The sequence below is a fragment of the Anaerococcus sp. AH8042_DFU013_CI05 genome (assembly GCF_047936775.1).
In the GTDB taxonomy this organism is placed as follows: Bacteria; Bacillota; Clostridia; order Tissierellales; family Peptoniphilaceae; genus Anaerococcus.
In genome coordinates this window covers 519,045-932,500 of the sequence record NZ_CP175954.1, presented here as the reverse complement: position 1 = coordinate 932,500, position 413,456 = coordinate 519,045, and the positions used below count along the sequence as shown (strand labels likewise).

402 protein-coding genes, 4 tRNA genes, 4 other RNA genes, 8 pseudogenes and 2 riboswitches (1 of these 420 only partly in view) are annotated in these 413,456 nt (G+C 30.4%); of the genes and pseudogenes, 273 read left to right on the top strand and 145 right to left on the bottom strand.

Annotation, left to right across the window (positions count from 1 at the left end):
• Window positions 1–424 precede the first annotated feature (424 nt).
• The 40 genes from ACKRLN_RS04880 (at window position 425) to ACKRLN_RS04685 (ending at window position 41,496) form a co-directional block, all read left to right on the top strand.
• Complete coding sequence (locus tag ACKRLN_RS04880) at window positions 425–1,714, top strand: HEPN domain-containing protein (RefSeq protein WP_416335379.1); 1,290 nt, start codon at window positions 425–427, stop codon at window positions 1,712–1,714.
• 219 nt (window positions 1,715–1,933) lie between these two features.
• Complete coding sequence (locus ACKRLN_RS04875; RefSeq protein WP_416334441.1) at window positions 1,934–2,698, top strand: MBL fold metallo-hydrolase; 765 nt, start codon at window positions 1,934–1,936, stop codon at window positions 2,696–2,698.
• 372 nt (window positions 2,699–3,070) lie between these two features.
• The gene (locus ACKRLN_RS04870; protein WP_203126937.1) at window positions 3,071–3,271 is read left to right on the top strand and encodes a PLDc N-terminal domain-containing protein; all 201 of its coding nucleotides are present in this window, start codon (window positions 3,071–3,073) and stop codon (window positions 3,269–3,271) included.
• Window positions 3,271–4,185: an ABC transporter ATP-binding protein gene (locus ACKRLN_RS04865; RefSeq protein WP_416335378.1), complete on the top strand. Its 915-nt coding sequence runs from the start codon at window positions 3,271–3,273 to the stop codon at window positions 4,183–4,185. The genes ACKRLN_RS04870 and ACKRLN_RS04865 overlap by 1 nt, the downstream gene beginning before the upstream one ends.
• A complete protein-coding gene (locus ACKRLN_RS04860) occupies window positions 4,182–4,949 on the top strand; it encodes an ABC transporter permease (RefSeq protein ID WP_416334440.1) in 768 nt (255 codons plus the stop codon). Before ACKRLN_RS04865 ends, ACKRLN_RS04860 begins: the two co-directional genes overlap by 4 nt.
• A 13-nt stretch (window positions 4,950–4,962) precedes the next feature.
• Window positions 4,963–6,066 carry a helix-turn-helix domain-containing protein gene (locus ACKRLN_RS04855; RefSeq protein ID WP_416334439.1) on the top strand — a complete coding sequence of 368 codons (1,104 nt, stop codon included), beginning with the start codon at window positions 4,963–4,965 and terminating at the stop codon, window positions 6,064–6,066.
• Between the two features lie 313 nt (window positions 6,067–6,379).
• Window positions 6,380–7,405, top strand: coding sequence for an acyl-CoA thioester hydrolase/BAAT C-terminal domain-containing protein (locus ACKRLN_RS04850; RefSeq protein WP_416334438.1), 1,026 nt, complete (start codon window positions 6,380–6,382; stop codon window positions 7,403–7,405).
• Window positions 7,406–8,184: 779 nt separating this feature from the next.
• Entirely contained in the window at window positions 8,185–9,024 is an 840-nt protein-coding gene (locus ACKRLN_RS04845; RefSeq protein ID WP_416334437.1) for a GyrI-like domain-containing protein, read from the top strand.
• Between the two features lie 283 nt (window positions 9,025–9,307).
• Window positions 9,308–9,472 (top strand): hypothetical protein, encoded by a 165-nt coding sequence (locus ACKRLN_RS04840; protein WP_203126942.1) that lies wholly within the window; start codon window positions 9,308–9,310, stop codon window positions 9,470–9,472.
• Window positions 9,473–9,560: 88 nt separating this feature from the next.
• Complete coding sequence (locus ACKRLN_RS04835) at window positions 9,561–9,794, top strand: helix-turn-helix transcriptional regulator (RefSeq protein WP_203126943.1); 234 nt, start codon at window positions 9,561–9,563, stop codon at window positions 9,792–9,794.
• A 177-nt stretch (window positions 9,795–9,971) separates the two neighbouring features.
• The gene (locus ACKRLN_RS04830; RefSeq protein ID WP_416334436.1) at window positions 9,972–10,289 is read left to right on the top strand and encodes a hypothetical protein; all 318 of its coding nucleotides are present in this window, start codon (window positions 9,972–9,974) and stop codon (window positions 10,287–10,289) included.
• An 84-nt stretch (window positions 10,290–10,373) separates the two neighbouring features.
• Window positions 10,374–10,859 carry a C47 family peptidase gene (locus tag ACKRLN_RS04825; protein WP_416334435.1) on the top strand — a complete coding sequence of 162 codons (486 nt, stop codon included), beginning with the start codon at window positions 10,374–10,376 and terminating at the stop codon, window positions 10,857–10,859.
• Window positions 10,860–10,988: 129 nt separating this feature from the next.
• Window positions 10,989–11,351 carry a hypothetical protein gene (locus ACKRLN_RS04820; protein ID WP_416334434.1) on the top strand — a complete coding sequence of 121 codons (363 nt, stop codon included), beginning with the start codon at window positions 10,989–10,991 and terminating at the stop codon, window positions 11,349–11,351.
• A 103-nt stretch (window positions 11,352–11,454) separates the two neighbouring features.
• A complete protein-coding gene (locus tag ACKRLN_RS04815; protein ID WP_416334433.1) occupies window positions 11,455–11,586 on the top strand; it encodes a hypothetical protein in 132 nt (43 codons plus the stop codon).
• A gap of 106 nt (window positions 11,587–11,692) precedes the next feature.
• Window positions 11,693–12,163 (top strand): hypothetical protein, encoded by a 471-nt coding sequence (locus ACKRLN_RS04810; RefSeq protein ID WP_416334432.1) that lies wholly within the window; start codon window positions 11,693–11,695, stop codon window positions 12,161–12,163.
• A gap of 23 nt (window positions 12,164–12,186) precedes the next feature.
• Complete coding sequence (locus ACKRLN_RS04805) at window positions 12,187–12,708, top strand: DUF2975 domain-containing protein (protein ID WP_416334431.1); 522 nt, start codon at window positions 12,187–12,189, stop codon at window positions 12,706–12,708.
• Window positions 12,709–12,710: 2 nt separating this feature from the next.
• Window positions 12,711–12,926: a helix-turn-helix domain-containing protein gene (locus tag ACKRLN_RS04800; protein WP_416334430.1), complete on the top strand. Its 216-nt coding sequence runs from the start codon at window positions 12,711–12,713 to the stop codon at window positions 12,924–12,926.
• A gap of 160 nt (window positions 12,927–13,086) precedes the next feature.
• Window positions 13,087–13,737, top strand: a complete 651-nt coding sequence (locus tag ACKRLN_RS04795) for a response regulator transcription factor (RefSeq protein WP_416334429.1) — start codon at window positions 13,087–13,089, stop codon at window positions 13,735–13,737.
• Entirely contained in the window at window positions 13,738–14,598 is an 861-nt protein-coding gene (locus ACKRLN_RS04790; RefSeq protein ID WP_416334428.1) for a sensor histidine kinase, read from the top strand.
• A gap of 45 nt (window positions 14,599–14,643) precedes the next feature.
• Entirely contained in the window at window positions 14,644–15,324 is a 681-nt protein-coding gene (locus tag ACKRLN_RS04785) for an ABC transporter ATP-binding protein (protein ID WP_416334427.1), read from the top strand.
• On the top strand, window positions 15,317–17,752 hold the full coding sequence (locus tag ACKRLN_RS04780) for an FtsX-like permease family protein (protein ID WP_416334426.1): 2,436 nt from the start codon (window positions 15,317–15,319) through the stop codon (window positions 17,750–17,752). Before ACKRLN_RS04785 ends, ACKRLN_RS04780 begins: the two co-directional genes overlap by 8 nt.
• 572 nt (window positions 17,753–18,324) lie before the next feature.
• Window positions 18,325–19,617 carry an O-acetylhomoserine aminocarboxypropyltransferase/cysteine synthase family protein gene (locus ACKRLN_RS04775; RefSeq protein ID WP_416334425.1) on the top strand — a complete coding sequence of 431 codons (1,293 nt, stop codon included), beginning with the start codon at window positions 18,325–18,327 and terminating at the stop codon, window positions 19,615–19,617.
• 155 nt (window positions 19,618–19,772) lie between these two features.
• A complete protein-coding gene (locus tag ACKRLN_RS04770) occupies window positions 19,773–20,996 on the top strand; it encodes a DUF2812 domain-containing protein (protein ID WP_416334424.1) in 1,224 nt (407 codons plus the stop codon).
• A 2-nt stretch (window positions 20,997–20,998) separates the two neighbouring features.
• Window positions 20,999–21,310: a PadR family transcriptional regulator gene (locus ACKRLN_RS04765; RefSeq protein WP_416334423.1), complete on the top strand. Its 312-nt coding sequence runs from the start codon at window positions 20,999–21,001 to the stop codon at window positions 21,308–21,310.
• 189 nt (window positions 21,311–21,499) lie between these two features.
• Window positions 21,500–21,880, top strand: coding sequence for a GntR family transcriptional regulator (locus ACKRLN_RS04760; RefSeq protein WP_203126957.1), 381 nt, complete (start codon window positions 21,500–21,502; stop codon window positions 21,878–21,880).
• The gene (locus tag ACKRLN_RS04755; RefSeq protein WP_416334422.1) at window positions 21,873–22,724 is read left to right on the top strand and encodes an ABC transporter ATP-binding protein; all 852 of its coding nucleotides are present in this window, start codon (window positions 21,873–21,875) and stop codon (window positions 22,722–22,724) included. The genes ACKRLN_RS04760 and ACKRLN_RS04755 overlap by 8 nt, the downstream gene beginning before the upstream one ends.
• A complete protein-coding gene (locus ACKRLN_RS04750; protein WP_416334421.1) occupies window positions 22,721–23,350 on the top strand; it encodes an ABC-2 transporter permease in 630 nt (209 codons plus the stop codon). The genes ACKRLN_RS04755 and ACKRLN_RS04750 overlap by 4 nt, the downstream gene beginning before the upstream one ends.
• Window positions 23,351–23,388: 38 nt before the next feature.
• On the top strand, window positions 23,389–23,766 hold the full coding sequence (locus tag ACKRLN_RS04745; RefSeq protein WP_416334420.1) for a hypothetical protein: 378 nt from the start codon (window positions 23,389–23,391) through the stop codon (window positions 23,764–23,766).
• Between the two features lie 256 nt (window positions 23,767–24,022).
• The gene (locus tag ACKRLN_RS04740; RefSeq protein WP_416334419.1) at window positions 24,023–24,940 is read left to right on the top strand and encodes a helix-turn-helix transcriptional regulator; all 918 of its coding nucleotides are present in this window, start codon (window positions 24,023–24,025) and stop codon (window positions 24,938–24,940) included.
• A gap of 67 nt (window positions 24,941–25,007) precedes the next feature.
• On the top strand, window positions 25,008–25,622 hold the full coding sequence (locus ACKRLN_RS04735; RefSeq protein ID WP_203126962.1) for a DJ-1/PfpI family protein: 615 nt from the start codon (window positions 25,008–25,010) through the stop codon (window positions 25,620–25,622).
• Window positions 25,623–26,013: 391 nt separating this feature from the next.
• Window positions 26,014–26,112: riboswitch (TPP riboswitch) on the top strand.
• A gap of 34 nt (window positions 26,113–26,146) precedes the next feature.
• Window positions 26,147–27,442 carry a phosphomethylpyrimidine synthase ThiC gene (gene thiC / locus ACKRLN_RS04730; protein WP_203126963.1) on the top strand — a complete coding sequence of 432 codons (1,296 nt, stop codon included), beginning with the start codon at window positions 26,147–26,149 and terminating at the stop codon, window positions 27,440–27,442.
• Between the two features lie 163 nt (window positions 27,443–27,605).
• A complete protein-coding gene (locus ACKRLN_RS04725; protein ID WP_416334418.1) occupies window positions 27,606–29,261 on the top strand; it encodes a formate--tetrahydrofolate ligase in 1,656 nt (551 codons plus the stop codon).
• Window positions 29,262–29,556: 295 nt separating this feature from the next.
• On the top strand, window positions 29,557–30,900 hold the full coding sequence (purF, locus tag ACKRLN_RS04720) for an amidophosphoribosyltransferase (protein WP_416334417.1): 1,344 nt from the start codon (window positions 29,557–29,559) through the stop codon (window positions 30,898–30,900).
• Complete coding sequence (locus ACKRLN_RS04715; protein WP_416334416.1) at window positions 30,897–31,451, top strand: phosphoribosylglycinamide formyltransferase; 555 nt, start codon at window positions 30,897–30,899, stop codon at window positions 31,449–31,451. The genes purF and ACKRLN_RS04715 overlap by 4 nt, the downstream gene beginning before the upstream one ends.
• Window positions 31,439–32,944, top strand: a complete 1,506-nt coding sequence (purH, locus tag ACKRLN_RS04710; RefSeq protein WP_416334415.1) for a bifunctional phosphoribosylaminoimidazolecarboxamide formyltransferase/IMP cyclohydrolase — start codon at window positions 31,439–31,441, stop codon at window positions 32,942–32,944. The genes ACKRLN_RS04715 and purH overlap by 13 nt, the downstream gene beginning before the upstream one ends.
• A 12-nt stretch (window positions 32,945–32,956) precedes the next feature.
• Window positions 32,957–37,849 carry a phosphoribosylformylglycinamidine synthase gene (locus ACKRLN_RS04705; protein WP_416334414.1) on the top strand — a complete coding sequence of 1,631 codons (4,893 nt, stop codon included), beginning with the start codon at window positions 32,957–32,959 and terminating at the stop codon, window positions 37,847–37,849.
• The gene (gene guaB / locus ACKRLN_RS04700; RefSeq protein WP_416334413.1) at window positions 37,849–39,300 is read left to right on the top strand and encodes an IMP dehydrogenase; all 1,452 of its coding nucleotides are present in this window, start codon (window positions 37,849–37,851) and stop codon (window positions 39,298–39,300) included. The genes ACKRLN_RS04705 and guaB overlap by 1 nt, the downstream gene beginning before the upstream one ends.
• Before the next feature lie 8 nt (window positions 39,301–39,308).
• The gene (gene purE, locus ACKRLN_RS04695) at window positions 39,309–39,785 is read left to right on the top strand and encodes a 5-(carboxyamino)imidazole ribonucleotide mutase (RefSeq protein ID WP_416334412.1); all 477 of its coding nucleotides are present in this window, start codon (window positions 39,309–39,311) and stop codon (window positions 39,783–39,785) included.
• Window positions 39,785–40,804: a phosphoribosylformylglycinamidine cyclo-ligase gene (gene purM / locus ACKRLN_RS04690; protein ID WP_416334411.1), complete on the top strand. Its 1,020-nt coding sequence runs from the start codon at window positions 39,785–39,787 to the stop codon at window positions 40,802–40,804. Before purE ends, purM begins: the two co-directional genes overlap by 1 nt.
• Before the next feature lie 11 nt (window positions 40,805–40,815).
• Window positions 40,816–41,496 (top strand): phosphoribosylaminoimidazolesuccinocarboxamide synthase, encoded by a 681-nt coding sequence (locus ACKRLN_RS04685; RefSeq protein ID WP_416334410.1) that lies wholly within the window; start codon window positions 40,816–40,818, stop codon window positions 41,494–41,496.
• Between the two features lie 76 nt (window positions 41,497–41,572).
• Here ACKRLN_RS04685 and ACKRLN_RS04680 read toward each other — a convergent pair whose 3' ends face one another.
• Window positions 41,573–42,511, bottom strand: coding sequence for an alpha/beta hydrolase (locus tag ACKRLN_RS04680; RefSeq protein ID WP_416334409.1), 939 nt, complete (start codon window positions 42,509–42,511; stop codon window positions 41,573–41,575).
• Between the two features lie 240 nt (window positions 42,512–42,751).
• Here ACKRLN_RS04680 and ACKRLN_RS04675 point away from each other — a divergent pair, with 240 nt between their 5' ends.
• From ACKRLN_RS04675 to ACKRLN_RS04605, 15 genes are all read left to right on the top strand, one after another.
• Window positions 42,752–43,168: a DUF523 domain-containing protein gene (locus tag ACKRLN_RS04675; protein ID WP_416335377.1), complete on the top strand. Its 417-nt coding sequence runs from the start codon at window positions 42,752–42,754 to the stop codon at window positions 43,166–43,168.
• Window positions 43,169–43,196: 28 nt separating this feature from the next.
• Complete coding sequence (locus ACKRLN_RS04670; protein WP_416334408.1) at window positions 43,197–43,511, top strand: MazG nucleotide pyrophosphohydrolase domain-containing protein; 315 nt, start codon at window positions 43,197–43,199, stop codon at window positions 43,509–43,511.
• Window positions 43,511–44,074: a TIGR00730 family Rossman fold protein gene (locus ACKRLN_RS04665; protein ID WP_416334407.1), complete on the top strand. Its 564-nt coding sequence runs from the start codon at window positions 43,511–43,513 to the stop codon at window positions 44,072–44,074. The genes ACKRLN_RS04670 and ACKRLN_RS04665 overlap by 1 nt, the downstream gene beginning before the upstream one ends.
• A 20-nt stretch (window positions 44,075–44,094) precedes the next feature.
• Window positions 44,095–44,406 (top strand): hypothetical protein, encoded by a 312-nt coding sequence (locus ACKRLN_RS04660; protein WP_416334406.1) that lies wholly within the window; start codon window positions 44,095–44,097, stop codon window positions 44,404–44,406.
• Window positions 44,407–44,504: 98 nt separating this feature from the next.
• Complete coding sequence (locus ACKRLN_RS04655; RefSeq protein WP_416334405.1) at window positions 44,505–45,245, top strand: ABC transporter ATP-binding protein; 741 nt, start codon at window positions 44,505–44,507, stop codon at window positions 45,243–45,245.
• Complete coding sequence (locus tag ACKRLN_RS04650; protein ID WP_416334404.1) at window positions 45,238–46,764, top strand: ABC transporter permease/substrate-binding protein; 1,527 nt, start codon at window positions 45,238–45,240, stop codon at window positions 46,762–46,764. The genes ACKRLN_RS04655 and ACKRLN_RS04650 overlap by 8 nt, the downstream gene beginning before the upstream one ends.
• A gap of 109 nt (window positions 46,765–46,873) precedes the next feature.
• On the top strand, window positions 46,874–48,241 hold the full coding sequence (locus ACKRLN_RS04645; protein ID WP_416334403.1) for a pyridoxal phosphate-dependent decarboxylase family protein: 1,368 nt from the start codon (window positions 46,874–46,876) through the stop codon (window positions 48,239–48,241).
• A gap of 58 nt (window positions 48,242–48,299) precedes the next feature.
• Entirely contained in the window at window positions 48,300–49,358 is a 1,059-nt protein-coding gene (locus tag ACKRLN_RS04640; RefSeq protein WP_416334402.1) for an enoyl-CoA hydratase/isomerase family protein, read from the top strand.
• A 55-nt stretch (window positions 49,359–49,413) separates the two neighbouring features.
• Entirely contained in the window at window positions 49,414–50,628 is a 1,215-nt protein-coding gene (locus tag ACKRLN_RS04635; RefSeq protein WP_416334401.1) for an NAD(P)/FAD-dependent oxidoreductase, read from the top strand.
• Window positions 50,629–50,630: 2 nt separating this feature from the next.
• The gene (locus ACKRLN_RS04630) at window positions 50,631–51,047 is read left to right on the top strand and encodes a DUF1801 domain-containing protein (RefSeq protein ID WP_416334400.1); all 417 of its coding nucleotides are present in this window, start codon (window positions 50,631–50,633) and stop codon (window positions 51,045–51,047) included.
• On the top strand, window positions 51,022–51,711 hold the full coding sequence (locus tag ACKRLN_RS04625) for a YdeI/OmpD-associated family protein (RefSeq protein ID WP_416334399.1): 690 nt from the start codon (window positions 51,022–51,024) through the stop codon (window positions 51,709–51,711). Before ACKRLN_RS04630 ends, ACKRLN_RS04625 begins: the two co-directional genes overlap by 26 nt.
• A complete protein-coding gene (gene aac(6'), locus ACKRLN_RS04620; RefSeq protein WP_416334398.1) occupies window positions 51,708–52,142 on the top strand; it encodes an aminoglycoside 6'-N-acetyltransferase in 435 nt (144 codons plus the stop codon). Before ACKRLN_RS04625 ends, aac(6') begins: the two co-directional genes overlap by 4 nt.
• A 15-nt stretch (window positions 52,143–52,157) precedes the next feature.
• Entirely contained in the window at window positions 52,158–52,322 is a 165-nt protein-coding gene (locus tag ACKRLN_RS04615; RefSeq protein WP_296142809.1) for a hypothetical protein, read from the top strand.
• 77 nt (window positions 52,323–52,399) lie between these two features.
• On the top strand, window positions 52,400–52,969 hold the full coding sequence (locus ACKRLN_RS04610) for a TetR family transcriptional regulator (RefSeq protein ID WP_416334397.1): 570 nt from the start codon (window positions 52,400–52,402) through the stop codon (window positions 52,967–52,969).
• Window positions 52,969–54,075 carry a DUF2871 family protein gene (locus ACKRLN_RS04605; protein WP_296142804.1) on the top strand — a complete coding sequence of 369 codons (1,107 nt, stop codon included), beginning with the start codon at window positions 52,969–52,971 and terminating at the stop codon, window positions 54,073–54,075. The genes ACKRLN_RS04610 and ACKRLN_RS04605 overlap by 1 nt, the downstream gene beginning before the upstream one ends.
• Before the next feature lie 13 nt (window positions 54,076–54,088).
• Here ACKRLN_RS04605 and ACKRLN_RS04600 read toward each other — a convergent pair whose 3' ends face one another.
• The 5 genes from ACKRLN_RS04600 to ACKRLN_RS04580 all read right to left on the bottom strand — a co-directional run bounded on the left by ACKRLN_RS04600 (window position 54,089) and on the right by ACKRLN_RS04580 (window position 59,264).
• The gene (locus tag ACKRLN_RS04600; protein WP_296142801.1) at window positions 54,089–55,633 is read right to left on the bottom strand and encodes a bifunctional metallophosphatase/5'-nucleotidase; all 1,545 of its coding nucleotides are present in this window, start codon (window positions 55,631–55,633) and stop codon (window positions 54,089–54,091) included.
• A 9-nt stretch (window positions 55,634–55,642) separates the two neighbouring features.
• Entirely contained in the window at window positions 55,643–56,455 is an 813-nt protein-coding gene (gene phnE / locus ACKRLN_RS04595) for a phosphonate ABC transporter, permease protein PhnE (RefSeq protein WP_296142799.1), read from the bottom strand.
• A 9-nt stretch (window positions 56,456–56,464) separates the two neighbouring features.
• The gene (phnE, locus tag ACKRLN_RS04590) at window positions 56,465–57,277 is read right to left on the bottom strand and encodes a phosphonate ABC transporter, permease protein PhnE (RefSeq protein ID WP_296142796.1); all 813 of its coding nucleotides are present in this window, start codon (window positions 57,275–57,277) and stop codon (window positions 56,465–56,467) included.
• A gap of 3 nt (window positions 57,278–57,280) precedes the next feature.
• On the bottom strand, window positions 57,281–58,045 hold the full coding sequence (phnC, locus tag ACKRLN_RS04585; protein ID WP_367270051.1) for a phosphonate ABC transporter ATP-binding protein: 765 nt from the start codon (window positions 58,043–58,045) through the stop codon (window positions 57,281–57,283).
• Window positions 58,046–58,115: 70 nt separating this feature from the next.
• Window positions 58,116–59,264 (bottom strand): phosphate/phosphite/phosphonate ABC transporter substrate-binding protein, encoded by a 1,149-nt coding sequence (locus ACKRLN_RS04580; protein WP_296142792.1) that lies wholly within the window; start codon window positions 59,262–59,264, stop codon window positions 58,116–58,118.
• Window positions 59,265–59,385: 121 nt separating this feature from the next.
• Here ACKRLN_RS04580 and ACKRLN_RS04575 point away from each other — a divergent pair, with 121 nt between their 5' ends.
• Both ACKRLN_RS04575 and ACKRLN_RS04570 read left to right on the top strand, forming a co-directional pair.
• On the top strand, window positions 59,386–59,775 hold the full coding sequence (locus ACKRLN_RS04575) for a hypothetical protein (protein ID WP_203128423.1): 390 nt from the start codon (window positions 59,386–59,388) through the stop codon (window positions 59,773–59,775).
• Window positions 59,776–59,808: 33 nt separating this feature from the next.
• Window positions 59,809–60,708 (top strand): DegV family protein, encoded by a 900-nt coding sequence (locus ACKRLN_RS04570; RefSeq protein WP_416335364.1) that lies wholly within the window; start codon window positions 59,809–59,811, stop codon window positions 60,706–60,708.
• A gap of 20 nt (window positions 60,709–60,728) precedes the next feature.
• On the opposite strand, the gene ACKRLN_RS04565 is transcribed toward ACKRLN_RS04570, so the two are convergent.
• Window positions 60,729–61,562 carry a DUF6544 family protein gene (locus ACKRLN_RS04565; protein WP_416335363.1) on the bottom strand — a complete coding sequence of 278 codons (834 nt, stop codon included), beginning with the start codon at window positions 61,560–61,562 and terminating at the stop codon, window positions 60,729–60,731.
• Window positions 61,563–61,572: 10 nt separating this feature from the next.
• The gene (locus ACKRLN_RS04560) at window positions 61,573–62,037 is read right to left on the bottom strand and encodes a MarR family winged helix-turn-helix transcriptional regulator (protein ID WP_296142786.1); all 465 of its coding nucleotides are present in this window, start codon (window positions 62,035–62,037) and stop codon (window positions 61,573–61,575) included.
• Between the two features lie 127 nt (window positions 62,038–62,164).
• Between ACKRLN_RS04560 and ACKRLN_RS04555 the strand changes: the two genes are divergently transcribed.
• The 6 genes from ACKRLN_RS04555 to ACKRLN_RS04530 all read left to right on the top strand — a co-directional run bounded on the left by ACKRLN_RS04555 (window position 62,165) and on the right by ACKRLN_RS04530 (window position 68,443).
• Complete coding sequence (locus ACKRLN_RS04555; protein ID WP_416335362.1) at window positions 62,165–62,692, top strand: pyridoxamine 5'-phosphate oxidase family protein; 528 nt, start codon at window positions 62,165–62,167, stop codon at window positions 62,690–62,692.
• A 4-nt stretch (window positions 62,693–62,696) separates the two neighbouring features.
• The gene (locus ACKRLN_RS04550) at window positions 62,697–63,938 is read left to right on the top strand and encodes a DUF1576 domain-containing protein (RefSeq protein ID WP_416335361.1); all 1,242 of its coding nucleotides are present in this window, start codon (window positions 62,697–62,699) and stop codon (window positions 63,936–63,938) included.
• Window positions 63,935–64,273, top strand: a complete 339-nt coding sequence (locus ACKRLN_RS04545; protein WP_416335360.1) for a hypothetical protein — start codon at window positions 63,935–63,937, stop codon at window positions 64,271–64,273. The genes ACKRLN_RS04550 and ACKRLN_RS04545 overlap by 4 nt, the downstream gene beginning before the upstream one ends.
• A 231-nt stretch (window positions 64,274–64,504) precedes the next feature.
• Complete coding sequence (locus ACKRLN_RS04540) at window positions 64,505–66,301, top strand: oleate hydratase (protein ID WP_416335359.1); 1,797 nt, start codon at window positions 64,505–64,507, stop codon at window positions 66,299–66,301.
• A 145-nt stretch (window positions 66,302–66,446) separates the two neighbouring features.
• The gene (locus tag ACKRLN_RS04535; protein ID WP_416335358.1) at window positions 66,447–67,508 is read left to right on the top strand and encodes a PTS sugar transporter subunit IIC; all 1,062 of its coding nucleotides are present in this window, start codon (window positions 66,447–66,449) and stop codon (window positions 67,506–67,508) included.
• An 11-nt stretch (window positions 67,509–67,519) separates the two neighbouring features.
• Complete coding sequence (locus ACKRLN_RS04530) at window positions 67,520–68,443, top strand: 2-dehydropantoate 2-reductase (RefSeq protein WP_416335357.1); 924 nt, start codon at window positions 67,520–67,522, stop codon at window positions 68,441–68,443.
• A 50-nt stretch (window positions 68,444–68,493) separates the two neighbouring features.
• Here ACKRLN_RS04530 and ppdK read toward each other — a convergent pair whose 3' ends face one another.
• Window positions 68,494–71,121 (bottom strand): pyruvate, phosphate dikinase, encoded by a 2,628-nt coding sequence (ppdK, locus tag ACKRLN_RS04525; RefSeq protein WP_416335356.1) that lies wholly within the window; start codon window positions 71,119–71,121, stop codon window positions 68,494–68,496.
• Window positions 71,121–71,942, bottom strand: a complete 822-nt coding sequence (gene ppsR / locus ACKRLN_RS04520) for a pyruvate, phosphate dikinase/phosphoenolpyruvate synthase regulator (protein ID WP_296143355.1) — start codon at window positions 71,940–71,942, stop codon at window positions 71,121–71,123. The genes ppdK and ppsR overlap by 1 nt, the downstream gene beginning before the upstream one ends.
• Before the next feature lie 415 nt (window positions 71,943–72,357).
• Here ppsR and ACKRLN_RS04515 point away from each other — a divergent pair, with 415 nt between their 5' ends.
• The 6 genes from ACKRLN_RS04515 to ACKRLN_RS04490 all read left to right on the top strand — a co-directional run bounded on the left by ACKRLN_RS04515 (window position 72,358) and on the right by ACKRLN_RS04490 (window position 79,129).
• Window positions 72,358–74,997 (top strand): valine--tRNA ligase, encoded by a 2,640-nt coding sequence (locus ACKRLN_RS04515; protein WP_296143356.1) that lies wholly within the window; start codon window positions 72,358–72,360, stop codon window positions 74,995–74,997.
• A 406-nt stretch (window positions 74,998–75,403) separates the two neighbouring features.
• Window positions 75,404–75,694: an ABC transporter permease subunit gene (locus tag ACKRLN_RS04510; RefSeq protein WP_203128493.1), complete on the top strand. Its 291-nt coding sequence runs from the start codon at window positions 75,404–75,406 to the stop codon at window positions 75,692–75,694.
• 8 nt (window positions 75,695–75,702) lie between these two features.
• Window positions 75,703–76,434, top strand: coding sequence for a class I SAM-dependent DNA methyltransferase (locus tag ACKRLN_RS04505; protein WP_203128487.1), 732 nt, complete (start codon window positions 75,703–75,705; stop codon window positions 76,432–76,434).
• Window positions 76,434–76,640, top strand: a complete 207-nt coding sequence (locus ACKRLN_RS04500) for a cold-shock protein (RefSeq protein WP_203128486.1) — start codon at window positions 76,434–76,436, stop codon at window positions 76,638–76,640. Before ACKRLN_RS04505 ends, ACKRLN_RS04500 begins: the two co-directional genes overlap by 1 nt.
• Before the next feature lie 2 nt (window positions 76,641–76,642).
• Entirely contained in the window at window positions 76,643–77,647 is a 1,005-nt protein-coding gene (locus tag ACKRLN_RS04495) for an alpha/beta fold hydrolase (protein WP_296143358.1), read from the top strand.
• 70 nt (window positions 77,648–77,717) lie between these two features.
• Window positions 77,718–79,129 (top strand): IS3 family transposase gene (locus tag ACKRLN_RS04490; RefSeq protein WP_416334623.1). Its coding sequence is split into 2 segments (ribosomal slippage): window positions 77,718–78,224 and window positions 78,227–79,129, totalling 1,410 coding nucleotides; the frame shifts between segments, so codons are not numbered across the junction.
• A 112-nt stretch (window positions 79,130–79,241) separates the two neighbouring features.
• Here the strand turns inward: ACKRLN_RS04490 and ACKRLN_RS04485 are convergent.
• Window positions 79,242–79,538 carry a rhodanese-like domain-containing protein gene (locus ACKRLN_RS04485; RefSeq protein ID WP_203128051.1) on the bottom strand — a complete coding sequence of 99 codons (297 nt, stop codon included), beginning with the start codon at window positions 79,536–79,538 and terminating at the stop codon, window positions 79,242–79,244.
• Window positions 79,539–79,634: 96 nt separating this feature from the next.
• Between ACKRLN_RS04485 and ACKRLN_RS04480 the strand changes: the two genes are divergently transcribed.
• The 6 genes from ACKRLN_RS04480 to ACKRLN_RS04455 all read left to right on the top strand — a co-directional run bounded on the left by ACKRLN_RS04480 (window position 79,635) and on the right by ACKRLN_RS04455 (window position 83,112).
• Entirely contained in the window at window positions 79,635–80,099 is a 465-nt protein-coding gene (locus ACKRLN_RS04480) for a hemerythrin domain-containing protein (protein ID WP_296140969.1), read from the top strand.
• Window positions 80,100–80,216: 117 nt separating this feature from the next.
• Entirely contained in the window at window positions 80,217–80,882 is a 666-nt protein-coding gene (locus ACKRLN_RS04475) for a DUF969 domain-containing protein (RefSeq protein WP_296140972.1), read from the top strand.
• Window positions 80,882–81,829, top strand: coding sequence for a 5-oxoproline transporter, DUF979 family subunit (locus ACKRLN_RS04470; protein ID WP_238390495.1), 948 nt, complete (start codon window positions 80,882–80,884; stop codon window positions 81,827–81,829). Before ACKRLN_RS04475 ends, ACKRLN_RS04470 begins: the two co-directional genes overlap by 1 nt.
• Before the next feature lie 12 nt (window positions 81,830–81,841).
• Window positions 81,842–82,486: a pyroglutamyl-peptidase I gene (gene pcp, locus ACKRLN_RS04465; protein ID WP_203128065.1), complete on the top strand. Its 645-nt coding sequence runs from the start codon at window positions 81,842–81,844 to the stop codon at window positions 82,484–82,486.
• A 74-nt stretch (window positions 82,487–82,560) separates the two neighbouring features.
• Window positions 82,561–82,806, top strand: coding sequence for a hypothetical protein (locus ACKRLN_RS04460; RefSeq protein ID WP_296140975.1), 246 nt, complete (start codon window positions 82,561–82,563; stop codon window positions 82,804–82,806).
• 72 nt (window positions 82,807–82,878) lie between these two features.
• Window positions 82,879–83,112: a hypothetical protein gene (locus tag ACKRLN_RS04455; RefSeq protein WP_416335355.1), complete on the top strand. Its 234-nt coding sequence runs from the start codon at window positions 82,879–82,881 to the stop codon at window positions 83,110–83,112.
• Between the two features lie 331 nt (window positions 83,113–83,443).
• Here the strand turns inward: ACKRLN_RS04455 and ACKRLN_RS04450 are convergent, their stop codons facing one another.
• Together ACKRLN_RS04450 and ACKRLN_RS04445 are read right to left on the bottom strand one after the other, a co-directional pair.
• Window positions 83,444–83,746: a hypothetical protein gene (locus ACKRLN_RS04450; protein ID WP_296140981.1), complete on the bottom strand. Its 303-nt coding sequence runs from the start codon at window positions 83,744–83,746 to the stop codon at window positions 83,444–83,446.
• Window positions 83,747–83,918: 172 nt separating this feature from the next.
• Window positions 83,919–85,880 carry a bifunctional metallophosphatase/5'-nucleotidase gene (locus tag ACKRLN_RS04445; protein ID WP_296140983.1) on the bottom strand — a complete coding sequence of 654 codons (1,962 nt, stop codon included), beginning with the start codon at window positions 85,878–85,880 and terminating at the stop codon, window positions 83,919–83,921.
• 133 nt (window positions 85,881–86,013) lie between these two features.
• Here ACKRLN_RS04445 and ACKRLN_RS04440 point away from each other — a divergent pair, with 133 nt between their 5' ends.
• The 11 genes from ACKRLN_RS04440 to ACKRLN_RS04390 all read left to right on the top strand — a co-directional run bounded on the left by ACKRLN_RS04440 (window position 86,014) and on the right by ACKRLN_RS04390 (window position 96,893).
• Window positions 86,014–86,865: a fructosamine kinase family protein gene (locus ACKRLN_RS04440; protein WP_296140985.1), complete on the top strand. Its 852-nt coding sequence runs from the start codon at window positions 86,014–86,016 to the stop codon at window positions 86,863–86,865.
• Between the two features lie 8 nt (window positions 86,866–86,873).
• Window positions 86,874–87,107, top strand: a complete 234-nt coding sequence (locus ACKRLN_RS04435; protein WP_203128075.1) for a hypothetical protein — start codon at window positions 86,874–86,876, stop codon at window positions 87,105–87,107.
• Window positions 87,108–87,117: 10 nt separating this feature from the next.
• Window positions 87,118–87,348: a hypothetical protein gene (locus ACKRLN_RS04430; protein ID WP_296140988.1), complete on the top strand. Its 231-nt coding sequence runs from the start codon at window positions 87,118–87,120 to the stop codon at window positions 87,346–87,348.
• Window positions 87,349–87,434: 86 nt separating this feature from the next.
• The gene (locus ACKRLN_RS04425; protein ID WP_296140991.1) at window positions 87,435–89,177 is read left to right on the top strand and encodes a tellurite resistance TerB C-terminal domain-containing protein; all 1,743 of its coding nucleotides are present in this window, start codon (window positions 87,435–87,437) and stop codon (window positions 89,175–89,177) included.
• The gene (locus ACKRLN_RS04420; protein WP_296140993.1) at window positions 89,167–90,492 is read left to right on the top strand and encodes an ATP-binding protein; all 1,326 of its coding nucleotides are present in this window, start codon (window positions 89,167–89,169) and stop codon (window positions 90,490–90,492) included. The genes ACKRLN_RS04425 and ACKRLN_RS04420 overlap by 11 nt, the downstream gene beginning before the upstream one ends.
• Window positions 90,489–92,609 (top strand): DEAD/DEAH box helicase, encoded by a 2,121-nt coding sequence (locus ACKRLN_RS04415; protein WP_296140997.1) that lies wholly within the window; start codon window positions 90,489–90,491, stop codon window positions 92,607–92,609. Before ACKRLN_RS04420 ends, ACKRLN_RS04415 begins: the two co-directional genes overlap by 4 nt.
• Window positions 92,610–92,667: 58 nt before the next feature.
• Window positions 92,668–93,684, top strand: a complete 1,017-nt coding sequence (locus ACKRLN_RS04410) for a transglutaminase domain-containing protein (protein WP_296141000.1) — start codon at window positions 92,668–92,670, stop codon at window positions 93,682–93,684.
• The gene (locus tag ACKRLN_RS04405) at window positions 93,681–94,097 is read left to right on the top strand and encodes a hypothetical protein (protein WP_296141002.1); all 417 of its coding nucleotides are present in this window, start codon (window positions 93,681–93,683) and stop codon (window positions 94,095–94,097) included. Before ACKRLN_RS04410 ends, ACKRLN_RS04405 begins: the two co-directional genes overlap by 4 nt.
• 1 nt (window position 94,098) lies before the next feature.
• Entirely contained in the window at window positions 94,099–94,599 is a 501-nt protein-coding gene (locus ACKRLN_RS04400; RefSeq protein ID WP_296141004.1) for a macro domain-containing protein, read from the top strand.
• The gene (locus ACKRLN_RS04395; RefSeq protein ID WP_296141006.1) at window positions 94,590–95,501 is read left to right on the top strand and encodes a hypothetical protein; all 912 of its coding nucleotides are present in this window, start codon (window positions 94,590–94,592) and stop codon (window positions 95,499–95,501) included. Before ACKRLN_RS04400 ends, ACKRLN_RS04395 begins: the two co-directional genes overlap by 10 nt.
• A 180-nt stretch (window positions 95,502–95,681) precedes the next feature.
• Window positions 95,682–96,893, top strand: a complete 1,212-nt coding sequence (locus tag ACKRLN_RS04390) for a YrzE family protein (protein WP_296141010.1) — start codon at window positions 95,682–95,684, stop codon at window positions 96,891–96,893.
• A gap of 79 nt (window positions 96,894–96,972) precedes the next feature.
• Here the strand turns inward: ACKRLN_RS04390 and ACKRLN_RS04385 are convergent, their stop codons facing one another.
• Genes ACKRLN_RS04385 through ACKRLN_RS04375 form a run of 3 tightly spaced genes read right to left on the bottom strand, consistent with a single transcriptional unit; the run spans window position 96,973 to window position 100,376 of the window.
• Entirely contained in the window at window positions 96,973–98,349 is a 1,377-nt protein-coding gene (locus ACKRLN_RS04385) for a peptidase S41 (protein WP_296141013.1), read from the bottom strand.
• A 10-nt stretch (window positions 98,350–98,359) separates the two neighbouring features.
• Window positions 98,360–99,682, bottom strand: a complete 1,323-nt coding sequence (locus tag ACKRLN_RS04380; protein ID WP_203128097.1) for a sensor histidine kinase — start codon at window positions 99,680–99,682, stop codon at window positions 98,360–98,362.
• The gene (locus ACKRLN_RS04375; protein ID WP_203128099.1) at window positions 99,663–100,376 is read right to left on the bottom strand and encodes a response regulator transcription factor; all 714 of its coding nucleotides are present in this window, start codon (window positions 100,374–100,376) and stop codon (window positions 99,663–99,665) included. The genes ACKRLN_RS04380 and ACKRLN_RS04375 overlap by 20 nt, the downstream gene beginning before the upstream one ends.
• A 152-nt stretch (window positions 100,377–100,528) precedes the next feature.
• Here ACKRLN_RS04375 and ACKRLN_RS04370 point away from each other — a divergent pair, with 152 nt between their 5' ends.
• Entirely contained in the window at window positions 100,529–100,831 is a 303-nt protein-coding gene (locus ACKRLN_RS04370) for a GlsB/YeaQ/YmgE family stress response membrane protein (RefSeq protein WP_203128101.1), read from the top strand.
• A 112-nt stretch (window positions 100,832–100,943) separates the two neighbouring features.
• Here ACKRLN_RS04370 and ACKRLN_RS04365 read toward each other — a convergent pair whose 3' ends face one another.
• Complete coding sequence (locus tag ACKRLN_RS04365; protein ID WP_296141019.1) at window positions 100,944–103,928, bottom strand: transglycosylase domain-containing protein; 2,985 nt, start codon at window positions 103,926–103,928, stop codon at window positions 100,944–100,946.
• Window positions 103,929–104,066: 138 nt separating this feature from the next.
• Here ACKRLN_RS04365 and hflX point away from each other — a divergent pair, with 138 nt between their 5' ends.
• The 20 genes from hflX (at window position 104,067) to ACKRLN_RS04265 (ending at window position 123,354) form a co-directional block, all read left to right on the top strand.
• Window positions 104,067–105,305 (top strand): GTPase HflX, encoded by a 1,239-nt coding sequence (gene hflX / locus ACKRLN_RS04360; protein ID WP_296141021.1) that lies wholly within the window; start codon window positions 104,067–104,069, stop codon window positions 105,303–105,305.
• Window positions 105,280–105,915: a YigZ family protein gene (locus tag ACKRLN_RS04355; RefSeq protein WP_416335354.1), complete on the top strand. Its 636-nt coding sequence runs from the start codon at window positions 105,280–105,282 to the stop codon at window positions 105,913–105,915. Before hflX ends, ACKRLN_RS04355 begins: the two co-directional genes overlap by 26 nt.
• Before the next feature lie 8 nt (window positions 105,916–105,923).
• The gene (locus ACKRLN_RS04350) at window positions 105,924–106,658 is read left to right on the top strand and encodes a YebC/PmpR family DNA-binding transcriptional regulator (RefSeq protein ID WP_203127371.1); all 735 of its coding nucleotides are present in this window, start codon (window positions 105,924–105,926) and stop codon (window positions 106,656–106,658) included.
• Window positions 106,658–107,461, top strand: a complete 804-nt coding sequence (gene lgt, locus ACKRLN_RS04345) for a prolipoprotein diacylglyceryl transferase (RefSeq protein WP_203127372.1) — start codon at window positions 106,658–106,660, stop codon at window positions 107,459–107,461. Before ACKRLN_RS04350 ends, lgt begins: the two co-directional genes overlap by 1 nt.
• A 131-nt stretch (window positions 107,462–107,592) precedes the next feature.
• Window positions 107,593–108,006 (top strand): division/cell wall cluster transcriptional repressor MraZ, encoded by a 414-nt coding sequence (gene mraZ / locus ACKRLN_RS04340; protein WP_203127373.1) that lies wholly within the window; start codon window positions 107,593–107,595, stop codon window positions 108,004–108,006.
• Between the two features lies 1 nt (window position 108,007).
• Window positions 108,008–108,928 carry a 16S rRNA (cytosine(1402)-N(4))-methyltransferase RsmH gene (gene rsmH / locus ACKRLN_RS04335; RefSeq protein WP_296141030.1) on the top strand — a complete coding sequence of 307 codons (921 nt, stop codon included), beginning with the start codon at window positions 108,008–108,010 and terminating at the stop codon, window positions 108,926–108,928.
• A 1-nt stretch (window position 108,929) separates the two neighbouring features.
• Window positions 108,930–109,319 (top strand): hypothetical protein, encoded by a 390-nt coding sequence (locus ACKRLN_RS04330; protein WP_203127375.1) that lies wholly within the window; start codon window positions 108,930–108,932, stop codon window positions 109,317–109,319.
• Window position 109,320: 1 nt separating this feature from the next.
• On the top strand, window positions 109,321–110,271 hold the full coding sequence (gene mraY, locus ACKRLN_RS04325) for a phospho-N-acetylmuramoyl-pentapeptide-transferase (RefSeq protein ID WP_203127376.1): 951 nt from the start codon (window positions 109,321–109,323) through the stop codon (window positions 110,269–110,271).
• A complete protein-coding gene (murD, locus tag ACKRLN_RS04320; protein ID WP_296141034.1) occupies window positions 110,268–111,593 on the top strand; it encodes a UDP-N-acetylmuramoyl-L-alanine--D-glutamate ligase in 1,326 nt (441 codons plus the stop codon). Before mraY ends, murD begins: the two co-directional genes overlap by 4 nt.
• Window positions 111,590–112,675 (top strand): undecaprenyldiphospho-muramoylpentapeptide beta-N-acetylglucosaminyltransferase, encoded by a 1,086-nt coding sequence (gene murG, locus ACKRLN_RS04315; protein ID WP_416335353.1) that lies wholly within the window; start codon window positions 111,590–111,592, stop codon window positions 112,673–112,675. The genes murD and murG overlap by 4 nt, the downstream gene beginning before the upstream one ends.
• 1 nt (window position 112,676) lies before the next feature.
• On the top strand, window positions 112,677–113,507 hold the full coding sequence (locus ACKRLN_RS04310; protein ID WP_296141040.1) for a cell division protein FtsQ/DivIB: 831 nt from the start codon (window positions 112,677–112,679) through the stop codon (window positions 113,505–113,507).
• A gap of 31 nt (window positions 113,508–113,538) precedes the next feature.
• Window positions 113,539–114,654 carry a cell division protein FtsZ gene (ftsZ, locus tag ACKRLN_RS04305; protein WP_203127380.1) on the top strand — a complete coding sequence of 372 codons (1,116 nt, stop codon included), beginning with the start codon at window positions 113,539–113,541 and terminating at the stop codon, window positions 114,652–114,654.
• A gap of 1 nt (window position 114,655) precedes the next feature.
• The gene (nrdR, locus tag ACKRLN_RS04300; protein WP_295884010.1) at window positions 114,656–115,129 is read left to right on the top strand and encodes a transcriptional regulator NrdR; all 474 of its coding nucleotides are present in this window, start codon (window positions 114,656–114,658) and stop codon (window positions 115,127–115,129) included.
• Between the two features lie 41 nt (window positions 115,130–115,170).
• A complete protein-coding gene (locus ACKRLN_RS04295; protein WP_416335352.1) occupies window positions 115,171–116,490 on the top strand; it encodes a replication-associated recombination protein A in 1,320 nt (439 codons plus the stop codon).
• Entirely contained in the window at window positions 116,480–117,868 is a 1,389-nt protein-coding gene (gene asnS / locus ACKRLN_RS04290; RefSeq protein ID WP_296141046.1) for an asparagine--tRNA ligase, read from the top strand. Before ACKRLN_RS04295 ends, asnS begins: the two co-directional genes overlap by 11 nt.
• A 29-nt stretch (window positions 117,869–117,897) precedes the next feature.
• Window positions 117,898–120,309, top strand: coding sequence for a leucine--tRNA ligase (gene leuS / locus ACKRLN_RS04285; RefSeq protein ID WP_296141518.1), 2,412 nt, complete (start codon window positions 117,898–117,900; stop codon window positions 120,307–120,309).
• 120 nt (window positions 120,310–120,429) lie between these two features.
• Entirely contained in the window at window positions 120,430–121,035 is a 606-nt protein-coding gene (gene wrbA, locus ACKRLN_RS04280; RefSeq protein WP_296141050.1) for an NAD(P)H:quinone oxidoreductase, read from the top strand.
• Window positions 121,036–121,126: 91 nt separating this feature from the next.
• Window positions 121,127–121,843, top strand: a complete 717-nt coding sequence (locus ACKRLN_RS04275) for a DUF5058 family protein (RefSeq protein ID WP_416335351.1) — start codon at window positions 121,127–121,129, stop codon at window positions 121,841–121,843.
• On the top strand, window positions 121,843–122,562 hold the full coding sequence (locus ACKRLN_RS04270; RefSeq protein WP_296141057.1) for a hypothetical protein: 720 nt from the start codon (window positions 121,843–121,845) through the stop codon (window positions 122,560–122,562). The genes ACKRLN_RS04275 and ACKRLN_RS04270 overlap by 1 nt, the downstream gene beginning before the upstream one ends.
• A 201-nt stretch (window positions 122,563–122,763) precedes the next feature.
• Window positions 122,764–123,354: a TVP38/TMEM64 family protein gene (locus ACKRLN_RS04265; protein ID WP_203127387.1), complete on the top strand. Its 591-nt coding sequence runs from the start codon at window positions 122,764–122,766 to the stop codon at window positions 123,352–123,354.
• Window positions 123,355–123,481: 127 nt separating this feature from the next.
• Here the strand turns inward: ACKRLN_RS04265 and ACKRLN_RS04260 are convergent, their stop codons facing one another.
• Window positions 123,482–124,105, bottom strand: coding sequence for a hypothetical protein (locus tag ACKRLN_RS04260; protein ID WP_203127388.1), 624 nt, complete (start codon window positions 124,103–124,105; stop codon window positions 123,482–123,484).
• 65 nt (window positions 124,106–124,170) lie between these two features.
• On the opposite strand from ACKRLN_RS04260, the gene ACKRLN_RS04255 reads away from it, so the two are divergent.
• A complete protein-coding gene (locus ACKRLN_RS04255) occupies window positions 124,171–126,351 on the top strand; it encodes a DNA internalization-related competence protein ComEC/Rec2 (RefSeq protein ID WP_296141063.1) in 2,181 nt (726 codons plus the stop codon).
• Entirely contained in the window at window positions 126,348–127,364 is a 1,017-nt protein-coding gene (gene holA / locus ACKRLN_RS04250; RefSeq protein ID WP_296141067.1) for a DNA polymerase III subunit delta, read from the top strand. Before ACKRLN_RS04255 ends, holA begins: the two co-directional genes overlap by 4 nt.
• 61 nt (window positions 127,365–127,425) lie before the next feature.
• Here holA and rpsT read toward each other — a convergent pair whose 3' ends face one another.
• Complete coding sequence (rpsT, locus tag ACKRLN_RS04245) at window positions 127,426–127,695, bottom strand: 30S ribosomal protein S20 (protein ID WP_203127391.1); 270 nt, start codon at window positions 127,693–127,695, stop codon at window positions 127,426–127,428.
• A 156-nt stretch (window positions 127,696–127,851) separates the two neighbouring features.
• Here rpsT and lepB point away from each other — a divergent pair, with 156 nt between their 5' ends.
• Together lepB and lepA are read left to right on the top strand one after the other, a co-directional pair.
• On the top strand, window positions 127,852–128,490 hold the full coding sequence (gene lepB, locus ACKRLN_RS04240) for a signal peptidase I (RefSeq protein ID WP_296141070.1): 639 nt from the start codon (window positions 127,852–127,854) through the stop codon (window positions 128,488–128,490).
• Window positions 128,491–130,311, top strand: a complete 1,821-nt coding sequence (gene lepA, locus ACKRLN_RS04235; RefSeq protein ID WP_296141073.1) for a translation elongation factor 4 — start codon at window positions 128,491–128,493, stop codon at window positions 130,309–130,311. It abuts the gene before it with no gap.
• Between the two features lie 31 nt (window positions 130,312–130,342).
• On the opposite strand, the gene ACKRLN_RS04230 is transcribed toward lepA, so the two are convergent.
• Window positions 130,343–130,705 (bottom strand): VOC family protein, encoded by a 363-nt coding sequence (locus tag ACKRLN_RS04230; RefSeq protein WP_296141076.1) that lies wholly within the window; start codon window positions 130,703–130,705, stop codon window positions 130,343–130,345.
• A gap of 77 nt (window positions 130,706–130,782) precedes the next feature.
• On the opposite strand from ACKRLN_RS04230, the gene ACKRLN_RS04225 reads away from it, so the two are divergent.
• The 11 genes from ACKRLN_RS04225 to ACKRLN_RS04175 all read left to right on the top strand — a co-directional run bounded on the left by ACKRLN_RS04225 (window position 130,783) and on the right by ACKRLN_RS04175 (window position 141,674).
• Window positions 130,783–131,940, top strand: coding sequence for an AI-2E family transporter (locus tag ACKRLN_RS04225; protein WP_416335350.1), 1,158 nt, complete (start codon window positions 130,783–130,785; stop codon window positions 131,938–131,940).
• Between the two features lie 53 nt (window positions 131,941–131,993).
• A complete protein-coding gene (locus ACKRLN_RS04220) occupies window positions 131,994–132,725 on the top strand; it encodes a hypothetical protein (RefSeq protein WP_416335349.1) in 732 nt (243 codons plus the stop codon).
• A 50-nt stretch (window positions 132,726–132,775) separates the two neighbouring features.
• The gene (gene hemW / locus ACKRLN_RS04215; RefSeq protein ID WP_416335348.1) at window positions 132,776–133,900 is read left to right on the top strand and encodes a radical SAM family heme chaperone HemW; all 1,125 of its coding nucleotides are present in this window, start codon (window positions 132,776–132,778) and stop codon (window positions 133,898–133,900) included.
• Between the two features lie 72 nt (window positions 133,901–133,972).
• On the top strand, window positions 133,973–134,986 hold the full coding sequence (hrcA, locus tag ACKRLN_RS04210) for a heat-inducible transcriptional repressor HrcA (protein ID WP_416335347.1): 1,014 nt from the start codon (window positions 133,973–133,975) through the stop codon (window positions 134,984–134,986).
• 12 nt (window positions 134,987–134,998) lie between these two features.
• The gene (gene grpE / locus ACKRLN_RS04205) at window positions 134,999–135,577 is read left to right on the top strand and encodes a nucleotide exchange factor GrpE (protein ID WP_416335346.1); all 579 of its coding nucleotides are present in this window, start codon (window positions 134,999–135,001) and stop codon (window positions 135,575–135,577) included.
• Between the two features lie 12 nt (window positions 135,578–135,589).
• Window positions 135,590–137,407, top strand: a complete 1,818-nt coding sequence (gene dnaK / locus ACKRLN_RS04200; protein ID WP_203127400.1) for a molecular chaperone DnaK — start codon at window positions 135,590–135,592, stop codon at window positions 137,405–137,407.
• A 106-nt stretch (window positions 137,408–137,513) separates the two neighbouring features.
• On the top strand, window positions 137,514–138,629 hold the full coding sequence (dnaJ, locus tag ACKRLN_RS04195) for a molecular chaperone DnaJ (RefSeq protein ID WP_203127401.1): 1,116 nt from the start codon (window positions 137,514–137,516) through the stop codon (window positions 138,627–138,629).
• Complete coding sequence (gene mtaB, locus ACKRLN_RS04190; protein ID WP_416335345.1) at window positions 138,629–139,924, top strand: tRNA (N(6)-L-threonylcarbamoyladenosine(37)-C(2))-methylthiotransferase MtaB; 1,296 nt, start codon at window positions 138,629–138,631, stop codon at window positions 139,922–139,924. The genes dnaJ and mtaB overlap by 1 nt, the downstream gene beginning before the upstream one ends.
• A gap of 106 nt (window positions 139,925–140,030) precedes the next feature.
• Window positions 140,031–140,366 (top strand): histidine triad nucleotide-binding protein, encoded by a 336-nt coding sequence (locus tag ACKRLN_RS04185; protein ID WP_203127403.1) that lies wholly within the window; start codon window positions 140,031–140,033, stop codon window positions 140,364–140,366.
• Window positions 140,367–140,423: 57 nt separating this feature from the next.
• Complete coding sequence (gene rpsU / locus ACKRLN_RS04180) at window positions 140,424–140,603, top strand: 30S ribosomal protein S21 (protein ID WP_203127404.1); 180 nt, start codon at window positions 140,424–140,426, stop codon at window positions 140,601–140,603.
• Between the two features lie 87 nt (window positions 140,604–140,690).
• Window positions 140,691–141,674 carry an NAD(P)-dependent oxidoreductase gene (locus tag ACKRLN_RS04175; protein WP_416335344.1) on the top strand — a complete coding sequence of 328 codons (984 nt, stop codon included), beginning with the start codon at window positions 140,691–140,693 and terminating at the stop codon, window positions 141,672–141,674.
• A gap of 21 nt (window positions 141,675–141,695) precedes the next feature.
• Here the strand turns inward: ACKRLN_RS04175 and rsmI are convergent, their stop codons facing one another.
• From rsmI to ACKRLN_RS04155, 4 genes are all read right to left on the bottom strand, one after another.
• On the bottom strand, window positions 141,696–142,517 hold the full coding sequence (gene rsmI, locus ACKRLN_RS04170; protein WP_416335343.1) for a 16S rRNA (cytidine(1402)-2'-O)-methyltransferase: 822 nt from the start codon (window positions 142,515–142,517) through the stop codon (window positions 141,696–141,698).
• 68 nt (window positions 142,518–142,585) lie between these two features.
• A complete protein-coding gene (locus ACKRLN_RS04165; protein ID WP_416335342.1) occupies window positions 142,586–144,442 on the bottom strand; it encodes an FAD-binding protein in 1,857 nt (618 codons plus the stop codon).
• Between the two features lie 71 nt (window positions 144,443–144,513).
• Complete coding sequence (locus ACKRLN_RS04160) at window positions 144,514–145,215, bottom strand: tRNA1(Val) (adenine(37)-N6)-methyltransferase (RefSeq protein WP_416335341.1); 702 nt, start codon at window positions 145,213–145,215, stop codon at window positions 144,514–144,516.
• 56 nt (window positions 145,216–145,271) lie between these two features.
• Complete coding sequence (locus ACKRLN_RS04155) at window positions 145,272–146,696, bottom strand: aldehyde dehydrogenase family protein (protein ID WP_416335340.1); 1,425 nt, start codon at window positions 146,694–146,696, stop codon at window positions 145,272–145,274.
• 127 nt (window positions 146,697–146,823) lie between these two features.
• Here ACKRLN_RS04155 and glmM point away from each other — a divergent pair, with 127 nt between their 5' ends.
• The 10 genes from glmM (at window position 146,824) to ACKRLN_RS04105 (ending at window position 152,586) form a co-directional block, all read left to right on the top strand.
• A complete protein-coding gene (glmM, locus tag ACKRLN_RS04150; protein ID WP_296141116.1) occupies window positions 146,824–148,176 on the top strand; it encodes a phosphoglucosamine mutase in 1,353 nt (450 codons plus the stop codon).
• The gene (locus tag ACKRLN_RS04145) at window positions 148,169–148,486 is read left to right on the top strand and encodes an aspartate 1-decarboxylase (aspartate alpha-decarboxylase) (protein ID WP_296141118.1); all 318 of its coding nucleotides are present in this window, start codon (window positions 148,169–148,171) and stop codon (window positions 148,484–148,486) included. The genes glmM and ACKRLN_RS04145 overlap by 8 nt, the downstream gene beginning before the upstream one ends.
• 75 nt (window positions 148,487–148,561) lie before the next feature.
• Window positions 148,562–148,711, top strand: a complete 150-nt coding sequence (gene rpmG / locus ACKRLN_RS04140; RefSeq protein WP_203127412.1) for a 50S ribosomal protein L33 — start codon at window positions 148,562–148,564, stop codon at window positions 148,709–148,711.
• A gap of 9 nt (window positions 148,712–148,720) precedes the next feature.
• A complete protein-coding gene (secE, locus tag ACKRLN_RS04135; RefSeq protein WP_203127413.1) occupies window positions 148,721–148,912 on the top strand; it encodes a preprotein translocase subunit SecE in 192 nt (63 codons plus the stop codon).
• Between the two features lie 7 nt (window positions 148,913–148,919).
• A complete protein-coding gene (nusG, locus tag ACKRLN_RS04130; protein WP_203127414.1) occupies window positions 148,920–149,522 on the top strand; it encodes a transcription termination/antitermination protein NusG in 603 nt (200 codons plus the stop codon).
• Between the two features lie 60 nt (window positions 149,523–149,582).
• Window positions 149,583–150,011 (top strand): 50S ribosomal protein L11, encoded by a 429-nt coding sequence (rplK, locus tag ACKRLN_RS04125; RefSeq protein ID WP_203127415.1) that lies wholly within the window; start codon window positions 149,583–149,585, stop codon window positions 150,009–150,011.
• 38 nt (window positions 150,012–150,049) lie between these two features.
• Window positions 150,050–150,760 carry a 50S ribosomal protein L1 gene (gene rplA, locus ACKRLN_RS04120; protein ID WP_416335339.1) on the top strand — a complete coding sequence of 237 codons (711 nt, stop codon included), beginning with the start codon at window positions 150,050–150,052 and terminating at the stop codon, window positions 150,758–150,760.
• Window positions 150,761–150,961: 201 nt separating this feature from the next.
• Entirely contained in the window at window positions 150,962–151,618 is a 657-nt protein-coding gene (gene rplJ, locus ACKRLN_RS04115) for a 50S ribosomal protein L10 (RefSeq protein ID WP_203127417.1), read from the top strand.
• Window positions 151,619–151,640: 22 nt separating this feature from the next.
• Entirely contained in the window at window positions 151,641–152,027 is a 387-nt protein-coding gene (gene rplL / locus ACKRLN_RS04110) for a 50S ribosomal protein L7/L12 (RefSeq protein WP_203127418.1), read from the top strand.
• Window positions 152,028–152,142: 115 nt separating this feature from the next.
• Window positions 152,143–152,586 (top strand): Fur family transcriptional regulator, encoded by a 444-nt coding sequence (locus ACKRLN_RS04105; protein ID WP_416335338.1) that lies wholly within the window; start codon window positions 152,143–152,145, stop codon window positions 152,584–152,586.
• Window positions 152,587–152,612: 26 nt separating this feature from the next.
• Here ACKRLN_RS04105 and ACKRLN_RS04100 read toward each other — a convergent pair whose 3' ends face one another.
• On the bottom strand, window positions 152,613–153,536 hold the full coding sequence (locus ACKRLN_RS04100) for a neutral zinc metallopeptidase (protein ID WP_416335337.1): 924 nt from the start codon (window positions 153,534–153,536) through the stop codon (window positions 152,613–152,615).
• Window positions 153,537–153,700: 164 nt separating this feature from the next.
• On the opposite strand from ACKRLN_RS04100, the gene ACKRLN_RS04095 reads away from it, so the two are divergent.
• A complete protein-coding gene (locus tag ACKRLN_RS04095) occupies window positions 153,701–156,055 on the top strand; it encodes a glycoside hydrolase family 3 N-terminal domain-containing protein (RefSeq protein WP_416335336.1) in 2,355 nt (784 codons plus the stop codon).
• Window positions 156,056–156,099: 44 nt separating this feature from the next.
• Here ACKRLN_RS04095 and ACKRLN_RS04090 read toward each other — a convergent pair.
• Window positions 156,100–156,175: transfer RNA gene (locus ACKRLN_RS04090), tRNA-Thr, on the bottom strand.
• A gap of 124 nt (window positions 156,176–156,299) precedes the next feature.
• Here ACKRLN_RS04090 and tuf point away from each other — a divergent pair.
• From tuf to ACKRLN_RS04075, 3 genes are all read left to right on the top strand, one after another.
• Entirely contained in the window at window positions 156,300–157,496 is a 1,197-nt protein-coding gene (tuf, locus tag ACKRLN_RS04085; RefSeq protein WP_416334984.1) for an elongation factor Tu, read from the top strand.
• Window positions 157,497–157,560: 64 nt separating this feature from the next.
• Entirely contained in the window at window positions 157,561–158,853 is a 1,293-nt protein-coding gene (locus ACKRLN_RS04080) for a putative glycoside hydrolase (protein ID WP_416335335.1), read from the top strand.
• 107 nt (window positions 158,854–158,960) lie between these two features.
• The gene (locus ACKRLN_RS04075; RefSeq protein WP_416335334.1) at window positions 158,961–160,307 is read left to right on the top strand and encodes a DUF438 domain-containing protein; all 1,347 of its coding nucleotides are present in this window, start codon (window positions 158,961–158,963) and stop codon (window positions 160,305–160,307) included.
• Between the two features lie 70 nt (window positions 160,308–160,377).
• Here the strand turns inward: ACKRLN_RS04075 and ACKRLN_RS04070 are convergent, their stop codons facing one another.
• On the bottom strand, window positions 160,378–161,232 hold the full coding sequence (locus ACKRLN_RS04070; RefSeq protein WP_308669843.1) for an AraC family transcriptional regulator: 855 nt from the start codon (window positions 161,230–161,232) through the stop codon (window positions 160,378–160,380).
• Window positions 161,233–161,454: 222 nt separating this feature from the next.
• On the opposite strand from ACKRLN_RS04070, the gene ACKRLN_RS04065 reads away from it, so the two are divergent.
• The 12 genes from ACKRLN_RS04065 to ACKRLN_RS04010 all read left to right on the top strand — a co-directional run bounded on the left by ACKRLN_RS04065 (window position 161,455) and on the right by ACKRLN_RS04010 (window position 174,982).
• A complete protein-coding gene (locus tag ACKRLN_RS04065) occupies window positions 161,455–162,144 on the top strand; it encodes a DeoR/GlpR family DNA-binding transcription regulator (protein WP_416335333.1) in 690 nt (229 codons plus the stop codon).
• Window positions 162,144–163,049, top strand: coding sequence for a 1-phosphofructokinase (pfkB, locus tag ACKRLN_RS04060; protein ID WP_416335332.1), 906 nt, complete (start codon window positions 162,144–162,146; stop codon window positions 163,047–163,049). The genes ACKRLN_RS04065 and pfkB overlap by 1 nt, the downstream gene beginning before the upstream one ends.
• The gene (locus ACKRLN_RS04055; protein ID WP_416335331.1) at window positions 163,039–164,964 is read left to right on the top strand and encodes a fructose-specific PTS transporter subunit EIIC; all 1,926 of its coding nucleotides are present in this window, start codon (window positions 163,039–163,041) and stop codon (window positions 164,962–164,964) included. The genes pfkB and ACKRLN_RS04055 overlap by 11 nt, the downstream gene beginning before the upstream one ends.
• Window positions 164,965–165,075: 111 nt before the next feature.
• Window positions 165,076–166,746: a DNA primase gene (gene dnaG, locus ACKRLN_RS04050; protein ID WP_416335330.1), complete on the top strand. Its 1,671-nt coding sequence runs from the start codon at window positions 165,076–165,078 to the stop codon at window positions 166,744–166,746.
• Entirely contained in the window at window positions 166,739–168,559 is a 1,821-nt protein-coding gene (gene rpoD, locus ACKRLN_RS04045; RefSeq protein ID WP_416335329.1) for an RNA polymerase sigma factor RpoD, read from the top strand. The genes dnaG and rpoD overlap by 8 nt, the downstream gene beginning before the upstream one ends.
• Window positions 168,559–169,251, top strand: coding sequence for a tRNA (adenine(22)-N(1))-methyltransferase (locus ACKRLN_RS04040; RefSeq protein WP_416335328.1), 693 nt, complete (start codon window positions 168,559–168,561; stop codon window positions 169,249–169,251). Before rpoD ends, ACKRLN_RS04040 begins: the two co-directional genes overlap by 1 nt.
• Window positions 169,233–170,003, top strand: coding sequence for a Nif3-like dinuclear metal center hexameric protein (locus ACKRLN_RS04035; protein ID WP_416335327.1), 771 nt, complete (start codon window positions 169,233–169,235; stop codon window positions 170,001–170,003). The genes ACKRLN_RS04040 and ACKRLN_RS04035 overlap by 19 nt, the downstream gene beginning before the upstream one ends.
• 42 nt (window positions 170,004–170,045) lie before the next feature.
• An RNA gene (gene rnpB / locus ACKRLN_RS04030) (RNase P RNA component class A) lies at window positions 170,046–170,382 on the top strand.
• 242 nt (window positions 170,383–170,624) lie between these two features.
• Window positions 170,625–172,358 carry a C40 family peptidase gene (locus tag ACKRLN_RS04025; RefSeq protein WP_416335326.1) on the top strand — a complete coding sequence of 578 codons (1,734 nt, stop codon included), beginning with the start codon at window positions 170,625–170,627 and terminating at the stop codon, window positions 172,356–172,358.
• 63 nt (window positions 172,359–172,421) lie between these two features.
• Window positions 172,422–173,180, top strand: a complete 759-nt coding sequence (gene thyX / locus ACKRLN_RS04020; protein ID WP_203126713.1) for an FAD-dependent thymidylate synthase — start codon at window positions 172,422–172,424, stop codon at window positions 173,178–173,180.
• A gap of 18 nt (window positions 173,181–173,198) precedes the next feature.
• Window positions 173,199–173,987 (top strand): bifunctional 5,10-methylenetetrahydrofolate dehydrogenase/5,10-methenyltetrahydrofolate cyclohydrolase, encoded by a 789-nt coding sequence (locus ACKRLN_RS04015; protein WP_203126711.1) that lies wholly within the window; start codon window positions 173,199–173,201, stop codon window positions 173,985–173,987.
• A gap of 8 nt (window positions 173,988–173,995) precedes the next feature.
• Window positions 173,996–174,982 (top strand): lipid II:glycine glycyltransferase FemX, encoded by a 987-nt coding sequence (locus ACKRLN_RS04010; protein WP_296141177.1) that lies wholly within the window; start codon window positions 173,996–173,998, stop codon window positions 174,980–174,982.
• A gap of 33 nt (window positions 174,983–175,015) precedes the next feature.
• On the opposite strand, the gene tpx is transcribed toward ACKRLN_RS04010, so the two are convergent.
• Entirely contained in the window at window positions 175,016–175,537 is a 522-nt protein-coding gene (gene tpx, locus ACKRLN_RS04005) for a thiol peroxidase (protein WP_203126702.1), read from the bottom strand.
• Window positions 175,538–175,664: 127 nt separating this feature from the next.
• Here tpx and ACKRLN_RS04000 point away from each other — a divergent pair, with 127 nt between their 5' ends.
• The 6 genes from ACKRLN_RS04000 to ACKRLN_RS03975 all read left to right on the top strand — a co-directional run bounded on the left by ACKRLN_RS04000 (window position 175,665) and on the right by ACKRLN_RS03975 (window position 179,231).
• Window positions 175,665–176,324 (top strand): 50S ribosomal protein L25, encoded by a 660-nt coding sequence (locus ACKRLN_RS04000; protein ID WP_416335325.1) that lies wholly within the window; start codon window positions 175,665–175,667, stop codon window positions 176,322–176,324.
• A gap of 65 nt (window positions 176,325–176,389) precedes the next feature.
• A complete protein-coding gene (tmk, locus tag ACKRLN_RS03995; RefSeq protein ID WP_203126700.1) occupies window positions 176,390–177,013 on the top strand; it encodes a dTMP kinase in 624 nt (207 codons plus the stop codon).
• Window positions 177,014–177,343, top strand: a complete 330-nt coding sequence (locus ACKRLN_RS03990) for a cyclic-di-AMP receptor (RefSeq protein ID WP_203126699.1) — start codon at window positions 177,014–177,016, stop codon at window positions 177,341–177,343.
• A complete protein-coding gene (locus ACKRLN_RS03985) occupies window positions 177,340–178,128 on the top strand; it encodes a DNA polymerase III subunit delta (protein ID WP_416335324.1) in 789 nt (262 codons plus the stop codon). Before ACKRLN_RS03990 ends, ACKRLN_RS03985 begins: the two co-directional genes overlap by 4 nt.
• Window positions 178,125–178,937: a PSP1 domain-containing protein gene (locus ACKRLN_RS03980; protein ID WP_203126697.1), complete on the top strand. Its 813-nt coding sequence runs from the start codon at window positions 178,125–178,127 to the stop codon at window positions 178,935–178,937. The genes ACKRLN_RS03985 and ACKRLN_RS03980 overlap by 4 nt, the downstream gene beginning before the upstream one ends.
• A 120-nt stretch (window positions 178,938–179,057) precedes the next feature.
• Complete coding sequence (locus ACKRLN_RS03975; protein ID WP_203126695.1) at window positions 179,058–179,231, top strand: indolepyruvate ferredoxin oxidoreductase subunit alpha; 174 nt, start codon at window positions 179,058–179,060, stop codon at window positions 179,229–179,231.
• A gap of 68 nt (window positions 179,232–179,299) precedes the next feature.
• On the opposite strand, the gene ACKRLN_RS03970 is transcribed toward ACKRLN_RS03975, so the two are convergent.
• Window positions 179,300–179,375 (bottom strand) — tRNA-Thr (locus ACKRLN_RS03970).
• A gap of 641 nt (window positions 179,376–180,016) precedes the next feature.
• Here ACKRLN_RS03970 and ACKRLN_RS03965 point away from each other — a divergent pair.
• The 15 genes from ACKRLN_RS03965 to ACKRLN_RS03895 all read left to right on the top strand — a co-directional run bounded on the left by ACKRLN_RS03965 (window position 180,017) and on the right by ACKRLN_RS03895 (window position 196,592).
• The gene (locus ACKRLN_RS03965; protein ID WP_416335323.1) at window positions 180,017–180,670 is read left to right on the top strand and encodes a hypothetical protein; all 654 of its coding nucleotides are present in this window, start codon (window positions 180,017–180,019) and stop codon (window positions 180,668–180,670) included.
• Window positions 180,671–180,752: 82 nt separating this feature from the next.
• Window positions 180,753–181,445, top strand: a complete 693-nt coding sequence (locus ACKRLN_RS03960; protein WP_416335322.1) for a TraX family protein — start codon at window positions 180,753–180,755, stop codon at window positions 181,443–181,445.
• Between the two features lie 7 nt (window positions 181,446–181,452).
• Window positions 181,453–183,534: a Tex-like N-terminal domain-containing protein gene (locus ACKRLN_RS03955; RefSeq protein ID WP_416335321.1), complete on the top strand. Its 2,082-nt coding sequence runs from the start codon at window positions 181,453–181,455 to the stop codon at window positions 183,532–183,534.
• A 162-nt stretch (window positions 183,535–183,696) separates the two neighbouring features.
• Window positions 183,697–185,442 (top strand): proline--tRNA ligase, encoded by a 1,746-nt coding sequence (locus tag ACKRLN_RS03950; RefSeq protein ID WP_416335320.1) that lies wholly within the window; start codon window positions 183,697–183,699, stop codon window positions 185,440–185,442.
• A gap of 14 nt (window positions 185,443–185,456) precedes the next feature.
• Entirely contained in the window at window positions 185,457–186,323 is an 867-nt protein-coding gene (fba, locus tag ACKRLN_RS03945) for a class II fructose-1,6-bisphosphate aldolase (RefSeq protein WP_296141193.1), read from the top strand.
• Between the two features lie 66 nt (window positions 186,324–186,389).
• Window positions 186,390–187,694, top strand: a complete 1,305-nt coding sequence (gene rho, locus ACKRLN_RS03940; protein ID WP_296141195.1) for a transcription termination factor Rho — start codon at window positions 186,390–186,392, stop codon at window positions 187,692–187,694.
• A gap of 68 nt (window positions 187,695–187,762) precedes the next feature.
• Window positions 187,763–187,966, top strand: coding sequence for a 50S ribosomal protein L31 (gene rpmE / locus ACKRLN_RS03935; protein ID WP_203126681.1), 204 nt, complete (start codon window positions 187,763–187,765; stop codon window positions 187,964–187,966).
• A gap of 36 nt (window positions 187,967–188,002) precedes the next feature.
• Entirely contained in the window at window positions 188,003–188,797 is a 795-nt protein-coding gene (prmC, locus tag ACKRLN_RS03930; protein WP_296141198.1) for a peptide chain release factor N(5)-glutamine methyltransferase, read from the top strand.
• A 2-nt stretch (window positions 188,798–188,799) separates the two neighbouring features.
• The gene (gene prfA, locus ACKRLN_RS03925; protein ID WP_296141200.1) at window positions 188,800–189,870 is read left to right on the top strand and encodes a peptide chain release factor 1; all 1,071 of its coding nucleotides are present in this window, start codon (window positions 188,800–188,802) and stop codon (window positions 189,868–189,870) included.
• Window position 189,871: 1 nt separating this feature from the next.
• Window positions 189,872–190,867 carry a cation diffusion facilitator family transporter gene (locus ACKRLN_RS03920; protein ID WP_296141203.1) on the top strand — a complete coding sequence of 332 codons (996 nt, stop codon included), beginning with the start codon at window positions 189,872–189,874 and terminating at the stop codon, window positions 190,865–190,867.
• Window positions 190,848–191,885 (top strand): L-threonylcarbamoyladenylate synthase, encoded by a 1,038-nt coding sequence (locus ACKRLN_RS03915; RefSeq protein WP_296141206.1) that lies wholly within the window; start codon window positions 190,848–190,850, stop codon window positions 191,883–191,885. The genes ACKRLN_RS03920 and ACKRLN_RS03915 overlap by 20 nt, the downstream gene beginning before the upstream one ends.
• 8 nt (window positions 191,886–191,893) lie before the next feature.
• On the top strand, window positions 191,894–192,526 hold the full coding sequence (upp, locus tag ACKRLN_RS03910; protein WP_296141209.1) for a uracil phosphoribosyltransferase: 633 nt from the start codon (window positions 191,894–191,896) through the stop codon (window positions 192,524–192,526).
• A gap of 11 nt (window positions 192,527–192,537) precedes the next feature.
• Entirely contained in the window at window positions 192,538–193,812 is a 1,275-nt protein-coding gene (gene murA, locus ACKRLN_RS03905; protein ID WP_416335319.1) for a UDP-N-acetylglucosamine 1-carboxyvinyltransferase, read from the top strand.
• Window positions 193,813–193,816: 4 nt separating this feature from the next.
• Entirely contained in the window at window positions 193,817–195,973 is a 2,157-nt protein-coding gene (locus tag ACKRLN_RS03900) for an ATP-dependent RecD-like DNA helicase (protein ID WP_416335318.1), read from the top strand.
• Complete coding sequence (locus ACKRLN_RS03895; protein ID WP_416335317.1) at window positions 195,966–196,592, top strand: ComF family protein; 627 nt, start codon at window positions 195,966–195,968, stop codon at window positions 196,590–196,592. Before ACKRLN_RS03900 ends, ACKRLN_RS03895 begins: the two co-directional genes overlap by 8 nt.
• On the opposite strand, the gene ACKRLN_RS03890 is transcribed toward ACKRLN_RS03895, so the two are convergent.
• The 4 genes from ACKRLN_RS03890 to ACKRLN_RS03875 form a co-directional block, all read right to left on the bottom strand.
• Window positions 196,589–197,137, bottom strand: coding sequence for a hypothetical protein (locus tag ACKRLN_RS03890; protein WP_416335316.1), 549 nt, complete (start codon window positions 197,135–197,137; stop codon window positions 196,589–196,591). The two genes, ACKRLN_RS03895 and ACKRLN_RS03890, sit on opposite strands and share 4 nt — an antisense overlap.
• Before the next feature lie 85 nt (window positions 197,138–197,222).
• Window positions 197,223–198,608 (bottom strand): thioether cross-link-forming SCIFF peptide maturase, encoded by a 1,386-nt coding sequence (scfB, locus tag ACKRLN_RS03885; protein WP_416335315.1) that lies wholly within the window; start codon window positions 198,606–198,608, stop codon window positions 197,223–197,225.
• Between the two features lie 79 nt (window positions 198,609–198,687).
• Window positions 198,688–198,837 (bottom strand): six-cysteine ranthipeptide SCIFF, encoded by a 150-nt coding sequence (scfA, locus tag ACKRLN_RS03880; RefSeq protein ID WP_203126650.1) that lies wholly within the window; start codon window positions 198,835–198,837, stop codon window positions 198,688–198,690.
• Between the two features lie 64 nt (window positions 198,838–198,901).
• On the bottom strand, window positions 198,902–200,230 hold the full coding sequence (locus ACKRLN_RS03875; RefSeq protein WP_416335314.1) for an aminotransferase class V-fold PLP-dependent enzyme: 1,329 nt from the start codon (window positions 200,228–200,230) through the stop codon (window positions 198,902–198,904).
• A gap of 77 nt (window positions 200,231–200,307) precedes the next feature.
• Between ACKRLN_RS03875 and ACKRLN_RS03870 the strand changes: the two genes are divergently transcribed.
• From ACKRLN_RS03870 to ACKRLN_RS03835, 8 genes are all read left to right on the top strand, one after another.
• Window positions 200,308–200,826: an adenine phosphoribosyltransferase gene (locus ACKRLN_RS03870; RefSeq protein WP_203126648.1), complete on the top strand. Its 519-nt coding sequence runs from the start codon at window positions 200,308–200,310 to the stop codon at window positions 200,824–200,826.
• Between the two features lie 170 nt (window positions 200,827–200,996).
• On the top strand, window positions 200,997–201,914 hold the full coding sequence (locus ACKRLN_RS03865; RefSeq protein WP_203126646.1) for a DnaJ domain-containing protein: 918 nt from the start codon (window positions 200,997–200,999) through the stop codon (window positions 201,912–201,914).
• A gap of 3 nt (window positions 201,915–201,917) precedes the next feature.
• A complete protein-coding gene (gene clpB, locus ACKRLN_RS03860; protein WP_416335313.1) occupies window positions 201,918–204,503 on the top strand; it encodes an ATP-dependent chaperone ClpB in 2,586 nt (861 codons plus the stop codon).
• A 147-nt stretch (window positions 204,504–204,650) separates the two neighbouring features.
• The gene (nrdD, locus tag ACKRLN_RS03855) at window positions 204,651–206,771 is read left to right on the top strand and encodes an anaerobic ribonucleoside-triphosphate reductase (protein ID WP_416335312.1); all 2,121 of its coding nucleotides are present in this window, start codon (window positions 204,651–204,653) and stop codon (window positions 206,769–206,771) included.
• Window positions 206,768–207,265 (top strand): anaerobic ribonucleoside-triphosphate reductase activating protein, encoded by a 498-nt coding sequence (gene nrdG, locus ACKRLN_RS03850; protein WP_416335311.1) that lies wholly within the window; start codon window positions 206,768–206,770, stop codon window positions 207,263–207,265. Before nrdD ends, nrdG begins: the two co-directional genes overlap by 4 nt.
• A 27-nt stretch (window positions 207,266–207,292) precedes the next feature.
• Window positions 207,293–207,889 carry a LemA family protein gene (locus tag ACKRLN_RS03845; protein ID WP_203126638.1) on the top strand — a complete coding sequence of 199 codons (597 nt, stop codon included), beginning with the start codon at window positions 207,293–207,295 and terminating at the stop codon, window positions 207,887–207,889.
• Window positions 207,890–207,897: 8 nt separating this feature from the next.
• The gene (locus ACKRLN_RS03840; RefSeq protein WP_296141237.1) at window positions 207,898–208,776 is read left to right on the top strand and encodes a TPM domain-containing protein; all 879 of its coding nucleotides are present in this window, start codon (window positions 207,898–207,900) and stop codon (window positions 208,774–208,776) included.
• Between the two features lie 9 nt (window positions 208,777–208,785).
• Complete coding sequence (locus ACKRLN_RS03835) at window positions 208,786–209,292, top strand: nucleoside 2-deoxyribosyltransferase (RefSeq protein WP_203126636.1); 507 nt, start codon at window positions 208,786–208,788, stop codon at window positions 209,290–209,292.
• Between the two features lie 14 nt (window positions 209,293–209,306).
• Here ACKRLN_RS03835 and ACKRLN_RS03830 read toward each other — a convergent pair whose 3' ends face one another.
• The gene (locus ACKRLN_RS03830) at window positions 209,307–209,837 is read right to left on the bottom strand and encodes a folate family ECF transporter S component (RefSeq protein ID WP_203126635.1); all 531 of its coding nucleotides are present in this window, start codon (window positions 209,835–209,837) and stop codon (window positions 209,307–209,309) included.
• 20 nt (window positions 209,838–209,857) lie between these two features.
• A riboswitch (THF riboswitch) is annotated at window positions 209,858–209,949 on the bottom strand.
• A 46-nt stretch (window positions 209,950–209,995) separates the two neighbouring features.
• On the opposite strand from ACKRLN_RS03830, the gene ACKRLN_RS03825 reads away from it, so the two are divergent.
• Window positions 209,996–210,604 carry a DNA-3-methyladenine glycosylase gene (locus ACKRLN_RS03825; RefSeq protein WP_203126634.1) on the top strand — a complete coding sequence of 203 codons (609 nt, stop codon included), beginning with the start codon at window positions 209,996–209,998 and terminating at the stop codon, window positions 210,602–210,604.
• Between the two features lie 18 nt (window positions 210,605–210,622).
• Here the strand turns inward: ACKRLN_RS03825 and ACKRLN_RS03820 are convergent, their stop codons facing one another.
• A complete protein-coding gene (locus ACKRLN_RS03820; RefSeq protein ID WP_203126633.1) occupies window positions 210,623–211,375 on the bottom strand; it encodes a nitroreductase family protein in 753 nt (250 codons plus the stop codon).
• Window positions 211,376–211,440: 65 nt separating this feature from the next.
• Between ACKRLN_RS03820 and ACKRLN_RS03815 the strand changes: the two genes are divergently transcribed.
• The 46 genes and pseudogenes from ACKRLN_RS03815 to ACKRLN_RS03590 all read left to right on the top strand — a co-directional run bounded on the left by ACKRLN_RS03815 (window position 211,441) and on the right by ACKRLN_RS03590 (window position 262,737).
• Window positions 211,441–213,786 (top strand): ATP-dependent DNA helicase, encoded by a 2,346-nt coding sequence (locus ACKRLN_RS03815; protein ID WP_203126631.1) that lies wholly within the window; start codon window positions 211,441–211,443, stop codon window positions 213,784–213,786.
• The gene (rlmD, locus tag ACKRLN_RS03810) at window positions 213,773–215,143 is read left to right on the top strand and encodes a 23S rRNA (uracil(1939)-C(5))-methyltransferase RlmD (RefSeq protein WP_416335310.1); all 1,371 of its coding nucleotides are present in this window, start codon (window positions 213,773–213,775) and stop codon (window positions 215,141–215,143) included. Before ACKRLN_RS03815 ends, rlmD begins: the two co-directional genes overlap by 14 nt.
• A 229-nt stretch (window positions 215,144–215,372) precedes the next feature.
• Complete coding sequence (locus tag ACKRLN_RS03805; RefSeq protein WP_416335309.1) at window positions 215,373–216,146, top strand: replication initiator protein A; 774 nt, start codon at window positions 215,373–215,375, stop codon at window positions 216,144–216,146.
• A complete protein-coding gene (locus ACKRLN_RS03800) occupies window positions 216,143–216,970 on the top strand; it encodes an ATP-binding protein (protein ID WP_416335308.1) in 828 nt (275 codons plus the stop codon). Before ACKRLN_RS03805 ends, ACKRLN_RS03800 begins: the two co-directional genes overlap by 4 nt.
• A complete protein-coding gene (locus ACKRLN_RS03795; RefSeq protein ID WP_416335307.1) occupies window positions 216,963–217,448 on the top strand; it encodes a PcfB family protein in 486 nt (161 codons plus the stop codon). The genes ACKRLN_RS03800 and ACKRLN_RS03795 overlap by 8 nt, the downstream gene beginning before the upstream one ends.
• A complete protein-coding gene (locus ACKRLN_RS03790) occupies window positions 217,445–218,179 on the top strand; it encodes a BRO family protein (RefSeq protein WP_416335306.1) in 735 nt (244 codons plus the stop codon). The genes ACKRLN_RS03795 and ACKRLN_RS03790 overlap by 4 nt, the downstream gene beginning before the upstream one ends.
• Window positions 218,172–219,965, top strand: coding sequence for a VirD4-like conjugal transfer protein, CD1115 family (locus ACKRLN_RS03785; protein WP_416335305.1), 1,794 nt, complete (start codon window positions 218,172–218,174; stop codon window positions 219,963–219,965). The genes ACKRLN_RS03790 and ACKRLN_RS03785 overlap by 8 nt, the downstream gene beginning before the upstream one ends.
• A gap of 227 nt (window positions 219,966–220,192) precedes the next feature.
• Window positions 220,193–220,852, top strand: coding sequence for a hypothetical protein (locus ACKRLN_RS03780; protein ID WP_416335304.1), 660 nt, complete (start codon window positions 220,193–220,195; stop codon window positions 220,850–220,852).
• Window positions 220,853–221,654: 802 nt separating this feature from the next.
• Window positions 221,655–222,383: pseudogene (locus ACKRLN_RS03775) on the top strand (VirD4-like conjugal transfer protein, CD1115 family); the annotation flags it as partial.
• Window positions 222,384–222,437: 54 nt separating this feature from the next.
• The gene (locus tag ACKRLN_RS03770; protein ID WP_416335303.1) at window positions 222,438–222,926 is read left to right on the top strand and encodes a hypothetical protein; all 489 of its coding nucleotides are present in this window, start codon (window positions 222,438–222,440) and stop codon (window positions 222,924–222,926) included.
• Window positions 222,871–223,752 carry a hypothetical protein gene (locus ACKRLN_RS03765; RefSeq protein WP_416335302.1) on the top strand — a complete coding sequence of 294 codons (882 nt, stop codon included), beginning with the start codon at window positions 222,871–222,873 and terminating at the stop codon, window positions 223,750–223,752. Before ACKRLN_RS03770 ends, ACKRLN_RS03765 begins: the two co-directional genes overlap by 56 nt.
• A 198-nt stretch (window positions 223,753–223,950) precedes the next feature.
• Complete coding sequence (locus ACKRLN_RS03760; protein ID WP_416335301.1) at window positions 223,951–224,262, top strand: single-stranded DNA-binding protein; 312 nt, start codon at window positions 223,951–223,953, stop codon at window positions 224,260–224,262.
• 1 nt (window position 224,263) lies between these two features.
• Complete coding sequence (locus ACKRLN_RS03755; RefSeq protein ID WP_012797151.1) at window positions 224,264–224,479, top strand: Maff2 family mobile element protein; 216 nt, start codon at window positions 224,264–224,266, stop codon at window positions 224,477–224,479.
• 10 nt (window positions 224,480–224,489) lie between these two features.
• Entirely contained in the window at window positions 224,490–225,353 is an 864-nt protein-coding gene (locus ACKRLN_RS03750; RefSeq protein ID WP_000466918.1) for a VirB6/TrbL-like conjugal transfer protein, CD1112 family, read from the top strand.
• Between the two features lie 9 nt (window positions 225,354–225,362).
• Window positions 225,363–225,653: a hypothetical protein gene (locus tag ACKRLN_RS03745; protein WP_410023440.1), complete on the top strand. Its 291-nt coding sequence runs from the start codon at window positions 225,363–225,365 to the stop codon at window positions 225,651–225,653.
• Window position 225,654: 1 nt separating this feature from the next.
• Window positions 225,655–226,065: a PrgI family protein gene (locus tag ACKRLN_RS03740; RefSeq protein ID WP_416335300.1), complete on the top strand. Its 411-nt coding sequence runs from the start codon at window positions 225,655–225,657 to the stop codon at window positions 226,063–226,065.
• Window positions 225,956–228,379 carry a VirB4-like conjugal transfer ATPase, CD1110 family gene (locus ACKRLN_RS03735; RefSeq protein ID WP_416335299.1) on the top strand — a complete coding sequence of 808 codons (2,424 nt, stop codon included), beginning with the start codon at window positions 225,956–225,958 and terminating at the stop codon, window positions 228,377–228,379. Before ACKRLN_RS03740 ends, ACKRLN_RS03735 begins: the two co-directional genes overlap by 110 nt.
• A gap of 7 nt (window positions 228,380–228,386) precedes the next feature.
• Window positions 228,387–230,960 carry a CD1108 family mobile element protein gene (locus ACKRLN_RS03730; RefSeq protein ID WP_416335298.1) on the top strand — a complete coding sequence of 858 codons (2,574 nt, stop codon included), beginning with the start codon at window positions 228,387–228,389 and terminating at the stop codon, window positions 230,958–230,960.
• A 14-nt stretch (window positions 230,961–230,974) separates the two neighbouring features.
• On the top strand, window positions 230,975–231,214 hold the full coding sequence (locus tag ACKRLN_RS03725) for a hypothetical protein (RefSeq protein ID WP_048950584.1): 240 nt from the start codon (window positions 230,975–230,977) through the stop codon (window positions 231,212–231,214).
• Window positions 231,201–232,784, top strand: coding sequence for a stalk domain-containing protein (locus ACKRLN_RS03720; RefSeq protein WP_416335297.1), 1,584 nt, complete (start codon window positions 231,201–231,203; stop codon window positions 232,782–232,784). The genes ACKRLN_RS03725 and ACKRLN_RS03720 overlap by 14 nt, the downstream gene beginning before the upstream one ends.
• 14 nt (window positions 232,785–232,798) lie before the next feature.
• Window positions 232,799–233,662: a CD1107 family mobile element protein gene (locus tag ACKRLN_RS03715; protein WP_416335296.1), complete on the top strand. Its 864-nt coding sequence runs from the start codon at window positions 232,799–232,801 to the stop codon at window positions 233,660–233,662.
• 73 nt (window positions 233,663–233,735) lie between these two features.
• A complete protein-coding gene (locus ACKRLN_RS03710) occupies window positions 233,736–234,347 on the top strand; it encodes a DUF6088 family protein (RefSeq protein WP_416335295.1) in 612 nt (203 codons plus the stop codon).
• A complete protein-coding gene (locus tag ACKRLN_RS03705; protein WP_416335294.1) occupies window positions 234,340–235,323 on the top strand; it encodes a nucleotidyl transferase AbiEii/AbiGii toxin family protein in 984 nt (327 codons plus the stop codon). Before ACKRLN_RS03710 ends, ACKRLN_RS03705 begins: the two co-directional genes overlap by 8 nt.
• Window positions 235,324–235,415: 92 nt before the next feature.
• Complete coding sequence (locus ACKRLN_RS03700) at window positions 235,416–237,137, top strand: DNA topoisomerase 3 (protein WP_416335293.1); 1,722 nt, start codon at window positions 235,416–235,418, stop codon at window positions 237,135–237,137.
• Window positions 237,130–237,267 (top strand): annotated as a pseudogene (locus ACKRLN_RS03695) (DNA (cytosine-5-)-methyltransferase); the annotation flags it as partial. The gene ACKRLN_RS03700 and the pseudogene ACKRLN_RS03695, both read left to right, overlap by 8 nt.
• Before the next feature lie 19 nt (window positions 237,268–237,286).
• Complete coding sequence (locus ACKRLN_RS03690; RefSeq protein WP_416335292.1) at window positions 237,287–237,694, top strand: DUF1492 domain-containing protein; 408 nt, start codon at window positions 237,287–237,289, stop codon at window positions 237,692–237,694.
• Between the two features lie 32 nt (window positions 237,695–237,726).
• Window positions 237,727–238,230 carry a hypothetical protein gene (locus ACKRLN_RS03685; protein ID WP_416335291.1) on the top strand — a complete coding sequence of 168 codons (504 nt, stop codon included), beginning with the start codon at window positions 237,727–237,729 and terminating at the stop codon, window positions 238,228–238,230.
• A gap of 268 nt (window positions 238,231–238,498) precedes the next feature.
• A pseudogene (locus ACKRLN_RS03680) lies at window positions 238,499–238,654 on the top strand (HNH endonuclease); the annotation flags it as partial.
• Between the two features lie 3 nt (window positions 238,655–238,657).
• Window positions 238,658–239,356 (top strand): annotated as a pseudogene (locus ACKRLN_RS03675) (DNA cytosine methyltransferase); the annotation flags it as partial.
• A gap of 226 nt (window positions 239,357–239,582) precedes the next feature.
• A complete protein-coding gene (locus ACKRLN_RS03670) occupies window positions 239,583–239,924 on the top strand; it encodes a hypothetical protein (RefSeq protein ID WP_416335290.1) in 342 nt (113 codons plus the stop codon).
• Window positions 239,925–239,989: 65 nt separating this feature from the next.
• Window positions 239,990–240,781: a hypothetical protein gene (locus ACKRLN_RS03665; RefSeq protein ID WP_416335289.1), complete on the top strand. Its 792-nt coding sequence runs from the start codon at window positions 239,990–239,992 to the stop codon at window positions 240,779–240,781.
• Entirely contained in the window at window positions 240,768–241,574 is an 807-nt protein-coding gene (locus tag ACKRLN_RS03660) for a hypothetical protein (protein ID WP_416335288.1), read from the top strand. The genes ACKRLN_RS03665 and ACKRLN_RS03660 overlap by 14 nt, the downstream gene beginning before the upstream one ends.
• Window positions 241,575–241,586: 12 nt before the next feature.
• Window positions 241,587–242,222, top strand: a complete 636-nt coding sequence (locus tag ACKRLN_RS03655) for an ABC transporter ATP-binding protein (RefSeq protein ID WP_416335287.1) — start codon at window positions 241,587–241,589, stop codon at window positions 242,220–242,222.
• Between the two features lie 376 nt (window positions 242,223–242,598).
• The gene (locus ACKRLN_RS03650; protein ID WP_416335286.1) at window positions 242,599–244,863 is read left to right on the top strand and encodes a hypothetical protein; all 2,265 of its coding nucleotides are present in this window, start codon (window positions 242,599–242,601) and stop codon (window positions 244,861–244,863) included.
• 4 nt (window positions 244,864–244,867) lie between these two features.
• Window positions 244,868–250,240, top strand: a pseudogene (locus ACKRLN_RS03645) (helicase-related protein); the annotation flags it as partial.
• Between the two features lie 43 nt (window positions 250,241–250,283).
• Window positions 250,284–250,939: pseudogene (locus ACKRLN_RS03640) on the top strand (DNA-binding protein).
• A gap of 301 nt (window positions 250,940–251,240) precedes the next feature.
• Window positions 251,241–252,788, top strand: coding sequence for a hypothetical protein (locus tag ACKRLN_RS03635; protein ID WP_416335285.1), 1,548 nt, complete (start codon window positions 251,241–251,243; stop codon window positions 252,786–252,788).
• Window positions 252,760–253,365, top strand: a complete 606-nt coding sequence (locus tag ACKRLN_RS03630) for a response regulator (RefSeq protein WP_416335284.1) — start codon at window positions 252,760–252,762, stop codon at window positions 253,363–253,365. Before ACKRLN_RS03635 ends, ACKRLN_RS03630 begins: the two co-directional genes overlap by 29 nt.
• A 330-nt stretch (window positions 253,366–253,695) precedes the next feature.
• Window positions 253,696–254,376, top strand: coding sequence for an ABC transporter ATP-binding protein (locus tag ACKRLN_RS03625; protein WP_416335283.1), 681 nt, complete (start codon window positions 253,696–253,698; stop codon window positions 254,374–254,376).
• Complete coding sequence (locus ACKRLN_RS03620; RefSeq protein ID WP_416335282.1) at window positions 254,366–256,717, top strand: FtsX-like permease family protein; 2,352 nt, start codon at window positions 254,366–254,368, stop codon at window positions 256,715–256,717. Before ACKRLN_RS03625 ends, ACKRLN_RS03620 begins: the two co-directional genes overlap by 11 nt.
• A 1,573-nt stretch (window positions 256,718–258,290) precedes the next feature.
• A pseudogene (locus ACKRLN_RS03615) lies at window positions 258,291–258,948 on the top strand (DNA-binding protein).
• 328 nt (window positions 258,949–259,276) lie between these two features.
• A complete protein-coding gene (locus ACKRLN_RS03610) occupies window positions 259,277–259,480 on the top strand; it encodes a PLD nuclease N-terminal domain-containing protein (protein WP_004837780.1) in 204 nt (67 codons plus the stop codon).
• The gene (locus tag ACKRLN_RS03605; RefSeq protein ID WP_416335281.1) at window positions 259,480–260,394 is read left to right on the top strand and encodes an ATP-binding cassette domain-containing protein; all 915 of its coding nucleotides are present in this window, start codon (window positions 259,480–259,482) and stop codon (window positions 260,392–260,394) included. The genes ACKRLN_RS03610 and ACKRLN_RS03605 overlap by 1 nt, the downstream gene beginning before the upstream one ends.
• The gene (locus tag ACKRLN_RS03600; RefSeq protein WP_416335280.1) at window positions 260,391–261,158 is read left to right on the top strand and encodes an ABC transporter permease; all 768 of its coding nucleotides are present in this window, start codon (window positions 260,391–260,393) and stop codon (window positions 261,156–261,158) included. Before ACKRLN_RS03605 ends, ACKRLN_RS03600 begins: the two co-directional genes overlap by 4 nt.
• 13 nt (window positions 261,159–261,171) lie before the next feature.
• Window positions 261,172–262,275 carry a helix-turn-helix domain-containing protein gene (locus ACKRLN_RS03595; protein ID WP_416335279.1) on the top strand — a complete coding sequence of 368 codons (1,104 nt, stop codon included), beginning with the start codon at window positions 261,172–261,174 and terminating at the stop codon, window positions 262,273–262,275.
• A gap of 282 nt (window positions 262,276–262,557) precedes the next feature.
• Window positions 262,558–262,737: a hypothetical protein gene (locus tag ACKRLN_RS03590; RefSeq protein ID WP_416335278.1), complete on the top strand. Its 180-nt coding sequence runs from the start codon at window positions 262,558–262,560 to the stop codon at window positions 262,735–262,737.
• Window positions 262,738–262,765: 28 nt separating this feature from the next.
• Here the strand turns inward: ACKRLN_RS03590 and ACKRLN_RS03585 are convergent, their stop codons facing one another.
• From ACKRLN_RS03585 to ACKRLN_RS03560, 6 genes are all read right to left on the bottom strand, one after another.
• On the bottom strand, window positions 262,766–264,097 hold the full coding sequence (locus ACKRLN_RS03585) for a relaxase/mobilization nuclease domain-containing protein (protein WP_416335277.1): 1,332 nt from the start codon (window positions 264,095–264,097) through the stop codon (window positions 262,766–262,768).
• A 1-nt stretch (window position 264,098) separates the two neighbouring features.
• Window positions 264,099–264,455, bottom strand: a complete 357-nt coding sequence (locus ACKRLN_RS03580) for a plasmid mobilization protein (protein ID WP_115283193.1) — start codon at window positions 264,453–264,455, stop codon at window positions 264,099–264,101.
• Between the two features lie 169 nt (window positions 264,456–264,624).
• Complete coding sequence (locus ACKRLN_RS03575) at window positions 264,625–265,707, bottom strand: virulence RhuM family protein (protein ID WP_416335276.1); 1,083 nt, start codon at window positions 265,705–265,707, stop codon at window positions 264,625–264,627.
• Complete coding sequence (locus ACKRLN_RS03570) at window positions 265,700–266,182, bottom strand: hypothetical protein (protein WP_416335275.1); 483 nt, start codon at window positions 266,180–266,182, stop codon at window positions 265,700–265,702. The genes ACKRLN_RS03575 and ACKRLN_RS03570 overlap by 8 nt, the downstream gene beginning before the upstream one ends.
• Window positions 266,183–266,190: 8 nt before the next feature.
• Window positions 266,191–266,739, bottom strand: coding sequence for an ImmA/IrrE family metallo-endopeptidase (locus tag ACKRLN_RS03565; protein WP_416335274.1), 549 nt, complete (start codon window positions 266,737–266,739; stop codon window positions 266,191–266,193).
• 8 nt (window positions 266,740–266,747) lie between these two features.
• Complete coding sequence (locus ACKRLN_RS03560; protein ID WP_000852885.1) at window positions 266,748–267,149, bottom strand: helix-turn-helix domain-containing protein; 402 nt, start codon at window positions 267,147–267,149, stop codon at window positions 266,748–266,750.
• Window positions 267,150–267,343: 194 nt separating this feature from the next.
• Between ACKRLN_RS03560 and ACKRLN_RS03555 the strand changes: the two genes are divergently transcribed.
• The 7 genes from ACKRLN_RS03555 to ACKRLN_RS03525 all read left to right on the top strand — a co-directional run bounded on the left by ACKRLN_RS03555 (window position 267,344) and on the right by ACKRLN_RS03525 (window position 273,549).
• Window positions 267,344–267,859 (top strand): hypothetical protein, encoded by a 516-nt coding sequence (locus ACKRLN_RS03555; RefSeq protein ID WP_416335376.1) that lies wholly within the window; start codon window positions 267,344–267,346, stop codon window positions 267,857–267,859.
• Between the two features lie 270 nt (window positions 267,860–268,129).
• A complete protein-coding gene (locus ACKRLN_RS03550; RefSeq protein ID WP_416335375.1) occupies window positions 268,130–268,540 on the top strand; it encodes a sigma-70 family RNA polymerase sigma factor in 411 nt (136 codons plus the stop codon).
• A gap of 537 nt (window positions 268,541–269,077) precedes the next feature.
• Window positions 269,078–269,215 (top strand): hypothetical protein, encoded by a 138-nt coding sequence (locus tag ACKRLN_RS03545; RefSeq protein WP_162832783.1) that lies wholly within the window; start codon window positions 269,078–269,080, stop codon window positions 269,213–269,215.
• 55 nt (window positions 269,216–269,270) lie between these two features.
• The gene (locus ACKRLN_RS03540; protein ID WP_416335273.1) at window positions 269,271–271,046 is read left to right on the top strand and encodes a recombinase family protein; all 1,776 of its coding nucleotides are present in this window, start codon (window positions 269,271–269,273) and stop codon (window positions 271,044–271,046) included.
• A gap of 90 nt (window positions 271,047–271,136) precedes the next feature.
• On the top strand, window positions 271,137–272,309 hold the full coding sequence (locus ACKRLN_RS03535; RefSeq protein WP_203126627.1) for an iron-containing alcohol dehydrogenase: 1,173 nt from the start codon (window positions 271,137–271,139) through the stop codon (window positions 272,307–272,309).
• Between the two features lie 11 nt (window positions 272,310–272,320).
• Window positions 272,321–273,238, top strand: coding sequence for a serine hydrolase domain-containing protein (locus ACKRLN_RS03530; protein WP_416335272.1), 918 nt, complete (start codon window positions 272,321–272,323; stop codon window positions 273,236–273,238).
• A gap of 2 nt (window positions 273,239–273,240) precedes the next feature.
• Complete coding sequence (locus tag ACKRLN_RS03525) at window positions 273,241–273,549, top strand: DUF4298 domain-containing protein (RefSeq protein WP_203126625.1); 309 nt, start codon at window positions 273,241–273,243, stop codon at window positions 273,547–273,549.
• 62 nt (window positions 273,550–273,611) lie between these two features.
• On the opposite strand, the gene ACKRLN_RS03520 is transcribed toward ACKRLN_RS03525, so the two are convergent.
• Together ACKRLN_RS03520 and ACKRLN_RS03515 are read right to left on the bottom strand one after the other, a co-directional pair.
• Window positions 273,612–273,687: transfer RNA gene (locus tag ACKRLN_RS03520), tRNA-Lys, on the bottom strand.
• A 48-nt stretch (window positions 273,688–273,735) separates the two neighbouring features.
• Window positions 273,736–274,647, bottom strand: a complete 912-nt coding sequence (locus tag ACKRLN_RS03515) for a C39 family peptidase (protein WP_296141257.1) — start codon at window positions 274,645–274,647, stop codon at window positions 273,736–273,738.
• A 121-nt stretch (window positions 274,648–274,768) separates the two neighbouring features.
• Between ACKRLN_RS03515 and ACKRLN_RS03510 the strand changes: the two genes are divergently transcribed.
• Window positions 274,769–275,269, top strand: coding sequence for a QueT transporter family protein (locus ACKRLN_RS03510; protein WP_296141260.1), 501 nt, complete (start codon window positions 274,769–274,771; stop codon window positions 275,267–275,269).
• Between the two features lie 31 nt (window positions 275,270–275,300).
• Here the strand turns inward: ACKRLN_RS03510 and ACKRLN_RS03505 are convergent, their stop codons facing one another.
• Window positions 275,301–275,576: a metal-sensing transcriptional repressor gene (locus ACKRLN_RS03505; RefSeq protein WP_203126622.1), complete on the bottom strand. Its 276-nt coding sequence runs from the start codon at window positions 275,574–275,576 to the stop codon at window positions 275,301–275,303.
• Entirely contained in the window at window positions 275,576–278,152 is a 2,577-nt protein-coding gene (locus tag ACKRLN_RS03500; RefSeq protein ID WP_416335271.1) for a heavy metal translocating P-type ATPase, read from the bottom strand. The genes ACKRLN_RS03505 and ACKRLN_RS03500 overlap by 1 nt, the downstream gene beginning before the upstream one ends.
• A 97-nt stretch (window positions 278,153–278,249) precedes the next feature.
• On the opposite strand from ACKRLN_RS03500, the gene ACKRLN_RS03495 reads away from it, so the two are divergent.
• The 13 genes from ACKRLN_RS03495 to ACKRLN_RS03435 all read left to right on the top strand — a co-directional run bounded on the left by ACKRLN_RS03495 (window position 278,250) and on the right by ACKRLN_RS03435 (window position 292,332).
• Window positions 278,250–278,519, top strand: coding sequence for an acylphosphatase (locus tag ACKRLN_RS03495; RefSeq protein ID WP_416335270.1), 270 nt, complete (start codon window positions 278,250–278,252; stop codon window positions 278,517–278,519).
• A gap of 37 nt (window positions 278,520–278,556) precedes the next feature.
• The gene (locus ACKRLN_RS03490; RefSeq protein WP_416335269.1) at window positions 278,557–279,885 is read left to right on the top strand and encodes a MurT ligase domain-containing protein; all 1,329 of its coding nucleotides are present in this window, start codon (window positions 278,557–278,559) and stop codon (window positions 279,883–279,885) included.
• On the top strand, window positions 279,882–280,541 hold the full coding sequence (locus tag ACKRLN_RS03485) for a type 1 glutamine amidotransferase (protein WP_416335268.1): 660 nt from the start codon (window positions 279,882–279,884) through the stop codon (window positions 280,539–280,541). Before ACKRLN_RS03490 ends, ACKRLN_RS03485 begins: the two co-directional genes overlap by 4 nt.
• A gap of 128 nt (window positions 280,542–280,669) precedes the next feature.
• The gene (locus ACKRLN_RS03480; protein WP_203126613.1) at window positions 280,670–280,990 is read left to right on the top strand and encodes a YerC/YecD family TrpR-related protein; all 321 of its coding nucleotides are present in this window, start codon (window positions 280,670–280,672) and stop codon (window positions 280,988–280,990) included.
• Window positions 280,991–281,076: 86 nt separating this feature from the next.
• Window positions 281,077–283,272 (top strand): ATP-dependent helicase, encoded by a 2,196-nt coding sequence (locus ACKRLN_RS03475; protein WP_416335267.1) that lies wholly within the window; start codon window positions 281,077–281,079, stop codon window positions 283,270–283,272.
• 1 nt (window position 283,273) lies between these two features.
• Window positions 283,274–285,280: an NAD-dependent DNA ligase LigA gene (gene ligA / locus ACKRLN_RS03470; protein ID WP_416335266.1), complete on the top strand. Its 2,007-nt coding sequence runs from the start codon at window positions 283,274–283,276 to the stop codon at window positions 285,278–285,280.
• 1 nt (window position 285,281) lies between these two features.
• Window positions 285,282–285,560: an Asp-tRNA(Asn)/Glu-tRNA(Gln) amidotransferase subunit GatC gene (gene gatC, locus ACKRLN_RS03465; protein ID WP_416335265.1), complete on the top strand. Its 279-nt coding sequence runs from the start codon at window positions 285,282–285,284 to the stop codon at window positions 285,558–285,560.
• Between the two features lie 8 nt (window positions 285,561–285,568).
• Complete coding sequence (gatA, locus tag ACKRLN_RS03460; protein WP_416335264.1) at window positions 285,569–286,978, top strand: Asp-tRNA(Asn)/Glu-tRNA(Gln) amidotransferase subunit GatA; 1,410 nt, start codon at window positions 285,569–285,571, stop codon at window positions 286,976–286,978.
• Complete coding sequence (gene gatB / locus ACKRLN_RS03455) at window positions 286,975–288,393, top strand: Asp-tRNA(Asn)/Glu-tRNA(Gln) amidotransferase subunit GatB (protein WP_203126607.1); 1,419 nt, start codon at window positions 286,975–286,977, stop codon at window positions 288,391–288,393. The genes gatA and gatB overlap by 4 nt, the downstream gene beginning before the upstream one ends.
• Window positions 288,394–288,421: 28 nt before the next feature.
• Window positions 288,422–289,684 (top strand): amidohydrolase, encoded by a 1,263-nt coding sequence (locus ACKRLN_RS03450; RefSeq protein ID WP_295882828.1) that lies wholly within the window; start codon window positions 288,422–288,424, stop codon window positions 289,682–289,684.
• Window positions 289,681–290,865 carry an NAD(P)H-hydrate dehydratase gene (locus ACKRLN_RS03445; protein ID WP_416335263.1) on the top strand — a complete coding sequence of 395 codons (1,185 nt, stop codon included), beginning with the start codon at window positions 289,681–289,683 and terminating at the stop codon, window positions 290,863–290,865. The genes ACKRLN_RS03450 and ACKRLN_RS03445 overlap by 4 nt, the downstream gene beginning before the upstream one ends.
• Window positions 290,866–290,867: 2 nt before the next feature.
• Entirely contained in the window at window positions 290,868–291,989 is a 1,122-nt protein-coding gene (gene alr / locus ACKRLN_RS03440) for an alanine racemase (RefSeq protein WP_416335262.1), read from the top strand.
• Window positions 291,979–292,332, top strand: a complete 354-nt coding sequence (locus tag ACKRLN_RS03435; protein WP_203126596.1) for a type II toxin-antitoxin system PemK/MazF family toxin — start codon at window positions 291,979–291,981, stop codon at window positions 292,330–292,332. The genes alr and ACKRLN_RS03435 overlap by 11 nt, the downstream gene beginning before the upstream one ends.
• A gap of 49 nt (window positions 292,333–292,381) precedes the next feature.
• On the opposite strand, the gene murC is transcribed toward ACKRLN_RS03435, so the two are convergent.
• Window positions 292,382–293,785, bottom strand: a complete 1,404-nt coding sequence (gene murC / locus ACKRLN_RS03430; RefSeq protein WP_203126594.1) for a UDP-N-acetylmuramate--L-alanine ligase — start codon at window positions 293,783–293,785, stop codon at window positions 292,382–292,384.
• 119 nt (window positions 293,786–293,904) lie between these two features.
• On the opposite strand from murC, the gene rpiB reads away from it, so the two are divergent.
• From rpiB to ACKRLN_RS03385, 9 genes are all read left to right on the top strand, one after another.
• The gene (gene rpiB, locus ACKRLN_RS03425) at window positions 293,905–294,345 is read left to right on the top strand and encodes a ribose 5-phosphate isomerase B (RefSeq protein ID WP_203126592.1); all 441 of its coding nucleotides are present in this window, start codon (window positions 293,905–293,907) and stop codon (window positions 294,343–294,345) included.
• Window positions 294,346–294,430: 85 nt separating this feature from the next.
• Window positions 294,431–295,150, top strand: coding sequence for a purine-nucleoside phosphorylase (gene deoD / locus ACKRLN_RS03420; protein WP_416335261.1), 720 nt, complete (start codon window positions 294,431–294,433; stop codon window positions 295,148–295,150).
• 4 nt (window positions 295,151–295,154) lie between these two features.
• Entirely contained in the window at window positions 295,155–296,549 is a 1,395-nt protein-coding gene (glmU, locus tag ACKRLN_RS03415; protein WP_416335260.1) for a bifunctional UDP-N-acetylglucosamine diphosphorylase/glucosamine-1-phosphate N-acetyltransferase GlmU, read from the top strand.
• Entirely contained in the window at window positions 296,546–297,532 is a 987-nt protein-coding gene (locus ACKRLN_RS03410) for a ribose-phosphate diphosphokinase (protein ID WP_203126587.1), read from the top strand. Before glmU ends, ACKRLN_RS03410 begins: the two co-directional genes overlap by 4 nt.
• A complete protein-coding gene (gene pth / locus ACKRLN_RS03405; RefSeq protein WP_416335259.1) occupies window positions 297,533–298,111 on the top strand; it encodes an aminoacyl-tRNA hydrolase in 579 nt (192 codons plus the stop codon).
• Window positions 298,112–298,114: 3 nt separating this feature from the next.
• Window positions 298,115–301,597 (top strand): transcription-repair coupling factor, encoded by a 3,483-nt coding sequence (gene mfd, locus ACKRLN_RS03400; protein WP_416335258.1) that lies wholly within the window; start codon window positions 298,115–298,117, stop codon window positions 301,595–301,597.
• Window positions 301,594–302,703, top strand: coding sequence for a peptidylprolyl isomerase (locus ACKRLN_RS03395; RefSeq protein WP_416335257.1), 1,110 nt, complete (start codon window positions 301,594–301,596; stop codon window positions 302,701–302,703). The genes mfd and ACKRLN_RS03395 overlap by 4 nt, the downstream gene beginning before the upstream one ends.
• Window positions 302,684–303,583 (top strand): SurA N-terminal domain-containing protein, encoded by a 900-nt coding sequence (locus ACKRLN_RS03390; RefSeq protein WP_416335256.1) that lies wholly within the window; start codon window positions 302,684–302,686, stop codon window positions 303,581–303,583. Before ACKRLN_RS03395 ends, ACKRLN_RS03390 begins: the two co-directional genes overlap by 20 nt.
• Before the next feature lie 83 nt (window positions 303,584–303,666).
• Window positions 303,667–303,945: an HU family DNA-binding protein gene (locus ACKRLN_RS03385; RefSeq protein ID WP_203126579.1), complete on the top strand. Its 279-nt coding sequence runs from the start codon at window positions 303,667–303,669 to the stop codon at window positions 303,943–303,945.
• A 47-nt stretch (window positions 303,946–303,992) separates the two neighbouring features.
• On the opposite strand, the gene ACKRLN_RS03380 is transcribed toward ACKRLN_RS03385, so the two are convergent.
• Window positions 303,993–305,735 carry an Rqc2 family fibronectin-binding protein gene (locus ACKRLN_RS03380; protein WP_416335255.1) on the bottom strand — a complete coding sequence of 581 codons (1,743 nt, stop codon included), beginning with the start codon at window positions 305,733–305,735 and terminating at the stop codon, window positions 303,993–303,995.
• Window positions 305,736–305,821: 86 nt separating this feature from the next.
• Here ACKRLN_RS03380 and gmk point away from each other — a divergent pair, with 86 nt between their 5' ends.
• The 11 genes from gmk to ACKRLN_RS03325 all read left to right on the top strand — a co-directional run bounded on the left by gmk (window position 305,822) and on the right by ACKRLN_RS03325 (window position 319,701).
• A complete protein-coding gene (gmk, locus tag ACKRLN_RS03375; protein ID WP_416335254.1) occupies window positions 305,822–306,430 on the top strand; it encodes a guanylate kinase in 609 nt (202 codons plus the stop codon).
• Window positions 306,423–306,608 (top strand): DNA-directed RNA polymerase subunit omega, encoded by a 186-nt coding sequence (gene rpoZ, locus ACKRLN_RS03370; RefSeq protein ID WP_203126568.1) that lies wholly within the window; start codon window positions 306,423–306,425, stop codon window positions 306,606–306,608. Before gmk ends, rpoZ begins: the two co-directional genes overlap by 8 nt.
• Window positions 306,605–307,777: a bifunctional phosphopantothenoylcysteine decarboxylase/phosphopantothenate--cysteine ligase CoaBC gene (gene coaBC / locus ACKRLN_RS03365; RefSeq protein ID WP_416335253.1), complete on the top strand. Its 1,173-nt coding sequence runs from the start codon at window positions 306,605–306,607 to the stop codon at window positions 307,775–307,777. Before rpoZ ends, coaBC begins: the two co-directional genes overlap by 4 nt.
• 1 nt (window position 307,778) lies before the next feature.
• Window positions 307,779–310,148 (top strand): primosomal protein N', encoded by a 2,370-nt coding sequence (priA, locus tag ACKRLN_RS03360; protein WP_416335374.1) that lies wholly within the window; start codon window positions 307,779–307,781, stop codon window positions 310,146–310,148.
• 9 nt (window positions 310,149–310,157) lie between these two features.
• Window positions 310,158–311,522, top strand: coding sequence for a signal recognition particle-docking protein FtsY (ftsY, locus tag ACKRLN_RS03355; protein WP_416335252.1), 1,365 nt, complete (start codon window positions 310,158–310,160; stop codon window positions 311,520–311,522).
• 137 nt (window positions 311,523–311,659) lie between these two features.
• Window positions 311,660–312,511, top strand: coding sequence for a 30S ribosomal protein S2 (gene rpsB, locus ACKRLN_RS03350; protein ID WP_416335251.1), 852 nt, complete (start codon window positions 311,660–311,662; stop codon window positions 312,509–312,511).
• A gap of 11 nt (window positions 312,512–312,522) precedes the next feature.
• A complete protein-coding gene (gene tsf / locus ACKRLN_RS03345; RefSeq protein ID WP_203126560.1) occupies window positions 312,523–313,191 on the top strand; it encodes a translation elongation factor Ts in 669 nt (222 codons plus the stop codon).
• A 96-nt stretch (window positions 313,192–313,287) separates the two neighbouring features.
• On the top strand, window positions 313,288–315,024 hold the full coding sequence (locus tag ACKRLN_RS03340) for an ABC transporter ATP-binding protein (protein ID WP_416335250.1): 1,737 nt from the start codon (window positions 313,288–313,290) through the stop codon (window positions 315,022–315,024).
• Window positions 315,017–316,765: an ABC transporter ATP-binding protein gene (locus ACKRLN_RS03335; RefSeq protein ID WP_203126556.1), complete on the top strand. Its 1,749-nt coding sequence runs from the start codon at window positions 315,017–315,019 to the stop codon at window positions 316,763–316,765. Before ACKRLN_RS03340 ends, ACKRLN_RS03335 begins: the two co-directional genes overlap by 8 nt.
• Before the next feature lie 106 nt (window positions 316,766–316,871).
• Window positions 316,872–318,413 carry a ribonuclease Y gene (gene rny / locus ACKRLN_RS03330; protein ID WP_416335249.1) on the top strand — a complete coding sequence of 514 codons (1,542 nt, stop codon included), beginning with the start codon at window positions 316,872–316,874 and terminating at the stop codon, window positions 318,411–318,413.
• Between the two features lie 301 nt (window positions 318,414–318,714).
• Window positions 318,715–319,701 carry a tyrosine recombinase XerC gene (locus ACKRLN_RS03325; RefSeq protein WP_203126552.1) on the top strand — a complete coding sequence of 329 codons (987 nt, stop codon included), beginning with the start codon at window positions 318,715–318,717 and terminating at the stop codon, window positions 319,699–319,701.
• A gap of 12 nt (window positions 319,702–319,713) precedes the next feature.
• Here the strand turns inward: ACKRLN_RS03325 and ACKRLN_RS03320 are convergent, their stop codons facing one another.
• Genes ACKRLN_RS03320 through dut form a run of 6 tightly spaced genes read right to left on the bottom strand, consistent with a single transcriptional unit; the run spans window position 319,714 to window position 327,348 of the window.
• A complete protein-coding gene (locus ACKRLN_RS03320; protein WP_416335248.1) occupies window positions 319,714–320,991 on the bottom strand; it encodes an aminotransferase class I/II-fold pyridoxal phosphate-dependent enzyme in 1,278 nt (425 codons plus the stop codon).
• The gene (gene miaA, locus ACKRLN_RS03315; protein ID WP_416335247.1) at window positions 320,981–321,928 is read right to left on the bottom strand and encodes a tRNA (adenosine(37)-N6)-dimethylallyltransferase MiaA; all 948 of its coding nucleotides are present in this window, start codon (window positions 321,926–321,928) and stop codon (window positions 320,981–320,983) included. The genes ACKRLN_RS03320 and miaA overlap by 11 nt, the downstream gene beginning before the upstream one ends.
• Window positions 321,918–323,711: a DNA mismatch repair endonuclease MutL gene (gene mutL / locus ACKRLN_RS03310; RefSeq protein ID WP_416335246.1), complete on the bottom strand. Its 1,794-nt coding sequence runs from the start codon at window positions 323,709–323,711 to the stop codon at window positions 321,918–321,920. The genes miaA and mutL overlap by 11 nt, the downstream gene beginning before the upstream one ends.
• On the bottom strand, window positions 323,711–326,320 hold the full coding sequence (gene mutS, locus ACKRLN_RS03305) for a DNA mismatch repair protein MutS (protein ID WP_416335245.1): 2,610 nt from the start codon (window positions 326,318–326,320) through the stop codon (window positions 323,711–323,713). Before mutS ends, mutL begins: the two co-directional genes overlap by 1 nt.
• 60 nt (window positions 326,321–326,380) lie before the next feature.
• Window positions 326,381–326,917, bottom strand: coding sequence for a hypothetical protein (locus ACKRLN_RS03300; RefSeq protein ID WP_203126544.1), 537 nt, complete (start codon window positions 326,915–326,917; stop codon window positions 326,381–326,383).
• The gene (dut, locus tag ACKRLN_RS03295; RefSeq protein WP_203126543.1) at window positions 326,917–327,348 is read right to left on the bottom strand and encodes a dUTP diphosphatase; all 432 of its coding nucleotides are present in this window, start codon (window positions 327,346–327,348) and stop codon (window positions 326,917–326,919) included. Before dut ends, ACKRLN_RS03300 begins: the two co-directional genes overlap by 1 nt.
• An 87-nt stretch (window positions 327,349–327,435) precedes the next feature.
• Here dut and pepT point away from each other — a divergent pair, with 87 nt between their 5' ends.
• Both pepT and ACKRLN_RS03285 read left to right on the top strand, forming a co-directional pair.
• Complete coding sequence (gene pepT, locus ACKRLN_RS03290; RefSeq protein ID WP_416335244.1) at window positions 327,436–328,656, top strand: peptidase T; 1,221 nt, start codon at window positions 327,436–327,438, stop codon at window positions 328,654–328,656.
• Between the two features lie 57 nt (window positions 328,657–328,713).
• Window positions 328,714–329,001, top strand: coding sequence for a hypothetical protein (locus ACKRLN_RS03285; RefSeq protein ID WP_416335243.1), 288 nt, complete (start codon window positions 328,714–328,716; stop codon window positions 328,999–329,001).
• 33 nt (window positions 329,002–329,034) lie between these two features.
• Here the strand turns inward: ACKRLN_RS03285 and ACKRLN_RS03280 are convergent, their stop codons facing one another.
• The 20 genes from ACKRLN_RS03280 to ACKRLN_RS03185 all read right to left on the bottom strand — a co-directional run bounded on the left by ACKRLN_RS03280 (window position 329,035) and on the right by ACKRLN_RS03185 (window position 343,996).
• Window positions 329,035–330,267 carry a peptidase U32 family protein gene (locus tag ACKRLN_RS03280; protein ID WP_416335242.1) on the bottom strand — a complete coding sequence of 411 codons (1,233 nt, stop codon included), beginning with the start codon at window positions 330,265–330,267 and terminating at the stop codon, window positions 329,035–329,037.
• A 2-nt stretch (window positions 330,268–330,269) separates the two neighbouring features.
• Window positions 330,270–330,896, bottom strand: coding sequence for an O-methyltransferase (locus tag ACKRLN_RS03275; protein WP_416335241.1), 627 nt, complete (start codon window positions 330,894–330,896; stop codon window positions 330,270–330,272).
• Window positions 330,868–332,562, bottom strand: a complete 1,695-nt coding sequence (locus tag ACKRLN_RS03270) for a ribonuclease J (protein WP_203126537.1) — start codon at window positions 332,560–332,562, stop codon at window positions 330,868–330,870. Before ACKRLN_RS03270 ends, ACKRLN_RS03275 begins: the two co-directional genes overlap by 29 nt.
• Window positions 332,563–332,574: 12 nt before the next feature.
• Window positions 332,575–333,003 (bottom strand): Fur family transcriptional regulator, encoded by a 429-nt coding sequence (locus ACKRLN_RS03265; protein WP_416335240.1) that lies wholly within the window; start codon window positions 333,001–333,003, stop codon window positions 332,575–332,577.
• Window positions 332,993–333,235 carry a DUF1292 domain-containing protein gene (locus ACKRLN_RS03260; protein ID WP_203126533.1) on the bottom strand — a complete coding sequence of 81 codons (243 nt, stop codon included), beginning with the start codon at window positions 333,233–333,235 and terminating at the stop codon, window positions 332,993–332,995. The genes ACKRLN_RS03265 and ACKRLN_RS03260 overlap by 11 nt, the downstream gene beginning before the upstream one ends.
• A complete protein-coding gene (ruvX, locus tag ACKRLN_RS03255) occupies window positions 333,228–333,647 on the bottom strand; it encodes a Holliday junction resolvase RuvX (RefSeq protein ID WP_203126531.1) in 420 nt (139 codons plus the stop codon). The genes ACKRLN_RS03260 and ruvX overlap by 8 nt, the downstream gene beginning before the upstream one ends.
• Window positions 333,640–333,900 carry an IreB family regulatory phosphoprotein gene (locus ACKRLN_RS03250; RefSeq protein ID WP_203126529.1) on the bottom strand — a complete coding sequence of 87 codons (261 nt, stop codon included), beginning with the start codon at window positions 333,898–333,900 and terminating at the stop codon, window positions 333,640–333,642. The genes ruvX and ACKRLN_RS03250 overlap by 8 nt, the downstream gene beginning before the upstream one ends.
• Before the next feature lie 10 nt (window positions 333,901–333,910).
• Window positions 333,911–336,526, bottom strand: a complete 2,616-nt coding sequence (gene alaS, locus ACKRLN_RS03245; protein WP_416335239.1) for an alanine--tRNA ligase — start codon at window positions 336,524–336,526, stop codon at window positions 333,911–333,913.
• A complete protein-coding gene (locus ACKRLN_RS03240; RefSeq protein WP_203126526.1) occupies window positions 336,523–336,933 on the bottom strand; it encodes an RrF2 family transcriptional regulator in 411 nt (136 codons plus the stop codon). Before ACKRLN_RS03240 ends, alaS begins: the two co-directional genes overlap by 4 nt.
• An 8-nt stretch (window positions 336,934–336,941) precedes the next feature.
• Window positions 336,942–337,565: a helix-hairpin-helix domain-containing protein gene (locus ACKRLN_RS03235; protein WP_416335238.1), complete on the bottom strand. Its 624-nt coding sequence runs from the start codon at window positions 337,563–337,565 to the stop codon at window positions 336,942–336,944.
• Window positions 337,566–337,595: 30 nt separating this feature from the next.
• Window positions 337,596–337,904, bottom strand: coding sequence for a ribosome silencing factor (gene rsfS, locus ACKRLN_RS03230; RefSeq protein ID WP_203126522.1), 309 nt, complete (start codon window positions 337,902–337,904; stop codon window positions 337,596–337,598).
• A complete protein-coding gene (gene yqeK / locus ACKRLN_RS03225; protein ID WP_416335237.1) occupies window positions 337,897–338,451 on the bottom strand; it encodes a bis(5'-nucleosyl)-tetraphosphatase (symmetrical) YqeK in 555 nt (184 codons plus the stop codon). The genes rsfS and yqeK overlap by 8 nt, the downstream gene beginning before the upstream one ends.
• On the bottom strand, window positions 338,444–339,040 hold the full coding sequence (gene nadD, locus ACKRLN_RS03220) for a nicotinate (nicotinamide) nucleotide adenylyltransferase (protein WP_416335236.1): 597 nt from the start codon (window positions 339,038–339,040) through the stop codon (window positions 338,444–338,446). Before nadD ends, yqeK begins: the two co-directional genes overlap by 8 nt.
• A gap of 9 nt (window positions 339,041–339,049) precedes the next feature.
• Window positions 339,050–339,334 (bottom strand): ribosome assembly RNA-binding protein YhbY, encoded by a 285-nt coding sequence (yhbY, locus tag ACKRLN_RS03215; RefSeq protein WP_203126515.1) that lies wholly within the window; start codon window positions 339,332–339,334, stop codon window positions 339,050–339,052.
• Window positions 339,335–339,342: 8 nt separating this feature from the next.
• Window positions 339,343–340,623 (bottom strand): GTPase ObgE, encoded by a 1,281-nt coding sequence (gene obgE / locus ACKRLN_RS03210; protein ID WP_416335235.1) that lies wholly within the window; start codon window positions 340,621–340,623, stop codon window positions 339,343–339,345.
• A 55-nt stretch (window positions 340,624–340,678) separates the two neighbouring features.
• Window positions 340,679–340,972 (bottom strand): 50S ribosomal protein L27, encoded by a 294-nt coding sequence (gene rpmA / locus ACKRLN_RS03205; protein ID WP_044566230.1) that lies wholly within the window; start codon window positions 340,970–340,972, stop codon window positions 340,679–340,681.
• Window positions 340,973–340,983: 11 nt separating this feature from the next.
• The gene (locus ACKRLN_RS03200; protein ID WP_203126513.1) at window positions 340,984–341,295 is read right to left on the bottom strand and encodes a ribosomal-processing cysteine protease Prp; all 312 of its coding nucleotides are present in this window, start codon (window positions 341,293–341,295) and stop codon (window positions 340,984–340,986) included.
• Entirely contained in the window at window positions 341,295–341,609 is a 315-nt protein-coding gene (gene rplU, locus ACKRLN_RS03195; RefSeq protein WP_203126512.1) for a 50S ribosomal protein L21, read from the bottom strand. Before rplU ends, ACKRLN_RS03200 begins: the two co-directional genes overlap by 1 nt.
• 108 nt (window positions 341,610–341,717) lie before the next feature.
• Window positions 341,718–342,878 carry a tRNA uracil 4-sulfurtransferase ThiI gene (gene thiI, locus ACKRLN_RS03190; RefSeq protein WP_416335234.1) on the bottom strand — a complete coding sequence of 387 codons (1,161 nt, stop codon included), beginning with the start codon at window positions 342,876–342,878 and terminating at the stop codon, window positions 341,718–341,720.
• On the bottom strand, window positions 342,878–343,996 hold the full coding sequence (locus ACKRLN_RS03185; protein WP_416335233.1) for a cysteine desulfurase family protein: 1,119 nt from the start codon (window positions 343,994–343,996) through the stop codon (window positions 342,878–342,880). The genes thiI and ACKRLN_RS03185 overlap by 1 nt, the downstream gene beginning before the upstream one ends.
• A gap of 98 nt (window positions 343,997–344,094) precedes the next feature.
• On the opposite strand from ACKRLN_RS03185, the gene ACKRLN_RS03180 reads away from it, so the two are divergent.
• Window positions 344,095–345,000, top strand: coding sequence for a ribonuclease H-like domain-containing protein (locus ACKRLN_RS03180; RefSeq protein ID WP_416335232.1), 906 nt, complete (start codon window positions 344,095–344,097; stop codon window positions 344,998–345,000).
• Here ACKRLN_RS03180 and ACKRLN_RS03175 read toward each other — a convergent pair.
• The 47 genes and pseudogenes from ACKRLN_RS03175 to ssrS all read right to left on the bottom strand — a co-directional run bounded on the left by ACKRLN_RS03175 (window position 344,995) and on the right by ssrS (window position 383,872).
• Entirely contained in the window at window positions 344,995–345,672 is a 678-nt protein-coding gene (locus tag ACKRLN_RS03175) for a uracil-DNA glycosylase (protein WP_296141398.1), read from the bottom strand. The two genes, ACKRLN_RS03180 and ACKRLN_RS03175, sit on opposite strands and share 6 nt — an antisense overlap.
• Window positions 345,669–346,118 carry a signal peptidase II gene (gene lspA, locus ACKRLN_RS03170; RefSeq protein WP_296141400.1) on the bottom strand — a complete coding sequence of 150 codons (450 nt, stop codon included), beginning with the start codon at window positions 346,116–346,118 and terminating at the stop codon, window positions 345,669–345,671. Before lspA ends, ACKRLN_RS03175 begins: the two co-directional genes overlap by 4 nt.
• Entirely contained in the window at window positions 346,115–346,882 is a 768-nt protein-coding gene (locus ACKRLN_RS03165) for an RNA-binding protein (protein WP_416335231.1), read from the bottom strand. The genes lspA and ACKRLN_RS03165 overlap by 4 nt, the downstream gene beginning before the upstream one ends.
• Window positions 346,883–346,903: 21 nt before the next feature.
• Window positions 346,904–347,518 (bottom strand): cell division protein SepF, encoded by a 615-nt coding sequence (locus ACKRLN_RS03160; RefSeq protein WP_416335230.1) that lies wholly within the window; start codon window positions 347,516–347,518, stop codon window positions 346,904–346,906.
• A 71-nt stretch (window positions 347,519–347,589) separates the two neighbouring features.
• Window positions 347,590–348,576, bottom strand: coding sequence for an NAD(P)H-dependent glycerol-3-phosphate dehydrogenase (locus tag ACKRLN_RS03155; RefSeq protein WP_416335229.1), 987 nt, complete (start codon window positions 348,574–348,576; stop codon window positions 347,590–347,592).
• 2 nt (window positions 348,577–348,578) lie between these two features.
• On the bottom strand, window positions 348,579–349,154 hold the full coding sequence (gene plsY / locus ACKRLN_RS03150; RefSeq protein ID WP_416335228.1) for a glycerol-3-phosphate 1-O-acyltransferase PlsY: 576 nt from the start codon (window positions 349,152–349,154) through the stop codon (window positions 348,579–348,581).
• Window positions 349,151–350,470 (bottom strand): ribosome biogenesis GTPase Der, encoded by a 1,320-nt coding sequence (der, locus tag ACKRLN_RS03145; RefSeq protein WP_416335227.1) that lies wholly within the window; start codon window positions 350,468–350,470, stop codon window positions 349,151–349,153. The genes plsY and der overlap by 4 nt, the downstream gene beginning before the upstream one ends.
• A 2-nt stretch (window positions 350,471–350,472) precedes the next feature.
• On the bottom strand, window positions 350,473–351,708 hold the full coding sequence (glyA, locus tag ACKRLN_RS03140; RefSeq protein WP_416335226.1) for a serine hydroxymethyltransferase: 1,236 nt from the start codon (window positions 351,706–351,708) through the stop codon (window positions 350,473–350,475).
• Window positions 351,708–352,124 (bottom strand): SoxR reducing system RseC family protein, encoded by a 417-nt coding sequence (locus tag ACKRLN_RS03135; protein WP_296141411.1) that lies wholly within the window; start codon window positions 352,122–352,124, stop codon window positions 351,708–351,710. Before ACKRLN_RS03135 ends, glyA begins: the two co-directional genes overlap by 1 nt.
• Window positions 352,108–353,880 (bottom strand): aspartate--tRNA ligase, encoded by a 1,773-nt coding sequence (aspS, locus tag ACKRLN_RS03130; RefSeq protein WP_416335225.1) that lies wholly within the window; start codon window positions 353,878–353,880, stop codon window positions 352,108–352,110. The genes ACKRLN_RS03135 and aspS overlap by 17 nt, the downstream gene beginning before the upstream one ends.
• A gap of 9 nt (window positions 353,881–353,889) precedes the next feature.
• A complete protein-coding gene (locus tag ACKRLN_RS03125) occupies window positions 353,890–354,492 on the bottom strand; it encodes an MBL fold metallo-hydrolase (protein WP_416335224.1) in 603 nt (200 codons plus the stop codon).
• Entirely contained in the window at window positions 354,493–354,942 is a 450-nt protein-coding gene (gene dtd, locus ACKRLN_RS03120; protein ID WP_296141417.1) for a D-aminoacyl-tRNA deacylase, read from the bottom strand.
• The gene (locus ACKRLN_RS03115) at window positions 354,942–357,131 is read right to left on the bottom strand and encodes a RelA/SpoT family protein (RefSeq protein WP_296141418.1); all 2,190 of its coding nucleotides are present in this window, start codon (window positions 357,129–357,131) and stop codon (window positions 354,942–354,944) included. Before ACKRLN_RS03115 ends, dtd begins: the two co-directional genes overlap by 1 nt.
• 7 nt (window positions 357,132–357,138) lie before the next feature.
• Window positions 357,139–358,314, bottom strand: coding sequence for a single-stranded-DNA-specific exonuclease RecJ (locus tag ACKRLN_RS03110; RefSeq protein ID WP_416335223.1), 1,176 nt, complete (start codon window positions 358,312–358,314; stop codon window positions 357,139–357,141).
• A 40-nt stretch (window positions 358,315–358,354) separates the two neighbouring features.
• A complete protein-coding gene (locus tag ACKRLN_RS03105; protein WP_416335222.1) occupies window positions 358,355–358,867 on the bottom strand; it encodes a DHH family phosphoesterase in 513 nt (170 codons plus the stop codon).
• A gap of 75 nt (window positions 358,868–358,942) precedes the next feature.
• A complete protein-coding gene (locus ACKRLN_RS03100) occupies window positions 358,943–359,203 on the bottom strand; it encodes a preprotein translocase subunit YajC (protein WP_203126490.1) in 261 nt (86 codons plus the stop codon).
• On the bottom strand, window positions 359,204–360,322 hold the full coding sequence (gene tgt / locus ACKRLN_RS03095) for a tRNA guanosine(34) transglycosylase Tgt (RefSeq protein ID WP_416335221.1): 1,119 nt from the start codon (window positions 360,320–360,322) through the stop codon (window positions 359,204–359,206).
• Window positions 360,323–360,331: 9 nt separating this feature from the next.
• Complete coding sequence (queA, locus tag ACKRLN_RS03090) at window positions 360,332–361,354, bottom strand: tRNA preQ1(34) S-adenosylmethionine ribosyltransferase-isomerase QueA (protein WP_416335220.1); 1,023 nt, start codon at window positions 361,352–361,354, stop codon at window positions 360,332–360,334.
• On the bottom strand, window positions 361,355–362,362 hold the full coding sequence (ruvB, locus tag ACKRLN_RS03085; protein ID WP_416335219.1) for a Holliday junction branch migration DNA helicase RuvB: 1,008 nt from the start codon (window positions 362,360–362,362) through the stop codon (window positions 361,355–361,357).
• Window positions 362,363–362,371: 9 nt separating this feature from the next.
• Window positions 362,372–362,959, bottom strand: a complete 588-nt coding sequence (gene ruvA, locus ACKRLN_RS03080) for a Holliday junction branch migration protein RuvA (RefSeq protein WP_203126486.1) — start codon at window positions 362,957–362,959, stop codon at window positions 362,372–362,374.
• Complete coding sequence (ruvC, locus tag ACKRLN_RS03075) at window positions 362,959–363,453, bottom strand: crossover junction endodeoxyribonuclease RuvC (protein WP_203126485.1); 495 nt, start codon at window positions 363,451–363,453, stop codon at window positions 362,959–362,961. Before ruvC ends, ruvA begins: the two co-directional genes overlap by 1 nt.
• 32 nt (window positions 363,454–363,485) lie before the next feature.
• Window positions 363,486–364,199 carry a hypothetical protein gene (locus tag ACKRLN_RS03070; RefSeq protein WP_416335218.1) on the bottom strand — a complete coding sequence of 238 codons (714 nt, stop codon included), beginning with the start codon at window positions 364,197–364,199 and terminating at the stop codon, window positions 363,486–363,488.
• A gap of 183 nt (window positions 364,200–364,382) precedes the next feature.
• Complete coding sequence (locus tag ACKRLN_RS03065; RefSeq protein ID WP_203126482.1) at window positions 364,383–365,120, bottom strand: HAD family hydrolase; 738 nt, start codon at window positions 365,118–365,120, stop codon at window positions 364,383–364,385.
• A gap of 14 nt (window positions 365,121–365,134) precedes the next feature.
• A complete protein-coding gene (locus ACKRLN_RS03060; protein ID WP_416335217.1) occupies window positions 365,135–365,689 on the bottom strand; it encodes a hypothetical protein in 555 nt (184 codons plus the stop codon).
• Window positions 365,686–366,171, bottom strand: a complete 486-nt coding sequence (locus ACKRLN_RS03055) for a YfcE family phosphodiesterase (protein WP_416335216.1) — start codon at window positions 366,169–366,171, stop codon at window positions 365,686–365,688. Before ACKRLN_RS03055 ends, ACKRLN_RS03060 begins: the two co-directional genes overlap by 4 nt.
• A 1-nt stretch (window position 366,172) precedes the next feature.
• Entirely contained in the window at window positions 366,173–366,751 is a 579-nt protein-coding gene (rdgB, locus tag ACKRLN_RS03050; RefSeq protein ID WP_203126478.1) for an RdgB/HAM1 family non-canonical purine NTP pyrophosphatase, read from the bottom strand.
• Window positions 366,752–366,800: 49 nt separating this feature from the next.
• A complete protein-coding gene (locus ACKRLN_RS03045; RefSeq protein ID WP_416335215.1) occupies window positions 366,801–368,282 on the bottom strand; it encodes a hypothetical protein in 1,482 nt (493 codons plus the stop codon).
• Window positions 368,266–369,714 (bottom strand): ATP-binding protein, encoded by a 1,449-nt coding sequence (locus ACKRLN_RS03040; protein WP_416335214.1) that lies wholly within the window; start codon window positions 369,712–369,714, stop codon window positions 368,266–368,268. Before ACKRLN_RS03040 ends, ACKRLN_RS03045 begins: the two co-directional genes overlap by 17 nt.
• Complete coding sequence (locus ACKRLN_RS03035) at window positions 369,705–370,403, bottom strand: response regulator (RefSeq protein ID WP_203126475.1); 699 nt, start codon at window positions 370,401–370,403, stop codon at window positions 369,705–369,707. Before ACKRLN_RS03035 ends, ACKRLN_RS03040 begins: the two co-directional genes overlap by 10 nt.
• The gene (locus ACKRLN_RS03030) at window positions 370,393–371,295 is read right to left on the bottom strand and encodes an ROK family protein (protein WP_296141440.1); all 903 of its coding nucleotides are present in this window, start codon (window positions 371,293–371,295) and stop codon (window positions 370,393–370,395) included. The genes ACKRLN_RS03035 and ACKRLN_RS03030 overlap by 11 nt, the downstream gene beginning before the upstream one ends.
• Before the next feature lie 9 nt (window positions 371,296–371,304).
• On the bottom strand, window positions 371,305–372,261 hold the full coding sequence (locus tag ACKRLN_RS03025) for an RluA family pseudouridine synthase (protein WP_296141442.1): 957 nt from the start codon (window positions 372,259–372,261) through the stop codon (window positions 371,305–371,307).
• A 1-nt stretch (window position 372,262) separates the two neighbouring features.
• Window positions 372,263–372,808 (bottom strand): DUF6648 family protein, encoded by a 546-nt coding sequence (locus ACKRLN_RS03020; RefSeq protein ID WP_296141444.1) that lies wholly within the window; start codon window positions 372,806–372,808, stop codon window positions 372,263–372,265.
• 42 nt (window positions 372,809–372,850) lie between these two features.
• Window positions 372,851–373,270, bottom strand: a complete 420-nt coding sequence (locus ACKRLN_RS03015) for a hypothetical protein (RefSeq protein WP_203126471.1) — start codon at window positions 373,268–373,270, stop codon at window positions 372,851–372,853.
• Entirely contained in the window at window positions 373,267–374,214 is a 948-nt protein-coding gene (locus ACKRLN_RS03010; protein ID WP_416335213.1) for a TIGR01212 family radical SAM protein, read from the bottom strand. The genes ACKRLN_RS03015 and ACKRLN_RS03010 overlap by 4 nt, the downstream gene beginning before the upstream one ends.
• Window positions 374,207–374,626: a DUF1292 domain-containing protein gene (locus ACKRLN_RS03005; RefSeq protein ID WP_203126466.1), complete on the bottom strand. Its 420-nt coding sequence runs from the start codon at window positions 374,624–374,626 to the stop codon at window positions 374,207–374,209. The genes ACKRLN_RS03010 and ACKRLN_RS03005 overlap by 8 nt, the downstream gene beginning before the upstream one ends.
• Window positions 374,627–374,640: 14 nt before the next feature.
• Window positions 374,641–376,011, bottom strand: coding sequence for a hypothetical protein (locus tag ACKRLN_RS03000; protein ID WP_295885101.1), 1,371 nt, complete (start codon window positions 376,009–376,011; stop codon window positions 374,641–374,643).
• 8 nt (window positions 376,012–376,019) lie between these two features.
• On the bottom strand, window positions 376,020–376,760 hold the full coding sequence (locus tag ACKRLN_RS02995; RefSeq protein ID WP_295885103.1) for a peptidylprolyl isomerase: 741 nt from the start codon (window positions 376,758–376,760) through the stop codon (window positions 376,020–376,022).
• Entirely contained in the window at window positions 376,760–377,329 is a 570-nt protein-coding gene (locus ACKRLN_RS02990; protein WP_295885106.1) for an RNA-binding protein, read from the bottom strand. Before ACKRLN_RS02990 ends, ACKRLN_RS02995 begins: the two co-directional genes overlap by 1 nt.
• Window positions 377,330–377,416: 87 nt before the next feature.
• A pseudogene (locus ACKRLN_RS02985) lies at window positions 377,417–377,554 on the bottom strand (RNA-binding protein); the annotation flags it as partial.
• A 24-nt stretch (window positions 377,555–377,578) separates the two neighbouring features.
• Window positions 377,579–378,415, bottom strand: coding sequence for a YitT family protein (locus ACKRLN_RS02980; protein ID WP_295885109.1), 837 nt, complete (start codon window positions 378,413–378,415; stop codon window positions 377,579–377,581).
• A gap of 79 nt (window positions 378,416–378,494) precedes the next feature.
• On the bottom strand, window positions 378,495–379,337 hold the full coding sequence (locus ACKRLN_RS02975) for a kanamycin kinase (RefSeq protein WP_416335212.1): 843 nt from the start codon (window positions 379,335–379,337) through the stop codon (window positions 378,495–378,497).
• A 37-nt stretch (window positions 379,338–379,374) separates the two neighbouring features.
• The gene (gene ptsP, locus ACKRLN_RS02970) at window positions 379,375–381,078 is read right to left on the bottom strand and encodes a phosphoenolpyruvate--protein phosphotransferase (RefSeq protein WP_295885113.1); all 1,704 of its coding nucleotides are present in this window, start codon (window positions 381,076–381,078) and stop codon (window positions 379,375–379,377) included.
• A 64-nt stretch (window positions 381,079–381,142) separates the two neighbouring features.
• Window positions 381,143–381,403, bottom strand: a complete 261-nt coding sequence (locus ACKRLN_RS02965) for an HPr family phosphocarrier protein (RefSeq protein ID WP_203126459.1) — start codon at window positions 381,401–381,403, stop codon at window positions 381,143–381,145.
• 58 nt (window positions 381,404–381,461) lie between these two features.
• Window positions 381,462–382,463: a LacI family DNA-binding transcriptional regulator gene (locus tag ACKRLN_RS02960; protein WP_295885118.1), complete on the bottom strand. Its 1,002-nt coding sequence runs from the start codon at window positions 382,461–382,463 to the stop codon at window positions 381,462–381,464.
• 51 nt (window positions 382,464–382,514) lie between these two features.
• Entirely contained in the window at window positions 382,515–382,958 is a 444-nt protein-coding gene (locus ACKRLN_RS02955; RefSeq protein WP_203126457.1) for a hypothetical protein, read from the bottom strand.
• Between the two features lie 10 nt (window positions 382,959–382,968).
• Complete coding sequence (locus ACKRLN_RS02950) at window positions 382,969–383,631, bottom strand: YtxH domain-containing protein (protein WP_295885123.1); 663 nt, start codon at window positions 383,629–383,631, stop codon at window positions 382,969–382,971.
• A 72-nt stretch (window positions 383,632–383,703) separates the two neighbouring features.
• Window positions 383,704–383,872, bottom strand: a non-coding RNA gene (ssrS, locus tag ACKRLN_RS02945) — 6S RNA.
• A 185-nt stretch (window positions 383,873–384,057) separates the two neighbouring features.
• Between ssrS and ACKRLN_RS02940 the strand changes: the two genes are divergently transcribed.
• Window positions 384,058–384,843, top strand: coding sequence for an NAD(+)/NADH kinase (locus ACKRLN_RS02940; RefSeq protein WP_203126455.1), 786 nt, complete (start codon window positions 384,058–384,060; stop codon window positions 384,841–384,843).
• Here ACKRLN_RS02940 and ACKRLN_RS02935 read toward each other — a convergent pair whose 3' ends face one another.
• The 9 genes from ACKRLN_RS02935 to ACKRLN_RS02895 all read right to left on the bottom strand — a co-directional run bounded on the left by ACKRLN_RS02935 (window position 384,844) and on the right by ACKRLN_RS02895 (window position 397,746).
• Window positions 384,844–386,373 (bottom strand): peptidoglycan D,D-transpeptidase FtsI family protein, encoded by a 1,530-nt coding sequence (locus ACKRLN_RS02935; protein WP_416335211.1) that lies wholly within the window; start codon window positions 386,371–386,373, stop codon window positions 384,844–384,846.
• Window positions 386,366–387,625, bottom strand: coding sequence for an FtsW/RodA/SpoVE family cell cycle protein (locus ACKRLN_RS02930; protein WP_296141450.1), 1,260 nt, complete (start codon window positions 387,623–387,625; stop codon window positions 386,366–386,368). Before ACKRLN_RS02930 ends, ACKRLN_RS02935 begins: the two co-directional genes overlap by 8 nt.
• A complete protein-coding gene (locus ACKRLN_RS02925) occupies window positions 387,618–388,121 on the bottom strand; it encodes an FHA domain-containing protein (RefSeq protein ID WP_296141452.1) in 504 nt (167 codons plus the stop codon). The genes ACKRLN_RS02930 and ACKRLN_RS02925 overlap by 8 nt, the downstream gene beginning before the upstream one ends.
• Before the next feature lie 107 nt (window positions 388,122–388,228).
• A complete protein-coding gene (locus tag ACKRLN_RS02920; protein ID WP_296141454.1) occupies window positions 388,229–389,923 on the bottom strand; it encodes a phospho-sugar mutase in 1,695 nt (564 codons plus the stop codon).
• Between the two features lie 9 nt (window positions 389,924–389,932).
• Window positions 389,933–391,813, bottom strand: coding sequence for a type I pullulanase (gene pulA / locus ACKRLN_RS02915; RefSeq protein ID WP_367270010.1), 1,881 nt, complete (start codon window positions 391,811–391,813; stop codon window positions 389,933–389,935).
• The gene (locus ACKRLN_RS02910) at window positions 391,797–394,055 is read right to left on the bottom strand and encodes a glycogen/starch/alpha-glucan phosphorylase (RefSeq protein ID WP_296141455.1); all 2,259 of its coding nucleotides are present in this window, start codon (window positions 394,053–394,055) and stop codon (window positions 391,797–391,799) included. Before ACKRLN_RS02910 ends, pulA begins: the two co-directional genes overlap by 17 nt.
• A gap of 1 nt (window position 394,056) precedes the next feature.
• Window positions 394,057–395,487, bottom strand: coding sequence for a glycogen synthase GlgA (glgA, locus tag ACKRLN_RS02905; protein WP_296141456.1), 1,431 nt, complete (start codon window positions 395,485–395,487; stop codon window positions 394,057–394,059).
• The gene (gene glgD / locus ACKRLN_RS02900) at window positions 395,487–396,611 is read right to left on the bottom strand and encodes a glucose-1-phosphate adenylyltransferase subunit GlgD (RefSeq protein WP_203126446.1); all 1,125 of its coding nucleotides are present in this window, start codon (window positions 396,609–396,611) and stop codon (window positions 395,487–395,489) included. Before glgD ends, glgA begins: the two co-directional genes overlap by 1 nt.
• 1 nt (window position 396,612) lies before the next feature.
• Entirely contained in the window at window positions 396,613–397,746 is a 1,134-nt protein-coding gene (locus ACKRLN_RS02895) for a glucose-1-phosphate adenylyltransferase (RefSeq protein ID WP_296141459.1), read from the bottom strand.
• A gap of 153 nt (window positions 397,747–397,899) precedes the next feature.
• Between ACKRLN_RS02895 and ssrA the strand changes: the two genes are divergently transcribed.
• Window positions 397,900–398,255, top strand: a transfer-messenger RNA (tmRNA) gene (ssrA, locus tag ACKRLN_RS02890).
• A 127-nt stretch (window positions 398,256–398,382) separates the two neighbouring features.
• On the opposite strand, the gene ACKRLN_RS02885 is transcribed toward ssrA, so the two are convergent.
• Genes ACKRLN_RS02885 through dnaX form a run of 4 tightly spaced genes read right to left on the bottom strand, consistent with a single transcriptional unit; the run spans window position 398,383 to window position 401,964 of the window.
• Window positions 398,383–399,357 (bottom strand): hypothetical protein, encoded by a 975-nt coding sequence (locus tag ACKRLN_RS02885; protein ID WP_416335210.1) that lies wholly within the window; start codon window positions 399,355–399,357, stop codon window positions 398,383–398,385.
• Entirely contained in the window at window positions 399,350–399,955 is a 606-nt protein-coding gene (recR, locus tag ACKRLN_RS02880; RefSeq protein WP_416335209.1) for a recombination mediator RecR, read from the bottom strand. Before recR ends, ACKRLN_RS02885 begins: the two co-directional genes overlap by 8 nt.
• The gene (locus tag ACKRLN_RS02875) at window positions 399,955–400,290 is read right to left on the bottom strand and encodes a YbaB/EbfC family nucleoid-associated protein (RefSeq protein WP_203127827.1); all 336 of its coding nucleotides are present in this window, start codon (window positions 400,288–400,290) and stop codon (window positions 399,955–399,957) included. Before ACKRLN_RS02875 ends, recR begins: the two co-directional genes overlap by 1 nt.
• Before the next feature lie 9 nt (window positions 400,291–400,299).
• Window positions 400,300–401,964, bottom strand: coding sequence for a DNA polymerase III subunit gamma/tau (gene dnaX / locus ACKRLN_RS02870; RefSeq protein ID WP_296141465.1), 1,665 nt, complete (start codon window positions 401,962–401,964; stop codon window positions 400,300–400,302).
• An 85-nt stretch (window positions 401,965–402,049) separates the two neighbouring features.
• On the opposite strand from dnaX, the gene ACKRLN_RS02865 reads away from it, so the two are divergent.
• From ACKRLN_RS02865 to cbpB, 3 genes are all read left to right on the top strand, one after another.
• Window positions 402,050–402,140, top strand: a tRNA-Ser gene (locus tag ACKRLN_RS02865).
• Window positions 402,140–402,407, top strand: an RNA gene (gene ffs / locus ACKRLN_RS02860) — signal recognition particle sRNA large type. The genes ACKRLN_RS02865 and ffs overlap by 1 nt, the downstream gene beginning before the upstream one ends.
• Window positions 402,408–402,493: 86 nt before the next feature.
• Entirely contained in the window at window positions 402,494–402,958 is a 465-nt protein-coding gene (cbpB, locus tag ACKRLN_RS02855) for a cyclic-di-AMP-binding protein CbpB (protein WP_203127823.1), read from the top strand.
• Between the two features lie 15 nt (window positions 402,959–402,973).
• Here cbpB and ACKRLN_RS02850 read toward each other — a convergent pair whose 3' ends face one another.
• The 12 genes from ACKRLN_RS02850 to ACKRLN_RS02795 form a co-directional block, all read right to left on the bottom strand.
• Complete coding sequence (locus ACKRLN_RS02850; RefSeq protein WP_416335208.1) at window positions 402,974–404,623, bottom strand: GlgB N-terminal domain-containing protein; 1,650 nt, start codon at window positions 404,621–404,623, stop codon at window positions 402,974–402,976.
• A gap of 33 nt (window positions 404,624–404,656) precedes the next feature.
• On the bottom strand, window positions 404,657–405,364 hold the full coding sequence (locus ACKRLN_RS02845; protein WP_416335207.1) for a glucosaminidase domain-containing protein: 708 nt from the start codon (window positions 405,362–405,364) through the stop codon (window positions 404,657–404,659).
• A gap of 62 nt (window positions 405,365–405,426) precedes the next feature.
• Window positions 405,427–406,002: an orotate phosphoribosyltransferase gene (pyrE, locus tag ACKRLN_RS02840; RefSeq protein WP_416335206.1), complete on the bottom strand. Its 576-nt coding sequence runs from the start codon at window positions 406,000–406,002 to the stop codon at window positions 405,427–405,429.
• Window positions 406,003–406,010: 8 nt separating this feature from the next.
• The gene (locus ACKRLN_RS02835) at window positions 406,011–406,910 is read right to left on the bottom strand and encodes a dihydroorotate dehydrogenase (protein WP_416335205.1); all 900 of its coding nucleotides are present in this window, start codon (window positions 406,908–406,910) and stop codon (window positions 406,011–406,013) included.
• Window positions 406,910–407,632, bottom strand: a complete 723-nt coding sequence (locus tag ACKRLN_RS02830; protein ID WP_416335204.1) for a dihydroorotate dehydrogenase electron transfer subunit — start codon at window positions 407,630–407,632, stop codon at window positions 406,910–406,912. Before ACKRLN_RS02830 ends, ACKRLN_RS02835 begins: the two co-directional genes overlap by 1 nt.
• Window positions 407,619–408,482: an orotidine-5'-phosphate decarboxylase gene (gene pyrF, locus ACKRLN_RS02825; protein WP_296141477.1), complete on the bottom strand. Its 864-nt coding sequence runs from the start codon at window positions 408,480–408,482 to the stop codon at window positions 407,619–407,621. Before pyrF ends, ACKRLN_RS02830 begins: the two co-directional genes overlap by 14 nt.
• Entirely contained in the window at window positions 408,466–409,659 is a 1,194-nt protein-coding gene (locus ACKRLN_RS02820) for a dihydroorotase (RefSeq protein ID WP_416335203.1), read from the bottom strand. The genes pyrF and ACKRLN_RS02820 overlap by 17 nt, the downstream gene beginning before the upstream one ends.
• A complete protein-coding gene (locus tag ACKRLN_RS02815) occupies window positions 409,659–410,087 on the bottom strand; it encodes an aspartate carbamoyltransferase regulatory subunit (RefSeq protein WP_203127793.1) in 429 nt (142 codons plus the stop codon). Before ACKRLN_RS02815 ends, ACKRLN_RS02820 begins: the two co-directional genes overlap by 1 nt.
• The gene (gene pyrB / locus ACKRLN_RS02810; RefSeq protein ID WP_203127791.1) at window positions 410,080–411,006 is read right to left on the bottom strand and encodes an aspartate carbamoyltransferase; all 927 of its coding nucleotides are present in this window, start codon (window positions 411,004–411,006) and stop codon (window positions 410,080–410,082) included. The genes ACKRLN_RS02815 and pyrB overlap by 8 nt, the downstream gene beginning before the upstream one ends.
• A 57-nt stretch (window positions 411,007–411,063) precedes the next feature.
• A complete protein-coding gene (locus ACKRLN_RS02805; RefSeq protein ID WP_416335202.1) occupies window positions 411,064–411,594 on the bottom strand; it encodes a class IV adenylate cyclase in 531 nt (176 codons plus the stop codon).
• The gene (locus ACKRLN_RS02800) at window positions 411,595–412,272 is read right to left on the bottom strand and encodes a metallophosphoesterase (RefSeq protein ID WP_416335201.1); all 678 of its coding nucleotides are present in this window, start codon (window positions 412,270–412,272) and stop codon (window positions 411,595–411,597) included.
• On the bottom strand, window positions 412,269–413,456 hold the 3' portion of the coding sequence (locus tag ACKRLN_RS02795; protein ID WP_416335200.1) for an ATP-binding protein. Its footprint extends 633 nt past the window's final position; 1,188 of the gene's 1,821 nt are visible here — the last part of the coding sequence; its start codon lies beyond the right edge, outside the window; its stop codon occupies window positions 412,269–412,271. The genes ACKRLN_RS02800 and ACKRLN_RS02795 overlap by 4 nt, the downstream gene beginning before the upstream one ends.

Below are 413,456 nucleotides of genomic sequence, written 5' to 3'. Positions count from 1 at the left end.
ATAAGTAAATTTAGATTTAGAGATAATTTAAAACATAAGAAATATACTTATGGATATATTCTCACATGCGTCGCTTACTTAAAATATTAAAATTTATCCATACTGACCATTCAAGCCATGTGGAGACTGTGGTATTGATGTCACTAGTGAATTAGAGTATATCTCTATTTATTAAAAACTTGCAAGGAATTTTTGTGATGTTAGATTCTTATAGGCTAGATAATAAAAATATATTAAAAGGTAAGTGGGCTATTTCTTTAAATGAGTTAATTTCAGATGATGGATTATATCCAATAAAGCTATATCGGGTAATTTAGAATTAAATAATGGAAAAATAACTTTAGATTTAAATGGTAGATTAACTGGAGTATCATTGAGCCTTTTTGATGAAATTGAAAAAATATATGGGTAATTAAGTAATAATCTGTACGTAGTCTTAGAAAAGTACTACCTTATTAATCCAACCATTATTCCTGATGGATATAATGTAGAAAGGTATGTTTCAAATTATGCATATATAATTTCATTACCTAATAATGATGTTTCAGTACTTAAAAATCAAGAAGTTTATGCAACTAGAGCTAAGTTTAGCTTTTCTTATCTTAATGATTGGTATAATATTGACCATCCTATATTAAATGATGAGATGAGCAAAGACTCTTTTTCTATAAAATATATTAATAAATTTTCCAATGAGAATAGTTTTAATATTTTAGATAATAAATTTACTATAAAAATAAAGAGAGATATTAGAGCGATTAATGAATTTAATAAAGGTGCTAGTGCTAAAATGGATTATTATATAGAAGTTATATCTAATAATTACGAAGTAAAAAGTGTTAGAGAGTTCTATGAAATTTCACAATGGTTTATGAAACTGATTGATTTTTTAACCCAATCTAAAAAAAGATTTTCATACATCAAATTCTATCTAGAAGATGAAAATAATAAATTTCAATCTAAATCTTTAGACAATGGAGACTATGATTATAAGTATCCAATATACTATGGTCGGTTTATATTTCGTCAATTAGATGAGCAAGCGCAAGAATTCAAATATAATTCATTGAGGTTGAGTTATATAAAAGAAGATTTAGAAACTATAATTTGTAATTGGTTTAAATATAAAGAAAAACTAAAACCAGTAATTGATTTATATACCCAAAATTATATTCCTACCTTAGATATAGAAAGTATTCTCGTAAAACAAACAGAGATGATGGAAAGGCTTTACGATAACTTTTTTAACAGTGCAAGAGAAACACAAAATTGTGATGATTCAAATTTAGACAATACTATTTTAGAAATTAAAGATTATCTAGATAAAAATAACATAGAAATTTCTATTAAAGAAGAAATAACTAGGAGACTAGTTAATGATAAAAAAAATCGTCCTACTTTAAGAGAGAAACTAACTGTTATTTTAGAGAATATACCTGATCAGCTAAAAAATATTTTTTATTTAGTAGATAAAAATTGGAAAAATGATTCGAATTTTGAAAAAAACTTTGCTAATAGATTGAAAGATACAAGAAATTATAACACGCATGGACCGGGAAATAATAAGAATAAATCACGTCTAAAAGCTTTTAAAGAATTAAATAATGCTAATGCTGTTTTAGAATATATAATTTATTATCATGTTATACATCAATTAGGAATAACAGATGATAAATTATTAAATTATCCATTCCTCAGAAGAAAAATACATTAATAGTAGGAGGAAAACTATTCAGTTAATAAAGATTAGTATAAGGCAAATCATAAGGATAAATGTATAAAAAAAATTTAAATTTTAATTATAAGTGTTTCTTTTTATAATTATATATATAGTTTATGGGACCTTATCATCATTAACCATATTAAGATATTTATGATTACTTTAATAATTTAAAAAAAATATGATGAGGTGAAGGGTTAATAAGGAGTAGTTATGGATACTTGGTTTACAATAGAAAAGATAGATTCTCAAACATTTGCATTAAGTGAATACAAACACTGGGAAGAGACTCATTGCTACTTATTATGTGGAGAGAATAAGGCACTCTTAATAGACACAGGACTCGGTGTATCAAATATTAAAGAAGTTGTAGAAGAATTAACAGATTTACCAGTTGCAGTTTTTACTACACATGTTCATTGGGATCACATTGGTGGCCATAGATATTTTGATTGTATTGGTGTTCACAAAGAAGAAAAAGAATGGCTTTCAAAAAAATTTCCTCTTCCATTAGAAGTTGTAAAAAAGCAATTAACAGAGAAAGTACACAATTTTCCTTGTGATTTTAATATTGATGACTATAAGATTTTCCAAGTAAAGCCACAAATAGTTTTTCAAGATAGCTATACATTTGATTTAGGCGGGAGAACTATTGAGGTTATACATACACCGGGACATTCTCCTGGTCATTGTTGTTTTTATGAACATGAAAGGAAATATTTATATTCTGGAGATTTAATTTATAAAGGATGTCTATACGCTTTTTATCCTACAACTGATCCTAAATTATTTTATAAATCAATAAAAAAGATACAAAAATATGATATTAAAAGAGTTTTGCCTGGTCATCATGATTTAAATATTACAAGCTCATTAATTAATGAGATAGAGGATGGTTTTAGATTATTAGAATCAAGAGGAGATTTGAAACAGGGAAAAGGGATATTCAATTTCGGTAACTATCAAATTCAGATTTGATCCTTAAATTATATTAGATATATTCCATATATGCTGGTTTAAAAAATCAAATGTTTTCCATAATTATCACTCAAGTCTGTAATATTGACGTCAATAAATTAAATACTTGAATAAATCTTAAATCTACATAATTAAACTAAAAACATCTTATGGTAAAATATAAATTAGATATTTATGTAGTTGAATAAAAAGTAATTCAAGGTATATATTTTAAAAGTAAGTAGGCCTGTACCAATTTTGGTGCAGGCCATTTTATTGGTCTTAATTAATGTAGACTTTCCTTATAGTTAATAAAAATAAAATAAGTATACTAATAGTTTCTTGATAGTTTATTAAATAAAATGATAGGATACAAATAAAGGAGGAGATAATATGGACTTTATTAGAGAATTTTTTCCTGTTCTTTTACCTATTGTTATCTTGGAGATTATACTTATGATTTATGCTTTAAGTCATGTTTTAAAACACGATAGATACAAATTTGGCAGTAGAACCATGTGGATTTTAATTGTTATTTTTATTCAAATTATTGGACCTATTTTATACTTAACAATAGGTAGGGAGGAAGAATGATGAAAGCACTTAAAATTGAAAATCTTCATAAATCTTTCGGGAAAAACACGATTATTAATGGCTTATCCATGTCGATTCCTGAAAATACAATCTTTGGGTTTTTAGGTAAAAATGGTGCTGGAAAAACTACGACAATGAAAATGATTTTAGGATTTTTGAAAATTAATGAAGGCTCCATTGAAGTGTTTGGAGAAAAAGTTAGCTTTGGTCAGTCAAAAACCAATCGATTTATCGGATATCTTCCAGATGTACCTGAATTTTATGGCTATATGACTTCAAAAGAATATCTCAATTTATGTGGATCTATAACTGGTCTTAAAAAAAATGAAATTAAAAACAAGAGCGAGGAACTTTTAGAATTGGTGGGATTAAGGGATGTCAATAAAAGAATTAGTGGCTATTCTAGAGGCATGAAACAGCGCTTGGGTATAGCCCAAGCCTTGTTAAATAGTCCCAAATTATTAATATGTGATGAACCAACTTCCGCCCTTGATCCACTTGGAAGAAAAGAGATATTAGACATCATATTAAAGATAAAAGACTCTACAACTGTTATTTTTTCCACACATATTTTATCGGATGTTGAAGCAATCTGCGATCATGTTGTGGTGCTTGATAAAGGAAAAAATGTACTAGAAGGTTCGATAGATGAGCTAAAAAATATAAAGAGAAAAAATACAATTAAAATCAGGTTTAAGTCGAACAAAGAGCTAAAGGTATTTAAGTCACTAGATAAATTTTCAAATCTTGTAACGAATGAAAAAGGAGATATTTTATACCTTACAGACGAAGACAATAAAATAAAAGATATTGATATTTTATATGAGCTATATAAGCTAAACATATTTCCTCTAGAAATAAAAATAGAAGAACCTACATTAGAAAATATTTTTATGGAGGTGACGAAAGCATGAGGATATTTTTATCTCTATTGAAGAAAGAAGCTATTGAAGGTTCAAGGACTAAAAAAATGATTTCTACCTTTATCCTGTTCTTGTTTATAGGGTTAATAAGTCCTTTGACAGCGAAATTAACTCCCATGATACTTCAATCCATAGCTACAGGCAATATAGATATTAACGCAGTACCACCATCAGAAATTGACTCTTGGACACAATTCTTTAAAAACATTAGTCAAATAGGTATGCTTGGCTTAGCCATTATACTAAGTACACAAATGGCAAATGAATTCCAAAAGGGAACCTTAATTAATTTGTTATCTAAGGGACTGCCAAGGTATCAAGTAGTGCTATCGAAGATTTTTTATAATTTCATTTTGTGGTTTATTGCTTACTTTGGTTCTTTTATACTTACTTATTTCTATACAAAGTACTTTTTCGGGATTTCCTTCCCTATAAAAAATATACTTATGGCAGCCTTGCTTCCTTTTATATTTGGTTTATTTTTAATAGCATTAGAGATATTGGCTGGAGTGATTTCAGGAAATGTTATAGGAACATTAATATTAACGACCGCTGGGATTGTGATTCAACTTATATTATCCATTCGAGATGAAATTGTTAAATACATGCCTATTGCATTAATAGGAAAGCCTGTGAATCTTATAAAAGGAATTGGATATGATGACTACTATGTACCGATTATTACAGGCAGCATTTTGGTTATAATCTGTATCGTAATTTCGATTGCTGTAATAAACAAAAAACAAATCAGTTAGGAGGTAAAATATAATGCTAAAAATTGGAGGAAATATTCTTCAGAAACGAAAAGAAAGAGGTATAACTCAGGAGGAATTAGCAGAATTCATGATGGTAACAAAAGCGTCCGTATCAAAATGGGAGACAGGTCAAAGCCATCCAGATATTTTACTTCTACCAAAACTTGCCACTTTTTTCAATATAAGTGTGGATGAATTAATAGGATATGACCCAGATTTATCTTCAGCTCAAATAAAAAAAATTTATATAGACTTAGAGAACCGTGTCTTAGATGCAGGTATGGATAGTATCGTAGAAGATATAGAAATTAAAATAAAACAATATTATTCTTGTTTTGAACTTCTTTATTACATGGCTTTGTTTATTTTGAACCATTGTGATTTAGCAACTGATGATGTGAAAAAAGAAGAATATCTCGAATACGTAAATAATATATTAAAAAGAGTGTGTGAAGATTCGAAAGATCCTATACTTAAAGATCAATCATTGAGCTTAAGGGCAGCCTGTTTAATTAGTTTAGGAAAACCGGAAGAAGCATTAAATATTTTGCCTTCTTCTGACATGCTATCTATATCAAAAGATTGCTTGGTGGCTTCAGCTTATTTAAAAACGAAGGAAGAAAATAAAGTAGATCAAAAACTTCAAGTAATGATTTATAAGAACATAATTGATTTAATCACCCTTCTTATGATGAAGAGTAGTTTGCATGATGACGATCGGGTCGAAACATTGGAAAGAGTGGAAGATTTAATAGAAACTTTTAATCTCATTGAAATAAATGTTTCTATTGTTTTAAATTTCTATTTATCCTTGGCAACTCATTATATTGAATATAATAACCTAAAACTCTCTATTCAATATGTAGAAAAATTACTCAACCTACTAATAAAAGGCAAGGAAAAATCTTTTAATATAAGAGGAGATGAGTATTTTGATCAAATAGATAAATGGATTGATGAAAATTTATTATTATCTGCTAAGCCAAATAGAAGTGACGATATGATTGCTCGTTCTTATATAGGATTATTAACTAATAATGAGAGTTTTAAAGATATTATTATTCAGGAAAAAATAAAGCTATTAGTTGATAAGGTTAAAGAAATCTATTCATTCTAATTAAAAGTCTATTGTAAAAATAAAAGCTTATAATTTTCATAAACTATAAGCTTTTATTTTTTGTTTCTATCATTAAGAATAAAAAAATTACTCAAAAACATCATTTCATACGAATGAATATAGGAAATAAAAAAATAGAGTAAGGTTAAAAATTGATCTTATTGATATGTCCATGATATATCAGATTGAAATAAATGTATTTATTTATATAAAATAAGCATATAAATAAAAAAAGTTTCATTAATGTAGTTTGAAAAATAAATTTCATTCTAAAATTGGGTATAATTTTGTTAAGATTAGGAGGATTTAATAAATGAAAAAGATTTTAAAAAGAACTTTTTTCATAGCATTGGGTTTATTTGCTATAATTTTTGTAGTGAGAGTCTATAATGACTACAAGTACAAAGATTCTAATAATGTGGAAACTCCTGAATATTACAAGGATGTAAGAAATATTAGTCTTTACCCAACAGACATTGAAGGTGTAGATGTTAGATATGTTGATGAGGGAAGCTTGCAGGGATTTCAATTTACTCCTAAAAAGAAACTGTATAATGGTGTAGTACTTTGTTTTGGAGGATCTGAGGGCAGCCCAAATTTTGAAACTGCACAAAAGTTATCTCAAAAAGGTTTTGAAACATTTGCAATATTTATGTTCGGTATGAAGAATCAGCAAGATACATTGGTAAGAATACCATTAGAACAATTTGAAGATATACTAGCTTATCTACACAAGACTATTGATGATCAAGTTCCGATAAGTATTATAGCAGCATCAAAAGGAGCTGAATATGTCCTTAATCTAGCAAGTAAATATCCAGAAATTTCAAATTTAGTTTTGATTGCTCCATCAAGTTATAATTTTGCAGGGCTAGACTTTAATGATTATGGCTCTTCTTGGACATATAAGGGAGAAGAACTTCCCTATATAGATATAAAAAAAGGATCTTTTGGCTCTTTCTTAAAAAATATTGTTTTATCTTCAATTGTAAACGCACCAATTTCTTACAAAGATACATATACAAGTGCAGTAGAATCTGACTCAAATAGAGAAGAAAAAATGATACCGATAAAAGATGTAAAGGCAAATATTTTGATGATTGCGGGAGTTGAGGACGCTATGTGGGACAGCTTAAATATGGCAAATATCATTAAGAATCAATCACCTCATGCAAAGCTACTTTCCTATGAAGGTGCTGGACATATTTTTGGAGCTAACGGTATATTAAATTTGGAGAATATGAGAATAAAAACAGGTGGAAATTTAAAAGCAAATCAAAAGGCTCAAGTAGAGTCAGAAGAAGCTATTGAAAACTTTTTGAAAGATCAACATAAATAATCCACTATTTTTAAATTAAATATTATTTAAGTTCATTATTTGTTTATTTTACGCATTAAAGATGGCCGAGAAATTAGTATGTATATAATTTGATTAAGATTTTATCAAAGAATTCTATACTATAATTATTAGATAGTAGATATGAAATTATACATAGATTGGGGGTTATTTATAGTGAAAATTTTTGAGTTATTAAAACAAAATTTTCATTTTATATTAATATTTATCGGGTTGATACTCTTTTCCTATTCATTAGTTGCTAAAAATGAATTGAACAAAAATACAAGAAAAATCTATAAAATAATAGGAATTGCAATTACTATAATAGGATGTATAATTCATTATTTTAAGTGAAAAAAGTATGTAACTTTTTATTTTTCAATTCAAATTTCTACAAATGAGAAAATTATCCTTTATAAAGATTTTCTAGCATCTATAACAACAGGTGCTATTTTATTGTTTAAATTTAGGATATGAGCTGACGATAATTTCATGAATATGGTTAAGTTATAAGTAGTTTTTATTTTATATTATTCTTTATTTACTAGCAATTTATAAAGTTACTGACTGAAACTTGACTATTATATCTTATAATAAAATAAAGGTGATAAAAATAATAGTGGGTGATTTTAATTAGAGTGAAAGCTTTAAGAGTTATAAGAATTACAAATATAATATTAACAAGTTATAAATGCTATAATATTTGTATTAATATTATTGAGTATAAATTAACAAATCCTTGTACAATTTAAATGAAAGGTGGTGGGAATGTGGATATAATGAAATCTTTTAACTTAGCAATAGACTATATTGAAGATAACTTAACTGAAGAACTTGATGAGAAAGAGATAACACGGATAACAGGATATTCATTTCCAATGTTTTCAAGAATATTTTCAATCATATCAGGATATTCATTATCTGAATATATAAGGTTAAGAAAGATGACAAATGCTGCAATTGATTTAAAAAATTCAGATAAAAGAATTATAGATATAGCAATAAAATATGGCTATAATTCTCAAGATTCTTTTGCCTTAGCTTTTAAAAGTTTTCATAAGCTAACTCCAGGACAAGTAAAAAGAGGAAAAAAGTATCAATATTTCCCAAGAATCTACTTTTCAATTTCAGTTCAAGGAGGAAATCAAATGGATATTAAAATTGAGAAAAAGAAAGCATTTAAAGTAGCTGGTATTAAATCAGATGTAACTAAGAGTTCAAATTTTCCAAAAGTTTGGGATAGACTAGTTGAAATAGTACCAAGAGAAAAATTTAAAGAGTTTGGTAGTGGTCAAATTTATGGTGTTGGATATGATTATTTAATGGATGAAGAAGATTCATTTACATATTTAGCTGGTTTTGATTTGACGGATGAGGTAAAAGCTAAGGAATTAGGATTAGATACACTCAGTATTCCTGAAAAAGAGTATGCTATTGTAAGCTTAGAAGGTCCTATACCAAAATGCATTCACGAAGGATGGAAGTATATTATTTCATATTTCTTCCCAAAAGAAGGATATAGACATGATGAAAGTCCCGATTTTGAAGTATATGGAGATGGAGACCCTAATTCAAAAGATTATCAAATGGAATTATGGGTTCCAATAGTAAAAGAATAAGATAGCATTAACAGATTTGAAAGCATCTATCAAAATGATAGGTGCTTTTTTGATGCCTAAAATTAAGGAGTAATCTTGACATATGATATTAGATTTTTGGAAAACATAGTCTATGTAACGGCAAAACATGGAGATAAATCTGTGCCAGATAGTCCAGAAGAAAGGTTGGATAATTTCTCAACTTTTTCAATTTATCAAATTCTACCTCAGCTAATTGAGTTATGGGGACTTAATATAAAATCGGAAGAAGTTCCTAAAAAAAGTAAGACCAACAGAAAGACCAATGACTACACCCTTGTTTTTACTAAGGGCAGTGGAACTTGGTCTTTCTGTTTCTGATTTATCTCTACTAACAATTGGACTTATAAATGATATGTTTACAGAAAAGAATAACGATGATTATAAATATAAGGAAGTGGCTACACAAGAAGACTTTGATAAGTTTTAATAACAATGCAAATATATTTGCAATATAAAAAGAAATATATTATAATAGAGTTAAATTAAGAATGTTAGATAGGTAGGTTCAAAATACTTTGGAAAATAGTATAAGACAAATTAGGAAAGAAAAAGAATTAACCCAAGAACAATTAGCTGATGGGCTTAGTGTAACAAGACAATTTATTAGTCTTTTGGAACGTGGAGAGGCTCAAGCCACAATTTCAGTAGGAATAGAAATTGCAAACAAACTAGACACATGTGTTTATACATTATTTGGTTTTGATAAGTTTGAGTGTGAGCAGTGTCATGAAGGTGCAGGAGGAAATTAAATGGTATATTTAAATCCACAAAGGTATAAGAATGGTGATTGAGAAGATGATATTTTGGTTTTAGATTAAGATTGGTAGTTAAAACATGAAGTATCTAAATTCTATAAGGTAGAAATAGTACTAAATAGCGTAATCTAGGAGACTAGAAAAAGAAGGATGAAGAGGTTGTTAACATTAGTGATAGCATTAGTAATGATGCTACCAGTTTTATCGTCGAGGTCTATTGCAGCTAATGAAGGTGAGCAACCGGATGTAAAAGAATTATATTTAGTTTCCGATAAGGTTAATGAGAATCATATTACATATGCTAATAGCGAAAAAGAGAACGTGCTAATGGCTTTAAAAGATGTAATATCTCTAGATGGATTTGTTTTGGAAGACATGATTTCATTTGGGAAACCATTTAATTTAAACGAATCAACATATATACCAATCATAATAGATAATAAAATAGTAGCATTGATGGCTGTATCGGATTTCGAAGGAGAATTATGATGGACTCTGTCAAAGGATTTTTCTGATGGCTTAAATCAAATTTCTGAACTTACAAGTCTCGAATCACCTGCTTTTTTATATACAGTGAAGGGAAATGTCTTTGCAACTATTTCGGGTAAAGAAATACAGTTGACTTTTTATCCTGAACTGGAAGTATCTAGTGATTCAAAATTATATAATGAGACTGAAATTCCTTCAAAAAATGCAGTAAATATAATGGAAATCGAAAACTTAGAGGATAGCTATAGACTAGATAATATGGTTTATGAACCAAGGTCTTCGAGTAGTAAATATATTGATTTAGATCTAGCAGAAACTCAAGGGGATCAGTCTTGGTGTTCGGCTTTTGCTGGTGCTCAAATTTTAAGACAAAGAGGAAAAGGAAAGATTTATGCAATCAATATAATGAGATATTTCTATCCAAATGTTAGTTATGCCGATTTAAAGAAAAAATCTATTTCACATAAGCAACTAATTAAATATGCTAATAACAAAAAGTCATATCCATCAGAAAGTACAGGAACTTTAAGTCTATATTCAGTAAAAAAGCAAATCATGCCCTTGTCTTAAGAGGTTACAACACAAGAAGCAACACGTATTCTGTATGGAATCCTTGGAATGCTAGTTATGTCAGTATGTCCATATCAAGTAAGAGTATATCTGTAAATGGTGGCAAGTTTGTATGGAGTTCGACAATTTATGGATGGTAGATATAAAAAAATCTTTGCTTCTATATTATTACTAATTACTGTAATAGGAGGAATATATATAGCAAAGAATACAAGTAAAGATGATATTGATGCTAATTATAAACCTATGATAAAAGTAGAAGACAAAATTTATTATTGGTCCAAAGATCTAGAGGATATTAGTCTAAAAGATTTTACCTTGATAGGAGAAGTAAAAAAATCATATAATTCTGGATCCAAGTCAATAGATGAAGGAAGTGAAAATTACTCAAGTAATGTATTTCCTACAGGGTCGAAACTTTATCTTTATGATAAAACTAGTATTATTGTTGAGACCAATAGTGGAGTCAGCCTATGTGTTGAAGGAAAATAACTTTTTTCTATGGGACTACAAACAACAAAATTTTAAAATTTGATACCTAATAAAAATTAAAAAATCAAGATTGTTTATATAGAATAGCGTGAACACAGAAGCCATGTTTTGTGGAATTAGTAGTGAAGTTAGTAACCAACAAATGAAGGCATCTAGAAAAAATCTAGGTGCCTTTTTCATGTCTACTTTTAGGATAAATGACAATAAAAGAAGTAGCTACGCAAGAAGACTTTGATAAATTTTAAGTCATTACGAATGATATTGACAAATTATAATTATTGTTTTACAATAATAATCAAAGATAATTATCGTTTTACAATAATTCGATAGGGAGGATTATCATGAGAAAAAGATTTTTAATAATGGCTATTTTTCTTGTTTTTTCTATAGTTTTAACTTCTTGTAGTCCAAATACTACAACAGAACAAACTAGTAGTAAAAAAGAAGAAAAGATTGAAATATTTGATACTAACAGTAAAAAAATTGTAGAAACAGAAGAACAAGAAGTTCTAGACTGTTTTAGTAATTTGACAGGAATGAGTGTAGAAAATATTAATGATAAAAACTTCGACGATTATTTTAAAGAAATACCAGATGATGCAATAGTGTCCTACCACTTCTTATTAACCAGCAAGAGAAAGGATAAAAAAGCTACAAAGATAGATTTTTATATTTATGAAAATTATCCATATATTACAATGGATGGAATGCCCTTGATGTCATCTTCATTAACCTGGGAACTTTCTAAAGAAGATTTAAATGATCTGAAAGATAGAGTACAAGAAAGGAAAGATGTAGATGATAAGAGATAAAGCGAAAGTGTTGAGGAAGAGTTATGAAAAATTTTATTTTTAAAATAGCGATTATATTATCTAAGGTTTTAAGATATATTTCATATTTGGGAGCAGCTTTTACCTTACTTGGAAGTGTATTAACTCTGATTTTTAAAGATGATGTAATACAAGTAGTAGAATCTCAACAATTTAATCTACAAGAAGTTTCACTTCCTTTTATTATTTATTCATGCTTGAGTGCTCTTATGATATTTATTGTGGCTGGTTTTTCATTGGATAAATTCGAGAAGATTTTAGTGAATTTAGAGAAGAAAGATTATTTTTCAGACTTAAACTCAAAATATTCGAAAAACATTTTAATAGCTATTCTAATTTTGACAATTTGCCAAATTATTTCTAAGCTAGTTTTCAATTATTTTAAAGTGGACAATATTAGCAGTGTTTTTAATTTCACTATTAAGGATTATTTAACGAATATAATTTTGATGGTTATAGCATTTTCATCAATGATGATATTTAATTCAGGAAAATCCTTAAAAGAAGATTCGGAAAGTATAATTTGAAAATGAAGGATCAAATAATTATAAATCTGGATCAAGTATTAAAAAAGAAAAATATGACATCAAAAGAGCTCGCAGGCAGGATAGGAATAACTGAAGCAAACTTATCAATACTAAAAACAGGAAAAGCCAAAGGTATTAGATTTAATACTTTAGCTGCCATTTGTAAAGAACTTGATTGTCAACCTGGGGATATCTTAGAGTACGTTAATACAAATTAATAATTATAAATGTAAATAATAAAAAAGTTAGAACAAATTTTTTTAAGAAATTTACAGCGTATTGACTACGAATTTTTTATCATTTTTTATTATTTTTATATTTTGATTAATAATAATTAAGATATGAAAACAAGATAAATTATCAGCATGAGGAACTGTTATGAAAAAAATATTAATCATAGAGGATAACGAAGAAATTGCTCTACAGATAAAAAGGTACTTATCAAAAAATGGCTATGAAGTAGATCTTGCGTCTTCATATTATGAAGCTTTATATAAGATGGATATAAATTTCGATTGTGCACTTCTAGATATAAATCTACCAGACAAAGATGGTCAGTATTTGATTGAAAAGTTAAAAGACAAAGACATCAGAGTGATAGTTACTACTGTAAAAAACGATGAAGATTTTATAATTGCATCTCTTGATCAGGGTGCGGATGATTACTTAACCAAGCCATTTTCCCTTGCTATTCTTAGGGCGAGAATTGATGCGGTTTTAAGAACTATACCACTAAGCCAGGATAAAACTATTACTTACAAAGATATCAAAATAGACTTAACTGAATCAAAAGTATATTTTAAAGAGAAAGAAGTAGATTTGACAGCACTTGAATATGAAATTCTTTTATTATTTATAAAAAATCCTCACAGAGTCTATACAAGAGGTCAACTTTTAGAAATGTTTTGGGAAGATAGGGATAAGTTTGTAAACGATAATACTCTAACTTCAACCATTAAAAGAATTAGGGAAAAAATTGATAGGGAAGTTATCGCTACTGTTAGAGGAATAGGATATAGGATGGATTAGATGATATATGTATTTTGGCTATTAAGCCTTTGCTTTCTATATTATTTCCTAGAGTCTAGAAAGAAAACTAGAGTAAATGAGCTTATAGATCTAATCGATAATATGAAAAATCAAAATTATAAAATGCCTATGAAACAAGATGATTTTTCTATACTTGAAGATAAAATCTATAAGCTTTTTATTGAAATAGTAGAAGCTAAAGAAACAAGCACTAAAAATAGCGAAAAGCAAATAGAATATTTAGAAGATATAGCCCATCAAATAAAAACACCGATTACATCTATGCTTTTTTCTGTAGAAAATTTGGGAGAAGATTATCCCAAAGATGAAAATGTTGAAATTTTGAAAAGACAACTTATGAGATTAAACTCCCTATCAGATATTTTACTTAAACTTTCAAGCCTTGATGCAAATAAAGGTCTTATGAAAAAAGAAGAAGTGTCATTATATGAATTGGTGACTTATGCTTTAGACAGTTTAGACTTAAAAAGATCTACTAATGTAGAAATAGCGGAAAGCTTAAAAGAAAATATTATTTGTGGAGACTTTTATTGGATTGCAGAGGCTATTATAAATATTTTAAAAAATGCAAATAACAGACCTCTTTGCGACAAAATTTCAATTCAATCTCACAAAAATCCTTTATACACAACTCTTGTCATTGAAGACAATGGTGGAGGGATAGAAAAAGAGAATATTAAAAAGATCTTTAAACGTTTTTATAAAACTCCCGATTCTAAGGGATTTGGCATAGGCCTTGCTATGGCAAAAACAATAGTAGAGAAAAATAATGGAGAAATTTCTGTGACAAATACAAGTCAAGGAGCAAGTTTTGAAATTAAATTCTACAATGTCACCTAAAAATCACTTTACTTTTATATACTTACCTTAAAATAAGGAGGAAGTATGGAAATTTTAAAAGTAGAAAGTTTAAGAAAAGAGTATGTAGACGTAAATAATAAGGTCATTGCCTTAGATGGAGTGGATTTACAAATAGAAAGAGGAGAATTTGTAGCTATAGTCGGACCAAGTGGATCTGGAAAATCAACATTATTACATATAATAGGCGGAGTTGACAGTCCAAATGATGGAAAAGTTTATATAGATGGTAATGACATCTCTCAATATTCTTCAAAAGAACTTGCTTATTTTCGAAGAAGAAAAGTAGGTCTTATATATCAATTCTATAACTTAATACCAAATTTAACAGTTAGACACAACATAGAACTTCCATTAAAACTTGATAAGAGAGAAATAAATGAAGAGGAACTATTAGATATAGTTAAAAAATTAGGTATTGAAAGTAAACTAAATTCTTTCCCAAGTGAATTATCAGGAGGTCAACAGCAAAGAGTAGCTATAGCAAGAAGCTTAATTTATAGTCCATCAATTATTCTAGCCGATGAACCTACAGGAAATCTAGATAGGAAAAATTCTAAAGAAATAATAGATATATTCAAATACTTTAATAAGACTTTAAAACAAACAATTATAATCATAACTCATGATGAAGAAGTTGCTCTAGAAGCTAGTCGTATTATAACTATAGTTGACGGCAAAATTGTAGGAGATGAAAGAAATGAATAAGAAAAACTTTCCGATTTTTATCTCACTTTTGATTGTCAGTTTATTTTTTACTGTGGTTTTTTATTACGGTTATATAAATAAACAAGCCAACTATGGATATGCCATGTCAAATAATTTTTATCATGCTGAGATTAAAGATGAGTTATCAAATGAAGAAGTAGAAAAACTAAGATCTATTGAAGATATCAAATTAATTGGAAAAATGTCACTTAATCCAGATAATGCTAAATATAATAATGACTTAATAGTCATTAATTATCAAGATAAAGCCATAAATGAAATGAAGGATTATTCAAGACTTCAAGTGGGAAGATTTGCTGAAAAAGAAGATGAAATTGTATTATCAGAAAGCTTTGTAAAGAAAAATAATATTAATTTGGGTAATGAAATAAAACTTGAAATAGGTAAGAGATTTATAGATGGAGAAGAAATAGGTCCTACTAGTGCAAATACTGATAAGGAAAAATTTAAAAAAGATTCTACTAAATCCTTTACTGTAGTAGGAGTTTATGGAGACGTTTATAACAAATATAGTAAATTAAATTTAGCTTTAGGATTACAAGAAAAGATGTCATCCTTTAAAACATATGTGAAGTTTGATTCATTTGAAAAAGCTTATAAAAAGAAAGAAAATATTCTGACAGATATAAATAATAAACTTGGTAAGGATGTAGAACTAGAATTTTCTGATGGCTTAATAAATTATTACGGTATAGAAAGGGATCTTTTACAAAATATTATGAGTAAAGCGGTTATCGTATTATCTATACTCGGATGTATAGTCGTCTTTATATTTTTTATAAAAAATATCTTTTGGGTTTGGGGTCTTCGAAAAATTAGAGAGCTATCTATATATAAATCTATAGGATCAACTAATGGTCAAATTTATTTGATGCTTTTAAAGGAAGGTTTAATTATATCAGCCATTCCAATACTTTTAGGTCACATAGCAGGTTTTTTCTTTATATATTATTTGTATAGTAATATACAAAAAGGTGAGGGAGTAAGTGCATTTGAAGTAGTAAGATTTAATCCATTATTAAGTTTAGCTATACTATTTGTTTCTTTTATAATTGTTGCCTTGGCTATAAAATCTCCTGCAAAAAAGATTTCAAAGATAAATATAATAGATGGCATCAGAGGAAATATAGATTTTTCTAAGTCTAAGAAAAAGAAAGCCGAGAGTTTATGGCAGGAGTTAAGAATTAATAACTTGGCTTCAATAAAATCACAAAGATTTATTTCAGCTATTGGAATTCTTATCATTTCAGTATTTGTAATTGTAATAGGAATTGGAAATTATCTTAGAGACTATTCATATTATGATAATGGATATAACTTTTCTGTGGATTATTATAGTGATAAGGATGAAGTGCCATCGGTACTAAAAGAAATTGATAAAAAAATTTCTAATGAAAAATCCTATATTTCCAAACAAAAATATGTAATAGTTGAAAATAATAAAGATTTTTCAAAAGAAGCTAGGAATGCAAACCTAGATAAAGAGGCTGAAAAAAATATTGAAAAATATAATGCGGAAGGAATGAATGGATTTTTAATAGCCTTAGAAGAAGAAGACTTAAAAGAGCTTGGAGGAAATAAGGGAGAGTTTCTAATTTATAACATGATCCAAGAAGATTCTTCCATACCTATATCTAAAGCAAAGAAAATTCCATATTTTGAGAATCCAACCAGTCTGGATATAAGTATCGGGGATGATTACCAAACAAGTATTAAGATTTCAAAGTCAATAAAAGATTTTGGGAAATTTAAGTCCAGAACGATGCCTTTTGATGTGAAAATTTACACCGACTTTGATACATTTTTCAATCTAATGAAAGAAGCAGGCGATGAAAAATATAGAAATTATCCTTATACTTTGAATATGAAAGTAAGTGACTCCGGTGTAAAAGATGCACAAGAGTATTCGGAAACATTAATTAGGGAACAAATTTTACCTGAAGATAGGTTTGATATCATTGTAGGAGAAGAGCTAGAAAGGAAAGAATTTGAAAGTTTACAGAGCCTAATGAAAATTGTGTTAGGTATAGGATTAATAATATTGGTTTTAAATATTACAAATGGATATTCATCTATAAATCTAAGCTTGATGAGTAGAAAAAAAGAAATAGGAAGCCTTTATTCTTGTGGAATGGATTTGGATGAACTTAAAAGGGTTTATGAAAAAGAATATATAAATGAGCAGATAAAATCATTACTTATAGTTGTATTGACCAGTATAGGTATAATGTTTATTATTTCTATATTCTCATCTAGATTGACTTTTTTAAATTTACTTAAATATTATGATTACAAAATTTTCCTAGGATTTTCGATAGTAGTATATTGTATAAATTTATTAATCTACCACTTTTCTTTAATGAGAATATTAGATAGACCAACAATTGATTTAATTAGAACCATATAATTATTTTTTAGAATCATAAAAAAAGAAAAAAGGTTTCGAAATCTTTGCAATATTTATATTTGGCATGAAAAATCAACAAAAGTATTGAAAAGAATACTATTTGAACAATTTTAGTATGTACTAATTTATCTTTATAGGACCATGATTAATTAGTTTCCAATAAACCTAATTGCGGCTTCGAAATAGGCTAAGTATACTCTAAATTTATTTATATAAATATTTGACACTGACAAAAAATTGGTATAAGATACTTACAAATATAAAAACAAGGAGGCTAATATGTACTGCATTAATTCAAATAACAAAATGATGATGGGTATGATGCACATGATGGATTCATGGGCAGGCTTTCTTGTACCCAAAAATCGTTAATTTTGGGACTAGACTACGAGGAGCCTTGCTGCTCCTCTTTTTTTTATGGATTGGAGTTTGTTATGAAATATGAAAAAATTCTAAGGAGCTTCAGATCCACCCTTTGGGATGAGCGAATGTATCTCCTTATTATTTAAAAAATTGAAAGAAATGAACATATATTATAAATATTAAAAAGTAAATTTAAGGAGAAAATTATCATGACCAAAGAATTTAATCAAGCAAAATTTGAAACCCTAGCCTTACACATTGGACAAGAAGAAGCAGATCCAACTACAGGAGCTCGTGCAGTTCCTATATATCAAACAACTTCATATGTGTTTAAAGATACTAATCAAGCCCAAGGACGCTTTGCTCTAACAGATGCAGGAAACATATATGGTAGATTAACAAACCCAACTGAAGATGTTTTAGAAAAACGACTTGCAGTATTAGAAGGTGGGAGTTCTGCTTTAGCTGTTGCAAGTGGTGCAGCTGCTACAGCTTATGTATTCCAAACTCTGGCTCAAAAAGGTGATCACATCGTATCAGCAGAAACTATTTATGGAGGAACCTATAACTATTTACGCCATACATTTCCTAACTACGGTGTGGATACTACTTTTGTAGACCCATCCAAAGTAGAAAACTTTGAAGCAGCTATAAAAGAAAATACAAAGCTTATATTTATCGAAACTTTAGGAAATCCAAATTCTAATATAATAAATATAAAAAAAGTTGCTGAAATTGCTCATAAGCATAATATTCCTCTAGTTATTGATAGTACTTTTGCTACACCTTATTTGATTCGTCCTATAGATCATGGAGCTGATGTAGTAATCCACTCAGCTACAAAATTTATTGGAGGACACGGAACAACCCTAGGTGGCATCATTGTAGAAAATGGAACTTTTGATTATGCATCAAGTGGAAAATTTAAAAACCTTTCTGAGCCTAATGATTCCTACCACGGAGTATCCTTTACAGAAGCAGCAGCTCAAGGACCACTAACAACCTACATTCGCGCAATTTTACTTAGAGATACAGGAGCATCTATCTCGCCATTTAATGCATTTTTATTATTACAAGGAGTAGAAACTCTTTCATTAAGAGTAGAGCGCCATGTAGAAAATGCGCTAAAGGTAGTGGAATACTTAGATAATCACGAAAAAGTTACAAAGATAAACCACCCATCATTAAAAGACCATCCTGACCATGAGCTATACAAAGAATATTTTCCAAATGGGGCAGGAAGTATCTTTACTTTTGATGTAAAAGGTGGCGAAGAAGATGCCCGTGCATTTATAGATAATCTAAAAATATTTTCAAACCTAGCCAACGTAGCCGACGTAAAAAGCTTAGTAATTCACCCAGCGACTACAACTCACTCTCAATTAAATGATGAAGAATTAGAAAGCCAAGGTATAGGAAAGACAACAGTACGTTTATCGATTGGGACTGAGCATATTGATGATATTATAGGGGATATAGAACAAGCCTTTGATGCTATTTAAAATTTAAAGATTTATCAATTAAAAATATAAACAATATCCGACTTTATATCTATGTAAAATAGTCGGGTATTTTTTATTTTTAAATAATTTGATATATATCGAGTATCGATATATAATATAAGTATCGATACTCGATATTTAAAGGAGGTTTATAGATGTTTAAATTAAGATATTTAACTTACTCAAACTTTGGCTTAATAGAGAAATGGTATGAAGATATGGCTAAGAAGGGTTGGCAAATTGATAAAATACCTCTTCCTTTTATTCATAAGTTTAAGAAGTCTAAAGCAGAGGATATAGACTATAAGATATCTTTAGCTCAAAATGAAAGCTACTTTTCATCCTTTACTAAAAGTGAACTTTATGACTTTGATAAAATGTCTGAAGAATTTGGTTGGAAATTAGTAGATAGATCTTTTAATATGAACTTATATAAATTAGAAAAAGGTGCAGCTGAATCTCTTTATAATGATGATGTAGAAGAATTAAAAATTCTAAATAAGGGAATAAAGGGTGAGCTAATTACGCTTATTTTAACAGGACTTGTTTTATTACTCAATTTCTTTTTTATTAGTGCAAGTTTTCATTCTCCTGAGATATTTTATTCTAACTTGATATTATTTTTGTATCCTGCAAGTATATTACTTTTAGTTTTTGCTGGATTATCAATAATAGATAATATTTCTTTTAGAAAGAAGAATAAAAATGTGAAATATATGCAAGATATTAAATTTTCAAAAATTTCTTATTCAAAAATTTATCTTGCAATATTAATCTTAGGATTTACTTTACTAATTATTGGAATTGTTAGTAATTTAATATCTAGTTCATTAGATAATAATAAATTTTTCCTAATAAGTTTAATACCAATTTTACTTGCTATAATTATTTTTATTTCAATAAAAAAGATAAAGCAAACAAATTTTAAGACAAAAAGTAAAAAGACATTAATGATTCTTTCAGTAGCTTTTATAACTATAATCTCAGCTTTCATTACTAGCTATAGTCTATCTTTTATACCGGAAAGCTATGAAAGTATTGATACATCTGAAGAAGCTCCACTTAATAAAGGTTTGCTGACAAAAAGTCACACAATTTATAATAATAAAGATTTAGATTTACAGGTGGAGAAAACTGTGGCTCAAAATAATGATTTAGCTAGTACTTTATTTGATAGAGAAGTAAAAAATGCCAGAAATCATCCATATGATTCAAATCTAGTTAAAGATATAAGTAGTGATTTTCCTTACGAAAAGACTTACAGCCTAGCATATGAAAATGCCTATATAGTATTAGATAATCAAACAGTCTTAAAGGTAATGGGTGATATTAATAATAAAAAAATACAAGTAGCTTTAGAAGAACTCTTAGGAGATTAGAAATGGCTAGAGATCAATTTCAAACACTAACTGAGCCGATGTATTTTACTCTCTTAGCCCTAGGAGAAGTTAGAAATGGGGCTGAAATAACTGCTTGGGTTAATGAAATTACAGAGGGCAGAATAAAGTTAGCACCTGGCACCTTGTATGCTTTATTAGCCCAATTTCTAGAAAATGATTTGATAATTAGGATTCAAACTGATAAGAAAGGTAAGTATTATATTCTTACTGATGAAGGAAAAGATTTATTATATTCAGAAGTTGAAAGATTAAGATTTTTAATTGATAATTATGATAATTATTTTAATAAATAAATAAAATTAATAGATAATAAAAACTTATATTTAGCACCTATATATGAGCGGACTCCCTCAGGGGTCAGCTAAAATATAGGTGCTTTTTTAGCTGTCTAATAAAAAATATTTTAACAAGTATTGACAAAATCAATGCTGTTATTATATAATTATAACAGTTAAAACATAAATAACAGTAGGAAGTGAAATATGGATATACAAATTAATAATTCTAGTGATGATCCAATATATTTGCAAATAAAAAATCAAATCAAAGCACAAATTATTTCTGGACACCTTGATGTTGACGAGCAGCTACCTTCAATAAGGTTTTTAGCTAAAGAGTTAAGAATAAGTATGCTGACAGCCAAAAGGGCCTATGATGAATTGGAAGCTGATGGATTTATTAATTCTGTTCAAGGTAAAGGGAATTTTGTAGCAAGTCAGAATAAGGAGCTTATACGTGAGGAGTACTTAAAGAAAATTGAAGCAAATCTACAAAATATAATTGAGCTTGCAGAAATTGCAGATATATCGGTTGATGAATTGATAACTATGTTAAAAAGCTATGTGGAGGGAGAATATGACTAACTATGCTATTGAAACTCACGACCTAGTAAAAGAATTTGACGGATTTAAATTAGGACCGATAGATATTTCCATTCCTAAAGGAACAATAGTTGGATATATCGGTCAAAATGGATCTGGAAAAAGTACAACTATAAAGTTATTATTGGGCCTATTAAATAAAGATGCTGGCAGTATAAAGATACTTGATAGCTCAGATTATAATACTACTCAAATAAAGGATAAGCTTGGTGTTGTATTTGATGATTTACTATTTCCTGAAGAGATGACAGCAGAGGATGTTGAAAGATTTTGTTCTAAAGTTTATTCAAAATGGAATAAAATTAAATTTGATCAGTTAATAAATGATTTTTCCTTAGATGCAAAAAAATATATAAAAAATTATTCCAGGGGTATGAGAATGAAGCTTTCTCTAGCTGTAGCATTATCCCATGATGCTGAAATTCTCATATTAGATGAGCCAACAAGTGGATTAGATCCTATTGTTAGGGAAGAGATATTGGATCTACTCTTAGATTTTATGCAAGATGAAAATCATACAATATTAATTTCATCACATATTTTATCAGACTTAGAGAAGATAGCTGACTATATAGCCTTTATACATAACGGTAAAGTTTTATTTTTTGAAAGAAAGGATCAATTAGAAGAAAAGTATGCAATTTGCAGTTTATCTGATAAAGAAGTAGAAAATATTGATCAAAAAGCTATTATAGGAAAAAGAACACACTCTTTTGGACAAGAACTTCTCGTTAAAAGAAATCTTATTCCAAAAGGAATTGTATTAGAAAAACCATCAATTGAAAAAATTATGATATATTTCGCGAAAGGAGAAGATAATAAATGACTGCTCTAATAATGAAAGATATAGCTAGTTTAAGAAGGGCCCTGATATTATCATTTTTACTATGCTTGGGACTAGGGATTTATGCTATATATAGTGATGTTTTAATTATGATTCCACTTTTGTGTGCATTTATGCCTCTAACTTTAAATGCTATTGCTTTTGGATCTGAATTTCAGTCTGGCTTTGACCAATTTGCATTTTCATTGCCAATTGAAAAAAGAAGCTATGTATTTAGTAAATTATTTTTTCCATTTGTATTTAGCTTGCTAGCATCAATTTCTGTACTTGTATTTTTGATGATTGAAAATAATTTAGGGCTTGATAAAATAATTTTGCTATCAATTATTACATTTGTATTAGTTAATACATTACCTGCTATTCAGTTAATATTTGTCTTAAAGTTTGGATCGGAAAAAGGAAGACTTATATCTGCTGTAACATTTTTTATAATATTTGCCCTATCTAATTTATTGAAAGAAGAATTAGGTTTTTTAGAAAAATTAGCTAATATTTTTAGTAAGTATTCTTTTACAGGCATATCTTTGCTTATAATTCTTGTTCTTTTTATAATATTTGGCATTGCAGTAAAAATATCGGTTAATATTATGCAGAAAAAAGAGTATTAGTAAGCATATAAAGATTAAACTTACTAAGGAACTACATTATGGAAAAACAATTTATCTATATGGCTGCTACATTGCTACTGATTTTAGGATTATTGGATTTAGGTCTAAGTTATATATTTAAAGATAAAACTGATTATACTACAGGCGAAGTAGTATCTTTTTGGCAACCTAATCCTGAAGCGGTAAAGAAAGGAAACTCAAAATGGGCGCATTTTAAATACACAATAAGTGGCAAAAATTATAAATCAAGCAATATGATACAAGTACCCCTAAGTACAAAAATAGGAGATAAAAGAAAAATTAAATATAGCAAAGAGAATCCAGAAAAGATATATGATTTTTCTATAAAAAGAGCGCTTGTACTATGCATAGCTTCTATAGTGTTGTTTATTATCGGTAAATTTGATTTAGTATAATGGAGGGTATCAGATATGAACAAAATACCAACAGAATTAGTTTATCTCTTAATAGCTATACCAATAATAAGATTAATATATTTAAAGTTAAAAAAGAAAAAATAATGTTAAATGTAAAATAAATTTTTAAGTATAAATAAAAGCGTCTATCAAAATGATAGATGCTTTTTTAGTCTTAAAAGGAGTATAAAATATTAATATAGATTATAAAAATAAAAGAAAAAGTTATTGTTAAGGGCTGAAAGGATATATGACAATGATGAAGTTAGAAAGATTAATAAATATTATTTTTTATTTGATGAATAGAGATCGTGTGACAACTAAGGAGCTATCAGAAAAGTTTGAAGTATCTAGCAGAACTATATTAAGAGATATAGACACACTAACGCTTTCTGGCATACCAATTTATTCTGAGTTAGGTGTTAACGGTGGATATATACTAAATAAGAATTTCAAAGTTAATGAAAAAATTATGGATAATAATGATAAAGAAAATATTTTGACTGCTTTAAATAGCCTAGCAGCTGTATATGGAGATAAAAAGATAATTGAAACTCTTGAAAAGATTAAAGGAGTTTATGATGATAAAAATTTAGAGTCAAATCTGGAAATTGATTTTTCAGTTGCAAGCGAGTCTCCAAAAGTAATGGATAGAGTAAATATAATAAAAAATGCAATAAAACAGCAACTTACTATAAAATTAGAATATACTAACTCATTGGCTGAAACTAAAAGTATTTTATTAAATCCTATCCATATATACTACAGATGGTATGCTTGGTATTTTTTAGCATATGATAAATTTAAGAATGAATATAAGGTTTACAAAGTGGCAAGAATTAAGAATATTTCTCTAACAGATCAGTCTTTTCAAAGTAAGGTATATGTACCAGATATTTTAAGAAATATTGAAGAAAAATACAATCAAGAAAATACAAAAATTATTATTCATTATAAGCAGGAAATGGATGTTCTAGTAAATGAATACTTTAAAGGAAGAGCTATTTGTAATATCAGTGGAAAAATCATAAGAGAAATTCAAATAAAAGAAAGCGACTTTATATCCTTTTCAATCCTTTTAGGATTTGGCGATAAGATAAAAATATCATCTCCTGAACGGTATAGAGATAAAGTTTTATCTCATATTGAAAAAATAAAACAAAATTTCAGCTAATACTGACACACATATGTCACTCTTATTATTGTATAATCTAAACTATAAATAAAAAGGAGACTTAAATATGAAAACAGTTTATATATATTTATTAGATGGGATGGCAGAATTTGAGATAGGATACATCCTACAAGCATTCAGCATGGAAAAACTATTAAAAAACGGTAGAAATGATTTTGAAGTAAAGACAGTTGCATTTGAGAAAAAAACTATTTTGACTTTAGGAGGTCTAAAAGTAACTCCGGATTATTCCTTATCAGAAGTAGATTTTGATGATGCTGTAGCTTTGCTTTTACCAGGTTCTTCTAATTGGGAAGATGAAAAAAATAAACAAATACTAAAAAAAGCGCAGAAATTTCTAGATGAAAATATTTTAGTGGGTGCTATTTGTGGAGCAACTCTGGCTATTGCTGATTGTGGAGTCTTGAATAAATTCAAACATACAAGTAATTCTTTAGAATATTTAACTAACTTTTCAAAAGAATATAAAGGTCAAAAATATTACATTAACTCTAAATCTGTAGTAGATAGAAATCTAATAACAGCAAGTACTGCAGGATCATTAGAATGGGCAGCAGATATTCTAAATAGCCTTAAAGTATATCCAAGCAGCAAAGTTAAGGCTTTCTATGATTTTTATTCTATTGGAGATAGCAAGTACTATAAACAACTTATGAAATAATTATAGTTTTATTATCTTTAATCAAGTTTTATTTTATCTTATTAAATCTTTAATATTTAAAACCAAATTTGTATATTATATAATTATAATATTAACATAAATTAATTAAACTTATACTATATTTATTAAGAGGCGAGGAGGAAGAGTACGGATGTATTTATAGTTGCAGCTAGGTTACTTTCAGCTGCTTTTTTAAGGACGGGTACGATTTTACAAAAAAAGAAGGCATAGAAAAGAGATAAAAAAAGCTATTAGAAATGGTTAATACCCTAACCTAATATAAAATGAAACATTGCTAACCCATTAATTTAAATGATAAGAGCTTTTTATAGGTATCATTTTTCAGATATTTTACAAAATATAAAAACTCCCTTATAATAGTAATTGTAAATTATCAACCTATGGGAGCTTTGTGCTGAGAGGAAGTTTTGACTTCGACCATTAAACCAATCAGGATAATGCCTGCACGGGAATGGAGCATATTTATACTCCTATAAGTAATTTTTAGGAGGTTTTTTTAATTTATGAAATATAAAACACAGATGGAAGCGGCTAAACATGGTTTTGTAACTGAAGAAATGAAGATAGTTGCAAAGAAGGAAAACGTTAGTGAAGAGTACTTAGTTGAAAAAATTGCCAAAGGTGAAATTGTCATTCCAAGAAATAAAAATCACAACTCAATCTCTCCAGAAGGAATTGGTACAGGTCTTAAAACCAAGATAAATGTTAACCTTGGTATTTCAAAAGATATTAACGACCTTGATCTTGAGATGGAAAAAGTTGATATGGCCCTTAAAATGGGTGCAGAATCAATAATGGACCTTTCAAACTATGGTAAAACTCAAGAATTTAGAGAAAGACTAATTGAAAAATCTACAGCTATGATAGGAACTGTTCCTATGTATGATGCAATCGGATTTTTAGATAAGGGTCTTAGCCACATTAAGGCAGAAGAATTCTTAGATGTTGTAAGAAACCATGCAGAAAATGGTGTAGACTTTGTAACTATTCACTGTGGTATTAACAGAGCTAATGCTGAAATCTTTTTAAGAAACAGAAGAATAAATGAAATCGTATCTCGTGGTGGATCTTTATTATTTGGATGGATGATGATGAATGATAGGGAAAACCCATTCTACGAATACTATGATGAATTATTAGATATTTTAAGAGAATATGATGTTACTTTATCACTTGGAGACTCACTAAGACCAGGTGGTATTCACGATGCAACTGATCCATCTCAAATCGCTGAGCTTATAACTTTAGGTGAGCTTACAAAAAGAGCATGGGAGAAAGATGTTCAAGTTATAATCGAAGGACCAGGACACGTTCCAATCAATGATATTGAAACAAATATAAAATTACAAAAAAAATTATGCCACAATGCACCATTTTATGTTTTAGGACCTTTGGTGACAGATATTGCACCAGGATATGACCATATTACCAGTGCCATCGGTGGAGCTATTGCAGCAAGCCATGGGGCAGATTTCTTATGCTATGTAACACCTGCAGAACACTTAAGATTACCAGATGTTGATGATGTAAAAGAGGGAATAGTTGCAGCAAAAATTGCAGCTCATGCAGGAGATATAGCAAAATTAAAAGATGCAGCTGATTGGGATCTTGAAATGAGTAAAAGAAGACAAAAAATTGATTGGGAAGGTATGTTTGAATTAGCAATCGATCCTGAAAAATGTAAAGCCTACAGAGCAGAATCATCACCTGAAGAGGAAGATACTTGCACAATGTGTGGGGCAATGTGTTCTATGAGAAATATGAACTTAATCCTAGAAGGAAAAGATATAACAATTTAATTTTTAAAAGTTACTCAAGTTTGCTATTATAAGCAGGCTTGAGTTTTTATTTATTCAAATCATTGATTTATAAAATTATAATTAGATAATATACTTGTAGTCACTTGTTTTTTAATGATAATTTATATACATAAAAATATTTAAGAGGGTGAAAGGGAGAGTTATGAAAACAGATATAGAAATTGCAAGAGAGATAGAGTTAAAAGAAATTGATGAGATTTGTAAAAATTTAAATGTTGATAAATACGATAAATATGGAAAATATAAGGCAAAACTAGACTTAGATTATGCTGATAAGAAAAAAGAAGGTTCAAAATTAATTTTAGTAACAGCAACAAATCCGACCCCAAGTGGTGAAGGAAAAACCACCATGAATATAGGTTTATCAATGGCCTTAAATAAGATTGGCAAAAGTGCAATCTCAGTTTTAAGAGAGCCATCACTAGGACCATCTTTTGGTAGAAAAGGTGGAGCAGCAGGTGGTGGATACAGCCAAGTTTTACCAATGGATGAGATAAATCTACATTTTACAGGAGATTTTCACGCTATAACATCTGCGGTAAATCTTGTTGCCGCAATATTAGATAATCACATATATCAAGGCAATGAAAAAAATATAGATCCAAATCAAATTGTTTGGAGAAGATGTGTAGACTTAAATGACAGAGCTCTTCGAAATATAGTAATTGGTCTTGGAAATAGGACTGATGGAGTAACTCGTGAAGATAAATTTGACATTACAGTTGCTACAGAAATGATGGCGGTGCTTTGCCTTGCAACAAGCATGAAAGACTTTAAAGAAAAAGTTAGCAAAATGATTGTAGCTTATGATTATGCAAATAATCCTGTGACTGTTGATGATATAAAAGCTACTGGATCTGTTGCAGTTATTATGAAAGATGCTTTAAGAGCAAATCTTGTCCAAACTACAGAAAACACTCCCGCAATCATTCACGGCGGACCTTTTGCAAATATTGCCCACGGATGTAACTCATTAATCGCTACAAAAACTGCTCTTGGTATAGCTGATTACGTAGTAACAGAAGCTGGCTTTGGTGCAGACCTAGGTGCTGAGAAATTTAATGATATAAAATGCAGATTAGGTGACCTTAAACCAGATGCGACAGTAATTGTAACATCAATTAGGTCATTAAAATACCATGCTGGTATGCCACTAGATGAACTAGCAGCTGAAAATCTAGAATATCTAGAAAAGGGCTTCAAAAATTTACAAATTCATATAGAAAATATGAAAAAATTTGGAAATAATATACTTGTAGCAATAAATAAATTTGCAACTGATACAGACCAAGAAATAGCATTAGTAAAAGAACTTACAGAAAAATTAGATGTAAAAGCAATTGAATCCACAGTATTTACCGATGGTTCTGATGGTGGAGTAGAGCTTGCCCAAAATCTAGTAGAAATTTGTGAAAATGATAATGAATTTAAATACCTTTATGATGAAAAATTACCTACAAAAGAAAAAATTGAAATAATTGCCAAAGAAATTTATAGGGCAAGAGATGTAGTGTATACACAAAAGGCTGAAAAGGAAATTATTAGACTAGAAAGTCTAGGTTATGGTGATCTGCCAATTTGTGTAGCAAAAACCCCATACTCACTATCAGATGATCCAAATAAAAATATAACTGTCGATGATTATGAAATAACTGTAAGAGATGTAAGAGTAAATGCTGGAGCAGGATTTTTAGTAGTATATACAGATAATGTTTTAACTATGCCAGGTCTACCAAAAGTACCAAATGCTTATCAAATCGACCTGGATTCAAATGGAGAAATAGTAGGATTATTTTAAAAATTGTAAAATTTTCTTAACATAAAACTTGCAAAAAATTTAAAAATATTTATAATATAAATATATCAAAATTTTAGGGAAAGATGGAGGGGTATTATGAAAAAAATGTGTAAAAGCAATTTTACATTTAACAAAATAAGTGTATTTTCTTGCATTTCATACTCTATCTTTGCTTACATTAAAAAATTAAGATTTCCAATAGGATTAATTTGCCATGCTTAAAAGAGGACCCAGAAAAGGGTTCTCTTTTTCTTTATGATTTTTGATATATTAAGGAGGTAGATAAGAGTAAGTTATGAGCGGTGTTGTAGCAATAAAAACAGATGATTTAATATTAGAAAAACTTTTATATTCACTAAGTTCTATCCAACATAGGGGTCAAGACTCTGCAGGTCTAGTTCTTTCTGATGGATCTAGTCTAAACAGGATAAAAGGATCTGGTTTAGTCAACGAAGTGTTTAAAGAAGCTAATATATACGATAAAGATTATAAAATTGGTATTGGCCATGTAAGAAGCTCTAGGGAAGGATGCCAACAAGATTATAATATTGAGCCATTAGTTAGTTTTACAAAAAATAATGAATTTGCCTTAGCCCATGATGGTAATTTGTCTAATTATGATTTAATTAAAGAAACTTTAGAAAATGAAGGTACATCTTTTCATACTCACACTGATAGTGAGCTGATATTACTTCTTATATCAAGATATTATGATGGGGATATCATAAAGGCTATTAGAAAAACTATGGATATTATAAAGGGTGCCTATTCATGTGTGGTAACCATGCCTAATAAAATAATTGCTTTTAGAGATTATCAAGGATTTAGACCCTTGATGCTAGGTGAAGATGAGGAAAATTTAATTATAGCAAGTGAAAATGCAGCTATAGAAATATTAGATATTGAAAATTACCGAAATGTAAATCCTGGCGAGATAATAGTAATTGATGATGATGGCCTAAAATCCTACCCTGATAAAGATAGGATAAATAAAAATCATTGTATCTTTGAAGATGTGTACATAGCAAGACCTGATGCAAATATTGAAAATATAAATTCATATATGTTTAGGAGAAGATGTGGTGAGATTCTATATAGACAAGCTCCAATTGAAGCTGACTTAGTTTGCCCAGTTCCTGATTCGGGAACACCATCTGCAATTGGTTTTGCACAAGAATCTGGTATCCCTTTTGCAGAAGGACTTGTAAAAAATAGGTATATGGGTAGGTCTTTTATTAAACCTAGTCAAAAAGAAAGAGATTTAGCAGTAAGATTAAAACTCAATCCACAAAAGTCAGTAGTCAATGGCAAGAGGATAGTTTTGGTAGATGATTCTATAGTCCGTGGTACTACCAGTGCAAAACTTATAAAAAGAATGAGAAAAGCTGGTGCTAAGGAAGTTCATTTTAGAGTAACATCTCCACCTTTTATGTATCCATGCTATTATGGGGTGGATACTCCAGATAGATCCAATCTTATAGCAGCAAGATTAAGTATTGAAGAGATAAGAAAACAAATTGGTGCAGACAGTTTAGAATTTATAGACCTTGATAGTATGCTAAAGCTTGTTGAAAATCCAGATGATTATTGTAAGGCTTGCTTTACAGGTAATTATCCAGTAAAAAAGGATGAAATATGAACTTAGCAGTATTTATATCAGGGGGCGGAAGTAATTTTAAAGCATTATTAGATGCTCAGGATGCTGGATATTTCAAAAGCCAAATAAAATATGTGGTTTCTAATAAAGATGCGGCTGGACTAAGATATGCTAGAGAAAATAATATTGATTATCTAATCAGTAAAAATGATGATGAAATAATTAAAAATCTAAAAGAACATAATATTGACTTGATAGTGCTAGCAGGTTATCTAGTTAAAATTAGTAAAAAAATCTTAGATGAATTTACAGTAATTAATATTCATCCATCCTTATTACCCAAATATGGTGGCAAGGGATTTTATGGAATGAATGTCCACAATGCAGTCTTTGAAAACAAAGAAAAAGTAAGTGGAGTTACAGTCCATTTTGTAAATGAAAACCTAGATGAGGGAGACATCATCTTGCAAAAAGAACTAGACATAAGTAAATGCAAAGATGCAGAAGAAATCAGCAAAGAAGTTTTAAAAGTTGAACATCAAACACTAAAAGAAGTTATAAAAAAATTGGAGGAAGATAAGTGCGCGCGTTAATTTCAGTAACAGATAAGACAGGTATTGAAGATTTAGCAAAGGGCTTAAGTGATTTAGGAGTAGAAATTGTATCTACAGGTGGTACATACAAAAAAATAATAGAAAGTGGAGTAGAAGCTATTGAAATAGATGAGATTACAAATTTTCCAGAAATCTTAGAAGGTAGAGTAAAAACACTATCTCCATACGTGCATGGTGGGATTCTTTATAAAAGAGATGAAGATAGCCATGTAGAAACAGTAAAAGAGCATAATATCAAGCCGATAGATATAGTTGTAGTAAATCTTTATGAATTCCAAAAGGCCCTAGAAAAAGGTAATCCAGAAGATATTATAGAAAACATCGACATTGGTGGTCCATCAATGGTTAGATCAGCTGCAAAAAACCACAAAGATGTTTTAATAATAACAGATCCAGATGATTATGATGAACTTTTAGAAAGAATCAAAAATGATAATTTAGATTTATCATATAGGCAAAAACTAGCTATGAAAGCTTACAACCTAACTGCTTTTTATGACTCAGTAATAGCAAGATATTTCTCAGAATTAACTGGAGAAGAAGGTAAGTACAAAACTTACGGTTTTGAAAAAGAAAGTGAATTAAGATACGGCGAAAATCCAGGCCAAGATGCAGCACTTTACAATGATCCATTTGTAAAAGGTTTAATGGAAAATATGGAAGTTATCCACGGTAAAAAAATGAGCTACAATAACTACAACGACCTAAACCCAGCTTTAGAACTAGCTCAAGAACTTGGAGAAAACGCAGTAGTTGCCCTAAAACACCAATCTCCATGTGGAGTTGCTCAAGGACAATCAGTTTATGAATCATACATCAAAGCCTACGAATGTGATAGCCAATCAATCTTTGGGGGAATTGTTGCAGTAAATGGAATAGTTGATGAAAAAACTGCAGAAGAAATGAATAAAATCTTCCTTGAAATCATTGCAGCAAGAGACTTTACAGATGAAGCCTTAGAAGTATTAACTCAAAAGAAAAATGTGAGACTAGTAAAAATAAACTTTGATAATGAAACTGTAAAAGAAGAAATCAGATATCTAAACGGCAAGGTTCTTATTCAAGGCAAAGACTTTGGTGAAGATGAGCTAGAAATAGTAACAGATAAAAAACCAACAGAAGCTGAAATCAAAGATCTATTATTTGCCCAAAAAGTTGTTAAATATGTAAAATCAAATGCAATTGTAGTTGCAAAAGATATGCAAACTTTAGGATGCGGGGCAGGTCAACAATCTAGAATTTGGGCATTAGAATCTATAAAAGATCACTTTAAGGATAGAGACTTCACTGGAGCTGCTATGGGATCAGATGCATTTTTCCCATTCCCAGATACAGTTGAACTAGCACATGAAATGGGTATTAGCTCAATTATCCAACCAGGTGGATCCATAAAAGACCAAGATTCTATTGATAAATGCAACGAATACGATATGTCAATGGTATTTAGCAAGTCACGTCACTTTAAACATTAAGGAGAAAATTTAGTGAATATATTAATTATTGGCTCAGGCGGTAGAGAACACGCTCTTGGCAAAAAAATAGCAAGCGAGGGTAGAAAACTATTTTTTGCACCAGGTAATGGGGGCACATCTAAGCTAGGACAAAATATAGATATAAAAGTAGATGAGATTGATAAATTAGTAGAATTTGCCAAAGAAAATAATATCGATTACACAGTAGTAGGACCAGAATTACCTTTATGCCAAGGTATTGTAGATGAATTTGAAAAAAATAATTTGAAAATATTTGGTGTAAATAAAGCAGCTTCAAAATTTGAATCAAGTAAGGCTTATACAAAAGAATTTTTAAATAAATATGATATAAAAACAGCAGCTTACCTTAGAACTGAAAATAAGGAAGAGGCAAGAAAATATGCTAATAAATTATTAGATGAAAAAGGCATAGTAGTTTTAAAAAGAGATGGACTTGCTGCAGGTAAAGGTGTCTACATCATTGATAATACAGAAGAGTTAGAAAAAACAATAGCAGAAGTTTTTTCAAAAGATAAGGAAATTGTGATAGAAGAATATATCAATGGTTTTGAAATGAGCCTGCTTTGCTTAACTGACTCAAAAAACATTATTCCACTGCCAACAAGCAAGGACCATAAAAGAATATTTGATAAAGATCTAGGGCCAAATACTGGAGGCATGGGAACATATGCACCAAACTTAGAAGCAGAAGCCTATAAAGAACAAATTGCAAAAGATATTTTACCAAAAATCTTAGAAGGATTTAATAAGGAAAATATAGACTACCGAGGAGTTTTATTCATAGGATTTATGATAAATGAATCTGGAATCTATGTTTTAGAATTTAACGTAAGATTTGGTGATCCAGAAACTCAAGTAGTTCTAGAGTTAATAGATAATGATATCTTAGACTTATTAATGGCTACTTCTGAAGCAAAATTAGATGGAGTAAATTTAGATGTAAATGATAAAAAGGCTACATGCTTAATACTAGCATCAGAAGGCTACCCAGAAGCTTATGAAAAAGGCAAAGAAATAAGTTTTGATGATGATATAAGATCAACCATTTACCATGCAGGAACAAAAGAAGAAGATGGAAAAATCTTGACAGCTGGTGGTAGAGTTTTAAATATCGTTGCAACAGCTGATAATTTTGATGATACTATCAAAGAAGTTTATGAAGATGCTAAAAAAATAAACTTTGACGGCAAATATTACAGAAAAGATATAGGACCAACTGTAAAAAGAGTTTATGTTAGAAGAAAAGATTCCTTTGACTTTGAATCCCAAAATCTAAAAACCAAAATAAACAGTACTTTAGATATAGACTTAGCAGAGCTTAAAATCTATAAAAGATATGATATTGAAACAAGCGATGAAAATTTAGAAAAAATATTATATCAAGTTTTAGCGGAAGCTCCAATAGATGAGGTATACGCTTTCGAAGATGCAATCAACCTACAAGCTTCATTCAAAAATGCAGTTGCAAGCCAATATTTACCAGGCCAATTTAATCCTAGAGAAAAAGGGGTTATAGATACTGCATCTCTTATCATTAATGATGATAACTTAGAAGTAAAAGCATCTACAGTTTACGAATTATCAGATGTAAGTGAATCTGATCTTGCAAAAATCGAAGAATTTTTGATAAATCCAGTAGATTCTCAACAAGTAAGTCTCATTGGAATTCCTACAACTCTTAAAACTGACCATGATAAAAATCTAGAAAATGAAACTTATGATGGCTTTAGAGACTTTGATGATAAAGAGCTAAGCTTATTCTTAGAAGAAAACTCCATGGCGATGAGTCTAGATGATATCAAAATGGTAAGGGATTATTTTAAGAAAGAAAATCGTGATCCAAATGAGACTGAGATAAAAATCTTAGATACTTACTGGTCAGACCACTGTAGGCATACAACCTTTAATACTTATTTGGATATAGAATTTAATACAGCTACTCTTTTAGATGAGGCTATTAGGGATTCATTTGAAAAATACTTACAAATGAGAAAAGTACTAGACATCAAAAAACCTATTAATTTAATGAGTTTTGGAACAATTCTTGCTAAATATATGAGAGCAAATGATAATTTTGATGACCTAGAAGTATCCAGCGAAATAAATGCTTGCTCTATTTATACAAAAGTTAGAGTTTTAAAGGATGGTAAAGAAAGTCTAGAAGATTATCTTTTAATGTTTAAAAACGAAACCCACAACCATCCAACAGAAATCGAACCTTTTGGTGGCGCATCAACTTGTCTAGGTGGAGCCATCCGTGACCCACTTTCTGGTAGAGCTTATGTTTACCAAGCTATGAGATTATCTGGTGCTGCAAATATAAAAGAAGATTACAGTGAAACTTTAGCAGGTAAACTTCCACAAGCAAAAATAACTTACGAGGCAGCCCAAGGCTATTCTTCTTATGGTAACCAAATAGGACTTGCTACTGGCCTTGTAGATGAGTTTTACCACGAAGGATACAAAGCAAAACGTATGGAGTGTGGAGCAGTTATGGCTGCGGCTCCAGCAGAAAATGTAAAAAGAATTGACCCTACACCAGGAGATATTGTAATACTTCTTGGAGGAAAAACTGGTCGTGATGGAGTAGGTGGAGCAACAGGATCATCCAAATCCCACAATATAAGCTCTATAGAAACAGAATCAGCTCAAGTTCAAAAAGGAAATGCTCCCGAAGAACGTAAAATCCAAAGATTATTTAGAAATATAAAAACTGCCAAACTTATAAAAAAATGTAATGACTTTGGTGCAGGTGGGGTAGCAGTTGCTATTGGTGAACTTGCTGATGGAATAGATATATATTTAGATAGAGTTCCACTAAAATATAAGGGGCTAAAACCATTTGAAATAGCCTTATCAGAATCTCAAGAAAGAATGGCAGTTGTAATTTCAAAAGATGATAAAGAAATCTTTATGAACTTAGCAGCCGAAGAAAACTTGGAAGCTACAGAAGTTGCTACTATAACTGATGACAATACTATGACTATGTATTATGAAGACCAAGTTATAGCAAATATTTCTTATGACTTTATAAATACAGACGGTGCTGAAAGATATGCAGAAGTTGAAGTAGTAAGCGAAGATATTCCAGCTCTCTTAACAGAAAAAGATAATGATCCAAATAAATTCTATGAGAAAGTAGAATCACTAGATGTAGCATCTAAGAAAAACCTAATAGAAATGTTTGACTCATCAGTAGGGAAAAATACAGTTCTTAATCCATTAGGTGGGAAAAAATTATTAAATCCATCTCAAGTAATGGCAGCGCGACTTCCAGTTGATGAAGGAGTTTCAAAAACTGCTTCAATTATGACTTATGGATTTGATCCATACCTATCAAGTGAAAGTCAATACTTAGGTGGTTACTATGCGGTAGTTGAATCTATTTCAAAACTAGTAGCCATAGGATCAGATTTAAATCAAATTAGACTAACATTCCAAGAATTTTATGAAAAAATGGATAGCAAAAAAGCTTGGTCTAAGCCATTAAAATCTCTATTAGGTGCCTTTGAAGTAAGCAATCACTTCACAATGCCACCAATAGGGGGTAAGGATAGTATGAGTGGAACTTTTGAAGATATAAAAGTCCCACCAACACTTATTTCATTTGCAGTTACTACTGAAGATGTAGAAAATATTATTTCAAATGATTTAAAAGGTGAAGGAAAGCTTGGTTTAATAAAAGCTTCTTACAAAGATGATGGAACTCTTGATTTAGATGAATTAGAAAATAATTATCAAAATCTAATAAAAGATATAAGAAATGGAAATATCATCTCAGCTATAGCCCTAGATAGAAAAGGACTTTTAGCAAATGTCTATGAGCAAGCAATTGGCAATACTGGTTTTACTTTAGATTATGATAATTTTTATAATCCTATGTATGGATCATTTGTTGTAGAATACAAGGATGACCGAGATTTCATCGAAAATATTGGAAGTTTTTCTGATGATATTGTTGTAAATGGGGAAAAATTAGATAAAGACAAATTATCTGATTCATTTATTCACAGTCTAGATGAAGTATTCTCAGGTTATGAAGAAGTTAAATATCAAGAATTAAAAACTAAAAAAGTAGAGAGAAAATTAAAATCTAACAAAGCAGTAGAAAAACCAAGGGCGATAATACTTGCTGCCCCAGGAACAAACTGCGAATGGGATACCCAAGATGCCTTTAGAAAAGCAGGTGCTGATACTGAAATTTTAGTATTTAAAAATCAAGATGAAAAAGATATTGAAGAATCTATAAAAAGACTTGATGAAGAAATCAGAAAATCACAAATATTTGTAATTCCAGGTGGCTTCTCTCTAGGAGATGAGCCAGATGGATCAGCTAAGTTTTTGGCAAATATTTTAAGAAATGAAAAAATTGCAAAAGCTATTGATTATCTATTAAATGAAAATGATGGTTTGATTTTAGGAATTTGTAATGGATTCCAAGCCTTGGTAAAAACAGGATTACTTCCATATGGAGAAGTCCTTGTACCAGAAGATAATGACCCAACTCTTACAAATAATACAAGTTCTCGACATATAGCAACATTTGTAAATACAAAAACCCTTACTAGCAACAGTCCATGGACAAGGGGAGTAGACTTAGATAAGACTTACAGAATCCCAATATCTCACGGTGAGGGAAGATTTATAGTAAATGAAGAAAAACTTAATGAACTTTTAGAAAATGACCAAGTATTTTCAGTATATGAAACATCACCAAATGGCTCAAACTATAATATCGAAGGAATCATCTCTAAAGATGGTAAGATTTTAGGAAGAATGGGACATGCTGAAAGAATAGATGAAAATCTATTTAAAAACGTATACGATGTAAATAGAGAAAATATTTTTGAAAATGCAGTTGAATATTTTAGAAAGGATAAATAATGCAATTTTTAGGAGATGCACTAACTTTTGATGATGTACTATTAATACCAGGACCTTCAGAAGTTTTACCGAATGAAGTTGATACATCAACATATCTAACAAATAAAATAAAATTAAATATACCAATGATGTCAGCTGGAATGGATACTGTTACTGAATCACAAATGGCTATAGCTATGGCAAGACAAGGTGGTATAGGGATAATCCACAAAAATATGTCCATAGAGGAGCAAGCTAGACAAGTAGATGTTGTAAAAAGATCAGAACATGGAGTTATAACTGATCCGTTCTACCTACATCCAGAAAACATCTTGCAAGATGCATTAGATATCATGACCAATTATAAAATATCTGGAGTGCCAATAGTAGATAAGGATATGTATTTAAAAGGTATCCTTACAAATAGGGACGTAAGATTCCAAGATGATCCAAGTGTAGTAATTGATGAGATAATGACTAAGGAAAATCTTACTTTGGGCCATGAAGGTATCAAGATGAAAGATGCTATCAAGCTTATGGAGTCTGCAAAGGTAGAAAAACTTCCAATAGTAGATGATGCTAACAAGTTAAAAGGACTTATAACTATAAAAGATATTGAAAAAGCAAGACAATATCCAAATTCTGCAAGAGATGAAAATAACAGACTTTTGGTAGGAGCTGCAGTTGGTATTACAAATGATATGTTTGATAGAGTAGATGCTCTAGTAAAAGCAAATGTAGACGTAATTACAGTAGATACTGCCCACGGCCATTCTAAAAATGTAGTTTCCGCTATAAAAGATATCAAAGAAAAATACCCTGACTTACAAATCATAGCTGGTAATATTGCCACCGCTGATGCAGCGCACGATTTAATAGAAGCTGGAGCAGATGCTATAAAAGTAGGTATAGGACCAGGATCAATTTGTACTACACGTGTTGTAACAGGTATTGGTGTTCCACAAATTACTGCAATTATTAATTGTGTAGAAGAAGCGAAAAAACACAATATTCCAGTTATAGCAGATGGTGGTATCAAATACTCAGGAGATATTACAAAGGCTTTAGCATGTGGGGCATCTGTAATAATGGCAGGTTCCCTCTTTGCAGGTACTGAAGAGTCTCCTGGAGAAACAATCCTATTTGAAGGTAGACAATTCAAAGAATACCGTGGCATGGGATCACTTGCAGCTATGAAAGATGGCTCAGGAGATAGATATTTCCAAACAAATACTAAAAAATATGTTCCAGAAGGTGTAGAAGGTAGAGTAGACTACAAGGGACCAGTTGGAGAAGTAGTTTATCAATTACTAGGTGGACTAAAATCAGGTATGGGTTATGTAGGTAGCAAAGATTTAAACGAACTTTATGAAAAAGCTAAATTTGTTAAAATCTCTCCAGCATCACTTATAGAAAACCACCCACACGATATTACAATTACAAGAGAATCACCAAACTACACAAAAAGATAGGAGAAAGTATGACAGATATTAGAGTTATCATGGGCTCTGCATCAGATGTAGAGATAGGTAAAAAAGTTACTAAAATTTTAAAAAAATTTGATATAGACTATGAAGTTTCAGTAATTTCTGCCCATCGTACCCTAAATGTTTTAGAAGATACTATGGCAAAAGATGATGCAAAAGTTTATATAGGCATTGCTGGAATGGCAGCCCACCTTGCAGGAGTTATGGCAGGTATGACAATAAAACCTGTCATAGGTCTTCCAGTTGGTGGAACAAACACTGCTGGACTTGATGCACTTTTATCAATGGTACAAATGCCAAAAGGAGTACCAGTCGCAACAGTTGCAATAAATGGTGGAGATAATGCAGCCCTTTTAGCAATTCAAATCCTAGCCCTAGCAGATGAAAACTTAGCGCAAAAGCTAAAAGATTACAAAAAAGAAATGCTAGATAAAGTTATAGAAGATGATAAGAATCTTGAGGAAATATAATGGCAAAACTAACATATAAAGATGCTGGTGTAGATAAGGAAAAAGGCTACGAAGAAGTAGAACTTATCAAAAAAATTGTAAAAAAGACTCATGATAGTGAAGTTTTAGCTGATATAGGTGGATTTGCTGGAGCCTTTGCACCAAATCTAGAGGGAATAAATAATCCCGTACTTATTAGTGGTACAGATGGAGTTGGCACAAAAATAAAACTTGCTATGGATATGGATAAGCATGACACAGTAGGTATAGATTGTGTGGCTATGTGCGTCAATGATATTGTTTGCCAAGGTGCAAAACCATTATTCTTCCTAGATTATATAGCAACAGGAAAACTAGATCCAAAAAAAATGTCTGACCTTGTAAGTGGTGTAGCTCAAGGCTGCTTAGAGTCAGAAGCTGCTCTTATAGGTGGAGAAACTGCAGAAATGCCAGGCATCTACACAGAAGAAGATTATGACCTAGCAGGCTTTGCAGTAGGCATAGCTGATAAAGAAAAAATAATAACTGGAGAAAATCTAAAAGAGGGAGATATTGCTATAGGTTTAGCTTCTTCAGGGGTTCATAGTAATGGATTTTCTCTAGTAAGAGCTGCTATGGATCAAGCAGGGGTTTTGTTAGATGATAAATTTGATGAAGAACAAACTATCGGTGAAAAACTTCTCACACCTACAAAAATTTATGTAAAAGATATTGAAAAGTTAAAAGAAAAAGTAGAAATAAAAGCAATTTCTCATATCACTGGTGGGGGCTTATACGAAAATGTTCCTAGGGTATTAGCTGATGATCTGTCAGTAGATTTTGATCTTAGCAATTTAGAAATAGATCCTATATTTAAAAAAATCCAAGAATGGGGAAATATCGATACAGATGAAATGTATCATACTTTTAATATGGGTATTGGTATGGTAGTTTTTGTAGATTCGTCTAATGAAGAGAAGGTCTTAGAAATCTTAGGTGAAAATGCTAAAACTATTGGAAAAGTAATAAACGGTAATAAAGATATAAAAATTAATCTATAAGGGGATAAGTTATGGAAAAAGTATACACAGGAAAAACTAAAGACGTTTATAAATTAAACGATGAAGAATATTTATTAAAATTCAAAGACGATGTAACAGGAAATGATGGAGTATTTGACCCAGGTGCTAATTCCGTAGGACTTACAATGGAAGGTGCAGGTCACCAAGCCGTTGCTATGACCAAATACTTTTATGAAATATTAAATGATAAAGGACTTACAACCCACTTTGTATCAGCTGACTTAGACAAAAATGAAGCAGTAGTTAAAAAAGCGGATGTTTTTGGTGAGGGAGTTGAAGTAATAGTTAGATACTATGCAGTAGGTTCATTTATTAGAAGATATGGAAAATATATTGAAAGCGGAACAAAAATCGATCCATATGTAGAAATAACTTTAAAAGATGATGACAGGGATGATCCACTAATTACAAAAGATGCCCTAGTTCTTTTAAACATCATGACAGAAGAAGAATATGAAGAACTAAAAGACTTAGCTTTAAATATCGGGGAAATTGTTAGAGAAGAATTAGCGGAAAAAGACCTTGACTTATACGATATCAAATTTGAATTTGGTAGAATAGAAGATGGCAAAGTTGCCCTCATAGATGAAATCTCTGGTGGAAACATGAGAGCTTACCAAGGAGATAAATATATCGAGCCTCTTGAATTAGAAAAAATTATGCTAGGTTAAGAAAGAATAAATAAATTAATTTTAAAAGGCCACTAAGTCTTAGTATCAAACTTGACTTTGTGGCCTTATATTTTTATCATTTGTATTTTTTAAGAAAATTAGCAACTATATTCTTGTATTCTTCACTTTCTTTTCTAGGAAATTCTGCATGCTTGTATCCTTTGGCGGTAAATATTTCTTTGTTATTATGATTTATAGACTTATAAAGATTTTCGCCCATATGAGGGGGAGTTAGAGTATCTTTATCAGCATTTGTAATTAGAACCGGTTTGCTGACCTTTTCTATAAATTTACTAGCATCTATGTCATCAAATGAAAAATGAAGTTTTAGCATGGTATAAATATTTCCAGCAAATTTCATATAAGAAGCTGGGACACCTTGTTTTTGTTCGATTTCTCTTAATTTCTCATCCAAAAATTCGTTAGAATTAGCTAGAGGGGATTCTAGGATAAGATAATCTATATTTTGATCATCTCGACCGGCCGCAATTGCAGAACTTGCTGCACCGTAGGATTCGCCCCATAAAACTATTTTTCCATTTTCTCCGATTTCTTTTTTGGCAATATCGATAGCATCCAAAATATCATATGACTCAAGTACCCCAAAAGTATTGTAAGGAGCTTGATTGTTTCCAGAATTTCTTTGGTCAATAGCTAGGACATCATAGCCAAGATTTAAAAACATATCCATAATATGACTTAAAGATTTACCTGTGCCGCCCATGCCATGGACTAGGACAGCCATATTTTTATTTCCATCTTGTTTTACTAAAAGAGCTGGGATATTGTGTTTGTATTTGCTAGATGGAAAATTTATGTAATGGACTTCTTTTCCCTTAACAAAATCTTCAAATTCTTGTTCATAAGATTGTTCACCTATTAAAGTTTCCTCTCTGGAAACCATATTTGTAAATCCGTTAAATACCTGCGAGCCTATAAATAGAGTAAATCCTATAAATATAGCTAGCAATATTGCTAATAAAGTTATAATTATCTTCTTTTTATTTTTAGTCATAGTGAGCTCCTAATTGCAAATGTTTTCTTACTAAAAATATATCTTTTAATTTTATGGTGTCAAGGTAAGTATAATGTTAAATTTTAAAAGATATATCATACTAACAATTAGTTTTAAATCTATCTATAAAGAAATTTAGAGAATTATAAGAACTTTTCAAGTGTTGTTACTTATTTAAATATAATAAATAAGAGTTATAGTATTAATAGTAAAAATTTAATGAATGAGGTAGATCTAGAGATGAAAATTGCAGTAAGTGCTTGTTTATTAGGTGAAAATTGTAAATATAATGGTGGCAATAATTATAATAAAAAATTAGTTGATTTTGTAAAAGACCATGAAGTTATATCTTTGTGTCCAGAAGTTCTAGGAGGCCTAGCTACGCCAAGGCTGCCAGCTGAGATTGTAAACGGTCTTGTTAAACAAAAGGATGGAATATCTGTTGATGATGAATTTAAAAAAGGTGCCAAAAAAGCTTTAGATATAATAAAGAAAAATAAAGTTGATTTAGTAATCTTACAATCAAGAAGCCCATCCTGTGGGGTAAATAATATATATGATGGCTCATTTACTGGAAATCTTATAAAAGGTAAGGGAGTCTTTGCAAAAATTTTAGAAGAAAATAATATTAAAGTTATCGATGTAGAAAACTTATAATTTTATAATTGACTATTAGGAGGATAATATGAATATTGAAGAATTTCAAAATTGGAATAAAGAATTTTATAATAAAAGATCCTGGGATGAATATAACTCTTTTATTAGAATGAATTTTTTATGTGAAGAAGTCGGAGAACTGTCTCAAGCAATTAGAAAGTATGAAATAGGAAGAGATAGACCAGATGAAGAAGAAAAGTCTAGATCTGAAAATATGCAAGGGATAAAAGAAGAAATAGGAGATGTTATTGATAATATAACAGTATTGATAAATAAATATGACCTATCACTAGAAGAAATATTAGAAAATCATATAAAAAAAATAGAAAGTAGATTTGAATAATGAATATAACTGTATTCTGTGGTGCCAGTTTGGGAACTAATTGTATATATAGGGAAAAGGCTATTGAATTAGGTAAATGGATAGCTAGTAATAACCACAGACTTATATATGGTGGAGGGAAAATAGGATTAATGGGCTTACTTGCCGATACTGTTTTAGAAAATGGCGGTAAGGTTACAGGAATTATACCTACTTTCTTAGTCGAAAGAGAAATTAGTCACCCAGATATTACCGAACTTATAACAGTTGATAATATGTCTGATAGAAAGAATTATATGGTTGAAATGGGAGATGCATTTCTTGCTTTGCCTGGAGGGCCTGGCACACTAGAAGAAATTACTCAAGTCATATCTTGGGCTAGAGTTGGAGAAAATGACTGCCCTTGTATAATGATGAATGTCAATGGCTATTACAATTATATAGAAGATTTTTTCAATAAAATGGTTAATGAAGGATTCTTAAGCCCTGAAGACAATAAAAATACTCTGTTTTCAGAGAATATCAATGAAATAGAAGAATTCATAATAAATTATAGGAAACCTAAGATTAGAACATACAATTAATAATTGAAAGGAAATAAAATATGAAATTAACAGACTTTACAAAAACTGACCAAGATGAAATTGAAAAAGGATTGTCAACAGCCAAGCTTACTGATAAAGAAGCTACTAAAAAAATTCTAGCCCTAGTACCTGAAGAATGGATTAAAAAAATTCCGTTCTTTGTAAGAGGTCATGCTACAACTAAGAGTGTAGAAAAAATTGCTAATGAATATCCAGATTTATATGCTGTTGCAAAAGAGCCTGGAGATTTACCAGAAAAAGAACGCGAAGAGCTTCGAAAAATAATTACAGATTTATTCCGTGAAAGAATGGATAAGCACAATATTAAATAATAAAAGTTAATTAGTTTAGTTGAAGGACTTTTAAGGTATAAATCTTAAAAGTCTTTTTTTATGACTAGTTATTTTAATGAAGTAGGAAAGGATAAATAATGATTAAATATCAAAATGTATCAATGGCTTATCCGGATAGTGGCAAAGTCTTAGATGATTTAAATTTTGAAATAAAAAAAGGAGAATTTTTTGTAATAGTTGGCCCTAGTGGTAGTGGAAAGACGACTACGCTAAAGCTTATAAATAGACTAATAGAGCAAAGTGAGGGGGATATTTTATTTAATGATAAAAAAATAAAAGATTATCCTCTTAGGGAATTAAGATTAAACATGGGTTATGTTTTGCAACAAATTGCACTTTTTCCAAATATGACAGTGGCAGAAAATATCGCCCTTATTCCTGAAATGAAGAGAATGGATAAGAAAACTATCGCTGAAACTACAAATAAACTTTTAAACGAAGTAGGTATGGATCCAAAAGTTTATATCAATAGATTGCCAAAAGATTTATCTGGTGGAGAAAAACAAAGAATAGGTATTTTAAGAGCTATCGCTGCAAATCCAGATGTTCTTTTAATGGACGAACCATTTTCTGCCTTAGATCCAATTAGCAAATCTCAACTACAAGATTTAATTACAAAAATCCACAATGATTATAAAATCACAACAGTTTTTGTAACTCACGATATGAACGAAGCTATTAAATTAGCAGATAGGATTTGTATTATGAAAGATGGTAAGATTGTACAGATAGGCACGCCAAGAGAAATTATAGAAAAGCCTGCCAATAGTTTTGTTAGCCAGTTTTTTGAAAATGAAAGTGAGTTAATCCATGAATAATTTAATAACAACTTTTAATGAAAGAAAAGCTGACTGGATAGGAGCTTTATTTGAACACTTAGAGATTTCTCTAATTTCATTAATTATAGCTATTTTATTAGCAATTCCTCTTGCTATAGCTTTATCAAATAAAAAAAGAGCAAATGAAGCAATACTACAAGTAACCAGTATTTTTCAAACAATACCATCCCTTGCCTTGCTGGGACTATTTATTCCATTAATGGGTATCGGAAAAATTCCTGCCATTACTGCTCTTGTAATTTATGCCTTATTTCCGATTTATCAAGCAACTGTAACCGGTCTATCAGAAATAGACCCATCTTTAGAAGAAGCTGCCACTGCTTTTGGTATGACAAAGTGGGAAAAATTAAAGAAATTTAAACTAAGTTTGGCAATGCCAATCATTATGTCCGGTGTAAGAACATCTGCCATAATGATTATAGGAACTGCAACTTTGGCGGCTTTGGTAGGCGCTGGAGGACTTGGAACATTTATTTTGCTAGGAATTGATAGAAATAATTCTTCATTGATCCTAATTGGAGCGATTTCTTCAGCGATTTTGGCAATATTATTTGGAGTTTTGATTAAATTATTACAAAATAAAAAACCAAAAACGATACTTATAACTCTTATAATAGCAAGTCTTGTCACACTTTTAAGCTTAACTCCTTTTGGAGGAAAAAGTTCTAAAAAATTAGTTGCAGCCGGAAAGCTTGGAGCTGAACCAGAAATACTTATAAATATGTATAAGGAATTAATCGAAGAAAATTCTGACATAAAAGTGGAATTAAAGCCGAATTTTGGGAAAACTAGCTTCTTATATGAAGCTTTAAAATCTGGAAGTATAGACATTTACCCAGAATTTACAGGTACGATTACAAGTTCACTTTTAAAAAATGATATTGGTAAAATTTCTAATGACCCTAACGAGGTCTATAAGATAGCTAGGGATAAAATTTATGAGCAAGATAATTTAGCTTTACTATCGCCAAGTAAATTTCAAAACACTTATGCACTAGCAGTAAGGGAAGATTTTGCAAATGAAAATGATATTAAAAAAGTTTCCGATTTAAAAAATGTAGAGAATAATGCTATCGCTGGCTTTACTTTAGAATTTAATGATAGAGAAGATGGTAATCGTGGATTAAAATCCTTATATAATTTAGACTTGGATGTAAAAACTATGGAACCTGCTCTAAGATATACGGCAATTTCAAATGGCTCTATAGATATAACTGATGTTTATTCTACAGATAGTCAAATTATTACAAACAAACTAAGAGTTTTAGAAGATGATAAAAAACTATTTCCACCTTACCAAGCTGCACCTTTATTAAGAAGTGAAACTTTAAAAAAATATCCAGAGCTTGAAGAAATACTGGCAAAACTAGCTGGAAAAATAACAAATGATCAGATGACTGAAATGAATTATATGGTAGATGTGGAAGGCAAGGCAGCTAGTGAAGTTGCTAGAGAATTTTTGATAAAAGAAAAGTTAATAGAAAAAAATAATAACTAAAATAATCACTTTAACGTTGCAAAGCGTGTACTTGCGAGGATTTTAAATTTCTTGTATCTTATTTTATAGAGGGAGAATAAGTAGAAAATTTATTTTGTTGAGGTGAATTATGGATAATAAATTTTGGACACATGAAAATGAAGCAGTTGAACTTAGCTTAGAATGGGCAAAAGAGAGAACTGTATCTGGTTCCGATCCAAAAACAACTGCCCTTACTGCAAATGAATTAAGAGAAAAAGTTGGCCAAACTATTACCGAAGATGGTATTGGACCAAAACAAGCCTTAGAAATTTTTGAAATATTAAATAGGGCGACTCGTTCAGCCGATGATCCTATGAATTTTGCATATATACCATCTGCACCTACAAAAGCGGCAGTTGCCTTTGATGAAGTGGTATCAGCTGCAAATGTATTCGGAGGTATCTGGGAATGCGGTGCTGGTGCAATTTTTGCAGAAAATCAAGTAGTAGATTGGCTAAAAGAAAATCTATCTTGGCCTAAAGAAGCTGTTGGTACTTTTGTATCTGGTGGAACACATGGAAATCTTTCTGCCCTAGCATGCGCTAGAGACCATGCTAAAAATGTTTGGAAAGAAAAAGGAAAATATGTAAATGGCAGACCAAGTGGTGGTTATAAGTTAATTATTTCAAAAGATACACATTCATCAGTAAAAACAATAGCAAAAGTTTTGGATGTAGATGTTCTTACAGCTGAAACTGATGAAAATGGCAGGATGACAGGGCAAAGTGTAGAAAAACTTATAAAAGAAAATGAAGGTATTTTTGCAGTTGTTGCGACTACCGGTACAACAAATACTGGCTCTATCGACCATATAGAATCTATCTCTGAAGTTTGCAAAAAATATGATATATGGCTTCATATAGATGGTGCTTATGGTGGGGCTGGAATTTTAGCTCCAAGTGTAAGAGAATTATATAAGGGAATAGAAAATGCAGATTCATTTATAGTTGACCCTCACAAATGGCTATTTGCTCCGTATGATTGCTGTTGCTTAGTGTATAGGAATCCCAAAAATGTATATCAGACATTTTCTCAACGTGCAGAATATTTGGAAGGGGTTGACCACAGCCAATCAAATCCAACAGATATGGCAATTCACTTATCTAGAAGGACAAGAGGACTGCCATTATGGTATTCACTAGTTACTTATGGTAGCAAAAAATATAGTGAAGCAGTTGAACTTTGTATATCCAATGCAAAAAAATGTGCCGAAACCATAAAAAATACTGCCCACTTAGAATTAGTGATGGAACCAACCTTATCAATAGTGGTCTTTAAAAGAAAAGGCTGGCAAAAAGAAGATTATGAAGCATGGTCAAGAGATTTGGCACTAAGAGGAAAACTTCTTTGTTTACCATCTAGCATTGACGGGGAAACTATACTAAGACTTGCATTTTTAAATCCAAATACAGATATAGAAAAAGCTATAAATATAATAGTAGAAACTACAAAATAAATGTTTAAAAACTTCACTTACTTTATACTTACAAGTGAAGTTTTTTAGTGGAGTTATTATGATAGAAAATAAAGTAATAGAAAAAGTTGGGATTATATATTTAAATAGGCCAGATAAGATTAATGCATTAAATCTATCTATGGTCGATCAAATATACTATATCTTAAAAAGTTGGGAATCAGATAAAAATATAAATGTTGTTTTGTTTGATAGTTTATGTAGTAAAGGATTTTCTGCTGGAGGAGATTTAAAAGAAATATATTATGATTATCTTATAAATAATAATTGCAAAGATAAGGACTTATTATTTAAAAAAGAATACGATTTGGATAAGTATATTAAATCTTACAGCAAACCCATCATCAGTTATTGGCATGGAATAGTTATGGGTGGAGGTGTAGGCCTTAGTATAAATTCTGATTTGATAGTATGCGAAAAAACTACAAACTGGGCCATGCCTGAGACAAGTCTTGGTTTTGTGCCTGATGTAGGAGTGCAAAAATATATTTCAAACTTGCCCCAAGCTTTAGGTCAGTATATTGGGTTATGTGGTGTAAGCCTAAATTCATATGACCTAATAAAATATGATTTAGCAGATATAGAACTTAGCCAAATAGCTTATGAAAAATTTTTAAAGACTCTATATAAACTTTCAAATACATATGCAGGTGAAGATTTAATAAATCAACTTAAAAATCAATTAGAGAAAACAAATAATATTTTGAAAGATAGTTATATACAAAATAACATGGAAAAAATAGAAAAATATTTTTCCTTATCTAGCATGGAAGAAATCTTTAATAAATTAAACTCTAATTTGAATGATGAATTTACTAGAAAAACTTATGAAAATCTATCTTATAAAGATCCTTTTATATTAACTCTTCAGTTTGAAAAGTATTTTGTGTGCAAAGAATTAACTTATGAGCAAACTATCGATTTAGATTTAAAAATTGTCCAATATGCCATAACAACAAAATCTATTAATGAAGGCATAAGATCGAAAATAATTGATAAGGATAATAATCCAAATTGGCCAGTACAAAACTTTAATCAAATCAATGAAACAGATATTAAGAATTTATTAGACATCAAAAAATTATACAAAGATATATAAAATTACAATATCTTGTGGGTAAAAATAATAATATTATAAAATTAAAAGAGGAAATATGAAATTACATACAGGAAAATTATATTGGCCAGCTAACACTGAGGCTGTTTGTTTAAAAATAAATAACAATATCACTGATAATTCCGATGTGCTTGTGGTTGGTTCAGGTATGTCAGGAGCTTTGGCAGCTTATGAACTTTCTAAAAATGGTTACAAAGTCACACTTATAGAACAAAATAGGATTGCCTCTGGGTCAACATCTGCAAATACTGGTCTTATCCAATACATGTCAGACCAAGGAGTAAAGTCTTTTGCTGAACAAATTGGAACTCAAAAGGCAGTTAAGTTTTATAACCAGTCTAAGGAAGCGGTTGCTGATCTAATAAAAATTGAAAAGCAATTAATTGAACTTGACCAAGAAACTTTTAAGAAAAGTGATAGTCTAATACTTGCTACAGATAAGAAAAAAATCAAAGATGTAAAAGATGAAAGCACTATGCAAAAAGAAATAGGCTATGATGTAGAGTACTTAAATGAAAAAGAGTTAGAAGAGCTTAATATAAATGCATATGGTGCTCTTAAATGTAGTCCAGATATAAATTTAAATCCTTATGCTTTTGTGCTTAGATTGTTAAAAACTGCATCAGAAAAATATAAGCTTGATATAGTAGAGAGTGTAAGATTTATAGAAGCTAGAAAAGAAAACGGTGAAAATATTGTAAGCTTAGAAATAGCAGGTGAGAAATTAGAAAAATCTTACAAAAAAATTGTAATAGCAACTGGATATAACCCACCAGTTCAATTTCAAAAAAGCTTAAAGAATATAGAAATTTATAAAACCTATGTAGCTGTAAGCCAAGTTATTAGAATATCTGATCGAGAAGATTATCTAACTTGGGAAGTTAAAGATGCCTATACTTATTTTAAGAAAACTTTTGATAGTAGACTTATGATAGGCGGTTTTGATGAAAAGGGCGATAAATTAAAAGAAAAAGATGCAATAAAATATGAGAAAGATTTGATAAAGGGTGCAAACTTGATGTTTGTAGATAAAAAAGATATGATTTCCGAATATAACTACGCTGCTCTTTTTGGCATTAGCAAAGACAATTTGCCATACATGGGAGTAGATCCTGATAATAAGGACATATTTGTAGTTTGTGGAGTTGGAGGAAATGGTACAGTTTATTCTAAAATTGCATCTACTATGATTAGTAAATGGATAAATGGTGAAAGTCTTGATGATTATGAAACCTATAGATTGGCTAGGTAGAAATGGGAAAATTTGAACCAACTGGCCAGAAAGTCGAAGATATTATAAATAACTTAGCTTCAAATCGTAAAATTGAGGATGCTAATATACTAGTTGATTTATATAAAAGACTTAGTGGATATAAGCCAGTTGTTTGGTATCCGGGCATTATTGGATTTGGAGAATATACCTATGAAACTGAGTCGGGAATAAAGGGTCAGTCTCCAATTATTGCCTTTACCCCTAGGAAAAATAAAATTTCTTTATATATTGATAGGAATTTACAAGATAGGGAGAACTTGCTTAAAAAACTAGGTAAACATACACAAGGCGCAAGCTGCGTTTATGTAAATAGGCTTCAAGATATAAATTTAGAAGTATTAGAAGAAATTTTAATAAAATCAATGAGAAAGATTGAAAAGAGAGAAAACAATGGATGAGACTTTAAAAAAGAAATTAAAGTTGGATAAATTTGAGAACATCGCTTTAGTAAAAAATTCAAAAGAAAAACAAACAGCTTTTGAAGGATTTGATTTTAAAAATAAAAATGACGTATTATTGGATTTGGCTATAGCCTATGTCTATTCATTAGAAGAAATGAAGGAACTTTTAGAAGCTTTACGGAAAAATAAAAATGTAAAAGAAAATGGATTGATTTACCTGGCATATCCAAAAAATAAAAATAAGTTAGGACATGATTCCATTCACAGAGATGATATTTTCCCCTTTTTAGATGTAAATGAAGATGATGGTTATGTAAAAGGCACTAAGTTCAAGTTTAATAAAATGTTAGCCTTAGATGAAAACTACACCTTGATAGGTTTAAAACATCTACCCAAAAAAGATTTTAAAAAATCTCAAAAACCATCTGCTAGGGTGGATGACTATATTGAAAATATAAGAGATATAGAAGAATTTTTAAAGAATTATCCTAAACAATATGATTTTTACCAGTGTCTAACTCCAGGCTATAAAAAAGGTTGGGCAAGATATGTTTATTCAGCCAAAACTCAAAAAACTATAGATAAACGACTAAATGAAATGGTAGAAATTATGAAAGAAGGCTATAAATCTAAAGAATTATATAGACAGGCTATCAAATGATAAGACAAGCTAGCAAAGAAGATGCAGGAATTTTAGCTAAAATGGCTGTAAAAATTTGGGATAATAATTCAGCTGACGATTTAGTCAAAGAATTTTGTGAAATGGCAGATGACCCTAATAGTATTTGTTTTATAAAGTATAGCGATAATCTACCAGTAGCTTTTGCAAATGCTAGTTTGAGATATGATTATGTAGAAGGTACAGAATCCACCCCAGTGGGATATTTAGAGGGCATATTTGTAGAAGAAGGATATCGTAAACAAAATATTGCTAAAGAACTAGTAAAAACTTGTGAAAGTTGGGCAAAAGATATGGGTTGCAAAGAATTTGCAAGTGATTGTGAATTGTCTAATTTAGATAGTCTTGCCTTTCATCTGGCTATTGGCTTTAATGAGGCCAATAGAATAATTTGTTTTAAAAAAGATATATAAATCAAGGAGGATTTTATGGATAGCAAAATGGGGACTTGGGTAGCTTTAGGTCTAGCTCTTGGAGCAGGAGTTGGTTCAGCTATAGAAAATATTCCACTAGGTATTGGAGTAGGACTTATCTTAGGAGTGGTTGGAGGTCTAGTGAGTTCCAAACAAGAAGATAAAAATAAAAAGGCATAGGCCTTTTTTTATTTGACAAATGACACGGTGTCATCTATAATATAAAAAGTGACACAGTGTCATGATTGGAGGATAACTTGCCTAAAGATACTTTTTATAATCTAGACCAGGAAAAAAAGCAAAAAGTTACTAAAGTATTACTTGAGGAGTTTTCTCATAAACCATTTTCTGAAGTAAATGTAAAATTAATAGTTGAGAAAATTGGCATAGCTCGTGGTAGTTTTTATCAATATTTTGAAGATCTTGAAGATAGTTATTTTTATATACTAGATAAAAATACTCGAGATATACATTTGCTTTTTATGGCAACTTTGAAAAATAATAAGGGTGATATTTATAAATCTTTGAATGAATTTGGAGAAAATATTGCTGACATAATTTTTGATAAAGATGTTTATAATTTATATAAAAACAGGTTTTTATATTGGGATGAGAATCTTAATAAAAGTTGGGAATGCTCACATGAGGATTTTAAGAAAGCTTTTAATAGGGCGGATTCTATGGGCATAGATATAGAAAAAATTTATTTTTTTAGGGCGATTGTACATAGCCTCATCGAGCGAAACTTTAGAGAAGAATGGGATAAGCTTACATTTATAGAAAAGTATAAGATCCATATAGAGTGGATAAAGGAAGGAATTTTTTAATGCAATTAGGAGAAAGTTTATTTGATATAGGATACCTAGCCTTAGTAATAGCCTTAGGTATCAGACTACTTTTGGAAAATAGTAAAGAAGCTAAGTTATTTGGGATTATGGCCATACTTTTGGGTGTGGGGGATAGTTTTCATTTGCTACCCAGAATAATTTCACACTTAAGTCCTGGAGGGTTTGGAGCACACACAGTTGCACTTTCTTGGGGGAAAGTTGTTACAAGTATTACCATGACAATTTTTTATGTTTTATATTATTATTTTTATAGAAAACAAAGTGGAAATTATGATAATAAAAAGAAGATTTTAGTTTATTCACTAGCAATTATCAGAATCATCCTAGTAGCTATGCCAGAAAATAATTGGGGAGGAGCACATGAATCATACCAATGGGGGATCTATAGAAATATTCCTTTCTTGATAATGGGAATTTTATTAATTATCTGGTCATATAAAGAGAAAGAAAAACCAGGTCTTAAAAATATGTGGTGGTTGATTTTACTAAGCTTTGCATTCTATATCCCTGTAGTTTTATTTGCAGATAAGTATCCTGCAGTTGGAGCTTTGATGATGCCAAAAACTCTTGCATACTTATTTATAGTAGTATTTGGATTTAAATATTTTGCTGGACAATTTAGGGCGAGTTCATTACTAGCCACTTCATTTACAATGCTTGTAATGGGTATATTTGCTGGTGCTTTTTCTAGAGAATTTACAAAATATTATGGATTTGACGGAGATACTTATTTAAAACTTATCCATACTCATACATTAGCTCTTGGATTTTTAGTAGTAATGGGAATTTATTTTATAGTTAGAAATTTTGATGAAGAAAATATATTATCATTAAAAAAAGTCTATCACACCTATATTACAGGTCTTGCCATTACTATTATCACAATGTTTGTTAAAGGAATATTTACAGTTGTGTCGGATGGAGTAGATACAATAAACCTTAATGCCATTGCTGGAATTGCTGGCATAGGACACATAATTACTACAATTGGTATAATTTGCTTAATGCTTAAACTTTATAAATTGGAAAGTGGAAATTCATTTGGGAATAAATTAGAAAACAAAAAAGGATTAGCTATCAACTGATAGCTAGTCCTTTTTATTTTACGTCCTTAAATCCAATAATATTTACTGTATCAAGGTCTCTTATCTTAACTAATTTTTTATTTTGGATATATTCAAAAATAAGTTGAGGCATTTCTAGTACTGATTCCCAAATTATCTGTGTACCATCTAAAACTGGAAAATCACCACCCCCGATTGCTCGGTAATTGTTTGTTGCAAAAGTAATTTTTTCATCATCAGTAATCTCATGACCCTTATAAATGGCACTTATAAGTCTATCGCCCTTTTCTCTTGTATAATCAAAAGTGTAATTTACGCCAGAATATATGTCGTAATTAAATATAAAATATTCGGGGTTTTGAACTAAACATCCTTCTTCATCTAGCATAAAATAATTAGAATTATATTCTAGTATTTCTTTAAATTCTTTGCCGCTTACTTCAATTTTCATCAAAATATTATTAAACCTATAATTTGAAAAAATATCACGCATAGTAACATCGTTTGGAATGCCTTTTGCATCCAAGGAATAAATTGCTATAGCTGCAATATCACAGTCTGCATAATCCATTTGAATTTGATTTATCAAATTTATATATGGATGACCCTCAATTTGTGCTTCTCGTACAGAGTCTATAAGAGCAGATGGTGAAATTTGTCCGCATTTTTGGTCTAGGTATTCATTTACACCTACTAAATCATCTTCTACTAATTTTTCTAATTCTTCATTTGGAATTATTTCTGCCATATCCACTAACTTTACTTCTCTATCTACCAGATTTTTGTCCTCGTCTATATATAGAGAAATTTCAGAAATTTTCCCGCCAGCAAATCCGGGTTGTGTAACAACTATGTCATTATAAATGCCAGCTATTTCTTTGTGAGTATGACCAGTTAAAAATACATCAAAATTTAAATCTGAGAAAAGCAAATCATAGCCTTCATTTTCTCCTGTTTGCGGAGTTAATTCACGTCCTGTTTCTAAATCTTTTGCAAAACCACCATGGTAAGAAACAATTACAATATCACATTTTTCTTCACTTTTAAGTATTGGCAGATAATGCTCAGCAGTTTCCATTGCGGATTTAAATGATAAACCATGGATATTTTGAGGTTTTTCCCAGTTTGGGATGTATTGGGTAGTAATGCCCAGAATTCCAATTTTAATATTTCCAACTTTTTTGATGATATATGGTTTGATATTCAAATAGCTACTATCATTTTGTAGGGTGTTTGCAGATAACACTGGAGCATCCAAATAATCTATATATGATTTTAAATATTCCTTACCATAATTAAAATCATGATTTCCCAAAACTATTGCATCTGGATTTAGTAGGTTATAAGAACTAGCTAAGTTTTTTATATCATTGTTGTTATGGTAAAAAGTTCCTAAAGGAGATCCTTGGATATTATCGCCATTATCTATATAAAGAACAAAGTCATTTTCGCTTCTCACTTGATCAATATATGTTTTTATTTTTGACATGGAGAAAAGTTCGCTTTTGTTAGTTTCTGCAAATGATTTATCTGAAATATAAGCGTGCATATCGCTAGTTTCTAAAATAGTAATTTTCATAAAGTCCTCCTAGATACCGTAAGCAAGTTTTTTGCGGAATCTGGTAGAAAGTAGCTCAACAATTAAAACTAATATCATAAGAGCAAGTAATATAACTCCAACTTCATTCCATCTATAGGCATTAATGGCAAATATAAGTGGAGCACCAATACCACCAGCTCCTACCAAACCAAGAGTTGTAGCATCGCGGATATTCATATCAAATCTATAAATAATTGTAGATAGAAAGCTTGCAAATAGCTGTGGCAAAATTCCAAATCTTATCTTGCCCCAAGTATTAATTCCAAGAGATTCAAAAGCTTCTAGTATGTCCGTGTCAATATTTGCAATTGTTTCTTGAAATAATTTTGTAAGCATACCGATGGATGTAAAGGTCATAGTCATAACCCCAGCAAAAGGCCCAGGTCCAGTAACTCTTATAAACATCAAACCATAAACAATTGCAGGGATTGTTCTTATAAGCAAAATAAGTATTTTAAAAATTTCTGCAATCACTCTAGGAACAATATTCGCAGATGATAAAAATGCTAGGGGTAGGGATATTAAAGCACCTATAAGTGTACCAACAAAGGCAATACATACAGTTTCGAAAATTAAATACCAAAGCCCATCCCCTGAAAAATCTGTCAAAAGGCTCATATCAGGATGAATGATACCGCCCAAAATTGATTTTATAATGCCTAAACCCTTTGAACTTGTTTTTGAAAAGTCCATAACACCTGATGACCAAATGAGAAGGGCAATGGTAATTATAGTTAGTAGTGTACGTATGAGTCTATAATTTGGCTCAGCCTTTAAAACTTTTTCTATTTTTTGATCCATATTCTTCTCCTAAGATAGTCTTTTTCTAATTGTTCTAGAAATTAATTCTATAACAAAAACAGTTATTACAAGAGCAAATAAAATTGTGCCTACTCTGTTATAATCACGCCAGCCAATATTTTCATTAATAAGTAATCCAAGTCCTCCAGCACCTACATAACCTAAAATTGAAGCGTAGCGTACATTTCCTTCAAAGTTAAATAGGGAAGTAGAGATATATGTTGCCATAATTGAGGGGATAACGCCTTTTAAAAATGCCATTGTTCTTGTGTAGCCCATAGAAATCATTGCCTCATAAGCGCCGAGATCTTGAGTTTCTATCTCTTCATACATTATTTTTCCTACATAAGCAAAAGAGAAAATAAATATTGCAAAAGTACCGGCTAGGGTTCCCAGACCAAAAACATAAGTTGCAATTAGTGCGATTACTAGAGTAGGGAGGGTTCTAAATATTGTAAATACTAATTTAAAAAACCAGTTTATAAATTTATTATTTACCATATTTGATGCTGCTAAAAAAGCTATTGGTAAAGAGAATAGGGCCCCTAGAAAAGATCCAAATAGTGACATTTTTATTGTATCAATGGTTGGTCCTATTACTTTTGGTAAGTAATCCCAATCTGGATTGAACAAATCTTTTAAAATTACAAATAAATTGCGTCCATTTTTTGCAAGGATTTTGCTGTTAAATCCTGTTATCCTAAGTGAAATAATTAAAAAAGCTAAGAGGATAATAGAAATCAATAGAGTATTGGATTTTTTTTCAGTTACTACTTTTCCGTTAGATAGGGTAATAGTTTTTGGCTTAAAAATATTATCCATAGTTTACTCCACAACTATATTTTTAGGATCTTGGCCGTAAATATTTCTAATAACATCTACATTTACCTCAGAAGGTTTACCATCAAATGCTAGCTCACCTTTTTTGATTCCAAGGATCCTATCAGAATATTCTAAGGCAGTTTCGACATCGTGGATATTTACTATCACAGTGATGCCAGCTTCACGATTTAATTTTTTAAAATAGTTCATAACTTGACGGCTAGATACTGGGTCTAGACTTGCGATAGGCTCATCTGCTAAGATAATTTTTGGATTTTGTACAATTGTACGAGCGAGGGCTACTCTTTGTTTTTGACCGCCGGAAAGGGCATCTGTACGAGAATAAGCCTTATCTAAGATATCTACACTATCCAAAGCTTCTAAAGATTTTCTTTTCATATCCTTTGTATAAATCCCAAATAATTTTTGGAAAAAGTTTAAATCTGGAACAAAGGTTGAGAGTACATTTTTTTGGGCAGTTGTTCTTTCAACTAAGTTAAATCCTTGAAAAACCATGCCTATTGTTCGTCTATAATTACGTAATTCTTCTCCTCTTAGCTTTGATATATCTTTGCCATTGACTATCAATTCTCCACTTGAAATATCGTGCATTTTATTGATTGTACGAATAAGGGTAGATTTACCCGCACCTGATGATCCAATAATGGATACAAATTCACCATCAGGAATAGTTAGATTTATATCTTTTAGGGCTAAAAATCCACCTTCGTAAGTTTTTGAAACATTTTTAAATTCTATCATTATAATTCCTTTATCAAAAAATAAGACCTAAAACCCGCTAGGGCATAGGTCTTTTTAGTTTTTATTTTATATATTCTTAGTTAGCATCTCTTGCCATTTTTTGAACTTCACGTTCTGAGTCATAGTCAGCTGGATTTGCTTTTTCGTATCCATTGTGAGTATAAATAGCAATTACTTCCTTACCTTCATCAGTATTACCAATGTTGATAAATGCATTTTGTAAGGCTTCTATAAATTCTGGTGTCATTTTTTCGCTTGATTCTGATACTGAGATTGTATCATTCATCATTTTATCTGTTACACCAATTACTTGTACATCTTTAAAGATATCATTTTTTCCACCAAATTCGCTTTGCCATTGATCAGCAAAGTCCATTCTTGCATCACCATATGTTACAAGAACATCTAGTTGTCCTGTTGCAAGTCTTGCAAATGAAGATGGGTAAGAGTCTGCTTGTACTGCATTTGATAGGTCAGAGATTGTATGGTCATAATTATTTTTTAACCAAAGAGATGGATATAGATATCCAGCTGGAGAAGTAGGTCCCATAACTGCCCAATTTGCAGAGTCAAGGTCTTCCCATGTTAAATCTTCGCCCTTATTTATTTTTGCAGCAAGTTCTTGGCCTTTTTCAGAAGGACCAGCTAAAACTAAACCTCTGTAGAATGTTACTTGGTCATCAACTTTTTCTGTTGGAGCTTTGTCATTCCATTCTTTTGCATCATCAGATTCGATTGATAATCCGTTACGTGTAGCTGTAAGGATAGCCTCAACACCATCATCATATGTTACATATGTTCCACCTGGGATAAATCCAACATCAACTGTTCCAGCACTCATTGCTTCACCAGTAGCTTCGTATGATGTACCTACAGAAATATCTACATCTTCTACTTCATAGCCTTCTTTTGCTAATTCTTCTTTTAGCATATCTTTTAATGGCTCAGTAGCTGTAATGATTTCATCTGGTTCACGAGATGGTACAAATTGTACTGTTAGTTTGTCAATTTTTTGATTTTCACCTGCATTTTCATTATCTGCAGTATCTTTATCTTTTGCTTCATCAGCATTTTCTTTCTTTGTATCATTCTCTTTTACATCTTCAGTTTGTGTAGTATCGTTATTTGTAGATGCTGGTTCATTAGCATTATTATTGCCACACGCTGTAAATGTAAGTGTAGTCATCAGAATCATTCCTAATGAAAAAACTTTATTTAATTTCATATTTCCTCCTAAAAAAGTTTCTTTCAAATTCATTATACAATAATTATTTTTAAAATTGAATAGGATAAATTAAAGTGATAATATAATCCGTGGTATGATTAACATATGATCGGAAAAATTTATGAATATTGATTATGAAAAAACAAAAAAATTTTATTTACAATTTGAGGATATATGTAATTGTGATATGTGTAAATTTTATCGCGAGAGTATAAAATTTTCTTATCCAAATTTACATAAATATTTAAATGATAAAAATGTAGATATAAATAAAGCTTATGAACTTGGGTATCCATATATAGATGATAAGGGAAATTTAATTTATCCCTTTGCTCAATACATAATTATTGGAAATTGTGAGGATGACTATTCAGTTAATATTGACAATCTTGATATTAAAAAATCAGAATTTTATCCAAGCATAGATCTTGAAGATTATTTTGTTATAGAAATTTTTGATATTTCTATAGACAGGGTAAAATTAGATGAAAGAATAAAAAATATTTTATAAAAGAATTTGATTATATAAAATTAGGGGGATTTTGTGGCAGACTATATACTTTCTTGTGAATCAACGATTGATTTAGCAGTTAACTATGTCAAAGAACTTGGGGTAAGCGTTATAAATGCAAATTATGTACTAAATGGAGAAACTTATCCAGATGATTTTGGTCAATCACTGGATATGAAAAGCTTCTATGATAATATGAGGCAGGGTGCTACTCCATCAACTTCTAGAATAAATATCGGAGAATATTTAAATTATTTAAGACCTTTTTTAGAGGCAGGGCAAGATGTAGTCCATATTTGCTTATCAACAGGTATGTCTAGCCAATATGAATCATTACTTGAGGCAATAAATATGCTAAAGGAAGATTTTCCAGACAGAAATATTTATCCAGTTGATTCAAAAATGGCATCTGCTGGTGTAGGGCTACTAGTTAGCAAACTTGCTGAGCTAAAGAAAGAGGGTCTCAGTGCTGAGGAACTTTATAAATGGACCGAAGAAAATAAACTCCATGTTATAAACTACACTAGCAACGAAAATCTAGAATACGTAGCTCGCGGAGGGAGAATTTCAAAAACAGCCGCCAATATTGGTGGTATGTTGCATATTTGCCCATTAATAGAAATAAACAATGACGGTTATATGATAGTTACTGGTAAAATTAGAACCAGAAAAAAACTTTTAAATACAATGATAAAGAAAATGGAAGAAAATATTATCGGTGGATATGACTATGATGAGAAAGTTTATATCTCCACAGCGGATAATATCGAGCTAGCAGAAGGGTTAAAAACACTCATTGAAGATAAATTCCCAAATATTGATGGGGGAGTTAAAATTTTTAACATAGGTCCAACTATAGGTAGCCATATAGGTCCTGAAACAATTGCATTATTTTACTGGGGTGAAGAAAGAATGGTTGGCTATAAAAAATAAGTCTATTTTAGACTTATTTTTTATTTGTATTCAAAATATTTTACATTTCCCTCAAAGTAAATCAAATCACCTTCTGGGTAATTCCATATAGCTTGTAATTTTTTGGGTAAATTAATTCCGCTTTCATTTCTCTCGTATTCACTACACTTAGCTGTCCATGGGATATGTTCAACAGTTCCATTGTCTTTTACTAAAGCTCGATCTTCAGTGTAGAACTTTATCATTTCGTAATTTTCGTTAAAAGTAAAAATACCTGATACACTAAGGCCATTACTATTTATTGTAGCTTTAATATTAAATGGGTTGATTTCTTTAAAATATATATCATTTTCAAGAAGTGATGATGGTATAAATAAAGATTCTGCAAGATATGTACATAAAGCACCTGACTCCATATATGGGCCATTTTGATCAAAAAGAGTAATATTTTTTGCAATTACGCCATTCATGCCTGCAGCTTCATTATATAAATAGTCATATCCTTCGAAGGGAATTCCAAATAGTGAACTTTTGATGTAGGCAATACGAGCTGGATATTTTGCAAAATTATATTGGTCATAGTCAATTTTTAATTTTGGTTTTTTGGGATCTTGGATAAAATTGGTATCTTGAAATAAAATATTCATATAATTCATTTTTCGATTACCTATGAACCCATTATTTTTCAAATACTTTTGAATGGCAGGAGGATATAATTTAAAGTCATCTTCAGTAAAGTTCTGATTTTTAATCTGCGAGTTATTAATTATATTTTCTAAGTCATTATTAAATTTATTTTTTAGTGGTGAGTATGAGATATTAAAGTAAATAATGATTGCGCCGATAATTACTAATAAAATTCCAATAATAATCATAAATTTTTTTCTAAAGCTCCTCATGCATAGTTTCTCCAAAAGATTCAACTTTAGCTAAGCCATTTTCTAACTTTTTATAAAGATTAAATAAATCAATAATTTCTTTTTCATTAAACTCATCAAATAAAAGATTTAGAGTTTTTATATGCTTATCACTCATTTTATGTGAGTATTGCATATACTTTTCTGTCACTTCTATATTTAAAGAATTTTGAAATCCTTTTACCAATCTTATATATCCCTTTTCTTCTAATGGTTTAGCTAATCTTTTTACATTTTGTCTTGAACACCCCATAAGCTTTCCAATTCTAGTCAAATTTTTTTCGCCATCCATATTTGAAGCGATTGCAAGCATTAGCCATTGTTTCATGGTAATATCACTTTGAATTTTTTCACAAGCTGTTTGAAGTCTATTTGATATTATAAATATATTTGCAAAACTCATTTGTTTTTTAGTTAATAATTCTTTCTCCAAATTATCCTCCTAATAGTAACTAGTTACTATTATAATAATAAAATACGTTTTTATTGTCAATATTTTATTTATAGTTTATAATTAGATAAAATAAAAGCTTTGATTAATAGATATTTTAGGAGATTTTATGGTTAATTATATTGATAAAGAAAAAATAATAAGAGCTTATGAAGTTATTGATAATGCCCAATATGCAGTTATATCTATGGCATATCACAATGAATCTTATGCAATACCAGTATCTATGGTAAGAGTTGAGGATAATTTATTTTTTCATACTGGACAAAAAGGGAAAAAAATAGATTTCTTAGAAAAAAATCCATTTATAAATATAACAATTGTTGGAAATACTCATGTACCTAATTTATATAATAGTTATCAAGCAGAGGCAATGGCAGCAGATACATCAAAACACGGAAAATTTGTAAATAGTGTTTTTACGACTAATTATGAATCTGTGATTATAAATGATAAGGCTATAGAGCTAACTGATGTGGATCACAAAGTAGATGTTATGAGAGCCTTATGCCAAAAGTATACTCCAAATATGATGGACTATTTTAATATACCTATAAAAAGAAGTTTGTCTGTTACAAAAATTTTTAAAATCTCACTTACTAATATTAGCTTTAAAAACAAAGAAGTGAAATCATAAAATTATGAAAAAGTTAAGTAAAATTAAGTATTTAGAATTTTATATTTTTAGTATTATAATGATGGCCTATGGTTTATTTTTAGATTCACCATATGAAATTTACCAAGGTTTATTGAAGATACTTACATCTTCAAGTATTTTAGTTTCTGATTATATTGAAATAGGTGGTATGGGTGCTAGTTTTATGAATGCTGGTTTTATGCTTTTTATATCCCTTATTTTTGCAGAAAAAAGCGGAACTCCCATTACTGGTGCCTTAATTGCAGGATTATTTACCCTAACTGGATTTAGTTTTTTTGGAAAAAATATTTTAAATTCTCTTCCACTAATGATTGGAGTGTATCTTTACACGAGGATAATGGGATTATCGATTGTAAATTATATGCAAGTCATGTGTTTTGTAACAGGTATAAGTCCACTAGTTAGCGTGCTTATTTTTGGATTCGATTTTTCATTAATTTGGGGAATTTCTTTAGGATTTTTAGCCGGTATAATTATAGGGTTAATTGTTATTCCAATTTCCTCATCCTTTGTAAAATTTCACGATGGTTATTCCCTATACAATATCGGTTTTACCCTTGGAGTAATTGGGATAATCTATGCAGGAATATTAAGAATGTTTGATAGAGAAATACCAAGTACTTATATAGTCTATGAAGGAAATGATCTTTATTCTTTTTTATTTATTCTAGTATTTTGCTTAGGCCTAGTTATTTATGGAATATTTAAAAACAAAGGTTTAGGCGCTTACAAAGAGATTTTGATACAAAGTGGTAAATTAATAAGTGATTATACTATAGATTCTAATAAATATTTAGTAATGATAAATATGGGTTTAACTGGACTAATAGCAATACTTTTTGTAAAGTTTAGTAATGGAGTTTTTAATGGACCTATATTAGGTGGTATCTTTACAATTATAGGATTTGCAGCGTTTGGTAAACATCCACGAAATGTGTTGCCTATTATGATGGGCGTGTTTATTGCAAGTACGGTCAATAAATATGAACCATCTAGTACAACAGCAATTTTAACAGGATTGTTTTCAACTACTATAGCTCCGATAGCTGGTGAATTTGGATTTATTGCAGGTATCTTTGCCGGATTCATTCATAAAGCAGTAGCAACTAATACCGGATTTATCCATGCAGGATTAAACTTATATAACAACGGACTAGCAGGAGCATTTGTAGCTGCAGTATTATTACCTTTATTTAGAAGTTTTAAAGAAAGGCGTGAAAGTTGATTAAGGAAAGAGATAAGGCAAGAAAAATCTTAAATGTAATAGTAGAATATTTTGTTTTAAATAGTTTTCAAAATATAAATGCAAATATAAATATAGATGAAAAAGCAACAAAAGTTTTCATAGAAGGAACTATAAATCCAGAAAATATTGATTTAGAAAGCTTAAAGGATGAATTAACCAATCCTAGAATTTTGGCCTATGATGACTATTATGATGGATTAATGGACTCTGATAGTGAAGATGAATTGAAAGTAATAGGATATTTAGTGGATGATTCGCAAGTTAAGCTAGATGGAAACATTTTATCTATTAAATTAATAAGAAAGCATATATAGATCTTTTTAACCAGCATTAAGTGCTGGTTTTTTATATTTAAATTATCTATATTACATATTAACTCATCTATCAAAAAACTTATATAAATATTATTTCATATAAATATTATAAAAGTAAATAAATATAAATGATTAATAAATTTATTAGAGGGTAATATCTAAATATAAGATATTTTAACTGATATTATATACCAGCTAAAAAATTTGTCTTATCAAAAAAGGAGAGTAAAAATGAATAAAAAAAGTTATGATGACAGAGTTCATTTTGTAAATGGAAATTATCATTCATTAGTTAATGCTAGAAAACCTAAAGATATAGACGATAAAAAAGCATATATAATAGGAACGGGCCTTGCTGCCTTATCTGCTGGTGGATTTCTAGTAAAAGATGCTCATATGAAGCCTGAAAATATTACATTTTTAGAACAATTAGACTTACCAGGTGGAAGCTTGGATGGAGACTACAAGGAAGAGCATCACGGCTATGTTGCTCGTGGTGGTAGAGAAATGGGTCACCATTTTGAAATTTTATGGGATTTATATAGTGCAGTTCCTTCTGCAGAAGATCCTGATCAATCAATATTAGACCATTTCTTCTATACAAACTTAGATGATCCTAACTACAGTAAATGTCGTATAATCCATAAAAATGGTCAAAGATATGACAATTGTAAATTCAATTTAAGTGATAAAGCCTTAAAAGAAATTATGGATTTAACAATCACTGCTGATGAAAAACTCGAAAATAAGCAAATTGATGAAGTATTTAGTAAAGAAACATTAGAAAGCGATTTCTGGACTCTATGGAGATCAATGTTTGCTTTCCAAAACTGGAATTCTGCCCTAGAAATGAAATTATATCTAAACAGATTTATCCACCACGTAGGGGGACTACCAGATCTTTCAGCTCTTCAATTTACACAATATGACCAATACGAATCAATTGTCAAACCAATTGTTAAATGGCTACAAGATAAAGGTGCAAAATTCGAATATGGCGTAACTGTAAAAGATGTTGATTTTGATATTACTGATGAGAAGAAAGTAGCTACAAAATTAGTAATGGAAAATTCAAAAGGGGAGGATAAATCAATTGATCTAACAGAAAATGATCTTGTATTTATAACAAACGGTTCAATGACAGAATCAACAAGCTATGGTGATGACAATACTCCAGCAAACCTTAGTGCAGAACTTGGTGGTAGCTGGGAACTTTGGAGAAATATAGCCCTAAAATCTGATGAATTTGGTAAGCCTGATAAATTCTGTTCAGATGTAGAAAGAACAAACTGGGAATCTTGCACAGTAACTGTTCATGGTGGGGAAGTAATAGATTATATAGAAAAAATTACTCAAAGAAGTCCATACACAGGTAAAACTGTAACAGGTGGTATAGTGACAGTTCATGACTCAAATTGGTTAATGAGCTGGACTATAAATAGACAACCTCAATATGTTGGCCAACCAAAAGAGGATGTTTGCGTATGGGTTTATGGATTATTCTCAGATAAAAAAGGTAATTTTGTTGAAAAAGCTATGAGAGATTGTACAGGTAAAGAAATCACAAAAGAGTGGTTATATCATATTGGAGTACCAGCAGCAGAAATTGACAGATTAGCCGAAACATGCTCTGCAATCCCAGTTATGATGCCATATATTACAAGTCATTTCGAGCCACGTGAATTTGGTGATAGACCATATGTTGTGCCAAAAGGAGCAGTAAACTTTGCCTTTCTAGGTCAATTTGCAGAAACCTTGGATAGACCTGGTAGAGACACAGTCTTTACAACAGAATACTCTGGAAGAACAGCAATGGAAGCCGTTTACGCTTTATGTGGAGTTGAAAAAGGAATACCTGAAGTATATGCATCAAGATATGATATTAGATATTTAATGAATGCAGTAAGTGCTTTAAATGACTACGCAAAACCAAATCTTCCAGTGCCAAAATTAGTTGCAAAAGGACTAAAAGAAAAAGTTAAAGATACTGATATTGAATTATGGTTAGAAGAAAATAACTTGATTTAAGATAAAATCCCTAGAGTAATCTAGGGATTTATTTTTACGATTTTAGATAGAATACATATTGCTAATAAATCCTTAATTTAAAATGTTAAATATTTATCAATTATTTATATATAATTTAACATAGAAGATGAATTAGGGAGGTTTTATGAATAAAAATATACAACCCAAAAATTTCTTGATGAATGTACTAAATGGGGCAGCTCAGGCTATTGTTATAGCTTTAATACCAAATGCTGTTCTAGCAGTTATTTTAAAGCTATTTCCAGATTCTACATTTGCAAGTGAATTTTTAAGAATTGTACAGGTGTTTCAATTTTTTACCCCACTAATGACAGGATTTTTAGTTGCTCATAATTTTGGATTTACTCCAATGCAACAAGCAGCAATCGGTGGGGCAGCTATGATAGGATCAGGAGCATGGAAATATGTCGAAGCAACAATAAATGGAAGTACATCTTCAATTTTTCAGCTTGCAGGCATTGGCGATTTAATAAATACTATGATTACAGCAGCTATCGCGGTCTACTTAGTATTGTTGGTAGGAGACAAATTTGGATCTTTAAATATTATTCTGCTACCTATTGTAATAGGAGCGGGTGCAGGGTACATAGGATTTAAATTATTGCCTTTTGTTTCAAAGATAACTTTCTTCATTGGAGAAGGTATAAACTCCTTTACTAATTTACAGCCATTTTTAATGAGTTTATTAATTTGTATAGCATTTTCAATAATAATAATCAGTCCTATCTCAACAGTAGCTATTACTTTAGCTATTGGTCTTGACGGAATGGCAGCGGCAGCAGCTGGCATGGGAGTAGCCACTTGTGCTTATTTTTTAACAATAGCAACTGCCAAAAATAAAAATAATGGTAAAGGTGTTCCAATAGCGATTTTTCTAGGTGCTATGAAAATGATGATGCCAAACTTTTTTGCCAATCCAATTATGGCTCTACCTATAGCAATATCTGCTGCAATTACATCCATACCAATATCGCTATTTGGTATTGTCAATACACCTGAAACTGGTGGTTTTGGACAAGTAGGATTTGTAAGTCCTATAGCATCTTTAGGAGGACCTGGTATGAATGTTATTTTAATGATAATTTTCTGGTTAATAATACCTATAATAGTCACATTTATTGTGCACTATATCTTTGAGCGTTTTGTAAAAGTTTATGATGAATCTATTTTTGAATTCAAAAATTAGGGGGAGTTAATATGTTAGTTTATATTGCAGGTAGTGGAGCAATGGGTTGTACCATTGGCTATCACATTCAAAAAAATACTGAAAGTGAAGTAATTTTACTTGATTATTGGCAAGAACATATTGATCAAATCAATAAGAATGGCTTAGAAGTGACAGAAAAAATAGAAGACAGGATAGAGATTCAAGCGTTAAAACCACCTCAAGCTAGCAGAAAAGCTGATCTAATAATTGTGATGACAAAGTCTATGAAACTTGATAGTATGATGCAAGATATAGCACATCTAACAAGTGAAAAAACTCAAATACTCTGTCTGTTAAATGGAATGGGCCATGAAACAATTTTTAAAAAACATGTTAATCTTGATCAAATAAACATGGGTGTGACAGTATGGGCTGCGGGAATTAATGGTCCAGGTTCTATAAATATCTCAGGTATTGGTTCTATAGATGTTCAAAACATCGGTGGCAATGAAGAAGAAGGAAGAAAAGTTGCTGATTTATTAGATGATGCAAAATTATATACTAAATATGATAGCAATGTTATGCATGCTATTTGGAGAAAAGTTATGGTAAATGGAACCATGAACTCAACATCAGCACTTTTAGAATGTAAGATAGGAGAGTTTTTCTCAACTGATGATCATAAAAAAATAGTTGATGATCTTGTAAATGAGTTTGTGGAAGTAGGAAATGCTGATGGGATAGAGTTAGATAAAAAAGAAATGCTTGACTATATATACCAAACATCTGAATCGGCAAAAGATCATTATCCATCTATGTACCAAGATTTAGTAAAAAACCATAAAAAAACAGAAATTGATTTTATAAATGGGGCAGTAGTTGAAAAAGGCAAGAAACATAATATTTCAACCCCTTATAATGATTTGATAACTCAGTTAGTTCATGCTAAAGAAGAACTACAAAAAGCAGAGTAAATATTAAATAGGTAAAAGACCTGGTATATACCAGGTCTTTTATTATTTGCTTAAACTTCTGTTTTTTCAATAGCAGCTTGTGCTGCAGCAAGTTTTGCAATTGGAACTCTAAATGGTGAGCATGATGCATAATCTAAACCAACATTGTATAAATATTTTACAGTAGTAGGCTCGCCACCATGTTCTCCACAAATTCCTAGATGCAAGTTACCATTAGCTGATTTTCCTTTTTCTACAGCTGTTTCTACTAAGAATCCTACGCCTTTTTGGTCTAATACTTGGAAAGGATCTTTTGCAAATAAATCTTTTTCTAGATATAGAGGTAAGAATTTACCCGCATCATCTCTTGATAAACCAAAGGTCATTTGTGTAAGGTCGTTGGTTCCAAAGCTAAAGAAATCTGTAATTTCAGCAATCTCATCAGCTGTTATTGCAGCTCTTGGGATTTCTATCATTGTACCAACTAAGTATTTGATTTCTTTACCCTTTTCTTCAAATACTTGTTTGATTTCATCATTTACTTCATCAATTACATATTTTAATTCCTTAACATCACTTGATAGAGGAATCATGATTTCTGGAATTACTTCATTGCCCTCTTCATGGCAGTGGATAGCTGCTTGGATAATGGCTCTAGCTTGCATTCTAGAAATTTCTGGATATCTTACTCCAAGTCGCAATCCCCTAAATCCTAGCATTGGGTTTACTTCTTCAAGCTCATTAATTCTTTCTCTTACTCTAGCTGGTTCTATGTCAAGTTCTACAGCTAGATCTCTGATTTCTGCTTCACCTCTTGGTAAAAATTCGTGAAGTGGTGGATCTAGAAGTCTTACTGTTACTGGTCTATCGCCCATAAGTGTGTAGATTTGATAAAAATCATCTTCTTGCATCGGTAAGATTTTTTCTAGGGCAGACTTTCTTGTTTCTAGATCATTTGCTAAAATCATCTTACGAACTTGGAAGATTCTGTCTTCTTTAAAGAACATGTGCTCTGTACGGCAAAGTCCGATTCCTTCTGCTCCAAATTCTAGAGCTTGTTCTACATCTCTTGGTGTATCAGCATTTGTTCTAATTTTCATATCCCTAAATTCATCAACCCATTGCATAAATCTGCCAAAGTTTCCCTCTAGTTGTGGAGATTGAGTTTCAAGGGTGCCTATATATACTTCGCCAGTAGAACCATCTAAGGAGATTGTATCATCTTTTGTATAAACTTCATCACCAATTCTCATTGTGCCTTCATCTTCATCAATATGCACTTCACTTGCACCAGAGACACAGCATTTGCCCATACCACGAGCTACTACTGCAGCATGGCTTGTCATTCCTCCACGAGCGGTTAAAATACCATTTGCTTTTACCATTCCTTCAAGATCTTCTGGAGATGTTTCTTCACGTACTAAGATTACTTGTTCACCTTCTGATGCTCTATTAGATGCATCTTTTGCAGTAAAGGCAATTTTACCAACTGCAGCTCCTGGAGAAGCGGCAAGGCCTTTTGCAATAGCATCATTTGATTTTTTAGCAGCATCTGTAAAAGTAGGGTGGAGTAGTCCATCCAAGTCTTTTGGATTTATTCTTAAGACTGCTTCTTTTTTATCTATTAATCCTTCATCAACCATATCTACAGCAGCTTTTACTGCTGCATGGGCTGTTCTTTTTCCATTTCTTGTTTGAAGTAGGAATAACTTTCCTTCTTGGATAGTAAATTCCATATCCTGCATATCATGATAGTGTTCTTCAAGTTTTTTTGCAGTATCTGCAAATTCTTGGTAAACATCAGGCATAGCATCTTTAAGTGTTGCAATTTCTTTTGGGGTTCTTACTCCAGCTACAACATCTTCACCTTGAGCATTAATCAAATATTCACCAAATAATTTATTTTCACCTGTTGCTGGGTTTCTTGAAAATGCTACTCCTGTACCAGATGTGTCTCCCATATTTCCAAATACCATTGTTTGTACATTTACTGCTGTTCCCATAGCATTATCTATGTCATTTAATTTTCTATAAAGGATAGCTCGTTCATTGCCCCAAGATTTAAACACAGCGGAGATTGCAAGATCTAATTGTTCACGAGGATCTTGAGGGAAGTCTTCACCCTTTAATTCTTTATATTTTTCTTTATATTCTTCTACTAATTCTTTTAAATCATTTGCACTAAGTTCGGTATCGTTTTCCACATTTCTGTCTTTTTTCTTAGCTGTAAGTAAATTTTCGAAGTTATTTTTATTAAGCTCCATCGCAACATCGGCAAACATTTGGATAAATCTTCTATAAGAATCATATGCAAATCTTTCGTTTTCAGTTTTTTTTGCTAAACCCAAAACAGCTTCATCATTTAAACCTAGGTTTAAAATTGTATCCATCATTCCAGGCATAGAAATAGGTGCACCTGATCTTACTGATACTAAAAGAGGATCTTCTGTAGATCCAAAAGTTTTTCCGTTTTCTTTTTCTAAATCTTTGATGTGTTTTGAAACTTCACTATTTAACTCATCCCATAACTTCTCATCTTCTTGATAAAATCTTGTACAAGCTTCAGTCGTAACGGTAAAACCATAAGGTACAGAGATACCCATTGTGGTCATTTCGGCAAGATTAGCGCCTTTACCACCCAAAAGGGATTTCATATCTTTGTTCCCCTCGTTAAAATTGTAAACATATTTGTCGGTCATTATTTTTCCCCTTCCATATTTATGTTTTCGATGTTGCTGATTATGTACTCAGAAGTTTCCTCGATGGATTTGTATGTAATGTCCACTATTTTGCAATCTAAATCTTCCATAAGCTCTTTTGCATAGATTAATTCTTTCTCAATACGATCAATGTCTGAATAGTGAGAATTAGATGAGAGATTTATAGAATTTAATCTTTCTTCCCTGATTTTTTGTAGCCTATTTTTATCAAGAGTCAGTCCAAATATTTTTCTAGAATCTATTTCAAAAAGCTCTCTAGGTACTCTTGAATCTAGTAAAATAGGAACGTTTATAACTTTGTATCCAATACTTGCAAGATACACTGAAAGTGGGGTCTTGGAAGATCTTGAAACTCCAATAATACATATGTCACAATGCTTTAGCCCCTTAAAATTCCTGCCATCGTCATACTTTATGGCAAATTCCAAAGCATCCAGTCTCTTATAATGGTGGACAATCTGGATGTCATCATCAGTTAGCCCATCAATGGGATCTATGCCTAAAAAATTACTAATTTTGTTTAAAGAGTAACTTGCATAATCGATGCTTAGTATTTTATTATCTTTGCTAAAATCTTTAAGGAGCTTATTGTGCTTTGGGTCATTTAGAGAATTGAAAATTATTTTTATGCCATTGTCATCATCTATTTTAGTAAAAACTTCAGACAAATTTTCTTTTGTTTTTATATTTATAAACGTTTTCTCGTTGTATTCTATCTCAAATTTTTGCATTGTTTCATGGGATAGTCTAGACATCCCACCAGCATCAGTATCTGAAATAATATATACAAAAATATCCATAAAATCTCCTCCTATAACCCTAGCAATATTATAACATGTATTTTATATTATGAAAATATTTTCATAGTAAATTTACTGCAAGATTTAATAGCCATTACGATTAATATGTTAGGTGAAGATGATACACTAGAAAACCGAACGTTTTGACAAAATAATTTATGATAATATAATGATAAAAGAAATTTAATATGAAATAGTAAAAGAGGAGTAAATTGCAAGTACTTTCAGAGAGAAGATGTTTGGTGCAAATCTTTAGTTACAAGCTTTTGAAGGTTGCTTTTATGTATATTTCAGTGTGGTACGCATAAGTATATTAAGAGTCTTTTATTTTAAAAGGAATTTAGGTGGTAACGCGATAACTCGTCCTAGAGCTATGGCCTTACCACCTTTTTAAATGAAATTTTAAGGAGTAGTAATGGAAACTAAATATAATCCAAGTGGATTTGAAAAAGAAATCTATAAAAAATGGGAAGATGGCGGATATTTCAAGGCTGATGTAAATAAAGACAAAAAGCCATTTACAATTGTAATGCCACCACCAAATGTAACTGGTCAGTTACACTTAGGACACGCTTTAAATAATACTATCCAAGATATTGTTATTCGCTATAAAAGAATGGCAGGCTTTGAAGCACTTTGGATACCAGGAACAGATCACGCATCTATATCAACAGAAGCAAAAGTAGTTGGTAAAATTCGTAGCGAAGGTCATACAAAAAAAGAACTAGGTCGTGAGAAATTCTTAGAAGAAGCCTGGGCTTGGACAGAAGAATACGGCGGTACTATCAAAAAACAATTAAGAACCATAGGTGTATCTTGTGATTGGGACTATGATAGTTTTACAATGGATGAAAATCTAACTCGTGCAGTAAAACGAGTTTTCAAAAAAATGTATGATGATGGTTTAATCTATCAAGGAAATAGAATTGTAAACTGGGATCCAGAAGCAGAAACTGCTATCTCAGATGCAGAAGTTTACCACGTAGAAAAAGAGGGTAATCTTTGGTATATCAAATATTTCTTTGAAGATAGCGACGAATATATTACAATTGCAACAACACGTCCAGAAACAATGTTTGGAGACTTAGCAGTTGCAGTAAACCCAGAAGACCCTAGATTTAAAGAGAAAATAGGCGAAAATTTAGTATTACCTATAGTAGGCAGAAAAATTCCACTAATTGAAGATAGCTATGTAGACATGGAATACGGTACAGGATGTGTAAAAATCACACCAAGCCATGACCCTAACGACTTTGAAGTTGGAGAACGCCACGATCTTGGCCAATGTGTAGTAATAGATACAAAAGGCCATATCACAGATGATTATGGTAAGTACTCTGGCCTTGACAGATACGAAGCTCGTAAACTTTTAGTAAAACAACTTGAAGATGAAGGCTATCTTGAAAAAATCGAAACACTAACTCATGCTGTTGGTTATAGTGAGAGAACAAATGTAGTAATAGAGCCACTTATTTCTAAACAATGGTTTGTAAAAATGGATGAACTTGCAAAAATGGCAGCAGAAGTTTATCAAAATGGTGAGCTAAAATTAATTCCAGACTCTCTAGGCAAAACTTATATGAACTGGCTAAATAACATTAGAGATTGGACAATCTCTCGCCAACTATGGTGGGGACATAGGCTTCCAGTATTCTATACAGATGATGGAGAAATAATAGTTTCAGAAGATGAACCAGATGAAAATGGAATGTTAAATGGAGTTCATGTTACTCAAGAAGAAGATACACTTGATACATGGTTTTCATCAGCCCTATGGCCATTTGCAACCCTTGGTTGGCCAGTAGAAAATGAAAAGCTAGACTATTTCTTCCCAACAGACATCCTTGTAACAGGATATGACATCATATTCTTCTGGGTTATCAGAATGGTATTTGCTTCCCTATATACAACTGAAAAAGTTCCATTTGACCACGTATTATTTACAGGTCTTATCCGTGATCCACAAGGAAGAAAAATGAGTAAATCTCTTGGAAATGGTGTAGATCCAATAGAGGTTGTCAATGAATATGGAGCAGATGCGCTTAGATTTACTTTAATTACTGGAAATAGTCCTGGAAATGATATGCGTTATGATGAAAAAAGAATAATCGCTAGCCGTAACTTTGCCAATAAATTATGGAATGCAACTCGTTTTGTATTAATGAATATAGATGAGGGAGACGATTTAGACTTTTCAACAGTAGAAAATCTTGCCCTAGAAGATAAATGGATTTTAAAACGTCTTAATAATGTTATAGAAGAAGTAACTAAAAACCTTGAAAAATACGAAATCGGACTTGCAGCAAGCAGGATAGAAGATTTCATTTGGGAAGAGTACTGTGACTGGTACATTGAATTTGCTAAGCTAAGGCTAAATGGTAATGATGAAGCAGAAAAAGCAGATGTAAAAAAAGTTTTACTCTATGTTCTAAACAAAATGATAGCCTTACTTCATCCATTTATGCCATTTATCACAGAAGAAATATATTCAGCACTTCCAAACACAGAAGGTATGTTGATAGTAGAACAGTGGCCAAGATTTAATGAAGAATTTGAATTTGTAAGCGAAGAAGCTACTGTTAACTCAGCAATTGATGCAATCACAGCTATAAGAAACCAAAGAGCCACATTAAATGTAGGTGCAAAAACAAAACAAGATTTAATTATCCTAGCAGAAAATGAAGAGTACAAGAATTTACTAGCAAATCTAAAAGGACAATTTAAAAATCTTGCAAATTCTAAAGAAGTTAATATCTATTTAAAAGAAGAATTTAATGGTGACAAAGAAAACCTAGTAAATCTAGTATTTAACGAATTTTCAGTTCTAATGAGCCTAGATGACTTGATGGACTACGAACAAGAACGCGCACGTTTAAAAGATGAAATCAAAAGATTAGAAGGCGAAATAAAAAGAGCAAGTGGTAAGTTAAACAACGAAAACTTTGTAAGCAAGGCTCCAGAAGCAGTTGTAAATGAAGAACGCGAAAAGCTTTCTAACTATGAAGATTTACTTGAAAAAACTAAAGCATCCTTTGAAGAAATAAAAGATAAATAAATAATTTAATGGATAATTAGTTTATAAAATATATTAATATTTACTTAATATAATCCTCCGCTTAATATAATATTAATTTATAAATATTATTGTGGAGGATGTTTTAATGATTTTGAAAATTTTTTAAAAGTTCCAGAAACAGAAGCTTTACTCAAAGATCACCTGACCAAAAATTTAAATAAGTTTTCGTTGGCCATAAGAGCTTAAGATATCCTAATTTTAAGTATCATTGCTATGGGTGTAGCAAGTATATTAATGTTTATTTTTGTAGTTTTTTCTGCTAAAAATGTTAAAAATGAAAACTTAATTTCTAATAATATTTTTGGGAAAATAATGTTGGATTACACAATTTTGGAGTTTTGGCAAAACTTTGCTCAGAAGTAATAGAGGAAATGGACCCTAATCTATAAGAAACTTAGGTTTAAATGGAGCTAGCACAGCCCAGGCACTACTTTATGGTATATTTCCAGAAACCAGTGTAAAATTTATAAATTATATTTTATACAGGTGGGAAGTCACCATTAGAACAACTATTGTTGTAGGATTTGTAGGAGCAAGTGGCCTAGGTATGGCCTTTAAACTAGCCATGAGTTTCTTTAAGTATTCAGAAATTACCCTATATATGATATGCTATTTAATATTAGTATATATTGCTGATTTAATTTCAAAATTATGCAAGGATTACATTAGAAGATAGGGGGAAAAATGTACGAAGATTTTTCTTATATATATGACAAATTAAGCTTTGATATAGATTACCAAGGATACGCAGAAAATATTTTGAACTTGGTAGATAAATATAATATAAACAGAAAAAATATGCTAGAGCTTGCTGCTGGATCTGGAATGCTTACAAAGTATTTTTTTGATGAGTTTGAAAATATTGATGCCTTGGATATTTCACCAGATATGTTAAATGTTTTTGCAAATAAATATGATATTGATAATGTAAATTTGATTTATTATGACATGGTTGAATTTGAAAATCCTAATAATTATGATTTGATAGTCATACTACTTGATTCTATAAACTATGTAACAGATCCAAAGGAGCTAGAAAAACTTTTTGAAAATTGCTATAAAAATCTTAAAGATGGTGGACTTTTGGTTTTTGATATTAATTCAGAATATAAAATGAAAGAAGTTTTTGGATCAAATTGCTACGTCTATGAATATGAAGATATATTCTACACTTGGGACAATTTCTATGAGGATGATTTGATAGATATGCATCTAAATTTCTTTGTAGAAAAAGAAAATGGCTCCTATGAAAGAATTTATGAATATCAACAAGAACGTGCATATTCAATAGATGATGTTACAAAAATAGTTAAGCAAACTGGATTTAGAGATATCAAGACTTATGATGAAGATGACTTTGGTGATTTAAAAGCAGATACTCTTAGAGTATTATTTAGTGCAGTAAAGGGAAGATAATGGCAAAAGGTGTTGTAAAATTTTTTGATAATAAAAAAGGATATGGTTTTATAAGTTCGGATGAAAATGATTATTTTGTGCATTTTTCAAGCATAATATCAGATGAAGACTACAAAAAATTATCTGAGGGAGATATGGTATCATTTGATATAATTGATCAACCACGTGGGCCCTCTGCAATAAATGTGCAAAAATTGGAGGACTAAAAATGAATTCTTATCTGCTACCAATCCTTATAGTTTTAATATTTTTACCTCAAATCCATTATTTGAAGAAAACTAGTGATTACAAAAAAATGAATGTGGGTAGCAAATGGTTTGTAAAAAGTAAACAAACTTTTGAAGACCATGCAGAAATGTATATAAGAAATACCGATGGCCATGAGATCTTTGTAAGATTATATGAAAATGAAAGCCCAAAAGGTGTAGTCCAAATTGTCCACGGTATGGCGGAGCATTCTTATAATTATCTGGACTTTATAAAATTTTTAGTAAAAAATGGATACACTGTCATTGCCCATGATCATAGGGGACATGGAAAGAGCATATCTGAAAAATATCCAAATGGATATATGAGTTTATCTGAAGAATTAATCGATGATACTTATGTGATCAATAGTTTTATCCATGGCAAGCACCCTGAATTACCAGTTTATATGATTGGCCATTCCATGGGTTCTATGATTGCTCGTACTTATTTGCAAAATCATGATGATACTATTAGCAAATTAGTTTTAATTGGTACAGTTGAGCACAGTAAAATATCGCCTTTCGGTGTATTTTTGGGTAATATAATTTCATTTTATTTTGGAGAATACCAAGCAGCTGTCCTTTCACCACTATTGCCAGGTGATGGAAGAGACACTTGGATTTCTTATAATATGGATAATGTTATAGAAAAAAGAAATGATAGTTTCAGAGTATTTCAATTTTTGGAAAGAGGTGTTGTTGTAATTATTGATCTAAACAACAAAATGGCCAAAGTAAAGAATTATAAGCTCAAAAATCCAAATCTTAAAATCCACTCTGCAACTGGAGCAGATGATATAGTCACAGGCTCTGAACTAGGACTTGAAAGCTCAATAAAAACATTAAGTAAAGCAGGATATAGAAATATCAGCCAAAAAATATATCCAGAAATGGAACATGAAATTTTAAATGAAAAAGATAAACAAATAGTTTATGATGAAATATTAGAATTTTTAGATAGTTAAAAAAGCTCCTGGCATCTATGAACTGACCCCTTAAAGTTGGACCTAACCAACTTAAGGAGGTCAGTTTTTTATGGCAAAATATAGAACAGAATTCAAATATAAACTAGTTAAAAGATATTTAGAAGGTGACGAAAGTTATGAATCTTTAGCTAAATCATTCAATATTCCTGATAAATATCAACTAAGAGTATGGGTGAACGCATATCAAACACTAGGTTATGAAGGATTAAAAAGATCTAGAAATAAGAAGGATTACTCTACAGAATATAAATTAAAAGTAGTAAAGTTGTATTTAACAAGTGAAATGTCCTATCTAGACCTAGCCAATAATTTAAATATATCAAATCCATCTATGATATGTACATGGGTTGGCAAATATAGAAAATATGGAATTAAGGGACTGGAAGCTAAAAAACGAGGAAGGCCTTCAAGTATGACTAAAGAAGATAAAAAAGTTAGTAAATCAACAGATAAACAATATACTCAAGAAGAAAAAGATAGAATCAAAGAACTTGAAGATCAAGTATATTGGCTACAAATGGAAGTAGATTTCTTAAAAAAAAAGAGGGAATTCAGACAAAGGGACAAACTCAAAAAGAAGAAATAGCTAGGATAATACACGAACTTAGAGAAACATACAAATTGAAAGATTTACTAAATAAATTAAACTTTCCAAAATCAACATATATGTATTGGCAAAAAAGATTCGGTAGAACTAACAAAGATGCTGATTTAGAAGAAAAAATATTAAATATTAGAGCTAATCATAAAAACTATGGATATCGTAGAATATATGGACATTTAAGAAATCAAGGAATACTAATAAACAAAAAGAAAGTACAAAGATTAGTCCAAAAACTAAAACTACAAGTTACAAGCTTTGGAAGAAAATCTAAGTATTCATCATACAAAGGGCATATAGGAAAGTTATCAGACAACCTAATAAATCGTAATTTTAAATCAGACCTAGCTCATCAAAAGATAACAACAGATACATCAGAATTTAAATATTACGCCACTGATGATAAAGGTAATACTAGAATAGGTAAACTGTACTTAAATGCATTTCTAGATATGTATAATAGTGAGATAATATCATATTCCATAAGTAAAAGGCCAACAATAAAAGCAATCTTAACCCCACTAGAAGAAGCCATCAACATAACAAGTGACTGCAAAGAAAGAAGAATAATTCATTCAGATCAAGGATGGGGATACCAGATAAATCAGTACACAAAAAGACTTAAAGAATATGGAATAACTCAAAGTATGTCAAGGAAAGGTAATTGCTTAGATAATGCTCCAATGGAAAACTTCTTTGGAATACTAAAACAAGAAATGTATTATGGTCAAACTTACAAATCCTATGAACAACTAAAACAATCCATAGAAATGTATATCGAATACTATAATGAAGAAAGAATAAAAGAGAAATTAGGATACTTATCACCGGTAGAATATAGAAGAAGGAATGCTGCTTAAAAAATAGATTTTCCCCTAGGGGAAAGTACAAACAAAAACATCAGACACAGATATAAATCTATGCCTGATGTTAAGTCCAACTTTTTGGGGTCACCTTATCTATCCAGGAGTTTTATTTTGTCATTTTATAATCATATAGCCTTACTCCAGGGGCTATAGTGATATCAGAAAAGTTGGCGTGTGTTAGCATATCAGCTGCAAATTCACTGCGTCTAGTAGATCCACAATATAACACAATTGGCTTATCGGTTTTAATTTTATCTAAATTTTCCAATACTTCATCGTAGGGAATGTTTATAGCGTAAGGTATGTGACCCTCCTTAAACTCTTCTCTTGTTCTTGCATCAATTACAAAATAATTTTCCAGATTTTTTTCTAATTCATTACCACTTATCAATTTATAAATCATATTTTCTCCTTAATATTATTATACCACGTTAAATGATTGCTATAATTTACTGATTTTTATATAATATAGGAGAAAAACAAATTTAAGGAGTCATTTATGAATTATATAAAATTAAACGAAAATATCCATAATGAAGTAAAAGACCTAATCGAAAAGGTAAAAACTTCAACAGGAAAAACAAAAGAAAATGCTTTTTATGAAGTCTATGCATTATTAGCAGGCCACCATGAAGCAGAGGAAAAAGTAATATTTCCAAAAGCACTTGAAAAATGCGAAAAAGAAGAAGACAAAGATACTACTTTAGAAATGCCAGAAGAACATTCTCTTATAATGTTCCAATTAGGAGTTTTAAACAATACTCCTCTGGATAATGAAACATGGGATGCAAAATTTAGTGTACTTGAAGAAGTAGGCACCCACCACATGGATGAAGAGGAAGATAAATTTGCAAAAGTGGCTAAGAAATTATTCACTAATCAAGAATTGGAAGAGTTAGGCGATCAAGTAGAAAAAGAAATGAGTGCCATTAAAAAAGAATGGCTAGATAAACTTAAAAACTAAAAAGAGATAATTTAGTCTTTTTATTTTTGTAAGTATTTTAGCACGATATTGCATACGTTTATTGACTTTTTATAAAAAATATCTTAATATTATACAATATTCATAAGGAGGATTTATATGGAATATTTAAAACTTATAGGTATCCTGATAATTGTTTTAGGCTTTATTTTTAAATTAAATATAGTTTTTACAGTTATATTATCAGGATTCGTTACAGCCATGGTTGCTGGAATTTCTATCCCAGAATTCTTAACCATCCTTGGCGAAAATTTTGTAAACCAAAGAATAGTAACTCTATTTATCATAACCTTGCCAGTTATAGGCTTATCTGAGCAGTTTGGTTTAAAGCAATCGGCAGAAAAATTAGTTAAAAAACGTAAAAACTTATCACCAGGTGCATTACTCAATGTTTATCTATTATTTAGAGAGCTAGCAGGATTTTTATCAATGAGAATTTATGGCCTTGTGCAATTTGTAAGACCAATTATTTTCCCAATGGCTGAAGCAGCAGTTGAAAAACAAAATGGAAAGTTAACTCCAGAACAAAGTGAAAAACTAAAGGCTCGTGCTACATCTATGGAAAATTTTGGTAACTTCTTTGCTCAAAATACATTTATCGGTGCAGGTGGTGTACTTTTAATCACAGGACAAATGGAATCATTAGGATATCCGGTAACAAATGCTGATATAGCAGCAAAATCACTTCCTATTGCTCTAATTTGTCTTGTACTTGGAGTTATCAAAAACATTATTGATGATAGAAAATTAAAGGAGGCTAAATAATGCAAACAATATTTGGTATGCCAACAGCAGATTTTTTTCCAAAATTTTTAGAATTTATATTTGTATTAATAGGTCTACAATTTTTCTATACAGCTTATAGAGTAGCAAGATCAGAAGATAGTGAAAAGAAATTTACAACAGTAATATTTTGGATTATTTTAGGAATGCTTTTTGCTTTTGGGAAATTAATTCCATCTATGCTTTCTGGAATACTAGTAGTGATAATTGGTATTATTTCTCTAATGAACGGAATTATGGTAAAGGGTGCAATAATTAATGATCAAAAAGTAGAAGTAGAAGGATCGAATAGACTTGGTAATAAAATATTTATTCCAGTTATAGTAATGGCAGTTCTTGCTATAATTATTGCAAAACTAATACCGGATTCATCTTCATCTGTTCTAGGATTTACAGCAATTGTTGCAATAATTGTCGTAATGATTATGACAAAATCAAGTTTTGGAGATATGATGAAACAATCTGATAGGATGGTTCAACAAGTAGGAGCAGTTGCTATTTTACCACAACTTTTAGCAGCACTTGGAGCAATCTTTGCTGCAGCAGGAGTAGGTGATGTAATCGCATCTATTATCGGGGGTATGATACCAACAGTTAATCCATGGACTGGATCTATTGCTTACGTTCTAGGAATGGTAGTATTTACAGCCATTATGGGTAATGCTTTTGCAGCATTTACAGTAATCACAGCAGGAATTGGTGTTCCATTTGTTATTGCTCAAGGAGCAGATCCAGCAATCGCAGCAGCTCTTGCCATGACAGCAGGCTATTGTGGAACACTTATGACACCTATGGCTGGTAACTTTAACGTACTTCCAGTAGGTTTATTAGAGATGAAAGATAGAAATGGGGTAATAAAAGAACAAGCACCACTTTCAATATTAATGATCGTAGCCCACATACTTTTAATGAGATTTTGGGCATTTTAGGAGGAAATAATAATGAAAATATTAGTAACAGGTTTTGACCCATTTGGTGGAGAACCAACAAACCCAGCTATAGAATCAGTAAAAAGAATAGATGATAACATCGAAGGCGCTGAAATTATCAAACTTGAAATACCAACAGTATTTCACAAAGCAGCTGATGTTGTTGAAGAAAAAATAAAAGAAGTAAAACCAGATGTAGTTTTATCAATCGGACAAGCTGGTGGTAGATACGGAATTACAGTAGAAAGAGTTGCAATTAACGAAGATGATGCTCGTATAGAAGATAACGAAGGCAACCAACCAATCGATGTTAAAATCAGGGAAGACGGAGCCCCAGCATATTTCTCAACATTACCAATCAAGGCAATGGTAGAAGAAATAAAAAAAGAAAAGCTACCAGCAAGCGTATCAAACACGGCAGGTACATTCGTATGTAACCACATAATGTATCAAGACTTATATTTAGCAGAAAAATATGGAAATATCAAAGCAGGCTTTATCCACGTTCCATTTTTAACAGAACAAGTAGTAGATAAAAAAGATACAGCTTCAATGAGCCTTGAAGATATCGTAAAAGGACTAAATGCAGCAATTCGTGCCATAGTTAAATATGATAACAAAGAAGATATAAATGTAACAGGTGGAGCAACTCACTAAAATAAAAGACCCAAAAGGGTCTTTTAAAATATAAAAAAAGGGTATAAATAATAAAAGAATTAAAGGAGATAATAATGGCAGAAAATAAAGAAAAATTAGTATACGAATCAGATGATCTAGAAAAAGAAGATGAACTAGGATACGAAAAAACAAACGAAGAAATAGAAAAAATCAAAGAATTCCAAGAATCAACAGTAGAAGATGTGCCAATGAGCAATGGTGAAAACTGCGGAATCGTAGAATTTGAAGGCGAAAGAATCAATACATGCAAAGGCGAAAAAATAGTAAAAAAAGGATATGAAAGCCCAGATAATAAATAAAAGAGTCAGTAATGTCAGAAAAAAGATTAGAAGATGATAGACTAAGACAAGAATCTGAAAATGTGAAAGAAAGTGAAATACTTGGGAAAGTTTACAGCGGATCTTCGATACGGTGCAGGAACAAACGAAGGAGCTGAACCACATAACTCAATGGATGATCGAATAAGAGAAGACAGCAGCATGAATGGAAATAATTTTTCCAGTGACTATAATATAAACACAGCAGATGGAAAGCTAGAACAAGAGCTTAGAGAAGACCTAGGTCTTTTGGATGACGATACAGACAAAGAATTAAAAGATAGATAAATTTTTTAAAGAATTTAAAAACTAGAACTTAAGTTCTAGTTTTTTATTAAAAAAATTTAAATATGCTTATAATTCTATAATTTAAATATTATAGTATATAATATTTGTCACCATTATTACTTTATTGTATCATACACCAGTTATTAATGGGGTTGTTCAAAATCTTTAATTTACTAACGATGATGATAAATAAGATAAAGAATAGGATATCTATTCGGTTTGAATTTAACAATAAAAACTTCTAAGTCTAAATTATCTCAGGAGTTGTTTTTGCAAAATTCTCACAAAAAAAGATGGACCAATAAGTCCATCTTTTTCTTTACTAATATTATTAGTTGTTTGTTTTTTCTGTAGCTTCATCTTCAGCTTTGTTAGCTGCGTCATCAGCTTTTTCTTCAGCATCTTTAGCTTCGTCAGCTGCATCTTCAGCTTTGTTTTCAGCATCTTCAGCTGCATCTTCAGCTTTGTTTTCAGCATCGTCAGCTTTCATTTCAGCGTCTTTAGCTTCGTCAGCTGCTGGTTCTGTAACAGTTGTATCTGTTTTTGGTTCATCTTCTTTTGGTTCTGCATTGTTTCCACATCCTGCAAATGCGAATGTTCCTGCTAATGCTAATGCGATTAATTTTTTGTTCATAATACTCTCCTTTTTTCGTTAATTATATTAACTGGGATTATTATAGCTTCATGCACTAGATTTGTCAAATATCGCTATAAATCATACTTAAAATGGAAATGACTATTATTTTTAATTGATAAAAAAGCACAGTAAAACTCCTAATTATAAGTTGTAAGAGTTTATTTTTAAACTAGGCTGCTTTATTAGCTTTTACTTCTAAACTGCTATCTATTAATCTACCGTCTGTTTGTGGGTTTATAGTTCCATCATTTTTAATTGCATTTTCAAAAATTTCTGAGATTAGTTCATATTCACCTATTTTTGGACATGACTTAAACATTTCATAACCATCTCCACCAATTGCCATAAAGTCATTTGTTACTAGGGTGTAGGTTTTGTTTGGATCGATAGCTTCACCACCAATTGTAATTTCTGTTACTCTGTCACCAGCTGCTCTTGTTGAGTCATATTTTACCATCATGCCAGCAATGTGTGGGAATTTTCCTGCTGAATTTGGTGCATCTGTTAATCCATGCTCTAGAGCTTCTTTTATAACTGATCCTGGTGCTTCTAGTGTTACTGCAAAGTTTGTGAATGGGAATACTGTTAGTACATCACCTTTTGTAATTGCACCGGCAGAAATTGAATCTCTGATACCACCACCATTTGTAATTGCTACATCCGCACCGGTTGCTTTTATCATTGCATCTGTTACATAATCACCTAAGTTTGTTTCGCGAGTTCTTACCATTTCGCGAGAGCCTACTAATTCGACACTAGTTTCACCTACATTTTGGTCAAGGACTTTTTTATTTTCATTTGATACTGTTTCAATTTTTGCTAGAGTTTCCTTGTTTGGATATAGATGTTTCATTCTTTCGTATGGTTTTAAACTAGCATTTTTTGCTACAATTTTGTTATCTTTATCAAGTAGTAGTGTAACATCACCTATGAAGTATCCGTGTGCTTTTGCCTGTGCAATAAGTGTATTTCCTACATATCTACCGTTTTGTAGTTCTGTGTGAGAGTGACCATCAATTATTACATCAATGCCTTCTACATTTTCTGCAATCAAAGTTGAAGTTTCTGTACTTTCTTTATCTTCACCTAAGTGAGAAAGACAAACAATAACTTCGGCACCTTGGTTTTTAAGGTTTGCTACTTCAGATTGTGCAGTTTCAACAGAATTTACAAATGTAAGACCTTCAGTATTAGCTGGAGAAGATTTTGTTTTTGTCTCTTCTGTTGCCAAACCAAATATACCTACTTTAATACCATCAACATCGATAATGCTGTCAGAATCAATTATTTTATTTCCATTTTGATCAATTACGTTTGAAGCAAAAATAGGGAAGTTTGCTTTATTGTTAAGTTCGATTAGTCTTTGGTAGCCATAGTTAAAGTCGTGGTTACCAGCTGTCATCGCATCAAAGCCCATTTGATTCATTACATCGATTACACTGTCGCCACTAGAGATTGTTGCAAAAGTTGTACCGTGAACAACATCACCTGCGTTAAGTAGTAGGGCATTGTTGTTATAGTTTCTGTTATCATAATATGTTTTTAGTTTAGCAAAACCAAGTTCGCCATTTTTTTCATTTTCTTCTATTCTACCGTGGGTATCATTTACATGGACGATAGAAATTGTTTTATATCCTCGTAGCTTATTTAATGTGTATTCTGCTTTACTTTGAGTTTTTAAAGATTCATTTACGGCAGCAGTAAATTTATCTTTACTTTTTTCGATTTTGTTAGGGGTAAATTCAAATAAAAGGAATATAGATTCTTGCCTTATTTTGTTGTTAAATACAGCTAAATCCAAGTCTTTAATCTTTTGACTTTCATTTGCTCTTTCTGGATGAAGACCGTCAACTACAGTTTTTGATTTTTTAAGAATTTCATCGGATTTTTTTACAAGATCTTTTAATTGATCTTCTGCACCATTGGCAAGATTAGGGAATTCTTCTAAAAGCATTTTGCTTGCTTTATTTGAAACGCTATTTTTAAAATATGACGTTTCAAGCTGAGATTTTTGGGTTTCAGTAAGCTCTGCAGCATAAACATCACTAGTTGATGTTACTATGCCTGATGTTAGAAGCGCTAGACTTAATGTAGCTGAAAAGAATGACTTTACTTTTTTGTTTATAAACATATTTCCTCCAAAAAAATTATTTATATATATATCATATAATATTTTACGAATATGTATTGTAAAATTAATTTTATATTTGATTTAGTTTGTAAAATTTGAGTAAGGGTAAATAGTCAGTAAGAAGGTGGTTAATATGGAAAAATTTATAGAAAATTTACCAATAAATGTAACTGATATAAGAGCTAGCCGCGGTGGCGATGTTAATGATGCTTATAAAATATATTCGAACGATGATATTTACTATATGCTAGTCCAAAAAAATTGTGATGCAAGTTTTTATGATGGAGAGATAGCAGGATTAAAGCTTTTTGAAGATATTGGGTTTACCGGTCCGAGAGTAATAGATAATGGATTTATAGATGGTGATGCTTATTTGCTTTTGTCCTATTTGGATGAAGGCAGTAGAGGATCTCAAACTGAGCTTGCTAATTTAGTTGCTAAGTTGCACAAGACTAAGAGTCCTAATGGCAAATTTGGTTTTGATTATCCACATAGAGGCTCACAAACTACTTTTACAAATGAATGGAAAGATACATGGGCAGAGGTATTCTTAGAAGAGCGAATGAATGTACTAGCCAAACAGCTAATGGAGATGAATCTTTGGACTGATTATGATTTAGAAAAATATAAAAAAGTTCATGAAATAATGGAAGATGAGCTTAAAAATCATAAATCAGAACCATCATTGCTTCACGGGGACCTATGGGGTGGAAATTATATGTATTTATCTGATGGTAAACCAGCCTTATTTGACCCAAGTCCATTCTATGGAGATAGAGAATTTGATATAGGAATCACAACAGTATTTGGCGGATTCACTGATGAATTTTATGATAAGTATAATGAAATTTATCCACTAGAAAGTGGATATAGGTTGCGCTTAGAATTTTACAGATTATATCTATACATGGTTCATTTAATAAAATTTGGTGAAATGTATGAATCATCTGTGAATATGACGATGGAGAACATCCTGGGATATTGAGGTGAAATATGACATTAATAGAAAAAAGTAAAGAACAAGTTTCAGAATTTGTACAAAGCGAATACGATGGATACACTGATATAGAATATATTGGTGAGTGGGAAAGTTATGATTGCTATGAGATAAAAACTGATGATGATACAGATGGAGTTGGTGCTTTTGCTTTAGTAGATGAAGATGGGGTGCGACTTGCTGATAGCGATGAAGATTATGAAATTGTACATTTTTTTAATATAGGATAAATAGAGATTTATGGAAAATAAATATTATGATAAAGCCCTTGAATTTGCTATAAAAGAATTTGAGGAAGACAGCGAAATTTCATATCTGGGAGAGTATGAAGGATATGAAGTATATAGGATAAAAAATAACGATGATGAGAGTAACTTTTTAGTAGATGAATATATTTTGGCAAATAAGGATGGAGTAGCAAAATCCTACTATCATGAATCAGTAGCTATTGCTAGAGAATTTGGACTATAAACTAACGCTAGGAAACTAGCGTTTTTTTAAGCGAAAAAAGCCCAGTCACGGTATAATGTTACTTAGATTATATAAAGGGGGCTTATATGAAATATGAAGATATCAAAAATATGATAGATAATATTGCAAAAGATATTTCCAAGCTTCAAAAAGGGGAAAAACAAAGTTTTAAAAGAAAAATTGAAGCGGGAGATATGAATGGAATTATAGATATAAGCCTAGATAAAGAAGAAAAAATCCCTAAAAAATTGTCATATGAAAAACCTATTATAAAAGATTATAGATATTGGATACTAAAATTAGATCGTCAGTATAAGTCAAAAGATATGAGGATTAATCAACTTAATGTAGCTGCATTAAAAATGTATGCTAAGTTATGTGAGACTCTAGAAATTTATTTAAACAAAGAGGGCACTACCGTTGCAAGAAAAGTCTCTAGTCTCCGCCGTGAGAGCGTGAATTTTGATTTATACTACACAATTTATCTTATTGCAGAATCTTATGTAATAAATTTCTATAATCCCTTATCTAAGAAATCAGCCGATAGATCTTTTAAGATTATAGAAAAAAATATAAGCTTAGAGGCGAAAGAATTAATTAAAAATCAAGCAGAAAAACTCGCAGGAGAATTAAAAACTGCTGATAAGAACACACGTGAATACTTTAAGCTTACTGAAAATAACCAAGTATCCCTATGGTGGGATCCTAATGGAACTTTAAGAAAAAAATATAATTTTACTAAAGAAGAGCAACTAGCTATTGACCAAATATCAAAACGCTCCAATGTGCTTTGGAGAAATCAAAAAGTTTTTAAAATTTTAATGGATCTTTACTTATCAACTCTTAGAGCCTTATTTGATTATGAGGAAATCAGCACTGATAAGTTAATCAAAATTATAAAACCCTATCACCAATCAAAGGACATATTAGATGCAATTTTGGTAATAAGTGAGAAAAATCTAAGAGAAAAATTTTCTTTTTATGGCTGGATATCTACAGATAAGGCAAGAGATTTACTAAAAGAAGAAGCCAATGAAGTCATTTATAATTTTGTAAAAAAATACCAAAGCTCATATTTAAATAAACTAGATTCTAAGCTTGTAGATGAAATTTATAGGAATTATTTTGATAATAATCCAAATAAGATCCAAGATTTTATATATTATTTTGCAAATCTTAAAATTGTAGAAAAAATAGAGTTTATTAAAGATTTTGAAAAAAAGGAAAATTTCCCAAAAATACTAACGGAATTAGTCAAATCTTGGTATAAAGAAGACAAAATTATAGCTTTATATTATTTATATAAGATGGGAATAAACAAAAAAAGCCATGAGAAATATTTATTTGAGATTATACATAAAGAAAATTATGTAAAATTCCTAAATCTTATAAAAGAAGAGGAACTATCAGAAAAACTAATAGATAAGATAATAAGCTTAGAAAAACTAGCGCCTAAAAAAATAAGGGTAGATAGCAAAAAAATCAATTTATCCCGTAAAAACCTCGATAAAACTGTAAGCATGGTTAATGATTTTTTTGAAGAAGACCAAGATTTTGATGAAGAGATTGTAGAAAATATTACATCTGAAAGAAAGACAAATAATTATAATGATATATTAAAAAATATTTTAAAAAATGGATTTATAAAAACAGAAGAACTGGAAAGTATAGCAAAAAATGAAGGACTAACTTTAAATACTTTCGTAGGAAATATAAATGAATCTCTTTTTGATTATGTAGGGGATCAAACACTTATAATTGAAAATCAAAAAGTAATTATAGATGAATTTTATGTAGATATGATAAAGGAGTATGTAGATGGCAAATAGAATTAATCCAAAAGAAGCATCAGTTATCATAAAGTCTCTTGAGGCAGGTGTAGTACCCAATATGGGTGTGCAGCATCTTTTGGTAGGAAGAAATAATGAAGTAGAGGAAGTAATAAAAATACTAGATAATGTCGCTGATGGTGAAAGTGATATTCGTTTTTGGGTGGGAGATTTTGGATCTGGAAAAAGTTTTATGCTGGCTACAATCGAGCAAATTGCCTTACAAAAAAACTTTGTGGTCTCAACTTTAGACTTAAATCCATCTAGGAGATTTTATGCAACTGATAGAAAAGCAGTGGCACTTTATACTGAAGTAATTGATAATATTAAAACCAAAACTTTAAAGAGTGGAAATGTTTTAATCTCTATCATTGAAGAATGGTTAAACCAGATTTTTTCTAGAGTTTCTGAGAAACTTAATGTAAAAATATCAGAAATTTTAGAAGGAAATTACCAAAAAGAAATTACAAATGAGATTTTAAATATCATAGGTGACTTCTCTGCAGTTGGCTTATCCTTTGAATTTGGCCAAGCTATTGTAAAATTTTATGAAGGCTTTATAAACGACAATAGATTACAAAAAACAAATGCTATAAGATGGCTAAGGGGAGATATTACAACAAAAACTGAAGCAAAAAAAATCCTAGGAATTAATCAAATTATAAATGATGATAATTGGTTTGATGCTCTAAAAAATATGAGTGAGCTTTTTTTAGGGATTGGTTACAGTGGTTTTGTGGTCAATTTTGATGAGGCAGTAAATCTTTATAAAATCCCACAATCAGTAACTCGTGAGAGAAATTATGAACGCATATTAAATATTTATAATGAAGCTAAATCAAATGTAGCTAAGGGTTTATTTGTAAACTTTGGAGCAACTAGAAAAACTATTTTTGATGAAAATCGCGGTCTTTCTTCTTATGGAGCATTAAAAGGTAGATTAGGTAGCGAAGATAGTATGGATAATAAGTTAGTTAATACAAATCGTACAGTTTTAGGACTTAAACCACTTTCTAATGAAGAAATTTATACACTTTTAGAAAATTTAGTAAATATTTATAACGTTCACTACAAAGAATCTATCACAATAAATGAGTCAGAAATAATCACCTACATGGAAGGGCAATTAAATAGACCGGGTGCAGATGAATTTTTAACACCAAGAGCAGTCATAAAAGATTTTATAGAAATACTAGATCTAAAAAGACAAAATCCAAACGTAGAATTAATCGATATAATAAGCGAGCGTTTCAAAGATGTGCTTGCACTCAGCAAGGACCCAGATGATATAGACGATGAGATTGAAATAATATGACAGATTCATTTTCTTTACTAAATCGAGAACTCCGATTTTATATCCACGAAAAGGGTTGGCCATCACTTACAAAAATACAAAATGCATCGATAAAAGCATTTTTTAATACAGAAAATAATTTAATACTATCAGCAGCAACAGCATCGGGTAAGACTGAAGCTGCTTTTTTGCCTGCCATTAGTAAAGTCGATTCTTGGGATAAGGGGGTGAAGATTTTATATATCTCACCTCTTATTGCCCTTATAAATGATCAATTTAAGCGTATCACAGATATGTGTTTTGACATGAATATACCAATTACTTCTTGGCATGGTGAAGCTAGTAAGGCAAAAAAAGATAATCTTATTGAAAGCCCTAGAGGGATTTTGCTAATCACACCAGAATCCATAGAGGCCCTATTATCAGGAAAGCCTGAAGTTGCTAAAATTTTATTTCAAGATCTTGAGTACATAGTAATAGATGAAATTCATAGTTTTTTAGCTGGCAATCGAGGTTTACAATTAAGGTCACTTCTTGACCGCATATTGCGTTTTACCTACGATCCGCCTAGAATGATTGGACTTTCTGCTACAATTGGAGATTTAAATTATGATTTAGCAAAATCATTTTTTACAAATGGCAGACAAACAAATATCTTGCTTGATAAATCCCAAAATGAATTCGAATACACGTTTGATTTGCCAGATCCTATTAATTTATCAAATGAATATTTAGTCCTAATGCATAATTATTCCCTAGAAGGGCCAATGCTTATTTTCCCTAATTCTAGAGAAAAAGTGGAATTGATAGCTGTTGAACTTGCTAATATTTATAAACATCTGAATGAAGATATAAAAATATTTGCCCACCATTCCTCAGTAAGCAAAATTCGTAGACAGGAAATAGAAGAATTTGCAAAAGAAGCAAAAAATGAAAAATATGTTATAGTTGCAACATCCACTTTGGAACTTGGTATAGATATTGGATCAGTTGCATCAGTTGTGCAATTTGGAGCTCCACACACGGTTTTATCTCTAGCTCAAAGACTTGGTCGTAGTGGAAGAAAAACTCATAAATCAATCCTCCATCAAATAAATACTGGAGTTTATGATGCTCTTCAATCTATGGCGGCTATCACTCTTTTTGAAGAAGGAGTGTTGGATAAAATAGAAGAAACAAAAAAAGCATATGATGTTTTTGCACACCAAGTCTTATCTACACTTTTAGAAAATTATGGCTTACACATAGAAGAATATAAATATTTAAATAAAACTCTTGCAACTTTTTCTGACATCACTGATGAAGAATTTGAAGAAATTACTGAATTTATGGCCCAAGAATCTTTTATCGAGATACTTGAAAATGAGGTTATTACAGGCGTAAACCTAGATAAATTAATGTTTATGGGTAGATTTTATAACCAGTTTTTAACTGCAAAAGCTTTTACAGTTTATAATGAAACTGGAAAAATAGGAGAAATAGAAATACGTCCAGAAGTTCAAGAAGAAGCCAATATTTTTTTAGCAGGTCAAGTTTGGAAGATTGAAAAAATATATAGAGATACAAAAAAAATAAGAGTTTCTCAAGCAAACGAAGGAGCACCTCCAAAGTTTTTATCAGCAGGAGATGTGGATATAAGCCAAGTTATTAGACAACGCATGAGATTTATTATAGATAATCCAGATGAATTTACATTTGATGATGAGTCAAAAAAATATATATATGAGCTTCATGATGCTTTAAAAGATTATGAATATCCATTTTCTGTAGAGGATGATTATATCGGCTTGATGACTTTTCAGGGAACTAAGATAAATAGAACCCTAGCTATCATGTTTAATGTGCTTAGTAAGTCAAGCTCTTACTTTATTTCTGAATCAGATAGTATGGTTTGTGGCCCCAAGACTCCAGAAGTTTTTGATGAATCTAGGATAAATCCAGTAAAAAAGAATCAAATATTTAAATTTTTATTAAAAGAGAAAACATTATTAGATGCCTATTTAGCTCCTAATAAGTACATGATATTAGTGCCTGAAAATTTACGAGCTGAATATGTAATAAATAACTATCTTGATATTAAAGGAGCATATGAATACCTAAAAATCCCAGAAGAAGTTTTGGATGAAGAATTTGAATAAATTAGTTATATAGACTTTTAGGGTAAAATTTAAACGAATATAGATTAAAGGATGTTTAATGAAGAAATTTTTATATATTTTGACATTACTGATACTAACAGCCTGTGGTAATAAGGGCAAGGAAGGTGGCATACCACCTATTACAACTACGAAAAAAGAAGAAGTAGTAGATCAATCAAATATCTCAATTGAGGATATAAAACCTAAAAGTCCAGTATTAAAGCAACCCAGCTTTGAGCCAAAGAAGCTTGACTATGAAATTATTAAACCTGGATTCTTAGTTAAAAATAGATTTACTGATCTTAAAACCCAGGATAAATATGCGGCTCGTATGATGGAATTTTATGATGAAGATAACGAAATGTTTTATGTCAGTCGTATTATAACAGAAGCTCTTCAAGATCCCAAAGTAAAGCTTGAAAATAATTTTGATGATAAAATGAATTTTGCAAGAGATTTGTTTTTGCTAAGTCCATTTTATTCAGAGGGGAGCATGGAGCCTTATATTTATGCGAACTACTGGTTTGATGAAGAAACTTTTAAATTAGTTCCTAGATATAAAATTGAAGAAAATACTAAAACCTATATGACTAAAGATGAGCAAGCTCAAGTAGAAAAACAGCTAGATGTGTTAGTTGAATATGCGAATAAAAATTATGATAATGACTATGATAAGGCCTATTATTTTGCCCAATGGCTAGCAGAAAACAACAAATACCAATTTGAATCTGATGAGGATAATATTATAGAAAACAACATGTACGGAGCTATGGTAAAAGGACTTTCCCAATGTTCAGGTTTTGCTCAATCTTTTGCAATTCTTTGCCAAAGAGTAGGTATTCCTTCATATTCTGTGACAGGAAACACAAAAGAAAAAAATAGGCCTGATGGATATTCCGGAGAGCATCAGTGGAATGTTGTAAAACTAAATGATAATTGGTCTTATGTAGATGTGACAGGAATGGTAGCAAATGGTAGACCATACTATTTTTACTACTTTGATAGATCAAAAGAAGAATTTGTGGATTATTATGTAAGTGAATTTTTTAATGATATAGAGGAGTATATAAGATGATAGTAAACCCTTATAGCGAGATAATTTCTCTGCATGATATGGATATAAAAGAATTTACAGTTAAAGATGGCAAAGCAATTATCAAGCTTTGTCAGGCGTTTTTATTTTCTGCTACGGCAGACTATGTTCTTGATAATCCAGAAGTAATAGTCAATGATCTAATAGAAATACAAACAAATGAAGATTATCCAGTAAGGATAAAACTTTTCAATGATGATGAAGCTATTAGCCTTACTATAGATGATTTTAAAGACTATAAATTTAATATCTTAGAGGAGGCTTATGGTTTTGGACTCGTTCATTTTTATGGCATAGCGACAAAATTGAATAAAGCCTACGATTGCTTAATAGATATCCATTATTGTGGTGATCTTGAAATCAACTGGGATAATAAAGTTTTAGTAGAGGCTTAAAATGAGTTTTAAAATTATAAATGAAGATATTACAAAATTAGATGTAGATGCTATTGTAAATGCAGCAAATACTTCACTGCAAATGGGCGGAGGAGTTTGTGGAGCTATATTTATGGCTGCAGGTATTGAAAATTTGCAAGCTGAATGCAACAGCCTTGCGCCAATAAAAACAAGCCAAGCAGTAATTACTGATGGATACGATTTAAGGGCAAAGTACATAATTCATACTGCAGGACCTATCTTTGATAAGTCAAATAGAGAAGAATCAAAAAGACTTTTAGAAGATGCTTATATCAATTCTCTTAATTTAGCTAAGAAAAATAATTTAAAATCTATTGCTTTTCCGTTAATTTCAGCCGGAATTTACGGATATCCCAAAAGTGAAGCTTTCAATATAGCAAGGGATACAATTAATGATTTTTTAATCAGTAATGAAATGGAAGTTTATCTTACGATAGTAGATAAGGAATTATTAAGTAAAGGCAAAACAAAATGCAACTAACAGACAAATTTTCTTATGATAAGTGTAATAATAAAGTAAAATATCAAATCAAGCATGAAGACATTCCCATTAGTCTTAGTAAAGAGCTAAGAGAAGCCATTTATTATTTACTATGGTATGTACCAAATATAAAATCAGAACAATCCGAAAAAAATGAGCTTTTAACAAATCCACAATATGATGATTTTATATTCCTAGAAATAATGAAATCCATGAATTTGTCGGACGAGGATGTTTTATATACAGAATCCATAACAGAAAAAATGATAAGCCCATTTTTAGAAGAAATTTGCATAAAGTGTCCTAAAATTATAATGACTATATCTAGCGGCGAAACAAAAACTATGGCACTATTAAGACATATCAGAAATGCTATTGCACATGGGAATTTTAATGTAATAGGTGATATGGTAGTAGGTTTTGATCTGCAACGTTATGAAAATCATATTGAGTATAGAGGATTTTTCAAAATTAATCCCAATAATTTGCTAGATTCATTAAGAAAAATTCAATTTGATTATAACTCCCAACAATTAATTACCAAAGCCTTTAAAAATACTGGATATTTTATACAAGTATATCAAGAAAAATACCAAAGAAGTCATGATTTTGAATTATTTGCTAGAAAAAATAATAAAAAATACGCAATTGATATAAAAAATTATAAGTACGAAAAGATTGTAGATCAAGATTTTATAAGAGAAATGATAAATCAATATGAAGGTTTAATTGATGATATTACTCCGATTTTAATTATAAATACTTCATTTTTAGATAAGAAAAGCAAAGAAGAATTGCTTTGTCATGATGTTATAGTACTAGATGTAAAAAATATACAAAAAATGGTAAAAGGCCGTGATATGGTGGCAGAAATAGAACGTGCTCAATTATTTAAAAATTAAAATCTATTAGATTATTTAAGGCATTGATTAATTTGCATTTATTATGATAAAGATAATGAAAAATTTAATTAAATATTATTGAAATTGTTTAAAAATTGTTTATTTTTAATAATCTTGGGGTAATATAACTAAGTAACAATATAGAAATTTTATTTGTTATCATATTTTTAAGGAGGAATTATGACAGATAGAAAAAATAATGATCCAAAAGTAGATACTTTTGAGACAGAAACAACTGTTGAAAGATCAAATAATCGTCAAAATGGCAGAGCGCCACGTAGAGGCGATAGAGTAGAACGTACTGAAAGAGTTGAAAGAACAACTAGAGATGGTGTTCCAGTTTATGAAAGAGCTACAAGTGCACTTCCAGCAGGAAACAACCTTTCTTGGGGTTCAATTCTAGCAGGTGCTGTTACAGCAGCCGCAGTATTTGCAACTCTAAGCTTAATCACAGCAGCATTAGGATTTGGATTATTTGCACCAACTACAAATACCCCACTTTCAGGTGTAGGTGTAGGAACAGGAATTTGGACAGCAATCACACTTATCCTTTCATTCCTTGCAGGTGGATACATTGCAGGTTACTCAGCAAGATCTACAGGTAAACTACACGGTGCAATTACTTGGGCAGTAACACTTTTACTTTTACTAACACTTGTACTAAACGCACTAACTTCTATTCTAGGAACAGCTGCTAATGTTGCAGGAGATGTAGCAGGTGGAGTTGGTAATGCAGCAGGTTCTGCAATTACAGCAACAAATGATGCCATTGGTTCAGGATTTGAATCAGCAGGTAATGCTATTGAGGATGTAAACATTGATAATGAAGAAGTACAAGCAGATATTGAAAAATATCTATCAGATACAGATATCCCTGAACTTCAACCAGATTACCTAAAAAATCAATTACAAGAATCAAGAGATTTAATAGCATCTGCAGCTAAAAATGTTGCTCTTAATCCAGATTCAGCAAATTCTGAGATTGATAGAGTTTCTAAAGATTTAGCTGATAGAGCTCAAACTATAGCTGATTCAGCTGACAGAGATGCAATTGCAAATGCAGTTGAAGCTAACTCTGATCTAACTCAAGAAGAAGCTGAACAAGTTACAGATAATATCTACAATGGTTTACAAGACGCTAACAAACAAGCACAAGAAACACTTGATGATGCATCTGTTAAAGTACAACAACTTTCTAACCAAGCAGAAAAAACTGTTGATGAAACAGTAGACAATGCAAAAGAAGGTGCAGAAGATGCTTCAAACAAACTTTCAGCAGGTTCAGTAATTACATTCCTAGGTCTACTTGCAGCTCTAGCATTATCAGCATGGGGTGGACAATTAGGTGAAGAAAAAGCAAGAGAACTTGTTAGAAGAGAAACTATTAGATAATTAGACATTTATAAAAACCGGTAAGAATTAATCTTACTGGTTTTTTTGTATAAAAAATACCCACCATTTGGTGGGTATTTTAGTTTATCATAGTTATGACAGATTTAATAGGATCCTTTGAGTTTATTTTTTCATCATAATCCATATATATACTATCGTTATTTTTGCTATAGGCATCGTTGATACTTAAAATTAAACCTGAATGTTCTAGAACATATAGATTTGATCTAAAATTATAAATTACATCTTTAGAACTGACAGAACTATCAAAACTATTTTTTAATATATAAGCTCCATTTGATTTTAAAATTTGAGCTAGTTTTATAGCTTCATTTGAAGTTTCTTGATTTGTTATAACATAGATATTTCTATTAGAAAAATCTGGGTTTTTCTTTATATTTACGCTTATTTCGTCATAATGCATATAATCTTCGAGATTAATGTTTTCTAATTCTTCACTATATTTTGAGGCTATATTTTTTACATTAGGAGTTGTATAAAATTCATTTTCACTTGATTTTATATAATCAAGTGTTTGACTAGCTAAATTGCCTCTATAAAAAATCAAATTGTCTTCGGTATAATTCTCATGGAGTAAAACTTCTAAAAGTTTATTTTTATAAATATCATCGATAGATGAGTTATTTGATAAATCAAGGATAATTGTAGTAATAGGTGGGTTATTTAAAAATAGATCCACTAAATTTTCTAAATCCTTATCAAACTCATTAGGCTTAAAGTCGGGGAGGCTAATTGATAAAACACCTTCTTGAACTATGTTTGCATTCATAGACGGTTTTTTTGTATTACTTGAAGTTACTAGTCTTTTATATCTATCAACAGCTTGTGGATTTTCGAGAGCTAATTTTCTTTCTTCATCTTTACTTTTTCTATAATACTCAAATAAACTATCATATGTTTCCTTATCTAGTATAAAGGTTCTGTTGTCATTTAATACATCTAGATACTGATCTAATAGTTTGAAGTATTCTTGGTCTGTTTTTGATGTATAGACTTTTTTTCTATATTCATTATAATCATTAATAAAACTTTCAAAGTCTTCTTTATTTAGATTATCTACTGCATAATTTCTTTGTATGATTTTAAATAAATCATCAAAATCAGTTACTTTTTCAGCAGTACTTAGACTTCGACCTTCTGAAGAAGATACAAAAACTTCTTTACCCATATCTTTCAAGACTTCGTCTCTAAAAGATGGATATCCCATAATCTTGTATCTATTTGCAGCATTAACAATAATATTAATTAAAAATGTTAAAAGCAAGAAAAGAACTATGGCAAGGCCAATGCGTCTTCTTCTAAATTTTTTTTCTCGTCTAAGCTTTTTCTCTTTGGCTCTTTTTTCACTAGAAGAATAAGACCTTGCCTTATTGCTTTTAGCACTTCTATTTTGTCTATTTGGTTTTCTAGAATGACTGGAATTTTTTTTTGCCATATATCAACCTTTATCTAATAAATGTAAGAATAAATGTCGTTCCTACATTTTCTTTGGAATCTACTTCAATCTTTCCACCTAGAGCATCAACAAAGTTTTTTGTAATAGAAAGTCCTAAGCCATGTCCATTTTCTTTTGTGTTTCTAGCATCTTCAATACGATAAAAACGTTCAAAAATACGATCAATTTTATCTTCAGCTATTCCCACTCCATCATCTGTTACTCTTAAGACAATCTCATTTGCATCTGCGTTAAGATAGACATTTATTTCTCCATCAGTTCCAATTGCTTTTATCGCATTTGAGATAAGGTTTTGAAGGATTTGACTATACTTATCACTATCTGAATAAAAGTTAATTTCCTCCTGGATAAAAGTATTTATATCGATATTATTTATCTCTGCATTAGCTTTAAAGCTTTGGACAATACTATCAGTAAGTTCTGAGATATTGAAATCTTCTTTGTTAATCTCTAAATATTCAACTTTTTCATCGAAAGTTTTCTTTAAGCCTTCTATTAGACCCTCAAGTCTTTTTACATCTTCAAGTAAAACAGTCATGGTGTTTTCATCTGGATCTATTACTCCATCTTTAATAGCTTCAATATAAAGCTGAAGGTTGGTTAGAGGAGTACGTAGTTCGTGTGAAATATCTTGAGCGTATTGTTTTCTTATCTCTTCTTGTTTTTGTAAGTTATTTGATAGATAATTTATATTTGTCTGAAGAGTTTCGATTTCTTTTATATCAGTTAGACTATCATCCGTTTTATAATTTCCATCTTTTAGATTGATAGTTTCATCACTTATTTTCATTATGGGTTCTGAAATATTTTCTGAAAGTATAAGTGATATTATAAAACCAATTAATAGAGAAATGCTTAGAGAGTAGACTATTGCCATAGAAAAATCCCTTTGCATTTTTTTTACTGGTTCGAAGTTTCCATTATAGATTACATGTAAGGTACCAGATCTCCTGCTTCTATTAATATTAAAAACTGGGAATTTCTTTTCCTCTCTAAGGTAATTATTTATTTTATTTCTACCATAGGCAGGGTAGGAGATTGCACCGTCTGGTTCTTCAAAGTAAATATCAACTTCTAAGTCTCTTGCTAAATTTTCAAGCCCCTCTTGCATGTCTTCTTTGGAGTAGGAGGGATCATTATTTACTTTTTTAAACCAATTACTTACTTGAGTTGGCCTAGAGTCTAGATTCTTTTTGATTAATTCTTGATAATTAAATGTTACAAATAGGGTAACTAAAATTGAAAAAACTAAAACGCAGGCAAGGATACCTGCAGTAAAGTTTCTAATTATTTTACTCTTTAATGTAATCATCTATTCCGCCTGATTTGTATCCCATACCATAGATGGTTTTTATATACATAGGTTTTTTAGGATTATCCTCGATTTTTGATCTTATATTTTTAATATGGGTATCAATTGCTCTGTCATATGCATCATAATCATAACCAAAAGTTAGCTCTATAATCTCATCTCTAGAATAAATTTTGTTAGGATTTGAAAAAATAGTTTTAAGTATTTGAAATTCATTTTTTGTAAGTAGAATTTCTTTTCCATCTTTAAAAATTCTATTGTATTCTAGATCCATCTCTAGTCTTCCATCACTTGTTTTTATGATATCAGCTCTTGGAATATTGTATTTTTCTATACGTCTTAGTACGGCTTTTACTCTTTCTACAAGTTCTTTTGGAGAAAATGGTTTGGTCACATAGTCATCTGCACCTAATCTTAAGCCATCCACTCTATTATCTTCTTCAACTTTAGCAGAAACCATTATCACCGGTACTTGAGATTGATTTCTAATCTCTTTTATAATTTCTTCACCTGATAATTTTGGTAGCATAAGATCTAGTATGACAAGGTCTACATTTTCTTTATTAAAAATACGCAAGCCTTCTTGTCCTTCATATGCTTGATAAACTTTGTATCCTTCTTTTTCAAAATATGATTTCATTATCATAGAAATTTTTTCTTCATCTTCTATTATTAATATTGTAATATCATTCATGGCCTTCACCTCAGAAAATATTATACCACAAGAGAGTAATTTTAAGGAAAATTTAGATTTGATGTTTAGAAGTATAAAAAAAGGATATATATACTATGTAATAATTTTTATTTTATTACGATATTATTTTTATTTTTTGAAAGGAGTAAGAAATGTTTACAACACAAGGTTTTTTTATGACACTTATCCTTGGTGCTCTTGCTGGTTGGATCGCTAGTATGATCATGGGCAAAGATGCACAAATGGGATCTATTGCAAATATTATTGTAGGTATTATTGGTTCTATGATTGGTGGATGGATTTATAATGCATTCTTCCTAAACGGAGCAGCTCCAAATACATTTATCCAAATTATTTGGGCAGTAATCGGTGCTTGCTTACTACTATGGATTATTAGCCTTATTACAAAAAAAGGTAATAGACCAAATACTACAAACAAAACAAAAAGATACTAAGATTAAATCAGGGCTTAAGCCCTGATTTTTTATACTTATTTTTATTAGCATAAGTTTAAAATGAGGAAAATACTTAAATAAAAAACAAGCTGAATTTTCAGCTTGTTTTTTATTATCTATTATGACCAGGAATGTTTACTTCATTTGGAATTACTGGTTGTTCCTGACCTTGATTCCTTCTGTTTTCACGATTTGGATTTACTTCCGTATTTGTATTTAAGTTAGTATCATCATTTTCCTTTTGTTTAGGATCATCAGGATCATCTTCTTTTTCTTCGTTTTCTTCTTTATCATCCTCATCTTTAGTGTCTATTTCACTTGGTAGAGGTGGTACATATATTAGATTTGAATATTCTGTTGGGGCTCTATATTCCCAGTCCATAGGATATATGTTGTTAAACTCTTTAGGATCATAATTACTTTTTGGATTTAAATATGAAACTTGAGCTCTAGCCCAGCTAGGTGTTACATTTGACGCCAATAAGTTATTTCTAGTATCTATTGTAACTAATGTATGGACATCGTCTTCTTCAGTTGGTGTATTTTTTGGTCCAAATATTTCTGTTTTAACTGTGCCTCGAGTATCCATATAAGATAATTCTGTTGGAAGTTTACCACTCATTGTATCGACTTCCATTTCTACAATGCTACTTGGTCGTTCAAATTCTCTTATATCATAACCATCAAGAATTTGATTGTTAACAGTATTCCACATTCTGGCAGCTCTTTCAATAGAGTTACCATTCATTCTTATGCTTTGATCATCAGCACCCATCCAAATACCTACTGTGTAATAAGGAGTATATCCTACACACCAGAAGTCTACATAGTCATCAGTAGTTCCCGTTTTTGTAGCAAAATCTGTACCGTTTAGATAGATATTTCCATAGTATTCTCCTGTTGATTGGAGGGCGGAGGTAATTTGATAAGCTGTTTCCTCACTAGTTACTTGGTGTGTAACAACATTATCTTGATCAAATATAACTTTTCCGCTAGAATCCTCTATTTTTGAAAATGTAAGGGGCTCTTTATATTCACCTTTGTTTGCAAGTGCTGCATAGGCTGCAGTCATTTCCAGATTTGTAAGACCATGTGTCATAGCTCCTACACCTAGAGCAGCTAGATTTTCATCGTTTGTTTGATTATTCTCATCTGCACTTACAAAGTTATCATTACCGTCTTCTTTAATTATTCCAAAGTTCTTTAGATACTCTAAACTTGTTGGTATTCCTACTTCATTTAGAGTACGTACAGCAATTGTATTTATAGATCTTTCAATTGCTCTTCTAATTGGAACAAGACCTTCATAGTAATCATAAACATTTTTTGGCCAAGCTTCATCATCTTTATTCATTATTAGTGGTACGTCATCGACACCAGTGGCTAGGTTAAATCCATTATCCAAAGCTGGAGTATAAGTAGCAATCGGTTTTATGGATGAACCAGGTTGACGTGGTATTGCTGATGCTCGATCAAGCAATCTTACCCCGGATTGGTCACGACCACCCATGATTGCTTTTATATGTCCTGTTTCTTGGTCAATTACAACTGAGGATGATTGTGGTTGGATGACTCCATTTAGATCTATATCGTAAAAATCTTTATTTATTGAAAAAGTTTCATCATCATAGTAGGTAAATAAATCAGGATTTTTTTCTAAATAGTCTTTTGATATTACTATGTTGTCTTCATCATCTAGTTTAATTTCCTCATTAGAGGAGAATGATATAAATCCAGATTTATGTGTACGTAAGTTTTTATTTTCTTCATCTAAAGAATAGTAATTCCTAAATATAAGTTTAGTTTGATCTAAATATGCTTTGTTAGTAGATAATACAATATTTCCACTTTCATCAAACCAAGCCTCATCATTACGTAATCTAATATCATTATTTTCATTTAATAGATTTGATTTGCTATAGTATAATAAATTACCCTCACTATTTACAATATTTCCATAATCATCATATCTTAAATCAAGTAGGGGAGCTGAGTTCCATCCTGAAGTGTCACCCATAAGATATGAAGAAAAATCTGCATATATATCTTCAAGTTGTTTTTGCATATCAGGGTCTATTGTAGTGGTTATCTTAAGACCACCATAATAAAGTCTATCCCAAGCTTGATTTTCACTCATGTTATAGATTTCCATTAGCTTATTTACAACTTGTTTTTGAAGGAGGGAGTTAAAATAACTAGCTATTTCAGTATTTCTTCTCTCAGCTGGTACAATAGATCCAGCAACATCAAATGCTTTTGCTTCGTCATATTCTTTTTTTGAAATGTAACCATGTTCTAACATCTTATCTAGAACATACATTTCCCTGTCAAAAGGAGCTTGGTTAAATACTGCTGAGTAACGCTCGCCCTCGATGCTAAATTCTCCCAAAACTCTTTGATCAGTTACTTCACTAGTTTTAATTGCTTTGTACAATGAATTTTCTGATGGGGATTGGACTATCCCTGCAAGGGCTGCACATTGAGCAAGATTTAAATCTGAAACATCTTTATCAAAATAAGTTCTAGCAGCTGCCTGGACTCCATAAGAGTTTTGCCCCATAAATACACGATTTAAGTAGGCTCCAAGTATTTCATCTTTACTTAGATTTTGCTCGATTTCTAGAGCTAGATAAATTTCTCTAATTTTTCTTTCGTAAGTTTGATCGTTATTAAGGTAGGTATTACGAGCAAGCTGCTGGGTAATAGTTGAACCACCGCGGACTATGCCGCCTGCCTTAAAGTTTTCTACTGCAGATCCAAGAATAGATTGTGGGTCAAGTCCAGGGTGATTATAAAATCTTTCATCCTCAACAGCAACAAAAGCATGTTTTAGATATTCTGGAATTTGGTCATAATCAACAATCTCCCTATATTCATTTGTAGCTATCGAATCTACTTCATTTCCATCTTCATCCACTATAGTAGAGTTTTGGCTCATTTCATACTTTATAATATCAGCATCAATTTCTGGAGCGGTTTTCATTACTTCAAGTATTGCACCACCACTCATGCCGGCAAAGACAACTCCTATTGACATTAATATTAGAAAGAAGATTAAAATAAGCTTAAGCACTATAGAGCTAATCTTTTTAACCATTCTGCCTCCTAAAATTTTATATCTTAAAATTAAACAGTTATTTATACATTTTAACATTTTTTTACCATTTGTTCCATAAAGCCTATTCTTTATAAATTTTAACATTAAACGTATAATCAACTTAAAGAAGGGAAGTTTATGCAAGAAGTTATACAAGTAAATGTCTTAAAAAGAGACGATGATGAAGAAAACAAAATTTATGAATTAGAATCATTAATCAATACAGCAGGGGCAAATAGTGTAGCCTATGTAAGCCAAGTAGTAGAAAAGGTAAATCCACGCTATTACATTGGTAAGGGGAAAGTAGCTGAAATTAAAGATTTGGCAGAAAAACTTAATGTTAAAACAGTTATCCTTGATGTAGAGCTTTCAGCAAGTCAGCTTTATAATCTAGAAGAAGAACTAAAAGTCCATGTTGTAGATTGGACAACTTTAATATTAGATATTTTTGCTCTAAGAGCAAATACAAAAGAAAGTCGATTAAAAATCAAATTGGCCCAGCTAAAATATCAATTACCGCGCCTTAACAAATGGTTTTCTTATCTATCCCGTCAGGCAGGGGGTATAGGAACAAGAGGACCTGGAGAAACCATGCTTGAGACTGATAGGCGTGCAGTTGTCCGTGATATAAAATCACTTGAGCGTCAATTAAAAGATATTGAAAAAACAAAGAGAATTAATAGGCAGTCTAGAAAAAATATTACAAATATTTCTCTACTTGGTTATACAAATGCAGGAAAATCTACTATTTTAAATGGAATGATGCATCTATATGGTCAGGATAAATATGTTTATTCAGATGACTTGTTATTTGCAACACTTGATACATCAACTAGAAGACTAGATTTTTCTAATACAAAAGTTACTTTAACAGATACGGTTGGTTTTATAGATAACTTATCAGATGAACTTAATGATTCATTCTTAACAACATTGGATGAAATAAGATTTGCAGATATGCTATTAATAGTCATTGATTCAAGCCATAACATAGAACATCAAATTCAAGCAATAGAAACGGCAATATCTGATATTGATATGGCTAAAAAACAAGTTTTATATGTATTTAATAAAATGGATAAGGTAGAAAATGAGTTAGCCGTTAAATTATTTAAACGCGATAACGAAAGAATCTATATTTCTGCTAGAAATGATGAAGATTTAGAACGCCTAAAAGAAAAAATAGTTAGTTTAATAAAAGAAAATTATCAAAATGTAAGTATGCATATTCCATTTGAAAATGGTGATATACTTGATTATATGATGACTAATTACGATATTTTAAATACAGAATATGATGAAAAAGGAACAATTATAAATTTTGAAATTTCAAAAGAGGATATGGAAAAATATGGAAAATATATCCGAAGCCTATAAAACAATTAAAGGCACCATTCAAAGTGAATTTGAAGAAGAAAAATCACGATTCATAACAACAATCTCTCATATCGAAAGCGAAGATGACGCAAATGATTTCATAGCTAAAATCTCAGAAAAATATAAAGATGCCACCCATAATTGTACAGCTTTTATAATTAATGAAAGACCAGTCATTAAGCGATATAATGATAACGGCGAACCGCAGGGATCGGCTGGTTTACCTATGCTTTCAGTTTTAGAAAAAGAAGAACTTACAAATGTATGTGCAGTGGTGACTAGATATTTTGGAGGAAAGTTACTCGGAAAAGGTGGCTTAGTTCGTGCCTACGGCAGGGGCGTTAGTGAAACTTTAGAAAATAATATTATTTACAAAAGACCATTTTTTGTAGTAGAATTAACTCATTCTTATGAACTACTGGGTATTATAGAAAATTATATAAATGAAAAAAAATTCCAAATCATAGATAAGGAATATACTGATAAGGTAAAAATATCATTATATATAAGAGAAGAAGATTTTGAAAAAACAAAATCTGATTTAATTAATTTGACCAGTAGTAAGATTAAAATAACAAATGATAAAGCAGTTATGCTTTTTAGCAAATAGGAGGATTTATGTCAGGACATAATAAGTGGAGTAAGATTAAAAATAAAAAAGGAAATGAAGATGCTAAAAGAGGTAAAATTTTCACCAAGCACGCTAGAAACATTACAGTAGCTGCAAGACAAGGTGGAGACAATCCAGATTATAATCCAGCATTAAAGCAAGCGATAGACAAGGCAAAATCAGATAATATGCCAAATGATAATATCGACAGAGCAATTAAAAAAGCATCTGGAGATGGAGCAGGAGATAATTTCTCAAGAGTTATATATGAGGGATATGGTCCAGGTGGGGTTGCAGTAATTGTAGATTGCCTAACAGATAATGTCCAAAGAACTGCTCCAGACGTTCGTCATGCCTTTGATAAAAATGGTGGAAACCTCGGAACAGACGGATCAGTTATGTTCATGTTTGATCATAAAGGTGAAATTTTAGTTAACAATGAAGGTAAAGATTTTGATCAATTTATGATGGATGCACTTGAAGCAGGAGCTGATGATGTATCAGAGGAAGACGAATATTTTGAAGCTTTAACCAGTATAGAAGCATATAACGATGCAGTAGAAAATCTAAAAAATGCTGGATACAAAATTGAACGCTCTGATATATCATACATTGCTCAAAATGACATAGAAGTTGATAGTGAGCATCACGCAAAACTTGAGAAATTGATTGATACCCTTGAAGATAATGATGATGTTCAAGAAGTATACACAAATTGGGATCAACCTAGTGAGGAAGAATAATGGAATTTAACTTTGATCCGGTGGCTTTTTCCATATTTGGAATAGAGATACGTTGGTATGCAATAATTATCATTGCAGGATTGCTTTTAGGAACTCAATTTGCAAAAAAAGAATTAATCAGACGTGGTTTTGATGAAGATTTTATATATGATGTATTATTCGTAATAGTTCCTATCGGTATAATAGGAGCTAGATTGTGGTTTGTATTATTTAAATGGGATTTCTATTCACAAAATCCTATGCAAATTTTAAATATCCGTGGAGGAGGACTAGCAATCCATGGTGGAATAATATTTGGATCTTTGGCATTGTATTTTTACTGTAAAAAACACCTGGTGCCATTTTTAGATATGACAGATATTTTGACACCATCACTTGCACTCGCTCAAGGTATAGGTCGTTGGGGAAACTTTATAAATCAAGAGGCCCATGGCGGTCCGACAGATCTTCCTTGGGGAATAATAATTGATGGAGTAAAAGTGCATCCCACTTTTCTCTACGAATCTTTAGGGGATCTAATTATTTTCTTATTTTTAATAAATGCTATTAAAAAAAATCCTGACAAGGGAAAAATCACAGCATCTTACTTGATAAGTTATGGGATATTAAGATTTTTTGTTGAAGGATTAAGAACTGATTCTCTATATTGGGGACCACTCAGAACTGCTCAACTGATTTCAATACTATTCATAGTAATGGGCATAGCTTTATTTATCTATGCAAATAAGAAAAATCTCCCACCATATTTTAGACCTAAGAACATCAAAAAAGAGAAAGAGCCAAAGATTATTAAATTTCAATAATTAAATGTAAAATTTAAGCAAAATTATAGACAAAATCGGTTAGAAATAACCGATTTTTTTGTTTGATTTTTTATCGTTTATGGTATAAAATGATTATAAAGTGGATTAAAGTGGTGAAAGGTGGTAAAAAATTGTTTTTAGGCGAGTTCACTCATAAATTAGATTCTAAAAATAGAATAATGATGCCGAGTGAATTTCGTGATGGATTATCAGAAGAATTTTTTATCACAAAGGGACCTGAAAACTCTTTAGTAATTTATACAAAAGAAGAGTTTGAAAGACAAAGTAAGAGACTTGATGAGCTTGTTAATGAAAATAAAAAAAATAGGGCCATCAAGAGATTATTTTTCTCATCCACTATCAAAACAAGCCTTGATAAACAAGGCAGGGTTTTGCTAAACAAAAATTTGAGAGACTATGCCCATATTGAAAGTGAAGCTATGATTATTGGCAACAATTTAACAATTGAAATATGGGATATGAACCAATGGCAAGAATATATAAATGAAGTCGAGGTGAATTTATCCGACATAATGGATGAATAATATGGAATTTAAACATATATCAGTGCTAGCTGATGAAGTAATAGAAAATTTGAATATAAAACCGGATGGAATTTATGTAGATCTTACCCTAGGAAAAGGCGGACACAGTAAAAGAATTTTGGAAAATCTATCAGAAAATGGTAGATTAATTGCCCTAGATCAGGATAAAGATGCGTTAAATGCCGCAAAAGAGAATCTATCAGACTTTTCAAATGTGTCTTATTTAAAGAGTAATTTTGAAAATATAGATAAGGTCTTAGATGATTTAGGAATTAGTAAAATTGATGGTGCTTTGATGGATATAGGTGTCAGCTCGTATCAGATAGATAATGCAGAACGTGGATTTTCATATATGCATGATGGACCTTTGGATATGAGAATGGACACAAGCAATGAGTTAACAGCAGAAAAAATCGTAAACGAATACTCTTTGGATGAGCTTCAAAAAATATTTTCCAACTATGGTGAAGAAAGATTTTCAAGAACCATAGCTAGAAAAATAGTAGAAACTAGAGATGAACAGCGAATTGATACTACTTTTAAGCTAAGAGATTTGATAAATAAATCTATTAGGTCAAATGAGGCTCATCCTGAAAAAAGAGTTTTCCAAGCACTAAGGATTGAAGTTAATAGAGAATTAGAAGTTTTAGAAAATACACTCGATAAGATTATCGACCATCTAAATGTAGATGGTAGACTATGTGTGATTACATTTCACTCACTTGAAGATCGTATCGTTAAAAATACATTTAAAGAACTGGAAAAAGATTGCATTTGCCCACCTGGATTACCTCTTTGCGTATGTAATCATAAGGCAAAAATAAAAATAATTAATAAAAAACCAATCATAGCAGGAAAAAAAGAACTAAAAGATAACTCTAGGTCAAAAAGTGCTAAACTTAGAGTTTGCCAAAGGATTTAATATGGCTGAGAGAATTGAAAGGCAAAAGATTGCCCAAAATAAAAATCACAATAGAATAAGGCTTAAGGTTAAGGAAGATCCTAAAAGAAGAAAGAAGAATATCAAAGTCCAAAGAAAAAAGGACAGGAGATTCAAGTTAGTAATTAGTTTTCTAACTCTTGCAGTAATTCTTACACTCGGGTTTTTCACTTTCACAACTAGAAATGAGCTGATTGCAAAACGTAACGAATACAAGGAACTATCAAGCGATGCAATTAGCAAAGAATTAAAAAGAGATAGATTAAAAGCAAAACTAGAAAATACAGTGGACTTAAACCGCATTCAAAGGTATGCTTTAGAGGAACTAGGAATGGGGTACGAGAAAAACGGAGCAGAAAGAATAGATAACTAATATGGATCGAATATTTAAAATAATTATTGCAAGTATAATTTCAACAATAGTCTTAGGATATGCAATTTTGCCAATCTTAAAAAATATGAAGATTGGTCAAAATATCAGAAAAGAAGGACCAAAAAGTCATTATCAAAAAGCTGGAACCCCTACAATGGGGGGCATTATCTTTTTAATAGCTTCATTTTTAATGACTCTAATTTTTGTTCCCTTTAATATGAACACAGCAATCCTCCTTCTAGCAACAGTAGGTTATGGTGCTATCGGATTTATTGATGATTTTAGAAAATTGGTACTAAAACAATCAGAGGGGCTTAAACCTAAAGAAAAGATAGTTCTACAATTTGGGCTTGCAATACTTATAACAATATTAGCTTTTATAAATGATAAAGAAAGTGTTACAACTTTAACAATACCATTTTCAAATTATAGCTTGCCAGTAAGTATTTTAGGTTTTCCTATATTGGTTTTTATAATAGTTGGAACTACTAATGCAGTAAATCTTACCGATGGGCTAGATGGACTTGCGACAAGTGTATCGCTTCCAGTATTTATTTGCTTATTCTTACTAGCAACTACTGATACAACTAGGATGTTTTCAGTAATTCTATTTGGATGTTTACTAGGATTTTTATACTTTAATTCCTATCCAGCCTCTGTATTTATGGGAGATACTGGATCAATGGCAATTGGTGGAGCCATAGTTGCTCTTGCAATTATAGAAAAAATGTCAATTTATCTAGTGATTTTTGGTGGAGTTTATGTTTTGGAAACTTTATCAGTTATTATCCAAGTATTATCTTATAGACATCGCAACAAAAAAAGAGTATTCTTAATGACTCCAATTCACCATCATTTTGAATTAAAGGGTTATAAAGAACCTCAAATTGTATCAGCATTTAGCATTGTTTCAGTTTTATTGTGTTTAGTAACATTGGTGGCAGTATTATGAGAAAAATTTTAGTTTATGGACTAGGTGTAAGCGGCATATCTACAGTAAAAACTCTTTCAAAAATGGGATATGATGTTTATACTTTTGATAAAAATAAAGAAAAAGTTGACGAATTAAAGGGCTATGATTATAGCCCTATTTCTCTTTTTGATATCTTTGATATTGAATATGAATGTGTAGTAAAATCTCCAGGAATAAAACCTAGTGATGAAGTCTTACAAAATTTAGCGAAAAAATATGAAATTATAAGTGATATTGAACTATCATATAGACTTTTCCCTGATAAAAAAATTCTAGCAGTGACAGGTACAAATGGTAAAACCTCTACTACATCTATGATTACTCACATATTAAATGAATCGGGTATAAAAGCTATCTCTGTTGGTAATATAGGTGAAGGCATATTGTGGCAAATGTATAACAATGATGCGGTCTTTGTTGAAGAGCTTTCATCTTTTCAACTTAAAAATACATATGATTTTCATCCACACATTGCATCAATTCTAAATATTACAGAAGATCATTTGGATTGGCACAAGGATTTTGATGATTACATCAATTCTAAATTAAATATTGCAAAAAATCAAAGTGATAACGACTATATTATCATTAATAAAAATGATGAGATTCTTCAAAAAAATAAAGATAGATTTAAGGGTCAAATTTATGAATTTTCTTCTGTTGGCTTAGTAAAAAAAGGGTTATTTTTAAAGGAAAACAAAATTTTTTATATAGATGAAAAAGAAAGCTATCAAGTTCTTGACACAAATGATTTGAAAATTATTGGAAGCCATAATTATGAAAATCTAATGGCAGCAATGCTAGAGTGTTATTTCTTTGGCATAGACTTTAAAAAAATTACTGAAGCTAGTAAAACTTTTGTATCTATTGAACATAGACTAGAATATGTCGATGAAGTAAAAGGTTTAAAAATTTATAATGATTCAAAAGCGACAAATGTTGATAGCGCAGTAAAAGCTATAAAAAGTTTTGATAATCCGATAATAATTATAGCTGGTGGCTATGATAAAAAAATCGATTATAGTGATTATGTAAAAGAATTTAAGAATAATGGCAAGCTTATGATAATTATGGGTGAAACCAAAACGCAAATTCAAAATCTTTGCGAAAAATTGGATGTAAACTATATTTTGGCTGAGGATATGGATGATGCAGTTAAAAAAGCACTAGAGCATGCAGAATTAAATGATACAATCTTGCTATCACCAGCTAGCGCTAGCTGGGATATGTACCCATCATATGAAGTACGTGGAAAAGATTTTAAAGAAAAAATTGAAAAATATAAAGGAATGATAAAATGAATGTAATTATTTCAGGTGGAGGAACGGGCGGACATATATATCCTGCCATTGCTATCGCTCAAAAAATCCAAGAAAATATCGAAAATGTAAATATTTTATATGTTGGGATAAAGGGCGGACCTGAAGAAGCCATTGCAGAAAAATACGGCTACAAATTTGCTCCAATCGAAGGGATGGGCATGCCAAGAAAAATTAATAAAAGGTTTTTCAAATCAATCTCTACAAACCTAAAAGGTTTTAAATCTGCAAGAAAAATTATAAAAGAATTTAAACCAAATCTTGCAATTGGTACTGGAGGATATGTTTGTGGACCTATTATTTACCAGGCTGCTAAACTAAAAGTGCCAACCATAATTCATGAGTCAAATTCTTATCCAGGCATTACATCAAAATACTTATCTAAAAAAGTAGATTATTTATGCATTTCTTATGCTGAAGCAATTAAACACTTTAAACACAAAGAAAGAATAGTAGTGACAGGAAACCCAATTAGAAATAACTTTTCTAATGAATTTAGTAAAGATGATTTGGAAAAACTAGGTATAGATAAGTCACTGCCAGTGGTATTTTCATTTGGAGGATCAAATGGATCAGCTTCAATGAATAAAGCTGTCAAGGAAATGGCCGGACATTTGCATGGAGATTTTTATTTACTTCACCAAACTGGTAAAAGAAACTATGATAATTTTATAAAGGACTTGCCAGACAATAAATATCTAAAAGTATTTCCTTATATAGACAATATTGATTTGTTTTATGCAGTAAGTGACTTGGTGATTGCATCTAGCGGGGCAATGAGTCTTGCGGAAATATCAAGTGTAAAAAAACCTTCTATACTCATTCCAAAGGCATATACAACTGAAAATCACCAGCAATTCAATGCCGAAACATACGTAAAAAATGGTGCTTCGCTTATGATTTTAGAAAAAGATTTAAATGGTAAAGTTTTGTATAATAATATTATGAGCATCATAAGTGATAAAGAAAAACTGGAACAAATGGGCGAAAATAGTGGTAAACTTGCGCAAGATGGAGCAAGTGATGCAATACTTAAACTCGTTTTAAAATTAATTGAGAAATAATATGCAAAATTCAAACGACGACAGATACTTTAAAAAAGATGGAAGAACAGTAAATAAAAAATATATTGCAAAAAAACATAGTAAGAAAAAAGAAAGTAAATTATTTAGTAAATGGTTTGTATTTTTTCTAATTATGCTTGCCTTAGCATCTATCGTATATAGTATTTATGTGCATAGCTATATGAAAATATCTGAAATTTATATTACTGGAAACAACATAACACCTGATACAGAAATAATTGGACAGATAGGAAATCCAATTGGTGAAAATATTTTGTTATATAATGCAAAAGAACACGAGCCAAATATCAGCAAGATGACCTATATAGAAAATGCTAGTATAAAAAAAGTTTTTCCAAATCTATTAAATATTAATGTTGAAGAAGATTATCCATTATTTTTTCAAAATAGTGAGGGGAAAAAATATTATATCTCTAACAAGGGTACATTACTTGGGGAAAGTCTCAAAGATTTTGACGAATCTTTATTAAAAGAAATAAAAGGAGCAAATCTTAGAAAAAATATTGGAGAAAATTTTACTGGATCTGAAGCAAGTTTAAATTTTATTAGAGCAATTCAGAAATTTTCGTATTTTAACGAAGTAAAACAATTAAATTTGGAAAATAAAGCTGAAATTGGTATAATGATAAATGATATAGATGTGAAATTCGGTGATTTGAACGACATAGACTATAAGCTTAAAATTTTAGATAATATCCTAAATGATGCTAGGCAAAAATCTATTACACTTATAAGTATAGATTTAGACAATGGAGACAATCCCATTGTCAAAGTTAGCCCTGAATCATATAGTGAAAATCTAAATTATTAAAAAAACATCAAACTAGAACACGGGGGAAGATATGGCAAATATTAACATGGAAATGGATGACAACTCTTTAGCAAAGATAAAAGTTATCGGAGTTGGTGGTGGTGGAAACAACGCTATCAGTCGAATGAGAGATAACGGATTATCAGGAGTTGAGTTTGTAGCTGTAAACACAGACTTACAAACACTACAAGAATCAAATGCGGACTTAAGATTACAAATTGGTGAAAAACTAACAAGAGGACTTGGTGCTGGTGCAAATCCATCTGTTGGAGAAAAAGCAGCAGAAGAATCAAAAAATGATATCACAGAAGCTTTAAAAGGTGCTGATATGGTATTTATCACTGCTGGAATGGGTGGTGGTACTGGTACAGGTGCAGCTCCAGTTGTTGCAGGTGTTGCAAAAGATATGGATATCTTAACAGTTGGTGTAGTAACAAAACCATTTACTTTTGAAGGTAGAAAAAGACAATCACAAGCAGAAGCTGGTATCGAAAGACTTAAAGAAAATGTGGATACACTTATTACAATCCCTAACGATAGATTGCTTCAAATAGTTGAAAAAAGAACATCAATGGTAGATGCCTTCAAACTAGCTGATAATGTACTTATGGATGCTGTAAGTGGTATTTCTGAACTAATTGCTATACCAAATGTAATCAATCTTGACTTTGCAGACGTTGAATCAATTATGTCTGATCAAGGTATAGCTCATATGGGTATTGGTCGTGCTAGTGGAGAAAATAGAGCTGTTGATGCTGCTAAGGCCGCAGTTAATTCACCACTTCTTGAAACATCTATTGAGGGGGCAAAAGCAGTTTTACTTAATGTTACTGCTGCAGAAGTTGGTCTTATGGAAGCAAATGAAGCTGCAGAGCTTATCCGTGATAATATCGATTCTGATGCAAATATTATCTTCGGTGTTGGATCTGATGAGTCTATGGGTGAAGAAATCAAAATTACAGTTATTGCAACAGGTTTTGATAATCAAGGCAGACCTAGTTCATCAAGAACAGCAGAGATGAATGCTCCAACTAGAAACTCTAGATCAGAATATGAATCACAATCAAGATCTGCTCGCCCAGCTGAAGAAAAAAGAAAAAGCTCAAATCCATTTGACGATATAGATTTACCAGATTTCTTAAAATAATATGAAATGCCCGTATTGTCATTCAAATAACACAAAAGTGCTTGACTCAAGAACCACTGAAGATGATACAGCTATAAGACGCAGAAGAATTTGTGAAGATTGTAGCAAGAGATTTTCGACCTATGAACGCTATGAAGACATAACAATCATGGTTATAAAAAAGGATGAAACTCGAGAGGCTTATGATCGATCAAAAATCATAAATGGCATTGTAAAAAGCTGTCAAAAAAGACCCGTGTCTCTGGATCAAATTGAGCAAGTGGCTAAAAATGTGGAAATTAAAATTAACCATACAGGCAAAAAAGAAGTTACATCGACCTATATCGGTGAGCTTGTCATGGATGAGCTAAAAGATTTAGATCCTGTGGCATATGTAAGATTTGCCTCAGTTTATCGAGAATTTAAAGATGTCGATTCATTTTACAATGAAATTATAAATTTAAGAGATAAAAAAGATGCCAGTATTGAGCAGTAGTTGCTTATAGCTGCATCTTTTTTTATACTAGAAAGGCTAAAATGGATTTATTTGAGTTAAACAGACAAAGAGAATTAGAAAAATCTGCACCCTTGGCAGATAGATTAAGACCTAAAAGTCTTGAAAATTATATAGGTCAAGAACACTTGGTAGGGGAGGGAAAAATCATAAGCCGTATGATAAAGGCTGATAGGATTTATTCAATGATTTTTTATGGACCTCCTGGTATAGGAAAAACCACCTTAGCAAAAATCATCTCTGAAACTACCCACATGGCCTATGAGGAGCTGTCTGCAGTAACAAGCGGTATAGCAGATGTAAAAAAGAAAATAGAAATTGCAAAAGATAATTTAAAATATGAAAACAAAAAAACTATTTTATTTATTGATGAGATACATAGATTTAATAAATCTCAACAAGACTATTTATTACCTTTTGTCGAAGATTCAACAATTATTCTTATAGGAGCTACTACAGAAAATCCATATTTTGAAGTCAATAAGGCTCTTATTTCCCGTATGTATGTATTCGAATTAAAATCATTGAATAAAGATGATTTGGAAAAGCTAATAGATATGGCAATTACTAAAGATTCGATTTTACAAAATAAAAATGTAAATATAGATGATAATTCCAGGGAAATTCTGATCAAATATTCAAATGGGGACAGTAGGGCTCTTTTAAATGCCTTAGAAATTGCTATATTTTCAGAAAATGAGAAAGATGGTAAAATAAATATAGGCAAAGATACAATCGAAAATTCTATTCAAAAAAAGATTGCAATCTATGATAAAAAGGGCGACAGACACTATGATACCATCTCAGCATTTATTAAATCTATGAGAGGATCAGATCCTGATGCTGCCCTTTATTATTTGGCAAAAATGCTTGAATCTGGTGAGGATATAAAATTTATTGCCCGTCGTATGATTATTTTTGCATCAGAAGATATTTCAAATGCAGATCCATTTGCTTTGCAACTAGCTACTAGTACTTTTGATGCCATTAATACTGTCGGTATGCCAGAAGCAAGAATTATCTTAGCACAAACTGTTACCTACTTGTGTTTAGCTGACAAAAGCAATTCTACTTATCTAGCTATTGATAAAGCTATACAATTTGTAAAAGAAAATCGTGACAAAGAAGTGCCAAATAAACTAAAAGATGCCCATTACTCTGGCAGTAAAAATTTAATCCATGATAAGTATCTTTACCCACATTCTTTTGGGGGTTATGTAGAACAAGATTATCTACCAGATGATTTTATAGATGAAAAATTTTACCAAGCTTTAGATATAGGGTATGAAAAAGAACTAAACGAAAAACTAAAAATAAGAAAGGATAGAACTAATGAAGATTAGAGAAATTTTAAGTGATGTTGATTCATATTTAGAGAAGGAAGTTGTAGTAAATGGTTGGATTAGAAATTCTAGATTTGGTAAAAATGTAGGATTTATCGAACTAAATGATGGTAGTACTTTCAAAAATTTACAAATTGTAATTGGAACAGATGCTCCAAATTATGAGGAACTTTCTCATCAATTTTTATCAACAAGTCTTGAAGTAAGTGGAAAATTAGTTGCCACTGGTAATAATAAAACTCCATATGAAATTCAAGCAAATGAAGTTAAAGTTTTAGGTGAATCTTCAGATAAATTCCCTATCCAAAAACAAAGACAAACACTAGAATACATGAGAACAATCCCTCACCTTCGTCCAAGAACTAATACTTACAGAGCAGTATTTAAAGTAAGAAGCTCACTAGCATTTGCCCTTCACCAATTTTTCCAAGAACGTGGTTTCTTATATGTAAACCCACCAATTGTAACAGGATCAGATGCAGAAGGTGCTGGAGAAATGTTTAATATAACAACAATTGACCCAAGTGATGCTCCTATGAATGATAAAAATCAAGTAGATTATAACAAAGACTTCTTTGGCAAAAAATCTTATCTAACAGTATCTGGTCAATTAGAGGCAGAAGATTATGCTCTTGCATTTGGAGATGTATATACTTTTGGTCCAACATTTAGAGCAGAATTATCAAATACACCAAGACATGCTGCAGAGTTCTGGATGCTAGAGCCTGAAATGGCTTTTGCAGATTATAATCAAGCAATGGATGTTGCTGAAGATATGATTAAATATGTAATCGACTATCTACTTGAAAACAACAAAGATGAAATGGAATTTTTCAATAGATTTATAGATGAAGAATTATTTGAAAGACTTGACCAAGTAAGAAATAAAGAATTTGCTAGAGTAACTTATACAGAAGCAATTGAAAAACTAAAAGAAAGTGGCCAAGACTTCGAATTCCCAGTTGAATGGGGCATGGATCTACAAACAGAACACGAAAGATACTTATCAGAAATTATTGTAAATGGTCCAGTATTTGTAACTGATTATCCAAAAGATATTAAGGCTTTCTACATGAAAAGAAATACTGATGGTAAAACAGTAGCTGCTTTTGATATGCTAGTACCTGGAGTAGGAGAGCTAATAGGTGGCTCTCAAAGGGAAGAAAATATCGATGAACTTCTAAAATCTTTTGAAGAAAATGGACTTAAAGAAGAAGATTATCAAAATTACTTAGATTTAAGAAGATTTGGTACAGTTGTTCATTCAGGATTTGGATTAGGGTTTGAAAGAGCAGTTATGTATGTTACAGGTATGAAAAATATCCGTGACGTAATTTCTTATCCAAGATATGTAAACGCACTTTCAAGCCAAAACTAGGAGATATGATGACAGAAAATTATTCTAATATTCCAGAATATAATCCCAATGCCATTGAGAAAAAATGGCAAAAAATTTGGGATGAAGATAAAACTTTTCATAGCGAAATAGACCATAATAAGGAAAAATTCTACGGACTTGTTGAATTTCCTTATCCATCAGGACAAGGATTACACGTTGGTCATCCAAGACCTTATACAGCTCTTGATGTAGTTTCTAGAAAAAGAAGACTAGAAGGATACAACGTACTTTATCCAATGGGATGGGATGCCTTTGGTTTACCAACAGAAAATTACGCTATAAAAAATAAAATACATCCAGCAAAGGTAACTGAAAATAATATAGCAAACTTTAAAGCCCAATTAAAATCAATTGGTTTTTCATTTGACTGGGATAGAGAAATAAATACGACCAACCCAGACTACTATAAATGGAGCCAATGGATTTTTATCCAATTATATAAACATGGTCTAGCTTATAAAAATGAAATGAGCGTTAACTGGTGTCCATCTTGTCAAGTAGGTCTTGCTAACGAAGAGGTTGTAGATGGCAAATGTGAAAGATGTGGTACAGAAGTTGTTCATAAGATGAAAAATCAATGGATGCTAAAAATCACTGAATACGCTGATAGACTTATTGACGACCTTGATGATGTAGACTATGAAGATAGAATAAAAGCCCAACAAATAAACTGGATTGGTAGATCAAAGGGAGCAAACGTTGATTTTGCTGTAAAAGACTCTGACTATAAACTTACAGTTTATACAACAAGACCTGACACTATATTTGGGGTATCATATATGGTAATTTCGCCAGAACACCCAATGTTAGAGGAATTTAAAGAAAATATTTCAAATTTTAGTGATGTTTTAACTTATCAAGAAGAGGCTCGTAAAAAATCTGATTTTGAAAGAGCTGAATTAAATAAAGATAAAACTGGGGTTATGCTTGATGGTATTACTGCTATAAACCCATTATCAGGCAAAGAAATTCCAATTTGGGTTTCAGATTATGTTTTAATGACCTATGGTACAGGGGCAATAATGGCAGTGCCTGCTCATGATAGTCGTGATTACGAATTTGCTAAGAAATTTGATATGCCTATTGTCCAAGTTTACGAAACAGAAGAGGAAACTGACTTACCTTTAACAGATATAAACAAAGGAAGAGCAATAAATTCTGATTTCTTAAATGGCCTTGAAGTATCAGAAGCTAAGCAAAAAGCTATCGAATATATAGAAGAAAATAAACTAGGTGAAGCTACTATAAATTTCAAACTTCGTGATTGGGTATTCTCCCGCCAAAGATACTGGGGAGAGCCAATTCCAATGATTTATTGTGAAGAACACGGTTGGAATCCAGTTGATGAAAGTGAACTTCCAATAAAATTACCAGAAGTAGAAACTTATGAACCAACAGCTACTGGTGAATCACCTCTTTCAGAAATTGATGATTTTGTTAACACAACTTGTCCAGTATGTGGAGGACCTGCAAAGAGAGAAACAGATACCATGCCTCAATGGGCAGGAAGCTCTTGGTATTATTTAAGATACATGGATCCACATAATAATGAAGCTATTGCAAGCAAGGAAGCACTAGATTATTATAGTCCAGTAGATTGGTATAATGGGGGGATGGAACATACAACCCTTCACTTACTTTATTCAAGATTCTGGCATAAATTCCTATATGATTTAGGAGTAGTACCAACCAAAGAACCATATCAAAAAAGAACTAGTCATGGCATGATTTTAGGTGAAGACCACCAGAAAATGAGCAAATCACGTGGTAATGTTGTTAACCCAGATGATATCATCCGTGATTATGGAGCAGACACTCTAAGAACTTATGAGATGTTTATTGGTGATTTTGGGTCAACTGCTATTTGGTCAGATGAAGGTGTACGTGGATGTAGAAAATACCTAGAACGTGTTTACAATATGCTAGAAATGGTAGAAGATGGAGATGATTATAGCAAAGATATAGAAGTAGCTATTCACCAAACTATCAAAAAAGTATCTGAAGATTACGAAAATCTTAAATTTAATACAGCCATAGCAAGTCTTATGTCACTTTCAAATGATATGAGATCACTTGGCAAAATAAGCAAAGCTGATTTTAAAACTTATATCATCCTATTAAATCCAGTTGCACCTCACTTAACTGAGGAGTTATGGGAACTAGCTGGCTTCGAAGGAAAATTAAATGAAGCTAATTGGCCAAGTTATGATGAGAAAAAATTAGTATTAGACGAATTTGAAATGCCAGTTCAAATAAATGGTAAGATGCGTGGCAAAGTGCTTATGGCTATGGATGCTACCGAGGATGATGCAATTGCAGCTGCAAAAGCTGATAGTAATATTTCAAATCATTTAGAAAATAAAGAAATAAGAAAAGTGATTTACGTACCAGGTAAGATTTTAAATATCGTAGTTGCTTAAAAATTTAGTAGGACTATTGTCCTACTTTTTTTATAAAAAATTTAGATTGTAAATAAAAATAATAAATATGGGTATATTATAAGTAAGCTTTATAATAATAAAGTCAGAAAGGATATATCTATGAACAAAGTAAAATTAGCTATAATTTTTTACTCCCAAACAGGAGTTAATTATAAAATGGCAAGCATTGCCAAAGAGGAAGCAGAAAAAAATGGGGCAGAAGTTAGATTATTAAAAGTTAAAGAACTTAGAGATACATCAAAGGTTGAGCCAGACTCTCTATGGGATCAGACAATTAAAGCAACAGAGGATTTAGAAGTTGCAACTCCAGAAGATTTGGTATGGGCAGATGCAATCATATTTTCAACACCAACTAGATTTGGTAATGTTTCAAGTCAAATGAAAGACTTTTTCGATTCACTTGGAGGAGTATGGAGCGAAGGTAAACTTGTAAATAAATTTGTAACAGCTTTTGCATCTTCACAAAATCCAAATGGTGGCCAAGAACATACTATTCGTGCAATTTATACATCTGCAATGCACTGGGGAGCAATAATTGTGCCTACTGGATATACAGATGATTCAATATTCGCTCAAGGTGGAAATCCTTATGGTGTTTCAGCAACTCAATCACCTGAAAATTATGAAATCAGTAATGAAATAAAACCAGCTATCGAACATCAAACCAGAAGGTTAATAGAAATTACTAAAAACTATATAGATTAATAAATAAAAGCCTAGCATATATTGTTAGGTTTTTTTAAATGTAATAATTGCAGTTTTAGGGTATAAAGTATTTATATTTTAAGGAGGTTTTATGAATATATTTGATATCTTAAACAGCAAATTATTATACATATTGGTAGCCCTCGGTTTATTAATTATATTTTTAATATGTGTAATGTTTTTTGTTAGAGCAAAAAGGCGAGCAAAAGAATTAGGTATTGCTGATGAAAAAGTGAAGGCAACTATAAAAAGTTCATTAGTTTTTTCTATTGTGCCATCCATAGCGGTAATAATTGGTCTTATAACTTTGACACCGCTTTTAGGTATACCATGGCCATGGTTTAGACTTTCAGTTGTAGGATCGCTTCCATACGAACTTACTGCAGCGGATTTAGCTGTAAAAGGTCTTGGTTATGCAGATCTTGCAGCTTATCAAGGTTCTGCTGATGTTAATGCTATAGGAACAATAATGTTTACTATGACTATTTCTATTCTTGGTGGAATGATTTTTAACATTTTTTTCTTAGAAAAATACCATAAAAAAGTATCTGGAATTGGTACAAAATCATCACCATTTAGAGAGTTAGCTTTATCGGTACTAACTTTTGGTATGGTTACTGTATTTTTCCCTATTGAGTTTTTAAAATCTAAAACACACGCAGCAGTTGCAATTACATCTATTCTAGTAACACTTATTTTAGGACAGATTTCTAAAAAGTATAAGATAGGCTGGCTATCAGATTTTATTATGAGTTTTGCACTCATTATTGGCATGGCAGCGGGTGTATTTTTTGAAGGAGTACTATAATGAATAAAAATATTTCATATATGGATAAAACTTACAAATTAGGTAGAATTTCAACTATAGTTTGTATACTAATAATGTTTATAATTCCATCAATTATTTGTACAGCTTACAATATTTGGCCAAGTTTTGATTCAGTAATGGGAGCAGCAGGACCACTTTTAGCCATGTATATACCAGTAGCCCTTGCTGAACAACTTTCTATGATACCAATTACTGGAAATTCGGCATATATCAACTCTATTATGGGGAATGTAACAAATATTAAATTTCCAGCTTATCTTACAGCTTTATCATCAGTTGATCAAGATCCTGGAACAGAGGAGGCGGACGTAATCGGTATGATTGCGGTTTGTGTTTCTGGAATGACAACAATGATTATTATTTTAATAGGGCTTATACTTCTAGTTCCATTAAATCCTATACTTACCTCACCGGTAGTAAAAACTGCAACTAGTTATATTATGCCAGCGTTATTTGGATCAATGCTTGTGGGAATATTGTTAAATAACTCTGCAGGATCATTTGAAGCAAAGAATAAATACTTAATAGGCGTTATAGACTTACTTCTAGTTTTCATTGTTAATATTTTTATTATGAATCTAGATAAAAAACAAGGATTTGCCATGGTAATAATAATGCTATTGTCTGTATTATTAGCTTATATATTTTATAAAAATGGTATTATAAAATTAAGTCCAAAAGAAAAAAATAACTTGTAATTTAATTTGAATGGTGTATCATTATACGTGATACACCATATTTTTTAATCTATTAATTAAAACATGATGGGTATTATAATTAGAGATAATAAATATAAAATTATTTTATAAAAAATTTATTAAAATTGAATTACTACTTTACAACTTACAAAATATCATGTACTATTGTATTATAATAATGATACAGTTTGAGAAGGCGATATGAAAGAATTTCTTAAAAAAAATATTTACAATATAATAGCAGTAATAGTACTACTAATATTAACTTTACTCGGTTTTATAGGCTATAAAAAAGGACTGTTCAACTCCATAGATAGTTTTAGAGATTTTATTCTTTCCTATGGAGCTTGGGCAAATATTATTTTTATATTTGTACAAATTACACAAATAGTTGTCCCAATCATACCGGGTGGATTAACAACCATCTTTGGGGTTGTAATTTTTGGTCCATTTTGGGGCTTTATCTATAATTACATATCAATTTGTATTGGTTCTATGCTAGTATTTTTTATATCTAGAACTTTTGGAAAATCAATAATTTTAAATTTCTTTGGTCAAGAAACTTTTGACAAATACAAACACAAAATAAAAGATAAAACTTATGAAAAATTCTTTGCATGGGCAATATTACTACCAGTAGCGCCTGATGATTTTTTATGCTATTTAACAGGACTTTCTGATATGAGTTTTAAAAAATATGCTACAATTATTCTTTTGTGTAAGCCGCCTTCCATTTTTTTATATTCTATGGGATGGGCAATGGGTATTGAATGGATAGTGAATAAATTATGATTTTAAAGGCGATTAGATAATCTAATCGCCTTTTTTCATATAGTTTTCTCATTGTATTATATATATGTAAAATATATGGAAATTGACATAAAAAAGATGGCTTGTTGCCATCAATAATTTAAAACTCTTATATAATATCTCTACCAGCAATAAATTCAATCTCTAAATCATTTCCAAAGCTTTCAGTGTCAACTATTTTAAAACCACGAACTTTTGAAGAATTTTCATAGCAAATCTCATTGTTAATTACCTCTCCTAATGGGGGGATATTTGTTATTCCTTGATGATTTTCAATTTTTAAAGCTTTTTCAATTATAAAATTAATTTGATTTTCGATTAATAATTTATCAAATACATCAAAGAAATCTGTAATTTTTATTACTGACCTTTCTTCATCTATAGTTAATTTTAAATCTTTAGCTTGGTAAAAACTTGTAAATACTATCTTAAAAATTATAAATGCAGTATTATAAGCTAGGTTTTTAATACGATTTTCTGGATTTAGTTTTAATATGACTTCTGATTTTTTAGGACGTCCCTTGACAGTATGTATTATATTATCTCGTTTTTCCTCAACAGATATGATCTCTAAATCTGATATATTTCCATAATCTTTTAAAAATCCATATGATTTTGGCATAAAAATGGTGCGATCAAGTATTATTTGTGTGTTATCATCTTGGACGCGTCTTGAAACTATATTTGCTTTTAATTCTGTAATTTCTGGATATTTTAAATAAATTTTCTGCATACTTTGCCTTTCTTTAATTAAAACTTATGGTTAATCATATGATATAATATACCCGAGGTTGGGCTATGAGAAAGAAAATTTTTATCGCTTTAATAGGTTTTATATCAGGTATAGGATTATTTATTAGTTTTGAGATGCTTAATCCTATATATATTTTACTTTTGTGTATTATTGCAGGCTTGCTAATTTCTATTATAGATAAAAAACTATTAATCTTTCCAATAGCCCTTGCTATAGGTTTTAGTTTAAGTTTATATAAATTTAATCAATATAATCTTAGTAATTATACAGATAAAACTTTAGAAATTACCATACTAGAAAAAAGGGCTGTCAATGATAGTTACAGATACTTCGTAAAGGCCAAAGGCAAGGATATATCTGAAAAATCCGTAGTCTTCTCCGACTATGATTTTGATATAGGAGATATATATTTAATAGATGGTCAAATCAGTATACCAAACAAAAATACTAATCCAAATCTTTTTAATTACAGAAATTATCTGATATCTAAAGGCATAACAAGTAATATAGAAATACAAAATATTAGGAAAAGTGTAAAAAGCTCATCCTTTTTTCTAAAACTAAGAAAAAATTTTTATATGTATATCCATAATCTTTTTGAAAGTAATTTGAGCAAAAAATCTTCTGATTTTGTAATATCTGTAATTTTGGGAGAAAATCTAATTCAAAATGAAGATGTGAAAGATCTGGGACTAGCACATATTTTGGCTGTATCTGGTTTACATATAGACCTGCTACTAGGATTTATATTATATAGCTTTAAAAAATTAAAACTTAACTATAAACATGCACATTTATTTGGACTTTTGGTTTGTGCATTATATGGATCAATGATAGGGTTTCCGTTTTCGGTTATCAGAGTTCTGATAATTAATTTTATAGGATTTTTAGCCTTCTTGCTGCAAGAACCTGAAGATAAGATTAAATCTTTGTTGATTGCTGCTTTCTTGATATTATTATCTAATCCATTTGCAATTTTAAATGCGGGATTTGTTTTATCTTTTGTTGCTACAAGTGGAGTATATTTGATATATCCTAAGCTTAAAAAATATCTAAAGAACAATTTAATATCTGATAGCATAGGATTTGCTGCTTCCATACAAGCGTGTGTTTTACCATTTGGAGCATTTTATTATGGAAAGATAAATTTGATAAGTATATTGGCAAATTTTCTGATATTACCTATTTTTACAATATCCATGTACTTGATTTTTGTAATTATAGTATTTTATCCTTTAATTAGATTTATATTAATGCCAATATTTATAATTCTAGATTATCTGATAAATTCTATATTAAATCTAACTTTTTTGCTTAATAGTTTCTCTTTTTTTAATATTGAATTTATCCACCAAAGTATTTTAATTTCAGTTTATCTTTATTGTTTGATTTTAGTAAGTATTTATATTAGAAAATCCAATAAAGAATTGATGAAGAAATTTTATCTGATAAATTTACTTTTTGTAATACTTAGTCTGGGATTTGAAAAAATTAATCCTGAAACTAGTTTTTCTATGATTGATATAGGACAGGGAGATGCATTTTTAATAAATGATAGGGGAGATTATTATCTGATTGACGTAGGTGGCCCTAAATATGATGATTATGATAGTGGTGAAAAGATTTTAGTTCCTTATCTAAAGTCAATAGGTGTAAAGAATATAAAAGCTGTCTTTATTTCCCACGAAGATAGTGACCATAGCGGCAATATTGATATTTTAAATGACAATTTTAATGTAGAACATATTCTTACAAGCAAAAATAATATTAACTCATTAGCAAAATATAATCCTGAAATTATAAAAAAAGATGATGTCATTAATCTAAAAAATGGATATATACGCTGTATATTTGATGGTGAGTCTGGAGAAGAAAATACCGAATCCATAGGCTTGTTGATAAATATAAAAGGTACAAAAATAATATCTTTGGGAGATTTGCCAAAAGAATACGAAGATAGTATAGATGAAAAAGCTGATATATTAAAAGTTTCCCATCACGGATCGAAAACTTCTACATCAAAAGAATTTGTAGAAAAAGTAAAACCAAAGGCTGCGTTAATATCTTCCGGACGTAATAATCGTTATGGTCACCCAAGTTCTGAGGTAATTAATAATCTAGATGGAGTAAAAATATTTAATACCCAAACAGATGGGATGGTCAAAATATATTTTGATGATGAAGTTAAAATTGAAAAATACCTGAAAGGAGGTTTTTTTAAATGAATTTTAAAGAATTTATGAGCAATTTAATAGATGATAAGACTAGTGGAGTTTATTTATTTGATTCTAAAGAAGAGTTTTTAAATGATACAATCATGGAAGAAGTACGAAATAAAGTAAACATTCCAGATTTTAACCTTGTAGAAATCAAAGGTAGCAAGGATATAGAGACTATAAAAACTTCCTACGAAACATATCCTGTAATGGAAGATAAAAAATTTGTTATTTGGAGAAATATAGACTTATCTAAGAACGCAATAAAGGAGTATGAAAGTAGTCTAAATATATTAGCTAATGACTTTAAAGAATTTCCCGATTTTGCTACTCTATTAATATTTTCAGACAACCCTCCATTTAAAGGAAAGTTTTATAAAAGTGTTGTCAAAAATGGGGAAGTAGTTGAAATAAATAGATTAAATCAAAAAGAATTGGAATCTTTTATCGGAAAAAGATTTGTGAGAAATGGCAAAAAAATCCAAAGGTCACTGGTTAGTGAAATAGTAAATAGATTCTCATATCTCAATAAAGACAGTGAAATCGACCTTTATGAAATAGTAAATGTTGTAGATAAGATTATTGCAAATTCTAGTGAAGAAATTGTAAAATCACAGGATGTATTAGACCAATTAGATGAAGTTTTAAATATTAATATATTTAATCTAACAGATGCAATGAGTGCAAAAAATCCAAAAGAAACAATTGATACTTATTTAAAAATGGCTGCGGCAAATGAAGATTTATTTATGATATATCATATGATTATTAGACAAATTAGAAATCTCATTGGTGTAAAATCTTTATATCTAAATGGTTACAACGATACTTTTATGATGAAAAATCTAGGAATAGGTTCATACGAATTAAAAAAAATAAAGGGTTACAGTAGAAATTTTTCACTAACGGAACTATTAAATATCCATAGTAGGATATTTGATATGGAATATAGACAAAAATCAGTGGATTTTGATATGAAATTAGAATTACTGCTTTTACTAAGAGAAATTTCTGCAAAATAAAATGAGCAATTATCAGTAGACATATGTGCGGATCCATTACTGATTATTGCTCATTTTTTTATTAAGCATTTTGTGCTTCATTCATTGCTTTTTGTAATCTAGAAGATGTTCTAGCTACTTTATTTTTGTGCATAATGTTTTTTGCTTCAGCTTGTTTCATTCTTTTATCTACGTGTCTAAAGATTTCACGAGCTTCATCAACATTACCAGCTTCTAAAGCTTGATCAAATTTTTTGATATATGTTTTGATTTCTGATTTTTTAGCTTTATTTCTTTCAGTATCTCTTTTTGTTGTTTCGATTCTTTTTTGAGCTGATTTAATATTTGCCATTATTTCACCCTCTTTCTTCATTAGTCTTTTTTGCTTGACTGATACATTTTACCATAGAAAATTAAATCATACAAGTTTTATTTATATTAGTCCTTAAATAATTGGTAGTTTTTAACTTTTATATTATAATATAATAATGAATGAGAGGTAAAGCAAATGACTAATGAAAATGAAAAAGAAAAGATAGTAGTAGAACCTGAAGCAAGCAAAGGTCCTACTATTAAAGCTAATCAAAAACCAGTTAAAGAAGATGAAGATGGCATCATTGAATGGATAAAATCTATAGTAATTGCCCTAGCTATAGCCGGTTTAATTAAATGGCTATTTCTTGATGCCACTAGAGTTGACGGAAAATCAATGTTAAATACTCTTCATCATGATGATATGCTTTTTGTAAATAAAATTGGTAAGCATTTCCATGATTATGAAAGAGGAGATATAGTAATATTGAAAGCCCCAGATGCATATAATAAATTGTATGTAAAGAGAGTAGTTGGAGTTCCTGGTGATACTGTAACTTTAAAAGATGAAAAAGTTTATTTAAATGGCGAAGAGCTTAATGAACCATATACTTCTGTTGACTACACCTTACAAACAAGTGATACTTATGAATGGTATCTTTTAGATAACCAATATTTTGTAATGGGTGATAATAGAGCAGAAGGCGCAAGTAATGACTCAAGAAACTATGGTCCAGTTGAAAAAGATGAAATAGTTGGACATGCATTTTTCAGATTTTACCCATTTAGTGATATGGGAAATATAGATAATAATCCATATGGAGAAAGTAATTAGATGACACAAAGAAAAGACAATATAAGAAATTTTTCTATAATTGCCCACATAGATCATGGTAAAAGTACTCTTGCAGATAGATTGATTGAAAAATCTGAACACTTGTCTGAAAGGGAGATGCAAAACCAAATGCTGGATGACATGGAGCTAGAGCGTGAACGTGGGATTACAATTAAATTAAAATCAATAAAAATTCATTATAAGGCTAATGATGGCAAAATTTATGACCTAAACCTGATTGATACACCAGGCCACGTTGATTTTAATTATGAGGTTTCAAGATCACTTAAGGCGTGTGAGGGAGCAATATTAGTTGTAGATGCTAGTCAAGGTGTGGAAGCACAAACCCTTGCAAATACCTATTTAGCTCTTGAACAAGACTTAGAAATCCTACCGGTTTTAAATAAAATAGACCTTCCATCAGCTAGAGTTGATGAAGTAAAAAAAGAAATTGAAAATCAAATTGGTCTAGAAACTGAAGGCATACCACTAGTTTCAGCAAAAACCGGATTAAATATAGAAGATGTCTTAGAAGATATAGTAGCTAATATCCCGGCTCCTGAAGATCACGATAACAAACCACTAAAAGCACTTATTTTTGATTCATACTATGATGCTTATCGTGGAGTAATCTGTTATGTGCGTGTTTTTGAAGGGGTCGTAAAACCAGGTGATCATATAAAAATGATGAACACAGGTAAAACTTACGAAGTAAATACTGTAGGTTATACCATGAAAAATCGCATCGAAACAAAAGAATTACGTTCTGGAGATGTAGGGTTTATTGAAGCTAGTATAAAAGAAGTAAAAGATGCTAGAGTTGGTGATACTATTACCAATGCCCAACAACCCACAGATGCTCCCCTTTCAGGTTATAAAGAGGTTTTACCAATGGTTTATTCTGGTATATATCCAGCTGAGGGAGAAAGTTTTGATAAGCTCCGTGATGCTTTGGAAAAACTTCAAGTAAATGATGCAGCTTTAGTATTTGAACAAGAAAACTCCCAAGCTCTAGGAGTAGGTCTTCGTTCTGGATTCTTAGGCCTTCTTCACATGGATATCATAACTCAAAGGCTAGAACGTGAATATGATTTAAATATTATAGCCACAGCACCATCTGTAATTTATAAGGTAAAGCTAAAAGATGCAGCTGAAGAAATTGAAATTCAAAATCCAAATGACTTCCCTGATCCTGCAACAATTGATTATATTGAAGAACCAATGACTAGAGCAGAAATTATTGCCCCAAACAACTATATTGGTCAAATAATGAGCCTAGCTCAAAATCGCCGCGGTGAGTTAATTGATATGACCTATATTGATGAAACCCGTGTTTCTATAAAATATAAACTGCCACTAAATGAGGTTATTTATAATTTCTTCGATAGTTTGAAATCTAGAACACGCGGTTATGCTTCACTCGATTATGAAGTAATAGGATATGCTCCAAGTAATCTAGTAAAACTTGAAATTCTTATTAATGACCAAGTAGTGGATGCACTGTCTATAATAGTTCATAGAGATAGTGCTTATGCTAGAGGCCGTGGTATAGTTGAAAAACTTAAAGATGAAATCCCACGCCAACAATTTGCAGTACCTATCCAAGCAGCAATTGGTGGTAAAGTAATAGCTCGTGAAACTGTTAGAGCACTTAGAAAAGACGTTATCGCAAAATGTTACGGTGGGGATATATCAAGGAAGAAAAAGCTTCTTGAAAAACAAAAAGAAGGTAAGAAACGTATGCGTCAGTTAGGAAGTGTTGAAGTACCACAAGATGCATTCCTTGCTGTATTAAAATATGATGATGAACAATCAAACTAAAAGCGACCTAGTAAAAAACTAGATCGCTTTTTTATTTGTAGAATACTGCTTCAATATTATTTCCATCTAAGTCATAAAAAAAAGCTGCGTAATAATTTGGAGCATAATGTTCTCTTATGCCCGGTGCACCATTATCTTTTGCACCTAATTCTAATGCTGTATTATAAAATTTATTAACTTCATCTTCGCTATCAACTCTAAAGGCTAGATGGAAATTATTTGGTTTTCCCTCAACAAGCCATAATTCATTTGCAAAATCAGAATCTTCCTTACCAAATCCAACCGCATCTTCATAATCAACTTTCTTGATTAAGCCAATTTCAGCAAGAACTTCTTCATAAAAACCTTTAGATTTTCCTATATCAGAAACTTGTAAACTTATATGATCTATCATAATTCCTCCTTTATTGTTTATTTATTTTTTACCCCATTGCATGATATAATATCATAAAAAGCATATAGGGGAATGATATGGAATCTAAAAATCTTTATGAACGCATTTTTTTACGTACAGGAATAATAATTTTATCAATTTTATTTTTAATATTTTTAGCGCCGCCTTTAGTTGATGCAATGATGCCTATAATTTTGGCCTTAGCATTGGTAGCGCTACTTACACCACTTATAAAAAGAATAGATGATCTATTGCCAATAAAACATACTATAATTTCATATATAGTCGGAACTATACTTTTGATAGTAATTTTATTTTTACTAATTTGGTTTACTCAATTTATTGTAAATCAAGTAAGTGGACTAATAGGAAATATAATTGGGAATTGGGATAAGATTGTATCATCCACAAATGAATGGATAAATTCAGTTAACTCACAAATTAATTTATTACCAGATTTTGTATCTAATGCCATTAGATCTGGTCTTGATGCTCTTTATCAATTCTTAGGAAATTTACAAAAAAACGCTGTAAATATTACACTTGGTTTTACTACTGCCTTTATAAATACATCAAACGATATTATATTTTTTGCCATTACATTTATAGTTGCTTTTTATATAATACTTGGAGATATGGAACTTGTTACTTTAAAATATCACTCAAAATTTTCAGAAAGAACTAAGAAAAATTTTAGTTTGATTAGAAGTGTATTTAAAAATTCTACATGGAATTATATTAAGTCGCAGTTAAAATTGGCACTTTTATGTGCAGTTATTATGGCTATAGCACTTAAAATTTTAGGCCAGCAATATTTTATACCAGTTGCCTTATTACTTGGATTTCTAGATTTGCTGCCAATGATTGGGCCTATTATATTAATGTTACCTTGGTCTGTTGTAGAACTTTTTGTATTTAATAATACTTATAAGGGAGTAGGATTACTAATAGTTTTATTTATCTGGACTGGACTACGACAAGTAATATCACCAAAAGTTATAGGATCATCGGCCAATATTCATCCAATCTTGTCAGTAATTTCTCTTTATGCAGGTCTTAGATTATTTGGAATTAGTGGTGCTGTATTTTTCCCAGTTATTTTGATATTTATTGTGGGTATATATAGGTCTGGAATTATTGATAATTGGATATATGATTATAAATTATTTTTTGATTATATAGGTGATACATTAAACATTGGTAAGAGAAATTTAAAAGTGCCAGATGAAGATTAATTTCTAAACAGTATAGTAATACTAGTGATAATAGTTATCATTAAGGAGTTATTATGGATAAATATCAAGTAAAGATTTTAGATATAAAAGAAGAATACAAAAATGTTTTTACCTATACTTTAGAAAAGCCAGACGAATTAATGTGGGATGAAGGTTCTAGTTTCCACTTGGCTTTACCAGGATATGATACAGGTAGTGAAATAAACAAAAAGTTAGTCCACCATTTAAGTATAAACACTTTGACAGATGAGGGAAATATTAGATTTACAACAAAGATTCCTATTAGAAAATCAGTTTTTAAAAAAGCTCTTTCAAATCTTAATGTGGGAGATGAGGTTACTATTTTTAAAATAAAATCTCATATGGCATTACGCCGTGAGGATAAGCCAATAGTTTTACTTTCCCAAGGACTTGCGATGTCAACCATGAGACCGCTTATAAAAAAATTTGAAATAGATAATTCCAACATACCAGAATTAATTAGTATAAATGTAAACAAGAAAGATAATCATTTATACGAAAAGGACTTTGAATGTGTGGATGGTTCTTGTTTTGTTAAATATTGGCTAGAATCTAGAAATGAGTACTTAGAAAAGTTAGTTGAAATTGCAAAAGAAAAATCAGATGCTTACTTTTATGTGGTGGGAAGTGAAATATTTGTTCTAGATTCTTTGTATACATTAAGAGAAAATGGCATAGCAAATGAGCAAATCATAATTGATAAGGATCTTGAAAAAAGAGATATAGTGTTTGAAACATTAGCAAATTATAATATGATAATTTAAAAAGGATGGCACCAGCCATCTTTTTTATTATTTAGTAATAAGGAGAAAAGATGCAAAAAGTAGGTTGTTATATTCATATTCCCTTTTGCCAAAAAAAATGCTACTATTGCGATTTTTGTGCATACATGAATGTTGAACATAGGATAGATGATTACATAAATAATTTACTAAAAGAGATAAAACTATATCAAGATAGATTGTGTTGTGAGATTGACTCTATATACATAGGTGGAGGAACGCCTTCATATATAGATGGAAAATATATAGAACAAATCATAAAAGCAATACAAAGATTTAAAATAGATAAAATAAAAGAATTTACTATCGAATGCAACCCAAATTCTATTTCAAAAGACAAATTACTTTTGTACAAAGACTTAGGAATCAATCGAATATCATTGGGTGTGCAATCATTTGATAATAAAGTTTTAAAAGCAATTGGGAGAGATCATACGGCTGAGATTGCACTAAATGACATAGATTTAATCAGAAAGCTAGGCTTTGATAATCTTAGCTTTGATTTGATGCTAAACTTACCAAAACAAGATTATAAGTCAGTTAAAAATGATATAGAAATGGTAAAAAAAATATCGCCTGAGCATATATCCTGGTATTCACTTATATTAGAGGAAGGATCAAGATTTTCTGCCCTTGATAAAAAAGGAAAATTAGATTTGATGGAAGATGATACAGAGGTTAAAATTTTTGATAATATCATAAATGAGCTTTCGGATATTGGACTTAAGCGATATGAAATTTCTAACTTTGCTAAAGAGGGCTATGAGTCCTATCATAATAAAAAATATTGGGAGGGTGATGGTTATATTGCCTTTGGTATGAGTGGATCAGGCTATTTATCAAATTATAGGTATAGCAATACAAGAAATTTCATACATTTTGAACAAATGATTAGAGAAAATAAACTCCCGATTGAAGATAAAATTTATATTAATAATGAAGATAGAGAAAAAGAATATATAATTTTTAAGCTAAGAGAAACAGCAGGGATTAATCTTGAAGAATTTAAAAATAAGTTTGGAGAAGATTTTCTTATTAAGTATAAAAAAGAAATAAAAAAATTTGATAATCAAGACTTTTTTATTATAGATCAAAACTTCAAATTTAGCCAAAATGGAATGAATTTATCTAATGAATTCTTAAGATTAATTATATAATCTTGACAGGGTGTTTTTAGATAGTATATTAATGCTAGCAGTCGATACCAAAGAGTGCTAAAGGAGAAAATTTTGGATGATAGAAAGCTAAAAATATTATTCTCTATCATAGACTCTTACATCACAGATGGTGAACCAATAGGTTCAAAAAGCCTTGCTGATACTTACAACTTAAATGTATCTCCCGCAACCATCAGAAACGAAATGAGTTCTCTTGAAAAAATGGGTTTAATTGAAAAAGCTCACTCTTCAAGCGGAAGACTTCCTTCTGATAGGGGTTACAGAATGTTTGTAGATTATATTCTTGAAAATGAAATGGAGGATATATCTAGGGCAAAGCAAAGTAATACGATTATAAACTTACTTGATAAAAGATATCACAATGCAGAAGACATTATTGAGACTGCAACTAGGATGCTTGCTGAAATAACAAATCTTACAGCAGTATCCATGACACTTAAAAACGAAATAAAAACTTTGGTAAATATGGAGCTAATAAAATTATCAGATAGACAATTACTTTTATTAGCAGTTTTTGATAATGGAATGATTATAAAAGATAGTATATATCTTAACTATGAAATCAATTCTGAGCAGCTTTTATTTATCAATAACGTTCTTAAAAAAACTATGGTAGGAACGGATATCAATGAGCTTTATGATAATATAAGATTACTTGAAACAACTTTGCTAAATGATTACAAATCATTGCTTGAAATTATTGAAAAAAGACTTAAAGGTCAATCCTTTAAAAGTCTCAATAAAGAGATTCAAATTGAGGGCCTAGGCAATATTTTCAATTTTAAAGAATACGACGATTTATCAAAGGCACGTGATTTTATTAAGTTATTAGATAGTAAAGAAAAATTAAATAGTTTTTTGGGTAACAGCATATATGATAAATTGGATATTTCAATCGGTTATGAAAATGAGCTTGATGAGCTAAAGGAAAATACAGTTATAACATCATCTTTTAAAATAAATGATGATATTGTAGGCCATATCGGCATCATCGGACTTACAAGAATTAATTATGTTGATGTAATATCCGATATCATGATGATATCTACTCTACTTAATAACTAAAGGAGTTTAAGGATGGATGATAAAAAAATAAATGATGACAAGCTGAATGAAGACCAGCTTGCTGATGAAGAAATTATCGAAGAAGATGAAGTAATCGATGGCGAGATTATCGATGATAATTATGAACTTATAGATGAAGAAAAAGAAGATGAAATAAACGATACGAAAATCGAAGAAGATTTTAACGAGTTTAAAGACAAATATCAAAGACTATTAGCTGATTTTACAAATTATAAGCAAAGAGAAGAAGCTAGCAAGGCAGATTTCAAAAAATTTGCAGTAAATAACTTGGTAGAAAAACTTTTACCGGTATTAGATAACTTTGATAGGGCCCTTAAAGACCAAGATCCTGAAAATGGACTTGTAAAGGGAATTGTAATGACTCGCGATGAAATGCTAAATATTCTCAAAAACGAAGGTTTAGAAGAAATCCCATCTGATGGCGAATTATTTGATCCAAATGTTCACCAAGCGGTTTTAGCAGAAGATTCTGATGAGGTTGAAAGTGATCACATCATAGAAACATTTCAAAAAGGTTATAAATTAAACAATAAAGTTATAAGACCTGCAATGGTTAAGGTAGCAAAATAGGAGGCTATTAATATGGCAAAAATTATAGGAATTGACTTAGGTACAACAAACTCAGCAGTAGCTGTAATGGAAGGTGGTTCTCCAGTAATCATCCCAAATAGTGAAGGAAACAGAACAACACCATCAGTAGTTGCATTCTCAAAAGATGGTGAAAGATTAGTTGGTGAAACAGCTAAAAGACAAGCAATCACAAACCCAGACAGAACAATCTCATCTATTAAAAGAGAAATGGGTTCTGACTATAAAACAGCAGAAATTGATGGCAAAAAATATTCACCAGAAGAAATCTCTGCAATGATTCTTCAAAAATTAAAATCAGATGCTGAAAAATATTTGAATGATACTGTAACAAATGCAGTAATTACAGTACCTGCATACTTTACTGATGCTCAAAGACAAGCAACAAAAGACGCAGGAAAAATTGCAGGGCTTACAGTAGATAGAATTATCAACGAACCAACTGCAGCATCTCTTGCATATGGTCTAGATAAAGAAGATGACCAATCAAAAATCATGGTATACGACCTAGGTGGTGGTACATTTGACGTATCAATCCTAGAAGTTGGTGATGGAGTATTTGAAGTGCTTTCAACACGCGGTAACAACAAACTAGGTGGGGATGACTTTGATAATAAATTAGTAGATTATTTAGCAAGCGAATTTAGAAAAGAAAATGGCGTAGACCTTACAAAAGATCTTACAGCTATGCAAAGACTAAAAGATGCAGCTGAAAAAGCTAAAAAAGAACTTTCATCAACAATGACAACTAATGTAAACCTACCATTTATTACAGCAGTAGATGGACAACCAGTTCACTTAGATATTTCTATTAGTAGAGCTAAATTTGATGAACTTACAAAAGATCTTGTTGAAGAAACAAGAAAACCAGTAGAAGATGCATTATCAGATGCAGGACTAAAATCTTCTGACATTGACAAAGTACTACTAGTAGGTGGATCTACAAGAATACCTGCTGTACAAGACTTAGTTAAAAACTTAGTTGGTAAAGAACCACAAAGAGATATCAACCCAGATGAATCAGTAGCGCTTGGTGCAGCTATCCAAGGTGGAGTACTAACTGGTGAAGTTAAAGATTTATTACTATTAGACGTTACACCATTATCACTAGGAATCGAAACATTAGGTGGAGTTGCAACAAAACTTATCGAAAGAAATACTACAATTCCAACTAAAAAATCACAAGTCTTTACAACAGCAGCAGATGGTCAAACTGAAGTAGATATCCACGTTGTACAAGGTGAACGTGAAATGGCAGCAGATAATACTACACTTGGACGTTTCCAACTAACAGGAATCCCTGCAGCAAGACGTGGTGTACCACAAATCGAAGTAACATTTGACATTGATGCAAATGGTATAGTAAATGTAACTGCAAAAGACCAAGGTTCAGGAAAAGAACAAAAAATTACAATCACATCATCTTCTAACCTAACAGAAGAAGAAATCGATAAAAAAGTAAAAGAAGCTGAACAATTTGCTGAAGAAGATAAAAAGAAAAAAGATGATATAGATGCAAAAAATAATGCAGAAAGTTTAGTTTACCAATCAAGAAAAACTCTAGAAGAATCTGGTATTGAAGGTGCTCAAAAAGATGAAATCGAAGCAGAAATCAAAAAATTAGAAGATGCGATCGCTTCAAATAACACAGAAGAAATCAAATCTCAAACAGAAGCTCTTCAAGAAAAAATTTATTCAATGAGTGAACAAATGTACAAAGCTGCGGGAGCAGAAGGTGCAGAAGCAGGAAATGCTGCTGATGATGATGTAGTAGATGCTGACTACGAAGTTATCGATGATGATGAAGAATAAATTTGATTTATAATAGCAAACTTAAACAAAATAAGTATAATAATCTAAATAAAATAAAAGCTATTTCATTGTGAAATAGCTTTTTTTAAGTGTAAATGGAGGAAAAATGCAAGATCCATATGAGGTACTTGGCGTTAGTCGTGATGCTAGCGACCAAGAAATAAAAAGAGAATACAGAAAACTTGCTAAAAAATATCACCCCGATTTAAATCCTGGGGATCAAGAAGCAGAACAAAAGTTTAAAGAAGCAACTTTGAGCTATGAAATATTATCAGATAGTGAAAAAAGAGCCCAATACGACAGATACGGTGCAGCTGCCTTTGAAAATGGAGGAGCTGGTGGATATGGCGGATTCTCCGGAGGATTTGGAGATCTTTTCGGTGATCTATTTGGCGATTTATTTTACGGTACTGGTGGAGGGTCTACAAAAAGACCTACAAAAGGTGCTGACATTCAACAAATAGTCAAACTAACATTTGCAGAAGCTGCTTTTGGAGTAAGTAAAGAAGTTCAAGTAAGACGCGAAGTAGAATGCGATACTTGTAATGGAACTGGAGCTCGTGATGAAAGTTCAGTTCATACTTGTGATAAATGTAACGGGGCAGGAATTGTAAATGATGTTGCTCAAACACCTTTCGGTAGAATGAGCAGAACTGTAACTTGTGATAAATGTGGTGGAACTGGTGAAATTATTGATGATCCATGTAAGGTATGCCACGGGCAAGGAACAATTGTAAAATCTGAACGCATAAAAGTTGATATCCCTTCAGGGGTTGAAAAAAATAATGTAATGCGCATCTCAAATAAAGGTAGTGTTGGAGAAAATGGCGGTCCAAATGGAGACTTATATGTAATTATTGATGTAGAGGATCATGAAATATTTAAACGTGATGGCCTAGATATTTATTACGATATACCAATATCTTTCCCAACAGCAGCCTTAGGGGGAGAAATAGAAATTCCAACCCTACACCAAACTAGAAAGTTTGAAATACCAGCAGGAACTCAATCTGGTACAAGATTTAATCTTAAAAAAGAAGGAATTACCGATGGTAGGACAAAAAGAACTGGAGATCTATACTTCTATGTTCAAGTTGTAACACCAACTAATTTAAACAATGAACAGAAAGAAGCCCTTGAAGCCTATGCTAATACTTTAGGGGAAGAAGTAAAGGCTCATGAAAAAGGCTTTTTTGCAAAATTAAAGGACTTATTTGACTAATGGCAAATACATTTAACATAATCACTCTAGGCTGTAAGGTCAATCAATACGAATCTGAAGCTGTAGAAGAATTATTCCTGAAAAAGGGATACGAAAAAGCAGCTGATAATGCTGATATTTACGTAATAAATACCTGTACAGTGACAAATATGAGTGATAGAAAAAGTAGACAAATGATATCCCGAGCACGCCGTGATAATCCAGAAGCAGTAGTTGCCGTTATGGGTTGCTATTCTCAAGTAAAACCTGAGGAGGTTGCATCAATTGAGGGAGTGGACATTGTCCTAGGTTCTCGTAATAAAGAAAATGTTGTAGAACTTTGCGAAGATGTCTTACAAAATAAGGGTGCAATTGATAAAATCATCTCTCCAAGCGAAAGTAAAACTTTTGAAGAGCTACAAATTTCTAATCAAACAGAGATGACAAGAGCCTATCTAAAAATCCAAGATGGCTGTAATATGTATTGCTCCTATTGCTTAATTCCTTATGCAAGAGGCAATATTGTAAGTCGTGGCATCTCATCAATTGTTGAGGAAACGAAAAGACTAGCTAAAAATAACTTCAAAGAAATAGTTTTAACAGGTATACATGTCTCAAGCTATGGTAAAGACTTTGAGGACGGATCTAGCCTAATAGATGTTATTGAAGCTGTAGCAAAAGTAGATGGAATAGAAAGAATACGACTTTCATCTATGGAACCAAGGCATATTTCTATAGAATTTTTAGAAAGAATGAAAGCAACAGGCAAGGCTTGTGATCATTTTCACTTATCATTGCAATCCGGATCAGATGATGTTCTAAAAGCAATGAACAGAAAATATGATAGAGCTTTATATAAAGAAAAAGTAAAAGAGATTAGACAAGTTTTCCCAAATGCCGGGATAACTACAGATATCATAGTAGGTTTCCCTGGAGAAACTGAAGAAAATCACAAGCAAACTATGGGTTTTGTAAATGAAATTAAGTTTTCAAAAACCCATTTATTTAAATTCTCACCAAGAGAAGGTACACGTGCTGCAAAAATGGCAGACCAAATAGATGGCACAAGCAAAAAGGATAGACTCCATGATTTAGAAAATATTGAAGAAACTAACCGTAAAGAATTTTTAGAAAAACAAATAGGAAATGTTTTATCAGTTTTAGTAGAATCTAAATCAGACCTGGAGTGTTATAGCGGAGGATACTCTACAAATTATTTAAAAGTAAATGTTAAAGAGGACATCCCGGCAAATTCAATTATTGATGTTAAAATTACTGATATAATTAAGGATGAACTTGTGGGGGAGCGTATTTAAAAAACTACTTTTTGATAATATAAATGTATAGAATGTGCATTTATCAATATTATTTATTGACTTCATTTTTTTATTGTGGTATTATAAATAGCAATGGGGGTGAAGTATGGATTGTGTATTTTGCAAGATTGCAGCAGGAGAGATTCCTACTGATAAAATCTATGAAGATGAATATATAATTGCATTTAATGATTTAGATCCACAAGCGCCTATCCATTTTCTTGTTATACCAAAAAAGCACATAACAAGTTTAGCTACGCTCGATGAAAGTGACAGCGATCTATTAGCAAAAATTATGCTAGCTATTAAAAAATTAGCTAATGAAAATAATTTAGAAGGATATAGAGTTGTTACAAATATCGGCGAAGATGGGGGACAAACAGTACCTCACTTGCATTTTCATGTTCTAGGTGGCAGAGCATTTCACTGGCCTCCAGGCTAGAAATGACTACAATAGAATCTGAAAAAATTTTTGTGTTATACGAGAGGGGGGATAGAGATGACAGAAATCAGAGTTGGAGAAAACGAATCAATCGATAGTGCAATTAAAAGATTCAAAAGACAATGCGCAAGATCCGGTGTACTTTCTGAATACAGAAGAAGAGAACACTACGAAAAACCAAGCGTTATTAAAAAGAAAAAAAATGACGCAGCTAAAAGAAAAAACAGAAAAAAATAATTTATGATATAAAGAACCTAAGTGGTTCTTTTTATTTTATCTAAAATTAGGGTAGAGATATTATATAAACTTTTAAAGGAGCAATAAATGAAAATATGCATATATAATCCAAACCCACTTTCTGAAAAATATATTAAAGAGTGGGAAAAGGAAAATAATATAGAAGTATATATAATTGATGAACCTATCAAGAAAGACAATTTAGATAAACTTGAAGGTGCTGATGGATTAGTTGTAACTGCATCCAGTGAGATTAGTGATGACATGTATCAAAAAATTGCTGACTACGGTATTAAGCAAATATCAATAACCTCAGTTGGATACGATAAAATCAATTTAGAAAAGGCAGATGAAGCTGGTCTTATCATCACAAATACCCCTGATTATTCACCAGAATCCATTGCTGAATTTACAGTAATGATGATTCTAAAACTCTTAAAAAGAGATAGTGAAATACAAAAGGATATGAAAAATAAAGATTTTCGTTTTTCAGAAAATAAATTAGGACAAACAATAAGGGGAAAGACTCTAGGAATATATGGATTAGGTAATATAGGATACCTTGTAGCACAGGCCTTAGATGGTTTTGGAGTAGATGTTATAGCTACAACGCCACATCCTAAAACATACGCAAAAAATATAATAGAGTTTGTAGAATTTGATGAACTTTTAGAAAAATCAGATATTATATCTGTTCACGCAGCCTTAGTAGATGAGAATTTCCATCAATTTGACAAAAATGCTTTTGACAAAATGAAAGATGATTCCTTTATTGTAAACACATCTCGAGGAGGACTTATTGATACAAATGCCCTACTAGAAGCAATTGATAATGAGAAAATAGCTGGAGCAGCTTTAGACGTTTATGAAAATGAAGAAGGAATCTATGGAAAAGATAATCCATCTTATGACGATGAATTATTTAATAAGTTACTAAATCATCCAAAAGTTGATATGTATAATCATGTTGCATTTTTTACCGAAACTGCTTTGGAGAATCAAATGAAATTTGCACTAAATAATGCAGTAGATGTTATTAAAACTGGTGATAGTAATAAAAGAGTAAATTAAAAATCGGGTCCTGTACCCGATTTATTTGTTTAAAGATAAGACATATTCATAAATTTCATTTTTTGAAAAATCGCTTATCTCTTTTATACTTTTTACTATGTCTTTTGTTCTTAAACCATCGTTGATTTGTGTTTTTATTATATCTTCATAATCTTTTAGTTCTTTATCTTGGGCATCAACTTTACCAGATAAAATTAATACAAATTCACCTTTTAAGATTATATCATCTATATTTATATCTGAAATATCTACTAATACATATTCTTCAAATTTTTTTGTAAGTTCACGTGCGATGCAAAGTTTACGATCGGCAAAATTTTCCTTAAAGTCAGCGATAGTATTTTCTAAATTGTGGGGAGTGTCAAAAAGAATTGCTGTCTTGGATTCATTTTCTAATTCTTTATATAGTTTGTTTTTATCTCCATTTTTCTTTGGAATAAAGCCATAATAAGAAAATCTTTCATTACTAAGTCCAGAGCCTACAAGGGCTGTAATTATGGAACTTGCGCCCGGTAAAATTGTATAGGAAATATTTTCTTCTATACATTTTTTTATCAAAATATGTCCAGGATCCGAAATGCCTGGCATACCTTGATCAGTTATTACTCCATATGTTTTTCCAGCTCGTGCATTTTCAATTATTTCTATAGATTTGCTTGTTTCATTAAATTTATGATAGGAGGTAAGGGGCTTATTAATGTCATAGTGGTCAAGTAATTTTTTGCTTTCTCTAGTATCTTCGCAAGCAATTATATCCACTTCTTTTAAAGTATTTATTGCCCTAATTGTCATATCTTCGAGGTTTCCTATTGGTGTTGGGATAAAATAAATTTGATAGTCCATAAAAACTCCTTTAATTTATTGTATCAAAAAACACGCCTAAAACAAATTAGACGTGTTATATAATTATTTTATTTGTTAATATTTTCTGCTGCAGATTTACCTGAGATTCTACCAAATATAACTGCTGATGAGTAAGCTCCTGATGTATCAGTTACTTCACCTGCTGCATAAAGTCCTTCGATAATATTATCTTCATTATCTAAAACTTGAGCTTTTCCATTTGCAACTATTCCACCTTTTGTCATGTGTAGGGCAGGAGTTACTTTTACACAATATAGTTTGCCATCTTTATTTATTTCAGCTTCTGCTGCTTCTTCTCTAAATGGATCATCTACTTCACCCTTTACAGCTTTATTGTATGTGTCAATAGTTTCATTTAAAGTATCTGCTTCACATCCTATAGCTTCTGCAAGTTTTTCTACAGAATCATATTCGTCAATGTATCCCTTTTCTACTTGGTTAGATAATCTGTAAAATGAATCTTTTGCTGTTTCATCAAATATATAATAAACTGGACGATTTTTCATCATTTCTTGACCATACTCTATATCACCACTTGTTTCGTCGATAAATCTTTCTCCATTTTCATTTACAAAAATAAAGTTGCTATCAAATGCACCTGTTAGGTCACGTCTTGGGTCTAGGATTTTAGGGAATACAGATGGTTTTTCCATATCGCCTAGTTTAATGTTATGATTTTTAGCTATTTCTACAAAATCTCCTGTCGCACCTATTTGGTTAGATGTTGGGATTTCTTCAGCGCCAGGGATGTATTCTGCGAGTAACTCAGGATTATTTGCAAATCCACCTGTTGCTATTACTGTAGATGTAGCGTTAATTTTATAAGTGTTTTCTTTATCCTCAACTGCAGCTCCAGTTGCTTTACCATCTTCGATTATTAAATCAGTTGCTTTTGTACCTGGGATGATTTCTACGCCAAGGTCCTTAGCTATAGCTTCAAGTTTTGTTTGGATATAATCTCCGGCATATTCATCTTCTTTAGCCATGTGGTTCATAGATCCATCTTCACCAAAGTTATAATCTAAATCTATACCTTGATCTCTTAGCCAGCTATCTACTTCAAAAGCACCTTCGGTTACAGCATCAATTCTATCTTCACTGTCCCAAGATTTTTCTTGATATTTTTCTTTGTATTCATCTTTGGAAACTTCATTATTGTTAGCTTTCATAGCTTCTGAATTTGCCATATCAAAGAAGTTCATATCAAATTTTCCGTTACCACTTAAGATATCCATTTTTTCAATTAATGTAACGTCTTCTACACCATCTTGTTTAGCCTGGATAGCAGAAGCAAGACCTGCTGGACCAGCACCGATTACAAGTAAATCTGTAGTTTTATCTTCAGCTTCGGTTAATTCTCTATCTTCTTCATAGCCTGTTGAATTACTTACTTTAATTGAGTCTTTTTCAAGGCCTGCTTCTTCTAGTGCATCTAATGTTGCTTGTTTAATAGCTGTTGTTGAGTATGTTGCAGCAGATACAGAGTCTACATCTGGGCTATTTGCTTCAATTATTCTTTCTTTAATGATAGGAAATGCTCTATTAATTACAGCATCTGATTCGTGATTTTCTAAAAGCTCTATGTCAGAAATTTTGCCATCAGCAATTGTTACTTCTAGGTTTAATTCACGATCATAACCATTAGCACTAGCCTTGTATGTACCGTCCTTTAAAGATGAATTAGATTCGTTTTTGTCATCTTCTTTATTTGATGTATTATCTTTTTTTTCAGACTCTTTTTCTTTAGATTCTGTTGTTGAAGAGTCAGCCTGATTTTTATGATCTACTTCAGCTTTTTGTTCGGTCTCTTTTGCTGGCTCATTTGTTTTATTATTATCACAAGCTGTGAAAACTAGGGATAATGAAAGAGCCAGAACGATAGATTTAAATTTATTAATTTTCATATCTCCTCCTTTAGAAAATTATAATCAATAATATTTTAACATTTTGTTAAATATATTACAAATTGTACGTTTTATAAATGACCGTTGATTTTTTTCATTTCTTCGCTATAAGTTCCATCTTTATAAATAATAAGAGGATCTTCTATTTTTAATCCATCATTTGCATTTTTTACAAATTCGATAAGTATAAATTGTGGTTTTTTATTATAAGTTGATTGAACGAATCTTATCCTCTTAGTTTTTAAATTTCCCGAAGATTTAAATATATCTACCATACGTTCGGGTTTGTGAATCATATACATTTTGCCCCTGTCTTTTAAAGTCTTATTTGCAAAATCAAAAATGTTTTGTAGGGTCAAGTATTTTTCTTGGCGTGATATTAAAAATTCTTCGCTTTTATTATTTATATTATCGCTTATCTTGTAGTAGGGAGGATTGGTTATTATATAATCGGCAGTATTTGTTTCAAGATCAACTTGATTTAAATCTTTATTTATAATTTCAATATTAGATATATCATTTAATTTTAAATTTTTTTCTAATAATTCGGATTTTTCATCTTGGATTTCAACTGCATAAACTTCTTTTAAATTATAATAAGCATTTGCTCCTAAACTAAGTATTCCAGATCCACTGCCTATGTCTATTAAAGTCTTTCCTTTTTTCATTTTTGCAAAATCTAAGAGTATTATAGAATCCACACCAAAAGTGTAAGACTTGTCTACATGCATCATTTTAATATCTGTTTTTGGTATATAATCTAATTTTGTCATATTATCATTATAGTATATTTTTGCACAAAAAAAGAAGAGCCTAGGCTCTTCAAAATTTATTTTGTATATATTGATTTTAATTCATAATATTCAAGTAATCCGTATAATCCACCCTCACGTCCAATACCTGATTGTTTATAGCCTCCAAATGGCAAGTTTGGTCCTTTTGTAGATGTATTTACATAACATTCGCCAGCATAGATTTGTTTTGCGATTTCTAGTGCTTTATCATTTTCACCGAATACTGCTGAGGATAAACCGTAGTCAACTGAGTTTGCAACTTCTATAGCTTCCTCAACATCTTTTACTTTTATGATAGATAAAACAGGGCCAAAGATTTCTTCGTCGTGGATTTTCATACCAGGTTTTACATTTGTGAATATGGCCGGTTTTACGTAGTAACCTGTGCCATTTTTATTAGGCACTTCTCCACGGATTAATTCCGCTCCTTCTTCAATGCCTTTTTCAATATAACCTTTTACTCTTTCAAATTGCTTTTTACTAGATAGTGGACCTACCACTGTATTTTCATTTGTTGGATCTCCCGCAGGGAAGTTTTCATATTGTTTTAGAAATTCTTCTAATACTTCATCATATATATCCTCTGTGACAACTGCACGAGATAGGCAAGAGCAAGTTTGCCCAATGTTTTTATAAACTGTACCTAAAACTTGTTCAACCGCTTCTTTGACATTTGCACCTTTTACAAATACTGCCGGTGATTTCCCACCAAGTTCTAAAACTACTTTTGTCGCAGTATCCATACCAGCTTTTGCTGATGCAGCTCCTCCGGCCAACGAACCAGTATAAGAAATCATAGCAACTTTTGGATGTTTGTTTAGTATATCTCCGACTTCTGATCCTTGTCCAGTAACTAGATTAAATACTCCTTTTGGGAAACCAACTTCATTAATACCTTTTGTTAGTAAATAAGCAGAAAGTGGTGTAATAGTTGCAGGTTTTTGTACAACTGTACATCCAGATAATAGAGCTGGGATTACTTTTTGGATTATTTGACCCAATGGATAATTCCATGGGGTAATAGATGCAACAACTCCGATTGGTTCTCGCACTAAGATACCACCTTCCATTGGAGTTTCTAAATCAATATTTTCTACTTGTTCAATAAATACATTTGTACGATCTACTTGTCTTCCAACTTGAGAACCATGGCCAACATGAATTGGGATACCGAGTTCAAGCAAGATTAGCTTATCAAAATCATCTTGGTGTGCATCTATCCATTGATTTAATTTTTTTACTAAGTCAACCCTTTCGCTAAGGGGAGTTTTTGACCAAGTTTTAAATGCTTCGTAAGCTGCATCAACAGCTTTATTTATATCTTCTTCATTTGCACTAGGGATTTTAGCAAAAATTTCTTCTGTTGCTGGATTTTCGACATCGATAAATTCTCCGCTAGTGCTGTCTATATATTCACCGTTTATATAAAGTTTTTCATTGTTTAAGTTTTCTAAATTCATAAAATCACCTCAAATAAATTTTACCCAATAGAAATTTTAATAACCATTAGTTTTTTTAAGTTAACTCAAAGTGTATAATAAAAATATAAAAAACAGATATACATATTAAAAAGTATGAGGAGGTTTTATGAAATATTTCGGAACCGATGGTTTTAGAGGAGAAGCAAATAAGGGACTAAATGTCTACCATGCTTTTAAAATAGGAAGATTTTTGGGTGATTATTTTAATAAAAAAAATGGATATTCGGGAAAAATTGTAATTGGTAAGGATACTAGAAGATCATCATATATGTTTGAAGACGCACTGTCAGCAGGTATTACATCTTCTGGATCAAATGCCCACTTACTTCACGTAACACCAACTCCATCTGTATCTTATATAGTAAGAAGTGAAGACTTTGATTGTGGAGTTATGATTACTGCAAGCCACAATCCTTACTATGACAATGGTATAAAACTTATAAATTCAAATGGGGAAAAAATGAATGATGAGTTTTTAGAAAAACTTGAAGCATACATTGACAGTGATATTGCCGATATAGATCTTGCAGTAGGAGAAAATATTGGACGTACAGTTGACTTTATAGGTGGAAGAAATAGATACATTGCATTTTTAATCCAAACAGTGGATAAATCCTTTGAGGGTATAAAGGTTGGTCTTGATTGTGCAAATGGTGCAAGCTTTACAATTGCAAAACCAGTTTATGATGCACTAGGCGCTGATACTTATGTAATGAATGATAAGCCAAATGGATTTAATATAAATGTTGATGCAGGCTCCACTCATATAGAACACCTTCAAAAATTTGTGGTAGAAAATAAATTAGATATAGGTTTTGCTTTTGATGGAGATGCTGACAGATGTATAGCAGTAGATAGCGAAGGTAATGTGGTAGATGGTGATTCTATAATTTATGTATGCGCTAAACACATGAAGGATGAAGGAAAACTTCCATCAAATACTGTTGTTACTACAGTAATGAGCAATATTGGTCTTTACAAAGCCTTAGATAATTTAGGCATTGAATATGTAAAAACAAATGTAGGTGACAAATATGTTCATCAAGCAATGGAAGAAAATGATTATGAAATCGGTGGAGAACAATCAGGCCACGTTATATTTAGAAAATATGCAAATACTGGAGATGGAATATTAACTTCACTTAGGGTTATGGAGGCAATGATTGATCAAAAATGTGATTTAAAATCTCTAACCCGTGATCTAACAATATTCCCACAAACTTTAGTAAATGTTAAGGTTAAAGATAAAGAAGCTACTTTAAATAACGAAAAAGTAAATCAAAAGGTAGAAGAAATTACCCAAAGACTTGCTGATAGCGGTAGAGTTTTAGTCCGCGCTAGTGGTACAGAGCCACTTATAAGAGTTATGGTAGAAGCTGAAAGTGATGATCTTGCTTCAAAAGTAGCAAATGAAATAGTTGATGTTATTAATGAAGAGGGTTTAAGCTTAGATGCGTGATTTTAAAACAGGCAGACTAATAGATCCAAAAGAACGCGTACTTATTGTAAAAGATAAAGTTTACTCTAATGATAGTTTTATAATTTTTAATACATCAAAACTAGAAGACTATCCACCTGAGGTTTACTATGACAGGGAGGATATATATCTTGGAAAAATGTTTGATGAAGATGTATATGTTTTACCAGATATTGAAGAAATATTATTAGGATATCAAGACCAGTGTTTCTCAAATCATGACCTAGAAGATTTAAGGAAATTTTTGGTAAATAAAAGAATAACTTTTTTCGAAAAATTAGAGCAAAATTAGGTTGACAAAGTCTTTTATGGATGGTATTATTAACACTTGTAGGAATTATCCGTATATTAAATAGGAGGTGTTTTAATGGCAGATAAAGTAAAATTAGAATGTACTGAATGCAAAAACAGAAACTATGATACTACAAAAAATAAAAAAACTCATCAAGAAAGAATTGAGTTAAATAAGTATTGCCCATTCTGTAAAAAACATACATTGCATAGAGAAACAAAATAGGAGCAAAATATGGCAAAAAAAGAAGAAGGTTTTTTCGCCTCTGTTGGGAGAGAAAGAAAAAAAATTCAATGGCCAAGTAAAGAAAATACTATTGAATATACATTATTAGTATTAGCAATCAGTATTATTACAGGCCTTGTAATTTGGTTCTTAGATAAAGTTGTATTTAGCAACCTATTGAATTTCTTAATCAATTTGTAGGTGACCAATGACAGATTCTTTTGACAGAAACGAACCTTTAGAAGATCAAGCCGAAGCTGTAGATGATACAGTAGAAGAAACCAGCGAAGCTTCTGAAAAAGCAAAATGGTATGTAGTTCATACCTACACAGGTTATGAAAACAGAGTTTGCGATAAAATTCGATCAATGATTGATAACGAGCAAAACCCAGACATAATCGATGTTACAGTGCCAACAGAAGAATACGTAGAAGTAAAAAACGATCAGAAAAAAGTAAAAACTAGAAAACTTTTCCCAGGCTATGTTATGGTAAAGATGAATGTAACCAACAAATCATGGTACATCATCAGAAACACCCAAGGGGTAACCGGTTTTGTGGGACCAGATAGAAAACCTGTACCACTTACACCAGCTGAAGTCAGAAAATTTGGTGTAAAAGAGAAAAAACCAATCCTAGATATAAATGTAGCTGTGGGAGATGATATCAATATTATTGCAGGTCCATTTAAGGATTTTGTAGGAAAAGTAACAGAAGTAGATCAAGAAAAACAATCTATAAAAGCATTTGTAGATATATTTGGGCGTGATACTTCAATAGACTTAGAATTTACAGATATCGAAACTATTTAGTTTTAAAACTGCTAGAAAGTGGGAGGGTAATCCCCCGATATAACCACAAGGAGGTAAATTATGGCAGATAAAGAAGTACAAGCAGTAGTTAAATTACAAGTACCAGCAGGAGCAGCATCACCAGCACCACCAGTAGGTACAGCACTAGGTCCACACGGAATTAATATTATGGACTTTGTACAAGCATTTAATTCACAAACAGCAGATCAAGCTGGAATGATTATACCGGTAGAGCTAACAGTATTTACGGATAGAAGCTTTACATTTATAACAAAAACGCCACCAGCACCAGTATTAATCAAAAAAGCTATCAACCTAAATAAAGGATCAGGTGAGCCAAACAAAAATAAAGTTGGAACAATCAAAAGAAGCCAACTAGAAGAAATAGCTCAAACAAAAATGAAAGACCTAAACGCAGCAAGCTTAGAAGCTGCAGTTAGCATGATAGCAGGAACAGCAAGATCTATGGGAGTTACTGTAGAAGATTAGTGGGAGAGGAAACTCGACTGACCACAAGGAGGAATTAAATGGCAAAAAGAGGAAAAAAATATTTAGAATCTAAAAATTCATATAACTCAACACAAGAATATGAATTAAACGACGCATTAGAAATAGTAGAAGAATCAGCTAAAGCAAACTTTGATGAAACAGTAGAACTTCACCTAAAACTTGGTGTTGATAGCCGTCACGCTGATCAACAAGTTAGAGGTACTATAGTTCTTCCACACGGAACAGGTAAAGAACAAAAAATACTTGCTTTCGTTAAAGAAGATCGTATCCAAGAAGCATTAGATGCAGGTGCAGATTTTGCAGGTGGAGATGAATTAGCAGAAAGAATTCAAAACGAAAACTGGTTAGACTTTGATGTTGTTATAGCAACACCAGATATGATGGCTACAGTTGGTAAAATTGGTAGAATCCTTGGCCCACAAGGTTTAATGCCAAACCCAAAAACTGGAACAGTTACAATGGATGTAAAACAAGCTATCGAAGAAATCAAAGCAGGTAAAGTAGAATACAGAACAGATAAAGCAAACTTAATCCACGTTCCAACTGGAAAAATTTCATTTGGACAAGAAAAACTTGCTGAAAATATCCGCGCTCTACTTACAGCAGTAGTAAAAGCAAAACCAGCATCTTCAAAAGGTAGATATATCAGATCAGTTACTGTAACAAGTACTATGGGACCTGGTGTAAAACTTTCTCCACAAAGAGTAATGGATTTAGTTGAAAAATAATTTGCAAAAATAAAAATATATGATATAATATCATAGTCAAATAAACAGGCTACCAAAGACTACGCAGACAGTAATGTTTAATAATTGCGTATAGGTGGGATAAATGAAACTTACATCCCCACCGATGTAAGCATATTAAATATGCTTACTTTAAGTGGGGGTTTTTTAATACCTACCAAAAAGCCTTTAGGAGGTGAAAAAGTGAGCGAAAAAGCTATAGCAGCTAAACAAGAAGTTGTTAATGAAATTAAAGAAAAAATCGAAAATTCTAAATCTGTAACTCTTGTTGGATTCGACAGAATGGATGTACAAGAAATCACTGACTTACGTACAAAATTTAGAGAAGGTAACTCAGAATATAAAGTTTACAAAAACACAATGATGAGATTTGCTTTTGAAGAACTTGGATACAGTGATTTAACAGGTGAACTTAAAGGAGCTAATGCTTTAATCTTCTCAAACGAAGATTCAGTATCAGGACCAAAAGTTGCTGTTGATTACAGAAAAGAAAGCGATGAAGCAAAAGAAAAACTTCTTATTAAAGCAGGTCTAGTTGATGGATTGATTCAAACTAGCGAACAAATGACTTCAATTGCATCATTACCAAGCAAAGATGTTCTTTACTCAATGCTTGCAAATGTATTATTATCACCAATCAGCACTCTTGCTGGAGACCTTAATAATACAGTTGCTAAAATTGCTCTTGCTCTTGATGCAGTACGTGTTAAAAGAGAAGAAAATGGTGAAGTAGCAGAAGAAGTTAGTGAACCAACAACAGAAGTAGAAGAAACAGAAGCTACTGCTGAAGCAGTAGAAGCAGAAAATACAGAAGAAAACGCAGAAAGCGACGCTGAATAATAAAAATAAAAGGAGAATTAAAATGGCAAGCGAAAAAGTAACACAATTATTAGAAGATATTAAAAATCTTACAGTACTAGAACTATCTGACCTAGTACACGCAATCGAAGAAGAATTTGACGTAACAGCACAAGCAGCAGTAGTTGCAGCAGCTCCAGGAGCAGCAGCAGCTGGTGGAGAAGCAGCAGCAGAAGAAAAATCAGAATTTGATGTAGTTCTTAAATCAGCTGGACAAGCTAAAATCAACGTAATCAAAGTTGTTAAAGATGCAGCTGGTCTAGGTCTTAAAGAAGCTAAAGCATTAGTTGATGGTGCACCTGCAACAGTAGCAGAAAAACTATCAAAAGACGATGCAGAAGCTTTAAAATCTCAGTTAGAAGAAGCTGGTGCAGAAGTAGAACTTGCATAGTTTTAAACAAATACTATAAAAAAAGCTCACACTTTTGTGAGCTTTTTTTAGTATATAATTATAAATATTGATAAAATCAATTTGTAATGTATACTAAATAAAAGAAAGGGCTGCTATGGATAGTAAAATACGTGAGATTCAAAATCTCAATAATGAAAATAGAATAAATGATCTTAAAGAATTATTAGAAGAAAAAGGTATAAGACTTTCTCACCAAAGATTGCTTATCCTAAATTATTTAGCTTTAAATCATACGCATCCTACAGCAGAAAAAATCTATAAGGACCTTAAAGAAGTAGATCCAGTCATATCACAAGCAACTGTATATAATACTCTAAATCTACTTGCAGAGAAGAAAATAATTAAAGAGCTTGATTTTAATATGAACAGTAAAAGATATGAATTTAGGAAAAGATTTCATGGACATTTTATCTGTGAAAAATGTGGTAGTATAAGTGATTTTGAAGTAATCGACCATAATTTACCTGATGAACTAACTAATTATGACATTCGGTCCGAAGAAATAGTTTATAGGGGACTATGTCATAATTGCAAATAAGAAAAGACCTCGTATGAGGTCTTTTCTTATTGGATTCTATCAAAAAATACCATGGAATGTTCAATATCGTGATTTTGATATCCTAGATCAAAAGCTTCTTTTCTTTGTGCAGATGATCCGTGAGTAAAGGTATCCACATTTACATTTCTACCAGACATTTCTTGAATTTTGTCATCACCGATTGCTGCAGCTGCATTCATTGCTTCATCTATATCACCAGGTTCTAAGTATCCTTTTTCTTGCACATAATAAGCAAATAATCCGCCAAAATAGTCGGCTTGTAGCTCTTGGGCTACAGAGTATTTGTTGTATTCCTTGGTAGATAAAGTCTGTCTTAGTTTATTAGTTTGTTCTAATATACCAAGCTGATTTTGTACATGGTGGCCAACTTCGTGAGCTAGAACATATGCTAGAGCGAAGTCTCCTTCAGCTCCAAATTGATTGACCAATTGATTATAAAAATCTGCATCTATATAGATACTTTCATCAAGAGGGCAGTAGAAAGGACCCATGTTTGACTGAGCAACTCCGCAAGCTGAACGAGTTGATCCAGTAAAGGGTACCATTGTAGGTTCTGTATATGTTGCATTCATTTCTTCAAATTTTGCATTCCATACATCTTCTGTGTCAGCTAAAACTACTGATAAAAAGTCCTCGAGTCTTTCACGACCATTGCTTTGTGAATTAGTTCTTGGCTCTATCTGAGTTTGTTGTTGGTATTGATCAGGCTCATTTCTTGTTTGCTCTTCTCCTAAGTTTGATCCTATTCCAAAAAGACCTCTCATTAATGCCATTAGAATAAAGAAGAAAATGATTCCGCCTAGTCCGCCACGTCCTCTACCCATTGGTAAAAAAACCGGACCACGTGAACCTCCTCCACCAAATCCACCTCTATTCATACTAGGACCTCGTCTTACATTTGAGCTCCTACGTCTATCTTCCCATTTCATAATATATGCCTCCATAAATTTTGCTATATTAATTATTACCCAATTTTATTTAAAAATATGTATATTTAATTATAAAGTTAATAGATATTAAATAAAGAAAATGTTTTCTTGACTATAAGTTTACAAAATTTTATACTTATTATAATACAAGGGAGGATAAATGTATGAACAAAAATTTTAGGTATGGAATTTCTCTAATGCTTGCCCTAGGTATCTCATTAGCACAAGGTCCAATAGCTATGGCATCAGAAGTTACCAATGAAAATATTATTGAGTATGATGCATCTGATCTAGATGATATTTTTACTGACGAAAAAAGTGAAAATATTGAAGATCAATTAGAAGTAGAAGAGGATATTGTAGAAACTGAAGATTACAAATCCGAAAATTTAAGTCAAGATAAACCAGTAGAAAAGGTAGAATCTAGCGAAGAAACTAACAAAGTAAAAGATAAAAAAATAGAAGAAAAAATTTCTAAAATGACCTTAGATGAAAAGATTGGTCAAATGTTAATGCTAGAGTTTAGAAACTGGGAAGATGAGAATGGAGAACTTAAGGAAGTTACCGAGCTTAATGACGATATTAAAAATGCAATAGTAAAGTATAAAGTAGGTGGGGTTATACTATTTGCTGAAAACGTTCGCGATACTGAACAAACTACAAAACTTACTCATAATATTCAACAAGCAGCCATAGATAATGGTCTTGATCCTTTATTAATTTCTATTGACCAAGAAGGTGGTATTGTCGTAAGACTTGGTACAGGTACATCTTTACCTGGAAATATGGCACTAGGTGCTACACGAGATAAAGAATTAGCCTATCAATACGGAAAAATAATTGCTGATGAGATAAAATCGTTGGGGATTAACGTAAATCTTGCTCCTGTAATGGATACAAATAATAATCCAAATAATCCAGTAATTGGACTTCGTTCTATTTCTTCAGATCCAAATATAGTAGGAGAACTAGGATCAGAAGTAGTAAAAGGAATACAAGACCAAGGTGTATCTGCGGCTATTAAACACTTTCCTGGTCATGGGGATACTGCTACTGACAGCCATTTAGGATTGCCTGTAGTTGATAAATCCTATGAGGATGTAGAAAAATTAGAATTAGTTCCATTTAAAAAAGCTGCAAATGATGGAGTAGATATGATTATGACAGCTCATATATCATATCCTCAATTAGAAAAAGATACAGCAATTTCGAAAAAAGATGGAACGAAAATCGGAATTCCAGCCACTTTATCAGATGATATTATAACTGGCATTATCAGAGATAAAATGCACTATGATGGAATAGTTATTACTGATGCTATGAAAATGCAAGCTATTGCAGATCATTTTGGCGAGGAAGATGCCGTTGTTATGGCAATTAAAGCTGGTGTTGATATTCCATTGATGCCTGCTCTTTTAGAAAAAAATGAAGATTTAAATAAATTAGATACGATTATAGGTAGAATTAAAAATGAAGTAGACCTAGGAAATATTTCTGAAAATCAAATAGATAATTCAGTTTATAGAATACTAAAACTAAAAGAAAAAAGAGGAATTCTAGATCTAAATCAATACAAAGTTCCATTAGAAGAAAAAATTGCAAATGCATTAAATGTAGTCGGTAATAAAGAGCATTTTGAAAAGCAAAGAGAAATTACCGATAGAGCGATAACAGTTACAAAAAACAATAATGACTTTTTACCATTATATCCAAAAGCCAAAGAAAAAGTATTAATATATACTCCATATGAAAATGAGATAGCTGGATTTAAATATGGTTATGAGAAACTTCAAAGTGAAGGGGTTATTGATAAAGATGCAATCCTAGATGTATTTAGCTTCGAAAACTTCAAGGACGATCCAAGTAAAGCTGAAGAAATATTAAAACAATATGCAAAAGATTATGATTATATAATTGGTGTAAGTGAAATAGGTAGAGCAGGTCAACTTAGCAAAGATGATTGGTTAGCAAAAATACCGGATATGCTTACAACATTTGCAAAAGAAAATGATAAAAAATCTGCTATTATTAGTATTGGAAAACCATATGATTTAGATAGATATAAAAACTCGGATGCCCATGTTTTAGCATATGGATCAAAAGGAATGGATCCAACTGAAAAAGGCAAGGATCCGGTTAAGACATTTGGACCAAATATTCCATTCTCACTAGATGTTGTTTTTGGTAAAATAGCTGCAACAGGAAAATTACCAGTTGATGTTCCTGGACTAACTGATGAATATGAATATACAAATGATATAGCCTATAAAATTGGTTATGGTTTAGAAACAAAGATTAAAAATACTGATAAAGAGACAACAGAAAATATAAAAACTGATAAAAACGAATTTCAAGAAGTAAGCAAAAAAGAAAAACAAGCTAAAAAAATAAGTACATCAAAAAATACACATAAAATAAACAATCCAAGCACAGGAGTAAGTGGCATAGAATCAGTTATGGCAATACTTCTTACAGCTTCCGGAGGATTAATTTTAAGTAGAAAAAATAAGAGAGCATAACAGCTCTCTTTTTTAAATGCTAAATTTAAAAATAAGCAAAAAAATGGAGCCACTTCCCGGGATCGAACCGAGGACCTCATCCTTACCATGGATGCGCTCTACCTACTGAGCTAAAGTGGCATCATTTATATAGTATACACCTAAAAACAAAAATAATCAATACATAAATTTAATATTGTGAAATATAGAATTTTGATTTAAGTTATGGTAAAATAGGACTAAATGATTACATTTGGAGGATATAATGAGTAAACAACAATTCGAAAGAAGCAAACCACATATTAATATCGGAACAATCGGTCACGTAGACCACGGTAAAACAACAACAACAGCAGCGATAACACAAGCTCTAAACAAAAAATACGGAACAGGTGAATTCATCGACTACGAAAATATCGATAAAGCACCAGAAGAAAGAGAACGTGGAATCACAATCAACACATCAGTAGTAGAATACGAAACAGCAAACAGACACTACGCACACATCGACGCTCCAGGCCACGCTGACTACGTTAAAAACATGATCACAGGAGCAGCACAAATGGACGGAGCAATCATCGTAGTAAGTGCAGCAGACGGTCCAATGCCACAAACAAGAGAACACATCCTACTAGCACGCCAAGTAGGAATACCAAAAATCGCAGTATTCCTAAACAAAGAAGACCAAGTAGACGATCCAGAACTACTAGAATTAGTAGAAATGGAAGTAAGAGACCTACTAACAGAATACGAATACGACGGAGACGACGCACCAGTAGTAGTAGGATCAGCATTAAAATCACTACAAGAAGGTGGCGAAGGCGAATGGTCAGACAAAATCCTAAAACTAATGGAAGAAGTAGACGGATACTTTGACATCCCAGAAAGAGACAATGACCAACCATTCCTAATGCCAGTAGAAGACGTAATGACAATCTCAGGCCGTGGAACAGTAGCAACAGGAAGAGTAGAAAAAGGAACACTAAAAGTAGGCGATACAGTAGAAATCGTAGGACTAACAGAAAAAACTTCTGAAGCAGTAGTAACAGGAGTAGAAATGTTCCACAAATCCCTAGAACAAGCAGAATCAGGAGATAACGTAGGAATCCTACTAAGAGGAGTACAAAGAGACGAAATCTCAAGAGGCCAAGTACTAGCAAAACCAGGAAGCGTACAACCACACACAGAATTCGAAGGTCAAGTATACGTACTAACAAAAGAAGAAGGAGGACGTCACACACCATTCTTCAGTGGATACAGACCACAATTCTTCTTTAGAACAACAGACGTAACAGGAGACATCGAACTAGAAGAAGGCGTAGAAATGGTAATGCCAGGAGACAACGCAACATTCAAAATCAAACTACAAAAACCAATCGCCCTAGAAGAAGGACTAAGATTTGCAGTTCGTGAAGGTGGTAGAACAGTAGCTTCAGGAGTTGTAACAAAAATAACTAAATAGTTTATTATAAATTTATAAAGGAGCGGGCATGCTTGCTCGCCCTTTTTATTTTTTAGGAGAGTGTATGAACATAAAAAGAAAATTATCTTATCTTTTTTTATCATTAATGTTAGTTCTAACTTCCTGCACAAATACTAATCAAAAAGAAGTTCCCGAGGTAGATGATAAAACAATAGATCAAGCTGCTGATGAAATTCTAAAAGATAATGGATTAATAAATGATGCAATTGATAAACCAATCGGTAAGCCATATGAAGTTGGAGTTACACCAGATGACTACAATATGGATTATGATACATCGAGACTATTATCATTAGATGAGAAAAAAACAAAATTTTATCCAAAAGATGGAGTGAAAGGCTTATACTTCAATACTTATAGTGTAAATACTCCAGAAACTTATAATAAAATTATGGATTTACTAGAAAGCACTGATTTAAATGCCGTAGTAATAGATATTAAAGATGACTGGGGCAATGTAACTATGAATTTTGATACTGATGATGAAAATATCAAGTATTCAAAAATAGATATAGTAGACCCAAAAGCGTTAATAGAAGACTTTCATAGCAAAGGAATATATGTTATAGGTAGGATTACCACATTTAAAGATAGTATTATAACTGAAAAAAATCCTGAATGGGGTTTTACCCTAGATGATGGAACTTTATGGAAAAATGCACACGAAGAAGCATTTATGAATCCATTTTTAAAAGAAGTTCAAGACTATGATATAAATATTGCTAAGCTAGCAGCTCAAGCAGGATTTGATGAAATCCAATTTGACTATGTTAGATTTGCTGAAGGATTTGAAACATTCGGTGATACTTTAGATTACTCAAGAGGTGAGTATGAAGATAATACCGAATTGGATGAAGGTGAAAAAAGAGTCGCAGCTATAACTGGATTTGTTAAAAGAGCACGTGAAGAACTTCAATCATACAATGTACCAATGTCAATAGATGTTTTTGGTTATGCACTTCAAGTAAGAAGAGCAGAGGGTATAGGACAAGACTTTGATGAAATGTCAAATCAAACAGATGTTATTTCTTCAATGATATATCCATCACACTGGGGAAGTTGGTCATTTGATATAGAAAAACCAGACCTAGAACCTTACGAATTAGTAAAGAGATATTTAGATGAAGAAAAAGAAGTTTTAAGTCAACTTGATCATCCACCAGTATCACGACCTTGGATCCAAGATTTTACAGCATCATGGATTGGTGAAGGAAATTGGATGGAATATGATGGAGAAGCTGTACAAGCTCAAATAGATGCAATTTATGATCAAGGTCTTAATGAATATTTAATTTGGAATGCAAATAGTGAATACTCATCAGGTGTAGATTATTAACAAAAACTGTAGTAAATTTTACTACAGTTTTATTTTTTTATGGTTTTGTAACAAATGTTACTGATAATGATACTCCTTATATATTAATATAATGGTGGAGGGAAAATATGAAAATTGATATTAATGAAAATATTGCAAAGCTAATACAATCAAACGAAGATTTAAAAAATGATTTGATAAATATCGGGTTTATCGGTTTAGATAATCCGTTAATGATAAAAAATATGGCAAATAAAATGTCAATAAAACGTGGTGCGAAATTACTTGGAATAGATAGCATAAATACAAAACTTGAAAACTTGGGTTATGAAATTATAGATTTATCCTTGGATAGTGAAGTGATTGAAAGACAAAATTTAATTAAGTCCTATATAAAAAGGTTATCAGATGGAGAAGATATTGAAATTGTCAGAAAGGAATTTAAGGAAAATTTTGATGAAGTTTCGTCTTCAGAAATTATGGATGCAGAAGAAGCATTACTTAATGATGGTATGGATAAAAATGAAGTAAGAAAACTTTGTGATGTCCACTCAGTACTTTTTCATGGAATGACAGAAAATGAAAATACAACAAAAACCTATAATAATAAAGTTTTAAGCTATTTTAGTAATGAAAACAACTTGATAAAAAATGCTTTATTAGAAGAAAAGTCCTCAACATCAGATGAAATTTTAAAAGAAAACAAAGAATTACAAAAAAGATTAGGCAGTCATTATAGAAAAAAAGGTGATTTGATTTATCCGCTATTAAAGTCAAAATATAATAAACCTGGTCCATCAGAGGTGATGTGGTCAGTAGATTATGAAATATTACGAAATTTCAAGAAAGCTTTTAAAAATAATGATAAAGACTTGTTAGAAGATACTATTGCAAGAGCAGAAGAAATGACTTATAAAGAGGAAAATATTTTATTTCCATTATTGGAAGAAAAGTTATCTGATGAAGATTATAAAAATATATATAATGACTTAGCAGAATATGATCCAGATATAAATATCCAAGTTTCTGATAACTTTAATGAATCTTTGAAAAAATCAGATGATGATACAGATAATTATATATATTTCTCAAAAGGTCGCTTAAGAGTTGATCAACTTGAAGCAATGCTAGATACTATGAATATTGAAATAACATTTGTTGATGAAAAAGATATTAATTCATATTACAATAACCATAATGGATATAAAGTTTTTAAAAGACCAAAATCATCTTTAGGAAGAGAAGTTTATTCTTGCCATCCACCACAAGCTGAACGAAAGGTAAGAAAGATTATTGGAGATTTAAAATCTGGAGCTCGTGATAAAGTAGTTGTTATAAGAAATATTGCAGGAAGCGATTATACAGTAACTTACTATGGAGTTTGGGATAAGAATGGTAATTATAAGGGGATACTAGAAACTGTTCAGAATATGGATTTTTATAAAGATTATTTGAAAAAATGGAATAAGCTATAATATAATTAAAACTCGTGTCATTATACAAAATATTTATTTAAAATGACACGAGTTTATTTTTTATATTAGTTTATAATCTATGTTTTTTTCTAAATTGAGAAGGTGTTTGACCAACTTTTTTCTTAAAAACTTGATTAAAATAAGATTGAGAATTGAATCCAACTATTGAAGATATTTCTTCCATGGAGTGGTTTGTAGATATAAGTAGGTTCTTAGAAATTTCAATTCTTTTAAGTATCAGATATTCTATTGGTGTAACTCTATATGATTGTTTAAATTCTGAAATTAAGTGAAATTTATTCATATAAGCCATAGCCGAAAGTTGTTCAAGCTTAATATCCTCAGCATAATTACTATCAATGTAATTTTTAATATAATCAACTTGTCTGTTAACTTTTCTATCATGCTTTACAGTAATTTGATTTTCAAATTTTCTTAGAAGTTCTACGATAAATATTGCCGCCTTAGAATTGGCCATTGCTTTTGAGAAAATTTGATCACTATGAAATTCATCATAGATTTCATCAAAATAAGATGCATCAATTTTATCTTCTTCAATATTTGCAGAAAAGAAATTTATTGGCTCAATATTACTTTTCATTCTGTTCACTTTTGAAAAAGAAAGTGACTCTACACCAAATCCAAGAATTTCACACTCACCACAAGAACCATCTATATAAATAGTATGGCCAATATTTGAATTTATAACTATTATATCTTTTTGGTGGATACTTATTGTTTCATTTTCAATTGAAAGTTTACCAAAACCTTTATTAACGAAATAAAAATAAGTAAAAGGGTGAAATTGAATTCTTGAAGAATAATTTCTAGTATAATTGTTTCTTTGAGCATCTAATACTTTGATATCAACATTAGAAATGTCATTTTCATGCTCTATGTCTCTAAAGTTAGTATTTTCCATCATATCCTTTTTTCCTTTTATTTCATCCTTTATTACTTTATATAACCATTATAATATAATAAAATAAATTTTTAAAGTAATTTTAAGGAAATTAATTATTTGCAATTTTTTATTAATTAAATTATACATATTGATAACTTTCAAAATTTTTTTAAAAATTCACTTTTTATTTTGTTTGTGACTGGTTTTGATTGAATATGAGTGTTTCTGAAGTATATTAATCTTATGATACTTGAAGAGAGATTAAATCTTATTAGAGATATTCTAAAAAAAGAAGGAACTGTTTCAAATTCTACTATTTTAAAAAAGTTAGATGTTAGTGAATCTACTCTCAGACGTGACCTTGATTATCTACAGGATAAGGGAGAAATTCGAAGAGTTCATGGGGGTGCTACATTAAATAAGCTATTAGATGAAACGAATTTTAAATTCAATGAAACTACTAATCTTGATGCAAAAAAAAGTATTGGGAAAAAAGCTAGTTTATTAATTGAAGAAGGATCGTATATATTTTTGGATGCAGGAACAACTACTCATAGTTTAATAGACTATCTAGCAGATAAAAAAAACGTTACAGTTGTGACAAATGGATTGATGCATCTAGAAAAACTTAGTAGCTTTTCTATTCCTACTATTATATTAGGTGGAAAAATGAAAGCAGCTACTTTTATTAGCTATGGTGAAGAAACTATAAGTGAAATAAATAACTTAAATTTTGACATTGCTTTTATAGGTGCTAATGGTGTGGATGATAAAAATTACACTACAGCTGATATAAATGAAGCTTTAATAAAAAAAGCAGCTATTAATAACGCAAGTAAACCTTATATCTTAGCTGACTCGTCAAAAATAGGGAAAAAATATTTTGCAAACATCTGCTCAGTTACTCAAGCTGAACTTATAAAGGAGGATTAATGATCTATACATTAACATTAAATCCATCTATTGATTACATTATGAAACTTGATGAATACAAAGATGGAGCTACTAACAGATCTTTTGAGGATAATAAATTCCCTGGTGGTAAAGGAATAATGGTTGCTAAACTTTTAAAAAATTTAGGTGAAGACCCTGTTAATTTAGGTTTTGTGGGCGGATTTACTGGAGATTTTATAATTCAGTCACTTAATGATCTAAATATAAAAGAAGGATTTACAAAAATCGATGGTCAATCCCGCATAAATGTAAAACTTAAATACGACGTAGAAACAGAGATAAATGCTGGTGGACCAGTAATTAATAAAAATGAAGTTGATAATTTTTTAGAAAAGATATCTAAATTAAATGAAGATGATACTTTAATAATATCAGGATCAATACCTAAATCATTGGGAAAAGATTTTTATAAAGAAGTTTTAGATACAAAGAATTTAGAGTTCACAATCGATATTGCTGGAAAAGAACTCCTAGATTATTTATCTTATAAACCTTTATTAGTAAAGCCGAATATCGATGAGTTAGAAGAAATATTTCAAACTAATATTGATGAAACTAATATATTAAAATATGCAAAAGAATTACAAGAACTAGGTGCAAGAAATGTTATTATTTCTTTAGGAAAAGATGGATCTATTTTTGTAAGCGATGAAATAATACTAAAAGCAATTCCGATTGAAGGGAATTTAATTAATTCAGTAGGTGCTGGAGATAGTATGGTTGCTGGATTTGTATATGGAATTAAAAATGGCCTTTCAAAAACAGAGGCCTATAGGTTAGCAGTGGCATGTGGAACAGCTACAGCTTTTAGTGAAGATATTGCAAGCAAAGAGTTAATATATGAAATTTTAGAAAAAGTTGAGGTAAAAGATTATGGAAATTAAAGATTTACTTAAAAAAGAATTGATGATTCTTGACTTAAAAGCAAATAACAAAATGGATGCAATAGAAGAAATAGCACAAAAATTTTATGACCATGGATTTGTCAATTCAAAAGAAGAATTTTCTGAAGGATTAAAGGCTAGGGAAGAGCAAGGCTCAACTGCTTTAGGTGATGGAGTAGCCATTCCTCACTCTAAAAATAAAACAGTAAAAGAACCAGCGGTACTTTTTGCTAGGAAAAAAGATGGCCTAGATTATGAAGCGCTAGATGGTGAAGATACATTTGTATTTTTTGCAATAGCAGCTCCAGATGGAGAAAATAACCTTCATGTCGAAACTCTTGCAGAATTATCAAAAATGATAATGAAGGCAGGATTTGTTGATGATTTAAAAAATGCCAATACTCCGGATGAAGTATATGGGGTGATTGATAAATATTCTGAGAATAAAAAAGAAGAAAAAGTTGTGGAAAATACTTATACTTCAAATACTCCTAGCAATAATGATTCTGCAGGTGAAAATATATCTAAGGATTTTATAGTGGCTGTTACAGCTTGTCCAAATGGGATTGCCCACACTTATATGGCTCAAGAAGGACTAGAAGAAGCTGCTAGAAAAGCTGGAGTTGATATAAAAGTTGAAACAAATGGATCAGATGGTATAAAAAATAGATTAACTGAAGAAGACATAAAAAGAGCAAAAGCAGTAATCATTACAGCTGATAAGAAAGTAGAAACAGCTAGATTTGATGGAAAAAAAGTTATACAAAGACCTGTTTCTGATGGTATCAGAAAAGCAGATGAGCTTATAGACCGTGCTATAAAAGGAAATGCTAATATCTTCCATAGTGAGAATAAAGCAAATGAAAGCTATGAGAAAAGCGCAGATGACTCTCAAAATCTATGGCAAAGGGTATACGGAGATGTAATGAATGGTATTAGCCATATGCTACCTTTTGTAATAGGTGGGGGTATCCTACTGGCTATTTCTTTCTTATTTGAAAGATTTATGGGTGATAGTTCTTCGTCATTTATATTCTTAAATGGTCTAGGTTCTGATGCTATGAGTTTCCTAATTCCAATCCTTGCTGGATATATAGCAATGTCAATTGGAGATAGACCAGCATTAATGCCTGGTATGGTAGCAGGACTTATGGCAAGCCGAGGTGCTGGATTTATAGGTGGATTGATTGGTGGTTTTGTAGCTGGATATATAATCAACTTTATCAAAAAAATCACTAGAAATTTACCAAAATCAGTTGAAGGTCTTAAACCTATGCTGATATACCCAGTTTTAGGTTTACTACTTACTGGAATTGTAATGTACTTTATAATTGATCCTATATTTACAGGTATAAATACAGCTATAAATAATTGGCTATTAAATATGAGTGGATCAAATAGAGTTTTATTAGGGGCGTTATTAGGTGCCATGATGGCAATAGATATGGGAGGTCCAATCAATAAAGCAGCTTATGCATTTGCTATTGGAGTATTTACTGATACAGGCATTGGTTCATATATGGCTGCAGTAATGGTTGGAGGTATGGTACCACCAATTGCTATAGCACTAGCATGTTCATTATTTAAAAATAAGTTTACAGAAAAAGAAAAAGAGACTAAGATTACTAATTTTATCCTAGGACTAAGTTTTATAACAGAAGGAGCAATTCCTTTTGCAGCTAGTGAACCACAAAGTGTTATCCCATCTGTAGCGATAGGATCAGCTATAGCAGGTGCTTTAGTCGGAGCATTTAATGTGCAATCACCTGCTCCACATGGTGGGGTATTTGTACTGCCAGCTATGGGTAGCTTGAACCAAGCCTTATTTTTCCTACTAGCAGTCGCAGTTGGATCAATAGTCAGTGCTCTAATACTAGGAAAGCTAAAGAAAAGACCAGAAGAAAAATTAGTATAATTATATTAAAAGAGATTTTACAAAGACAAATTGTAAAATCTTTTTTTGTTTATAACTTTAAATTGATTAGGTTATTATTATAAGTATAGTTCTAGTAATAGAGGTGATTATTTGGCTATGATTTCAGAACAAAAAATTGATGAAATTAGAGCTAGCTCAAATATAGTTGATATTATCGGAGAATATGTAGACTTAAAAAGAGCCGGCTCCTCATATAAAGGTTTATGTCCTTTTCATAACGAAAAAACACCTTCTTTTACAGTAGATGAAAAGAAACAATTATTTCACTGCTTCGGATGTGGAGTAGGTGGAGATGTTGTTTCTTTTATTATGCAAAAAGAAGGTCTATCTTATCCTGAAAGCTTAGAATATTTAGCAAATAAAGCTGGTATAAGAATGGAGTATACAGATAATAATATCGCAAATCCGAAAAACAAAGAACTTTATGAAATTAATAAAGACATAATGATGTTTTTTTATAAAAATCTATTAACTAGTAAACAAGCAATAAACTATCTAAAAAATAGGGGACTTAGCGGCAGAATTGTAAATAGATTTATGCTGGGATTTGCTAAAAATTCATGGAATGATCTATGTGATTACATAGAGTTTAGGGGATACAATAAAGAAGATTTAGAAAACATAGGTCTTATAAAAAAATCTAGCAAGGGAAACTACTACGATAAATATAGAAACAGAATAATATTTCCTATCATAAATCATTATGGAAATGTAATTGGATTTGGAGGTAGGGCTATTGGAGAAGAAATGCCCAAATATCTTAATTCTCCAGAATCTGATATTTTTAAAAAAAGATACAACCTTTACGGACTAAATATCTATAAAAAACAAAAAGGTACAGACATTATTTTGGTAGAAGGATATATGGATGTCATAGCACTTAATCATCATGGAGTAGACTATGCAGTTGCTAGCTTAGGTACTGCCTTAACAGCTGATCAGGCAAAACTTATAAAAAGATACGCAGAAAATGTATATATTTGTTATGACAGTGATAGTGCAGGAATAAATGCTACTGATAAAGCCATAGAAATTTTCTTGGAAGCTGATATAAAACCAAAAATAATTAAATTAGAAGATGGTCTAGATCCCGATGACTTTATTAAAGAATATGGAAAAGATGCATTTTTAGCTAAAAAATCTGATGCTTTAGATGTTTATAATTATAAATACAATAAAATATTAGACTTATATTCCAAAGCAAGTCCAAACGAAAAGTATGAGAAGCTTGATTTATTTGTTGATTTCTTAGCGAGTATTGATTCAGATCTTACAAGAGAAATATTTACAAATAATGTTTCAACTCTTTTTAAGATAGATAAAAGTACTTTAAATCAAGCAGTCGACAAGTATAATACTAATATTACAAAAAAAGAAAACACGAAGAAATATTTTAATGATAAAAATATTTCAAATGTTATTGTAAAAAGCAATCCTCAAAAATTTAATTTCCATGAATTGGAAGTACTAAGATTGATTTTTAATCAAAAAGAAGATTATTTAAAAAACAAAGAAATTTTTGACAGAAGCTTAAGTGATTCAAAAATTTTAGATATGAAAGAGTTTGTATTAAATAAGAATATTGATAAATTTAATCAAAATGATGAGGATTATATATATATTTTAAATTATATAAGAGATAATACCTATCCAGTTTATCCAAGTGAATTAATTGAAAAAATTGAGCATTTTGAAAGAATTAAAAAACGTGATAAATTAAAATCTCTTAAAAAAGAAGCTAAGGGGAGTTTGAATGAGTAGCGATAGCGATAAACTACTTGATGAAGATGTTTTAAATGAGATAATTGAAGAATTTCAGTCTATAAGTGAAAACCAAGATGGGATGATCACCTATACACAAATTTATACATTTGAGACATTTAGAGAAATAGAAGAAGATAGCAAAAAATATGTCATATCACAAATTATCAGTAGGGGAGTAGAAATTGTCGAAAAGTCAGAGTCAAATGCCGATGAAGATTTAGAAAATGATGAAGACTTAGAAGAAGATTTAGATGATGAAATTTCAGAAGAAGAAGATATTGACGAAACAGAGCTAGAAGAAGAAATTGTTGATGATGATGTCGATAATATCTCTGGAATAAAACTGGATGACCCTGTAAAGATGTATCTTAAAGAAATTGGTAAGGTATCACTTTTGACAGCTAAAGAAGAAATAAGTCTTGCTCGTCAAATGGAAATGGGAGAAATCTCCAGAAAAAAACTAGAAGGACACAATTTAAATAAGCAAAATAAAATGAAATTATCAAATGATATTTTCTTTGGAAATCTTGCTAAAGTTATTAAAGTAGCTGATGCAGAATTAATAGAGCAAGGCAAAATTTCAGATAATTCATTAAATAATCTTAATGGAATTATAGCTATGGGAAAATTATTTGATGAAATAATGGTAGAAAACCCTGATACAGAAAAAATCGAAGAACTTAAGGCAAAAGTTTTAATATGTAAAATAGCAAGCCAATCTATAGAAGAAAAAGAACTATCAATTAGTGAAGCTAACTCTTTATGTGACCTTTTTGATTCATTCGACCATTTGATAAATCTAAATGAAGAAGAAGACGTTGTTACTTTTAACTATGAATTTTTTACTGATTTACTATCCAAAGCTGCAAATAATGAATATCTAAAAACAAATGATAGAATGACTATAGATAATTTTAGACAAGCAGCAGAATATTCATCAAAGTTAAAAGAAGGAAATAAAATTTGCTTAGAGTTTTCAAAAGACTTAGAAATTTATTTAGCAGATAGTCATATGGCTCATATGATTTTAGGATCTGAAAGTATAAGTGAAGAGGATAATTTAAATCTTAGAAGAGCAATATTAAAATCAAAACGAGCTAAGCAAAAATTAGCTGAAACTAACTTAAGACTTGTAGTTTCTATTGCCAAAAAATATGTTGGTCGTGGAATGAGCTTCCTTGATTTAATTCAAGAGGGAAATATGGGTCTGATGAAAGCGGTTGATAAATATGATTACAATCGTGGTTTTAAATTTTCTACTTATGCAACTTGGTGGATTAGACAAGCTATTACTCGTGCTATTGCAGACCAAGCACGCACCATACGTATACCAGTTCATATGGTAGAAACAATTAATAAACTTGTTAGAACTCAAAGACAACTAGTTCAAGATCTAGGACGAGACCCAAGCAATGAAGAAATTGCAGAACAAATGGGTATAGAAGTTACAAAAGTACAAGAAATTAGAAAAATTGCTCAAGAACCAGTATCCTTAGAAACCCCAATAGGTGAGGAAGAAGATTCACATTTGGGAGATTTTATAGAGGATGAAACTGCAGTAAATCCAGATGATGCAGCAAACTATACTATGCTTCGTGAACAACTAAATGATGTACTATCTTGTCTTGGAGCGCGAGAAAAAAGAGTATTGCAATTAAGATTTGGTCTAATAGATGGTACTCCAAGAACCCTAGAAGAAGTAGGTAAGGAATTTGATGTTACACGTGAAAGAATTAGACAAATCGAAGCAAAGGCTCTTAGAAAATTAAAATCACCAAATAAAAGTGAAACGTTGAAAGATTTTTTATAATGAATGATAAAAAAAGATTAATGGAAATAATTAATATAATTGATAGTGGCAAAAATGTCATAGATATAGGAACCGATCATGGATTGGTTCCTTTATATTTGGCAAAAAACGGAATAAGTACTAATATACTTGCAACAGATATATCTGCTCCTTCTCTTAAAAAGCTTGAAGATAGGCTTGATGATGAGTTAAGAAAAATTATAAAAACCAAAGTTACAGATGGATTTAATGGTGTAGAAAAGAATGATAATCAAGTGGCTATAATAGCAGGAATGGGTGGAAATACAATTATTGAAATTATAGATCAAAGTTTAGATTTTGCTAAAAATTTAGATTATATGATTTTGGCATCAAATATTGCAACAGAAAAGCTAAGAGAATATTTAAATGAAAATAACTTTGAAATAGTAAGAGATTTTTTAACATTTGAGCATGGAAAGTATTATGACATACTCAAAGTATCATATGGAAAACACCAAGATTTATCTTTAGCTGATATTTATTATGGATTTGAAAATATAGATAAGAAAAGCATTTTACTTGCAGATAAAATCAAAATAGATTATAAAAAAAATATAAAATTTAAAAATGATATTATAGAAAAATCAGCAAATAATGACGGCCTTGAGAAAATAAATGCAAGACTTAAAGCAATAAATGAGGTAAAAGATAGATGGAAATTAGAGAATTAATAGAAAAATTAGAAGAAAAATATCCCTTAGACTTACAAGAACAATGGGATAACTCGGGCTTACAAATAGGAGATCCTAGCAATGAACTTAAAAATGTTATGATTAGCCTTGACCTTGAAGAAGAAGGTATAGATGAGGCTATTAAAAATAATTGCAACCTTATAGTTACTCATCATCCATATATATTTAATGATATAAGATACATTGATTTTACTGATAAATTCTATAATAGACTAGAAAAAGTTATTAAAAACGATATTAGTGTCTATTCAATGCATACAAACCTAGATAAGGCTAATGATGGCCTAAATGATGGCTTAGCAGATATATTAGGATTAAAAAATACTAAGATATTAGAAATTGGACAAGACCCAGGACTTGGTAGGTTTGGGGACATAAATGAAATAAATATTCAAAGTCTTGCTAAGAATATAAAAGAAAAGCTAAATGCAAGAGCGGTTATTTGCTATGGAGATATGAACAAAAAAATAAAAAGACTTGCTGTATGTGGAGGAGCAGGGGCAGAATTATTTGATGATTGTCTAAAACTGAGCATAGATGCTATAGTTACTGCAGATGTAAAGTATCATGAAGCCATGGATTATAGTGATAAGGGGCTTTTAATAATTGATCCGGGGCATTTTGCAAGCGAAAATCATGTTATTTATAAACTTCAAGATCTAATAAGTAAAATGACTGATTCTAAAATATATACTTACTCAAAAGAAGATACATTTAGAACTTTTATATAATATAAATTTTACAAATATTTAATAAAAGGTAAAATAAAGTGTGGAGTAAATCAGACAATCGCGGCTTAGTACGAGGAAAGTCCGTGCACCACAGAGCAGGATGCTTGATAACGTCAAGTAGGAGTGATCTTCAGGCAAGTGCAACAGAAAGTATACCGCCAAAATTTTTGGTAAGGTTGGAATGGCGAGGTAAGAGCTCACCAGCTATATGGTGACATATAGGCTATGTAAACCCCATCCGGTGCAAGAACAAAGGGATGATAAACAAAGCTTGCTCGGCTTTGATCCAGAATGGTAGTTCGCTTGAACTTGTTGGTAACAGCAAGTCTAGATAGATGATTGTCTAATACAGAACACGGCTTATAGATTTGCTCCTTACATAACTATTACAAAATGTAATTATTTTGTTTTTTAATATTTAAAATTATTACACTTTTATCGAATAGATTTTATATATATTTGCTTATATTTTCATAAAGACCAATATATATAACAAAATTCTATAAAAGTGTAATTTTTTTGTAACTTTTTCTTGACACAAATGTTAAGATATTATAAAATAAATTCAGATTTAATTTCAAGACTATTTAAAAAACAGTAAAGAAGGGGATCTATTTACCAATGAATAAAAAAAGAATTGGAGCAGCTTTATCATTAGTTGCTGCCGTAACAGCAGGAGCTACAGCATACGCTTCAACTATAAACAATTTAGAATCTGATAAAAATACTAAAACAATGATTACACCTAATTACAGTGATAACACATATGATTACAATTTAGTAAAATCAGATTATACAAATGATCTTAAAAATACAGCTATAGCAAACGAAACAAGAACAGCAAAAAATACTTCAAAACAAGAAGAAACTGTTGCAAAAATTGAGGAAAACGCAAAAGAAATCCTTGCTACAACTGTAATTAATGTTATAAAAGAAGAATCTGACCCAGTAGAACAAGAAAATCAAGAAGTAGAATACATAGAAGAAACTTCAAATGAAACTCCAGTAGAAGAAGAAACAGTAATCGCTTATGATGATTCAGAACTTGCAGAGGTTGATGGAAAAGAATCTCAAGAATCTGAAGAAGAAGTTCAGGAGTCTTTAGAATCAAATAATGAAGAAGTAATTATGTATGATGATTCCAAACTAGATGAAAACTTACAAGCGGATAATTCTAATCAATTAGAAGAAGTAGAAGCTGATAACGAAGTTACAAATTATTTTGATAGTAATGATGCAGAAGTAGAATCTCAAGCTACTGAAGAATCTACTGTTGAAGAAGCCACAAAATTTGTGAATGTAGAAGCTTTATACATCAGATCAAGCAAATCAATGGAAGATAATACTAATGCAATTAGAACATTAGCAGCTGGGGATAAAGTAGATGGAGTAGTTGAAGGAGATTGGTTAAAAATAAATGAAGGATATCTAAATCTAAAATATCTCTCTAATGAATACCCTCAAACTCTAGTTGATTCTATTAAAGCTAAAAAAATCCAAGAAGAAAAAAAGGCTCAGGAGATCAAAGCCCAAGAAGAAAAAAAAGCTCAAGCTGCAAAGGAAAAAGAAGCTAAAATAGAAGAAAAAGTTGTTGAAGAAACACCAGTAGCTTATGGCACACCTTTTAGCGGTTGGGTATACAATACTCCAGCTGTAAATGTTAGAGATGCAGCTAAAACTGGTAACATCATCGGAACATTAGCAAGCGGAAATAAAGTAGATGGTGAAATTGCTGATGGTTGGGTTAAAACAACTTATAATGGAAAAACAGCCTTCGTATCTGCATACTATTTAACAACTGAAGAAGTAAAAAAAGAAGACTCTAAACCAGCTCAAGTTCAAGAAGAAGTAAAAGAAGCAAGCGCACAAGCGGTTGAAGCGCAAGCTCAAAATGAAAATCAAAATGATAAAAAAGCTGTTGTTGAAGAAGTAGTAGATGAAGAAGTTGTTGAAGAAGCTAATCAACCAGCACCAGTTGTAAACCAAAATGGACAACAAGCTGCAAATATAGCTAGTCAATTTGCTGGTAGTCCATATGTTTGGGGAGCAGCTAATCCTTCAGTAGGTTTTGATTGTTCAGGTTTGGTAGTTTATGCTTATAATCAATTAGGTGTAAGCCTACCACACTCATCTCAAGCTCAATTTAACAATGGTTATGCTGTTGGCATTAATAATTTACAACCAGGAGACTTAGTATTCTTCTCAAATCGTAGTGGAATAGATCATGTAGGAATTGTAACAAGTTCTGATGGTACATTTATCCACGCATCAACACCAAAATCAGGTGTAAAATATGATAACGTATATAGCAACTACTATCAAAAAGTATTTGCTGGTGCAAGAAGAATATTTTAGTTAGAATAATTAGAGCCCTAATGGGCTTTTTTTATTGTCATAATTAATAAGGGGGAGAATTAAATGCAAGTAAAATTATTAGCTTACACACCCGATGCAGAAGAGCTAATAGCAAGCGCGGGTAAACTTTGCTATTCGCCAGTTGGGATAGATGGTATATATAAAAAATTAGATAAAGAGTCAACTCAAAAATATATAAATATGCTAGTTAACCTAGGTCATGAATCACCCTTAGAACATGCTAGCTTTACTTTTGCAGTAGAAGGAGTTTCTAGAACTCTTACCCACCAATTAGTTAGACACAGACTAGCTTCATATTCACAACAATCTCAACGTTATGTAAAAATTGATAGCTTTGAATTTATTATTCCACCAGCTATAGAAGAAGACCCACAGGCTAAAGATATTTTTATTAAAGCTATGGAATCTGACCAAAAAGCTTATATTGATCTTACAGATATTTTATTTGAAAAAAATTATAATGAATTTATCAAAGATGGATTATCCGAAAAAGAAGCTAAAAGTAAGGCTGAAAAAGTATCGATTGAAGATGCAAGATATGTATTTCCAAATGCTTGCGAAACTAAAATAGTTTTTACAATGAATGCTAGGACCTTATTACATTTTTTCTCTTTAAGGTGTTGTAATAGAGCTCAGTGGGAGATTAGGAATTTAGCTTATGAGATAGTTAAAATTTGTAAAGATATTTATCCTTCTTTATTTAAAAATGCTGGGCCATCTTGCGTAACTGGACCATGTCCTGAGGGAAAAATGTCCTGTGGCATGGCTAATGAAGTAAGAGAAAAATATTTAAATATCTAGATTTTAGATGGTATACACATGAAGATTTTAACTACAGATAATATAAAAAATAATTTAATAAAAAAATTAAATAATAAAAATATAACTAGTACCCTTCACATCCTATCAAAACAAGCGACCGCAGAAGTTGAGTCTTATAAGAAATATATAATAAAGCGATGTAAAGAATTTGATATTCCTTATGAAGATAAAGTTTTTAACTCTGATTCAAATAATGATGATGTCCTAGCCTACACAGATTACTTTGAAGATAAGGATGCCTTTATCTTATTACAACCCTTTGGATCATCCAAAGAGTTTGATGATTTAAGAAAAGATATTAAATTAAAAGACATAGATGGATTTACTTTTCAATCCTTGGGAAAAAGCATGACAGGGGATCTTAATAGCCTTCCTGCAACACCAAAAGCGATAATAAATTTTTTAAATTATAATAATATTAGCATAAAAGAAAAGAGAATAGTTATTGCTAATAATACAAATTTGATTGGTCTACCACTAGCTAGTTACTGTTCAAAACATAGAGCTTATGTTACAGTTTTAAATAGTGCTTACCCAGATCCGCACAAGGCTATCTTAGGTTCTGATATATTTATTTCTGCTATAGGAAGGGCAAATTATTATGTCAAAGACTATTTTAAAGATGGGCAGGTTTTAATAGATGTTGGAACATCTGTAGTTAATGGTAAGATAGTAGGTGACATTAATTATGATCAGTTAGAAGATTTAGATGTGAAGGTACTAACAAGCAAAAAAGGAATAGGGTCAATTACAACATTGACTCTTTTAGAAAGTTTGATTGATTAGGAGAGATAATGCCATTAGTAGAAACTAAGGAAGATTTTGAAAGATATAAAGAGTTTGTAAGACAATCTGAGTATGGAAGTCCTATGCAAGATCCAGCATGGGCTAAAATTAAGAATAATTGGTCAAGTGATTATGTTTATATAGAGGAAAATAAGCAAATTATCGCTGCTATGAGTGTAATAGGGATACAAAACCCTAATGGAAAGTATTTTCTATATGCACCACGTGGTCCAGTTTGTGATTTCAAAAACTATAATCTTGTTGATTCTCTAATAAAGGAATCTGAAGTTTTAAAAGAAAAGTATGACGCATTCTTGTTAAGACTAGATCCAGAAGTTATTTTTGACGAAAAGGCTGTTTATGAATATGAAAAAAGAGGATATGATTTTAGAACTTATGGAACGAATCCACATTCTTTTACACAACCTAGATACAATATGATTTTACCAATTTCTGGTATGAGTGAAGATGAACTATTTGAAAGTTTTTCATCCGCCACTCGCAGAAACATTAGAAAATCCTATAGAAATGATATAAAAACAGTAAAAGAAACCAATGATAAAACTTTGGATAAATTTTATGAATTAACAAAAATTATGGCCGATAGACAAGAAATTGGACATAGACCAAAAGAATATTTTAAAAGATTGATTGAGCATCTGGATGGAACTATATTTACTTCTTATTTTGAAGACCAAGCATTGTCAGCATCTTTATTAATACCATATGGTAATAAAGTGTATTATTTATATGCAGCTAGTTCAAATGAAATGAGAAACAAAATGCCAAACTTTAATATGATATGGGAAGAAATTAAATGGTGCCGTGAAAATGGATATGACTATTTTGACTTTGGTGGTACTTTTTCCCTTGATTCAAAAGATGGTTTGTATAGATTTAAAGAAGGATTTTGCTATCCTGACAGATATACTAACTTTATTGGTGAATTAGACGTCGTTTATGATAGAGAAAAATATGAAGAATTTTTAAAATAAGAAAAACCCTTAAGAGTAAATATCTTAAGGGTTTTAATTTGTTTTTGTAAGATTTAAAGCAATATCTAACGCCTTTTCTACATCAGGCAATTCTGTATTTTGTTTTAAGTATTCAACGTGTCTAATCACATTATCTTTATCAACAACAAAAATAGCTCTATTTATTAATTTTAATTCATTTATAAAAAGCGAATATTTTTTGGCGAAATCTTCATATAGGTAATCTGATACTAACTTTACTTTTGAAATATCTTTTTCTTTTTCAAAACGTTTTTGAGCAAAAGGCAAATCATTTGAAATAGTGATTACAGAAAAATCCTCTGGGAAATTTTCTTCATTTTTAGATAATAAAAATGTTTGAAGTTCACAAACTGATGTATCAAGAGAAGGTACTGCTGAAATAATCTTTACTTTACCTTTTTCATTATTATAAAAATCATAATCTGAAAGATCTTCTAATTTTCCTTTAAAATTAGGAGCCTTATCATTTATATCAAGCATTTGACCGTCAATGGTTAAATCAAGTTGTCCAAACTTTATAACTCTATTAGTCATATTTTTCTCCTTAAAATTTTAAGAATAGTTATTTATCTAATTAATATCATATTATAAAAACAAAGCATTGTAAAGTATGAGATTTTAGGGTATAATTAGTCAGTATGAAAATATAATAGGAGGGAATATGGCAGACTTAGTATTAAATGCAAATAACAGAGAAGTTACTGGAAAAAATAAAGTTAATAAGTTAAGAGCTGAAGAATTAATTCCAGGCGTTGTTTATGCCAAAGGTGAAGATAATCTTAATGTAACAGTTACATCTAGAGACTTCGATAAAATTTTAAGACAAGCAGGTACATCTACAATCATCACATTAGATGTTGATGGAGAAAACAAAGACGTACTTATTAAAGATTACCAAACACATCCATACAAAAACCAATACTTACACATCGATTTCCAAGCAATTAACCAAAACGAAACAATCAGAGTTAGCGTTCCAGTTGTATTATTAGGAAGAGAAGATCTAAAAGTTGATCAAGCAGTATTAGTTCAAAATCTAGATACAATTGAAGTAGAATGTCTACCTAAATACATTCCACAAACAGCTGAAGTTGACATTACTGAATTCGAAATCGGAGATAACAGAACTGTTGCTGATTTAGATATCTTTGGAAATGAAAACATCACAATTCTTGAAGAAGAAGATGAAGTAATCTGCTCATTACAAGAAGCAACTGAAGAAGAAATTTCAGAAGATGAAGAAGCAGAAGATGTTGATGCTGCTAATGTACCAACTGTTGAAGAAACAGAAGATGGTGAAGAAGCAGAAAACGCTGAATAATAATTTAAAGGCCCTAGGGTCTTTTTTTATTGCCATAAAGTGGAAATATTTGCTATAATAGACTTATGAATGGAAAACTTATTGTTTTTGAAGGACCAGATGGATCTGGAAAAAGCACAATCTTAAAAAATGTAAATCAAAAACTAACTAGCGAAGGTTATGATATAAGAATAGTTAGAGAACCAGGTGGGACAGATATTTCTGAAAAAATCAGAGAAATCATTATCGATAATAATAATATCAAAATGGCTGCTAAAACAGAAAGTTTGCTTTTTGCAGCAAGCAGAGCTCAACTAGTCGAAGAGAAAATCAAACCAGGCCTAAAAAATGGTGAAATTATTTTATGTGATAGATTTGTTTTAAGCTCTTTACTTTACCAAGGCATTGGACGCGAACTTGGAATTGATGAGGTGAAGAAAATAAATGATTTTGCAACAGATAATATAAAACCAAATCTAACCATATTTTTCAATATTGACTATAAAACTGCTCTAATACGTAAAAGAGCAAATTTTTCACCAGATAGATTAGAAAATGAAGATTTTGATTTTCATAAAAAAATATTTGATGCTTATTTGGATATAGCAAATAGATACAAAGATGATATAAAACAAGTGGATGCCACTCGTTCCATAGAAGAAGTAAGCACCAATGTTTTAAAACTCATAAAAAACTTATTGGAGGATTAGATGAAACTGTTAATTTCTATTGTACAAGATGCAGATGTTAATTTTTTGATGGATGCACTTACTGAAAATGGATACAGAGTGACAAGACTTTCTACAACTGGAGGCTTTCTAAAAAAAGGAAATACTACATTATTAATAGGAGTAGAAGAAGAAAAATTAGATGATGTATTATCTATCATAGAACATAATTGCAAGAGAAGAAACACAACTACTACAATTATAAACCCAACAGCAGAAAGCTCACTACTTACAAATACAGTACCTGTAGATATTACAGTTGGAGGAGCAACAATATTTATTATTGATGTTGATCAATATATCAGACTATGATTGACTTAGATTTACAAATAAATCAAAACACATTATCCCATGCCTATATTTTCGAATCTCCAAATGAAAAATATAACTTAGAATTTGCTAATGATTTTTCAAAAAAGGTTTTTGAAAATAAAGGTATTTACATAGAAAATAAACTTAATCCAGATTTATACATAATAGATAATGAAAATGAAATCATAGATATAGAATCAATAAGGGCATTACTCAAAGATACTGTTTTAAAACCATCAAATAAAATTATCAAAATATATATAATTCATAATGCTCACAATATGAGAACTGAAGGATTTAATGCCATGCTTAAAACTATTGAAGAGCTAAAAGATTATAATATGGTAATATTTACTACGAAAAATAAAGATTTATTATTACCTACTATTAGATCTCGTTGTCAAATAATTAGACTTGATACAAATGAGATAGCTAGTGATATTGATATAGAAAAACTATCTGAAATAATATCTGAAGTATATAAAGGAAATATAAGCTCCTTTTATGCCAACAAAGCATTTTTTGATTCTTATAAAAACGATAAACTTGTAATATTTGATGGATTTATTGAAGTATTCAATAAAGTAATAAAAACCAAATACACAGATGATGAAGCATCAGTGAATCTAAATATCAAGAAATTAACTGATATGGATTTAGGACAGATAGAGGAAGTAATCAACCTGATATATACTATAAAAACTGGACTAAAAAATAATATTAATTATGATTTATCTATTGAGGAAGTTATATTTAGTATATTCAGGGGAGGAATGACAAAGTGAACGTAATAGGTGTAAGGTTTAAGGAAACCGGTAAGATATATTATTTTGATGCAGAAGATCAAAATTTTCGATACAAACAAAAAGTTATTGTAGATACCGAAGATGGTGAGGAATTTGGAGAAGTAGTTCTATATAATGTAGATATAGAAAAAGAAAAATTTGATAAAAAATTAAATAAAGTATTAAGAATCGCAAATGAAGAGGACATTAAGACTCACTTTATCAATGAACTAGATGCAAAAAAAGCAAAGAAAATCTGCCAAGATAAGGCTGATGGCTATGACTTAAATATGAAGATTGTTGATTGTGGATATAACTTTGATAGATCAAAGTTAACATTCTATTTTACTTCTGATAAAAGAGTTGATTTTAGAGACTTAGTTAAAGATTTAGCAAGTACATTCAAAAGCCGTATCGAACTTAGACAGATTGGTGTAAGGGACTATGCAAAATTAGTAAAACATTATGGTTCTTGTGGACAGGAGTGTTGTTGTTCAAGACACTTAACTGATTTTGCTCCTTTATCAATTAAATATGCTAAGGACCAAAATATCAGTCTGGATCCGTCAAAAATATCGGGAGTATGCGGTAGACTTATGTGTTGTTTGGCTTTTGAAGAGGATAACTACCTAAATTTAAAAAAAGTCATGCCTAAATATGGTCAAAGTGTTGAAACTGAAGATGGCCAAGGAGTTGTGGTAGGAAGCGACTATGTAAGGGAATGCTGTAAGGTAAGAATTCAAAATGAGTCTGATGATCAGGCTATTGAAAAAGACTATAAAATTTGCAATCTAAATAAGTTAAAATAACATTGATATCAATTATCATTTTGAATAATTATTTAAAACGGCTTGAAATAAGAATAAATATTCTTGACAAATAGGGTATTTAGTTGTACAATTTTAATATAAAATAAATAGGAGGTAATTATGGCTTACGTTATAGACGAAAATACATGTATTAGCTGTGGAACATGCGCAGGCGAATGCCCAGTAGAAGCTATCTCAGCTGGAGATGATGCATACGTAATTGATGCTGATACTTGCATTGATTGTGGAACATGTGCTTCAGTTTGTCCAGTAGACGCAATTGATCCAGAATAAAAAATACATAAAAACTTAGACATATTATTATAAAAAAGATGCTAGATTAACTAGCATCTTTTTTATTTTGGAGCTTCAAACAGGACTTGAACCTGCAACAAACGGCTTACGATACCGTGGCTCTACCAATTGAGCTATTGAAGCAAATTACAAAGTGATTATACTCAAATTTATCAATTAAACAATTATCATTATTTAAAAGTTTTGGCAATTTACTCATTTTTGATATAATTAAAAAGGAGTTTATTATGGATTTTTCATTTATATTAAGACAATTACAAAGTATTCTTATAAGCAACAGGGTTACATTAATACCTTTATTTTTTGTACTATTAAATATAATTATATTTATTATATCGCGAACATTTAGGAAAACAGGTCTACTTGTTTTAGCAATAGCTTTTGGCCTAGATTACGCCATTAAATCACTTCCGTTTGATATATATTACAATTTCCCTCAAGTTTATAATTTTATAACGATATTATATATTGTTGGATTTATAATATTTTTTTATAAAATCTTTAAAATTTTAATTAGAATGGGAAATTTAGGTATAAATAATCCCGGTAAAAGTGACTCTAAAGTTGGCCATTTTTTTAAATATACAGGACTTTTACCTTTTTTGCTTATGCTATTTTTAAATATCATCCATGCAGAATATTTTCTCGGAGATGATATTATTAGAATCTTGACCTCCATATCTTTTATTTATATGTTAATCAAAACTATTTATTCAACATACAAATTTTTAAGCACCAAAGAGAGTATCGTGCTTGGAGATAAGATGGATTTTAGAGAGATAAAAGAATATTTGAATTCTGAAGATAAATATGAAAATTATAGAAATTCTAAAAATCAAGGAAGAAGAGTGAGAAAAACTCTAGAAAAAGAATATTTTGAACCTAGCCAGACTATAAAAATTGACAAAGATATAATAAATAAAAAAATTAGCATGTCAAATGTTGATGAAATGTCAAATGAAAAAGAATCGTCTATAAAAAATGAAAATCAGATGAAAAGCACAGTATCAAATACTGGTCTTATAAGGCTAATTAGTACAGAAGATAAAAATCAATCTAATAGAACCACAATATCCATTCAAAATCTAATCTCTGGTGAAAAAAATTCATTTACTAGCAATAGACCTATTTTAAAAATTCAAGAAAATAATGAGTATAAAATTGACTTGGAATTTGAAAATATCAATGAATATGATTATGGAAGATTTATAGATCTACTCTTAAAGTATTCTAAAGATAAAAGTGCTTATAAGTTTGAGCTGATTGTAAGTCCTAATGAGGATCCTACTAGCAAAGTTATATTTTTTGATCCTTCAAATATATATGATATAGATGAGAAAGATTATGCAAATGTAGGTGGGAAAGTAATTAGTATGAATTTCCCTAAATACAAAATTAATTTTATAAAGGGAAATTAATATGAACTATTTGAAATACAAAGATAAAGAAATATATACAAGAGTTTGGTATAGGGATAGACCGTACTTAACAGGAGCTCATTTGAAATATATTGCTATGTTTTTTATGTTACTATCTCATTTAGCTCAAACGGGTTTCTTGTATAGTTTAGGAGAAAAATATTTTGCATTAGCAGATATTTTTGTTTTATTAGGCAGAATATCTATGCCAATATTTTGTTTTTTTACAGTTCAGGCTGTAATTTATACAAAAGATTTTAAAAAATATATTTTAAGAATGCTTGTGTTTGCACTTCTTTCCGAAATCCCGTTTGACCTTGCTATATTTGGAGCTCCAATATATAAAGATAGTCAGAATGTATTTTTTACATTGCTAATGGGTGCATTGGCTATATATGGCATTGATTATTTATGGAAAAAGAATCTTAATCCAATATTAAAAATACTAGCTATACTAATTATTGCATTCATTGCTAGAAATCTAGCTTTAACTTTTAGAACAGATTACAAACACAATGGGATAATGGCCATAGTTATTTTGTATTTAGCTAAAGATAGTAAAATTTTGACAGCTCTAGCATTACTATTGGCTTTTCATTTTGAATTTGAAATGGGCGGATACGCTATACCCGTAACATATGGGTTTGTATATTTAGCCATTCCTTTGATAATGCTATACAATGGACAAAGAGGAAAACAAAATAAATGGACATTCTACTTATTCTATCCAGTCCATTTATTAATTATTTACTTAATGAAACTTTTATTTTTATAAGGAATTTATGAATATTACAGAAATTTTATCAGAACAATTAAATATAAATGAAAAAAATATCAACAATGTCATCGATCTATTAGATGAGGGGTCAACCGTAGCTTTTATAGCTAGATACAGAAAAGAAAAAACCGGTAACCTAAACGATGTCGACATCAGAAATATTGAAAAAAATTTAAACAAATTAAGAAATATAGAAAAAAGACAAGAAGAAATAATTAATTCTTTAGAAAGTCAAGAAAAACTAACAGATGAATTAAAAGAGGGAATTTTAAGTACAAATTCTTTAACAATTCTGGAAGATATATATGCACCGTTTAAGAAAAAAAGAAAGACAAGAGCGGACAAAGCAAAAGAATTAGGTCTAGAACCTTTATATAAGTTTTTATTAAATGAAGCTAATAGTAGGCAAGAAGCTATTAATTATGCTAAAGACTTTTTAAGTGAAGATATTGAAAGTCCGGAGCTAGCAATTGAAAAAGCTCTTGATATATTTGCTGAAGATATCTCAAATAATATTGATGCTAGAAATATAGTACGTCGAGATGGAATGATGCGAGCTAAACTATCGTCTACACTTAAAGAAGATCCTAATAAAATTTATGAAACTTATTATGACTTTAATAAAAAAGTTAAGGATATAAAATCATATCAAATTTTAGCTATAAATAGAGCTGAAAGAGATGGGGCCTTAAGTGTAAAGATAGATTTTACTGATGAGTATAATAAAAAACTTATTGCTGATCTTTACGAAATCAGTAATGAATATCAAAAAGAATTATTAAATCTAAGCATAGATGATGCATATAAAAGGCTCATACTACCTTCAATCACTACCGAATTACGCAATTTCCTAACCGATTCAGCAGAGGATGAGTCTATTAAAGTTTTCTCTAAAAACTTAAAACCATATTTCCTACAAAGACCAATCAAGGGAAAAAATGTGATGGGACTAGACCCAGGTTTTAGGACAGGTTGTAAGGTAGCAGTAGTAGATCAAAATGGAAAATATTTAGACAAAGCAGTTATTTATCCAGTTGAACCCCACAAAAAAGAAGCTGAATCTATTAGGGTACTTATTGATTTAATTAAAAAATATAATGTAAGCCTTATTGCATTGGGAAATGCTACCGCTAGTAGAGAAACCGAAATATTTGTAAATAAATTGATTGAACAAATTGATAAAGACTTAGCATATGCTGTGGTTAATGAGGCCGGAGCATCAGTTTATTCGGCATCAACTTTAGGTGAAGAAGAGTTTCCAGATCTTGATGTTACAATTCGTGGTGCTATATCCATGGCTAGAAGATTACAAGATCCAATGGCAGAACTTGTTAAAATTGAACCAAAACATATAGGTGTTGGACAATACCAACACGATTTAAATGAGAAAAAATTAGATGAAGAACTTTCCAAAGTTGTGGAAGATGCAGTAAATGAAGTAGGTGTTACTATTAATAATGCATCCTACAAGCTTTTATCTTATGTTTCTGGCCTAAACTTAACGCTAGCAAAACGAATTGAGGATAGCTTTAAAGAGGGCAACTTAATTTATAGAAAAGATTTAAAAAACGTTAAGGGATTAGGAGATAAGACCTATAAACTTGCTGCAGGCTTTTTAAGATTTCCTGATTCACCAGAAATTTTAGATAACACTGGTGTCCACCCAGAAAGTTATAAAATTGCTAAAAAACTTTCAGATTATGATTTGGATCAATTAGACTTAGATACTCTTAGTACAGCATTAAACGTTGGAATTCCAACTTTAAAAGATATAATAACAGAACTTAAAAAACCAGGAAGAGATCCACGTGATGATAATCCTGAAGTTTTAACCAAATCAGAAATTATGACAATTGATGATATAAAAATAGGGGATGAAATCAAGGGGAAAGTTAGAAATATTACTGACTTTGGTGCCTTTGTCGACATTGGGGTAGGTATAGACGGACTAGTTCACATATCAAAAATGAGTGACAAATTTATAACTGATCCTAATGAAATTTTAAAAAATTCGGATATAATTAATGTTAAAGTTATCGATATTGACAAAGAAAAGTCAAGGATATCACTATCGATGATAAACTAAAGGAGATTAAATGAGTAATCATAAAGTGAGATTTTTCATTGAATTAAAATTAGCCGAAAATAGTATAATAATTTATTATAACAATTATGTTGCTAAAGCCCCCGAATTAATGAGATAATTTAAAGTAGATTTAGCAACGAAATTTTATAATAGGAGATGTAGATGAAATTAACAAATTATTATATGCCAACCTTAAGAGATGATCCAGCTGATGCTGAGGTAGCAAGTCATAAATTGCTAGTAAGAGGTGGTTTTGTAAGAAAACAAGAAGCTGGAATTTATTCTTATTTACCACTTGGGATGAAAGTAAAAAATAAGATTTTTAAAATTGTATGTGATGCAATGGAAGACTATGACTCTATCCAAGTGGAAACATCTATGGTTCAACCAAAAGAATTATGGGAAGCATCTGGTAGATGGCAAACATTTGGACCAGAAATGTTAAAAATGTCTGATAGACTTGGTCGCGAATATTGCTTTGGACCAACTGCAGAAGAATATTTTGCTGATTTAGTTAAAAACGAATTAGTATCATATAAGCAGCTTCCACTAAATCTTTATCAAATAGTAGAAAAGTTTAGAGATGAAAGAAGACCAAGAAACGGAATCATCAGAGCAAGAAGCTTTCTTATGAAAGATGCTTATTCATTTGATGAAGACTATGATCAATTACAAATTTCTTATCAAAAAATGTGGGATGCATATGTACAAGCATTTGATAATATGCGCATTGACTATAAAATCGTACAAGGTGATACTGGGGCCATGGGAGGTAGAGTATCACACGAATTTATAGCTTTAGCAGAAAATGGTGAAGGAATTATTTTCTATACTGACGAATCAGATTATGCAGCTACAATTGAAAAAGCTTCTTACATCAAAGAATATAAACAAGAAGAATTAAAAGACCTAGAACTAGTAGAAACAACTGATAAAACTACAATTAAAGATGTAAGTGAGTTCTTAAATGTTCCAGAAGAAAAACTAGTGAAAACTGTTGATTTAAAAGTGAATGGCGAGCCAGTTTTTGTATTTGTACCTGGGGATAGAGAGCTTAATATGGCAAAACTAATTGCATATTTACAAGTTCCAGAACATGAAATCGAAATGATGGATGATGAAATGATCCTAAAATATACTGGAGCTGAACCAGGATATACTGGACCAAAAGGTTTGTTAAACAACCCAAGAGTCATTATAGATAAATCAATCACTCAAATGACAAACACTGTAATTGGTGCAAACAAAGAAAATCACCACTATATGAATGCTACGTTTGGTCGTGATTTTGATGGTGAAGTAGCTGAGGACTTATTAACAGCCAAAGAAGGCGATATGGCAATTGATGGTTCTGGTAAACTTAAAGCTGCACAAGGTATAGAAGTTGGAAATATATTCCAATTAGGTACAAAATATTCTGAGTCAGTAGGTGCTTATTTCCTAGATAGAGATGGAAAACAACAGCCTATCGTTATGGGTTCATATGGAATCGGTGTTAGCCGTTCTATTGCTGCTATTATCGAACAAAACCATGATGAAAATGGTATTATTTGGCCAACAACAGTGTCTCCTTTTGAAGTAATTATTACTACTATCAATGTAAAAAATGAAGAACAAATGAATTTATCTGAAGAAATTTATGCAAAACTACAAGAAAATGGTATAGATGTTCTATTTGATGATAGAGAAGAAAGAGCGGGAGTTAAGTTTAACGATAGAGATCTTATTGGAATTCCATATAGAATAACAGTAGGTAAGGGTGCTGCTGATAAAAAAGTTGAATACTCTACTCGTCGTGAGGGTATAAATGAATCAGTAGATGTTAATGAAGCTATCGACAAAGTTATAGAAAATGTTAAAGCCGATTTAGTAATGACTAGACATAAACCAGATAGCTACGAAGCTTAAAAGGAGATTAGAATATGTTAGTAAATGCAAAAGAAATGTTAGACAAAGCTTATGAAAGTGGATATGCAATAGCTCACTTTAATACAAATAACCTTGAATGGACAAAAGCTATTCTTCAAGCATGTGAAGAGAAGAAAACAGCTGTAATTATTGCATCATCTGAAGGTGCTGTAAAATATATGGGCGGATTTAATACTGTGGCTGCACTAGTTAAAACAATGCATGATGATCTAGGAATTACAGTTCCAGTTGCACTTCACTTAGACCACGGAACTTATGAAGGAGCTAAAAAAGCAATAGAAGCAGGATATACTTCAGTTATGTTTGATGGTTCAAGCTTGCCACTAGAAGAAAACCTTGAAAAAACACGTGAAATAGTTGAATTAGCTCACGCTAAAGGTATATCTGTTGAGGCAGAAGTTGGTGGTATCGGTGGAGAAGAAGATGGAGTAACAAGTGCAGGAGAACTAGCGGATGTTAATGAATGTAAACAGCTAGCAGGTTGTGATATCGACTTTATTGCTGCAGGGATTGGTAATATCCACGGAGTTTATCCAGCAGATTGGCAAGGTCTTAACTTTGATAGATTAAGAGAAGTATCAGATGCTGTAAATATGCCTATTGTATTACACGGTGGTACAGGAATACCTGAAGATCAAATTAAAAAAGCAGTTGAACTAGGTGTTTCAAAAATAAATGTTAATACAGAATGTCAAATTGCATTTGCTAAAGCTACTCGTGAATACATTGAAGCTGGCAAAGACAAAGAAGGTAAGGGATTTGATCCAAGAAAACTTTTAGCTCCAGGTACTCAAGCTATTAAAGATATTGTTTTTGAAAAAATAGATATGTTTGGTTGTGAAGGTTCAGCTAATAAATAAAAGAACTAATTTATAGGGCCATTTTGGTTTAACCAATTGGTCCTTTAATTTTTTACTAGGAAAAATATGGATAATTTAGAAGTGAAATTAGTAACTGAATTAAGAGAAATTGCTAAGGAATTAGAAATCCCGTCAGTTACTAAATACAAAAAAGATGAATTAATTAAACTTATTGAACAAGCTTATAAAGAAAAAGAAGAAGAAGAGAAAGAAAAACAAGATAACGACCTAGGTGCGAAATTTGATTGCGAAGGAGTACTTGAGATTCTTCCAGATGGATTTGGTTTTTTACGTTCTGATTTACATGAACAAGGGGATGATGACATATACGTTCCTCCAAAGCAAATCAAAATGTTTAGACTAAAAACTGGTGACTACATAAAAGGTATTGCTCGTGAAAAACATGATAAGGATAAATTTGCACCCTTAATTTTCGTTTCTGATGTAAATGGTATAAAACCAGGTGAAGCCTTTAATAGACAATCATTTGAAGATCTTACACCTATATATCCAAATGAGAGAATCAGACTTGAAACTACAAAAGAAAATATATCAGGCCGTATTATTGATATGATATCCCCTGTAGGTCGTGGTCAAAGAGGGTTAATAGTATCTCAACCAAAGGCTGGTAAAACTACACTAATAAAAAACATAGAAAGAGCAATAGAAAAAAACTATGATGATGTAAAGATATTTGTCTTACTTATTGATGAGAGACCGGAAGAAGTTACTGACCTCATAAGATTTGTAAACGAATATCGCGATCCAACAAATGATTATATGCGAACAGAAGTCGCCTCATCAACTTTTGACATGCCTCCACAAAACCATATTGAAATGGCAGAAATGATTTTAGAAAGAGCGAAAAGGTTTGTCGAAGATAAAAAAGATGTTGTAATACTTCTTGATTCGATAACTAGACTAGCACGTGCCTACAATATTACAACTCCACAATCAGGTAGGACTTTATCTGGTGGTCTAGATCCAATGGCTCTAGTCGGTCCTAAACAATTTTTTGGTGCAGCTCGTAATGTGGAAGATGGCGGGTCACTTACTATACTGGCTACAGCGCTAGTAGATACTGGAAGTCGTATGGATGATATGATTTTTGAGGAATTTAAAGGAACGGGTAATATGGAAATACACCTAGACAGAAGATTATCTGATAGGAGAATTTTTCCGGCGATAAATATTGAAAAATCATCAACAAGACGCGAAGACTTATTACTAAGCAAGGATGAATTAGAAGCAATATATAAGATTAGAAAATCAGAAATGGATACTACAGAATCCATAGTTGAGCTAATAGATTTTATGAAACGAACCTCTACAAATGAAAAACTAATTGATCTTATTAATAATTCATTATAAGTTGATTTAAAGTATATTTCGTGGTATAATTTTATATGCTTATTGAATCAAGAAATAGAGGTGTTAAAATGAATAAAGAAATCCAACCAGAATACCATGAAGCAAAAGTAACATGTATTTCTTGTGGAAATGAATTTACAGTAGGATCTACTGAAGAAGAAATCAAAGTAGAAGTATGCAACAACTGTCATCCATTCTACTCAGGAAAACAAAGAAATGCTGAACGTGGTGGTAACGTTGAGAAATTTAACAAAAGATACGGTAGAAAATAATAAGGTTAGGCAACTAACCTTATTTTTGTGTAAATAATGAAAATAAGAGAAATTTTAGATAAAAAAAACGATGAACTTATAATTGCTTTAAGCTATCTTATAGATAAATCAAAGTCATTTATTTACTTAAATCCTGATTTGGAATTAAATAATGAAGTTTCGAACAAAATAGTGGAGATTGAAAATAAAATAAATGATGGTGAACCGCTCCAATACGCCCTTGGTCTATGGGAATTTTATGGTTTAGACTTAATAGTAGATAATAGAGCCTTAATACCTAGATTTGAAACAGAAATATTAGTTGATTATATCTTAAAATCTGATATTAAAAAAGAAACTATTCTAGATATTGGTACAGGCAGTGGAGCCATTAGTCTTTCATTAGCTAAAAATTTAGAAAATTCTGATATCATAGGTGTTGATATTGAAAATAACGCCTTATCTTTGGCAAATGAAAATAAAGAGAAATTAAATTTAAAAAATGTAAAATTTTTGAAAAGTGATTTATTTTCTAATATTAATACTAAATTTGATTTGATAGTATCCAATCCGCCATATATTAGCGAAGCAGACTACAAATGTTTGGATAAACAATTATTTTTTGAACCAAAATCAGCACTTGTTGGTGGTGAAGATGGTTTAGATTTTTATAAAGAAATAATAAAAGAAGCACCAAAGTATTTAAACGAGGGTGGACATATAGTTTTTGAAATTGGATATGACCAAAAGGTTGCTATAAATGACTTATTGATCAAATCTGATTTTAAAAATATAGAAAATATAAAAGATTTTAATGGTTTTGATAGAATAATCATTGCCAAGAAAGGATAAATATGTTTGAAAATTTAGATCATATAAGAGAGAATTATAAAGATTTGGAGTTAAAACTTGCAGATCCAGAAGTATTATCCGATATAGATAAATTTACAAAAATATCAAGAGAATACAATTCATTAAAGCCAATAGTAGAAAAATACGAAGAGATTTTAAATGCACAATCAACTATTGAAGAAAATCAAGAATTGATGAATGAGACAAATGATAGCGAAATGCTTGATATGCTAAAAGAAGAAATCAGTGAAAATAAGAAAAATCTTGAAAGCTTTAATGAAGAAATGAGAATTTTGCTAATCCCTAAAGACCCTAACGACACAAAAGACGTTATTGTCGAAATCCGTCCAGGTGCTGGTGGGGATGAAGCTGGTCTTTTTGCTGGCGATTTATACAGAATGTACAATATGTATGCTGATAAAGCTGGATTTAAAACTGAAGAAATTGAAGTTGCTAGTCAAGGTGTTGGTGGTATCAAGGAAGCTACTTTTGTAGTTAAAGGCGAAGGTGCGTATTCTAAATTAAAATATGAATCTGGTGTACACAGAGTACAGCGTGTTCCAGAAACAGAATCAGGCGGCAGAATCCATACATCTACAGCAACAGTTGCGGTTTTACCTGAAGTTGATGATGTAGATATTCAAATAGATCCTAACGATGTTAGAGTCGATGTTTATAGATCAAGTGGTAATGGTGGTCAGTCAGTAAATACAACAGACTCTGCAGTTAGACTTACCCATGAACCAACAGGTCTAGTTGTAACTTGTCAAGATGAGAAAAGTCAGATTAAAAACAAAGAAAAAGCAATGAGGGTACTTCGTGCTCGTCTTTACGAATTAGAAGAAGCTAAAAGGAATAAAGAAATTGCAGATAATAGAAAATCTCAAGTAGGTACTGGTGATAGAAGTGAGAGAATTAGAACTTATAATTTTCCACAAGGTAGGATAACTGATCACAGAATCAACAAAACAATTTACCAACTAGATGATTTCTTAAATGGAAATATTGATGAAATGATCAACTCATTAATTGCAGAAGACCAGACAAGAAAACTAGAACAAATAGGAGAATAATTTGTTTAACTTCTTTGCCAGTAAGTTTATAGATGATTATAAAAATTATAATAAACCTTATATAAGATTAAAATTAATATCTTTATCATCTATAATCGGGATTGTTATTAACATAATTTTAGTTATTTTTAAGTTAATTGTAGGATTTTCTACAAACTCAGCTGCAATTATAAATGATGGCTTTAATAATCTATCTGATAGTGTAGTATCAATAATGGCTCTAGTTGGTTCAAAAGTAAGTCAAAAACCAGCGGATAAGGAGCATCCATTTGGACATGGTAGGGGAGAAAGTTTAATTTCTTTACTAGTTAGCATTGTGATTATGTATGTTGGATTTAGATTATTTATAAACGCCCTACATCACTATGCTGATGACGACCAGACTGTATTTACACCCATAGCTATCATAGTATTAGTGATGAGTATATTAGCCAAGGTCTACATTTATATCCTTAATAGAAAGTTATATAGAAAATTAGATTCAGATTTAAATTTTGGAGTTATGGCTGATGCAAGAAATGATATTTTAGCCACAGCTGGAATTATAATAGCAGCTATTATTGAAAACTCATTTAATATAAAAATTGATGCTATTATGGGATTAATATTAGCGGCATTTGTTTTTAAACCAGGCTTTGATTTATTTGGCCAATCCGCTGCTTACTTAATAGGACAAAGAGTCGATCCAGATATTGAAAAACGTGTTGGGGATATCATCCTTGAAAATGATTTTATAATTGGATATCATAGCTTACACATACACGAATATGGAAAAGGTCATCTAGATGGTTCTGTTGATATAGAAATAGCAGAAAATCTTTCTTTATTTGTAGCTCATAAGATTGTTACAGATATCCAAAGAAAAATCAAAGATGAAATAGGTTTAGATTTAACTATCCATATGGACCCCACATATTCATTAATAATGACAGATAGAGTAATAGATGAGATTAAAAAAATAGAAATACAGGCAAAAAATGATTACGAAGACTTTTAGTATAGATAAAGAAGATATAGATGATAAAATATTAAAAGAAGCATCTGAAATAATAAATGATGGAGAGCTAGTAGCTTTCCCTACAGAAACAGTTTATGGACTAGGTGCAGATGGTTTAAACTCTAATGCCTGTCAGAAAATCTTTAAGGCAAAGGGAAGACCATCTGATAATCCATTAATATTACATATTTCTAATAAAACTATGCTATATAATTTAGTAGATGATATTAATGAAGATGCAAAAAAATTAATGGAATCATGTTGGCCTGGGCCTTTAACTTTAATTTTGAAAAAATCAAATAAAATCCCAGACATTGTAACCGCAGGATTAGATACAGTTGCAATTAGAATGCCAAGTGATAAGATTGCATCAAGATTCATCGAAATATCAAATACACCAATTGCTGCACCAAGTGCAAATACATCGGGAAAACCATCCCCTACTAGAGCTAAGGATGTTTTTCAAGATTTAAATGGAAAGATATCCATGATTCTAGATGGAGGATCTTGTAAAATTGGTATAGAATCTACAGTTGTTGATTGTAGTGAAGATAATCCTGTCATCTTAAGGCCAGGATTTTATACATTTGAAGATTTACAAAAAATTATACCAACAATAACTCTTGATGACTCATTAATTAGTGATGAAAAGACACCAAGATCTCCTGGGCAAAAGTATAGACATTATTCACCAAATGCAAAGATGAAAGTGTATATTGGTAGTAATGCTGCTAATAAGATGCTAGAGGAGGCTAACAAATTTAAAAATCAAGGCCTCAAAGTTGGCGTACTTACTTTTAATGACTCAATTTCTTTATTTGATGATTTCAAATCGATGTCATTTGGGAATCGTGATAATTTATCATATATGAGTCATGTATTATTTACCGCCTTAAGAGAAATGGACAATAATGGTGTAGACATAATCTTAGCCGAAGGTGTGAATGACAACAACTTGGGTAAGAGTATAATGAATAGAATGAAAAAATCCGCATCTAACAATATATTTTATATATAGGAGGAATTATGCAAGAAAATGTGAAAGTTTTAGACCATCCAGTAATTAAACATAAAATCTCAATTTTGAGGGACGCAAATACAGGCTCTACAGAATTTAGATCTATTATAAAAGAAATTTCTATTATATTAGCTTATGAAGCTACAAAAGACTTAGCCTTGGAAGAATTTGATTTGGAAACTCCGGTTGCAACAACTACAGGTTATAGAATTTCTGGTAAAAAACTAGGCATAGTTCCTATTTTAAGGGCAGGTCTTGGAATGGTAGATGGAGTTCTAGAAGTACTCCCAGCTGCGAAAATTGGTCATATTGGTATGTATCGTGATGAAGAAACTTTACAACCTGTTGAGTATTACTCAAAATTACCAAATGATGTTGAAAAAAGAGACATCATGGTAGTTGACCCTATGCTTGCAACAGGTGGATCAGCTTGTGATGCCATTGGTAGACTAAAAGAAAAAGGATGCAAGGATATAAAATTACTAAGCATAATAGCAGCTCCAGAAGGTGTTAAGAAATTACAAGAAGAACATCCAGATGTAGATATATTTATTGCACAATTAGATGATGGATTAAATGAAAATAGCTATATTGTACCAGGCCTAGGTGATGCAGGCGATAGACTTTTTGGTACAAAATAAAGGAATTATAAATGAATAAAAAAGAAGTTTTAGTAATTAGTGGTGGCGGCCCTCTAGAAGGTGAAGTGACTATATCAGGAGCGAAAAATTCGGCATTGCCAATCCTTGCAGCTTGTGTACTAGGAACTGAGGAAATAATCTTAGATGGTGTACCAGGACTAAAAGATGTTGAGATTATGATAGAGGTTTTAAAGCACCTTGGATCAAAAGTTGAGTATCTTGGAGAAGGAACTGTAAAAATAGATTCTTCAGAATTAAACTCTTGCGAAACTCCATTTGAACTTATGGATAAAATGCGTGCTTCATTTGTTGTTATGGGACCCCTTTTATCAAGATTTAAAGAAGCACATACAAAAGCACCAGGTGGGTGTAACATAGGTGCTAGACCTATAGATTTACACTTAAAAGGATTTGAAGCACTAGGAGCAACAAATATAGTAAATGATGATGAAATTTCAATTAGAACTGATGGTAAACTGCTAGGAAATGAAGTTTATTTAGATTTCCCTTCAGTAGGCGCAACACAAAATATTATGATGGCGGCAACTCTTGCAGAAGGTGAAACTATTATTGAGAATGCTGCAAAAGAACCAGAAATTGTAGATCTAGCTTCATTCTTATCAAAAATGGGTGCTAAAATAAAAGGAGCCGGTACATCTACAATTACAATTGAAGGTGTAGAGAAACTTACTGGTACACGTCACACAATTATTCCGGATAGAATAGAAGCAGCAAGCTATATGATTGCAGCCGCTATGACAAAAGGTAATGTAACCATAAATAATGTTATCGGATCTCACATAAGACCAGTTATAGCAAAATTAATTGAAATGGGTGCAGATGTAGAAGAAATAGATGATGAAGATATTATAAAGGTAAAAGTTGATAAGAGACTTAAACCTACAAATATTCAAACACTTCCATATCCTGGATTCCCAACTGATGTTCAAGCTCAATTTATGGCTTTGATGACTACTTGTGATGGAGAGAGCAAAATCCAAGAAACAGTATTTGAAAATCGATTCATGCATGTTGAACAACTAAACAAAATGGGAGCAGCTATAGCAACTAGTGGTAATAGAGCAACAATTGCTGGTGTTGATAAACTACATGGTGCTGATGTACGAGCAACAGATTTAAGAGCGGGAGCTGCACTAGTAATTGCGGCTTTAACAGCAGAAGGTGAAACTAGAGTATCAGATATTTATCATATCGACCGTGGATATAGTGATTTAGTAGAAAAATTTACTAATCTGGGGGCAGATATTAAGAGAGTAGAAATATAATAAAATGAAAATAGAAGGTATAGTTACTAACATAATTTATAGAAATGAAGATAATGGCTACAATATTATTGTAGTTGAAACATCTGATTCTGATATAACTTGTGTTGGGACTATGCCTTTTTTTGATGAAGGGGATAATGTTGAAGTTGATGGTGAATTTGTTTATCATGATAAATATGGTGAACAAATTAACGTTTCTTCAATAAAACTTCTAAAGCCATCAGGCAAAGATGCTATAGTTAGCTACTTAGCAAATGCTAATATTAAAGGAATTGGTAAAAAAACAGCAATTCAGATTTATAATGAGTTTGGTGAAGATGCTATTGATATCGTATACAATGAACCTGACAAATTAGTGGTGATTACTGGGATAGGTAAGAAAAAAATAGATGATATCAAACTTACAGCAGAAGAAACAAGAGATTCCAGAAATACCATGCTGTATTTACAAAGTCTTAATATTTCTTATAATCTTGCCATGAAGATATATAAATTTTATGGTGAAGATGCTATTGAAATTATAAAAACAAATCCTTATAAGCTTGTCGATGACATAAGTGGGATAGGATTTGCTATGGCAGATAATATGGCAAGAAATATGCAAATTGTATCAAATTCTGCTTTTAGAATATCAGCTGGTATAATCCACACCCTAAATTATGAGTCAGAATTTAATGGTCACACATCATTAAAAATGGATTATGTTGTCAAAAAAGTCTCCAAACTTTTAATGATAGACGAAGAGTATGTGGTTGAACAAATAAAAAACGACTCTTTAGCGGGTAAATTATATATTGTTTTAATAAATAATGAAGAATTTGTTTACAAAAATACTTTATATAAGGCTGAGAAATATATAGCTGTAGCATTAAAGCAGAAAAAAGAGAGTGAATATACTTTTGATGTAGAAATTAATGAAGATTTAAGTGTTTTTTCAGATGAACAACAAATAGCGATAAATGAAGCTTTCAAAAATATGTTGATGGTAATAACAGGGGGACCTGGAACTGGTAAAACAACAATTATTAACGCTATTAAAAAAATTCTAACAAAAAATAATTTGACATATGCAATGCTAGCCCCAACTGGAAGGGCTGCTAAAAGAATACAAGAATCAACAGGAGATGAAGCATATACTATACATAGACTGCTAGGAATAAAACCTGATGAAAATATAGCTGAGTACAATGAAGAAAATCCAATTGATAAAGACTATATAATTGTAGATGAAGTGAGTATGGTCGATATTTATCTTATGAAGTCACTATTAAGTGCAATAGCTCCTACTACTGCTCTAATTTTGGTTGGGGATAGTAATCAGTTGCCATCAGTAGGACCGGGCAATATTTTATCTGATATCATAAATACAGGTATAAAAACAATTCGTCTTAAAAAAATATTTAGACAAGGTCTAGAATCAAACATTATTGTAAATGCTCACAAGATTAATAACGGGGAATACCCAATTGTAAATGAGTCAGGTAAAGATTTCTTTTTTATAGAAGCGGATAGGAATAATTTTACAAATATTCTTTCGAACTTAGTAAATCAAAGATTACCAAAATTTTATGGTTTTGATAAGATAAAAGATATTCAAATATTATGTCCTAGTAAAAAAACTCCTTGGGGTTCTGCAAGTATTAATGAGAATATTCAGTCAGTATTAAATCCGTCTAAAAATGAAATTAAGTTTAATGATAGGATTTTTAAATTGAATGATAAGGTTATGCAAATTCGAAATAATTATGACCTAGTTATAGAAAATTCCCTAACTAATGCTGATGGCGTTTATAATGGTGATATTGGTTTTATAAACAAAATAGATAAGCAAGAAGAGAGTTTAGAAGTTGAATTTTATGATGGTTCACTTGTACATTATAAAAAAGAAGATATAAAAGATTTAGATTTATCGTATGCCATAACTATTCATAAGTCACAAGGATCTGAATTTGATTGTGTAATTATACCAATGATGCAAGTTGCACCTATGCTATTAATACGTAATCTACTATATACTGGAGTAACTCGTGCAAAAAAATTAGTTGTTTTGGTAGGCGAAAAGAGAATTATAAAAAAGATGGTAGATAATAATACATCTAATAAAAGATATACTAATTTAAGTTATTGGATAAATGAAATGGAGAATGTAGATAATGATTGATTTTCTATTTTTGGATAAAAATATATGCTACAATTGCAAAAGAAATGAAAGTGTAGCTCATTTTTTATGTAAGGATTGCCTTAAAAAATTGGATTATGTAGCCAATAAGTTTAGTATAGAGAATTATAATTGCCATGCAGTTTATTTTTATAATGAAGTTATGAAAAAATTAGTTGCTGATTATAAATTTAATCGAAATACATCTTTAGCTAAGGTATTTTCAAGTATTGTTTACGATTATGCTAGAATTAATAATCTTTTTGACTGTGATTATATTTTGCCTTCTCCAAGTTCAAAATCTACTTTAAATAATAGGGGATTTGATCATATTAAAATGATTACCGATCATTTTATTGATGATGTAGCCTGTGAGTATCTTATGGATTTTAGAAAGATAAAAAATACCCAGGCCCAACATAATCTTGGAAAAGAAGATAGGGCGCTTAACTTAATAGATGCTTTTTCAATTGAGCAAGACTTAACAGAAAAAAGTGTTCTATTGATAGATGATTTAATAACTACGGGTAATACTGCGATGGAAATTATAAAAGTCTTAGAAAAAAACAATGTAAAAGAGGTGATAGTTTTAGCTATCACCTCTGAACGTAGGATTAATTAGATTGTAGCTGGTGTTCTAAAGAAGAAGTACCAGATTGCCCATAGAATTAATAGTAACAATACCCAGAACCACCAATTTGAATAGAAAGGTTTATCTTCTACACGATTATTTGTATTTTTTACCCCTCTATGTCTATCAGTGTGAGTTGTTGTGTTTCTATTGGAATCTTCACGTGTTGTAGTGCCTTCTGTATTTACTCTTTTATAATCAGATGTATCTACAGTTTCTGTATCATTAACAGCATTGAACTTGTTATTTTCGTTGAATTTATTATTTTTATTAAATTCATCAAAATCGTGTTCTACTTTAGTTTTTGCCTTGTTAAAATCATCTTTAACTTCAGCCTCAGCTTTGTTAAAGTCATTTTCTAAATGTGTTTTTGTAGTATCGTAATCATCTTTTATATTTTTCGCTGTGTGGTCAAAATCTTCTTTAAGATTTTCGCCTGCTTTATCAAATTCTTTTTTTACATTTTCAGTATTAAGATTGTCATTATTTCCAGATTCAAAAGTTCTTTTTTCATCAGTCATAATATTATCCTCCATTGTTTCTTATATTATAAAAATACCCAATAATATATCTTTTATTCACATATATTATTAGGTATTTATACTTATATATATAAAAAATTTATGCTAGAACTTCACTTGACTGAGACTTTTTCATATATTCGTATATTTTAATAGCTATCGCCATTTCGATTCTTTTTCTAAATAGATTGCACGAATATTCATGTGTTTTATTTATGTCACCATTGGCATTGTAGTTATTTGCAGCGCAACCACCAGAGCAATACATATTTGCCCAACAAGTTTTACATTCTTCTTTTGAGTAGCAGTTACAAGTTTTAAATTGTTCTACTAGATCATTTCTTACTATACCTTCATCAAGATTTCCTATTACAAAGTCATCATTTCCAACAAATTGGTGGCATGGATAAAGTGTACCAGTAGGGGTTACAGCCATATATTCTGTTCCCGATCCACATCCTGATAATCTTTTATGGGCACAAGGTCCATTTTCTAAGTCAATCATGTAATGGTAAAATATAAATTCATCATTGTTATCAATAGCTTCCATCATCATGTCAGCTAGTTTTCCGTATTGATCGTATAAAATTGGGAGATCTTCATCTTTAAGTGCGTAGTCAGATTCAGAGTTACCCACAACTGGCTCAAGAGATGTCCTTTTAAACCCAAGATCTAAATAAGTCTTTACATCATTAGTAAAATCTAGGTTATTTGCTGTATAAGTTCCACGCATATAGTATTCTTTGTCACCGCGCTTTTTGACAAAGTTTTGGAATTTTGGAACAACTGTTTCAAAAGAACCTTTGCCACCAATAGTTTTTCTAAATTCATCATGAGTTTCTTTTCTACCATCTAAAGAAAGAACAACATTTTTCATATTTTCATTTAGATAATCAATTTTATCATCATCTAAAAGCATACCGTTTGTTGTAAGAGTGAAGTTAAAGTGTTTGTTGTGTTTTTCTTCGAGACTTCTTGCATAGGCAACTGTTTCAGTTACAACATCCCAATTCATTAGTGGCTCTCCACCAAAAAAGTCTACATCAAGGTTGTAATGTTTGCCAGAATTCGCAATTAAAAAGTCAATTGCTTCTTTTGCAGTTTCCTTTGTCATTATTGCATCAGGTCCGTGATATTTACCGCCCTTAGCAAAACAATATTCACAAGATAGGTTACAAGTATGAGCTACATTTAAGCAAATAGCTTTTACATTTGTAGGTCTTTTTGTAACATCAATAGATAAATCAGAAAAGTTGTCTGTAGTAAATAACATACCTTCGTTTTCTAATTCTTGAACCTCATTGTAGGCTTCTTCAAATTGGTCATCTGAAAGATTGTATGTAGATAGGGTATTTTTTATTTCTTCCTTAGAATGATCTTCATACAATGAGATAATTTCATAAGTAACATCATCAACAGCGTGGACAGCGCCACTATATGTATCTAAAACTATATTAAAGCCCTTGGCCTTATATTGGTGTATCATATATTCTCCTTAAAATGTAATAATAGTATTATACTAAATTGATAGGAAATAATAAAGAAAAAAAATAAGGGCCTGGCCCTTATTTTTCTTTTTTGCTAACGCACTCTTGGTTAGCTACTCCACAGCTAGTTTTGCAAGCTGATTGGCAAGATGTTTGGCATTCACCACATCCACCATTCTTTTTTGATTTATGGAGATTTCTTGTATTAAGTGTTACAATTCTTTGCATATGTATTCTCCTTTATGTACGTATTTATAATACGATTTTATAATAACAGTTTTAAGAAAAAAAGTCAATCAATTATTGATATTTCCTTATCAATATTTAATTCTATACCATTTTTTTGCATATCCTGAATATTTTTAATCAAATGACTATCTATTATTTCTCCAGGAACTATTAGCGGTATTCCTGGAGGATAGGCATAAACAAATTGACCTGAAATTTTGCCTATTGATTTTAAAATACTAACATTACTTTTATTTTTTAAAAGCGCATCGCTAATATTAAATTCAATTTTTGGGATATTATATGAGAAATTTTGAATGTTATTTCCAAAATCAATTTTATTATCAATCTTAATCAAGGCTTTTTTTAATCTTTCAAAAGCATATTTTTTATCAAATATTGTTGAAATGAGTAAAGCATACGCAGGGTAAGACATTTCAATTTCTATTTTTTCATTTCTTAATAATTTTTGCAAGTCATTTCCATTTATATTTGAATGGGCTGTTGATATTAATATTTTAGACCTATCTTTATTTGGAGCATCTATTATATCTAGATTTCTTAGTTGCAAATTATAAATATCATCTAAATTTTTTTCTAAGATTTCAAACATTCTGTAAAACTCATCAAATTTTTCAACCATCTCATCTATTGATTGCATAATAATATATGAGGGGGATGAACTTTGAAATATCGCCATATTTGTTTTGATTTCAGGGATGTATTTTTCATTATTTATTAATACACATGCTGCTGGTGTAAGTCCTGATAAATTTTTATGAAAAGATGTAATAGCAATATCAAATTTATCCGACCAATTTTTATTTAAAATTAAATGTGATCCGTGGGCTAGGTCTACAACTAAGGGTACATTTGCTTTTTGGCACTCATTATATATTTTTTCCAAATCCAAATTATATCCCTCGTATGATGGGGAAGTTACAACAACTGCAGCAAATTTTTTACTAGCAAGTTTATTTTTAAAATCATCAAAACCAATATCTATTACTGCATTATTTTCGCTTAGGATAACATCTATGTATGAAGACTCTAAATTATTAAGCTCGATTGCGTTATAAACAGCTTTGTGAGATGTACGTTCTATTAAAATATCTTTATTTTCATAAGTTAGAGCTCTAATAACAGATAGAATCCCACATGTAGAACCATTTGTTGAAATAATAGCTTTTTTTACCTTATATATATCTGCAATTCTATTTTCTAATTCCAATAATATATCTTTTGGATCATTTAGGTTATCAAAACCATCTATTTCTGTAAGGTCTCTTTGATATGGTAAATCATTTCTTAAAATATCCGTTCTTTTTGCCCCAGGCATATGAAAGGGATAGTAGTCATTTTTTAAATATTTATCTAATTTTTCATTTAACATAATTACTCCTAATGATACTTTACAATAGTATTTATAATTAACTAGAAAATTATGGTATAATCTATTTGGAGGATAGAATGGATTTAAAATCAACAATTAGAGTTATTGAAGGATATCCAATTGAGGGAGTATCTTTTAAGGACATTACAACATTATTAAAAGATAAAGAAGCTTTTAAGTATTCTTTAGATTTGTTAGAAGAAGGCCTAGAAGGATTAGAATTTGATTATATTTTAGGAATTGAATCTCGTGGATTTATATTTGGAGCACCTTTAGCTGATAGACTTGATAAAGGATTTGTACCTGTAAGAAAACCAGGTAAATTACCAGGTGAGATTGAAAAAATATCTTATGACCTTGAGTATGGAAATAACGAATTAGAAATGCATAAGGATGCTATTGGAAAAGGTGATAAGGTTATTATTATTGATGATCTTATAGCTACTGGTGGGTCTGCAAAAGCAGCTGCGAAGCTTGTCGAAACTTTAGGTGCAGAAGTTACTGCATTTGAGTTCTTAATTGAGCTTGAAGATTTAAATGGCAGAGAAGTTTTAAAGGACTACAATGTTATTTCATTAGTAAAATACGACCATTAATAGGAGCCTTTTTAAGGCTCTATTTTTATATATCCTAAGTCTATATTTAATATAGTTAAATTTATGATAAATCTACTTGCACATATAAATAGTGATAGTATAGTTTAATTAAGGTCAGAGATGGTCAAATAAATAATAAAATATTTAATAATTAAAACGATGGAGGCAATATGAAATATAGAGATTATTATGAAGTATTAGGGGTTGATAAAAAAGCAAGTGACACTGACATAAAAAAAGCTTATAGAAAACTTGCCAAAAAGTATCACCCAGACCTTCATCCAGATGATAAAGATGCAGCAGAAAAATTTAGTGAAATAAACGAAGCCTATGAGGTTTTATCAGATCCAAAAAAACGTAAAAAATATGATAAGTTTGGTAATAGTGCAAATTTCTCAGGTGGTCAAAACTTTGATCCTAGCGATTTTGGATTTGATTTTGGAAACTTCGGTGGTGGGTCTTACTCCTATACTACAGGTTCAGATAGTGGTTTTTCTGATTTTTTTGATGGACTATTTGGTGGCTTTGGTAGAAGTACTTACCAAAGAGCTGGATCACGTAGGGCATCAAGTACGACTAATGCAAAAAAGAAATCAACTATTGACACAAGAATTTTACTAAGCATAGATGAGGCTCAAAAAGGAGCTAATAAATCTGTTGCAGTTAAATACGATAATGAAATTAAAAATGTAGAAATTAACATACCAGCAGGTATAAAAAATAATAATAAAATAAAAGTAGATGGCTCAAAATATGGTATAAACGCTTATATTTTAGCTAAAATAATCATCAAAGATGAAGAAGATAGAAGGCTTGATGGAATAGATATTATCCAAAGAGAAAAAATATATCCATGGCAAGCTTATTTTGGTACAAAAAGAAAAGTAAATACTCCAGATGGTAGCTTGATGGTAACCATACCTGAAAAAGTAAATTCTGGTCAAAAGATAAGACTTAAAGGTTATGGATATAAAGATAGAAAAAATAATAAGGGTGATTTAATCCTAGAAATTATCATTGATAACCCAACAGAATTTAATGATGAAATGATAGACTTATATGAAAAATTAAATGAAATGGAGGGATAAATTATGGACTATAACAAATTTACACAAAAATCACTAGAAGCTATAAATAATGCCAATAGCTATGCAATTAAAAATAGTAATCCGGAAGTAAATGAAATACATTTAAATTATGCTTTAATAGAAAACTCTGATTCCATAGTTTCTCAAATCGTTAAGACTATGAAAGTAGATTTTGAAGCTTATAGAAATGAAATAAGAAATATGATGGATAGATTGCCACAAGCAAGTGGTGGATCTGACATCTACCCAACACAAACTCTTTCAAGAATATTACTAAAAAGTGAAGATGAAGCAGAAAATATGGGTGATAGTTTTGTATCTATGGAACATATTTTTTTAGCACTTTTAAATGAAAAAACACAAGTTAGTGATATAAATAAAAGATATGATCTAAACTATAGAGAATTTAAAAATTCTATAGATAAGGTCAGGAAAGGTCAAAAAGTGACGACAGAAAATCCAGAAGAAACAAACAACCCACTAGAAAAATTTGGTAGAGATTTAACCCAAGAAGCCAGAGAAGGAAAAATAGATCCTGTTATTGGTCGTGATAGTGAGATTAGAAATGCACTTAGAATTTTATCAAGACGTAAAAAAAATAACCCAGTATTAATTGGTAATCCTGGTGTTGGTAAGACTGCTATTGTAGAAGGGCTAGCACAAAGAATTGTAAATAACGACGTGCCAGAACCATTGCAAGGTAGAACAATTTTCTCACTAGATATGGGTGCATTAGTAGCAGGTGCAAAATACCGTGGTCAATTTGAAGAAAGACTTAAAGCAGTATTGGAAGAAGTTCAAAATTCAAATGGTCAAATAATAATGTTTATAGACGAAATTCATACATTAGTAGGAGCTGGTAAGACTGAAGGTGCGATGGATGCGTCAAATATTATGAAACCAATGCTAGCACGTGGAGAAATAAAAGTTATAGGTGCAACAACTTTAAATGAATATAGAGAATATATCGAAAAAGATGGAGCGCTTGAAAGACGTTTTCAAAAGGTAATGGTAAACGAACCTACAGTTGAAGATACTATAAGTATTTTAAGAGGTATCAAAGATAAATACGAGATCTTTCATGGTATCCGCATCCAAGATAGCGCAGTAATTGCGGCTGCAGAATTATCTGATAGATATATTACAGATAGGTTTTTACCTGATAAGGCTATAGATCTTATGGATGAAGCATGTGCAACAGTTCGTACAGAAATAGACACTATGCCAACATATCTTGATGAACAAAAAAGAAAATTATTACAATTGCAAATTGAAATAACAGCTCTTAAAAAAGAAGAAGATGAATCATCTAAAGAAAAATTAACTATACTTGAAAAAGAGTTAGCAGACTTATCTGAAAAATATGATGAAGACTTCTTAAAATGGAAAGAACAAAAGTCATCAATCGATGATGTAAAAAATATCAAAGAAGAAATTGATAAAGTAAATAATGAAATTGAGCAAGCGGAGAGAAACTACGACTTCGAAAGACTTTCTGAACTTCGTTATGGAGCATTGCCAGCTTTAGAAGAAAAACTTGAAAAAGCAAGTGAACTTTCACAAAAAGATAATGAAGATGCTATAAAAGAACAAGTCACAGATGAGGATGTAGCAGATGTAGTTAGCAACTGGACAGGTATCCCTGTAAATAAGCTTGTAGAAAGTGAAAGAAGTAAAATACTAACTCTTCCTGAAAAATTGCACGAAAGAGTAATTGGCCAAGACCAAGCTATTACTGCAGTTTCAGATGCTATTATCAGAGCAAGATCTGGCCTAAAGGATGTTTCAAAACCAATTGGTTCATTTATTTTCCTAGGACCAACAGGAGTTGGTAAAACAGAACTTGCCAAAGCATTGTCAGAAGCTATGTTTGATGATGAAAATCACATGATAAGAATAGACATGTCAGAATACATGGAAAAATATTCTGTATCTAGATTAATAGGTGCATCACCAGGTTACGTTGGCTATGAAGAAGGTGGCCAATTAACAGAAGCAGTCCGCCGTATGCCTTATTCAGTAATATTATTTGATGAAATCGAAAAAGCCCATCCAGATGTATTTAATATATTATTACAAGTTTTAGATGATGGTAGACTCACAGATAGCATGGGTAGGACAGTAGACTTTAAAAATACAATCATAATCATGACATCAAATATTGGTAGTCAATATCTAATCGATGGTCTAAAAGATGATGGAACAATTGATGATGAAAATAAAAGTCTAGTAGAAAATTCATTAAGGGCATCATTTAAGCCAGAATTCTTAAACAGGATTGATGATATAGTTATGTTTAGCCCACTAACAAGTGACCAAGTTTATAATATCATTGACCTACAAATAAATGAAATTAGAAAAAGACTTAAAGATTTAAATATTGACCTAGAAATTACACCAGCTGCCAAAGAATATATCCTAGATCATTCTTATGATGTAGAATATGGTGCAAGACCGGTAAAAAGATATTTACAAACAAATGTAGAAACTAAGCTCGGTCGATTAATCATAGAAGGAAGAATAAGAGCAAAAAATACAGCTGTTTTAGATGTGGATGAAAATAAAGAATTATCATTTATCAAAAAATAAATAAACTTTTAAGTAAAAGAGGTGCTTGGCTTTATTCCAACATCTCTTTTAATATCCCTAGCTTAATAGTCAGATATACTATATATGGTATATACTTTTATTTGAAAACTAGATATGGTATACTAACGAAAGTATAGGAGGAATAATATGTTACAAGTTGTAAAAAGAAATGGTGAAAAAGCTGATTTTAAAGAAGAAAAAATATCTGCTGCTATCCTTAAAGCTATGAATTCTCCAAGTGGAGTTTATATTAAGGATCAGCCAGAAGAAATAGCATACATAATAAAAGAAAAATATAAGGATAAAAATGAGATTTCTATTTATGATATAGAAGAAGCAGTTTATTATGAGCTGATTAGAAATAATAACCCAGCCACTGCTAGAGCCTATGAATCATATAAATCAATCCAAGCTTATAAAAGAGAACAAAATACCTCTGACAATGATATCTTAGGATTACTCAATCAAACAAATGTTGATGTTATGGATGAAAACTCTAATAAAAATCCCTTAATAGCTTCCACTCAAAGGGATTTGATAGCTGGAGAGGTTGCAAAAGACATAGCAAAAAGAAAACTAATTCCAGCCCACTTAGTAGAAGCCCATGAGTCAGGAGCTATACATATCCATGATTTAGACTATTTAATCCAACCAATTTTTAACTGCTGCCTAGTAGACATGAAAAATATGTTAGATGAAGGAACAGTTGTAAATGGAAAGTTGATAGAAAGTCCAAAGTCATTTCAAGTAGCTTGTAATGTGATGACACAAATCATTGCTCAAATTGCTTCCAATCAATATGGTGGCCAATCTATAAATATATCCTGCCTAAGTCCATATTTAAAAAAATCTTATGATAAAAATTTAAGACTAGCCAAAGAAACTTTAGCAAGCGAAGATCAAGCTTTAGCTATGGCTTCTGCAATGACTCAAAAAGATTTAGAATCAGGTATACAAACTATCCAATATCAAATAAATACTCTTATGACTAGCAATGGTCAGGCTCCTTTTGTGACCTTATTTATGCACACAGATGAAAATGATCCATACCTAGAGGAAACAGTAAAGATAATAGAAGAAATCTTAAAGCAAAGAATCAAGGGCATTAAAAACGAAGCAGGGGTATATGTTACTCCAGCCTTTCCAAAATTAATTTATGTTTTAGATGAAAACAATATAAAAGAAGATAGTAAATACTATTCGCTTACTAATCTTGCTGGAGAGTGCACTGCAAAAAGAATGTATCCGGATTACATATCTGCTAAAGAAATGAAAAAAAACTATGAAGGGAATGTATTTTCTCCTATGGGATGTAGAGCCTTTCTTCCACCATATAAAGATGAAAATGGCAAATATAAATTTGACGGAAGATTTAATATGGGTGTCTGCACTATAAATCTTCCTCAAATTGGTATCTTAGCTAAAAATTATGAAAAAAAATTTTTTGAGATATTAGAAAAAAGATTAGATCTTGTAAAAGAAGTAGGTCTTTTAAGATATCATCACTTATCAAAAGTTACAAGCGATAGCTCACCAATCCATTTTCAACATGGAGCTATAGAAAGGTTACCAAAACACACACCGATAAAACCACTACTTGAAAATGGTTACGCTACAGTAACCATAGGTTATATTGGTATTTATGAAGCAAGTAAACTTGTAACAGGTAAATCCCACACCAGCAATGAGGGAAAAGAATTCGCTCTAAAAATTATGAAACTTTTAAATGAGAAAAAAGAAAAATGGAGCGAAGAATACAATATTGCTTTTGCAGTTTATGGAACACCTGCTGAAAGTCTTACCCATAGATTTGCTAGTATTGATAAGGATAGATTTGGAGAAATAGAAGATATAACTGATAAGGGTTATTATACAAATTCTTTCCATGTAGATGTTAGAGAAGAAATATCAGTTTTTGATAAATTTGACTTTGAAGCAGAATTTCAGTCCTTATCTACTGGGGGTTGTATTTCATATGCAGAAATTCCAAATATGACAGCTAATATTGATGCTATAATGACTATGATTAAATATATTTACGATCACATCCAATACGCTGAATTTAATACCAAGCTTGATTATTGTAATGAATGTGGTTTTGATGGAGAAATACTATTAAACGAAAGAAATGAATGGTATTGTCCAAATTGTGGTAACAAAGATAGAAACTCTCTTACTGTAGTAAGAAGAACTTGCGGTTATCTGGGAGAAAATTTTTGGAATGAAGGAAGGACAAAGGAAATTAAGGCTAGGGTGCTACATATATGAATTACGCACAAATAAGAAAATATGATATTGCAAATGGTCCTGGAATTAGAACTAGTATTTTCGTAACTGGATGTAGTATAAATTGTAAAAATTGTTTTAATAAAGAATATCAAAATCCTAACTTTGGAAAAGTCTGGACTGATCAAACTACTAATGAAGTAATAAGTTATCTAAAAAGAGATGAAGTAAGTGGACTAACAATCTTAGGAGGAGAGCCATTTGAAAGTGCTCATGAACTAACAGATATAGTTAGAGTAATAAAAACTCAAGTTAATAAAGAAATTTGGATATACTCAGGATATAGCTTTGAGAATTTGATTGCAAATAAAATCCAAAAAGATTTACTAAAAGAAATTGACGTACTAGTGGATGGTCCATTTATCGAATCTAAAAAAGATTTAAAATTAAGATTTCGTGGATCATCTAATCAAAGAATTATAGATGTAAAAAATAGTCTTATAAATAATGACATTGTCCTTTTAAATGGGTATTAATAATTTATAAAATATTTAGGAGGAATAATGAATAATAGATATCAAAAAAGAAGTGGGTTTGGTGTTGTTGGAGGCATTTTAGTAGTACTTGCTCTAATATTATTTCTAACAGTACCAACCTATAACAGGCTAGCAGGTAGCCGTGAAAATGTAAATGAAGCTTATGCACAAGTACAAAATGTAGTACAAAGAAGGGCAGACCTTATTCCAAACTTAGTAAATACTGTTAAGGGATATTCAGATTATGAAGGTGAAACTTTAACTAAAATTACTGAGGCTCGCTCAGGAATCAATAATGCAGAATCTCCAAAAGAATTAGCTGATGCTAACGAGCAATTGACACAAGCTGTTCGTGAGATGAATGTAGTAGTTGAAAATTATCCAGAACTAAAGGCAAACACTCAGTATACTCAATTAATGGATGAGTTAGCTGGTTCTGAAAATAGAATTTCTGTAGAACGCGGTAACTATAACCAAGCTGTTAAAGAATACAATTCAGATTTAAAAAAATTCCCTACAAATCTTATTGCAGGATTTACAGGATACAAAGAGGCTGAATATTTCCAAGCTAGTGAAAGTGCTCAAGAAGCACCAAAAGTTGACTTTAATCAAAATAACAAATAGGAGGTTTTATGAAAAAGGGGAAGATATTTAAATTTAACCTTATATTTTGCTTATTAATCTTCCTTTTTCCTCTTATATCTTTTGCAGATCTACCATCTGCACCAAGTAGTTTTTACCTAGATGAACTAGGTATGCTAGATATGGAAACTAAGGAAAATATAACCAAAACTAACAGAGAGCTGGAGCAAAAAACTGGTTCTCAAATAATGATTGCAACAATTAAAAATCCAGATGGTTTGCCAGCAAGTGATTTAGGACCCAAAATATTTAATAAATGGCACATAGGTGATCAAAATAAAAAAAATGGAGTTCTAATCCTTATTACTGAAGATGATTTGAATGATAAAAAAGAAATTTTTATCTCAACTGGCTATGGTATAGAAGGCAGACTAAATGACGGTAAAGTTGGTAGAATTATTGATAATTTTATGTATGATGACTTACAAAAGGGCAATTATTCTAAAGCAATTAATGAAGGATTTAATGCAATAGTTGCGGAAGTTGTTGATGAATATGAAATATCTCTTGATGGGAATTATGACTATTATTTAGATATGAATAGCCAGTCATATTCAGGTGGCATTAGCCTAGGAACACTGTTTTTATATCTAATTATATTTATAATAATGTCTAGATTAACAACAAAAATGAATTTCTATGGAGGAAATACTTCTAGATATTACAGAAATAATCCAACATTTAGGGGATACCCTAGATATAGAAGAAGATATTTTGATGACCCATGGAGTTCTAGTAGCTGGACTGGTGGATCTTCTTCATCATTTGGTGGATCATCATTTGGAGGCTCATCTGGTAGCTCTTATTCTGGTGGATTTACTGGTGGTGGAGGAAGCACCGGCGGCGGTGGAGCTGGTAGAAGTTTTTAAGGAGATAGAATGTACGGATATTTAGCAAGTCATTTTTTTAATGATGCTATGTATAAATGGACTGAAAATTTAGCAAAATATATAGAAGAAAATACTAAATTAGATTTATATGTACCTCAAAGAAATGCTGATATAAATGATAAGAAAAACAATGATGATATAATCACAGATATTAAAATTTCTCAAGCTGATACTGCTGAACTGAAAAAAGCAAATATTTTAATAGCCTGTCTAGATGGACTTAGTATAGATGATGGTGTAGCTGGAGAAATCATGGCTCATGGAGTCATGAGAGAGTTTGAAAAAGAAAATAATATTGACTTTCCAAGAATGATTATAGGAATTATTACTGACATGAGATATCTGGGAACTGGTGAAAATAAACTATATCGAAATCTTATGATAGTAGGAAAAGTAAAAGAACATGGTCATTTAGTAATTGGTTATCCTGGAGATGAAAGCTATTTGGAAGAAATCGTAAAATTAATAAATGATTTTATAAATCAAAATAATTAAGCTCTAAGAAAATCTTAGAGCTTTTTATATGCATATTTTGTTATTTTTGGTATTAGTAATATTAAAACTACAGCGTTAATTCCTGCTTCAAAAGCATCTTTTATAAAATTACGTACAACATAAAATATATATGGGTTGGAATATAAATTAGTTAGCCAAAAAGAATCGAGCAGTAGTCGTACACCTATGAACACAAATATACAACTTGTGAGGCATATCCAGTCGAGTTTATTTTTAAAATCTCTTTTAAATAAATTATAGGATATAAAACCTGGTACAGCACCGATCAAGATACTACTTAAAGTGAAACCAGGATGAAAAACCCCGTCTGGCTTCATCAACATTCCAACAACATCTGCTACACCACCAGTTATGCCCCCAGCTAAAGGACCATATAAAATCCCCGCCATAATGGTAGGCAAGTAACCTAAACCTATTTTTGTGCTAGAAAAAATAGTTATAGTTAGAAATCTTCTAAAAATAACTGTTAAAGCAGCAAAAATAGACATCTTAGTGAGCATATTAACAGTAATCTTATTTTTCATTTTTTCCCCTTTCTATCAGAGGCAGCGGTTGCGATAGAAAATCATAGCCTATAGCTTCGTTTAAGAACAACAACCCATTTCTTAACACTTAATGCTTCCTATCTACTCTGATAATAATATGATATCATATTTATATATAAAAATCAGTAGAGGAAATTATGTTAAGTAAAGAATTTTTTAGTAGAGATACTTTAACGGTTGCTAAGGACCTATTAGGAAAAGTAATAGTAAAAAAAGATAATGGAATTATATATAGAGCAAAGATTGTAGAAACTGAAGCTTATCTTGGGATAGAGGATAGAGCTGCCCATACATTTGGAGATAGAAAAACGGATAGAAATAAAATAATGTATGAAGATGCAGGTACTATTTATGTATATCAAACATATGGTATTCATTTTATGCTTAATTTTGTTACTCAGGATAAAAATATTCCAGAGGCAGTTTTAATAAGAGCAGTAGAACCCTTAAATCAATTTGATAATATTAGCAAAAATAGATTTGGTAAATATTTTGATGATTTATCGGCATATCAAAAGAAAAATCTTACTAATGGTCCTGGAAAACTTACAAAAGCTTTAAGTATAGATAAAAGTTTAAATGGCAAAGATTTATTTGACCAATCATTTTATGTTGAAGATGATGATAGTATTTTTGATATAATTATTGATAAAAGAATAGGCATAGATTATTCTAAAGAAGCAATTGATTATCCATACAGATTTTATATAAAAGATAATTCTTATGTTTCTGTGTTAAAAAAATAAAGATTACTTTTGTAATCTTTATTTTATGTCTATTTTAAAACCTTGACTTAATAAGGTTTCAAACATTTTATTTCTATTAGCTATTGGTGTTCCTTGTTTTTTGGGTATTTGTGCTGAGAATGAGTCTACTCTTCTATTTGCATCTCTTAAATCGTAATAGGTAGTCATTTCCTTATCATAATCAGCAATAGTTTTGTTGTAATTGTCAAATATTTTATATGAATTTTCAAATGTCTTAACGCTCATATCCATTCTTGGTTTTAGTTGTGGTGCTTGATTTGGAATTCCAAATCCTAATCCAACTGCTGGATATGTTAATTGAGGTAGATTTAGGATATCTATTACATTTTTTGTATCATTATGGATATTTCCGAAATAATTTACTCCAAAACCTAGGCTTTCTGCTGCAACTGTAACATTTTGTGCTGCTATTATACAATCTGTAAGACCTTGAATAAATCTATCAAAACCTAACATCTCATCATTTTCTTGGCCGTTTTCTTTTGCAATACTATAATTTCTAAACAAATCTACTACAAATATCCACAAATGAGGTGCACGCGCCATATATTCTTGAAGCCCGTTTTTTGCTAACTTATCTTTTAAATCTTGGTCTGTAACTTCAATGATAGTACAAAATTGCATACCATTACTAGTAGGAGCCATGTTCGCCACTTCTAGTAAATTATCAATGACGCTTTGGTCTAGTTTTTCATCTTTAAACTCTCTTATAGTTCTATGATTAAGTTGATTTTTAATTGTTTCGTTCATAATAACTCCTTATCTTCATAAAAGTTTATACCCTAATTAGTAGTATAATAAGAAAAGGTGATTAAATGTTAGTTAGAATTTCAGTTAGAAACCTTATTGAATTTGTAATGCGATCTGGAGATATTGACAATAGATTTCGTGATAATGCTAGAATGATTGAAGGCATCAGAGCGCATCAAGCAATTCAAAAAAAATATGGTGCTAATTATAAAAGTGAATATTCTTTAAAAAATTCTACAATTATAGATGATGTAGAGTTTATAGTTGAGGGTAGAGCAGATGGCTTGCTTAAAGAAAAAGATGGATTTGTAATAGATGAAATCAAATCGACAAGTAGAATGCTTTCAGAAATTGATGGCACAAATAAATTACACTGGGCACAAGCTAAATGCTACGCTTACTTTTATGCTCTAGATAATAATTTAGAAAATATGAGTATCACACTTACATATGTAAGTGTGGAAGATTATTCTACAATCATATTCAAAGAATCATTTAGCTTTGATGAGCTTAAAGATTTTTATTACAGCTTATTAAACGAATATCTAAATTTTTCGAAAATATTAGCAAGAAATTTATCAAAAAGAAATCAGACTATCAAAGAATTAGACTTTCCTTATAAAGAATACCGTAAGGGGCAGAGAAAGATGGCTGTAGCAGTTTATAAATCAATTTTAGATGAGAAAAAATTATTTGTAGATGCACCTACAGGTATTGGCAAAACAATCTCAACAGTTTTTCCATCTGTAAAATCAATGGGAGAAGATTTAACCGATAAAATCTTTTATCTAACTAGCAAAAGTACACAAGCAAATGAAGCTTTAAAATCAATTTATATTCTAAAGAATCAAGGCTTATTTATAAAAGCACTATCAATAACTTCAAAAGAAAAAATATGCTTAAATGATGAAGTAAAATGTAATCCTATAGATTGTCCATTCGCAAGGGGGCATTTTGATAGGGTAAATGATGCTTTAAAAGACATAATTGATAGTGAAGAAATAATGGACTTTTCAACTATAACTTCTTATGCAGAAAAGCATAGAGTTTGCCCATTTGAGTTAGAACTTGATATTTCATCCTATGCAGATTTTATAATTTGTGATTATAATTACGTATTTAATCCAAATACATATCTAAAAAGATTTTTTGATGAAGTAATTGATAGATATGTTTTTTTAATAGATGAATCTCATAATTTGGTAGAGAGAGCTCGTGATATGTACGGCTTTTCTTTTAACGATGAACGTTTTAAAGAAATATCTAAAAAACTAGATAATAAAAAGCAAAAAAACATTATAAAATACTGCGATGAAATAATAGATACCTTTGATCAACTTTATGCTAAATATGGTAAGAAGCTTTATTATTATCAGGAAAATCAAATCGAAGATTTTGATAAAAAATTTATAAAACTTTTAAAACCTCTGCAAAAATATTTGGTAGAAGAACATGATGATGAAAATTATGATGAGCTACTAAATTTATTTTTTGATATTAATAAATTTTTAAAGATAGGAGAATACTATACAAAAGGTTTTTATTCTGTGATTTCTTATGATGAAGATTATGATCAGATTATCTTTGAAATTAAGTGCATAGATCCCTCCATGGTTTTATCAAGTACTTATAAAAATGCAAGATCTGTTATTTTCTTTTCAGCCACACTTTCTCCCATGATTTATTTTACTAAAATATTGGGTGCCGATGATAGTTTAAAACTTAGACTTGATATGCCTTTTGATGAAAAAAACTTTGCTTTGTTTAATCGCGAGATTAGCACAAGATATAGGGATAGGAATAATAATTTAGTTTTTGTTAGTGAAGCTATCAATGAATTTATTAATTCAAAAAAAGGAAATTATTTTATATTTTTCCCGTCCTATTCATATTTAGAAGATGTATACGAGGATTACAAAACACGTTTTGATGATGAAATAGTAATCCAAGATAGGTTTATGAATGAAAAGGATACTAAGAAATTTTTAAAACAATTTGATAAAGACTCACAAAAAACTGCTTTTGTAGTTTTAGGAGGCATATTTTCCGAAGGTGTTGATTTAATTGGTGATAGATTAATCGGATCAATGATTATTTCAGTAGGTATGCCAGGTGTAAGTAATGAAAGAAATTTAATTAAAACTCATTTTGATAAACTTGGAGAAAATGGTTTTGATTATTCATATACTTTTCCTGGATTAAACAAAGTTTACCAGGCTGCAGGTAGGGTTATCAGAAGTGAAAATGATAAGGGGATTATCTATCTGCTTGATGACAGATTTAATAGTTATAAATATAAAAGCATGTATCCTAAACATTGGAAAAACAATGGAATTAAATTAGTAAATGAAAAAAGTGATTTCGATATAGAAGCTGAGAAATTTTGGGAGGATGTAGGTGAGAAAGAATAAAAATACTAATGTTAAAATTAATGAAGTAAAATATCCAAATATTTCAATTGGAACCGATGAAAATGAAAATATAATTGAATTTAAGGGTGGTGTACTAGGACAGACTTGTAAGGTTAAAATTACAAGAAATAGAAAAGATTACAAAAAAGGAAAGTATATAGAGCTAGTAGAACATTCTCCCTTAGAAAATAGTAGAGATTTTTGCCCTCAAGCTGACATATGTGGAGGATGTGCATATCAAAGAATGCCATATGAAACAGAGCTAATGCTAAAACAGGACATGATAAAAAAATTATTAGCTGAAAACAATATTACTTATGAAGGTGATATACCAATAAATAGATCCCCAATAACTGAAGGATTTAGAAACAAAATGGAATACACCTTTGGAGATGCTTATAAGGGAGGAGAACTAATATTAGGTCTGCATAGGCAAAATAGATTCTATGAAATTGTGGATACGATTGATTGTAATGTAATAGATAGTGATTTTAATAAAATCAGAAGTGCAGTACAAAAATATTTCCGTGAAAAAAACACTAGTTTTTATCATAAATCAAGACGAGAAGGACTTTTACGACACTTTATAATTAGAAAAGCACATAGGACAGGTGAAATCATGTGTATACTAGTTACTACAAGTGATGAAAGCTTCGATGAGATGAGAAAAACATTATTTGTAAACTTCTTAAAAAATTTAAACCTAGATGGTCAAATAGTATCAATTTTTCATGTTACAAATGATTCAGTTGCTGATGCTGTAATACCTGAAAAAATTGATCTTATTTTTGGAAAAGACCATATTACAGAAGAAATGTTAGGATTAAAATTTAACATATCTCCATTTTCATTTTTTCAACCAAATGTATTTACAGCAGAAAAGCTTTATCAAAAAGCCTTTGAATTTGCAAAAATAGATGATTCTATGAATGTACTTGATTTATACTCAGGTACTGGGACCATTACTCAAGTTATGGCTAGTGTTGCAAAACAAGCCACTGGTATTGAAATAGTAGATGAGGCAGTAGAAAAAGCATACGAAAATGCCAAATTAAATGAAATTAAAAATATAAATTTCTTATGTGGAGATGTACTTGAACAGATTGAGAATGTTAAGGGAGATTATGATGTAGTTATCCTAGACCCTCCAAGAGCAGGTATTAGTCCAGAACCCTTAGAAAAAATTTTAAAACTTAATCCTAAAAAGTATGTTTATATCTCTTGTAATCCAAAGACACAGGTAGAAAACTTAAAAACTTTTTTAGATAATGGATATAATATAAAAAACTATGAAATCTTTGACCAATTTCCAAATTCTAGGCATGTGGAGACTATAGCGTTGATACAAAAGATATAAATTTAGAAATCCTGCATTTTAAGCAGTTTTATAAGCATTTTGTCTTCGATAAAGATGAAGAAGGATACGTCAAAAAGACTCAAAAAAACTACATGGACGTAAGAGTAGTTTTGCAACTGGTATGAGGAGACACAAAGAAAAATATAATAAGATGAAACCCATTTTACACTTTCTACAAGAGTAGCTTAAATAAGGCTGCTCTTTTTTATTTTAAAGAAAGGAGGTAGGAATGAATTTTGATTATTTTTATAACAGGCAATCTGAGATGTATAACTTCATTAGGTTGCCTATGGTATTAATGGAAGATGAGATTTTTGAGAGCATTTCTATTGAAGCTAAAGTTTTGTATTCATATATGCTTAATCGAATGGGTCTTTCATATAAAAATGGATGGATAGATGAAGATGGAAAAGTCTTTATTTACTACACAATGGATGCTATTAAAGAGCAATTTAACTGTGCTAATGATAAAGCCTTAAAGATTATAAATGAGCTTGATACAAAATCAGGAATTGGATTGATAGAAAAGAAAAGACAAGGACTTGGAAAACCAAATAGGATATATGTTAAAGATTTTATGAGTGTTTTCTCTGATTCAAATAATAGAAATCCAGATTTCCGAAAAGCAGAAGTCCAGACTTCCGATAATCGGAATTCAAGAACTCCGAATAACAGACTTCAAGATTTCCGAAAATCAGAAGGTAACTATAACAATATTAGTAATAATGAGTTAAGAAAGAATGATTTTAGTAAAGGGAAAAAGCCTTATGGAATATATAAAAATATATTTTTGACTGATGAAGAATGCAAGGACTTAACAAATGAGTTAGGAAGTAGAATTAATGAATACATTGATAGGCTCTCGTCTTATATGAAAGCAAATAACAGAGTGTATCAAGACCACCAGGCAACGATAATTAATTGGTATCTTAATGATCAGGCAAAAAGCATTAATGACAATTCAACAAGGAAAATGAATTACGATATAGGAGAGAGTTTATGAAAAGCTTAAAAGATTTTGTATTAAGAGAAAATGATATTGAAAGAAATGGACATGTTTATTGTAAATCATGTGGTAAAAGAGTCGATGGAGAATTAGTTGATCTTGGATTTACAAAGTTTATTCCAAGAATTAAATGTGAATGTGAAATAAAAAGAGATAAGGAAAATGAAGAAAGAGAAAGACTGATGAAAATATCAACACTTAAAAGAGATTGTTTTTCATCGCCGCTCCAACACCAATATACTTTTGAGAAATTCCTAAATGAAAAGGGACAAGCTTACAAGGTTGCTTACAACTATGCTAAGAGCTTTGAACAAATGAAAAAAGACAATGTAGGACTTTTATTTTATGGAGATGTTGGCAGCGGAAAGACTTATCTTGCTTGTTCAATTGCAAATGAATTAATCGAAAGAAAGCAAGTTAAAGTTAAGATTATGAATTTATCTCAAGTTATAAACCAAATACAAAAATCAGCATTTAAGCTAGATTCAAATGAAATTATCAGTAACCTCTCTAATATTCCATTGTTAATATTAGATGACCTTGGAATTGAGAGGGATACATCTTATGCAAGAGAACAAGTATATAACATTATAAACTCAAGATACTTAAAGGGTAAGCCGACAATTTTTACTACAAACTTATCATTGGAAATTATTCAAAATCCAAACATTGACCTTGAGTATCAGAGAATATATTCAAGAATACTTGAAATGACAATACCAGTTAAAGTTACGGGAGAAGATTTTAGAAGAAAAATCCATCAAGAGAAGTTAAGAAAATACAAAGAGTTACTTTTATATGGAGGTGGAATAGATGATTAATGAAGAAGTATCTAGGTCGAGTCTTAATCTTGAAGTAAGGCTTGCAAAAGCAACAAGTAAAGCAATTCTTGATGCATTAAAGAAAGTACACAAGCAAATAGAAGAACAAGGAGGCTTGAAAAATGTAATAAAAAATAACGGAGAAGAAGTAAAACTAAAAGATATGGTTAAAAAGGGACAGTTAGAAGAAATTAATCTAAAAGATCCTGAGTTAAAAGAACTAAAGAAAATTTTAAATAAACACGGAGTGAAGTTTTCTGTTATGAAAGATAAGGAAACTGGTAATCACTCTGTGTTTTTTCAATCTAAGGATATAAAGGTAATGGAACATGCCTTTAAAAAAGCAGTTAAGGCTTCTGAAAGAAAGGCCGATAAGAAAGATTCAATAACGAAGACAATAAATAAGTTTAAAGATATGGCTAAGGACACCATTAGTAAAGATAAAGTTAAGAATAAACATAAGGAGCAAAGCTTATGATAAGTAATTTAAAAACATTTAAAAATAAGAATTTTGGGAAACTCACTGTTATAGAAAAAGACGGTGAGTTTTTCTTTATAGCTAATGAAGTAGCAACTATGTTAGGATATGTTAATCCAAGGAAAGCTATTTATGACCATGTAGATGAAGAAGATAAGGGTGTAACGAAATGGAACACCCCTGGAGGAATACAGAATATTTCAATAATTAACGAATCAGGATTGTATTCACTTATCCTTTCATCAAAGCTGCCACAAGCAAAAATATTTAAAGCTTGGGTAACTAGAGAAGTCTTACCGAGCATTAGAAAAAACGGAGGATATATAGTAGGGCAAGAAAAGAAAACTAATGAAGAGTTACTTGCAGATGCAATTCTTGTAGCAAATAGAATTATTGCCGAGAGAGAAGAAGAAAATGACGAATTAAGACCAAAGGCAGACTATTATGACAAATTAGTAGATTATAACCTACTTACAAACTTTAGAAATACTGCCAAAGAGTTAGGAATACCACAAAATCAATTTATAAATTTTTTAATGGATAAGGGATTAATTTATAGAGATAAGAAAAAGAAACTCTTACCTTATGCAGATAAAAACAAGGGATATTTTGAAGTAAAAGAATGGGTTGATCCACTAGGTACACTTGTAGGCATACAAACATTTATAACACCAAAAGGAAGACACTACCTACTAATTTTATTAGATAGCGAAGGTTTCTACGATGAATAAGGTATTAGAAGCCATTCTTTCTGATATTAAAAACTTAATTAAAATAGACAACCCAAAGAAATTTATATTATCAAACATTCCTTATTTATCATTTTCCTACATTGGAAATATCTTTTCTAAGCACATCAATTCTTATGTTGGAGGAGATATTATTGATAGAATAATGGCGGGAATTTCTGATATAGGAACTTTATCTTATATACCAAGTTTTAATCCAAGGGACTTGTTAGTAGGAATTTCAGTTGCTGCTCTTGTTAAGCTAATCGTTTATAGCAAAGAAAAAAATAAAAAGAAATATAGGCAAGGTAAGGAGTATGGATCTGCAAGATGGGGAGAAAGGAAGGATATTGCTCCATATATAGACCCTAAGTTTGAAAACAATGTCCTCATAACTAATACCGAAAGACTTACAATGAACTCAAGACCTAAAAACCCTAAATACGCTAGAAATAAAAATGTATTGGTAATAGGAGGTTCTGGATCAGGTAAAACGAGATTTTATGTAAAGCCAAACCTAATGCAAATGCACTCTTCCTATGTAGTAACAGACCCTAAAGGCACACTTGTGTTAGAGTGTGGAAAAATGCTCTACGAAAATGGATACGACATAAAGATTTTAAATACAATAAACTTTAAAAAATCTATGAAATACAATCCCTTTGCATATTTAAGAAGTGAAAAAGATATTTTAAAGCTTGTCCAAACTATAATTGCTAACACCAAGGGAGATGGAGAAAAGGCAGGAGAAGATTTCTGGGTAAAGGCTGAGAAGTTATATTACACTGCCCTCATTGGTTATATATATTACGAAGCACCAGAAGAAGAAAAGAACTTTAAGACACTTTTGGATATGATTGACGCAAGTGAAGTTAGAGAAGATGATGAAACCTATATGAACCCAATTGATAGGCTCTTTGAAGCTCTTGAAAAGAAAGATCCTACTCATTTTGCAGTCAAGCAATATAAGAAATATAAGCTTGCAGCAGGAAAAACTGCAAAGTCAATTTTAATATCATGTGGAGCAAGACTTGCACCTTTTGATATAAGAGAGCTTAGAGAGTTAATGAGTGAAGATGAATTAGAACTCGATAAAATTGGAGATAGGAAAACTGCCTTATTCGTAATAATATCAGATACAGATGATACCTTTAACTTTGTAGTTTCAATAATGTATTCTCAATTATTTAATCTACTATGTGATAAGGCAGATGATGTGTATGGTGGAAGACTTCCAGTTCATGTAAGATGTTTACTTGATGAGTTTGCAAATATTGGCTTAATTCCAAAATTTGAAAAACTAATAGCGACAATTCGTTCAAGAGAAATATCAGCAAGTATAATTCTGCAAGCACAATCTCAATTAAAGGCAATCTACAAAGACCATGCAGATACAATAGTTGGTAACTGTGACTCAACACTCTTTCTAGGAGGGAAAGAAAAAACAACAGTAAAAGAGTTATCAGAAACCTTAGGAAAAGAAACCATAGACCTATATAACACATCAGAAACAAGATCAAACCAGAAATCCTTTGGTCTAAATTACCAAAAAACTGGTAAGGAACTTATGAGCCAAGATGAAATAACTGTAATGGATGGTGGTAAGTGCATATACCAGCTAAGAGGAGTAAGACCTTTCTTGTCTGATAAATTCGATATTACAAAGCATAAGAATTATAGATTACTTGAAGATTTTGATAAGAAAAATCTATTTGATATTGAAAAATATCTTCAAAGAAAGGGAAAAGTTCGTTTAAATGGAAATATGATTATTAATATAATAAAATGAGTAAATTCTTTTGAGTTTCCTTTTATAATAAAGTATGCACAAATTATAATAAAGTATGCACAAAAGTTAGCTGAGTTAATTCTGCCGATATCTTATAATAATGAAAAAGAAGGGGGAAATAATGTTATATAAGAATCCTCAGAGGTATAAGAACGGGGATTAATCGCTATAATTTATAGTATTGAGTTCATATAAAGATTAAAATAATTTGAAAGGAAGGGAAGATAATGTTAGATAATATTAAAAAAAGATTGTTTGCAGTAGGATTTGCTATAGTAATGATGATGACGATGATAGTACCCGTAAATGTGTTTGCAGATGAGATGGAAAGTGATATACTGACAGTCGATAAATATGAAGAATATTTAAAATCCGAATCATATGAGGATTTTAAAAAATTTGTTAGTTTGACTGAAAGTGAAAAACAACAATTTGTTGATATTCTACAAAAACCTGAATTGTACTCAAATGAAAATTCTTTAGAAACTGTAGTGACAAAATCAAATGACCAGATTACCTTTGATAGTCCAACGATGAATACAAGAGCTTCAACAGTAAGTAGGAATACTTGGGGAACTAAAACATTTTCTATTTTTGGAATAGAAGTACTAAAATTCAAGGTAGAAGCTGGATATAAGGTTTCAAATGGGAAAATTAGAAGTATAAATTATTATGATGCTTATGTTGTTAGGAATTTAAATCCAATGGTACAAACATCAACACAAGGTAAATACGCATATATAAGTAATAATAAAGTATACACAAAAGGGACTTTTTACTATAAATTAGGACCGTTAAAAGGTTTAAGTGTTCAAATAGGAAATTTTTATGGACAACTAATTAGTTATCCTAATGGTTCATCAACCGTATCATATTGGAGTGAATAGTATGAGTACTAAAACAAAAAAAATAATTCTTGCCATCTTACTAGTAATGATAGTTTTAGGTTTGATAGGGTTATACCAATATTATAGTATTAAATGATATCTGGATAACATAGACATGAAGAACAGCAAATCAAAAAAGATTTGCTGTTTTTTATGTATGACGGGCATGTTCTAATGCTGGGGTGAAAATCCCTACAGAGCGTAGTTACCAACGAATCTAATAGCGACCCCGAAGTTTTAGATGGCGACATCTATGAGAGAAGAACGGATAGCGAAATCGTGGCTTGACGAACAGGAACAGAATATGAGGCGTAACAGGTGGGCAAGCTAGCCTAAGATAGCAAAGACCCAAAAGGTAACCGTAAACCCAAAGCGTAAATTCTGCAAGTAAACGATGAAAGTATTAGGGCTTATCCCGTGAGGTCTCATTAGCGAAGAAGTAGTAACAACGAATAGTGAGAAGTCAGCAGACTCCATAGTAGTGAAGAAGTTTCGTAACGGAAATAGAGCGAAGGGAGGAACGATATTTATTGTAATATTTGAAAATGATGTACTATGACTTGATGGAACACAAGGAATGACGTATTCATTTCTCATGGTTCGGATACCAAAAGAATAAAGTTGAATAGAAACATCAGTAATAAATAATATGATACAATAAAATATTGAACCGCCGTATGCCGAACGGCACGTACGGGTGGTGTGAAAGGGGCTAGATCTTAGCCCCTATTCGATTGCCTAAAAGTAGAAAGGAGGGCACATGGAAGAATAAAAAAAGAGAAATAAAATCACCAACTAATATAGAGAGCTAATGAGTGAAGACGAGCTAGAGCTTGATAAAATTGGAGATAGGAAAACTGCCTTGTTCGTAATAATATCAGATACTGACGATACTTTTAACTTTGTAGTCTCAATAATGTATTCCCAATTATTTAATCTACTATGTGATAAGGCAGATGATGTGTATGGTGGAAGACTTCCAGTTCATGTAAGATGTTTACTTGATGAGTTTGCAAATATTGGCTTAATTCCAAAATTTGAAAAACTAATAGCGACAATTCGTTCAAGAGAAATATCAGCAAGTATAATTCTGCAAGCACAATCTCAATTAAAGGCAATCTACAAAGACCATGCAGATACAATAGTTGGTAACTGTGACTCAACACTCTTTCTAGGAGGGAAAGAAAAAACAACAGTAAAAGAGTTATCAGAAACCTTAGGAAAAGAAACCATAGACCTATATAACACATCAGAAACAAGATCAAACCAGAAATCCTTTGGTCTAAATTACCAAAAAACTGGTAAGGAACTTATGAGCCAAGATGAAATAACTGTAATGGATGGCGGCAAGTGTATATATCAACTTTGAGGAGTGAGACCTCTTCTATCTGAGAAGTATGACATTACAAAGCACAAGAACTATAAGTTACTGGAAGACTATGACAAGAGAAATACTTTTGATATTGAGATGTATATGAAGAGGAAAGATAAGCCTAGTTTGAAGTCAAATACTTTCATTATAAGAATTTAGTTTAAATTAGATTAATACATTATATAATTATTGTTAAGAAAGAGGTTGTAGATAATGAATGAAAAAGATATTTTAAAAAGCTTGGCACTTAATTTTTCTGAGAGGAAAAACGCAGCCGCTCTAAATAACTATGAGGTGTTATTTAACAATATAGTATATGTAAACCAATTGTTTTATGATTTAGCAATTAAGCTAGATGTTTTGAATAAAGAAATCGAACAGTTGATTATTGAAACAGATATGGTAAATGATGAGTTTAATGAAGTAACAAGCTCAAAACAATATTTTAAGAAAATTATTCCTAGGATATTGAAAAATGATTTCGAAATATTAAAAAAATTTTTAATTGTTTTTGAGAGCGATGAGATAGATAAGATAGATATTAACAATGTTGGTAAATTAAGAAAAGAATTTATTGATTATAGTAACTTAGTAACCACAACTAGACAGACACTTGACAGCATGGTTTCGGATGCTTATACTAATAATGTTAGATGCAAAAGAGCTAAATTTTCATGTTCTTACATCTTTAAAAAGCTTTGAACTATATGCAACTAAATCAATCAGGCATTCTTTATTTAACCAAGAAATAGAAGATGCGTTAAGTGAATTTGATAATTTAAATTACAATCAACGTGTAAGAGGGGTTGAGTCAGATATCACAAAATGTACAAAGAAGAATTTTGGTGACAAAATTGATTATATTTTTACTGAGTTAAATTTAGATAATCAAGAAGCTTTAAAAGAAGAATTGAAAAATTTATTTAGATTTTCATCTGAATTCACACATATTGGATATACATCAACTTTATTCACTAGCTCAGATAGTTCAGATATTATTTTTGGTAGTGATATTGGACCATATTTATTAAGCACTGAAAATTTTAATGAATTAAAGTATGAAATCTTGTCGACTATGATGAGATTTATATCAGAGATATATCTTAAATCAATCTATTTTATGGTAAATAAAGTTTATAAGCGTGAATACGCTACTCAATTATCTAAACAGATAAACGATTATATAACAGAGGTAAATCATTTCCTACAGACCAGAAATAACACCTATTATTTTTTCATTAAAGAAGGTTTAAAAGATTCGGATGAAATTATTGAGTTACAGTGTATGTGTGGTGTAGTAAAGAAATGGGAACCACCTCATGACTTAGCTGAGATATACTGCAAAGGGTGTGGCAGCAGCTTTAACTTGATAGAAGTAGAAGGTGATCCAGGTTATATTATGACATCTATGGGACCGGTAAAAGTTATAGGATCAGATGTTCCTGAAATTTTTGAAATGAAATTTGAAGATAGAAAAGTTTTGTTTGATAATTGGAGAGAACTTATGAACAGTTATGAAGAAGAATAAAAGAAAAATAGTTTTATACAATGGGACGATAGAAATTAAAAACTCTATCGTCTTTTTTTATACTCAAAATTAGGAGGTTAAGATGGTAAGGATAAGAAGTCCTACTTAAAACAATTTAATATATAAGACATTTAGCGATTGAAATATAAGTTCGGTCGCTTTTTTAATTGAAATTTATAGATTAAGGAGAAGAAGTTAATGGATAGAGAAATGATAAATATTAATGCAAATTTAGTTAAGGAAGCTGAATTTTCAGAATTTGAAAAGGATGGAGAAAATGTTCAAGTAGCAAATTTTGCTCTTGTAAAAAAATATGGAAAGGGCAAAGAATATACAAATTGCTCAGTATATGGAGAAAAGGTAAAAATTGTAAAAGATTTTGAAAAAGGAGATCTAATCCATGTCTTTGGATATTTCAAAGAAAACAAAAAAGGAGATAAGGTCTACAAGAATTTTATAGTTAAATCACTAAACAAAATAGAAAATAAGAAAGAAAACGAGGAGGAATAATATGGAATTTTTTACAGCTGGAGTAGGAGTTTTAAAGACACTTGTAACTGCAATTGGTGCAGGTTTAGGAGCATGGGGAGTTATTAACTTAATGGAAGGTTATGGTAATGATAACCCTGGTGCTAAATCTCAAGGTATTAAGCAGCTTATGGCTGGTGGGGGAATTGTACTAATCGGTATTAAATTAATTCCACTACTTGCAAATGTTTTAAATTAGGAGAAAGTCTATGTTTGGTATCTTTGACAAGCTAACTGAATTTTTTAAGGATATGCTACTCGGAGGTATCAAAGCAAATCTTGAGTCCATGTTCTTAGATATAAATGACAAGGTTGGAGTTATTGCAACTGATGTTGGGAAGACACCAATGGGTTGGAATGGAGAAGTATATAACTTTATAAAAAACATTAATGATAATGTGATTGTTCCAATAGCAGGTCTTATCATAACAGCAGTTTTATGTATTGAACTCATAAATATGGTAATGCAAAAGAATAATATGCATGATACAGATACTTTTGAGTTTTTCAAATACATTATAAAGATGTTTATAGCAGTCTACCTTGCAAGCCATGCCTTTGAATTTTCAATGGCAGTCTTTGATGTGGCACAAAATCTTGTAAACAAAGCGGCAGGGGTAATCACTACTTCTGCCACTGTTTCAGGAGATCAGATAGTTGCAATGGTTGATACATTAAAAGAAAAAGAAATAGGTGAGCTTTTAATGATATTAGTTGAAACAAGCCTAGTGAGGATTGCAATTCAATGTATATCTTTAACTATTACCTTAATAGTATATGGGCGTATGTTTGAAATATATGTCTACTCATCAGTATCATCCATACCATTTGCTACTATGGGAAATAAAGAATGGGGTCAGATTGGAACAAATTATATCAAGGGACTTTTTGCCTTGGGACTACAAGGTTTGTTTTTGATGATATGTTTAGGTATCTACACCGTTTTAATAAGAACGGTACAGGTTACAGATATTCACGCAAGCTTGTTTAGTATATTAGGATATGCTCTACTACTTGGACTTATGATGTTTAAGAGTGGAACAGTTGCAAAAAGTATTATGAATACGCACTAGGAGGAATAAATGTTAAAAAAGAAAAATTGTGCTTTATTGGGACTTGGAATTTCATTGGGAGGAACTTATAAAATCTTAAAAGAGAAAAAAAGAAATGAAGAGATTAGAAGCTTAAAGAAAAGAATAAACAGACTCGGAAGATGTCACAATGAATTTGTTATGTATCAAGGAGAATACAATGACAGAAATGAAGAAAAACAAGAAGAATTAGAAGAAAGAATTAGCTACCTAGAAGAGGAAACAACATCTAATTATGACCATATACTTGAACTTTCCAAAGAAGAAGTAGAGGGAGATTAAAATGGCGTATGTACCAATACCAAAAGATTTGGACAAGATTAAAACAAAGGTTGCTTTTAACTTAACCAAAAGACAACTTATAGGTTTTTCTGTGGCAGGACTAATTGGCATACCAACCTATTTATTTATGAAGAAATATCTACCTAATGATGTTTCAATCATTGTAATGCTAATAGTAACCCTGCCAATCTTTTTTATAACCTTATATGAAAAAGACACCTTAACCTTTGAAAAATATTTTAGATTTTTCTATCTTCATAAGTTTTATCAACCAACTAAGAGAATAAGAAAGGAGGCATACCTTGAAGCAAAGAAAAAAGCAAATCAGCGACTTAAATCTAAGGGAACAACAATTAAAAAAAGACAAAAAGGAAGTAAGAAGGCTAAAAACAAAGAAAGAACCAACAAATAGTCTTCTAAGTGTAATTTTAAATAAAGAGAAAAAGAGATTTACAGTTGAGGATACAATTCCCTATATAAGAATGTTACCAGAGGGCATTTGCCAGTTAGATGAAAAAAATTATTCAAAGACAATTTCATTTCAAGATATAAATTATCAGTTGGCATTGGAAGAAGATAGAGATTTAATCTTTAACCAATTTGCCAACTTTTTAAATTCTTTTGATCCAAGTGTCCACATTGAACTTTCATATGTAAATCAATTAGGAAGAAATATAGACCTACAAGACGCAATTAAAATTGCTGATAAGGGAGACTTCTATGACGATGTAAGAAAAGAGTTTAGGGAGATGTTAAAGCTTCAACTTGCAAAGGGCAATAACGGACTTAAAAAGATGAAGTATATAACCTTTACAACAGAAGCCGATAACCTAGAGCAAGCAAGAGCAAAGTTAAATAGACTTGAAGTAGATATTTTATCTAACTTTAAATCTATGGGAGTAAGAGCAGAAAGCCTTGATGGAGAAGAAAGACTAAGACTTGTTCACGATATGTTAAATCCAGACAAAAACTTTGATTTTTCATATAAGGATTTGAAGAAGAAAGAGTCTACAAAGTCACATATAACTCCCAATATCTTTAATTTTACACCAGCAAATAATTTTAAATTTGGGAAATTCATTGGAGCAGTAAGCCATTTTCAAATACTTGCAAGTGAGTTATCAGACAGAATGTTATCTGAGTTTTTAGATATTGATGACAATATTTATGTAGCTTTTCATATAGATGTAGTTGAACAAGCAGAAGCTATTAAACTCATTAAGAGAAAAAACACAGACCTAGACAGAATGAAAATTGAAGAACAAAAGAAAGCAATTCGTGCAGGATATGATATGGATATTATTCCTTCAGATATAAATACCTTTGGAGCTGATGTTAAGTCCATGTTATCTGACTTACAAAATAGAGATGAAAGGCTCTTTGTAGTTACCATAGTAATGATGAATTTTGCTAGGAGTAATCAAAAATTAGAAAACACTATTGCTCAAATATCATCAATTGCAAACAGACATAATTGTCAGGTAAAAAGATTATCTCATCAACAAGAGCAAGGACTTGTTTCTGCCTTACCTCTAGGAGTTAATCAAGTCGAAATAAAAAGATTTTTAACTTCATCATCAACTGCAGTTTTTATACCTTTTACAACAGAAGAGCTATTTATTGATTCGGCAAATTCTTTGTACTATGGCTTAAATGCCCTTAGCCAAAACTTGATTATGGCAGATAGGAAGAAACTCAAGAACCCTAACGGACTAATATTAGGAACACCAGGTTCTGGTAAATCTTTCTCAGCAAAGAGAGAGATGGCAAATGCAATTCTTGTCACAGATGATGATGTAATTATTTGTGATCCAGAAGGCGAGTATTCAAACCTTGTAAAACAATTTAATGGAGAAGTTATTAAAGTATCAGCAAAGTCAAAGGACTACCTTAATCCACTAGATATAAATATGAACTATGGAGATGGGGACGCACCTTTAAAGGATAAGGCAAACTTCATAATGTCTATGCTTGAACTTGTGGTAGGAGGATCTGGTCTTACTGCTGCAGAAAAATCTGTTATAGATAGGTGCTTACCAAAGATATATCAAAAATATTTTGAAGACCCAAAACCAGAAAATATGCCTATATTAGGAGATTTATACGATATGCTCCTATCTCAAGAAGAGGGAGTTGGTAGGAAATTAGCAACAGAAATGGAAATTTATGTTAAGGGAAGTCTTAATGTATTTAATAATAGGTCAAATGTTGACTTAAATAGGCAACTGCTCTGTTTTGATATAAAAGAGCTAGGAACACAACTTAAAAAAATAGGTATGCTTGTAATTCAAGACCAAGTTTGGAACAAGGTTTCCCTAAATAGAGGAAGCAAGTCTACAAGATACTATATAGATGAGTTCCACCTTTTATTAAAAGACCCACAAACTGCTTCATATTCAGTAGAAATCTGGAAAAGATTTAGAAAATGGGGCGGTATTCCAACAGGTATAACTCAAAACGTAAAAGACCTTTTAACAAGTCAGGAAATTGAAAACATCTTTGATAATACAGACTTTGTTCTAATGTTAAATCAAGCATCTGGAGATAGGGATATTCTTGCTAAGAAATTAAAAATATCGCCTTATCAGTTAAACTATATTACTAATTCAAATGCAGGTGAGGGACTATTATTCTTCGGAAATACTATTGTTCCATTTATTGATAAATTCCCTAAAGATACCATGTTATATAAGCTAATGACAACAAAACCAGAAGAAGCTAAGTAGGTGTGATATGGGTAAAAAACTAAAAAAAGATTTTCAAAAGAAAATTATACGAAATAGGGACGCTCCTGAAAAGAATATGGATAGTAAACTTGTTCATTCAGATGATTATACCAATAAGATTATTAAAACTAAGAATAGGTTCGGAGATAAAATTTCAGAAAAAGAATCTAAACTTATTCATGAGAATGTATTAGCTAAAGATCAAAAACAAGATAGACTAAAAGACTTTCAGAAGGCTAAAAACAAGGAAAGAATTAGAAAAGAAGTTTTAGATAATAAGGATAAGGCTGAAGAAACAAAACAAGTTAATCTTGAAATAAGTGTAGATGAAAGCTTTAAACTTGATGAAGACTTAGATGTAGACTTTAAAAAGGTGAATTTTGACAGTAAAAATAGTAGAAATATTAATTCTAATAAACTAACAACAGATGATATTTCAGCTAAGGCTCAACCAATAAGCAATAAGAAGGCATCAAGTAAAAGACAAGTCCTTAAAAATTATGAGGATAAACTTATTCATAGTAAGGATAAATTCCAAGACAAAATTAACGAGAGAGAGTCTAAGCGAATCCACACAAGCGAAGATAAACCTATCGAAGCAAAGAAGAGTAATAGAATATTCAGAAAAGATAAGCTTGTTAAAGATGAAGTAAGTAAGAACGACAGTAATGCTAATATCGATAAAAAACAAAAGCTTTATCAAGAAAAGAAGTTTAGAGATAAGGAAAAATTTTCTAAAGAGATAGATAAAGAGAGTAAGCTAAGCCAAGTTGATACAGATAAGACTCTTGATAATTCTGAGCTTAAAGACAATAATCAAGAATTTATAAAGGATGAAAAGGAAACAATCCTTAAACCTTCAGAACAAAAGAAAGTTAATAAAAAGAAGACTTACTACAAAAGAAAAAATTATGAAAGTGATAAATTCACTCGAAAGAAAATTGATGACTTAAAAAATGAATCTAAGAAAGCTACACCGAAAGATTCTAAGAAAGCACAAGATGTTAAAGACTTTATCTCAGATAAAAAGATTGGAGAGCTTGAAAAGTCTAAAAGTAAGCTAAAGGATAATATCTTAAAGAATAAAACTAAAGGAAGTCTATCTTCTGGGGTTTTATTATCTGGAGCTAAGTCATCAGAGTTAGTGAGAGATTATTTAAGTTCAGGATCTGATAATACTGGTGTAGAATCTGGAGAAAAGGCCGCTAATGTAAGCTCTAAACTCCAGCATGGAATAAGAAAGTATAAGCTAGATAAAAAGAAAAAGTCCTTAAAAAAGCTATCTAAACTTGATAAGAAAATAAAAAAGAGAAAAAGCAAGTTGGAGTTTAAAAGTGAATTAGAAGATTTAAAAAAGTCAGATGCCTATACAAAGAAAAATAGATTTAAAAAGTTTTACCAGAGAAAACAAATGAAAAGCATGATAGCTAAAAAGCACGAAACAAGACTTGTAGATAGGGTTAAAAAAGCTATTTTAAGTTTAGGTAAGGCTTCTAAAGAGCTAATCGTAAGAAAAAGTAAGATGGTTTTATTTCTAGTAATAGGACTAGGTCTTATGCTATCAATCATGATTGGTGGCGGAAGTGTTGGTATGAGTGGACTAAGTAACTCAGTAAACTCAGTAATTACAACAACATACCTATCACAAGATACAGTTCTAAGTGAAGTTAATCAAGAATTTTCATCAATGGAATATGACCTACAATCACAAATCGAAAGTGTAAAAACAAGTCATCCTGGATATGACGAATATATTATAAATAAAGAAGGAGAAATTGGTCATAATACCCATGAACTTTTATCCTATATAACTTCAAGATGTGGAGAAGTAAAATCAGCATCTGAAGTAAAAGGAATTTTAAAAGAACTTTTTGACAAGATGTATAAGCTTGATTTTAAGGAAGAAATTGAGATTAGAACAAGAACAGTAGCAAGAACTAGATATGATAGTCGTGGCAATCCTTATACTAGCTATGAAAAAGAAGAGTACGAATATAAAAAGTTAATTGTAACTTTAAAGAAAAAAGAAATGGATGAAGTTGTTAGGGAAATATTTAAAGATTATCCAGACAATGTAGTTCACTATGAAGCTCTTCTTGAAGCTAAGGGAAATATGGGAGATGTTTTTGGATCAGGTAATGGGGACTTAGGAGAAATAGTAGATAATCCAAACTTTGGCAATCCTGGTCTTGCTTTTGATTCAGCTACTGCCAAAGCCTTATTTAATGAAGCAGAAAAACATATAGGCAAAAGATATGTGTTTGGAGCAAGTGGACCATCTAACTTTGACTGCTCAGGATTTGTAAGTTGGTCATTTACAAAGTCTGGTGTAAAGAGTATGCCAAGAACAACTGCATGGAGAATATACAAAGACTATTGTAATCCAGTAAGTCCAAGTGAAGCTCAACCTGGAGATATTATATTTTTCCACTCAACATATAACAGTGGAACTCCAATATCTCATGTAGGAATATACGCAGGTAACGGAATGATGATTCACGCAGGAGATCCAATTCAATACACATCAATAAATTCAAAATATTGGAAATCACACTTTTATGGTTTTGGAAGACCAAGATAGAAGGGAGAAATTATGTGAACAGAAAACTTATAAGTATTAGAAACAAAAAGAAAAAAATAGAAGAGAAGTTAAAAGATTTAAATGCAAAATACAAGGAAATTTGTGATGAAGAAATACAAGTTGAAAATGAAGAGATAATTGTAACTATTAGGAGAAACAATATTAGCTTGGAAGAATTAATGGAGAAAATCAATGATAGGAAAAGAGAAGAAAAATTAAAAGAAAAGGAGAACATTCATAATGAAGAAATTTAACACGAACAGACTAAGAGCCTTTTTTATGGCTCTTTTATTAGTTTTAACATCAACTTCAACTACTAATGTACTAGCTAAATCTGATGATGCAGATGGTAATAAAAAAGTGATAGAAAGTTCAATAAGTAATATTAATGATTTAGAAAATCAAATCAAAGACTTAAATGATAAGAAACAAGAAGACCAATCAAAGATAGATGAATTAAAGGAAAAGCTAGAATCTTACAAAGGTAATGGAGAAAAACTAAAACAAGAAAAGGCTAAGCTAGAAGAGGAAATTAGAGATAAAGACAATAAGATTGCTCAATTGGAAAAAGAAATTGAGGATCTTAAAAATTCTAATAATGATAAACTAATAGCAGAAATTACTCAGCTTAAAGATGAATTAAAAAGATTACAAGATGAAAATGCAAAACTTAAAGAAAATTATTCATCTACAAAATGGGAGTTAGAAGCTGAGAAAGAAAAGACCGATAAAAACGAAAATAAAATCAAAGAAATGCAAGAAAAGCTTGAATCTTTAGAAGGAGAACTTGCAAAGAAGACTAAAGAAATTGAGGGTAAAGACAATAAAATTAAGGACTTAGAAAAAACTCTTGATGAAAAAGATACTAAGATAAAAGACTTAGAGTCTAAAAAGAAACAGACAGAAAATTCTAAGTCAGAATGCTTTAAGAAAATTGAAGAGCTTCAAAAGGCTATTGATAGTTTAAAAGAATCTTCTGAAAATACAAAAAAAGAATTAGAAGATAAGATTAAAGGACTAGAAGAAAAACAAAAAGCTTCTGAAGAAGAAATTAAAAAGCTAAAAGAAGAATTAGATAAGAAAATTGAAGAAGCAAAGAAGTTAATCGAGGAAGCAAATAAAAAATCGAAAGAAGAACCCGAAAAACAATCTAAAGATGAAAAAGACAAAAATCTAAACCAAGACTTATCTAAGAAATTAGATGAACTTCTAAAACTCCAAAAAGAAAACAAAGAGAAGGAAGAAGATGAGAAATCTCAAGACAAAAAGTGGGACGAACTTTTAAAAGCTGATGACAAGAATATTCTAAATCAATTTGATCTTAACAAGATTAAAAAGCAAGAGGAACAACAAGGCAAAAAACAAGTTAAAGATGAAAAAGAATTTGCAGTTTTCCAAGTAGACAAAAACTTTTATAACATTATCAATAAAGATGGTAAGACAACAGTCTATATGGATGTAAAAACTTATGTGGATCAAGGAAGAACTATGATTCCAGTAAGATATATTGCTTATACTCTAGGTTTTAATGTTGAGTATGACAACTCTACTCGTGAAGCTATTTTCTCCAATAAAGAAAATAATATATTAGCTAAAAAGACATTAAGACTAAATATTGATACTGGTATTATGAAAGATTCAGATGGAAAGGTCTACAATTCAGATGTTAAGCCAGTGATTATAAATGGAAGAATTCATGCTTCAATTTCAAATATTGCTAAAGCTTTTGGAGCAAGTCATGGAGATATTAAAGATGGTAAAAATCAAACAATAGAATGGGACAATGCTAGAAAAGCAGTCTATGTATTTAAAAATGTAAAATAAGAGAGGATAGAAAAATGAATAAGAGTATTAAACGAGGAGTAGCCATAGCGTTACTCCTTTTTACATTTACAGTACCAGCAACTACATTTGCAATGACAAATGAAGGGCAAATAGAAAGTCAAAACGAATCAATCTATGAACCACAAAAAGAAGAATTTGAGAAAATGTTGAAAGATGATGTTTTTACACCGTCAAAAGAAGAAATTCCTTATCAAGATGTTCCAAGAATACCAGGAAATACAAGTGAAGCAAATAAGCCTTCAAATAATCCTCCTAAGGAAACACCACTTGTAAAAGGTGGTAATACAAAGGCGGTAAATAATCTTGCGACACAAGAAAACAAGGCAAGAGGTTCAGTAGTTGAAAATGTAGATAGGAATGGAAAAGATATTACACCAAGTGGAGATACAGAAAAAGATAAAGAAAATCCAGTAGATGTAAGACAATTTTTAACATTTCAAACTAAAAGTGGAAAAACTATGCACCTAATAGTGGATCACTCATCAAATCAAGATAATGTAAGATTATTAACAGAAGTAGGAGAGCAAGACCTACTTAATATGATTGAATCAGAAGATAAAAATACCATAAAGGTTGAAGAGCCTAAGAAAGAAGAAGTAAAAAAAGAAGAACCTAAGACTGTTCCAGTAAAAGAAGAAAAGAAAAGCGGGATAGGTTCATTTCTTATTGTTGCACTTGTAATTGGAGGAGTTATAGGAGCAGGATATTATTTTAAGGTAGTTAAAGCAAAAGAAGATAGAATGTTGGAAGACTTTGAAGAAGATGATGAGGATTATATTAGTGAGTCAGAAGATGAATCTGATAATGAAGAAAGTAATGAAGAATCACTAGATGATGATGACGATGAACTATTATAAAGGTATGAAAATTAAGTACAATTGAATTTTTGTCACGAATATGATACAATATCCGTGACAAAGGAGAATTGTAATGAGTTCATATATGGAAATAATATCAGATAAAATAAATGATTTTGACTCACATAAAGTATTTTTTGCAAATGACTTTTTAGATATTGCATCTAATGCTACGGTTAGACAAATACTAAAAAGATTAGCAGATGAATATAAAATCAAGCGCGTCATCGATGGTTTTTATTACAATCCAAAATACAGTGAGTTAATTGGAGAGTACGAAGCAGTATCAATTCACGAGTTGGCACTTGCCATAGCGAGAAAATACAATTGGAATATTGCACCATATAGTAGCACAGCCTTAAACCTATTAGGACTTTCAACACAAGTTCCAACTCACTATAAATATATATCTAGTGGAAGATATAAAGAATATAAAATTGGAGATACAATTTTAGAATTTAAAAAAGTAAATCCAGGAGAGATTGCTAATATGTCCTTAAAGACAGCGACTGTAATTCAAGCAATTAAGTCTTTAGGGAAAGAAAATATCAATGCCCAAGTTATGCAAAAGATAAGAGAAAATTTAACTCAAGAAGAAAGAACAGATTTAATGAACGAATCAAAATCAGTTCCTGCATGGATATATGAAGTAATAAGGGAAATTTGTGAGGGCAAAAATGAATAAGTTTTATATAGAAAACAAAGAAGACTTAAGAGTTTTAATGGTAAATACAGCCAGAAAGAGAAATATATCTGAGGCAGTTATTGAAAAGGACTATTGGGTTACTTTTATCTTAGATTATCTATTTAATGAAAACAAATGGAGGGAATATTTTACCTTTAAAGGAGGAACATCACTTTCAAAATGCTTTGGACTTATAGAAAGATTTTCTGAAGATATAGATTTAATATTAGATTGGCGAGTATTAGGATATGAAGAAAAAGAACCATGGTTAGAAAGATCAAATACCAAGCAAGATAAATTCAACAAAGCAGTTAATGAAAAGACAGAAATATTTTTAAGAGATGAATTTTTAAAAGTTTTAGAAGAAGATTTAAAGGGCATGGACTTTGAATTTTGGGTTGATAGTCTTGATCCACAAACAATTCTATTTAAATATCCTAAAATCTTTGAATCTAATTATTTAACACAAAATATAAGACTTGAAATAGGAAGCCTTGCAGCATGGACACCTGCAATTGGAGTTAAAATTTCACCAATAATTAGTGAAGCATATCCAAATGTATTTAAAGAAAAAACAAGCATAAGAACAGTCTTAGCAGAGAGAACCTTTTGGGAAAAAGCAACAATTTTACACCACGAAGCAAATAGACCAGAAGCTTCTCCTATGCCCCACAGATATGCAAGACACTTTTATGACCTATATAAAATAGCAAATTCAGATTTTAAAAACAAAGCCTTAGAGGATAAAGAATTACTAAAGAAAGTGACTGAATTTAAAATGAAATTCTACCCTAGAAAGTGGGCAAGGTATGAAGATGCATTAAGTGGTAAATTGAAGTTAGTTCCAAGAGAATTTCGATTTTCTGAAATAGAAAAAGATTATGAGGCTATGTCAGAAATGATTTATGGAGACTATCCAAAATTTGAAGAGATTATAAAAGTTCTTAAAGAACTAGAAAAAGAAATTAATAAGTAAGTAGAATTCTCCCGAAAATAATATATTATTCGGGAGAAGTATTTTTAGCGAGAGAGAAATCTTTCGCTCTTTTTTTATTTATGGAGGTATTAATGAAGTTAGTAATAGCAGAAAAGCCAAGTGTAGCAGTTACAATTGCAAAAGTAATTGGAGCTAGAACTAGAAAAAATGGATATTATGAGGGGAATGGATACATTGTTTCTTGGTGTGTAGGTCATTTAATTCAAATGGCAAGTCCCGATAAGATAGACGAAAAATGGAAGAAATGGACAATAGAAAATCTTCCTATAATCCCAGAAGAATATATTTATGAAGTATCTAAAAGCACTAAGAAACAATATGGAGTTTTAAAGAAACTTTTAAACGATAAGAACATCGACAAAGTAATAAATGCTTGTGATGCTGGAAGAGAGGGAGAGCTTATTTTTAGGCTTGTATATAATCAAGCTAAATGTAAAAAGAAGATTCAAAGGCTTTGGATATCTTCAATGGAAAACAAAGCTATTGAAGATGGCTTTAGAAATCTTAAAAACGGAGAAAACTTTGAAGACTTATATAGATCAGCAAGTGCAAGAGCTATTGCGGATTGGCTGGTAGGAATGAATTTAAGTAGGCTTTATTCTTGCATTTATAAGGAAACATATTCTGTTGGTAGAGTACAAACACCAACTCTATATTTAATAGCTAAAAGGGATAGTGAAATAAACCTATTTAAGAAGAAAAAATATTATACCGTTGATCTATCTTATGGAGTATTGAAACTTGTATCAGATAGGATTGATAGAATTGAAGTTGCGGAACAACTATTAAACTTGCTAGAAGATGAAATAGTTATTACAGAGGTAGAAGATAAAGAAATAAGTACAAAACCAGATAAGCCTTATGATCTCACTACCTTACAAAGAGAAGCAAATAAATATTTTGGATATTCAGCAAATGACACTTTAAACCTGGCACAAGGCTTGTATGAAAAAAAGCTAATCACATATCCAAGAACAGATAGTAGGCATTTAACCGATGATATGGTTAATACTATGAAAGAATTATTAGAAGGACTTGAAGATGATTTTAAAATCAATGAATCAAACTTTAGGTCTATTTTTAATTCATCCAAGGTTACAGACCACTATGCAATTATTCCTACTATATCAGGTATTGGAAAAGCCAAAGATTTATCTGATAAAGAAAGTAAAATCTATAATCTAATTAAGGATAAATTACTTGCTTCATGTTCGGATAATTTAAAGGAATCTAGCAGAAAAATCAGATATGAATATGATAAGTTTAACTTTAATTCAAGTGGCAAGACTGTAATAGATGAAGGTTATACAAAGTATCTAAAGCCTTATGGAAAGGGAAGACAAGAAAATGAATTACCAGATGTAAAGACTGGAGATAAAATTAAGCTAACTTCTAAAAATATATCTGAGAAATTTACAAAAGCTCCAGGTCATTATAATGAAAATACGCTTTTAAAGGCTATGGAGAATGCAGGAGTAGAGTCTTTGGATAAAGACATAGAAGTAGAAAGAAAAGGTTTAGGAACACCAGCTACAAGAGCAGGAATTATCGAAAATCTTATCCATAAGGATCTTATAAGAAGAGATAAGAAAAATTTACTCGTAACAGAAAAAGGAAATAGACTTGTATCGATTGTAGAGGATAAGTTTAAGTCGGCACAAACAACATCTGAATGGGAAATGAAACTTGCAAAGATTAGCTCTGGCGAAGTAGATAAAGAAGACTTTTTAAGAGAAATAGAAGATAGTATAAGGGAGCTTGTAGATAGGTACAAAAATAATCTAAATGAATAAGGTAAAAATATTAGAGCTTTTCGGTGGCATAGGTGCTATTAGAAAGGCTTTTATTAATTTGAAGATACCTTATGAAGTAGTTGATTATGTAGAAATAGATAAGGCTTGTGTTAAATCTTTCGCTCTTTTTTTATTTATGGAGGTAAGAAATGAATGCAAAAGAATATTTAAAACAAGCATTTTATTTGGACAAGAGAATTAATTCTAAGCTTGAGCAAGTAGAAAGTCTTAATACACTAGCTACAAAAGCCACATCAACCTTATCAGATATGCCAAAGAGTCCTAGTAGAGGAACATCAAGACTTGAAGAAACAATAGTGAAGATTATAGATCTTCAAGAAGAAATCAATAGGGATATAGATAAGTTGGTGGACTTGAAGAAGGAAATAGCTAATTCAATTTTTGCATTAAAAGACAAAGAGGAACAAACAGTGCTTGAAAAAAGATATCTTTGTTTTGAATCTTGGGAAAAGATTGCAGTAGATATGAATTACTCAATTCAGTACTGCTTTAATATCCATAGGAATGCACTAAAAGCAATTGACATGAAGTTCTAATACTGATAAAGTTTATATAGGAGAGATATAAAATGAACAAAAAAATCATATCATTATCACTAGCGACTATATTCGCTTTACAATCTATAACACCGATTGCTTATGCTAAGGAAGAATATAATTTTAGCTATGTGATTGAAGAAGTAGAAAATTTAGATATTACTAATGATGAGTATATAGAATTTATAAATGAATTTAACAAGTCTTTAAATGAAGATGGCATTATTCTGACAAAAGATAGAGGATTAAAATCAAAGTCTGCTAAAGCTGCAGCAAAAGCTATGAAGAAAGCTCTGTATAAAATTGGAAGCAGATCTTTTGATAAAGCAATTAAAGCAGCTGCAAAAAAACTTCCTGAGAAGGCTGGGAAAATTATTGTTGAAAAGGTTACTTATTCTAAGGTTTCGGCTGTACTAAATATTGTGGCTAATGTTGAAGGCACAATAACTGATGCATTAGCAAATCAACTAGCAAAAATAATGCCTAGAAGTATTGCCAATATGGCTTCTAGAGCTATAATTTTTATATTACTATAGTATGAAACGTGAAGAAATATTAAGAAAGATTTATCTTTTTTTAGTTTTTTATGTTTTATCTAATTTGATATCGGTAGAAGATAGCTTGTTATATAAGAGTTTGTATTCAGTCTTGCTAGTATCTACAGCATTTTATTTCTTTAAGAAAAACAAATAGTAAAGTTGATAGAATAAGAGTAGAGAAATGTAGTATAGTTAAAATAGCAAAAGAATAATAAAATGAGCCTTGGAGATCAAATCTTCAGGGCTTTTTGTATGGAGTGATAAAGTGCCAAGAAAACCTAAGAGACCATGTTCTTATCCAGGTTGTCCAAAACTAGTTGATGGAAGATTCTGTAAGGAACATGAGAAAGAATACAACAAAGCTTATGAAAAATACAAAAGAAACCCTGAGACTCATAAGCGCTATGGAAAAGCATGGAGGAGTAAAAACTCAGGAACTAGATCAAGCCTACTATTTGAAACAATTAGAATAATTAAAGAAATGAAAGATAAACCTAAATGGATAATTTGGGAGAATGTAAAGGGAGTCCTTGATAGAAATATGAGGGACTCCTTTTTTATTTATCTAAAAGAGCTAGAATACCTTGGATATGAGAGTAAGTATGAAATCTTAAATGCAATGGACTTTGGAATACCTCAAAAAAGAGAGAGGATATTTGTTGTTTCACAATTCGGAGAAAATAACTTTTCTTTTAATAAATTGGAGAGGAAAGAAACAAGACCACTGAGTGAATTTTTAGAAAAGGATGTAAGTGAACTTTATACAATGACCCAACCCTATATGCTCAAATTTTTAAATAAAGGCATAGATAACAGCTTTAGAGGGCGACTAAAAGTGATTAAAGATTTTTCGTATACTATTTCTACAAAACAGATGAGAGTACCTAATTCTGGAATAATAGATATTGGAAATGGTCAGTATAGGTATTTAACAGAAAGAGAATGTTTAAGACTCATGGGTTTTAATGATAGTGATATTGACAAACTAGAGGAAGTACATGCTAGAAGAAAAAATTGTACCTCAAGCAAACTATATAAGCAGGCCGGCAATTCTATTGTGGTTGATGTTTTAATAGCTATTATAAAAGAAATCTATGAAAACGATTTGACAAAAATCCAATAACATAGTATTATAAAAATAAGAAAGGTAATGTAAATGAAATCATAATAGCAACAAATAAAGGAGATATTATGAAGTATTTTAACTTACAAAGGTACAAGAACGGAGACTTATTTGTCTGAAACTTAGTTGATTATGTTTGGAATTTTAAAATTAATATGGGAGGAAAAAGATGAATAAGATTAATATTAAAACAAAATTGTTTGCAGGCGTCTGTGCTATGTTGTTGATGGGAACAACGGTTGTTTCTGCTAGAGAGGTTGATACTTATAATTTGATTATGCCAAGATTCGGTGGGGTAACAAAAACAGATTCCCTATATAAGAGCAATCAAACTAGAGCTGTGAATAATAATACCTATGTAGGTGGTGGTTATACAATGCACTCTGCTATTTATAGAGGTGAAAATAAGATGACCTCTACATATAGTGCTGGTAGCGGTGATAGAATTTACTTGAAATATAATAGTCCGTCAGATGCACAAGGCTCTAATCTTAGATTAGGTGGGTGGACTGGACTATCAACATATGTGAAGGTTCAAACAACTGGATCATGGAGTCCAGATGAATAATAAAATATATGTTTACACTAAGGGGTGAGCAAATTCGTTCACCCCTTTTATTAATGGAGGGATATATGTCTTATAGGTTAAATGTAGTATCAAGAGTGATGAGAAGCAAAAGATTTTTCTTATCTATACTTATTATTTTATTATCTATGATTTTTTCTTTGACTGCCTTTGTAGAAGAGGGCATGGAATACTTTTTCAAACACGACTATGCTATGACATTTTTACAAGGATATAACGGGGATAGGTCTTTGCTTGTAATTTTAGCACCTCTAATCGCAACCCTTCCTTTTGCAGCCCAACATGTCGAAAACAGTAAGAGTGGAACAATGAAATATCTTGTAGCAAGAATGGGATATAAAAAATATTTCAATTCTAACTTCATAATAAATTTTCTCACATCTTTTATAACTTTCGCTATTGGTATGTTCATATTTTTTATAGCAAGCTTTGTGTTATTTTCAAAGGATATTAATATGGATACTTATATGGGAATGACAGGAGTATCCACCTATAAAATGCTTGCAGATAAATCTGCCCTACTTTATATATTAGCAATAATTCTACATTGTGCATTTGTAGGTGCTTGTTATAGCAGTGTGGGACTTTCTTTATCTTATTTTATTAAAAACAAGTTTGTCGCTTGGATAGGACCTTTTATTATAGCAACGATTGGATCTTTGTTTGCGATGTTTGTTGGACTTACTAAGCTTGAGCCAATGGCAATATTCGACGTGTCAAGAGTACAAGGAATGACGCCTGTATTTGTTATTTCTTATTTGCTTATAAGCCTCCTGCTAGCCTATGTTTTGTCTTATATGAAATTTAAAAAGGATATAGATAACGATGAAGAAATATAAAGATTTAAAAAATAAAAGTGAAATCTATATTATCTTTATATATCTATTAGTGGCAGGTTCAATACTTGCAAGTTTTAGCCAGCTTATTAGCTTTAAATATAAGTATGGGAATTTTAACTTTGGGGAAATGATTCTAATAATGTTTAACGACTCCTATACTGGATATTTTACTTTTCCTTTTTTATTAGGCTTTGTTTTGATGATTCAAAGTCCAGTTGAAGGAAATATATTCTTCACCCTAACAAGGTACACAAATAGGAAAGAATTTTATAAAAACAAACATAAAAAAGTTATTAGAAGCCTTTTAGATTATGTGGGTTGTATTTGTTTATTTTGCTTAATAGTAGGGATAGGATCTTCGAATTTTGGATTTAATATTTCTCAAGCAACAAAAGAATTTGCAAAAATTTATTTGCTAGGGAATTTTGAAACGAATAACGTAATTTTGGAAATATTTAAGCTAGTCATTTTGCAGGTTTTGCTCCTATATTTCTTTTCCCTAGTCTATGCTCTTTTAATACAATTTAGGATTTCACAATCCCTTGTATTTGTCATATATACAGGCATCCTAATAATTGCGGCAGGAATGAGTTTGGGATTTTTTGGTGATGTGATTAAGGATTTTTCCCTTTTTTCATTAGCAAGTTCAATTAATGGACGTGGGATAAAATTTATTTATAGGTTGTTAGCCCTAGCAGGTATAGATTTGATTTTGCTTATATTGAATTTTAAAATATTTGAAAATAAAGACATCAATCTTCCGAAAGGAAGTAAGCAGTATCAGAATGAGTAAGGAGGGGAGATTATGGACCTAATAAGGTTAGAAAATGTATCAAAAGCTTTTGGAAATAAGAAAGTAATAGATAATATTTCCTATAATTTTGAAGCAGGTAAAATATATGGGATTGTCGGAACAAACGGGTGTGGAAAGAGTGTTTTATTTAAGTTGATTTCAGGCTTAATGAAAGCATCTTCTGGTAAAATTATAGTTAATAAAACAGTTGTTGGAAAAAATGGGGCTATCCCAGCTGACTTGGGTTTACTAATTGAACATCCAGGATTTTTGCCAAACCTAACAGGATTTGAAAACTTAGACCAATTAGCTGCTATTAAAAACAAAATCACCAAGGCAGATATTGATGAGATTTTAAAAGAGGTATCCTTATATCAAGATAAGGATGTAAAGGTAAAAAATTATTCCCTAGGCATGCTTCAAAGACTAGGTATAGCTCAAGCTCTTATGGAAAAACCAAAACTCTTGCTCCTTGATGAGCCCTTTAATAGTATGGATCACGAAGGAGTAGTAGAACTTAGGGAAATAATTAAGTCTTACGTTAGAAATAAGGGGGTAACGATGCTTATCACATCCCACAATAAGGAAGATATAGATATTTTATCTGACCAAGTTCTTGTTTTAAAAAATGGAAAATTGTTATATTAATCATCATATATACATCTGCCCTAATCTCTTTAGGAAGTGATTAAGTGGATGTTGTAATAGAAAATAGAATAGCAGAATTTCGTAAAGAGCTTGGAATATCATAACATAGGCTTGCCAAAGCTATAGGTATGAAGAGAAAATTAATAATGTCATATGAGAACAATATTATTAGTCAAACACTATAAACTACTTATAAAATCTACAAAGTTTTATATAAGGATATAAAAAAAGCATTTATATTTGAGTAAAGATAGGTGTTACTAATTAAATTGGAATTCAATTACAATCAATAAGAACTACTGAGAATCTAGGTATAGATTTTTAGTAGTTTTTATTTTGAGAAATATCAGAACTTAAAAAGAAATGGAGGAGAAATATGCAAGTAAATGATTTTAAGAATATACAAGAAGCAATAAAGTATGAAGTTTTACAAGATGAAAAAGAATATTTAAAGCTCTTAAAGGTTATAGGCAATAATCAAAAATATGATTTTTCAAGCCAATTAAGTATATATAATAAGGAGCCTGAAGCTAGAGCTTGTGCGACTTTTGATATGTGGAAAAAATATTTTGGCAGAGTTGTTATGAGAGGTCAAAAGGGTATTCCAATTTTAGTTGGAAGTGATGTAAATCAAAGAATTTCATATATTTTTGATATTAGTCAGACCACATCAATGGATAGGAATATTAATGAGGTTAGCTTATGGCAGTTTGACCACGAAAACCATAACGAGGCTTTAAAAGAAATAATAAGAGATTCTTCATTTGAAGCTAGTGATTCACTTAATGAAAATATATTTTCTTTGAGCCGAATTTATGGAGATGAATACATTAACTTGGCTCTTGCTGATTTGAGAATAGATATAGAGGATAGACTAAGTTTTGAAAAGTTTATGAGGGACTCAATATCCTATGCAGTAGCTAATAGGTTTAATATAGTCTACCCTATAGATATGGAAAATTTAATAAATAATTTTTCTAGGATTAATACAATTTCTTTAGAGCAAATAGGTCTTGTAATATCAAGGGTTAGTGAAGATATTATAGATAGCACAATAGAAAAATCTAAGGAAATAGATCGTGCTAGGCTGCTGACAGAAAGGGCCGCAGCCGACTATAATAGAGATATAGAAAATATAAATGAAGATAGAGGAGGTCAAAATGATTTATATAGACGAGATGATAGGTCAAGAAATAGAGATGGACGAGTTTTCACAGATGGAAGCGACAGAGGAAATAGCGATGAAGATCGAAGAAAAAACCTTGGACATGATGGAGAAGGATCTGGAATTTATGGAGAGATTTCCGAATCCAACATACGCAGTTCTAAGACTGTCTTACCTGGTAGGGAGCGAGGACATGGAGAACTGGAAGAAACTTCAGAAAATGTACGAGGAGAAAACACTTTTGAACCACCTGAAGGAAATTCAGACTCAGGTAGTGGACTATATCAAGAGAGAGAAAGTCAAGATGATGAAAGCACAAGGATTGACAGAGAAGATGATGAGAGAGAATCCAGAACAATACCAAGGACAGATGAACAACTTGATGGCAACAGTGAAGAGAATGGCAATCAAGGAATACGTGGAAGCTTAGAAAATGAAATAAGCCAAGAAAAGGAAGCTGATGAAGCTTCTTTTTTTGATGGCAAAAACACTGAAAATGGAAAAGATTATTGGATTGTAGAATTTAATGAAAACCACGAATTAGTTCCCGATTATAGTGGGCAGATAGTAACTAAAGATTTAATTAATGTCCTAAGGCAAAAGGATATTGATGTTAAAGACCATAATCAAACTCTTGGAGAAAATGAATTTGGAGAAATGACTGATGATTATATCGGATATTTCAAATTCTATTTTGACCACTATGTAGACGGCGAAGTTGTCGAACACTATAGGATTGACCTTGGTGATGGTAAAGAAGTAAATGAGCGTGAATTTTCATATTTAGAAGAGCAAATTGCAATAGGCGAGGAAAAATCTTTACAAGAAGAATCTAGGGAAAATATAGAGCCTAAATTTAAGATAGGCGATCAGGTTAGATATAAGGATAAGGACTTTACAATTACAGATTTTGATGAACTAAGTGGAGGACTTAAAACTGTCAATATCAGAGATAATATGGAATATATGGGAGGTATGATTAGGGGTTCGGAAGTAATTCCATATAGAAACGATTCATACCTTGAAGAAATCTTTGAAAATATAAGTCAAACATCAGAAAAACTAGCAGTAAAGGTTGGTAAGGAATTTATTTTAGAAGATGAGAATACCTTTGATGGAATTAACTTAATTGAAACTGGAACTAAAGTAGAAGTTAATGGAGAAGAATTTCCCTTATATAAGGGTGAAACATTTGAAAAAAGTAGAAAGATTGATGACCTTTTAGATAGTGGAAATTATGAGATATACAAATTATCTGAGCATGAAAAACAAATTGAAATACAAGTAGAGCAAGAAAGCTTTATAGATAAACACAATCCTGAAATTGACCAAATGATGGATAGATACAATGTGCCTAGAGAAGCAGCCGAAAACTTATTGAGGGGTAAAGAAGATTTAAAGAATCTAGGCTATGAACCTAATAAGGAAAGGATAAGTTTTGCTAGAAATTATGACTTGAAAAATCATATCTACTGAATACCTAACACCATCAGAAAAGCTAGATAAAAATATCAAAGCTATCAAAATGCTCAAAAGACTTGAAAATGAAAATAGGAGTCCAAGAGAGTATGAACAAGCCTATCTTGCTGATTATCTAGGTTGGGGTGGTCTTGCAGATGTCTTTGATGAAGAAAAAGGAGGACAATGGCTTGAAGCAAGAAATATTTTAAAAGAAAATCTAACAAATGAAGAGTATTTGAATGCTAAAGAGTCTACTTTAACATCATTTTATACACCTAGAGAGGTAATGGATAGAATATATAAGACTCTAACAGATATGGGTTTTAAGACTGGGAATATCCTTGAACCATCTGCAGGAGTCGGTAATTTCATTGGTAATATGCCAAGTGAAATACGAAGCTCTAAAGTCTATGGAGTAGAAAAAGATAGTCTAAGCGGAATGATAGCAAGAGAACTTTATCCTGAATCTAATATTCAAATTAAAGGCTTTGAAGAAACAAACTTCTCAAATAATTTCTTTGACTTGGTAATAGGAAATGTTCCCTTTGGAGATTTTAAAGTTAACGATCGTGAATATAACAGAAATAACTTTCTGATTCACGATTATTTTTTTGCAAAGTCAATAGATAAGGTTAGGAATGGAGGAATTATTGCCTTCATAACATCATCTGGAACTATGGATAAAAAAGATGAATCTGTTAGAAAATATATTAATGCAAGATGTGAGTTTTTAGGAGCTATGAGGCTTCCTAATACTACATTTAAAGGACTTGCTGGTACAGAAGTTACTTCAGATATTATTTTCTTAAAAAAGAGAGATTCAGTTATAGAAAGAGATGACGATTGGGTACACCTATCAACTGATAAAAAGGGTTTGACTTATAATAAATACTTTGTAGATAATCCTCAAATGGTATTAGGGGATATGAAAGAAGTATCTGGTAGATTTGGAAATACTATTACTTGTGATGAAAAAGAAGACGAAAATCTAAAGGATTTAATGGATCTTGCAAGTAAGGAAATATCTTCAAATTCAAAATATGAAGAGGTTGAACTATTGGAAGATGAAGAATTAAGTCTTCCAGCAACAGATGATGTTAAAAACTTTTCTTACACTATTATTGATGAAGAGGTCTACCTTAGAGAAAACTCAGTCTTAATTAAGCAGAATATATCAGATAAAAACAAAGAAAAGATAAAAGATTACCTTGATGTAATGAATGCTTTAAAAGATGTAATAGAAAAACAAAAGGACGATTTTTCTGATGAAGAAATAAAAGAGTCACAAGCAAAGTTAAATGAAGTCTATGATAACTTTTCAAAGAAACATGGCTTCATTAACTCCTTATCAAACACTAGAGCCTTAAAAGAAGACTCAAACTTTCCTTTGGTTTCATCAATAGAAATACTTGATGATGAGGATAATTTCAAAGCAAAGAGTGATATATTTTCGAAAAGAACAATAACAAAGGCAAAGGTAGTAGATCATGTAGATACTTCCCTTGAAGCCTTAGTTTTATCAGTTTCACAAAAAGGATATGTAGATTTTGAATATATGGAATCTATCACTAACAAAGATAGGGACACCTTAATTGGTGAGCTTGAGGGCGAGATATTTTTAGATATTAAGGATACAGACCTAATAAATAACAGAATGCCCTTTGAAAACTTTGACAATGACGATCCCTTTCATTTTTCATATGTATCAGCTGATGAATATTTAAGTGGTAATATCAGAGAGAAAATTGGCTATCTAAATTCATATATCGGAGAAATTGAAAATGTGATAGATTTAGCACCTTCTGAAAAGAAAGACACATTATTAAACGAGTTAGGTAAACTCAAATATCAAAGAGAAAAATTACAAGAAGTTATGCCTGAAGAACTCACTGCTTCTGATATAAATGTAAGGCTAGGAGCAACTTGGATACCTCAAAAAGATATAGAAGACTTTACTTTTAACCTTTTAAAAACACCTGGCTATGATAGGTGGAATATAAATGTTAGGTTCTCACCACATACAAGTGAATGGAACATTGAAGGTAAAAGTGTTGACTCAGCTAATGACCTTGCTAACATGACTTATGGTACAAGTAGAGTGAATGCCTATAAGCTAATTGAAAATGCTCTTAATCTAAAAGATACGAAGGTATTTGACCAAGTAATAAATGATGATGGTTCTAAGACTTCTGTATTAAACAAAAAAGAAACTATGCTTGCAAGTCAAAAGCAAGAACTGATTAAAGAAGAATTTAAGAATTGGATATTTGAAGATCCTGATAGAAGATATAGGCTAGAAAAGATTTATAATGAAAAATTCAATTCAATTAGAAATAGAGAATTTGATGGCTCTAACTTAACTTTTGATGGAATGAATACTGAAATCAGACTTCGAGAACATCAAAAAAATGCCATAGCAAGGACTCTTTATGGTGGAAATACACTACTTGCCCATGTAGTAGGAGCAGGAAAAACTTTTGAAATGGTAGCTTCTGCTATGGAATCTAAAAAGTTAGGACTTGCAAGTAAATCATTATTTGTAGTTCCTAACCATCTAACCACTCAAATTGGTAGAGAGTTTATGCAGTTATATCCGTCAGCAAACATTATGGTGGCCGATAAAAAAGACTTTCAACCCAAAAATAGGAAAAGATTTATTGGTAGGATTGCAACGGGAGAATATGACGCAGTCATCATAGGACACTCTCAATTCGAAAAAATACCAATGTCTAAGGAATACCAGGTAAGGCATATACAAGACCAAATAGATGATATAGTTTCCTTTATTGATGAGAATAAAAGAAATAGAGGAGAAAATTTCACAGTAAAACAACTAGAAAAAACAAAGAAAAAACTCTTGGTAAGACTGGAAAAACTAAATGATGACTTTAAAAAAGATGATGTAATAACCTTTGAAGAACTAGGAGTAGATAAGTTATTTATAGACGAAGCTCATAATTACAAAAACTTATTCTTGCATACCAAGATGAGAAATGTTGCGGGTATCGGTCAAAGTGAAGCCTTTAAGTCTTCAGATATGTATATGAAATGTAGGTATATGGACGAAATGACAGATGGAAAGGGAGTTGTATTTGCTACTGGTACACCAATATCAAATTCAATGACTGAGCTTTATACCATGCAAAGATACCTTCAATATGACGATTTAAAGGCAAGAGGATTAGAACATTTTGACGCTTGGGCTTCTACTTTTGGAGAAACAGAAAACACCTTTGAATTATCTCCAGAAGGCACTGGGTATAGGCAAAAGACAAGATTTTCAAAGTTTTATAACTTGCCAGAACTGATGTCTATGTTTAAAGAGGTAGCAGATATAAAGACCTCAGATATGTTAAATTTGCCAGTACCAGAAGCAAACTTCGAAGTTATTAAAACAAAACCTACTGAGGAACAAAAAGAAATATTAGAAGCTATTTCAGAAAGAGCAGACGCAGTTAGAAATAACCAAGTCGAACCAACAGAAGACAATATGTTAAAGATTACAAATGATGGTAAAAAACTTGCCCTTGACCAAAGATTAATAAATCCACTACTTCCCGATGATCCTAATTCAAAGGTTAATGTATGCGTTAAAAATATCTTTTCGATCTGGGATAAGACAAAAGAAAATTCATCGACACAATTAGTGTTTTCAGATATGTCCACACCAAAAGGAGATGGAGAATTTAATATCTATGATGATATTAGAAATAAGCTAGTGAATATGGGAATACCTAAAGAAGAAATAGCCTTTATCCACGAAGCAGATACAGACAAACAAAAAGATGAATTGTTCTCTAAGGTAAGAAGAGGAGAAGTAAGAGTATTATTAGGATCTACTCAAAAAATGGGAGCAGGTACAAATGTACAAAATAAATTAATAGCCTTACACGATTTAGACGTCCCATGGAGACCGTCTGACCTAGAGCAAAGAAGTGGTAGAATTGTTCGTCAAGGTAATGAAAATGATAAGGTAAATATCTTTAGATATGTAACAGAAAATACTTTTGATGCTTATTTGTGGCAGACGATAGAGAATAAGCAGAAATTCATTTCTCAAATCATGACTTCAAAAACTCCAGTAAGAGTTGCAGAAGATGTTGATGAAGCAAGTCTATCTTATTCAGAAATTAAAGCTTTAGCTACTGGCAATCCTCTGATTAAAGAAAAAATGGATTTAGATAACGAAGTTACAAAATTAAAAATGCTGGAAGCAAACTATAAGTCTAATAAATACAAGCTTGAAGATAAGGTAAATAAAATTTATCCTCAAAGTATTTTAAAAACTGAAATGGAAATAAAAGCAGTTAAAGAAGATATTGCAAGTGTTGAGAAATTAGGAGAAGGAGATAGCAAATTCACTTCAATAAGTCTTGGGACAAATAAGATTTTAGATAAGAAAGAGGCTGGAGAGAAGCTGTTAGAGGAAATAAAAAAGGTAAAGATAAATGATAGCAAGGTTATTGGTAAATATAGAAATTTAGACTTACAAGTTTCATATAATTTTATGACTAATACTCACACCTTCAAACTTCTAGGAAAAGCAGAATACTTTGGCGAGTTTTCAAACTCTACTGATGGTAATATAGCAAGGCTGGATAATGCCATTGAAAAAATGCCTTCAAGGATTGAAAGATTAAATCAAAACCTTGAAAACTATAAAGAATCCTTAGAAAATGCCAAAGTAGAATTGACTAAACCATTTGAAAAAGCAGATGAATTAAGGGATAAAACACTAAGATTAGCTGAGATTAATAAACTTTTAGATATGGGAGAAGTAGAAGAATTAGAAAACCAATCACCATTATTAGAAGATTTAAAGAGAGCGATAGTTGATTATTCTAACTACGAGTTTTCAGAATCTAATAGCTATGAAGACTTTGACAAATTATACCCCGATTTAAGCCATATAGGACTTGCCTATACAGAAACACCAGATGGGAAGCACTTTATTCAACATGAGGTAAATTTGGAAGAAAAAACATGGACTCAGTATGTAGATAATATTGCTATTAGAACAGAATCTTTTGTAGAAGAAGATATATCTAATTCAGAAGCTATTAAAGATATGACTGAAGCCATAAAGATGTCAAGTTTTGATGATCTGGTATCAGTAGATGAAGAAGATTTAAAACAAGCCCTAGGACTAGAAATAGATGATGACGGAAATTTCTATGATCCACTAGCAAAAGATCTTGACAATGATGGAATACCAGATAGGTATGACAATGATTTTAAAGATAGTGATTATTTTGAATCAACTTATGATGTAGAGGATAATCTTCACGCAAGGGAAGAGAAACCATCAATATTGGGACAAATATCAAAATTCAAATCTGAAGAAGAAAAAGATAAAAATCAAGAAAAAAACGAAAAAGGACAAGAAAGATAGAGGAGGGCGAATAGCTCTCCTTATTTAGTACAAGGAGGAAATTATGGAATACAAAGATATTAGAGAAAACTTAGAAGAAATGATGAATGATAATTACAAGGATTTTATAAAAGCACTTGTAGCATAGAAAAAGGCGTTACTGATGAAAAGGCACTTGAAGAAGTTTATGTTTTATATATGAACAATGATACAACAGGTCTATTAAGTGATGACTTTGACTATATGATTGATGAAATGAAAGAACAAGGTAAGATTGTTGAAAATGTCGGTGAAATTGAAGAAAAAGATGATCTTATAAATCTTGTCGGTAATATAGCTGGCAAAGTAGAAAATCTTGAACGAGAAAATGCTAATGGAGAAAAGTTTAAAGTAAGTAACTTTTCAATTGTTTCAAAAGATGACGATGGAAATAAAATTTATACCAATTGTTCAGCCTATGGAGATAAGACAAAAGATTTAGAGAAACTAAAACAAGGAGATTTTGTTAAAATCTTCGGACAAGTAAAAACAAGCATTGATAACAACGGAAAGGAACATAAAAATGTTCGTATTTTGTCTTCTAAGCTCTTAAAAGCAAAAGAACAAGTAAAGAGTCAAGACAAGGATAAAAAGTCCATATTAGGGCAAATAAAAAGCTTTAAGACAGATGACAAAGCTAAGTCAAATAAGAAAAATCATAGCAAAGGTGCAGAGAGATAAATATCGGCAGTCTTCGGACTGCCTTTATTTTTTTATCATGTTGAAACAGATTGTATAATGACGTTATAAAATTACGGTAGGTATGATACACAAAAGTTAGCTGTAATTATATCTTAATACGTCTATAATAGTATTAAAAGCTGAAGTTAAAATAGAAACACAAAAATATTACAATATATTGAAATTTGTAATTAATACCAGAATCTTATGTATAATTTTAATAGAGCTTTTTTCGGAAGTAAGAAAATCAAATTTTATATAGAAAAAGATTATCGGATTTAAAATTTAAAAGGAGGGCAGGATGAGAAAACAAAATTTTATTTTAATTACACATATATTATTGCAATTTGTTTTGTTCATTCCCTTAGCACCATTCATAAGGTATCAGCATTCATTAGATATGGGGATTGTAATAGTATTTTTACTAAGTATTATAAACTTTTTAGCTTATATTATATGCGTGTTAAATACTGAAAAAAATTATATACTGATGCATAGCTTAGTTGTTGAATTATTTATTATTTTCATGGTTTTACAAGATTTAATATTAAGAAATCTTTCGATAGGAAAGTATATCGAACTATTAATCTATAGCTTGATACTATTTGCAAGTTTCAGTCTTTTAAGCTCATCGAATAGAATTAAATTTATTCCATTAATTACAACAGTAGGGATTATCATATCAATAATAATGATTAAATTTAATATTTATTTAGCATCTTCAATATTTAATTATGTTGTGATTATTTTATTATTAACTCCAATAATATTATATTCAAAGGATAAAAATATTCGAAAATATGAAAGTAAGACAATTATAATATTGCAAACTTTATTTATAATAGCGTTTTTCGTATATAAGAAGTATGAATCTGAGGGACTTATTTCTATAAGTGAGTATCAACTGTTTACATGTATCTTCATTGAATCTATATTACTGTATAGGATTGGTAAGACAAAAATCAAAAGCGGTTTATTATTTTTCTCCCGTTCTTTGAAAAAAATATTTCCTGAATTTATAATTTTATTTCTAATGCTTCATTTTACATTATTATCTTTTTCAGGAGTTATAGTATTTTCTTTAAGCTTTTTCATATTTTTGGTAGAATTTAGCTTGTTCGAAAAACATAAAAAATCCAATTATATAACGTTTGAGGAAATGTTAGATAATTATTATGTTGAAAAACATAGAAATTTAGAAATTGAAAAACTAAATACTCTAAGGATACAGACATTTTTACATGATGACATTCTACAGATTATCATAGCAATACGAAGGTGGATAGAGGACAATCTTTCAGGATCTGGTAAGCAATACATCATAGAAAACCTGGATAAGTTAAACGACTTGATTCGTCATGAAATAAATTCATTTAATCCAATGCTCAATGATTATAGTTCTCTATATGACGCATATAGCAGACTTATAGTTGATATAGAAAATATGTATCTAGATAATGAAATGCTTATAGAATTTGAATGTGATAGAAATATAGATTTACCCAGTCCTTATGCTGAATTGATTTACAAATGTATCAATGAATTATTAATAAATGCACTAAAACATTCAAAAGGATATAGCACGGATATAGTTCTTATAAATTTAGAAGATAAAATTGATCTTACAATAAAAAATTATGGGGATTATTTAGAAGATGAAGAAAAAATAGTAGAGGGAAATATAGGATTAAATATTTTAAGATTAAACTTAAGAGAATACGGCGGAAAACTTGATTTTGATTTTTCTAATAATCAAAATGAATTAGATGAATCATTTGTAGAATTTAAAATAGAAGTTCCAGTAGAAAGGAGTGTAGTAAATGAAAATCTTATTAATAGAAGATCATAAAATGGTCGCAACTTCTTTAAAAATGAGCTTAGAGACGGACGAATCTATTTCTGTAGATATAGTAAATGATGTTAAAGAACTTAGTATAAATGAATCCGTATTTAACTATGACTTATTACTTATAGATATTAATTTGACAGGAATAGAAGGAACAATAAATGGTTTAGATCTAGCTGAAAAATTAATAGAAAAGTATGAGGAAATTAAAATTGTTATCTTAACTGCATATAAATTAGACTTTTATATTAAAAGAGCAAAAAGAATTGGATGTAAAGGATTTATTTCCAAAGAAGAAGAGACATCTAAACTAATAGAAGATATAAAATCTATCGCCTTGAAAGGCAAAGCGATCTTTCCAGAAGATAATCATATGTTAGAACCATTAACAAATAGTGAAATTCATATAGTTAAACTATATTCAAACGGACTATCAAGGAAAGAGTTAGCCAAAGAACTAAATACAAATGTAAGAAGCCTGGCAGTATCTTTGTCACGAATATATCAAAAGTTAGGTGTTAGAAATTACCAAGAAATGATAGATAAAGTGCGTGAATTAGGATATGTTGATTCATTTTAGAGACAAGCATTAGAATTTTATAATTCTAGTGCTTTTTTATTCACAAAAGTTAGCTGAAATAGAATTCAAAAAAATATAAAATTAAGGAAAGGTGGAAATTAATAACATTTAAGGTTGGTAAAGCAATGAATTATTCTAGTAAACTGAAAAAATAAATAAAAATAGTTAGGAATAACTAAAGAATAAGAACTTAAGACTTTAGATTTTAATGAAGTATAAGTTTGTGTCAATGCTGCTGATAGTAAACGATTTATAGTATGTATGATTATTTTGATGATACAATTGTGAACCAACAGATAAATAGATTTTCAAATTTAAGGAGGATGTTTAATGGCTTTAACTATAGATAAAGTGAAAAAAATATACAAACAAGGAGAAATAGAAGTCAAAGCAGTAAATGATGTAAGTTTTACTGTTAAGGAAGGAGAATTTTTATCTATTATTGGAGACAGTGGTTCGGGGAAGACAACATTGTTAAATCTTATAGGAGGTATTGATCATCAAACAGAGGGAAAAATTATGTTTGATGATGTGGAATTAAATAATTTAAATGAGGAAGAATTAACAGAGTATCGTAGAAAGAATATAGGGTTTATATTCCAAGAATACAATCTAATTCCTATCTTAAATGTTCGAGAAAATATAATTTTACCTTTAAATTTAGATGGAAAAGAAGCCGATAACGACTATTTGGATGAAATTTTAGATTTGTTAGAGATAAAACAAAAAATATCTGCTTTCCCAAATCAATTGTCAGGAGGACAACAACAAAGAGTAGCTATTGCCAGAGCTCTCATTTCTAAACCAAAAGTAATTTTAGCAGACGAACCAACAGGAAATTTGGATCAAAGAAATAGTCAAAATATAATGGAGCTATTTGTTCAGATGAATAAAAAATTTAATCAAACAATTATAATGATTACACACAATTTAGAATTAACAAAGTATTGCAATAGGGTTATACGAATATTAGATGGTCAAATTGTGGAGGATAAAATAAATGAAAAATAATATCCTGAAAACATATGTCAAAAGAGATTTGAAAGTTAATAAAATGAAAAGTTTTACAATATTGCTGACTATAATTTTATCTTTTGTCTTTATTAGCATAATGAGTTTGTATTCTATAAGTGCTAAATTAATGTTTCAGGAAAAACTAGAAAATGGACATCAAGCATCATTAATTAAAGTAAATCCTAAACAAGTTGAAGGGATAAAATCAGAGAAGAGCATAAAAAAAGCAGGAATAGGATATATTTTTCCAGAAGTTAGTATAGGTGATATAAACCTAAGAGTTGCATATATGGATTCAGATTTACGTGACTTAGGGAATGTAAATAATATAGAAGGATCTTATCCTCAAAAAGATAATGAGATAATAGTGTCTAAAAGCTACTTAAAACGTATTAACAAAAAAGTTGATATCAAAGAAAGCATAAATCTAAATTTAGGTAATGGTTCAAAAAAATATATAATAAGTGGAATTTTATATAATGAAGGTGTAGAAGGAACATATCCTGTATTTGTATCTAGATCTTATGTTGATAAATTTGGTCAAGTTGATAATTACTTAGTACAACTAAGTATGAAATCACCGAATTCATACTCTGAAGATATGCTAAAAAATGAGATAAATTCAATAGCAGCTAAATATAAAGTAGAAGAATCTGACGTTCACTTTTTTGATATGTATTTTAGTTATATGAAATTGGTTAATACAGATCAATATATAATGCTCATAATATTGGCAGTATTGTTAGGAGTAGTTTCTTATTTAATTATCCATAATATTTTATATGTTTTTACATTAGAAGATAGGAAAAATATAGCAATTCTTAGATTGATAGGAGCAAGTAGGAAACAGTCAATGATTATTCTAAATAAAAGGATATTATATATTGGTTTAATAGGAATTTGCTTAGGAATTTTAGGGACTTTTAGCATATTTTTTATCAATAACAGAAATGGACTAATATTTTTATTAGAACATAATCCATTATATATAATAGTCACTTTAATACTTAGCAGTTTGTATATTTTTATGGTTCTTAAATCTTCGGCAATCTCTATAAGAAAAGATATAAATAGAATTTCTGCTAAAGAACTTTTTACGAGTGGTCAATCTACAAGCCATCTGGTAAAGAGAAAGAAAAATAGTTTTGTTACACCTAAATTTATAGCATGGCTTAATATAAAAAGAGATCCTAGAAAGACAATAACTATGATTCTATCACTAAGTATTGGAGGAGTATTACTTGTTTCATCTTATGCTTTTTTGAAATCCTTTGATCCAGAACAATTAGCAAGAAAAAGTTATACAAATTATGAAATAAGTATTATGTCAAATGAAGATTCTATTTTGGGCAGTTCTAATGATGAAATTAATGGTGATATGGAAAAAAGAAATCCATTAGACAATAACTTAATTCGTTCATTAGAAGAGGTTGATAATGTAGAAAGAATTGAAGTGGTAAAAGGTACAAATGCAACTTTTGTAAGTCCAAATGGAAACTCAGAAGATTTGAGTATTGTAGGATATACTCATCAACAAGAAAGCTTTCTTAATAAAAAACTTATAGAGGGAAATACCTCATACTCGAAGTTGACTAAAGAAAAGGGAGTTATTGTTAATCAGCCAAAAGAAATAAAAAAATATTATGGATGGGATGTACAAATAGGTGACGAAGTAAAATTTCAGCAAAATGGCAAAGATTTTACGGCTAAAGTAATGGGTATAACCGATACTTTAAGTAGTGGGATATACTTTTATATTCCAGATAATTCATTGAATTATTTTGGAGATACTAATACTAATTTTAATTATGAATTGAGACTTGAATTAAAAGATAAGACATTAAAGGCTCAAAAAAGTACTGTAAATAAAGTAAAACAATTGATAAATATGCATCCATTAAAAATGGAAACCTATCTAAATGCGGTAGATGAATATAAAGTTTCTTTAAAAACTAGTAAAAAGTTTCTTTTATCAATAACTTTATTAATTTTAATTATGGGTGTTGGAAACTTAATAAATACTTACTTTACAAATGTGATTAGTAGGAAGAAAGAGATTTCTTTCTTAAATCTTGTAGGTATGAGTAAATCTCAACGTATTAGTATGCTTATGAGCGAAAATTGTTACTATATGAAGAGAATTCTTATAATTACTTTAATAGGTGGAGTTATTATTTCGTATGGTCTTCACGTTTATACAAATAATGATCCGATTCTTGGTGGATTGCAATATAGATTCCCAATTGCAGAATTTATATTGTATTCTATTATTATGTATGTCATTGGAAGAATTGTTTTGAGGATTGTTGATACCATATTGATTACAAAGAGGAAATAGTATGGGGAAAAATAAAAAATCAAATTACAGTATTTTCTTGATGGAATATGCTCTATCAAGAAAATACTTAATATATTATTTTATAACAATATCAATAATTTTTATCATATCTATTATGAAGAGACATCTAAACTAATAGAAGATATAAAATCTATTGCCCTGAAAGGCAAAGCGATCTTTCCAGAAGAAAATAATATATTAGAACCATTAACAAAAAGTGAAATTCATAAAAGTTATCTGAAGTTGAAGTCAAAAGAGTATAGAATAAGAATAGAAATGATGAGTTAAAAATCTTGGAGGAATAAAATTAACAAAAAGAACATATGGCTTATATTAGCAATAATCTCATTTATTACACTTATATTATCAATATACATGTCATATAAGACAGGAAAAACAGAGTATGCATGGATAGTCGGTTCTATGCTTTTTGGCATATGGTGTGGAAGTAAGTATAATAAGCTAAAAAATAAATAAACTATTATAACTTACCTGATAACAGGGATAATGTTAAACACCCATGGACTTAGCAAAAGATGACGATGGTAATAAAATTTATACCAATTGTTCAGCATATGGAGATAAGACAAAAGATTTAGAGAGTTTAAAACAAAGGGATGATGTTAAAATTTTTTGATTTTATTTAAGATTGTAGTATTTACTCATGCAATTAAATAAGAGCTTAATAAATTAGAGTTACAAGGAGACACGAATATAAATTATAAAAATCCTCGTAGGTATAAAAATGGAGATTGAATATCTTACTAACTTATTATAATTGAAAAATAAAATAGAAAGTGAAGAATATCTAATGTTGAAAAAAATAATAGATACTTTTTCATCATGTGTGTTGATTTTGAACATAGTTTCTATGAAATCTTTTTTCCTATGTAAACTCAGTGCGAAGCAAATCCAGTTAAAAAATATGAAAATTTACGAGTTGTTGAATCAGAAGAATTAAAAAATGAAGTAACAAAAAACTCGAGATGTTGTTTAGTAAAGAGAATATTAAATCTCAAAATAGAGGTTTAAATGTACCATGTTTTGTAGCAGTATCTGGTGCTGGAGTAACTGTCTCTGGATTAATAGACAAAGTTTTCGGAATGCCTTGTACTCTAATTCCTCATGCTTGCATAGTATGTTTAGGTGGATTATTGTAATCGGTGGTGGTAGTATAGTTGTTGATGTTTGGAGGTGTTAGGAATAGTATGTTTAAACAGGTTCTAGATATAATATTATTATACTTACTGATATATTTGTTTGGATCATACATTATTTTTCTTGTAAAATCTGTGATTTACGGAAAAGAAAAAGTTTATGGATGTGCAAAGCCTACACTAATGGAAAAGATAAAAAAAATATTTTTTTAATAAATCTTTTAACTTGTAAATTGTTATAGAATTATTGTAAGTATATAATGATAAAAAAGCAGTAAACTGATAAAAATGTCTACTGCTTTTTCTTTGTCAAAACGAGAAAATGATAATAATAATATTAATGTGAAAAGTAAAAAACAAACAAGAAAGATAGGGAGATCAATTAGCTCTTCTAATTTTAATTTAAGTAGGAAATTATGGAACAAAAAGAAATGAGAAGAAATATAGAAATAATTTCAAAAGAAAAATACAAGCACCTTATAAAATCCTTAATAGGAATTGAAAAAGGAATAGACAATTAAAAAACTCTTGATGAGATTTATGACAGATATATGGACAATGATACTATTTCATTATTAAGCGAAGATTTTGACTATATGATTGATTACATGAAAGAACAAGGTAAGATTGTTGAAAATGTCAGTGATATTGAAGAAAAAGACGATCTTATAAATCACGTGGGTAATATAGTAGGTCAAGTAGAAAATCATGAAAGAGAAAATGCTAATGGAGAAAAGTTTAAAGTAAGTAATTATTCTTTTGTTTCAAAAAAATGACGATGGAAATAAAATTTATACCAATTGTTCAGCCTATGGAGATAATACAACAGATTTAGAGAAGTTAAAACAAAGAGATTTTGTAAAAATATTTGGTCAAGTAAAAACAAGCATTTACAACAACGGAAAGGAACATAAAAATGTCCGTATTTTGTCTTCTAAGCTCTTAAAAGCAAAAGAACAAGAAAGAAGTCAAGATAAAGATAAAAAGTCCATATTAGGGCAAATAAAAAGCTTTAAGACAGACGATAAAACTAAGTCAAATAAGAAAGAACATAGCAAAGGAACAGAGAGATAAATATCGGCAGTCTTAGGACTGCCTTTATTTTTTATATGTATATAGGTTGTATAATGACGTAATATGTGGAAACTGTAATATTGACGAATAAATAAGATAATAGATTATAAAAGTATTGTAATCAATGTTTTATGGGGGTTACAAGAACTCTTATAAGTATTTTTTTATTTAAGAAATATATTATAAGAAATATATTAAATGAATTTCAACAATAAATACTTAAGAAAAGTTTACTTGTAGTTGATAAAAATAGGATAAGTTAATTAATAGTTTCTTGAAGGTTGATTAAGTAAAATGATATGATATATACAAATAAAGGGGGTTAAAAATGCCAGATATTATTAGAGAATACTTGCCGATACTTATACCTATTATTATTTTAGAAATTGCACTTATGATTTATTCTTTAAGTCATGTTTTAAAACACGATAGATATAAATTTGGAAGCAGAACTATGTGGATTTTAATAGTTGTTTTTATTCAAATTATTGGACCTATCTTATACTTAACAATAGGTAGGGAGGACGAATAATGGAAGCGCTAAAAATTGACAATCTTCATAAATCTTTTGGTAAAAATACGATTATTAATGGGTTATCCATGTCCATTCCTGAAAACACAATCTTTGGGTTTTTAGGCAAAAATGGTGCTGGAAAAACAACGACAATGAAAATGATTTTAGGATTTTTGAAAATTGATGAAGGCTCCATTGAAGTCTTTGGAGAAGAAGTAAGCTTTGGTCAGTCAAAAACCAATCGATTTATCGGGTATCTTCCAGATGTCCCTGAATTTTATGGTTATATGACTGCTAAAGAATATCTCAATTTATGTGGGTCTATAACTAGTCTTAACAAAAATGAAATGAAAAATAAGAGCGAAGAACTTTTAGAATTGGTGGGATTAAGAAATGTCAATAAAAGGATTAGTGGCTATTCTAGAGGTATGAAGCAGCGCTTGGGTATTGCCCAAGCGTTGTTAAATAGTCCCAAATTATTAATATGTGATGAACCAACTTCCGCCCTTGATCCACTTGGAAGAAAAGAGATATTAGACATTATATTAAAAATAAAAGCCTCTACAACCGTTATTTTTTCCACACATATTTTATCGGACGTTGAAGCAATCTGTGATCATGTTGTGGTGCTTGATAAAGGAAAAAATGTACTGGAAGGTTCAATAGATGAACTAAAAAATATAAAGAGGAAAAACACAATTAAAATCAGATTTAAGTCGAATGAAGAACTAAAGGTATTTAAGTCACTAGATAAATTTTCAAATCTGGTAATGAATGAAAAAGGAGATACTCTGTACTTAACAGATGAAGACAATCAACTAAAAGATATTGATATTTTATATGAGCTATATAAGTTAAACATATTTCCTCTAGAAATAAAAATAGAAGAACCGACTTTAGAAAATATTTTTATGGAGGTGACGAAAGCATGAGGATATTTTTATCTCTATTAAAGAAAGAAGCTATTGAAGGTGCAAGGACTAAAAAAATGATTTCTACCTTTATCCTTTTCTTGTTCATCGGGTTAATAAGTCCTTTGACAGCAAAATTAACTCCTATGATACTTCAATCCATAGCTACAGGAAATATAGATATTAACGTAGCACCACCATCAGAAATTGACTCTTGGACACAATTCTTTAAAAACATTAGTCAAATAGGTATGTTTGGATTAGCCATTATATTAAGTACTCAAATGGCAAATGAATTCCAAAAGGGAACCTTGATTAATTTGTTATCTAAGGGACTGCCAAGGTATCAAGTTGTGCTATCGAAGATTTTTTACAATTTCATTTTGTGGTTTATTGCTTACTTTTGCTCATTTATACTAACTTATTTCTACACAAAGTACTTTTTCGGGATTTCATTTCCTATTAGAAATATACTTATGGCAGCCTTGCTTCCTTTTATATTTGGATTATTTTTAATATCGTTAGAAATATTAGCTGGAGTGATTTCAGGAAATGTTATAGGTACATTAATATTAACGACTGCTGGGATTGTGATTCAACTTATATTATCTATTCGAGATGAAATTGTTAAATACATGCCTATTGCATTGATAGGAAAGCCTGTGAACCTTATAAAAGGAATAGGATATGATGACTATTATGTACCGATTATTACGGGCAGTATTTTGCTTATACTGTGTATCGTAATTTCGATTGCTGTAATAAACAAAAAGCAAATCAGTTAGGAGGTAAAATATCATGCTAAAAATTGGAGAAAATATTCTTCAGAAGCGAAAAGAAAGAGGCATAACTCAGGAAGAATTAGCAGAATTTATGATGGTAACAAAGGCTTCCGTATCAAAATGGGAGACAGGTCAAAGCTATCCAGATATTTTACTTCTACCAAAACTTGCCACTTTTTTTAATATAAGTGTAGATGAACTAATAGGATATGACCCAGACTTATCTTCAACTCAAATACAAAAGTTTTATATAGACTTAGAGAATCGTGTTTCTGACGAAGGGATGGATAGTATCTTTGATGATATAAAAATTAAAATTAAACAATACTATTCTTGCTTTGAACTACTATACTATATGGCTTTATTTATTTTAAATCATTGTGATTTAGCAACTGATGATGTAAAAAAAGAAGAATATCTAGAATATGCGAATAATACACTAAGAAGAGTGTGCGAGCATTCTAAAAATCCTATATTAAAAGATCAATCATTGAGCTTGAGGGCAGCCTGTTTAATTAGTTTAGGAAAGTCAGAAGAAGCATTAAATATTTTACCATCTTCTGACATGCTATCTATATCAAAAGATTGTTTAGTGGCTTCAGCTTATCTAAAAACGAAGAAAGAAAATGAAGTAGATCAAAAACTTCAAGTAATGATTTATAAGAACGTAATTGATTTAATCACTCTTCTTATGATGAAATGTAGTTTGCATAATGAGGATTGGGTCGAAACCTTGGAAAGAGTGGAGGATTTAATAGAAACTTTTAATCTTATTGAAATAAATATTTCTATAGTTTTAAACTTTTATTTATCCTTGGCAACTCATTATATTAAAGATAATAATCTCAAACTTGCTAGTCAATATGTGGAAAAACTACTCAATTTGTTAATAGAGAGTAAGGGAAAATCTTTTAAGATAAGAGGCGATGAGTACTTTAATCAAATAGATGATTGGCTTGATGAAAATTTATTATTATCCACGAATCCAAACAGAAGTGACGATATGATTGTTAGCTTTTATTTAGAAACAATAGCGAATGATGAGAATTTTAAAAGAATTATTTCTGAAGGAAGAGTAAAGTTCTTAGCTGATAGGGTTAAAGAAATATACTCTCTATAATTAAATAACTAGCATTGGACAAAAGGTTGTAATTTTATAAAGTTATAATCTTTTATTTTTTATTCGGGTTAACGCAGCAAATCATATAATTGAAAGGAATCTGTGTTATATGCTATAATTAGATAATTAATCTATACATTTAGAAAGGTAAAATATAGGATTAAAACATATGTAAGTAACTACCAATCAATATTAGAATCAACTAATTTAGAGTTTGTCTGCGATTGGGCAGAGTATATAGATTATGGTACTACAGATTCAGATATTATAGAGATTCAGAATTTGGGTTTTTCAAGAACTATAGCTATATTTCTTCTAGATAATTGTAGTAGTTTATTTATTAGAAATGATATAGGAGAAATAATTGATATAGATGAGGAAGAGTTAAGAACAAATATAGACAAAGAAAAATATTCAGAAGAATATAAGGAACTAAATATTTTATTCGAGTGGGAAAAGTAATAAATGGAAAAGAGGTAGTTAAGCAGTCCTACCTCTCTACTTCTTTTCCATAATAATTTTCATAGTTTTTTCTATACTGAACTAGGTCAGAAAATTGTTCTTTATTCAAAGAATACTCTTGCATAAGGGTGTTCTTTTTTTCTTGCAATTCATCTAGTTTGATTAATATTTCTTTCGTATTTGGGAGCTTTTTATAGTTTTCTAAAATTTCTTTAGCGGCTATTTTATAGACAGAGAGTTCACTATAATATTCCTCTGCAAATTGTTTATCATTAGGATTTTTCTTGTGGTATTTATATATTTCACGATACTTATTTATAGTATTTATATTTTCCATATCTTGGGATAAACTCTTCATCTCAGTTTCAATTTTCTTTATTTTATCTAATAAGCCTTGTCTATCATCAGCAGATTTTTTGATCAGGTCATCGAGTTGAGTAATTGAATTAATTCCTTGTTCTCTCAATTTAATTATTGAATCAGCCATTGTTTTGATATTATGTTTTCTTGCCCAAACTTCGTAACCTTTAGAGGATTGTGCTTTTTCATTAGTAGATATATCAATAACATTTCCTACACGCTTTTTAGTAGGATTAGCTTTATTTTTAATTGCTAAATCTATTCTTTCTTTGATTTTTTCTTCAGTATAATCTTCTCCGATAGTCTTCGATCTTGTAAATCTTTGCTTATCTTTATGGCGAAAAGAAATGTGTTTACCAAACTTAATTTCATAATCCAGAGATTTCATATTTTCTAAAAACTCTTCCCACGAGTTAGACCTATTAATCATTCTATCTATATCAAATTGCAGTTTAGACTTCCAAGAATTTCCTTTCTTGTTTTGATCATATTCGTACCAAGACTTACCAGCAGTTTTATATTTTCTTTTGTAAGCTTCATAATATTCATCAATGACTGAAAGCTTATTTTCTTTACATAATTCGTCACTTTGATACCTGATTTTATGATAAGATTTTTTGTTAGATTGGTAGCATTTACCAGTCTTGTAATTAACATTATTAAAAATAATATGATTATGGATATGTCCTCTATCTATATGAGTTGCAAGAACAAATTCATAATCTTCTTTTAAAATTTTCTTACATAATTCCATTCCAATTTCGTGAGCTTTTATAGGATCAATCTCTCCTGGTAGAAAAGATTGGATTAAATGTCTCGCCAAAACTGTACCTTTAGTATCATTATTTTCTCGTGTTTTCATAAATTGAATATGGGCAGTAGATGGGTGACATTTAAATGAAGATACCAAGATTTTTTCATCAGTTTTTTCACTCTTGGTAATGTAATCTATTGCTAAATTTAGAGTTGTTTTTATAGGATGTATTTTCGTAATTGCCATACTAATCACCAGAACTTTCTTTTGATTTATTTAGAAGTAGGGAATGGATCTGCCATATTTCTCTTGATAATTTTTCTATCTGATTATTCATAGATTCAATTTCATTTTTGTAAATAACACCAGTTGTATTAGTAGCTTTTGCAATCTGGTTTATATTATTTGTTGCATTCGAAAGTAGCCATTGTAGGTTTCTAAATGGTTCTAAATCTACAACATAAATCTCTTTTTCCAATACACATTTTCTAAGAAAGTGGGACATAGTTTTGCAATTAGCAAGTTTCATTTTCTTTTCAAAAACTTCTTTTTCTTCCTTAGTTAGTTTAATTTCTATTCTTTCATTTCTAAATCTATTTGCCATTTTATTCTCCTTTATAAAATATATTTCGGGGTCTTAGGGTTCTCCCTAACAAGGTAAAAATTAAAAAAATGGAGCATGCCGTAAAGGTCTGCTCCATTAATTTTTTCGTAAGTGTCCGTACACTTACTGTGCTTGCTATTAAAGTTATAAGTATTAAGCGTATATTAAGTTATTCTTCTAATTTTTTAGCATCATCTTCTAGTTCTAAGAACTTATCAAAATCACTTTTGTAAAGTCTATCTTGTATAATTCTATATTTTTCAAACTCACTCTCTGCGTGCTTTTTAGCAAGAGCTGCAGACACTTTTCCTGCATCGTTTAAGATTTCTTTATCCCATAATTGTAAAAATCCATTTAATCTTTTTTCCCAATCTTCCATAGTCATAGGGATATGTCTTTCTGCTTGTAGTTCTGCCATGTCCAAATATGATGAAACAATTCTTTGCATTTGATTTAATTCTTCTTCATTTAGATAATTTTTTGCAACAACTACATCATATTTATGAATTTTTGAATCTGGAGATCCTTCCCAAGTAGTAAGTCCCATATTTTTAGTTTTGTGGTCGGCTCTATCTACAATTAATTCAGCTGCAGTTTTTCCATGAATTGCATAGTGCAATTTGTTTTGAATAGCTGCAAAAAATCTTTTTGTTGCTTTTGCAGATGGATCATAATCTAAAGATGTAGCATAAATATCTGTGATTTTTTGATAGAATCTTCTTTCAGATAATCTAATTTCACGAATTTTTACAAGTAATTTTTCGAAATAATCCTTGGTAAGTTTTGTGCCAGAATTTTTGAGTCTTTCATCATCCATTGCCCAACCTTTAATTGTAAAATCTTTTACAATTTGGTTTGCCCACTTTCTAAATTGGACTGCACGTTCGTTATTTACTTTAAAGCCTACTGCAATAATTGCTTGCAGATTATAGTGTTTTGTTTCCCTTGAAACATTTCTAGAACCTTCTTTTTGAACTATTAGGAATTTCCTAATAGTTGCTTCTTCTTGTAATTCACTATCGGCATAGATTTTTTTAAGGTGTTCATTTATTGTGGCGACACTAACATCATAAAGAGCTGCCATCATCTTTTGAGTAAGCCAAATATTTTCATCTTCATATCTAATTTCAATATCTTCTTGGTCATCACCATTTGCTGCAATAAAAATCAAGTATTCAGCAGCGGATGATCTGATTTGAAGTTCTTTTTTTTTCTGATTTTCGTCTTTATTTTTATCCATTTCTTTACTCATAATTTCCTCCACCTATAAATTTCATTCTACCTTTAAACACTGGAATACTAATCAAGAATACAATTACATAATGTATAAAGGAATTTATCATCATACTTTTTGTTATAGGTAATTGATGATAGGTTTGACCGATTATCTTAAAAGCGGCTAGAGTGTTTGTTATAAAATCAAGTGCCAACCATAGGGCGACTGATGATCCTATAAAAGCAATTATATAGTTTAAAAACTTGCTAACTTTTGGTAGTTTTTGATTTATTAAAACTAGTAATATTCCATAAATTATTACTACTGTAATTGAAAGGGGAATAGCTAATTTGTTATCTAGTTTATCTTTTATGGATATATAAAATCCTAAACCTACAACTATAAAATCAATCAAAAATGCTGAGATTTTTACAGAGTAGGTAGAGATGAGATAGTAGAAAACTATTCCAGAAAGGATTAATAAAAAATATCCTGCAATAAAAATTCCCATAGAGTCTCCTAATAATAATCATCATGTTCAGGGCGATAGTTTTTAAGAAAATCTCCCTGAGGTATATTAACATTAACTGGTTTATTAAACTTTCCCATTTTTGCTAACTCAGAAATTTTTAGATTTAGTAAATTTATATCTACACCTAATTGTCCAGCGATTTCATAATCACAAACTTGATCATTGATATTATCTAGGACATCTTCATCACTAATTAATAAATGAGCTGCAAAAATATTAGCTTCAGTTTCAAATTTATTTGTAGGGTTTAGCACTGTTTGGTCATGAAAAGCTCCGCCACTCATACAATAATCTCTGTGAAGTTGATCGTGACCTAATTCATGTGCTAATATAGTCTTTCTATTAAAATTTGTGTTGCTACTGATAAAAATAAATCTGTTCCTTTGAATATAATGGTACATTCCCAAAAGTATTTTTGTTTCAGATAGATATACCAGGTTAATATTCAAAGCTTCTATTAATTCGATAGGATCTCGTGTCTTATATTTTTTTATAAGTCGATTAACCTTATCATATATATAGCGATTCATGCTCATAAAATCACCTAATCTTTTTTCTTACGACCGTATTTCTTGTTTTCTCTTTTAGCCTCCCAATAAGCACGAGTAATAGCTTCAAAAGCAGCATCTTTATCTTCGTCAGAAATTTCTCCACCAGCAAATAAAGAGCTTAGACCTTCTGTTAATGCTCTAGCTTTTTCTAATTCTCTTTTGCCACCCATGTTATAAACTCTATTTAAAAACTCGTCACTTTCTTCTAGAAGATAATTATAATCGCAGTTCATAACCTCAGCTATTTTTTTGTAAACCTCGACATCTCTTGGGTATCTTTCTCCGTCTTCATAATGTACAAGAGTTCTTGTACTTATTCCTATCATTTTTGCAAAATCTGCTTGACTTAACTTTTCTTTTTCACGAAATTCCTTTAATCTATCCGCAAAAGCCATAACTTTAACCTCCTGAACTAATGTGCATTTATAACTTTTAATACGAACAATAGTGCTTGAATTATTTTTCGGTTTGAGATATAATACAAACTGAACTTATATTCATATTATAGCACAAACATTCAAGTTTGTAAATAAGTTGTATTGGGGTGATTAGATTGAGAATAAGTAAAACTTTAAAGAACATAATGAACATGTATGCAGATAGCAACTTGAAATTTGAAGAGATCAGTTCAGCTGCAAAACTTATTTTAAGTTTATATAGACAAGTTACTTGGGCAGTAGATAGCAGGGCAAATTTTATGATGTTTGAGAGTAAAGAAAACTATGGGTCAACTTCAGAATCTGCTTACTTGTATCTTTCTACATTTGCTCCAGAAAGAGTTGAAGAAAAGTTCAATAATAGAGTTTCCAATGTAATGGATAGTAAGCTTATGCTTTTAATAATTTATGATGCCTGTGTTAGGCTAAAAGTTTATCCAGAATATGGAGAAATCTATCATAAGATTATTTATAACTACTACATTTCTGAAAAAAAGATTACTGATGAAGCTTGTATGAGAAGTGTATCTTTAGAGAGAACTGTTTATTATCAAAGAAAGAAGGAAGCAATTGCATTGGTTGGTGTAATAATTTGGGGATATACTTTACCAACTGCTATTAGCCAATTTGAAGACGGTCGTAGCATTGAAGAAATAATGAACATCTAAGAAATTAATTTATGACGAACTTATTGCGTACTATTTCCGAATGAAAAAAGTACCATATACGAATTTTATGTGTACTTAAGTGCATATATAATATCTATGATGGGTGATTTGCACCTAAATTTAATATTGGCATTTATTGACTGAAAGAATTTATTTTCTTTCGGTCTTTTTTTATGCCCAGGAGAATATATGCAAAGAATTAGAAGTCCTCCTTGTGTGAATTTTCATTTTCAAACAAAAGAAATTCGTGTCAACAAGGAGGAAAAATTAATGGACAAAGAATATTATTTATTTGTAGAAGGAAAGAAAGTAGTTGTTAGCAAGGAAGTATATCTTGCCTATCATAGTGAATTGAATAAAGAGAAATATCAAATAAGAAGAGACAGGTTAAATAACTGTTTCTTTTTTTGTTCCTACGATCATGATGGAAACTTCGAAGAAAATTTAGAAGATCTGGAATTTGATGTTGAAAAAATTATCGAAACAAAGGAAATGATTGAAGAAGTTAGAAGAGCTATTTCTAAACTCAACCCTGTTGAAAGGGATTTGATAGAAAGTCTTTTTTATAAAGAAGAAACAATTAGAGAAGTAGCTGCTAAACTGAATATTTCTCATCCAGCCGTTATTAAAAGGCGTAATAAAGTCTTAGAAAAACTAAAGGAAATGTTGGAAAACTTTTAGATGACAGTTGCCAAGAGGGTCTAATTTTCACTGTTACTTATACAGTGGGAATTGGACCTTTTTATTTAACAAAATTTATTTTTGAAAATTGGTTACTAAGAAAGACTTCTTTTCACTGTTAAGTATAAGAGGGTGATTTTAAAGAATTTTGTTTCATCAAGATAAGTATTTTCTGATGGTCAAATTTTAAAAAGATTAATAACTCTCGATAAATTTTGAACCTTAACAACTGAATAGACCAAGACAAGACGTTAATCATTTTTGGAGCGTAATAACCTATCCGCCAAGATCTTTCTGCTGAATAATTCGGCAAAACAAGTACTGCTAAGCTAAAAGCAAGGGAAGAAGAAAGGGAGCGATAAGTAAGAGTTTGAATATAGGGAGGGATACCCTATTCGCTATGAAGAAAATGAGGATAATGATACTTCTAAGGTTGAAGCCGGCTCATCCTAAACAGAGGCGGAGGTGAGATTCCTATGTTGCTAATCTAAGGCACTTGTCAATGTCAAAAAACTTAAATTTACATAGGAGGTTATTATGAAAGCAATAAAAGTTTATAGCATGAGAGTTGCTATGTTATGTAGACTTTATGATCTTAAATTAATTAATGATAAGGAATACACAAAAATAAAAAATAGAATAGAAAATGATTATAAAAAGAGAGATAGAAAGTAGTTAATCTTGTGATATAATAACACTGTAGAAAGATACAAAATGGGAAGGAGGTAAAATGAATACTAAAGTAAAATTAATAAAAGCTTCAAATACAGGAGCAAGAAATCGAAATGCACTACATTTAGATTTAAAACGAGTTGCAGCATATTGTCGAGTTAGCACTGATAGTAAAGACCAACTTGAATCATATAAATCGCAAGTTGATTATTACACAAATCTAATACAAAATAATAAGAACTGGACTTTGGCTGGTATATATGCAGATGAAGCAACAACAGGAACAACTGCTACTAAAAGAGCAGATTTCATGAGACTAATTAGTGATTGTCAAAATGGAGATATAGATATGATAATTACTAAATCTATATCAAGATTTGCTAGAAATACATTAGATACCTTAAAGTATGTAAGACTATTAAAGGAAAACAATGTTGGTGTAGTATTTGAAGAAGAAAATATAGATACTTTGACAATGGATGGAGAGCTATTACTAACAATATTAAGTTCAGTAGCTCAACAAGAAGTAGAAAATACCTCAGCCCATGTAAAAAAAGGACTGAAAATGAAAATGGAAAAAGGGGAACTTATTGGTTTTCAAGGTTGCCTTGGCTACGACTATGACCCTATAACAAAAAGCATCTCTATAAATGAAGAAGAAGCTAAAATTGTCAGATACATCTTTAAAAGATATTTAGAGGGCAATGGAGGGTCAGTTATTGGCAGGGAACTAGAAGAGCAAGGATATCTCACCCCGAGAGGTAAAACAAAATGGTCTGATACTACAGTGTTAGGAATAATTAAAAATGAAAAGTATATTGGAGATATACTAATGGGAAAGACCTTCACAGTTGATCCCATAACAAAAAGAAGACTAGCAAATTTTGGAGAATCTGACAAATATCACATCGAAAATCATCACGAGCCAATTATATCAAAAGAAGACTTTGAAAAGGCACAAGAGATTAGACTCAGGAGAGCACAAAACAGAAACACTGTTGCTAACAAGGATAGGAAGAGAGAAAAACTATCAAGACAATATGCTTTTTCAAGTATGCTTGAATGTGGATTTTGTGGCGAGATACTTTCAAGAAGAACTTGGCACACAAGTTCAATTTACAAAAAAATTAACTGGCAATGTGTAAGATCAACAAAAAAAGGTAAAAAATATTGCCCTCATTCAAAGGGAATACAAGAAGCAGCAATAGAAAAAGCTTTTGTTGAAAGTTATAGGCAATTATGCCATGCAGATTCAACAATAATTGATGACTTTTTAAAAATTGTAGAAGAAGAAATAAATGATAATACTTTAGTCAAAGATTTGAAAAAGTTAAAAAACCAATTAAACAGAATCATTAGTCAAGAAAGAAAGTTAGTTGATCTTCATTTAGAAGATAGTATAGATGAAGAAGTTTATGCTAAAAAGTATAAAAAACTTACAAAACAAAAAGAAGAATTACTTGATGAAAAGAAAACACTGGAACTAACGATAAAAGATGAAGACTCTATTAAAGAAAGATTAAAGCAATTTAAAAAGGTCTTAGAAAATAAAGAAATTATAGAGGAATTTAACAGAACAGTATTTGAAAGCATAGTTGATAAAGTTGTGGTGGGTAGAATTGACAAAGACGGAACAGTTCATCCTTATGACTTAACATTCTATTTCAAAACAGGAGTTAAAGATAGTCAAAATTCTAATAACTTTAAAGATAAAAGAAAAAATGCCAAAGACAATGACATTAATAAATTGTGTTCCTACAAGAATGACGAGGATAAAAAATTATGTTCCCAATCAAAAGACAACGCATCTAGAAACTATTTGCTTATTAACTAATGAGTAAAATTTTAAAATAATTTGAGTAAACTATTTCAATCTAAATTTATAGGGTAATTATTAATAAAGCAAATTAAAAAAGGAGGCATTATGTACGATTTTAATTTTAATATATCAACCAAGATATTATTTGGTAAAGACCAACTAGATAATCTTGCAGATGAGATAAAAAAATATGGAGAAAAAGTACTCCTTGTTTATGGAAGAAATAGTATAAAGAAAATTGGACTTTATGATAAAATCTTAAAAATTTTTGAAGATAATTCTATAAATCACTTCGAACTTTCAGGAGTAGTACCAAATCCTAGAATTGATAAAGTACGTGAAGGAGTAAAAATAGCTAAAGAAAATGATGTTGATTTTATCCTAGCAGTTGGTGGGGGATCTGTAGTAGACTCAGCTAAACTTATTGCAGCTGGGTTTTATACTGAAAGTGATCCTTGGGAAATTGTAATAAAAAATGAAGAAGTTAATAATGCCTTGCCGTTGGGAAGCATTTTAACCCTTGCTGCGACTGGATCTGAAATGAATGCTGGATCTGTTATAACAAATGAAGAGACTGGCCAAAAACTAGGTTGGGGATCTGAATATGTAAGACCAAAATTTGCAATTATGAATCCAGAATTCACCTATAGTGTTGATTCTTATCATACTGCAGCAGGAACTGTTGATATTATGAGCCACACAATGGAAAATTATTTTACTTTAAACGATGGTGCTTACCTAGACGATAGATTTGCAGAAGCTATTTTAAAAACTTGTATAAAATATGGTCCAATTGCAATTAATCAAGGAGATAATTATGAAGCAAGAGCAAATCTTATGTGGGCAAACTCTTGGGCAATAAATGGTCTAATAAGTGCTGGAAAAAACATTGATTGGTCAGTTCATCCTATGGAGCATGAACTATCAGCATTAAGAGACATTACTCACGGCGTAGGTCTTGCAATTTTAACTCCAACTTGGCTAGAATATTGCCTAGATGATGAAACTAGTGAGAAAATTGCTACATTTGGATATAATGTGTTTGATATAGAAAAATCAGGGTCCAAAATCAATGATGCAAAAAAAGCTATTGAAGCCTTAAAAGAATTCTTTAAATCTCTAGGAATAAATCTAAGTTTAAAAGAACAAGGATTTAAAGAAGACGAATTGGAAATCATGGCAAAAAATTGTTTATCTAATAAAAACAAAAATCAAATAGATGGTTTTAAACCTTTAAAAGAATCCGATGTATTAAATATCTACAAAAAAGCTTTTTAGGATAGTTATAAATGGATAGTATAGAAAAACTCGCTCAAGGGCTCTACAAAGAAAATAATTCTATAATTGTATACAAAAATGGAATAGGATATTTAGTAAATAAGAAAAAAGATGAAAAAATAAATGTTAGATCAATCTCAAAGACCATTCTAGCCCTAGCATGTGGAATTGTAATTGGTCAATACAATGATTTTGATGAAGACACTTACATTTATCCTATTATCAAAAATAAGATAAGCCTAAAAAATAAAAAAAATGAAAGATATTTAAAACAGATAAAAGTAAAGCATTTGTTGACTCATACTGTAGGATATAGGGATATACTCTTAATGAGTGAGGATATAAATAAATTTAATATAGACAATTTATTAAATGAAGTTATAAATTATCCAATTTATTATAGGCCTGGAACACATTTCTTATACTCAAATGCTAGTTATTATATACTATCTGCTACTTTACAAGAGTTTATTGGAACAGATTTATTTAAATTTATAGATGAAAATCTATTTGAGCCTTTAAATATAAAGAATGCAAAAGCTGATAAATATGGAGCCTATTTAGCAGGTGCGACTAAATTTTATTTATCTACTGATAATCTTTTAAATATCGGGAAATTACTCTTAAATAATGGAAAATTTGAAGGAAGACAAATAATTAGCCAAGCATGGATTGAAAAAATGAAGAATCCATTATTTAAAAATGATTTTGAGATTAAGAAAAATTATTTGTCAGAAGATAATTATGGTTATAGTCTTTGGATATCAAAGAATGGTATTACATTTGCATCTGGTACAGGTGGGCAATTGATTGTATTGATGGAAAAATCAAATACAATAATAGTGACGACAAATAATGAATCGTCAAATAAAGATTATAAGATAAAAAGTGATATTGATAATATAATTGAAATATTAAATAGGGGGTAAGTATGGATTACGATTACATTAATGAAATGACACAAATTTATGAAGACCACAAAAATTTAACAAATAAATTGAATCAGGCTTTACAAGAGTTTAAAGATCATCAAAAAGAATTAGAAAAATTAGAAAAATATTATTATAGTGATAAATTTTCCAATGACTATGATGCATCTAATAAGGGTGAAATACCTAGTGAAATTAACCAAGGAATTTTAACTGAAGATGCTATATATGATTTACTCGGTGATAATTACTATATGGCACGTGAATTACTAGACTTAGCAAACTATATTATACAAGATAAGGAAGAATAGATTGGAAATATCCAGTCTATTTTTAAATTAAAAAAACTGCGGCTTAGACCGCAGTTTTAATTTGGTGCACCATCAGAGGTTCGAACTCTGGACACCCTGATTAAGAGTCAGGTGCTCTACCAACTGAGCTAATGGTGCGAAATAAAATACTTTCTTAGTATACGCTTACATTAGCTATTTGTCAAATTAATATATTTGCCAGATATGAGCTATCTGATTACTAATTTCATCATATGACCAAGGTCTCATAGTGTTTTTCACGCTATTTGGATCATTTATTAAAAATTTACCATCTTTATAAGAGTCAATTACAAAAATATGACCAAATAAAGTAAAATAACCTTTATTAACAGAAACAATAAGCGGCCCCTTTTTTAGAGCATCTATCATTTCCTTTTCATTTAAATTAATGTCTTTTGATTTTAAATTATATTTAGTAGCTTCATCTGGGAAAAATGACCAGGAAACTCCTTCATTAGTCATATAATTTTTTGCATCTTTTGATATTTTATCGGGTGTAATAGTTGGATCATCTTTAATTCTTGATAAAACCATTGCAGTAGATGTGGGACCACAGCCAGAAATCCCTATATTTCTAAGTCCCAATTCATTGTATGCCCATCTGTTATCCCACTGAAGATAAAAAGGAGTTTTTCTTCCAAGTTCAATAGATTCTCCTGGTGTGTTTGGAAAATCAGTGATATTGTGATTCATGTTGTATACAAATTCAACTGTATCAGGATCATTTCCTGTAAGATAGGCTTCGACATTTGTAACATTAAAAAAATTATCATAAACCCATTGAGCTTTTGGATTTTGATCTATGTGTTTTTCGAGATTTTTAATTATATCTTCTTTAACATCTGACTTTGTTTTTGGAGTAAAATTTTCTTTATACTGTTTTTCATTTTCTACGATAACTTCAGATAAAGATTTGTCATTTGATTTTAAAAAAGTATTAATTGCTAACTCATTTATCTCAGAGACTATATTCATATTTTCTTGATCAATTAGTCCTTCATTTTTGTTTCCCAAGCTACTAGTACATGAGCTTAAGGAAATGAGTAAAATTGGGACTAATAAAATTTGTTTTTTCATACAAATATTTTACTCAATTGTATCTATCATTCAATAGCTTTTGTTTTTTAAAATATTGTGGTATCATAGCATAGTAATGTTTCTTGGCACCCATTACGAAAAAAAAAATCAAGGAGAAAAAATGAATAAAAAAAATAATTTTATAAGTGATACTAACTTTTTAGTTAGATCAGCAGTTGTAGCTGCTCTTTATGCAGTCTTAACTTTAGTCGTACCTATGCCACAATACGGTCCAATTCAATTTAGATTTTCTGAAATATTGGTATTATTAGCTTTTTATAATAGAAAATATATTCCAGGACTTGTATTAGGATGTGCAATTGCAAATTTGTTTAGTCCTATGGCTTGGTTTGATGTAATTTTTGGTACATTATCATCATATATTGCCTTTAGATTTATGCAAAAGACTGATAATTTATTTATTGCATCACTTTTCCCAGTACTATTAGTTGCTGTTCCAGCTTTAGGAACATATTTCTTACTAGATAGTTCTGGTGCATTCATAACAATGCTATTTTCATTTATGGCTAGCGAATTTGTTATGGTAAGTATAATAGGAGTAATTATCTTTAAGATACTTGAAAAGAATAAAGCACTTATGAATAATATAATAGAATTTTAAAAAAGCTCCCGTAGGGGAGCCTTTTATTTTGTCAAATTTTATTAAGTTTATTTATTATACCTTCGATTTCATCTAACTTTTCTTTAGCATCATTTGCATTATCATTTTCAAGTGCCTGGTAGACACAATGATTAAGATGAGCTGAAAGTACATCTTTATTGATGTTTTTTAATATTGAAATTGAAGCCATAACTTGGTTGCTAATATCAATACAATATCTATCTTCTTCAACCATTTTTATTAGGCCGTCGATTTGACCACTGACGGTTTTTAATTTTCTGATAGTTTTTGCTTTATCAGCATGCATTATTTGTATTCAATACCGTTAAATTCGTATCCTGCTTCAGTAATTGCATCTTTAATTTGATCTTCATCTACACTACCAAAGTATTCTACTGTAGCATTTTTTTCATCGAGATTTACAGTTGCATTTTCAACAAATGCTAATTCTTTTAATGCTTTTTCAACATGATTTTTGCAATGTTCACAAGTCATTCCATTTACATTCACTACTAATTTGTTTGTATCTGTCATTTTTTCTTCTCCTTTTATTTCTTTATTATTTGATAGATTTTGATATTCATTGTTTGATGCGTTTTTTTCTACTTCATCTATAGCTTTTTGATTTTTAAACTCTGGTTTAAATCCTCTTAGTCTTAGTGAGTTTAAACATACGAATACAGATGAAATACTCATTGCAAAGGCTGCAAACATTGGATTTAATGTGATTCCTTTAAATGGATATAAAAGCCCTGCTGCTACTGGGATTAGTATTACATTGTAAAAGAAAGCCCAGAATAAATTTTGCTTAATGGTCTTTATAGTTGATTTTGAAAGTTCAATTGCATTTACTATATCTAGTAGTGAATTTCTCATCAATACAACATCTGCAGAGTCTATAGCAACATCAGTACCATTACCAATGGCCATACCTATATCACTTCTTGCAAGAGCAGGCGCATCATTAATACCATCACCTACCATAGTTACTTTTTTACCCATATCTTGCAATTGTTTTACAACTTTATCTTTATCTTGAGGTAGGACATCAGCAAATTTTTTATCAATACCTAAGTCAGATCTGATTGCTTCTGCTGTTTTTTCGTTATCTCCAGTTACCATAGTTACTTCATAACCTAGATTTTTAAGCTCATCTATAGCAATTTTTGAAGTTGCTTTTGGTAAGTCCTTAGCAGCTATTAGACCGATTAATTGATTTTCATCAGCAAAGTACATAGAAGTCTTACCTTCATTTGCATAAGTATCAGCTACTTCAATATAGTTTTTAAGATCTATATTATTTTCTTTCATTAGCCTTAAATTACCTGCTAGGTATCTTTGACCATTATATGTTGCGCTTATTCCTTTACCAGAAATAGCGTTAAAGTCTGATACATTCTCTGGAGCTATATTATTTTCTTCAGCATAGGTAACTATTGCATTACTTAATGGGTGTTCAGATGAATTTTCTATAGAAGTTGCAAGTTTTATAAACTCATCATAGTCTATATCAGTTTTTACATCTGTAACTTGAGGTCTACCTTCAGTAATAGTTCCTGTCTTGTCTAGAAGTATTGTATCAACTTTGCTTAAGTTTTCTAAACTTTCTGCACTTTTAAATAATAAACCTAGTTCTGCGGATTTTCCAGTAGAAACCATTATCCCCATCGGTGTAGCTAGACCTAGGGCACATGGACAGGATATAACTAAAACTGAAATCATTAAATTTAATGCAAATTCAAAACTATAGCCTAGTGCCATCCATACTATGAATGTAACAATAGAAATTAAAATTACAGCTGGTACAAATATAGCTGAAATTTCATCTGCCATTTTAGCAATTGGAGCCTTGGTTTCGTTTGCTTCATTTACTAGATTTATAATTTGGGCAAGAGTTGTATCTTCTCCAACTTTGGTGGCTTTAAATTTAAATGAACCTTCTTTGTTAATAGTTGCAGTGATTACTTCATCTCCAACACCCTTATTAACAGGAATAGATTCACCAGTTAATGCTGCCTCATCAAGTAGGGAAGAGCCTTCTATAATCTCACCATCCACTGGAATAGAATCTCCAGGTCTAATTAAGATTATATCTCCTTTTTCTATCTCAGAAACATCTACGCTTTTTTCCTTACCATCAACAAGAATTGTTGCTTTTTTTGGTGCTAGATTTATTAAATTTTCTAGGGATGCTTTAGTTTGACCCTTTGATCTAGCTTCAAAATATTTACCAAGAGTTATTAAAGTTAGAATCACAGCAGCAGACTCAAAATAGAGGTTATGCATATATTGATCTATAATTTCTGGTTGGTTAAATCCGAAACCATAGGCCATTCGCATTATAGCAAAAATACCATAAAATGTTGCTGCACTAGCACCAAGAGCTACTAGGGTATCCATGTTTGGAGCCTTATTAAATAATCCTTTAAATCCATTTATAAAAAACTTTCTATTTACTACTAATACTGGAATAGTTAATATAAATTGTATAAAGGCGTTATTTATAGAGCCTTCTCTTCCTTGCATAAAAGAGGGAACTGGCAAACCGATCATAGGTCCCATAGCTATATACAAAAGTGGGATTAAGAAAACCAATGATACTCTTAACCTAAATCTGGTATTACTTTCTTCTTGGTCTTTTTCTTTAGGTTTGTCAGCAGTAGTTGATTTTTCTTTATCTTTTAAGCTAGCTCCATAACCTATTTTTTCTACAGCATGGATGATGTCATCACCGCTTAGTTTATTTTCATCATAATCAACGCTCATAGATTCGTTAATTAGATTTACATTTACTTCATTTACACCTAATTTTTCAACTGCTCTTGTAACATTGGCTTGGCAAGCTGAACAAGTCATGCCTGTTACATCGAAGCGTTTTTTCATAATACCTCCTCTCACACCCATAGGGGGTGTTAATAATACTAAACTAATTTATACAAATAAATCAAGTAATGGGTAAAATTAGTCAAAGGAGATTGTTATGAAAAGATATGAATTGTTATTTAAAGGCAGAGTCCAAGGAGTAGGTTTTAGATATACATCAAAGATTTTAGCTACTAAGTTAGACCTTACTGGTAATATTGAAAATTTATATAATGGAGATGTAAGATGTTTTATTCAAGGAGAAGAAAAATCAATCGATAAATTTATAGAAGAGCTAAAAAATCAAAAATTCATTAAAATTGATTCGTGCAAAAAAGTTGAAAATAAAATAATTGAAGATGAAAGTACTTATAAAATTATTGGATAGTGATTGATAAGTTAGTTTTTTAAGATATATTAAATTTATGAGTGTAAAAAATAAATTAACAAAAGAAATAGCAAAAATTGTCAGGGCAGGGCTAAGGCTTACTAAGCATAACGCAACTTCTTTACCTGGCTATGTTGCTTATAAATTAGATAAAAATATTTTAAATGAGTTGTCAAAAAATACTAAGTTTATATTTGTCACAGGTACAAATGGTAAAACAATGACAACCCATTTTTTAGTAAATATATTAAGACAACGTTACGATAAAGTTTTTACAAATGAATCTGGATCAAATATGGTCCAAGGCATCATTACAACTTTATTAGATAATCCTTCTAGCGAGGAAACTATTGCCGTTCTAGAAGTTGATGAGGCAAATCTAATCAGGATTGGTCAAAATATAAAGCCAGATTATGTAGTATTTACAAATATATTTAGAGATCAAATGGACAGATTTGGGGAAATCTATAATATTTTTGCAAAATTAATGGATGGTATGAAAGTCATGCCTGATGCGAAAATAATTGCTAACGGTGATTTGCCTATATTTAACTATGAACAAATGCAGAGTTTTGATAAAGCCTATTTTGGGATTCGTGATTATAAAAATGCAAGTAGTGATTATGATTTAAATGCCGAAATTAATTCGGATGGCATACTTTGTCCTAATTGTAATCATGTATTAAAATATAAACTTAATAATTATTCTTCACTGGGTGATTATTCTTGTCCAAATTGTGATTTTAGAACACCTTATATAGACTATTCGATAGATGAAATTGTAAAACTTGATGCAAATTATTCAGAGTTTAAAGTCGATAATGAACTTTATAAAGTAAATGTCGGTGGATTATATAATGTATATAATGCTCTTGCTGCTTTAAGTGTAGCTAAGGAACTTGGACTAAGCTATGAGGAAATTTATGAAGGACTTCATAGCCAAAAAAATGTTTTTGGTAGGCAAGAAAACATAAACATTGATGACAAAAATATTACTATAAATCTTGTGAAAAATCCTACTGGTCTAAATCAAATTATTGATCTAATGCTACTAGAAGAAAAGCCAGTATCTTTAATTTGCTTATTAAATGATAACTATGCAGATGGAACAGATGTAAGCTGGATATATGATTCCTACTACGAATGTTTAAGCGCTCTTGATATAAAAGATATCTATGTTTCAGGAAAAAGAAAAAAAGATATGAAAAGGCGTTTAGAAATAGCAGAAATTTATAATGGTGATATTGTTGAATTTGACTTTGAAAATGAAATCTTTGATATTGTAAAACAATCCAAAACTGATAATATCTATATTTTATCTACTTATACTGCTATGCTTAAATTAAGAGAGGTATTAGGCTTATGAAACAAATTAAAATTTGCCACCTTTACGGAAATCTATTAAATACTTATGGCGATGTGGGAAATGTTATGGCATTTGCCCATGAAGCAAGAAAAAATGGTTATAAGGTAGAAATTGAAACGATTAGCATAGCAGATTATTTTGATGCTGAAAAATATGATTTTGTATTTTTTGGCGGTGGTCAAGACTATGAGCAGAGGATAGTTCAAACTGATCTATTAGAAAAAAGAGAACAACTATCAAAATATATTGAAAAGGGTGGAGTATTTTTAGCAATTTGTGGGGGATACCAACTATTAGGTCAATATTATTATGATGCTTACAATAAAAAAATAGAGGGATTGAATATTTTTAATCATTACACTGTAAATCAAGAAAATGGTAATAGATTCACAGGAGCTATTAAAATTAAAGATTATAATAATGGACAATTATATGAAGGATTTGAAAACCATGGTGGCGTAACATATCTATCTGAAAACCAAAAAGCTTTTGGTAAGGTTATTGAAGGCAATGGTAATAATGGATCAGATACCACTGAAGGATTTAGATACAAAAATACAATTGGTACATATCTACATGGACCTTTACTTGCAAGAAATGAAGATTTGTGTAAAGAATTATTTAATATTTCTATAAATAAAAATTTTGATAATTAGAATCATATTAAAATTTATTTGCATTTATAGTTAAATTGGCAAAATAATTTGATAAAAGTATATTTAATTTGATATTTAGTGTATAATATCATTGTAACTAAACAGATTACTTTATACTCGGGGGAACAATGACAGATTCAAAATTAAAAAATCAACAAACAGATGAATTATTTGAAGCAATTCTAATGCTTAATAATATAGAAGAATGCTACTCATTTTTTACAGATATTTGTACAGCTAGAGAAATCCAATCAATAGCACAAAGATTACATGTTGCAAGATTACTAAAAATAAGAAAAACTTATAATGTTATTGAAGAAGAAACTGGAGCATCAACAGCTACTATATCTAGGGTCAATAGATCTTTAAACTACGGATCAAATGGATATGACCTAGTTTTAGACAAACTTATAGAAAAAGATTTAAAAAAGCAAAGAGAAGAAAAGTAAATCTTAAATAAATATATATTTTAAAAGAGGAGGCTTAATGTCTACTCTTTTTTCATGTGGTATAATAAATAGATAAGGGGGATGTGATGATACTTGAAGGTTTAAACGATAAACAAGCAGAAGCAGTGCTTCATAAAAAAGGACCTCTTTTAGTCCTTGCGGGTGCTGGTAGTGGTAAGACTAGGGTTCTTACAACAAGCATTGCAAATTTGATTAAAAGTGAGGGAATAGATCCTAGAAATATCATAGCAATCACATTTACCAATAAGGCAGCAAATGAGATGAAGCAAAGAGTTGCTAGTCTATTGAATATGGATGTTAGTCATCTATGGATTGGTACATTTCACTCAATTTGTGCTAGAATTTTAAGAATGAATATTGAAAAAATTGGATATAGCTCTAATTTTACAATATATGATACAAATGATCAGAGAACTTTGATAAAAGAGATTATAAATGATTTGGGTTATAAGGATGAAATAAGTCCTAGAGATGCCCAAAATATTATTAGTTCTTTAAAAAATAAATCTATTACTCCAAATCAGTTCCTGAAAATAGATAGCTATTACCGAAACCACAATGAATACTATGAGATCTACCGTTTGTATGAAAAACGTAAGTATGAGTATAATTCTCTAGATTTTGATGACTTAATCGAAAAAGTTTTAGATATTTTTAAAAAAGACCAACAAGTTTTAGAATACTATCAAAAGAAATTTCAATATGTATTTGTTGATGAATATCAAGATACGAATGCTTCGCAGTACGAGCTTATCAAATATTTTGCTGGATATCATAATAATGTAATAGTTGTGGGTGATGCTGATCAATCAATTTATAGTTTTAGGGGCGCAGATATAAGCAATATCTTAAATTTTGAAAAAGATTTTAAGGACGCTAAGGTAATCAAGCTTGAACAAAATTATAGGTCTACGTCAAATATTCTAAATACTGCAAACTCACTAATTGTAAATAACATAGAAAGAAAAGACAAGAATTTGTGGACTGCTAATGAAACTGGCGATGAAGTAATTTATAAAAATAATTCAGTCGAAAGTGAAGAAAGTAAATTTGTAGTCGATGAAATCAAAAAATTAGTAAACCAAGGATACTCTTATAGAGATATTGCTATCTTATATAGGACTAATGCTCAATCAAGACCCTTCGAAGAAGTCTTGATGAAAAATTTAATTGATTACAAAGTAATAGGTGGTCTGAAGTTCTATGATAGAAAAGAAATTAAAGATTTGATCTCATATTTAAAAGTTATTGTAAATCCAAAAGATGATGTTGCACTAAAACGTATCATTAATGAACCAAAACGTGGAATCGGTAATAAAAGTGTGGAACAGATGAATAAAATTGCTTCTGATAACAATATTTCTATTCTGGAATTAATAACAGATTCAGGATATGAACAGTTATTATCAGATAGACTTAAAAAACTAGCTTACAAATTCTATAACCCTTTAAGAGAAATATTTGAAAATGCATTAAAATATACTATAACCGATCTTATAAATGAAGTTTTAGACAAATCTGGTTATTTAAAAGTATTAGAATCAAGTTATTCAGTAGAAGATAGAGCTAGGATTGACAATATCAATGAGTTTATCAGTGCAGCCAGTGAATATGAGGAAAATAATCCAGATGATACTATTTATGATTATTTAGAAAACCTTAGTTTAATTTCAGAGCTTGAAAAAACTGAAGACAAAGATGACTCAGTAACCCTTATGACTATGCATGCTGCTAAGGGTCTAGAGTTTCCAATAGTATTTGTTGTAGGTATGGATGAGGGACTATTTCCTGGCAAAAGATCAATTGATGAAGGCAATGTTGAAGAAGAACGAAGGTTATTTTATGTGGCCATTACTAGAGCCCGTGAAAAACTATATCTCACTAGTAGCGAAGTTAGAAGAGCCTATGGAAAACCTGTATACTACAAGACATCAAGATTTATTGATGAGATAAAATCAAATATTAAAGAATTACAAAATTCATCATTTTCTTCGTTTAATTCACGAACTTACGAGAGAGCTTCAAATGAAGATTATATGAGAGAAAAGACTCGCCAATCAGTTTTAGATACTCAGTTAAAGAAAAACGAAAATAGTGATGAGAGCTATCAAGTAGGCGATAAAATCATGCACTCAAAATGGGGCGAGGGTATGGTTGTCCAGGTAAAGGAAAACGAAGATGGTAATGAACTCGTTGTAGCATTTGATAAAAAAGGACTTAAGAAACTAAACCAAGACTATGCCCCAATTTATAAGGTGTGATATGGAAAAAAGAAACGAAATTAATGAATTAATAGAAAAAATCGAAGAGCTAAACTATCATTATTACACCCTAGATGCGCCGTTGGTATCGGATGCTGAATATGATAAGTTGTACGATAGACTTAAAGAATTAGAAAATGAAACAGGAATACACCCTGATAATTCCCCAACTCAAAAAGTAGGAGGAGAGGTCCTAGAAAAATTTGAAAAGCATTTTCATATTTCAAGGCTATATTCCCAAGACAAAGCCCAATCTTATGATGATTTAAAAGATTGGATAGATAGAGCAAATAGACTTCGTGATTCTTATAATGAAAATCAATACGATCAACTTCCTGAGCTAGAATTTGTAATGGAATATAAATTTGATGGACTGACCATAAACTTAACTTATGAAGATGGCAAACTTAAAAATGCTTCTACTAGAGGAAATGGAATTGTAGGTGAAGAAATATCTGCACAGGTTAAGACAATAAAATCTATCCCATTAGAAATTGAAGAAAAATCTTTATTAGAAATTCAAGGAGAAGCTTTAATGCCTTTATCAGAGCTTGAAAGATATAATAAGGAAAATGAATTTCAGTTAAAAAATGCTAGAAATGCAGCTGCAGGTGCCTTAAGAAATCTTGACACAAATGAAACAAGAAAAAGAAATTTAACTGCATATTTTTATAATATCTCAACATCCAATTTAGATTTTTCTACAGAAAAAGAGATGTTAGACTTTCTAAAAAAGGAAAATTTTAATATTCATCCTTATCACAAACTAGTAAAAACTTACGATGAAATAATCGCAGAACTAGAAAAAATCGAACTAGAAAGAAAAACTCTAGATATTTTAACTGATGGTGTAGTTATCAAAATAAATGATAAGAAAACCCAACAAGCTCTAGGTTTCACCAATAAATTTCCTAGATGGTCAATTGCATTTAAATTTGAAGCTGAAGAATACACCACTACATTGTTAGATGTAGTATGGAATGTAGGCAGAACTGGTAAAGTTACTCCTTCAGCAATATTAGAACCAGTTGATTTTTCTGGGGTAACTGTATCCCGTGCTACTCTTAATAACTATGATGATATCGAACGCAAAAAAGTAAAAATTGGATCTAAAGTATTTATCAGAAGATCTAATGATGTAATTCCAGAAATACTTGGTGTAGTTGATGAAAATCAGTCAGGTACAAGGCAGATTGAAAAACCTAGCCATTGTCCGTATTGTGATACAGAACTAATTGAGGGAAATGTTCATATTGTTTGTCCAAATTCTATATCATGTACACCTCAGCTCTTAGCCCGTATGGAGCATTATGCATCTAGAAATGCTATGGACATCGAAGGACTATCAGAAAAAACTATTGCCCAGCTAATGGAAGAACTTAATATTGACGATATATATGAAATTTATGATTTGAAATATGAAGATCTCATTAAATTAGATAGATTTGGGCCAAAAAAATCTCAAAATTTGCTAGATGCAATACAAGCTAGTAAAACACGTGATTTAAATCGATTTATATATGCTATTGGCATTCCAAATGTTGGAGAGAGAACAGCTAGAGATTTAGCAAATAAATTTGAAAAATTTGAAAAGATTAGAAATGCTACTGCAGACGAATTAGTTGAAATAGACGACATTGGTCAGATAACTGCAGATAATATTGTAGATTTTTTTGAAGATGAGAAAATTAATAACGGTATAGATATACTGTTATCTAAGGGTATCAAATTAAACGAAGGTGAAAATATAAGGGAAGAAATCTCAAATGAGCTAGAGAATAAAACTTTTGTAATTACTGGTACTATGGAAAATTACAAAAGAGAAGATATAAAAGAATTAATTGAAAAAAATGGTGGAAAAGTAACTGGTTCTGTCTCAAAAAGTACAGATGTTGTTTTGTGTGGACAAAAGGCAGGATCTAAGTTGACTAAGGCTAAGGAATTGGGTGTTGAAGTGTATGAAGATGAAAAGCTATACAATTTCTTAAAGCAATTAGAAGGGAAGTAAGATGGAAGCTAAAGAAGTAGAGAAAATTTATAGACTAGCAAATTTAAGCCTAGATGGCAAAGATGTAGAAGATTTGTCTAATAAATTTAATATTGTAATTGATTTTATTGAAGACATTTTTGATGTAGATACTGAAGATATAATAATGACTGAAAGTATTGATTCGCACAAGGCAGTTTTTAGAGAAGATGAGGCAAAAGAATCTTCTAGTCGTGACGACGCTTTAAAAAATGCTCCAGATAAAGAATTTGGTTATTTCAGATTAGATTGGAATTTATAGGAGATTTTATGAATATAGAAAATTTAGTAAGCAAATTTAAGTCTGGTGAAATTTCAGTAGTTGATTACACAAAAAAAAGTTTAGAAAAAATTAAAACAAATGAACATAATGCTTATATTTCTTTTGATGAAGAAGATTCTTTAAAAAGAGCTGAGTATTTAGATAATAAACTTAAAAGTGGAGAAAAATTAGGAAAATTATTTGGTTTACCAATTGCTGTTAAGGATAATATTTCTTATAAAAATATGAATATGACTTGTGCATCTAAAATGCTAGAAGATTTTACTCCAATCTATAATGCTACAGTTGTAGAAAATTTACTTAAAGAAGATGCTATTATCATTGCAAAAACAAATATGGATGAATTTGCTATGGGTGCAAGCTCTAAAACATCACATTTTGGAGTTGTAAAGAATAATCTAGATACATCAAAGATTGCAGGAGGTTCTTCATCAGGATCAGCAGTTGCAGTATCAAATGATGATGTATTAGCAGCACTGGGTACTGATACAGGTGGTTCGGTTAGAGGACCAGCTTCATATACAAATATCATTGGGTATAAACCAACATATTCATTATTAAGCCGATATGGTGTAGTATCTATGGCTAATACCTTAGATCAAGTAGGAATCTTTACTCAAAATATTGATGACCTTAGATTAATATCCTCAATAACTTCATCTCCTGACGAAAATGATATGACTGCTATTTTAGATCCATTTGAGTACAAAAAAGAAGATTACGATTTTAATGGCAAAAAAATTGCTGTAATAAGTACAGACAGTGTTCTTTACGAAGGCATTGAAGATGCTGTAAAAGAAGATTATAAGTTAGCCTTAGATCGACTCAAAGAATTAAGTGCTGAGCTAGTAGAAGTAAAATTAAACTACGCAATTTATGCAAATCCTGTTTATAACATCGTTATGAGTTCTGAAGTATCTTCAAATATGAGTAGATTTGATGGTGTAAGATACGGTCATCAAACCAATGAGTACAAAGATATTTCTGAATTATTTGTAAAATCAAGATCTGAAGGACTTGGAGAAGAAGTTCAAAGAAGAATTGCTCTTGGAACTATGTATTTATCTGCAAGTGATGACCAAAAAATATATAAAAAAGGTTTAAAATTACGTACATTGATCAAAGAAGAATTAGAAGAACTATTTGATAAATATGATTTGATAGTAACACCTACTACTACAAATTTACCTCCATCAATTGATGAAGAAAGTGAGAAAGATCCACTTTCAGATTTTAAAGCTGATGGATTTAATGTAATAGTAAATCTTGCCGGTATGTGTGGACTTTCTGTCCCAGTAAGAGAAGGTATATCAGGTTCCATTCAATTTATTGGAAATAGATTTGATGATAATAAAGTAATTAACGCAGCAGATAAGTTTTTAGGGGAGGCAAAATGAATACAAAAACAATAATAGGTCTAGAGATCCACGTGGAGCTAGCAACTAATACCAAAATATTTTGCTCTTGTAAGAACGAATTTGGAGCTGTACCAAATACAAATGTTTGTCCTGTTTGCCTAGGCCATCCTGGTACTTTACCAGTAATGAATAAAAAGGCTGTAGAACTAGCTTTAAGAGCTGGACTTGCATTTAATTGCGATATTGCAAATGATCAAAAAATGGATAGAAAAAAATACTTTTATCCAGATCTTACAAAAGGTTATCAAATCACTCAATATGACAAGCCATATGCGACAAATGGTTTTATAGAACTTTCAAACGACAAAAAAGTTGGTTTGATTGAAATTCATATGGAAGAGGATACAGGTAAATCAAATCACGATGAAGAAGGTAGAACTCTAATGGACTATAACCGTGCAGGAGTACCTTTAATTGAGATAGTAACAAAACCTGATATAAGCTCACCAGATGAAGCTCGTGAGTTTGTAGAAACACTAGCTTCAACATTAAGATTCTTAGAAGTTTCAGATTGTATTATGGCCCAAGGATCTATGCGTGTAGATGTTAATATCAACATGCAAGATATAGATTCAGGGAATAAAACTAACATAGCTGAGATTAAAAATATGAACTCAATTAAGGCTATCGAACAAGCTTTGGCTTTTGAAGTAAAACGTCACACAGAGCTTCTTGAAAAAGATGAAATGGGCACAAAGGAAACAAGAAGATGGGATGATGAAAAACTAGAAACCATCCATATGCGTGATAAAGAAGTAGGAAATGACTACAGATTTTCAGTTGATGGTGATATACCAGAAATTTATTTAGATAATGAGTATATCAATGAAATTAGAGAGAATCTCCCAGAACTTCCAGCTAAAAAGCAAAGTCGCTATATAAAAGAATATGAAATGACTGAATATGATGCTAATCTCTTGGCTAATGATAGAGAACTAGCTGAACTTTTTGAAAAAACAAACGATATTGTAAATGATCCAAAAATATCAGCAAACTGGATACTTACAGAATTATCTAGAAGATTAAATGAAACTGAGCAAAGCCCATCAACAATGAATTTATCAGTAGATAACTTTGCTAAATTAATTAAACTTGCCAAAGAAGACAAGATTAATAATAATGTAGCAAAGAAACTTTTACGTGAAATCTACGAATCAAACGAAAATCCTGAAAAGCTAGCAGAGGAAAGAAATCTGCTTCAAATTAGTGATAGTGGATTCTTAAAAGAGGTTGTAGATGAAGTGCTAAAAGAAAATCCAGAATCAATTGAAGATATTAAAAATGGAAAAGACCGAGCTTTTGGTTTCCTAGTTGGTCAAGCTATGAAAAAGACTAAGGGAAAGGGAAATCCGGTAGAAATAACAAACTTATTAAAGGAAAAAATAGGAGAATAGGAGTGGTTAACACTCCTTTTTTTAAAATATGAATATACTTATAAAAAATACTAAAATTCTGACAATGAATGATGATAAAATAAGAAATGATAATATTTACATAAAAAATGGAAAAATATTTAAAATAGGATATGTTGAGGATTTCAATGCAGATAAAATTATCGATGGCCAAAATTTTATAACTATGCCTGGATTTATCAATGCACATACCCATGTGGGCATGAGTTTTTTTAGGAATTATGGTAATGATAATGAACTTATGACATGGCTTACTAACTACATTTTCCCTGCAGAAGAGAAACTAAATGAAAAGTTAGTTTACTATGCTTCACTTTTATCATTTGCAGAAATGATAAAAACAGGTACTACAACTTTTGCTGATATGTATTTTTTTGAAGAAGAGACTATAAAAGCTTTAGATCAAGCAAAACTACGAGCACAAATTGCACGTGGTCTATCAAGTCCAGATCAAGATGAACTTAGAATCAAAGATTGCATTGAATTGTATAAAAAATACAATGGTAAAGATGGAAAAATTGAAATAGCTTTAGGACCACATGCTGTCTATACAACTGATAAAGAATATTTACGAAAAATATCAAAAGTATCTAAAGAATACAATATGCCTATTCATATTCACTTATCAGAGACTGAATTTGAAAATGAAGAGTGCATGAAAAGATATGGTCAAAGTCCTACAGAAGTTTTTAATGAATGTAATATCTTTGAAAATAGGACAATTGCAGCCCATGGTGTCCATCTATCCGATAGTGATTTAGATATTTTAAGCGAAAAAAACGTATCAATTTTACATAATCCATCTAGCAACCTAAAATTATCATCTGGTATATGTGATGTAACAAGATTGATGGATAAAGGAATCAATGTAGCTTTAGGTACTGACTCTGCTTCAAGTAACAACAAGCAATCTATGTTAAAAGAAATTGAAATTGCAGCATTAATTTCAAAATTAAAAGCTGCTGACAATCTCAAAGCTTATGAAGTATTAAAAATGGCTACAATTAATAGTGCCAGGGCCTTGGGAATCGAGAATAAAGTAGGGACAATAGAAGAAGGAAAATGTGCTGACTTAATAATGATTGATATTGATAATATAAATCATATTCCTAATAACGATTTAATTGCCTCAATTTGTTACTCAACATATGAAAATGATATTTCATATGTATTTATAGATGGGGAATTAATTTATGAAAATGGGGAATATAAATATCTAGATATTGAAGATATCAAAAAAAATGTAAAAAGATTAAGTAAAGACTTATTATGATTGGAATAGATATAGTAAATATAGAAAAATTTAAACAAAAAGCTAATAAACATTTTATAAATAAACTCTATTCTGACCTAGAATTGAGTTATGCTTACAAAAAGGAAAATTATATTCAAACTTTAGCTGGTATTTTTGCAGCAAAAGAAGCTGTTATTAAAGCGAATAATTTAAATTTATCAGCGATATTAAGAAAAAAAATTGAAATCAAACACATACATGATAAGCCGATAGCATTTATAGATGGATATAAAATTAGGGGGGATATTTCAATAAGTCATGATGGGGACTATACAATTGCAATTTGCAAAATGAAAGATGATAGCTATATTAAAATAAATTCTGAAATGAAAAACTTGATGCCAAAAAGAGATTCTGATACTCATAAGGGAGATTATGGAAGAATTGCTATTGTAGGCGGAAGTTATGGTATGGCTGGTTCGGTTTATATGTCTAGTATGTCTTCAATGAGAACAGGTGCTGGACTTTGTTACATATTAGCACCAAAATCTATTTCAACTATTTTACAAATAAAAGCAAATGAGCAGATAATTAGAGAAATTAATTGTGATAATTTCTATTATGATGAAAAAATAGCAAAAGAGATTATTGCTCTACTAGAAGATAAGGATGTCGCAGTTATTGGACCTGGAATGGGAAATGGGAAAGATTTAAACAAGTTAATAGGAGAAATAATTTCAAAATCTGACATTGATATAGTAATAGATGCAGATGGACTAAATGCTTTAAGTAAAGATTTAGGTATTTTAAAGACTAATAATAGTATAGTACTCACTCCCCATCTTGGAGAATTCTCCAGACTTACAAATTTATCTATAAAAGAAATTAAAAACAATGAAGAAGAACTAGCAAGAAATTTTGCTAGAAAATACAATGTTATATTAGTTTTAAAATCAAACCACACCATTGTAACGGATGGTAAAAATTTATATAAAAATGAAATAGGCAACTCAGGAATGGCTACAGCAGGTTCAGGAGATGTATTAACTGGTGTAATAGCTACTCTTATGAAACAATTAAATTCATTTGATGCAGCTAAACTTGGGGTATATATACATTCACTAGCAGGTGATATCGCTAGTCGAAAATTTGGAAAAGATTCTTTGATCGCAACAGATATAGTAGATAATATAGCAGAAGCAATGAAATTAATGAGGTAATTATGTTTGAAAGTTATGTAGAAATTTATATTGACAAGTTACTATTTAATATTAAAAATATTAGAAAAATTAATCCTGATTCAATGTACTGTGCTGTTCTTAAAGCGAATGGATATGGTTTGGGTGCTTTTAAGATCGCAGAAGAAATAGAAGATGAAGTCGACTATTTTGCAGTGGCAAGAGTAAGTGAAGCACTATCTTTAAGAGAAGCAGGCATAACTAAGCCGATATTAATCCTTGGGGCTGTTTATTATAAAGATGTTCAAAAATGCATTGATTATAATATAGATATACCTATATTTGATTTAGAGTATGCAAAAATAATTAATCAAAATATTAATGGAAAAGTAAATGCCCACATATTACTTGATACAGGTATGGGTAGAATTGGATTTCGTAATTTTGAAAAAGATAAAATTAAAGAATTAAAGCAACTAGAAAATATAAATATAATTTCTGTTTTTTCCCATTTATCCACTGCTGATGAAGCTGACACCGAATATACAAATGAACAAAAAGAAAAATTTATAGAAATGACTCAATACATTCATGATGAGTTTGATTTAGAATTTGTCCATTTAGCTAATAGCGCTGGAGCTATTAAACATAAAATCACTCGCGATATGATGAGAGTAGGAATTTCAACTTATGGACTTTATCCATCCGATCTTTTAAGAGAAGAGAAAGACATTGAATTAAAACAATGTTTTGAATTTAAATCTAGGGTTATTTTTGTAAAAGAAGTAGAAGAAGGCACATCAATTAGTTACGGTAGAACATTTATTACCGAAAGACCGATGAAAATTGCTACTCTAAGTATTGGATATGCCGATGGATACATTAGAGCATTTTCAAATATTGGTGAAGTTATGATTAATGGTAAACTATGCAAGGTCTTAGGTAGAGTATGCATGGATCAAATGATGGTAGATGTTACCGACATAGATGTATCAACAGATGATGAAGTAATTATCTATCCTGATATTTATAAAGAATCACAAAAAATTGGAACTATCCCTTATGAACTTATGACTTCAATAAATTTAAGGGTTCCTAGAATTTATAAAAAAAGTGGTAAAATAATTAGTATAGATAATTATTTAGGAGAAATCTATGAAGATTAAAAGAGGAGATTTGTTCTATGCAGATTTATCTCCAGTTGTTGGTAGCGAGCAGGGGGGAGTTAGACCTGTTATAGTTGTGCAAAATGATGTTGGGAATAAATATTCCCCAACTATCATTGTTGCTCCAATTACCAGTCAATTAAACAAGGCAAAACTTCCCACTCATGTTAAGATAAAAGGTAACGAATTTGGTCTACCTAGAAATAGTGTGGCGCTTTTAGAGCAGTTAAGGACTATTGATAAAAGAAGACTAAGAGAAAAAATCGGAACATTTGATGATAGGGTTATGATAAAAATAAATGAAGCAATGTCAATATCCCTAGACTTATCAACTGATTTTTAAAAATGTACATATAAAAAATTGACCTCCAAATAAGGAGGTCAATTTTAATTTAAGCACTTACTTTAACTTGATCATCTACTATCATATGAGCAAGTTCGTCCGGATTTCCACATCCTGTAGTTATAATTAAATCAGATGACTCTGCAATTTCGTAAACATAATCTCGCGCTTGTTCAAAAGTACCAAGATACTTTGCATTTATCCCTTTTTCAATTAATGCGTCAACCACATCTTTTGAATGTATGGATGGATCGTATTTTTCACGGGCTGCGTAGATATCAGTAATTACCACTTCATCAGCACTGTCAAAGCAATTTAAAAAATCATTAAATAAAGTTTTAGTTCTGCTATATGTGTGAGGTTGCCAAATACAAACAAGTTTTCCTTCAGTGTGTTCCTTTAAAGCATTTAAAGTTACTTCAATTTCAGAAGGATGGTGACCATAGTCAGTCATGATTGTAGCATCATTTACATGGCCGATTATTTCCATTCTACGTTTAAGTCCCGAATAAGCTCTCAGATTCTCTTTTATGGTTGGTATATCAATTCCATTTTCATAAGTAGCAATAATTGCTGCCATAGCATTATTGATATTATGACGTCCAATTACACCAAGTTCAAAGTGCTCAATCATTCCGTTTTTCATTTTTAAATCAAAATTTGGTCTACCAATTTCATCAAAAGCAATATTATGTGCTACATAATCGGCATCGAAATTTTCTTGAGCATATGTTATTAACTCACCTTGTACAGAATCAAGTACTAATTTATTATTTTCTTCATTTAGATTTAATATTGTTTTTGAATTTTCATCTTGATTTTTTAGATAAGTTTTAAAAGTTTCTACTATATCATTTAAATCTTTGTAATAATCCAAATGATCTTCATCAATATTTAAAATAATCACAGTTTGTGGATAATAATATCTAATATTGCCTTTATATTCGCAAGCTTCAGTAACTAAATATTTATCGTCTCCCACATGCACATTACCATCCATATCATCTAATTCTCCACCTAAAAGTATACTAGCATCTTCAGTAGAATTAAGTAGTATTTTTGAAATCATGCTAGTTGCAGTAGATTTTCCATGTGATCCTGAGACAGCAATAGAGTGTTTATAATTTTTCATTAATGCTCCAAGAAAAACTCCACGAGTTACAACAGGAACATCAAGATTTCTAGCTGCTATTAATTCTTCGTTATCATCTAAAATGGCATCTGTGTATACTACTAGATCAGGGTTAGTTATATTCTCTTTTCTTTGACCTATAAAAATTTCAGCACCATTTTCTTTTAAATTTTTAGTAATATCTGTTAGTGTTCTATCAGAACCAGATACTTTATATCCTTTGTTAAGTAATAAAGCAGCAATACCACTCATGGATATACCGCCTATACCAATAAAATGAACATAATTAAATTCATGTCCATTCAAATTAAATTCAAACATTTTCTCTCCTAGTTTCATCTTACATTATTACAATATATCATATGCTTTTTATTATAACTTGTAAAGTTGATATGGCTATGATACCATTTAAGTATAGATTAGAGTATGGAGGATAAGCTATGATTTACGTTATAGGAAATGATCACGGTGGTATTGATTTATACGAACCTATCAAGGAAAAGTTAGAAGAACTAGGCCATAAAGTAATACATGTGGGTACAGATGGTAAAGATAGCGTAGACTATTCAGACTTTGCCCAAAAAGCATGTGATAAAGTATTAAAAAAAGAAGCTGACTTTGCTATTTTAGTTTGTGGTACAGGACTTGGAATGAGCATTTCTGCTAATAAAATAGATGGTATAAGAGCAGCATGTGTTTCTGAAGCATTTTCTGCTAGAATGAGTCGAGCACACAATGATGCAAATTGCCTTTGTTTAGGTGCTAGAGTTATAGGTAGTGAAACTGCAAAAATGATTGTAGAAGAATTTGTAAAAACAGATTTTGAAGGTGGACGTCACCAAAGAAGAGTTGATAAAATTACAGAAATTGAGAAAAGATAGAAAATAATTGTCTATCTTTTTTTAAGTTTAAAAAAGTTTTTAAAAATGTTATTATAGTATATGAAATTAATTAATAGGAGATTATATGAATATACCTACACCACATATATCAGCTACAAATGCTGATCAAATTGCAAAAACAGTATTAATGCCGGGAGATCCATTAAGAGCAAAATTTATCGCTGATAATTTTCTTGAAGATGTAACTCAGTTTAACGAAACACGCGGCATGCTAGGTTTTACAGGATATTATAAAGGAAAAAGAGTTTCTGTAATGGGATCAGGTATGGGGATACCATCATCAATGATCTATTACAATGAGCTTTTTAGAGCTTATGATGTTGATACCATTATTAGAATTGGTACCGCTGGTTCTATGCAAGAAAATATCAAGCTTCACGATATAGTAATTGCTACAAGTGCATGCTCAGAAAGTTCTATAAATGATAATCTATTTGCAAATATTAACTTCTCGCCAACCCCTGATTTTGATTTAATGCTAGAAACTTATAATAAATCATTAGAATTAGGATACACAACTCATTGTGGTCAGGTTCACAGCTCCGATCAATTTTATAACGAACTACCAGAGGGTGTTTTTAAGAATTTGAGAAAATATGGAGTTCTTTGTGTAGAGATGGAAAGTTATGGTTTATTTATGACTGCTAGAAAGTATGGCAAAAAAGGTTTAGGGATTTTTACAATCAGCGATTCACTTGTAGAAGATGTATCTGATAGTGCTGAAAATCGTGAAAAATCTTATACTAACATGATGAATCTAGCTTTAGAAGTGGCTCACGAGTAAAGCTATGCTAAAAACTATTATTATGGCAGCAGGTGAAGGAACAAGGATGAAATCCAACACCTCAAAGGTTTTACACAAATTATTAAACAGAGAAATAGTAAAATATGTGGCAGATGCTTCACGATTTGAAAATTCACAAACTATAATCATTGCTGGAAAAAACAAGCAAGACTTAGAAAATCTTTTTCCTAATGATACTATAATAGAGCAAAAAATCGGTGAAGAGTACCCTTATGGTACAGGTTACGCTGCTTCACTAGCTTTAGGTGAAATTTCTGATGATGATCAGGTTTTAGTCTTAAATGGTGATATTCCATTAATTACAAAAGCATCATTGGAAGAATTTGTATCAAATCATCTTGAAAATAATAACAGTGCTTCTGTCCTATCAACAAAAGTACTAAATCCTACAAGCTATGGAAGAATAATTCGTGATGATAATGCAGAGTTTATAGGAATTATTGAACAAAAAGACTTAAAAATAAATCAATATGTGATAGATGAAATAAACACTGGAATTTATATTTTTAAAGGATCTGACTTAAAAGAATCTATTTCAAAATTAGACACAGACAATGAACAAAGTGAGCTATACCTAACTGATTGTATTGAGATATTATATAATGATGGCAAGAAGGTCATGGCTTTTACAGCTAATGATGCTGATGAATTTTACGGAATAAACAATAAAAAAGAATTAGCTCAAGCTAAGAAAATCTTGCAAAAACGTGTAAATGAAAATCACATGCTAAATGGTGTTATTATTGAAGATCCAGAAATGATAGTAATTGATCCAGAAGTTAAAATTGGAATGGATACAATAATATCTGGGCCTGTAAAAATTCTTGGAAAAACTGAGATTGGGTCAAATTGTATTATTGAAGGATCGTCTAGAATTGAAGATTCAATATTAAAAGATGGAGTTAAAATAGATAATTCAGTAATTGAAAAATCATTTATTGATGAAAATTCAGATGTAGGACCTTATGCACACTTAAGACCAAAAGCAAGCTTAGGTAAAAATGTCCATATCGGTAACTTTGTTGAGGTTAAAAACTCATCTTTAGGTGATGGAACAAAATCTGGTCATTTAGCTTATATTGGAGATTCTGATTTAGGTAGTAAAATAAATGTTGGGTGTGGGGTAATATTTGTAAACTACGATGGAAAATTTAAACATAGATCCTTTGTAGAAGATGAAGCTTTTATAGGTTCAAATTCAAATATAGTAGCACCTGTAAAGATAGAAAAAGAAGCTTATATAGCAGCTGGATCTACTATAACATCTGATGTAGAATCAGGATATTTGTCAATAGAGCGATCTGAACAAAAAAATATAGCAGGATATGCAGAAAAAAAACGAAAAAGAGATTTAGAGAAAGAAAAGGAGCAAAAATGACATCTGATAAATCCCAACAATATATTCAAAGAGGCGAATTAAAATTGCTTACAGGCAATGCCAATACAAAATTAGCAGAATCTATAGCAAAAAGTTTAAATACTAGCCTTGGTGAAGCAGAGATAGAAAAATTTAGCGATGGCGAAATCAAAATTAAAATAAATGAATCAATTAGGGGAAAAGATGTTTATATAGTACAACCTACATCATCTCCAACAAATGATAACCTTATGGAACTTTTAATTATAATAGATGCTTGTAGACGTGCTTCTGCAGGATATATAAATGCAATTGTTCCTTATTATGGATATGCTCGTCAAGATAGAAAAACCCGTGGACGTGAACCAATTACTGCAAAATTAGTGGCAAACTTAATGACTGAAGCTGGTGCAGACAGAGTAATTACAATGGATCTTCACGCAGGTCAAATTCAAGGTTATTTTGATATACCAGTAGACCATTTCACTGCTATTAGACTTTTATCAGAATACTTTAATGATATGGCTTATGATAAAGCCGATGAATTTGTAGTAGTAAGTCCAGACTTAGGTGGTGTAAGACGTGCTCGTGAATTTTCTGATTACCTAAAATTACCTATTGCAATTATTGAAAAAAGAAGACCGAAACCAAACGTATCAGAAGTAATGAGTGTTATTGGTGATTTTAAAGGCAAATCTGCAATTTTAGTAGACGATATGGTAGATACTGCTGGTACAATAACAAATGCGGCAAATTATCTAATTGAAAATGGTGCTAAGGATGTATACATCGCAGCAACCCATGGAGTTTTATCTGGCCCAGCTATTGAGAGACTAGAAAACTCAAAAGTAAAAGAAATTGTAATTACAAACACTATTGAACTTCCAGAAGAGAAAAAAATAGATAAAATCACTCAATTAGAAATAGGACCATTATTAGCAGAAGCAATCCATAGAATAAACACTTACGAATCAATCAGTGGACTATTTGAGGATGTAAATTAGATGTATTTTATAGTAGGACTTGGAAATCCTGGCTTACAATACGAAAATACTAGACACAATGTTGGTTTTTTAACTATAGATTATCTAGCTGAAAAGCATAACATTCCAGTAAAAAAATTAAAACATAAGGCTCTTTATGGTCAGGGAGAAATCTCTGGCCAAAAAGTTATGCTCATAAAACCTCAAACATATATGAATAATTCTGGTGAATCTGTTAGAGATTTTAAAAACTTCTATAAGTTTAACGATGATGAACTTATTGTAATCCAGGATGATATAGATATAGATTTTGGAAAAATTCGTATTAAGAAAAAAGGATCTGCTGGAACCCATAATGGAATGAAGTCCATAATTTATCAAACTCAAACAGATAAATTTCCAAGAATAAAAATTTCCGTTGGACAAAAGCCCGAATATATGGATCTCGCAAACTTTGTTCTAAGTGGTTTTCATGGAGATGATTTAGATATAGTAAGAGAAGAAATTATTATGGCTGCTGAAGCTATAGAAATGATGCTTGAATCAAATATTGATAAGGCTATGAATAAGTACAATTCAATAGACTTATTGGAAAAATAATAAATGAATCAATTAATAAAATTATTAGAAAATACAGAACAATTAAATAAAATTAGGGAAAATTACTTAAAAGATTCTCCTATATATTTGTACGGACTTACAGAAGGGATAAAAGCTCATTTAATTTTATCCCTTTTTGATAGTTTAGAAAAAAATGTAGTATTTATAACTGAGAATGAAAAAAAAGCTAAAGATATCCAGACAAATATAAACAACCTTTATGATATTGCAAGATTCTATCCATCTAGAGAAATAAATTACTATAATATACGAACTGTAGATGAAGATACAAATACATCCAGAATGGAGAACTTAATTAGCCAAGTAAAAAATGAAAGACTAATTACAGTTACTACTATGGATGCAATTTTAAATAAATTAACACCTTTAGATAAATTTAATAACAGTTTTGTTAAAATTAGTAGCGAGGATATTGTAGATGTAGAAGAATTTATAAAAACACTCATAAATTTAAATTACAATCCTACAAGCCTTGTTGAAAATAAAGGAGAATACGCAAAGCGTGGGTCCATTATAGATTTTTGGCCTATAGATTATGAAAATCCAGTAAGACTAGAACTTTTTGATGATGAGATAGATTCTATAAGGATTTTTGATCAAAAGAATCAACGTACAATCGAAAAAATAGATGAAGTAACAATCTCACCTTTAAATGAGTTAATATACGAAGAATCTGATTTTGAATATGTATTAAAAAATATCGAAAAAGATGTTTCAAAATTAGAAAAAAATATAAAAGACTCAAATGATCAAAAGCTGATAGATAAGTACAGGCAAATACAATCTTACATAAAAGATACTATGTATGTAGCTAACTGGGATTTAATAAATCCATATCGAGATACAAATTTTGAAACTTACTTAGATTACTTATCTAAAGATACGATTTTTATTCTAGATGATGCATCCAGAATATATGATAATCATAAAGAATTTGAAAAGAATTTTCTAGAAGATGTTACTATCCAAAGAGATAGGGGCGAGGTATTTAATGCATTTACTAATTTATTAGTAAATGTTGAGCAAACTTATGAAAAGATAGAAACTCATCCAATCATTAACTTAACATCAATCTTAAAAAGAACAAAATTTTTTAATCCTAAACTATTATTGGAATTTAAAACCATAGAATCAGAACACTTTAATAGAAAAATAAATACTCTAGCAGAGGCTTTAAAAAACCAGAAAGAAAATGCTAAAACCTTAATTTTTGCTGGAAATAATGAGAATAAAAACAATCTATTAAGTGCCTTACGTGAAAATGATATCTTAGATATTTCTGATGAATTTAGTACAAGAATAACAGTAACAAATGATGTTGCAAGTGAAGGTTACTATTTACCGGAATATGATTTATTTCTTTTTACTGAAAAAGAAATCTATGGTACTAACAAGAGAAAATCAAAAAAGAAGATTAAAAATAAAATGTCTTCTACAGATATCATCAATTACTCTGATTTAGATATTGGTGATTATGTAGTCCACGAAAATAATGGTATTGGTGTTTATAACGGTCTTGAACAAATTGAAGTAAACAATATACAAAAAGATTTTATCGTTATAAATTATAAGGGTAATGATAAAGTTTATGTACCGATAGACCAAATGAATCTGGTTAGCAAATATATTGGTAATAAGGGTGAAAAGCCAAGACTGTCAACTCTAGGGTCTCCCACATGGTCAAAGGCCAAGGCCCGTGCTAAAAAAGCTGTAGATGAAATTGCAGATGACTTAGTAAAATTATATGCCCAAAGAAGTAAAGAAGTTGGACATGCTTTTTCAGCAGATACACCTTGGCAAAAGGAATTTGAAGAATCTTTTCCATATGAAGAAACCTACAGCCAGTTAAGAAGTATTAACGAAATTAAAGATGATATGGAAAAAGATAAACCAATGGATCGTCTTTTAACTGGAGATGTTGGTTATGGTAAAACTGAAGTAGCACTTAGGGCTGCATTTAAGGCTATAGTTGATGGATACCAAGTAGCATTTTTAGTGCCAACAACTATACTAGCAAGTCAGCACTATGAGACTATGAAAGAAAGATTTAAAGAATTTCCAATAGAAGCAAGGCTATTATCACGCTTTAATTCTAAAAAAGATCAAGATCAAACTATAAAAGATCTTAAATCTGGAAAAGTTGATATAGTAATAGGTACTCATAGAGTTTTATCCAGTGATGTTAAATTTAAAAATCTTGGTCTATTGATTATAGATGAAGAACAAAGATTTGGTGTAAAGCATAAAGAAAAATTAAAGCAACTTAAAACAAGCCTTGATGTTTTAACATTATCGGCTACACCAATTCCTAGAACACTTCAAATGTCACTTGCTGGTATTAGAGACCTTTCAACCTTAGATGAACCACCAGAAGAAAGATTGCCAGTAAATACTTATGTTTTAGAATATGATGAGAATATTATAAAAGCTGCTATCGATAGGGAACTAGCTAGAAATGGACAAGTATATTTTGTTTATAATCGTGTCCATAATATAGATTTACTATATAATCATATAAAAGAATTGATTCCTGAAGCTAGGATTGAGATAATCCATGGTAAGCTAACTCCAAAACAAATCGAAACTATAATGAACGACTTTATAAGTGGAGAGATTGATATTTTACTATCAACTACAATTATAGAAACTGGAATGGATATAGCAAATGTAAATACAATTATAATTTATGATGCTGACATGATGGGTCTTTCTCAGCTTTATCAGCTAAAGGGTCGCATTGGAAGAGGAAATAGATCTTCATATGCATATTTTACTTATAGGCAAGGTAAAGTTTTATCAGAGATAAGCGAAAAAAGATTAAAATCTATAAGGGACTTTTCTGATTTTGGTAGCGGATATAAAATTGCTATGAAAGATTTGGAGCTTAGAGGTGCAGGAAATCTCTTAGGAGAAAGTCAGAGTGGTCATGTAGAAGCGGTTGGTTATGATCTTTATGTAAAATACTTGCAGGAAGCAGTTGAAAAAGCTTCGGGTAAAGAAGTAGATGTAAAGAAAAAATCAGATGTTTATATAGATATAAAAGTTAATGCATATATACCAAGCACATATATTTCTGACCAGTCTCAAAAAATAGAAATGTACACTAGAATAGCAAATATTGAAAATATCGAAGATTACAATATACTAGTAGAAGATTTAATTGATATATATGGTGATATACCTTTAATGGTGGATAATATTATGTATGTATCATTAATAAAATCATTAGCAGAGGGCTTAGGATTTAAGGAAATTCGAGAGCAAAATGCTTATATCAATTTGAGATTTTCTAATAGAGAAGAGTTTACCTTCGATGAGTTAAAAGAAATTAGTGAATCTTATAAGGGTGATATGAAGTTGGACTTATCCAAAAATCCAGCTTTTAAAATCCCAGCAACTAATACAAAATTAATAGATACTTATGATTTACTAGAAATAATAAGTAGTATAAGGAGTAAAAAATGAAAAAAACAAATAAAATTTTAGCAATTATGCTTGCAAGCTCAATGTTTTTAGCAGCTTGTGATAACCAAGCAACTAACAATGAAACAACTTCAAATAAAACTGAAACAACAGAAACAGAAAAAGATACTAAAAAAGAAGATAAATCAAATAATAAAGAAAGTAAAGAGGCTGAAAAACTTCCTGATGATGCTGTTGCGTTAGTAAATGGTGAGACTCTCACAAAAGATCAATATAAAGATGAAATGTCATTTTACGCTTCTTATCTAGCAAGCAGCCAAGGTGCAAAAAATCAAGTTGTGGGAATGATGGTTAAAGATAAACTTACTTTTGATGATGCACAAAAAAATGGAATCGAAGTTTCTGATAAAGAAGTTTCTGATCAGTTTATGCAAACTGTAGATAATATTGAAAAACAAAATGGAAAAGGTGCCTTCGATGAAATGCTTGAAGATTACAATATGACTGCAGATCAGTTTAAAGATGTAATCAAAAAAGATATTCTTTATACTAAACATCAAGAATGGTTCTTAAAAAATAATCCGGTTTCTGATGAAGACGTAGATAAGTTCTATGAAGAAAATAAAGATGAGTTTAAGAAAGCAGATGCTGACCATATCTTAGTAGATGATGAAAAAACAGCCAAAGAAGTAAAAGAAAAATTAGATAATGGTGGAGATTTTGCTGAGCTTGCCAAAGAATATTCAAAAGATACAGGTAATGCTGATAAGGGTGGAGCACTAGGTGAATTTAAAAAAGGCGATATGGTGCCACAATTTTCTGACAAAGTATTCTCAATGAAAGAAGGAGAAATCAGCGAACCAGTACAAACTCAATTTGGATGGCATATTATAAAATTAAATAAAATTAATGAGTCACTAACAGATGAAGATCGTCAAGTTATAAGAAAAAGTCTTGAAGATAAAAAATATGAAGAATACAAAAATGAATTATTCGAAAATGCAGATATTGTAACTAAAGAAACTCAAGCAGCTGATGAAGAAAAAACAAACGCTGAATCTAATAAATCTAAAGAATCTGATGATAGCAAAAAAGAAGAAATAGTAAACGAAGAAAATAAAGATTCAGATGAAAACAAAAATAATTAAGGTTGTCTTATCAGCAGTTTTAATAATTAATTTATCAGCATGCGCAAATCAGCCTCAAAACAAGGATGATATTGCGCTTGTTGATGGTGTACCTATAACTAATGAAGCATATTTAAATGAACTAGATTTTTATCAAAAGTACTATTCTAAAAAATATGGCGAAGAATATCTTGATCAGGAGATAGATAGAAATAAAACAAATAATGATGTTCTTGAAAATGAATTGATTAACTCTATGATAAAAGATCAAGTAATGATAAATGATCTTAAATCAAATGGAGTTAAAGTTGATGATAATGCTGCAAACTCCCTTAAAACTACTCTAGAAGAAAATCTAGGCGGTAAAGACTCTTTAAAAGCTAATATAAAAGCTGTTGGAGTTGATGAAAATAGTTTTAACCAGATACTTTATAATGATTCACTTAGAAATCAACATTACAATTATTTCATATCCCATAGCGGGATAAAGGATAGTGAAATTTTAGAATTTTATAAATCTAATGAAAAGTATCAAAAACAATATAAGTACAATGTATTAGTTTTCGATGATAAGAATGAAACTGAGAAAGTTTATGATAAAATAAGTTCAGCAGAAGACTTTAAATCTTTTTTATATAACCCAATAAAAAATTATGAGGTCATTAATTCAGAATTTATATATGAAGATGATCCTATATTTAAAGAATCAGGTGTAAAAGAAAAAGATAAGGTAAGCGAAATATTTGAGCATAATGGGAAATATATGATACTTATGGTTAATTCTTATAACGAAAATGAAAATGAATTGTTAATCAATGTCAAAGATTTATATTTAAAAAAGAAATATGAAGAATATCTTAATAAACTGACAAAAAAGTCTAAAATTAGGCTGTTTACTTAATAAAAGCTTGAAAAATCATGAATTATTTTGTATAATCAAAATTAGAGTTAAACAGAATTATTTATTGATTTATAGGAGGAAATATGAATAAATCAGAATTATTAGTTAGCATTTCAGAAAAAAGTGGTCTTAAAAAAAGCGAATCTGAAAAAGCACTAAATGCTATGATAGAAACAATTACTGAAGCCTTAACAGAAGGTGAAAAAGTTCAATTAGTTGGATTTGGAACATTTGAAACAAGAGACAGAAAAGCACGTGAAGGTAGAAATCCAAGAAAACCTGACGAAGTTATCAAAATTCCAGCATCAAAAGCTCCAGTATTTAAAGCTGGTAAAACTTTAAAAGAAGCAGTTAATAAATAATATCTAAATAAAAACAAAACCGGGACTTGAAATAAAGAACCGGTTTTTTAAATTTCCTTGTATTTTTCGCTTAGGTCAGTATTTGTATCTATGGTTATAGTATTAAAATTTTCATAATAGACCATACCAGGCTTTGCACCCTTAGCTTTATTTACATTTTTTTTCTCAGTATAATCTACATCAATTTTTTCTTCACTACTAATTGATGAATTATTAGCGGCAAGATATGCTGCTATTAAAATGTCATCATCGTTTATATTCTCAGATCTTAAGATAACATGGCTACCTGGAAGATCTTTAACATGAAACCATAAGTCATCTTTATTAGCTAACTTTAAAGTTAAATAATCATTTTGACTACTATTTTTACCTACATAAATATCTGAATTATTTTCTGTTACAAAATGATATGGTTTAGACTTTTTGTTTTTAATCTTATGCTTTGTTGTCTTTTTAATAATATGATTCTCAATCATCTCATCACGAATATCATTTAAATCATCTATGCTATTTGATCTATTTATAAAATCTATCAATTGATTTAGATAGTTTAGATAATCTTTTTGTTTTGGAAGATCTTTTCTTGCATAGTTTACAGAATTTTTAATTTTTTTTGCCTTGTTATAAAAGCCTTCAGCATTTTCCCAAGGTGTCTTTAAAGGTTCTAGGTCAATCTTTACTTCTTTATTTTCTTCATAAAAGTCGTTTAAAAATATTTCTTTGTCACCTTTTTTAATCCTATGAACATTAGCCGATAATAAATCTCCATTTTTTCGTAATGGCTCTATTTTGGATTCGTTTAATATATTATCATTTAAAATATTTATTTTCTTTTGTGTTGTTTTTTTATGTGAATTTACTTTCTTGATATAGTCAGTCTTTATTTGATTTAATCTATCATGAGTTTTATTAACATCAAAAAATTCATCTATTGCTTCACTCATGAGACTATATTTTTCTTTTTCATAATCTAAATGAGTTAAATCTAGAGTATGAAACTCTTTGATTTTTTTATCACTTTTATATGAATAAGCACAAAGATTTTGACTTGCAATATTATCTCTTATCTCATATAAAATATCATTCATTCTTTCTTTTTCATCTTCACTAACTAATCCCCAGCTAATTCTCTGATCGATGCCTGCTCGGTATGCTATCTCTTTTCCTACGATTGGTGAAAACCCAGTATAAGTTTTATGAAAAATCTTATCAGGCTTTGCGTTGTCAGGAAGTTTTTGGTCTAATTTTTTTATATCATAGGAAAAATTAGGATCTGTTATATCGTATTTATCATCTTCAACAAATTCATATTTTAAACCAGGAAGTAATTGCCTTACAGAGGACATAGTCTCACTAACTCTTTTAATAGAATCGATTATTTTATAATTTTCATCAGTTAGAATAATATTTGAGTATTTTCCCATGATTTCTACTATAAGTTTCTTACTAGTATCAAAACCCATTTCATCTATAGAACTTATAGAAAAAATTACAACTCTGTCTAATCCTTTTTGGGATATATCAATTATTTTCCCTTGATTAATATGTTTTCTTAAAACCATAGTAAAATTTGGGGGAGTATCTGGATTTTCATATTTTTTTTCTGTTAAATTTATCCTAGCTTCATTATTGTTTGCACTTATTAACAATTTATAATTAGAACCCATTGAGTAAACATTAAAAACTATATCATTTTTAGAAGGTTGGGTGATTTTTTGAATTTTGCCTCCCAAAAGTTTTGCATTTAACTCGTTTACTATTTTTCTTGTTACTATTCCATCATATGTCATAATTAGTCACCTCATATTTATTATACTTTTTTTATTACTTGTAATAAGGGGGCATAAAAGTAAAATATTTATAATAAGGAGGCGTAATGAAGAAAGGTTTTTTATTAGTCATATCTGGTCCATCTGGAGTAGGTAAGGGTACAGTTCTTCATGATCTTATGAACACACAAAAAAACCTAGTTTATTCTGTTTCTGCAACCACTCGTGATAAAAGAGATGGGGAAATAGAAGGGGTTTCTTATTTTTATAAGACACATGAAGAGTTTAAGCAAATGATTGATGAGGGCAAGTTCTTGGAATATGCCCATGTACATAATAATTATTATGGTACACCTAAAGATTTTATTGACAAAAAAATTAATCAAGGGAAGATAGTTGTATTAGAAATAGATGTCCAAGGTGCGGTAAATGTAAAGCATAATACCGAAAATGCAGTCTTCATATTTTTGGCGCCCCCAAGCTTATCAGAACTTAAAAACCGAATTGTTGGACGTGGTACTGAAACCGAAAATGATATAAATCTAAGAATGAAAAACGCTCGTAAAGAGCTAGAATATATCAAGCATTATGACTATTTAGTAATAAACGATCATATTAACTCAGCTATAAATTCAGTAAATGAGATAATAAATGCTGAAAAGCATAAAGTATTTAGAGAAGAAGATTTTGACATAAAGGAGATTTTAGATGAATAATCCATCTTTTAAAAAATTATCAGAAATTAGCCCAAGTAGATACGATATCTGCATGATGGTCTCAAAAAGAGCTAGAAGAATTGTAAGTGGATCAGCTCCATTAACAAACCACATTGAAGCAAAACCAGTAACTCAAGCATTAAATGAAGTTATTGAGGGTAAAGTATCTAAGAAATGATTGAAAATAAAAATATTTTACTAGGTGTATCTGGTGGTATTGCAAGCTATAAAGTATTGGAACTATGCTCTAGACTAAAAAAAAAGAATGTTAATTTAAGCATAATTATGACACCAGCTGCAACCGAATTTATTTCACCATTATCTTTTGAAACAATGGGCAGATGTAAGGTCTACACTGATATGTGGGAAGGCCATCATGAAAGTGTGCACCATATAGATTTGCCAAAATGGGCAGATATTATGTTAATTGCACCAGCGACAGCAAGCACAATTGGAAAGATGGCTAATGGTATTTCGGATAATTTTCTTACAGCTTCTTACTTAGCTTGTAAGAAAGATGTTATTATAGCTCCATCTATGAATACCCAAATGCTGTTAAATCCTGCAACGCAAAAAAATATTGAAACTTTAAAATCATATGGCGTAAAGGTGATTGCTCCGGAATCTGGGGTTCTCGCTTGTAACACAGTAGGCGATGGTAGGATGGAAGAACCTGAAAATATTGTTGAATATCTTGAAGATTATTTTACAGAAAAAGATTTAAAGGGCAAGAAAATCATCGTCTCAGCAGGACCTACCGTTGAGCCTATAGATTTTGTTAGATATATTACAAATCATTCTAGTGGCAAAATGGGATATAATATTGCTAATGAAGCTAAAAAACGTGGAGCGGAAGTAGTTTTAGTATCAGGTCCCGTAAAACCCTTTGAAATTAAGGGTATCAATCGCATTGAAGTTACTACAAACGAAGAAATGAAAAATGCTATTGATAAAAATTTTGATGATGCTGATGCATTAATCATGGCTGCTGCGCCTGTGGATTATAAATCTAGCGTTGTAAGTGATAGAAAAATTAAAAAATCTGGTCAAAATTTACAAATGGAATTTATAGAAAATATTGATATTTTAAAATATTTTGGCAATAAAAAGAAAAACCAAACTGTAATAGGATTTGCGGCAGAGACCGATGATCTAATAGAAAATGCAAATAAGAAACTGAATAAGAAAAATGCTGACTATATAATAGCAAATGATCTTACTAAAGAAGGTGCAGGATTTAACACTGATACCAATATCGCAAGTATCATATCCCATGATGAGGTAAAAAATTTAGAAAAGATGACTAAGACAGAACTTGCAAACAATATTTTAGATTTAGTTAGGTGATATTATTTACGCAAAAGTAATAATTGATAGCAAAAGTAGATTTTTAAATCGTAGCTTTACCTATCATATACCAGAAAAATTTAATAATAAAATAGACATAGCAATGAGAGTTATAGTTCCTTTTGGCAGGGGAAACAAAACTAGCGTTGCTTTTGTTTATGAGATGATTGAAGATATAGATGTTGATTATGAAATAAAGGATATTTTAAAAATCATCGATGATAAAAGGCTAATTTCAGATGAGTTAATGGATTTAGCCTTTTTTATGAGCGAAACTTACATGTCCCCAATCCAAGCGTCATTAAAACAGGTAATGCCACCAACCGATATTAAAAATATAAAAACTTTCTATTATTCAAAATCTGATGAAGATTCTAAAATTTTAAATTTCTTAAAAAAAAGCAAGACCATGGCGGAGATCACTAATAATTTTGGTGAAATTAAGGAACAAATATTTAATCTAGTTGATGAAGGTAAAATTGGAATTTCGTACGATATAAAAAACACTCAAAATGTTCGATATGATGAGTTTGTATTTTTAACTGGTAAGAATATTTCCTTAAATGCAAATGCAAGTAAGCAAATGGCTATAATTGATTATCTAAGAAAACATGGTGAAAGCAATATTCTTAAGGTATTAAAAGATACACAAGCAGCAAAATCTAGCTTAAATGCTTTGATTAAAAAAGGAATAGTTGAAATTATAAAACGCGAATCAAAAAAAGAAATTACCAGCATTTATAATAAATATAAGAAGTTCACCCTAAATGATGAGCAGCTATCAGCTTTTAAAAAAATAAAATCAAATCCTGCTGGCCATTTTTTACTGTTTGGTGTTACTGGATCAGGTAAGACAGAAATATTTTTACAAATAGTAGAAGAAATAATTAACCAGGGCAAAGAAGCAATAATACTCGTTCCGGAAATATCCCTAACTCCTCAAACAATTGAAAGATTTAAAGGGCGTTTTGATGAAAAAATCGCAATAATTCATTCTAGACTTACTCCAAGCGAAAGATTTGATCAATGGCGAATGATAAATAATGGCGAAGTAAAGATTGCGATCGGTGCAAGATCTGCCATATTTGCACCATTTAAAAATTTAGGAATAATAATTATAGATGAAGAACATGATAACTCATACATTTCATCACAAGATCCCAAATATCATACCGATGAGATAGCTAAATTTAGAGCTAATTACAATAATTGCAATTTGATATTAGCTTCAGCTACTCCATCAATAAATACCATGAGTAGAACTCAAAATGGGGAATATGAAATAATCCATTTACACAAAAGAGTAAATAACAATCTACCAGATATAGAAGTTATAGACCTGAAAGATGAGCTTAAAAATTCTAATTATTCAGTACTTAGCTATAAATTACAAGAAGAAATAAGAAATAATCTAGAAAAAAAAGAGCAAACTATCCTATTTCTAAATAAAATAGGTCATAATTCTTATACCTTTTGTAGGACTTGCGGTTATGTTATAAAATGTGAAGCTTGTGATGTGGCAATGACCTATCATAAAAATATTGATAAATTAATTTGTCACTATTGCGGAAGAACCAAAAATCAACCTAATGTTTGTCCAAATTGCCATTCTAAAAAAATTAAGGAATTTGGTGCTGGAACAGAAAAATTAGAAGAGGAAGTAAGACGTTTATTTCCACAAGCAAATATTATGCGTATGGATAGTATGAAAGCCACAAGCAAATCAACCTATGAGAAAATGTATGAAGGTATGAAAAACAATAAAATTGATATCCTATTAGGAACGCAAATGATTGCAAAAGGTTTGGATTTTAAAAATGTGACTCTTGTTGGAATTATTTCCGCTGACCTAAGTTTAAATGTAGGAGATTTTAGGTCTCAAGAAAATACTTTTCAATTACTAACTCAAGTCGCTGGTAGAAGTGGTAGAGATAAGAAAAAAGGAAAAGTGATTATACAAACCTATAGGCCCGATAATTTCGTTATTCAAGCTGTAAAAAATAGTGACTATGCTAATTATTACAAAAATGAATTGATTGAAAGAAGTGCTTTTTCGTATCCACCTTATAAAAATATAATTACAATAAAAATTATTGATACCGATAGAATTAATACAATTGATATATCAAGGAAATTTACTACAATGTTAAGAAATGAACTTATGGCTTTAGATCAAGTAGAAATAATAGGTCCAAATCCTTGTAAAATATCGAGAATAAACAATAAACATAGGTATAATATTATTATAAAAGTTGGGAATAAAGATTTGGATTTTGTACGAGATACTGTAAATAAATTGCGAAATGAATTTATAAATAAATATAAGCAAACAAGTTTTATTCCAGCCTTAAATCCTACGAATATAAATTAAGGAGCAAAAATGTTTGATTTTTTTAAAAAAAAGAAAAAAGATGACGAAGCTAGAGAAGAGAATTTAGACGAAAATTATGAAGATAATTATTTTGAAGAGAAAAATAATTTATCCGATGATGAGTTTTATATGGAAAACCATCAAGGAGAAGTTGATGATAGACCAGCCGATGAAAATAATGAGGAAAAACTAGTTTTTGAGCCATCAGCTTCCACCGAATCAGATAAAGACTCTTATTCTAAATTAGATAAAGATGATGGATATAGTTTTGAAGATAGACCTGTATCTGATGAACCGATTTATTTTGATAATACTAATTCTGAATATGATGAAAATTTAAATTATAATTACGAAGATGATAACTACTCCGAAGACTTATCTTATGATTATGATCAAGACCAAGAATCTTATCCTGAGGAAGATTACACAGAAAATCTTAATGAGTCTAATGAAGAAAAGCTAGGATTTTTTGACAGATTAAAAGAAGGACTAATCAAAACTCGTGATCAATTTTCTTCACAAATAAAAAATTTATTTACTGCAAATGTTAAAATAGATGATGACCTTTATGAAGAACTGGAGGAAATCTTAATATCTTCTGATATAGGTATGGATTCTACTTTAGATATAGTGGATAATTTGCGTGATGAAATAAAAAGACAAAGTATAAAAGATTCTGACCAAATATATCCAGTTCTAAAAGAGATAATGGTAAATAAACTAGATGAAAATAATCTAAACAATAACTTAAATATCGTACCAAATGAACTAGCTATTGTACTTGTAATAGGGGTTAATGGTGTTGGTAAAACAACTACTATAGGAAAGCTTGCTCATAGCTTACAAAAAGATGGTAAATCTGTAATGTTTGCTGCTGCTGATACATTTAGGGCAGCGGCTATTGAACAGCTTGGAGAATGGGCTGATAAATCTAATGTTGAAATGATAGCCCATAGCGAGGGAGCAGATCCATCTGCAGTAATATTTGATGCTATAAAATCTGCTAAGAGTAAAAATGTAGACGTTTTGATTTGTGATACAGCAGGGCGTCTTCACAATAAGAAAAACTTGATGAAAGAGTTAGAAAAGATAAACAAAACAATTGATACCCATGCTGGTAGTGCAACGCGTGAAAACATCTTAGTTTTAGATGCAACAACAGGTCAAAATGCAGTAAATCAGTTAAGAGAATTTAAAAATGTTACAGATATTTCAGGTCTAATACTTACAAAACTTGATGGTACAGCCAAGGGAGGAATAATATTCCCATTACAAGTAGAACTTGATGTACCTGTAAAATATATAGGACTTGGTGAGGGAATCGATAATCTAGAAAAATTTGACTCAGAATCTTTTGTAGAAGCTATGTTTTAGTATTGATATTTTAATAAGTCTATAGTAAAATATTACAGTACTACAAAAATATACACACACTCGGATGGACATTTCGTTGCCAATTGTGGTTAAATGTTCAAAAGAAGAGCGTGGAAGAAGAAAACGGAGGAATATATATGGCAGTAGTTTCAATGAAAAAATTACTAGAAGCTGGTGTACACTTTGGACACCAAACAAGAAGATGGAACCCTAAAATGGCTAGATACATCTTCACAGAAAGAAATGGTATCTATATTATCGATTTACAAAAAACAGCAACTCAAATTGAGGATGCTTATGCGATGATTAGAGACATAGTAGCAGACGGCGGAGATGTTTTATTTGTAGGAACTAAAAAACAAGCTCAAGATGCTATCGAACAAGAAGCAAAAAGATCTGGCCAATACTACGTATCTAACAGATGGTTAGGTGGTATGTTAACAAACTTTAACACAATCAGAAAAAGTGTTGAAAAACTAAAAAGATATGAACAAATGGAAGAAGATGGAACATTTGATCTTCTACCTAAAAAAGAAGTACTACAATACCAAAAAGAAATGGATAAATTAGAAAAAAACCTTGGCGGTATTAAAGATATGGAAAAACTTCCTGATGTACTATTCGTTGTTGATCCAGGTGAAGAATCAATCGCAATTCACGAAGCTCACATTCTAGGTATTCCAGTTGTAGCAATTGTAGATACAAACTGTGACCCAGATGAAGTTGACTTAGCTATCCCAGGTAACGATGATGCTATCCGTGCAGTAAAACTTATTACAACAGTAATCGCTGATGCAGTTGTAGAAGCAAATCAAGGAAGCGAATTTGATCCATCTGAAGAAGATTTCATCCCTACAGATGATGATGAAGAAACTTCAGTAGAAAGTGAAGAAAAAGCTGAGGAAGAAGCTCCTCTATCAAACGAAGAATTAGAAAATGCAGCAGAAGAAATCGAAACATCTGCTCACGAAGAAACAGAAGAAAATTAAGGAGAAATAAGATGGCAGTAAGTGCAAGTTTAGTAAAAGAATTAAGAGAAATGACAGGCGCTGGAATGATGGACTGCAAAAAAGCCTTAGAAGAATCTAATGGTGATATCGATGCAGCTGTAAAACTTTTAAAAGAAAAAGGACAAGCTACATTAGATAAAAAAGCAGGACGCGTTGCAGCTGAAGGTGTTATTGGTTCATACATTCACAACAACAAAATTGGAGTTATTGTAGAAATTAATACAGAAACAGACTTTTCTGCAAATACCGATTCAGTAAAAGACTTTGCAAGAGACCTTGCTATGCACATAGCTGCAGCAAATCCTTTATATATTTCTGAAGAAGATGCAGACGAAAATGATATAGCTGAACAAAGAGAAATCTTAGTAAATCAAGCAATTAATGAAGCTTCAGCAGATATGCCAGAAGATAAGAAAAAAATGATTGCTGAGAAAAAAGTTGAAGGTAGACTTAAAAAATATCTTTCAGAAGTATGCCTATTAGATCAACCATATATCAAAAACCCAGACCAAACAGTAGAAGAACTTCTAAGAGAAGTAGCAAGCAAAGTTGGAGAAAACATCAAAATCAGAAGATTTGCTAGATTCGAAGTTGGTGAAGGAATTGAGAAAAAAGAAGAAGATTTCGCATCAGAAGTAGCATCACAAATGAATGCATAATTAAATTTGAATCTTAGATTTAAATTATAATTAGAAACATAAATAGTCAGTTTTTTACTGGCTATTTTTTAATAAAAATTTTTAAAAGGAATTTATATGTTCAAGAATTTTTCTTGGTTTTTCAAGTATGCTAAAAGAAATTATATAATTGGATCTATTTCTTTAGTACTAAGTGACATTATCTCTCTTTTTTTACCATATGTTACAGGTAAAATAATTGATCTTGTATATACTGGGAATTTAACTATGGATAAATTTATCCAAATGATTGCCATCTCTTTTATACTAATAATTCTAAAGTATGTTACAGCAATAGGCTGGTCATTCAATATATTTAAAGCATCAGCTTTAATGGAGTATACATCTCGTGATATGCTGATGAGTAAATTTTTAAAACAGTCTCAGCGATTTTTTGAAAATAATCCTACTGGATCACTTATGAGTAAATCTACTCAAGATGTTAGCCAAGTAGCACAATTTGCAGGTTTCGGATTGTTAGCGTTTTTTGATGCTGCACTTTTTCCAATTTTTATAGTTGCTATGATGGTAATCACTATAGATTTTAAAATGACAATTTATGCAGTGCTACCTTTCATAGCTCTTGGTTTTGGCCTTACTCGTATTATGAAAAAAATTTATAAAAGAAGTAAGGAGGTAAACAAATCATTTGATGATTTGACTGATGAAGTCTTAGAGGATGTGCAGGGAATTAGAATCATACGAGTTTATAATATTGGTAACTTGCGTGAACAAAGGTTTAACAAAAAAGCTCGTGAACTAGCAAATAACAACGTAGATCTTGAAAGAGTTAGAGCGATAATTGAGCCTTTTGAAAGGGTTTTAACATCTCTATCATATGTAATAGCAGTGGGTTATGGATCTTATTTGATTTCTAAAGGGGCACTTAGCGTAGGCAAACTAGTATCATTTACTTATTATTTAAATATGCTTATCTGGCCTATGTTTGCAGTTGGTGAGTTTTTAAATCTGCACCAACAAGCAAGTGCAGCAATGGATAGAATACTAGAAATTTTAAATTATAAAGAAGAAATTAAAATTTCCGATAATAAAAAAGTTGTAGATGACCCTCTGGATATCACCTTTGTTAATCATTCCTACAAATATCCATCTAGTAATGAATTGGCATTAAATAATCTCAATTTGAATATTAAAAATGGATCTTCTATCGGTATTATAGGAAAAACTGGAAGTGGAAAAACAACACTAATCAGACAATTATTAGATATATACAAGGTTGATAAAGATTCAATTATAATTGGAACCGATTATTTTAACGAAGTTTCTGCTAAATCTTTTAAAGATAAGATTGGTTATGTACCACAAAGACACATGATATTTTCAGATACCATTTTAAATAATATCAAGTTTTCAAATCCATATGCAAAAGATGAGGAAGTAAAAAAAGCTATTGAAATTGCTGATTTTACTAAAGATGTTAATGAATTTTCTGATGGACTAGGTACTCTTACTGGTGAAAAGGGTGTATCTCTATCTGGAGGACAAAAACAAAGATTAGCTATTGCTAGGGCAGTTTTATCTAATCCACAAATTTTAATTCTAGATGATGCAATGAGTGCGGTTGATGCTAATACTGAACAAAATATCATTAATAATTTAATAAAAATTAGAGAGGATAAAACTACAATCATTATCGCTCACAGAATAAGTCAAGTGCAAAATTGTGATCAAATAATTGTATTAAATGAGGGAAAAATTGTAGATCAGGGCAATCATCAATCACTAATGAGCAGAGATACTTGGTATAAGAAACAATATGAAAATCAGATAAGTGGAGGTAGTTTAAATGATTAAAAGGGACAACTTTTCTTTAAACTTGTTAAAATCCTATGCAAAGAAACAACAAACTGCTTTTATAAAAGGTTTTTTATTTTCATTTTCTAGAACAATATTAGAAATAATATCTCCACTTATTATAGGATATTTGATTAATAATGTTATAAAAGAAGGTATGGATAATGAATCTATAAAAATAATTATTTGGCTATTAATCATTTATTTTTTAGTAAATGCTCTTGCGGGTTTCTTTTTAAATAAAACTTTTATTTCGTTTGAGGTAGCTGCTAACAATGTAGCTTTTGATATTCAAAATGATGTTTATAAAAAAGTTAATTCTTTTCCTATTTCTTATTTTGATAACCTTCCTGCTGGTAAAATTTCATCTAGGATAACAAATGATACTAATAAAGTAAAAAATATGTTTAGATTAATTTTTTCAGATATTGTTACAGCATTTATACTAATAGTTGGACTTATTGTTGTAATTTTTGCAACTAATCCAATCGCTGGATTAATGCTTCTTATCCTATCACCATTAGTATATATTATTACAAAATCATATACTGGATATACACGAAAATATACTGGTGAGATTAGAAAAAGTACTTCAGAAATTAATGCTAAAATTAATGAGTACATTCAAAATATGGAACTAATTCAAGTTTATAACAAGGAAAATTATATAAAAGATAAATTTAATGAGACAAATAATCATATATTTTCTGAGGCTAAAAAACTTGCAAAACTTAGATCATATTCTGGATTTAGAGCTATGGACATAGTTTCTTATATAGCTTCAATTATTATTTTAATATATTTTGGTCTTGGTCAATTAACACAATGGTATGAAGTAAGTATTGGTAGTCTTTATGTTATTTTTGATTATACAACTAGACTTTTTGACGAAATACGTTTTTCTATTATGAGATTTGGTGAAGTCCAAGAATCAATTGCATCAGCAAATCATATATTTGAATTACTAAAACTAGATTCTCAAGAAGAGCTTACTGATAGTATTAATAGCATAGATGAAGAGATTATTTTTGATAATGTTAGGTTTTCATATATAGAAGGTGAAGAAGTTATAAAAGGTATGTCTTTTAAAGTTGATAAAGGAGAATCAATAGCTTTTGTGGGCCAAACAGGGTCTGGAAAATCCACCCTTATAAACTTGTTACTTAACTTTTATAAAACTGATAGTGGTAAAATTACTATTGGTGGCAAAGATATATCAAAAGTAAATAGAGATCAGCTAAGAAAAGATATGGCTGTAGTTTTACAAGATGCTTTCCTATTCAAAGCAGATATAGCACAAAATATAACTTTAGGACTTGATTTTTCTGATGAAGAAATAAAGGAATCGTTAATTGCAGTTGGTGGACAAAGACTTATCGATAAAGGTATTCATAGCGAGGTCTTAGAAAATGGATCCAACTTATCACAGGGTGAAAAACAACTGATTAGTTTTGCTCGTGCTTATATTAGAAATCCTAAAATTTTAATATTAGATGAAGCAACTAGTAATATAGATACTGAAACCGAAACAATAATCCAAGATGGGATTAACAAATTAAAAGAAAATAGAACTACTTTTATAATTGCTCACAGGCTATCTACTATAAAAGATGTTGATAATATAATTGTATTATCATATGGAAAAATAGTGGAATCAGGCAATCATGATACATTAATAGCATCAAATGGTTACTATAAAGAAATGTATGATAAACAAATAAAAGAAAATCAAACTCTTTAGAATAATTCTAAAGAGTTTTTTATTTTCATTATTCGTATAATTATCAATTTATGGTATAATTATAAAGGAATGTATTTTCCAAGAATTTAATAGGAGGTGATAATAAATGGATAATCCAATTGTTATAATCATTACTGTCGCCTTCGTATTGTTAGCTTTTATTTTAGGCTTCCTTTATCAGAAAAAATCTAGTGAAAAAAAGATTGGCGCTGCGGATGAGCTCAGTCGTCAAATCATCGAAGATGCTAATAGGCAAGCAGAAACACTACGTCGTGAAACTCTTGTTGAAGCAAAAGATGAAATATCTAAAATAAAATTAGAAAATGATAAGAAGTTAAGCAAAAGAAGCGATGAACTCGACAAAAAAGAGGCTCGCTTATTTAAAAAAGAAGAAAGTCTTGACAATAGAGCTTTATTGATTGACAAAAAAGCTGATCAAATCTCTAGTGATCAGAAGAGGTTAAAACAAAAAGAAGACAGCATTGATAAACTGATTGAAGAACAACAGTTGAAATTGCAAAATATTGCAGGCCTAACAAATAGTGAAGCTAAAGAAATAATTCTTAATGACGTAAAAAAAGAAACGGTCCACGAAACTGCAAAATTAATTAAAGAAGCTGAAGAAAAGATTAAAGCTGAAAGTAAAAAAATGGCTACAGAAATCCTAGCTACAACAATTCAAAGATATGCAGCAGATCAAGTAGCTGAAAATACAGTTTCAGTAGTAACTTTACCAAATGATGAAATGAAGGGTCGTATAATTGGCCGTGAAGGTAGAAATATCAGAGCCTTCGAACAACTATCAGGCGTAGACTTAATTATAGATGATACTCCAGAAGCGGTTGTAATTTCATCTTTTGAACCAGTACGTAGAGAAATTGCTAAAGTTGCTTTAGAACGATTAATTCAGGATGGTCGTATAAATCCATCTAGGATAGAAGAAACTTTGCAAAAAGCAGAAGATGAAGTGGAACAAAGAATAATCGAAGATGGTGAACAAGCTGTTGAAGCGGCTGGAGTTCGTAATCTTCATCCACAACTTGTAAGACTTGTAGGTAAAATGAAGTTTAGAACAAGTTATGGACAAAATATTATGAAACACTCCGTAGAAGTTGCACAACTTGCAGGAATGCTTGCCGAAGAAATAGGGGCAGATCCTCAAACAGCTCGTCGTAGTGGACTTTTACATGATATTGGTAAATCTATAGACCAAGAGATGGAAGGTACACACGTAGAGTTGGGTATAGAATACGCAACTAGATATGGCGAAAATAAATATGTTATAAACGCCATTCAATCACACCATGGAGAAGTTGAACCAAATTGTGTAGAATCCATTTTGGTACAAACAGCTGATGCTATATCAGCAGCAAGACCAGGTGCACGTCGTGAAAGTTTAGAAAACTATATTAAACGATTAGAAAACTTAGAAGCTATAGCTAATTCTTATGAAGGTATAGATAAATCATTTGCCTTACAAGCGGGTAGAGAACTTAGAATAATGGTTAAGCCAGATAGAATAACAGATGATGAAATGATTGTAATTGCTAGAGAGATTGCAAAACGTATCGAAGAAGAATTAGAATATCCAGGAGAAATTAAAGTAAACGTCTTAAGAGAATCAAATGCAATAGAATATGCAAGATAATTTATTAGAAATACTAATGAACTTTTAAACTAAACTGCCTTAACTGGCAGTTTTTTAATTTAACATAAATAAGTATATTTTAAATATGTAAGACATGTAATTATTAAAGTTTGTTATACGAAGTTTAGGAAAAATTCTAGCAATAATTTTAATTGCTTGAATATTTCTAACGGAGGAGAGAATCGTGTTTATAAATTATTGCACAAAATAATAATTTTGTGCAATAATTGTAAAAAAATTAAATAGAGGTAAGATTATTATATATAAAGTAAAAAACCATTAAAATTAAGGAATTTTTCAAATGTCAAACACAAAACCTATTATACTTACCGATTACTTAAATTATTTAAAATCAATCCGTGGTCTTTCTACCACAACTATTAAAGAATATTCGTATGACTTAGAAGTATTTTTCGAATATCAAATTATTAGAAAATTATATTATGGCGACAAGCAATCTTTTATAAATGATTTTAACCCTTTAGATATAAATAAAGTAATTGACGCAAATTTTTTAGGATTTTTAAATATAACTGATTTTTACTCATATCTTTCTTATTTAGATAATGAAAAAGATGATAATCCTACTACTAGATCCAGAAAAATTTCCGCTCTGCGTTCATTCTATAATTACCTATATCAAGAAATTGAAGTAATTGATAAGAATGTAACAGTTAAACTTAAAAACCCGAAAATAAGCAAAAGACAACCAGTCTACCTCACCTTAGAAGAAACAGAACGTTTATTAAATGTGATAAACACTGAAAAAAACGACTTTCTAAGAGCTCGTGATCTGGCAATAGTATTCACTTTTCTCACAACTGGTATGCGTCTATCAGAACTAGTTAGTATTAATGTCTCAGATATAGAAAATGACCATTTTAAAATAATTGGAAAAGGAAATAAAGAACGCACTATTTACCTTACAGAAAATGCTCTTAAATTAATACACCATTATTTAAGAGTAAGGAAAGAATATTTAAATGACTTATATATAGACGCCCTCTTTATATCTACTCGTAAACAACGAATTTCTAATAGAACTGTTCAATCTACAATAGAAAAATACTTACGAAAAGCAGGCTTTGATACTTCAGTTTATTCAACTCATAAGCTCCGCCATACTGCAGCAACCCTTATGTATAAATACGGTAACGTAGACATTAGAGCTTTAAAAGATATACTTGGTCACACCAGCATTTCTACTACTCAAATTTATACTCATCTTGAAGATGAAGATTTAAAAAAAGCAGTTAATAAAAACCCACTTTCAAATTTAGACATATAAAAACTAGGGTACCTATATGTATCCTAGTTTTTTAAAATTGCTTAAAACGCATTTTAGAGCGTGCTTTCCATGGTAATAATTTAATCCACCTTGCAAATATGCCACATATGGTGCTCTTAGTGGTCCATCAGCAGATAGCTCGGAAGTTGCTCCTTCAACAAATCCACCTGCAGCCATAATTACTGGATCTTCATAACCCGGCATTGGAAATGGTTCTGGAACTAAATTAGAATCAACAGTAGCTGCTTCTTGTATTGATTTACAGAAAGTGATTACCTTTTCAGGATCTTTAAATATAATGGATTGAACAATGTCACTTCTTGGGTCATCAACTTTTGGTATTACATCATAACCAAAATCTTCAAAAACTTTTCCGAATAATAAACCAACTTTTATAGCCTCTTTTACTATATGTGGCGCAAAATATAAACCTTGCAATACATTTCTTGTAGTCCCAAAACTCAAACCTTCATCTTTTCCAATACCCGGTGCAGTCAAAGTGTTTGAACAATACTCTATAAGCTCAGATTTTCCGCATATATAGCCACCTGTTATAGCAATTCCGCCACCTAAATTTTTTATTAAGGATCCTGCCACAATATCAGCTCCAACTTCAATAGGTTCTTTATCTTCTGTAAATTCTCCATAACAATTATCTACAAAAACTATAGTATTAGGATTTACTTTTTTTATTTCTTTTACAGCTTTTTCAATTTCATCAATTGTAAATGCACGTCTTTGAGTATAACCAGTTGACCTTTGTATTAACGCAAGTTTTGTGTCTTTATCAATAATTTTTGGAATATTTTTATAATCTATAAGGTTGTTTTCATCTAATGATAACTTATCATATGAAACACCCTTTGATATTAAATTTCCTTTTTTATCACCTGCAATACCTATAACTTGTTGCATTGTATCATAAGGATCATCAGTAATAGCTACCATTTTGTCCCCATGGTTTAATAGAGCAAATAACACTAATGAAAGCGCATGAGTTCCAGCAACTATACTAGGTCTTACTAAGGCATCTTCTGACTTAAAAATATCTGCAAAAATCTTTTCGACCTTTTCACGTCCGGTATCTGCATATCCGTAGCCTGTAGCAGATATAAAATCTTGGGTATTTAAATTATGTTTATTAAAAGCTTTTAGCACTTTTAATTGGTTAAATTCTGAAATTTTCTCTAAATTATTAAATTCATCACTTAAACTTGTCTCAGCATCTTTAATTATTTCATCAAATGCCGGATTTATATTGTAGTGTTCATATATTTCATTAAAATTCATATGTTTCCTTTATAATGCTGATAATAGTATCAGCGGCATCATTTTTATCAATATTATCCATAATAATTTCATGGGTAAAACCATATTGTAAATAACGTTTCATCCATGTAGTTTGTCTTTTAGCATAGTGTCTAGTATTTTTTTGTATTAAATCGATTAATTCATCTATATCAATCTCATTGCTTATAAAGGGAAATAACTCTTTGTAACCGATTGCGGCCATTGACTGAGAATCTTGATCTAAATTATATTTTTTTATAACTTCGGTAAATTCTTCTATTAAACCTTCGTCAATCATTTTAATAACTCGATTGTTAATTTTTTCATAAATACTAGTTCTATCGTTATAGTTTAAAAAAAATAATATTGGATTAATATCTTTGTTAAGTTCTTTTTCTCCTAAGCGAACTTCTGATGGAGCCTTGCCTGTAACTTCATATATTTCTAAAGCTCTAATTATCCTATTAGTTTCATTTGGATGGTATTTTTTAGCTGTTTTTGGATCGATATCTTCTAATTTGTTATAAAGATACTCATTACCCTTTTCATCTGCTATATACTGTAAATTTTGACGTAGTTTTGGTTTTTGAGAAACTTGACCATAATTCATATCAAATAATATAGAATCAATATAAAATCCTGTTCCCCCAGCAATTATCGGAACTTTTCCTCTGTTATTTATATCTTGAATCAACACATTTGCCCTATTGGAAAAATCCTCTACACTGAAGTTTTCATCTGGATTTATAATATCTAGCAAATGATGTTTTATACCATCAAATTTCTTAGTTTTGTTTGTTCCTATGTCCATATTTTGATAGACTTGTTGACTATCTGCGGATATTATTTCTCCATTGAAGGCCTTCGCTATTTGTATAGCTATATCGCTCTTACCACTAGCAGTAGGACCGGTTATAATTATTACATTATCTGTCAAAATATTTCTCCAAAGTATTTTCATCTAATTCCAAGATCACAGTCTTACCATCATAAGATTTATAAGGGTTATCTAGTTTAAAAATTTGTGCCATAAGCTCTTCTGCTGTCTTTTGATTAATTATGTGTCCCTTTCTAAATGAAGTGTCCTTAACTAATTTATATAGTTTTTTAAAAAAGACTTCATTTTTTTCTCTTAAATCCATATCTATTAAATCTCGAATTAAGTTTTCGTTCTCAGCATCTTCAAATATATGCGGAACAGATCTTACAATTAATTGGCTATTTCCAAAATCTTCTATATCAAAACCTAATGATTTTATAAATACTTTATTAGTTTCATATCGAAGTTTTTCATCAGCTTTTAAATTAATAATCAATGGATTTAATAGTAATTGGGATACAATTGTTGAATCTTCCAAATCTTTTATATATTTGTGAAATTTTATAGATTGATCAGCTCTTCTGTGATCCATGAGATATATTTTATTGTCAGTTGCTTTAAAGACTGAATATCTATCAAATATACTAGTTAAGTATAAAAATGTATTGTCGTTTACAAATGAAGTTTCTTCTACTTTATCTAATTCTATTGTATCCTTGATTGGCGTTTTTAGAGACTTCTTAGTTTCTAAATCTATAGTATTATCAGTATCAAAAAAACTATTATCGGTTTCATATGACGATTTCTCTTCTCTAACTATATTAAATCCGCTATAAGAATCCAAAAGATTTTGATAATTAGTCAAGTCTGGGATAGAATTCTCTTTTTTTTCTAATATTTTTATAGAATTGGGGTTTACATTTTCTCTTAGTGATTGATTAATTGTTTTTTCTATCAAACTTATCAATTTATCTTCGTAATTAAACTTGATAGTTCTTTTGTTAGGATGAACATTAATATCCAAGTTCTTAGGATTTGTATCTAAAAATAAGAAAAATGCTGGAAATCTTCCCTGAGGTATTAGAGATTTATATTCTTTTTCTATTATTTTTGTAATAAGATTGCTATCTATAAGTCTATTATTGACATACAGATATTGTAGATTTCTGCTTCCCCTGTAGTAATTTGATGAAGAAATATATCCGTTTATATGATAAATATCATCTGTACTATCTACTTTTATCAAATTATCCTTAAGATTTTCATCAAGCAACTTAGAAATTCTAATATTCAAAGGTTCATTTGCATTAGTCTTAAACTCTATCCTGTCATCCTTTATATATTTTAAGGAAAGGCCCTCATATCCTATTGCCAAGGAGTACATAAGTTTTGATATAGCATTTGATTCTGCAATATCAGATTTTAGAAATTTCTTTCTTACTGGTACATTGTTAAATAAATTAATTACTTCAATGCTTGTACCATTATTTGTAGCTATAGATGATTCTTTGACACTATTATTCAAAAATTCAAACTTTTTGCCAACAGCATCATCCTCAGTTTTAGAAATTGCTTTTACTTGACTGACAGTAACTATACTTGCAAGTGCCTCACCCCTAAATCCTAATGAGTATATATCATAAAGGTCAGAAAAATCTTTGATTTTAGATGTAGTGTGCTTTTCAAATGCTAAGCGCATTTGATCATTTGCTATTCCCCTGCCATCATCTGTTACACGGATATAAGATTTGCCGCCCTTTTTAATTTCTATGACTATATTTTTTGCATCTGCATCTATTGAATTTTCCACCAATTCTTTAACGACAGAAACAGGAGATTCTATAACTTCACCTGCAGCTATTTGTTCTATTGTTCTATCATCTAATTTTATTATTGGCATTATAATTCATTGATCCTTTCAACTAAAGTGTTTAGTTTATTGATAGCCTCAATAGGTGTAAGTTCATTGATATCGATATTAGCTGATAATTGCTTGATATCATTAATTTTATCATCGTTAATTTCATCTAAGGTATTTTTTATATCCGTAGTCTTATCCAAATTAAATACTTCATCACTATCAAGTTTTTCCATAAATTTTTGTGCATTTGTTATAACTTCATTAGGCAGACCACTTAGTTTTGCTACTTCAATACCGTAGCTGCGATTTGACTTACCTCTTTTTATTTTTCTAAGGAAAACTAGATTGTTATTTTCGTTTAAAATTTCGATCTTAAGATTGACAACATTATCCAGCTCATTTTCCAAAATTGTAAGTTCATGGAAATGGGTTGCGAATACTGTTTTAAATTGCTTTTTCTTTGAGATATATTCTACTAGGGCCATAGCAATACTAAGACCATCATCTGAAGAAGTACCCCTACCTACTTCATCTAATATGACAAATGATTTTGAACTGGCATTTTTTAAAATATTTGACACCTCATTCATTTCAAGCATAAATGTAGATTCACCTTTTGAGATATTATCACTAGCTCCAATTCTAGTAAAAACTTTATCACAAATTCCTATTTTTGCGTAAGATGCAGGAACAAATGACCCCATTTGAGCAAGTATTATAATAATTGCCATTTGTCTCATATAAGTTGATTTCCCAGCCATGTTTGGTCCGGTAATGATTTGAATTATATTATCGTCTTCCCCTATTTCTGTATCATTTGCTATAAACTCATTTTCTTTTAGATTTAACTCAATAACAGGATGTCTACCATTGTTGATAATTATTTCATCATCATTATTTAACTCTGGTCTTACATAATTATTTGAAACTGCTACACGAGCTAGAGTATTAAGTGCATCTATATTTGCTATCATTTTGGCAAGTGATTGTAACATTAAGGTTTGATCTAATATTTCATCTCTTATATTGTTAAATATTTGATATTCTAAGTCATTTACCTTATCCTTTCCACCTAGGATAAGATTTGAAAGTTTTTCAAGGGTTTCAGTTGTGTATCTTTCTTGATTTTTCAAGGTTTGTTTTCTTATATAAGAATCTGGAACCTTGTCGAGATTACTCTTTGTTATTTCAATAGAGTATCCATTATTTTTATTAAATACTATCTTGAAATTTTTTATGCCAGTTTTTTCGCGTTCGCTAATTTCATATTGACTTAGTTTTTCAACAGCGTTAGTTGATTCAGTCCTTAAAATATCTAGATTTTTATTAAAGCCTGTCTTAATAATCCCACCTTCAGTAATAGAAATAGGTGGTTCGTCAACTATTGAATTTTCTAAGATATCCCATAAAGCATTTACTCCAGGAAGATTGATACCTAAATTTTTTATGTTTTCATTATCAATATTTTCTAAATATGATTTTAACTCTGGAATATTTTTTAGAGAATTCTTAAGTGAAATCATATCTCTGGCATTTGCTCTTTTGTATGAAATCTTACCAACCAATCTTTCCAGATCGTAAATATCATCTAGGAAGTTAGAAATATTTTGAGAATCAATTGGGTTTTCAAAGAAATATTCAACTATATCTAGCCTTCTATTTATTTTTTCAATATCAATTAAAGGGCGTTCTAGCCATTCATTTATAATTCTTGAGCCCATTACAGTATCGGCTTGATCTAGAATTTTTAGAACTGTATCATCTTTAGTATTATTATTTAAATTTCTATGAAGTTCTAAATTTGTGCGGGTATTTGCTTCAAGTTCCAAGTAGTTTGATACTTCTAGAACTTCAATATTATTGATATGTTTTAAGTTATCATCATAAAACTCATATATATAATCTAGAAGATTTGCCAAAGATACTATTGATAGTCTTTTATTAGAAATTTTTTTAAAATTATCATCTCCTAGATGGGCTATTATGGTATCAACACTGTTATCATATTGACCATTATCTTCTATGTAATTTATAAATATATTGGCGTTTTGATTTAGATATCTAGAAAGCTCTCTGAGTTTATAATTTCCATTTATAATTATTTCAGATGGATTTATTTTTTCTATCTGATCAATAGCTTGTTTTGCTATGAAATCATCCGATCCTTTTAACTCTATTGTAAATATAGCACCAGTTGATATGTCACAATACGATAAAGATAAACCAAAGTTATTTTGAAAGATTGATAATAGATAATTATTTTCACGATTTTCTAGAGATTCCATATCAGTAATGGTCCCTGGAGTTATCACGCGAGTTATAGCACGTTTTACTAAGCCCTTTGCTTGTTTTGGATCTTCTATCTGATCACACAATGCAACCTTGTATCCCTTTTTCACTAACTTATTTACATAATTATCTATAACATGATGAGGAACACCACACATAGGAGCTTTTTTATCATGACCACATTCTTTTCCTGTTAGGGTTAGTCCTAAAGCCTTGCTGGTTATAATAGCATCGTCAAAGAATGTTTCATAAAAATCCCCTACCCTATAAAGTAGTAAGGCATCTTTAAAACTATTTTTGACATCTATATAATGTTTTAGCATTGGTGTTAACTTTTCATATGTAAAATTATCTTTCATAGTATTTCCTCTTCTATCTAACATTATACCATAAAAAAAGCCCACCCTCGGGGTGAGCAATTACTCAATATCAATGGTTTTAACATTTCTAACCCAAGATGCAGATGAGTCTGCACTTGTATCTATTAATAACATTTTTCCATTACGTTGATTTAAATCAAAAACTGGTGATCCATCTATTTTATAAACTAAATACACTCTTTCAGGCTCAAGAGCTGCTGACATTGAAAGACGCTTTTGATTGCCATCATTATCTTCTATTAGCATTACTGCTCTATCTTTTAAATTAATATTTAGGTTTCCTATAATTTTATCAATAGAAACTCCCTCGATATCCACTTTTTCAAGTCCATTATTAATACTAATTGTTTTTTTCTCCCCACCTGATTTTCTAATTTCTTTTAATGTTAAAGAATCTAGCTGATCTCCATTTCCCTTTACAATTAAAATTTCATTATCATATTTTGCAATGGCACTTTCTATATTTTTTTTGTGTATGAATGCTGCAATTAAGATAATCGATAATATTGCTACAATAGAGATTATAATTCTATACTTATTTTTCTTTAACTTTCTATTTACTTTTCTTCTATCCATTATCTACCAGTGGAACCAAATCCACCCTCACCCCTATCGGATTCATCTAAACTATCAACTTTTTCAATTTCAAATTGTTGATATGGTTGTATTACAAGTTGTGCTAAACGATCACCATTTTTAATTATTTGAGTCTCTTCTCCATAATTATAAAAGTAAATCATGATCTCACCCCTATAATCAGAATCAATAACTCCTATTGTGTTAGCAAGCATTAATTTTCTTTTTACACCTGTAGATGAACGTGGGTACACTGCACCAAAATAACCTTTTGGAATTTGAACTTTTAAATTTGTATCAATTTTGACAGTCTCTTTTGGTTTTATTTCTATATCTTCTTTAGTTGAACAATATAAATCAATTCCTGCAGCTTCTGATGTAGCATATTGTGGTATTATATTTTCAGTTACAATTTTTAATTTTTTTGTCATTATATCACCTTCACTAAAGATTAATATACCAATTTTTGCCCCAGATTACAAAGGAAAGTATAGTAAAAATAAGAAAAGAGGTTGAATATGGATAATATAACTAAAAGATTTTTAAAGTACATCTCTTATGATACAAAAAGTAATCCAAAAAATGGAGACAGTCAAAAACCATCTTCGTTAGGTCAATGGGATTTAGCGAATGAACTAAAAAAAGAATTAGAAAATTTGGGTTTAACTGCGACTATTAACGATGAAGCATTTGTTTTTTCAGAGATAAAATCAAACACTGATAAAGATTTACCAAAAGTTGGATTTATTTCTCATATGGATACATCTCCGGAAATGCCAGGTAAAATTGATGATCCCCAAATAATTGAGTATAAAGGTGGGGATATCAAGCTTAACGATAAACGCTCTATTACCATTGAAGATTTTCCAGTTCTTAAAGATTTAGTAGGGTTAAATCTAATAACAACACGAGGTGAAACTTTACTGGGTGCTGATGATAAAGCTGGTATTGCAGCAATTATGAATATGGCAGAGTATTTTGTAAACCATCCAGAAATTGAGCATGGTGATATAAAAATAGCCTTTACACCTGATGAGGAAATAGGAACTGGAGCTGATACTTTTGATGTAGAAAGTTTTGGTGCTGATTTTGCCTATACAATAGATGGTGGATATTTAGGCGAGCTAGAATACGAAACATTTAATGGTGCTGCAGCAAAAGTTCATGTTAAAGGTAAATCTGTTCACCCTGGTTCTGCAAAAGATACTATGATTAATTCTACATCAGTAGCTTTTAAATTTGATAGACTTTTGGGAGATGTCAAACGTCCAGAACATACAGAAGGTTATGAAGGTTTTTATCATTTAATCGAGATTAATGGCGATATTGAAAATACAAATATGGAATATATTATCCGCCATCATGATAGAGAAGAATTTGAATCTATGAAAAATCAATTTATCGCTAATAAAAATTATTTAAACGACATTTATGGTGACATAATAAATATAGAGATAAATGATAGTTACTACAATATGGGAGAGATTTTAAAAGACAAGCCCGAAATCGTAAATTATGCAAAAACTGCTATGGAAAATTTAAGCATCGAACCTATAATAAGTCCAGTACGTGGTGGTACAGATGGCTCAAAATTATCTTTTATGGGATTACCTTGCCCAAATATTTTTGCAGGTGGATTAAATTTCCATGGAGTGTATGAAATACTTCCTATTGAATTTTTGGAAAAATCATCAGAAACAATTATTGAAATTGTAAAAGTGATTGCTAAAGATTCTTAAGTATTATATAATGAAGTTGGGTATAATATTATAAAATGTATAAAGGAGTTTTTTAATATGACTGAAGAAAAAAAATACGACGAAGAAGAAACAAAAGTAGAAGATCCTAAAACAGGACAAGAATCAGACTCTAGTCAATACAAAGGTGATGAAGAATTAGAAGACGTTGCTAACAACTTAGATGAAACAGAAAGAAGCAGCGATCCTGATGTAAAATATCATACAGATACAGAATACAGAAACACAGACGTTGATGAAGCTGGATATGTATCTGGACCAACAGCTGAAGGTAGAAGAACAAGAGTAGATGAACTTCCAGAAAACCCTTCAGAAGACGAAGAATAATAATTTATAAAAAAGAGCCATCTGGCTCTTTTTTTATTCGTTAATTACACGTCTTAGCATATCCCCTACTTCTAAAGGTAAATCTATATTCATATATATTTTTTCTTTTGGTTTGTTAGCAACTTCAATCTCTTCGCCTTTAGAATTCCTCATATTTTCTATAGTATATTCGTAAAAATCTTTTGAATTTCCAAATATCTCTATTTCTTCACCAGGGAAAAATCTATTTCTTTGCTCAATGATAGCTTCCTTTGTTTCTGGATTATAGTCTAAAACAGTGCCTATAAAATCATATTTTCTTATATATGATGAATTTTCATATATTTGATCTCCCCCATCTGGTTTTTTGTGGAAGAATCCTTTTGTGTAATGTCTGTGGCTTGCTTTTTGTAACTCTTTAAAATATTTTTCAACAGTTTTTTGATTATAGTTTCCCTCGTAATATGCATCTATTACTTGTCTATAAGATCTAATTACTGTGGCAACATAAAAAGCAGTTTTCATTCTACCTTCGATTTTAAAACTATCTATACCTGCATCTATGAGTTTATCCAATTCATCGATTAAGCAAAGATCTTTTGAGTTCATTATATATGTGCCAGATCCATCTTCTTCAATAGGATAATATTCTCCTGGTCTATTTTCTTCTTGGATAGAATATTTCCATCTACAAGCTTGAGAACAATCACCTCTATTTGCATCACGGCCTGTCATATAGTTACTCAATAAACATCTTCCTGAATAAGAAATGCACATAGCACCATGGACAAAAACTTCTATTTCTAAGTCTCTAGGAGTATTATTTCTTATTTCAATTATCTCTTCTAATGACAATTCACGAGCTAAAATAACTCTTTTGGCACCCATTTTATGCCAAAAATTAACAGTAGCTGTATTGGTAACAGACGCCTGCGTTGAAACGTGAAGCTCTATATCTGTAAGTTCTTTTGCAATTGAGAATATACCAGGGTCTGAGATGATAAGTGCATCAACACCTATTTCATTTAAATATTTAAGATAATCTTCTAGACCAATCATGTCATCATCGTGTGGGACTATATTCATAGTAATGTGAACACGAACTCCATTATCATGAGCATAATCTACAGCTTTTTTCATAGCTTCTCTATCAAAATTTTTAGCGTTTGCTCGTAGGCCAAAGCTGTCGCCGGCCATAAATACAGCATCTGCACCAAACTTTATTGCAGCTTCTAATCTTTCCATATCCCCAGCGGGGGCAAGTAATTCTACCTTTTTATTTTTCATTTTTACTCCTTAATACTTAAAGTTAAACCATCACCTATAGGGATAATAGTACTTTGAAAATCTTTTCTATCCATTATATAAGCTAGGTAATTTCTTAATCTTTTAACTATAGTAATCATACGTTTATCAACGTAATTATCATTTAAAACCATTCCTTTAAATAATACATTATCAGCAATTATTATGCCACCATCGTTTAATAGTTTTGAAGTTTTTTCAAAATATTCTCTATAATGAGCTTTATTTGCATCAATAAATACAAAATCAAAGCCTTGATGTATTTCATCCAAGGCTTTTTGTGCATCATCATTTATTATTTTTATATCAGCATTATACTTTTTAAAATTTTCACTAGCTTTCTTTGCTGTGCTTTTATCTAGCTCAATAGTTGTTATATCAGCCTTTGTATACTTATCAAAAATAAGGGCAGAATAACCTATAGCTGATCCTATTTCTAAAATACTTTTAGGATTTTTACTTATAAGAATGGTTTTAATAAACTCTTTGGTTTCAATATTCATTATAGGGACATTATTAACCTCTGCGTATTCACGCAAGTCTAAAAAATCCATATCCTCAATTAGTTTTTCTAAATAAAGACTAGTATGAGGATAATTTATATATTTCATTATTTTCCACTTCTGAAATTACTGGTAAAATCATTGGATCACGGCCAAGTTCATTATATAAATAAGATTTTAAATCTTCCCTAATTTGATATTTAATTTGGCTGATAGCTCTAATTTCTTCTTTTTGGCATTTTTCAAATGATCTGATTACAACTTCTTTTGCATTTTCAATAATATCTTGGTTTTCTTTAACATAGACAAAACCACGGGATACTATTTCTGGTCCTGCTAGTAATGTTTGAGTATTTCTATCAAAGGTAATTGATACTACCATTAGTCCATCTTCTGATAGATGTTTTCTATCCTTAAGAACTATATTACCAACATCGCCTATTCCTGAACCATCAACTAGTACGTTTCCTGCTTGAACTTTTCCAGCTAATGAGGCAGATTTTTTTGTAAACTCAATTACATCACCATTTTCAAGAATGTAAATATTTTGTTTATCCATTCCCATAGAAACTGCTATTTCTTCATGTGTATGAAGTTGACGAGCTTCACCGTGAGCGGGGATTAGAAATCTAGGGGTTGCAAGTTGATACATAAGTTTAATCTCTTCTTGGCAAGCGTGTCCAGATGCGTGTACTCTTGCTAAAGATGAATATACAATATTTACACCAATTCTAGTTAGTTTATTAATAACATTATTTATTGCAATTTCATTTCCAGGAATTGCTGATGATGAAAGGATAACAGTATCAGTTTCATTTAAATGTACTTGTTTATGTTCTCCATTTGCCATACGAGTTAAAGCTGATAAAGGTTCACCTTGTGTACCTGTAGATAGTACTACAATTTCATCATCTGCATAATTTTTGATGTTTTTCATCTCAATTAATGTATTATTTTTAACTTTGAGATACCCTAGATCACTGGCAATTTTTACATTGTTCATCATTGATCTACCTGATAGAGCAACTTTTCTATTATATCTTTCAGCTGCATAAATGATTTGTTGAACTCTGTGTAGATTAGATGCAAATGTTGCAACAATAATACGTCCAGATACTTGACCGAATATTCTTACAAATGTATCACCTACTTCTCTTTCACTTATTGAGTATCCTGGTCTTTCTACATTTGTAGAATCACAATATAAGGCTAATAGTCCTTTTTTGCCAAGCTCAGCTATTCTTTGAATATCTGTTGGATCACCATCTATAGGTGTAAAATCCATTTTAAAGTCTCCTGTAAATAAGATTGTACCTACTGGAGATTTAACAGCTATTGCACAAGAATCTGGTATGGAGTGGCTCACTCTAATAAATTCTAGGCTTAATTCTCCAACCTTTACCTTATTATTTACATTAACCATTTTTATTTTATTTGGGTTTAGTCCATGCTCTTTAAATTTATTTTCTAATAGACCCTTAGTAAGCTTAGAACAATACACATTTGTATCTACATTTTTTAGAAAATAAGGTATTGCCCCTATGTGGTCTTCGTGACCATGGGTTACAAATATTCCACCTAATTTTTTCTTATTTTCTTCTACATAGGTAAAATCAGGAATAACGATATCCACCCCAAGCATTTCTTCATTTGGGAAAGTTAATCCACAATCTATCATAACCATATCGTTGCCGTATTCGACAAGTGTACAGTTTTTACCTATTTCTTGTAACCCACCTAAAGGGATTACTCTCAGTTTCTTTTCATTTGACATTTTTACTCCTTATTATTTTCTGCAATCGGAGCAAATTCCATAAATTCTTAATGAATAATTTTTTAATTCAAAATCATAATTTTCTTTTAACGATTCTGCTAAGTTAGATTTTGATAAAAATTCATCCTCAATAATTTTCCCACAATTTGTGCAAATCATATGATCATGATGATCATTTATAGGATCTATAAGCTCATAGGTATAAGCTTGGTCAGTAAACTCTTGTTTATTTACAATTCCTAATTCTTCAAATAGATTTAAAGTTCTATAAATTGTTGCTATACCTACTTGCTTATGCTCTTGATGAACCTTTGAAAATAATTCTTCAGGTGTCACATGTTTAGCAGAGCTATCCTTTAAAACATTAAAAATTATTTCTCTTTGCCTCGTAAATTTTTGATTATTATCATCAAAAATTTTGCGAATTTCATTAGTTTCCATTGCCATCTTCTTTCATTTCTTCATACAATTTGATAATTTCATCTAATTCATCTTGATTATCTATTGATTTGAATAATACTTCATCACCATTGTTAATGACTTCCATAATCATTATCAATTCATCATCAAACTGTTGTAAAGCACAGAAATTTTTGTCATCTACTCCGAAAGTATCTATTATATTAAATTCGACTTCATTATTATCTTCATCATATAAAAAAATACTATCCATTCTTTCTCCTGTCTAAATATGTTTGTAGAATGAAGCTGGCTGCTATCTTATCTATATGCTCTTTTCTATTCTCACGTCTGACATCCATATCAATTAAAACTCTTTCTGATTGAATTGTTGTCATCCTCTCATCTTGATATACTATTTCTTTGTCTGTTTGTTTTTTTAATAAATCGACAAAGCTCATGACTTTCATAGATTGAGGTCCAATGGAATTATTCATATTTTTAGGTAGGCCAACTACAATTTCTTCTACATCATTTTCATTTATTAATTCAACAAGTCTTTGAATATCTAGACTAGCTTTTTTCCTTTTTATTGTCTCTAGTGGATTTGCTATCAAAAACATAGGGTCGCTTAATGCAACCCCAATTGTTTTATCCCCCACATCAAGACCCATTATCCTAGTCATTGATATAATTATTTAATAATTCTTCTAATATTTCGTCACGGTCAACAGCACGAATTAATTTTCGTGCTCCATTGTGAGCTGTGATATATGTTGGATCGCCTGAAAGTAAATAACCAACAATTTGGCTAGATGGTTTGTATCCTTTTTCTTCTAGGGAACTGTAAACAGTTGTTAGAATCTCTCTGATATCCTTTTGATCTTCTCTTTCTGGTTTGAAAGCTATTGTTTCATTAAAGTTATGTTTTTCAGTCATAATAACTCCTTTAAATGATTTCATGAGCTCTACTTAAAGCATCATCAACTTTAGAAATATCTTTTCCTCCAGCTTGAGCAAAATTTTTCTTGCCTCCGCCATTACCACCTGCTAATTGACTAATTTCTCTTACAATTTTACCTGCATCATATCTATCAGTTAAGTTATCATCAACGGTTACTGTAAATATGATTTTGTCATCTATCACGCTTGCAAATACTAACAACAGATTTTCATAATTATTTTTTAATCTATTTTCGTAATCACGTAACTCATCCATTGTCGCATTATCAAATTTATGAATTACTATATTTACATTGTCTTTATTTTCAATGGATTTTTCTAAATCTTTGTAAACATCTTTATTAGAAGAACATTTTAATCGTTTAATTTCGTCTTTTTGATTTTCTATTTCTTCTTTTAAAGAATTAATTTTTTGGATGATTACATTTGGATTTGCATTTAAAATATCAGCAACATTATCTAATTCTTGTTTTTGAGCTTGCATAAGTTCATAAACTTTTTTACCAGTAATTGCTTCTATTCTTCGAACGCCTGCTGAAACAGATGATTCTGAAACTATTTTAAAGATTAAAACTTCTGAAGAATTATTTACATGGCATCCACCACATAATTCTTTTGAATAATCTCCAATGGATACTACTCTTACATTTTCTTTGTATTTATCTTCAAATAGTCCTATCGCTCCCATTTCTTGAGATTCATTAAAGCTAACTATTCGTTTATCTACTGGTAATTGCTCTCTGATTTTTTCATTTATAATATCTTCAATTCTTTGCTTTTGATCATTAGTTAAAGATTCATTATAAGTAAAATCAAATCTAAGTTTATTTTCATCTACTAAAGAACCTGCTTGACTTATATCATCACCTAAAACATCACGCAACGCTTGGTCAAGTAAATGAGTTGCTGAGTGATTTCTAGTTATATCGTATCTGCGTTCTTTATAAACTTCAAAAGTATAATTTTGCTTACACTCAATTGTTCCTTCTATAACTTCTACACTATGGAAGTATACATCATTTTTCTTTTGAACATCTGTAACTTTAGCCTTAGTATTTTCATTATATATGAATCCAGTGTCTGCTACTTGGCCACCACCTTGTGCATAAAATGAAGTCTTATCAGAAACTACTATACCACTTTCACCTTGGCTTAGCGATGATATATTTTCACTTTCATCAAAAATATTTGTAATTGTTGCATCTGTCTTTAAGATTTCATATCCAATAAATTCTGTTGGATTAATTCCATCAGTTACGATATTATCTAGCGACCAACCAGAATCCGATTTTCGGGCATTACGAGCTAATTCTCTTTGGTTTTCCATCTCTTGATTAAACTTATCTTCATTCAAATCAAAGTCTTCTTCACTTAAGATTTCTTTGGTAAGATCAAGTGGAAAGCCATAAGTATCGTAAAGCTTAAATGCCTCACTACCATCAAGAACTGTTTGTCCTGATGATTTCATATCATTTATCAATGAATTTAATCTTTCTAGTCCTGAATCAATAGTGTGTTGAAATCTTTCTTCTTCTTCTACAATAACTTTTATGATATTTTCTTTGTTAGCAACAAGCTCTTCATATTCAACCTTATAGGCTTCAATTACTTCATCTACAATCTTAGATAAGAATTCCCCATCTATACCTAAAAGTTTACCATGTCGATAAGCACGTCTTATAAGTCTTCTTAAAACATATCCACGTTTTTCATTTGATGGTAAAACTCCATCAGAAACTAGGAATGTCATTGCTTTTGCATGGTCAGCAATTACTCTTATAGAAACATCAGATTTTTTATCACTTTTGTATTTTGCTCCAGAAATTTTTTCAATTTCAGAGATGATATCTTGGTTAACATCAATTTCAAAGATATTATCTTTGCCTTGTAGAATCATTGCGATTCTTTCTAGACCCATACCAGTATCTATATTTGGATGAGCTAGCGGAGTATAATTTCCCTCAGCATCTTTGTTATACTGAGTAAATACTAAGTTCCAAATTTCCATAAATCTATCTGAATCATCATTTCCAGGTGCATTATCATTTTCATCAATAGCCCTATCAGCTCCCCTGTCAACATAAATTTCAGAACATGGACCACATGGACCTACTTCAAGTTCCCAGAAATTTTCATCTTTATCTTGTTTTAGTATTCTATCAGGACTAATTCCTACTTCATCTTTCCAAATATTGTAAGCTTCTTCATCTTCATAGTAAACAGTTACCCATAAATCTTTTTGAGCAATTTCTAGTTTTCCTGTCAAAAATTCATAAGCCCATGTAATTGCTTCTCTTTTAAAGTAATCCCCAAATGAAAAGTTACCAAGCATTTCAAAATAGGTTCCATGACGCTCAGTTTTCCCCACTCTTTCGATATCACCTGTTCTTACACATCTTTGAGATGATGTTGCTCTATTGTTTTTTATCTTTTTTTCACCAGTAAAGTATTGTTTTAGTGGTGCCATCCCTGCGTTAATTAAAAGTAATGATTCATCATCTTGTGGGATTAAAGGAAAAGATTTTAATATTGTATGTCCCTTTTCATCTCCAAAAAAATCTATATAAGATTTTCTTAGATCATTCATTCCTAAATTTTTCATTTATTTACCTCAAGTCTGTTATTTAAAATTACATCTAAAGTAATGGAATCAATTGTATCGTTTATCGCTTCATCTATTTTATAGAAAGCAAAATAAGCATTGCAATTATCATCACAATGACCATCTTTATAGCAACCAGTTACATTCCAGTTACCTTCCAAAACTCTTATAACATCTCCAACTGTTATTTGATCAGGATTTCTTGTAAGCCTATAACCACCTTTTGGACCTCTAATAGATTCTACTAATTTCTCATTTTTAAGTATTCTAATTAATTGCTCTAAATAATTTTCCGAAAGGCTTAGTTCTTCTGAAATTTCAGATACTGGAATGTATCCCTTATCTTCGTTTTCAGCTAGGTAACAAATTGCCCTTAATCCATACCTACTTCTAGTCGATAATTTCATTTAACCACCTATACTGTTATTAAATCTTGCATGGCTTGGTAAAATTTTTCGCCAATGCCAGTAACATTTTTTATCTCTTCAATTGTTTCAAATTTTTTGGTATCCCTATAATCTATTATAGCTTGAGCTCTCTTATCTCCTATATTAGGTAGATTCATTAGCTCTTCTTTACTAGCTGTATTAATATTTATTTTCCCATCTGTACTAATGGAATCAGGTTTTGAAACTAATTGATCAGTATCTGTAGTATTTTGTTCTACAATTTCATTTTTATTAGGTATGTATATTTTCATCTGATCTTCTAGTTTCATTGCTAAATTTAAAGATTTACTATCTGCATCTGGACTTAGACCACCAGCTTGTTTTATTAAATCCTCAAGCCTATCACCATCATTTACTTCATAGACGCCTTCTCTATTTATTTGGCCACTTATATGTACTTTTATGTCATTAGTTTGTTTGGCTTTATCTTCATCAGCTTCTTCAATATTAAAATTCTCTTCACTTTCTAGTAAAGATACTTTATTATCAAGTAAATCACGAGATTTTTCCTTCATAAAATTATTTCCCAAAACTACAGCTAGGGCAATAATTAAACCAACTATAATTTTATCTTTATTTTTACTTTCCATTATTATGATACCAAAAGATTTATGAGAAAATTACTCTTCCCATAAATCATCTATACCGTAAAATTCTCTCTGTCTTTGTGTGAAAATGTGAATTATGATATCATCTGCATCCATTAAAATCCATTCCCCTTCTCTAAGACCTTCCTTAGATAGAAGAGAATATCCATTTTCTTCAAGCTTTTCTTCTATATAGTCTGCCAAAGCTTTGGTTTGAATAACAGATGTACCAGTAGCTATTACAAAGGTATCAGCAATTGATGAATCCTTTAGTTCTAATACATTTACATCTTCAGCTTTTCTATCATCTAAAACTTTTAATATAATATCTAATTTATTCATTTTTCTCCTTAATTAAGAAATTCCTTGCTTCAATTGTGAGTGGATGAATCAAATCATTTTTTTTAATAATATAATTTAAATTATGATTTAATGAAAAGATTAACGCATCATCTAAGCTATCTTTTACTAGTTTTCTTAAATGATCTACATCTGGATAATCTCTCTTTGGTTCTATAGCATCAGCCAGATATATTATTTTTTCTAAATCAGTCATATCAGCTTTTCCTGTAGTATGAAATCTTATTGCATCCAAAACATCACTATCATTAATATTATACTCTTTCTTTGCAACTTCTGCCCCTAAAAAAGAATGCAAAACCGCCTTAAACTGTAATTGGTAGGAATCTATATTAACCCCATACAATTTCAAATATTTTTCTTCGTTATACTTGGCACAGTCATGCAAAATAGCTGCTGTTTTGACTTTGTCATCATCTAAACTATCGTTTAGCTTTAAAGCAGTCTCCATTACTCTTACACAATGTTTAAATCTTTTTTCTCCAATATCATTAATTAATTTCTCTTGCCAAAGATTTAGATTAAACATATAAGTGATACTCCTCTATTATCTCTTTAACAGGCTCAGTAACTAGGTATTTGATGCTTTTACTTTTTTTTACCAATTCACGAATCAATGTAGAAGATATATTAATGTTTAAGTTATCTATTAAAAATATTTTAGAATTATCTTTTTTTATTAGGTCAACTTTTTTTACTAAATCGCTATCCTCTTCTATACTAGTTCTAGCAAAAACTACGAGATTGTCATTTAAAATTTTTTCGTAATTTCTCCATGAATCAATAGTCATAAAAGAATCTTCACCCATGATATAGTAAAATTCATGTTCTGGATATTTATTCTTAAAATAATCCAAAGTTTGATGAGTATAGATTACACTATTATCATTTGCTTCAAAAGTAGACAAAACTAATTTGTCATTATCTCTTATAGCAGCTTCTACCATTTCAATTCTAATCTTGGTATCAGTCTTTTTTTTATTTTGCTTATGTGGCGGATTGGAGCTAGGAAGCACAATTATTTTATCTAAATCCATAAAATTTAAAGTATTTTCCATAACAATTAGATGGCCAACATGAATAGGGTCAAAAGTTCCGCCGTATAGTCCTATTTTCATTTTATTCCTTTAAAGTCCAAATTTGTTATCTTTATTTTTTCTGTATATAGTAAATATATTACCCACATGATTTACAAATTCTGCATTTAATTTTTCTAGCAATTCGTTTAAAATTTCATTTGGATCATCCATATTATTGTTTAAAATTTTAATTTTTATTAATTCGCGTGCTTGTAATGCTTCATCTGTTGCTTTTATTACATCTTCAGTTAATGAAAATTTTCCTATATTTATAACTGGTTTGTAATCATGACTTTCAGATTTTAACATTGCACGTTCTTTTCCTGTAAGCATTTTTTCTCCTATTCGTAGTATTCAAAGACAATGTCACCTACTGCGACACTATCTCCTTCTTCAATTCCCATTTCTTTTAATTTATCAAAAACTTCCATCTCACGAAGCTTGCTTTCAAAGTACATTCTAGAATCGTAGTCTTCTAGATTTACCCTCTCCAATAGATTATCAATTCTTTTACCAAATACAACAAATATTTCATTATCTTTTGCAAATTGAAGATCAAATTCAATTTCTTTATTGTAAAATTCTTCAAGAAAGCTTTCATTTACATTTTCGATTAAATCATATTGGCTTTCTTCGGATTCTAATAATAAATCATATGTTGCATCTAATAAATTTTTGATACCATTTGTTGTAGCTGCTGAAATTTTAAAAATTTTGTAATCATCTTTAAATTCTTCAATAAATTTAGAAGCATTGTCATTAAAATCTAAATCAGATTTATTTAAGGCTACTATCATAGGCTTTTCAGAAAGTTTATCGTTATATAGTTTTAACTCTTCGTTTATAAGTTTAAAGTCAGCAATAGGGTCACGTCCTTCTATGCCTGATATATCTACAAGATGAACTAACACTCTACATCTTTCAATGTGCTTTAAAAAATTATGACCTAAACCTTGGCCTTCATTAGCCCCCTCAATCAAACCTGGAATGTCAGCTACTATAAATGAACGCTCATTATCGATGTTTACAACTCCAAGATTTGGGTCAATAGTTGTAAAATGATAATTTGCTATCTTAGGCTTTGCAGATGTAATTACAGAAATTAATGTGGATTTTCCTACATTTGGTAAACCTACTAGTCCAACATCCGCTAGAACCTTGAGTTCCATAATAAGATCAATTTCTTGACCTTTTTTACCATTTTCTGCAAATCTAGGTGCTTGACGGATAGAGTTTTTAAAATGAACATTGCCCCTACCACCTTTACCACCTTTTGCAATTATAAACTCTTCATCATCTATTTTAAAATCTTTAATGATGGTGTTAGTCTCAGCTTCTCTTAGGATGGTACCAACTGGAACCTTTAAAATCAGATTTTCACCCTTTTTACCAAACTTTTTAGATTTTCCACCTGGTTCTCCATTTTCAGCCTTATATTTAGTTTTGTACTTAAAATCATCAAGTGTGGATAGGTTTCTGGTAGCTTTTATTATTATGCTACCTCCATCTCCACCATCACCACCAGCTGGGCCACCTGTCGGTTCGTATTTTTCACGTCTCCAAGCTACAGCGCCGTTACCGCCATCTCCAGCTTTTAGACTTATTTTTGCAAAATCTATCATACAAATTTCCTTTCATATGAAAAAAAAGTCTGCCGAAAAGGCAGACTTAAATTTTTTAAGCAATATCTTGTTTTGGATAAACAGAAACTTGTTTTCTGTCACGTCCTTTTCTTTCAAATTTTACAATTCCTTCGCATGATGCATATAGAGTATCATCTCCACCTTTTTTAACATTGTTACCTGGGTGAATTTTTGTTCCTCTTTGTCTAACGATGATTGTTCCAGCATTTACAAATTGACCATCAGCTCTTTTTGTTCCTAGTCTTTTGCTTTCTGAATCTCTACCGTTTTTAGAAGAAGATACCCCTTTTTTACTTGAAAATCTTTGTAAATTAATATTTAATATCATTTCATATCTCCTTATATAATTGTTGTATAGGCTTCTACAAAGTCACTATAACTTTGTGTTAATGTCATAATACCTGTACTAAAAGTATTTAAAATTACTTCTGAATCGTGAGATGGATTTTCTACTAGTAGTTTCATAGTTTCTTCATCATCACTAAATTCTACTTTATAATCGTAACTATCAAGAGAATTTACAGTTGTGTATGCAAGCATAGATACTGCAGCGCATACTATATCTTTGCCATGCTCATCATAATCAGCATGACCAGTAATTTCAAATCCTTTAAATGTGTCTTCCTTGTAAACTAGATATACTTTAATCATTAATTAGCAGAAATGCTATCAATTTTAACTAAAGTATAAGGTTGTCTGTGACCTTGTTTTTTTCTATACATTTTTTTAGGTTTGTATTTGAAAACAACAATCTTTTTGTCTTTGTTTTGATCTTCTATTGTTGCAGATACTTTTGCGTTTTCTACAGTTGGTGCTCCAACTTTTACATCGCTATCGTTAGCAACTAATAGTACTTCATCAAATTCAACAGTTTCGCCTACTTCGTAAGGTAGTTTTTCAACTCTTACTAAGTCCCCTTCTGATACTTTGTATTGTTTGCCACCTGTTTTGATAATTGCGTACATGGGCTCCTCCTTATTCTTAAATTCTCGCCAGATTAGGTGATCAGTACCCATACTGAGCGGTTTACCATAAAATAATACTATTTTAGTAGCTATTTGTCAAATAAAAACCTAAATTTCTATAATTTCTACTGTCTCTAATGCTTCATCTACTAGTCTTTCTATCTCAAGATTTTCTTCTGATCTTTCGATATATTTAAGTTTTGGTTTTGTAACTGGCTTATCTGGAGCAAATATTGAACAACAATCATCAAAAGGCTCTATGGATTTCTCATAAGTTCCAATATCAATAGCAGTATCGATTATATCCTGTTTATCAAGACCAATTAAAGGTCGTAAGATTGGATAATTTGCTGAGTCCTCAATAACAGAAATAGATTCAAGTGTTTGTGATGCTACTTGACCAAGTGATTCTCCAGTGATAAATGCCTTAAATCCATATTTATCTGCAAGTTTATTTGATATTCTCATCATAAATCTTCTAGATAAAATAGTTGTTTCGCGTCTATCACAATTTGTTGCTATTTTCTTATAAATATTTGCTAGATTGATTGAAAAAACTTTAAGAGGACCAGTGTATTGCGACATTAGTCTAGCCAAGTCTTCAGCTTTTTGGTGAGCTTGTTTAGATGTAAAAGGATAAGAGTGAAAATGAACGGCATTAACCATCATTCCACGTTTTGCCATCATAAATCCTGCCACAGGTGAATCTATACCTCCAGAAAGTAATAGTAAACCTTCACCACTACTTCCTATAGGTAATCCTCCTAGACCCTTGTGTCTATTTGTATAGACATAAGCATTATTTTTTATATCTACATATACTTTAAAATCTGGATTATGAATATCAACTGATAAATTTTTAAATTCGTCTAAAAGCAAATCTCCTAGATGTGCATTAAGTTTAGGTGAATCATATTCAAAAGATTTATCAACTCTTGTAGTTTCAACTTTAAAAGTATAATTTTTATCTTTATAATCTTTATTTATGATATATTTTGCTGCTTGAAAAATCTCATCAATATTTTTATTTACTTTATAAACTTCATCTATATAAGCAATACCAAAAACTTTTTCTATTTCTTTTACCAAAGCGTCAAACTTACTTTCTTCAGCTTTGATATAAAGCTTAGCACTTTCTACATAGGTGTCTTCATAGCCTATATTTTTAATATTTGCTAGAATATGTTTGCGTGCATTATCAAAAAAATATTTTCTATTGGCTCCCTTTAAAAAAAGTTCTCCAAAGCTAATTGCTAAAAGTGATTCCATTACATAACCCTTCTTATTTCATCAATTGATTCTTTTAAAACTTTGACAGTTTCCTCTAGTTCTTCTTTTGTATTTTCCCCAGCAAAAGAAAATCTAATAACTCCATCACTATATTTATCATCCACATCTAAAGCTTCTAAAATCCTATTATTATTTCCCTTTGAACAAGCTGATCCGCTTGATACGTATATATCATTATCCTCAAGCATATGAAGTAGTACTTCTGATTTTATATTTGCAAATCCAATACTTAATATATAAGGAGAATAACTTTCACTAGGAGTATTAAATATATAATCACTTATATTGTTATCGATTAATGTTCTCATGTATTGATTTAAATCGTTGACATAATTAAACTCATCAGCATCTATTTGCTCTTTTAATGCAGTTGCCATTGCATAGATTGCAGGATGATTATCAGTTCCGCTTGATACAACTTGTTGGTGTCCTCCATGTAAGACTGCTTTTATCTTTGATAAAATTTCTTTTCTAACATAAAGTCCTCCAACTCCCTTTGGTCCGTGGAATTTGTGTGCTGAAAAACTCATTAAATCAACTTTTAGTTCTCCTACATCACAAGAAATTTTTCCCAATGCTTGCGTAGCATCTAGATGAATTAAGATATTTTTATCAAAAGATTTTACAATATCACTAATTTTTCTAATGTCCTGAATAGTTCCTATTTCATTGTTAGCATAAATTATAGATACTAGCTTAACATCTTTACTTAATTTTTCTTTTAAATCATCTAGGTCCACAAATCCATATCTATCATTTTTTAAGTAAATAATATCTTTATAAGGATAATTATTAAAACTATCATATACTGAGGAGTGTTCAATTGATGATGTGATTGCAATGTTGTTTTCTCCACTCATTGATGATATTGCAATATTATTTGCTTCTGTAGCTCCTTTGGTGAAATAAATTTCATCTGGATTTGATCTAATTATACTAGCTACAATTTCTCTTGATTCTCTTAAAAGATTGCTAGATTTTAGCCCAAAACTATGGAGTGATGAAGAGTTTGCGAAAACTTCATCCTCTGCATAAGTACGTGCATCTTGTGCTTTTTTATAAATTTTTGTAGTTGCTGCATTGTCTAAATATATCATATAAACCTCTTAACTTTGCTAATAATTAATATAAGATTTCCCTAATTATAATATTATATTAGATAAACTAAAGATGGCAAATCAAGTATAATAGTACCATGATAACTTATAAAAAAAGATACTTCCCAGAAAATTTAAATACTGATGAGATAATATTAGATATTGAAACTACAGGCTTAGATGCCATTCATGATAATCTTGTTTTACTAGGACTTATAGTTTTTGAGGGTGATAAATCCTATATTATGCAATACTTTGCAGAAGATAATTCTGAAGAGATAAGACTACTGGAAATTTATTTGAAAGTAACCAAGGATAAAAAAATCATAACATATAATGGAGATAAATTCGATATACCCTTTTTAAATATGAGACTTGATAAGTATAATCTTAATCCAATATTTCCTGATACTATAGATATATATAAAATTATAGCTTATCATAGAAAATACTTTACTTTTGAATCTATGAAACTAATGGATATAGAAAAACACATTGGGATTTTTAGAAATGATCCTAGTAGATACAAAGTGATTAGTAAATTGACTGAAGATATTAAGAAAAGAGAAAGACCTAAACCAATTATGATTCATAATGAAAATGACTTAATATCTACAGAAAGACTGTCAAATATTGGTGATTATTTTCATACGGAACTTTCTATAAATCTAAATTTAGGTAATCTTAGCCTTAAATCGGTTTGGATTAATAACGATATTTGCCAGATAAAATTAGAATCATCAGAAGTTCTATCCGAATCATATTTTTCTTCTGTTAACTATGAGCTAAGAACAAAGGAAAAAGATGTAGAAATCAATATACAAATTTTATTTGGGAGATTTGATAGTAAAAACACAGGTTATGTAGCTTTAAATACTTTTAATCTAGAAAACCAAAGTCAAATGACCGTTGACCCCAATCTACTAATTATAAAAGAAAATTACCTTTATAACTATAAAAATATTTTAAATCTAAGCAAAAAAATAATTGAGAATCATTTATAGATTCTCAATTTGCCAATCAATAGGCTCTTGTCCTATAGATTTTAAAAAATTATTTGTTTTTGAAAATGGCTTAGAACCAAAAAACCCCCTATTAGCAGAAAGTGGAGATGGATGGGTAGACTTTATAATTAAATGATTTGTATTAGTAATTAACTTTTCCTTTGATTGAGCATTTCTACCCCAAAGAATAAAAACTATTGGCTTTTGTCTATCATTTAATTTTTTTATTATATTATCAGTAAGAATTTCCCATCCGATTTTTTGGTGAGAATTTGCTTCATGGGCTCTTACTGTTAGCGATGTATTTAATAATAACACTCCCTGATTAGCCCATTTTTCTAAATTTCCATTATTCGGTATATAAGTATTTATATCTTCATGCATTTCCTTATAAATATTAACCAATGATGGTGGTGTTTTAACTCCTTTTTTTACAGAAAAAGCATAACCATGTGCCTGCCCTGGACCATGGTATGGATCTTGACCTAATATAACTACTTTTACATCTTCATAAGAAACGGATTTTAAAGCATTAAAAATATCATACATATCAGGATAAATAGTGTAATTTTTATATTCTTCAATGAGTTTTTTTCTAAGATTTTGATAATATATTTTATCCCATTGGTCAGCCAAAATTATATCCCAATCATTTCCAATATTTACACTCATATTTTTTCACTTTCTTCTAAGAATAATAGATAGATAATCATCAGTAGACTTCCAATCGTAACAAATATGTCTGCTATATTAAAAACTGGAAATTTTATGAAAGCAAATTCTATAAAATCTACAACATATCCTTGGAATAATCTATCATAAAAATTACCTATAGCTCCTGATATAATCATTGCTAGGGCTATATTTAAAATTATAGGATTTTTCTTATAATTCTTTATAAAATAATATACTAAAACAGCCACTATAGCTAATGTTAATATTATAAAAAATAATCTACTATCTTGAAGAATCCCAAATGCCGCACCTCTATTTTCAAGATAAGTAAAATTGAGTAATGTACCGTTATAAGGCTTTTCTATTAAATTGTTTATTGCATAAATCTTGGTTATTCTATCTAGGATTAATCCTATTACGATAAAAATTATATATGTTATCATTTTAATTTCCTATATGTAATATGCGAGTTTCCCTTTTTACTAGAACCAGTTATCTCATCAAATATGAATCTGCCTTCTCTTCTTACAGATATCATCGAATTTTCTTTTATTAACTTACTAGGATCATCTATGATTTCGTAGTTAACTTTTACAAGTTTTGCTTTTATTAAATCTTTCGCCTTTGATCTTGAAGTATTCGTAAACTCAGATATTATATTATCCAGTCTTAATGATGATACGAAACCATTGTAGTTAATGTAATCATCAAGTTTTATTTCTAATTCGTTATTGTTCTTGACTTCTACATTTATGCTTTGATTTTTTATCTTAGTCAAGTTGTATTTTACAAAATTAGCTTCATCTTTTAATATAGCAAATTCACAAGCATTTTCATCAATGACTATATCACCTATAGATTCTCTCTCTAAGTTTAAGCTCATTAATGAACCTAGTACATCAGGGTGGCTTAGACCATCATGGTTAAATTTTAAAACATTAATATAATTTGACTCATCAATTGGTTCATAAAAGAAATTGGCGATAAATATTTTGCGCTCTGCCAAATCATTACCGCCTACAAATTTTATATCTATTTTGTTTTTATTTGCAATAGATTCTATAACTTCTTGTTCAAAAGGGTCCAAAAAAAAGCTATATTCTTCAATATTTTTATAATATGATCTTTCTAAAATAGATATAGCTTTTTTAATGGATGATTTTTTACTTTTATCATTTATAAAATCTAAGTTATATTCCAAACTCATATGAAATAATTAGATTTCACCCTATAATTGGTTATAGTTTCCATCTGAAATTTGTTCTGTTACAGTGCTATCTACTTCTACACCTTTTGGACTGATTACAAAAATACCTTTTGTAACTCTTTCAACTGTTCCATCTAGAGCGTAAACTGCACCTGAAACAAAATCAAAAATTCTTTGTCTCATATCAGCATCAACCATTTCAAGGTTTAAAACAACAACTTTTTTATCAAGTATATCATTTATTACACTTGGTGCATCTGTTTCATAATCAAGAGGCTCTTGAATTGATATTCTCATAGATGATTTATTTGTAAAATTGCTTTCTGTCATGCTAACTATATTATCTCCTCTTTTTGATGATCTTTGGTAATTATTTGATGAGGTGCTTGTAGAAAATGAATCATTATTATAATCTTTAGAATCATATCCAAATGATGAGCTTGAGTTGTTATAGCCACTTTCATAAGTAACAGATCCATTTTTTTCTGTAGTTTCATCTTCTAGTAAATTTGTATAAGCAGTCCTTGTAGTAGTTTTACTATCTTCTTCTTCATTATTATTATAATAAAGTTGTTCGTCATCGTAATCATCATAGTTGTCGTCTATACCAATGAAGTCTTTAAATTTGTCAAACATAATATTCCCTTTACTATTTGTATTTGATTCTATTATAACTTAAAAATAAAAAAAATAAAAATTAATTAATATTAAAATTCACTTTTTAAGCTTCTACCCATAAGTGAAGCAACAGAATCATTTGGGTTTTTATTTTCATATAAAATCTTATAGATTTCAGAAGTTATAGGTAAATCTAATTTGTGATTTTTTGCTAATTGATTCAAAGCCTTTGTAGTTGGAATCCCCTCTACAACCATATTTATTTCACTAATAGCGTCTTGCATACTTAAGCCTTGTCCAATCAATAATCCTGTCCTATAATTTCTAGAATTTAGACTCGTAGATGTAACTATTAAATCGCCTACTCCAGCTAATCCATTTAGTGTATTTGGATTAGCATCAAACTCAATTAATAATCTATTCATTTCATTTATGCCTCGAGTTATAACAGCTGCTTTTGTATTATCCCCATATCCAAGACCATCTAGCATTCCTATCCCAAAGGCTAAAGTATTTTTTATAGCTCCCCCTAGCTCTACACCAATTACATCTGTTGAACTATAAACTCTAAACCAATCGTTTGTAAAGATAAGTTGAATTTCTTTTGCAAGATTTATATCTTCACAAGCAATTACTACTGCAGTAGGTATTTTTCTTATAACTTCTTCAGCATGGGAAGGTCCGCTTAAGATAGCATAATGAGTATCCTCACCTAGTTCCTGCTTAACAATTTGTGAAATTCTGTTGTGAGTTTCTAACTCTAAACCTTTTGACAGATTTACAAATATATTATCTTCATCAAAATATGGCTTAAATTGTTTAATAACTGATCGAATGCTTTGAGTAGGAATTCCATTAATTATAAACCTATTTTTAAATAAGTCCTTAATATTGCTGGTAGCTTTGATATTAGTAGGCAAATCAAAGTCTTTTAAATATTTTTTATTTTTATGATTATCATTTATATATTTTGCATCTTCAGGATTTCTGGCATACAACAAAACATCGTGATTCTCTGATAAGAGATATGCTATAGCTGTTGACCATGATCCTGAACCTAAAATTGAGATTTCCATAGTTAAAATATTTTAGACTCCTTGTTATTTATTATTCTTTGGATGTTAGATCTATGTTTATAGATAATAAGTGTTGCAATTATAAGGATAGCGAAAAATATATCTGTTAATCCAAAATAGAAATATCCTATAATTATTGCACTTAAGGCTCCTAAAATAGATCCTAATGATACCATTCTACTTACTAACACAACTAATATAAAAATTCCAACTAAAATTAGAACAAATTTAATATCTAAATAAATAAAGGCACCAAAGGAGGTTGCTACACCTTTACCACTTTTAAAGTGAAGAAAAACACTATACATATGTCCAAGCACAACAAATACTAAGCTAATAGCTAGTAAATGTTCTACACCTATTTTATCTGCTATAAAAAGTGCTATAAAACCTTTAAACGCATCACAAATTAGTGTTGCAATTCCAGCCTTTCTTCCAAAATTTCTTAAAGCATTGGTACTACCAACATTACCAGAGCCAAGGGCTCTGATATCCGTATTAAAAAAATATTTACCAATCAAATATGCACTAGGTATTGAACCTATAATATAAGAAATTAAGGCAATGATAAAAATCATTTATCTGATCCTCTTTCTTTTAATACAAAACTAAAAGGAACTCCTATAAGATTATAATTTTTTCTAATTTGATTTTCTAAGTATCTCATGTATGAAAAGTGCATTATTTCTCTGTCATTTATAGATAGCATAAATTTAGGAGGTGCTGTACCAACTTGAGACATATAATATATTTTAAGTCTCTTACCCTTATCTTGAGGTGGTTGGTTTAACATAATTGCATCTTGCAAAATATTATTTAAGACACCTGTAGATATTCTAGTATGATAATTATTATCTACAACTTCTATCATATCTAAAAGAATATCAATTCTTTGATTTTTAAGCACTGAAATAAATACTATTGGTGCGTATAAAGCAAATCCTAATTTATTTCTTATATCTGCTTCCATATCTTTCATAGTATTTGTTTCTTTTTCGACTACATCCCACTTATTAACAGCTATGATTATAGCTTTTCTTTGATTATGAGCATAGCCGGCAATTTTTGTATCTTGCTCAGTCACTCCTACTGTTGCATCTATTAAAAACAGAACTATTTCTGCACTATCTACTGCATCAAATGTACGTTGGTTGGCATAATATTCTATATTTTCTTTTACTTTAGATTTTCTACGAAGACCAGCAGTATCTATAAGCACATAATTTTTATCATTGTAAGTCCAGTATGAATCTACAGCATCACGAGTAGTCCCAGCTACATCAGTTACAATCATTCTTTCATCTTCTAAAAGTAGATTTACTAATGATGACTTTCCAGCATTAGGTTTACCTATTATTGCAATTCTTGTTTCATCTTCAATTTGATCAAAAGCTTCAAAATCTATGTTTTCGACCACTTTATCGAGCAAATCTCCAAGTCCCTTGCTCTGTTCTGCTGAGATTATTGCAAGATCATCAAAACCCATAGAGTAAAAATCGTATATGTGGTCTGGGGTTTTGTGACTATCAATTTTGTTTGCAACAATTATGACTTTTTTATGATATCTACGGATTACATCTGCTATTTCAGCATCATAAGGGCTTAAACCCTCTTTACCATCTACTACAAAAAGAATTAGATTGGTTTCTAGTAAGGCTTTTTCTACTTGTGATTTTATTTCCTGATTCATCATTTCTTTATTTGATATATCAAGCCCACCCGTATCTACAAGAAGAAATTCATCCCCCTGCCATTCTACCTTATCGACTATCCTATCTCGAGTCACACCACTTATATCTTCAGTTATAGATTTTTTCTTTCCTACTAGTCTATTAAATAATGTTGATTTTCCTACATTAGTCCTACCGACTAAAGTTACTATTGGCATTGCCATAATTAATTACCATATACAGGAAATTTGCTTGTTAGGTCTAAAACTTCCCTTTTAATTTGCTCGATATCTTCATTTCTATCAATAGTTCTTGAAATAAGCTCTATGATTTTTTTTGATTCATCAACACCCATACCTCTAGATGTTATAGCAGCAGTACCAATTCTTAGGCCACTTGTTACATTTGGAGATAACTGTTCATTAGGAATAGTGTTCTTATTTGTTGTTATATTTACTTGATCAAGCAAATCTTGAGCTTCCGAGCCTGTTATATTTTTATTAGTAAGATCTATTAATAATAAGTGATTATCAGTACCATCAGAAATCATTTTAAATCCATGATTCCTTAATGCTTCTTCCATAGCTTTTGCATTTGCTTTTATATTTTTAGCATAATCTTTCCAAGATGAATCTAAGTTTTGCTTAAATCCTAATGCTTTTGCTAAAATTATATGTTCTAGTGGGCCACCTTGTGAGCCAGGGAAAACTGCCTTATCTATAGCTTTTGCATATTGTTCTTTACAAAGAATTATACCTGACCTAGGACCTCTTAAAGTCTTATGTGTTGTAGATGTAACTACATCACAATATGGGAATGGGTCTGGGTGTTCACCCGCTACAATTAGTCCTGCAATATGAGCAATATCCGCCATTAAAATTGCTCCAACTTCATCAGCAATTTCTCTAAACTTTTTAAAATCAATTTCACGAGGATATGCACTTGCACCACAAACTATTAATTTTGGTTGAATTTTACGTGTTTTTGCTAGAACATCATCATAATCAATCCTACCAGTTTCTATATCTACACCATATGGATAAAAATCATAAAGTTTTCCAGAAAAATTTACTTTAGAACCATGGGTTAAGTGCCCACCTTCTGTAAGATTCATCGCTAAGACTTTATCCCCAGGCTTTATAAGAGCCGAATATGCAGCAAAATTTGCATTAGATCCTGAATGTGGTTGTACATTTGCATGATCACAGTGGAATAATTCCTTTGCTCGTTCAATAGCAATTTGCTCAATAACATCTATATTTTCACATCCACCATAATATCTTTTTTCTGGGTAACCTTCAGCGTATTTATTAGTTAAAATACTACCTGCTGCTTCTAATATATATGGTTTAACATAGTTTTCTGAAGCAATAAGCTCGATATTATCTTCTTGTCTGTGAACTTCTTTTTCTAAGGCTTGGTATAAATCAATATCAAATTCTTTGATTAATGAATAATCCATTAGATTTTCCTCACTTTCATCACATTATTATTAGAAAGGTTTTTATCAATACCTTTAATAATCATAAATGATATGGCAAAAAATATAACAACTGATATAAGGGTAAGTAAATTTATGTCATATCCAGTATTTTTAAGAAAAATGTTTGGTAATAGGGCCCCAACAATCATCATAAAAACGGGTAATAAATAAACATATATTGAGTATTTCGTAATATCAGAAGAATGTGATTCTAATAGAACCTTATCTCCCTTATCAATGTCATCTGTGGAATAAACTTCTATTATAGTTTCTTCTTTTTGCCCGCAGGTGCCTTTGGCTTGACAAGAGCCGCAGGCTTCATTACGAGTTACACTTATTAATAATTTTCCCTTATTATTTTCTAGGACTGTTCCTTGCTTAATCATCATTGTCATTTACATCACTCCTTACACTGATTCCAAGCTCATCTAATACTTTATCATCGACAATTGTAGGTGCTTCAGTAAGTGGACATGTTGCAGATTGAGTTTTTGGGAAGGCTATTACATTTTTAATATTATCTGTTTTAGCAAATAGCATTAAAAGTCTATCTAAACCGTATGCTAATCCTGCATGTGGTGGTGTACCATATGAAAGAGCTTCAATAAAGAATCCAAATTTATTCTTAATATCTTCTTCTGTAAGATTTAAAGCTTCAAAAATATCTTTTTGTAATTCTGAATTATTGATCCTTACAGATCCACCTCCCATTTCATCACCATTAATAACAATATCGTAAGCTTGAGTCCTTACTTGTTCTGGATGAGTCTTTAATAAGTGAATGTCATCTTCATTTGGCATGGTAAATGGATGGTGTTGAGAAACGTATCTGTCTTCTTCTTCGTTATATTCAAACATTGGGAAATTTACAACCCAAGTCAATGCATATTCTTTTTCATATAGATCATTATCTTTTGCAACTTTATTTCTTAATGCTCCAAGTCCTTCAAGAACTTTTTTATCTTTATCGGCTGCAATTAAAATTAAGTCGTTATTCTCAATTTCTAATTTTTCAATCATATTATTTAAAATATCATCTGTTAAGAATTTGCTAATTGAGGAGTTTACTTCTTCCCCATATTTGATATAAGAAAGCCCACCTAGGCCGTAGTGTTTAACAAAGTCTGTTAATTTATCTAATTGTTTTCTAGAATATTTATCTGCTAGATTTTTAAAGTTAATTGCTCTTACTGATTTACCTTCAGAAGTATTGTTTGCAAATACTTTAAATTCACTATCTTTCCAAATTTCAGAAATATTTTTAATTTTATAACCAAATCTTAAGTCTGGTTTATCAGAACCATATGATTCCATAGCCTCGCTGTAATCCATTCTTGGGATCGGTAAGGTTAAGTCATAGTCTGTATATTTATCAAATAATTCTTTTATAAGTCCTTCATTTACTGCTATTACATCATCTTGGTTAGCGAAAGATAATTCCATATCTAATTGAGTAAATTCTGGTTGACGGTTAGCTCTTAGGTCTTCATCTCTAAAACATTTTACAACTTGGAAGTACCTATCTAAGGAACCTATCATTAGGATTTGTTTTAAAAGTTGTGGCGATTGTGGTAGAGCATAAAATTCACCTTGGTTTATTCTTGATGGCACAAGATAATCTCTTGCTCCTTCAGGAGTAGGTTTTGTTAAAAATGGTGTTTCTACTTCTGTAAAGTCATTGTTATACATGTACTCACGAATAGTACGTACAATATCCGATCTAAGTTTTAGATTTTTTTGTACAGAAGCCTTTCTCATATCAAGATATCTATATTTTAATTTAAGATTTTCAGCTACATCATCATCATCTTTTATGTATATTGGTGGTGTGTTAGCCTTATCAAGAATATTAATTTTTTCAGCAACAATCTCAATATCTCCAGTTGCTATATCAGGATTCTTAGATTCTCTTTCCCTAACTGAACCTTTTATTTCAACAACGTATTCTTGACCTAGGTGGCTAGCAAGATCATGATTTTCTTTATCTTCTTCACGCACTACGATTTGAGTAATACCTGTTTTATCTCTTAAATCAAAGAAAACCAAAGAACCTAAGTTTCTTTTTTTTGCTACCCAGCCCATTAGGACTACTTCTTCACCTATATTTTCACTTCTTAATTCGCCACACATATGGCTTCTTTTAAATTCCATATACTCTCCTTATATTAAAAATGGATTATTATTAAATTCATAATCCAAACTTGTTTTCTCACCGTGTCCTGGATAAACTATCGTACTAGGTTTTAATACCCTATATTTTTCATTTATTGAGTTCATTAAAGTTTCAAAATTTCCACCAGGAAAATCCGTTCTTCCTATACTCATATTAAATAAAGTATCTCCTGAAAATATTATATCTCCTATTAAGTAACTTATAGAATCTAAACTATGACCTGGAGTTTTTAGAGCCTTTATTTCAAAATCAGTAATTATTTCATCATCTTCTAAATACTCATCAATTGGTACATACAGATTATCATAGTTATAGGCAAGATTATAGTTTTTATCGTTTGCAATACCTTTTGATTCACTAGAAGCAAAAACTTTTACATCATATAATTTCTTATAATATTCAAGTCCTAAAACATGATCAAAATGGGTATGTGTTTGCAAGATAAAGTCAATTTGTATGTTATTATCATTTATATAATCAGTTACCAAATTACTTTTTTCTACTGCATCTACAATAAAACCACGACCTTTTTCACTGACTACATAAAGATTTGTCATCACAGGCCCTAGGGTAAATTTTTTAATCTCCACCTACAAAATCCTTTCGCTGTCAATCAAAATAGTCGTTGGACCATCATTTACTAACCCCACTTGCATATGGGTTTGAAACTTTCCAGTTTCTACATCAAAACCATCTTTTATAAGCTCATCTTTCATTATTTCATAAAATTCATTAGCTTTTTCAGGTCTTGCTGCTTCTATAAATGAAGGTCTATTACCCTTTCTTACATCTCCAAAAAGTGTAAATTGGGATACTAAAAGTATCTTTCCTCCTACATCTTTTAAGGACAAATTCATTTTACCTTCTTCATCTTCAAAGATTCTAAGTTTTTCGATTTTTTTCTTAACATAGGCAAGATCATCCATTGTATCGGTATCTTTTATACCTAGAAGTACTAAAAATCCTTTTTCTATCTTTGATATTTCTTGACTTTCTACTACTACATTTGCATTTTTTACTTGTTGTATTACTGCTCTCATTAATTATTAACCCTATATACACTATAAACTGTATCTAACGATTTTAATTTCGCCTTTACATCATCTAACTGGTCTAAGCTATTAACTTCAACAGTTAAATCAATTATTCCTTCTTCACTTTCATTAAGCCTTGCATTCATACCAGATATATTTACATTTACAGTTGAAATCATTTTTGTAATGTCATAAATAACTGATGGAGAATTTGCAACTACTATTTGAATCTTTACTGGGAACTTATCAGTCGCAGTATTTTGCCAATAAACATCTATTAGCCTTTCTGGTGCGTGACTATTAATGATATTTGGGCAAGTTTTTGTATGAACTGAAATTCCATTTCCTTTTGTAATAAATCCTATTATAGAATCTCCAGGAACTGGAGTACAGCATTTTGCAAATTTTACCTCAATATCATCATCAAAATCACTCACGCGAACTTCGCCTTTAGATGATATTGGCTTTTTATTTTCTTTTTGAATTTCAACTGGTTTACTAATTGATTTTTGTTTTTCTTCTAGCTCATTTTCCCTTTTTATGAGCTTTTGAATTATCTGTTCACTAGTAATTCTACCATAACCAACGGCTGCATACATTTCATCTTGGGTAGGAAATCCTAATTCATTTGCAATCTCATCTACCCATTCATCTTTTAGCAGAGATTTATATCCTTCTCTGTGTTTTTTTATATCACGGATTATTTGAGTTTTTCCGATTTCGATATTTTCTTCTTTACCATTTTTCTTAAAGAACTGTTTTATTTTAGTTTTGGCTTGGTTACTTTTTACAATATTTAGCCAATCCTTACTTGGTCCTGCTGAATTTTTGCTAGTAAGAATTTCAATAACATCACCAGTTTTAAGTTTTTGAGTAATAGGTACGATAGATCCATTTACTTTTGCGCCTATGCATTTATTTCCAACTTCCGTATGAACCTTATAAGCAAAATCTATTGCACAAGAGCCTAATGGAAGAGAATATATTTCCCCAGCTGGAGAATAAACATAAATTTCCCTTGAGAAAAAGTCTGTTTTCAAAGTTTCCATAAACTCTTTGCTATCTGAGTCTGCCCCACCTTCATTTTGCCATTCCATTATGCGGCGCAAAAATTCCATAGCATCATCAAAATCAGATCCCTTGGTATTATTTTCTTTATATCTCCAATGGGCTGCTACACCATATTCACATTCTTTGTGCATTTGGCGAGTACGGATTTGTACTTCGAATGGTCTTGAATCTTCCCCAAAAACTGTAGTGTGTAAAGATCGATAACCATTTGGTTTGGGTTGACCAATATAATCTTTTATCCTATTAGGAATTGGTCTCCATAAAGAATGAACTTTACCTAAGACTTCATAGCATTCTGCTATGGTATCTACCAAGACTCTTACAGCAGTTAAATCATAAATCTCTTCAAAAACTATATCATTTCTAGTCATTTTCTTATAAATTGAATATAATGATTTAGGACGGCCGCTTATTTCAAAATCAATATTACTACCTTCAAGTTCTGAAGTTAAAGTCTCAATTATTTCATTTATGTAGGCTTCCCTTTCGCGACGCTTTTGAGAAACCATTTCGGCTAATTCATAATATCTTTCAGGATCTTGGTATCTAAAGCATAAATCCTCAAGTTCCCATTTTACAGAGTATATTCCTAGTCTATGTGCTAAGGGAACATAAATTTCTATAGTTTCTGTTGCAGTTTGTATTTGCTTTTCGCGAGTCTTATATTCCAAAGTGCGCATATTGTGAAGTCTATCTGCAAGCTTTATTAAAACAACCCTAACATCATTGGACATAGCCATGACCATTTTTCTGATATTTTCTGCTTGTTTTTCTTCTCTAGAACTATAATTTAAATTTTTAAGCTTTGTTACTCCATCAACTAAAAAAGTTATTTCATGACCAAATTCTTCTTCCATCTGATCATAAGTAATTGATGTATCCTCTAAAACATCGTGCATAAGACCTGCACAAATAGTTTGATCATCAAGTTTCATATTTGAAAGAGTCTTTGCAACAGCTATTGGATGGATGAAATAATCTTCACCAGAGTTCCTTTTTTGGCCCCTATGGTTGATCTCACCAAAGTAGTATGCTTTTTTTATTAAATCCAAGTCTGCGTTTGGATTATTTTCAAGGATGATTTCCTTGAGTTTTTCAAATTCTAATTCAAAATCTGTTGTCATGTTTACCTCATCTAATATCAATAAGTTTTAACTGAAGATTTCTATTGCCTCTAAACTCATTTATATCTGGGTAATAGACTACATCAATTTTTTTTCCTTCTATTTGACCATTAAATTTATCGCGTAAATAGTTATAATCATCTACTGCATTAAATTTGATGGCATTTACATAAACACCATTTTTAAAAAGTGACATTTTTAAAGTTTTTTTATCTTTTCCAATCATTGTAATTTGTGATATATCTACATTCTTATCAGCAAAAATTGGTTTTTCAAAATCTTTTCCAAATGGTGAAAGTTTTTCTAGACTTTCTGCAAATTCTAAAGACAACTTTGAGATATCAATTGCCTTATCTATGTTTATAATTTTTTGTTTTTGTGAATCTGTAAGAGATGAATTGTCATTTAAAAATTTCCTTAAATCATCAATAATGTCTAGCTTTATAGAAAGTCCACAAGCCATAGGATGTCCACCAAATGATTCAAGATTTTCTTTATATTTTAAAACTTCTTGGTAAATATTATAAGATTCAATAGAGCGTCCAGATCCCTTAGCAATACTTTCTGTATTTGAATCCGTCAGTATAATTGTAGGCCTGTAGTATTTTTCTTTTATACGCCCTGCTACAATTCCGCATATGGACTCATTTATAGATGGTTCATAAACTACTATTACATCATCTTCAAAATATTTATTCTCTTCTATGATTTCTAGACATTTATCAAGCCCATCTTGAGTAAGATTTTTACGTTCGTTATTTAATTCAACTAATTCCTTAGCAAGCTCATAAATCCTATCTATATCCTCTTCCATCAGAAGTTCTATAGCCATTTTTGCTGATGAAAGTCTACCTGTAGCATTCATTGTAGGTCCTAAAATAAAACCCAGAGTATAAACATCGATTTCTTTCATCCAAGAACTTTCTTCAAGTACTGCTTTAATTCCAAGTTTTTCAGTATAATTTAATCTTTTAAGTCCTTCTATAACAAAAATTCTGTTTTCATCAGTAAGAGATACTATATCACAAATAGTACCCATAGCTACATATTCTAAAAGTCCATATAGATATTCATAATCTCCATCTAATTTTTGGAATAAGGCTGCCATCAATTTAAAACAAACTGCAGCTCCACATAAATCCTTGAATGGATAGTCTTGATCTATTCTTTTAGGATTAATCACAGCATCTGCCTCTGGCAATAATTGACTAGCCCATTCGCCATCATTTGAAGTTTATCTCATGGTGATCAGTAATAATCACATTTAGATCAGCGTTTTTCAACTCTTTTACTTGATCAAAACCAGTGATGCCATTATCGCATGTTATAATTAAGCTAACTTTATCATCAACCGCCTTTTCGACCATTCCAGATGAAATTCCGTATCCTTCTTTTACTCTTTGTGGGATATCATAGCTAATATTATCATAATAGAAAAGTAAACCATCAAGTAAGGTCATAACTGATGCTATGCCATCTTGGTCATAGTCACCAAAAACTCTTATCTCCCCACCTGATTTCATAGTTTCAATTATCAAACCCACTGCTTTGTCCATATCTTTTAGCAAAAATGGGTCATGTAATTTATCAAGACTAGGATTTAAAAACATTTCTACGCTTTGATCTTCAACAATATCTCGATTTGCTAAAATCAATGCTTCTAGTTTTGAAATATTATTATGTTTTAAGTTATTCATATAATTTTCTTTTTTGTTATATATAAACCAATTGCTCATAGATTCACCATCCCTAATAGAAAAATTATACCATTTTTTAACTTTTTATAAAATAAAAGAGGCAGTTACTGCCTCTTATGAAATGATATTTTCAATTTCAGATTTTTTTATTTTAATTTTACTAATACTATCAAATGATCCTGATAAAATTGTCACCACTTCTCCTTCAATTTCTGTTACTTCACCAATAACCCCTGAAAAAGTAGTAATTTTCGAACCAATATCTAAATTTTCATTCACATATTCTCTATTTTTCTTTCTCTTAATATCATCTTTTATAGATGTCTCATAAAATCCAAATAATAGGATAATTAGTATGATATATTCAAGTTTCATTTAATAGCCATATTTTTGATAAAATTCTTCTTTATATTCTAAGAACCTATCTTCCATAATTGATTGTCTAATATTTTCACACATTTTTAATAGGAAATATAAGTTATGGTAGGTTAATAACCTTGCTCCTAAAATTTCATTTGCATTTATTAAATGTCTAATGTAGGCCCTAGAATAATTTTTACATGTATAACAATCACATTCGTGGTCAAGTGGCGAGAAATCTTCTTTATACGATGCATTTCTTACTACTAATCTCCCCTTAGATGTAAGTGCAGTACCATTTCTAGCAATTCTAGTTGGAAGTACACAGTCAGCCATATCTATTCCTGCTTCAAATGACTCAAATAAATAATCTGGTGTGCCAACTCCCATATTATATCTAGGTTTGTTATATGGAAGTAATGGAGTAGTAAAGTTTAATATATCAATCATTTCTTCTTTTGTCTCTCCAACAGATAGGCCACCAATAGAAAATCCATCAAAATCCATAGCTGTAGTTTCGATTGCAGATTTTTCTCTTAAGTCCTTATATAAACCACCTTGGACAATTCCAAATAATGATTGATCGGAGTGTGAGTGCTCTTTATGATAATCAAGTCCTCTTTTTGCCCAACGTATAGTACGTTCCATGGATTGCTTTACATAATCGTAGTCAGCTGGAGCTTCTACGCACTCATCAAAACTCATCATAATATCAGAATGTATATCATTTTGAATAGAAATAGCCTTTTCAGGAGTAAATAGGTGTTTTGAACCATCAATATGAGATCTGAATTCTACACCATTTTCATTTATTTTTCTATTTTCAGCTAAGGAAAATACTTGGAATCCACCACTGTCGGTAAGTATTGGCCTATCCCAATTCATAAATTTATGTAGTCCACCAGATTTTTTCATAATATCCATACCTGGTTTTAGGTATAAATGATAGGTGTTTCCTAGTATTATTTTAGCATCTATTTCTTTTAATTCTTCGACTGTCATTGTTTTTACAGTTCCAAGAGTGCCTACTGGCATAAAAATAGGAGTAGGTATATCTCCATGGGCTGTATGGATTACACCCACTCTTGCGTTTGAGTTTTTATCTTTTTTTATAACTTCAAATGTTAGTCCCAAAATATCTCCTTAATGAATAAACATAGCATCGCCAAAACTAAAAAACCTATATTTTTCTTCTACAGCATATCTATAAGTATCTAGAATCATATCTTTTGATGTAAGTGCTGCAACAAGCATAACTAAAGTTGACTTTGGCAAATGGAAATTAGTTATAAGTGCGTCTACGACCTTATATTCAAATCCCGGATAAATAAATATATCAGTCCAGCCAGAATCAGCTGTCAATTCACCCTTATTTTTAAAAACTGTTTCTAAAGTTCTGATAGTAGTTGTACCAGTAGCAATTACTCTTTTTCCATTTGCATGGGCTTGATTTATAATATCAGCTGTTTCTTGGCTAATAGTATAAAACTCACTATGCATCTTATGGTCATTTACATCCTCAACACTTACTGGTCTAAAAGTACCTAGTCCTACATTTAAAGTTAGGTATGCTAATTTTATTCCTTTTTGATCTATTTGATTAAGTAGCTCTTTAGTAAAATGTAATCCTGCAGTTGGAGCAGCAACAGATCCAGGATTTTTTGAGTATACGGTTTGGTATTCTTCTGGCTCATCTAGCTCTTCTTTTATATAAGGAGGTAAAGGCATATTTCCTAGTCTATCTAGTATTTCATTAAAAATTCCTTCATAGAAAAACTCAATTACCCTATTCCCATCTTCTTTTATATCTTTAACTTCTGCTGATAATTCTTCAGAAAAAATAATTTTTGTACCTATTTTCATTTTTTTACCAGGACGAACCAAGCATTCCCAAGTTTTACCTTCGATATTATGAAGTAAAAATACCTCGATTGATTCTTCTTTATCTTCTCTATGACCGAAAAGTCTAGCTGGGATAACTCTGGTATCATTCATTACCAAAACATCCCCAGGATTAAGATAATCTATAATATCATAAAAATATTTGTCTTCTTTTTCTCCAGTTTTTTTATCAAGTACTAAAAGTCTTGCATGGTCTCTTTTTTCAGCTGGGTGTTGAGCTATTAATTCTTCTGGTAAGTAGTAATCAAAATCGTCTGTTTTCATCTAATCCTCATATATTAATCCATAGTGGTCATAGGCATTTTTGGTAAGAACACGTCCTCTTGGTGTTCTTGATAAAAAACCTATTTGCAACAAATACGGTTCATAAACATCTTCTATAGTAACATTTTCAATCCCTGTTGATGCTGCTATGGTATCTATTCCAACAGGGCCTCCATCAAAGTTTTGATACATGGTCATAACAATTTTCTTATCCATAGTATCAAGACCCTTATCATCAATTTCTAGTAAATTTAATCCTTCTTTGCTAGTTTGCCAGTCTATTTTACTTTCTTTCCTAACAATGGCATAATCACGAACTCTTTTTAGTAATCTATTTGCAATCCTTGGTGTACCCCTAGATCTTTTTGCAATCTCATAAGCACCCTCATCATCTATTTCAATATCAAGTATACTGGCTGAACGCTTAATTATAGTTGTTAAGTCATTCGCATTATATAAACTTAAAGAAAGCAAAACTCCAAATCGATCGCGAAGTGGAGCTGATAATTGGCCTGCTCTGGTAGTTGCACCAACTAAAGTAAACTTTTCCAAATCAATTCGTATGGACTGGGCATTTGGTCCTTTTCCGACTATGATATCCAAAACAAAATCTTCCATAGCAGAGTATAAAATCTCCTCAACTGAACGATTTATCCTATGGATTTCATCTATAAATAAAACATCTCCATGTTGCAAATTTGTAAGTATGCTAGCTAAATCTGATGGACGCTCTATAGCAGGACCACTTGTTACTCTTAAATTTACACCAAGTTCATTTGCTATAATTGATGAAAGTGTAGTTTTACCTAGTCCTGGTGGACCTTGGAGCAAAACATGATCTAAGGGTTCTTTTCTTGATAAGGATGATTTTATAAAAATATCTAATTTTTCTTTAACCTTATCTTGACCTATGTAGTCATTTAGCCACTTAGGTCTTATTGAATTTTCATTAGTTAAATCTTCTTTTAATTCATTTGATCCAACTATTCTTTCATTTTCATCATACATAAATTGCCCCTAAATAAGTCTTTTTAAGCTTTCTTTTATCAATTCTTCAAGCGATAGATTCATATCTTTTAATTCTAATAATACATTAGAAATATCATTTTGCGCATATCCTAAATTTAATAGAGCTTCTTTAGCTACATCTAGATCTTCATTTGCTGGAAGTTGAACAGATTTATCAGATTTTTTAGCTAGTGGCATAAGTTTAACCTTATCCATAAGTTCTAAAATAATTCTACTTGCAGTTTTTTTACCAACTCCTTTTGCTTTTGTTAAGGCATCAATATCATTGTTTGCAATGGCAAGTTTTATATCTTCAACCCCGATTGATGATAAAATACCAATGGCATTTTTGGGACCTATGGAAGAAACAGATGTAAGTAGTAAAAACATCTCTAATTCTTCTTTGGAATAAAATCCATATAGGCTCATATCATCTTCTCTAACTTGTAGCGAAGTATAAATTTTATATTCGTTATTTAATTCTATTAATGTAAGGGTAGATAAGGAAGTTTTGATTAGATAACCTATATTATTATTCTCAATTACAAAATCCTCTTCGTTTATAGCCCTCACATCTCCAATAATATATGAAATCATTAATTCATCCTAAAGTTTTCTTTAAATCTTTGACTTAAAGCATGACAAAGTGCAACAGAAAGTGCATCTGCTGCATCATCAGGCTTTGGTATTTCCTTTAAATTCAAAAGTGTAGTTACAGTTTTTTGCATTTGACTTTTGCTAGCTCTACCATAACCAGTTATAGCTTGCTTGATTTGAAGTGGTGTGTATTCGTAAATAGGTAGTTTATTTTGTTGAGCACATAAAACTTGTATGCCTCTAGCATGACCAACTGTAATTGCTGTTTTTACATTTTGATTAAAAAATAATTCCTCTATTGCGTATTCATCTGGCTTAAATTCTTTTATAATTTCATCCAAATTATCATACAAAATCTGTAATCGTTCTGGTGTCTTAGTCTTACTAGATGTTGTAATGACACCATTTTCTATTACTTTAACCTTACTTCCGTCAAAATCAACAACACCATATCCCATAATTGCTATTCCTGGATCTATTCCTAATATTCTCATAATTTTTAAAATAAAAAGAGCTTAAATAAGCTCTATTGATATCTTTCTAATACTTCTCTTAACAGTCCTCTATAATAATATTCCGCATAAATATCTACAATTGATTTGTATAAATAAGACTGGGATTTTTCATAAATTTTCTTCGTTTGGTTTAAAGTTATATCTTCAGTATAAATACTGCTGGTATCAAATCTTAGTTGTTTGTGGGTAGTATGATCAAGAGAGTATATCTTAGATTTTACTTTCAAATCGCAATAAATACCCATATTTTCTTTTAACTTTGATACCAAATTTTTATCATTATAAATATTTACTTTATATTTATCTCCCAGATCTAAAATTTTTGGATCTGTTTTATTTAGCGTTGGATATACATTATCCATCAAAAAACTTACTCCCAAATCATTTATCAAATCACATTCTAAATCATCAATCATTTTTTTATCTTTAAAAGCCCTATACTGAGCTTTGACACAGATCCAAAACTCATAACGATTAAGATCATCGCTGATTAGATTTTCTAAAGTTGAAATGATTTGGTCAATATCGCTTAGATTCCAAAAATATTTTTTAAGATTTTTCATAACATAATCTTTTACATAGTAATCGTTTTTGGAATATTTTACAAAGTTTTTATCATATAATAAAGACATAAGTGTGTTAAATGAGTATATATCTTCATTTATTAAAAAATTGTATTCAAGTTTTTCAATTATAGGATATTGTTCATTTACTTCTGCCTTCATTCCTTAATACCTCGTGTAACTATTCTAACATATTTGATAATAAAATTATTTAGATATATTTATTCAGAGAATAAAAAAAGCTAAATTATTAGTAAAAATATACAGTAAAATTTTATTAATGTATATTAGACTTACAATTTAGCCTATAAGATTTTTAAAATAAAATTTTATTCATCAAAATTTTTAAAACTTTTTAAAACTTGCTTGCATATCACTTAGCTTAAAGCTATAATTCACATCTTTTCTTTCTATATCTATAACAGTTTTCTCGCGCAGTTCACTATCTGTATAAAGTTTATTAATGAGTTCAAATGATGGATTTATAGCATGTGGATTACCTACCATTTGAAACATGGTCAAGTCTCCATTTGTATCTCCATAAGCATAAGAAGCATCTAAATCTAAATTATACTTCTTTGAAAGCTCCATTACAGCCCCTAATTTACTTCTGTTATCCCACATTGGGGTTACTTTTCCTGTAAAAGTATTGTTTTCATCAAATTCGTATTGGGTAGATATGCTTTCATCAGCTCCATATATTTCTCCAAAGTGCTCTACTAGAAACATTGGAGAGCCAGATATAAAAAATATTTTATATCCATTTTCTTTATGGAACTTAACTGCTCTTTTTGTTATCCTATATACTTTATTTTTATTTTTTTCTATAACTATATCAGAGTATTTATTAATAATTTCTTTATCTATTCCAGCCAAAGTTTGCTGGTACACTAATGAAGCTTTGTCTAGATAATCTTCGTATGCACCAAGTCTATTTTGATATTTATCAAAAAGCGGTCCAATTTCTTCTGTCCATGATTTCTCATCTATAATACCATCAGCTGTTAAAAGCAAAAAGTGTTCGATAAGTAAACTATTTCTAAAAAGTGTTCCATCTATATCAAAAAATGCTGCCTTATTCATAAATACTCCTTGAGCTAATCCTCTGATTCAAATACGATCATATCTTTTTCTTTAACTTTGTTTTTCCTATTTGCTTTTACTTTTCCATCTGGATTAGGCTTTATTTTACTAGTGTGAAATTTACTTTTAGTATCATTACTAGTTGATTTTTTACTATTTTTTTTAGCTACTCTTTTATTATCAGCATTTTTATTAGCTTTTTTTAATCTAATATTTCTTGGTTTTTGAGCAACATAAACATCTGACTTTTCCATACTTGTACTAGTTTGTCTAATAGAATAAATTAAGTCTATTATAAAACATGTAAACAAACCTACTAATGCGCTTGTTCCAAAAAAAACTGCTATCCAAGATAAATCCAAACCTCTCGGTGATGTAAAAATCTTTAATGAGTAGATTAATAGACCTAATGATCCTATACCCAAAATTATTGACGGCAAAAATTTTGGAAATTTTCTTTTTGTCAGAAAGTGGATAAGGATTGTAATAATAATATTCATCACTACAACTATTGGTAAAATATTTAGTTTTGATGAATACTGAGCGATAAGATTAATTAATCCTGTCATTTTATCTCCTTGTTAGTACTTACTCTTGTAATTTCAAACACACCAGCATCAATATCTAGGATGAAAAATCCCGGATTATTATCTCTTGGCATGCTAACTGATCCTGGATTTAATATAGTTATGTCATCTTTTGTAATATTTAAACATTTATGTGTATGACCATGTATTGCAATATTACAATTTAGCTCTTTTGCTTTATCTAATACTTGATCTTCTCCATAATAAACACCATATTGATTTCCATGAGTTAAAAAAATTTTTATATCTTCTACTTCTATAATTTTTTCAAAAGCTTCATTTGAAGAATAATCATTGTTGCCTGTAACAACTTCATAATTTATATCTGTTTCATAAGCAATGTTTTTAACATCCTCAACCCCATCACCTGCATGTACCAGTAGATCTATATCTTTATGAATTAGGATGTAATCGCTAATAGCAGAATAAATTCCATGGGTATCACTTGTAACTAATATTTTCATATTATTTCTTTCTTAAGTATTTTTTAAATTCAGAAAATGCTTTTGATCTATGGGAAATCATATTTATTTTTTCTTTAGTCATCTCGCCTAAAGTTATATCAAAATTTTCTGGCATAAATATTTGATCATATCCAAAATCATAATCACCAGTCTCATAAGAAGTTATAGTTCCAGGAAGTTTTCCATAAAAATAATGGTCACTACCATTTTGATCTATAAAACATAGACAAGTTTCAAAATAAGCACTACGATCATCTTTTCCTTTAAGTTCATTTAAAAGCTTGTTTCTATTTTCTTTATAAGTTGGATTTTCTCCAGCATATCTGTGAGAGTGAACTCCAGGTCTGCCATCAAGTGCATTTACATATAAGCCAGTATCATCTGCTATAGTTGGTTTATTTACCAGATCAAAAAGTGCTTTTGCTTTTTTATATGCATTCTCTTTTAAAGTCATCCCATCCTCCTCGACTTCATAGTTTTCTATTTCAAAATCTATTGGTGTCTTCAAATCTACATTATTTAGGATGAGTTTTACTTGATTAATTTTATCTTTATTTCCGCTTGCAAATACTATTTCCATATTTTCTCCTAGAGATATGATATCATTTTACAAAAACACTTTCAATAAATTAATTACCACCTATAACTGTATTTGAGTTTTCAAAGGCTTGTTCTAAACTTTTGGCATTAGTCCCTATTTGTTGGTCAAATGAAATAAATGTAGTTGGATTTGGAGTTGGGATTGAAAAAAACGGATTTTTATCTATCTTTCCATCATTTATCTTATGAAACAATATTTCATCTGCAGTTTGTATTATAAGATAATTTGAATTGGGTATTAACTTATAATCTTTTTCTTGTGGATTAATATTTCTAACCTGATCACGGCTTACAAATAAATCTGATGATACATTTTCTTCAATATAGTTTCTTACTGGTATCTGGCTTGAAGCGGTTTTCTGGCTTTCTTTTGTGTATATAGAAGTTTGTATTGACCAAGCCCCATTATCCCTAACCAAGCCAAAATTCGTATTTTCTATTATCAAATCATTTGGATCAATTTTTGAGTCTTTACTAGTAGCTTCATTAATTACCATATTTTCAAATTGTTCGAATGCATCTTCTTCACCAGTAAATTCTTCAATAGTTATCAATTTGTTATCTTCTAGCTCATTTGTTCCTAACACTCCATATTGTGTTATAGTATTATCAAATAAGGGTGTTGTATATGAAAAAGATATATAATTCATATCTGCATAATTAAGTCTTATATCCATGTCAAAGTCTTTAAAACTATATCGATTAATATTATCTTGTTTATCCATTTCATTTTCTAATCTAACTGGAAATGCTTCAATCTTATCGAATAGTTCTGTCACACTACTTTTTTGTGATCTAACCTTCCAGTATTCATTTTGTCCACGCAAGAAAATATCATAAGCTTTTTTGTACTTTACTTCCCCTTCAGGATTTATATTTACATAATATGTGTAATAATCGTAATCTTGCTTACCATCAGATAAATCAGTTCGCTCTCTCACACCTAAAAGCAAGCTCGTATCCTCACTGGTATTTTGTTTACTTTTTGATTCTATACGTTCCTTAGTAGCAAGATTGGTATATTTATCAACTACGTCAGCTTCAACAGTTTTTGAAAGTCTGGATAAATATATTATGTTATCATTAGAAATAAAGAATATTTCATCTTCACTTCTTTGAATAAAATCTCGAGCAAAAAATTGGCCCTGCGAAGCATTAACTACTGTCGCCGACTCATCCTTACCTATTTTTTCAAAATCATATCCTCTATTTGCTAAATAATCATATAAATTTACATATTTCGAAGTAAAAGTAGGTGGAAAAGCATACTCATCATTAATTGCTACTAAATTTTTATTTATATAAAGCTTATCCCCTATCTTTATATCAGATATTGGGTCTTTGGTTTTTATGCCCTCAATTTTACTCACTTGCCAAGTACCTTCTAATACCGGATTCGCTATTTCTGGTGATTGTATTAAATCACTTAATTCTTCGGGATTTGAATTAGTGCAAGATGTGAGAATGATTGCAAAAATTAGTCCTAGTAAAAATTTAAATTTCTTTGTCATTTTCTAACCTCGGAATTTCTACTATCACTGATGTACCTTTGCCATACTTACTTTTTATGATAAGCTTACCATCATGAGCTTTAATTATCTCTTCACAAATAGAAAGACCTAAACCTGTTTGAGATTTTGATGAACTTCCTTTATAAAATTTGCTAGATACAAAAGCTATCTCATCTTCTTTTATCCCTTCACCATTATCTTTTATTGAAACAGAAACATTATCATCCTTTTGGTCAATTAATATATCTATTTTTCCGCCTTCATTTGTAAACTTAAGTGCATTATCAATTATATTTATAAATACCTCTTTCATACGATTTTTATCAGCAAACACTGTAATAGATTTATAAATACTTGTCAAAGTAAATTCTATGTTTTCATTCTGTGCTCTAGGTGTAAGTTGAGTGTGAACTTGACTTACAAGCTCAACAATGTCTAGCTTATCTTTATTGTATTTAAAATTACTTGATTGCAGTCTAGAAAAGTCCAATAAATCTTCCACCATCATAGATAGTCTATCGCCTTCACTTTCTATAATTGAAAGTCCTTGATTAAGCATATCATGATCTTGCTGAATATCTTTTGATTGTAAAGTTATTGCCCAACCTTTTATAGAAGTTAAAGGTGTTCTAAGTTCATGTGAAACCGAGGAGATAAATTCATTTTTCATATCTTCCCTTTTCACAATACTATCACTCATAAAGTTTAAAGTAGAGGCTAACTCTGATAACTCATCATTGCCCTCAACTTTTGCTTTTTGTTTAAAGTCACCTGCAGCGAGTTTTTCTGAAACTCCTATTAAATCTAAAATAGGAGCAATAACACGTTTAGAAGCTAAAAGTGCAACAAAAAAAGCAATTATAATCACAGAGATACCAAATATTATGTAAAAAATCATATCATTTTTAATTCTCTGATTTACTTTAGACATGGATGAAGTCAGTCTTAAAATACCTGATTGTGTTTCATTGGAGTTTAGAGGATATGATAGTGACATAACTTCTTCGTTTGTTTGAATGTCATTACTTTTTAATGTTCCTTGCTTACCTTCCTTCGCATTATTTACATCTTGACTTAATAGTTCACTACCAACTAGATCACTTGCTTGTGAGTCAAAAAGAACAAGACCGGAGTTATCTAGTATTTGCACTTGACTTTCATTATTCCTATAAAAAGCATTTTTATCTCCAATAATAATATCGGATAAATCATATCTATTCATATAATTATTAAATTGGAGCTGGTTTATTCTCGCTTGATTTAGCATTGAGCCAATTAAGGCTGATTCATAATAATTTCTAATACTATTGTAAGCAAAAATTTCAAAACCTATTACCACAGTGATTACAAAAAGCATAATTATGCGAATAATAGTCTGTCTGTAAGAATTATTGGATTTTAATATGCTGTTATTTCTTGTTTCTACTTCCATCTATAACCAGTACCCCACACTGTCTCAATAAATTGAGGTTTTGCTGGATCTTGTTCAATCTTAGATCTAATCCTTCTTATATTAACATCCACAATTTTTGTATCATTACTATAATTTTCGCCCCAAGTTTGCTCCATTATCTCATCTCGAGTCATAGCTTTCCCTTTATTTTGAATAAAGTTTTTAAGTATTGCAAACTCAGTAGGTGTCACATCTATCTCTGTCTGGTCTTTATAAAATGATTTCGAATACAGGTCTAGAGTAAATGGCCCATCAGAAAGGGTATTTGTATTTTTATTGTCTGTTTCACCTGTGCTTAGATTTACTCTTCTCATCAATGATCTAACCCTTAAAATTAATTCTTGTGGGTTAAATGGTTTTATTATATAATCATCAGCACCTCTTTCAAGACCTAATATCTTATCGATATCCTGGGATTTTGCAGATACCATTATAATTCCAGTTCTAGGTGATTTTTCTCTAATAGCTTGACAAACTTCATATCCACTTATCCCTGGTAACATTACATCTAAAATTGCTACGGCTGGATTTTCTTCTTCAAAAATTTTTATAGCTTCTTCGCCATTTGCAGCTTCAACTGTCTGATAACCTTGATATTCTAGGTTTATTTTCATAAATTGTCTTATCGAATCTTCATCATCTAGGATTAAAACCTTATTATTTTCCATTTTTCATCCTTTCAAAAGCAATTTTTCCTGCGCCTATGACACCAGCATCATTTAAAAAATCAGCAGGAACTACATTTATATTTTTTGTGTTATTGCAAACTTCTTCAAACTTTGCTAACATACCATCCCACCATATTTCCTTGGAATGTATAACACCCCCACCTATAACAATAACTTCTGGATCAAAAATATTTCTCAAGCTTGATAAAAAATAAGCTAGATTGCTTTGATAATCTTGAAGTACTTTTTTAGCTGCTAAATCAACCGATATTTTATTTAAAATTTCCTCACCTGATAAAACTTCACCAGTTATTTTCTCATAATTCTTACTTATTGCAGTACCCGCACAATAAGCCTCGACACAACCATGTTGACCACATGTACAATAGTCCCCATCAGGATGCAAAATTATATGACCAAGCTCTGCACCTTGAAAATGAGATCCAGATAAAAGACCAGCTTTTTCATTATAGACAGCTCCACCTACACCAGTACCTAGTGTTATCATTACGATGTCTTTATAATCTTTGGCAGAGCCAATCCATTTTTCTGCAAGTAGAGCGATATTAGCATCATTTTCAACAAAAACAGGCTTATCTACAAATTCTTCTACTGCTTTCTTTAAGTTTAAACCTGTCCAGCCTTCTATATTACCTGCAAAAGTTACTATTCCATTTTCAGAATCAATGAAACCCGGTGTACCAATTCCTATAGATAAAGCATCTTCATAGTCTAATTTTTCAACTGCTTTTTTAATATTAGATAAAACTGCTTCTTTACCCTTACTAGCTTCTGTAACGACAGTACTTCTTTGCAGAATTTCTCCAGCTTCATTTATCAAACATGCATTAATCTTAGTTCCACCCAGATCTATTCCTATTACTTTTTCCATTATTTCCACCTATAAACTAAATATTTTTTCTTTTAGATTTAGTATATCACTTGTCTTATGAGACTCAAAAGATTTATTATTTAAATATTCTAAATTTTTAATTTTACCAAAAACTACTTTATAAGCTAAAAGAATTTGATTATTAATATTAAATCTTTCATTTAAAATCTTATTTGTATTCTTATCTCCATATTTTCTGTCACCAACAATAGGCGTATTGTTATGAGCTAATGAAAATCTTATTTGATGGGTTTTTCCCGTAATTAGTTGGCATTCTAATAGAGTGTATTTACCATTGCTCTCTATTGGCTTAAAATGAGTAATTATATTTGACCCATCTCTAGAACTTTTAATCTTGTTTTTGTTCTCATTTTTGGTAATATTTGTATCAACAGTAAAATCTTTAGTTATTTCACCTTTAACAATTGTTAGATAGTATTTTTCAATTTTATTTTCTCTTATGGCTTTATTTAAAGATCTTAAAGATTCTGCATTTTTTGCTCCAATTACTAAACCTGCAGTATTTCTATCTAGCCTGTTTACTACTGCTGGATTAAAAGTCTTATTACTCTTATCTACTTGATGAGTTTTATGAAGATAGGATAGCATAAAATCAACTAAATTATTTCCATAATCACTCTTATTCGTTGAATGAGTTAAGATTCCACTATCCTTATCCATTAAAATAATATTTTGATCTTCAAAAACTACATCCAAATTAAAATCAGTTGGTTTAAAATCTGTTTTAGTAATCCATTTGTTATAATTCTCATCAGAGATATACATTTTAATTCTATCATTTTCGTATACAAAAGTATCAGCCTTTGCTCTGCTGTCATTTATCTTAAAATTCTTTTTTCTTATATTCTTTTGTATTACCGATAAAGGGGCATTTTCAAAGTATTTTCTTAAGAATCTATCAAATCTTTGATTAGCATCATTTTTTGAAATAGTAATTTCTATCATATTAATAAGTTTTATTTACATAAGAATCAATTAGTGATTGTCTTTCTTCTTCTATAAAAACTCCATGAGTTTTTAAGTTTTTTAATATAAGTTTACTTTTAGAGTGTAAAATTGCTTTATCCATATTTTTTATATGAATTTCAAAAATCTCACCCTTTAACCTATTTGACTTTAATATTATGTAATAACTATCAATGTTTTTATATTCTAATATCTCAAGTAATCTTAGAGTTGCCATATCTTTTAAATGGTAAAAATTTTCTCTTTGATTAATACATTTTACATAAATTTTCTTTTTTTTAGCATTGTGGATTACTTTTTGAGCCTCTAAGTTTGATTTTTTGGCTGATAGATTATAATAATGATAATTGTATAAAGCCTCATTTAAAGTATTTATTGTTGTAAATGGTTTTAGGTTTAGTTTATCTAAAAAAGTAAGATTATTAGTTAAGAAAGTTTCTTTATTTACTTTTGATTCTTCCAATAAATCTATTGATTCCTTTCTGAAAGTTTCAAATAGTTTTAGTTTTTCCTTTTCATTCATCATAATTAAAAAACCGTCTCAAAGAGACGGCCAAGTATTAAATTATTATTTGACTTCAATAATATTAGCTTTAGTTGATTCAGGGATATCATCTTTTGACCAGTCTAAACCTAGATAGATATCAGCTTTTGCATACTCAGATAGTTCATTTAAATCGTTTGTAAGTTTTTCTAAATCTTCACTATCTAAATCTAGGATATCATAAATACCATCCACATATACTTTTCCGATATCATAATCACGAGCAAGAATTCCAGCTATGAATGCTTTTAGTGAGCATGGACAGCATACACCATATGATTTTGCATTAATAACTCTAACTTTATGATCTAATATTCTTGTCTTATCATCATCTGTATTTATAAATACGATGTTATTAAGATCTTTTTCTTTTTCCTTATTAGCTTCTTCAACTAAATATTGAGTTTTTCCTGTTCCTGACTGTCCTAGTACATAATAAATCATGATTTGTCCCCCTTAATTTTGTCAAAAATTATTCTTTCGGATTTATCTCCTTGGATATATCCTTTATTATTCATCTTTTCAATTATTTCATCTATAAGCCACCAAGAAGTATCCCAGTTACAAAAGGCTGTGTCTTCTTCTGGAGCTCTACCTACAAGTCTTTGAATAGCAATGTTAGGTTTAAGTAATCTTAAAAAATCGATTACATTTTCTTCATATTGATCTTTACTTGGCATTTCAAATTCATTATTAATAAACATATTATAAAGTTTTGTATTTTTAGTTACAAATAAGGAATGAATTTTAACCTCACTTATATTAAGAGCATTTAGAATTCGTGCTGTTTGTCTCACATCTTTAGAATCATCCCATGGTAGGGATAATATTACGTGTGTACATATTCTAAAATTGTATTTATTTAATAAATTACAAGCGAATATAAAATCAGCTAAGTCTTCACCCCTATTTAATATCTCCAAAGTTTTATAATTAGCAGTTTGTAAGCCAAGTTCGAATATAATGTCTTTTCCAGTTTCCTTTGACCACTTGTCTAAAAAAATCAATTTATCTTCTGTAACAGAATCAGATCTAGTAGAAATAGAAACTGCAACAATGTAATCCTTATCACAAGCCTTAATTACTTGTTTAAACTCTTCTAAAGACATATAGGTATTAGTGAAATTTTGAAAATATGCAATAAACTTATTTGCTTTGTACTTATTTCCGATGTATTCCTTATTTTCTTCTAGTTGCTCATCTACAGTCATATATGATGGGAGATTTTCAAAACTTCCACCACTTTCACCACAAAATATGCAACCACCATAACAAGCTGCTCCATCCCTATTTGGACAAGTTAACGAAAGTTTGATAGGCAACTTATATACTTTTTCACCATAGGTATCTTTATAATATTCACTAATAGAATAGTATGGATTATTCATCTAATGAATCAGAATCCTCGATTACATCATCTTCTTCAACTTCATATTCAAAATCATCTTCTTCAAATCCATCAAAGTTTTCAATGTCAGAATTATAATCTTCAACAAGATTATCTAAAGCATCATCATCCCAATAGTGTGTAAATAAATGAAAGACTTCTTCTAGTTCTTCCTCATCTTCTACCACTTTTAAATCTATTTCATCATTTTCAAATGAATCTTCATAATAGAAAATATAGATTTCATTTGTTTCGCTAGAGATTAGAGCAACATAGTCAGTCTCATCAACTGTAAATATATCTATCAGATAGCACTCATCGGTTCTATCTCCTAGGTCGATTTCTATAACAGCTTTTCCGTTATTTTTTAGAAATTCTAATTCATGTCCATGAAGTTCAATCTTTTCTGTCATATTGGCTCCTTAATTTAAATGTGCGATAATACGTTATCTATAAGATTTGTAACAGTCATGATTTCTGACAAATCTGTAAAATAAATATCATCTTCTCTTTGTTTATATTCTACCCCTAATGAAACAATCTTAACATCTAACTTAGAAAAAATCATACTTGAATCTAATGAGTATTGGGTTTTTACAACTGGAAGATCTTCGTTAGTCAAATCTTTGTATGCTTTTATAAAGCTGTCAGTTAACATACCATCTGGATTTTTCCATCTTGGTAGGCTTAATCCAATATTCATATTACTTTCACTTATATTTGTAGCTGTTTTCATTTTTTCTAGCATTTCATTCATGCTCTCATCAGAAAGAGATCTACAAACAACTATAAAATTAATATAATCTTCAAAAGTCCTTGCAGTTGATAGATTAATCGAACTAATTAATTGATTATTATTAGAATTCACAGAGTATGCACCTGATGGCATAAGCTCTACAAAAGATGACAAACGGCTAAAAGATTTATCCGAAATAGGATAATAATTTTCCCCGTCTATCTCTTCTAAATTAATATCCAATTCTGGTTCATACTTTAGATTCTTTTCTATGTATTTATTTTTATATAAATCAAATGTATTTACCAATTCATTTTCATATTCAGAATTTATTGCAAAATCAATTCTTGAGAAATTTGGTATATAATCATACCTATCCCCACCCTGCAATCTTACTATATCAAGATCTACTTTTGATTTTATTTTCCTAATTAATCCCATTATTGATTTTATGGAATTAAGTCTCACCTTATCCAAATCTTCGCCTGTATGGCCTCCGATTAGATTAGTAAGAGATAGCCTAAAAGTTTTAATATCATTAATATTATCATATCTATTAACAGGTAATTTTATATTAAGTAAATTTAATGCACTAAACTCATCAGCAATACATCTAGCTTGTCGCAAGTTAAGATTAATAACCTTATCACTTCTTAAAACTTCCTTAAGATCGCTATAATTTATAATATCGATTTGAATATTGTTGTTAGTAATCAAAACATCAAAATCATTATCTGATAGGTCAAGTAAATTCGATATTACAAACACTGCATTATATAAATAAATATTTTTGCCTGCTAAAATTCTAGCTCCATCTATATCTTCATAATCTAGATTTCTATTTAAGAATTTAGAATCCGCATTAAGATGGATGACTGCTTTTGGTGATTTACCTTTTTTTATATAAAAAGAATCACTTATCTCTATGACTTCTAGCTGATGAATTTTTGCTTTTTCTAGGATAAATTTATTTACCATATCAGCAGCAGTCTCTACATCATCATAGACCATAGTTTTTTGAATATTAAATTTTAGATTATCGGTTAAATTGACATAATCCATAAATTTTCCTAGTAGTACTTTTTAACCTCAGCATTTTTTGAAAGATCATTTGCTAAATCCATATATTTTTCTTGTCTTTTTAACATTTCATATGTAGATCTCACTTGATCTTTTACTCTTTCATAAGAGCTTTCAGTTTCCTTTTTATCATCTAATTTTATTAGATGATAGCCAAATTGTGTTTTTATAGGTTTTGAAATTTCACCTACATTTATTGAATCAAGGCCATCTTGAAATTCTCTTACCATAACTCCTTTTGGGAAAGAACCTAGGCTTCCACCATTCATCCCAGATGGATCTTTAGAATACTTTTCTGCAGCTTTAGCAAAATCTAAACCTTCATTAAGTTCATCATAAATTTTATTTGCCTCATCTTCACTATCTACTAATATATGACTAGCTGTATATGTTGTTGGAGAAAACAATGTTTCTTTATTATCTTCATAATATTTTTCTAATTCATCATCTGTAATTGATACAGATTCAAAAACCTTATGCATTGCATAGTTTTTTAGCATATTATCTTTTACAATGTTTAATTCATCAATAAATTCTTTATCTTGGTCATATTTTTTTTCTTTGGCATCTTCTAAAATTAGTTCTTGATTTATTAACTCATCTGCAAGGACATTAATACCTTGATCATTGTTAAATCTTTCTTTATCTGGCATTCCTTGCATAAGCTCATAAACATCGCTTAAATATATTTTTTTACCATTTACTTCTGCTAATAATTTGTTTTCAGTCATTATATCCTCTTTACTAATTCTATCTTGTTATCAAAAATTTTGATATCGTTGTTCTTGTATAATCTACCTATTGCTCTTTTGAAACTTGACTTACTCATTCCAAAAGTTTGATTAATCTTTTCTGGACTTGATTTATCTGACAAGTAAGCAACACCATCGTTATCATAAAGATAATCTAAGATTATATCACTATCATTATCTATCTCTAGATGAGCTCTTTGTCTTAGTGAAAGCTCGATTTTGCCATCAGATTTTATTTCTTTTACTCTAGCATTAACCAGCTCTCCCTCTACAAACACTCCCCTTAATTCTTCGATTCTTAAAAGTGAATCGTATTTATCATCTATAGCAATAAAAGCTCCTATAGATTTGTTTATAGAATAAATCCTACCAGTGACCTCATCATTTTCTTCAAAACTATGGTCAGTTGTAAGCAAGTCTCTTATTTTAGATGTTAAGAATACTTCTCCATTTTTATCTACCTTAAATGCCACAGGATATATCATATCTACTATTATTCTATACGTTCTTTCGGAGAAAGGCATAAAAATATGATTTTTATTAGGCATTTCAAAGTAAACACCCTTTTTATCAACTTTAATAGCTTTTAGATCATAAACTTTTTCAAATTCATATGGAAAATCTGTTGTAGCTTTTAGAATATTATTTAAATCTTGGTATAAATAAACTTTAACACTATCTCCTTGATTTTTATCCTTAACTTCTTTTTTATCTATAATTGCATCACCAAACTTAGTAGCAAGGTATGCTTTATTTTTATTAAATCTTTTAATTCTATACTCTTTAATAATTATCTCCTAACCTAGCTGGTTCTTAGTAAATCCAGATCCATAAACTTCTGAAATTGTGTATGAGAATATAAATGCTTTGTCATCCAATTTTAATATTTCTTCTTTTATAACTGGAAACCTGCGTACATTTGAGATTGTTAGAACCAACTTTTTCTCCCTACCTGTGTATCCACCTTGAGCATGCAGAAGCGTAACACCTCTATGATATTTGTTTACCATTAAGTCATTTATTTCTTCATGCTTATCACTTATAACAAATACTGCAATTTTTCTACCCAAACCTTGACTGACATAATCAAGACAAATTGCCTGAACAATTATAGCTAAAACAGAATACAAAGACGGTTCAAAACCTAAGATAAACATTGCTAGGATTATTACCGTTAAATCTGTAAAAAATAAACCTATATGGATAGGGATGTTTGAATATTTATTTATAATTGTAGCAATAACATCTGTTCCTCCAGATGAGCCACCATTATAAAATATTAATCCAAGTCCAAATGCAATAATTAGCGGGCCAAATATTACATTAAGTATCAAATCATTAGTCAAGTTTACATCAGGAAAGTAACTTTCTAAAAAAATAATCATCAGAGAAACTGTCGCTGCAGATAATATCGATCTTTTTGCAAAATCCTTACTTATAAATACGGATCCTAAGAACAGTATACCTATATTTAATACTAAGTTTATAGGGCCTATAGGTAGATTCAGTAATTTTGATATTACCAGAGACATTCCGGAAACACCGCCCGCTGATATATTATGTTGTAGCAAAAAAAAGTATAAACCTATAGCAATTAATACTGATCCAGTAACAATATATACATTCTTTTTCATATAGGACCCTCCGCAAATTTATACTAAAAGTCTATCATATTATAAGTTTTTATACAATTATAGCAAGTAAAAAAGAAGGCTAATCACCTTCTTTAATCCAATTTGGAATATCAGTATTAAAGTTGTCATACATTGTTAATAACTCTTTTAAATCATCTAAGCTATATATACTTGGTTTTCCCTCTCTATGAGCAACAATATTATATAAAATATTGTATGCTTCATAAAGGGCTAATAACCTAAAAAATTTTATAGGAGCTTTACGATTTTCAAAGTATCCATCAAAACAGCCCCTAGTAAATTCACTATTCTTTAATCCTATATCATTCAGATTTACAAAATCATATACGCCATCCCCAACTTTAGTAAAGTTAATTCCAGACATAATTAGATTTCCTTTTTCATCTAAGTAGATATTTGACAAATCAAGGCTATTAAAAATATATGATGGACATATACTTTTAGTTAAATGTTTATTATGGTTTATATAATCTATAAGTATATAGTCATCATCCCCAATATCTTCATTTACTCCATGCATATAAAAAAGATAGTTTGCTTTGGTATTAAAAAAATCAAACCAATTAATTTTTTCTTCAGGAGTAATTGAATGGATTTGTTTAAGAATTCTTCCAAATTTCATTCCCATTTCATAATTATTTTTTTTACTATTATTTATTAAATAATCATTTAAGCTTGTTAAATCCCTATATTCGCTAATCTCGTAATAATGATTTTTGTCAAATGTTCCTGTTTTTATTGTGGACTGGTTTTTAATTGACAATTGCATTAGCTTATCATAGCTATTTTTGTGAAAAATATGAAGAATAAAATCTCCAGATTGTGTGATGATTTTATACATTTCTTCATTTAGATTAATGATATCTTTTATGATCAAATCATTATTCTTAAAATAATTCAATTTTTTTATTTGATCTTCAATAATACCTAGCATTTTTCTAATTGTGTTCTTTTACCTTTTCTTCAACTTCTTCTGGAGTTTCTAAATCTAATAATGAATTTGAGAATTCTTCTTCATTTTTTAAGCTAGACTTGATAACTGTATCTTTAATTTCAGCAATTTTTGAAGGTGATGCAGAATACTCGTCTAAACCTAAACCTAAAAGTAGTTTTGTAGCTTCCGTATCTGATGCAAATTGGCCACACATACCTGTCCATTTTCCTGCTTTATGAGAAGCATCAATTACATGCTTTATAGCTCTTAAAACTGCTGGGTTGTAGTTAGAATATAGGTCAGATATATTTTCATTTCCCCTATCTACTGCAAGAGTGTATTGCGAAAGGTCATTTGTACCTATAGAGAAGAAATCTACATATTTGATAAACTGATCAGCCATGAATACGGATGCTGGAGTTTCAATCATAATACCCACTTCAATATCTTTGTTATAATCTACACCATTTTGATCTAATTCTTTTTTAATATCTTCGATAATCTCTAAAGTTCTTTTAAATTCAGAGATATTAATAATCATTGGAATCATAATCTTAAGATTACCAAATGCTGATGCCCTAACTAGAGCCTTAAGTTGAGTTCTAAATATATCTTCTCTATCTAAACATAGTCTAATTGCTCTATAACCTAAAAATGGATTTTCTTCAACTGGGAATGTAAAGTAATCTAATCCTTTATCCCCACCTATATCTAAGGTTCTAATTATGAGTGGTTTTTCACCTAGCATTTGTGTAGCTTCTTTATAAACTTCATATTGTTCTTCCTCTGTTGGGAAATGATCATTTTCCATATATAAGAATTCAGTTCTGAATAAGCCTACACCATCACATCCATTTTCAATTGCTACTTTTAAATCTTCAATATTTCCAATATTTGCAGATACTTCTACTTTTTTACCATCACTAGTAACTGCTTCTTTGTCTTTTATCTCTTTTAGTCTTTCTTGTTTTTCTTTTTGCTCTTTGATTTTTGTTTGGTATTCTGCAATTATATCATCTGATGGATTTAGGATTATAAGTCCTTGATCTCCATCAATAATCGCATTTTCTCCGCCCTCTACTTTTGTAGATATATCTTGCATACCAACTAAAGCTGGAATATCTAAAGTTTGAGCAATAATTGAGGTATGGCTTGTCTTTCCACCAAGGTCAGTTGCAAATCCCACAACATTTTCCTTATTCATATTTGATGTATCAGATGGTGTAAGTTCTTTTGATATTACAATTGAACCTTTTTCCAATAGAGATAAATCTTTTGGTTTAATACCCTTTAATTTATACATTAATTGATATCCGATATCTTTGTAGTCGCTTGCACGTTCTTTTAAGTACTCGTCATCAATTTGGCTCATGATTTCTACCATTTCATTAACCGTTTCATTTAAAGCCATCTCAGAATTCTTAAGTTCATTTTCTATTTTTGCATTTATAGTATCTGAGAAATAAGGGTCTTGTAGGAGCTCTTTATGCGCATTAGCAATATTTACTTGAGCTTCGCTTGCACCTTCATTATTATCTAGTTCGCTGATATAGTCGTTGATTGCAGTCTTTATGCGATTTTTTTCATCTTCAATCATCGCATCATCTATTTTAGAATCGTCAATTACAACTTCTTCTCTATTAAATAAATAAATAGTACCTATGGCTATACCAGTACTTGCCTTAATCCCCTCGTATTTAGTATTCATGTTTATCCTTTCCTAATTATCTATAAAAAAAAGGATACTAATCAGTATCCTAAAATGCTAAATATTATTCTGATAAGTTTTCAATAAAATCAACTAATTCATCTGCAAATTTATCTTCGTCTTCACCTTCAACTACTAAAGTGATATCAGTTCCTTTAGCAATTCCAAGACTCATAACATTAAAGATTGATTTAGCATTTGCTTCCTTACCTTCTTTAATGATTTTTACTTCACCTGGATAATTTTTTACAAATTGTACAAGTGATGCAGCAGGTCTTGCGTGTAATCCTGTTTCATTTTTTATAACAACGTTTCTTTCAGCCATAATTCCTCCTCATGTATCTATAAATATATTATAATGTTTTATAAACGTTTTTCAACTATCACTTACTGGATTCTCGAGCTACAATATTACATTCTATTACCCAATCTTCTAGTAAAATCTCATCTTCTTTTTTAATCCTTTTTATTAGGGCCCTTATTGCTATAGCCCCTATATCATAATATGGAATTGATACAGTGGTTAGATTTGGCCTATATATACTTGCGATTGATGCATCTCCAAAACCAGTAACTGATAGTTTATCTGGTACTTTTATTCCATGATCAGCACAGTAATCTATAAAACCTATTGCCACTTCATCATTCATAAGAGAAACTGCAGTGATATTATTTTCATTGCAAAGATTGATAGCCTCTTTACCTATGTTATACCCATCATTACTTGATAAGCCATCAATTTTTAATACAAAACTTTCTTTTTCTAAATCATTTACTGCTTCATTATATCCTTGAAGTTTTGCATTATTAAGTACGTTGTCTTCTTCATTACCAATGTAAAGCACACTTTCATGTCCTAAATCATATAGGTACTTTGTAAGTTTATACTGCTCTTTTAGATAATCAATCTTTACAGTATTTAAATTTTTATAGGCATGATATTTATCAAGCAATATAAATGGTATTCGTGTTTCCCTAAGCTTGATTAATGTTTCATCAGTAAGATTTTCTGTAATTATTATCAGTCCTTCAACTTGCTTTGTGGCTAAGAAATCTATAGAATTATTTAATGCTTCTTCACTACCATAAGAGCTTTGTAACAATATATCGTATTTATATACTCTTCCGATCTCTTCTACACCTCTTATTAGTTGAGCCATATATTCTATACCTATATCCTCAACTATAACCCCTACTAAATTTGATCGTCTCATTACAAGGGATCTTGCAAGTTCATTTGGTTTAAAATCTAGTTTTGTTATAGCATCTAAAACTTTTTGCCTAGCTTCTGGACTAACGGGTTTAGAGTTATTCATAACTCTTGAAACTGTAGATATTGAAACTCCGGCAAGTTTGGCTACATCTTTTATTGTTGGTTGCCCCATATTTACCTCTTTTCAAAAAAAAGGCCATCTATCGATGACCTTGATTTATAATTATCTACCTGATATTACGTTTTTAACTATATCTACAACGTCCACAACTAAGCTTGAGTAGTCTCCTACTGATGCAATACCTGCACCAACGGTATCAATACTATCTATAGCTGTTTCACCAACATAGTTTACTGTGTCTCTAATATCGTCTGTGATACTATTTACGTTTGTCATTGTATCATTTGCTTTTGCAATTGCCATTCTTAAGTTAGGATCTTGAACAACTGTATTTACATTGTTAACTAACATATTGGCTTGATCAACAACCCCAGGAAGTTTATCAATCACTTGATCAATGTTATCTTCGTTTTTATCTAGAACTCCGTGGATTTTTTTAACTAATTCATTTGCACTTTTTAATGTCAAGATTAAGTAAACAAGTGCAACAATTCCAACAATAGTTAAAATAATATTACCAAGAAGGTTAAAGTTAATTGTTAGCATTTAAAACTCCCTAGTTATTTTTATTTTTTTTGTTTTCGATATCTTTTTTTACTTTTTTAGCATTATCTTTAGCTACTTCTGCATTTTCTTTTGCATTATCTATAGCTTTTTCTGCATTTTCTTTAACTTCTTCTTTGCCTTTGTTAGCTTCATAAGAAATGTCTTCACCTTTATCATCAGCTACTTCTTTAACATCTTTTGCTCCAGCTTTAACATCATCAGCAACATCACTAGCTGTGCTTGAAACTATTTTTGATACTTCAGAAGCACCTTCTTCTAAGTTGTCTTTTACATTTTCAGCTGTTGTAGCTAGCTGATCTCCTGTTTGTCTAGCTATTTCTTTGCCATAGTCAAAGCCTTCTCTTACAGGTTCTAAATCTGTGTAGGCTCTGTATTTGATATCTTCATAAGTATCTTTTGCATTATCTACGAAATCTGAAGAAGTTTCTTTTACAGTTCTTACTGTTTCATCAAATGCTTCCCCAATATCTTCTCTAGTTTCTTTACCAGATTTTGGTGCTAGTAGGATACCAGCTGATACTCCAACTAGAGCTCCAAGTAAAGCTCCTTGAGTTCTCATTCTACTATCATGGTTTTTAGCTTTCCAAATTTCATATTTGATTTCTCTTTGTTTAGCTCTTGCTCTGTCTTCAATATAATCTGCTATTGACATATATATCACTCCTTTAAAATTGTACTAGTTATTATATACCCACAATAATTTCTAAATAACATTTTTAATATAAAAAATCCTAAGGTGGTCCTTATTTTAATACCTTCGTTTGTGTGAAGGTGGGCAAGCTGCCTAGCATTTCTGAAGTCCACTCAAAGGAGGCATGTCATCCAAGCTAGGACTACGCAATCCCTTATAAAAGTTGTAGGTTTAAATTCGGACCGGGTAGCCTTAGGATAAATAAATTATAATATACGAAAAAAAGATTTGCAACACAAACTTTTTCATAAAATTTTAATACTAGGATATATATTGGAGTATATGGCTTAAAAAAGTTTTCCCTTTAATACTAAATCTCTTTATAATATCTAATTTTGTTTATGATTTACCTATCTATGTTATAATTATTTTAAGAGGTAAAGATAAATGACTAATGTTATCAATATTTTTAAAAACAAATCAAAATTTAGTAAAAGTGTGTATTTTAAGACAAAAGATGCACTTGAAAAACATGGTTTTGCAGTAAGTAATACTTATGATCATAATGCAGTTTTAAATCTTGTAATTGGTGGAGATGGTACATTTTTAAAGGCTGTTCATGATACAAATTTTACAACAATTCCATTTATAGGAATAAATACCGGCCATCTTGGTTTTTATCAAGAGGTTGAGGCAAATGAAATCGAAGATTTTATACTTGCTTTTAAAAACGGACAATATCAAACTCAGGAACTAACAATACTTCAATCAACAGTAAATAAAAAAAGATTTGATTCATTAAATGAAGTTGTAGTAAAAAGTAACAAAAATCAGATTGTAAGACTCAAAGTTTTCATAGATGGTAATTTTATAGAAAATTTTTCGGGTGATGGATTAATAGTTGCAACACCTCACGGATCAACAGCTTATAATCTTTCTTGCGGTGGCTCAATACTCCACCAATCTTTAAAGGGATATTCGCTAACCCCTATCGCTCCTATATTTTCTAACTTAAATAATGCAATAATAAGCCCTATTGTTTTGCCTGAAGATGCAACTATAGAAATCTTGGTTTCAAAAAGAGACAATTACCACACTGTTTTTATATTTGACGGTAAGGAATATGCTAGCAAAGACTATAAGATCACTATAAAAGTATCTAATAAAACAATAAAAAAACTTATCCTTGATAAAAACCATTACTGGTCCAATATCAAAAATAAGCTTTTATAATTAATCGAGTCGTACTTGATTAAAGATATCTCTCATTAGATTTCGTGCAATTGGTGCTACTGTAACACCACCAGTATCATCTGCATCTTCAACTACAATTGCTACTGCTATTTTAGGATCATATGCTGGTGCAAAACCTACAAACCAAGCATCGATAAATCCATTTGATTTATCGGTGGTACCAGTTTTTCCTGCTACTTGGATGCCATCAATGTAAGCAGCTTTTCCTGTTCCTTCATTTACAACATCAACCATCATATCTCTTATATTATTTGCTCTTCTTTTGCTAGTTACAATCGATAATTTTTCATCTTTTGCTTTATAAATTTCTTTACCATCTTTATCAGTAATTGTTTTTACAAGTCTAGGTTGCATCATAACTCCATCATTTGCGATTGTTGAACTTACCATTGCCATATGAAGAGGAGTTACCTGGCTTTTACCATAACCAAAACCTGTCATTGCTAGATCTACTTGATTCAATTCTTTATACGGGATTATTGAATCATATTTTTCTAGATCAAAAGGATAAGTTTTATTAAACATATACTTATCAGTCATTTTTTCTAAGCCTTCTTTGCCCATTTCTTTAGTTTTAGAAGCAAAGTAGGTATTTGATGAATACATAAATGCTTTTCTAAGATCAAGATCTCCAAATGACAAACCATCAAAGTTCTTAATTTCAAAGTTTTGAATTAATTCAGTACCAGTATCTTCATAATTCTGATCGACATTACTTTCTAATATTGAATTTGCCGTCACTATTTTAAAAGTAGATCCTGGCCTGTATAGTCCAGTTGTAGTTCTATTTACAAGTGGACCACTATTATTCGCAATTAAATTATCCCAATTTGCATCTATATTATTAGGGTCAAATGTTGGATTTGAAACCATGGCAAGTATTTCACCAGTTTTTGGGTTCATAACAACTGCAGCTCCAACATAGTTACTCATATAATTGTAAGTAAGATTTTGAATATTCTGATCTATTGTAAGATGTAAATCATTACCTACATCATTTGTAACCACCATTTTTCTAAAGTTACTCATATTTTCATCTCTAAGATTAAGCAACCATTTATTATAAGTTTTTTCTACACCCGTTTTACCGTACGTTTTAGAATTATATCCAGTTACAGTAGCGGCTGCTTTGCCATAATTGTAATGACGATACTGACTACCGTCTTGATCGTATTCACTATAAGCTAGTACATTATCATTCTTATCATAGATCTTACCACGGGCAATAGTATCTTCATTTATCCAATTTCTGCGATTATTTTCATTACTAGCTATAGATTTAGCCTTAAAAAGTTCAAAGTATACTAAATATAGGGCAAGACCCATAAAAAGGATTACAAAGAATATCATAACAAAAAGCAATCTCTTATTTAAAGTTGATTTTGATAATACTTTCAGCTCTTTACTATTTTTTAACCTTTGATCTTCTTCTTTCTTTTTTATCTTATCCAAAAAACTTTCTTTATCACTTCGTTTTTTGTTAGCCTTTTGATTTTTGTTTTCACTCATCTATCTCATCTCCGTATTTTATATCGCTTGCACAATATTGCAGACACCCTAGCAGGATAAATCCTGATAGCATGGATGACCCCCCTTGAGAAATAAATGGTAGGGTTACACCGGTTAAAGGGATAATCTTTAACACTCCTCCAAGTATTATAAATGTTTGGAAGGCAAATAGGACTGCTATACTAAATGCTAGGATACTAAGAAACTTATCTTGTTGAATTAAAGAAATTTTAAAGGCCCTATATACAAGTATCATAAATAAAAGTATTACAGCTAGCCCCATGAAAATACCCATTTCTTCAGAAATCGCTGAAAAAATAAAATCAGATTCTGCAACTGGTACATAATCAGGATGTCCTAATCCTATACCTCTTCCAAATAGGCCTCCACTTGCTGTAGCAAAAAGAGCTTGGGTTATTTGATATCCGGTAACATTTATATCTGACCATGGATCTAGCCATGTAGCCACCCTTACTCTTACGTGACCAAACATAAAATAAGCTAAGATTGATCCAAGTATCATTGCAACAATATTTATGGTTATAAGAACCCTGTCCTTTTCATATACAAATTGACTTAATATCATAAGTCCAAAAAATATTAAAGCAGTACCTAAATCTTTTTGTAAAAATAAAAATCCTATAAAAACATATATAACAAAATTCATATAGTATCTACCAAAAGGTTTCATAGAAACTTCATTGTACCTAGAGTAGAAACTTGCTACAAAAAATGCAAGTGGGATTTTTATAAACTCTGATGGTTGGATTGTTACGGGACCTAATATAATCCAGTTTTTAGCCCCTCCTATATATGAACCAAAAACGAGAGTCGCCATAAATAGACCCACCGATATTATTACATAAAATAAACTTATCTTACTCCAAAACTTAAATGTCTTTAAAATAAAGAAAGTTAAGAAAAATAGGACTATTCCAAGCAAATAAAATTGCAATTGTCTTTTACCATATGAAGGATTAAGTCTATAAATAATAGCTACACCTATTGCAAAAAGCATATTAACTATCAATAGCAATATATTATCAGCCTTGGTTATTTTTGGAGTTAATATAGTCGATAAAACTATAACTACCAAAATAGCTATGTAAGTGTAAAAATCAGTTGTACTTACATTTGATATATTAAAAATCAAAGCTAAGGATAAGGCCAAAAACGAAAAAATAAACAGTAGAAATATTGATTTTCTAATGTATTTTTTCTCTTTTTGTTCTACATCTATTGTATTAATCATTTTCTTCACCTTGGATAAATAAGAATTGCAATTGACCTATATGTATTATGTCATTTGACTTAAGTTCAATTGCATCTTCTATTTTTTCATCATTTAGAAAAGTTCCGTTTGCTGAGTTTAAATCTTCTAGGAAATAAATATCCTCATCTTGGATTATGCGTGCATGGAATTTGGATAAATATTTATCCTTGATACAAATTGTATTTCTATCATCACGCCCTATCGTATTTTCCTCCCCGATAAAGTAATATTCTTGGACTATAAACCTAAATCCATCGTTTCTATTAAGTAATTTTAAATAAGTATCAGATTCTTGTTCTTTTTTAAGTGTCGTTCTTACATCATAGTAAATTATTCTAATAATAGAATATATAAAATAAAAAACCACTATGACAAAAACATATTTTAATATTGTTGAAAATAATTGGTATAGGGTTAAATTTCCTATAACCTGAACTGAAAAAACATCATCAACAGCTTTCAAAAATTTTTCCATATAAACCATCCTTTACGATTTGTATATATTTTACCACATATGATTTATTTTTGAACTTTATAAAAGTTTACACAAAAAAACTAGGACATAAGCCCTAGCTTTTAAATTTATTCTACACTGTCAATTATTTCTTGCATCCCACTAATCAATGCTTCTTTTTTATTATCAGCTACTTTTTCATTTTCCTTAGAGACAGCGTTGATATATAATTTAATTTTTGGTTCTGTACCTGATGGTCTGATAGCTACCCAAGAATCATCTTCAAAGTAATATTTTAGTACATTTGATTTTGGTAGTCCTGTATCATCAAGTTTGTAATCAACGATATTTACAGTTTTAAAATCTGCAAGTGATTCTAAAGGATTATTTCTAAATTCTTCCATGATTCTACCTATACGAGCTTTACCATCTAATCCTTGAAGGGTAATTGATATTACATCGTTTGAATAATAACCATGTTCTTTATACATATCATCTAGTACATCTAGCAAAGATTTGCCTTGTTTTTTATAGTAAGCTGCCATTTCTGCAATCATCATTGCTGAGTTTACAGCATCTTTATCCCTTACAAAGTCTTTGTAGTTGTATCCAATTGATTCCTCAAAGCCAAATATAAATTTACCATCTCCAGTTTTTTCCAATTCATTAGCTACAGCATAGATATTTTTAAATCCAGTTAGTACATCATATTTTTTAACGCCATATTTTTTAGCAATAGGTGCAATTAAATCTCCTGTCACAATTGACTTAACTACAGCTCCATTTTCTGGTAGTTCTCCATTTTTATTTAGGGCTTCTAAAATATAATTTGTAAGAAGTGCTCCTATTTTATTTCCTGTAAGGAATACATACTCTCCCTTACCATCATTAATTTCTACAGCACATCTATCAGCATCAGGGTCAGTTGCAAGTAGTAAGTCTGCCCCAACTTCTTTTCCTAATTTTTCTGAATATTCGAAGGCCGCTGGCATTTCTGGATTTGGATAACCCACTGTTGTAAAGTCTGGATCCGGGTTCTCTTGTTCTGTTACTACATTTATATTTTTAAATCCTCTTTGATCAAGAATTCTTCTTACTAATTTATTTCCAGTACCATTAAGTGGAGTATAGACAATTTTTATTTCTTTATCAATGTCTTCATTTATAGTACAATCCAGAACTTCTTTAACATAATCTTCTACTACGCTTTCTGGCACCCATTCGATAATTCCATCTTCAAGGCCTTTTTCAAAATCTAAGCGTGGAATTTCAAAAAAATCTGGGTGTTCTGCAATATGACCTAGAATTTTATTTGCAGTTTCATCTAAGATCTGACTACCTTCTGAATTATAAGCCTTGTATCCGTTATATTCCATAGGATTGTGGCTAGCTGTAATCATTACACCAGCTGATGTTTTTAAGTGTCTAACTGTGTAAGATAAAACAGGTGTAGGCTCTATTTCTTTATGGATATAAACTTTGATTCCATTAGCTGCAAATACTTCTGCAGTTATTTTTGCAAATTCTTCTGATTTATGGCGTACATCATATGAAATAGCAACACCTGCTTTTTTTGCATCTTCTCCCATTTCAGAGATAGTATCTGCAAAACCTTGAGTAGCCTGGGCTACCATATACTCATTCATACGATTTGTACCAGCACCCAGCTTTCCACGTAATCCTGCTGTACCAAATTCTAATGAGCTATAAAATCTATCTTTTATTTCTTCATCATTTTCTCTAATATCTTCTAATTCTTTACGAGTTAAATCATCAAACTTTTCATTATTTAACCATGTTTCATAATTTTTTATATAATCCATTTTCTTCTCCTAATATATTTTATATACATTAATTGATAACATATCAAGACTCATATCGTCTACTATATTATTATTTTTACCCTCTTTATCAAAAATTTTTTCCATTGTAAAATTATCAAAACCAATAAAGGATCTTAACTTTTTACTATTAATATATTTTTCTTCTATATCAGCATTTATAGCTACTAATACATATCCTTTGCTTGATTTCACTTTGTAAATAATTAATGAATTTTCAATGTGCTCCATAAAGCTTAAAGAATTTCTGATATCTTCAGGGTCTATTTTATTAAATACTTTTATATTTTTTCTAATGGTAATCAAATCTTTAGTATAATTGAATATGTTTATATTTTCTTGCTTATCATCCCAATTTATAGCATTTATAAATAAGGGAGAGTTATAAGAATTTCTATCATTGTTTTTGCTATGATTAAATTCATTTCCTTCATATAAAAATGGTTTACCAAATGATAGCATAACTAATCCAATAGCTAGTTTTACATAATCATCTATATTTGTAAGATCACTTAGGGAAATTTGTAGCTTATCATAGAGTATTAGATTATCATGGCAATTAAAATAATTTATAGTCTCTGATGCAAAGTCTGTAAATCCCCACCTGTTTTTATCAAAATGAACCGATCCAGCAATCCCTTCTTCTATTACAGGCTTTAAGTAGTGATTTCCTTGAATATATCCTATGCCAAATGAATCCGTATCCCCCTTTATAGCATCCCTATAAATATCATTAAATACTCCAAAACCATTGGATTTTTGAGATCCTTTTACTGTATGTTTTTCAACGGGCAAGCTTGTACCAAGAGCCATCCAGGGTTCTCCATAGATAATTAAATTTGGATTTATTTTTCTAAGTTCTTTTAACGCAATTCTTATCGTATCGATATCAATTAAGGCCATCAAGTCAAAGCGGAAACCATCTATTTTGTATTCCATAACCCAATACTTTAAAGAGTCGATGATTAGTTTTCTAACAAAAGGTCGCTCGCTGGCTAGCTCATTACCAACACCTGATCCATTTGAAAATGTACCATCCTTATTCATCCTATAGTAGTAATTTGGACCTAAGGTATTTAAATTAGAATCGTATGATTTAAAAGTATGATTGTAAACTACATCCATGATTACAGCAATATTTACTTCATGTATTGCTTGAATCATTTTTTTGAGCTCATAGACCCTTGATTTTGAATTTTGTGGGTCAGTTGCATATGATCCTTCAGGTGCAAAGTAAAGCTCAGGGTCGTATCCCCAATTATAATTATCGTCATCAAAAAATCTTTCATTAGATTCATCCACACTTATAAAGTCATATATTGGTAAAAGTTGCACATGAGTTACACCTAGTTCTTTTAAGTGTGATAATCCAGTTTTAAATCCATGATATTTCGAATCTTTTTCACTAAGTCCTAAAAATTTTCCTCTATCCACAACTCCACTGCTCTTATCAGCTGTGTAATTTTTTACTGACATTTCATAGATTATCGCCTCTTCTTCGAGTATATGTGGCACTATACTTTTCTTAAATCCTTTTGGATCAGTTTTTGCCATATCGCAAACTACTGAATACATTGAGTTTATAGAACTTGTAAATGAGTAAGGATCAGTTACCTCATATTTGTCATCTACTATATAGGAGTAATAATATCCATCCAAATCTCCACTTATCTCCGTCTCCCAAACACCGAATTCATTTTTAGTCATAAAATAAATATCTTTGCGAGGATTTCTATAATCCATAGTTAGAGAAAGTTTTACATTTTTTTCCGGAGCAAAGACTCTGAATATAGTTTTTTCTTTTGAGTAAATAGCTCCCAACTCATAATCTTTTATATCCTCATAAGTCAGTTTTTTATAATCTTTTACCAAAATTAATATCCTTTTTTACGTGATCTAAATTAAACTCATTGGCCCACAAAATATTTTTAACTTGCTTTTTAGTCCAATTTTCCTTATCCAAATAATCTTTTGATATATGACCTCTAAGATTAATCAAATTTTCTAAGTCTAATAATATTTCAAAAGAATCATTATATAACATTATTTCGTCATATATTTTTTTAAAGTCATAAGGTAAATTTTCGTGGGACTCTTTTAATAAATTTTCTATAGTATATTTTACTACTTGATTTTGATTAATAATATTATTTGCATTATAAGAATTTTCTTTTCGTCTTTGTTCGTAAGCATTATAATTTTCTTTAAATAAATAAAACTCGTTTTCCATATCTAAATTTTTCACAATCCCACCCTTTGTGGTAAGAATATTTGACATATTAAGAATTGAATTTAAAATATCAAAGTTTTGATTATCATATAATGGATAGATCAAGTTTGAATAGATATCACATGCAGGATAAAGATATCTAAGATCAGTAACTGAGAGGTTTTCTACATAAATAATTTTTAATTTTTCTCTAATGATTTTATCAGATTCAATTAGTTTTTTTAAGGCCAGAATAAATTTGATAGTTTCTTTTGCCATAAAGTAACCTTCGTTAGCTTTTCCAGAAAAAATATAGGTTTTTGGAATGGCGTAGGCATTTCTATTATCTCTTAGATAATAAAACTCATAAGCGATTGCAAGAGAATTTAATATTTGTCTTTTACTCTCATGCATTATGGATAATTGCATATCAAAAATAGAGTATGGATTGATGTTTTTTTCTTTACCTTCAAGTACTCTTATTAGTCTTTTTTTATTTTCAAGCTTTATTTCCTCTAGTCCATCTAAAAACTTATTACTAGATAAAAGTAAATTAAATTTTTTAAAATCTTCAGTATTAGATATGTCAATTTTATATTCCTCTAAGTAATTAGTTAGTTTCCTATTAGCACTTTTAGCATACATAAGCCTATCTGTACCAAGATTTATATATGAATAAGACCTGCTATTTTTTCTACTATCACAAAGTGATTTTGATAAGAATATATAATCATTACTTAAAGCTATATTTATATTTCTAAATATTACAAACCCATTTATAATAAATGGATCAAAATTTTCTTCGGTGATGAGTTCATTTTGAATCGCAGTTATAGTCGATAAAATTTCTGGATTCATATTTCTTATCTCATCAATAGGATATCGTTCAAGCGAGTCATCTGTAATCGAGAAAACCAAATGGTAAAAAATCTCCCTGGTATATTTAATTGCAGTTTTAGTTGAAAAATTATACTCACTTGTTAATATTCTTATAAATTCAATAAGGGCAAGTGTGGGATGAATATCATTTATAATTACGTTTGTTTGCTTATTAATATTATTAATATCTTCATAATATAAAACATATCTACGAACAAAATCTCTCATAGCTGATGCTGAGAAAAAATATTCTTGCTTTAATCTTAAAATCTTGCCTTCATAAGAAGAATCATCCACATATAAAAATTCAGTTATAGAACTGTTGTTAATATAATCATCATAAGCATCAATAATATCACCTTTTGAAAACTTGTTTAAGTTAATATTTTGGGTTGCTTCAGATTTAAACAATCTTAGAGTATTTATAAAACTGGCATCATCAGACATAACTGGCATATCATAGGTTATAGTTTTATGTTTTTTTCCATAAATTTCTATAATATTTGTAAAAGATTTTCTATGCTCCCAATTATAACCATTTCTTATCCAAGAGGATGATTCTGCTTTCTGCATTCCATCTTTAATTACTTGTTTAAAATTTCCTGACTCATAACGCAGAGCGTAGGCTGTAGCTTTAATTTTCTTATTTGAAAGCTCATTTATAAGATAAGAAGATCCCATGCCCATATCACCAATTCCAAGATCTGGCTCAGGGTCGTAGTTTATAATATCATCATAAGAAAAACCCATTTCATCAAGAGCAAATCTTATTTCAGATTCTAAATTTAATTTATAAATCACATTTTCTAGGAATCTTCCAGGTAAATATTCAAAGCTTAGAATATATACTTCATAACCTTCTTTAATTTTCTTTGTATCAACCCATCTTTTACCAATTATTTCCATGAGGTATCTACAAAGACAATCATAGATTTCATTATCTCTAGCGGTTTGTATGTTTTTAGCATAAAAAGAATACAAATAATTTTGTATTCTTTCTATAATTATCTCTTTATTTGTAATCATCCTACGCTTTTATGTCCTCATATAAATCTAAGTATTTACGGGCTGACATCTTCCAATCTATGTCCTGGCTCATTGCATTTTTTACTAATCTGTTGTGATTTTCTTTTTGATTATTGTAGATATTTATTGCATTTTTTATTGTAAATAAAAGTTCATGAGCATTTATATTTGAAAATGAATATCCAGTTCCTTCACCTGTGTATTCATTATAAGGGATAACTGTATCTTTAAGTCCGCCAGCTTCTCTAACAATTGGTAGTGTTCCATAGCGCATAGCAATTAATTGGCTGATACCACAAGGCTCTGAAATAGATGGCATTAGATAAAAGTCACTTGCGGCATAAATTTTGTGGGCTTCTGCTCCACCAAAATAGATTCTGCTAGCCATTTTATCAGGGTATTTCCAGGCAAAATATTTAAACATTTCTTCATAAGTATAATCACCTGTTCCAAGTAAAACAAATTGGATATCCTCTTGCAATAATTCATCCAAAATATATCTTACTAAATCCATACCTTTCATTTCATTAAGCCTTGACACAAGACCTATCATTGGTACATCTTCTCTTTTTGGTAATCCATAAGATTCTTGAAGAGCAATTTTGTTTAAAACTTTTTTTTCAATACTATTTTTACCAAAGTTTTGGTCAATCAATTTATCTGCTTCCGGATTCCATTCGTCATAATCAATACCATTTACTATTCCTGATAGCTTATAGTCATATTGGCGAATAATACCATCTAAGCCTTCTCCATAAAATGGATAATGAATTTCTCTAGCATAATTTTCTGAAACTGTGTTTACGGCAGTAGCATGAATGATACCACCTTTCATAAAGTTTATGGCATCATAAAATTTTAAATCATTTTCATTAAAATATGCTCCATCAAGACCTGCCAGCCTTAGGTTATCAGAATCAAATACGCCTTGGTATTTTAAATTATGTATGGTAAATAATGTTCTTATATCATCATAGTAACTATCTCCACGCCTATAATCATTTACAAAAACATTTACCATTGCTGTATGCCAGTCATTAGAATGAATGATATCTGGCTTAAAATTGATTTCTTTTCCTAAAAGTGTGCAAGCTTTTGAGTAGAATATAAATCTTTCTGCATCATCATCAAATCCGTAAGGGTGGTCACGATCAAAGTACTCCATATTATCGATAAAATAATATTTTACGCCATCAAAATCTAATCCATAAACTCCAGCATATTGGTGTTTCCAATCCAGATCTACGTAAAACTCTGTTATTTTTTCCATTTTTGATCTGTATGACTCATCTATTGTGCTATACAGTGGCAAAACAACTCTAACATCTGCTCCTAGATTTACAAGTTGTTTAGGAAGAGAACCCGCCACATCTGCAAGTCCTCCTGTTTTTACAAATGGTACAGCTTCTGCGGTCAGAAATAGTACATTCATTAGTAGCTCCAATCTTCTAACACTTCATTTTTGCTTGATACAAATGGATGAGATCTGTTACCAAATAATTTTACATTTTTACCAACTTGAGTTCCTTTTTCTGTAATTACAAAGTTTAATATAGCTTCATCTCCGACTACGCTGTCTTGAAAGATGATTGAATTTTTGATTACTGCTCCCTTTTTAACCTTGACACCTCTAAAAATAACAGAATTTTCTACTTCTCCTTCTATGATAGCACCATTGGCTATTAAGGAGTTTTTAACTTTGCTTTCTTTTGTGTAGGAAGTTGAAGGCTCATCTTTAGATTTTGTGTAAACCAGCCCATCTTTATAGAAGAGGTTATCAAAATATTCTCTATCTAATAGTTTTATATTTGCATCGAAGAATGAGTAAGTGTCCATTATGATTTCTAATTGATTATTAATCCTATAAAAATCTATATCTAAATCCTCTGGATATTCAAAAATCGCATTTAGCAAGTTTGAAATATAATTTTTTTCTTCGGCATATCTTAAAACTTTAATGAATAACTCACGTTTTATAAGAATAGACCCAGCGAATAAATCAAACTCATCACTTGTACCTAGATTGAATCCAGCATTTGCTGGTTTACCTTCTTCGTTTGAATTAATTATTCTACGATTGAGGAAAAAACCATCCTTATCCTCTGTTTTCTTTGTAAATATTAATACGTCATTGCCTTGATTTTTTAGTTGCTCTTTTGCATCTCCTATATCTACTTTATTTATATACATTGGGTTTGTTACAAAAATATATTCTGCATTACTTTCTTCAAAGGCTCTAAGTGTATCAAAATAAGTTTCTATTTCTGATGGATTTTTTTTATCATAGTTTGGAGGATTTATAGTAAGTCCACCGCGTCTTCTATTAAGTTCCCAGCTTCTACCATCACCTATATGATCAAGTGTTGATCTCATCTTATTTCCTGCATATAATATTACATTGGAAATGTCATAGTTTGTTAAATTTGAAAGAGTAAAGTCTATAATTCTATATCTACCTGCATATGGCAACATATAATCAGGTCTTACCTTGCACAATTCACCATAATCAGCTGGATTGAATTCTGAGCTATATACTAATGCTAAAATATTATCCATTTTATTCCTCCCCGATACCTTCAGAACTCACTAAATAGACTTTATCGGTATCTTTATCACCTATATTTTCTGTAATTTCTATATCTTCAGCTACCACACAATTGTAAATCTTGCATCCAGCTTTTACTTTGGAACCATTTAATAAAACTGAATTATAAACTTCAGCGCCCTCTTCTACAGTAACATTTGAGAATAATACAGAATTATCTACAATACCATCTATTACACAAGCTTCATTTACTAAAGCATCATTGAGCTTTCCATTAGGTCCGATTCTATGAGGAGGTAAGTTTAAGCTTGTAGTATAAATCTTCCAATCCTCATTATATATACCTAGTTCATTATTTGGATTTATAAGATCTAAGTTTGCTTGCCAGTAACTTCTTACTGTACCAACATCTTTCCAATAACCATCAAATTTATAAACATAAAGAGGTTCACCATCTGCTAACATTTTTGGGATAATATCTTTACCAAAGTCATTTGATGAATCAGGATTTTCATTATCTTCAATTAAAGTTTTCCTTAAAACTTTCCAGTTGAAAACATAAATACCCATAGACGCGAGGTTTGATTTTGGTTTTTCTGGTTTTTCTTCAAATTCTGTAATTCTGCCATTTTCATCAGTATTCATAATTCCAAATCTGATAGCTTCATCCCAATCTACTTCCATGACAGCAATCGTAGCATCAGCGCCTTTTTGCTTATGAATATCCAAAAGTTCTCTGTAGTCCATTTTATAAATATGGTCACCTGATAAAATTAAAACATATTCAGGATCTACTAAATCAAGGTAATTTATATTCTCATAGATAGCACTTGCAGTTCCTTCAAACCATTTTCCTCCCTCTTCTGTATAATATGGAGAAAGAATTCGAAGACCTCCGTAGTTTCTATCATAGTCCCAAGCAGCACCAATACCTAAGTGACGATTTAAAAGCTGTGGTTTATATTGAGTTAATACACCTATATCTTTTATTTCTGAGTTAGTTGAATTACTTAAAGCAAAATCTATGATCCTGTATTTTCCGCCAAATGGAACAACTGGTTTTGCCATATCCTTTGTCAATGCTTTAAGTCTAGAACCTTGTCCTCCAGCCAAAAGCATTGCAGCTGTTTTATTTGAATTTCTCATATGTCCTCCTTTGCAAAAGACTATCTATTATATAGTATATTAATACCCTAAAATAAATTTAAAATGCTAAAAAAACCTTTTCTTAAAATATATTTTACAAAAACTGAGATGTTTTGACAAAACCATCATTGTAAGGTACATTATAAGTTACATGGGGATGCCATGGTTTCGACGTGGTCGAAGAATTATTAATAGCAAGTCGAATGTGGAACGTAAATCCATAGTTTAAATATAAACGCAAACAACAATAGCGAAGCTAACTTCGCACTAGCTGCCTAAGAATCTGGTAGCAATGAATTGTAGGTTTGTCGCGAACTTACAATTTGTTTCATAATTTTAGCGACAACTAATATACCAAAGCTTTGAGGTATATTCAGTATTATGAAGCTAGCATAAAAATTATTTGTAAGTTTACTGGTTTTTATGCAAAATTTTTAAACTTACTAAACTTGTAGAGGTTAATAAGGAGACTTCCACGGACATGGGTTCGACTCCCATCATCTCCACCAAAATAAAGCTTTAATTGTTGAAAATCGCAATGTTCAACATTAACAATGTTAGCGAGCAGTTAGCAATTGATGATATATAAAATTTGCTACAATAAAAAAGAGCCCTTAGGGGCTCTTACTTTTTTGCTTATTTTTCATAATACAAATCATCTGTCGGTTCATTTTCTCCAACTAATGACTCATCTAATTCTTTTATTCTTTCAAGAAAAACTTTATAGGTTCCTTTCATTGTATCCCCATCTATAAATACTGGATTAGATCTTTTTAGGGCCATTTGCGCTCTTTGCTCTGTGATATCATATTCATTTAATATCTCATTTGAAATATTAATATCAAAATCCGATGTCTCCTCAATAGCTTGTGTTGATTCTTTATAGTCTTTTAAAAAAGTATCAAATTCTTCTTTGTTATCATTTAAATAATCTTTGTTTACAATTATTATATCGCTAACAAATTCTCCCTTATCTATTGAGAGGATACTTGAAAGATCAGAAATATAATAGTCTTTATCTATTACTTTTGAAAAATACGGATCTGTTAGTACTGTTAGAAAATTAGATGTTTTAGACATCTTATCCACTATATCGTTCATATTTTTGTAATATTCTTCTTTTAGTCTTAGTACTAAATTAAGTGGTCCTATTTTTTTATCAATTACTTTTGACAAATTTCCAACTGGATCTGGGATTAATAAATTTTTTCCTTGTAAATCACTTTGACTTTTTATTTCCTCATCAGAAACTATATGGATATTATCTAGTAAGGTTATCGCAGCAATTTCTATATTTTGATTTGTCTTTTCGTAAAAATATGGTCCAAGGTAGCCTGGAACAACTGCTATATCAAAGTCTCCTTGCTCAATTTTTGTATAATTTGGATTTGAAGCAATGATATATGATATATTTGACGAATTCTTGATATTATCTATTACAACTTTTGATGAAAAACTTGTAGCATTAATATTTAATTCACTTTTTACGGGTTTTTCCTGCTCTACTTCAACTACGTGTGTATCATTTTCAACTACTTCTTCCTTCTTGCCACAACTTGTTGCAAGGGCAAAAATGGATAGTATCAACATAAATTTACTAAATTTAGTCACGGATCTCTCTCCTATCCTCTATTGCTCGCTCTAGGGTAAGTTGATCAAAGTATTCTAGATTTGATCCAACAGGAATTCCTTGGGCTATTTTTGATACCCTGACGTCTTTTTCATTTAAAAGACTGGTTAAAAAAAGTGTAGTCGTTTCTCCTTCTATAGTTGAAGAAATTGCTAGGATTATTTCATTTATCCCCTCATCATCTATTCTTTTTAGGAGTTTATCGATATTTAGCTCATCAGGACCTATGCCGTCTGAGGGTGAGATGAGTCCACCGAGTACATGGTATTTACCATGAAAGGCCCCAGATTTTTCTATTGCTATTAGGTCCTTTACATCCTCTACTACACATATAAAATCTTCTTCACGAGTAATATCTTTGCATACATCGCAAATTTCTGTCTCAGTAAGATTTCCACAAATCTCACATTTATGAATTTTTTCTTTTACTTCCAACAAGGCCTTAGAAAAATCACTTATGTCAGTTTCATCACGTTCTACAATATTCATTGCAAGTCTTTCAGCAGATTTGCGACCAATTGTAGGTAGTTTTTGAAATTCTCCTATTAAGTTATTTAAACTTTCTGGAAAGATTGCCATTACATAAATCCAGGGATATTTAGACCACCTGTAAGTTTGCCCATTTTTTCTCCGCTGTATTCATCAGCCTTTTTAAGTGCATCATTTACTGCTGCAATTATAAGATCTTCGAGCATTTCGCTATCTTCTGGGTCTATTACATCTTCATCTATTTTTAGGCCAACCAATTCTTTTTTTCCATTTACAGTTGCTGTTACAACTCCACCACCTGAAGTTGATTCAAATTCTTTTTCTTCGATGTCTTGCTGAGCTTTTTCCATCTCTGCTTGCATCTTTTTAACTTGTTTCATCATATTGTTCATATTTCCCCCACCTGGGAATCCACCTCTTGCCATAATTTTCTCCTATTCTATAATTATTTCATCACCAAAGATTTCAATCAGTTTTTCTGAGTAATCTTCAGTTTTTTTTTCTTCTTCCTGAGTTTCAGTTTTACTTATATTATTATTCATATTATCAAATGAATCAATAGTAAAGCTATAATCAGCTGAAAGTATTTCTTTTAAATTGGCCTCTATTTCATTTATTTTAGTTTCTATAAAGATTTTATAAAAGTCATCTTTTATATAGAAAATGAAGTCATTTTTATTTATCCTATAATTAAATCCTTCATCAGCAAATAGTCCATTCATTACACCACCTGCCGTTTTTATGAGCATAGTTTTAATTTTTTCTTCATCTACTGAGGATAAATCATTTTTATTATTTAATTTAGCTGAAGTTTCAGCTTGCTCTTTATTTATATTTTCTGTCTCAGTTTCTTTATATTTTTTATTTTGTTTAATTTCATTAGATGACAGTTTTGGCTTTTCAATTTCATTTAAGCTGAAATTAGATAATTTACTTTCTATTATTTTTGTAACCAAATTTACTAAATCATCACCAGTATTTTTTTCTAAGTATGAAATTCTAGATTCAAGATTATTTATATTTTTAAGATTTAAGAGCCTTAAAATACAAACTTCGGTCAGAACATCTGTATTTTCTGTAAGTTTCATCTTATTAGAATATTCAATTAGAATGTCTAAATAATCTGCTAGCTCAGAATCCGTTATTTCTTCAGACCTCTTACTAATCGAATCAAGATAATCAATATTATCAAAATAAGAATTATCAGCAGTTAATTTTAAAATTAGTATATCATTAAAATATGATATCAAACTATCTAATATATCCTTATTACTCTTATTATTTCCCCTAAGCTTAAAAAGATTATTCATACTAGCTTTTGTATCTTTTTTTATAATTGCTCCTGCTAGAGCATCCACATCATAAAAATCAACTACACCTAATAAGCTTTCTACTTTTGATAAATCATATGATTTCTCACCGTATGACACTACCTGGTCTAGGATACTAAGAGCATCACGCATAGCTCCATTTGCTTTTTTTATAATCAGATCAATAGCTTCATTATCAATTGATATATCCCTATCATCAAGTATTTGATTTATTTGATTTTTAATATTTGAATCATTTATCTTATTAAATTCAAACTTTTGGACACGGGATAAAATTGTGCGCGGAACTTTTTCTATCTCCGTTGTTGCGAGTATAAAAACTAAATGGCTTGGTGGCTCTTCCATAATTTTAAGTAAGGCATTAAACGCCTCACGGGTAATCATGTGAGCCTCATCTATTATATATACCTTATATTTCAACTTATTTGGAGGATAGATTACATTATCTTTTAGATTTCTAATATCATCAATCCTACGATTACTGGCAGCATCCATTTCTACGACATCTATTGTAGATTCTTCTTCAATTGCCAGGCAATTTTCACATTTTAAGCAAGGTGAACCGTCTTTAGGGTTAAGACAGTTTATAGCTTTTGCAAATATCTTTGCACAAGAAGTCTTACCCGTACCTCTTTCACCAGAAAATATATATGCATGGCTAATCTTGCCAGTTTTTACTTGATTTTTAAGGACATTCGTAACCCTATCTTGGCCTAAAACCTGATCAAAAGTTTTTGGCCTATATTCTCTATATAATGCTTTTGCCATAATTTTCCTTTCTAGATTATTATACCATATGAAATATCTTTGCATTTAGAAAAATTCGTAGTATAGTCTAATAATGTAATTGCATGGAGAGCTGTCCGAGTGGTTGAAGGAGCACGATTGGAAATCGTGTATACATATTTCGTGTATCATGGGTTCAAATCCCATGCTCTCCGCCATGCACTAGATGGGGAACTAGCGATGCCTTGTAACCTGCAATTCGCTATAGCAGGGTCGAATTCCCAGCAGAGGGATATTTTCTAACTACAAGCCTATATGAACTAGTGAAGACTGATAGGTCTTACGCAACAGGAAACTATGAACCATGTCAGGACGGGAACGTAGCAGCATTAAGTAGATCTTTCTGTGTGCCGTAAGGCTACCTATCACGAGCTAGGATTGTATAGACACTCTAGTGAGATTTTATTTCGAAGCTGGGTGTGCTTTACATAGCCCCGAGGGATATCCTCGGGGAATTTTTTTACTTTATTTTTATTTTAATCTAGTTTATAATCTTTATAAGGAGCTAAATATGATTGGTAAAAATATAGAAAAAATGTTTAAAGAACCTACCGAAAATATAATGATTCCTGCAAGTGATGTAGCTATTGTGCGTGAAGATGATTCACTAGTTCATGCCATCCTTGTTTTATCTTCATCTGGTTATCAAATCATCCCTGTTCTTGATAAGGAAAATAGGGTAAGAGGTCTTATTTCTATATCAAATATAGTTACTAGCACAGAAGACTTATCTATTTTTGATGAGGATAGACTTGCTCAAATAAAGGTAAAAAAGGTAATGAATCAAGTTGTACCAATCCTTTTTGATAATTATAATCTTGAAGATGTACTAAGATTGATTATCAATAATAACTTTATTTGCGTGACCCACAAAAATGGATATTTTTTAGGAATTATTCCTAGAAAGATAATACTAGAAAGATTTACAAATATAGCTCACAACTTGGAAAATCAATATACTTTAACAGAAAAATAAAAAAGAGGATGAGTTTTACTTCTCATCCTCTTTTATTTTAAATATAGCAGATCCAAAAGGCATTATTTGTATATATTCTTTTTTATCTAAGATTCCATTAATATTTCCAGATCCACCATAGTCTAGATTATCAGTATTAATTATTTCCTCTAGCTTATATGGACTTTTTATTTTGTATTCTAAATCAGTTATGTTTATAAGGATCAAAAGTTTTTTATCTTTATATTCTCTAGTAAAAGCATAAATACTGTATCCACCAATGTCTAATAACTTTGTCTTAGAATCAAATGTATTAAATCTCGTTTTAAAAATTTTTATCAAATCATTATAAAACTTATTAAATTCTTCTCTTTCTTTATTATCAATGGTTAGATTAACTTTATCAAAAACAGAAAAAGTTTTAAAATCTGCGACCTCATCTCCCATAAATATCATCTTTATCGAATCGAGACTATACAATAGGGTAAATAGACTTTTTAATTGACTAATTTTATTATTTCCATACATTTTCATAGCTAAACTTGCCTCATCGAGATAAGAATCTACATATGAAAATCCAATTATTTTTTTGCTATTGTCCCTAGTAACTAACTTCTGCACAATCATTTTGTACTTATCCCTCTCAATAGGAGCTTTTTGCATAATTCTTATGACTTCTCTAAATCTTAAGTCGTATACATAATCAAAATTTAGATCCAAATCATAAATTCCATTAAAACTGGCCAATGCTAGCGAATCTTTTTTATGTATCAAATTAATTATTTCTTCTAAAAGTTCTAGCCAATCCTCGTTGATTCCTCTTTCTGCCTGACCCTGCCAGTAAATAGCATTTTCGATATTAGATAGCATTAGTCCATCAAGATTATATTCTCTTATCCAGTAATTTATAGCTGATAAGATGTATGATCTTGACGAATTTTTACTCGGATCAAAATTTATTCCCCCATAATAATTATATTTTATATCTTCATAAGCATAACCGTAAAGATTTGTCCCATCAAAATCAAAAAGGCAATAGGAATTCTCATCAAACTCATAAATATCAAGCTCAACAATAATGCCAATATCATTTTTATGGGCTATATCTACAAACTTTTTAAAATCATCTATATTGCCATATCTTTTAGAATATGCAAATAAAGAAAAACTTTTATAACCATATGATTTGTAATTTTCATATTCAGCCAAGGGCAAAAATGATATGTAATCAAAGTTATTGGCTTTACAATGTTCAACTATTTTTTCATAAGTAAATTCATTATTTCTTAACAAAGACCCCAAATGCACTTGATAGATGTTATTAGGCTTATTTTTAATTTTTTTATTTTTAAATTTATATTCACTCGATCCTACGGTAGAACAATTTTGCTCAATATTTATTTTTTCTGCAAACGGATCTATTTTTTTAGTTTTTTGACCATTTTCACTTGTAATTATATATTGGTATCTATCATTTTCTTTTGCATCATTTATCCTTATAGAAAATATACCAGTTTTGTATTTTCTTAACCTTTGTCCCTGCCAATCATTAAAATCACCTATTATATCTACCGTACTTGCATTTGGGGCAAATATTCTAAATATATATCCTATAGATTTTTTATGATTTCCTAAAAAATCATAGGCTGTTTGTGATTTTCCTTTTAAAAATGATTTTGTATCCATAATTCCCCACTTATACTTTCAAAAAAAGACAGGCTACATCCCTGTCTCATTTTCAAAATCTTCAATCATTGATTTTACTACTTCTATCATCATCCAATTTACTTTCTTTGACCAATCTGGATCAGTTGCATAACTCATGCCAATAGCATCTGTGGACACTCCTTTATAGTAAGCTCCATTGCTTGATAAATAATTTTCTTTTAAGTGTTTTGCTACCGTATTAATAGATTCAGCTGGAGTTTTAAAGTTTGTTGCTTTGTTATATGGGTCAATGTCAATTGCATTATAACCAAAGAGATTGTTTTTGTTTAAAAATAGTTCACTTGTTCCATTTCCAGTTTCATGCTTTGCCATAGCCATCAATAGTATAGGGTTCACTCCATAAGTATCTCCAGCATTTTTAAAGTCTTTGCCAAGACCGGCAAGCCCAGTGTCTTTTAAACCTGTTTCATATTCTTCTTCGGTAAAATCTGGTACATTTAAGCAATAGAACATGTTTTTAGAGTCAATCTTGCTTGATCCCTTATCGTAAAATTCATCCATATCATCTTTTAATTTTTTATATTGCTCCGCCCTAGTTTTTTTAAGTAGAGTAGTCTCATAATTTATTTTATTTAATCCATCTAGTAAATTTGATTTTGTTTGATCCTTTGATGCTGATGCAGTGTCCACTATAAAAAGATTTAAGCTAAACATAAGAGAAACTAGCCCAAAAATACGCGTCATTTTTTTATTTTTCATATATAAATTAAATCCTAGCTTTTTAATAAATTATATTAGCTAGGAGGTAATTACGCAAATTATTATTGAATTTTTCTTGAACCAGGTTTTACTGCTGGTGTGTCTTTTAAGTGTTCTGGCAGGTCACCTACATCATAGGTTTTAACATCTATTTTAGTTGCTGATATAATTGGAAGACCATTTATCTCAGCTTTGTTTGATCTATTTACAATAGAAGCAAGAGCAACTACTTCTGCTCCGTATGATCTAATTACTTCTACTGTTTCAAAAGAAGATTTTCCAGTTGTGATGACATCTTCTACAACAATTACTTTTGCCCCTTCTGGGATTTCAAATCCACGACGAAGTGTCATATCATTGTCTACTCTTTCTGTAAATATTGCATTTACTTCAAGTGCTTTTCCTACTTCGTAAGAAATGATTACTCCACCCATAGCAGGACCTACACATAAATCTACATCTATGTTATTTTCTTTTAATTTTTCTGCAATTATTTCAGATACTTCCTTACAGTATTCTGGATGTTGGATTAATTTTGCACACTGAATATATCTATCAGAGTGTTTGCCGCTAGAAAGTAAAAAGTGACCTTCTAAAAGAGCATCTGATTTTTTTAATAATTCTATTGTTTTATCCATTTTTTCTCCTAAATAATTCCTGTTATTTCTTTTATATCTTCAATATTATTTTCTTTTAAATATTTTCCTATGCCTTCGGCAACATCTATCATAGTATTATAATCTACAAAGTTGGCTGTTCCTACTTGAATTGCAGATGCTCCTGCCATAATAAATTCTAAGGCGTCTTTATAATCCATTATTCCACCCATGCCAATAATTGGAATATCAACAGCGTGAGCTGCTTCATAAACCATTCTTAAAGCAATTGGTTTTATGGATGGGCCTGATAAACCTGCCGTTTTGTTTACAAAAACTGGAGATTTTGTGTTTATATCTATGGCCATAGCATTAAAGGTATTTACCAAAGAAATTGCATCTGCCCCATTATCCTCAGCAAGCTTTGCAAAAGATGGTATAGATCCAACATTTGGAGAAAGTTTTACTATAAGTGGTTTTTTGGTTTCTTTTCGCACCTTTGAAATAACTTCACTAGCTTTAGTGGGTTCTGTACCAAAGGCCATGCCACCTTCTTTTACATTTGGACAAGAAATATTTAACTCTATCATAGGCACATCTGTTTTATCTAAGATACTTGCACCTTTTACATAATCCTCTACAGAGTGGCCACCAAGATTTGCAATAGTTACTGTATCCTTACTAAGTAAAAATGGTAGTTCTTCATTTACAAAATATTCTATACCAGGGTTTTGTAATCCTATTGAGTTCATAATCCCTGATGGGGTTTCGTGTATTCTTATCCCACTATTACCTAAGTTTTTATTTAGGGTAAGGCCCTTTGAGCAAATGCCGCCTAATTTATCAAGGTCAATGTAGTCTGCAAATTCTTTTCCAAATCCAAAAGTCCCACTCGCAGCTATTACTGGGTTTTTAAAATGGATACCGCAAATATCTACTCCTATATTCATTAAAAAACCTCCCTTGCATCAAAAACTGGACCGTCCTTACAAACTCTTAAAAAATCTCCATCTGCACTTGGCACTGTACAACCAAGGCATGCTCCAATCCCACAAGCCATATGAGCTTCCATGGATACTTCTAAGTATGCTTTATTGTTTTTCTCATGAATTGCCTTAAGCAATCCATTTGGACCACAAGCATAAATAATGTCGTAATCATCTGGGTTTAAGTCTTCTATAATAAACTTTTTATCATTTTTAAATGAAGTTGTTGTTACAGAACTTACATAGGGTCTAAATTCGTCTACGAAGTAAGGATCATATGTAAAACCTGCATAAAAATCTGGTTTTTGAGGTAAAGATTTTACTAAATCTAAAAGCGGAGCTATACCTATTCCCCCGGCTACAACTGCAATTTTTTTACCCTTAGCTATTTCAGTATTAAAACCATTACCCAATGGTCCTAAAAGTTTTACCTTATGACCTGGAGTTAAGCCTGCCATAATTTCTGTACCAGCGCCTACAACTTGGTATAAAAATGTAAGCTCTTCATCATCTTGGTCACATACTCCAAAAGGACGAGATAGTAATGGTTCATTTCTAAAGCTTTCTGTTCTAAACATGAAAAACTGACCTGGATTTGCTTTTAAACCTATATCCACTTTCATTTTCCAAATACTAGGAGCTATTTCAATATTTTCTGTAATCACACCATTTTTATAGGTCTTCATTTTTTAAAATATCCTCTCTAGTTTTAAGGACTGCTTCTCTGGCATATTTGCCAATATTATCTATCCCATCTTCATGGTTCATATAAGCTTTTAAAACTCCACGAGAGTTATTAACTACTCCCCCATTTTTGTTATTTAAAAGTTTATATACATTTAAACTATCGGCTCCTTGGGCACCAAAACCTGGGATTAAGAAAAAATTGTTTTTATATCTATCTCTTATTTCTTCAACTTCTTTGGTATGGGTTGCACCAACTACAAATCCTACAGGACCATAGCCAGATTCTCCAACGTATATTTGATTTAGTTCTTGTAACTTATCTCCAACTTTAAAAAATAGTTCTTCTCCATCTGTTTTTAAGACTTCAAAGTCATTCGCTCCTGGATTAGATGTTCTAAGTAAAACAAATACACCTTTTTTACCACTAGCTAAATATTCCTCGTAAGGCTTAATTGAATCCATGCCCATATATGGATTTAAGGTTATAAAATCAGTTTCAAAATCTCCCTCAAAGTGGGCTTTGGCATATTGTGTAGCAGATGCTGCTATATCTGATCTTTTGATATCACCTATGGATAATAAATCTTTTTCTCTTAGGTAAGCTAGGGTATCCCTATAAGCAAGCATTCCTTCAATGCCGTATGACTCATAGTAGGCTATTTGGAGTTTATAGATAGCAGTTATATCTAAAGTTGCATCTATAATTTCTTTATTAAAATCAAAGATAGCTTCATGGATGCTTTTGCCTTCCTTATTTTTTTCTGGTATGTAATCAAGGGAAGTGTCAAGGCCTACACAGACAAAGCCTTTTTCTTCCACTTCTTTGTATAATCTATCTATTATCTGCATATTTTAAGACACCTTTCCTATAAACTCTTTTTACCTTGCCAAAAAGTTCTTGGTCAATTAATAAAGAATTTTTTGATTTTGATTTTATATCTTCTTCTTTGTAAATATAGGACTCATCAAGGTCGATTAAAGTAAAGTCTGCTTCATAACCTGATTTGATTTTTCCTTTGTTTAGGCCTAAAAGTCTTGCCGGATTTGTTGCCATTATTTTTATCAAGTCATTTAAGGAAATTTCTCCAGATTTCACTAAAACTTCATAGCAAGTTGAAAAAGCTGTTTCTATACCGATAAAACCTGGTGCCCCCTTTTCCTTATCTTCTTTACTATGAGGAGCATGGTCAGTTGATATTGCATCTACTGTTCCATTTTTTATCATTCCAATTAGAGTTTTTCTATCATTTTCTTTTCTTATAGGAGGATTTACCTTTACTTCTTCTCTTCCCTTATCGGCTAGTAATAGGTGGTGAGGAGTTACCTCGCAAGTAATTGGCGCACCTAAATCCTTAAAGTATTTAATAGCTGTAATCGAACCTTTTGTAGAAACATGGGAAAAATGAGCTGGACAATTAAGTTTATAAGCATAATAGCAATCACGAAGAGTCATCGCATCTTCTGCAATTTCATAATCTAAATCAGATACTTCATCTACTTCTTCGTGTAAAGTCATTATTACACCAAGCTCTTTTGCTTTCTCCATGGCCTTATACATAACCATATCATCATTTACCCCGTGGCCATCATCTGAGATGTACTTTACGGACTCAGGCATAGAATCTAGGTGGTCTAATGTCTTGCCATCAAAATTTTCAGTAATTGTATATACTTGCTCTATATCGATTAAGTCTAGGTCCTTAGCTCGTTTTATAATATCATTATAAATTTCTGGGCTAGAGACAGTTGGTTTTGTATTTCCCATTAATAGTACTGAAGTATATCCTCCAGCAAGAGCTGAGTGAGAGCCTGTCTCTAAGTCCTCTTTGTAAGTAAAGCCAGGATCTCTAAAATGCACATGCATATCAACAAATGATGGTACTAAAACTAAGTTTTTACAATCAATTATTTCATCGGCTTCATCTTCTTTAAATGCCTCAACAATTAACCCATCACTTACATAGATAGGCTTTCTTGAAATATTTATATCATCAAAGGCATAGCAATTTTTAAATATCTGCTTCATTATTCTTCCACGTCATAAATGTGATCGCAGTAAGCACATTTATATTTTGTTTCTTCTGGATTTATTAGGATGAACTTTGAAGTAACTGATCTTTCTGAAGTAGAAATACATTTTGGATTTTGGCAGGTAAGGATATTTTCTATCTCTTCTGGTAATTCCAATTCCTTTTTTTCCACTACTTCTTCATTTTCTATGATATTTACAGTAGCTTCTGAGTCTATGATAGAAACTATGTCTAGGTCTATGTCTTGATGATTTTCTACTTTTATAATATCTTTTCTGCCCATATTTGATGACTCTGCATTTAGTATTAGTGCAACTTGGTCATCTAGGTCAGCTAATCCTAATAGTTCAAATATCTTTATACCATTGCCAGCTTTTACGTGATCAATTACTATTCCATTTTTTAAACTTGTAATCTCAAGCATTATTTGCCTCCAATAATTTCATAATAAGAGCCATTCTAACATACATTCCAAATTTAACTTGGTTAAAGTAAACAGCTCTTGGGTCTTTGTCTACTTCTGTTGCAATTTCATTTACTCTTGGGAGTGGGTGCATGATTATCATATCTTCTTTGGCTTTTTTAAGTTTTGCCTTATCTAAAACATATGAATCCTTTAATCTTGTGTACTGACTCATTGAGAAAAATCTTTCTTTTTGTATACGAGTCATATATAAAATGTCTACCTTATCCATAACCTCATCTAGATTTGTAGTTTCAATATAGTTTTTCTTATCTTTAAACACGTCTTCTTTTACATATTGAGGAAGTTTTAATTCTTCTGGGGATATTAGGATAAAGTTATTATTATCAAATAAATTCATTACTTTTAAAAGTGAATGAACAGTTCTTCCGTATTTTAAATCTCCTACTAGACCAATAGTGTGATTTTCTAAAGAATTTTTGTATTGACTAATGGTTAATACATCTGTAAGAGTTTGTGTAGGATGTTGGTGACCCCCATCACCCGCATTTATTATTGGGCAATCTGCAGTCAATGATGCTAAGTATGCTGCTCCTTCTTGTGGGTGGCGCATAGCTATGATATCTGCGTATTGGCTAACAGTTCTTACAGTATCTTGTAAACTTTCTCCTTTGGTAGATGATGATACATTTGCATCGGAAAAACCTACTACAGATCCACCAAGTCTAATCATAGCTGATTCAAATGAAAGTCTTGTCCTAGTTGAAGGTTCAAAAAAAAGAGTCCCTAAAATTTTCCCCTCACATATATGAGAAAAATCTAGTGGACTCTTAATAATTTCATTTGCTAAATCAACTATTTCGTATATATCGTCTTTAAAAAGTGCTTCTGATGTCAATAAATTTTTTATACTAATCATTATACTCTCCTTTAATCTTTAAAAATATTACACGAAATAACTCTATTAGTCAAGTTTTTATATATTTAATTTTGATCTTAATTCTGTAATAGAATCAGTAGTTACATCTTTTTTGTCTATATCCAGGTCAGATAAAATCTCATCTAGCTTATCTATATTTGAAAACTCTATTTCCATATATGGGACTGGATAAGTTTTCTCATCCCAAATATCTATATCAAATCTTTGGTCTTTGAAAGAGTAAGAAGTACGCTCTTTCTCTCCCTCATATTCTAAATCAATACCCACTTCTTCCAGGATTTTAATCATCATAGAAACAGAATCGATATTAACTGTATATTCATTATTTACCCTAAAGTCATCATCGCTTTCGATACGTTTGAAGGTAAGTTCTATATCTTGCTTTTGACCATCTATTTCTTTTTCGCGAATTCTTAAATAACCGTGTTCAAATTCACCATTTTTAGGGGTAAAGGTATAATTTTTTTGAAACTCATGAGAGATTTTTTCTGCACCTAGATTTACTAATTTTTCTTCAATTTCTTTCGGATTTATATTTAATACTTTTACTTCAATTTCTCTTTGCATTTATACTATCCTCACTGGTGTAAAATCTATATAATCACCTGCTACACATTTAATGTCTATACTGTCAAATTTACCTTCTTTAATAAGATTATGACCAACGCCATGCAGGTGGCCATAAATTAGATATTCTACTTTATTATCTAAACATATATCATAAAATTCATTAAAAGTTTTATCTTGGTTAATTGGTGGATAATGAAGCATGACAATCTTTTTATTATCCCTACTAGCTCTTAATGAATTACCTAGCCTCATAAGCTCACGAGTAAATATTTTCTCATCGTGGTCATTAAAGTCCTTATGGTCTCTTGGTATCCATCCGCGCGTTCCGCAAATATCGTATCCCTCAATATTAAATGAATTATTTTGCAAAAAGTCCATAGAATCAAGCCCCAGATTATTTATCTTATTTAAAGAAGTCCACCAATAATCGTGGTTGCCTTTCATAAGGATTTTTCTGCCATTAAGCTCATTTATTTTTTTTAGGTCAATAACTGCATGATCAAGATCCATGGCCCAGGAAATATCTCCTGGGATAAGCACTGTGTCATCAACTCCCACCACTTCATTCCAGTTATTAAAAATACGGTCTTGATAATTTTCCCAATTTAAACCGAAGACTTCCATGCTTTTTTCCTCTGTATAATCAAGATGTAAGTCAGCTAGGGCAAAAATCATATTTCCTCCAAATCAATCTTATTAAATTCGATGTTTTCGTTTTTCAAAACTTCTTCTTCCCTATTATGGCAAGTTAAATATATGATTTGCCTATCATTTGCCAAATCAAGCAAAAAGAACAATGCTAATCTTAATCTATCCAAGTCATAGTTTATAAAGGCATCATCGAAGATAATAAAATTATCTAGTTTATTTTCATTTATCATAAATTTAAGGGCGAAGTTAACTTGGTCATAAAATCCAGTTGAAAGTTTGTCAATACTTAAAGATTCGCCAGTGTTTGTTATAATGCTTGGATTAAGCTCACTGTCATAAGAAATCTGGCTATATTTATCTTTAGTAATTGTAGAAATCAAATCTGAGATTGCTCTATCAAATTCTTTTTTATCAGCATCGGTGCTCTTTGATAATTCTATAATCGTTTCTTTGGCAAGATTTATAGCCTTGATTTCTTTTTCCATTTCTTTTAGATTTTTCTCTAAGATATTTAACTTATCAACCAAATCTACTTCATTATTTAATTGGTTTTCTGCACTTGCTAGTTTTCTTTCCAAGTAAATATTATTTTTTCTTAATTCTTCAAGGTCATTTTCTAGTCTTTTTATCTTTAATTCAGTATCTTTGATATCAAGCTTTTGAATCTGTTTAATATTTGACCTATCCTTAGTTTTATCCTGGTTTTCTAAGACTCTTAAAATCTCTAAGATCTTTTCCCTTTCATTTATCAATTTTAAATATTCTATATATCTCTGATCATTATACTTTTTATCAGCATCATCTGAAAGATTAGAATCTTTTTTATCAATAGCAATCATCATTATAGGCAATATTATGGCAATTGCTAAAAGATAATTTTGCTTAAAATATCTCCACAAAAATATAAGCAACAAGGAGCCTAATATATAAAAGGCATAATGCTTGTGTAAGTCTTTACCAGACAAGTTTTCTGTTTTCTTATCACTTGTTGAATTTTCCTTAATTTTTAAATCTTCATACTTTTTAAGTTCACTATCTACATAATTAAGCTCATTTTTATACTTAATCTCATCTTCAAGATTTTTATAGGCGACATTTTCCCTGTATGCATCACGAGCATTTTTTAATTCTTTTAGCTTTTCAGATTTATTTTTAATATCATCACGATTTTTATATAATTTAGCAAAGTCCTTATTTGTTTCATTTCT

Bases quoted from the DNA above. Each gene is read 5' to 3' on its own strand.
- ACKRLN_RS04145 (WP_296141118.1), top strand. From the start codon at position 148,169: ATGCGTGATTTTAAAACAGGCAGACTAATAGATCCAAAAGAACGCGTA.
- ACKRLN_RS04275 (WP_416335351.1), top strand. From the start codon at position 121,127: ATGAATATATTTGATATCTTAAACAGCAAATTATTATACATATTGGTA.
- ACKRLN_RS03490 (WP_416335269.1), top strand. From the start codon at position 278,557: ATGAGTGTAAAAAATAAATTAACAAAAGAAATAGCAAAAATTGTCAGG.
- queA (WP_416335220.1), bottom strand. From the start codon at position 361,354: ATGAAAACAGACGATTTTGATTACTACTTACCAGAAGAATTAATAGCT.
- ACKRLN_RS03740 (WP_416335300.1), top strand. From the start codon at position 225,655: ATGGCGTATGTACCAATACCAAAAGATTTGGACAAGATTAAAACAAAG.
- fba (WP_296141193.1), top strand. From the start codon at position 185,457: ATGTTAGTAAATGCAAAAGAAATGTTAGACAAAGCTTATGAAAGTGGA.
- ACKRLN_RS03040 (WP_416335214.1), bottom strand. From the start codon at position 369,714: ATGGAAGTAGAAACAAGAAATAACAGCATATTAAAATCCAATAATTCT.
- ACKRLN_RS04760 (WP_203126957.1), top strand. From the start codon at position 21,500: ATGGATATACAAATTAATAATTCTAGTGATGATCCAATATATTTGCAA.
- ACKRLN_RS03270 (WP_203126537.1), bottom strand. From the start codon at position 332,562: ATGTCAAATGAAAAGAAACTGAGAGTAATCCCTTTAGGTGGGTTACAA.
- purF (WP_416334417.1), top strand. From the start codon at position 29,557: ATGAGCGGTGTTGTAGCAATAAAAACAGATGATTTAATATTAGAAAAA.
- ACKRLN_RS03690 (WP_416335292.1), top strand. From the start codon at position 237,287: ATGAATGCAAAAGAATATTTAAAACAAGCATTTTATTTGGACAAGAGA.
- ACKRLN_RS03965 (WP_416335323.1), top strand. From the start codon at position 180,017: ATGGATTTTAGAGAGATAAAAGAATATTTGAATTCTGAAGATAAATAT.
- ACKRLN_RS03185 (WP_416335233.1), bottom strand. From the start codon at position 343,996: ATGATATATTTAGACAATGCAGCAACTACAAAAATTTATAAAAAAGCA.
- ACKRLN_RS03475 (WP_416335267.1), top strand. From the start codon at position 281,077: ATGATACTTGAAGGTTTAAACGATAAACAAGCAGAAGCAGTGCTTCAT.
- ACKRLN_RS04755 (WP_416334422.1), top strand. From the start codon at position 21,873: ATGACTAACTATGCTATTGAAACTCACGACCTAGTAAAAGAATTTGAC.
- lgt (WP_203127372.1), top strand. From the start codon at position 106,658: ATGGAATTTAACTTTGATCCGGTGGCTTTTTCCATATTTGGAATAGAG.
- dtd (WP_296141417.1), bottom strand. From the start codon at position 354,942: ATGAGAGCAGTAATACAACAAGTAAAAAATGCAAATGTAGTAGTAGAA.
- ACKRLN_RS02960 (WP_295885118.1), bottom strand. From the start codon at position 382,463: ATGGGGCAACCAACAATAAAAGATGTAGCCAAACTTGCCGGAGTTTCA.
- ruvA (WP_203126486.1), bottom strand. From the start codon at position 362,959: ATGATTTCATATATTATTGGAGATGTGAGGGCTATAAACGAAGAGGAT.
- ACKRLN_RS04850 (WP_416334438.1), top strand. From the start codon at position 6,380: ATGAAAAAGATTTTAAAAAGAACTTTTTTCATAGCATTGGGTTTATTT.
- ACKRLN_RS04765 (WP_416334423.1), top strand. From the start codon at position 20,999: ATGGCTAGAGATCAATTTCAAACACTAACTGAGCCGATGTATTTTACT.
- ACKRLN_RS03650 (WP_416335286.1), top strand. From the start codon at position 242,599: ATGCAAGTAAATGATTTTAAGAATATACAAGAAGCAATAAAGTATGAA.
- ACKRLN_RS04400 (WP_296141004.1), top strand. From the start codon at position 94,099: ATGAGTTTTAAAATTATAAATGAAGATATTACAAAATTAGATGTAGAT.
- lepB (WP_296141070.1), top strand. From the start codon at position 127,852: ATGACTAATGAAAATGAAAAAGAAAAGATAGTAGTAGAACCTGAAGCA.
- dnaJ (WP_203127401.1), top strand. From the start codon at position 137,514: ATGCAAGATCCATATGAGGTACTTGGCGTTAGTCGTGATGCTAGCGAC.
- ACKRLN_RS04800 (WP_416334430.1), top strand. From the start codon at position 12,711: ATGAAGGATCAAATAATTATAAATCTGGATCAAGTATTAAAAAAGAAA.
- ACKRLN_RS03275 (WP_416335241.1), bottom strand. From the start codon at position 330,896: ATGAAATATATAAATTATCCTCATACTAGTCTTTATTTAGAAAAACTA.
- ACKRLN_RS03555 (WP_416335376.1), top strand. From the start codon at position 267,344: ATGTATGCAGATAGCAACTTGAAATTTGAAGAGATCAGTTCAGCTGCA.
- ACKRLN_RS03730 (WP_416335298.1), top strand. From the start codon at position 228,387: ATGGGTAAAAAACTAAAAAAAGATTTTCAAAAGAAAATTATACGAAAT.
- purM (WP_416334411.1), top strand. From the start codon at position 39,785: ATGGCAAAACTAACATATAAAGATGCTGGTGTAGATAAGGAAAAAGGC.
- ACKRLN_RS04565 (WP_416335363.1), bottom strand. From the start codon at position 61,562: ATGATTATTATTGGAATTTTATTAGTAATTATCGGCGCAATCATTATT.
- glgD (WP_203126446.1), bottom strand. From the start codon at position 396,611: ATGGATAATATTTTAGCATTAGTATATAGCTCAGAATTCAATCCAGCT.
- dnaX (WP_296141465.1), bottom strand. From the start codon at position 401,964: ATGGCAAAAGCATTATATAGAGAATATAGGCCAAAAACTTTTGATCAG.
- ACKRLN_RS03340 (WP_416335250.1), top strand. From the start codon at position 313,288: ATGTTCAAGAATTTTTCTTGGTTTTTCAAGTATGCTAAAAGAAATTAT.
- ACKRLN_RS04615 (WP_296142809.1), top strand. From the start codon at position 52,158: ATGGATAGCAAAATGGGGACTTGGGTAGCTTTAGGTCTAGCTCTTGGA.
- yhbY (WP_203126515.1), bottom strand. From the start codon at position 339,334: ATGCTTACAGGAAAAGAACGTGCAATGTTAAAATCTGAAAGTCATGAT.
- gatA (WP_416335264.1), top strand. From the start codon at position 285,569: ATGAATATAGAAAATTTAGTAAGCAAATTTAAGTCTGGTGAAATTTCA.
- secE (WP_203127413.1), top strand. From the start codon at position 148,721: ATGGCAAAAAAAGAAGAAGGTTTTTTCGCCTCTGTTGGGAGAGAAAGA.
- ACKRLN_RS04470 (WP_238390495.1), top strand. From the start codon at position 80,882: ATGCAAACAATATTTGGTATGCCAACAGCAGATTTTTTTCCAAAATTT.
- ACKRLN_RS04745 (WP_416334420.1), top strand. From the start codon at position 23,389: ATGGAAAAACAATTTATCTATATGGCTGCTACATTGCTACTGATTTTA.
- pyrE (WP_416335206.1), bottom strand. From the start codon at position 406,002: ATGGATAAAACAATAGAATTATTAAAAAAATCAGATGCTCTTTTAGAA.
- nrdG (WP_416335311.1), top strand. From the start codon at position 206,768: ATGAATTACGCACAAATAAGAAAATATGATATTGCAAATGGTCCTGGA.
- pepT (WP_416335244.1), top strand. From the start codon at position 327,436: ATGGATAATATAACTAAAAGATTTTTAAAGTACATCTCTTATGATACA.
- ACKRLN_RS03515 (WP_296141257.1), bottom strand. From the start codon at position 274,647: ATGAAAAAACAAATTTTATTAGTCCCAATTTTACTCATTTCCTTAAGC.
- gatB (WP_203126607.1), top strand. From the start codon at position 286,975: ATGAATACAAAAACAATAATAGGTCTAGAGATCCACGTGGAGCTAGCA.
- coaBC (WP_416335253.1), top strand. From the start codon at position 306,605: ATGATTGAAAATAAAAATATTTTACTAGGTGTATCTGGTGGTATTGCA.
- ACKRLN_RS02930 (WP_296141450.1), bottom strand. From the start codon at position 387,625: ATGATTAATACAATAGATGTAGAACAAAAAGAGAAAAAATACATTAGA.
- ACKRLN_RS04100 (WP_416335337.1), bottom strand. From the start codon at position 153,536: ATGAAATGGGAAGATAGACGTAGGAGCTCAAATGTAAGACGAGGTCCT.
- ACKRLN_RS03845 (WP_203126638.1), top strand. From the start codon at position 207,293: ATGAATAATAGATATCAAAAAAGAAGTGGGTTTGGTGTTGTTGGAGGC.
- ACKRLN_RS03870 (WP_203126648.1), top strand. From the start codon at position 200,308: ATGGATTTAAAATCAACAATTAGAGTTATTGAAGGATATCCAATTGAG.
- ACKRLN_RS03265 (WP_416335240.1), bottom strand. From the start codon at position 333,003: ATGGAAACTAATGAAATTCGCAAAATTTTTGATGATAATAATCAAAAA.
- prmC (WP_296141198.1), top strand. From the start codon at position 188,003: ATGAAAATAAGAGAAATTTTAGATAAAAAAAACGATGAACTTATAATT.
- ACKRLN_RS04430 (WP_296140988.1), top strand. From the start codon at position 87,118: ATGGAAAATAAATATTATGATAAAGCCCTTGAATTTGCTATAAAAGAA.
- rpsT (WP_203127391.1), bottom strand. From the start codon at position 127,695: ATGGCAAATATTAAATCAGCTCAAAAAAGAATCGAAACAACAAAAAGA.
- ACKRLN_RS04650 (WP_416334404.1), top strand. From the start codon at position 45,238: ATGAATAATTTAATAACAACTTTTAATGAAAGAAAAGCTGACTGGATA.
- ACKRLN_RS04225 (WP_416335350.1), top strand. From the start codon at position 130,783: ATGGAATCTAAAAATCTTTATGAACGCATTTTTTTACGTACAGGAATA.
- ACKRLN_RS02910 (WP_296141455.1), bottom strand. From the start codon at position 394,055: ATGATTACAAATAAAGAGATAATTATAGAAAGAATACAAAATTATTTG.
- ACKRLN_RS03175 (WP_296141398.1), bottom strand. From the start codon at position 345,672: ATGAGTGTAAATATTGGAAATGATTGGGATATAATTTTGGCTGACCAA.
- pcp (WP_203128065.1), top strand. From the start codon at position 81,842: ATGAAAATATTAGTAACAGGTTTTGACCCATTTGGTGGAGAACCAACA.
- ACKRLN_RS03785 (WP_416335305.1), top strand. From the start codon at position 218,172: ATGAATAAGGTATTAGAAGCCATTCTTTCTGATATTAAAAACTTAATT.
- ACKRLN_RS03325 (WP_203126552.1), top strand. From the start codon at position 318,715: ATGTCAAACACAAAACCTATTATACTTACCGATTACTTAAATTATTTA.
- ACKRLN_RS03635 (WP_416335285.1), top strand. From the start codon at position 251,241: ATGAGAAAACAAAATTTTATTTTAATTACACATATATTATTGCAATTT.
- ACKRLN_RS04485 (WP_203128051.1), bottom strand. From the start codon at position 79,538: ATGATTTATAAATTGATAAGTGGTAATGAATTAGAAAAAAATCTGGAA.
- murG (WP_416335353.1), top strand. From the start codon at position 111,590: ATGAATGTAATTATTTCAGGTGGAGGAACGGGCGGACATATATATCCT.
- ACKRLN_RS03385 (WP_203126579.1), top strand. From the start codon at position 303,667: ATGAATAAATCAGAATTATTAGTTAGCATTTCAGAAAAAAGTGGTCTT.
- rplA (WP_416335339.1), top strand. From the start codon at position 150,050: ATGGCAAAAAGAGGAAAAAAATATTTAGAATCTAAAAATTCATATAAC.
- ACKRLN_RS04685 (WP_416334410.1), top strand. From the start codon at position 40,816: ATGGAAAAAGTATACACAGGAAAAACTAAAGACGTTTATAAATTAAAC.
- ACKRLN_RS04310 (WP_296141040.1), top strand. From the start codon at position 112,677: ATGCAAAATTCAAACGACGACAGATACTTTAAAAAAGATGGAAGAACA.
- ACKRLN_RS04370 (WP_203128101.1), top strand. From the start codon at position 100,529: ATGTTTACAACACAAGGTTTTTTTATGACACTTATCCTTGGTGCTCTT.
- ACKRLN_RS03535 (WP_203126627.1), top strand. From the start codon at position 271,137: ATGTACGATTTTAATTTTAATATATCAACCAAGATATTATTTGGTAAA.
- ACKRLN_RS04795 (WP_416334429.1), top strand. From the start codon at position 13,087: ATGAAAAAAATATTAATCATAGAGGATAACGAAGAAATTGCTCTACAG.
- ACKRLN_RS02835 (WP_416335205.1), bottom strand. From the start codon at position 406,910: ATGAATATAGGAGTAGATATTTGCGGTATCCATTTTAAAAACCCAGTA.
- ACKRLN_RS02980 (WP_295885109.1), bottom strand. From the start codon at position 378,415: ATGAAAAAGAATGTATATATTGTTACTGGATCAGTATTAATTGCTATA.
- ACKRLN_RS04815 (WP_416334433.1), top strand. From the start codon at position 11,455: ATGTTTTGTGGAATTAGTAGTGAAGTTAGTAACCAACAAATGAAGGCA.
- ACKRLN_RS04770 (WP_416334424.1), top strand. From the start codon at position 19,773: ATGTTTAAATTAAGATATTTAACTTACTCAAACTTTGGCTTAATAGAG.
- ACKRLN_RS04440 (WP_296140985.1), top strand. From the start codon at position 86,014: ATGGAAAAATTTATAGAAAATTTACCAATAAATGTAACTGATATAAGA.
- ACKRLN_RS03380 (WP_416335255.1), bottom strand. From the start codon at position 305,735: ATGACATATGATGGAATAGTAACAAGAAAAATAGTAAACGAGTTAAAT.
- ACKRLN_RS02940 (WP_203126455.1), top strand. From the start codon at position 384,058: ATGACTAATGTTATCAATATTTTTAAAAACAAATCAAAATTTAGTAAA.
- ACKRLN_RS04070 (WP_308669843.1), bottom strand. From the start codon at position 161,232: ATGATGGAAAATACTAACTTTAGAGACATAGAGCATGAAAATGACATT.
- ACKRLN_RS04410 (WP_296141000.1), top strand. From the start codon at position 92,668: ATGAAGAAATTTTTATATATTTTGACATTACTGATACTAACAGCCTGT.
- clpB (WP_416335313.1), top strand. From the start codon at position 201,918: ATGGACTATAACAAATTTACACAAAAATCACTAGAAGCTATAAATAAT.
- ACKRLN_RS03065 (WP_203126482.1), bottom strand. From the start codon at position 365,120: ATGAATAAGGCAGCATTTTTTGATATAGATGGAACACTTTTTAGAAAT.
- ACKRLN_RS03035 (WP_203126475.1), bottom strand. From the start codon at position 370,403: ATGGAAAATAATAAGGTTTTAATCCTAGATGATGAAGATTCGATAAGA.
- ACKRLN_RS03815 (WP_203126631.1), top strand. From the start codon at position 211,441: ATGTTAGTTAGAATTTCAGTTAGAAACCTTATTGAATTTGTAATGCGA.
- ACKRLN_RS04450 (WP_296140981.1), bottom strand. From the start codon at position 83,746: ATGAACAAAAAATTAATCGCATTAGCATTAGCAGGAACATTCGCATTT.
- ACKRLN_RS04095 (WP_416335336.1), top strand. From the start codon at position 153,701: ATGAACAAAAATTTTAGGTATGGAATTTCTCTAATGCTTGCCCTAGGT.
- ACKRLN_RS04105 (WP_416335338.1), top strand. From the start codon at position 152,143: ATGGATAGTAAAATACGTGAGATTCAAAATCTCAATAATGAAAATAGA.
- rpiB (WP_203126592.1), top strand. From the start codon at position 293,905: ATGATTTACGTTATAGGAAATGATCACGGTGGTATTGATTTATACGAA.
- ACKRLN_RS04605 (WP_296142804.1), top strand. From the start codon at position 52,969: ATGCAATTAGGAGAAAGTTTATTTGATATAGGATACCTAGCCTTAGTA.
- ACKRLN_RS04380 (WP_203128097.1), bottom strand. From the start codon at position 99,682: ATGATTACATTAAAGAGTAAAATAATTAGAAACTTTACTGCAGGTATC.
- yqeK (WP_416335237.1), bottom strand. From the start codon at position 338,451: ATGTTTAATCTAAATCTTTGGCAAGAGAAATTAATTAATGATATTGGA.
- ACKRLN_RS04655 (WP_416334405.1), top strand. From the start codon at position 44,505: ATGATTAAATATCAAAATGTATCAATGGCTTATCCGGATAGTGGCAAA.
- ACKRLN_RS04260 (WP_203127388.1), bottom strand. From the start codon at position 124,105: ATGCAGAAAATTTATTTAAAATATCCAGAAATTACAGAATTAAAAGCA.
- rny (WP_416335249.1), top strand. From the start codon at position 316,872: ATGGATAATCCAATTGTTATAATCATTACTGTCGCCTTCGTATTGTTA.
- ACKRLN_RS03600 (WP_416335280.1), top strand. From the start codon at position 260,391: ATGAGGATATTTTTATCTCTATTAAAGAAAGAAGCTATTGAAGGTGCA.
- glmM (WP_296141116.1), top strand. From the start codon at position 146,824: ATGAAATATTTCGGAACCGATGGTTTTAGAGGAGAAGCAAATAAGGGA.
- ACKRLN_RS04390 (WP_296141010.1), top strand. From the start codon at position 95,682: ATGACAGATAGAAAAAATAATGATCCAAAAGTAGATACTTTTGAGACA.
- ACKRLN_RS04500 (WP_203128486.1), top strand. From the start codon at position 76,434: ATGGCAAAAGGTGTTGTAAAATTTTTTGATAATAAAAAAGGATATGGT.
- ACKRLN_RS03825 (WP_203126634.1), top strand. From the start codon at position 209,996: ATGTTAAGTAAAGAATTTTTTAGTAGAGATACTTTAACGGTTGCTAAG.
- ACKRLN_RS03720 (WP_416335297.1), top strand. From the start codon at position 231,201: ATGAAGAAATTTAACACGAACAGACTAAGAGCCTTTTTTATGGCTCTT.
- ACKRLN_RS03780 (WP_416335304.1), top strand. From the start codon at position 220,193: ATGTTAGATAATATTAAAAAAAGATTGTTTGCAGTAGGATTTGCTATA.
- ACKRLN_RS04425 (WP_296140991.1), top strand. From the start codon at position 87,435: ATGAAATATGAAGATATCAAAAATATGATAGATAATATTGCAAAAGAT.
- ACKRLN_RS03985 (WP_416335324.1), top strand. From the start codon at position 177,340: ATGATTGACTTAGATTTACAAATAAATCAAAACACATTATCCCATGCC.
- rsfS (WP_203126522.1), bottom strand. From the start codon at position 337,904: ATGAATAAATTAGATATTATATTAAAAGTTTTAGATGATAGAAAAGCT.
- alaS (WP_416335239.1), bottom strand. From the start codon at position 336,526: ATGAAAAATTTAGGAATGAATGATCTAAGAAAATCTTATATAGATTTT.
- ACKRLN_RS04670 (WP_416334408.1), top strand. From the start codon at position 43,197: ATGAATATTGAAGAATTTCAAAATTGGAATAAAGAATTTTATAATAAA.
- ACKRLN_RS03495 (WP_416335270.1), top strand. From the start codon at position 278,250: ATGAAAAGATATGAATTGTTATTTAAAGGCAGAGTCCAAGGAGTAGGT.
- ACKRLN_RS04600 (WP_296142801.1), bottom strand. From the start codon at position 55,633: ATGAAAATTACTATTTTAGAAACTAGCGATATGCACGCTTATATTTCA.
- ACKRLN_RS03745 (WP_410023440.1), top strand. From the start codon at position 225,363: ATGTTAAAAAAGAAAAATTGTGCTTTATTGGGACTTGGAATTTCATTG.
- ACKRLN_RS04420 (WP_296140993.1), top strand. From the start codon at position 89,167: ATGGCAAATAGAATTAATCCAAAAGAAGCATCAGTTATCATAAAGTCT.
- ACKRLN_RS03595 (WP_416335279.1), top strand. From the start codon at position 261,172: ATGCTAAAAATTGGAGAAAATATTCTTCAGAAGCGAAAAGAAAGAGGC.
- ACKRLN_RS04405 (WP_296141002.1), top strand. From the start codon at position 93,681: ATGATAGTAAACCCTTATAGCGAGATAATTTCTCTGCATGATATGGAT.
- ACKRLN_RS03285 (WP_416335243.1), top strand. From the start codon at position 328,714: ATGACTGAAGAAAAAAAATACGACGAAGAAGAAACAAAAGTAGAAGAT.
- ACKRLN_RS04675 (WP_416335377.1), top strand. From the start codon at position 42,752: ATGAAAATTGCAGTAAGTGCTTGTTTATTAGGTGAAAATTGTAAATAT.
- dnaK (WP_203127400.1), top strand. From the start codon at position 135,590: ATGGCAAAAATTATAGGAATTGACTTAGGTACAACAAACTCAGCAGTA.
- ACKRLN_RS03510 (WP_296141260.1), top strand. From the start codon at position 274,769: ATGAATAAAAAAAATAATTTTATAAGTGATACTAACTTTTTAGTTAGA.
- cbpB (WP_203127823.1), top strand. From the start codon at position 402,494: ATGATTGGTAAAAATATAGAAAAAATGTTTAAAGAACCTACCGAAAAT.
- ppdK (WP_416335356.1), bottom strand. From the start codon at position 71,121: ATGACCGACAAATATGTTTACAATTTTAACGAGGGGAACAAAGATATG.
- ACKRLN_RS03865 (WP_203126646.1), top strand. From the start codon at position 200,997: ATGAAATATAGAGATTATTATGAAGTATTAGGGGTTGATAAAAAAGCA.
- ACKRLN_RS03700 (WP_416335293.1), top strand. From the start codon at position 235,416: ATGAAGTTAGTAATAGCAGAAAAGCCAAGTGTAGCAGTTACAATTGCA.
- ACKRLN_RS03525 (WP_203126625.1), top strand. From the start codon at position 273,241: ATGGATTACGATTACATTAATGAAATGACACAAATTTATGAAGACCAC.
- ACKRLN_RS04805 (WP_416334431.1), top strand. From the start codon at position 12,187: ATGAAAAATTTTATTTTTAAAATAGCGATTATATTATCTAAGGTTTTA.
- ACKRLN_RS04330 (WP_203127375.1), top strand. From the start codon at position 108,930: ATGGCTGAGAGAATTGAAAGGCAAAAGATTGCCCAAAATAAAAATCAC.
- tmk (WP_203126700.1), top strand. From the start codon at position 176,390: ATGAATGGAAAACTTATTGTTTTTGAAGGACCAGATGGATCTGGAAAA.
- murA (WP_416335319.1), top strand. From the start codon at position 192,538: ATGAATAAAAAAGAAGTTTTAGTAATTAGTGGTGGCGGCCCTCTAGAA.
- ACKRLN_RS04065 (WP_416335333.1), top strand. From the start codon at position 161,455: ATGATACTTGAAGAGAGATTAAATCTTATTAGAGATATTCTAAAAAAA.
- ACKRLN_RS04025 (WP_416335326.1), top strand. From the start codon at position 170,625: ATGAATAAAAAAAGAATTGGAGCAGCTTTATCATTAGTTGCTGCCGTA.
- ACKRLN_RS03155 (WP_416335229.1), bottom strand. From the start codon at position 348,576: ATGGAAATCTCAATTTTAGGTTCAGGATCATGGTCAACAGCTATAGCA.
- ACKRLN_RS03795 (WP_416335307.1), top strand. From the start codon at position 216,963: ATGATTAATGAAGAAGTATCTAGGTCGAGTCTTAATCTTGAAGTAAGG.
- ACKRLN_RS04640 (WP_416334402.1), top strand. From the start codon at position 48,300: ATGATAGAAAATAAAGTAATAGAAAAAGTTGGGATTATATATTTAAAT.
- ACKRLN_RS04185 (WP_203127403.1), top strand. From the start codon at position 140,031: ATGGATTGTGTATTTTGCAAGATTGCAGCAGGAGAGATTCCTACTGAT.
- gatC (WP_416335265.1), top strand. From the start codon at position 285,282: ATGGAAGCTAAAGAAGTAGAGAAAATTTATAGACTAGCAAATTTAAGC.
- ACKRLN_RS03710 (WP_416335295.1), top strand. From the start codon at position 233,736: ATGAGTTCATATATGGAAATAATATCAGATAAAATAAATGATTTTGAC.
- ACKRLN_RS04530 (WP_416335357.1), top strand. From the start codon at position 67,520: ATGTTAGTTTATATTGCAGGTAGTGGAGCAATGGGTTGTACCATTGGC.
- ACKRLN_RS02875 (WP_203127827.1), bottom strand. From the start codon at position 400,290: ATGGCAAGAGGTGGATTCCCAGGTGGGGGAAATATGAACAATATGATG.
- ACKRLN_RS03630 (WP_416335284.1), top strand. From the start codon at position 252,760: ATGAAAATCTTATTAATAGAAGATCATAAAATGGTCGCAACTTCTTTA.
- ACKRLN_RS04665 (WP_416334407.1), top strand. From the start codon at position 43,511: ATGAATATAACTGTATTCTGTGGTGCCAGTTTGGGAACTAATTGTATA.
- ACKRLN_RS04015 (WP_203126711.1), top strand. From the start codon at position 173,199: ATGAAGATTTTAACTACAGATAATATAAAAAATAATTTAATAAAAAAA.
- ruvC (WP_203126485.1), bottom strand. From the start codon at position 363,453: ATGAGAATATTAGGAATAGATCCAGGAATAGCAATTATGGGATATGGT.
- ACKRLN_RS03480 (WP_203126613.1), top strand. From the start codon at position 280,670: ATGACAGATTCAAAATTAAAAAATCAACAAACAGATGAATTATTTGAA.
- ACKRLN_RS04365 (WP_296141019.1), bottom strand. From the start codon at position 103,928: ATGGTTAAAAAGATTAGCTCTATAGTGCTTAAGCTTATTTTAATCTTC.
- ACKRLN_RS03060 (WP_416335217.1), bottom strand. From the start codon at position 365,689: ATGACAGGATTAATTAATCTTATCGCTCAGTATTCATCAAAACTAAAT.
- ftsZ (WP_203127380.1), top strand. From the start codon at position 113,539: ATGGCAAATATTAACATGGAAATGGATGACAACTCTTTAGCAAAGATA.
- rpoD (WP_416335329.1), top strand. From the start codon at position 166,739: ATGAGTAGCGATAGCGATAAACTACTTGATGAAGATGTTTTAAATGAG.
- mfd (WP_416335258.1), top strand. From the start codon at position 298,115: ATGAATCAATTAATAAAATTATTAGAAAATACAGAACAATTAAATAAA.
- ACKRLN_RS03015 (WP_203126471.1), bottom strand. From the start codon at position 373,270: ATGATTTATTATGTACTAGGACAGTCAGGAACAGGAAAAACTCAATAT.
- ACKRLN_RS03390 (WP_416335256.1), top strand. From the start codon at position 302,684: ATGAAAACAAAAATAATTAAGGTTGTCTTATCAGCAGTTTTAATAATT.
- ACKRLN_RS04860 (WP_416334440.1), top strand. From the start codon at position 4,182: ATGAGGATATTTTTATCTCTATTGAAGAAAGAAGCTATTGAAGGTTCA.
- ACKRLN_RS04540 (WP_416335359.1), top strand. From the start codon at position 64,505: ATGAATAAAAAAAGTTATGATGACAGAGTTCATTTTGTAAATGGAAAT.
- obgE (WP_416335235.1), bottom strand. From the start codon at position 340,623: ATGATAGATTTTGCAAAAATAAGTCTAAAAGCTGGAGATGGCGGTAAC.
- asnS (WP_296141046.1), top strand. From the start codon at position 116,480: ATGAAGATTAGAGAAATTTTAAGTGATGTTGATTCATATTTAGAGAAG.
- ACKRLN_RS04080 (WP_416335335.1), top strand. From the start codon at position 157,561: ATGAACATAAAAAGAAAATTATCTTATCTTTTTTTATCATTAATGTTA.
- ACKRLN_RS03335 (WP_203126556.1), top strand. From the start codon at position 315,017: ATGATTAAAAGGGACAACTTTTCTTTAAACTTGTTAAAATCCTATGCA.
- murC (WP_203126594.1), bottom strand. From the start codon at position 293,785: ATGTTTGAATTTAATTTGAATGGACATGAATTTAATTATGTTCATTTT.
- ACKRLN_RS03135 (WP_296141411.1), bottom strand. From the start codon at position 352,124: ATGACAATGATGATTAAGCAAGGAACAGTCCTAGAAAATAATAAGGGA.
- mraY (WP_203127376.1), top strand. From the start codon at position 109,321: ATGGATCGAATATTTAAAATAATTATTGCAAGTATAATTTCAACAATA.
- ACKRLN_RS04355 (WP_416335354.1), top strand. From the start codon at position 105,280: ATGGAAAATATATCCGAAGCCTATAAAACAATTAAAGGCACCATTCAA.
- ftsY (WP_416335252.1), top strand. From the start codon at position 310,158: ATGTTTGATTTTTTTAAAAAAAAGAAAAAAGATGACGAAGCTAGAGAA.
- ACKRLN_RS03545 (WP_162832783.1), top strand. From the start codon at position 269,078: ATGAAAGCAATAAAAGTTTATAGCATGAGAGTTGCTATGTTATGTAGA.
- ACKRLN_RS03900 (WP_416335318.1), top strand. From the start codon at position 193,817: ATGAAAATAGAAGGTATAGTTACTAACATAATTTATAGAAATGAAGAT.
- rsmH (WP_296141030.1), top strand. From the start codon at position 108,008: ATGGAATTTAAACATATATCAGTGCTAGCTGATGAAGTAATAGAAAAT.
- ACKRLN_RS03165 (WP_416335231.1), bottom strand. From the start codon at position 346,882: ATGAGTTTGGAATATAACTTAGATTTTATAAATGATAAAAGTAAAAAA.
- ACKRLN_RS03100 (WP_203126490.1), bottom strand. From the start codon at position 359,203: ATGAAACTTGAATATATCATACTAATTATCCTATTATTTGGATTTTAT.
- ACKRLN_RS03830 (WP_203126635.1), bottom strand. From the start codon at position 209,837: ATGAAAAATAAGATTACTGTTAATATGCTCACTAAGATGTCTATTTTT.
- ACKRLN_RS03300 (WP_203126544.1), bottom strand. From the start codon at position 326,917: ATGGATAGAAGAAAAGTAAATAGAAAGTTAAAGAAAAATAAGTATAGA.
- ACKRLN_RS03705 (WP_416335294.1), top strand. From the start codon at position 234,340: ATGAATAAGTTTTATATAGAAAACAAAGAAGACTTAAGAGTTTTAATG.
- ACKRLN_RS02815 (WP_203127793.1), bottom strand. From the start codon at position 410,087: ATGCTTGAGATTACAAGTTTAAAAAATGGAATAGTAATTGATCACGTA.
- glmU (WP_416335260.1), top strand. From the start codon at position 295,155: ATGCTAAAAACTATTATTATGGCAGCAGGTGAAGGAACAAGGATGAAA.
- ACKRLN_RS03915 (WP_296141206.1), top strand. From the start codon at position 190,848: ATGATTACGAAGACTTTTAGTATAGATAAAGAAGATATAGATGATAAA.
- ACKRLN_RS04725 (WP_416334418.1), top strand. From the start codon at position 27,606: ATGAAAACAGATATAGAAATTGCAAGAGAGATAGAGTTAAAAGAAATT.
- murD (WP_296141034.1), top strand. From the start codon at position 110,268: ATGAGAAAAATTTTAGTTTATGGACTAGGTGTAAGCGGCATATCTACA.
- guaB (WP_416334413.1), top strand. From the start codon at position 37,849: ATGCAATTTTTAGGAGATGCACTAACTTTTGATGATGTACTATTAATA.
- ACKRLN_RS03260 (WP_203126533.1), bottom strand. From the start codon at position 333,235: ATGGATAGTATTTTTTTATATGATGAAGATAATAATGAAGTCGAATTT.
- ACKRLN_RS04660 (WP_416334406.1), top strand. From the start codon at position 44,095: ATGAAATTAACAGACTTTACAAAAACTGACCAAGATGAAATTGAAAAA.
- ACKRLN_RS03990 (WP_203126699.1), top strand. From the start codon at position 177,014: ATGAAACTGTTAATTTCTATTGTACAAGATGCAGATGTTAATTTTTTG.
- ACKRLN_RS03685 (WP_416335291.1), top strand. From the start codon at position 237,727: ATGAACAAAAAAATCATATCATTATCACTAGCGACTATATTCGCTTTA.
- hflX (WP_296141021.1), top strand. From the start codon at position 104,067: ATGCAAGAAGTTATACAAGTAAATGTCTTAAAAAGAGACGATGATGAA.
- ACKRLN_RS03240 (WP_203126526.1), bottom strand. From the start codon at position 336,933: ATGAAATTATCGACTAGAAGTAGGTATGGATTAAGGGCAATTTGTTAC.
- ACKRLN_RS03840 (WP_296141237.1), top strand. From the start codon at position 207,898: ATGAAAAAGGGGAAGATATTTAAATTTAACCTTATATTTTGCTTATTA.
- nrdD (WP_416335312.1), top strand. From the start codon at position 204,651: ATGTTACAAGTTGTAAAAAGAAATGGTGAAAAAGCTGATTTTAAAGAA.
- ACKRLN_RS04445 (WP_296140983.1), bottom strand. From the start codon at position 85,880: ATGTTTATAAACAAAAAAGTAAAGTCATTCTTTTCAGCTACATTAAGT.
- nusG (WP_203127414.1), top strand. From the start codon at position 148,920: ATGACAGATTCTTTTGACAGAAACGAACCTTTAGAAGATCAAGCCGAA.
- ACKRLN_RS04865 (WP_416335378.1), top strand. From the start codon at position 3,271: ATGAAAGCACTTAAAATTGAAAATCTTCATAAATCTTTCGGGAAAAAC.
- ACKRLN_RS03410 (WP_203126587.1), top strand. From the start codon at position 296,546: ATGACATCTGATAAATCCCAACAATATATTCAAAGAGGCGAATTAAAA.
- mutS (WP_416335245.1), bottom strand. From the start codon at position 326,320: ATGAAAGATAATTTTACATATGAAAAGTTAACACCAATGCTAAAACAT.
- mutL (WP_416335246.1), bottom strand. From the start codon at position 323,711: ATGCCAATAATAAAATTAGATGATAGAACAATAGAACAAATAGCTGCA.
- ACKRLN_RS04460 (WP_296140975.1), top strand. From the start codon at position 82,561: ATGGCAGAAAATAAAGAAAAATTAGTATACGAATCAGATGATCTAGAA.
- deoD (WP_416335261.1), top strand. From the start codon at position 294,431: ATGAATATACCTACACCACATATATCAGCTACAAATGCTGATCAAATT.
- ACKRLN_RS03530 (WP_416335272.1), top strand. From the start codon at position 272,321: ATGGATAGTATAGAAAAACTCGCTCAAGGGCTCTACAAAGAAAATAAT.
- ACKRLN_RS02850 (WP_416335208.1), bottom strand. From the start codon at position 404,623: ATGGATACAAAATCATTTTTAAAAGGAAAATCACAAACAGCCTATGAT.
- gmk (WP_416335254.1), top strand. From the start codon at position 305,822: ATGAAGAAAGGTTTTTTATTAGTCATATCTGGTCCATCTGGAGTAGGT.
- ACKRLN_RS04785 (WP_416334427.1), top strand. From the start codon at position 14,644: ATGGAAATTTTAAAAGTAGAAAGTTTAAGAAAAGAGTATGTAGACGTA.
- ACKRLN_RS02895 (WP_296141459.1), bottom strand. From the start codon at position 397,746: ATGAGAAATTCAAATAAAACAGCTGCAATGCTTTTGGCTGGAGGACAA.
- ACKRLN_RS03550 (WP_416335375.1), top strand. From the start codon at position 268,130: ATGGACAAAGAATATTATTTATTTGTAGAAGGAAAGAAAGTAGTTGTT.
- rpmA (WP_044566230.1), bottom strand. From the start codon at position 340,972: ATGATATTAAATATTAATTTACAAAGATTTTCAAGTAAAAAAGGGGTA.
- ACKRLN_RS04000 (WP_416335325.1), top strand. From the start codon at position 175,665: ATGGCAGACTTAGTATTAAATGCAAATAACAGAGAAGTTACTGGAAAA.
- ACKRLN_RS03610 (WP_004837780.1), top strand. From the start codon at position 259,277: ATGCCAGATATTATTAGAGAATACTTGCCGATACTTATACCTATTATT.
- ACKRLN_RS03765 (WP_416335302.1), top strand. From the start codon at position 222,871: ATGTTAGATGCAAAAGAGCTAAATTTTCATGTTCTTACATCTTTAAAA.
- ruvB (WP_416335219.1), bottom strand. From the start codon at position 362,362: ATGTATGATGAAAATGAAAGAATAGTTGGATCAAATGAATTAAAAGAA.
- ACKRLN_RS04875 (WP_416334441.1), top strand. From the start codon at position 1,934: ATGGATACTTGGTTTACAATAGAAAAGATAGATTCTCAAACATTTGCA.
- ppsR (WP_296143355.1), bottom strand. From the start codon at position 71,942: ATGGATATTTTTGTATATATTATTTCAGATACTGATGCTGGTGGGATG.
- ACKRLN_RS03575 (WP_416335276.1), bottom strand. From the start codon at position 265,707: ATGAGTAAAGAAATGGATAAAAATAAAGACGAAAATCAGAAAAAAAAA.
- ACKRLN_RS04435 (WP_203128075.1), top strand. From the start codon at position 86,874: ATGACATTAATAGAAAAAAGTAAAGAACAAGTTTCAGAATTTGTACAA.
- ACKRLN_RS04395 (WP_296141006.1), top strand. From the start codon at position 94,590: ATGCAACTAACAGACAAATTTTCTTATGATAAGTGTAATAATAAAGTA.
- ACKRLN_RS02800 (WP_416335201.1), bottom strand. From the start codon at position 412,272: ATGATTTTTGCCCTAGCTGACTTACATCTTGATTATACAGAGGAAAAA.
- ACKRLN_RS03760 (WP_416335301.1), top strand. From the start codon at position 223,951: ATGGATAGAGAAATGATAAATATTAATGCAAATTTAGTTAAGGAAGCT.
- ACKRLN_RS04790 (WP_416334428.1), top strand. From the start codon at position 13,738: ATGATATATGTATTTTGGCTATTAAGCCTTTGCTTTCTATATTATTTC.
- lspA (WP_296141400.1), bottom strand. From the start codon at position 346,118: ATGATAACATATATAATTTTTATCGTAATAGGATTAATCCTAGATAGA.
- ACKRLN_RS03070 (WP_416335218.1), bottom strand. From the start codon at position 364,199: ATGAAGGCAGAAGTAAATGAACAATATCCTATAATTGAAAAACTTGAA.
- ACKRLN_RS04840 (WP_203126942.1), top strand. From the start codon at position 9,308: ATGACTACACCCTTGTTTTTACTAAGGGCAGTGGAACTTGGTCTTTCT.
- rplL (WP_203127418.1), top strand. From the start codon at position 151,641: ATGGCAAGCGAAAAAGTAACACAATTATTAGAAGATATTAAAAATCTT.
- ACKRLN_RS04775 (WP_416334425.1), top strand. From the start codon at position 18,325: ATGACCAAAGAATTTAATCAAGCAAAATTTGAAACCCTAGCCTTACAC.
- ACKRLN_RS04575 (WP_203128423.1), top strand. From the start codon at position 59,386: ATGAATATTGATTATGAAAAAACAAAAAAATTTTATTTACAATTTGAG.
- ACKRLN_RS03670 (WP_416335290.1), top strand. From the start codon at position 239,583: ATGGGAACAACGGTTGTTTCTGCTAGAGAGGTTGATACTTATAATTTG.
- nrdR (WP_295884010.1), top strand. From the start codon at position 114,656: ATGAAATGCCCGTATTGTCATTCAAATAACACAAAAGTGCTTGACTCA.
- ACKRLN_RS02950 (WP_295885123.1), bottom strand. From the start codon at position 383,631: ATGTCAATAGCAGATTATATTGAAGACAGAGCAAGAGCTAAACAAAGA.
- ACKRLN_RS03820 (WP_203126633.1), bottom strand. From the start codon at position 211,375: ATGAACGAAACAATTAAAAATCAACTTAATCATAGAACTATAAGAGAG.
- ACKRLN_RS03395 (WP_416335257.1), top strand. From the start codon at position 301,594: ATGAAAAAAACAAATAAAATTTTAGCAATTATGCTTGCAAGCTCAATG.
- wrbA (WP_296141050.1), top strand. From the start codon at position 120,430: ATGAACAAAGTAAAATTAGCTATAATTTTTTACTCCCAAACAGGAGTT.
- ACKRLN_RS04055 (WP_416335331.1), top strand. From the start codon at position 163,039: ATGGAAATTAAAGATTTACTTAAAAAAGAATTGATGATTCTTGACTTA.
- ACKRLN_RS03450 (WP_295882828.1), top strand. From the start codon at position 288,422: ATGAATATACTTATAAAAAATACTAAAATTCTGACAATGAATGATGAT.
- tsf (WP_203126560.1), top strand. From the start codon at position 312,523: ATGGCAGTAAGTGCAAGTTTAGTAAAAGAATTAAGAGAAATGACAGGC.
- ACKRLN_RS03805 (WP_416335309.1), top strand. From the start codon at position 215,373: ATGAATTTTGATTATTTTTATAACAGGCAATCTGAGATGTATAACTTC.
- ACKRLN_RS03580 (WP_115283193.1), bottom strand. From the start codon at position 264,455: ATGGCAAATAGATTTAGAAATGAAAGAATAGAAATTAAACTAACTAAG.
- ACKRLN_RS03445 (WP_416335263.1), top strand. From the start codon at position 289,681: ATGATTGGAATAGATATAGTAAATATAGAAAAATTTAAACAAAAAGCT.
- ACKRLN_RS04550 (WP_416335361.1), top strand. From the start codon at position 62,697: ATGAAAAAGTTAAGTAAAATTAAGTATTTAGAATTTTATATTTTTAGT.
- ACKRLN_RS04385 (WP_296141013.1), bottom strand. From the start codon at position 98,349: ATGGCAAAAAAAAATTCCAGTCATTCTAGAAAACCAAATAGACAAAAT.
- ACKRLN_RS03540 (WP_416335273.1), top strand. From the start codon at position 269,271: ATGAATACTAAAGTAAAATTAATAAAAGCTTCAAATACAGGAGCAAGA.
- ACKRLN_RS04750 (WP_416334421.1), top strand. From the start codon at position 22,721: ATGACTGCTCTAATAATGAAAGATATAGCTAGTTTAAGAAGGGCCCTG.
- rsmI (WP_416335343.1), bottom strand. From the start codon at position 142,517: ATGGACTATCAAATTTATTTTATCCCAACACCAATAGGAAACCTCGAA.
- ACKRLN_RS04415 (WP_296140997.1), top strand. From the start codon at position 90,489: ATGACAGATTCATTTTCTTTACTAAATCGAGAACTCCGATTTTATATC.
- phnE (WP_296142799.1), bottom strand. From the start codon at position 56,455: ATGGATCAAAAAATAGAAAAAGTTTTAAAGGCTGAGCCAAATTATAGA.
- ACKRLN_RS02955 (WP_203126457.1), bottom strand. From the start codon at position 382,958: ATGCTAACAATTAACTTTAACCTTCTTGGTAATATTATTTTAACTATT.
- ACKRLN_RS04645 (WP_416334403.1), top strand. From the start codon at position 46,874: ATGGATAATAAATTTTGGACACATGAAAATGAAGCAGTTGAACTTAGC.
- ACKRLN_RS04680 (WP_416334409.1), bottom strand. From the start codon at position 42,511: ATGACTAAAAATAAAAAGAAGATAATTATAACTTTATTAGCAATATTG.
- ligA (WP_416335266.1), top strand. From the start codon at position 283,274: ATGGAAAAAAGAAACGAAATTAATGAATTAATAGAAAAAATCGAAGAG.
- alr (WP_416335262.1), top strand. From the start codon at position 290,868: ATGTTTGAAAGTTATGTAGAAATTTATATTGACAAGTTACTATTTAAT.
- ACKRLN_RS03655 (WP_416335287.1), top strand. From the start codon at position 241,587: ATGGACCTAATAAGGTTAGAAAATGTATCAAAAGCTTTTGGAAATAAG.
- ACKRLN_RS02995 (WP_295885103.1), bottom strand. From the start codon at position 376,760: ATGACTGAAAACAAATTATTAGCAGAAGTAAATGGTAAAAAAATATAT.
- ACKRLN_RS03800 (WP_416335308.1), top strand. From the start codon at position 216,143: ATGAAAAGCTTAAAAGATTTTGTATTAAGAGAAAATGATATTGAAAGA.
- ACKRLN_RS03000 (WP_295885101.1), bottom strand. From the start codon at position 376,011: ATGGATTATGTCAATTTAACCGATAATCTAAAATTTAATATTCAAAAA.
- rpoZ (WP_203126568.1), top strand. From the start codon at position 306,423: ATGAATAATCCATCTTTTAAAAAATTATCAGAAATTAGCCCAAGTAGA.
- nadD (WP_416335236.1), bottom strand. From the start codon at position 339,040: ATGAAAATAGGACTATACGGCGGAACTTTTGACCCTATTCATGTTGGC.
- ACKRLN_RS03160 (WP_416335230.1), bottom strand. From the start codon at position 347,518: ATGTTTGACAAATTTAAAGACTTCATTGGTATAGACGACAACTATGAT.
- phnE (WP_296142796.1), bottom strand. From the start codon at position 57,277: ATGGATAATATTTTTAAGCCAAAAACTATTACCCTATCTAACGGAAAA.
- ACKRLN_RS03105 (WP_416335222.1), bottom strand. From the start codon at position 358,867: ATGAGCAATTGGTTTATATATAACAAAAAAGAAAATTATATGAATAAC.
- ACKRLN_RS03320 (WP_416335248.1), bottom strand. From the start codon at position 320,991: ATGAATTTTAATGAAATATATGAACACTACAATATAAATCCGGCATTT.
- ACKRLN_RS03025 (WP_296141442.1), bottom strand. From the start codon at position 372,261: ATGATAGAAATTACTATTTCAAAAAATGATGCTAATCAAAGATTTGAT.
- glgA (WP_296141456.1), bottom strand. From the start codon at position 395,487: ATGAATGTACTATTTCTGACCGCAGAAGCTGTACCATTTGTAAAAACA.
- ACKRLN_RS03115 (WP_296141418.1), bottom strand. From the start codon at position 357,131: ATGACAACAGATTTTGAATTAGAATTTGAAAAACTCAAGGAAATCATC.
- hemW (WP_416335348.1), top strand. From the start codon at position 132,776: ATGCAAAAAGTAGGTTGTTATATTCATATTCCCTTTTGCCAAAAAAAA.
- rho (WP_296141195.1), top strand. From the start codon at position 186,390: ATGGATAATTTAGAAGTGAAATTAGTAACTGAATTAAGAGAAATTGCT.
- ACKRLN_RS03250 (WP_203126529.1), bottom strand. From the start codon at position 333,900: ATGACTGAAAAACATAACTTTAATGAAACAATAGCTTTCAAACCAGAA.
- ACKRLN_RS04375 (WP_203128099.1), bottom strand. From the start codon at position 100,376: ATGAATGATATTACAATATTAATAATAGAAGATGAAGAAAAAATTTCT.
- ACKRLN_RS03055 (WP_416335216.1), bottom strand. From the start codon at position 366,171: ATGAAAATATTAGTTACAAGTGATACCCATGGAATTTATTCTGCTATT.
- ACKRLN_RS04535 (WP_416335358.1), top strand. From the start codon at position 66,447: ATGAATAAAAATATACAACCCAAAAATTTCTTGATGAATGTACTAAAT.
- prfA (WP_296141200.1), top strand. From the start codon at position 188,800: ATGTTTGAAAATTTAGATCATATAAGAGAGAATTATAAAGATTTGGAG.
- ACKRLN_RS04010 (WP_296141177.1), top strand. From the start codon at position 173,996: ATGCCATTAGTAGAAACTAAGGAAGATTTTGAAAGATATAAAGAGTTT.
- ACKRLN_RS04295 (WP_416335352.1), top strand. From the start codon at position 115,171: ATGGATTTATTTGAGTTAAACAGACAAAGAGAATTAGAAAAATCTGCA.
- ACKRLN_RS03280 (WP_416335242.1), bottom strand. From the start codon at position 330,267: ATGAAAAATAAAAAGGTAGAATTACTTGCCCCCGCTGGGGATATGGAA.
- ACKRLN_RS04735 (WP_203126962.1), top strand. From the start codon at position 25,008: ATGAAAACAGTTTATATATATTTATTAGATGGGATGGCAGAATTTGAG.
- rpmE (WP_203126681.1), top strand. From the start codon at position 187,763: ATGAATAAAGAAATCCAACCAGAATACCATGAAGCAAAAGTAACATGT.
- glyA (WP_416335226.1), bottom strand. From the start codon at position 351,708: ATGGATTATTCATTAATCAAAGAATTTGATATTGATTTATACCAAGCC.
- grpE (WP_416335346.1), top strand. From the start codon at position 134,999: ATGGATGATAAAAAAATAAATGATGACAAGCTGAATGAAGACCAGCTT.
- pyrB (WP_203127791.1), bottom strand. From the start codon at position 411,006: ATGATTAGTATAAAAAATTTATTGACATCAGAAGCACTTTTTAAAGAC.
- scfB (WP_416335315.1), bottom strand. From the start codon at position 198,608: ATGATACACCAATATAAGGCCAAGGGCTTTAATATAGTTTTAGATACA.
- ACKRLN_RS04480 (WP_296140969.1), top strand. From the start codon at position 79,635: ATGAATTATATAAAATTAAACGAAAATATCCATAATGAAGTAAAAGAC.
- ACKRLN_RS02820 (WP_416335203.1), bottom strand. From the start codon at position 409,659: ATGAAGCAGATATTTAAAAATTGCTATGCCTTTGATGATATAAATATT.
- ACKRLN_RS04630 (WP_416334400.1), top strand. From the start codon at position 50,631: ATGGGAAAATTTGAACCAACTGGCCAGAAAGTCGAAGATATTATAAAT.
- ACKRLN_RS03875 (WP_416335314.1), bottom strand. From the start codon at position 200,230: ATGTTAAATGAAAAATTAGATAAATATTTAAAAAATGACTACTATCCC.
- ACKRLN_RS04870 (WP_203126937.1), top strand. From the start codon at position 3,071: ATGGACTTTATTAGAGAATTTTTTCCTGTTCTTTTACCTATTGTTATC.
- ACKRLN_RS03585 (WP_416335277.1), bottom strand. From the start codon at position 264,097: ATGGCAATTACGAAAATACATCCTATAAAAACAACTCTAAATTTAGCA.
- ACKRLN_RS03560 (WP_000852885.1), bottom strand. From the start codon at position 267,149: ATGGCTTTTGCGGATAGATTAAAGGAATTTCGTGAAAAAGAAAAGTTA.
- ACKRLN_RS04255 (WP_296141063.1), top strand. From the start codon at position 124,171: ATGAGAAAGAAAATTTTTATCGCTTTAATAGGTTTTATATCAGGTATA.
- ACKRLN_RS02920 (WP_296141454.1), bottom strand. From the start codon at position 389,923: ATGGATTATATAAAAAATTATGAAACATGGTTAAATAATGAAAAGTTT.
- ACKRLN_RS03665 (WP_416335289.1), top strand. From the start codon at position 239,990: ATGTCTTATAGGTTAAATGTAGTATCAAGAGTGATGAGAAGCAAAAGA.
- ACKRLN_RS04175 (WP_416335344.1), top strand. From the start codon at position 140,691: ATGAAAATATGCATATATAATCCAAACCCACTTTCTGAAAAATATATT.
- thyX (WP_203126713.1), top strand. From the start codon at position 172,422: ATGCAAGTAAAATTATTAGCTTACACACCCGATGCAGAAGAGCTAATA.
- plsY (WP_416335228.1), bottom strand. From the start codon at position 349,154: ATGATTTTTATCATTGCCTTAATTTCTTATATTATAGGTTCAATACCT.
- purE (WP_416334412.1), top strand. From the start codon at position 39,309: ATGACAGATATTAGAGTTATCATGGGCTCTGCATCAGATGTAGAGATA.
- dut (WP_203126543.1), bottom strand. From the start codon at position 327,348: ATGACAAAAAAATTAAAAATTGTAACTGAAAATATAATACCACAATAT.
- recR (WP_416335209.1), bottom strand. From the start codon at position 399,955: ATGGCAATCTTTCCAGAAAGTTTAAATAACTTAATAGGAGAATTTCAA.
- ACKRLN_RS04475 (WP_296140972.1), top strand. From the start codon at position 80,217: ATGGAATATTTAAAACTTATAGGTATCCTGATAATTGTTTTAGGCTTT.
- ACKRLN_RS04075 (WP_416335334.1), top strand. From the start codon at position 158,961: ATGAAAATTGATATTAATGAAAATATTGCAAAGCTAATACAATCAAAC.
- der (WP_416335227.1), bottom strand. From the start codon at position 350,470: ATGGCAATGCCAATAGTAACTTTAGTCGGTAGGACTAATGTAGGAAAA.
- ACKRLN_RS03005 (WP_203126466.1), bottom strand. From the start codon at position 374,626: ATGACAGAAAAGATTGAACTTCATGGACATGAATTAGAATTTCTAAAA.
- ACKRLN_RS04270 (WP_296141057.1), top strand. From the start codon at position 121,843: ATGAATAAAAATATTTCATATATGGATAAAACTTACAAATTAGGTAGA.
- ACKRLN_RS03755 (WP_012797151.1), top strand. From the start codon at position 224,264: ATGGAATTTTTTACAGCTGGAGTAGGAGTTTTAAAGACACTTGTAACT.
- upp (WP_296141209.1), top strand. From the start codon at position 191,894: ATGCAAGAAAATGTGAAAGTTTTAGACCATCCAGTAATTAAACATAAA.
- rdgB (WP_203126478.1), bottom strand. From the start codon at position 366,751: ATGGAAATAGTATTTGCAAGCGGAAATAAAGATAAAATTAATCAAGTA.
- pth (WP_416335259.1), top strand. From the start codon at position 297,533: ATGTATTTTATAGTAGGACTTGGAAATCCTGGCTTACAATACGAAAAT.
- ACKRLN_RS03955 (WP_416335321.1), top strand. From the start codon at position 181,453: ATGAATATTACAGAAATTTTATCAGAACAATTAAATATAAATGAAAAA.
- aspS (WP_416335225.1), bottom strand. From the start codon at position 353,880: ATGGAATTTAAAAGAAGCCATATGTGTGGCGAATTAAGAAGTGAAAAT.
- ACKRLN_RS03020 (WP_296141444.1), bottom strand. From the start codon at position 372,808: ATGATGAATGAAAAGGAAAAACTAAAACTATTTGAAACTTTCAGAAAG.
- mtaB (WP_416335345.1), top strand. From the start codon at position 138,629: ATGGCAAATACATTTAACATAATCACTCTAGGCTGTAAGGTCAATCAA.
- pyrF (WP_296141477.1), bottom strand. From the start codon at position 408,482: ATGCAGATAATAGATAGATTATACAAAGAAGTGGAAGAAAAAGGCTTT.
- ptsP (WP_295885113.1), bottom strand. From the start codon at position 381,078: ATGAATACTAAATACGAGGGGATTAAGGCAAGTACTGGTATAGCCATA.
- ACKRLN_RS04555 (WP_416335362.1), top strand. From the start codon at position 62,165: ATGGTTAATTATATTGATAAAGAAAAAATAATAAGAGCTTATGAAGTT.
- ACKRLN_RS04350 (WP_203127371.1), top strand. From the start codon at position 105,924: ATGTCAGGACATAATAAGTGGAGTAAGATTAAAAATAAAAAAGGAAAT.
- ACKRLN_RS02845 (WP_416335207.1), bottom strand. From the start codon at position 405,364: ATGAAAAATAAAAAAATGACGCGTATTTTTGGGCTAGTTTCTCTTATG.
- ACKRLN_RS04230 (WP_296141076.1), bottom strand. From the start codon at position 130,705: ATGATAGATCATATAAGTTTACAAGTTTCTGATATAGGAAAATCTAAA.
- thiI (WP_416335234.1), bottom strand. From the start codon at position 342,878: ATGGAATCACTTTTAGCAATTAGCTTTGGAGAACTTTTTTTAAAGGGA.
- ACKRLN_RS02935 (WP_416335211.1), bottom strand. From the start codon at position 386,373: ATGAGTGAAAACAAAAATCAAAAGGCTAACAAAAAACGAAGTGATAAA.
- tuf (WP_416334984.1), top strand. From the start codon at position 156,300: ATGAGTAAACAACAATTCGAAAGAAGCAAACCACATATTAATATCGGA.
- ruvX (WP_203126531.1), bottom strand. From the start codon at position 333,647: ATGACTAGGATAATGGGTCTTGATGTGGGGGATAAAACAATTGGGGTT.
- ACKRLN_RS03235 (WP_416335238.1), bottom strand. From the start codon at position 337,565: ATGGAAAGTAAAAATAAAGATAAAATTATAGTTGGTTTAATTATTGCC.
- ACKRLN_RS03790 (WP_416335306.1), top strand. From the start codon at position 217,445: ATGATAAGTAATTTAAAAACATTTAAAAATAAGAATTTTGGGAAACTC.
- thiC (WP_203126963.1), top strand. From the start codon at position 26,147: ATGAAATATAAAACACAGATGGAAGCGGCTAAACATGGTTTTGTAACT.
- ACKRLN_RS03030 (WP_296141440.1), bottom strand. From the start codon at position 371,295: ATGGAAAAAGTAATAGGAATAGATCTGGGTGGAACTAAGATTAATGCA.
- ACKRLN_RS02925 (WP_296141452.1), bottom strand. From the start codon at position 388,121: ATGGAAAAATTTTTGAAAGCTGTTGATGATGTTTTTTCAGTTCAGGTT.
- ACKRLN_RS03605 (WP_416335281.1), top strand. From the start codon at position 259,480: ATGGAAGCGCTAAAAATTGACAATCTTCATAAATCTTTTGGTAAAAAT.
- ACKRLN_RS03770 (WP_416335303.1), top strand. From the start codon at position 222,438: ATGAATGAAAAAGATATTTTAAAAAGCTTGGCACTTAATTTTTCTGAG.
- rpsB (WP_416335251.1), top strand. From the start codon at position 311,660: ATGGCAGTAGTTTCAATGAAAAAATTACTAGAAGCTGGTGTACACTTT.
- ACKRLN_RS03010 (WP_416335213.1), bottom strand. From the start codon at position 374,214: ATGAATAATCCATACTATTCTATTAGTGAATATTATAAAGATACCTAT.
- ACKRLN_RS04810 (WP_416334432.1), top strand. From the start codon at position 11,693: ATGAGAAAAAGATTTTTAATAATGGCTATTTTTCTTGTTTTTTCTATA.
- ACKRLN_RS04845 (WP_416334437.1), top strand. From the start codon at position 8,185: ATGAAATCTTTTAACTTAGCAATAGACTATATTGAAGATAACTTAACT.
- ACKRLN_RS04740 (WP_416334419.1), top strand. From the start codon at position 24,023: ATGATGAAGTTAGAAAGATTAATAAATATTATTTTTTATTTGATGAAT.
- ACKRLN_RS03895 (WP_416335317.1), top strand. From the start codon at position 195,966: ATGATTGATTTTCTATTTTTGGATAAAAATATATGCTACAATTGCAAA.
- ACKRLN_RS03180 (WP_416335232.1), top strand. From the start codon at position 344,095: ATGATAACTTATAAAAAAAGATACTTCCCAGAAAATTTAAATACTGAT.
- ACKRLN_RS03435 (WP_203126596.1), top strand. From the start codon at position 291,979: ATGAAGATTAAAAGAGGAGATTTGTTCTATGCAGATTTATCTCCAGTT.
- ACKRLN_RS04265 (WP_203127387.1), top strand. From the start codon at position 122,764: ATGAAAGAATTTCTTAAAAAAAATATTTACAATATAATAGCAGTAATA.
- ACKRLN_RS03565 (WP_416335274.1), bottom strand. From the start codon at position 266,739: ATGAGCATGAATCGCTATATATATGATAAGGTTAATCGACTTATAAAA.
- ACKRLN_RS03715 (WP_416335296.1), top strand. From the start codon at position 232,799: ATGAATAAGAGTATTAAACGAGGAGTAGCCATAGCGTTACTCCTTTTT.
- rpsU (WP_203127404.1), top strand. From the start codon at position 140,424: ATGACAGAAATCAGAGTTGGAGAAAACGAATCAATCGATAGTGCAATT.
- ACKRLN_RS03485 (WP_416335268.1), top strand. From the start codon at position 279,882: ATGAAACAAATTAAAATTTGCCACCTTTACGGAAATCTATTAAATACT.
- ACKRLN_RS02805 (WP_416335202.1), bottom strand. From the start codon at position 411,594: ATGCAAAGAGAAATTGAAGTAAAAGTATTAAATATAAATCCGAAAGAA.
- ACKRLN_RS02965 (WP_203126459.1), bottom strand. From the start codon at position 381,403: ATGGCTGAAAGAAACGTTGTTATAAAAAATGAAACAGGATTACACGCA.
- lepA (WP_296141073.1), top strand. From the start codon at position 128,491: ATGACACAAAGAAAAGACAATATAAGAAATTTTTCTATAATTGCCCAC.
- ACKRLN_RS04820 (WP_416334434.1), top strand. From the start codon at position 10,989: ATGGATGGTAGATATAAAAAAATCTTTGCTTCTATATTATTACTAATT.
- ACKRLN_RS02990 (WP_295885106.1), bottom strand. From the start codon at position 377,329: ATGCCTAATAAAAATCATATTTTTATGCCTTTCTCCGAAAGAACGTAT.
- ACKRLN_RS03570 (WP_416335275.1), bottom strand. From the start codon at position 266,182: ATGGGAATTTTTATTGCAGGATATTTTTTATTAATCCTTTCTGGAATA.
- ACKRLN_RS04040 (WP_416335328.1), top strand. From the start codon at position 168,559: ATGAATGATAAAAAAAGATTAATGGAAATAATTAATATAATTGATAGT.
- ACKRLN_RS04155 (WP_416335340.1), bottom strand. From the start codon at position 146,696: ATGAATTTAGAAAACTTAAACAATGAAAAACTTTATATAAACGGTGAA.
- ACKRLN_RS03660 (WP_416335288.1), top strand. From the start codon at position 240,768: ATGAAGAAATATAAAGATTTAAAAAATAAAAGTGAAATCTATATTATC.
- ACKRLN_RS04165 (WP_416335342.1), bottom strand. From the start codon at position 144,442: ATGAAAATTAATAAATTTAAATCTATCGTTCTGGCTCTTTCATTATCC.
- rpmG (WP_203127412.1), top strand. From the start codon at position 148,562: ATGGCAGATAAAGTAAAATTAGAATGTACTGAATGCAAAAACAGAAAC.
- ACKRLN_RS03890 (WP_416335316.1), bottom strand. From the start codon at position 197,137: ATGGAGGATAATATTATGACTGATGAAAAAAGAACTTTTGAATCTGGA.
- tpx (WP_203126702.1), bottom strand. From the start codon at position 175,537: ATGACTAATAGAGTTATAAAGTTTGGACAACTTGATTTAACCATTGAC.
- ACKRLN_RS04035 (WP_416335327.1), top strand. From the start codon at position 169,233: ATGGAAATTAGAGAATTAATAGAAAAATTAGAAGAAAAATATCCCTTA.
- ACKRLN_RS03835 (WP_203126636.1), top strand. From the start codon at position 208,786: ATGTACGGATATTTAGCAAGTCATTTTTTTAATGATGCTATGTATAAA.
- ACKRLN_RS04635 (WP_416334401.1), top strand. From the start codon at position 49,414: ATGAAATTACATACAGGAAAATTATATTGGCCAGCTAACACTGAGGCT.
- ACKRLN_RS04220 (WP_416335349.1), top strand. From the start codon at position 131,994: ATGGATAAATATCAAGTAAAGATTTTAGATATAAAAGAAGAATACAAA.
- ACKRLN_RS03950 (WP_416335320.1), top strand. From the start codon at position 183,697: ATGAAATTAACAAATTATTATATGCCAACCTTAAGAGATGATCCAGCT.
- pfkB (WP_416335332.1), top strand. From the start codon at position 162,144: ATGATCTATACATTAACATTAAATCCATCTATTGATTACATTATGAAA.
- ACKRLN_RS04515 (WP_296143356.1), top strand. From the start codon at position 72,358: ATGGAAACTAAATATAATCCAAGTGGATTTGAAAAAGAAATCTATAAA.
- holA (WP_296141067.1), top strand. From the start codon at position 126,348: ATGAATTTTAAAGAATTTATGAGCAATTTAATAGATGATAAGACTAGT.
- ACKRLN_RS02830 (WP_416335204.1), bottom strand. From the start codon at position 407,632: ATGAAGACCTATAAAAATGGTGTGATTACAGAAAATATTGAAATAGCT.
- ACKRLN_RS03625 (WP_416335283.1), top strand. From the start codon at position 253,696: ATGGCTTTAACTATAGATAAAGTGAAAAAAATATACAAACAAGGAGAA.
- ACKRLN_RS03975 (WP_203126695.1), top strand. From the start codon at position 179,058: ATGGCTTACGTTATAGACGAAAATACATGTATTAGCTGTGGAACATGC.
- ACKRLN_RS04780 (WP_416334426.1), top strand. From the start codon at position 15,317: ATGAATAAGAAAAACTTTCCGATTTTTATCTCACTTTTGATTGTCAGT.
- ACKRLN_RS03750 (WP_000466918.1), top strand. From the start codon at position 224,490: ATGTTTGGTATCTTTGACAAGCTAACTGAATTTTTTAAGGATATGCTA.
- rplK (WP_203127415.1), top strand. From the start codon at position 149,583: ATGGCAGATAAAGAAGTACAAGCAGTAGTTAAATTACAAGTACCAGCA.
- ACKRLN_RS03200 (WP_203126513.1), bottom strand. From the start codon at position 341,295: ATGATTAAAGTATATCTAGTTTACAAGGAAGACACATTTAAAGGATTT.
- ACKRLN_RS04580 (WP_296142792.1), bottom strand. From the start codon at position 59,264: ATGAAATTAAATAAAGTTTTTTCATTAGGAATGATTCTGATGACTACA.
- rplU (WP_203126512.1), bottom strand. From the start codon at position 341,609: ATGTACGCAATTATCAAAACAGGTGGCAAACAATACAAAGTATCAGAA.
- ACKRLN_RS03505 (WP_203126622.1), bottom strand. From the start codon at position 275,576: ATGCATGCTGATAAAGCAAAAACTATCAGAAAATTAAAAACCGTCAGT.
- scfA (WP_203126650.1), bottom strand. From the start codon at position 198,837: ATGCAAAGAATTGTAACACTTAATACAAGAAATCTCCATAAATCAAAA.
- ACKRLN_RS04715 (WP_416334416.1), top strand. From the start codon at position 30,897: ATGAACTTAGCAGTATTTATATCAGGGGGCGGAAGTAATTTTAAAGCA.
- ACKRLN_RS03500 (WP_416335271.1), bottom strand. From the start codon at position 278,152: ATGAAAAAACGCTTCGATGTAACAGGCATGACTTGTTCAGCTTGCCAA.
- ACKRLN_RS04495 (WP_296143358.1), top strand. From the start codon at position 76,643: ATGAATTCTTATCTGCTACCAATCCTTATAGTTTTAATATTTTTACCT.
- ACKRLN_RS04505 (WP_203128487.1), top strand. From the start codon at position 75,703: ATGTACGAAGATTTTTCTTATATATATGACAAATTAAGCTTTGATATA.
- ACKRLN_RS04160 (WP_416335341.1), bottom strand. From the start codon at position 145,215: ATGACAAAATTAGATTATATACCAAAAACAGATATTAAAATGATGCAT.
- ACKRLN_RS03045 (WP_416335215.1), bottom strand. From the start codon at position 368,282: ATGACAAAGAAATTTAAATTTTTACTAGGACTAATTTTTGCAATCATT.
- ACKRLN_RS04855 (WP_416334439.1), top strand. From the start codon at position 4,963: ATGCTAAAAATTGGAGGAAATATTCTTCAGAAACGAAAAGAAAGAGGT.
- ACKRLN_RS03620 (WP_416335282.1), top strand. From the start codon at position 254,366: ATGAAAAATAATATCCTGAAAACATATGTCAAAAGAGATTTGAAAGTT.